The organism is Vallitalea longa (assembly GCF_027923465.1).
Lineage (GTDB): Bacteria > Bacillota > Clostridia > Lachnospirales > Vallitaleaceae > Vallitalea > Vallitalea longa.
On the sequence record NZ_BRLB01000001.1, the window covers coordinates 634,386 to 1,095,758 of the forward strand.

401 protein-coding genes, 7 tRNA genes, 2 pseudogenes and 1 riboswitch (1 of these 411 cut by a window edge) are annotated in these 461,373 nt (G+C 30.6%); of the genes and pseudogenes, 54 read left to right on the forward strand and 356 right to left on the reverse strand.

Annotated features, from left to right (window positions below):
* Nucleotides 1-53: 53 nt before the first annotated feature.
* The 16 genes from QMG30_RS02735 to QMG30_RS02810 all read right to left on the reverse strand — a co-directional run bounded on the left by QMG30_RS02735 (nt 54) and on the right by QMG30_RS02810 (nt 12,378).
* Nucleotides 54-518 carry a COG2426 family protein gene (locus QMG30_RS02735; protein WP_281811994.1) on the reverse strand — a complete coding sequence of 155 codons (465 nt, stop codon included), beginning with the start codon at nt 516-518 and terminating at the stop codon, nt 54-56.
* Between the two features lie 369 nt (nt 519-887).
* A complete protein-coding gene (gene glpK / locus QMG30_RS02740) occupies nt 888-2,408 on the reverse strand; it encodes a glycerol kinase GlpK (RefSeq protein WP_281811996.1) in 1,521 nt (506 codons plus the stop codon).
* Between the two features lie 30 nt (nt 2,409-2,438).
* Nucleotides 2,439-3,305, reverse strand: a complete 867-nt coding sequence (locus QMG30_RS02745; RefSeq protein ID WP_281811998.1) for a DUF7973 family transport facilitator — start codon at nt 3,303-3,305, stop codon at nt 2,439-2,441.
* 118 nt (nt 3,306-3,423) lie between these two features.
* Nucleotides 3,424-4,002: a glycerol-3-phosphate responsive antiterminator gene (locus tag QMG30_RS02750; RefSeq protein ID WP_281812000.1), complete on the reverse strand. Its 579-nt coding sequence runs from the start codon at nt 4,000-4,002 to the stop codon at nt 3,424-3,426.
* A 597-nt stretch (nt 4,003-4,599) separates the two neighbouring features.
* A complete protein-coding gene (locus tag QMG30_RS02755; protein WP_281812002.1) occupies nt 4,600-4,854 on the reverse strand; it encodes a TM1266 family iron-only hydrogenase system putative regulator in 255 nt (84 codons plus the stop codon).
* Nucleotides 4,855-4,862: 8 nt separating this feature from the next.
* Nucleotides 4,863-5,087 (reverse strand): hypothetical protein, encoded by a 225-nt coding sequence (locus QMG30_RS02760; protein ID WP_281812004.1) that lies wholly within the window; start codon nt 5,085-5,087, stop codon nt 4,863-4,865.
* Nucleotides 5,080-6,570, reverse strand: coding sequence for a [FeFe] hydrogenase H-cluster radical SAM maturase HydG (gene hydG, locus QMG30_RS02765; RefSeq protein ID WP_281812006.1), 1,491 nt, complete (start codon nt 6,568-6,570; stop codon nt 5,080-5,082). Before hydG ends, QMG30_RS02760 begins: the two co-directional genes overlap by 8 nt.
* A gap of 486 nt (nt 6,571-7,056) precedes the next feature.
* The gene (locus QMG30_RS02770; RefSeq protein ID WP_281812008.1) at nt 7,057-7,209 is read right to left on the reverse strand and encodes a hypothetical protein; all 153 of its coding nucleotides are present in this window, start codon (nt 7,207-7,209) and stop codon (nt 7,057-7,059) included.
* A 95-nt stretch (nt 7,210-7,304) separates the two neighbouring features.
* On the reverse strand, nt 7,305-8,216 hold the full coding sequence (locus QMG30_RS02775; protein WP_281812010.1) for a metallophosphoesterase family protein: 912 nt from the start codon (nt 8,214-8,216) through the stop codon (nt 7,305-7,307).
* 170 nt (nt 8,217-8,386) lie between these two features.
* Entirely contained in the window at nt 8,387-8,842 is a 456-nt protein-coding gene (locus tag QMG30_RS02780) for a hypothetical protein (RefSeq protein ID WP_281812013.1), read from the reverse strand.
* Between the two features lie 226 nt (nt 8,843-9,068).
* Nucleotides 9,069-9,923, reverse strand: a complete 855-nt coding sequence (locus tag QMG30_RS02785; RefSeq protein WP_281812015.1) for an EFR1 family ferrodoxin — start codon at nt 9,921-9,923, stop codon at nt 9,069-9,071.
* Nucleotides 9,924-10,172: 249 nt separating this feature from the next.
* Nucleotides 10,173-10,616, reverse strand: a complete 444-nt coding sequence (locus tag QMG30_RS02790; RefSeq protein ID WP_281812017.1) for a GNAT family N-acetyltransferase — start codon at nt 10,614-10,616, stop codon at nt 10,173-10,175.
* 276 nt (nt 10,617-10,892) lie between these two features.
* On the reverse strand, nt 10,893-11,207 hold the full coding sequence (locus tag QMG30_RS02795) for a type II toxin-antitoxin system RelE/ParE family toxin (protein WP_281812019.1): 315 nt from the start codon (nt 11,205-11,207) through the stop codon (nt 10,893-10,895).
* A 2-nt stretch (nt 11,208-11,209) separates the two neighbouring features.
* Nucleotides 11,210-11,467: a type II toxin-antitoxin system Phd/YefM family antitoxin gene (locus QMG30_RS02800; protein ID WP_281812021.1), complete on the reverse strand. Its 258-nt coding sequence runs from the start codon at nt 11,465-11,467 to the stop codon at nt 11,210-11,212.
* A 265-nt stretch (nt 11,468-11,732) separates the two neighbouring features.
* Entirely contained in the window at nt 11,733-12,200 is a 468-nt protein-coding gene (locus QMG30_RS02805; protein WP_281812023.1) for a GNAT family N-acetyltransferase, read from the reverse strand.
* Nucleotides 12,201-12,252: 52 nt separating this feature from the next.
* On the reverse strand, nt 12,253-12,378 hold the full coding sequence (locus tag QMG30_RS02810) for a hypothetical protein (protein WP_281812025.1): 126 nt from the start codon (nt 12,376-12,378) through the stop codon (nt 12,253-12,255).
* 105 nt (nt 12,379-12,483) lie between these two features.
* On the opposite strand from QMG30_RS02810, the gene QMG30_RS02815 reads away from it, so the two are divergent.
* Both QMG30_RS02815 and QMG30_RS02820 read left to right on the forward strand, forming a co-directional pair.
* The gene (locus QMG30_RS02815) at nt 12,484-12,750 is read left to right on the forward strand and encodes a type II toxin-antitoxin system Phd/YefM family antitoxin (RefSeq protein WP_281812028.1); all 267 of its coding nucleotides are present in this window, start codon (nt 12,484-12,486) and stop codon (nt 12,748-12,750) included.
* Entirely contained in the window at nt 12,743-13,060 is a 318-nt protein-coding gene (locus QMG30_RS02820; RefSeq protein WP_281812030.1) for a type II toxin-antitoxin system RelE/ParE family toxin, read from the forward strand. The genes QMG30_RS02815 and QMG30_RS02820 overlap by 8 nt, the downstream gene beginning before the upstream one ends.
* 288 nt (nt 13,061-13,348) lie before the next feature.
* On the opposite strand, the gene QMG30_RS02825 is transcribed toward QMG30_RS02820, so the two are convergent.
* From QMG30_RS02825 to QMG30_RS02850, 6 genes and pseudogenes are all read right to left on the reverse strand, one after another.
* On the reverse strand, nt 13,349-13,921 hold the full coding sequence (locus QMG30_RS02825; protein ID WP_281812032.1) for a class I SAM-dependent methyltransferase: 573 nt from the start codon (nt 13,919-13,921) through the stop codon (nt 13,349-13,351).
* 15 nt (nt 13,922-13,936) lie between these two features.
* On the reverse strand, nt 13,937-14,155 hold the full coding sequence (locus tag QMG30_RS02830; protein ID WP_281812034.1) for a hypothetical protein: 219 nt from the start codon (nt 14,153-14,155) through the stop codon (nt 13,937-13,939).
* 161 nt (nt 14,156-14,316) lie between these two features.
* Entirely contained in the window at nt 14,317-15,147 is an 831-nt protein-coding gene (locus QMG30_RS02835) for a hypothetical protein (RefSeq protein WP_281812036.1), read from the reverse strand.
* Nucleotides 15,148-15,456: 309 nt separating this feature from the next.
* Nucleotides 15,457-15,843 (reverse strand): VOC family protein, encoded by a 387-nt coding sequence (locus QMG30_RS02840; protein ID WP_281812038.1) that lies wholly within the window; start codon nt 15,841-15,843, stop codon nt 15,457-15,459.
* A gap of 246 nt (nt 15,844-16,089) precedes the next feature.
* Nucleotides 16,090-16,311: pseudogene (locus QMG30_RS25220) on the reverse strand (hypothetical protein); the annotation flags it as partial.
* Between the two features lie 92 nt (nt 16,312-16,403).
* Nucleotides 16,404-16,694: a hypothetical protein gene (locus tag QMG30_RS02850; protein ID WP_281812040.1), complete on the reverse strand. Its 291-nt coding sequence runs from the start codon at nt 16,692-16,694 to the stop codon at nt 16,404-16,406.
* Nucleotides 16,695-16,817: 123 nt separating this feature from the next.
* On the opposite strand from QMG30_RS02850, the gene QMG30_RS02855 reads away from it, so the two are divergent.
* Nucleotides 16,818-17,021, forward strand: a complete 204-nt coding sequence (locus tag QMG30_RS02855; RefSeq protein ID WP_273324294.1) for a helix-turn-helix domain-containing protein — start codon at nt 16,818-16,820, stop codon at nt 17,019-17,021.
* Between the two features lie 66 nt (nt 17,022-17,087).
* On the opposite strand, the gene QMG30_RS02860 is transcribed toward QMG30_RS02855, so the two are convergent.
* The 16 genes from QMG30_RS02860 to QMG30_RS02935 all read right to left on the reverse strand — a co-directional run bounded on the left by QMG30_RS02860 (nt 17,088) and on the right by QMG30_RS02935 (nt 37,163).
* Nucleotides 17,088-17,450, reverse strand: coding sequence for a VOC family protein (locus tag QMG30_RS02860; RefSeq protein WP_281812044.1), 363 nt, complete (start codon nt 17,448-17,450; stop codon nt 17,088-17,090).
* 265 nt (nt 17,451-17,715) lie between these two features.
* Nucleotides 17,716-18,789 carry a mannonate dehydratase gene (locus tag QMG30_RS02865; RefSeq protein WP_281812046.1) on the reverse strand — a complete coding sequence of 358 codons (1,074 nt, stop codon included), beginning with the start codon at nt 18,787-18,789 and terminating at the stop codon, nt 17,716-17,718.
* Nucleotides 18,790-18,795: 6 nt separating this feature from the next.
* Nucleotides 18,796-19,824: an aldose 1-epimerase gene (locus QMG30_RS02870; RefSeq protein WP_281812048.1), complete on the reverse strand. Its 1,029-nt coding sequence runs from the start codon at nt 19,822-19,824 to the stop codon at nt 18,796-18,798.
* 8 nt (nt 19,825-19,832) lie between these two features.
* Nucleotides 19,833-20,606 carry an SDR family NAD(P)-dependent oxidoreductase gene (locus tag QMG30_RS02875; protein ID WP_281812050.1) on the reverse strand — a complete coding sequence of 258 codons (774 nt, stop codon included), beginning with the start codon at nt 20,604-20,606 and terminating at the stop codon, nt 19,833-19,835.
* Nucleotides 20,607-20,609: 3 nt separating this feature from the next.
* Nucleotides 20,610-21,776, reverse strand: a complete 1,167-nt coding sequence (locus QMG30_RS02880) for a M24 family metallopeptidase (protein ID WP_281812052.1) — start codon at nt 21,774-21,776, stop codon at nt 20,610-20,612.
* Between the two features lie 69 nt (nt 21,777-21,845).
* The gene (locus QMG30_RS02885; RefSeq protein WP_281812054.1) at nt 21,846-22,559 is read right to left on the reverse strand and encodes an RraA family protein; all 714 of its coding nucleotides are present in this window, start codon (nt 22,557-22,559) and stop codon (nt 21,846-21,848) included.
* A gap of 30 nt (nt 22,560-22,589) precedes the next feature.
* On the reverse strand, nt 22,590-23,582 hold the full coding sequence (locus QMG30_RS02890) for an ABC transporter permease (protein WP_281812056.1): 993 nt from the start codon (nt 23,580-23,582) through the stop codon (nt 22,590-22,592).
* Nucleotides 23,583-25,064 (reverse strand): sugar ABC transporter ATP-binding protein, encoded by a 1,482-nt coding sequence (locus QMG30_RS02895; RefSeq protein ID WP_281812058.1) that lies wholly within the window; start codon nt 25,062-25,064, stop codon nt 23,583-23,585. It abuts the gene before it with no gap.
* A 70-nt stretch (nt 25,065-25,134) separates the two neighbouring features.
* Nucleotides 25,135-26,205: a substrate-binding domain-containing protein gene (locus QMG30_RS02900; RefSeq protein WP_281812060.1), complete on the reverse strand. Its 1,071-nt coding sequence runs from the start codon at nt 26,203-26,205 to the stop codon at nt 25,135-25,137.
* A gap of 212 nt (nt 26,206-26,417) precedes the next feature.
* Nucleotides 26,418-27,422 (reverse strand): LacI family DNA-binding transcriptional regulator, encoded by a 1,005-nt coding sequence (locus tag QMG30_RS02905; protein WP_281812062.1) that lies wholly within the window; start codon nt 27,420-27,422, stop codon nt 26,418-26,420.
* A 331-nt stretch (nt 27,423-27,753) separates the two neighbouring features.
* Nucleotides 27,754-28,770, reverse strand: coding sequence for a hypothetical protein (locus tag QMG30_RS02910; RefSeq protein WP_281812064.1), 1,017 nt, complete (start codon nt 28,768-28,770; stop codon nt 27,754-27,756).
* A gap of 308 nt (nt 28,771-29,078) precedes the next feature.
* Nucleotides 29,079-31,190 carry a methyl-accepting chemotaxis protein gene (locus tag QMG30_RS02915; protein WP_281812066.1) on the reverse strand — a complete coding sequence of 704 codons (2,112 nt, stop codon included), beginning with the start codon at nt 31,188-31,190 and terminating at the stop codon, nt 29,079-29,081.
* A 322-nt stretch (nt 31,191-31,512) separates the two neighbouring features.
* On the reverse strand, nt 31,513-32,688 hold the full coding sequence (locus QMG30_RS02920; protein ID WP_281812069.1) for a class I SAM-dependent methyltransferase: 1,176 nt from the start codon (nt 32,686-32,688) through the stop codon (nt 31,513-31,515).
* A 121-nt stretch (nt 32,689-32,809) separates the two neighbouring features.
* The gene (locus QMG30_RS02925) at nt 32,810-34,150 is read right to left on the reverse strand and encodes an MFS transporter (RefSeq protein WP_281812071.1); all 1,341 of its coding nucleotides are present in this window, start codon (nt 34,148-34,150) and stop codon (nt 32,810-32,812) included.
* Between the two features lie 54 nt (nt 34,151-34,204).
* Nucleotides 34,205-35,971 carry a sulfatase gene (locus QMG30_RS02930; protein ID WP_309298622.1) on the reverse strand — a complete coding sequence of 589 codons (1,767 nt, stop codon included), beginning with the start codon at nt 35,969-35,971 and terminating at the stop codon, nt 34,205-34,207.
* Nucleotides 35,972-36,116: 145 nt separating this feature from the next.
* Nucleotides 36,117-37,163, reverse strand: coding sequence for a LacI family DNA-binding transcriptional regulator (locus tag QMG30_RS02935; RefSeq protein WP_281812073.1), 1,047 nt, complete (start codon nt 37,161-37,163; stop codon nt 36,117-36,119).
* 151 nt (nt 37,164-37,314) lie between these two features.
* Here QMG30_RS02935 and QMG30_RS02940 point away from each other — a divergent pair, with 151 nt between their 5' ends.
* A complete protein-coding gene (locus QMG30_RS02940; RefSeq protein ID WP_281812075.1) occupies nt 37,315-38,316 on the forward strand; it encodes a LacI family DNA-binding transcriptional regulator in 1,002 nt (333 codons plus the stop codon).
* A gap of 153 nt (nt 38,317-38,469) precedes the next feature.
* Here QMG30_RS02940 and QMG30_RS02945 read toward each other — a convergent pair whose 3' ends face one another.
* Nucleotides 38,470-38,706, reverse strand: coding sequence for a hypothetical protein (locus tag QMG30_RS02945; RefSeq protein ID WP_281812077.1), 237 nt, complete (start codon nt 38,704-38,706; stop codon nt 38,470-38,472).
* 205 nt (nt 38,707-38,911) lie between these two features.
* On the opposite strand from QMG30_RS02945, the gene QMG30_RS02950 reads away from it, so the two are divergent.
* Nucleotides 38,912-39,985, forward strand: coding sequence for an HD-GYP domain-containing protein (locus QMG30_RS02950; protein ID WP_281812078.1), 1,074 nt, complete (start codon nt 38,912-38,914; stop codon nt 39,983-39,985).
* Nucleotides 39,986-40,412: 427 nt separating this feature from the next.
* On the opposite strand, the gene glpK (QMG30_RS02955) is transcribed toward QMG30_RS02950, so the two are convergent.
* Nucleotides 40,413-41,906: a glycerol kinase GlpK gene (glpK, locus tag QMG30_RS02955; protein ID WP_281812080.1), complete on the reverse strand. Its 1,494-nt coding sequence runs from the start codon at nt 41,904-41,906 to the stop codon at nt 40,413-40,415.
* 280 nt (nt 41,907-42,186) lie between these two features.
* Between glpK (QMG30_RS02955) and QMG30_RS02960 the strand changes: the two genes are divergently transcribed.
* From QMG30_RS02960 to QMG30_RS02980, 5 genes are all read left to right on the forward strand, one after another.
* A complete protein-coding gene (locus QMG30_RS02960) occupies nt 42,187-42,456 on the forward strand; it encodes an autorepressor SdpR family transcription factor (protein WP_281812082.1) in 270 nt (89 codons plus the stop codon).
* On the forward strand, nt 42,453-43,088 hold the full coding sequence (locus QMG30_RS02965) for an SdpI family protein (protein ID WP_281812084.1): 636 nt from the start codon (nt 42,453-42,455) through the stop codon (nt 43,086-43,088). Before QMG30_RS02960 ends, QMG30_RS02965 begins: the two co-directional genes overlap by 4 nt.
* Before the next feature lie 182 nt (nt 43,089-43,270).
* Nucleotides 43,271-43,723, forward strand: coding sequence for a hypothetical protein (locus QMG30_RS02970; RefSeq protein ID WP_281812086.1), 453 nt, complete (start codon nt 43,271-43,273; stop codon nt 43,721-43,723).
* Nucleotides 43,692-44,633, forward strand: a complete 942-nt coding sequence (mnmL, locus tag QMG30_RS02975) for a tRNA modification radical SAM protein MnmL/YtqA (RefSeq protein ID WP_281812088.1) — start codon at nt 43,692-43,694, stop codon at nt 44,631-44,633. Before QMG30_RS02970 ends, mnmL begins: the two co-directional genes overlap by 32 nt.
* Nucleotides 44,634-44,785: 152 nt before the next feature.
* Nucleotides 44,786-45,313, forward strand: a complete 528-nt coding sequence (locus QMG30_RS02980; RefSeq protein WP_281812090.1) for a DUF4364 family protein — start codon at nt 44,786-44,788, stop codon at nt 45,311-45,313.
* Between the two features lie 389 nt (nt 45,314-45,702).
* Here QMG30_RS02980 and yihA read toward each other — a convergent pair whose 3' ends face one another.
* The 6 genes from yihA to QMG30_RS03010 all read right to left on the reverse strand — a co-directional run bounded on the left by yihA (nt 45,703) and on the right by QMG30_RS03010 (nt 52,634).
* Nucleotides 45,703-46,296 carry a ribosome biogenesis GTP-binding protein YihA/YsxC gene (gene yihA, locus QMG30_RS02985; protein ID WP_281812092.1) on the reverse strand — a complete coding sequence of 198 codons (594 nt, stop codon included), beginning with the start codon at nt 46,294-46,296 and terminating at the stop codon, nt 45,703-45,705.
* Nucleotides 46,297-46,312: 16 nt separating this feature from the next.
* On the reverse strand, nt 46,313-48,637 hold the full coding sequence (lon, locus tag QMG30_RS02990; RefSeq protein WP_281812094.1) for an endopeptidase La: 2,325 nt from the start codon (nt 48,635-48,637) through the stop codon (nt 46,313-46,315).
* Nucleotides 48,638-48,748: 111 nt separating this feature from the next.
* The gene (clpX, locus tag QMG30_RS02995) at nt 48,749-50,053 is read right to left on the reverse strand and encodes an ATP-dependent Clp protease ATP-binding subunit ClpX (protein ID WP_281812096.1); all 1,305 of its coding nucleotides are present in this window, start codon (nt 50,051-50,053) and stop codon (nt 48,749-48,751) included.
* A gap of 18 nt (nt 50,054-50,071) precedes the next feature.
* Nucleotides 50,072-50,653, reverse strand: coding sequence for an ATP-dependent Clp endopeptidase proteolytic subunit ClpP (clpP, locus tag QMG30_RS03000; RefSeq protein ID WP_281812098.1), 582 nt, complete (start codon nt 50,651-50,653; stop codon nt 50,072-50,074).
* Nucleotides 50,654-50,702: 49 nt separating this feature from the next.
* Complete coding sequence (gene tig / locus QMG30_RS03005) at nt 50,703-51,989, reverse strand: trigger factor (RefSeq protein ID WP_281812100.1); 1,287 nt, start codon at nt 51,987-51,989, stop codon at nt 50,703-50,705.
* 450 nt (nt 51,990-52,439) lie between these two features.
* Nucleotides 52,440-52,634 carry an alpha/beta-type small acid-soluble spore protein gene (locus QMG30_RS03010; RefSeq protein WP_113672212.1) on the reverse strand — a complete coding sequence of 65 codons (195 nt, stop codon included), beginning with the start codon at nt 52,632-52,634 and terminating at the stop codon, nt 52,440-52,442.
* A gap of 325 nt (nt 52,635-52,959) precedes the next feature.
* On the opposite strand from QMG30_RS03010, the gene QMG30_RS03015 reads away from it, so the two are divergent.
* Nucleotides 52,960-53,361: a hypothetical protein gene (locus tag QMG30_RS03015; RefSeq protein WP_281812105.1), complete on the forward strand. Its 402-nt coding sequence runs from the start codon at nt 52,960-52,962 to the stop codon at nt 53,359-53,361.
* A 255-nt stretch (nt 53,362-53,616) separates the two neighbouring features.
* On the opposite strand, the gene QMG30_RS03020 is transcribed toward QMG30_RS03015, so the two are convergent.
* From QMG30_RS03020 to QMG30_RS03040, 5 genes are all read right to left on the reverse strand, one after another.
* Nucleotides 53,617-54,552, reverse strand: coding sequence for an ABC transporter ATP-binding protein (locus QMG30_RS03020; protein WP_281812106.1), 936 nt, complete (start codon nt 54,550-54,552; stop codon nt 53,617-53,619).
* Nucleotides 54,552-55,589: an ABC transporter ATP-binding protein gene (locus QMG30_RS03025; protein WP_281812108.1), complete on the reverse strand. Its 1,038-nt coding sequence runs from the start codon at nt 55,587-55,589 to the stop codon at nt 54,552-54,554. Before QMG30_RS03025 ends, QMG30_RS03020 begins: the two co-directional genes overlap by 1 nt.
* A 14-nt stretch (nt 55,590-55,603) precedes the next feature.
* Nucleotides 55,604-57,034, reverse strand: a complete 1,431-nt coding sequence (locus QMG30_RS03030; protein ID WP_281812110.1) for an ABC transporter permease — start codon at nt 57,032-57,034, stop codon at nt 55,604-55,606.
* A 1-nt stretch (nt 57,035) separates the two neighbouring features.
* Complete coding sequence (locus QMG30_RS03035) at nt 57,036-57,998, reverse strand: ABC transporter permease (RefSeq protein WP_281812112.1); 963 nt, start codon at nt 57,996-57,998, stop codon at nt 57,036-57,038.
* A 110-nt stretch (nt 57,999-58,108) separates the two neighbouring features.
* Nucleotides 58,109-60,082 carry a peptide ABC transporter substrate-binding protein gene (locus tag QMG30_RS03040; RefSeq protein WP_281812114.1) on the reverse strand — a complete coding sequence of 658 codons (1,974 nt, stop codon included), beginning with the start codon at nt 60,080-60,082 and terminating at the stop codon, nt 58,109-58,111.
* Nucleotides 60,083-60,509: 427 nt separating this feature from the next.
* Here QMG30_RS03040 and QMG30_RS03045 point away from each other — a divergent pair, with 427 nt between their 5' ends.
* Both QMG30_RS03045 and QMG30_RS03050 read left to right on the forward strand, forming a co-directional pair.
* The gene (locus QMG30_RS03045) at nt 60,510-60,926 is read left to right on the forward strand and encodes a DUF3899 domain-containing protein (RefSeq protein ID WP_281812116.1); all 417 of its coding nucleotides are present in this window, start codon (nt 60,510-60,512) and stop codon (nt 60,924-60,926) included.
* 81 nt (nt 60,927-61,007) lie between these two features.
* The gene (locus QMG30_RS03050) at nt 61,008-61,481 is read left to right on the forward strand and encodes a CYTH domain-containing protein (RefSeq protein ID WP_281812118.1); all 474 of its coding nucleotides are present in this window, start codon (nt 61,008-61,010) and stop codon (nt 61,479-61,481) included.
* A gap of 466 nt (nt 61,482-61,947) precedes the next feature.
* Here the strand turns inward: QMG30_RS03050 and QMG30_RS03055 are convergent.
* The 17 genes from QMG30_RS03055 to QMG30_RS03135 form a co-directional block, all read right to left on the reverse strand.
* Nucleotides 61,948-62,029, reverse strand: a tRNA-Leu gene (locus QMG30_RS03055).
* A gap of 91 nt (nt 62,030-62,120) precedes the next feature.
* Nucleotides 62,121-62,194: transfer RNA gene (locus tag QMG30_RS03060), tRNA-Lys, on the reverse strand.
* A gap of 5 nt (nt 62,195-62,199) precedes the next feature.
* Nucleotides 62,200-62,271, reverse strand: a tRNA-Gln gene (locus tag QMG30_RS03065).
* 10 nt (nt 62,272-62,281) lie between these two features.
* Nucleotides 62,282-62,355 (reverse strand) — tRNA-His (locus QMG30_RS03070).
* Between the two features lie 40 nt (nt 62,356-62,395).
* Nucleotides 62,396-62,469 (reverse strand) — tRNA-Arg (locus tag QMG30_RS03075).
* Between the two features lie 42 nt (nt 62,470-62,511).
* Nucleotides 62,512-62,582 (reverse strand) — tRNA-Gly (locus QMG30_RS03080).
* 8 nt (nt 62,583-62,590) lie between these two features.
* A tRNA-Pro gene (locus tag QMG30_RS03085) sits at nt 62,591-62,665 on the reverse strand.
* A gap of 66 nt (nt 62,666-62,731) precedes the next feature.
* The gene (locus QMG30_RS03090) at nt 62,732-63,229 is read right to left on the reverse strand and encodes a metallophosphoesterase family protein (RefSeq protein WP_281812120.1); all 498 of its coding nucleotides are present in this window, start codon (nt 63,227-63,229) and stop codon (nt 62,732-62,734) included.
* Nucleotides 63,230-63,342: 113 nt separating this feature from the next.
* On the reverse strand, nt 63,343-63,954 hold the full coding sequence (locus QMG30_RS03095) for an XTP/dITP diphosphatase (protein ID WP_281812122.1): 612 nt from the start codon (nt 63,952-63,954) through the stop codon (nt 63,343-63,345).
* A gap of 437 nt (nt 63,955-64,391) precedes the next feature.
* Nucleotides 64,392-65,108, reverse strand: a complete 717-nt coding sequence (gene rph, locus QMG30_RS03100) for a ribonuclease PH (protein ID WP_281812124.1) — start codon at nt 65,106-65,108, stop codon at nt 64,392-64,394.
* Entirely contained in the window at nt 65,095-65,589 is a 495-nt protein-coding gene (locus QMG30_RS03105; RefSeq protein ID WP_281812126.1) for a GerMN domain-containing protein, read from the reverse strand. The genes rph and QMG30_RS03105 overlap by 14 nt, the downstream gene beginning before the upstream one ends.
* A 170-nt stretch (nt 65,590-65,759) precedes the next feature.
* Nucleotides 65,760-68,204 (reverse strand): N-acetylmuramoyl-L-alanine amidase, encoded by a 2,445-nt coding sequence (locus QMG30_RS03110; RefSeq protein WP_281812128.1) that lies wholly within the window; start codon nt 68,202-68,204, stop codon nt 65,760-65,762.
* 229 nt (nt 68,205-68,433) lie between these two features.
* On the reverse strand, nt 68,434-68,964 hold the full coding sequence (locus QMG30_RS03115; protein WP_281812130.1) for a Gx transporter family protein: 531 nt from the start codon (nt 68,962-68,964) through the stop codon (nt 68,434-68,436).
* The gene (locus QMG30_RS03120; RefSeq protein ID WP_281812132.1) at nt 68,948-69,340 is read right to left on the reverse strand and encodes a NusG domain II-containing protein; all 393 of its coding nucleotides are present in this window, start codon (nt 69,338-69,340) and stop codon (nt 68,948-68,950) included. Before QMG30_RS03120 ends, QMG30_RS03115 begins: the two co-directional genes overlap by 17 nt.
* 169 nt (nt 69,341-69,509) lie before the next feature.
* Nucleotides 69,510-70,427 (reverse strand): alpha/beta fold hydrolase, encoded by a 918-nt coding sequence (locus QMG30_RS03125; protein ID WP_281812134.1) that lies wholly within the window; start codon nt 70,425-70,427, stop codon nt 69,510-69,512.
* A 167-nt stretch (nt 70,428-70,594) separates the two neighbouring features.
* The gene (locus QMG30_RS03130) at nt 70,595-72,238 is read right to left on the reverse strand and encodes a lectin like domain-containing protein (protein ID WP_281812136.1); all 1,644 of its coding nucleotides are present in this window, start codon (nt 72,236-72,238) and stop codon (nt 70,595-70,597) included.
* Nucleotides 72,239-72,272: 34 nt separating this feature from the next.
* Nucleotides 72,273-73,433 (reverse strand): THUMP domain-containing class I SAM-dependent RNA methyltransferase, encoded by a 1,161-nt coding sequence (locus tag QMG30_RS03135; protein ID WP_281812137.1) that lies wholly within the window; start codon nt 73,431-73,433, stop codon nt 72,273-72,275.
* A 256-nt stretch (nt 73,434-73,689) separates the two neighbouring features.
* On the opposite strand from QMG30_RS03135, the gene QMG30_RS03140 reads away from it, so the two are divergent.
* Nucleotides 73,690-74,523, forward strand: coding sequence for a DUF1189 domain-containing protein (locus QMG30_RS03140; RefSeq protein ID WP_281812138.1), 834 nt, complete (start codon nt 73,690-73,692; stop codon nt 74,521-74,523).
* Between the two features lie 93 nt (nt 74,524-74,616).
* Here the strand turns inward: QMG30_RS03140 and yfcE are convergent, their stop codons facing one another.
* Nucleotides 74,617-75,162 carry a phosphodiesterase gene (gene yfcE, locus QMG30_RS03145; protein ID WP_281812139.1) on the reverse strand — a complete coding sequence of 182 codons (546 nt, stop codon included), beginning with the start codon at nt 75,160-75,162 and terminating at the stop codon, nt 74,617-74,619.
* A gap of 678 nt (nt 75,163-75,840) precedes the next feature.
* Here yfcE and QMG30_RS03150 point away from each other — a divergent pair.
* Nucleotides 75,841-76,155 (forward strand): YidH family protein, encoded by a 315-nt coding sequence (locus QMG30_RS03150; RefSeq protein ID WP_281812140.1) that lies wholly within the window; start codon nt 75,841-75,843, stop codon nt 76,153-76,155.
* Between the two features lie 70 nt (nt 76,156-76,225).
* Here QMG30_RS03150 and QMG30_RS03155 read toward each other — a convergent pair whose 3' ends face one another.
* Both QMG30_RS03155 and QMG30_RS03160 read right to left on the reverse strand, forming a co-directional pair.
* Complete coding sequence (locus QMG30_RS03155) at nt 76,226-77,419, reverse strand: ROK family protein (protein ID WP_281812141.1); 1,194 nt, start codon at nt 77,417-77,419, stop codon at nt 76,226-76,228.
* 60 nt (nt 77,420-77,479) lie between these two features.
* The gene (locus QMG30_RS03160) at nt 77,480-78,238 is read right to left on the reverse strand and encodes a peptidylprolyl isomerase (protein ID WP_281812143.1); all 759 of its coding nucleotides are present in this window, start codon (nt 78,236-78,238) and stop codon (nt 77,480-77,482) included.
* Between the two features lie 223 nt (nt 78,239-78,461).
* Here QMG30_RS03160 and QMG30_RS03165 point away from each other — a divergent pair, with 223 nt between their 5' ends.
* A complete protein-coding gene (locus QMG30_RS03165) occupies nt 78,462-79,508 on the forward strand; it encodes an aldose epimerase family protein (protein WP_281812144.1) in 1,047 nt (348 codons plus the stop codon).
* Nucleotides 79,509-79,592: 84 nt separating this feature from the next.
* On the opposite strand, the gene QMG30_RS03170 is transcribed toward QMG30_RS03165, so the two are convergent.
* Nucleotides 79,593-80,303: a PrsW family glutamic-type intramembrane protease gene (locus QMG30_RS03170; RefSeq protein WP_281812145.1), complete on the reverse strand. Its 711-nt coding sequence runs from the start codon at nt 80,301-80,303 to the stop codon at nt 79,593-79,595.
* A gap of 310 nt (nt 80,304-80,613) precedes the next feature.
* Here QMG30_RS03170 and QMG30_RS25310 point away from each other — a divergent pair, with 310 nt between their 5' ends.
* Nucleotides 80,614-81,006 carry a PspC domain-containing protein gene (locus QMG30_RS25310; protein ID WP_281812146.1) on the forward strand — a complete coding sequence of 131 codons (393 nt, stop codon included), beginning with the start codon at nt 80,614-80,616 and terminating at the stop codon, nt 81,004-81,006.
* A gap of 59 nt (nt 81,007-81,065) precedes the next feature.
* Here the strand turns inward: QMG30_RS25310 and QMG30_RS03180 are convergent, their stop codons facing one another.
* The 35 genes from QMG30_RS03180 to tlp all read right to left on the reverse strand — a co-directional run bounded on the left by QMG30_RS03180 (nt 81,066) and on the right by tlp (nt 119,903).
* On the reverse strand, nt 81,066-81,425 hold the full coding sequence (locus tag QMG30_RS03180; protein WP_281812148.1) for a sensory rhodopsin transducer: 360 nt from the start codon (nt 81,423-81,425) through the stop codon (nt 81,066-81,068).
* 14 nt (nt 81,426-81,439) lie between these two features.
* Nucleotides 81,440-82,705 (reverse strand): L-rhamnose isomerase, encoded by a 1,266-nt coding sequence (rhaA, locus tag QMG30_RS03185; protein ID WP_281812150.1) that lies wholly within the window; start codon nt 82,703-82,705, stop codon nt 81,440-81,442.
* A gap of 33 nt (nt 82,706-82,738) precedes the next feature.
* Nucleotides 82,739-84,193, reverse strand: a complete 1,455-nt coding sequence (gene rhaB / locus QMG30_RS03190; RefSeq protein ID WP_281812152.1) for a rhamnulokinase — start codon at nt 84,191-84,193, stop codon at nt 82,739-82,741.
* A 112-nt stretch (nt 84,194-84,305) separates the two neighbouring features.
* Nucleotides 84,306-85,304: an AraC family transcriptional regulator gene (locus QMG30_RS03195; protein WP_281812154.1), complete on the reverse strand. Its 999-nt coding sequence runs from the start codon at nt 85,302-85,304 to the stop codon at nt 84,306-84,308.
* Nucleotides 85,305-85,450: 146 nt separating this feature from the next.
* Nucleotides 85,451-85,777: an L-rhamnose mutarotase gene (locus QMG30_RS03200; protein ID WP_281812156.1), complete on the reverse strand. Its 327-nt coding sequence runs from the start codon at nt 85,775-85,777 to the stop codon at nt 85,451-85,453.
* 77 nt (nt 85,778-85,854) lie between these two features.
* The gene (gene rhaS / locus QMG30_RS03205; RefSeq protein ID WP_281812158.1) at nt 85,855-86,883 is read right to left on the reverse strand and encodes a rhamnose ABC transporter substrate-binding protein; all 1,029 of its coding nucleotides are present in this window, start codon (nt 86,881-86,883) and stop codon (nt 85,855-85,857) included.
* Nucleotides 86,884-86,999: 116 nt separating this feature from the next.
* Nucleotides 87,000-88,001, reverse strand: coding sequence for an ABC transporter permease (locus QMG30_RS03210; RefSeq protein WP_281812160.1), 1,002 nt, complete (start codon nt 87,999-88,001; stop codon nt 87,000-87,002).
* 2 nt (nt 88,002-88,003) lie between these two features.
* Nucleotides 88,004-89,011, reverse strand: a complete 1,008-nt coding sequence (locus QMG30_RS03215) for an ABC transporter permease (protein WP_281812162.1) — start codon at nt 89,009-89,011, stop codon at nt 88,004-88,006.
* A 30-nt stretch (nt 89,012-89,041) separates the two neighbouring features.
* Nucleotides 89,042-90,532, reverse strand: a complete 1,491-nt coding sequence (locus tag QMG30_RS03220; RefSeq protein WP_281812163.1) for a sugar ABC transporter ATP-binding protein — start codon at nt 90,530-90,532, stop codon at nt 89,042-89,044.
* A 469-nt stretch (nt 90,533-91,001) separates the two neighbouring features.
* The gene (locus QMG30_RS03225; protein WP_281812165.1) at nt 91,002-92,450 is read right to left on the reverse strand and encodes a sugar ABC transporter ATP-binding protein; all 1,449 of its coding nucleotides are present in this window, start codon (nt 92,448-92,450) and stop codon (nt 91,002-91,004) included.
* 36 nt (nt 92,451-92,486) lie between these two features.
* A complete protein-coding gene (locus QMG30_RS03230; RefSeq protein ID WP_281812167.1) occupies nt 92,487-93,266 on the reverse strand; it encodes a DeoR/GlpR family DNA-binding transcription regulator in 780 nt (259 codons plus the stop codon).
* Nucleotides 93,267-93,271: 5 nt separating this feature from the next.
* On the reverse strand, nt 93,272-94,231 hold the full coding sequence (locus QMG30_RS03235) for an ABC transporter permease (RefSeq protein ID WP_281812169.1): 960 nt from the start codon (nt 94,229-94,231) through the stop codon (nt 93,272-93,274).
* Nucleotides 94,232-94,243: 12 nt separating this feature from the next.
* Nucleotides 94,244-95,209, reverse strand: coding sequence for an ABC transporter permease (locus QMG30_RS03240; protein WP_281812171.1), 966 nt, complete (start codon nt 95,207-95,209; stop codon nt 94,244-94,246).
* 315 nt (nt 95,210-95,524) lie between these two features.
* Nucleotides 95,525-96,955: a type I glutamate--ammonia ligase gene (gene glnA / locus QMG30_RS03245; protein ID WP_281812173.1), complete on the reverse strand. Its 1,431-nt coding sequence runs from the start codon at nt 96,953-96,955 to the stop codon at nt 95,525-95,527.
* 338 nt (nt 96,956-97,293) lie between these two features.
* Nucleotides 97,294-102,228: an S-layer homology domain-containing protein gene (locus tag QMG30_RS03250; protein ID WP_281812175.1), complete on the reverse strand. Its 4,935-nt coding sequence runs from the start codon at nt 102,226-102,228 to the stop codon at nt 97,294-97,296.
* 605 nt (nt 102,229-102,833) lie between these two features.
* Nucleotides 102,834-103,382 carry a BMC domain-containing protein gene (locus QMG30_RS03255; protein ID WP_281812177.1) on the reverse strand — a complete coding sequence of 183 codons (549 nt, stop codon included), beginning with the start codon at nt 103,380-103,382 and terminating at the stop codon, nt 102,834-102,836.
* 18 nt (nt 103,383-103,400) lie between these two features.
* Nucleotides 103,401-103,670 carry a EutN/CcmL family microcompartment protein gene (locus QMG30_RS03260; RefSeq protein ID WP_281812179.1) on the reverse strand — a complete coding sequence of 90 codons (270 nt, stop codon included), beginning with the start codon at nt 103,668-103,670 and terminating at the stop codon, nt 103,401-103,403.
* Nucleotides 103,671-103,971: 301 nt separating this feature from the next.
* The gene (locus QMG30_RS03265; protein WP_281812181.1) at nt 103,972-104,604 is read right to left on the reverse strand and encodes a phosphate propanoyltransferase; all 633 of its coding nucleotides are present in this window, start codon (nt 104,602-104,604) and stop codon (nt 103,972-103,974) included.
* A 158-nt stretch (nt 104,605-104,762) separates the two neighbouring features.
* The gene (locus QMG30_RS03270; protein ID WP_281813388.1) at nt 104,763-105,035 is read right to left on the reverse strand and encodes a BMC domain-containing protein; all 273 of its coding nucleotides are present in this window, start codon (nt 105,033-105,035) and stop codon (nt 104,763-104,765) included.
* Nucleotides 105,036-105,242: 207 nt separating this feature from the next.
* Nucleotides 105,243-105,527, reverse strand: coding sequence for a BMC domain-containing protein (locus QMG30_RS03275; protein WP_309298623.1), 285 nt, complete (start codon nt 105,525-105,527; stop codon nt 105,243-105,245).
* A gap of 238 nt (nt 105,528-105,765) precedes the next feature.
* The gene (locus QMG30_RS03280; RefSeq protein WP_281813394.1) at nt 105,766-106,044 is read right to left on the reverse strand and encodes a BMC domain-containing protein; all 279 of its coding nucleotides are present in this window, start codon (nt 106,042-106,044) and stop codon (nt 105,766-105,768) included.
* 71 nt (nt 106,045-106,115) lie between these two features.
* A complete protein-coding gene (locus QMG30_RS03285) occupies nt 106,116-106,427 on the reverse strand; it encodes a BMC domain-containing protein (protein ID WP_281812183.1) in 312 nt (103 codons plus the stop codon).
* A gap of 36 nt (nt 106,428-106,463) precedes the next feature.
* A complete protein-coding gene (locus tag QMG30_RS03290) occupies nt 106,464-107,678 on the reverse strand; it encodes a zinc-dependent alcohol dehydrogenase (protein WP_281813396.1) in 1,215 nt (404 codons plus the stop codon).
* 103 nt (nt 107,679-107,781) lie between these two features.
* The gene (locus tag QMG30_RS03295) at nt 107,782-109,188 is read right to left on the reverse strand and encodes an aldehyde dehydrogenase family protein (protein WP_281812185.1); all 1,407 of its coding nucleotides are present in this window, start codon (nt 109,186-109,188) and stop codon (nt 107,782-107,784) included.
* Nucleotides 109,189-109,309: 121 nt separating this feature from the next.
* On the reverse strand, nt 109,310-110,287 hold the full coding sequence (locus QMG30_RS03300) for a cob(I)yrinic acid a,c-diamide adenosyltransferase (protein WP_281812187.1): 978 nt from the start codon (nt 110,285-110,287) through the stop codon (nt 109,310-109,312).
* Nucleotides 110,288-110,363: 76 nt separating this feature from the next.
* Entirely contained in the window at nt 110,364-110,696 is a 333-nt protein-coding gene (locus tag QMG30_RS03305; protein ID WP_281812189.1) for a glycerol dehydratase reactivase beta/small subunit family protein, read from the reverse strand.
* A 216-nt stretch (nt 110,697-110,912) separates the two neighbouring features.
* Nucleotides 110,913-112,736, reverse strand: coding sequence for a diol dehydratase reactivase subunit alpha (locus tag QMG30_RS03310; protein ID WP_281812191.1), 1,824 nt, complete (start codon nt 112,734-112,736; stop codon nt 110,913-110,915).
* A gap of 44 nt (nt 112,737-112,780) precedes the next feature.
* Nucleotides 112,781-113,173 (reverse strand): diol dehydratase small subunit, encoded by a 393-nt coding sequence (locus tag QMG30_RS03315; RefSeq protein ID WP_281812193.1) that lies wholly within the window; start codon nt 113,171-113,173, stop codon nt 112,781-112,783.
* 21 nt (nt 113,174-113,194) lie between these two features.
* A complete protein-coding gene (locus QMG30_RS03320; protein ID WP_281812195.1) occupies nt 113,195-113,845 on the reverse strand; it encodes a propanediol/glycerol family dehydratase medium subunit in 651 nt (216 codons plus the stop codon).
* A 13-nt stretch (nt 113,846-113,858) separates the two neighbouring features.
* Nucleotides 113,859-115,523: a propanediol/glycerol family dehydratase large subunit gene (locus QMG30_RS03325; protein WP_281812197.1), complete on the reverse strand. Its 1,665-nt coding sequence runs from the start codon at nt 115,521-115,523 to the stop codon at nt 113,859-113,861.
* 22 nt (nt 115,524-115,545) lie between these two features.
* Nucleotides 115,546-116,340 carry a class II aldolase/adducin family protein gene (locus QMG30_RS03330; RefSeq protein WP_281812199.1) on the reverse strand — a complete coding sequence of 265 codons (795 nt, stop codon included), beginning with the start codon at nt 116,338-116,340 and terminating at the stop codon, nt 115,546-115,548.
* A 212-nt stretch (nt 116,341-116,552) separates the two neighbouring features.
* Nucleotides 116,553-117,053 (reverse strand): hypothetical protein, encoded by a 501-nt coding sequence (locus tag QMG30_RS03335; protein ID WP_281812200.1) that lies wholly within the window; start codon nt 117,051-117,053, stop codon nt 116,553-116,555.
* A 154-nt stretch (nt 117,054-117,207) separates the two neighbouring features.
* Complete coding sequence (locus tag QMG30_RS03340; RefSeq protein ID WP_281812202.1) at nt 117,208-117,972, reverse strand: DeoR/GlpR family DNA-binding transcription regulator; 765 nt, start codon at nt 117,970-117,972, stop codon at nt 117,208-117,210.
* A gap of 442 nt (nt 117,973-118,414) precedes the next feature.
* Nucleotides 118,415-118,897 (reverse strand): YhfM domain-containing protein, encoded by a 483-nt coding sequence (locus tag QMG30_RS03345; RefSeq protein WP_281812204.1) that lies wholly within the window; start codon nt 118,895-118,897, stop codon nt 118,415-118,417.
* Between the two features lie 778 nt (nt 118,898-119,675).
* Nucleotides 119,676-119,903 carry a small acid-soluble spore protein Tlp gene (tlp, locus tag QMG30_RS03350; protein ID WP_281812206.1) on the reverse strand — a complete coding sequence of 76 codons (228 nt, stop codon included), beginning with the start codon at nt 119,901-119,903 and terminating at the stop codon, nt 119,676-119,678.
* Nucleotides 119,904-120,185: 282 nt separating this feature from the next.
* Between tlp and QMG30_RS03355 the strand changes: the two genes are divergently transcribed.
* The 3 genes from QMG30_RS03355 (at nt 120,186) to QMG30_RS03365 (ending at nt 124,157) form a co-directional block, all read left to right on the forward strand.
* Complete coding sequence (locus QMG30_RS03355; protein WP_281812208.1) at nt 120,186-121,367, forward strand: CapA family protein; 1,182 nt, start codon at nt 120,186-120,188, stop codon at nt 121,365-121,367.
* Nucleotides 121,368-121,753: 386 nt separating this feature from the next.
* Entirely contained in the window at nt 121,754-123,274 is a 1,521-nt protein-coding gene (locus tag QMG30_RS03360; RefSeq protein WP_281812210.1) for a glycoside-pentoside-hexuronide (GPH):cation symporter, read from the forward strand.
* 424 nt (nt 123,275-123,698) lie between these two features.
* Nucleotides 123,699-124,157, forward strand: coding sequence for a hypothetical protein (locus QMG30_RS03365; RefSeq protein ID WP_281812212.1), 459 nt, complete (start codon nt 123,699-123,701; stop codon nt 124,155-124,157).
* A 136-nt stretch (nt 124,158-124,293) separates the two neighbouring features.
* On the opposite strand, the gene QMG30_RS03370 is transcribed toward QMG30_RS03365, so the two are convergent.
* The 15 genes from QMG30_RS03370 to QMG30_RS03440 form a co-directional block, all read right to left on the reverse strand.
* Complete coding sequence (locus tag QMG30_RS03370) at nt 124,294-125,025, reverse strand: hypothetical protein (protein ID WP_281812214.1); 732 nt, start codon at nt 125,023-125,025, stop codon at nt 124,294-124,296.
* Nucleotides 125,003-125,533, reverse strand: coding sequence for an RNA polymerase sigma factor (locus QMG30_RS03375; protein WP_281812216.1), 531 nt, complete (start codon nt 125,531-125,533; stop codon nt 125,003-125,005). Before QMG30_RS03375 ends, QMG30_RS03370 begins: the two co-directional genes overlap by 23 nt.
* Before the next feature lie 595 nt (nt 125,534-126,128).
* Nucleotides 126,129-128,480, reverse strand: coding sequence for an SHOCT domain-containing protein (locus QMG30_RS03380; protein WP_281812218.1), 2,352 nt, complete (start codon nt 128,478-128,480; stop codon nt 126,129-126,131).
* 166 nt (nt 128,481-128,646) lie between these two features.
* Nucleotides 128,647-130,866: a YcdB/YcdC domain-containing protein gene (locus tag QMG30_RS03385; protein ID WP_281812220.1), complete on the reverse strand. Its 2,220-nt coding sequence runs from the start codon at nt 130,864-130,866 to the stop codon at nt 128,647-128,649.
* A gap of 554 nt (nt 130,867-131,420) precedes the next feature.
* The gene (locus tag QMG30_RS03390; RefSeq protein ID WP_330680644.1) at nt 131,421-133,142 is read right to left on the reverse strand and encodes an ATP-dependent metallopeptidase FtsH/Yme1/Tma family protein; all 1,722 of its coding nucleotides are present in this window, start codon (nt 133,140-133,142) and stop codon (nt 131,421-131,423) included.
* A 232-nt stretch (nt 133,143-133,374) separates the two neighbouring features.
* Complete coding sequence (locus QMG30_RS03395) at nt 133,375-134,388, reverse strand: LacI family DNA-binding transcriptional regulator (protein WP_281812225.1); 1,014 nt, start codon at nt 134,386-134,388, stop codon at nt 133,375-133,377.
* A gap of 261 nt (nt 134,389-134,649) precedes the next feature.
* Nucleotides 134,650-134,775, reverse strand: a complete 126-nt coding sequence (locus QMG30_RS03400; RefSeq protein ID WP_281812227.1) for a hypothetical protein — start codon at nt 134,773-134,775, stop codon at nt 134,650-134,652.
* A 53-nt stretch (nt 134,776-134,828) separates the two neighbouring features.
* Complete coding sequence (locus QMG30_RS03405) at nt 134,829-137,864, reverse strand: glycosyl hydrolase 2 galactose-binding domain-containing protein (protein WP_281812229.1); 3,036 nt, start codon at nt 137,862-137,864, stop codon at nt 134,829-134,831.
* Nucleotides 137,865-137,909: 45 nt separating this feature from the next.
* On the reverse strand, nt 137,910-140,165 hold the full coding sequence (locus QMG30_RS03410; protein WP_281812231.1) for a hypothetical protein: 2,256 nt from the start codon (nt 140,163-140,165) through the stop codon (nt 137,910-137,912).
* A 118-nt stretch (nt 140,166-140,283) separates the two neighbouring features.
* Nucleotides 140,284-141,849, reverse strand: coding sequence for an ABC transporter substrate-binding protein (locus QMG30_RS03415; RefSeq protein ID WP_281812233.1), 1,566 nt, complete (start codon nt 141,847-141,849; stop codon nt 140,284-140,286).
* A gap of 78 nt (nt 141,850-141,927) precedes the next feature.
* Nucleotides 141,928-142,830, reverse strand: coding sequence for a carbohydrate ABC transporter permease (locus tag QMG30_RS03420; protein ID WP_281812235.1), 903 nt, complete (start codon nt 142,828-142,830; stop codon nt 141,928-141,930).
* Nucleotides 142,831-142,857: 27 nt separating this feature from the next.
* Nucleotides 142,858-143,784 carry an ABC transporter permease gene (locus QMG30_RS03425; protein WP_281812237.1) on the reverse strand — a complete coding sequence of 309 codons (927 nt, stop codon included), beginning with the start codon at nt 143,782-143,784 and terminating at the stop codon, nt 142,858-142,860.
* A gap of 281 nt (nt 143,785-144,065) precedes the next feature.
* The gene (locus QMG30_RS03430; protein ID WP_281812239.1) at nt 144,066-145,865 is read right to left on the reverse strand and encodes a sensor histidine kinase; all 1,800 of its coding nucleotides are present in this window, start codon (nt 145,863-145,865) and stop codon (nt 144,066-144,068) included.
* Between the two features lie 14 nt (nt 145,866-145,879).
* Nucleotides 145,880-147,421, reverse strand: a complete 1,542-nt coding sequence (locus QMG30_RS03435; protein WP_281812241.1) for a response regulator transcription factor — start codon at nt 147,419-147,421, stop codon at nt 145,880-145,882.
* 525 nt (nt 147,422-147,946) lie between these two features.
* Nucleotides 147,947-151,111, reverse strand: coding sequence for a carbohydrate-binding protein (locus QMG30_RS03440; RefSeq protein ID WP_281812243.1), 3,165 nt, complete (start codon nt 151,109-151,111; stop codon nt 147,947-147,949).
* 217 nt (nt 151,112-151,328) lie between these two features.
* Between QMG30_RS03440 and QMG30_RS03445 the strand changes: the two genes are divergently transcribed.
* Nucleotides 151,329-153,434, forward strand: a complete 2,106-nt coding sequence (locus tag QMG30_RS03445) for a DUF5703 domain-containing protein (RefSeq protein WP_281812245.1) — start codon at nt 151,329-151,331, stop codon at nt 153,432-153,434.
* 96 nt (nt 153,435-153,530) lie between these two features.
* On the opposite strand, the gene QMG30_RS03450 is transcribed toward QMG30_RS03445, so the two are convergent.
* The 11 genes from QMG30_RS03450 to QMG30_RS03500 all read right to left on the reverse strand — a co-directional run bounded on the left by QMG30_RS03450 (nt 153,531) and on the right by QMG30_RS03500 (nt 173,238).
* The gene (locus tag QMG30_RS03450; RefSeq protein WP_281812248.1) at nt 153,531-154,349 is read right to left on the reverse strand and encodes an AraC family transcriptional regulator; all 819 of its coding nucleotides are present in this window, start codon (nt 154,347-154,349) and stop codon (nt 153,531-153,533) included.
* A 95-nt stretch (nt 154,350-154,444) separates the two neighbouring features.
* Complete coding sequence (locus tag QMG30_RS03455) at nt 154,445-155,632, reverse strand: glycoside hydrolase family 88 protein (protein WP_281812250.1); 1,188 nt, start codon at nt 155,630-155,632, stop codon at nt 154,445-154,447.
* A 20-nt stretch (nt 155,633-155,652) separates the two neighbouring features.
* The gene (locus QMG30_RS03460; RefSeq protein WP_281812252.1) at nt 155,653-157,089 is read right to left on the reverse strand and encodes a hypothetical protein; all 1,437 of its coding nucleotides are present in this window, start codon (nt 157,087-157,089) and stop codon (nt 155,653-155,655) included.
* A gap of 123 nt (nt 157,090-157,212) precedes the next feature.
* Nucleotides 157,213-158,772 carry a sulfatase-like hydrolase/transferase gene (locus QMG30_RS03465; protein ID WP_281812254.1) on the reverse strand — a complete coding sequence of 520 codons (1,560 nt, stop codon included), beginning with the start codon at nt 158,770-158,772 and terminating at the stop codon, nt 157,213-157,215.
* Between the two features lie 106 nt (nt 158,773-158,878).
* On the reverse strand, nt 158,879-161,131 hold the full coding sequence (locus QMG30_RS03470; RefSeq protein WP_281812256.1) for a helix-turn-helix domain-containing protein: 2,253 nt from the start codon (nt 161,129-161,131) through the stop codon (nt 158,879-158,881).
* Nucleotides 161,132-161,223: 92 nt separating this feature from the next.
* The gene (locus QMG30_RS03475) at nt 161,224-162,867 is read right to left on the reverse strand and encodes an extracellular solute-binding protein (RefSeq protein ID WP_281812258.1); all 1,644 of its coding nucleotides are present in this window, start codon (nt 162,865-162,867) and stop codon (nt 161,224-161,226) included.
* A gap of 49 nt (nt 162,868-162,916) precedes the next feature.
* Nucleotides 162,917-163,804 carry a carbohydrate ABC transporter permease gene (locus tag QMG30_RS03480; protein WP_281812260.1) on the reverse strand — a complete coding sequence of 296 codons (888 nt, stop codon included), beginning with the start codon at nt 163,802-163,804 and terminating at the stop codon, nt 162,917-162,919.
* A gap of 18 nt (nt 163,805-163,822) precedes the next feature.
* Nucleotides 163,823-164,758, reverse strand: coding sequence for an ABC transporter permease (locus tag QMG30_RS03485; protein WP_281812262.1), 936 nt, complete (start codon nt 164,756-164,758; stop codon nt 163,823-163,825).
* A gap of 29 nt (nt 164,759-164,787) precedes the next feature.
* A complete protein-coding gene (locus tag QMG30_RS03490; protein WP_281812264.1) occupies nt 164,788-166,314 on the reverse strand; it encodes a sulfatase family protein in 1,527 nt (508 codons plus the stop codon).
* A gap of 184 nt (nt 166,315-166,498) precedes the next feature.
* Complete coding sequence (locus QMG30_RS03495) at nt 166,499-169,570, reverse strand: glycoside hydrolase family 2 TIM barrel-domain containing protein (protein WP_281812266.1); 3,072 nt, start codon at nt 169,568-169,570, stop codon at nt 166,499-166,501.
* Nucleotides 169,571-169,659: 89 nt separating this feature from the next.
* Nucleotides 169,660-173,238 carry a beta-galactosidase gene (locus QMG30_RS03500; protein ID WP_281812268.1) on the reverse strand — a complete coding sequence of 1,193 codons (3,579 nt, stop codon included), beginning with the start codon at nt 173,236-173,238 and terminating at the stop codon, nt 169,660-169,662.
* Nucleotides 173,239-173,497: 259 nt separating this feature from the next.
* Here QMG30_RS03500 and QMG30_RS03505 point away from each other — a divergent pair, with 259 nt between their 5' ends.
* Nucleotides 173,498-175,372, forward strand: coding sequence for a glycoside hydrolase family 127 protein (locus QMG30_RS03505; RefSeq protein WP_281812270.1), 1,875 nt, complete (start codon nt 173,498-173,500; stop codon nt 175,370-175,372).
* Between the two features lie 209 nt (nt 175,373-175,581).
* On the opposite strand, the gene msrA is transcribed toward QMG30_RS03505, so the two are convergent.
* The gene (msrA, locus tag QMG30_RS03510) at nt 175,582-176,067 is read right to left on the reverse strand and encodes a peptide-methionine (S)-S-oxide reductase MsrA (RefSeq protein ID WP_281812272.1); all 486 of its coding nucleotides are present in this window, start codon (nt 176,065-176,067) and stop codon (nt 175,582-175,584) included.
* Nucleotides 176,068-176,308: 241 nt separating this feature from the next.
* Nucleotides 176,309-177,430, reverse strand: a complete 1,122-nt coding sequence (locus QMG30_RS03515; protein ID WP_281812274.1) for a uroporphyrinogen decarboxylase family protein — start codon at nt 177,428-177,430, stop codon at nt 176,309-176,311.
* 179 nt (nt 177,431-177,609) lie between these two features.
* Here QMG30_RS03515 and QMG30_RS03520 point away from each other — a divergent pair, with 179 nt between their 5' ends.
* Nucleotides 177,610-178,455, forward strand: a complete 846-nt coding sequence (locus QMG30_RS03520; RefSeq protein ID WP_281812276.1) for a helix-turn-helix domain-containing protein — start codon at nt 177,610-177,612, stop codon at nt 178,453-178,455.
* Here the strand turns inward: QMG30_RS03520 and QMG30_RS03525 are convergent, their stop codons facing one another.
* Both QMG30_RS03525 and QMG30_RS03530 read right to left on the reverse strand, forming a co-directional pair.
* A complete protein-coding gene (locus QMG30_RS03525) occupies nt 178,456-180,246 on the reverse strand; it encodes an L-fucose isomerase (protein ID WP_281812278.1) in 1,791 nt (596 codons plus the stop codon).
* A 293-nt stretch (nt 180,247-180,539) separates the two neighbouring features.
* Complete coding sequence (locus QMG30_RS03530) at nt 180,540-181,193, reverse strand: SGNH/GDSL hydrolase family protein (RefSeq protein ID WP_281812279.1); 654 nt, start codon at nt 181,191-181,193, stop codon at nt 180,540-180,542.
* A 179-nt stretch (nt 181,194-181,372) separates the two neighbouring features.
* On the opposite strand from QMG30_RS03530, the gene hcp reads away from it, so the two are divergent.
* Complete coding sequence (gene hcp, locus QMG30_RS03535) at nt 181,373-183,019, forward strand: hydroxylamine reductase (RefSeq protein ID WP_281812281.1); 1,647 nt, start codon at nt 181,373-181,375, stop codon at nt 183,017-183,019.
* A gap of 60 nt (nt 183,020-183,079) precedes the next feature.
* Here hcp and QMG30_RS03540 read toward each other — a convergent pair whose 3' ends face one another.
* Complete coding sequence (locus tag QMG30_RS03540; protein ID WP_281812283.1) at nt 183,080-183,355, reverse strand: hypothetical protein; 276 nt, start codon at nt 183,353-183,355, stop codon at nt 183,080-183,082.
* 310 nt (nt 183,356-183,665) lie between these two features.
* Between QMG30_RS03540 and QMG30_RS03545 the strand changes: the two genes are divergently transcribed.
* Nucleotides 183,666-185,450 (forward strand): aminopeptidase P family protein, encoded by a 1,785-nt coding sequence (locus QMG30_RS03545; protein ID WP_281812285.1) that lies wholly within the window; start codon nt 183,666-183,668, stop codon nt 185,448-185,450.
* A 92-nt stretch (nt 185,451-185,542) separates the two neighbouring features.
* Nucleotides 185,543-185,965, forward strand: coding sequence for a hypothetical protein (locus QMG30_RS03550; RefSeq protein ID WP_281812287.1), 423 nt, complete (start codon nt 185,543-185,545; stop codon nt 185,963-185,965).
* 71 nt (nt 185,966-186,036) lie between these two features.
* Here the strand turns inward: QMG30_RS03550 and rbsK (QMG30_RS03555) are convergent, their stop codons facing one another.
* From rbsK (QMG30_RS03555) to QMG30_RS03615, 13 genes are all read right to left on the reverse strand, one after another.
* Complete coding sequence (gene rbsK, locus QMG30_RS03555; protein ID WP_281812289.1) at nt 186,037-186,951, reverse strand: ribokinase; 915 nt, start codon at nt 186,949-186,951, stop codon at nt 186,037-186,039.
* A 194-nt stretch (nt 186,952-187,145) separates the two neighbouring features.
* Nucleotides 187,146-187,541, reverse strand: a complete 396-nt coding sequence (gene rbsD, locus QMG30_RS03560) for a D-ribose pyranase (protein WP_281812291.1) — start codon at nt 187,539-187,541, stop codon at nt 187,146-187,148.
* Between the two features lie 37 nt (nt 187,542-187,578).
* Nucleotides 187,579-188,838 carry a hypothetical protein gene (locus QMG30_RS03565; protein WP_281812293.1) on the reverse strand — a complete coding sequence of 420 codons (1,260 nt, stop codon included), beginning with the start codon at nt 188,836-188,838 and terminating at the stop codon, nt 187,579-187,581.
* Between the two features lie 47 nt (nt 188,839-188,885).
* The gene (locus QMG30_RS03570) at nt 188,886-189,980 is read right to left on the reverse strand and encodes a uroporphyrinogen decarboxylase family protein (protein WP_281812295.1); all 1,095 of its coding nucleotides are present in this window, start codon (nt 189,978-189,980) and stop codon (nt 188,886-188,888) included.
* Nucleotides 189,981-189,995: 15 nt separating this feature from the next.
* Nucleotides 189,996-192,038, reverse strand: a complete 2,043-nt coding sequence (gene yicI, locus QMG30_RS03575) for an alpha-xylosidase (RefSeq protein ID WP_281812297.1) — start codon at nt 192,036-192,038, stop codon at nt 189,996-189,998.
* 6 nt (nt 192,039-192,044) lie between these two features.
* Nucleotides 192,045-193,124 carry a uroporphyrinogen decarboxylase/cobalamine-independent methonine synthase family protein gene (locus tag QMG30_RS03580; protein ID WP_281812299.1) on the reverse strand — a complete coding sequence of 360 codons (1,080 nt, stop codon included), beginning with the start codon at nt 193,122-193,124 and terminating at the stop codon, nt 192,045-192,047.
* A gap of 14 nt (nt 193,125-193,138) precedes the next feature.
* A complete protein-coding gene (locus QMG30_RS03585; RefSeq protein WP_281812300.1) occupies nt 193,139-195,826 on the reverse strand; it encodes an alpha-mannosidase in 2,688 nt (895 codons plus the stop codon).
* Between the two features lie 78 nt (nt 195,827-195,904).
* On the reverse strand, nt 195,905-196,450 hold the full coding sequence (locus tag QMG30_RS03590) for a D-lyxose/D-mannose family sugar isomerase (RefSeq protein WP_281812302.1): 546 nt from the start codon (nt 196,448-196,450) through the stop codon (nt 195,905-195,907).
* Nucleotides 196,451-196,520: 70 nt separating this feature from the next.
* Nucleotides 196,521-197,666, reverse strand: coding sequence for a glycoside hydrolase family 172 protein (locus tag QMG30_RS03595; RefSeq protein ID WP_281812304.1), 1,146 nt, complete (start codon nt 197,664-197,666; stop codon nt 196,521-196,523).
* A gap of 62 nt (nt 197,667-197,728) precedes the next feature.
* Entirely contained in the window at nt 197,729-200,395 is a 2,667-nt protein-coding gene (locus QMG30_RS03600; RefSeq protein WP_281812306.1) for a DUF8488 domain-containing protein, read from the reverse strand.
* Between the two features lie 57 nt (nt 200,396-200,452).
* Nucleotides 200,453-201,286: a carbohydrate ABC transporter permease gene (locus QMG30_RS03605; protein ID WP_281812308.1), complete on the reverse strand. Its 834-nt coding sequence runs from the start codon at nt 201,284-201,286 to the stop codon at nt 200,453-200,455.
* A gap of 18 nt (nt 201,287-201,304) precedes the next feature.
* Nucleotides 201,305-202,216, reverse strand: coding sequence for a carbohydrate ABC transporter permease (locus tag QMG30_RS03610; protein ID WP_281812310.1), 912 nt, complete (start codon nt 202,214-202,216; stop codon nt 201,305-201,307).
* 98 nt (nt 202,217-202,314) lie between these two features.
* Entirely contained in the window at nt 202,315-203,655 is a 1,341-nt protein-coding gene (locus tag QMG30_RS03615; protein ID WP_281812312.1) for an ABC transporter substrate-binding protein, read from the reverse strand.
* Between the two features lie 404 nt (nt 203,656-204,059).
* On the opposite strand from QMG30_RS03615, the gene QMG30_RS03620 reads away from it, so the two are divergent.
* A complete protein-coding gene (locus QMG30_RS03620; RefSeq protein ID WP_281812314.1) occupies nt 204,060-205,085 on the forward strand; it encodes a LacI family DNA-binding transcriptional regulator in 1,026 nt (341 codons plus the stop codon).
* Between the two features lie 159 nt (nt 205,086-205,244).
* Here QMG30_RS03620 and QMG30_RS03625 read toward each other — a convergent pair whose 3' ends face one another.
* From QMG30_RS03625 to QMG30_RS03805, 37 genes are all read right to left on the reverse strand, one after another.
* Entirely contained in the window at nt 205,245-206,366 is a 1,122-nt protein-coding gene (locus QMG30_RS03625) for a YibE/F family protein (RefSeq protein WP_281812316.1), read from the reverse strand.
* A 46-nt stretch (nt 206,367-206,412) separates the two neighbouring features.
* Entirely contained in the window at nt 206,413-207,888 is a 1,476-nt protein-coding gene (locus tag QMG30_RS03630; RefSeq protein ID WP_281812318.1) for an alkaline phosphatase, read from the reverse strand.
* A 281-nt stretch (nt 207,889-208,169) separates the two neighbouring features.
* A complete protein-coding gene (locus QMG30_RS03635) occupies nt 208,170-210,782 on the reverse strand; it encodes a GH36-type glycosyl hydrolase domain-containing protein (protein WP_281812320.1) in 2,613 nt (870 codons plus the stop codon).
* 178 nt (nt 210,783-210,960) lie between these two features.
* A complete protein-coding gene (locus QMG30_RS03640) occupies nt 210,961-212,571 on the reverse strand; it encodes a glycoside hydrolase family 3 protein (RefSeq protein ID WP_281812322.1) in 1,611 nt (536 codons plus the stop codon).
* A 26-nt stretch (nt 212,572-212,597) separates the two neighbouring features.
* Entirely contained in the window at nt 212,598-214,013 is a 1,416-nt protein-coding gene (locus tag QMG30_RS03645; RefSeq protein WP_281812324.1) for a phosphoglucomutase/phosphomannomutase family protein, read from the reverse strand.
* 46 nt (nt 214,014-214,059) lie between these two features.
* Entirely contained in the window at nt 214,060-214,914 is an 855-nt protein-coding gene (locus QMG30_RS03650) for a carbohydrate ABC transporter permease (RefSeq protein WP_281812326.1), read from the reverse strand.
* 33 nt (nt 214,915-214,947) lie between these two features.
* Nucleotides 214,948-215,823 carry a carbohydrate ABC transporter permease gene (locus tag QMG30_RS03655; protein WP_281812328.1) on the reverse strand — a complete coding sequence of 292 codons (876 nt, stop codon included), beginning with the start codon at nt 215,821-215,823 and terminating at the stop codon, nt 214,948-214,950.
* Nucleotides 215,824-216,000: 177 nt separating this feature from the next.
* A complete protein-coding gene (locus tag QMG30_RS03660) occupies nt 216,001-217,341 on the reverse strand; it encodes an ABC transporter substrate-binding protein (protein ID WP_281812330.1) in 1,341 nt (446 codons plus the stop codon).
* Between the two features lie 217 nt (nt 217,342-217,558).
* A complete protein-coding gene (locus tag QMG30_RS03665; protein WP_281812332.1) occupies nt 217,559-218,377 on the reverse strand; it encodes a response regulator transcription factor in 819 nt (272 codons plus the stop codon).
* Between the two features lie 15 nt (nt 218,378-218,392).
* Nucleotides 218,393-220,162, reverse strand: coding sequence for a sensor histidine kinase (locus QMG30_RS03670; protein ID WP_281812334.1), 1,770 nt, complete (start codon nt 220,160-220,162; stop codon nt 218,393-218,395).
* Nucleotides 220,163-220,336: 174 nt separating this feature from the next.
* Nucleotides 220,337-220,906, reverse strand: coding sequence for a PadR family transcriptional regulator (locus tag QMG30_RS03675; protein ID WP_281812336.1), 570 nt, complete (start codon nt 220,904-220,906; stop codon nt 220,337-220,339).
* Between the two features lie 116 nt (nt 220,907-221,022).
* Nucleotides 221,023-221,265 (reverse strand): hypothetical protein, encoded by a 243-nt coding sequence (locus QMG30_RS03680; protein ID WP_281812338.1) that lies wholly within the window; start codon nt 221,263-221,265, stop codon nt 221,023-221,025.
* A 31-nt stretch (nt 221,266-221,296) separates the two neighbouring features.
* Nucleotides 221,297-222,460, reverse strand: a complete 1,164-nt coding sequence (locus tag QMG30_RS03685; RefSeq protein WP_281812340.1) for an NAD(P)/FAD-dependent oxidoreductase — start codon at nt 222,458-222,460, stop codon at nt 221,297-221,299.
* Complete coding sequence (locus QMG30_RS03690) at nt 222,460-224,244, reverse strand: FAD-dependent oxidoreductase (protein WP_281812342.1); 1,785 nt, start codon at nt 224,242-224,244, stop codon at nt 222,460-222,462. Before QMG30_RS03690 ends, QMG30_RS03685 begins: the two co-directional genes overlap by 1 nt.
* A gap of 171 nt (nt 224,245-224,415) precedes the next feature.
* The gene (gene deoC / locus QMG30_RS03695) at nt 224,416-225,063 is read right to left on the reverse strand and encodes a deoxyribose-phosphate aldolase (RefSeq protein WP_281812344.1); all 648 of its coding nucleotides are present in this window, start codon (nt 225,061-225,063) and stop codon (nt 224,416-224,418) included.
* 61 nt (nt 225,064-225,124) lie between these two features.
* Complete coding sequence (locus QMG30_RS03700) at nt 225,125-226,096, reverse strand: substrate-binding domain-containing protein (protein ID WP_281812346.1); 972 nt, start codon at nt 226,094-226,096, stop codon at nt 225,125-225,127.
* Nucleotides 226,097-226,120: 24 nt separating this feature from the next.
* Nucleotides 226,121-227,080 (reverse strand): ABC transporter permease, encoded by a 960-nt coding sequence (locus QMG30_RS03705; RefSeq protein ID WP_281812348.1) that lies wholly within the window; start codon nt 227,078-227,080, stop codon nt 226,121-226,123.
* The gene (locus QMG30_RS03710; protein WP_281812350.1) at nt 227,081-228,589 is read right to left on the reverse strand and encodes a sugar ABC transporter ATP-binding protein; all 1,509 of its coding nucleotides are present in this window, start codon (nt 228,587-228,589) and stop codon (nt 227,081-227,083) included.
* Between the two features lie 59 nt (nt 228,590-228,648).
* Entirely contained in the window at nt 228,649-229,047 is a 399-nt protein-coding gene (gene rbsD / locus QMG30_RS03715) for a D-ribose pyranase (protein WP_281812352.1), read from the reverse strand.
* Between the two features lie 15 nt (nt 229,048-229,062).
* Entirely contained in the window at nt 229,063-229,995 is a 933-nt protein-coding gene (gene rbsK / locus QMG30_RS03720; RefSeq protein ID WP_281812354.1) for a ribokinase, read from the reverse strand.
* Between the two features lie 48 nt (nt 229,996-230,043).
* Nucleotides 230,044-231,081: a LacI family DNA-binding transcriptional regulator gene (locus tag QMG30_RS03725; protein ID WP_309298627.1), complete on the reverse strand. Its 1,038-nt coding sequence runs from the start codon at nt 231,079-231,081 to the stop codon at nt 230,044-230,046.
* A gap of 342 nt (nt 231,082-231,423) precedes the next feature.
* The gene (locus QMG30_RS03730; RefSeq protein WP_281812356.1) at nt 231,424-232,137 is read right to left on the reverse strand and encodes a lysophospholipid acyltransferase family protein; all 714 of its coding nucleotides are present in this window, start codon (nt 232,135-232,137) and stop codon (nt 231,424-231,426) included.
* 188 nt (nt 232,138-232,325) lie between these two features.
* Nucleotides 232,326-234,215, reverse strand: coding sequence for an ABC transporter permease (locus QMG30_RS03735; RefSeq protein ID WP_281812358.1), 1,890 nt, complete (start codon nt 234,213-234,215; stop codon nt 232,326-232,328).
* Complete coding sequence (locus QMG30_RS03740) at nt 234,202-234,966, reverse strand: ABC transporter ATP-binding protein (RefSeq protein WP_281812360.1); 765 nt, start codon at nt 234,964-234,966, stop codon at nt 234,202-234,204. Before QMG30_RS03740 ends, QMG30_RS03735 begins: the two co-directional genes overlap by 14 nt.
* 302 nt (nt 234,967-235,268) lie before the next feature.
* Nucleotides 235,269-236,219 (reverse strand): AmmeMemoRadiSam system protein B, encoded by a 951-nt coding sequence (gene amrB, locus QMG30_RS03745; protein WP_281812362.1) that lies wholly within the window; start codon nt 236,217-236,219, stop codon nt 235,269-235,271.
* Nucleotides 236,220-236,299: 80 nt separating this feature from the next.
* A complete protein-coding gene (locus QMG30_RS03750; RefSeq protein ID WP_281812364.1) occupies nt 236,300-241,234 on the reverse strand; it encodes an Ig-like domain-containing alpha-2-macroglobulin family protein in 4,935 nt (1,644 codons plus the stop codon).
* A gap of 134 nt (nt 241,235-241,368) precedes the next feature.
* Entirely contained in the window at nt 241,369-244,155 is a 2,787-nt protein-coding gene (locus QMG30_RS03755; RefSeq protein WP_281812366.1) for a hypothetical protein, read from the reverse strand.
* A 252-nt stretch (nt 244,156-244,407) separates the two neighbouring features.
* Complete coding sequence (locus QMG30_RS03760) at nt 244,408-246,222, reverse strand: heme NO-binding domain-containing protein (RefSeq protein ID WP_281812368.1); 1,815 nt, start codon at nt 246,220-246,222, stop codon at nt 244,408-244,410.
* 147 nt (nt 246,223-246,369) lie between these two features.
* Complete coding sequence (locus QMG30_RS03765) at nt 246,370-246,870, reverse strand: hypothetical protein (protein WP_281812370.1); 501 nt, start codon at nt 246,868-246,870, stop codon at nt 246,370-246,372.
* 53 nt (nt 246,871-246,923) lie between these two features.
* Nucleotides 246,924-247,109 carry a hypothetical protein gene (locus QMG30_RS03770; protein WP_281812372.1) on the reverse strand — a complete coding sequence of 62 codons (186 nt, stop codon included), beginning with the start codon at nt 247,107-247,109 and terminating at the stop codon, nt 246,924-246,926.
* A 72-nt stretch (nt 247,110-247,181) separates the two neighbouring features.
* Nucleotides 247,182-248,381, reverse strand: a complete 1,200-nt coding sequence (locus tag QMG30_RS03775; protein ID WP_281812374.1) for a DUF4179 domain-containing protein — start codon at nt 248,379-248,381, stop codon at nt 247,182-247,184.
* A gap of 570 nt (nt 248,382-248,951) precedes the next feature.
* A complete protein-coding gene (locus QMG30_RS03780; protein ID WP_281812376.1) occupies nt 248,952-250,181 on the reverse strand; it encodes an NAD(P)/FAD-dependent oxidoreductase in 1,230 nt (409 codons plus the stop codon).
* Nucleotides 250,182-250,284: 103 nt separating this feature from the next.
* Entirely contained in the window at nt 250,285-251,001 is a 717-nt protein-coding gene (locus tag QMG30_RS03785) for an ABC transporter permease (RefSeq protein ID WP_281812378.1), read from the reverse strand.
* A gap of 1 nt (nt 251,002) precedes the next feature.
* Nucleotides 251,003-251,845 carry an ABC transporter ATP-binding protein gene (locus QMG30_RS03790; RefSeq protein WP_281812380.1) on the reverse strand — a complete coding sequence of 281 codons (843 nt, stop codon included), beginning with the start codon at nt 251,843-251,845 and terminating at the stop codon, nt 251,003-251,005.
* A 168-nt stretch (nt 251,846-252,013) separates the two neighbouring features.
* Nucleotides 252,014-253,078 (reverse strand): LytTR family transcriptional regulator DNA-binding domain-containing protein, encoded by a 1,065-nt coding sequence (locus tag QMG30_RS03795; RefSeq protein ID WP_281812382.1) that lies wholly within the window; start codon nt 253,076-253,078, stop codon nt 252,014-252,016.
* 53 nt (nt 253,079-253,131) lie between these two features.
* A complete protein-coding gene (locus QMG30_RS03800; RefSeq protein WP_281812384.1) occupies nt 253,132-254,115 on the reverse strand; it encodes a WYL domain-containing protein in 984 nt (327 codons plus the stop codon).
* Nucleotides 254,102-255,382 (reverse strand): WYL domain-containing protein, encoded by a 1,281-nt coding sequence (locus tag QMG30_RS03805; protein ID WP_281812386.1) that lies wholly within the window; start codon nt 255,380-255,382, stop codon nt 254,102-254,104. The genes QMG30_RS03800 and QMG30_RS03805 overlap by 14 nt, the downstream gene beginning before the upstream one ends.
* 269 nt (nt 255,383-255,651) lie before the next feature.
* On the opposite strand from QMG30_RS03805, the gene QMG30_RS03810 reads away from it, so the two are divergent.
* The gene (locus QMG30_RS03810; RefSeq protein WP_281812388.1) at nt 255,652-256,887 is read left to right on the forward strand and encodes an RtcB family protein; all 1,236 of its coding nucleotides are present in this window, start codon (nt 255,652-255,654) and stop codon (nt 256,885-256,887) included.
* A gap of 488 nt (nt 256,888-257,375) precedes the next feature.
* Complete coding sequence (locus QMG30_RS03815; protein ID WP_281812390.1) at nt 257,376-258,494, forward strand: slipin family protein; 1,119 nt, start codon at nt 257,376-257,378, stop codon at nt 258,492-258,494.
* 56 nt (nt 258,495-258,550) lie between these two features.
* Here QMG30_RS03815 and QMG30_RS03820 read toward each other — a convergent pair whose 3' ends face one another.
* Complete coding sequence (locus QMG30_RS03820; RefSeq protein ID WP_281812392.1) at nt 258,551-259,879, reverse strand: hypothetical protein; 1,329 nt, start codon at nt 259,877-259,879, stop codon at nt 258,551-258,553.
* Between the two features lie 512 nt (nt 259,880-260,391).
* Between QMG30_RS03820 and QMG30_RS03825 the strand changes: the two genes are divergently transcribed.
* Nucleotides 260,392-261,936 carry a hypothetical protein gene (locus tag QMG30_RS03825; RefSeq protein WP_281812394.1) on the forward strand — a complete coding sequence of 515 codons (1,545 nt, stop codon included), beginning with the start codon at nt 260,392-260,394 and terminating at the stop codon, nt 261,934-261,936.
* A 50-nt stretch (nt 261,937-261,986) separates the two neighbouring features.
* Entirely contained in the window at nt 261,987-262,535 is a 549-nt protein-coding gene (locus tag QMG30_RS03830) for a DUF5104 domain-containing protein (RefSeq protein ID WP_281812396.1), read from the forward strand.
* A 454-nt stretch (nt 262,536-262,989) separates the two neighbouring features.
* On the opposite strand, the gene QMG30_RS03835 is transcribed toward QMG30_RS03830, so the two are convergent.
* From QMG30_RS03835 to QMG30_RS03845, 3 genes are all read right to left on the reverse strand, one after another.
* Nucleotides 262,990-265,587 (reverse strand): glycosyl hydrolase family 18 protein, encoded by a 2,598-nt coding sequence (locus QMG30_RS03835; protein ID WP_281812398.1) that lies wholly within the window; start codon nt 265,585-265,587, stop codon nt 262,990-262,992.
* A 457-nt stretch (nt 265,588-266,044) separates the two neighbouring features.
* Nucleotides 266,045-267,403 (reverse strand): alanine/glycine:cation symporter family protein, encoded by a 1,359-nt coding sequence (locus QMG30_RS03840; RefSeq protein WP_281812400.1) that lies wholly within the window; start codon nt 267,401-267,403, stop codon nt 266,045-266,047.
* Nucleotides 267,404-267,740: 337 nt separating this feature from the next.
* Nucleotides 267,741-267,836, reverse strand: a riboswitch (glycine riboswitch).
* A 119-nt stretch (nt 267,837-267,955) separates the two neighbouring features.
* Entirely contained in the window at nt 267,956-268,612 is a 657-nt protein-coding gene (locus tag QMG30_RS03845) for a hypothetical protein (RefSeq protein ID WP_281812402.1), read from the reverse strand.
* Between the two features lie 294 nt (nt 268,613-268,906).
* Here QMG30_RS03845 and QMG30_RS03850 point away from each other — a divergent pair, with 294 nt between their 5' ends.
* Nucleotides 268,907-269,542: a nitroreductase family protein gene (locus QMG30_RS03850; RefSeq protein ID WP_281812404.1), complete on the forward strand. Its 636-nt coding sequence runs from the start codon at nt 268,907-268,909 to the stop codon at nt 269,540-269,542.
* A 90-nt stretch (nt 269,543-269,632) separates the two neighbouring features.
* Here the strand turns inward: QMG30_RS03850 and QMG30_RS03855 are convergent, their stop codons facing one another.
* The 7 genes from QMG30_RS03855 to QMG30_RS03885 all read right to left on the reverse strand — a co-directional run bounded on the left by QMG30_RS03855 (nt 269,633) and on the right by QMG30_RS03885 (nt 279,159).
* The gene (locus tag QMG30_RS03855) at nt 269,633-270,148 is read right to left on the reverse strand and encodes a GNAT family N-acetyltransferase (protein WP_281812406.1); all 516 of its coding nucleotides are present in this window, start codon (nt 270,146-270,148) and stop codon (nt 269,633-269,635) included.
* Between the two features lie 248 nt (nt 270,149-270,396).
* Nucleotides 270,397-271,254, reverse strand: coding sequence for an AraC family transcriptional regulator (locus QMG30_RS03860; RefSeq protein WP_281812408.1), 858 nt, complete (start codon nt 271,252-271,254; stop codon nt 270,397-270,399).
* Between the two features lie 214 nt (nt 271,255-271,468).
* Entirely contained in the window at nt 271,469-274,252 is a 2,784-nt protein-coding gene (locus QMG30_RS03865) for a hypothetical protein (RefSeq protein WP_281812410.1), read from the reverse strand.
* 341 nt (nt 274,253-274,593) lie between these two features.
* Nucleotides 274,594-277,437 carry a hypothetical protein gene (locus QMG30_RS03870; protein WP_281812412.1) on the reverse strand — a complete coding sequence of 948 codons (2,844 nt, stop codon included), beginning with the start codon at nt 277,435-277,437 and terminating at the stop codon, nt 274,594-274,596.
* 211 nt (nt 277,438-277,648) lie between these two features.
* Nucleotides 277,649-278,179, reverse strand: coding sequence for a permease (locus QMG30_RS03875; RefSeq protein ID WP_281812415.1), 531 nt, complete (start codon nt 278,177-278,179; stop codon nt 277,649-277,651).
* On the reverse strand, nt 278,176-278,661 hold the full coding sequence (locus QMG30_RS03880; RefSeq protein ID WP_281812417.1) for a permease: 486 nt from the start codon (nt 278,659-278,661) through the stop codon (nt 278,176-278,178). The genes QMG30_RS03875 and QMG30_RS03880 overlap by 4 nt, the downstream gene beginning before the upstream one ends.
* A 12-nt stretch (nt 278,662-278,673) precedes the next feature.
* Nucleotides 278,674-279,159 (reverse strand): GNAT family N-acetyltransferase, encoded by a 486-nt coding sequence (locus QMG30_RS03885; protein WP_281812419.1) that lies wholly within the window; start codon nt 279,157-279,159, stop codon nt 278,674-278,676.
* Between the two features lie 251 nt (nt 279,160-279,410).
* Between QMG30_RS03885 and QMG30_RS03890 the strand changes: the two genes are divergently transcribed.
* The 4 genes from QMG30_RS03890 to QMG30_RS03905 all read left to right on the forward strand — a co-directional run bounded on the left by QMG30_RS03890 (nt 279,411) and on the right by QMG30_RS03905 (nt 284,026).
* Nucleotides 279,411-280,076 carry a response regulator transcription factor gene (locus QMG30_RS03890; RefSeq protein WP_281812421.1) on the forward strand — a complete coding sequence of 222 codons (666 nt, stop codon included), beginning with the start codon at nt 279,411-279,413 and terminating at the stop codon, nt 280,074-280,076.
* Nucleotides 280,073-281,086, forward strand: a complete 1,014-nt coding sequence (locus QMG30_RS03895; protein ID WP_281812423.1) for a sensor histidine kinase — start codon at nt 280,073-280,075, stop codon at nt 281,084-281,086. The genes QMG30_RS03890 and QMG30_RS03895 overlap by 4 nt, the downstream gene beginning before the upstream one ends.
* 209 nt (nt 281,087-281,295) lie before the next feature.
* Complete coding sequence (locus QMG30_RS03900) at nt 281,296-282,063, forward strand: ABC transporter ATP-binding protein (RefSeq protein ID WP_281812425.1); 768 nt, start codon at nt 281,296-281,298, stop codon at nt 282,061-282,063.
* A complete protein-coding gene (locus QMG30_RS03905; protein WP_281812427.1) occupies nt 282,053-284,026 on the forward strand; it encodes an FtsX-like permease family protein in 1,974 nt (657 codons plus the stop codon). Before QMG30_RS03900 ends, QMG30_RS03905 begins: the two co-directional genes overlap by 11 nt.
* Before the next feature lie 127 nt (nt 284,027-284,153).
* On the opposite strand, the gene QMG30_RS03910 is transcribed toward QMG30_RS03905, so the two are convergent.
* The 7 genes from QMG30_RS03910 to QMG30_RS03940 all read right to left on the reverse strand — a co-directional run bounded on the left by QMG30_RS03910 (nt 284,154) and on the right by QMG30_RS03940 (nt 287,445).
* Nucleotides 284,154-284,591 (reverse strand): GNAT family N-acetyltransferase, encoded by a 438-nt coding sequence (locus QMG30_RS03910; RefSeq protein WP_281812429.1) that lies wholly within the window; start codon nt 284,589-284,591, stop codon nt 284,154-284,156.
* Nucleotides 284,592-284,823: 232 nt separating this feature from the next.
* Complete coding sequence (locus QMG30_RS03915) at nt 284,824-285,054, reverse strand: hypothetical protein (protein WP_281812431.1); 231 nt, start codon at nt 285,052-285,054, stop codon at nt 284,824-284,826.
* Nucleotides 285,055-285,204: 150 nt separating this feature from the next.
* Nucleotides 285,205-285,693, reverse strand: coding sequence for a hypothetical protein (locus QMG30_RS03920; protein ID WP_281812433.1), 489 nt, complete (start codon nt 285,691-285,693; stop codon nt 285,205-285,207).
* Nucleotides 285,683-286,480 (reverse strand): ImmA/IrrE family metallo-endopeptidase, encoded by a 798-nt coding sequence (locus QMG30_RS03925; RefSeq protein WP_281812434.1) that lies wholly within the window; start codon nt 286,478-286,480, stop codon nt 285,683-285,685. Before QMG30_RS03925 ends, QMG30_RS03920 begins: the two co-directional genes overlap by 11 nt.
* A 20-nt stretch (nt 286,481-286,500) precedes the next feature.
* Nucleotides 286,501-286,866 carry a helix-turn-helix domain-containing protein gene (locus QMG30_RS03930; RefSeq protein ID WP_281812436.1) on the reverse strand — a complete coding sequence of 122 codons (366 nt, stop codon included), beginning with the start codon at nt 286,864-286,866 and terminating at the stop codon, nt 286,501-286,503.
* A 116-nt stretch (nt 286,867-286,982) separates the two neighbouring features.
* Nucleotides 286,983-287,276, reverse strand: coding sequence for a GNAT family N-acetyltransferase (locus tag QMG30_RS03935; protein WP_281812438.1), 294 nt, complete (start codon nt 287,274-287,276; stop codon nt 286,983-286,985).
* The gene (locus QMG30_RS03940) at nt 287,239-287,445 is read right to left on the reverse strand and encodes a hypothetical protein (protein ID WP_281812440.1); all 207 of its coding nucleotides are present in this window, start codon (nt 287,443-287,445) and stop codon (nt 287,239-287,241) included. The genes QMG30_RS03935 and QMG30_RS03940 overlap by 38 nt, the downstream gene beginning before the upstream one ends.
* A 238-nt stretch (nt 287,446-287,683) precedes the next feature.
* Between QMG30_RS03940 and QMG30_RS03945 the strand changes: the two genes are divergently transcribed.
* Nucleotides 287,684-288,601, forward strand: a complete 918-nt coding sequence (locus tag QMG30_RS03945) for a Fic family protein (protein ID WP_281812442.1) — start codon at nt 287,684-287,686, stop codon at nt 288,599-288,601.
* A gap of 189 nt (nt 288,602-288,790) precedes the next feature.
* On the opposite strand, the gene QMG30_RS03950 is transcribed toward QMG30_RS03945, so the two are convergent.
* Nucleotides 288,791-289,009, reverse strand: coding sequence for a helix-turn-helix domain-containing protein (locus tag QMG30_RS03950; RefSeq protein ID WP_281812443.1), 219 nt, complete (start codon nt 289,007-289,009; stop codon nt 288,791-288,793).
* A gap of 131 nt (nt 289,010-289,140) precedes the next feature.
* Between QMG30_RS03950 and QMG30_RS03955 the strand changes: the two genes are divergently transcribed.
* Both QMG30_RS03955 and QMG30_RS03960 read left to right on the forward strand, forming a co-directional pair.
* A complete protein-coding gene (locus QMG30_RS03955) occupies nt 289,141-289,431 on the forward strand; it encodes a hypothetical protein (RefSeq protein WP_281812444.1) in 291 nt (96 codons plus the stop codon).
* A 129-nt stretch (nt 289,432-289,560) separates the two neighbouring features.
* Complete coding sequence (locus tag QMG30_RS03960; protein WP_281812445.1) at nt 289,561-289,650, forward strand: putative holin-like toxin; 90 nt, start codon at nt 289,561-289,563, stop codon at nt 289,648-289,650.
* Between the two features lie 329 nt (nt 289,651-289,979).
* Here QMG30_RS03960 and QMG30_RS03965 read toward each other — a convergent pair whose 3' ends face one another.
* The 14 genes from QMG30_RS03965 to QMG30_RS04030 all read right to left on the reverse strand — a co-directional run bounded on the left by QMG30_RS03965 (nt 289,980) and on the right by QMG30_RS04030 (nt 307,660).
* Nucleotides 289,980-290,768 (reverse strand): hypothetical protein, encoded by a 789-nt coding sequence (locus QMG30_RS03965; protein WP_281812446.1) that lies wholly within the window; start codon nt 290,766-290,768, stop codon nt 289,980-289,982.
* Nucleotides 290,769-290,989: 221 nt separating this feature from the next.
* Complete coding sequence (locus QMG30_RS03970) at nt 290,990-292,324, reverse strand: erythromycin esterase family protein (protein ID WP_281812447.1); 1,335 nt, start codon at nt 292,322-292,324, stop codon at nt 290,990-290,992.
* A 356-nt stretch (nt 292,325-292,680) separates the two neighbouring features.
* Nucleotides 292,681-293,502, reverse strand: coding sequence for a carbohydrate ABC transporter permease (locus QMG30_RS03975; protein WP_281812448.1), 822 nt, complete (start codon nt 293,500-293,502; stop codon nt 292,681-292,683).
* Nucleotides 293,503-293,515: 13 nt separating this feature from the next.
* Nucleotides 293,516-294,412, reverse strand: a complete 897-nt coding sequence (locus QMG30_RS03980; RefSeq protein ID WP_281812449.1) for a carbohydrate ABC transporter permease — start codon at nt 294,410-294,412, stop codon at nt 293,516-293,518.
* A 69-nt stretch (nt 294,413-294,481) separates the two neighbouring features.
* On the reverse strand, nt 294,482-295,771 hold the full coding sequence (locus tag QMG30_RS03985; RefSeq protein ID WP_281812450.1) for an ABC transporter substrate-binding protein: 1,290 nt from the start codon (nt 295,769-295,771) through the stop codon (nt 294,482-294,484).
* A 283-nt stretch (nt 295,772-296,054) separates the two neighbouring features.
* Nucleotides 296,055-296,768 (reverse strand): fructose-6-phosphate aldolase, encoded by a 714-nt coding sequence (locus QMG30_RS03990; protein WP_330680649.1) that lies wholly within the window; start codon nt 296,766-296,768, stop codon nt 296,055-296,057.
* Nucleotides 296,769-296,834: 66 nt separating this feature from the next.
* On the reverse strand, nt 296,835-298,679 hold the full coding sequence (locus tag QMG30_RS03995) for a hypothetical protein (protein WP_281812451.1): 1,845 nt from the start codon (nt 298,677-298,679) through the stop codon (nt 296,835-296,837).
* 9 nt (nt 298,680-298,688) lie between these two features.
* Nucleotides 298,689-299,663: a glycyl-radical enzyme activating protein gene (locus tag QMG30_RS04000; protein ID WP_281812452.1), complete on the reverse strand. Its 975-nt coding sequence runs from the start codon at nt 299,661-299,663 to the stop codon at nt 298,689-298,691.
* Nucleotides 299,664-299,699: 36 nt separating this feature from the next.
* Nucleotides 299,700-302,072 carry a glycyl radical protein gene (locus QMG30_RS04005; RefSeq protein ID WP_281812453.1) on the reverse strand — a complete coding sequence of 791 codons (2,373 nt, stop codon included), beginning with the start codon at nt 302,070-302,072 and terminating at the stop codon, nt 299,700-299,702.
* 46 nt (nt 302,073-302,118) lie between these two features.
* Entirely contained in the window at nt 302,119-303,300 is a 1,182-nt protein-coding gene (locus tag QMG30_RS04010) for an iron-containing alcohol dehydrogenase (RefSeq protein ID WP_281812454.1), read from the reverse strand.
* Nucleotides 303,301-303,800: 500 nt separating this feature from the next.
* On the reverse strand, nt 303,801-306,413 hold the full coding sequence (locus QMG30_RS04015) for an outer membrane protein assembly factor BamB family protein (protein WP_281812455.1): 2,613 nt from the start codon (nt 306,411-306,413) through the stop codon (nt 303,801-303,803).
* 271 nt (nt 306,414-306,684) lie between these two features.
* Entirely contained in the window at nt 306,685-307,086 is a 402-nt protein-coding gene (locus tag QMG30_RS04020; protein WP_309298639.1) for an RNA-guided endonuclease InsQ/TnpB family protein, read from the reverse strand.
* Nucleotides 307,011-307,325 carry a hypothetical protein gene (locus QMG30_RS04025; protein WP_281812456.1) on the reverse strand — a complete coding sequence of 105 codons (315 nt, stop codon included), beginning with the start codon at nt 307,323-307,325 and terminating at the stop codon, nt 307,011-307,013. The genes QMG30_RS04020 and QMG30_RS04025 overlap by 76 nt, the downstream gene beginning before the upstream one ends.
* A gap of 11 nt (nt 307,326-307,336) precedes the next feature.
* Nucleotides 307,337-307,660: a helix-turn-helix domain-containing protein gene (locus tag QMG30_RS04030; protein WP_281812457.1), complete on the reverse strand. Its 324-nt coding sequence runs from the start codon at nt 307,658-307,660 to the stop codon at nt 307,337-307,339.
* A 194-nt stretch (nt 307,661-307,854) separates the two neighbouring features.
* Here QMG30_RS04030 and tnpA point away from each other — a divergent pair, with 194 nt between their 5' ends.
* On the forward strand, nt 307,855-308,052 hold the full coding sequence (gene tnpA / locus QMG30_RS04035; RefSeq protein ID WP_281812458.1) for an IS200/IS605 family transposase: 198 nt from the start codon (nt 307,855-307,857) through the stop codon (nt 308,050-308,052).
* A 238-nt stretch (nt 308,053-308,290) separates the two neighbouring features.
* On the opposite strand, the gene QMG30_RS04040 is transcribed toward tnpA, so the two are convergent.
* Nucleotides 308,291-309,622 carry an erythromycin esterase family protein gene (locus QMG30_RS04040; RefSeq protein WP_281812459.1) on the reverse strand — a complete coding sequence of 444 codons (1,332 nt, stop codon included), beginning with the start codon at nt 309,620-309,622 and terminating at the stop codon, nt 308,291-308,293.
* A gap of 429 nt (nt 309,623-310,051) precedes the next feature.
* Here QMG30_RS04040 and QMG30_RS04045 point away from each other — a divergent pair, with 429 nt between their 5' ends.
* Nucleotides 310,052-311,461, forward strand: coding sequence for an MATE family efflux transporter (locus QMG30_RS04045; protein ID WP_281812460.1), 1,410 nt, complete (start codon nt 310,052-310,054; stop codon nt 311,459-311,461).
* A 181-nt stretch (nt 311,462-311,642) separates the two neighbouring features.
* On the opposite strand, the gene QMG30_RS04050 is transcribed toward QMG30_RS04045, so the two are convergent.
* From QMG30_RS04050 to QMG30_RS25225, 20 genes and pseudogenes are all read right to left on the reverse strand, one after another.
* The gene (locus QMG30_RS04050; RefSeq protein ID WP_281812462.1) at nt 311,643-313,226 is read right to left on the reverse strand and encodes an energy-coupling factor transporter transmembrane component T family protein; all 1,584 of its coding nucleotides are present in this window, start codon (nt 313,224-313,226) and stop codon (nt 311,643-311,645) included.
* Between the two features lie 201 nt (nt 313,227-313,427).
* A complete protein-coding gene (locus QMG30_RS04055; protein WP_281812464.1) occupies nt 313,428-313,910 on the reverse strand; it encodes a helix-turn-helix domain-containing protein in 483 nt (160 codons plus the stop codon).
* 337 nt (nt 313,911-314,247) lie between these two features.
* Complete coding sequence (locus QMG30_RS04060) at nt 314,248-316,350, reverse strand: S-layer homology domain-containing protein (protein WP_281812466.1); 2,103 nt, start codon at nt 316,348-316,350, stop codon at nt 314,248-314,250.
* 245 nt (nt 316,351-316,595) lie between these two features.
* Nucleotides 316,596-316,955: an inorganic diphosphatase gene (locus tag QMG30_RS04065; RefSeq protein WP_281812468.1), complete on the reverse strand. Its 360-nt coding sequence runs from the start codon at nt 316,953-316,955 to the stop codon at nt 316,596-316,598.
* Between the two features lie 93 nt (nt 316,956-317,048).
* Nucleotides 317,049-317,549: a GNAT family N-acetyltransferase gene (locus tag QMG30_RS04070; protein ID WP_281812470.1), complete on the reverse strand. Its 501-nt coding sequence runs from the start codon at nt 317,547-317,549 to the stop codon at nt 317,049-317,051.
* A 66-nt stretch (nt 317,550-317,615) separates the two neighbouring features.
* Nucleotides 317,616-318,341: a DUF5131 family protein gene (locus tag QMG30_RS04075; RefSeq protein ID WP_281812472.1), complete on the reverse strand. Its 726-nt coding sequence runs from the start codon at nt 318,339-318,341 to the stop codon at nt 317,616-317,618.
* Nucleotides 318,342-318,364: 23 nt separating this feature from the next.
* Nucleotides 318,365-318,787, reverse strand: a complete 423-nt coding sequence (locus QMG30_RS04080) for a hypothetical protein (RefSeq protein ID WP_281812474.1) — start codon at nt 318,785-318,787, stop codon at nt 318,365-318,367.
* A gap of 255 nt (nt 318,788-319,042) precedes the next feature.
* A complete protein-coding gene (locus QMG30_RS04085) occupies nt 319,043-320,287 on the reverse strand; it encodes a 6-phosphofructokinase (protein WP_281812476.1) in 1,245 nt (414 codons plus the stop codon).
* A gap of 407 nt (nt 320,288-320,694) precedes the next feature.
* Nucleotides 320,695-321,408, reverse strand: a complete 714-nt coding sequence (locus QMG30_RS04090) for a ribulose-phosphate 3-epimerase (protein ID WP_281812478.1) — start codon at nt 321,406-321,408, stop codon at nt 320,695-320,697.
* Between the two features lie 42 nt (nt 321,409-321,450).
* A complete protein-coding gene (locus QMG30_RS04095) occupies nt 321,451-322,611 on the reverse strand; it encodes an amidohydrolase (protein ID WP_281812480.1) in 1,161 nt (386 codons plus the stop codon).
* A gap of 8 nt (nt 322,612-322,619) precedes the next feature.
* Complete coding sequence (locus tag QMG30_RS04100) at nt 322,620-324,296, reverse strand: M3 family oligoendopeptidase (protein WP_281812482.1); 1,677 nt, start codon at nt 324,294-324,296, stop codon at nt 322,620-322,622.
* Nucleotide 324,297: 1 nt separating this feature from the next.
* The gene (locus QMG30_RS04105) at nt 324,298-325,467 is read right to left on the reverse strand and encodes an iron-containing alcohol dehydrogenase (RefSeq protein WP_281812484.1); all 1,170 of its coding nucleotides are present in this window, start codon (nt 325,465-325,467) and stop codon (nt 324,298-324,300) included.
* Between the two features lie 24 nt (nt 325,468-325,491).
* The gene (locus QMG30_RS04110) at nt 325,492-326,661 is read right to left on the reverse strand and encodes a metal-dependent hydrolase family protein (protein WP_281812486.1); all 1,170 of its coding nucleotides are present in this window, start codon (nt 326,659-326,661) and stop codon (nt 325,492-325,494) included.
* Nucleotides 326,662-326,666: 5 nt separating this feature from the next.
* A complete protein-coding gene (locus tag QMG30_RS04115; RefSeq protein WP_281812488.1) occupies nt 326,667-328,571 on the reverse strand; it encodes an aminopeptidase in 1,905 nt (634 codons plus the stop codon).
* 55 nt (nt 328,572-328,626) lie between these two features.
* A complete protein-coding gene (locus QMG30_RS04120) occupies nt 328,627-330,384 on the reverse strand; it encodes a peptide ABC transporter substrate-binding protein (RefSeq protein WP_281812490.1) in 1,758 nt (585 codons plus the stop codon).
* A 57-nt stretch (nt 330,385-330,441) separates the two neighbouring features.
* On the reverse strand, nt 330,442-331,413 hold the full coding sequence (locus QMG30_RS04125) for an ABC transporter ATP-binding protein (RefSeq protein WP_281812492.1): 972 nt from the start codon (nt 331,411-331,413) through the stop codon (nt 330,442-330,444).
* Entirely contained in the window at nt 331,410-332,435 is a 1,026-nt protein-coding gene (locus QMG30_RS04130) for an ABC transporter ATP-binding protein (RefSeq protein ID WP_281812494.1), read from the reverse strand. The genes QMG30_RS04125 and QMG30_RS04130 overlap by 4 nt, the downstream gene beginning before the upstream one ends.
* A 17-nt stretch (nt 332,436-332,452) precedes the next feature.
* Nucleotides 332,453-333,424 carry an ABC transporter permease gene (locus QMG30_RS04135; RefSeq protein ID WP_281812496.1) on the reverse strand — a complete coding sequence of 324 codons (972 nt, stop codon included), beginning with the start codon at nt 333,422-333,424 and terminating at the stop codon, nt 332,453-332,455.
* Nucleotides 333,425-333,434: 10 nt separating this feature from the next.
* Nucleotides 333,435-334,124: an ABC transporter permease gene (locus QMG30_RS04140; RefSeq protein WP_281813405.1), complete on the reverse strand. Its 690-nt coding sequence runs from the start codon at nt 334,122-334,124 to the stop codon at nt 333,435-333,437.
* Between the two features lie 21 nt (nt 334,125-334,145).
* A pseudogene (locus QMG30_RS25225) lies at nt 334,146-334,382 on the reverse strand (hypothetical protein); the annotation flags it as partial.
* A gap of 368 nt (nt 334,383-334,750) precedes the next feature.
* Here QMG30_RS25225 and QMG30_RS04150 point away from each other — a divergent pair.
* The 4 genes from QMG30_RS04150 (at nt 334,751) to QMG30_RS04165 (ending at nt 338,436) form a co-directional block, all read left to right on the forward strand.
* Entirely contained in the window at nt 334,751-336,136 is a 1,386-nt protein-coding gene (locus tag QMG30_RS04150; protein ID WP_281812497.1) for a tryptophanase, read from the forward strand.
* A gap of 164 nt (nt 336,137-336,300) precedes the next feature.
* Nucleotides 336,301-336,960 carry a helix-turn-helix domain-containing protein gene (locus QMG30_RS04155; RefSeq protein WP_281812499.1) on the forward strand — a complete coding sequence of 220 codons (660 nt, stop codon included), beginning with the start codon at nt 336,301-336,303 and terminating at the stop codon, nt 336,958-336,960.
* Between the two features lie 2 nt (nt 336,961-336,962).
* Entirely contained in the window at nt 336,963-338,069 is a 1,107-nt protein-coding gene (locus tag QMG30_RS04160; RefSeq protein WP_281812501.1) for a BUD32 family EKC/KEOPS complex subunit, read from the forward strand.
* A 19-nt stretch (nt 338,070-338,088) separates the two neighbouring features.
* Nucleotides 338,089-338,436, forward strand: a complete 348-nt coding sequence (locus tag QMG30_RS04165) for a cupin domain-containing protein (RefSeq protein WP_281812503.1) — start codon at nt 338,089-338,091, stop codon at nt 338,434-338,436.
* A 260-nt stretch (nt 338,437-338,696) separates the two neighbouring features.
* Here the strand turns inward: QMG30_RS04165 and QMG30_RS04170 are convergent, their stop codons facing one another.
* The 27 genes from QMG30_RS04170 to QMG30_RS04300 form a co-directional block, all read right to left on the reverse strand.
* Complete coding sequence (locus QMG30_RS04170) at nt 338,697-340,040, reverse strand: MATE family efflux transporter (RefSeq protein ID WP_281812505.1); 1,344 nt, start codon at nt 340,038-340,040, stop codon at nt 338,697-338,699.
* Nucleotides 340,033-340,887, reverse strand: a complete 855-nt coding sequence (locus QMG30_RS04175) for a helix-turn-helix transcriptional regulator (RefSeq protein ID WP_281812507.1) — start codon at nt 340,885-340,887, stop codon at nt 340,033-340,035. Before QMG30_RS04175 ends, QMG30_RS04170 begins: the two co-directional genes overlap by 8 nt.
* Before the next feature lie 223 nt (nt 340,888-341,110).
* Nucleotides 341,111-342,943 carry a glutamine--fructose-6-phosphate transaminase (isomerizing) gene (glmS, locus tag QMG30_RS04180; RefSeq protein ID WP_281812509.1) on the reverse strand — a complete coding sequence of 611 codons (1,833 nt, stop codon included), beginning with the start codon at nt 342,941-342,943 and terminating at the stop codon, nt 341,111-341,113.
* A 12-nt stretch (nt 342,944-342,955) separates the two neighbouring features.
* Nucleotides 342,956-344,308 carry a phosphoglucosamine mutase gene (gene glmM / locus QMG30_RS04185; protein WP_281812511.1) on the reverse strand — a complete coding sequence of 451 codons (1,353 nt, stop codon included), beginning with the start codon at nt 344,306-344,308 and terminating at the stop codon, nt 342,956-342,958.
* 328 nt (nt 344,309-344,636) lie between these two features.
* Nucleotides 344,637-345,938 carry a CdaR family protein gene (locus QMG30_RS04190; RefSeq protein ID WP_281812513.1) on the reverse strand — a complete coding sequence of 434 codons (1,302 nt, stop codon included), beginning with the start codon at nt 345,936-345,938 and terminating at the stop codon, nt 344,637-344,639.
* Nucleotides 345,931-346,800, reverse strand: coding sequence for a diadenylate cyclase CdaA (gene cdaA / locus QMG30_RS04195; RefSeq protein ID WP_281812516.1), 870 nt, complete (start codon nt 346,798-346,800; stop codon nt 345,931-345,933). The genes QMG30_RS04190 and cdaA overlap by 8 nt, the downstream gene beginning before the upstream one ends.
* Nucleotides 346,801-347,116: 316 nt before the next feature.
* Nucleotides 347,117-348,058, reverse strand: a complete 942-nt coding sequence (locus QMG30_RS04200; RefSeq protein ID WP_281812519.1) for a hypothetical protein — start codon at nt 348,056-348,058, stop codon at nt 347,117-347,119.
* 32 nt (nt 348,059-348,090) lie between these two features.
* On the reverse strand, nt 348,091-348,474 hold the full coding sequence (locus tag QMG30_RS04205; RefSeq protein WP_281812521.1) for a hypothetical protein: 384 nt from the start codon (nt 348,472-348,474) through the stop codon (nt 348,091-348,093).
* Between the two features lie 47 nt (nt 348,475-348,521).
* A complete protein-coding gene (locus QMG30_RS04210; RefSeq protein ID WP_281812523.1) occupies nt 348,522-349,763 on the reverse strand; it encodes a putative glycoside hydrolase in 1,242 nt (413 codons plus the stop codon).
* Nucleotides 349,764-350,172: 409 nt separating this feature from the next.
* Nucleotides 350,173-351,669, reverse strand: coding sequence for a lysine--tRNA ligase (lysS, locus tag QMG30_RS04215; RefSeq protein WP_281812525.1), 1,497 nt, complete (start codon nt 351,667-351,669; stop codon nt 350,173-350,175).
* Between the two features lie 77 nt (nt 351,670-351,746).
* Nucleotides 351,747-352,223 carry a transcription elongation factor GreA gene (gene greA, locus QMG30_RS04220; protein ID WP_281812527.1) on the reverse strand — a complete coding sequence of 159 codons (477 nt, stop codon included), beginning with the start codon at nt 352,221-352,223 and terminating at the stop codon, nt 351,747-351,749.
* Between the two features lie 377 nt (nt 352,224-352,600).
* Nucleotides 352,601-353,551, reverse strand: a complete 951-nt coding sequence (locus QMG30_RS04225) for a hypothetical protein (protein WP_281812529.1) — start codon at nt 353,549-353,551, stop codon at nt 352,601-352,603.
* 72 nt (nt 353,552-353,623) lie between these two features.
* Nucleotides 353,624-354,595: a tRNA dihydrouridine synthase DusB gene (gene dusB / locus QMG30_RS04230; RefSeq protein WP_281812531.1), complete on the reverse strand. Its 972-nt coding sequence runs from the start codon at nt 354,593-354,595 to the stop codon at nt 353,624-353,626.
* A 9-nt stretch (nt 354,596-354,604) separates the two neighbouring features.
* Nucleotides 354,605-355,375 (reverse strand): type III pantothenate kinase, encoded by a 771-nt coding sequence (locus tag QMG30_RS04235; RefSeq protein WP_281812533.1) that lies wholly within the window; start codon nt 355,373-355,375, stop codon nt 354,605-354,607.
* A 76-nt stretch (nt 355,376-355,451) separates the two neighbouring features.
* A complete protein-coding gene (locus QMG30_RS04240) occupies nt 355,452-356,039 on the reverse strand; it encodes an ECF transporter S component (protein ID WP_281812535.1) in 588 nt (195 codons plus the stop codon).
* A gap of 227 nt (nt 356,040-356,266) precedes the next feature.
* A complete protein-coding gene (locus QMG30_RS04245; RefSeq protein WP_281812537.1) occupies nt 356,267-356,593 on the reverse strand; it encodes a DUF6145 family protein in 327 nt (108 codons plus the stop codon).
* A 29-nt stretch (nt 356,594-356,622) separates the two neighbouring features.
* Nucleotides 356,623-357,603 carry a biotin--[acetyl-CoA-carboxylase] ligase gene (locus QMG30_RS04250; RefSeq protein WP_281812539.1) on the reverse strand — a complete coding sequence of 327 codons (981 nt, stop codon included), beginning with the start codon at nt 357,601-357,603 and terminating at the stop codon, nt 356,623-356,625.
* 195 nt (nt 357,604-357,798) lie between these two features.
* Nucleotides 357,799-359,601: an ABC transporter ATP-binding protein/permease gene (locus QMG30_RS04255; protein WP_281812541.1), complete on the reverse strand. Its 1,803-nt coding sequence runs from the start codon at nt 359,599-359,601 to the stop codon at nt 357,799-357,801.
* Nucleotides 359,601-361,496: an ABC transporter ATP-binding protein/permease gene (locus QMG30_RS04260; RefSeq protein ID WP_281812543.1), complete on the reverse strand. Its 1,896-nt coding sequence runs from the start codon at nt 361,494-361,496 to the stop codon at nt 359,601-359,603. Before QMG30_RS04260 ends, QMG30_RS04255 begins: the two co-directional genes overlap by 1 nt.
* A gap of 4 nt (nt 361,497-361,500) precedes the next feature.
* Nucleotides 361,501-362,118 (reverse strand): TlpA family protein disulfide reductase, encoded by a 618-nt coding sequence (locus QMG30_RS04265; RefSeq protein WP_281812545.1) that lies wholly within the window; start codon nt 362,116-362,118, stop codon nt 361,501-361,503.
* Between the two features lies 1 nt (nt 362,119).
* Nucleotides 362,120-363,004 carry a 4Fe-4S binding protein gene (locus tag QMG30_RS04270; protein WP_281812547.1) on the reverse strand — a complete coding sequence of 295 codons (885 nt, stop codon included), beginning with the start codon at nt 363,002-363,004 and terminating at the stop codon, nt 362,120-362,122.
* The gene (locus tag QMG30_RS04275; protein WP_281812549.1) at nt 362,997-363,149 is read right to left on the reverse strand and encodes a CD1871A family CXXC motif-containing protein; all 153 of its coding nucleotides are present in this window, start codon (nt 363,147-363,149) and stop codon (nt 362,997-362,999) included. The genes QMG30_RS04270 and QMG30_RS04275 overlap by 8 nt, the downstream gene beginning before the upstream one ends.
* Nucleotides 363,150-363,308: 159 nt before the next feature.
* A complete protein-coding gene (locus QMG30_RS04280) occupies nt 363,309-364,286 on the reverse strand; it encodes a HAMP domain-containing sensor histidine kinase (RefSeq protein ID WP_281812551.1) in 978 nt (325 codons plus the stop codon).
* A gap of 101 nt (nt 364,287-364,387) precedes the next feature.
* On the reverse strand, nt 364,388-365,053 hold the full coding sequence (locus QMG30_RS04285; RefSeq protein WP_281812552.1) for a response regulator transcription factor: 666 nt from the start codon (nt 365,051-365,053) through the stop codon (nt 364,388-364,390).
* 301 nt (nt 365,054-365,354) lie between these two features.
* Nucleotides 365,355-366,296 (reverse strand): ornithine carbamoyltransferase, encoded by a 942-nt coding sequence (gene argF, locus QMG30_RS04290; RefSeq protein ID WP_281812554.1) that lies wholly within the window; start codon nt 366,294-366,296, stop codon nt 365,355-365,357.
* A 176-nt stretch (nt 366,297-366,472) separates the two neighbouring features.
* Nucleotides 366,473-367,051: a TetR/AcrR family transcriptional regulator gene (locus QMG30_RS04295; protein ID WP_281812556.1), complete on the reverse strand. Its 579-nt coding sequence runs from the start codon at nt 367,049-367,051 to the stop codon at nt 366,473-366,475.
* 12 nt (nt 367,052-367,063) lie between these two features.
* On the reverse strand, nt 367,064-368,440 hold the full coding sequence (locus QMG30_RS04300; RefSeq protein WP_281812558.1) for an MATE family efflux transporter: 1,377 nt from the start codon (nt 368,438-368,440) through the stop codon (nt 367,064-367,066).
* A 279-nt stretch (nt 368,441-368,719) separates the two neighbouring features.
* Here QMG30_RS04300 and QMG30_RS04305 point away from each other — a divergent pair, with 279 nt between their 5' ends.
* Both QMG30_RS04305 and QMG30_RS04310 read left to right on the forward strand, forming a co-directional pair.
* Nucleotides 368,720-369,415 carry an ABC transporter ATP-binding protein gene (locus QMG30_RS04305; protein WP_281812560.1) on the forward strand — a complete coding sequence of 232 codons (696 nt, stop codon included), beginning with the start codon at nt 368,720-368,722 and terminating at the stop codon, nt 369,413-369,415.
* Nucleotides 369,416-369,417: 2 nt separating this feature from the next.
* The gene (locus QMG30_RS04310) at nt 369,418-370,983 is read left to right on the forward strand and encodes a putative ABC exporter domain-containing protein (RefSeq protein ID WP_281812562.1); all 1,566 of its coding nucleotides are present in this window, start codon (nt 369,418-369,420) and stop codon (nt 370,981-370,983) included.
* 20 nt (nt 370,984-371,003) lie between these two features.
* Here the strand turns inward: QMG30_RS04310 and QMG30_RS04315 are convergent, their stop codons facing one another.
* Nucleotides 371,004-373,121 (reverse strand): RNA degradosome polyphosphate kinase, encoded by a 2,118-nt coding sequence (locus QMG30_RS04315; RefSeq protein ID WP_281812564.1) that lies wholly within the window; start codon nt 373,119-373,121, stop codon nt 371,004-371,006.
* Between the two features lie 292 nt (nt 373,122-373,413).
* Here QMG30_RS04315 and QMG30_RS04320 point away from each other — a divergent pair, with 292 nt between their 5' ends.
* Entirely contained in the window at nt 373,414-375,243 is a 1,830-nt protein-coding gene (locus QMG30_RS04320; protein WP_281812566.1) for a sensor domain-containing diguanylate cyclase/phosphohydrolase, read from the forward strand.
* Here the strand turns inward: QMG30_RS04320 and QMG30_RS04325 are convergent.
* From QMG30_RS04325 to QMG30_RS04365, 9 genes are all read right to left on the reverse strand, one after another.
* Nucleotides 375,238-376,407 carry a patatin-like phospholipase family protein gene (locus tag QMG30_RS04325; RefSeq protein WP_281812568.1) on the reverse strand — a complete coding sequence of 390 codons (1,170 nt, stop codon included), beginning with the start codon at nt 376,405-376,407 and terminating at the stop codon, nt 375,238-375,240. The genes QMG30_RS04320 and QMG30_RS04325 overlap by 6 nt on opposite strands.
* Before the next feature lie 16 nt (nt 376,408-376,423).
* Nucleotides 376,424-377,449, reverse strand: a complete 1,026-nt coding sequence (locus tag QMG30_RS04330) for a lysylphosphatidylglycerol synthase transmembrane domain-containing protein (protein ID WP_281812570.1) — start codon at nt 377,447-377,449, stop codon at nt 376,424-376,426.
* 2 nt (nt 377,450-377,451) lie between these two features.
* Entirely contained in the window at nt 377,452-377,976 is a 525-nt protein-coding gene (locus QMG30_RS04335; protein WP_281812572.1) for a YkoP family protein, read from the reverse strand.
* 32 nt (nt 377,977-378,008) lie between these two features.
* On the reverse strand, nt 378,009-378,710 hold the full coding sequence (locus QMG30_RS04340) for a polysaccharide deacetylase family protein (protein ID WP_281812574.1): 702 nt from the start codon (nt 378,708-378,710) through the stop codon (nt 378,009-378,011).
* 29 nt (nt 378,711-378,739) lie between these two features.
* A complete protein-coding gene (locus QMG30_RS04345; protein ID WP_281812576.1) occupies nt 378,740-379,861 on the reverse strand; it encodes an MGDG synthase family glycosyltransferase in 1,122 nt (373 codons plus the stop codon).
* Nucleotides 379,837-380,985, reverse strand: a complete 1,149-nt coding sequence (locus QMG30_RS04350; RefSeq protein WP_281812578.1) for an MGDG synthase family glycosyltransferase — start codon at nt 380,983-380,985, stop codon at nt 379,837-379,839. The genes QMG30_RS04345 and QMG30_RS04350 overlap by 25 nt, the downstream gene beginning before the upstream one ends.
* A gap of 104 nt (nt 380,986-381,089) precedes the next feature.
* Nucleotides 381,090-382,922, reverse strand: a complete 1,833-nt coding sequence (locus QMG30_RS04355; protein ID WP_281812580.1) for an LTA synthase family protein — start codon at nt 382,920-382,922, stop codon at nt 381,090-381,092.
* Nucleotides 382,923-383,065: 143 nt separating this feature from the next.
* A complete protein-coding gene (locus tag QMG30_RS04360) occupies nt 383,066-383,995 on the reverse strand; it encodes an SPFH domain-containing protein (protein WP_281812582.1) in 930 nt (309 codons plus the stop codon).
* A 30-nt stretch (nt 383,996-384,025) separates the two neighbouring features.
* Complete coding sequence (locus QMG30_RS04365; protein ID WP_281812584.1) at nt 384,026-384,457, reverse strand: NfeD family protein; 432 nt, start codon at nt 384,455-384,457, stop codon at nt 384,026-384,028.
* Between the two features lie 398 nt (nt 384,458-384,855).
* Between QMG30_RS04365 and QMG30_RS04370 the strand changes: the two genes are divergently transcribed.
* Nucleotides 384,856-385,803: a tetratricopeptide repeat protein gene (locus QMG30_RS04370; protein WP_281812586.1), complete on the forward strand. Its 948-nt coding sequence runs from the start codon at nt 384,856-384,858 to the stop codon at nt 385,801-385,803.
* Nucleotides 385,804-385,930: 127 nt separating this feature from the next.
* On the opposite strand, the gene QMG30_RS04375 is transcribed toward QMG30_RS04370, so the two are convergent.
* From QMG30_RS04375 to QMG30_RS04395, 5 genes are all read right to left on the reverse strand, one after another.
* The gene (locus QMG30_RS04375) at nt 385,931-386,362 is read right to left on the reverse strand and encodes a flavodoxin (RefSeq protein ID WP_281812588.1); all 432 of its coding nucleotides are present in this window, start codon (nt 386,360-386,362) and stop codon (nt 385,931-385,933) included.
* Between the two features lie 16 nt (nt 386,363-386,378).
* Nucleotides 386,379-386,984, reverse strand: coding sequence for a DUF3793 family protein (locus QMG30_RS04380; RefSeq protein WP_281812590.1), 606 nt, complete (start codon nt 386,982-386,984; stop codon nt 386,379-386,381).
* 132 nt (nt 386,985-387,116) lie between these two features.
* Entirely contained in the window at nt 387,117-387,902 is a 786-nt protein-coding gene (locus tag QMG30_RS04385; protein WP_281812592.1) for a TrmH family RNA methyltransferase, read from the reverse strand.
* 11 nt (nt 387,903-387,913) lie between these two features.
* Nucleotides 387,914-388,576 (reverse strand): potassium channel family protein, encoded by a 663-nt coding sequence (locus QMG30_RS04390; protein ID WP_281812594.1) that lies wholly within the window; start codon nt 388,574-388,576, stop codon nt 387,914-387,916.
* 31 nt (nt 388,577-388,607) lie between these two features.
* Nucleotides 388,608-389,990 (reverse strand): TrkH family potassium uptake protein, encoded by a 1,383-nt coding sequence (locus tag QMG30_RS04395; protein WP_281812596.1) that lies wholly within the window; start codon nt 389,988-389,990, stop codon nt 388,608-388,610.
* 491 nt (nt 389,991-390,481) lie between these two features.
* On the opposite strand from QMG30_RS04395, the gene QMG30_RS04400 reads away from it, so the two are divergent.
* Nucleotides 390,482-391,675: an FprA family A-type flavoprotein gene (locus tag QMG30_RS04400; protein ID WP_281812598.1), complete on the forward strand. Its 1,194-nt coding sequence runs from the start codon at nt 390,482-390,484 to the stop codon at nt 391,673-391,675.
* 87 nt (nt 391,676-391,762) lie between these two features.
* Here the strand turns inward: QMG30_RS04400 and QMG30_RS04405 are convergent, their stop codons facing one another.
* Nucleotides 391,763-392,398, reverse strand: a complete 636-nt coding sequence (locus QMG30_RS04405; RefSeq protein WP_281812600.1) for a CBS domain-containing protein — start codon at nt 392,396-392,398, stop codon at nt 391,763-391,765.
* A gap of 414 nt (nt 392,399-392,812) precedes the next feature.
* Between QMG30_RS04405 and QMG30_RS04410 the strand changes: the two genes are divergently transcribed.
* Genes QMG30_RS04410 through QMG30_RS04420 form a run of 3 tightly spaced genes read left to right on the forward strand, consistent with a single transcriptional unit; the run spans nt 392,813 to nt 394,622 of the window.
* Nucleotides 392,813-393,172 (forward strand): GntR family transcriptional regulator, encoded by a 360-nt coding sequence (locus QMG30_RS04410; protein WP_281812602.1) that lies wholly within the window; start codon nt 392,813-392,815, stop codon nt 393,170-393,172.
* Nucleotides 393,172-393,861, forward strand: coding sequence for an ABC transporter ATP-binding protein (locus QMG30_RS04415; protein ID WP_281812604.1), 690 nt, complete (start codon nt 393,172-393,174; stop codon nt 393,859-393,861). Before QMG30_RS04410 ends, QMG30_RS04415 begins: the two co-directional genes overlap by 1 nt.
* Complete coding sequence (locus tag QMG30_RS04420) at nt 393,861-394,622, forward strand: hypothetical protein (RefSeq protein ID WP_281812606.1); 762 nt, start codon at nt 393,861-393,863, stop codon at nt 394,620-394,622. The genes QMG30_RS04415 and QMG30_RS04420 overlap by 1 nt, the downstream gene beginning before the upstream one ends.
* Nucleotides 394,623-394,708: 86 nt before the next feature.
* Here QMG30_RS04420 and QMG30_RS04425 read toward each other — a convergent pair whose 3' ends face one another.
* The 12 genes from QMG30_RS04425 to QMG30_RS04480 form a co-directional block, all read right to left on the reverse strand.
* Nucleotides 394,709-395,728 (reverse strand): Gfo/Idh/MocA family protein, encoded by a 1,020-nt coding sequence (locus QMG30_RS04425; RefSeq protein WP_281812608.1) that lies wholly within the window; start codon nt 395,726-395,728, stop codon nt 394,709-394,711.
* 130 nt (nt 395,729-395,858) lie between these two features.
* Nucleotides 395,859-396,824, reverse strand: a complete 966-nt coding sequence (locus tag QMG30_RS04430) for a sugar phosphate isomerase/epimerase family protein (RefSeq protein WP_281812610.1) — start codon at nt 396,822-396,824, stop codon at nt 395,859-395,861.
* Nucleotides 396,825-396,863: 39 nt separating this feature from the next.
* On the reverse strand, nt 396,864-397,946 hold the full coding sequence (locus QMG30_RS04435) for a Gfo/Idh/MocA family protein (RefSeq protein WP_281812612.1): 1,083 nt from the start codon (nt 397,944-397,946) through the stop codon (nt 396,864-396,866).
* A gap of 57 nt (nt 397,947-398,003) precedes the next feature.
* Complete coding sequence (locus QMG30_RS04440) at nt 398,004-399,002, reverse strand: LacI family DNA-binding transcriptional regulator (protein WP_281812614.1); 999 nt, start codon at nt 399,000-399,002, stop codon at nt 398,004-398,006.
* A gap of 145 nt (nt 399,003-399,147) precedes the next feature.
* The gene (locus QMG30_RS04445) at nt 399,148-400,131 is read right to left on the reverse strand and encodes a carbohydrate ABC transporter permease (RefSeq protein WP_281812616.1); all 984 of its coding nucleotides are present in this window, start codon (nt 400,129-400,131) and stop codon (nt 399,148-399,150) included.
* A 2-nt stretch (nt 400,132-400,133) separates the two neighbouring features.
* The gene (locus tag QMG30_RS04450) at nt 400,134-401,030 is read right to left on the reverse strand and encodes a carbohydrate ABC transporter permease (protein ID WP_281812618.1); all 897 of its coding nucleotides are present in this window, start codon (nt 401,028-401,030) and stop codon (nt 400,134-400,136) included.
* Entirely contained in the window at nt 401,027-403,288 is a 2,262-nt protein-coding gene (locus QMG30_RS04455) for a DUF5696 domain-containing protein (RefSeq protein WP_281812620.1), read from the reverse strand. The genes QMG30_RS04450 and QMG30_RS04455 overlap by 4 nt, the downstream gene beginning before the upstream one ends.
* Nucleotides 403,285-405,300, reverse strand: a complete 2,016-nt coding sequence (locus tag QMG30_RS04460; RefSeq protein ID WP_281812622.1) for a YIP1 family protein — start codon at nt 405,298-405,300, stop codon at nt 403,285-403,287. The genes QMG30_RS04455 and QMG30_RS04460 overlap by 4 nt, the downstream gene beginning before the upstream one ends.
* Nucleotides 405,297-406,172, reverse strand: a complete 876-nt coding sequence (locus QMG30_RS04465; protein WP_281812624.1) for a carbohydrate ABC transporter permease — start codon at nt 406,170-406,172, stop codon at nt 405,297-405,299. The genes QMG30_RS04460 and QMG30_RS04465 overlap by 4 nt, the downstream gene beginning before the upstream one ends.
* A gap of 45 nt (nt 406,173-406,217) precedes the next feature.
* Nucleotides 406,218-407,141 (reverse strand): carbohydrate ABC transporter permease, encoded by a 924-nt coding sequence (locus QMG30_RS04470; protein WP_281812626.1) that lies wholly within the window; start codon nt 407,139-407,141, stop codon nt 406,218-406,220.
* Nucleotides 407,131-410,121: an extracellular solute-binding protein gene (locus QMG30_RS04475; protein ID WP_281812628.1), complete on the reverse strand. Its 2,991-nt coding sequence runs from the start codon at nt 410,119-410,121 to the stop codon at nt 407,131-407,133. Before QMG30_RS04475 ends, QMG30_RS04470 begins: the two co-directional genes overlap by 11 nt.
* Nucleotides 410,122-410,189: 68 nt before the next feature.
* Nucleotides 410,190-411,794, reverse strand: a complete 1,605-nt coding sequence (locus QMG30_RS04480) for an ABC transporter substrate-binding protein (RefSeq protein WP_281812630.1) — start codon at nt 411,792-411,794, stop codon at nt 410,190-410,192.
* A gap of 444 nt (nt 411,795-412,238) precedes the next feature.
* On the opposite strand from QMG30_RS04480, the gene QMG30_RS04485 reads away from it, so the two are divergent.
* Complete coding sequence (locus QMG30_RS04485; protein WP_281812632.1) at nt 412,239-413,126, forward strand: AraC family transcriptional regulator; 888 nt, start codon at nt 412,239-412,241, stop codon at nt 413,124-413,126.
* 17 nt (nt 413,127-413,143) lie between these two features.
* Here the strand turns inward: QMG30_RS04485 and QMG30_RS04490 are convergent, their stop codons facing one another.
* The 59 genes from QMG30_RS04490 to rpoC form a co-directional block, all read right to left on the reverse strand.
* A complete protein-coding gene (locus QMG30_RS04490) occupies nt 413,144-414,190 on the reverse strand; it encodes a glycoside hydrolase family 15 protein (protein ID WP_281812634.1) in 1,047 nt (348 codons plus the stop codon).
* Nucleotides 414,191-414,366: 176 nt separating this feature from the next.
* The gene (pfkA, locus tag QMG30_RS04495) at nt 414,367-415,344 is read right to left on the reverse strand and encodes a 6-phosphofructokinase (RefSeq protein WP_281812636.1); all 978 of its coding nucleotides are present in this window, start codon (nt 415,342-415,344) and stop codon (nt 414,367-414,369) included.
* Between the two features lie 49 nt (nt 415,345-415,393).
* Entirely contained in the window at nt 415,394-418,852 is a 3,459-nt protein-coding gene (locus QMG30_RS04500; RefSeq protein ID WP_281813407.1) for a DNA polymerase III subunit alpha, read from the reverse strand.
* Between the two features lie 166 nt (nt 418,853-419,018).
* On the reverse strand, nt 419,019-421,181 hold the full coding sequence (locus tag QMG30_RS04505; protein WP_281812638.1) for a methyl-accepting chemotaxis protein: 2,163 nt from the start codon (nt 421,179-421,181) through the stop codon (nt 419,019-419,021).
* A gap of 613 nt (nt 421,182-421,794) precedes the next feature.
* Nucleotides 421,795-422,532, reverse strand: a complete 738-nt coding sequence (locus QMG30_RS04510; protein ID WP_281812640.1) for an ABC transporter permease — start codon at nt 422,530-422,532, stop codon at nt 421,795-421,797.
* Nucleotides 422,532-423,263 carry an ABC transporter ATP-binding protein gene (locus QMG30_RS04515; protein ID WP_281812642.1) on the reverse strand — a complete coding sequence of 244 codons (732 nt, stop codon included), beginning with the start codon at nt 423,261-423,263 and terminating at the stop codon, nt 422,532-422,534. The genes QMG30_RS04510 and QMG30_RS04515 overlap by 1 nt, the downstream gene beginning before the upstream one ends.
* On the reverse strand, nt 423,260-423,568 hold the full coding sequence (locus tag QMG30_RS04520; RefSeq protein ID WP_281812644.1) for an AbrB/MazE/SpoVT family DNA-binding domain-containing protein: 309 nt from the start codon (nt 423,566-423,568) through the stop codon (nt 423,260-423,262). The genes QMG30_RS04515 and QMG30_RS04520 overlap by 4 nt, the downstream gene beginning before the upstream one ends.
* Nucleotides 423,569-423,778: 210 nt before the next feature.
* Nucleotides 423,779-425,914, reverse strand: coding sequence for an ADP-ribosylglycohydrolase family protein (locus QMG30_RS04525; protein ID WP_281812646.1), 2,136 nt, complete (start codon nt 425,912-425,914; stop codon nt 423,779-423,781).
* Nucleotides 425,915-425,929: 15 nt separating this feature from the next.
* Complete coding sequence (locus QMG30_RS04530) at nt 425,930-426,757, reverse strand: carbohydrate ABC transporter permease (protein WP_281812648.1); 828 nt, start codon at nt 426,755-426,757, stop codon at nt 425,930-425,932.
* Nucleotides 426,758-426,759: 2 nt separating this feature from the next.
* Nucleotides 426,760-427,653, reverse strand: a complete 894-nt coding sequence (locus tag QMG30_RS04535; protein ID WP_281812650.1) for a carbohydrate ABC transporter permease — start codon at nt 427,651-427,653, stop codon at nt 426,760-426,762.
* 165 nt (nt 427,654-427,818) lie between these two features.
* Nucleotides 427,819-429,138 (reverse strand): ABC transporter substrate-binding protein, encoded by a 1,320-nt coding sequence (locus QMG30_RS04540; protein WP_281812653.1) that lies wholly within the window; start codon nt 429,136-429,138, stop codon nt 427,819-427,821.
* A gap of 475 nt (nt 429,139-429,613) precedes the next feature.
* On the reverse strand, nt 429,614-430,120 hold the full coding sequence (locus tag QMG30_RS04545; RefSeq protein ID WP_281812655.1) for a hypothetical protein: 507 nt from the start codon (nt 430,118-430,120) through the stop codon (nt 429,614-429,616).
* A 127-nt stretch (nt 430,121-430,247) separates the two neighbouring features.
* Complete coding sequence (locus QMG30_RS04550) at nt 430,248-430,799, reverse strand: AAA family ATPase (RefSeq protein ID WP_281812657.1); 552 nt, start codon at nt 430,797-430,799, stop codon at nt 430,248-430,250.
* Between the two features lie 260 nt (nt 430,800-431,059).
* Nucleotides 431,060-431,452, reverse strand: coding sequence for a 30S ribosomal protein S9 (gene rpsI / locus QMG30_RS04555; protein ID WP_281812659.1), 393 nt, complete (start codon nt 431,450-431,452; stop codon nt 431,060-431,062).
* 29 nt (nt 431,453-431,481) lie between these two features.
* Nucleotides 431,482-431,916: a 50S ribosomal protein L13 gene (gene rplM, locus QMG30_RS04560; RefSeq protein ID WP_113672503.1), complete on the reverse strand. Its 435-nt coding sequence runs from the start codon at nt 431,914-431,916 to the stop codon at nt 431,482-431,484.
* Between the two features lie 216 nt (nt 431,917-432,132).
* The gene (locus QMG30_RS04565) at nt 432,133-433,281 is read right to left on the reverse strand and encodes a YibE/F family protein (protein ID WP_281812664.1); all 1,149 of its coding nucleotides are present in this window, start codon (nt 433,279-433,281) and stop codon (nt 432,133-432,135) included.
* Nucleotides 433,282-433,305: 24 nt separating this feature from the next.
* Complete coding sequence (gene truA / locus QMG30_RS04570; protein ID WP_281812666.1) at nt 433,306-434,043, reverse strand: tRNA pseudouridine(38-40) synthase TruA; 738 nt, start codon at nt 434,041-434,043, stop codon at nt 433,306-433,308.
* A 51-nt stretch (nt 434,044-434,094) separates the two neighbouring features.
* Nucleotides 434,095-434,886, reverse strand: coding sequence for an energy-coupling factor transporter transmembrane component T family protein (locus QMG30_RS04575; protein ID WP_281812668.1), 792 nt, complete (start codon nt 434,884-434,886; stop codon nt 434,095-434,097).
* Nucleotides 434,883-435,743 (reverse strand): energy-coupling factor transporter ATPase, encoded by an 861-nt coding sequence (locus tag QMG30_RS04580; RefSeq protein ID WP_281812670.1) that lies wholly within the window; start codon nt 435,741-435,743, stop codon nt 434,883-434,885. Before QMG30_RS04580 ends, QMG30_RS04575 begins: the two co-directional genes overlap by 4 nt.
* Entirely contained in the window at nt 435,728-436,579 is an 852-nt protein-coding gene (locus QMG30_RS04585; protein ID WP_281812672.1) for an energy-coupling factor transporter ATPase, read from the reverse strand. Before QMG30_RS04585 ends, QMG30_RS04580 begins: the two co-directional genes overlap by 16 nt.
* 329 nt (nt 436,580-436,908) lie before the next feature.
* Entirely contained in the window at nt 436,909-437,445 is a 537-nt protein-coding gene (locus tag QMG30_RS04590; protein WP_281812674.1) for a bL17 family ribosomal protein, read from the reverse strand.
* Nucleotides 437,446-437,500: 55 nt separating this feature from the next.
* Nucleotides 437,501-438,460: a DNA-directed RNA polymerase subunit alpha gene (locus tag QMG30_RS04595; RefSeq protein ID WP_281812676.1), complete on the reverse strand. Its 960-nt coding sequence runs from the start codon at nt 438,458-438,460 to the stop codon at nt 437,501-437,503.
* Between the two features lie 204 nt (nt 438,461-438,664).
* Entirely contained in the window at nt 438,665-439,291 is a 627-nt protein-coding gene (rpsD, locus tag QMG30_RS04600) for a 30S ribosomal protein S4 (RefSeq protein WP_281812679.1), read from the reverse strand.
* A gap of 28 nt (nt 439,292-439,319) precedes the next feature.
* On the reverse strand, nt 439,320-439,715 hold the full coding sequence (gene rpsK, locus QMG30_RS04605; RefSeq protein ID WP_281812681.1) for a 30S ribosomal protein S11: 396 nt from the start codon (nt 439,713-439,715) through the stop codon (nt 439,320-439,322).
* Between the two features lie 21 nt (nt 439,716-439,736).
* Entirely contained in the window at nt 439,737-440,108 is a 372-nt protein-coding gene (rpsM, locus tag QMG30_RS04610; protein ID WP_281812683.1) for a 30S ribosomal protein S13, read from the reverse strand.
* Between the two features lie 501 nt (nt 440,109-440,609).
* A complete protein-coding gene (rpmJ, locus tag QMG30_RS04615) occupies nt 440,610-440,723 on the reverse strand; it encodes a 50S ribosomal protein L36 (RefSeq protein WP_281812685.1) in 114 nt (37 codons plus the stop codon).
* Nucleotides 440,724-440,908: 185 nt separating this feature from the next.
* Nucleotides 440,909-441,127: a translation initiation factor IF-1 gene (gene infA / locus QMG30_RS04620; protein WP_113672515.1), complete on the reverse strand. Its 219-nt coding sequence runs from the start codon at nt 441,125-441,127 to the stop codon at nt 440,909-440,911.
* A 20-nt stretch (nt 441,128-441,147) separates the two neighbouring features.
* The gene (locus tag QMG30_RS04625) at nt 441,148-441,423 is read right to left on the reverse strand and encodes a KOW domain-containing RNA-binding protein (protein WP_281812688.1); all 276 of its coding nucleotides are present in this window, start codon (nt 441,421-441,423) and stop codon (nt 441,148-441,150) included.
* A gap of 17 nt (nt 441,424-441,440) precedes the next feature.
* Nucleotides 441,441-442,190 carry a type I methionyl aminopeptidase gene (gene map / locus QMG30_RS04630; RefSeq protein WP_281812690.1) on the reverse strand — a complete coding sequence of 250 codons (750 nt, stop codon included), beginning with the start codon at nt 442,188-442,190 and terminating at the stop codon, nt 441,441-441,443.
* Nucleotides 442,191-442,194: 4 nt separating this feature from the next.
* Nucleotides 442,195-442,839, reverse strand: coding sequence for an adenylate kinase (locus QMG30_RS04635; RefSeq protein WP_281812692.1), 645 nt, complete (start codon nt 442,837-442,839; stop codon nt 442,195-442,197).
* 100 nt (nt 442,840-442,939) lie between these two features.
* Nucleotides 442,940-444,211 (reverse strand): preprotein translocase subunit SecY, encoded by a 1,272-nt coding sequence (secY, locus tag QMG30_RS04640; RefSeq protein ID WP_281812694.1) that lies wholly within the window; start codon nt 444,209-444,211, stop codon nt 442,940-442,942.
* Entirely contained in the window at nt 444,212-444,652 is a 441-nt protein-coding gene (gene rplO, locus QMG30_RS04645) for a 50S ribosomal protein L15 (protein WP_281812696.1), read from the reverse strand.
* A 32-nt stretch (nt 444,653-444,684) separates the two neighbouring features.
* Nucleotides 444,685-444,867, reverse strand: a complete 183-nt coding sequence (gene rpmD, locus QMG30_RS04650) for a 50S ribosomal protein L30 (RefSeq protein ID WP_281812698.1) — start codon at nt 444,865-444,867, stop codon at nt 444,685-444,687.
* Between the two features lie 12 nt (nt 444,868-444,879).
* Entirely contained in the window at nt 444,880-445,389 is a 510-nt protein-coding gene (gene rpsE / locus QMG30_RS04655) for a 30S ribosomal protein S5 (RefSeq protein WP_281812700.1), read from the reverse strand.
* 16 nt (nt 445,390-445,405) lie between these two features.
* On the reverse strand, nt 445,406-445,774 hold the full coding sequence (gene rplR, locus QMG30_RS04660) for a 50S ribosomal protein L18 (RefSeq protein WP_281812702.1): 369 nt from the start codon (nt 445,772-445,774) through the stop codon (nt 445,406-445,408).
* Between the two features lie 24 nt (nt 445,775-445,798).
* The gene (gene rplF, locus QMG30_RS04665; protein ID WP_281812704.1) at nt 445,799-446,332 is read right to left on the reverse strand and encodes a 50S ribosomal protein L6; all 534 of its coding nucleotides are present in this window, start codon (nt 446,330-446,332) and stop codon (nt 445,799-445,801) included.
* A gap of 98 nt (nt 446,333-446,430) precedes the next feature.
* The gene (gene rpsH / locus QMG30_RS04670; protein ID WP_281812706.1) at nt 446,431-446,832 is read right to left on the reverse strand and encodes a 30S ribosomal protein S8; all 402 of its coding nucleotides are present in this window, start codon (nt 446,830-446,832) and stop codon (nt 446,431-446,433) included.
* 30 nt (nt 446,833-446,862) lie between these two features.
* Nucleotides 446,863-447,048 carry a type Z 30S ribosomal protein S14 gene (locus tag QMG30_RS04675; RefSeq protein WP_281812708.1) on the reverse strand — a complete coding sequence of 62 codons (186 nt, stop codon included), beginning with the start codon at nt 447,046-447,048 and terminating at the stop codon, nt 446,863-446,865.
* Nucleotides 447,049-447,067: 19 nt separating this feature from the next.
* A complete protein-coding gene (rplE, locus tag QMG30_RS04680; protein WP_281812710.1) occupies nt 447,068-447,607 on the reverse strand; it encodes a 50S ribosomal protein L5 in 540 nt (179 codons plus the stop codon).
* Nucleotides 447,608-447,630: 23 nt separating this feature from the next.
* Nucleotides 447,631-447,966 carry a 50S ribosomal protein L24 gene (rplX, locus tag QMG30_RS04685; RefSeq protein WP_281812712.1) on the reverse strand — a complete coding sequence of 112 codons (336 nt, stop codon included), beginning with the start codon at nt 447,964-447,966 and terminating at the stop codon, nt 447,631-447,633.
* Nucleotides 447,967-447,979: 13 nt separating this feature from the next.
* Nucleotides 447,980-448,348 (reverse strand): 50S ribosomal protein L14, encoded by a 369-nt coding sequence (gene rplN, locus QMG30_RS04690; RefSeq protein ID WP_281812714.1) that lies wholly within the window; start codon nt 448,346-448,348, stop codon nt 447,980-447,982.
* A 31-nt stretch (nt 448,349-448,379) separates the two neighbouring features.
* A complete protein-coding gene (rpsQ, locus tag QMG30_RS04695) occupies nt 448,380-448,640 on the reverse strand; it encodes a 30S ribosomal protein S17 (protein WP_330680653.1) in 261 nt (86 codons plus the stop codon).
* Nucleotides 448,641-448,660: 20 nt separating this feature from the next.
* Nucleotides 448,661-448,870, reverse strand: a complete 210-nt coding sequence (gene rpmC, locus QMG30_RS04700) for a 50S ribosomal protein L29 (RefSeq protein ID WP_281812718.1) — start codon at nt 448,868-448,870, stop codon at nt 448,661-448,663.
* Nucleotides 448,857-449,297 (reverse strand): 50S ribosomal protein L16, encoded by a 441-nt coding sequence (gene rplP / locus QMG30_RS04705; protein WP_281812720.1) that lies wholly within the window; start codon nt 449,295-449,297, stop codon nt 448,857-448,859. Before rplP ends, rpmC begins: the two co-directional genes overlap by 14 nt.
* Complete coding sequence (gene rpsC / locus QMG30_RS04710) at nt 449,297-449,956, reverse strand: 30S ribosomal protein S3 (protein ID WP_281812722.1); 660 nt, start codon at nt 449,954-449,956, stop codon at nt 449,297-449,299. Before rpsC ends, rplP begins: the two co-directional genes overlap by 1 nt.
* A gap of 15 nt (nt 449,957-449,971) precedes the next feature.
* Entirely contained in the window at nt 449,972-450,358 is a 387-nt protein-coding gene (gene rplV, locus QMG30_RS04715) for a 50S ribosomal protein L22 (RefSeq protein ID WP_281812724.1), read from the reverse strand.
* A gap of 27 nt (nt 450,359-450,385) precedes the next feature.
* Entirely contained in the window at nt 450,386-450,667 is a 282-nt protein-coding gene (rpsS, locus tag QMG30_RS04720) for a 30S ribosomal protein S19 (protein ID WP_281812726.1), read from the reverse strand.
* A 26-nt stretch (nt 450,668-450,693) separates the two neighbouring features.
* Nucleotides 450,694-451,530 carry a 50S ribosomal protein L2 gene (gene rplB / locus QMG30_RS04725; RefSeq protein WP_281812728.1) on the reverse strand — a complete coding sequence of 279 codons (837 nt, stop codon included), beginning with the start codon at nt 451,528-451,530 and terminating at the stop codon, nt 450,694-450,696.
* Between the two features lie 98 nt (nt 451,531-451,628).
* The gene (gene rplW, locus QMG30_RS04730; RefSeq protein WP_281812730.1) at nt 451,629-451,928 is read right to left on the reverse strand and encodes a 50S ribosomal protein L23; all 300 of its coding nucleotides are present in this window, start codon (nt 451,926-451,928) and stop codon (nt 451,629-451,631) included.
* The gene (gene rplD / locus QMG30_RS04735; RefSeq protein ID WP_281812732.1) at nt 451,928-452,548 is read right to left on the reverse strand and encodes a 50S ribosomal protein L4; all 621 of its coding nucleotides are present in this window, start codon (nt 452,546-452,548) and stop codon (nt 451,928-451,930) included. Before rplD ends, rplW begins: the two co-directional genes overlap by 1 nt.
* Nucleotides 452,549-452,574: 26 nt before the next feature.
* Complete coding sequence (gene rplC, locus QMG30_RS04740) at nt 452,575-453,204, reverse strand: 50S ribosomal protein L3 (RefSeq protein ID WP_281812734.1); 630 nt, start codon at nt 453,202-453,204, stop codon at nt 452,575-452,577.
* A gap of 111 nt (nt 453,205-453,315) precedes the next feature.
* Nucleotides 453,316-453,627, reverse strand: a complete 312-nt coding sequence (gene rpsJ, locus QMG30_RS04745; RefSeq protein ID WP_113672540.1) for a 30S ribosomal protein S10 — start codon at nt 453,625-453,627, stop codon at nt 453,316-453,318.
* 400 nt (nt 453,628-454,027) lie between these two features.
* Entirely contained in the window at nt 454,028-454,972 is a 945-nt protein-coding gene (locus QMG30_RS04750; protein ID WP_281812736.1) for an AraC family transcriptional regulator, read from the reverse strand.
* A 619-nt stretch (nt 454,973-455,591) separates the two neighbouring features.
* A complete protein-coding gene (gene tuf / locus QMG30_RS04755) occupies nt 455,592-456,782 on the reverse strand; it encodes an elongation factor Tu (protein WP_281812738.1) in 1,191 nt (396 codons plus the stop codon).
* A 159-nt stretch (nt 456,783-456,941) separates the two neighbouring features.
* On the reverse strand, nt 456,942-459,029 hold the full coding sequence (fusA, locus tag QMG30_RS04760) for an elongation factor G (RefSeq protein WP_281812740.1): 2,088 nt from the start codon (nt 459,027-459,029) through the stop codon (nt 456,942-456,944).
* Between the two features lie 176 nt (nt 459,030-459,205).
* On the reverse strand, nt 459,206-459,676 hold the full coding sequence (rpsG, locus tag QMG30_RS04765; protein ID WP_281812742.1) for a 30S ribosomal protein S7: 471 nt from the start codon (nt 459,674-459,676) through the stop codon (nt 459,206-459,208).
* A 203-nt stretch (nt 459,677-459,879) separates the two neighbouring features.
* Complete coding sequence (gene rpsL, locus QMG30_RS04770) at nt 459,880-460,293, reverse strand: 30S ribosomal protein S12 (RefSeq protein WP_281812744.1); 414 nt, start codon at nt 460,291-460,293, stop codon at nt 459,880-459,882.
* A gap of 41 nt (nt 460,294-460,334) precedes the next feature.
* On the reverse strand, nt 460,335-460,574 hold the full coding sequence (locus QMG30_RS04775; RefSeq protein WP_330680654.1) for a ribosomal L7Ae/L30e/S12e/Gadd45 family protein: 240 nt from the start codon (nt 460,572-460,574) through the stop codon (nt 460,335-460,337).
* A 144-nt stretch (nt 460,575-460,718) separates the two neighbouring features.
* Nucleotides 460,719-461,373, reverse strand: partial view of a DNA-directed RNA polymerase subunit beta' gene (gene rpoC / locus QMG30_RS04780; RefSeq protein WP_281812748.1) — the 3' portion only. 2,906 nt of this gene lie beyond the right edge of the window; 655 of the gene's 3,561 nt are visible here — the last part of the coding sequence; its start codon lies off the right edge, out of view; the stop codon is at nt 460,719-460,721.

The following is a 461,373-nucleotide window of genomic DNA, read 5'->3' on the forward strand; positions in this document are numbered from 1 at the left end:
TTATATTATACTGCATGTATTTCTAAGTATCAATTCATCCAATATTTATAAAACTATAAAGACATATTCCAAAGTGATGGAAATGTTAGAGATATTATTGTTATCAATACAGCTGATATAATAGCTCCTAAAATTATGCATAACATTGATTTCTTGAAATCCAAATTCAAAAATGCAGCAACTGCACTACCAGTCCATACACCTGTAGTAGGCAATGGTATTCCCACAAAAATAATTAGGGCCAATTCTTTCCGTTTTTCTATTTTCTTAGAGTTCTTTGCTATTTTCTTATCTATAATATTATTGATATGAACAAAAAATTTATATTTTTTCATCCAACTAAATATTTTATTAAAGAATAATAGAATGAAAGGTGCTGGTAATAAACTCCCGATTAAACTCACAAAAAACACAGTAAACACATCAATATCATATGATAGAATACCCAGCAAAATAGCTCCTTTTTGCTCTACTATCGGAAGCATTGAAGAAATAAAAACTTGTAATAATTTATCCATCATTAACTCCATTCATCATTATTTACCTCCATATATTACCACATCAATTATAGTTCTGCAATGTAATGTGGGTAGTAAAGATTTTATATGCATAAGTCACATTTTTTTACTGGCTTAAGAGTTGTAAATGTAGAAAAAACCATATATAGTAATAATAACGACTTTTACACTTGTTGCCATACCTTAAAAATAGATAGAAGCAACAAACGTAACGAGAGTGTATTATCACTATATATGGTTTCAATATACAACCGTTGTCTGTTCTGAACTTAATACTTTGTCGACAGCCTGAAGCTAATTCATTAATATTAGCTTATTTTTTGATATCTTTGGTAAAATCAGCATTGATATAATCTTTCTAACGATTATTTAACTTGTATACTTTTCATCTTCTGGATTTTCCCACATATATGATCTTTTAACTGCCTTCTTCCATCCAGAATATTTCTTTTCCTTATATTCATTTTCCATTACAGGTTCAAAATGTCTATCCATAGCCCACATCTTAGCGATTTCTTCTTTACTATCCCAGAATCCAACTGCCAAACCAGCTAAAAATGCCGCTCCTAGGGCTGTAGTCTCTGTAATTACAGGTCTATCAACAGCTACTCCAAGAACATCTGATTGAAACTGCATCAAGAAATTATTGGCAACCGCTCCTCCGTCAACTTTCAATGATTGAAGTTCTATTTTAGAATCTTCCTGCATCACTTCAAGAACATCTCTTGCCTGATATGCAATGGATTCCAGTGTAGCTCTAATAATATGATTTTTATTTGCTCCACGAGTCAGACCTACGATTATTCCTCTGGCATACATATCCCAATAAGGAGCTCCCAGTCCAACAAATGCAGGAACTACATATACACCATTGGTATCTTCAACTTGTGTTGCAAAATATTCAGTATCCTTAGCGCTTTCAACTAATTTCAATTCATCCCTAAGCCACTGTACAGAAGCTCCAGCCACGAAAATACTTCCTTCAAGGGCATATTCTACTTTACCATCTACTCCCCATGCGATAGTTGTCAACAATCCACTATCAGATATAACCATATCTTCACCAGTATTCATAAGCATAAAGCATCCTGTACCATATGTATTCTTAGCCATTCCAGGTTCAAAACATGCCTGACCGAATAATGCTGCTTGCTGATCTCCTGCTATGCCTGCAATTGGTATCTTTGCACCTCCGAATGTCTTAGAATCAGTATATCCATATATCTCACTTGATTGTCTTACTTCTGGAAGCATAGAAGAAGGTATGTTCAGTTCTTCTAGTATTGTTTCATCCCATTTCAACTCTTTTATGTTGTACAACATTGTTCTAGATGCATTAGAATAATCTGTCACATGTACTTTTCCTCTTGTAAGATTCCATATCAACCATGTATCTATATTACCAAATAATAATTCTCCTCTATCCGCTTTCTCTCTTGCACCTTCAACATTATCAAGTATCCACTTGATCTTGGTACCTGAAAAATAAGCATCAATAATTAATCCTGTATTTTCTTTTATATAGTCTTCCAGACCATGTTCTTTCAATTTATCGCATATATCTGCTGTTCTCCTGCATTGCCACACAATAGCATTGTATATTGGTTTTCCTGTATTTTTATCCCATACCACAGTAGTTTCCCTTTGATTGGTAATACCTATTGCTGCTACCTCTTCAGGTGATATTCCCGATGTTTCTAGAACTTCTCTAGCAACACCACTTTGAGTTCCCCATATCTCCATAGCATCATGTTCAACCCAACCTGGATTAGGATAAATCTGAGTAAATTCTTTTTGACTTGTATTGATTATCTTACCTTCATGATTAAAAATTATTGCTCTAGAACTTGTAGTTCCTTGATCCAACGCCATTACATATTTTTTTACCATAACCTTAACCTCCTGATTTTTATTCTATCTTCAAAATATCCCCATAATGATAAATGCACATATGAATATTGATGCTGCTGGTGGGTCTATATGTGAATCACAATTACTATTAAAATTAAGCGCTACAATCTCAAATATTATTGCCGCCAATACTGCAAAAAGAGCACCTATATATATACTACCAGACATGAAAGCCGCCAAACCCGCTATTGAAGTAACATGGTGTGTAGCTGGAACAGGATATCCCATTTGAGTAAATATCAAAGAAGCCGCACTAACGCAAAAACCTAAAACAGCTATTCCTGTGATAATTGATATATATGAAACCACTATACCCAATCCTAGAGCCATTATGATGTCATAAGTTATGGTTTTTGAAGTTGGTAATATATGTCTTTCTACCTCTGAAGTTGCTGCGATTTCAGCTGTAACTCTACTTGGGTTTCTTATGCCTAATAAGCCTGTTCTTCCGAAAACCAATCTTGCGATTATTCCCGATGTAACTACAGTCATTGCAACTGTATCAGTTGGAAGAGTAATTATCGTTGCATACAGATAGTTGACTAGATGCCCTAATACCCCGAAGATACCTCCAACAATCAATATACTTTTATCTTGAAATTTATTCAATGGAATTGTAGTATCCATTCCACTTTCCAACAGTTTCTTTTTGTTAGCTGCAAATGCTGCTGCAGCAACACCTCCTGCAAAAGCAACATGTGGTCCTAAAAAAGCTCCAAAAGTAATATCGTTAAGAATTGTTGGTGGACCTCCAGCACATACCACTCCTACTCCAATAAGTCCCACAAAACCTGTAAATATAAAAGCTGGTAATGCACCAATGAGCGCACCAAAAACTCCACCACCAAAAGATATTAAAATTAATTCTAAGCTCAAAAAACTTCCTCCTTCCAATAATCGTTTTACTAGATTTTTATTACTGAAACCTATACCATATCTTGCCCTCCCATATAGTTTTTTGTTTTTTTATGTAAATTATTGTCTTATGAGTAGGTTACATGTGCCAAATCTTTTCTCCACTTGCAGAAATCCCCTGAGCACCCGCTTTAAGACATTCAATTACATCTTCTTTATTCCTGATAAGTCCTCCAGCTATTAAAGGTATGTTTGTTCTATTATGTATCTCAGTAATAATTTTGGGTATTGCTCCAGGTAGAATTTCTATTGTATCGGGTTTTGTTATATTCACACTGTTGATCCCTGTTTCTAGTGACATAGAATCAAAAATAAAAAGTCTTTGTATCGCCCATAGATTCAGATTTTTAGCTTTTTTAATGAGACAGCTTTTTGTTGTAATAATTCCATCAGGTTTTATTTCTTTACTAATGTAATCTAGTGCTATTGAATCTTTAGCAAAACCTTGCAATAAATCAAAATGTATATATATGTCCATGTTGTTGTTCTTGACTTTCTGTACTATTTCTTTTAGATTAAAAATATTACCCGTCAATAAGAAAATGACTTTGCAAGGTGATTGGATAGCCGCATCAAGTTTATCCAAATTGTTAACTGCTGCAATAATAGGGTTAACTTCCATTTGATTATTAAAACTATTAACTTGATTGTAATTCATTACAACATCTCCTATGAATATAAAAATATACTTTTTCATAATTTTTTGGGCACAAAAAAACCACACTAAGCTAACCTATTCCTAGGTCTCCTTGTGTGGTTCTCCATTATCTCCAACCCGATATTATGTTTTATATGTTACATTCTACATTAGTATTTAGTTAATGTCAATATTTTTGCTGAATATTATATTATTTTTCTAAATTAGTAATAATCAAATTCTATTATGCATTATTCATTAAATAAATTATTATAGATAGTTTTTTTATTTATTTTTATTTTTAGCAAATAATACTTAATTAATATAATATATACCATGATATCAAAAGGCTATATATTTTTCATGAACTTGTGACATTATATAAAAAAAAGAAACTGCTTTCCTGTAACAGCTCCTTTTAATGAATATATCATATTATTTATTTAAAACGCCATATGATTATTTATGCTAATTTTTTTGTTATCAACTAGCAGCCATAAATAGCTTATAATCTCTATTTAGAACAGTTGACTGTTCTCTATATTGATTTGTATCACATAATAAAAATAGGGCTGTCAAATTATAATATTTATCTGACAGCCCTATCTAAGGATAACATTATTCTATTTCTTTTTTAGATATAGATGTTTTTACTTGAGTATTTGGTAATTTTCCAAGTTTACCGTTAAGGCTATTTATATCATTGATTTCGCCTACTACTGTAATACTGATAATAGAAACTCCTTCTTCTATCAATGGAAGTCCCATACGTCCTTTTACCATATCTTTATAAGAGGCAACAATATTATTAAAAATATTTTGTGTGTCTTCTGGCTTTTCTAATATAGCACTTATTACTGCAACTCTTTTCAATTAAAATCTTATCCTTTCTTCACATAGTCTTTGATTTTGTCCACATCTTGTTCATTACAATTAACTATTATACCATACTTGTCATTTATTTTAATTCTGAATCTACCGCTAATATAATTATCTGTTCCAGTAATATATGACCATCTTCTGGTGAAAACTTCACATATAGCTAATTCTACCTGAAATTCATCATGAATATCTTTTACAATATTCTCTAATTCCTCTCTACACATATAAATCTCTTTCCCCTTCAGAAATTCTTTTATAATAATCATTAACTACGTCTAGTAGCTTATTGTTCTTATAAAATTCTATATTATTTATTTCTTCCAACTCTTTTTTGATAAGTTCTTCTCCAATTTTTTTAGTTTCTTCTGATGCATAATCGTCCAAATATTCTCTAAATGTAAGTACTGCATTCAACTTACAGAATTTACCTTCTGTTCCACTTTCCAATAGATTCATTATCTTATCTCCAGTTCTTCCACATCTATATCCAGCAGTACAGAAAGAAGTGATTTTACCCATTCTAGCAAGTTTGTTGACCACTTCATCAAGAGATCTCTTATCACCGATAGTAAATTGTTCTTTATCTTCTTTTTCATTACGAGCAGCTTTATCATATGCTCCAATACCTATCTTAGTGGAAGCATCTAATTGTGTACATCCGACTTTTACAACTTCATCCCTTACTTCTGGGTTTTCACGTGCAGTTATAATCAAACCAGTATAAGGTACTGCAAGTCTTAAAACAGTAACTATTTTTTTGAAGTTCTTATTATCAACTATATATTTGGAATCTGTGCTTAATTTGGATCCAGAAGCTGGTGTTAGTCTAGGGAATGATATTGTATGAGGTCCTATGCCAAATTGTCTTTCAAGATCATCTGTATGATACATAAGTCCCATGACATCAAAACGCCAATCATATAAACCAAATAATGCTCCTACAGCAACATCATCAATACCAGCATCCATAGCTCTATGTAGAGCATATAATCTCCATCTATAATTTGCTTTTAATCCTGCTGGATGAACTAACTCATATGTTGGTTTATGATATGTCTCTTGAAAAACTTGGTATGTTCCTATGCCAACCTCTTTTAACATTTTTAAGTCTTCTATACTCATTGGAGCAGCATTGACATTAATTCTTCTTATATATGATGTCTTTCCGTTATTAGATTTTCTTTTAACGTCATATACTGTTTTCATACTGTTAGCTATGTAGTTAGCATCTGTTTTGGGATGTTCACCATATACAACAATTACCCTTTTATGACCTTGACTCAATATATAATCTGTTTCTTTTCTTATCTCTTCCTCAGTAAGTACTTTTCTTTCTTCCGCAGCATTTTCTTTTCTGAATCCACAGTATTTACAACTGTTAACACATAAATTTCCACAATATAATGGTGCAAAAAATACAATTCTATTATCATATACTCTTCTCTTGACTTCAGCTGCAGCTTCATACATTTCTTCCCACATATCTTCATCTGTTACATTAAGTAATGTAGCTGTTTCATCAAAATTCAATCTTTGTATAGATAAAGATTTCTCCATTATAGCTCTAATTTTTTCTTTACTACAATCTTTGTTAGAATTCAATTTGCTATAAATTTCATCTTCGTCAATAAAATCCTTACCATTAATTAAATATTTGTCAATTTGATCTTGTTTTATTACTTGGTCTACCCATTTTTTAGTATCCATTTGTAAAACCTCCATAATTATATATTTGTTTTTATAGAATATTAATATCTACAAGAAAAGGATTATCAATTAAGAAATGCCATACTGATTTGATTACATAAAAGATTATTGAAATAGATACTACAACTTTTACATAATAAAAAAACTTCCCCTAAGGAAGTCATGCAAAGAACAAAAGAGGCTTATACCTCGTTCCGCAAAGCGGATTTGTCCATTAGGAAAGTTTCCTTAACACATATGAAAACATTTCTATTTCATATGCTTAAAAAGTAAGACTTTCCTATAAAGTAAAAAAACAGCTCAAAAGAACTGTTAAATTAACAATTCTGCACAAATTCCTCCCAAATCAGATAACTCTTTTCTGTAAGGTCTTTGATTGTACATTCAGTTCAACTAAGACTGTCTCTCGGAAAAGCTGAAATTTATTCTAAAGTAATGATAACATTTTGTTTATTTTTTGTCAATATGCATAGCTTCTATTAAATATTAATTATTAAGCACAATTAATTCCCACTTTAAACTATATCTCAACTCAAAATCTTTTTGCACTTCACACTCTCTCATCAAAGTATAAACTTTATCCATGTCTTTATATTTTCCAATTTTATAGATTGGAATAATAACACTAATTCTGTCCAAAACGATCATACTCCCATTGATATAATTTATTAAAAAATAATGCTTAATTTTTGGAACTTTTCATTGCTTTATATCATCTTTAAACAAAATATAATTTACTCTACTTTTAATGAAGATACAATAGGTAATATAGATCGTCCATTCCATACACCCTCAAGTCCCAAAGATTTTGGTGAGATATTTTGGTAATGTCCATTCATTCCTTGTATATTAATACCACCACTATCTGTAATTGTGATGATACTATATAACCCTTTTTCATATAGAACCATATCCTTCAAAAATGGGTATTGTTTATGTATTTCATCTGAGTAACAAAAATGCTCGTATTGTGGTCCAAACCATATATATGACATTGAATTCAAACCAAAATAATAAGTTTGTCCAATTTTTTCAATAGAATCTCCATGGTCATGTCCATTTATACATAAAAGTACTCTTTTGCCTGTATGATTTACCCCATTAATCAACTCTCTAACTATCTCCCTGTTATATACTCCTCTTTTAGCAAATTCATTTTCAAAACTATGATGTGAAAAAATAACGAAATACTTACTATCATCAGTTAATTGAGATTCCAACCACTTCAATTCATAATCCGGAAGAATGGGATATATATCATTAGCTTTATTATAATTTTTTTTGCAATATGGTTCATAACCATTTTCCTTTTTGATAAAGCAAGTATCTAATACAATAAACTTAACTTTACCATATTTAAATGAATAGTAACTATTATTCATATGTAAAAACTCCATAACTTTTCCCTTGGGAAATAAATCAGAATCATGATTACCTATCAAATGATAATGAGGTTTCCCTAGACTATCAAGCATATCAAGCAAAATTTGATTTTCTTCTATTGGTCTACAAAAATCTCCAAGTTGAATAACAAAATCTACATCTACATCTCTAATATTTGATATGAAATTTTCAATTCTTTTATGTCCGTCAGGAATATGTTCGAAATGTAAATCTGTAAATATTGCAAATTTCACTCTATCCATCAATTCACCCCCAGAGGTAAAGTGCTATGCAATTCAATATATAGTATCCCTAAATATTCATTAAAAATATTACTTATTGCTTTTATTATTATTCATTAATATTTACCTTGCACCATGAAAATACATGGATATGTTAATTAATCTTTAGATATTAGCATTATTTTATTTAACTAATATTTACTAATCATTTCATCAATTATTGCTTTACTTCCTTCATTTTTATCCAAATTTTCAATCATTTCTATTATAGAATTTATATCACTATAGCATTTATTTAGTCTTCCATATCTAACTTCGGTATTAAGTGTTATAACCCTTTCCATATCATCTAGTAACTTTTCAAGCTTATTCAAAGAATCTATATATTCCTTACTTAAATATATATCATACTTTTCTTTAACAGGTTTTTGAAATATTAAATCAACTATAACTTCCTCTTCATATGAATCCATTGCATCCATATTTATAATAATGTCTTTAAACTCTTTTTCAAGTTTATCAAAAGTATCATTATTTCTTTTCTTTTGAACTTGAATTTTAATATCAGTTTTGACATGAGAGAAAATATCTGGTAAAAATAACACAAATATCATTAATATAATATATTTATAATTAATTTTTTTCATAATTGTATTCACCTGCTATCTAATATATCTATGTCATATAATGTCTTATCTTTACATTTATATTTCATTATTCTTTAAGTCTTGCTAAACAAAATAACCTTCCCTTGCAACTCTCCTAATTTTCGCTTCTGGTTAATTCTCATTACACATCATTACAATTGAAAGATCATCCGCTAATCTGAGCGCTATACTATCATAATCAAAAAGAAATTTTTACCATATCTTGTTATTTAGATGCCTTTTGCTTAGCTATATCTTTTATACTTGCATAAGGATGAGTGTATCTTCCATTTTGTCTAGTAAATGATTTTACCCCTGGTATGCTATTTATTTGGATTGAATTTACAGGACAATAATTAATACATGCATAGCACATATAACAAAGGACTTTCTTCTGCCACATCGGTTTGTTGTTACACATTTTTATCTTCCCCGATAAACAAACCTTTTCGCAAACACCACACCCGATGCATTTAGAATCAGTGCAAAAATACTTGACACCTCCGATATACTCGGATATAGTCATACAAGAAACTATAAATTTTTCCAAGAAAAAATTAACTATAGGATTATAAGGTAAATCAATTAAATAATCAACGTCTTTCTCTTTACTGGTTTCTTGATCTAAAATAATGCTTATAATATTATCTAGTTTATTCTGTACGGTTTTCTCTAATTTAGAAATTTCTGATTTCTTTGGAGTTTGATAATCTTCAACTTTTACATCATTGCTATACATATTTATAACAAAATGTGAATTCAAACCACTATTTTTCTTTTTCAATATCTTATCAATTCTTTTAAAATCCTTAAAAATAATACCTAATCGAGTTGCAACCCCAAAAACATATTCAGCAGAACTAATATCAAGTTTTTTTAAAAACCATTTAACGGGTATTGGAATTGTTAAAGCATATACCGGGAAAATGATGCCTACCCTTTTTCCTTTCGTTTGGATAACCTCTTGATGTAAAAGACTAACGATTGGTATCAATTTGGTATTAGGAATTTTCTTTTGAATTTCTTGTGCAATATATAATGAATTCCCAGTTCCTGAAAAATAATAAATTTCTGTACTCAAGATTAATCAACCTCCTAATTATAAATTAGTTATAATAAATCTAATTTTAATTATATGTATCAACTAATATTTTGTCAATTTATTTGCCAATTCACAAGAAAACTGTAATTAATTACTACACTCTTCACAAATAAATTCCTTAAATTCTATACCGTAAGAAATATTTTAATCAACTCCATATTATTAAAAAAGTTACAAGTTAAAGTGTTTATATATATATGTATTATGCTCATAATATGAAGTACAAAATCACGTATCAATTACTAAACCCATTTCAAATTGAAATTCATCAGATTCACCAGTTTCTTTGAAGCCAAAAGAACGGTATAAATTTCTTGCTGTTGTATTTTCAAAAGCAACACCCAAAACGATTGTTTTAACAGTAAAATTATTAACTAAATAATTAATTGCAAGATTTAAGGCCTTTTTGGCAAATCCTCTATTTTGATATTGTTTGTCTATCATAAGTTTCCATATGGTATATTGGTTTTTAGACTCATAATATCCCAACATAATAAATCCAACCATTACATTATCTGCATAAATCGCAAATGGAAAGGCTGTTTTTCTATATACCCATGCTTGAGCCAAGGAGTGAACATTAGAAGATACAAAATCTTCTTGATTTTTAGCTACTTTTAGTTTTAGAACATTATCAAGATTGTTTTTAGTAATTTCTTTAAGCTCAACCATAATACCTTCATCTCCTTCTAGCAAAATATTAAAATAAAAACTAATTGATTCTTTCGCCTAACTACAATATTTTTGAATCTCGCTAATGCCTCCAAATCGCTCCCGTATTTTCGACGTCCCAGTACCTTAAGAAGGAATACCCTGAATAAGAGCTAATGCGATGACTGTCGCGAGTGGTGGGATGTGTGAGGAGAAAAGCCCTTCCCGAACGAATGGAAATACATTGTTATATGATGGTGACAGCTGAAACTGCCAATAGCCAAAAATATAAAGCAATTATATTATGTTTTCCCATTCTCTTTTATTATATAAAACTCTAATAACACTAACTAATAAGTCTTTATCCGAACATATATAAAAAATTATATAATTACCAACTATAATCCTTCTGATACCTTTTAAAGATAATTCCTTATCCTTTAGTAATGCATTTCGTTTCGGCATATCAGCTAAGCTTTGAATCGCTATCTCCATGTTTTCAACAAGTTTTTTTGCTGCTTCGTCATCTAAAAGAGTTATGGAAACATACTCTAATATTTCCATTATGTCTTTGATTGCTTTCTCAGTAATTACAACTCTATAATTATCCATCTCTAAATTCCTTTTCTAATTCTTCTAAAAGCATCTTCTACTGATAAAACTTTATTGTTTTTAATATCCTCAATTCCTTCGTTTAACAACTTTTTCAATTCAAATTTACCGACTAAACGCTCATAAGTTTCTATACTTAAAACAGCTAAATCCCCTTTGCCATTTTTAGTTATATATACTGGTTCTGAATTTTCATGACAAAAACTTGATATCTCATTATACTTATTTCTTAGATCAGAACTTGGTCTTATTGTTGGCATTATATGCACCTCCTATAATATCATATGCATATTCTATCATAATTACGATATCTATTCAACAATAGTGTAGCCAATAAAATAGTTCTTTTTTTAATTAGCTATCACTTTCATATATTCAAATCCTTATATGCGATTACGTCCTCCATGATTAATCATAATATACTAGAATCTTAAAATCATGTTGCCTTCCACATAATCAAAAATTCATCTCAGATGATCAATCCATATATGAATCACTTCAAAGCACTTAACTAAACTGCTTTTTTTATAATTTTTTCTCCATCTTATATACCTTCAATCCCATATGATTAACAATATCCGTGGTCTTTACGAAACCCATCTTTTGGTAAAACTCAGCTGCATATAATGAAGATTCAATACTGATAAAATCTGAATCATATTCCTTCGCTTCAAAAACATAATTCTCGAGCAATGCCTTTCCAATTCCTTTTCTATGTTGTGACCCATCCACAAAAAGACTACTAATTCTGTTTGCAACACCGTTTATCATTCCAACAATCTGCCCCTCTTCTTCAGCGACATAAGATATTGGTTTTTTGCTAAACTTCTCTAAGAGAACTTGTTTAGTATTCTTAGTAGTATCAAAGTAATTCAATGTGTTAGTTATTGCTTCTTCATTATAGAAATCTAAACCATTATATTGTTGAAACGTTCTCATAGCTAAATCTGCAACGTCTAATACATCTCTTTCCTCAAATTTTCTAATATTCATGTCCTCATTCCTCCTTAAGTCTAAATAACAGTAGCTATTTGTGGTATGTTTATTAATTACCCAGAAGATATCTGTCTCCTAACGGTTCTTGTTTCAGATGTTCACTCTGACCACAAAGACATTCTCCTAAGAGAGTGAATGTGCGTAGCGAACGGAAATATTTTGTTATAAGATGCAACTCAAAACTCCCCCTCTGCTCTCATAATAATAAAATTCAAAATATATTTACCATTTATCATAATTATGATATTATTTACTCATAATATAACAGAGAGGTGATTACATGCCCAAAATACTTCCTATATCTGATCTAAGAAATAATTTTAATACAATTTCTGAAACGTGTCATAAAGATGCTGAACCTGTTTATATTACTAAAAACGGTAAAGGTGACTTAGTTGTTATGAGCTTAGCTTATTTTGAACAACTTCAAGCCAAACTAGAGCTTTATGAAAAACTTGCAGTTGCTGAAGCTGAACGTTCTAATGGAGCACCAAAAGTAAGTCACAGTATTTTTATGGAAGAGTTGAGGAACGAATATCATGTCTAAACCATATAAAATAATTTATTACCCTACTGCTATGGATGATGTTAGGAATATCTTAAATTATATTTCCATTGATAATCCACCCGCAGCCTATCATTTAATTGATAAAATCGATCATGCTATTCAATCCTTAGCTGATTTTCCTTCTAAAGGTGCTATACCAAAAGACCCTCAACTCAAAACAAAACAATATAGAATGCTGATTATTGAATCATATATTGTTTTTTACATATCAAATCATACATTATCGGAGATTGAAATTATGAGAGTCTTATCAAGCAAAATTATAAAAATCTTCTTTGACGCTCATTAGGAATACCCTAGTAAGGAGTTTCCTATAACGGTCTCGTATTTCCGACGTCCCAGCACCTTAGAAGGAGTTGCTTATGCCCTGTCAAGGGCTAATGCAACGACTGTCGCGACGCGCTTAGGTGGTGAAATGTGTGAGGGCATTTCCCCAAACTTGTACCCTCGCCCGAACGAACTTCAATGCTTTGTTATGTAAAGTAGTTTCCCTTAGCTACAAATCCTCACCCCAAATAAATTATCATTTTACACCTTCTACCAACTCTATATTGCAAATACCATTATAGTTACACTCTTAGTTCTTTTTCACGTCAATTATTAATGATACAAAACCTAATTCTTTACCTTTATTTCGATGATCGAATCGTTTTGACCTATATATAAAACCTTTTTTTTCATCCCATTCTTTAAAATGAAACACACCATTTTCATCACAATATTCTAATAAATCCACTTTAAAACCAGCCTGTGTAAATGGCATTGCAATAGTTTTATATGTATATACTATCTTATGCCCAGCAGCTGGATGGTCTTTAGGTCCAGGTCCTCCTACTTGTATTGTATTCTGATACCACTCATTTCTAAAATTACCATCTGGTACAGCGATTCTAATCAAACCATTATTATCTAAAAAATCATATAATATCTTTGCAGATTCAATAGCTTCATCATAGCTAAGATGTTCCCATACGTGTTCCGCTAAAATATTATGAATTTTTCTCTCACCAAAGCTTCCTTCCCAATCTAATCTTTTTAATAAATCCAAATCTTCTCGTTGTGTTTGAATCCATCCGTCATAATTCTGTGAAGATGCTCCAACTATCAATTTAATCCTATCATATTTGTTTATTTTAGCAATATCAATCATATATAGTCCTTTCTACTAATCAAAATTTATTTCTAATAAGTCTGATGCCAATTCTTCAACATACCCTTCTATCTCTACAAGGTCCTTAATCTTAAAAGATTGCTTCATGGAAATATGCTGTGGTAATCTTGCAGATATTGTATTAATTCCATACTGAACAGATAAATCATAAACCATCTTCCTTCCAATATTCTGAATCTCATCATTAGTTAGAAGAGCTATACATGCATACATAAACTACCACCTCTCTAAATCATTACCGAAAACTAATAAACTCCGATCAATACCCAGCCATATTCTTTCATCTAACGTCCCGTGAATTACGACGTGGACATCCTTCCTTGTTCCTGTCCATGACGTCAATTCGCTGTTAGGCGAAGTTGGCAACGTCAAGCTTAAGTAAACGTCATAAGTACTGCAACTTGATTTTTTATTGAATATAAATCCATCTGATAACCGTAGTCTGTTTTAGATGCGATTCCATAGCATATTATTAAAGAGTTCTTTATTGAATTCATCTTAGATTCGTTCTTACTAACAAAATCATAAGGCATATATAACTTGAAGCCTTTAGAATTACCATAAATCCCATTTTTTGACTTTGTCATATCAACTATATAACTTCCTTTTGCTTCTTTTACTTTACTTACAGTACCTTTCAATATGCAGATAAAACCCTGACCTCCATTAGAATCTAAAGCATTAATTATTTTATCTTGAGTCATTATAATATCTTCAATCTTAACTTCATCATTAGCTTCTGTCAGAAAAGTTAAATCTTTATACTCTTCATCTACAGCAAATCTATTCTTTGAATCAAGTACATTCTTTAAATCATATATAAACTTTCTGGTTTGCTTTCCTACATATCTCTTTGCTTTATCCTTATGTGTTTTTGCCCCTGGAGAAATTGACACACTTGGTCTCATTGCTCTAGGAAGTATTGTTGAAACTAAGGTCTGTAATTCTACTTCATTCTTTTTTCCCTCTAATTGCTTTATTGAGTTAGGAACTTTGCAATTTTCTCCGTGCTCTTTAAGCGGCCAATTCTTAAAATGGGGATCATCATGAGCCTTTCCTCTAGAAAATTGAATTTGTGAATCACAGAATATACATCGAAATTCTCTTCTATCTTCTTCAGAATACAAATCATAATTATCATCAACATCAAATGCGCTTATTGGCTCAGTTTCGTTCCTATATCTTGCATGTGTCATTCTTGACATATTAACACCTCTTCCTTTTCAAACCTTAATCTGTGGCACCCAGTTGACAATTTCACCTAACGTTACGCACTCAAGACGTTCCTGAACCGGACTTGCAGAGCCTTTCTTCGTAGGCGGTGCTTGCCACCCGGTAAAGGAATGTGCTTTGGCTACTCCAAAGACTTATCCCTAGTTATAGTCAAAGCGAACTTGAGTGCATTGTTATAAGAAGTTGTCTCATTCAGCTTTAAAGAAATCTCTCTAGTCTTCTTCTTTTTACTGTATAATATAATAAATATTATAAACTAAAGATTATGCTCATTAGGTTTATTAAATTGCAATCCACCAACACACTCCAAATTTATCTATAACAGTCGCACAACATTTGCTCCATGGCACTTCCTGAATTGGATTAATAATAACACCGCCATTACTCAAAATATTAAAGGCGTTACAAACCGATTCTTCGCTTCCCATCTCAAAAACATTAAACGTCATAGTTTCCCATTTCACTTTGTGAACTATGTTTACGTCACAAGGATTCGCTGCTTCACTTAATGCTAAAAACCCTTCACCATCTACAGACAATTCACAGTGCGCATAAGCAGTTTTGTCATCATTTTTCACTTCAAATGTAATTTCTGCACCAAAAGCTTTGCAATACATTTCTGCCGCTTCAAAACTATTTTTCACATAAACTTGAGCATAATTTTTCATAATTTCTCTCCTACATCAAATATAAATAATCTTTATATCTGTATATCTTACAAATGTGAATTGCTATATGTACTAAATGATCTTCATCCCAAAGAAATACCCTGAAATGAATGAGGCAATTTCTTATAACTACAATATTTCCGAATGTCGCTAATACCTCCAAATCAGATGTATTCCCGAACGTCGTAAATACTTACTATCTCTTACTCTTCCCTTCACATAATATCATCCAAGGACTCTTAATACTCATAATATTCTTATTTGTAACATGTATATATATTTCTGTAGTTTTTGAACCTGAATGTAATAATTCTTGTATATAGTATCATTTTCTAATAAATGAGTTGCGAAACTGTGTCTAAGACTATATACAGATACTTTTTTCTTTACATACCTTTTTTCACATGCATTTTTAAATATTCTTTGTTCAGTTCTTTCTGTTATATGCTTATCTTTATCAGCACCTTCAAATAACCATTTATACTTTAGTTATAATAAATCTAATTTAAATTATATGTATTAACTAATATTTTGTCAATATTTGCAATTCAATAGAAAATCTATAGCACTTTAAAATGCTTCAATAATAGAATACCATCATAAATTCCTTCTCTATACATATCACAAAACATTACGCTGTTCAAAAAATTATTAAGACTTAGATAATTGTCTATTACCGATTTATCCTTTTCATCTAATCTATCAAATAAATCTCTGAATTCATGATCATATTCCTCCATCAAGTTCTTTTGTTCTACTATCTCTTTATTATTTTCATTACTTAACTTTAATTTTTCATCAACTACATCATGAATTAAATTATTAATTGCTTTAGAATAAAAATCAATCATTGGCTTCTACCTCATTTCACCTTTCTAGTTATTATAATACTTTCAATATTATTTTATGGGATTTTCCCATAAATGTCAATATGGGAATTCCCCATATTGTACAATAGCACTGAGGTGATTAAAATGATTTTTCCAAGAGTAAGACACTTAAGAGAAGATTTGGATTTAAAACAAAAGGATATTGCAAGTATAATTGGTATTGACCAAAGTACATATTCAGATTATGAAAATGGCAAACTAAATATCCCAATTGAGACTTTCATAAAATTAGCTGATTACTACAATACTAGTATTGATTTTCTAGTTGGTAGAACTGATAAAAAGTGAAATACCATAAAAAAGACCTTATCAGGTCTTTTTTATCATCTAGTAGATTTCTTAGTTTCATATCCCTCATTTCAAAGGACAAGTAATTTCTATATCATTACCCTCACTATCAGTAAACTCCAAAACCTTATTTTCCCCTATAACTGTTAGTGGAAAAACTATATCACAATCTAATTCCTCAAGCTTTTCTAAAAGCAAATCAATATCATTTACTTCAAAGCTTGGCAAACAATTATTCCCCCATCTTTTAGGTTCATTCATTTTTTCATTGGCAAATAATCCATATCTAAAACCATTAATATCAAAAACACTATATATATCACTTCTTTCAGTAACTTTCTGACCTAAAAAACTCTCATAAAAATTAATCGCTCTTTCCATATCCTTAACACAGACATATAGCGATTTTAGTTGGAATGTTATATTCATTTTTGTTTTCCTCCATTACTATTAATAATGTATATTATACCATCTTGATACTATCCTTTCTCTATAATTGTATATTTTTTTCTATTTCTATACCTATGCAAAATCTATTCATCATCTACCTAATATGATTACACTAAAATAGACTCCATCTAGCAATATCAAACCTTCAAGCCTGACATCAAAGGGGTAGCTAAACAGAGTCTATCTTTTTAATTAAAATGTATAATCTATTTAATTATCTTCAATACTTACACCTCAACAATACTTACTCTTTCACAACCGCATCATATATCCCTTTAATATAACCAATAGCATGAGCCATACCCATATGCCAAGGGATCTCAGTATCAAATAATGGTGTGTGATCTGGAATCAATACTCCATCAAAATTATGCTTTTTCAATAATTTTAACGCTTTCACCATATCAATATCTCCTTCATCAACGAAGACTTCATGATATTCAGGAACTTTTCCTATTACATTTCTAAAATGAACATATGCTAATTTCTCTTGAGAACCATATTGTTCTATAGCATCATAGATATTGCCTTCTGTCATTTCTTGAATAGTTCCCATACAGAATTCTAGAGCGTTACTTTTTGATGGATATATATCCAATAACTTTTGATAAAGGTGAGGTTGATAAACTAATCTTGGTGTACCTCTTAACGTCTTAAGTGGTGGATCATCAGGATGTGCAGCTAACACTACACCAACCTCCTCAGCAACTGGGACAAGCTCATTAAGGAAATATGTTAATCTATCCCATAACTGCTCGGTTGTTATTTCATCAATGTATCCTTCTTCATTTTCATCATATGTCATATTCCATATCTGTCCATTTTTAATTGGAGTCTGTTTAGCACCTTCCTTGTCAGAGAATCCAACAGAAACTGCTCCACCTCTAGCTAATGGTCTTCTTAGATGTCCCCATACACCAGCAATACTAAAATTATATCCAAAAACAGGTATACCTGCTTTTCCAACATTTCTTATTATATGTTTCAATCTTTCAATCTGCTCTTCTTTTTTAGGTCCATCCAATAGAACATCATACCAATCAGCTGGTGCAAAGTTCTCTATTGCATATAATGTTAGACCCTCATCTTCAATCTCATTTTTTAATCTATGAATGCTTTCGTAACTCCATACATCTTCATTAGCAACAGATTTCCCCATGTTTTTAACTTCATCAGTTCCATGAACTCCATCTTGATCTCTATAATAATCAACTAGATGAGCTATAATATGAGTACAACCAGCTTGTTTAGCAAATCTATAATTTTCTTTATTTAGCATGTATCTATATAATCCAATTCCGATTTTCATTTCTGCCATAACCATTTATCCTTTCTCATAAATATCGACCCGCATCTTAAAATTAATCTTTTCTCCTGCTTTCATCTTAAGTGCTGTACCATTATCTATTGCTTTTGTAAGTCCTGCTCCCGGATAACTAGTCCAAGGTTCTATAGCCAGATTATAAGTGTTGCCATACCAAGGATAACCATATGAACCTTTACACACAAGCCATATCCAAGCATATGGGAAAATATTGTTATCCCACTCTAATCTGAATCCAACATTTTTATTATTACTATATATTGAATAGTATGCCTTATCACCAAAATCTTTTAGGAAAAGCATGTCTGCCGTACCAGCATTTTTATCAGGTACTTTGGATAAATCTATTGATTTGCCATCTCTCCCCTTAGCCACAGGCCAATCATGTTCACTATTAACGTCTAGTCTCTGAGTATCAAAATCCAATTCTTCACCATAGGTAAAAACTTTTTTGGCTGATGTATCTATATAGCAAGATTCATCTAGAAAACCTTCTCCTATAGTTGGATGATGACCCCACATCAATTCCATATCTTCATTGGCAAGATTAAACAGTGTTTCATCAAAATATATGGTTGATTCATTGGATTTGATGGTAATAGTTTTCTCTAAGTAAAATGGTGAGCGGACAGTTCTAACCAAAAATATAACACTTATTTCTTCTTTTGTATCATTTATGATCCTATATTGCCATGGCAAATTACTTACTTCACCATGCATACCGATAACAGCACCTTTATAATTGCACTCTGGACCTCCGCTAGGAAGTATTTCCTGCCAACCGCCAAAATTATGGTCTAAATAGTTATGTAAACTAGACCCTGTAGTAGAGTTACATTTCGCTGGATTATGAAATTCTACTGGTGACCTCCACATGAAGTCAATATCTTTTGGCTTATATAAAAGTTCTACTATATCGGCACCTTTATCTAGTAAAAAAGTTATCCTTAACTTTTCATTTTCCATCACTAATGATTTCATATCGTGTATTTTAATATCTTCTGTTATTCTACAACCATAATTTCTCATTTTATCACCTAATATCTCAATAGATTCTCTTTATAACCACCATCAGCATATAAAGTAGTTCCTGTTATGTAAGAAGATGCTTTACTTCCTAGAAAAATAGCTGGTCCAACCATCTCTTCTACTTCTCCGACTCTGTTTAGTGGTATCCATTCACCAAAACTTGTCCCATTGTCTTTTTCTAATTTCTTGAGTAGATCTCTATTCATATCTGTTGCTATAGCACCTGGTGCTAAGTTGTTGACTCTTATACCGCTTTTCCCTAATTCAAGAGCTGCTACTTTTGACATCATTCCCATTGCAGCTTTTGACATACAATAAGGAGAATTGTTTCTAACTGCTACCAGATCATGTATAGATGTAACATTGATTACTGATCCACTATCTGATTTTTTTAATAGAGGAATCAATTTACTGAATAATAGATAATGGGCTTTTGTATTAATATCATATATCTTATCCATAAGGTTAAAATCCATATTTTCAATGGATGCATGTTCTTCATATCCAGCATTATTAATTAGTACATCCACTCTTGACTCAACACTTATTATATGGTTTGCCATCTTTTCAACAGCTTGCATATTAGATAAATCTGCTGCAAAATATTTCTTGAAACCCATCTTTTCTGCTGCTAGCTTAGTGGATTCCTCTTTTCTTCCATGTATCCAAACTGAAGCACCAGCCTCTTTATATCCTTTTGCTATAGCTGCACCTATGCCTCTTGTAGAACCAGTTATTACAACGACCTTATCTTTAACGCTAAATAATTCATGTATATTCATATGTTAATCTCCCTTTAATTCTCTAGTAAACTTAGAAAGTATCTCATAGCCGTTTTTCGTAACTAATACATTCTCTTCTATTCTAATTCCACCAAAAGAACTATCATAAATTCCAGGTTCAATAGTAATAACCATGCCTTCTTTTAACACCTCTTTATTACCTTTGGCAATTCTTATACCTGGATCGTGGTACCTGAATCCAACTCCATGACCTAGCCCATGAGTAAAATATTTACCGACACATTCAGTATCCAGTACTTCGCTGGCAGCCTTTTGCAAATCTTCAGAAATTGCTCCCTCCCTTACTAAAGATAAAGCTTTATCTTGTGCTTTCTTAACTGCTTCATGTAATCTTATATCTTCTTTGCTTGGAATCCCAACTTTTCCTGTTCTAGTTATATCTGCCCAATAGCCATTAACAACAACAGCAAATTCAGTCATTACTAGATCACCATTCTCCAGCTTTTTGTCAGTAACCCAGTTATATCTGCCTCCATCTGCCCCATTTATTCCAGATTGAACTTGTGCAAAACCACTTGCATACTTAACACCATTTTTACCAATCTGCGTTCTAACTGCATATTCCATTTTAGCTGATACTTCTGCTTCGGTTAATCCTTCTTGAAGAGAGTCATAAAAAGCTTTTATTCCAATACCTGCAACTTTATTACAAAGCCTAATACCTTCTATATCTTCACATGTCTTAAAATTATATAGATCCAATATCTCTTCATCCACATTCTTATATCCGCCTTTGCTGACTTTCATAAGATTCTCTACGAAATCACTTGGCAATGGTGGTTGTTCTGCTGATAGTATGCAAGGAGTTGTATTTCCTACATTCTTTATTAATGATACAGGTTTAGAATAATTTCCGTATTCCTTAATATCTTCTTTAATCATTTCATATAGAATTTCAAAAGGATCTTCACTTGTTTCGCCCCATGGATATCTTTTAACTACTATGTCTTTCGGTAATCTTAGCTTTGGTTCTAAAGCAGGTACATACAAAATTGGATTGGAATGCTCATAGCATACTGCAACAGACAATCCCCAGTATGGTCTATAACCAAGAGTCATCATAAGTTCATCCGGTCTAAAGAATATTATCGCACCTAATTCTTTTTCTATAATTATTTTACTTACCATTGATATTTTTTGCTTATTCATTAGCCATACTCCTTCCTATAGTTTTTATTTACTAACAAATATGATTAATCATTAACTACTTATATGATCTTACATAATTCCGTATTTTTCAAATGCTTCAACTACTGACATTCCGTTTTCTATAGCAATCCTTACTTCATTTTCGCCATACACTTTTTCAAATGCTTTTCTAACTATTTCTCTTTCATGTTTTTTGGGAATAGCTAGTACTCCATCTATATCACCAAATATTATATCCTCTGGATTAACGAGTACACCATTATCAAATTCAATAGGACAATTATAATCTATCACTCTGCCTCTCATACCTTGATCTTGTGCATAGCATCCCCTTGTGAAAGTTGGTAATCCTAGTGATAGAACTTCTTTCGTATCTCTTGTGTACCCACTTACAACAGCTCCTGCTACACCTAATTTAATCATTCTAGTTGACATAAGTCCGCCAAAACAAGCATATCTAGGTGAACTTCCTGTACATATATAAACATCATTTTTTTTCATAGAGTCAAGAGCTTCAAACATAATTCCAAATGGTTTTTCTCTATCTTCTGCACATATTCTTGTTCCTGTAACGTCAGCTTCTTGAACTGTGAATGCTCTTCCAGCAACCATCATATCTCTATTAAGTGGTTTTATATAAGCTGGTAGGAATTGATGTCTTAAATCCATTGTATCCATTACATCAGTTAAAACACCTGTATATAATTCTTTTTTCATGATATCAAATAATTCATCATCATTCATTGTTTCTATCTTATCTAATATATCTTTCTTATCTAACATATCTATTCTCCTATTAGTCATTAATGTAGATTAAACGATTTTTCTAGATTGTACAGTATTAATAAGAACAGCCATAAGAATTAATCCGCCTCTAACAACATATTGTACATATTCATTAATATTTAGCAATGTCATACCATTCAACAATACTCCTAAGAAAATAATACCTATAAAAGTTCCTTTAACCTTACCAATACCACCTGTTAAAGATGCTCCACCAATAATAACTGAAGAAATAACATCCATTTCCCATCCTTTACCAAAAGGATGTGCACCTGACATAACCTGTGATGAAACCATAATTCCTGCTATAGCAGCAGTCACTTGAACCATAACTAATACAATAATTTTTACAAATTTTACATTAATTCCTGACAATCTTGCTGATTCTCTATTACCACCTACAGCATATACACTTCTACCAAATTTAGTATAATCCATTACCATCCAAACAATAAAAAATACAACCAATAAAATTATTGCAGGTATAGGTATAGAACCTATTTGTCCAGCACCAATTTTGCTATACCAAGCTGGGAAAGTTGTTACAGGAAAACCTTTTGATATTATAGCAGCTAAGCCATATACAATATTTAACATGGCTAAAGTGATAATAAATGTAGGTATATTGAATTTAGTATGTATAATTGCATTTACTAATCCTACCAAAGCAGCTGCTAGTATGGCAACTATCATTCCAATTATTACTGAATATTCTAATGACATAATACCAGTACTTGCAATTTTACCTGCAACTGTACCTGTTATTACACCTGATAAAGCAACTGTTGATGAGATTGAAAGATCAATTTCACCAGTTATTATAACCATAGTCATACCAAAGGCAATAACACCTTTTAGTGATGCATTTCTTAATATGTTAAGTAGATTGCCTGATGTAAAAAACCCTGGTGCTGAAAAGGCTATAATTATAGACACTATAAAAAGTATTATTTCAAGTATATGATTCGAGCTAAATTTACTTATTTTATTTATATATTTATTATTAGAATTCGCATTCATTTATTTTCCTCCAATGCATCTTTTATATAAGTCTTCAACTGTAATTTCTTCAGGTTTAACTTCTCCAATTATTCGCCCATTGCTAATAATTATTATCCTGTGACATACTTCCAGCAGTTCTTCTAACTCGGAAGAAACCATTATGCTAGATACACCTTTTCTTGACTGTTCCCATATAATATCAAAAATCTGTTGTTTAGCATTAACATCAATTCCTCTAGATGGTTCATCAAAAAACATAATCTTTGGATTAGTATTAAGCCAGTTACCAACAACAACTTTTTGTTGATTACCTCCTGATAATGATGATATTGGTAAATCAACATTAGGAACTTTTATTTCCAGATCTTTTATTTGTTTATCAACAAAAGGTTTTTCCATTTTTTTAGTTATTTTATGTTTTGGAGAAATATAATCTAAACTAGCAACACATAAGTTCGTATGCACACTTAAATCTTGAATCAAGCCTTCATGTTTTCTATCCTCAGGTGTTAAAGCAAAACCAGCTTTTTTCATCTTATAAGGTGTTGGAGCGTCTATTTCTTTACCTTCAAAAATAATTTTACCAGAATCAACTTTATCTGCTCCAAAAATACCTCTTAAAAGCTCTGTTCTACCAGAACCAAGCATTCCTGCGATACCTAGTATTTCATGTTTTTTAACTTCAAAAGAGATATCTTCAAAATACCCTTTTCTTGTTAATCCTTTTACTTGAAGTAATGTTTTTTCTCCAACATTAAGATCATCAGGCCTAGTTTTTATCTTGACATCTCCAAACATCATTTTAATTAGTTGTTCATGAGATGTTTCTGCCATTATTGTTTTATTAATATAAATACCGTCTCTTAAAACCGTACAAGTATCTGCTATTTTCCATAATTCTTGTAATCTATGAGATATATAAATAATTATTACATCTTTTTTCTTTAGCTTTTTAATCATATTGAATAATAGATCTGTCTCATTTTGAGCAAGAGATGAAGTAGGCTCATCTAACATAAGTACTTTTGGATTAGTACTCATTGCTTTGACTATTTCAATCATCTGACATTGCCACATACTAAGATTCATAACCATTTCTTTTGGGTCAATGTCAACACCTAGATCATTAAGGATTTCACCAGTTAATTTATATGCCTTTTTCCAGTCTATAAATTTACCTTTCATTGGCATTCTTCCTAATAAAATGTTTTCTGCTACATTCATGCCTGGTACTAAACTAAGTTCTTGATATACCGTAGCAATACCTTTATCTATTGCTTCCTGAGGGTTCTTAAAATCTAGTTTTTCATCATCTAAATATACACTTCCAGATGTTGCTTTAATAGCACCAGCAAAAATTTTGACCATAGTAGATTTTCCAGAACCGTTTTTACCTAATAATGCATGAACCTTACCACTATCAAACATTGAAGTTACATTATCAAGAGCAAGCGTTCCGGGATATTGTTTGCTTATGTTTTCAGTTCTTAATATGCTCATAATTATCCTTTCATTTTAATTAGTCATATATTAAGAGGACATCAAACAATCCTCTTAATATTAATTATTATTATTTGTGATTTTCAAGCTCTGAAGCAAATTCATCTAAACCTTCTTTATCATTTCTATCTAATACTATACCTGGAACTACCATTGAGTTACCTCTATCAACTCCTGTATCTTCACCTAAAATATCTTTTAATAGAACTTCCATGGTCTTATATCCTATCATATAAGGATCTTGTCCAGTTACAGCTTGTAATACATTATCTTCATTCCTTAACATTGATAATTGTTGTTCTGCTGCATCAGTTCCAAATACGAATACTTCGCCTTCCTTACCTGCGTTTTTTACAGCCATAACAGAACCTATTGTACCTCCATCATTAGCTCCCCATATAATATCTACACCACCTTGAGATTCTTGTGCAGTTATAATATCTCCAGCAGCTTGAACTGCTTTATCTTGAAGCCATGCATCTTGGTCTGCCACCACAACAACACCTGGTATATCTTTTATTTGATCTATAAATCCATTAGAACGTTGTGTTGATAAATCTGGAAGTTGAGATTTGAATTGAAGTATAGCTACTCTAACTTCTTCCCCTTCTTCATAATGATTTTTAATAAATTCTGCTGCTACTAGACCTGTTTGCTTACCTAATAAATAATTATCTGATGTAAAACCTCCAACTATAAAATCAGAATCATTTAATGCTGTATTACATACAGCTATCGCTAACCCTTTATCATTAGCTGTTTTTAAAGCTTGAATAGAAGAAGTTTCATTAAGTGGTGAAATTGCAATACCATCAATTTTTTGGGAAGTATATGTATTTATTAGTTCTACTTCTTTTGCTTGGTCATTGTTGGTATTGGAAACAAGAACTTTTGCATCATATTCTTTTCCTGCTGCTTGATATCCCATTTGTAATAACTTCATGAATTGATCTTCTTGAAAAACTATACCAGCAACTGTAATTTCCTTGTCTTTTGAATCATTAGATACATTATCACTATCACTTGTACTGTCTCCATCGCTTTTACTACCATCATTACTTTTAGTGTCACCTTTGCTACCACATGCAACCATAAATAAACTTAAAACTACTACCAACATACATAATAATTTTTTCTTCATAAATATCCTCCTTATAATATATATTTAAACTTCAATTAAGAAGTTTTAATACCAACTTATAAAAAATATTGTAAATATATCAAACATAAATTTACTTATATTACTTTTTGTTACAAATATGGGTTTATGAAAAGCTTTTCATGATATGGATTAAAAATGTTGACTATAAAATTTTCAATTTTACTCAACATTATTATTTAATATCTATATATTTATAGAACCTTTACAGATTCTCTTTCAATCAATTTATATGGAATATATTTTTCTATATATACATCGCTGTATGAAATGCCTTTATCAATAATTTCAATAATTTTTTCTCCTGCCTCCATACCCATCTTTTGAATAGGTACAGAAATAGTTGTAAGAGGCTTTAATAATATATTACTAATGGAAATATTATCATATCCGATTATTGATAATTCTTCTGGGATACTAATTCCCATATTCTTAGCTGCCATCATAATAGCTATAGCTGTATCGTCATTAAAAGCAACAACTCCAGTAGGTCTATCTTTCATCTGCAACAGCTTAATAGTATTATTAGTAATTTCTTCTTTACTATAACCACAATCAATAACATATTCATCTCTAAACTTAACATCAGACTCTTCAAGTGCTTTAATAAAACCCATATATCTAACATTAACACCTTTAAATCTCCAACCTACACATGCTATTTTTTTATGACCCATATCAATAAGATATTTGGTAGCATCATATGTAGCTTTTATACCATCTTCCATAATATTGTATCCAAAATCAGCATATGAATAAACAAATACAACACTGGTTTTACCTTTTAATAAATGTGTTAATTTTTTATTACTTATACTTGTACTAACTATAATAAACCCATCTACTCTTCTTTCAAGCATTCGGTTAATATATCTTTCTTCTTTTTCTGAATTATAATCAGTATTGCATATTATTAAAAAATAACCTTCTTTTTCTACTGCTTTACTAATACCTCTTAAAAGTTCTGGGAAAAACAAGTTGGATAAATTAGGTATTATTACAGCTATAGTCATTGTTTTCTTACTTATAAGACTTCGTGCCATAGCATTTGGTTTATAATCAAGTGCTTCTACTGCTCTATATACTTTTTCTGAACTTTCTCTACTTACTGGCGTGCTTCCATTTAATACTCTTGAAACTGTACTTATAGAAACATTAGCCATTTTTGCAACATCTTTAATAGTTGAAATTTTATCCATCATGTACCCTCACTAAAATTATAAATTTAAATATATATCATACAACTATATGTGCAATTATACCTTGTATTTAATCAAGTCTTTTATGAAAAGGTTTTCAATACAATTAAATTATACAACCTCATATACTTTTTGTCAATTATTTTGTGCATTTTTTATGGATTGACAATATTATCTATGTATAGACACTTATTGAATATTAAATATACTTACTAGCATAATATGTTTTCATATAATATTATGCCTATCTAGTAAATAGATAAAGTTAGTTATCAATAATATACTAATATATATTTTTAGCTCTTATAATTTTTATTAGTTCATAAATTTACTACTGATCAATAATATCTTTAATATAATTATATAATTCTTCATCGTACCAAACTCTATAAAAAACACCATCGCTTTTATCATATATTTTATGAATTCTATAACATAATTCATGTAATATGGATCTATCACTAACTGTGGAATATTTAATATATATATACATCCTATCTTCTTGCATATATATAACATTACCTCCATGACCATATTCTATTATATACTCTATATTATTTTTTTCGTTAATTTCATCAACTGTCAACTTATCATCTTTAAGTGCATATAAATCTTGTAATTCATTATGTATTTTTTTTATTATATCTTTATCATTACAATTATAATCTTCGTTTACAAAATAAAGTTCATTGGGCATTTTCTCTTTTTCTAAATCATATTTTTCGTTTTTCATTACCGATTCACTAACTAATCCAATACAACCAATGACTAAGGCTACAAATAAAATTGTACATAATGTATCTCTAATTCGTTTTGGTTTCACATAATCAAAATTGGTAAGTTCATTTTCAATATACTTGATTATTGGCTTTTTTAAATCTCTAGATTTCCATTTTTTGAACTTAATGGTATATGAGTGTTTACCACTAATTGTTTCTGTATCTTTTAATACTATTTTCCCACTACTATTACTAATACTAAAAATAGTTTTATCATCATCGTCTTCTCTCTCTGCTTTACTAGATAATGTTGAAGATATTGCTGCATCAATACTCTTAATCAATAACTCTTTTTGTTTTGTTTTTACTGAATAAGTTGTACCCACAAAATATATAATGATATAATTTATAACTAAAACTAGAATCACTATAAGTATAGTAAGACTTGGTAAATAATTAGGATCATAAATTTCAAAAATCACATATATCGTAATAATAAATTGAATAAAACTTAAAAATGAGTTGTTTTGTAACATAACTCTTTTATTTTGAAATTGCATACAGCAACTTATTAGTCCCAAAATTGCAGCAATCAAAAACGAGATTGTTTGTGAAACATCAAATATCATTTAATTTTCTCCTTTAATCACTAAGATATTATACTTAGTCATTATATTATATAAACCAAAACATAGCAATTATAAGTGTCTATTTTTATTATGTTTTGGTGAAAAATAATACTAAAAATCAGTATTCTGGATTAGGTTAAAGATTAAAACTGTTCCGATTCATCTCCCTCCTTGGTAAAGGAGAGAGTTTTCTCGAAACATATAGATGAAAAATCACTTACAATACCTTGTTCTTATTAAACTATACAATACTTTATAGTTTATGATAGCCTATATCATTTTATATTTAGTAATTAAGTGAATAATCTCTAATATTTAAATTTAGTGATACCTAAATTCATTTCTTCAGCTAATTTAGCAAGAGCTTCACTAGCATTAGCTATTTCTTGCATAGAAGCTGTTTGCTCTTCAACTGAAGCTGATGCTTCTTCTGTACCTGCTGCATTTTCCTGAGAAATTGCTGATAGATTTTCAGTAATCTCAGTTATAGTTATCTTTTTATCTTCCATGATTTTAGAAGATTTATTAATTACATCTATAGCTTCTTTTGTTCTTTCAATTGCATCTGCAATTCCATTGAACTTAATTTTTGTATTATTAACACTAGTATTCTGATTATCCGCCAATCTCATCAATTCACCCATCGTAGAAACAGCATTATCTATTTTTAATTTCAAATCATTGATAATGTTAGTTATATCACCAGTGAATTCATCTGCTTGTTCAGCTAATTCTCTAATCTCTTCAGCTACTACTGCAAATCCTCTTCCTGACTCTCCAGCTCTAGCCGCTTCTATAGCAGCATTAAGTGCCAATAAATTAGTTTGATCCGCAATACTACTAATCATCTGACTTGCTTGATATATTTTTGTAGCACTTTCGTTAGTATCTTTAACTAACTCATTTATTTGTTTAGTTGCATTATTATTAAGATCAGTTATTTCTACTAAATCCTTAATATTCTCTATTCCTTGTTTTTTTAGGCTTATTACATCATCTGTAAATTTATTCAAATCTTTTATTTCATTTTGATTTCTTTCTATTAATTTACCTAAATCGTTTATATTATCCGCTGCCAATTCAGTATCTTTCGCTTGATCACTTGCACCACTAGCAATTTCTTCTATTGTATTAGCTACTTCATCTGCAGCAGTTGCTGATTGTTGGCTAGTTGCTGTCAACTCTTGAGAAGAGGACGCTAATTGTTCAGAAGAAAATGAAATATTTTTAACTAGTTGAATTATATTTTTCTGCATTTTATCTATTGCTCTGGCTATTGTCCCAATTTCATCTTTTCGTTCTAGATATTTTACCGCTTTTGAATTTTCATCATAAGATAAATTGTAATTAGATATCCTTTCAATTATCTCTGATAAAAGTTTTATAGGTGTACTAGTCCTTTGAGCAATTATATATGAAATTACTAATAGAATTAATAATCCTGCTACTCCGATTATTATAAGTATTTTTATCAATCTATCTGATTCATATGTAATTTCACTAATTGGTATAACTGTTTCAACAAACCAAGGAGTTTTAGTTTCTCCTATGTTTATAGGAACAAATTGTTTATTACTATCTTTATTATTTATGACTGATTTTCCAGTAGTATCAAAATATTTACCAATCTTAATATTTTCTTTTATTTCTTCTTTATGTTCTATATCATTATCAAAAATATTAGTCCCAATTAATCCTTCATCTTCATGAGCAACATAAATTCCTGTATTAGATAATATTACTTCATAACCTGAATCATATAATTCAATATCCTTATTCACATTTTGTAATTTATCTAAAGTTAAATCAACACCAGTAGCCCCTACTACTTTTCCATTCACTTTAATTGGAACCACAAGAGACGTCATTAACAACTTTTTACCATCTACTTCATATACAAATGGTTCAAGTATAATTTCATTTTCAGAATTTTTTGCTTGTGAATAATAATCATTTTTATCTGATAAATCATAATCAGTGCAAGCTCTTTTAACTATTTTTCCTTGACTCCAATAGAAATAAGGAACAAACCTTCCTGTTGCATCACATCCATCAGTATTTTTATATATTTCATCCTGATTATCAAATGAATTTGGTTCCCATATAGTCCATATTCCTGTAAAATCAGGATTTTCTTTAATGACACTTTCTAACATAATATTTATATCTTCTCTATCAACAGATCCATCTACTCTAATCCCTTCAAAACTATTAGATAAAGTTCTTACTATATTCATTCCTTCTTCTAATTCTTCTTCTACTCCTTTTGCAACAGACTCACCAACTAATTTAGTAGTCTCATACGCATTTTCTATAGACTGATCACGTGTACTCACTGCCACCATACCGATAATTACAGATATTATTAATAATATACTTAATGATATACTAATAGCCATTTTGCTTTTAATTGATTTCATTATTTAACTCCTTAATAAATTAATTTTAATATGTTTCTCATAGTTAATAAAATACTATCTATAAAATTAATATAAATGGATTAGTTAGATACAATAATTCCCCCTTTTACTTATATTTTCCATTTATAATTATTTATTCTACATTTTCTCCCTTAATCCTTTTTTTCTTTACAAATATTTACTTTTTTTATTCGATTCATATTAACTCTTTTTACATATTTATGTAATTATTTATATTAAAAAACTAAAGTTTTACCATATTATGGTATTACTTTAGTTAAAATTTATCTTGATTTTTACTAATTAAAATAAGTTATATAACTTAACTTTTATCTAATAATGACAATAATTTATCTCCCATTGCTTTCTCGATATAAGGCTGTATGTTCCAAAATTTTTTAAACTCATTATACTCATCTATACTTGTTTTATTATAACACCCTTTTTTGAATGCCCTGATCAGAATATTTTTAGGAGTATGTTCCATATCAATAAATTCTAACATTTGTACTGAATACCCCATAATCTCAAGTATATTGCCTCTTACACTATCAGTTATGAGGCTGGATAATTTTTCTTTAATAATTCCGTGTTTTTCCATTGGCTTCATAGTTTCATTATGAATTTGTTTCAAAAGTTCATGTTGGCAACAAGGAACTGATAAAATAACATCCGCTCCCCAATTTATAGCTTTCACTAAAGCATCATCAGTTGCTGTATCACAAGCATGAAGAGTTACTACCATATCAACTTTATCCATTTCTTCATAACCTTTTATATCACCATAAACAAATTTCAATTTATCATAATTGAGCTCAGCGGCAATACTGTTACAAAATTCTATAACATCTTTTTTTAAATCAAGTCCAATTATATTGACATCTAACTTAAGCTGTTCTACAAGATAATTGTAAAGAGCAAAAGTCAGATATGATTTTCCACAGCCAAAATCTATGATATTAATGGTCTTAGTCTTATCTAGATGTTCTATGCAATCAGATACCATTTCAAGAAATCTATTTAACTGCTTGAATTTATCATATCTATTAGATAAAACCTTTCCATTCTTATTCATTACACCAAGCTTGATTAAAAAATCATAAGGTTTAGTTTCAGATAGAATATAATTTTTAGTTCTATTATGATCTAATTCTAAGCTTTTCTTTGTCGGTGGTTTTTTTATTATCTTAGATTTACCTTTTTTGCTTATCAGAACTTGATAATCTGCATCTATGGTATAAAAATTACCTTGCCTAAAATAATTTTCCATAAGATTAGTAAGTTCATTTATTGTATCGACATAATCAAAATTATTATGAGTAACTTTTTTACTATAATGATAAGTAAACTGATATAACAACTTCTCCTTTATCTTTACAGGTTTGACGTTAACTTTAGTGAAGCTCGTAATGTCTTTGGATCTAACTTTACTTAATGTAATATTAGTAATACTACCATCTTTAACCTTTTTTTCTATCAAATCAATTACATTATACATATTTATCTCTCCTAACAATATTTACATAAATATTATATAAATATATTAATTTTATTTCAAGAAAAAAATAAACCATCTAATATGAAAAATCTTTATAATTAGATGGTAATGAACTAACTACTTAGGCTCGACCTAGTTTTTTTTGAATATCTTTCATCTTTGCCTTTGTTAATGGGTATTTAAGTATAATAAGAATTGCTACTATTAGAGCTAATATTGCTGGAACTATAGAAATAAGCAATTTTACGCCATTACCTGCTGATGCTGTTTGTGATTGTGCATTAGGAACAAAACCAATTATAGCTAACATAAAATTAATTAGTGCACCACCTATTCCACCAGCTGCCTTTTGCATAAATGTAGATGTAGAAAATACAATTCCTCCCTGTTGTTTTCCTGTTTTTAGTGTTGCATAATCTACACTATCTGCAATCATAGACCAAATAATAATCATGCTAAAACCCGAACCTATACCTCTAATAATATTAAAAATAATAAATCCTGCAATATTATTATCAGGAATAATATAAAATACTATAGATGCTACAGCATATATTATCATTCCTACACCCATAATTGTTTTTTTCTCTAATTTCATTACTATGGGCATAAACACCATTGAAATAATCATTGCAAAAGAACCGGTAAGAGTATATATCATAACAACATCACCTCTTTTAAGTACATCAACAAAGAAATAATTAGAAGCACCTATTAAGGCCTGCTGAATAGACAATATCAAAAGAGAGAGGGCAAGCAGAATCAAAGCCTTATTATCTACTACTGCTGATACTCTTTCTTTAATTGTAATTTTATCTTGTTTTTTGCTCTCAATAAATTTATACTTTTCTGTTGATTTATATGTAATTCCCATACAAACTATAACTAATAAAGCTCCAATTATTCCTGAAACAAAAAAGCCCTCACTATGTACACCATTTTTTGTTATAGCTATTCCTGGAACAATCATTGAACATAAAATGATTCCAAATACTGTAAATATATTTTTAAGTGTAATTATTTTAGTTCTTTCATCTGGGTCAAAAGATAATGTAGACTGCATAGACATGTATGGTATATTTGCAAAAGTATATGACATTCCCCATAATATATAAATTATTGCACCATAAATTATATTCCCTGTTTCACCAAGACTAGGTGAATAAAACAATAATATTGTTGTAATTGCTAATGGTAACATCCCCCATAATAAATAAGGTCTATATTTACCACGAGGAGTATTAGTTTTATCAACCAATGACCCCATTATTGGATCATTTACGCCATCCCAGATTCTTGCTACTAACATTATAATTCCAACCGCGGCAAGAGAAATTCCCAAAACATTAGTAAAAAATATATTAACATAAGTAGAAGTAAGCATAAATACAAAATTATAACCTAAAGCAGCTGTCCCATACCCCAAAATATGCTTTATTGGCATCTTGTTTACTTTGTCCATAATTTTCACCTTTCCTTTATATGATTATTTTAAAATACAATTATTTAGTAATTACTATATTTCTAAAATTTGTTTCATAAAATTTAATAACATCATATTCATTGGACTTGGTAGAGTTTTTTCAACAAATTCTTTTATATGTTTTTTAGTTACTAATGTAATATTCATCTCAATTAACATCATCTTAAATAAATCTATCATCTGAGTTCGTTTTTGTTTTGGAATATAACTTAATATGAATAAAAATGCTTTCTCAGTACCTTTTTCAAAAGTTATATTATTTCCCAACTCAACTTTTTCATTATCAGATTTTTCTATTTCAATCTTTTCTATTTCTTCTGTATCCATTATACCATCTTGACTTATACCTATTCTTTTGTACTGCTCAATTGGAGCATCATTAGATTTCATCAAATAAGCCATTACCTTAATCAAAGATTTCTCTATTTCATAATCTCTATACGGATTATTTTGATTAGGATCTTTTTGTAAATCAAATAACATAGTTCCATACCAATATGGATTAATATAATTAAAGCTATGTATTTTCATTAACCTACAACTTTTTGAAAATGAAAATGGTTCTGATAATTCCATGCCTGCAAACTCATTTACCCCAAATAACTGATTCATATGAGTTGGCATCAAAGTATATTCATAATGTGGGGTATTGTCTGTTGATACAGGTCCTCTCATATACACATATCTGCCATCTGTAACATTAACATGACCTCCTGCCATACCAAACAAGGCACCTTCTCTTATTTTTTTATTATTTAAGATTGTGTCTCTTAGTGACTTGCCTTCCATATCTCTAGGTATCTTGACATTAAAAAATTCTAATAAAGTTGGAGCAATATCTATAGTCTGAACTAATGCATCTCTTTTCTCATTTTTTAATTTCAACCTTGGATCCCATATAAAAAATGGTAGATTAACTATTTCATTATAAAATGGTTGAATATTCTTTCCCCACCATTCATGCTCTCCCAATAAATATCCATGATCCGTATTTACAATAAGCATTGTATCTTCCCACATATCATATCTATCCATTATATCCAAGACTTTTCCTAAATAATTATCGCACATACTTACTAAAGCGGCATATTCACATTTAACGTGCTGTACAGTTTCCTCATCTTCATTGACTTTTGAATAATCAGGCCAATCATGATGTTTGCCATTGTACTCATGAGGATACAAATCTTTATACTTTTTCTGAGTAAAAAAAGGTTCATGTGGATCAAACGTTTCAATCTGCAAAAACCAGTTATCCTGCTTCCTATTTTTTTCAATAAATTCCAATCCATGTTTAAACGTAACAGCTTGGGGCTGTTTTTCTTCTTTATCAAGATATTGTCTATTAACCCAATCTTGTCTCCACAAATCATTTAATTTACTTTTGCAGATAGAATCTGGTATATTAGGGTCTTCAACATTACCTTTCCAGTGATCTCCTTCTTGTCCTCTAGATATTTCCCATGTACTGTATCTGTTATGATATGTAGCTCCTCCGTCTTCCCAATAGTGCATATGATCGCTAACTAAGTGCGTATATACATTATTTTTTTTAAGTATCTCAGGCATTGAATCATCATATGGTTCAATAGGCCCCCAGCTTCTATGTAAAAAATTGTACCTTCCAGTATGTAACTCTCTTCTGGCAGGTATACATGGTAGACTTCCTGCGTAGAAATTCTCAAACATCACAGTTTTTTTTGCTAGCCTATCAAAATTAGGTGTTTTTACCCAACTGTTACCATAAACAGATAAATACTTTTTATTTAATGAATCAAACATTACCATTATTGCTTTCATTAGAAACACCTCTCTTATTATTTTAGGGAACGTTCCCAAAATATCTAAAAAACGAATGATATTCATATCAAGTTTATGGGAACGTTCCCGTTGATATTATAGGACATATTCGCCAATAAGTCAACACTATCATGGAATTATTTGTTTATTTTTCTATTATCTTGACAGATTTGCGTTCAATCATATGTGGTTTTAACAATATTTCTTTGTCATTCACAGGTCTGTTTTGTAATATATCCATTAATAACTTTGCACTTTCTTTTCCCATTTCATAATTAGGTATATTTACAGTTGTTATAAAAGGATAAATCGCACTTATATCATTTCCGCCATGTTCTATACTTATTACAGACACATCATCGGGAACTTTTTTATTCATTTCATATAGAATATTCATGATTTTAATCGTAATATAGCTATCTTCTAAATAAAATGCTGTACAACCACTTTCTAATTTATCTTCTATAACATCATAGATATTATTAGCTAATTTATTAACATCAATTATATTCTCTTCTTCATAGATAATATTTTTTTCTTTACAAAATTCTTTATATGCATCGTATTTACGCACTCCCACTTCCCAAATAGTGCTTCTGTCTGTTATAGATACTATATTAGTATGCCCTTCATCATATAAGTAATTATATACCTGTTTGTTGAACTTCTTATAATGAACATATATATTATATCCACCGTAATCTTTGAATCTTTCACCTATATATACAATAGGTTTATATTCATTTATTGCATTTTGAAGATTATTATCTTCATTTCTCTTAGCTAAGATTATAAGACCATCAATCTTATTTTCTCTAAAATATTTGAGATAATCGTGATCATTATTTTTAAATTCGTTACCTTTGGTTAATAATAAATCAAATATCAATAGAAGACTGTAATCTTGTTTACTTATTATTTCTTCAATACCATTAAGAGTTGAAAGTGCTTGCTTGGATTCAAATACAGAAGATGTCTTTCCAGCGACCTTCGGAATAATAACTCCAATAATATGGTTAGATTTACCTTTCAATCCTCTTGCCATTGCATTTGGGTAATAATCTAATTCTTTTATTGCTCTAAAAACCTTATCTCTTGTTTCTGGTTTTACTGAACCATTGTTAAGTACTCTTGATACCGTGCTTTTTGAAACACCTGCTGCTTTTGCTACATCAATAATAGATTTACTCATTTTTTCTCCTTTTTCTGCTTAAGGATTTCTTCAAATTATATATTTGTCATTATATATTTTATCATAATTATTTTCTAAAATCATATATATATTTTTTTGTTTTCTATATAATAAAAAGTTTTTATATGCTATACTTGTTTTGGTGATAATAATGGCAAATACAATTTATGATGTAGCTAATTTAGCAGGAGTTTCAACTGCAACAGTATCACGTGTAATAAATAAAATAGGTAACGTGAGTCCTAAGACAGAAACTAAAGTTAAAAGCGCAATGGAAAAATTAAATTTCACTCCTAATTCTTTAGCACAAAGTTTTGCTACAATGAAGAGTAAAACTATAGGATTTAACATATCCCTTACTGTTAGCGATGAAATGAGAGATTATTATATTGACTCTGATTACTTCACTGAATTATTTAAAGGTATTAATCGTATAACCCAAAACACTGGGTATAGTATTCTTATTATTAATATCAAAGAGAATTTGGAAAATATCAGATCAGATTTTATTGATAAAAAAAAGATTGACGGTCTTATAATTGGCAATCAACCAGAAGATACGAAAATCTTTAGAAATATAATTAATGCTAAATTACCTGTTGTTTATATAGGGCAATTAAAAAAATACAATAAAGGTCTTCATGTATATGCTCAATATAGTCAATATGTCAAAAATGTTATAGAATATCTATATAACAAGAATCATAGACATATAGCATATTTTGGTGCAAAAAAAGAAGATGAAATAAAAAAACTTATTAAACATAATGATGATATTACTTTAGAATATTATAATTTATTATTCAATAATAAACATCTACGTGAAACTATATTAGAATTATTTAATAAAAAAGAACGACCTACAGCTCTATTTTATGAAGAACTATCTGGTATACAACCCGTTATAAGTATACTCAATGAATTAAATATACGTGTACCTGAAGATATTTCTATTGTATCTGTTGAACATAAAAAAGGATTAGGAAACAATTTCTATCCACCCATTACAAATGTTTATGTACCTGTATATGAAATGGGAAAAAGAGCTACAAAAATATTAATTGATTATATTGAAGGTAATATAACTGAATATAATCATCAATTTGATCTTGAATCAATCATCATTGAAAGAAATAGTGTAATTCAGATCTAAAAAAGAGCAATTCTCTTATAAAGCTCTTTTTTTAGTACTAACTAAAAAAATTAATCCCAAAAGTTTATACCCTTTAGGATTAATTATTAATAAGATGTTTTACAGTAGAAAGCTACTGATTTATACCAGTAGCTATACCAAGGAGTAGAAATATTATTTACTGTACTTATTTTTCTTGTCTTGCATATTATTTTCATACATGTTGTTTTCCATATTGTTGTTATTCATGTTGTTGTTATCCATGTTGTTGTTATCCATGTTGTCCATATTGTTGTTGTACATATTATTTTCCATGTTGTCATTTCTCATACAGTTATTATTGTTATCCATGTTGTCCATATTATTCTCCATGTTGTTATTCATGTTTCTTGATTTATTTCTCTTTGCCATTTATAGACCTCCTTTTAAATTTACATCTTACAGTTATATTATTTGTTATTAGTTTTATTTTATACATATAAAAATAAGTTTTATTTTCATCTTTTATTAAAAAAAGGAAAAACTTGTCAAAAATATATTTGTTTAAAATTTAAAATTTGATATAATAATCTAGAATAAACTTTTAAAATATTTACTGGAAAGAGGTTTATTGATTATGGAATATAAAATAAACAGAATAAGTATCCATGATGTTGAAATAGGTATGGAACTTGCTAATGATGTCCTAACATCTAATGGCTTAATACTTATACCAACTAATACTGTTATTACTCAAAACAATATCTTTAAAATGAATTTATATCAAATATTAAGTGTAGATATTAAAAAATATATTACACCAAAAGAAAATAATATTGATACTGATGTCGAAGATAGAGATTTCACTCAAAAATTTTTAGAATTCAAAACCAACTACGATAACAATAAACAAAAATTAACTAAACAATTAAACCAAATCAGTGAAGGTGGAAATGTTAATATAAAAGATTTGTTTAGAATAAGTAATGATTTAATGAAAGCTCTAAAAAACAAAAGTGAACTATTCAATTATCTTAATCATTTAAGAAGTATAGATGAATATACATATTCCCATTCATTGAATGTGTCTATGCTTTGCAATATATTTGGGCAATGGCTTCATCTTGATAGGCAGCATATAGAAAATTTGACTGTTGCTGGACTTCTTCATGATATAGGAAAATTATCAATTGATGTCAAAATCATTAATAAACCTGGAAAATTGACTGAAGATGAATTTGCTATCATAGAAAAACATCCTGAAATAGGTTATGATATCGTTAAAAACCTAGATTACCCTGAAGAAATAAAAATGGGCATATTAATGCATCATGAAAAAATTGATGGTTCAGGGTATCCATTACATCTAAAAGATACACAGATACATGAATATGGTAAAATAATTGCTATTGCTGATATTTATGACGCTATGACATCTGTTCGTTCCTATCATAAAAAAACTTCACCATTTAAGGTTATTAGACTATTTGAAAGAGAATCTTATGGTTTGCTGGATACTAAATTTTTATTCGTGTTCTTAGAACACATTGCTTATAATTATCTACATAGAACTGTCAGATTATCTAATGGAGAAGTTGGTAAGATCATTTTCATTCATAAAACTACTCCATCAAAACCTATTGTTGATGTAGGAACTGCTATAATAGATATGCAAGATGAAACAGATTTAGATATCGAGGAAATAATGTAAGGTAATTCCTTTAAAATACACCATTTATTATATGAATACTTCTTATAAAACATTTTTTTATTATTTTTTTAATAGAAATTTAATTTTTTTGTTGAAATTATATAAAATATATACTATAATGTGAATATATGATTGTGTTGTTTACCCTTCTTTTTAAGGAGCGATACATATCATATACACTATATAACCCCTTATTAATTATTTATACTCCCCTCATCAAAATAACCACATGGTAACATGTGGTTATTTTATTGCACTAAATTCCTTAAAATACCTGTATTTCCTTTATATATATAATCTTCAACTTAAAATATTATATTAATTATACATTGAGGTAATTAATAAATATACATTACCATTGCACTTAATAATTTTTTTATATTTAGTTAATCCTTTTTTTATTTAAGTAATATTTTTGTAATATTACCTATTCTTCCCATGCCATTGCTCTAGTAACTGCTTTTTTCCAACCTTTGTATTTCTCATCTCTTGTTTCACTGTCAATAGTTGGTTTAAATATTCTATTAATGTCTTTTTCCTTATTTAACTCATCTTTATCCCAAAAACCGACAGCTATCCCAGCTAAATATGCAGCACCTAAAGCAGTGGTCTCTATTACTCTTGGTCTCTCAACAACTACACCTAACATATCTGCTTGGAACTGTAATAGGAAATTATTAGCTGATGCTCCCCCATCTACTTTTAATCTTTCTAGACTTATTCCCGAATCCTCTACCATTGCATTAATTACATCTTTAGATTGATAACCTATAGATTCAAGTGTAGCTCTTATTATATGATTTCTATTAGTTCCTCTAGTTAAGCCTAGTATGGCACCTCTTGCATACATATCCCAATAAGGAGCTCCCAATCCTGCAAATGCTGGTACAACATAAACACCTCCAGAATCTTTTTCTTTCATAGCAAAATACTCACTTTCATCAGATGAGAATATTAATCTCATTTCATCTCTTAACCATTGAATTGAAGCACCAGCAATAAAAATACTACCTTCTAAAGCATATTCCACTCTACCATCTATTCCCCAAGCAATAGTTGTCAACAACCCATTCTTAGAGTTGATTATCTTATCACCAGTATTCATTAAAATAAAACTACCGGTTCCATATGTATTTTTCACCATTCCTGGCTTAAAACAGCCTTGACCGAATAACGCTGCCTGTTGGTCTCCTGCTGCTCCTGCAATAGGTATTCGAGCCCCTCCTAAAGTTTTTTCATGTGTATATCCATATATACTGCTAGATGGTTTTACTTTTGGCATCATTGAAAGAGGAATTTCCAACTCATCAAGTATCTTTTTATCCCAATCAAGTTCTTTAATATTAAACAGCATAGTCCTAGATGCATTGGAATACTCTGTAACATGAACTTCTCCTCTTGTCATATTCCAGATCAACCATGTATCCATAGTTCCAAAAAGCAATTCTCCTTTTTCAGCTTTATCTCTTGCACCTTCTACATTATCTAGAATCCATTTGATTTTAGTTCCTGAGAAATATGCATCTATTATTAGTCCTGTATTTTCTTTAATGTAATCTTCTAATCCTCTATTCTTAAGATCCTCACATATATCTGCAGTTTGTCTTGATTGCCATACTATAGCATTATATATGGGTTTACCAGTATTTTTATCCCAAACAACTGTAGTTTCTCTTTGATTAGTTATACCTATGGCTACAACTTCATTAACATTTACCCCTGCTGTCTCCAAAACTTCTCTCATTACTCCACTTTGAGTACCCCATATCTCCATTGCATCATGTTCCACCCAACCTGGCTTTGGATAGATTTGACTAAATTCCTTCTGAGCTATCTCTACTATATCTCCATTTCTATTAAATAGTATTGCTCTACAACTAGTCGTTCCTTGGTCAAGTGCCATTATATATTTCTTCTCCATAAAAAAACCTCCTAATAATTTTGCTATATATTTTTTCTAAGATGCTCATTATATAGTTATTTTTATTTTAAGTAATATTTACTTAAATATCATATGAAATAATTCAACAAACCAACTGCATCTTTCTTGTAAATATTATACTATATTAACAAATTATTTCATAGGTTTTTTAAGGTATATAGTTGACAACTTCTAATGAATATAATATATTATTACTATACTTTATTAGATATTTATCTAAACATTTAATGAAAGGCTTAAATATAACAGGAGTGATTTAATGAACGAAGTATTTAAAGCATTATCTGATCCTACAAGAAGGAAAATATTAGAATTTTTATATGAAAAGGATATGACTGCTGGTGATATCGCTGATTGTTTCAATATAAGTAAACCATCCATAAGCCATCATTTAAATATTTTAAAAAATTCAAAATTAGTTTTTACTGAACGACGAGGTCAAAAAATAATTTATTCATTGAATACGACATCATTTCAATCGATAATAAAATGGATATATGATTTTACTGGAAAGGACGATACTAAATGAAAAAAAATAGACTAGCACTCATCTTGTGTATCATATCATTCGTAGGTACTATTATTGCATATTTCTATTTGCCTGATGTGATTCCAATACATTGGGGCATTGATGGAAAAGTGGATAATACCGGTCCAAAATATATGTCAATCATATTAAGTTTAATACCTCTAGCTATTTATTTATTAATGAATACATTGCCTAGAATTGATCCGAAACGTGAAAACTATAGAAAACATTCTCGAGCTTATAATATTTTTTCATTTTATATTGTATTATTCTTGATTATAATCAACTGGCTAACAATTCTATTTGCATTAGGTGTGAAAATTGATATTGGATTATTAATTCCAATTCTAGTAGGTATTTTATTTATTATTATTGGCAATTATATGCCACAGTTTCGACATAACTATTTTATTGGCATAAGAACACCTTGGACTCTTGCAGATGACAACATTTGGAAGAAAACACATTTTTATGGTGGATATGTATTTATCATAATAGGTATATTAGTTATGTTAATGGGAATTATATCAAAACCATTTATGCTCTATCTCGGTATGATTATTTCAGTTATATTAATCCTTTCTTTATTTGTTTATTCTTATGTGATTTACAAAAAAACGATTACAAAATAAATTATCATATAAATATTTTAAAATAAATTTCTATTTTTTAACAATTAATAAAAGGAAAAAGGTTCTAGTAGCCTTTTTCCTTTTATCTATCAAAAATATTTTTTGTGGTTTTTTTTGTTTGTTTATTTAAAGTTTATTAGCATATATTATTTATATAGAAAAAAATTAAAAGGATGAATTAGATGACTGACATAATAAGCGAATCAGAACTAGAAACCAAACTTAATGAATTTAGGGATATACTTCTTAACTACGATTACTCTGAAATTGAAAATGTAATATTTTATGATATCAACTCATTAAATTATTATATTGAAAATAACAAAGGAAATCCTTTTGAAAAACAATACGATGCAATCGAAAAAATATTGAACAGTATTTATCAATACTTGCCATGTAGTCTGTCAGATGATACTATTAATGTAATATCTGAAATACTTAATGTTAAATACCAAGATGAAAGTCTCATGAAACAAAACGTGTTATTTAACGTTAAGCTGGAATTTATTGAAATGGTAAAAAATATAACTACAGAAGATGAATGGAATAGACTTGTTATTTCATGTAAAAAAATTAGAAATACGAAAGAAGAACTTGAAAGGAATGAAAAGAATTATGAGTATTTGGGGAGATAAACCCTATTATTCATTAAATTACTATTTAAGAGAATTATATGGTGAAAAAATATATAAAATTGCTATTGACGGAGGTTTTACATGTCCCAATAGAGATGGTAAGATCGGTACTAAGGGTTGTATTTTCTGCAGTGAAGGTGGCTCAGGAGACTTTGCTTCCTCCAAGACACTGTCAATATACGACCAAATAGAACAAGGGAAAAAAAGATTATCTTCCAAAAAAACAGGAAATAAATATATTGCTTACTTTCAAGCATATACTAATACTTATGCACCTGTAGATCGTTTAAAGGCACTTTTTAGCCAAGCAATTTCACATCCTGATATAATAGGTCTATCTATAGCTACAAGGCCAGATTGTTTAGATGATGATGTTGTAAAACTATTATCACACATTAACAAAAATAAAAAGGTATGGATTGAACTAGGTCTACAGACAATCCATACCTCTTCTGCAGCTTTCATACGAAGAGGTTATGACTTAAGTTGTTTTAATACTGCTGTAGAAAAGCTTAGTGATGCCGGACTAGAAACAATAGTACATCTTATATTAGGACTCCCAAATGAAACAAAAGAAGACATGCTACAATCAGTTAAATACATCTGTACTAAAAAAATACAGGGTGTTAAATTGCAACTGTTACATATTCTTAAAAATACAGGTCTAGCGGATTATTATGCTAAGAATAATTATGAAACATTAACTATGGATGAATATATGGATATATTAATATCATGTATAGAAATCATTCCCCCTAATATAGTTATACATCGTATAACTGGAGATGGACCTAAAAATTTATTGATAGCACCACGTTGGAGCAGTAACAAAAAAGTAGTACTAAATACAATTCTAAAAGAATTTAAAGCCCGTAACACATGGCAAGGAAAGAAATCAGATTATGTTTAACTTTATTAATATAAATTACCTACTTGTTTATTTTTGAATTTTAATATACAATAGTTGTTAATATATAAAGTGTATAAGTAGATAATAACCACTATATGTTGTGGTTACTACTTATATATTTATTATAAATTAGAACTGTTAAGGAGGTTTTTATGAAAGGTTCAAATCATGAATTAAGTGTAAACAAATTAATTATTCTCTATATGATTGATAAATTAGACATGCCTATGTCATATACTCAGATTTCAGAATTTTTATTAGCTCATGAATATATGAACTATTTTTCACTACAACAATATTTTTCTGAACTAGTTGAAACCAACTTATTAGTCACTAAAGTTATAGATCATTCAACTAGGTACTCAATTACAGAAAACGGTAAAAAAACATTAGAATATTTTGAAAATAGAATACCAGAAAGTATTTGTACTGAAATACTTAACTACCTAAAAGATAAAAAATTAGAATTGAAAGATGAATATGAAATAACAGCTGAATATTATCCCAAAAAAAACGGTGAATATATAGTTAATTGTGTAGCCAAAGAAAAAAAAGATTTATTATTGGATATTAAGATCAATGTAGTATCTAAAGATCATGCTCTTAAAATATGTGAAAATTGGAAAGAAAACACTCATACGATTTATGGGAAAATATTAGAAGAGTTGATTAAAGCGTAGCGGCATATACTTGTTTTTTCTTGCCTTACTCCTTAAGGATCGGTCTGCGAAAAAACAAGTATATGCCGCTTTCCCGGAAATAAAATTAAGTTACTTAGATGATAATGCTTACGGTACGTTATATCATTATGACTTGTCCCTATACCACTACAATTATATTTTAAGTTACTTCTATAATATAATTACAGCACATTATTTTTTACGTTAATTGTACTACGGAAGGAAGTAAAGGGGTATGTGTAGTCGCGAGCCATGGACGGCGAGCCCAGCTATTTAAACATGGACGTTTAATTTGCTAGCGTAACATACCCCTTTACTTCCTGACCGTCTTGCACGTTATATCGTTATAACTCCCTATACCATTACAATAAAATTTTAATATTAATTAGTTAATTATCGCTATCTATAATACTATCTAACATCTCCCACAATTCATCTTTCCCCTGTTTAGTAGTAGCTGAAAAAGGAACAATTCTATTACGGTCTTTTATATTAAAAGCTTTTTTTATTACACTTACGTGCTTATCTACTTGGCTTCTCTTTAGTTTATCCAATTTTGTTGCAATAACAATAGGAGCAAAACCATTGTAGACTATCCAATCATAGAGCATTTTATCATTGTTGTTGGGTTCATGCCTTATATCTACTAATAGTAGAATCTGTTTTAATTGTTGTCTTTCATAGAGATAACTCTCAATAAATTTACCCCAGCGTTCTCGTTCTTGTTTTGAAACTTTTGCGTAGCCGTATCCTGGTAAATCAACAAAATATAGCTTATCTTCAACATTGTAGAAATTTATTGTTTGTGTTTTTCCTGGTTGTGAAGAAGTTCTTGCATAGGACTTTCTGTTAATCAGGGCATTAATCAATGATGATTTACCTACATTGGATTTACCTGCAAAAGCTATTTCTAATAGATTAGTATCAGGAAATTGTGAAGCACTACCTGATACAACTTCTAGGTTTACGTTGTTTACGATCATATTATCTCCTGCCTCTTTAATTCGTATTTATTATGGCTTCTTCTATAACTTCATCCATGTTAGTAACATATATGATTTCAAGTCCATTAGTAATCTCTCTATCAACTTCAGATATGTTCTTGGTATTATCTTTTGGTATTAGTACTTTTTTAATACCTGCTCTTTTTGCAGCTAATAATTTTTCTTTTAATCCACCGATTGGAAGTACTCTTCCTCGTAATGTTATTTCTCCTGTCATAGCGACGTCATTTTTTACAGGTTTATTAGTTAGAGCTGAAATCATAGCAGTTGCCATAGTAATACCTGCTGATGGACCATCTTTTGGAACCGCACCCTCTGGAATATGAATATGGATATCAATATTTTTATGAAAATCTTCATCTATATCCAGCTCTTTTGTCTTAGAACGAATATAACTTATACCAGCCTTAGCAGATTCTTTCATTACATCTCCTAATTGACCTGTTAATTCAAATTTTCCTGTACCCTTCATAGTATTTACTTCTATAGAAAGAGTATCTCCTCCAACAGCTGTCCAAGCTAATCCTCTAACTACACCTACTTGAGATTTATCAGCTATTCTCTCAAAAGTATATAGTGGTATACCAAGATATTTTTGAATATTTTGTTCAGTTATCTTAATATACTCTTTATCATTAACTAATACTTCTTTTGCAACCTTCCTGCATATTTCTCCAATTCTTCTTTCTAAATTTCTAACTCCAGCTTCTCTAGTATAATCATCGATAAGTGTTTTTAATGCATTTTTGCTTATCTTGAGTTGACCTTCTTTCAATCCATGCTTATTCATTTGTTTTGCAATAAGATGGTTCGTTGCAATATGAAACTTCTCATTAGCAGTATAGCTGGAAACTTCTATTAGTTCTAATCTATCTAGAAGAGGCCTAGGTATAGTTTGAATTGAATTAGCTGTTGCAATAAATAATACATCAGATAGATCAACTGGTAGTTCAATATAATGATCTCTAAATTTATTATTTTGTTCAGAATCAAGTACTTCTAATAATGCAGAGGATGGATCTCCTCGGAAATCAGAACTCATTTTGTCGATTTCATCAAAAAGCATTAACGTGTTACTAGAACCTGCTTGCTTAAGTCCATTAACTATGCGTCCTGGCATAGCTCCAATATATGTTCTTCTATGTCCTCTTATTTCAGCTTCATCTCTTACTCCTCCTAAAGAAATTCTTACGTATTTTCTATTTAAGGCTTGTGCAATAGATTTAGCTATTGAAGTCTTACCTGTACCAGGTGGTCCTACTAAACATAATATGGGACTATCAGTTTTACTTGATAACTTCCTGACTGCTAGATGTTCTAATATTCTCTCTTTAACTTTTTTCAAACCATAATGGTCTTTTTCCAGAATTTCTTCTGCTCCCTTTATATCTTTGGACTCTTTAGTTTTTTTATTCCATGGAAGTTCCAAAAGACATTCGATGTAATTTCTGACTACTACACCTTCAGAAGAACCATTAGGTATTTTTTTCATTCTTCCTATTTCTTTTTCTATCTTTTCTTTTACAATTTTTGGTGCTTTTAGGCTTTTAAGTTGCTTAGTATATTTTTCTACTTCTTCACCTAATCCGTACTTATCTCCTAATTCGCTTTGTATTACTTTTAGCTGTTCTCTAAGGAAATATTCTTTTTGATTCTTATCGATCTTTTGTTTAACTTGAATTTGAATATCCTTTTTAATTCTACTAAGTTCAATTTCACTTTTTAAAATGGATATAGTTGTTTTTAATCTTTCTACAGGATTAATTTCCCCTAATATCTTTTGCTTATTCTCAAGAGAGATACTGATATTAGCAGCGATACTATCTGCCAATTTACCCACATCTTTAATTCCTAACATATTCTTAATAGTCTCAATAGAATACTGTGGATTAACATTAGAATACTCTTCTAAACTTTCAAAAGTTATTCTTAGTAATGCCTCTTTTTCTTCTTCATTTATTTCATAATTTGTTTTTTCAATGTTCTCAACTTCTGTCATTATGAACGGCTCTTCAAAAACAAATTTATTTATTTCTCCTCTTTCTAGACCTTCTACTAAAACTCTAATTATATTACCTGGAAGTTTTATTAACTGTTTTATCTTAGAGATTGTACCTATTTTGTATAAATTATCCGTTAACGGTTCATCTTCCTTTGCATCTTTTTGAGCTACAAGAAAAATCAACTGTTGATTCGTCATCGCTTCCTCTAATGCATTTACAGATTTCTTACGATTTACATCAAAATGTATAATCATATCAGGTAAAACGTTAATGCCTCTAAGGGCTAGTAAAGGAATTTTTATCATAGTTTTTTCCATGTTTATGTAACCTCGCTCCTTAAAAGAATTTTTATCATATGAAATTCAATGCGCTTTAATAAAAAGCCCCCTACTAGGCAGGGGGTATTTTATTTATAGGAAATTTTATTCCTAAGCTGTTTCATTTTCATTTTTACGTTTAGTTCTTTTTTTAGCCACAGGCTTTTTAAGTGATTGAATATTTTCATTAACCACTAATGTTGGATTTTCATTATTATCAATTACTTCTTTTGTAATTACGCATTTTTCTATTTTATCGTTCGAAGGTATTTCAAACATAACTTCTGTCATTATTTCTTCTATTATTGCTCTAAGCCCTCTCGCCCCTGTCTTACGATCAAGAGATTTCTTAGCTATTGATGTAAGAGCATCATCATTGAATTCTAATTCCACATTATCCATACTGAAGAGTGTTTGATATTGTTTTACTAAGGAATTCTTAGGTTTTACAAGTATATCAACTAGAGCATCTTCTGTTAAATTATCAAGAGTGACATTAACAGGTATACGTCCAACAAATTCTGGAATAAGTCCAAATTTTATAAGGTCCTGTGGTAAAAGTTCTTTTAATACATGACCTATTTGTTGGTTTTTAATACTATCAACTGTAGCACCAAATCCCATTGACTTTTCACCAACACGTTGTTGTATTATCTTTTCTAAACCGTCAAAAGCACCTGCACATATAAATAGAATATTAGTAGTATCTATTTGTATAAATTCTTGATGTGGATGTTTTCTTCCACCTTGTGGAGGAACAGAAGCAATAGTTCCTTCTAAAATCTTCAATAATGCTTGTTGAACACCTTCACCACTTACATCTCTTGTAATTGATGGATTATCCGATTTTCTAGCTATCTTATCTATTTCATCAATGTATATGATTCCTTGTTCAGCCTTTTCTATATCAAAATCTGCTGCTTGAATAAGTCGTAGTAATATATTTTCAACATCTTCACCGACATAACCTGCTTCAGTTAATGAAGTAGCATCCGCTATTGCAAAAGGTACACCTAACATTTTTGCCAATGTCTGTGCCATATATGTCTTACCTGAACCTGTTGGTCCAACCATGATAATATTACTCTTCTGAAGTTCTACATCATCGTTTTTAATATCACTTCTGATTCTTTTGTAATGATTATAAACAGCTACTGCCAATGTTTTCTTAGCATCTTCTTGACCAATAACATATTCATCTAGAAATGTTTTTATTTCTAGTGGTTTTGGTATATTTTCAAGATCTTGCGCTTCTTTGTAATCTTGGAATTCTTCTTCTATAATTTCTGCACATAGTTCAATACACTCGTCACAAATATAAACGTTAGGACCTGCTATAAGTTTCCTTACTTGGTCTTGAGCTTTGTGACAAAATGAACACCTAAGTTGTTTTTTGTCTTCATATTTATTAGCCACTGCTTCACCTACTTTCGGCTATCTTTTTTCAAATACTTTGTCAATAAGACCATATTCTTTAGCAGCTTCAGCTGTTAGGAAGTTATCTCTATCAGTGTCTTTTTCTATAACTTCTAATGGCTGACCAGTTCTTTCGCTTAGTATTTGATTAAGTTTTTCTCTTATTGCAATTATTCTATCTGCGTGTATTTTAATATCAACAGCTTGACCTTGAGTTCCTCCAAGTGGTTGATGTATCATTATTTCTGCATTAGGCAAAGCAAATCTTTTTCCTTTAGCTCCACCTGCAAGTAAGAATGCACCCATACTAGCAGCCATACCAATACATATTGTTGAAACATCAGGTTTAATGTATTGCATAGTGTCATATATAGCCATTCCTGCTGTAATTGACCCTCCTGGACTATTTATATATACATGAATGTCTTTTTCTGGGTCTTCAGCTTCTAGGAATAATAATTGAGCTACAACTAAGCTTGCAGTTGTGTCATTTACTTCCTCGCCTAAAAAAATAATTCTTTCTTTTAAAAGTCTGGAAAAAATATCGTAAGATCTTTCTCCTCTACTTGTTTGCTCTACGACATAAGGTACTAAACTCATAATTTTTACCTCCTCTACCTTTTATCTTACGCAAATAAAGTGCTTATTATTACACTTCTTTAGCTTGTTCTGTAATGAAATCAAGTGCTTTACGATTCTTGATATCATCTTTTATTGATTCTTTTTCTTCTTCGCCAACAGTCTCTTTTATCTTTTCAATTTCCATTTTATAAGCTTCTGCCATTTTCTTTAATTCTTCGTCTAATTCTTCATCTGTAGCTTGAATATTTTCTGCTTTAGCGATTGCTTCTAATACTAATCTAGATTTTATTCTCTTTTCTGCATCAGTTTTCATAGTATCTTTTAATGTCGCCATATTCTGTCCAGTAAAACCAAAGTATTGTTCTAGAGATAATCCTTGATATTGTAATCTTGTAGCAAAATCTTGAGTCATATTTTCTGCTTGTAAATCAATCATAGGATCTGCTATTTCCATACTAGCGTTCTCGATAACTTTTTGAAGAACATCTTCTTGTTTTTTAGATTTTGCTGCATTTTCTTTTTGCTCTAAAAGTTTTGCCTTAACATCTTGTTTATATTCATCAAGTGTGTCAAATTCAGATACGTCTTTAGCAAATTCATCATCTACTTCTGGTAATTCCTTGAATTTGATTTCTTTAATATTAACTTTAAACAATGCAGGTTTTCCTTGTAAATCTTCTTGTTGATAATCTTCTGGAAAATTCACATTAATTTCTATGTCTTCTCCAATATTCTTTCCTATCAATTGATCTTCAAATGTATCAATAAATGAATGTGATCCAATAGTTAATGAATAGTTTTCGGATTTACCACCTTCAAAAGGTTCATTATCAATAAATCCTTCAAAATCAATTACAACTTGGTCATTATTTTCAACTGCTCTATCTGTAACATCAATCAATCTTGAATTTTTATCTCTTATTTTTTCGATTTCTGCATCTACATCTTCTTCAGTAACATCTATATCATTTTTCTCGATTTCAATACCTTTGTATTCACCTAAAGTCACTTCTGGTTTAACTGCGACTTCAGCTGTAAAAATCATAGCTTTTCCTTTTTCTACTTGTTGCACATCAACTTCTGGTCTTGATACAACTTCTAAGTTGTTTTCTTCTATAGCTTTATCATATGCATCTGGAATTATGTAGTTGACTGCATCCTCATAAAAAATTTCTGCTCCATAAGTTTTCTCGATTAATTGTCTTGGTACTCTACCTTTTCTGAATCCTGGAACTGTAATCTTATTTTTATTTTTGCTATATGCATGCTTCATGCCTTCTTCAAAGCGTTCTGCATCAACTTCAATGGTAAGTTTCACCATGCTTTTTTCTAGTGTTTCTACATTAACGTTCATTTAAAATTGTTCCTCCTTAATTTATATAGTAGGAAAGTCATTTTCTTCCCTTTTTATTTCTTTGAAGATGAAGTGTGCTGTTATAAATTAATTCACTCTATATAAAAGGGCATAGCTGTTCCTATTTAACCATTTGTATATTATACCATAGTGATTATGATAAATCTACACATTTTTACTATTATCTAAAATTACTAATTAAGACTTCTTACATAATTGTTACTCTAAAGAATCTTAAATTTTTGATTAATCAGTCACATTAATAAAGTATTGTTTTTTTATTAAGATTTTATACACCTATTTCTAAAAATAGGTTTTTTTAACATAAATGATACTGAATCTACGACTGGTTAATTATACTATAGCATATTAATAATACGCAATAAAAAAATCCCAGAAATGTTATCTCTAGGATTTTAATATATTTTCATAAACATTTTTTTCAAATGATTAATAAGAACCACCTGAAGACATAGATTGCTCTTGTTTTTCAATCATTCTCTTAACCATTTCTCCACCTACTGAACCAGCTTGAGCAGAAGTTAAATCACCATTATAACCTTGTTTCAAGTTAACATTAAGTTCATTAGCTATTTCATACTTAAACTTGTTTAGTGCATCTGTTGCTTGCTTGTTATATGCCATTTAAAATCACCTCCGTAATGATAGTATTAACTATAATTCATTTTTTACTATGGTATTTGTAACCATTTTCAAAACCAATTATTACATATGATTTTAAAAGGATTATAAGTTATAATCTTATTATGCAAAAGTTGATGCAAATGCTTTATCATATTGTCTTCGTATAGATTATTACTAGTTATTTAATCTTATTACTTAATTTTATTATATGCATTCAAATAAAAAAACAAATAAATTTTGACATACATTTTTTTGAAAAACTGTTGATTTTTAACTAATTTTAGATATTATTAAATAATACTATATTTTTTTAGGAGGTCTTTTAATGACTACATATCTAGAATATTACAATAATTATCTTTCACCAAAATTAAAAGAAATAGACTTGTTTTTAAAAACACAAGAAAAAGATGTTATTGAAATGGGTATTGTCTCACAACTACTGGAAATCTCAAATGAAGAGATTAAAAAAATAATGGATACTAATGGTATTGATAATATAAGTAAACATTCCTTCATAATGATAATGTTCTATGGAAGTAGCGACATATGTAAATTATTCTCTAGAGAAGTGAAACGTAAGGTTCTTGATTCTTACAGTCCTTCTGATATTTCATATATTTATCAGATACCTTACGAAAATGTTATACAAGCAGCCGAAGAAGCAAGTATCGAAAATATAACAACAAAAAATATCAATAAATTATTTTCATACATATATGTTTAGAAGATTTTTATCTAATCTCTCTTATACGTGATATGATATTTCCAACAAAACAATAATTATATAAAATCTACTTAATATATAACATTATTTCATAAAAAATGAAGTTCTACTACCGCATATGGAAATCTAATTTCATATACAAAAAAGTAGAACTTTTTTATTGGTATTCATCATATTCTATTAAAAATTAAAATTACTAAAATTAAAGACTACATAGCTTAAAGAGCTGTATAGTCTTTTATCTTTTATTTTATATTAATATAAAGCATTCCATTTTTCTATTTCCTCATCATTACCATATATGAAATGACCTGGATCAACTTCTACCCATTTTGGTAGGTTTTTAGTATAATCATGTTCAACTTCTGGTTTGTAAGCATGACGTCTTCTTGTTCGTTCAGTAATAGGATCTGGCAATGGAATAGCTGATAATAACGATCTAGTGTATGGGTGCAAAGGTTTTTCAAATAGTTGCTTACTAGTTGTAAGTTCCATAAGTTTACCTTTATACATAACAGCAATTCTATCACTTATATACTTAACCATAGATAAATCATGGGCAATAAATAAGTATGTCAATCCTCTTTTTTGCTTTAATTCATTCATTAAGTTAACAACTTGAGCCTGAATAGAAACATCAAGTGCTGATATAGGTTCATCAGCTATAATAAACTTAGGCTCAACAGCCATAGCCCTAGCTATACCTATTCTTTGTCTTTGACCACCTGAGAATTCATGAGGATAACGATCTGCATGCTGCTCATTAAGCCCAACAATGTTTAACATTTCTATTATTTTTTCTCTTCTCTCGGTTTTGTTTTTAACCAACTTATGAATATCTAATCCTTCAGCTATAATATCTTCAACTTTCATACGTGGATTGAGACATGCCATAGGGTCTTGAAATATCATTTGCATATTTCTATTAACATTGGCAACAACTTTTTTAGGGACTTTACCATCAATCCTGTCCCCTTCCATAAATACTTTTCCACCTGTAGGATCATATAGTCTAATCATTGTCCTACCAGTAGTAGATTTACCTGAACCCGATTCTCCAACTAAACCAAAGGTTTCACCTTTATATATTTTAAATGAAACATCATCTACAGCTTTTACTACACTTTTTCTACCTAATTTAAAGTATTGCTTTAGATTTTGAATTTCAACTAATACTTCTTTTTCAGCCATTAGTTATTCACCTCTTTCAAACGTTCTCTACGTTTAATAATAACTTCAGGTGGCTTTACTTCAGGTGCATATTCATGCAATAACCAAGTAGCTGCCTTATGAGTATCAGTTATATCAAACAATGGAGGTTGTTCTTCAAAATCTACTTCCATAGCATATTTACTTCTTAAAGCAAATGCATCACCAGTAGGTGGCTTAATTAGGTTAGGAGGAGTACCTGGTATAGCATATAATGCTCCTTCAGTTTCTAGGTCCGGCATTGAACCAATAAGACCCCATGTGTATGGATGTCTTGGATCATAGAAAATCTCATCACTTGTGCCTATTTCAACCAACTTACCAGCGTACATAACAGCAACTCTATCCGCTACATTTGCTACTACACCAAGGTCATGAGTTATAAATATAACTGAAGCTCCAATCTTCTTCTGTAGATCTTTAACTAAATCAAGTATCTGTGCTTGAATCGTTACATCAAGAGCAGTAGTTGGTTCATCAGCTATTAATATAGTTGGTTCACAAGCTAATGCTATAGCAATAACAATTCTTTGTCTCATACCACCAGAAAATTGGTGAGGATATTGTTTCATCCTTTTTCTAGGCTCAGGAATTCCAACCATATCAATAAGTTTAACTGCCTTTTCAAAAGCTTCTAATTTAGATGCTTTTTGATGAAGTCTAATAACTTCCATTATCTGTTTACCTATAGTCATTGTAGGATCTAATGATGTCATTGGATCTTGAAATATCATAGCCATCTTATTCCCTCTGACTGAGTGAAGATGAGTTTCTTTCATCTTAGTAATATCATTATCTTCAAATAAAATATGTCCATTCTTATAATAACCATTATCAGCTAGTAAACCCATAACTCCTTTAACCGTTACAGACTTACCGGAACCCGATTCTCCAACTATAGCTAATGTTTCTCCTTTAAATAAATCAAAAGATATACCTCTAACAGCCTGCACATCACCTGCATAAGTCCTGAAAGAGATCTCTAAATCTTTAACTTGTAATACTTTTTCTTTATTCATAATCTCTCTCCTTTCTATCTCATACGTGGGTCTAATGCGTCTCTAAGTCCGTTAGCTAACAAGTTGATAGATAACATAATTATTGACATTATCGTTGCGGGTATCAGTAACATAGAAGGTATTGTTTGGAAAGAATCATAACCATTATTTACCAATACACCTAATGATGACATTGGTATTGGTAAACCAATTCCTATAAATGTTAAGAAAGCTTCATAAAAAATTGCACCAGGAATGGAAAAAGTCGCCATTACTAATATCTGCCCTATTATATTAGGGAATAAATGCTTTCTCATCAGCCTTCTTTTAGTTGCTCCTAGAGTTCTAGAGGCTAATATATATTCTTGTTCTCTAAGTTTTAGTATTTGAGATCTAACTACTCTTGCTACACCTATCCAGTTAGTCAAACTCATTGCAACTATTAATATTATCAATCTAATGGTAGATTGCGTCTGATCTCCCGGTATAATCGAATCTATCAGAACTTCTATCCGATCAGAGATACTTATAAATATAACCATCAGTACTAAAGCAGGAATACTACCCAACACTTCAGTAATACGCATCATTACTGTATCCACTTTTGTACCACCATAAAATCCCGATATAGTACCATATAAAATACCAATAGTGAAATCTAGTATAAGTGAACATAGCGCTATAATTAATGATACTCTAACACCAACCCATACTCTAGTCCATAAGTCTAAAGCCATTTTATCAGTACCAAACCAGAAGTATCTGTTTTTAATGTTTTGTACTGCGTAATAGTCAACATCCATTTTTATCATTTCTACTCCATATTGATCAGTATATGATTTTAGAAATTTGAATGTACCTGGCTTATATATGCAATACTCACTTACCAAATCTTCAAAAGGCATTTCTTTAACTTCATCAGTTGCTAATATTTTAATTTTAGCTGTTAAATCACCTTTATCATCTTCATAGACGTCTATAATATTAATATCAAATGGATGATAAGGTATATCTAAACGTTCTATTAACTCTTTACGTTTTAGAGGTGATTTTAAATCATTGAATTCATCAGTATTAGGTAAAAGACCTACAACTAAATCAAATGTACCTCTTTCAATAGTAGCATGACCATCAAAAATACCCAGCTTTTCTAATCCAGGTATACGTGGTGGAAGATAAGCAATATCTTTTTTGGGTATCTCTTTCCCATTGTCATCTAAAATTACAGGTGATGAATCATATGTAAATACAGAACCATCTTCATTTTTTTGATTAATTGGATTTATAGGACCAAATATCGCTAATAAGGTTAATATTATAATTGCATAAAAACCAACCATAGAAGCCTTATTTTTCCTTAATCTTCTTCTTGCGTCTTTCCAGAAAGAAATACTTTCAGTACTAATTCTATCTACATGAGAAAAGTCATGTTTCTTTAATTTGAATTTTTCCTTAGATAGTTGCATATTATACTCCACCTCCTTTTAATCTAATCCTTGGGTCAATAACACCATACAATAAGTCAACCACTAGGATAATAGAAATATATAGGAAGCTGAGAATTAAGTTAACACCTAAAATTACAAAGTAGTCATTACTAAATATACCATTTACTAATAATTTACCTAACCCAGGTACACCAAAAAACTGTTCAACAATAACACCACCAGTTAATATGTTTACAGCCATTGGTCCTACAATAGTTATTACAGGAATCAAAGCGTTCCTTAACGCATGTCTAAATATTACTTTCGGTTTGCTGAATCCTTTAGCTCTAGCTAATAAAATATAGTCACTACTTAATACTTCAACCAATTCAGAACGCATATATCTCATTGTAGATGATGTAACATATAATGATAGGGAAAGAGCTGGTAATAAACTGGAATATAAGGAATCCCAAGTTGAAATTTTCCTAAGAGCATCAACCGGATTATATATGTATGGAAACCATCCTAATTTTGTACAGAAAAAATATTGCAGAAATGCTGCCAGCACAAAGTTAGGTATAGATACTCCAATAACAGCCAATATGGTCACCAGATTATCCCAGAAGGAATTTCTATATATTGCAGCTATCGCCCCGAGAAAAATTCCAACAATAACACCAAATATTAGAGCTATTGTTCCAATTTTTACAGTATGAGGTAATTTCATTTTAACTAATTTTGAAACAGGTTGATCTTGCATTTTTAAGGAAACTCCTAAATCTTGTTTAACAATTAAATTCTTTATATACCTAAAATATTGCACATAGGATGGATCATCAAGACCATATTTAGCTTCCATCATTTCTATTTGTGCTTGAGTTATCTTAGGATTGGCAAAAGGCGAACCAGGCATTAACCTTAATAAAAAGAAGTTAATCGTTACAACAATTAGTACAGTCACAAAGATTAAGATAATCCTCTCAATTGTATAACGAATCATTAATTAACCTCCAATCAATTAATACTTTAACAAGTTAAAATACTAGTGAACATAAGTTTTGGCAGTATAAACTGCCAAAACTTTAACTAATATTAATTTTAAATTAAAAATTACTCTTCAATCTTAATCCATTTATAAACATAATCACAACCTGATTGTTGTTTAACATAATTTTTAAACTTAGGATTACTAAGTGATAATCCACTAACTTGATACAATGGAACAATTACTTGGTCATCTCCGAGTAGTATTTTTTCTAATTCTACTAATTTTTCAAAACGTTCTTTTGAGTTTGCTGGATCAGCTAATTCACCAGTCTTAGCAGATCTTATTGTTTCATCATATGTTGGATTATTATATTTACCATTATTATATTCTGAATCTGCCATAAATATCTCTAAGAAAGTTGGTGAGTCAGGATAGTCTGGACCCCATCCAGTCCAGTTCATAATGAAATCACCTTGAGCTGTTCTTGCCAATCTATCCCCCCAAGGAATAGTTGATATTTGAACTTTACATCCTGGTAGATTCTTTTCCATCTCATCTTTGATATGAGTTGCATTTTTCTTATCTTCTTCAGTATTACCAAGCATTAAATCAATTGTTACTTCTGTCATACCTAGATCACTCATAACTTCATTCCATAATTTAGTAGCTTCTTCAGGATTGTAAATATTATATCCATCTTTACCATCATATAAATCTTGCGCTACTTCACGGAAATCTTTACCATCATGATCTTTACTAGATACAAAACTTCTTGGAACAAAATAATTGGCTGCTACAGAACCGTTTTTAAGAACAACATCTGTAATATATGATTTATCAATAGCGTAATTGACAGCCTTTCTAGCTCTAGCATCTTGTAATACTTTTCTGGCTGGAGTTAAAGCTCCATTCCAAGGGTTCATTTGTAAGTATTGGATTCCACTATCTGGTACTACTATTGCATCAGGTCTGCTACCATATTTATCAACGTTCTCACCTTTTAAACCAGTTCTATCGATTTCGCCCTCTAAATACATATTAACAGTTGTATCATTTTTAGCATCTAGAATTACACGAGAATCTATTGCGTCTAACTCAACATTATCAGCATCCCAATAATGTTCGTTTTTAACTAGATAATGTCTTTCTCCGAGTTTCCAATCTTTAAAGACATAAGCTCCATTATAAAGGAAATCTTCAGCTGTTTTACCATATTTGTCTGCTCCAACTTCATTATAGAATTTTTCATTTGCTGGATATAATGAAGGGAAACATAATAAATCAAGTAAATATGGTACAACAGATTCTAGTTCAACTTTGAAAGTATAATCATCTTCAGCTGAAATTGCAACTGTTTCAACTAGATTAGCCAATTCTACTTTAGCTTCATCAACAGAACCATAGTTCTTTTCTATATCAGCTAATAAGTTACTAACCTTATCTTCAAGTTCTTTTTTAGCAGCATCATATTGTTGTTGGGCAGTTTCTTCTTCAGTATCTTCATAATTACTAACTTTCAAGTTAGCTAATGATTTTGCATTTTTATCATGAGTAACAATCTCATTTTGTAATTTAAATGCTGTAGCACCGTTTTTAATTGCACATGTTTCAAACAAACTTGCATATTGAGCTGCTTGATCTGGATCTAATAATTTCTTCCATGCGAATACGAAGTCATTAGCTGTTACTTCACCATAAGGTTCGCCAGCATTAGTTACCCATTGTACACCTTTCTTTAAGTGGAATGTATATGTAAGTCCATCTTCTGATACATCATATGTATCTACCATTTCAGGTTTTGGTGTTCCATCAGTACCTTTGACAAATAATCCACCAAGAACATTTCCTAGGATTTGGAAAGATATATTATCTGTTGATTGCCATGAAATCAATTTAGGGATGTCTGTTACGTCAATAAGACGTAAAACCTTCTTATCATCTTGGTCTTCTGCAGGTTCTTTTGCGTCTGTCTTATCCCCTTCAGTTACACTTTCATTACTGTCAATATCAGTCGTTTTTTCCTTATCTTTGCCACCACATGCTGCTAGTGAAAGTGTCATCGTCAACACTAGTAGTAATGCTAATAATTTCTTCATAAAAATCCTCCTTTTAAAATTGTTGTTATCCCACCCTAGATATTATTTTTTTATGTATCATTTTAGTCGGGTTTTCTACAATTTTGCAGTACTCTGTGACTAATAATGCAAAATTATACTTAAATAATTATATATCATATTTTTGTCATTGTAAAGGTTTTGTTAATAGGTTAACATATCACAACTGTAGCGTATCATAGTATTTTTGTAATAAATTCATCATTTATTTTTGTCGATAAATAGGTGATTATGTTACTTAAAGTCTATCTGAATCTGGTTGTCTCATCTTTTGCGTATTATTACCCCCAAATGCAAAAGTATTATATGTTGAATTATAAAATATTATGTTATAATATTTATGTTAATCCTAAATATCATAAAGTTATATTTTAAAAAAATTAATATATTAAAATAATTGGAGGTTATTATGAAAAAAAATGCAAAAAAAATTATTCTATATATAATTATACTTACTATATTTAGTTTAATTCTCTCACTTTTTGACAAAAGAATTAATGTTGGATCCATATCACTTTATCATTTAATGTTAGAAAAGTTATTCTTAATCAATATGATTGTATTTATCGTAGCAGGAATAGTTTTTATTGACGACCAAGGTACGTTTAATGTTTTCAAATATTCAATAAAACACTATAGAGCTACAGTTTCTAAAAAATATAAATATACTTTACAGAAAGAATTTTCTTTAAAATCTCCACAAGACATTAAAAAATATCTAAAAGAAAAATACCTTTATGCACCAAAAAAGCATAGTTCAACTACTTTATATTTTTATTGCAGTATTATTATATTAATATTTTATATTTTGTTTATCACTCTATAATTAATATTAGAGGATTTGCAAATATATTTATTAATTCGAAATAACACTTTTAATTCTTATTTGAAAGGATAATGACAACACATGGAAATTGAAAAGAAATACCTGATAACACTACCTATGAATGAAATAACGAAATATCCACACATTAATATAGAACAAGGCTACATTAGTACCAATCCTGTAATAAGAATAAGAAAAACAGATGAAACCTGCTATCTAACTTATAAATCTTCAGGCCTTATGATAAGAGAAGAATTTGAAGAAAAAATATCAAATCAACAATATGACCATTTAAAGACTAAAATAGATTTTAATCCAATCACTAAGCAACGCTATTTAATTCCTTTGGATAACTCATTAACAGTTGAATTAGATGTTTTTAGTGGTAAATTAAAAGGATTGATTGTTGCCGAAGTAGAATTTCCTAGCAAAGAAGTAGCTAATAACTTCAAACCACCTAGCTGGTTTATACAAGAAGTAACTTGTAACCCTCAATTTCAGAACAGTAATTTATGTAAAGAAACTAATATTGATTTTCTGAATATCATTAAATAGAATCTCTTATCTAGATAATAAAGCGTTGAAACTTTTTTATTCATGTCAATATATAATGATATATATTTAACAAACCTATGTAATAATAATACATTCCATAGAAAATAAATACGTTAAATATATATCATTATACACTAACAAATTCAATCAATCATTTTAGCCAATTGCTTATTGAAAAACCTCTAACAACCTTATTCTTATTATTCACCAAAACATACTGCTACAAAAACTCTTCCTATATTAAATAACACTAAAAAAATATAAGACTAAGATTGAATAACAGATTTTTAAGAAAAGCAAATAGCAACTATCCTTATCATTATGTAATTGAAACTATTCCATCATAGAAAATTTAATAAAGAACGAAGAGGCTACGCCTCATTAAAGATTTCAAGGAAAATAGAAAGTAGAACTTTTCTATTTAATTAAAAAGCACTTGAATAATTTCAAGTGCTTTTTTACTTAGTGCGGATGAAGGGAGTCGAACCCCCACGCCGTTAGGCGCTAGATCCTAAGTCTAGTGCGTCTGCCAATTCCGCCACATCCGCTTATGTGAATTTTACCTTTACAATAATATAACAATTATCTTATTATGTCAAGTAAAATTTTTAATTTTTTCGACTTGTTTTTACAAGTCCATGAGCCACCTGGGATTCGAACCCAGGACACCTGGATTAAGAGTCCAGTGCTCTAGCCAACTGAGCTAGTAGCCCATAAACTGGGTAGGCAGGATTCGAACCTACGCATACTAGAGTCAAAGTCTAGTGCCTTACCGCTTGGCGACTACCCAACAATATAAGGGTGAGTAATGGGATTCGAACCCACGGCCTCAAGAGCCACAATCTTGCGCTCTAACCAGCTGAGCTATACCCACCGTATATTTTTTAAGCAAATAAATAATTAATTGCCTATAGCGTGCCTGCAGGGATTCGAACCCCGGACACGTGGCTTAGAAGGCCACTGCTCTATCCAACTGAGCTACAGGCACATCACAAGTTCAATGCCTTGCTTGTAATTATTGTTAATTACAAGCGGGTGATGGGAATCGAACCCACGTATCCAGCTTGGAAGGCTGGTGTTCTACCATTGAACTACACCCGCAAAAGGTATCGGGGTGACAGGATTCGAACCTGCGGCCTCTTGAACCCAAATCAAGCGCTCTAGCCAAGCTGAGCCACACCCCGGTGCTTATGATATTTACTGTTCTTTTTCGAACGCAAGAGTTATTATACACACGGAATCAACAAATGTCAATACCTTTTTTGTTTTTTTTCCAAATTTTTTATAGTAATATGATATTTTCCATCTTTTTCAATCTCTAAAATCCCGAAACTATAGCCTTTTCCGTCTCTTGGTAAAGATATGCTGCCTGGATTAATTAAAGTAATATTATCTACATTTTTAACCAGCGACACATGTGTGTGTCCAAATAAAACTATGTCAACATTATTTTCTTTACCAACATTCAAAATAGTATCATACTCCCACTTAACATCATGTAAATGTCCATGAGTAATTAATATCCTAACTCCATAAAATTCTAATATCTTAACTTCAGGTGCATAAGATATGAAATCACAATTGCCCTGTACATAATCAATAGGGTATCTATATAATTTCTGTAGCTCTTCTACATCTCTTTCATAGTCACCTAAATGAATTATTCTATCAATATCTTTTGTAGTATTTATCACTTTTATTATATTTCTTAAATTACCATGTGTATCACTAGTTAGAAGTATCTTCATATATTCTCTCCATTATTGATTACACAACTTTCCAACTTCAATATTCTATGCGAGTAAGCTAATTAAAAGGTAGGAAAGTTGAGTTAATTATTTATATCTTTAACTAAATATAATTACCTATTGTCATTCATGTAACTTTCCATTTTCAACTTCATACTTCTCAAAGCTTTCCCTCTGTGACTAATCTCATTCTTAAGTTCATTATCCATTTCAGCAGTAGTACAATCATACTCTGGTACATAAAAGATAGGATCATACCCAAAGCCATTAGTCCCTTTTTCTTCATTTATAATATACCCTTCTATTACTTCCTTATTCGTTAAAATGTCTCCATTAGGGAAAGCAACCGCAATAGCACAAACAAACCTAGCAGTTCTATCTTTTTCCTCTACTCCTTTTAATTTATCTATAATCATCTTATTTTTAATACTGTAAGGAGTATCCTCTCCACCAAATCTAGCAGAATATATCCCAGGTGCCTTATTAAGATAATCTATCTCAAGTCCTGAATCATCCGCCATAACAATGCAATCTGCTATTTCCATAACTTTTGAAGCTTTTATAACCGCATTTTCCTCAAAAGTGACACCATCCTCAACTATATCCATATCAATACCAGCATCCTCCATAGAAATAACTTCATATTTAGTATCCTTCATTATCATATTTATCTCTTTTATTTTTCCTCTATTTTTAGTGGCAAAAATTATCTTTTCATTTTTCATAAGTGATATCTCCTATTATTAAAAATTCTTTATATTATACATTAATAAGTTTATTTGTTCAATACATAAATCTTCCTTGACTATAATTTAACATTCAAACGTTGTTAAATTCGTATTAGCTAAAAATTATGCTTCTACTAGTTATAGAATTCAAATAAATTTTAACAATCCAATAATCATAAATGAAGCTAATTTATTCTAACATCTCAATACTTACCTAATCTAATATTCTAGAATAAATAAATCTGCCTAGCTAAATGCAGCAATAAAAAGTGTGTAATATTTAACTTTTACACACTTCTCTACTATAAGTTAGCACAATACAAACAACAATCTATCATACTAGAGCCATACTATCCTTTAAATAGCTCATAATGCTCCATATTTATAATTAGTCATCAGATACTATTAATGCAGTTCTAAAATTCAAATCTAAGCTATTCTAACGCTTCTTTCTGCAATTTGATAAGCTCCCCAATACCTTTTTCTCCTAACTCCAATAACTTATTCAATTGTTCCCTATTAAACGGAGATTCTTCTCCTGTACCTTGAACTTCAATAAACTCTCCTTTATCGGTCATAACGACATTCATATCAACTTTTGCATGACTATCTTCTTGATAACACAAATCCAATATTTCCTCATCATTAACTATTCCAACACTTATAGCACCAACAAATGCTGAAATAGGCATTTTATCGATGGCTCCTTCATCAAGAAGCTTTTTACAAGCTAACATTAAAGCTACGAAAGCACCTGTAATAGAAGCAGTACGAGTTCCTCCATCTGCTTGAATAACATCACAATCTAAAGTTATTGTTCTCTCACCTAATGCTTTATAATCCACTACAGACCTTAGTGCTCTACCTATAAGCCTCTGTATTTCAACTGAACGATTATTTTTCTTCAATCTGTTGATATCCCTATTATTTCTATCTGATGTCGCTCTTGGTAACATTGAATATTCAGCAGTTACCCATCCCTCACCTGTGTCCTTTTTAAAAGGTGGGACTCTATCTTCTACTGATGCATTACATATAACCTTAGTCTCGCCCATTTCTATTAATACAGATCCTTCTGGATACTTAATAAAGTCTTTGGTTATCTTAACTCTCCTATGTTCATTATTTTTTCTTCCATCAATTCTCTTCAATTGTTTTCATCCTTTCTTCCCAATCATTTCTTGTGTATTTATTTATGCTTGTTCCTTCAACAAGTAAATCATCATTATCCTCTATGAAAAGTGTAAATTCATTGATTTCTTCAAAATCAAATACCGTAGCTAGGATTTGATTAACTAAAGCGTCTTCTGTAGCTGTTCCACCATAATTTAGTATATTTCTAGATATCTGTATTTCCAGAGAACCATTAATATACAATATATTAGTTATTTTAACTCCAAAAGGTATAAATGAATTTAATTCATCATCATTATCAAATAAACTTTGTAATGTATATTGTATGTTTTCTTCTAAATTTTTATTATTCTTGAATTCAATTTCTTTATTAACTATTTTTCCTTCTTCACATTGATCAAAATCATAAAAAAATATACTTTGTTTTACCATAATTGAATTTGTAATTAATCCAATAGCTATACATGTAACTAGTAATGACTTATTAACACTATACATAACCCTTCCCCTTTCATTTGTAAATATTTGGTAATTATATTTTATACCTAATTAGCAAAAGCTACAATAGTGTTTTTTTGTAATAAAATAAGTATCCTTGTAAGTAACCGTACTTTAATTATTATATATAACCATAGGGAACAATAAATTATTGTTCCCTACCATTAATTCTATCTACCAGTTGGAAATTTATTGAATGATTCTAAAATCGATTCATAAATCGAATGAGCTACATTTTTCTTGAATTTATCACTTTTTAACTTAGCTGCATCTTCAGCATTGGATATGAAAGCTATTTCTAATAGTATTGCTGGCATATCAGTATTTCTAAGCACATAATAATTAGCTGTCTTGCAACCTCTATTTTTAGTTCCTGCTGCATCAATGATCTTCTTTAGAAATATATCCGCAAGCTTCTGAGAAGTCATTCCTGGTTTACTTGAAGGTGCTAGATAATATACTTCTGTACCATTGGCACCTGATTTGAATGAATTATTATGTATACTAACAAAAAAGTCACAATCCACTTCATTAGCTATATCACATCTATCACCTAAAGATGAATATATATCAGTAGTTCTTGAATAATATGTTTTAATATTATTATCTTTATCTAAATATTCTTTTAGAAATAATGTTATATCTAGATTAACGTCTTTTTCAGCTATTCCATTGCCAGTTGCTCCTGGGTCAGTATCCCCATGTCCAGGATCAATAACAATGACCTGAGAATATAATTCTTTTGGTTTATAGGCTTTTATATAGATATTGTCCTCATCTTCAGTTATCCTATAATCATATATAGTATTTTCATTAATTGTTAGAACAGTATTTCCTTCATTATTATTATCGATGTCAACAGAGTTGAATATTCCATCATTTATTCTTATTGTACCACTACCAAAGAGTTCTTTATAATTCTCAGGTAGATTTATTATGTATTTTCTATTAATATAATCATCTACACATTTAATCTTAGATATTTCTATTTTTTTATCTTGTTTGTTAAGTATTAATGTTGGCCTATCATAATTCTCATAATTAATATTATCATATGATGGCTCAATGAATTGAATCATAGTAGCAGATTCACTATCCTTGAATATATTGTAATCTGCTTGTCCATCAGTTTCTACAACTATTCTAGTTGTTGTTGTATCAAACTGCGCAGTCCTTATTTCTTTAATATATTGTCCTTTTGCGGAAGATGATAGAGTACTTAGTAATGACATTGTGTTTGGTAGGTCAAATATTATTCTATCAGGATTACTTAGTCTAAATGTTTTTACATCCGGAGCTTTTATACCCAATATCTTTATGAAATCTCCTTTATCGTTTTGCCCAAGATGTATACTGTAGATTGAATTCTCCTGAATGACTATATTTACCTCTTTTCTATCTTCTGATAAACCTATATTAAATCTATTACCAGGATCATGCAGATCAAATACTATTCTTGTTATATTGTCTTCAAATTGACTGGTTCTAACTCCTGAAATAATTGTATTATCCTCAAAAGCTATTTCATCTTTCATATTACATTTTGAATTATCAATATCAATTATTAATTTATTCTCCCAAAGAGATTTTTTAATATCTGTTATAGGGCTAGTTGCTTTTATAACAAATTTTTTATTAATTTTATCATCAATATATTCAACTTTTTCTATATTTGTTGTAGGACATAACTTTCTAACTACACTACTCTCTGTATATCGGTCATTGACTTGTGAAAGAATATCATCATCTACAGTCCATACAACTGGATTATCTTTTAATTCTGTAGGTAGTTCATTTTTTGCACCACCAGATTCAAGGCTATCTAAAGATTCACTATCATCTTTATCAGAACTATTATCTTTGTCTGTATCATCCTCTTTATCTGAAGAAGTATCATCTTTATCAGTATTATCATTATTTATTTTGTCATCCGTATCAGTATCTTTTTCAGTATCATTATCATTATCGTGTTTTTCTTCATTATCAATATCAGAATTATCATCATTCTTATCTTCTATATCAGTTTGCTCATCACCATTTTCATCATCCTTGATGGCATCGTTTTCTTCGCTATTACTTTGCTTAGTCATCTCAGCACAATAATCTTTACCGTTCCAATTTACTTCATAACCAAATGTTTCAACTATAAATCTTATGGGAACCATAGTTTTCCACTTTTTTGTTCCTACATTTTGAATCAGTTTAGCTGGTATATCTAAGATTACTTCTTTATTATTAACAATGGCTTTCCTATCATTTACTTTAAGTACAATAAATTTGTCTTCATATGATATGTATATTTCCTGTTTTTCCCCATTCCAATCTACTGATGCCCCAATTTGTTCAGATTCACAAACCTCTCTTACTGGTACTAATGTTCTGGCAACTTTCTCACCATCAATATTTTCTGTAATTATAACAGCAGGCATATCTCCAGTTTTTATAACATTACCATCCATTACAAGTTTTACAAATCTATTTTTATATCTGTAAATTTGTCCATCATATTGAATATAGAAATTTCCATTATTAGTTGTTTCGGCCATTGAATTAATGGAAAAAATGTTCAAAACAATAGTTATTGTTAATACAATTGTGACTATTCTACGTATCATGACTATCCCCCTTGTGTTTAATTCATTTCCCTTAATATAGTAATTATCTACGCTATACAGAATTATAACAAAAAAAAACATATTTAAAAAGATACTAATGCATTATGTAATACAATCGTAATATTTGGGTATTTTTGTAATATTTTCGTAATATCCCATATTTAGTTAATTATTTTAGATTATCGCTTAATATTAATATCTGTTAGTTGAGATAATTGCACATATCAATTTAATTAAATATTCGATTTATGTAAGGCATTATATAATTAACAGTCATACCAATAAGTATACCTGTAATAATCCCTGAAACAGCTAATATTGGAAAATAAGCTGCTGCTACATTAATATTCTCAGTAGTTATCATTACAACAATTAGTTGTCCAATATTATGTGAAACAGCTCCCAGGATACTTATTCCTGTAGTACTCATCTTATCTCTACTTATATGAATTAACAAATACATAACCAAAAAGCTAAGTATACCTCCTGATAAACTGTACCAAATTGTAATAAACGAACCTGTAAAAAAACTATTTAAAGTAACTCTTAAGATTACTAATACCAAAGCTTCTCTAAAACCTAAGAAATACAAACTTGTCAATGTAATTATATTTGCCAGTCCTAATTTAACTCCAGGATAAGGTAATACAGGTAAATATGTTTCAAAATAACTTAAAACCAATGCAAATGCTATCAACATAGAAATAAATACCATCTTTTGTACTTTAGTTAATTTTGTGATTTTATTGTGATATAGCATCCAATTCGTCCTCTCTACCGACTATCTCTATATATATTTTGTGTGGAAGGCATACGATAGTCTTACCTACTTGAGTTATGAATCCTGTTTTAACACATATCTTATCTGGACAATCAGATTCAACAATCTCGACCCCATCATCATGTATTTTTATTATATTATAACCATTAGTTCCATCAATTCTAATTTCTTTTTCTTCACTAAGCTTAATTCTTTGATATAATTCTCCATCAACATTTATCTCAACATATAATTGATCTCTACTCATATTATTTATTCTTATCTGATTAAAAATATAAAATATTCCTGCAATAATCAATACTGCCAAAATAATTTTTATGTCATTTTTTTTCATTAATTCACTGTATCCTTTCATTATAAAATACAACCTAATTGATTTGGATTATTTTATTACTTAAATTGATTCCTAATACATTGTATCATATTGATATATATAGCAAAAGCCTTACAATAAGAATATATTAAAAGGCTGTCACGCATTCAATAATAGGTTTATTATAATTGTGCGAAACAGCCTTTGATATCTAATTTTTGATAAAATCCAATATGTCTTTATAAACTTTATCATTATTTATTTCATTAATGATTTCATGCCTTGCTCCTTCGTATAATATAACTTCCACATTATATCCAAGTGACTTATATGTGTCAGTTACCTTTCTTATTCCTTTACCCATTTCACCAACAGGATCATTATCACCAGAAATAAATAAAATCGGTAAATCTTTAGGAGTCATCTCTATATTGTGTTTCTTAGATATAAAGGATAATCCTTTTAAAAGATCGACATAAAATCGTGATGTACACATAAAACCGCATTTATCATCATCTACATATTTGTTAACTTGATTTTCATCTCTACTTAACCAATCATATTCCGTTTTATTTGGTGCAAATCGTTTATTAAAATTTCCGAAACTCAGATTAGTCAACAATTTACTTTTATACCTATTTCCTTTAGCTAAACATATCAGTCTAGCTACAGCTATTCCAGCTACTCCCAAAAATCCTTTAGTAGCACTTGTTCCACTTATGATTACACCTTTAATGTTCTCTCCATATTTCTCTATATATCCTCTTGTTATAAGAGAACCCATGCTATGACCTAATAAAAATATATCAATATTTCTATTTTCTTTTTCTATGTATTGTGTAACCTTATATACTTCATCAATAACATTGTTCCATCCTTCTTTATCATTAAAAAAACCTAAATCGTCATCAGTATCAAGACTTTGGCCATGCCCTCTATGATCATGAGCATATACTCCATAACCATTATCGGTTAAGAAATTAGCGAAATCCTTATATCTTAAACAATGCTCCGCCATGCCATGATTAATCTGAACGATACCTTTTAAATGATTTTCATCAGGCATCCAACTAGCTACAAAAATCTTATGTCCCTCTAATCCGTCAATCTTAAATGTATTTTCTCTCATAAGATCACCCCATAAAGATTATAATATAAAATATAACATATTAATATAATATCACACTATAGCTAGTAAAAGTATTCTTTATTGAAAAATCATTATATATATTAAGATCAATAAGTATTTATTATTATTAGCCCCTAATTAGAGCTTTTATTACATACGTCAATGAATTATTCAACAACATCGGTAAATGCTTTTAAACATACATTACCATTCATTGTGCTCTGTATATTTTGCCATATTTCTCCATCATAACTTATATAACTTTCATTATTGGCAGAATCTGTCCTATTCACAGTACTACTATCATTATATAGCTCTACAGCTATTGGGTACTTTCTTCCTGGAGTCGTTATCTTAACAATGACAGCAAATTTGGAATTATCTAGAATAATAGGTTCTTTGAGATTAATTGTATAGTAACCTTCATACTCTCTAAAACCACTTTCTATAAACTTCATATTACTGAAATCAGATTTATCATTGAAATCTTCCACCACATATATTTCATATTTTGAATTCATTCCTGTTGTATAGAAACTAACGGCTCTAAGCTCTTCTTTATCACTAGTTTGAAATACATTAGAAAAATATCCAGTATCTATGTTAAATCCAATATCTCTAACTGATCCCAGCCAATCTGATTGATATATTCTATCATAATTATCATCATTTTCAATTCTACTATATACCATGTTGTATTTACCTATATACTTATCATAATAAGATACATATAGATATCCTTCTTCTCCAAAATCAGTTCCATAACTATTTTTGCAAATGAATGCACCATCGTCTTCAGGTTCAATTACAAAATTTTCTTTTGGATAGTTATCATCCCAACCGACGATTACAACATCATGATTAAATCTATCATCACCATTATAGTTTAAAGAATACGTATTTCTATTATAATATTTACCGTAATCATCTTTTTCAGACTCCCAATAAATCGATGAATGAACTCCACCATAGTTTTTAACCGTATGTTTAATAGCTTGTAAATCATCTGGTGGTAGATAATAAGCTTCTTGCACATGCTTAATGGTTTTGGCATTTTCATTTATTATACCATCACCATATACATCTTCTTCTTCCAATACAGGACCTGACCATCTAGCAAAATATGCTAAAGCTAGCATTGCATATCCTCCATCATTTTGAGTTAGATTGTATCCATGACCTAAACTAATATTATCTTCGGAAAAATCATACATCTCACCTGTTTGTTTCAACAAAGTAGATTCTATCGCTCCAAGTGCTGCAAATGCCCAACACGCACCTATCCCTTTTTGGTCTTTGACAGAAGTAACATTTCCTTCTTCTCTTAAATCAAATCTAGCATCCTCTTTATCTATATATGGACTATAATCGGAATTAATAATAACTATTCTGTTAGCACCATCCCATAAGACTTCACAATCAAAAGCCTCCATTACTACTCTTATAGGTAAAAATATTCTACTGTTTTTATTAACAGCATATGTATCATTCTCGATTTTCTCCCCATTCTTGTATATAAATTTTTCTCCTATAGGAACTTTCACAACTGTATCCTCATAAGTTAAAACTGCTAAGTTCAACTCACCATCCCATTCTACCTTTGCACCAAAAGTTTCTAAAGTAAGCCTTAAAGGCACCATAGTTCTATTATCATCATTAATATAAGGTATACCGTAATACTCATCATATACGATAAATTCGTTATCTAATATAACAGAAACCTGTGGTTCATCTATAGCACAAATGGAAGTAGGTACAATAAAGATGATGGTAAATATATATACAAATAATAATTTTATATTTTTTTTCATTATTAATATATAACCTCTTTTCTATAATGTGTTTTTAGCTAGTCAAATGTACTCTTTTAGGAGGTTTATTGCCAAAGTATTGATAAAGATTAGCCTTCATCATTCCTGTATATAATTTCCTCTTTTTGTCCGCACTCTTACCAAAATATCTTTCAAATTCTTCGAATGCGGTAATAACGAAATAAGACCAATCATCTAAGTTTTTATCAAAAGTAATTTTCATATCCTTATACAATTCTATAACTGTGTCTTTATCACCAAGTCTCTCTCCATAAGGAGGATTGGTGATAATGAATCCATATTTTTTGTTACTGCTAGTTTTTCTCATATCTCTTTCTTGAAAATGAATCATATCTTCAACGCCTGCATTTTTTACATTTTCTCTTGCCAACTTGAGAACATTATAATCTATATCATAACCTGATATATTCAACTTACATGTTGTATCAATGACATCATTTGCTTCGTCAACTGCTTTAAACCATGATTTAACAGGTATAATATTTTTCCATTTTTCTGCTGTAAATTCCCTGTTAAGCCCCGGAGCCATATTCATGGCTATCATAGCTGCCTCAATAGGTATTGTTCCACTTCCGCAGAAGGGATCAACTAATATTCTATCCTTATTCCAAGGTGATAATTGAATAATAGCAGCAGCTAAAGTTTCACCGATTGGTGCTTTACTGGTAAACGTTCTATAACCTCTCTTATGAAGCGCTTCACCACTAGTATCCAAACATATGGATACTCTATCTTTTTTTATAAATACCCTTATAGGATAGTCATCTCCATCTTCATTAAACCAATTTATATGATAAGTATTCTTTAACTTTTCAACTATAGCTTTTTTTATAATCGATTGAATATCTGAAGGGCTAAACAATTTTGATTTTATTGAAGAAGCTTTCTTAACCCAAAATTTTCCATCTTGTGGTATCCAATTTTCCCATGGCAATTCTTTTGTTTTATCAAATAATTCTTCAAAACTGGTAGCCTTGAATTCTCCTACATTAATTAAAACTCTTTCTGCTGTCCTAAGCCAAATATTAGATCTACAAACACCAAGTTCATCTGCGATATAGGTTATTCTTCCATCTTCGACTCTTTTTATTTCATAACCTAAATTAATAATTTCTTTTTTTAGTATAGATTCTACCCCGAAAATACAAGGTGTCGTTAATTCAATATATGACATTTTATTGCTCCTTTATAATTAGTATATAGTAATATTTATATTATCCTTATTATACTTTAAATAAGTCTTTTCTACAATAAACTAAGATATTAAATCTTTATTACATAACTATAATTTACTCAATTTATCAAAAAAATATAACTTCTATTATACATATAATCTTGAACTAGAAAATTATTTATGTTAACATACAATTAACTTAGGGAATTACTTCCATTAATAAAATAAATTACTTAATTAAAAAGGGGAATAAGATATGGAAAAAACTGGTAATCCAAATATTTTTACTAAATTCATAAAAAGTTTTACCGATTTTCGTGTTTATAACAGAATTAGATCCGAATCACTAGGGAAATCATTCCTTTACTTAATTCTACTTTCATTAATTATCGGAGTAGTATTTAGCATTGTTATCGTATCTAAGACCAATGATTCTATAGATAGTACAATTGAATTTTTAGAATCAGATGATATGCCAAATATAACAGTTTCAAATGGAATTCTTGATATTGATATGGATAAACCATTAATCGTTTCTCAAGATAATGAATTCATATTTATTGTAGATATGACATCTGAATATGATCTAAATGATCTAGTAGGATATTCTATAGGATATTTAGTTACTCCAGAAAGAATTATAATCAGTCAAGCTGGTAGTCCTCCAATGCCATTGGAATTTAAAGCTTTAAGTGATTTCAACATTAATAAAGAATCCGTTTTAGATATGATTCAAAAATTCAGAGGCATAGTTGTTGGTATAATCATCTTCATAACAATTGCAGGTACTATTTTATTTAATCTATTCGCAAGTTTATTATTAAGTGTTATGGGTACAATTTCTAATTCTATATTGAATGCCAATTTAAGTTATAGTGAATTATACAAGATAGGAATATACGCTTTAACACTTCCAGCAATAATTATCCTTATACTTAATTGTTTTGGAATTGGTATAGCATTTGCTTGGAAAATTCTTATTTATTTAGTCATTTCAACAATCATTATAACTATGGCACTTAAGAATATAATACAAAACAATAATAATAATCCAACAATCGATAATAATAATGACTCCTATTATAATTAAATAGAAAGCTATAATCAATTAAACTAAAAACTACTATAGTTGAAATTACTTGAATAATATCAAGAAATACTAACTATAGTAGTTTTAATTTTATTATTTAATTTCAATTGACTTGATAATATTTCCTTGGAAATCTTTTATTATGAATTGATCATTTTCCATAATACCATAGCTATTGGGATTATTTTCTTTTGGTAAAGAAATGGATCCTGGATTGAATATATATTTATTATCTATCATTTTAGCAACAGGTAAATGAGTATGTCCATGTATTAGTATATCCCCATCAACCAACGGAGGCATATTTTGTTCATTGAACAAATGTCCATGTGTAACAAAAATTCGTTTATTGTTATAAAACACAGTATTATAATCACTCATAATCGGAAATTCCAATACCATTTGGTCAACTTCTGCATCACAATTTCCTCTTACACAAATAATTTTTCCCTTTAGCCCATTAACTAATTTTATTACTTCTTTTGGATCATATTCTTTTGGCAGAGAATTTCTCGGACCATGGTACAATATATCACCAAGTAATATAATATAATCCGCTTCTTCCTCTTCAAACTTGTCTATTGCTTTTTTAGCATAATAAGAAGAACCATGTATATCTGATATAAACATTAATTTCATGTAAACACCTTCCTTTAGTAATTACTCAATTAAATAAATTATGGTTATTATTATTCCATATATCTACATGAAGGTCAATGACTGTTTTTATTACATTTATAGATTTAACTATATTGGAAATAAGATTGAGTGAAATAAAATAATAAACAACAATAAAGAGAATCAAAATGATTCTCTTTACTCTGGGTTATAATGAGAGGGGATTCTCTATTATATTTTTTTGCGCTTTTACGCTTCTGTATAATATTATGTCAATTATTAATGTCACATTATGTCCTTTATTATGTCGTCAAGTAGAATTATATATAATACAAGTGTCATTATTTTGTACTTAATTTGTCTTTTATGTGTCTTTTTTTGCTATTTATTTACAAATAGTTCATTATTTCTATTTTACTTTGATTTATTCTATATATTTATTACTATTAAGTTATATTGTTATAAAAAAGGAAATAGAATACTTCTTGCTATTTTGGTCAAAAGTGATATAATATATTTATATTATAATTTATAAATTAGTTCGTTGGTAAGAATTAATACTAATTGATATGCAAATTAATCTTTAGATATAAAACAATTCATAAGGTTATTATACGTCTAAAAAACTATATTTACATATTAATTTTTAACCATTTTGGTTTAAAGATATATCATAAGAAAACATAGAGGTGATTTACAATGCTTAATAACAGTCAAGAGACGGAAGTCTATTCATTTAAAAAAGATTCATTGATACTGAGAGATTTACTTGCTACTGATAGAACCTTTCTAGCTAACGAAAGAACCTTACTGGCTTATATAAGAACTGCTTTAAGTTTGATTGTAGCTGGCTCTTCTTTTATTAAATTTACTGATAATCTAGCTATAGAGATTATTGGAATGATTTTAATACCTTTCGGTACCATCATCGGGATATTAGGATTAATAAAATTCATTAAAACTAACAAGGACCTAAAAAAAATTAAGAATGCGTCAAATTACAATATAGATTAGGTTATTACATAGGGCTGTTTTATATTATCTAATTTCTTGTCATTAACTAAGATTAATAAACCAGCCCCTATTATTCAAAATTCTTATTTATAAATAATAAAGCTGCCCCTAGAGCAATTGCATTATTTCTATAATCTCCCCCTTTATTTAGTAATATATTGTTTTGTTTGTTTGATATATACTTATTAATATATTTTAGTAAATAATTATAAAATACATCCGATAGATTTATGGTAGGTCCACTAAGGATAACTTTGCTGGGATTTACAATTGTAATATAATTGGATAATCCGATAGCAAGTATTTTAGCTGCAAATTCAAAAACTTCATTAGCCAAATATTCTCCAGCTTCTGCGGCTTTAATAATATCATTAAATGTGATACTGTTAGTACTTTTATTTATAGTAGTATCTCTACCCAATTTTACTAGACTAACATATTTCTTAACAATCGAAAGAATAGATGCATAACATTCAACACATCCTGTTTTTCCACAATAACATGAATCACCATCATAATTTACAACCATATGTCCAAATGCATCATTAGAATTATTAATAGTATGTATTATTTTACCATTAGTAATTACACCCATTCTTATTCCTATTCCACAGTTAACATATACGATATTAGAATATTCGAACAATGTTCCAGACAGATATTCAGCATAGACAGCTGTATTAGCACCATTATCAATGATAACTTGAATATCTAATATATTTTCAAGCATTTCCTTGATAGGGACATTCGCCCAACCTTTTGCATAGAAATTATTTGGCTTAAAAATTATTCCTTTGTCAACATCTAATGGACCTATAGTACCTAAACCGCCACCTACTATTTTTTCTTTAACGATACCTAGATGATTCAAACCTTTATTGAAAACGTCTTTTATACTTCTCACAGTTCTTTCAGGTGTCATATCTTTTTTCATCTGAAATTGTTCATTAAATAAAATTTCTCTTTTTAGATTAGTGATAATTACTTTAGAATAAGTCCTTGAAATATCTATACCTACGAAATAATATTCAAAAGGATTAACATCAAACAATGTTGGTTTTCTTCCTCCTGTTGATTCCTGCTCACCTATTTCAACAACGAATCTATATCCAATCAAGGTCTGCATTGATCTATTGAGCGTAGTAAGTTTCATATTGGTATACTCTATAATCTTTTTTTTAGTTAAAGGTCCAAAACGCAATATAATATTGAAAACCTTTTTATTGTCCTCTGTAAGACTTTCAACATATTTATTAAAATACATATGTCCACATCCTTAGTAAACTAACCCACTATTAATTTCTAATAGTGGGTTCATATATAATTATTTTAAAGCATCTTCATTAATTTCAACAGAATATTGATCTTTCAATTCATTGAATTTATTAGTATATACTTTAGTTTGTTCGTTTCTTAATAAATTTTGTCTTATTTGTTCTTTTACTTGTTCATAAGTTTTTATTGCAGCTTCTTTTTTCTCTTCTACTACAATCAAATGATATCCGAATTGTGTTTTTACTATATCACTCAATTCACCTATCTTAAGTTCAAAAGCAGCTTTATCGAATTCAGGAACCATTCTACCTTTACCGAAGAATCCTAAATCTCCACCTTTTTCTTTTGAAGGACAAGTTGAATATTCTTTTGCAGCTTCATCAAAAGGTTTACCTTCTTCTATTTCTTTTCTGATTCTTTTTGCTTCTTCTTCTTCTTTTACAAGAATATGTTTAGCTTTCACTTCTTCTGAAGAAACAAAAGATTTTCTATTGTCATCATAATATTTCTTCATATCTTCTTCACTAACTGTAACTTTCTCTAGTAGTTTTTGAATTGCAAATCTTTGTAAAAGACTATGTGTAGCTTCTTCTAATATTTTCTTGAATTCCTCTTCATCTTCTAGTTTGTTGGATGAAGCTTCTAAATAGAATAATTCAGCAGCTACAAGTTCATCTAATAATCTTTTTCTTCCTTCTACTGTACTTACTTCCATCATTTGTTGTTGAGGTAAAGAGCGCATGATATTCATTAAATGTTCTTTTGTTATTTCTATGCCTTCCACTTTAGCTAATACATTATTATCCATAATAATCTCCTCTGTTAATTTATTTAGAATCCTGTATTTCTATAAAAATCGTTTCTATATAATAATATTATATATATACTAAATTTGCAATAATAATTATACTTGACTTTATCTTAAAATTTATTATATATGTATATTGCGTAAATATTACAATATATGGATGTTTTAATTTTACACATTATTAAAATTATAGTATAATCTACACCAAAGGAGTGAGCTAAAAATGGAAATAAAATCTACTAGCTTTGGTATTACAAAATCAGGTAAAGAGGTAACAAAATACACATTATACAATGATAACAAATGTAGTGTAAGCATTCTTAATTATGGTGGTATAGTCAACAATATCATGGTTCCTGACAAGAACGGCAATATAGAAAATATTGTACTTGGATTCGATGATATTACTAGTTATGAAGAAAAGTCCCCTTTTTTCGGATGTCTTGTAGGAAGAGTAGCAGGTAGAATCTCTAATGCATCCTTTAAAATTGATGATAATGTTTATACTCTTCATGCTAATGATAATGGTAACACTCTTCATGGAGGATTGAATGGTTTTAACTCTGTTATTTGGGATACAAAAAGTATCGTAAAAAAGGATTCCATCTCTCTTATCCTCAATTATTTGAGTAAAGACGGTGAAGAAGGTTTCCCTGGTAATCTTGATATTACCGTTACATATACTTTCAATAATAATAATGAACTAGAAATACAGTATAACGGTAATACTGACAAAAAAACTTTAGTAAATATGACTAACCATTCTTATTTCAATTTATCGGGTAATGGAAAAAGAGATATTCTTGAACAATATCTACAAATAAATGCGGATAAATATGGTCTAGTCGATACCGAACTCATACCTAACGGTATTGCAGATGTAAAAAATACTGCATTCGACTTCAGAAACATGAAATTAGTTGGTCAAGATATCAAAAACGATGAAGAACAATTAAAAAATGCTGGTGGATATGACCATTTTTATATTCTTGATGATGCTAAAGATATTGCAGCTACTATGTATGATGAAACAAGTGGACGTTATATGGAAGTCGTAACAGATCAAAAATCAGTAATCTTCTATGCAAGTAATACCATAGAAGAAGGTGTGAAATTAGCTTCTGACATTGTTACCAAAAAACATATAGCCCTTTGTTTAGAAACACAGTACTATCCAGATGCCATTAATCAAGATTGCTTTGAATCAAAAATCTTGAATCCAGGTGACACCTATAAAGCTTATACAAAATATTGTTTCAAAGTAAAATAATTCACATAATTTTATGAGGCTTTGCAGAATAAAAATTTATGTGTTTTATTCTGCAAACCTAACCAATGCCCCCTAATTCCACTGTTACTCGCTTAGATCTTTTTCCTGAGCTGTATGCATCTTTTTGGACTCTCTATAATATCTATTCAGCTTCCTTAGATTATAACTCCACAAAAATATAACAAAAGGTATAAAGATAGCAAATAGATTACTGCTTTTCGACATAAGAATATAATCATAAATTCCATGTAATAATACTGGAATGAATAGAGATAATCTTAAATAATACCTTCTTCTATTATAATCTTCCGCATACTTTGCTAGTGATAAGTAATACCCCATTGTAATAGCAAAGAGCATGTGTGCTGGAACGGAAAAAATAGCTCTTTGCAAACCAATCGTATTGACATTAGAATAGCGAAAAACCACATACAATACGTTTTCTACAGTAGCAAACCCTAAGGATGTGAATACAGCATAAACAATACCATCTAACTTTTCATTAAATGCTCTATGATTATACGCAAATCTCATTACTATAACTCTTTTGAAAAATTCTTCTGTAAAACCAGCAACTATAAAAGCTACATACGCAACTTGTAGAAATCCAGTAAATATATTAAAATAAGAAAGTAATCTTTCAACAAAAATAACCGGTAAAATACTTACACCACCAAGGACAAATATCTTTATTAATAAATGTAATGGCTCCTTATCATATCTATCAGTTAAATATATCCCTAAAGCTAACGCAATTCCTGGTGTAATAGCTACAACATATAAATCAATATCCATTTGATTCCTCCATATACTTGAAATAAGTGAAAAATCTTAAGTATCTTTACTTATAAAAACCTAGTTGATACTAAGACTTGACTATATTTACAAGATACCTTTATGTTTTATTTTATTGTATTATAGAATAAAATATAATATAATAAAAAGCAACTTAATATAAATATATATATTAATATGCACAAATTGTTATATTCATATTATAATTTATTTCGAATCAAAAACCATCACATATTAATACATCAGTAAGTAAAAGAAAATATTTATGTCTTATAAAAAAATAAAATTCAATGAAGGGAATGTATGATTAATGGAGAAAAAAATTTATCGTTCAAGAGATGACCAGATGATTAGTGGTGTTTGTTCTGGAATAGCAAAATATTTTAACATAGACCCGACTATCATTAGGATTCTTTTTGTTATAGCATTATTTTCATGGGGAACAGGCGTATTGATTTACATAATATGTTCTATCGTAATACCACTAGAACCTAAAAAAATTGACACCTATGATTATAATTATACAGCCGAAGAAGAAAAACATACTAATAACAATGGAAGAATGATATTAGGACTAATTTTAGTCGTTATCGGTATTGTTTCTATTTTAGAAAAAATATTCAATTGGTTTAGCTTCGATTTAGTTTGGCCTATTGCCATTATTGGAGTTGGATTCCTTATTCTTACTAAAAACAAAGATTAATGAAAGGGTTGTCTCAATACATCAACTGATTATATTGTATTAGAGACAACCCTTTTTTATTAATATGCTATTGTAGTCATTAGAGCCATTTCAGATTGTGTAGTGTCCATTCTGCTATGCTGTACAACAATATTTTGTGAACTCTCCACTTTTATGGCATATGGTACTCCAACAGGAATTTTATTCCCTTCAACATCTATTATTTTGTCTAACCTTATATGATTGGTTCTTTCTCCCAAACATCGTGCATTAATCTTTCTCATAGGAGCTCTGTCTTCAAAATAAATTGTAAGCTCTATTTCAGCAGTCTCAGAAGAAGTATTCAACACACATATAGCTTCATGACTATTAAAAGCCCCTGTGCTTTCCATAGGAAGAAAACCATCTGGTATTATCCAAACTTTTTTACCAATGTCCATCTATAATATGCCTCCTACTTGCGATTGATCAATACATTATTTTCATAGTCTCTTACTTCATCCAGCCATTCAAGACCAACAGGATAACCGTTATTTTCACAGAAATAATCCCAAACAGCCTGCCATGGATAAGATTTCAATTCTTCTAACATAGCTAATCTTGTGGTGAAATCAAATCCTCTTTCTGCTTCTGCCAAGGTGGTTGTAGGTTCCAGCAATGCAATTAATAGAGCTTTTAACATATTTCTCGTACCTATTGACCAAGAAGCTATCCTATTGATACTAGCGTCAAAGAAATCAAGTCCTATATGCACTCTGTCAAGAAGTTTGTTTCTAATAATCTCTTTAGCTATTTCTTGCAACTCTTCATCTAGAACTATTACATGATCACTATCCCAACGTACAGGTCTACTGACATGTAATAATATATCACTGACAAATAAAGATATTGCAGATATTTTATTGGAGATGACTTCTGTTGGATGGAAGTGTCCTGCATCCAAACATAATACTGTCTTGTTTTTCATTGCGTATCCCATATAGAATTCATGCGAACCTACTACATAACTTTCAGAACCTATTCCAAAAAGCTTGCTTTCAACAGCATCCAAATGATACTTAGGGTCCATTTTCTCTTCTAGGATTTCATCCAGAGATTCTTCTAATCTTTTTCTAGGTCCTAATTTATCAACTGTAATATCTTTAAAACCATCTGGAATCCATATATTATTAACACAAGGTGTACCAAGTTCCTTTCCAAAATACTCACTGATCTTTCTACATCTTTTAACATGCTCTATCCAAAAATCTCTAATCTTTTTATCTGGATGAGATAATGTCATTCCATCATCTGCATATTCATGTGAAAATAATGTAGGATTGAAATCAAGACCGATATCGTTTTTCTTAGCCCACTCTACCCACTTTTTGAAATGTTTTGGTTCTATTTCGTTACGTTCTATTTTTTCACCATCAGTTTCTAAATAAATTGCATGTAGATTAAGACGTTTTTTACCTGGAATCAACGAAAAAGCTTTTTCCAGATCACCACGTAATTCTTCTGGTGTCCTTGCTTTCCCCATATAATTACCTGTGGATTGAATACCACCAGTTAAATCACCCTCAGAGTTTTCAAAACCACTTACATCATCACCTTGCCAACAGTGAATTGATATAGGTATATCATTAAGTTTTTTTATAACTTCTTCTGTATCAACCCCTATACCTTTATACATTTCCTTAGCCATATCATATGATTTGATTATATTTTCTTTTTTCATTATAAAACCTCCTACATATATTTTTTTGAATTTCTATATAAGCTCTTTGAATTTATTCCATTTATCATCTATATTTACATCAAAATCTGGTTTGAATCTTCTTATTTCAAAAGAATCCATTATAATTTTTCTTGCTTCACTAATATTATCTATTTCTCCTAATGTAATATATTGAACCATAATATTCCCTATAGCCGTAGCTTCGATGGGACCTGCGAAGACTTCGCATTCCGTATAATCTGCACATAACTGATTAAGATAATCGTTCTGGCATCCTCCACCTACTATATGTATCTTATTTATGGTTTTATTGCTTATTTTTCTAAGTTGCAAGAGAACTTGTTTATATTGTAATGCCAGACTTTCAAATATGCACTTAGCAATTTCACCCACAGTATTAGGAACTATTTGATTAGTTTCTTTACAATAATTCTTTATTTCATTAACCATATTTTCTGGATTAAGAAATCTGTTGTCATTAGGATTAATAATCGAAATAGATTCTGCTTCCTTAGCCAATTCAACCAATTTCGCAAAACTATACTTATCATTCAATATTCTCTTGACTTCTTGAATAAGCCACAATCCCATAATGTTTTTAAGAAATCTTATAGTATCATAAGCTCCTCCTTCATTGGTAAAATTATAATTTAGAGCTTCTTGACTACATATTGGGATATCACTTTCAATACCCATTAATGACCATGTACCAGAACTGATATAAGCAAACTCATAGTCTATTGCAGGAACAGCAACAACAGCCGAACCAGTGTCATGAGTTGCAGGTGCTATTACTTTAAGTCCTTTTATATTGGTTTCACTTTCCAACTTATCATTTAAACTACCTATAACTGTACCTGCTTTGGCTATGCTTGGAAATACGGATGAAGTCAACCCTATCTCCTTTACCAACTCATCATCCCATGTTTTATCATGTATATTATAGAATTGAGTTGTTGTGGCATTAGTATATTCTACAGCTTTTTCATTACATAATAAGTAGTTTAGATAATCTGGGATCATTAGTATAGAGGATATGTTTTCAATAATACTAGGATTAGATTTAACATGTTCATATAGTTGATATAAAGTATTGAATTGTATAAATTGAATTCCAGTCTTGCTATAAATATCTTCTTTAGATATTTTCTCAGTAAAATCATCTATGGAATTATTTGTTCTATTATCTCTATATGCATATACAGGAGATATTCTTTTACCATCTTTTCCTAATAGAACATAATCTACTGCCCATGTATCAATCCCTATACTATCAGCTTCTAAATCATTATTACTAAATATCTTCAGACCCTTGACTATCTCACCAAACAATTTATCAATATCCCAATAAAAACTACCTTTTTCTTTATACATCTGGTTCTTGAATCGATGTATCTCTTTTAGATTGATTTTATTATCGGTTAAAGTACTCATGATAACTCGTCCACTTGATGCACCAATATCAACAGCTAAACAATTTCTTCCCATAAAAAAACTCCTTATAAATTAGTATATATTAATCATACCTAATGATTAATAATTATTCATTAACTTATAAGGATATTTATATTAACAAAATCAGATATCAATTTTCTTTCACTCATTTATTCCTATATTCATCAGGAGTAACCCCTGTTCTAATTTTGAACTGTTTATAAAAATAGCTAACATTAGAATAGCCTACTTCATTTACTATATCCATTATCGCCAGATTGCTATTATTAAGAAGATACATGGCCTGGTCCATTTTCTTTTCTTTGATAAGTGTTTTGTATGTCTTTCCTGTAATTTGTTTAACCAATTTTCCCATATAGTCAGGATTAAAATTAAAATACTCGGCCATATCTTTTATATTACATTCTTTATAATTATTATTTATATAATCCATAATCTTTATTGCAACATTGGTCTCTACTTTCTTAGCGAAATTATTGCTAAGATGCCTTTTATAATCTCTCAGTAATTCATTGAATAACAAAACTACATATGATCTAATTGCAACTTCCATCCCTATCTTGGGTTCATAGTATTCACATAATATGTTACACATTATATCCCATATTTTATTATTATCCGATGTTTTGAAATGAAGATACTGTTTGAATTCTTTCTTTTCATACAATGCCTTGACGATAAAGTCGGATATTATATTATTGTATGCAATCCTACTTAAGAAAATCCAGTCAAAGAACTCTTTTTTCATTAAGATATTTATTCCTATATCATTTTCATCCGCAAAATCTATACTATGGGAGACATTCATATCTAGTATCAATATTTCTCCTTTTTTGACGTTTATTTCATCTTTCTCTACCTTCTGATTTATTTCACCAGAATAGACAAAAATCATTTCAAGATAGTCATGTTTATGCTTAGGGAATTCAATAAACCTATCATGTTTATGGATAGATAATAGTCTATCATCTTCAACTATCTTATCACTATTGATTATCCATTCATCCATATCTTTCTTACTAGAAAAGAACTCCTTAAGTAAGGTATTGTATTCCTTTTGAGATTTGTTCTGCAATAGATTCTGCAATTGGATTTCTATTTTATTAAGATTCCTCAATTTATCGTCCAGCTCTTTTATCTTCATCACCATTCACCTTTAAAATAATAAATTTTATATTATTGATTGTACCATATACACAATTATATCTCCACATGCTAGAAGTAATCGTAAGGTACTATTTTAACATGTACCACTATATATACACATAATATACCTCTAACCCCACAACTTTATTTTAAGTAAAAAACTTCTCTCATAGGTGTAATTGGCTCTGCATCCCCAAAATCAAAGGATCCCTCAACCATCTTGGAAGTAATATCATTCCACTTATTACAAACTTCACTATCATCCAAATACTTAAAAGCAGTATCAATATCATCACACTCAAAACAATAGAAAAACTGATTCCCATTCTGGAAGATGGAATAATTCTTAATCCCTGCTTTACTGTGTTCCTCTAGAACTTCTTTCCAAGGATTCAAATGCATATCAATATATTCATTAATATACTCTTCTTTTATATTCCATGTCCAAGCAAACTTATTACTCTTATTCATCTTCTTCACCTCTATTTATTTATGTAAAGGAGCTTATTAATCTAATAAGCCCCTTTGTTATATCTTAAGTATTCTAATTAATATATTTCTTTCCATTCAGCTATATTGTCAGCATCAAATTTATATGGATCACCTAACATGACTTCAGTTCCTTCACCAACAGTAATAACGGATTTATCTCCAAGGGTTCCTGCTTCGAATGAATCACCTTCTGCCCCAGTAATCTTTCCAGTTACCAATGCTTCTGCTGTATAACCTGCTAAATATCCTACATCTATAGGATTCCATAAGTACATCCACTTACATACACCACTCTCAATGTATTCAGCCATTTCACTAGGTAGTCCAAGACCTGTTAACTGAATTCTGTCTGTCAGCCCTTTGTCAGTAATAACCTTACCTGCTGCTGCAATACCTACAGTAGTTGGTGAAATTATACCATTAAGTTGAGGATATGATTTCAACAATGCTTCCATTTCAGAAACACTCTTATCTCTTAAATCATCTCCATAAGCAACTTTCACTAATTCTATGTCTTTGTATTCACTTTTCTCTAGCTCTTTTTTCATCCATTCAATCCATGTATTTTGGTTTGTAGCTTGAGAAGTTGCACTAAGTACAGCAATCTGACCTTTTCCACCTGTCATTTCTGAGATTGCTTCTATCTGAACACGTCCGATTCTTTCTGGATCTGCTTGATTAACATGAATCATACGGCTATCACTGTTAACAGCTGAGTCCAATGAAAGAACTTTAATACCTGCATTCATAGCTTTTTGTAATGCTGGTTGAAGTGCATCAGGGTCATTACCTGCAATTGCAATACAATCAACTTTTTGAGCAATTAGTTCTTCTATCATTTGAATCTGTGCTTCTGCCGTTGGCTGATCAGGTGCTTTCAAGATTGCGTCCCCACCAATTTCTTTTATGGCCTTTTCAAAACCTTCCATCTCTTTCTCATTATATGGATTTCCTGCATTTTTTACAATAATAGCATACTTGCCTTTTCCATCTTTGTTACCCTCAGATGAATTATCTTTTCCCCCGCAACCAGTTAAAGCAAAAATAAGTGTTAAAACTAAAAACAGATTTAATATTCTCTTCATGTTTGCATTCTCCTTTATGATTTATTTATATAAAATAGTAGAACCACTTTATATCAAAATTATTAAGCTAGTTACCATGATTGTTAATAACACAATTTCAATAAAATTCTTCTTATCTATTTACTCACATTAGTTCTTAAACCTCTGCCAAAAGTCTTCTTAAGATTAGGTATCATAACTGCAAATATCAGTAATAAACCAATTATTATAAGCAATATCTGTGCAGGTATGTTTATTAATCCTAAACCGTATCTTAAAAAACCTATTAGGAAGATGGAAATTACTGCACCTATCATTCTTCCTTTCCCACCAGCAGAACTGATTCCTCCGAGAACAGCCATTGCAATAACATCTAATTCATAACCTGTTGCAACATTAGGTCTTGTACTTCCCATTCTAGATGCTAGGAAAATAGCTGTAACAGCTGACATAAGACCAGTAAGTGTAAAAATAATTATTTTCATCTTATCGATTTTTACACCTGAAAACTTACTAGCAGTAATATTATTGCCCATAGCGAAAACTTTTCTACCAAAAGTAGTCTTATGTAATAGTAATCCGAATATTATTGCGAATATTATAAAGACAATTAGTATAAAAGGTATCTTACCGACATAACCCCATCCAAGATATGTATACCACTTAGGGAAATTTCCTGAAGCTTGATTTTCTAGAATTATATAAGCGATACCTCTGTATATTATCATTGTTGATAATGTAACAATAACTGCAGATAACTCTTTAAATTTCACTAATATAAAACCGTTCAAGAATCCACATAGAGCTCCTACAGCTAAGCATACCAGCATTGCTATTGGCATAGGAAGTCCCATATTATATAGAACTGCCATAATAACTGACGACAGAGCCACTGTAGAACCAACAGATATATCTATATCTCCTAAGACTAAGATAAACGCCATGGGTAAAACAATAAACGCTTTATCCAAGAAAGTCATAGTAGCATCAATAATAGTATTGAAATTCAAATAGTATGGTGATAAATTAGCATTGATTATATTGATAACAATGAATATCAATACAAGCAACCATTCCCACTGGAAGAAAAAACTTTTTAAATTAGTATCTTTTTTGTTATCTATAATTCTCTTATTCATAATTATATTTTCCTCCTAGCAAGATTTTTTTTCTTAATGTTATTCTTAACTATAGCATTAACTATTACAGCAAATAAAATAATAAAACCTTGAATTGCTTGCTGCCAGAAAGGTGAAACCATCAGTAAAGGTAATGCATTATTTAAAATACCTAGTAATAATGAACCTAATATAATACCTGAAATCTTTCCTGAACCCCCAGCAATACTGACTCCACCTAATACACATGCAGCTATTACATTCAATTCATATCCTGCTGCTGTATTTCCTTGTGCAGAAGCGAATTTGGATACCCATAATACTCCTGAAAGTCCAGCTAATCCTCCCATTATAGAATAGACCAACCATAGAATCTTATCCGTATTGATTCCACTTATTCTTGCAGAATCAGGATTGCTTCCTACTGCATATATTTGTCTTCCTGTTCTTGTATGGTTAGTGAAATAATAAAAAACGATATATATAAGAATTGCTACAAAGATTAATGTATTTATACCTAATACAGAACTGGTTGCGATATTTTTAAAACCTTTACTCATTTGATGTGCACTTACCCATTTCCCACCGCTCACCATGAATGTCAGACCTCTAAAAACATTCATCATACCTAGTGTTGCTATAATAGGAAATATTTTTGCGTAAGCTACTAGAATTCCAATGATGCTACCACATATTAAACCGATCAATGTTCCCAATAAAATTACAATTACCGGATTCAACCCTGGATATTTGCTGACAGTCAATGCAGATATCATTCCTGAAAGAGCTAATGTAGCCCCTACCGAAAGGTCTATTCCTCTAGTTATAATTACAAGCATCATTCCAACTGCTAATATACTCAATATAGCTGTATTAGTTATCATATCATTAAGATTCTCAATAGTTAAAAAACTGGAGTTTCTAAGTTGAACAACTACAGACAGAAGTATAATGAACACTATTAATCCAAGTTCTTTAACTTTTGAAACATCCATACTTTTGATATTTCTTTTTATACTCTTAGCTGTCATAATCTTTTCCTTTCTATGTTGTTATTAGTTTTACTTAGCCATTGCATATTCTAGAATAACTTCTTGTGAAGCTTCTTTTCTATCTAGTGAAGCTGTTACTCTTCCTTCACGCATTACAATAATATTATCACTCATACCTAATATTTCTGGCATTTCAGAAGAAACCATAATAATTCCGTATCCTTTACATGCTAAATCACTCATGATTTCATATATAGCAGATTTTGCACCTACATCTACACCCTTCGTAGGTTCATCAAGAATTATTACTTTCAGATCTGCTGCTAGAAGTTTAGCCACAACAATTTTCTGCTGATTACCTCCGGATAATGAACTTGCCAAATCAAAAATACTCGTTGCTTTTACATCTACTTTTTCACATAACATCTTGGACACTTCTGATTCCTTATTGTTGTCCAACCAACCATTTTTAGAATATTTAGTGATAGTTGGTAAAGTAATATTTTTATCCAAACCCCATTGAAGCACTAAACCTTGCTTTTGCCTATCTTCTGGCAAATATCCTATTCCTAGATTCATAGCATCCATTGGCTCTTTCACTGTAATTTCTTTACCTTCCAGAAAAATTTTCCCTTCATCTTTCTGCATGATACCAAATATAGTCTGACAAACTTCTGTTCTTGATGCCCCTACTAGTCCTGTTAATCCTAGAATCTCACCTTTATGTAAGTTGAAAGATACATCTTTGAAGAAACCATCTTTTGAAAGTCCTTCAACTCTTAAAAGCTCTTTTCCCATTTTCACTTCTTTCTTAGGGAATAGTTGTGTAATCTCTCTTCCTACCATTGCAACTATTAAATCCTCATTGGATATTCCATCAACTTTCCATGTACCTATGTATTTTGAATCTCTGAAAACCGTTACTTCTGTAGCAAGCCTGTACATATCTTCGAACCTATGAGAAATAAATATAATTGATACACCATTATCCCTTAGCTTTTCCGCTATCTTATATAACTCTTCACTTTCCTTTTTAGTTAGAGCTGCAGTAGGTTCATCCATAATAATAATCTTTGCATTAGAAGATAATGCTTTTGCTATTTCAACTATCTGCTGTTTAGCGACACTTAGTGAACCCATTAAAGTTTTTGAGTTAAATTCAGCACCTAGCTCTTTTAACAATTTATTAGCTTCCTCATACATCTGTTTCCACATGATTCTTTTAGTAACTTTATGAATCTTTTCATGACCCATAAAAATATTTTCTGCTACACTTAGATCTGGATAGCAAGTTACATGTTGGTATATTGCAGCTATACCTAATTTCTGAGCATCTTTTGGATTTTTCATATTTATTTTGCTTCCATCCAAATAGATTTCTCCTTCTTCCGGAATCAAAACACCTGTGATTATCTTTATAAATGTAGATTTACCAGCACCATTTTCTCCCATTATGGCATGGATTTGACCTCTTCTTAATCTAAATTCAACATTATCTAATGCCTTAACTCCCGGAAAGATCTTCGTAATTCCCTTTAATTCAAGTACAAAGTCCGACATCCGCTGATCTCCTTATACAATATATTTAAGTTAATAAAGGCAACCTATAATCCTTTTTACATCAAACAATTAATGATAGAACTCAAAATTCATTAATCAATGCATATCTCATCATATTAACAAAACCAAACATGCGTATATGTTAGTATTTGTTCTAATTTGTTAACGCAAGCCACTGTCATATACTCTCTTTCAGTATAATCAATATTTTTTTCATCAATATCCTCGGCTATTTGTTTATATTATACTAAAAAACCCTTTTTGCGTCAATAGGTAAATGTTGTTTTATGTTTATTTGTGTTTTTTTCAATCAAATAATGTTGTTATTCCTAATAGATAATGCAAATACAAACTATAAATACATAAAAAAAACAGGTATGCTATCTCTGAGATAACTACCTATTCTATACATTCATATACATCAATATTTTTCTATTGAATATCTTCTGGAGGATATTATTAGATTGTTTCATCTATCATTATTTGAGGCTATATACCTCATGATTTTTTCTTCACTAGCATCATATCCTTCTATATCTGCTACCATTTTCCCTTGATCCATTACAAGTATTCTATCACTCATACCAATTAATTCATCAAAATCATTAGTAATCATGATTATAGCCGCGCCCGAACTTACTAAATCCATAAAAATGTTATAAATATCTATTTTGGATGCTGTGTCTATATTTGCTGTAGGTTTGTTGAATATAAATATCTTTGAATTACTGAACAACCATTTTGACAGCATCACTTTCTTCTTATTACCAGCACTTAGATATTTTAATCTTACACTTATATCTTTTGGCGTTATATTAAGCATTTCCACATAATGTCCTGTTATAAGTTTCTTAGATGAACGATTCAAAGCTCGTACTTTTTTTATGTTAGCGGATGTTATATTCTCATATATACTATTATCAAAGAATACTCCTTCATTCTTGTCTCCTATATAACATATACCATTAGTTACAGCTTGATGTGTTGAGTTCACCTTAACTTTTTTACCATCTATATATATATTTCCGTTATAATCCATGACACCGAATAGGGCTAATCCAATACTTGATTTATGAGATCCTCTCAATCCTGTAATACCAAGTATTTCTCCCTCTTTGACATCAAAATTAATATCTGAAATAACATTAGTCGATATATTCTCAACTCTCAACATTTCTCTGCCTATCCTTATGTTCCGCTTAGGATATCTTTCTCTTTTCTTGATACCTACCATATATTTAATCAACTGTCCCTTATCATATTTCTCTTTCACATCGTCTTGAATAATCTTCCCTTTGTTAAGCACTGTAATATGATCAGCTATTTCCAAGATTTCATCCATTCTATGAGAAATATAAATAACAGTAATATTTCTTTTTTTTATTTTTTTAATAAGTCTATTGATTATTTCGATTTCGTTTTTATCTAATAACGCTAGAGGTTCATCAATAATAATTATCTTACTTTCCATAGCTAGCGCTACAACTATTTCTATTATTTTTTGAGAAGCTACTGATAAATATTTGACTTTGGTATCTATATCAATATCAATTTCATATTCATGTAGAATATGTTGTGTTCTTTCTCTTATCTTCTTCCAGTCCACTACTCCCAATTTTTTAATACCGATCTTTGGCTCATCATTCATGAACATGTTTTCATATACCCTTAATTCCTGAAACAGACTGGTTTCATGATGTATCATATATGTTTTGTTATCATAAGTTAACTCAACAACTCCTGAATCGCAACTTTCCAGTCCCGAAAGAATTTTCATCATAGTTGTTTTCCCCGAACCATTAGAACCTATCAAAGCATATATTTTACCTTCATATACTTCAAAAGATTCAATGTCAGCAGCAACAATGCTTCCATATTTTTTAGTAACTCTTTTCATGCTTGCAAGTAACTCACCCATAAGTTTCACCCTACCCGCTGTTAAGTTTTTATAAGATTATAAACCGTTATTATCAACCATAGAAGCATATAATTTGATATCATTATTGAAATAATATTCCTTAAACATATCTGGTATGTTCTTGTCAGCAACTATTTCCTTTATCTCATCTAACTGTGCAATACGTTTCAAACCTCTTTTACCATATTGTTTATGCTCTGCAACTAGTACTACTCTGTTTGATATTTTCTTAATTACTTCGTATAGTTCCAAATACTCCTTAGTATTAGTTGTGTATCCTAATTCACTATCTATTCCATCCACACTAACGAATGCTTTTTCAATCAAAATATTATCTAACGAATGAATAGTTTCATAACCGAAAATATCACCTGTGGCTGGATCTATTTCTCCTGCTGTTATAATCACTTTTACAGTCTTATAACTCATTATTTTCATAGCAATATTTATATTGTTGGTTACAACAACTAGTCCTTTCTTTTCCTTTAGATAATCTAATAGCTCATAGAGAATCGAGCCTCCTCCGATAAAGACAACTTCATTATCTTCAATCAATTGACTAGCCATCTTAGCTATTTTCAAATGAAGCTTATTTTTTTCATTTTTATCATCAAGAGAATTTTCTTCGGTTTTATCTTTTTTCAGAATAGCTCCTCCATATGTCTTAACAATCAGTCCTTCTTTTTCTAATTTATCTAAGTCTCTTCTTATAGTCATTTCAGACACAGATAACATTTTACTCAAGTTGACTACTTCAACAGAACCATTCTTATATAAACTTTCTCTTATCGCTTGAAGTCTTTCCATTCCAAACATACTCTTCACTCACCTGTAATCTTTTTATCTTTTTGTAAATAATAATTAATGAATAAGACTATCAATAATATAAGCCCCATCAAGAAATCTATTAAATATGTATTCATTTCCAATATACCCAAAACTCTAGATAATACACTCAATGTACAAACAGAAATCATTACGCCAATGACACTTCCTTTTCCTCCATTGACATTTACTCCGCCTAATATTACGGCCACAATACTTTTTAACAAATATGATGTTCCATAATCAGCTCTTATGGAGTTATATCTGGATGTCATAATAATTGCTGCAATACCTGTTAAAATTCCTGCATAACAATATGCGAAGAATATTATTTTCTTAACATCTATACCTGAATAATTAGCAGCTGACTTGTCCTCTCCCACTTTATAAATTAGATTGCCAGTCTGAGTTTTTTTCAGTATATACCAAGTTACCCAACCAAATATTAGAAATATAATCATTGGTACCGGTACAAAAGCTATGCTCTCATTCCCAATCCACAAAAAAGTTGAAGGAAATTTGGATACAGCACCTCCATGAGTAATATCAAGTGCTACACCTTCAAAAAGAAGCATCATGGCAAGGGTAGCAATTATTGATTTTACACCTACAAAAGATACTAACGCTCCGTTTAATACACCACAGGCCAATCCTATAATAATCATAATTATTATACCTGATATCACCAATATACTTTCAGGTAATTTAACGCTTATCATAAATAATCCACCAACAATACCCGCCAATTTTGTCATTGCTATAACTGAGAGATTAATATCTCCTAATAACATTATAACCATTACAGCTAATGCGATAAGACCAAATTCAGGTATTTGGTGCAGCATAATCATTAAATTGTTGCTAGACAGAAATTGTTCTTTACTTATTATTGCTGCAAGAATTATTGTCACTAATAAAATCATTACTTGAATAACTATTTCTTTCTTTTTACCCACAATTTCACACCCTTAGTCATATTCTACAAATTGTTTTTTATCTGTTTTTTTATTATGCCTAACATTATAACTAACCAGAACAATAAAAATTACTGCTATTAGAATTTTATGTAGAAAAACAGAAATATGAATATAGGTAAATCCATTTTTTAATATAATAATAAATATTACTCCAAATATAGTACCTTTTATAGAGCCATACCCTCCAACAATACTAACTCCTCCAAGAACCAGCATAATAATAAAAGTTATTTCATATCCACTATATCCTTCTATATATGCTTCACCAATTAAAGTAAGATGGATAAAAGCACTAATTCCAGCCATCAAACCGCAATATGCATAAGTAAATACTGTTATCCTATGCTTGTCATATCCTCTTCTTATCGCCTGCTTTTCATTTCCTCCTATTGCATATATGCCTCTTCCAATAGTAGTATATTTCAAAATGAAATAAGTAATCAAACCGATAATGATAATAAATATAATCTGAATCGGTATTCCAGCAATAGTCAGTCTACCAAACGATGTAATCTTTTGTGGTAATCCAAGTATATATCTTTTTTTTATAAAATATTTAATCATACCCCTATATATAGTCATTGTAGCTATAGTGATAATGACCGAAGATACATTTAGTTTTGACACTAACATACCATTAATCCATCCCAAAACCATACCTAAAACACAAGCGATAATAAAAGCCTGCCATACGTTGATACTATACATTTTTAGAAGCTGTGCCACTATCACAGCAACAGAAGCTATCATAGAACCAATAGATAAATCTATACCACCTAGTATCATGACTAACAATACTCCAAATGCACCAATAAAATAAACAGCATTACTCTTAAACAGATAAGACAACTCCGAAATTTTAATAAAATTAGGATTAATGGAGGAAATCAATAAAACGAATAAAACAGATATTATTGCCAAGTAATACTCTTGAGCTATTTTATGTTTCTTCTTCATAGTATAGATATACACCTCCAAAGACAATGCTTATTAATTTAGTATCATATACTTTGCAAAAAATGTCAATACTTTATCTCTTCCATTTGGTAGTTTTAGTTAGAAAATCACAAAAAACATCATTTTATATATAATTCAACTATCAAACCTTCAATTTTATGGGGAAATAAAGAATTATTGTTTTGGTTTACAGAATAAAACAAATGTAAGTTTAGATAGAAAATATCAATGAAATAATAATCATACATATATTAATACGCACTAATATCAAAAAAGATCAGCAATATCTAACTTATTGCTGATCTTTTATAATTTTTATAAATCATAATACATCTCAAATTCTATTGGATTAGGCATAATATTAACTTTTGTTGCATCTCTCCTAATACGCTTCAATTGATCCTTGACTATACCTTCAGTAAACACTCCACCGTTAAGTAGGAATTCATAATCCTTTTCTAGTTCATCTGCAGCCTCTTCAAGAGATTTTGGCAATCCTTTTATCTTAGCTTTTTCTTCATCTGGAAGATCAAAAATATTAACATCATAAGGTCCATAACCTTCTTTTGTAGGATCTATCTTGTTAATAATTCCATCCAACATAGCCATCATCAAAGCCGAGAAAGCTATATATGGATTACATGTTGCGTCAGATGGTCTAAATTCAAAACGTTTCGCTCCTGGTTTCTTAGCATATCCTGGTATCCTGATTACAGAACTTCTATTAGCAGTTGCAAAACAAACACTAACTGGAGCTTCATAGCCAGGTACAAGACGTTTATAAGAATTAGTACTAGGATTAGTAAAAGCCATAAGTGCTGGTGAATGTTTTAGAATACCTCCTATAGCATATAAAGCTGTATCACTCAAACCAGAGTATCCATTCTCATCATAAAAAACTGGCTTCTCATCTTTAAATAATTGGAAATGAACATGCATTCCATTCCCTGCTTCACCAAATATTGGTTTAGGCATGAAAGTAACTGTCTTACCATTTCTAACAGCTTCATTTTTCAAGACATACTTAGTAAGCATTGTTCTATCAGCCATTTCCAATAAACCACTGAAACTCAATTCAAATTCAAGTTGTCCAGGTCCACCTACTTCTGGATGATGATATTTAACGGGTACGCCAAGTTCCTCAAGCATTATCATCATTTTATTTCTAAGATTATAATTGACATCATTAGGAATATCTACATGATATCCATCATGATGGCTAACTTTGAATCCCAGATTCTTAGTATCCCTGTTTCCCATATTCCAATCTGCTTGATCTGAATCCAAATAAACTTCCATATGGTTAGGAGTAGTTTTATATGAGATGTGGTCAAGGATGTAAAATTCAAATTCTGGTCCATATAAAGTTTTATCTGCTATACCAGTTTCCACCATATATTTCTCTGCCTTTTCGGCAACATATCTTGGGTCACCTTCAAACCTCTCAATTTTATCTCCTATTGCATAAATATTGCCAATCATAGTAATCGTAGGTACTTCATTAAAAGGATCTACAAATGCACTGCTTAAATCAGGAATAAAAACCATATCTGATTTTTCAACTGTTAAAAATCCATAACTTGAACCATCGAACCCAATACCATCTTCTAAAGTTTTTTCTGTGAATCTTGCTGTAGGAATTGTTAAATGATGCCATTTTCCCGCTAGATCAATTACTTTGAAATCAATTACTTTTATTTCGTGTATTTTGCAATAATTTTTCAGCTCACCTAAATTTTTAAACATATAGCATCCCCCTAAATCATAAGTTTTGGTAACTGCATTTTAAAACATATTATGTCTTATTACAACACGAAATAGCTTATATAATTATTAAATGAAATATTCCTTATTAAATTAATTTTATAGTGGAAATACTTGCTATAAAAAGCCAATTGGCTTCCAATACTAGTGATATATTTTAAAAACATTCACATCTCTCTCATCCGTTAAAACCAACCTATGGCGGGTAAACAAAAAGAGCATTTACTCCAAAGTAAATACTCTTTTCTTCAAATCATGTTTGTGGAAAATTTCACACCCCAAGGGGGGTCAGTGAAGATACGTCGTGGTAACCCAACTTCCTATTTTACAGTTACACTTACTGTATCCGTTACAACTTCATCAACACCACTAGCATCAATAACATCTGTTACAACTTCTACACCTAAAACATAATCATCTTCATCAACTAAAGTATTTTCAGCTATTTTAATCCTGTTTGCATTTGTAGTTAAAGCATTATCAAATGTAACTACTACTTGCCCACCTGTTATCTCTACAATGTCATTACTATCTAAAGGTTCGAAATTATTACCATCTGTTGCTATTTCTATATTTGATTTAAAATCATATATAAAATTAGTATACTCATTAATTTTTTTACTAAATGTTAACGTAACTATTTTATTAGTTTCATCGATTTCTGCACTTTGCAATTCTGGTATTAATTTCCATTCTCCAACTCCTGCGTCAATATCATTTTTAATAATATCTGAATCAATATTTTTTATTAGAATTTCCCCACTAGATGGATTGTTGCCAGATGTTTCATTTCCCTTATAAAATACCATTTTTCTTGTACCAGCATTTATCATCATATATTCCTCTCTTATGCATTCTTTAGAAAATGATTCTAACTGCTCATTATTTTCGTTATAACAATATAAGCCTGAAACGTCACTAATATTTTTAAGATTCATTTCATTTTCAACATAAATTGTATTAGAGCCACCACTTATATTTGCATACCAACCATCTTCTGCTACTATACTATCATTATCGTTATATTGTATAGTATTATTACCATAGTCATCAAGCTTCTTTATTGCTTCAGCATCTTCGGTCGTTAATTCTATGCAAATAGTAGTATTAGCGCTACTTTGTGAATAGCAATATTTCCCCGGTTCTAAGTCATTCGTATGTCCAACTTTTTGGTAATTGCTTTGTAATTTATAAGCTACATCTGATGATGTTGTATATGTTAATTTGTTTATATTAACTTCTTGTGTTAAGTTTCCTATTATGTCAATATCTAATCGGTTATTATTTTCTATGAATTGTGAATATCTATTAGGATACGTAAAACTAATTTTTTCATCAATACTGCAATCAAAAACATTTATTATTACATCATGTATTGCTACTTCATCTTTATCCTTTAACGTACTTCTATATATTTTAATTTTATCATTATTTGTTAATGGATTTTTAAATGTTATTATTAATTTTTCACCTACAATTATTACTTCGTCATCATCACTTAAATTAACAAATTCACCATTATCTTTAGAAATATTTATATCTTGTTTAATATATTCTACATCATTAAATCCAATATTTTTATTAAATTTTAATGTTAGTATCTTATGAGTTGCATCAATTGTTTTATGTGTAAGCTTTGGTGCATCTATCCAATCCTTATCATCTATTACAATACCATTATTTATTATATCTTCTGTAACTTTAATTATCTTAATTTCTCCACTTAATTTAAAATTATACTCATCTTTAGTAAATATAAGCTTATCTGTTCCTTCATCTATCCAAAGAACATCATCATACTGGTCTATAGAACTAGATGAAAAATTATAATTATTTTTGTTATAAGAAAATACTCCCTTTGGTATTGTATTCTCAAATGTAATTTTTATTTTATTGCCAATATTAACGAACTTAGTTCCACCTTTTACATCCGAATACCAACCATCATCAGCTACTAATATATCTCCTTGTCCTACATAACAATTAGGATTACCAAGTCCTTCTAGTTTTTGTATTTTATTTGCATCTTCTTCGTTTAACTTAAGATATATTTGTGTTAATCCAATTTCTTTTCCATCAATATGTGTTACCATTTCTATATAACTATAACTACCTGCTACTAATTTAGATGTATCATCAACTTTTACATATTTTTGTAATGTATGAAAATTTGCATTAATATCTTCTGAGTCTAAATACTTAAATTTAGTTGTATCAATATCTTCAGTTAAATTACCTTTTACAGTAAATCTTATTTCATTTGTGTTATATGCAAAGTCAACCAATATATCTTGTTCAGTATTAAAGCCAATCTCATCAATAATTGTAGTTTTAATAGTAAAGCTAATCTTTGTTATATTCCCAGCATTATCAGTCACAGTTAAAATATATTCTCCTGCTTCTGTAATATCTGTTCCTAATTTATAACTTAATGCTATATTACCTTTAGTTAGTGTTACAGTTTTAATATCTGTATCAGTTGATACTGGTGTTACCTTTGTTTGATATTCTTTATTATTTTCTACTCCTGTGATTATAGGTGCTGTTGTATCTTCTTTCCCAAAATTATCTTCGGTAACTGGTATCCAGTTACTATCATCTACTGTAATACCGTTTTCAATAAAATCATCTTTATATTTTATTATCTTCATCTCTCCACTAGTTGGATCTACAGTAGGATCATACTCTCCTTTATAAAAAACAATCTTTTTTGTATGTGTATTTACTAATATTGTCTCATTACTATTTTCATTGCCTGATAAGCGTCTAGTATCAGTTAAAATTCCATCACTACCATATACAAATACTCCACCTTGTATAGAAGTTTTTAAATTAACCTTGATATCATTACTTATTTGCATTGATTTAATACCAGCTTTTGCGTTACTATACCATCCTTCACTTGCTTCTAATCTATCATTATCGTTGTTTGGAAAATCACTAACATTACCATATCCATCAAGACTTTTAATTGCTTTAGCATCTTTGCTAAATAATTTCATATTAATATAAGTATCATCACCAATATCTAAATAACAATATTCTCCTTGTTTTAGATCTGATTTTAAATCAACGAGAACATATTTATCAGATAGCCCGTATCCATATATTGCATCTTTTGAAGTCTTGTAAATTAATTTACTTGTATCTATTGATGCTGTTATGATTCCATGTGTATTAAATCTAATTTCGTCATTATTTTCTATAAATGAAGCCACTACAATAGGATTAAAATCAATTTCATCACTAATTATCGTTTTAATAGCAAAGTTAATCTTTGTTATATTCCCAGCATTATCAGTCACAGTTAAAATATATTCTCCTGCTTCTGTAATATCTGTTCCTAATTTATAACTTACTGCTGTATCACCTTTAGTTAGTGTTACAGTTTTGATATCTGTATCAGTTGATACAGGTGTTACCTTTGTTTGATATTCTTTATTATTTTCTACTCCTGTGATTACAGGTGCTGTTGTATCTTCTTCCCCAGTATTATAATCTACTGCTGTAAATGTTGCTACAACTGCTGTTGCTGAATTACCTGCTGTATCTGATACAGTGTAAGTTACTATTACTGTATTTCCTACTGTTTTTAAGTGTTCTCTTGCTGATGTTAAATTTGTTACATTAGCTTCACTATCATCACTTGTATATGCTATTTTAATTTTAGATGTTATATCACCATCTTTATTATCACTTGCTTTTGTAGCTGGTGCTTCCCATGTTGAAGTAGCTGATACTTCTACATTTGAACTAGCTACATTTTCTATTACAGGTTTTGTTGTATCAGATGTTGATGTAGATGAACTTCCACCTGATGAATGATGGCTACTGCTTGAACTGCTTGATTTCGTAGATGTACTTACGTTACTGCCTTTTTTTATTGTTTTTCCGTTTGCTTTTACATCTGTTGCATCATTAGCTACTTTTTTGACTTTACCATCTATGTCTATGTCTGTTCCCTTAGCATCCTTATCTATTGATAGTTTTCCTACCTCTGCACCTCTATCTACTGATAAATCTGTTTTTTCTTCTAATGCAATGCTTTCAACCTTAGTTCCTTTTTTCATTTCTATTTTTGCACCTTCAGCTTTTGATACTAAGCTCTTAACTGTAGCTTTTAGCATTTTTACTGTTGGTATTTTTCTATCATCATTACCTTTGATTTCTACTTGCTCTATATCACAATCATCAAAAGTCAATTCATTTGATGAACTGATTGTTACACCTTCAAAATCTCCACTAAACTCTGCATCTTGCTCACATGGAACTTTTTCTGATACTTCTACATCTTTAAAACCATTGTATTTCTTAGCAATACTTTCCTCTTCTAATTTAGCTCCCGATTCTAGTATTACATTTTTGATGTTTGATTCTCCTTTTGATACTAAACGTACTTTACCATTTGCTTTGTTGACTATTACATCTTCAATTGTAGAATCAATAAAATAAACGCTGTTTTCTCCACCACCGTTTATATATGTCTTACCTGATACTTCTACATTTTGCAATGTAACTTCTCCTTCTTCGATACCCTCTGTTAAATATAAGTCTCCTTGTATTTCAACATCTTTTAAAGTTACACCTGATGTATTAATTATTGCAGACCCTTTTAATTTTTGATTTGAATATGTACCTTTTTTGTTAAAATATCCTTTGATTACGTTATCTACCATTTTTAATGCTTCTGAACGCTTTATAACATTACTTGGCTTGAAGCTTCCATCTGGATAACCATTTATAAAACCTTTGGAATACAATACCTTAACTGGCTCTGACGCATACTCTGATATTTCATATGTATCGGTAAAAGTCTTACTTTCACTGCTTTTAGTTGTTTGCATCTGTAATACATTGTATAGTATTGTTGCCGCTTGCTCTCTATTTAATTCCTTTGTTGGAAGTGCCTTAGCATCTACAAAATCCTTTAAATAGCCTGCTTGCTTAGCTTTTGCAAAGTTATCTGTGTACCATTGACCACTCTTCACATCGCTGTAGTTCTTACTTGCTTTCTCTGTAAAATTAAAAATCTTGTTTATTATTTTTACAAACTCTGCTCTTGTTATGTCATCATTTGGATGAACAGTTCCATCATTGAAGCCATTAATAACTCCATTACCTGCCCATTTATTTATGCAATCTTTAGCCCAATGTCCCTGTAGGTCGCTAAAATCTGCATAAGCAAACGATCCCGTAAATAGAAACGTTAGGATGAATATAAATATTAATTTTGAATTTCTAAAATTATTGTTCATTTTTTTCCTCCTAAAATATATTATAGTCTTTATAGTAATATATAGACATATAAATATTAGTGTAGCCCCATATATAGAACTTGTCAATTAAAATTTGTATTATTATGTAATTAATTGACGTATTTAGAAATATATTGACAAATAAAATATTTATTTTATTACAATGTGTAATCTATAATTACTTTTTTCTAAATACAATAATTATTTTTCTGAATAATTTTCTTTAACTAAAAAAATCAGAAAAGCATATTATATATAGCTCCTCTGATTAGTTAACTATCTTTAATTATGATATGTTTTTAATTATATAACACAATATATTAAATCATTCATCCGACATATGCATTTTTTAATAGATTGACATTTAATTCAAGGCTACTGCCTATAAATTAACAATGTCAAAAAGATATGTAACATAACTAATTTCACAGTCAATACTAGATCGTCCAGTTTCCTTACTTTATGTAGATTCTACAATAGGTTAATATTCGCACATTTACGCAAAAATAACTCCCCTTAATGTATCACAAATCCAAAAATCAATTACTCAATCTTCAGCATCATGAACTTTCTACAAATAAAAAGAGTTATATCTATGTCTATATTTATTTAATTAATGTATCCCAAATCATTGGGTCTGGACTAGCTATTATAGAATGGCTTACAAGCTTATCCTTCTCAGTAACATATTTTATCGCAGCCTTAGAGGAAGCTTCTACCGCCGCTACTTCACCAGCAAAAAATACTAAAGCCTTTCCACCTAATTCTCTAGCCATCTTTATCTTAAGTATATAACATCTAGCTGTCTTAGCTATCATATCAGCTGCCTCAATAAGACATGGCACATTAGAAGTTTCTATTATTCCCATCGCTTCATCTTTATTTATCTCATACTTACCATTGAAGGCATCAAATACGCTATCGTGAGGATTACCTAATATAAAATAATCACTTACAATCTCTTCATACTCTATACTCTTCTCAATAGCCGCATTGATTGAACTTAACTTACCACGAATAATAACCATATATTTTCCAGGACATGTTATAATAGATTTAACAATAATTACATTAGCTGCTTTCACCATCAAATCAGTTACGCTTATACCCATTGCAATATTCTTAAACTCCACCATACCTAAAGCATACTCCATCATTACCACCTCTATTACCTAAAAAGTATCTAAAATATCATTCTCATCATCTATAATACCAACAACTGCCGCATCAATAGAAGCCTCTTTCAACGCTCCTATCCTAGCTGCACTCCCTAGTGCCACCAACACAAAATCACCTATACCAGCACCAACCTGATCAACCGCAACAATCCTCTTATCAGTTCCCATATTAGAAGCACTTTCAATAACTAAGAATTTACTTCCAACCAGATTATTAAGCTTCCTAGTCGATACCAAAGTCCCTATCACTTTACCAATAATCATATTATTTTTTCACCTACCTACACCTACTCATATTTAATCCCATTATTAAATTAATCTATAATAAAATTTCTCATATTATTCAATTATCCAAATTACCAATACTATCTAACTATCTAAACTACATATCCGTCTTAGAACAAAGAGGCTACGCCTCATAAAAGATTTCAAGGATAATAGAAAGTAGAACTTTCCTATTTAACAAGAAAAAGGGGTGTAAAGTGTTAGAATCACGCAAACCGACTACTCCTCAGGGTAAGGCAAGTGATTCTAACACTTTACACCCCGCTAACAAAACTACATCTTACACCAATATCTCTACACTATCATTACACTTAATACCAAGAGCATTCGCCTCATCAGTATCAATATGCATCTCTAACCTATAACTTTCATGAACACGAACTAGTACATTAGTCAATATGCCACCTCTGTCACTAGAAACTCTAACTTTCACAATCTGTTTATCTTTTACACCATATTCTCTAGCATCCTCTGACGACATATGTATATGTCTCATTGCTATAATACACCCATTATCAAGTGATATAGCACCTTTTGGTCCAACCAATGTAATAGGTGCCGTATTATCAAGATCACCCGATGGTTTTACAGGAGGATTAAGCCCAAGTCTGACAGCATCAGTTTTAGAAACTTCAACTTGAGTTCTCTCACGTATAGGTCCAAGAACTCTGACATTTTCAATAGGTCTAAGTTTCGTTCCAACAATAGTTACTGTTTCCTTTGCAGCATACTGGCCACCCATTAACTCCTTGATAGGTGTCAATTCATACCCTTTTCCGAATATTTTATCAACATCTTCTCTGCATAGATGAACATGCCTAGCAGAAACACCTATAGGTATAACGCTTTTTTTTGAATTAATCTGTTCTAATACTTTTTTTGATATCAAATCAACTAATGCTGATTGGTCCACGCTGCATCAATCCTTTCGCTTTCATTAGATACTATAATGAAAGTTAAAATATATACCATTCTAGTTCATTATTATCAACATCATCTATCTAAGAATAAGCCACAAACTTATATGGCTTACTTAGTCCTATTAAAGAGAAATATTAATTAGTATATATCTTATTTAATACATGGTAATATCTTTTCAATATCTGAATGAGGTCTTGGTATTACATGAACTGCAACTAATTCTCCAAGTCTTGATGCTGCTTCAGAACCTGTTTCAGTTGCAGCCTTTACTGCTCCTACATCTCCTCTTACCATAACACTTACAAGTCCTGAACCTATTTTCTCAGTTCCTATCAAAGTTACATTAGCTGCCTTAACCATTGCATCTGCTGCCTCTATCGCCGCTACTAATCCTCTTGTTTCTATCATACCTAAAGCTTCCATTCTCTTTTCCTCCTTATTTTTCTTAATAATATTTTCATTTATTTTCTTATTATCTTTAGTTTCTTCTGATACTGTATTCTTCTTGCTTTTCTTAGATTTCGTAGTATTCTTTATATTTTTATCTTCTGTGTTTTCCAATTTCTTTTCTTCATTTTCGTCTACAGCTTTAATTTCTTTTTTCATAATTCTGGCATATTCACCACCATCTTAGAATTTATATTTCTCAGAACTCATCTTTATCAATTTATCTAATTCTTGATGAGGTCTTGGAATCACTGCGTGAGCTACTAGCTTAATATTTCTCATATCTCTCACATAATTAACAGCTTCTGTTACAGATGAAACTGTTCCTGTCACAATAATAGTTACAAGCCTTCCACCTAATTTCTTTTCCCATGTCACAAATTCTACATCAGCAGTTTTTAACATACCATCTAATGCATTTATTGCTGGCACTAATCCTGATATTTCAACTAAGCCTAAAGCCTTCACTATTTTTCTTCCTTTCTATATATAACTTAACAAATTACTTTTTTGCTAAAATTATATATCTATCTGTATTTCTAATACAATCAGTCAATACATCAATTAACTACCAATTACATAGAAGTTCCTTCAATTTTGCAGACAACAGATTATATTATCTCGGATAAGATCATCAGTTCAATCTTAGAGCATAGAACTAAAATCCATTGTCTGCAATAAATATAGAGGAGTAAAAATCTAATGATTATTTTATGCTTGGTAATATCTTCTCAATATCTGTGTGAGGTCTTGGAATTACATGAACTGCAACCAATTCACCAAGTCTTGATGCTGCTGAAGAACCAACTTCAGTAGCTGCCTTTACTGCTCCAACATCTCCTCTTACCATAACACTTACAAGTCCTGAACCAATCTTTTCAGTTCCTATCAAAACAACATCCGCTGCCTTTACCATTGCATCTGCCGCCTCTATAGCTGCTACTAATCCTCTTGTTTCTATCATACCTAAAGCTTCTTGCATAATTATTTCCTCCTTGAATTTTATTTTAATCTGATTATTTTATATTTCATATAACTATTTATATAAATTAATAGCTATCCTTTCAAACAATTAAGATTTAACATCTTCTCTGTCTCTTCTGTAGGTCTTGCTATCAGATGCTTTGAATATACACCAGATATGTTATTTGCAGCGTTTTCTGCTGCTTCTATTGCAACTTTCACATCGTCTATTCCACCACGAATTTTCAAGCACACTAACAATGGAACAGGTAATTTATCTGCATTTAGAGGTTTATTCTTGTCAAATGATTCAATAGTAACATCTCCTGCTTTACATGCTGCATCAGCCGCAACAAAACCTGCAACTAATCCAAAAACCTCCAAAAGTCCAACTGCCTGATTCATAAATAACATCCTTTCTCAGCATCAACTAAAAGTAACTCATTTGTTAACATATGCTATCTTAATTCCTGTTTGTTTCATATTAGTATCCATTGCTTCATTAAGCTCATCTAATGGATATTCATGTGTGATAAGGTCATTAACAGGTAAATTAATACCTTTTGCCCTTCTCAAGAAATCTAAAGTAATAGGATAATCTGATACTTTATATACCCATGAACCTACTGCTGTAATTTCTTTATTACACATATCAAAGTGAGGATTTATTGAACAATTTCCATTATCAACGAAGAAACCAACCTCACATAATCCTCCACCACGTTTAACAAAGCCCCATATATTAGCTGCTGCTTGTGGAACACCTGTACATTGGAAAGCGAAATCTGCACCAACTTTAGTAATTTCTTTTATTCTTAATTTCAATTGTTCATTATCTTTATAATGTCTGAAATTAACAGTATGCTTAGCTCCTAATTTCTTAGCCATTTCCAGACGATTGATATCACCATCTACGGCAATGATATTTTCAACACCCATAGTACGTACAACAGCCATAACCATTAATCCTATAGGTCCACAACCTTGAATGATTACATTACTGTTAAATGAAAGTAATCCTGTTGATTTAGCTCTCTCTACAGCATGAACTGCAACTGCAGCAGGCTCAATTAACATTCTAGTCTTCAGATCCATATCATTAACTTTGAAATATGTAGATCCTTTTCTAATAATCAAATATTCACTAAACCATCCATTAAATTTCTTATCATCATCAGCAATCAACCCATATATGCCGGAATTCTCGCAAAGATTATCCCTATCAGACATAGTAAGGCAGTTATGACATTCTCCACATGGAATGGTACAAGTAACAATCTTATCCCCAATTCCAATAGAATTACCAACAGTATCTTGATTAATATTTTTACCAATCTTAACTATCTCTCCAGTTCCCTCGTGTCCCAAAACAACAGGAATCAATGAAAAAGGATCATTCTTATACTCATGTACGTCAGTCCCACATATACCGCAGCCTTCAACCTTAATCAACATCTCATCATCACTAATATCAGGGATTTCAAACTCTTTAACTTCAATCTTCCTTTTTTCAGTCAACATAGCTACCTTAGCTCTCTTAGGAACTACTGGACTTGAAACTCTATCAATCCCTTTAACTTCCTGTCCCTTATCACCTGATACTTCACTAATAACTTGCTTAACAATCGACTCAATATCAATACTATTCAATTCCATATCTATTCTCGTTCTCCTCTCCATTTTTATATGATTCTTGTAATCAGTTGTCTGTTGTTCCACATCATTATACTCTCCGGTCTTTCAAACCGAAGGGTGACCCTTACCTTATACATAAACTCTCTGCCATGACACATCTTCTCTTCTTAGTAAATGAACTTGCTGAAGTAAGTCCTTCACCTGTCCTGCTGGCAATTGTAAAAGTACAATATCCTTCACCACCAAAACCTAATGCCGCATATGAAGGAGCGTTCTTAACAAATATAGCTGTATCAATCAACTTCCCATACTTAGTCAAATTATCAATGTTCTTAGAATGCATATGAGCCGAATGCCTATTACCATGTTCAAGATCAACTGCTAAATCAATCGCCGTATCTACATCACTAACTCTTACGATTCCTAATATAGGCATCATTAATTCCTCAGTAACTAACGGATGATTACCTTCTGCTTCAAAAATGATACACTTGATGTTTTCATCCACTGTGATTCCTATAGCATTTAAAATATAACTAGCATCTTTTCCTACATATTCTCTGTTCAAAACAACTTTACCATTTTTATTAAGTAAAACAGTATTAGTTAACTTATCAATATACTTTCCTTCAATCTTATAGCTTCCTGCTTCTTCCATATAATAAATCAACTCATCAGCAACTTCTTCTACCACAACAACTTCTTTCTCCGCGATACATGGTAGATTATTATCAAATGTAGCTCCATTAAATATGTCATAAGCAGCTTTCTTAATATCTGCTGTCTCATCAACGACTACTGGTGGATTACCTGCTCCAGCTCCTATGGCTCTTTTTCCAGAAGACAATACCGCTGTTACAACTCCCGGTCCTCCTGTAGCAACCAAAAGTCCAATACTCTTATGTTTAAACATTACATCTGCACTTTGAAGAGTTGGTTTCTTAACAGAACCAGCAATGAAATTAGGTCCTCCCACTTCTACAGATGCTTTATTAACTAACTCAACAGCATAATTAGAAACATTCAATGCTCCAGGATGAGGATTAAATACCACAGTATTACCTCCTGCAAGCATTCCTATAGTATTACAAATAACAGTCTCACTAGAATTAGTAGATGGTGTGATAGCTCCTATAACACCAAAAGGTCCTTGTTCAACTAAAGTCAAACCTCTATCACCAGACCAAGCAACAGTGTTAATATCTTCAGTACCAGGTGTTTTCTCAGCAACTAACTTATGCTTCAATATCTTATCACCTACACGACCCATTCCAGTTTCTTCGACACCCATTTTTGCGAGGGTTTCTGCATTCTCAATAGTCTTTTTCCTTATATTAGCTATAATTTTCTCTCTGAATTCAAAAGGCAAATCCCTAACTTTTCTCTGAGTCTTAATACTAGCGTTAATAGCCTCTTCCATGGTATCAAAAATACCATAATTAGAAGTGACACTATCCTGGTCTACATCCGTATTATTCATACTAGCAATAACACTCTTAACAATTGATTCAATATCAACATTACTAACCATTAATCCACACTCCTTCAAAAGTATCATCACATGTCATCATAATTGCTCTTGTCCATCTAACATACCGACCGCATCTCAGGATAAGGCAAGTTATCGCAACACTTTACCCTTCCTCTAACCATCAATGTACCAATGTTCCTCCATAATCAGCAAGCATAGTATCCTCTTTGGCACTACCTCCGCTAACACCGAGTCCACCAATAATTTCCCCATTATTATTCATTAGTGGTATTCCTCCACCAAATATAACAATCCTTCCATTATTGGTAAATTGTATTCCATATAAAGCTTCATTTGGCTGTGCCAATTTACTCAGCTCATATGTACTCATCTTCAAACTAACCGAAGTAAAAGCTTTATTAAGAGCAATATCATAACTTGCTATATACGCATCATCCATCACATTAATTCCAACAGGATTTCCTTCCTTATTGACTACAGCTATTACAACTTTCAAATCCAAATCTTCAGCCTTGTCCCTGACTTTATCTATTACTCTCTTAGCCTGCTCAAGATTAATACTATTCCCTGCAACCTTAACTTTACTATTCATATCGCCTAAAACATCCTTAACTCTATCTATAATCAACTGATTAAACTCTTGATATCTAGCTACTACATATAAATAATCTGACAACCTGTTAATATATTTTGGATAACTGTTATTAATATTTCTTTCCCTGCAACATCTAACTAAACTTCTCTCAGCTCTCCTGCAAACAGTCCTAGCCACATCAATCAATGCCGAAACTTTAGTTACACCAGCTAAAATGAATTTTTTTTGTATTGGATACTTACTCTCATACTCTATAATCCATTTCTCTAATTCATTTACTTCATCTTCAACTAATTTGTTATCATTATCTAATCCAGCAATAACACCCATAAGCTTAATCAGACTAGTCTGCACTTTCTCCAATTGTTCAATCATTATCTTATCATTCAAATAAGCTTTAACAAGACCAATACTAGATGTTAATTCATCAAAATTACCATTAGTTTCTATGAATATACTATCTTTATCCACAGAAGTACCATTAAATAACTTCGTATATCCACTATCTCCTGTTTTTGTAAACACATGATTTTTACTTCCCATGCTGATCTTTTCCTTTCACCAAAGAATAAAATATCAAACCAGAGAATCTAAAACAACAATAATCTCTTTTAACAACCTACAATCTAAAAGGTATCCCCTTAACATATCTAGCCGCATTGCTCCCCAATCCCCTATAATCAGAAAGATCAGTTATATTCATCTTCAAAAGAGGCTCATCACTCTTGAGATTGCTAACATGCAAAACCACATGATTACCAACAGCACTCACACCAACTCCTAATAATGAACTCTCCGCAGCCCTATAAGCAGTCACAATAGGATCAAACTCTCTAGTCTCATAACAATAACTAAACAATCCCTCTTCTTCTATTCCTGCCAATATATCCTTGACATATCTTTTATTCTGCTTCGAATAACACACATGTATCTCAGGTCTTCTATTCTCCATACAATCACCTTAAAATCTTATAATAATTAATTAACCAAACTATCATCAACTAACTCTATTCACTACCCACTTGCACACTCCCTTTATCCCGCAGGGATAAAGTGCAAAATCCATTACTCTCACTACTTCCATACCTACACAACTAATATCTTTCACACCGAAGGGTAAAGTGTTATAATCACGCAGACCGACCGCTTCTCTGGGTAAGGCAAGTGATTATAACACTTTACCCTGACCTTTGTAGGACATCAAAAGCCCCGTCGCCACTGCATTCCTAGGTCCTTCACAATTTCTGATATTCCCTCTCCCCGAAACTATCTTATGCTTAGATAATTCCTCTAAAATAAGATCCGGAATCTCAAAATCCAATGCACTACCACCAACCAGAACGATATTAGGTATATTCCTCAGTCTGTTATCAGGTGCTATCATATTAAGTGCACGTACAGCATTTTGTACAAAAACTTTCTTTTTGATACTTTTCCTTATTTCCACAATCTTTTCCATAGTAATATTACTATTTATAGGAATCATTTTTTCTTTATCCATAACAATAACTTTACCGAATAGTTTTGGCGATAAAGGTTTTTCGTAGAATTTTATATCCTTATTTTCCATTCTTATATGAAACAAACTTTCCACCTTAGCTAAAGGGTTCCTTTTGATATGCTCACATAAATTCAAATCATTAAGCCCTAACTCAGTATTAATCAAAAGAGTAATCAACTGTCCTGCTCCAGCCAAATGAACAGATTTCACTAATCCATTTTCATCTAATATAGCAGCATCTGTTGAACCTCCACCAAGATCTAGTATAGCCAAAGGAAGTGTTGTACCTGGTGTAGTCCAAGCACCCAAAGATGCCATTACTGCTTCTACACCTGCAATCTTCACATACACACCCGTTTCATTCTGTAATTTATCAGCTATCTTCTCCATGGGTAAATGTTCCGTCTTAACCATAGCCGCTATTCCAACAGCATTTTCCATAGAAACCTCTCCAGCTAAAGCACCTTTTACATCCATAGGAATCAAAGTATCCACTGCGAGAATATCTTGTATCTTAACTGAATTATCATTACCTGTTAAATCTTGCATACTCTTTTTAATATTATCTATCATGATTCCAATATTAGTACCTGATTCGCCTTCAATATCAACTATAGGAGCTGCTTTATTACTCGCTCTCATGATTTCATCTGCACCTAGATCAACTTGAACTCTCTCCAAGGACTTCTCACCATATATAGACAATTCACCAGCTTGAATGGCTTGTTCTTTTACAGAACCCTTAGGAGTTCTAATAAAAATTGCGGACCTGCTACCAACGAAACTCTTAGCAATAGGTACTACATGTTTTGTCTCTTCCGCATTAAGACTAAATATAGAAGCAATACCGTAAGGATTAGACAACTTAATAATGCTATGACCTTCAGGTGCAACCTCTACAGCCGCTTTCATTCCTATCTCAATCTTATCAATATACTTGACTTCATCTACTATTGGAATTTTCTTATTTAACCTATTATATATAAGTACCGCTTCATCTTTCTGGACTACCACAGCACTTATCTCATATGTCCTCATTAATTCATTAATCATTGAAGCAGCTTTTTCATAATCGATATGTTCATTAACTAAACAAATATACGCTCTATCAACTTGTAACCTATCTATCTCATCAACAGGATATATATACCCAGTCCCTAACCCTGCACCAGCAGGTGTGTCAGGATTATGTCCAATCATAGTTGACTCTGTAATGATTGTCTCAGTAATCGTTTCCATAGCAGTATCACCAATAACAGGAGCCGCTTCATTGATTCTTATAACAGACAGGTCTTCAATCTTTCTATGAATCTTACCTAAAGCATCTGTTAAAGCTCTGGTGATCCCTTTAACATTACTAGGAGTCCCTTTAGTACCAGTCGTCTCCACACTTGCACTAGACAAGAACTTAAGCATTCCTTTATCATCAATCTGCCCAACACATACTTCAGTTGTTGAATTTCCGATATCAACCCCTGTAATATACTTCATCATCCATCACCCTTATTTCAATCAACCTATATCCAATTAGCCTATCATATCTTTCTTAGAATTCCTCTACGCTCATAGACCTTAACTGCATCCCTAATGAAATCGGCACACATTACAGCCCTATACTTCTTCTCTAGAGTATCAGCATAATCTAACAATTCATTTTTGGTAGCCCTATTAGGTCTCAACTTATCATAAATCTCAAGTATCAATTCATCCTCAACATCAGTAAGCTCACTGGCTCTATCAAAATTCTGCTGTAACTGTTTCTTACCAGCTTCATTAGCTATTTCACCTTGCAATTTTAGAGTCTCTCTGGATATCTTTATATCTTCAGATGTGACACTACCATCTAAAACACTTTTCATGTTAATACTATCTAATTTTTTACCGGTATGGCTTTTAACCATATCCTTAGGCAAAGGGTATTTAATCATATAATCTCATTCCTTTCCCCACTAACAGACACCAGACAATCTAATGTCTATTGATTTTTTCATATTATCCACATATTCAGTCTCTCTGGTATGCATTAAAGCTGCTTTCACCTGATATTTAGCCCTGACAGTAAAATCGTTTTTACTCTCAATAGGTTTGACCTGTACTCCTTTAGCATATCTTGCAGCATTTTTTCCTATCTGCCTGTATATGTCAAGAGTCAAAAGTGGTGCTTGTGGGAATAATTCTAAATTAGTTAGGGGATATAGATCTTTTTGGTGAATTAAAGCTGTTCCTTTGGATTGAATACCTACTGATACTCCTGATCCAGACATATTAGCGGCTTCTTTTCCTATAAAGGCTACATCAGAAGTCTTATATACTTTTATTACCCTAGGCACCATTCCTTCTTCTTCAACTCCAGCCATAATTTCTTTTATAACTTTCTCATGCTCCAGATTATTAATCGTATTCTTGATTACACTACCAAAAGCTGGACCTACACCTATTACAACTTCTTTTCTATTCATTCCACGATTAGATTTCTGAATATGTTCAAAAATCGAACTATGAATATCTTTGCTGTCTTCTTTATCTACAATTCTTTTGTTGCTAAGCTCTTTTACAACCAACTTGGTAATCTGTTCAATCAATTCATTAGTTACTTCCACATTTTCACCACCTCTATAAATCATCAAGATTAATAATGTGTGGAATCTCTTTTATTTCTTGCCATCTTTCACCTGATACTCTATAACCTGTACCTGGTCCCATATAATCATTTTTCATATTAACAGCACTCATTACATTGAAATCTTTATCCAATATGGCAGCAGTATGTAAATAATCACCGCTTATTCTTTGTTTCAACATATTCAACAAATTTTCAGCCAATTGGGTATATGATGCTTTATGGAGCGCTTTCACAATATCAAGTCCATTGATTCCTTTGTTCATCATATCATCAATTGCAGCAAGGTCAGCAACTATATCCCTATCGGGCATATCTTTACTTCCATGTGCATAAGCTGCTGCTTCCACTTCATCATCTGTAATAGCAGGTAACTCCAATTCTCTAAATACACCTTGCAAGGCTTTTGCAGCTTTTCTTCTTACACTGATTACTTCTTCTTCTTTAACAGGTCTGAGCCCACCGTCAACCTTCAAATCTCTTTGAAGTACATTGTAATCATCGAAATCTTCTGCATCAAAGTTAGAACCGGCAAACATGTTATCATAATTAGGAGTTCCACTGTAACCTGAAAATATAAAATCTGTTCCTGGTAAGAACTGCATCATGGTTCTTGCTGTTCTTCTCTGGTCTGAGTGAGTGAAACTTTGATCATTAGAAGATGCTACTTCAAGGTCTAACATTGCAGCAATCAAGTTTTCAGCAAGTACAGCTCTTATTCCTGATGGAACAGAGGCTGGAATACCGATACAGCTTACAGAACCATTCTGTAACCCTTGAACTCCTGCACCTTTTGTAACTAGAATACATCTTGTTTCCAGATACAACATGGATTTGCTCTCTGCATTTCCCATAAGTACTTCTGAACCAGTACCTGATGTAAATCTCATCTTCAATCCTCTTGACGCATAAGCAGATGCTAAAAATGCCTTAGAATATGGTGTATCATCACCATCAATGAATACAGATTCTGTTCCATACACTGAAATGGTCTCTGCATAAGTAGTGAATCCTCTAATCCCAAGGTCAAGTTCGATAGCTTCTTCAACTGCACATTGGGTAAGTACGCCTTTTCTTCCAACTTGAGCTCCTATCAAAAGGGCTATAGCATTAAATGGCGCATATCTTGCTACTGCAACTGTTGTTTCTTCTTCTGCAAAACCTCTTAGAGCTCCTTCGGCTGCATCAGCTGCTATTTGTACAGGATTATCCTTAAGATTGGTTATATGTGCTTGATTAGAAGGCATCTTCCTAGATCTCATTTTCTGCATTGCCATCATCATTTCTACTACATTGAGATGACCTACTACTTCACATATCTTCGCAGGTGTTAATCCTGAAACGATTTCAATGATTTCTTCTCTTTTTATATGTATATCAACTAATTTCCTGGCTATATCCAGAGAATCCATTGCCATCATTTTTTCTGTCACAGCTCTATCAATAGTGTAATCTGCAATGAATTGGTCTATGAAATCAAATTCTTCTCTTGGTTTTCCATCCATTGAAGTTATTATATTTTCTTTAACTTCAACTGATGGTTTTGGGTCAAGAGGACTGTTCATTGCAATAAATCCTTTTTCAGGCCATTCGTTGATATATCCATCTTGGTTAACTGGTCTTTTATCAAGTATTTCAAATCTTTTTGAACGCTTCATACTAATCTCTCCTTAAGAGATATTATCTTAACTGTTCTATAACTCTTTTGGTTACTTCTGCAACGATTGCACTTACATCATTATCTTCTACTTGTTGTGTTTTTTCTTCTTTTTTACTTACACCGCATGTATTTGAAGCTGATTGACATAAATTAGCAGGGTGTTTACCTGTTAAATTGAACTTACTTCTTAGATCATATAATGTTTGAACTTGACTATCAGATAATTCTTTTGGTCCTCCTAGTTGCTTAGATATAAATAGTAATTGTGCATAGAATTCTAAGGATTCCATCTTATAATAAGCAGTTATCAAACTGTCACCATAGCTTAATGCACCATGATTCTCTAATAATACTGCGTCATAATTTTGAAGATATTTTTCAACTGCATCTGGTATTTCATCTGTTGAAGGTGTACCGTATTCAGCGATTGGTACACAACCTAAAGAGATTACTGCTTCTGGCATGATTGGTTGAGTAAGTGGAATACCCGCAATAGCAAAGGCAGTACCATACATTGGATGAGCGTGAACTACAGATTTAACATCTGGTCTTTGCTTATATACTCTAAGGTGCATCTTAATCTCTGATGAAGGTCTATAACCTTTGTTGGCTTGAAGTATATTTCCGTCAATATCAACTTTACATATCATATCCGGTGTCATGAACCCTTTACTTGTACCTGTTGGAGTACATAAATATTCGTTATCAGATATCTTTACACTGATATTACCGTCATTAGCAGCAACCATACCTCTATCATAAATTCTCTTACCGATTTCACAGATTTGTTTCTTTACATCATATTCACCTATCATTATTGTTTCCTCCTAACAATATGTTAAAATTCTTTGTTGTTGTTTGTTTTTCTTTTATTATCTTTGTTTAATATAATAATAGCAGAACAACAAACATTAGTCAAGTAGGATTGCAACAAAAAAACAGTCCAATTTTTACATGTTTGGACTGTTTTTTTGTTTGTTTTTATGTTTTTGTTTATTATGGTCTTCTTTTATTAATAAAATATCATCTATTGTATAAGTCTGGTACCGCTTTGCAAAAAATCTTTTACTTCATTTAACCATTTTGATGTGGATATGACTTGTCTTTGTTCAATAAGATTCTTTAGATTTTTATGTAATTGAACATAGTATTCTTTTAGTGGCATCTGAGCAATATTAATATCTTCGTTATATAGTTTTTCTACTCTGCCATCTAAATTGGCTTTAAGCTCCTGGGACCTTAGTGTTATATCTTTACCATCCAATTTATATGGAAAATCATTTTCAATATCTACACATATTTCATATATCCTAATATGTTTAGTCTTTATATCATACTGACTTTCTTCTGATAGAAATGAGTCATCAATATTACTCATATTTACAAATGTATCTTCTTCCATCTGTTCTAATTGACTAGTAATGCTTCTGGCATAAGCTTCTATAAATACCTTATATTTGTATGTAGAATAAATACATAAGGATAATAAAACAACCAAAAAAATAATATAAATATATTTCTTCTTCATATTATTGCAATAATACCTCCCTAAATAATATTATGCTGTTTGCATAGGATTAGTCACTAGTTTGTATTTGTTCTTGGTCTAAATCGAGTCATTTGAAGGCACACCAAAAATTATTGTTAGCTGATAGCTAATTTATTATATACTTCTAAGTTTTCTAATCATTAACTTTTATATATTCCACATTATTATCTCTAAGTATTTCCATCCATTTATCAGATACATCATTATCGGTAACCATAGTATCTATCTCATCAAAGTTATACGCTTTGATAAATGATTTTCTGTCAAATTTACTGCTGTCGACTGCGAGGATAACCTGTTCTGAAGTTTTTATCATCCTCTTTTTGACTTCCGTTTCAAGTTGATGAGGCTCCATGATTCCATGCTCAAGATTTATTGCTTTACAACTTATTATCGTCTTATTAACATAATATTTTTCAACAGCTGATTCTGCCCAATGTCCTACAAATGATAGTGATGTGCTTTTTAATGTTCCACCTGTTGATATAACCTGAATGTTGGAGTGTCCCGCTAGAACCATAGGTATTTTTAACGCATTAGTTATTATAGTTATATTCTTGTTGGTAAGATATTTTGCTACACATAGAGCAGTTGTGCTTGAATCCATCATGATGGTATCTCCATCTTGTATCAGATCTGCCACTTTCTTACCTATAAGATTCTTCCCTTCCTTATTGGTAGCCTCTCTTATATTTATAGAAAGATCTTCATTGGTACTTTGATTAAGCACAGCTCCCCCATAACTTCTCTTTATGTAACCTTCGTTTTCCAGTTTTTCTAGGTCTCTTCTAATCGTCTCTAATGTCACATTGAATTGTTGGCTGAGATCTACTACTTTAACGCTTTCCTGCTTGTTGATTATTTCTAATATTGTCTTTCTTCTATCAATTGCTAACATAAAACCACCTATTCCCACTGTTTGTTGTAGTTGTTTTTTCTTGTTTTTATTATAAACATTATTAATAATAATAGCAAGGGAAATATTAGATGATATATTTTGTTTTAAAATTCCTTATAATACTGTTTAACTGTCTCTTAAAACACTCATGGTGTCATAATATAGTTATTATCAATTATCCCCTTTATTGATTCTATTCTATGTTATTAAATCATTTTGAATTAATAAATCTCCAACCTAATTTATTAAATCTTAATCAGGTTGGAGATTTTTACACTTTTTAAATAGCATACTCAGTGAATTTTTAGAAATTTATACACCTATTTTAGATTCACTTAATATAATAAATCATTTTTCTGATATCCATGTATGACACTTTAAAAATAAATTGATTTCAGTATTCTCATATTATATAAGGTCATTTTATAACATTATTGAATAATTAGTTGTCCATAATATCACTATTTTCATTTAAACCATTAATGATTTCTTCTAACTTATTAGTAGTATCTTGGTCAACAGTATATCCTACATTTTTATCTTCATCCAATACATAAATAGAATTCTTCTCTTCGTCACTTTTATATAGATATACAACTTCCTCCCTATTATCTGAATAACTTATTGATATTTGGTACGGTGCAGGTATAATATAATCACTTATCCCTTCTTGTTTTTTACCAGCTTCTATATACTCCTTGATAACATTAAGTGAATCAGAATCATCAATTATATATTCATCTTCATCCTCCCCAATACATATAGTGGCACTTTCATATTCCTTTTCACCAGTATTACTACATCCTAACCCTAATATAATAGTAGTAATAAGGACTACAAGTAAAATTAATAATTTAAATTTATTATTTAATAATATCATCTTTAATATCAATTTCCTTTCCATCAACGGAAATTCGTAATCCATCAACATAATAATCTATTTCAACATCAATACCGTATTATTTCTTACATCATTAACAATTTAAATCTACCATATCTCACCTCCTACACAAAAGATTTATTCTTCTGTATTTGCAAATAATTTACTGTTATACATAAAATGTAAAAAGTTACTAAGTTGATATTTTATAAAACTGTTATACAAAATAATTTTAATAAATAAAACATATACAATTGGGAAGTAATCCCAATCTACTTAAGGTAAAATACTAATTTTACATTACTTAGAAATATTTCAGCTTCTAATATATTTAATATGATGTTCATTTTGTTTGATCATGTCCACTTGATAGTTACTATATTTTTTTACATTAATAAATCTTATATTAAATTATTTATATTTATTTATTATGCAATTAATTATTTATAATCATTTTTAGATTAGTTCTAATAATAAATTTTATATATAAATTTAAATAAAATTAATATATATATTATAATACAAAAATCATCAAATTTTAAATTATTTTATTTAATTTTCTTTTTATTTATTATAATCATATAAATATTTATATAATTAAGTCAATTATGCAAAGTGATATTTTTAATAAAAAAATCAATTTATAAACTATTGTTACTATTTATATGTGTAATTTATTAATGCTAAAGTAAAGTTCTAAAGAATATATGTATTTATATTATTTTTTATATATAATATTGAAAAATCTCCTTCCTAATCATTTAAGTTGGAGATTTTTATTTTACCTAGCAAATAATTATACTAAATATATTAAAATTTTTATTTATCTATCTTCATTTTTTTTATCACATGCTTCATCTCTAATTTCATTTCTCATACTGTTTAGAGATTCTTCTCTTCTTTTATTCTTCTCCTCAAGTGTCTTCTTCATCTTTTCATCATCTGTTTTTTCTATCATCTCATCTGCTAAATGAATATTTTGTATTGTTTTATCAATATTGTATTGAATTCTATCTACATTATCACTTCTATCATCTGGTTTATGTTCCATATAATTATCTTATCTCCTTCTCTTTTTTTAATGTATAAATAACGCCATATTTTTATTATGGCAATAACTTTATATGATATTCATAAAATGATTGTAAACTTCTTATAGAGAATAAAAGTGGAAAATTAAGTAAATGAACAATTGTATTTATACAATTTTAATATTATAATATGATTTAGCAATAATTAATTATACGATACTGTAAATAGAAGACTATACATATAGATAGTCTTTAGTTTTCTACATGAATCAATTAAAGAAATCTATTTAGGCGGTGAGCAAATGATAAAAAAGAAAAGAGTCATGAAAATTTTAGTTTTACTTGTTAGCATATTAACAATTAATATTGCATTTGCTGGATGTGATAAATATACTTCCGTAAAAGATGAGCTTCAAAATAAGCAACTTAATACAAATAAAAATAATAGTAACAACATAAATTCAGAAAAAAATATAGCCGATAAAGAAGAACCTGCAAAAATTCTAGAAGACACCAAAGAAGATAATAGCAATATTATAACAATTACAGCAATAGGAGATTGTACATTAGGTAGTTTTCCAGAGGTCACAGAAGGTAAATCTTTTGAGGATGTTCTACAAGCTAATAATAACGATTATGGATATCCATTCAAAAACGCTTATAATTGGACTAAATCAGATGATCTTACATTAATAAATTTTGAAGGAACTTTAACTGATGCAACAGAACTCGCTAATAAGAAGTGGAGATTCAAAGGTCCAAAAGAATATACTAACTTTCTTACTGCATCTAGCATTGAAGTTGTAAATATAGCCAACAATCATAGTTTTGACTATCTGGAAGAAGGATATAATGACACTGTTAAGAATATGAACAATGCTGATATTGGTGTATCAGGTAATGAATATATTTGTACAAAAAATATTAATGGTACAAAAATAGCTTTCATAGGACATGAAGTCATATATGAACCACAGGATATTTATGACAAATTAAAGCATGAAATATCTACAGCTCGTGAAGAAGGAGCTGATATAATTGTCTGTTCTTTCCACTGGGGTATAGAATACAATAATATGCCTACTCCATACCAACAAAAGCTAGGACATTATGCAATAGATACCGGTGCTGACTTGGTCATCGGTCATCATCCACATATTTTACAAGGTATAGAGTTATATAATGGCAAATACATAGCTTACAGCCTTGGTAATTTTGTTTTTGGTGGAAATGAGATATTGTATGATAAAAAACATAAAGACGTTGATACCATATTACTAAGACATGAAATAAATTTACAAGACAAAAAAATCTCGGATATCCAACTTTCCATTGTTCCTTTTAGATTATCTGGAGATAAAGAATATAATAATTATCAACCCATTGTTCTCAATGGAGAAGAAGGTATTCGTATTAAAGACAAACTAATTAACCTAAGTAAGGATTTGAAATATGGAATTAAATCTTTGGAAATAGAAAATTAATACTCAATATACATAGTAAAATTCATTTTACTTATTATTCTATCTACCCCATCTACTTTTGATGCATTTCTTTCATATATATGAACCTGATTATTTAAAAATAATTTAAAGTTGGGTTCATATATTTGAATAAAGAATATCTCCAATTACTATCTTAATCATTAATGCTATATCAATTAATAAAACTAATTAAATAATTAATGATTCTTTTTTTAATTAATGTTTCTATATATATTACTAAATTTATGAAATAGCAAAAATATGTCAATCAATAATAGTACTATCAACAAATTGTTTTGTTAAATAAAGTTAATATCATAATTTGACAAAATATTGTAATCTGCTATAATTTTTTTATAGGTAAAATTCATTTTTGGGGGAATGCTATGAAAAATCTAGGTAAAAGAAAAGTATATGTTAGTGATGTTGATACTGTTTCAAAATGGGTATTTTCTTCAACAGGGATAGGAAGAGATGCTGCATTCAACTTAGTTTCATTATTTTTGCTGACTTACATACAATTCACTATGGGACTTACTGTTGCTCAATTTAGTGCATTAACTGCAATAATTGTATTATGTAGAATATGGGATGGAATTAATGACCCATTAATGGGTATGATAATCGAGAATACTCATACTAGATGGGGTAAGTTCAAACCATGGATTTTAATTGGTGCTATACTTAATGGTTTTATTATTATATCTTTATTTTTTATTAGACCTGAAGGTTGGAATTTTGTTATCTTTTTTGGTATTGCTTATTTACTTTGGGGAATGACATTTACAATGAATGATATCGCTTATTGGTCAATGTTACCATCTCTTTCAAGTGAGCCAAGAACAAGAGATCAACTTACAACATTAGTCGCTTTATTTGCAAACGTAGGTGCTTTTTTAGTTGGTGGACTAGTTCCAATATTGACAACTGGAAATATGGTAGCAGCTTATAGGAACATTGCAATTTTGGTTGGGATATTATTTATCATATGTCAAGTTTTATGTGTACTATTAGTAAAAGAGAAACCAGACAAAATTATTAATGATAAACCAAAAGTTTCATTTACTAAAATGTTTAAACTCATTAAGAGAAATGATCAATTATTATGGATTACAATCGCTCTATTCTTACATTATCTATTGCAATCAATCATTAATGCACTTGGTATAAATATGTTCTATTTTGAATTCGGTTATGATGGAACTAATATGACAATTTTCATTGCAGTCTACGCAATTATTTCCCTTATTTCGACAGCTGTATATCCTCTATTAACTAAAAAGTTAACTAGAATGCAAATTGTAACATACGCTTTTTGGTTAAGTATAGTAGGTTTTATAATATTCTTCCTAACAGGATATGTACCTTTCATTCCACATAATATAATTTCCTTCTGTATAGCTGGCGTATTTATTTTTGCAGGTTATGGATTAATTTATTTAGTGATCCTAGTTCAATTCTCTAATACTATTGAATACGACGAATATCTTACTGGTGAAAGAAATGAATCTGTTACCTTTTCCTTAAGACCTTTAACTGCAAAAATCTCAGGTGCTTTTCAGCAAGCTATTGTAACTATTGTTTTGATATCAAGTGGTATATATGGTTTATCCCGCAAAATTTCTCAATTGGAGTTTGTTAAAGATCTTACTATTAATGCAAGGCAGGAACAAGCTGATGCAATTATTGGTACTGCAACAAACGATATGTTATTGGTGTTACGAATAGGAATAGCAATTGTACCACTTATTTTGGAAATATTTGTTTACTATATCATTAGAAAAAAATACTTGATCAATGAAAACGTATATGAATCAATGATGAATGAATTGGAACTAAGAAAGCAAGATCCTAATCATTTTGATAATAAGTCAATATTGGAATCAGTAGACAAAAAAACTTCATAATGTATATACACTATTAATATTGTACATACTTATATTTAATTTTAATTATTTTAAATAAATAATTGTATTAATATGTACTAAATCAAGTTATTTTTAGTAAATAGAAAATTTTATAAATAATTTTTAAAAAATATTGATTTTATGTATAATAAGTTATATAATATATAAAAGTAATAATTAAACAGTATTTATACTAATATTTATAATTATTAAACTCATTTTATTTCCCATCATATACCACTTAGTAATCCGCATAAATTCGACATTTTACTACTTATTTATACAACACAATAAATATTTTAATAAAAAAATATTGCATTTTTATTATTTTTTTGTAACCTTTTGAGGAATTTACACCTTATATATATGAAGGGGTTTTAAAATAAATAAAATAAAAAAACTAAAGAAAAGGAATGATTAAAAGATGAGAAAAATTAGATTATTAGTATTGACTGTTTTATTGACATCTATATTATCAATTGGAGTTAACGCACAAGAAGGCCCAGTAGAAACAAATGAATTTAAGTTAGGTAATACAATTTATAAAGCTGTTGATTCAGATGAAGATGATCCTCTAGCATATTTATCAGATAGTATAACAGATTCAGACGGATATGTTAGTATTTCAAGTAAAACTTATTCAACAATGACATGTGATAGTTTGAAACTTGTTGTAAATATTCAAGAAAAAGTAAACGGTTCTTGGAAAACTGTAAAAACTTTCGAATTTATAAAATATGATACTAGCAGAATAAGCAAACTTGAAACTTACGATGATATTAATTCAGGATCACAATATAGAATTAAAACTTTCCATCACGCGACTGTTGATGATATAAATTATGTTGACATTAATACCTCTTCATCAATAACAGTTAAGTAATATATATTCATGTATAATATTACTAAAATAAAAAATAAAGAACTACCCTTAATTGTTAAAATTAATTGTAGTTCTTTTTGTTTACTAAATTTTCAACACCAAATATATTATAAAATGTTTTGGTTTGGTAGTTTTATCATTTACTATCATCTATATATTTATTTTGCAATGACACAACAGTCTCTACTACATCCATATATTTTTCACCAACTATTTCAAGTTCAATATCATCAATAACAAATATACCTATTATTAAATCATTATTTTCAACTAAGCGATACTCTATACCTTCATTATTATAAACATTAATACCAAATAATTTGTCATTATATTTTACCATTGCAGATGAATTACCATCCCCGATATATTTTTGAGATATTTCAATATAATTATCATTATCACCTGATAAATATATCATTAAATTAGAACCATTTTGAACTACATCTTCTACATTATAAGTATCTACTAAAGCAGGCGAAATAAAATTATATCCACCTTCATCATTAATTTTTTTAACTTTTTCATCTAAATCTTTATCTCTTCTAGTTTTATTGTCTATTTTTGAATCTCTAGTAATAGATTGAATCGTATTCCCACTGACACTAGTCAACAACCGTCTAAACAAACTAGCATTACTGGATAAATCCACTGAAACCAAAGCAATTATGACTACACAAACGGTAACAGCGACTTTGAATGTCCTTCTTGTTCTATATTTCCTCTTCATTTCTTTTTCATGGACTTCCATACTTATGTTTTTCCATATCTTATCTTTAGCTTGTTCGTCAATCTGTACATCATTTACACTGTTTTCCAGATAAGAGTTTAATTTCTTATTCAGTTCTTCATACGCTTTGTCTTTTTTCATAAATCAACTCCCCCTCCATATTCTGCATTAGTAACTTTCTTGTCCTATGCAATTTGATTTTTGCATTTGGTACAGATATGCCTAATAGTTGAGCTATTTCTCTAACTTTATACCCCTGTATACTTAGTAACATAACTTCTCTGTCAATGTCAGGTAATTTATCCATTATCTGTTTGAAATAAATATCTTCAAATACTTCTCCTATAATATCTTTATCGCTACTTATATCTTCATTAACAGTTGTGGGAAATAAATTGTATCTAGCATTATTTTTCTTGGCTCTATTTATAGATAAGTTATAAGCGACTTTTAATATATAATTTTTAAAATGATCAAAATTTTTGATCTTACTCATATTTTTAAAACCAATGCTAAAAGCATCTTGTGTTATTTCCTCACAGTCTTCTTTATTCTTCACGATTCTATATGCAGTTGTATAAACAAGTCTATAATATTTATCAAACAAGTATTGATACAAATCATCATTCTCATTCTCTATTTTGTACATAGTGCCACTCCCTTGCAGTAAATATTACGTTATCCTATCAATTAAAGACTATGTATAATTATTTTCTCATTAATTACCATGATTTGTCAAGTACTGTCTTAATCTACGCATCCTTTTTAACTAAAACTATTATTCCGACTTTTTCTATGAAATAATTAATTATTATATATTTTAAATACTTAAACTATATAAAATTTTATTTTCATACTATAACCGTATGTATGTTTTAGTAATTAATACCTATTTTACTGCAACTAATTTAGCACTTATTACTTTATTAATACTATATCATTTTATTATATTATATCAATAATTATAATTCACAACAATAGCTATTAAATTATATTAATATATGATTCATAAACCTTAATTTATATTATCTATAAGTCGATTAACTAATTAATTCAAAGTAATCCCTAGTAAAATCTAATGGTAAATGCTAAAAAAGGATGTTTCAAAAAACGAAACATCCTTTTATATAATATCATTGTTCTCTTCATAATTTGAATCCGTAAATACTTCTTATTTACACTCTTTTTATCAAACATATTATCTTCTTACTTATAATTAATAATATATAACCCCTCTGTAAAGCTTATTTAGTAGAATTATCTTCTAGATTAGTTATAAAATCATAGAGTAATTTTATTGCTTCTCCTCTTGATAGGTCTTCGGTAATATCAGTATCACTATCTATTATTTTATAATATCTAGCTAAGCCAACATACCCTTTATCATTTTCTAATGCATTTTCTTCATCTGCAAATATTTGTATGAAATTAGCTAATTCTTTATCTCCCATACCATTAATTATCCATTCTATCATATCCATTAATGATACTTTATGATTCTTGTTGAAATATTTTGCATTATCAATGATATTCATTTCAACAGCATCAACCACATATCTATAATATTCATCGTCTTTGTCTATATCAACAAAACTAATTTCATCGTTTTTCATATAATTACGATTACCATCTGGAATATATCTATATTGTCTGTTGAGAGTTAATACAATCCATTTTATAGCATCCTTCTTAGTTAAAGTTGTATTAGGAGTAAATTCTTCATTTGTTTCTTTAATGAATCCCATTTTATTCATTAACTCAATTATTTGTTTATGCTCATAATCTTTTAGATCAGTAAATTCTTCTATCTCAACTGTATTTTTATATTCTTCACCACTATAATCAAGTAGTTTACCATCTTCCATATCAATATATGAGAAATTGAATGATTTTAATTTATAGATAAGTGCTAAATCTTTTAATGGTACAATTATATCTTCATTCTCTTCTTTTTCTTTATCTTTTATTAAAACTAATTCTTTTAAAAAACCTACTTCATCATACAATATTTTACTAGCTTCTTCTTTAGTAATCATATTCTTAGGTTTCTTAATTTCTATATTATTAAACCATTCAAATGAGAATCTTGTAAAATCCTGTTTCTCTGTATTATATGCTAATGTAAAACCATTTCTATTATACTCTATACCATCTATGATTCTTGTACCCTTAACATAGATTACTTTACTATCTTCTTCATTTTCTTCAGTTTCAATAATATAATCTTTTTCAGTTATATCAGGGAACATTTTGTTAATAATATCTTCTGCTTGCTTTTCAATCTGATTACTATCTTTATCTGCATTTTCTTTCAGTCTATTTTCATATTGTGTATTGCTTATTTCACCTGCTGCAAGCATTGTTTTAGCTTTTGCTTCAAATTCCTCTTCTGTTATTTCTCCAGCTGCTAAAGCTAGTTTTAATCTATCTAACCCATTATCAGAATTATTAGCATACTGATTGTAGCAATTGTAGTTAATATCTAATACATCACCTGAAACAGCATCTATAGTACCGTATAGATAAGTCTCTTCATTTTCATCTTCTAGGTTTATTGTCCAATATTTACCTTTGATTCCATTATACCAAGTTTGATAATTGCTATTTCTGACTTTGAGATTCTTAATATCTGTAAGTTTTGATATTTTTTCTTTAATTATCTTTTCAACTTTTTCCCTTGATATAGAACCTTTTTCTGGTACCATTTCTTCTCCATAACCAAATCCAGCTTCTTTATCGCAACAATTCTCATTATAATATAACCTATCATCATCATATGAATATAGATCCTCTATATCATAGAATTTCTTTGATACTGCATCTAGTAAACCAGAATTATCCATATCATAATAATAGATAGGTTTTAGAGTAAGTATATTTTTTTCTTCCTCATTATTATCTATTTCAATGTATTTTGACTTAAGATTATCTTCTTTCTCAAATATTTTTCTTGCTTCGTCCATGGATATTTTTTTATTATTTTTATTGTATTTACAATCATTCCATACCATCTTAAAACTAATTACTTTTCCAGTTATTCCTGATACATTGATGCTTATGTAATTACTTGTCAATATTTCATTATTCATTTTTCTTGCATAAACAAATAAGTAACTATCTCTGTCATAATGACGATATACATCATTGACAATACTCATGTCTTCTAATTCCACTAACTCATCTTTTAATTCTGGATAATTATCATCAATATATTTTTGAGCAGTTTTTCTTACTTGTTTCTTAGTCAATTTTAATACTCTTTTATTATTTCCTTCTGATTTTTCAAATGATAATATTTTCCCATTCTCAGCATCTGCACTTACCTGAACAAATTTATCATTGGCTTCAAAAAACAAATTCCATACTCTTTTTTGATAAGTTTCGTCAGTTGATAAATCAGAATCATTCAACTCAAATTCTTTACTTAATTTTAATTCTTTCTTGACCTTATCAGATATATCTTCTATTTTATAGATACTACTATCTGATTTGTCTTCACTTGCTGATATTAACCCAATATCTTTCGCATAAATGCCTTGTGACATAATGATGACACATAATGCAGTTATCATCATTCTTCTTAATATTTTACTCATATTCATCCTCCTTAGATTTGTTCATGATAGAAAAATTAAACACGTAGAATTACTATCTTTACTTAGACGAAATCTAATGGTAAAAAGTTCCATGTTTATATAATATTTTTTCTAACAATATAATAATACCATAACATTGCTAGTTTTAGATATTTTTCAATGATATTTATAGCTTTAGATATGTGCAATAACTATTATTATCTATAATTTTTATAAAATCATAAATTAATTTAATTGCTTGTCCTCTTGTTAAATTCTCACTAAGGTTTGTTTCATTATTTATTATCTTATAATATTTAGCCAAAGCAACATACCCTTTGTTAATTTCTTTTATACCTTCCTCATCAGCAAATAATGCTGTAGAAGTAGCTAATTTCTTTCCTCCCATACCATTGATAATTAATTTTATCATATCCATTAATGTTACTTCTTGATCTTTATTTAATCTTTTAGTATTTTCTATTATATTCATTTTGACTGCATCAACCATGTATGTATAATAATCATCGTTTTCGTCCATATTGATAAAATCGATTTCATTATTATTGATATTATTATGATTAGCATTCGGTAGTCTTTCACATTGACTTCCAATTGTTAATACAGTCCATTTTATGGCATCTTTTTTAGTTAAAATTGCATCTGGTGAGAATTTTTCATTAGTCTCCTTAATGAATCCCATTTTATTCATCAATTTTATAGTTAGTTCATTTTCATTTCCTTTTATATCAGTAAAATTTTCTATTTCATGTGTATTCTTGTATTCTTTCCCATCTTCATCTAGAAGTTTTCCATTTTCCATATCAATATATGAAAATTCGTATGGATTCAATCTATACACAAGCTTTAGATCTTTTGAAGGCACTCCTGTATTTTCTTTTTCTGTATCTAACAATTGTACTAGTTCTTTAGAAAAACCCACTTCTTTATAAAATATATCGCTAGCTTCTTCTTTAGTAATTTTATTTTGAAGATCTATAATATCTATCTGAAACCAGTCAAAATCAAAAATAGTAAAGGCATTTTTTCCTATATCATATACCAAAATGAAACCATTTTTACCATACATCCTATCTTTTATTACTCTTGTACAATTAAAATGTATTTTATTACTCTCAAAACTTTCTTTAGTTTCTATAATATAATCTTTATCTGTTATTTTAGGAAACATTTTGCTTATAATATTTTGTGCTTGTTTTTTTATGTTAGTGATATCTATATCATTGTCTGTATTTGAACTATCTAATTCATCAGAAGCAATATAATGAATATTTGATACTTCTCCAGTAACTGCGTCTACTGTTGCATTTACATATAATTTATCATCTTTCGCACTTATAACCCAGTATTTCCCTTTAATTCCATTATATTTGTCATTATAATTTATACTATCAATATTAAGACTTTTGATATTAGTTAGATATTTTATTTTATCTAAAATTATTTGCTCTACTTTTTCTTTTGATATTGTACCTTTCTCAGGTAATATCTCTTCTTCATCAATTACACCTCCAAAAGCTATATACTCTTCATCATCTTCATAGATTAATTCGTAAAATTCTGAATATAAATCTCCTAAGTAATAAAATTCTTTTGATACTGCATCTATAAAATTTGTACTATTCATATTATAATAATAAACTGGTTTTAAAGTAACTTTATTATCTTCTTCTTTTTCTGTATCATTTACTTCTATATATTCTGTTTCTATACTATTTGTTTTTTTAAATGTTTCCAAAACTTCTTCTTGTGAAATTTCTTTATTGTCTTTAGTATAATTATAATCATCCCAGTACTTTTCAAACATAATAATTTCTCCAGTTATTCCAGATATAATGACACTTATGTAATTACTTATTAATATTTCATTATTTATCTTTCTTGCATACATGACGGAATAATTTTCTCTATCGCAATCAATATCAACTTTCCGTAAAATATTACTTATATTTATTTCAGTTAACTGATTTTTCAAATCTGGATAATTGTCATCAATATATTGTTGAGATATTTTTCTAACTTGTTCTCTCGTTATTTTTACTACTTTAGATTCTGATTCTCCAAATTTTTCAAACCTAATTACTCTTCCAGTTTCAGCATCTGCTATTACTTCAATTGACTTGTCTTCACAATAAAATGTTAGTTTCCATACATTTTTGTGAAAATAAGTATCATTAGTTATTAGATCAAAATAATTTAATTTATAGTCATCACTTATATTGATTTCTTCTTTGACCATATTACAAATATCTTCTTCACGAATGCTGTTCTCTGTTTCCGGACTTAATGTTATTAGGTCCACATCATTAGCATAGATACCTTGTGACATCATGATAATACATATTGTAACGGTTATTATTTTCTTTAGTGTTTTTTTCATATTCATTCTCATACTCCTTCTTCTCCTCGTAAATTATAATATTAATTAAAAAAACGTAAATATACATATTTATTAGACGAAACATATTTTTTAAAAGTTCCCTATTATATTTTATTTTTCTAATAATATTTATATATAAATACATTTTTGTGCTTTTTATTACAGATTATGTCATTAGTTAATATAAATTATTGTATATTTAAAATGGTTTAAGTTCTATTTACAATAAATCTTACAAAATTATTATAGTATGCTTCTTATATTATAATATAATTAGGAATCAAGGTGAAATATGGATGAATAAAGTTATGAACCTCGTGTGAATTTGGATGAAATATTAGAACAGGAGGTGTTCATTACCGGTTTGAATATTAATACTATCAATGAACTAAAAAAAATAAATGATCTATATATGTAATCAACTATGAATAAATATTAAGATATGAGTATGGTATTTTCATAGCTCTTTCTATATTCATACTAATAAGAAAAAGCCATATGAAAATTATTCATATGACTGATGTTACTTTTACTTATTATATTTTAATAACATTATTGGTCTAAGCACAAATCTCATCTATATCATTGTTGTTGATTGTTTCTTTTTCAATAAGCATATGGGCGATTTTATTAAGATAATCAATATTGTTTTTTAAGATATCCAAAGCGCTGTCATAAGCCTTTTTTATTTCATTTCTACATTGATTAACAATCGATGTATCATTCATATCTGCTGACTCAAAATTAAATAAACCAAAATCTTCATCCATACCATATTTGACAATATAATCTTTTATAAGGTTTGAAGCTTTTTTGATATCATTACTTGCTCCTGTCGTTACACCATCAGACCCGAAAATAATTTCTTCAGATGCTCGTCCTGCAAGAAGTACTTTTATATTACTAATAATCTCTTTTTTGGTATTGTACATCTTATCCTTAGGAATATTCATACTAAAGCCACCTGCACCTTTAGTACTTGGTATAATTGTAACTTTTGATATGATATTATCAGGTAGTAGTAATTTTGTCATAAGAGCATGCCCTGCTTCATGATAAGCTGTTATTTGTTTATCTTTAAATGTTATGCCACTTCTATCTTTCTTCTGAGCACCAGCAATAACAGTATAAAAAGCTTTGTCTATATGCTCTTTTTTTATAACCCTTTGATTTTCATTTGCTGTTATGATAGCTGCCTCGTTCATAAGATTTTCTAGCATAGCTCCACTGAAATAGACTGTATCTTTTGCTATATAATCAACATCTACTGTATCATGCAATGGCTTATTCTTAACATGCAGGGATATTATAGCTCGTCTAGCATTGTAATCCGGTAATCCTATTTCAATCTGTCTATCGAATCTACCTGGTCTAAGCAATGCAGGGTCAAGGGTGTCTATACGATTAGTCGCCGCGATAACAACTATTCCCTCATTATCATTAAAACCTGACATCTCTGTTAGTAATGCGTTCAATGTTTGATCTCTTTCATCATTACTAGCTGTAGCTTTACCTGCTCTTGTTTTACCAATTGCATCTATCTCATCTATAAAAATAACTGCTTTTTCTGTCTTTTTTGCTTTTTTGAATAGTTGTCTTATCCTACTGGCACCAACCCCTACATACATTTGTATAAAATCAGAACCACTTACTGCATAATAAGGTACATCTGCTTCTCCAGCAACTGCTTTTGCCATAAGTGTTTTACCTGTTCCAGGTGGACCATATAATAATACACCTCTTGGCATTCTAGCTCCCATTTCAGCATATTTTTCAGGGGTTTTAATAAAATCTATAATATCTTTCACTAAATCTTTAGCTTCGTCGTTACCAGCCACATTACTGAAATTCACTATATTGTTATTGCTTATTTTATTTTTATTTGCATCTACAATAACCTGCTTGTTATTATTGGAACCTTTTCTTATATACCAGAAAACACCGAATAAAAGCAATCCAATACCTACAGTCTGAAAAGTTTTTTGTAGCATATTACTGCTTCCTGTTCCTATTTTTACATCTTGTAGTAGCAAATATTCTTTAAAATCGTCTTTAAGAGGATTGGGAACTTTATATTGTGTTTTTCCATCGTTTTTTAATGTAACATATAATGTATTATCGTCAATTATCTTTACTTCACTAACTGAACTACCTTCTATGTTATTGATGAATTCATTATATGTCATATCTTCATAATCTTTTTTTGTTAAAAACCAGGTAGTTACAGCTACTATAATAGTAATAATACTAACAGCGATAATCATTAACTTTTTGTTTTTCAATTCTTTCACCCCTAGTTTACATAATATAATAATTATACACTTTTTCAGTATAATAATCCATTATAAGTATTTAGAAATACTGTATATTGTTGGATATAGATATATTATATAATTCACATATTATAACAATATATTTCTTGGTCAATAAAAAGAAATTAATTAATATTTACCAAGATACATTTCATTTATGTAAACTAGACGAGCAAGTTATATTTATAACCTAAAAATTATATTAAATAGATTTGACTGAATCTCTAATAATTATTTCTGATGGTATACTAATCTTGGATATACCATTTTCTCTACATTCTGCTTCCACTACTTTTCTCACCATCAATTCTCCAGCTTTTTTGCCAATCAATACCGAATTTTGAGATATTATAGTTAATCTTGGTTCCACTAATTCAGGTATATTAATATCTCCAAAAGATACTAAGGATATATCATCAGGTATCTTGAGATTCATTTCTTTTAATGCAATCATTGCACCTTCAGCCATATCATTATTGGCTGCAAATAAAGCTGTTGGTAGATTGCTCATATTTTTTTGCAACATCAACTTAACCTCTTCATATGCTTTTTTTCTATCATAATAACCATTTACTACATATGATTCTTCTAAAGGAATATCATGATCTTCTAATGCATGAAGGAATCCATTATAACGCTCTTTTGCAGTACTTACACCCATAAACCCATTAATAGCACCAATACGTCTATGTCCTTGGTCTATAACATAAGAAATAAGCTTATATGTGGCATTAAAATTATCCTCAACGACAATATCTGTCTCCAGATCTTTTATGCTTGTATCAATCAAAATGATATTCATACCTTGATTAATAAATTTTTTTAGTTTATCGCTCTGTTGGGTACTTGAAGCTAATAAAACAAAATCAACTCTTTTATCATTAAGTGCATTGAGAAGTTTTAATTCCTTTTCCGTATTTTCATCTGTGCTACAAAAAATGAGGCTATAACCTAAAGGACTGATAACACTTTCTACACCTCTAGCTATATCCATAAAATAATTATTAGATATATCCGGAACTACCATCCCTACCATATACGTTTTATTGCATTTAAGGCTTCTTGCAATTGAGTTAGGTCTATATCCTAATTCTTTTATCGTTTCCACAACCTTTTTTCTGGCTTTTTCACTAACTGGATAGTTTCCGTTAATAACTCTTGAAACTGTTGCAGTGGACACATCTGCTTTTTCCGCTACTTGTTTTATAGTAACCATATTATCATCCTATCATTTTATTACTGTAGATTCTTAATGGTAATCGTTTACTACATTATATAAAAAATTTTTATATTCATCAAGTACAAATCCTATTATGTACAATAGCTTTTTCATATATAGTATTTATATGTAAAGATAAAGTCGATATTGAAGAAATATACTACTACTTCAATATCGACTTCATGGATGTATAGTGGAAATTTTTATCTCCAGGTATATAATTCAAGCATCTTACCTTATAAAAGTAAGATGCTTGAATTATAATCTCTCTACAGTATTGTTGATACCATCATGAACTTCAATCACATTCTTATCCATGTTACCTCTAACGAAACTATGTGACTGATGAATATATCCAACATACTCATTATGCATAATAGTCATTAATTTTCCTATTCTTCCACTATCAATGATCTTTTTAATATCCCCTTGCTAACTTATTTTAGTATTTTTTTGATTAATCCATCTAGGTAAGGATTGTTTCCCAATAGTCTATCAAGCTTAATGGTAGAAAGGTAGAGAGTACCCTTTCCATATTTCTTTTCACTCAATATACCTACCTTATCTTTAGGTCCTTTGAGATTTACACCGAAATCTGGAGTCTTATATGTAAATAGTATATGTTCGTCAGTCTCTCCTACTACTCCATCTTCACAGATGAATCCGAAGCTATCACTTACACTATCGTACATGAAGGAATAATCTTTCGGTTCATTATCTTTGGTATAATCATTATCTTTGTTTCTGGCTACGAAAAATAATCCTTTACCTGTCTGAGAATCTGCTCCTTTTTCTCCTAGAGTTTTTATACTGTATTCTTGACCGTCAATATTGCAATCTTTTATGTCATATAATGATATCAATGCTTTACCACCATTTTTTACTTTCAGAAGAACTTCATTCTTATTATCTAGGAATGATTTGTCATCAATTATCACATATCTATCATTGACAGTTTGTTTATAGTCTATATTCAATTTATCGAAACTTTTCTCTAATGATTCGTCACTACCTATTAAGACCACTTGTGTCTTTGCATCATCTCTATTCATAGCTGTAAGGTCGAGTCGTTCACTATTAATAATCTCACCTTTATTATCTGATAGTATAGCATCTATATGTATAATCTCTTTATCAGCATCTATACTAGGTATTACGAATTTAATGCTTCCGCAGTACTTGGCTATGGTTTCAGATACATCAAGATATTTTTCAAAAGAACATATATCTTCATTATCTGTCCTTACTGTTATCATAATTTTAGCATCCACTAATTTTTCAGGCAAGTCATTCATGGTATAGCATTCGACTTCAACCTCTTCTTCTGTATAGATAGTGAACTTATCACTTCTAAGATTTACTCTAACTGGCTCTAATGTCTCTTTGAATGTAAAATACCCTGGTTTTGGTTTTCTTCTATAGTCTACAAGAGTTTTCATCCATCCTGAAGGCCACGCATCAATTAATAGATGGACTGCTGTTGATATTAGAATATCACTTCTTCTTCTGAAGGCATCATTCATCATTTTAGTAGCGAAAGCTTGATGTATCTGACTCTCTAATATCCAGTCCTTGATATTGTCCTGCTCTTCATACCAATCCCCATGCATTGTATATGTCTGTGAATTGACTACATCTTGTGGAGTCCAATCATCTTCAATAGATTTCGGTACCCAACTTTCCGGATAATCCTCCATCATGATTTCTAATGGGTCGAGTCCTTCTGTACCATATTCTCCACAGCCCGTTTTCCATCCTTTTTTTATGGCTGGCAAGTACCCTTTATGTAACTTACCGATAGGCAATGCATGATTGGTATACCACATGTTGTAACAATGGAAATCGGACAAACCATATCTTGTTGGTGGATCATAATCTCCTTCAACATTCTTAATCACTCTATCTGGATTGTTAAGAAGTATAGCTTTACTTGCTGCTTCAAAGAAATCCTCCATTTCATTTCTAAGAAGACTCCTATGACCTCTAAATCCCCATGTTGCTGGGAATGGCTCATTGATATATGTTACCATTATACTTGATGGATGACTTCTTATTAATCTTTCCATTTCTTCTGATTGCTTGATAGCTTCACAGAATTTGTTTCTTCTGATCCATCCGAAGAATGGAAGGTCTGTCTGAAGCATCATACCTAAGCAGTCACAATACTCATATATCTCTTCTTGTACTGGACGTTGAGTAAGTCTATAGTAATTCATGTTGCAGTATTTAGCTATCAATATGTCTTCTATCAATAACTTAAAATCTCCTTTGTAAACACACTGCTGCATATGCCCCATGGTATTGGCACCTCTAAGAATTACTTTATCATTATTCAGATACAATGTACCTTTTAATTCCTCTTTATCATCCATATGGAATTTTCTCATACCGAAATGTCTATCTTTTTGGTCGACCAACACTTCCTCTTTATATAGATTGATTCTAACATTATACAAATAAGGACTTTCTGGCTCCCATAACTTGATATCATCCATATCAACAATAGTTCTATAATAATTGATGTAAGGTCCGCTTTTCTCTATACTGAACTCAATATCTTCTTGACTATAGCCTGTAAAGTTCTTGGAATAAATAGACATGTCTACATTAAGTTGTACATTAGCAAAATCCGAGTTATATATTTCAACCCAAATTTCTGCTTTCTTATTATCTATATCTGGTCTTACGAATATATCATTAATATAATATTTGTTTCTTTTTTCAACCAATATTCTGTTACAGATACCTGCTCCTGGTGGACAGTGATGCCACCCTTTCTCGCTATCGTCCCATCCGTATCCAGTGGCTGCATATATTTTATCTCCGTCCAGTCTACCGTCTCCTAGATCAATACCCAAAGTTGGCGCATCATTAAGGACTTCGACTACTAGAACATTTTTCTTGTCAGTGTATATATAATCCGTAATATCAAATTCGAATGGTGCGAAAAATCCTTCGTGGTTTCCTATGAATTTATTGTTCAGATATACATTAGCGATATAATCTACACCTAAGAATTTTATGTATATCCTTTCGTCTGAATCAATCTCATAATCACAGTCGAATTCTTTTCTGTAATATCCTGTCCATTTTCCTATAGGTCCTTTATAGTCAGGAATCGTTACTGTATCAAAATCCCCTTCACCTCTAAGAACTCTGCTGAAATCATTTTTATCTTCTTCAATTTCATATCTGAATTGAAAATCATTCAACTCGAATTGTTCTCTCTCAATTTTTAGGTTTGGAGTATAATCTTCTAGATAAGGAAGAAACTTCTTTTTCAATTCATCTATATCTTTATGGAAATCTTCTAGTTTTTCTTCGTAACTTTTTTCAACTACTGGACTAGCACTTTTATCACTAGCTTGGAAGTAGTTTTTTATTAGACTCTCTGGTACAATTTCTTCTAATTCATCTTTGTTATTATCTATCCCATTTATTGCAATTCTAGCAAATCCGTCAACTTTAGCCATGATAATTCCTCCATACTAACTTATTCTATATTTTAGTTATAATAATCAATAGGTGCTAAATGTAATATCTATTTTCAATTCTCCCTTTTTCCCTGGTTTTCTTATAGATATCCTTTTTTGAATAGATTCATCATCAAAAAGTCTTAATCTATTTATTTCAACACTCACATCATCAGGTAATGCAATAATAGCTTTCCCTTTCTCTCCTTTTATGACTATCTGTTTTTCTTCTATCACTATATCAAGTTCTGTACTTAATCCGAAATCAATTCCTTCTCCCTGTTTGAGATCATATTTTTCTACGATAGTCAACTTATTTGGCTCAGATGATATTAATTCCCTATTATATTCATTATAATATTCTTTGAAAGTATAGCTCAAATCAACTTTTGCATTAAATTTTGTATCATCACCACTAGCGATTACTTTGACATCTTTTGTATTAGGTCTTTCAGGTTGAGGTCTATCATCAAAGTCACCATAAGGTACTGAAAGGTTATGTCTGTAAACTTGTTTAACCAGATTAGAAACTTCACTGGAATAATCCCCGCTTCCAGGATCCATTGCAAAAGTTTCATTGCAGAATTCTATTACAAAACTTCCTTTGTCTTCATGTGCATGGTCGACATTGGCCTTATTACCAAATACAAATATTTTTAATAGTTCATTATCAATTTTCCTAAGAGAACTTACACAGCCCATTTCTTTCAAAGAAATGAAACTCCTATTTTTTATATTTTTATTTTTTAATAAAGATAACATGAATTTGAACGCAAGTATATCACTTGGTATTTTTTCATCCCTATTGAGAGATTTATGCAAAATAGTTCTCCAATGACTTTCTGGCAGTAGATAAGCCATGTAAGCCAAGGTCGGTTGTTTGAAAATAGGGTTACCATCACATATTGGAATAACATCCATAGTTGGTACAGTTGATTGTAGACACTCGATAAAATCAGAAGTTTTCTTAATCTTATCTGGTACCAGTTCCTCAAATGGTAATTTCCTGAGTTTTGAATAAATATATATTGCAAAATTAGCATTGTTTCCTATGCAGTTATAATAACTAGGTCCTTCCCCATATCCTCCATCTTCAAAAATTATATTGTTGATGTTTTCTACAAGTTCTTTATATGCAATATCAGTATATGGTTTTACATGATTGAAATGCTGCTCTAGTACTCCATATGCCAACATTCTTCCATAAGTAAACCATACTAACTGGTTATTCTCAAATATATAGTCATGCTTCCAAGTGACAAAATTAATACCGCCTATTGCTTCTTCACTTAATCTTCTAAGTATCAGATCTCTTCCTAATTCAGTAAACATTTCTCCTGCTAAATCAAGAACCATACATATCTCATAGCATACGATTGCTTTTACAAATCCTCTATGTTCCCAATGTCCTGCACTGAATTCTGTGATAAAAGAATCATTCCAGTTGGTACTCATAGCTAATGACATCGCATATCTGGCTGCAAGTCTCAATAACTTCTTATCTTTTAATATAAGTCCTGCTGAGGCTAACAAAGGTCCTTTTAGCGATAGTCTTTTCATCCAATCTCTTTTTCTCGCGAATCTTCTATCAGTCCAGAATATTACATAATCATGTATCATATCTTCTGGAATTTCATTTCTAAGTTCTTTTACATATTCCCTATAAACATTCACCCCTGTTGATTTCTCGTATTCATTATGGTAATTTCTCAATTCGACTAATTCTTTTTCATCAACTAATAAGTTATATGATGGTCTAAAAACAGGATCATAATCTTCACTTTTAAGATATGAAGTCCATTTACTGTCATATTGTTTATATTGCTCTAGATATTTATCCAGTAAAAGTGAATTCTTGAGCATTATCCACTTCAAGTGTCCTCCCTGATACCCATCTTCATTACTATGGATTTCAATAACTATTTTCTTGATTACCTTACTCTCATGTAGGTCTAATTCAATTTCATCTGGTAAGTCATTGAACTCCTTAGATGTCATTTGTAAATCACCTTTATCAGTTGTAGCTATTATTTTAACTCTTGTATTAGAAGGTGAACTGATTGCTAAAATCAATTTATCGTAATCCTTACATATTATTTCATCATATTCTTTTGAAATCCTTACAGCTACACCATCCTTGGGTCTCTGTGTCCAGCTAAAAGCTTCTGCACACCATGTATCCTCGAAGTTCAAACCTTTCGTTTTAGTATCATCTATTTTCCAGTCCTGAAAATTTCTGAGATCTGGATCCCAGAATGCTTCAACAACAGTTTCCGCTACATTAACACTAACAGGTTTCATGATTAATACCTCCAAACAATATGTTATATTATTATCTAAGTAGGAAAATGGCTTTAGAAAATCATTATTGATGATATTTCTAAAGCCTGTCATTTATCTTTTTATGTTCAAATATTTATTATTTATTCTTCTCAGCTAAGAATTCATCAATCTGCTTTTGGAATCCTTCTATTACTTCATCAATTCCAGCTTTTTTTAGTTTAGTAATAAACTCTTCATATTTAGCTTCTACATCAGAACCTAATGCACCCATTTCTAACGCATTTTGATACTCTTTGATAATCGCATCAATTTGCTGTAACTTAGTAGAATATGGCTCGGTATCTATCTTGAATCCCATTAAATATGATTGTCTAGCTTCTCTATGCATTTTATCTAAGTATTCTGACCAACCTTTTATTCCACCTTCGATTTCATAACCAAGTAAAGTATTTCCTGTTGCCCAGTTAGCTAAACCATAAGAGTCTTTATCGATGATTTTGATTGTATTATCATCAATTTTCTCGTAGTTAGTTCCTTCAAATCCATAAACCATTAGATTATAGAATTCTTTATCAGTATTAAAGAGATTAATTAATTTTATAGCTTCATCTGGATATTTAGCTGTAAAAGGTATAGCATAATTAGTAGAAGTTCCGTAAGGTGATAAATACTGATAGTCAACAGTTGGTACAACAGTTAACTCAACATCATTACCCATATCATTTGCTCTCTTAGTTTCTTTTTTATCTTGATCTTTCAATGTCTCATGTACCCATGAAATATTACCATCTTTTACATATTCATCTGCACGTGGTTTGTCAGATGATTCAACAGCGAGGACATCTTCTCTTATGTATCCTTTTTCATACCAATCTGCCATAGTTTTTATCATAGTCTTGTACTGAGGAGTTTCATATCTATTTATTACAGTACAACTTTCATCACCAATCCTAATGACTGCTGCCATGTTTTGGTTAGCTATTGGTTCAAACCCATTTTTATATAACCAGCTAATTGAAGGTGATGGTCCTTTTTGTAGAGTACCATTTTCTTTAGCTTTTTTGAAATAAACTTCTAATGCATCCCAGTCTTCTTGATCGAATGTTAGATCCTTAGTGAATTGTGCTTCTAAAGCTTCAGCATCTATATATTCATCAGCTAGATCTTTGTAAAATCTAACTCCTGTTCTCATTTCAACCATTTGTTGATAATTAGGAACAGCATAAATATTTCCATCTACAGTAGCTTTGTCAAAAACAAATTGTGGTATAGTATCTTTAATTTCAGGACAATTTTTATCAATTAGATCTCCTAATGGTGTTAACATTCCTTCTCTGGATATTGTATCAAAGTTCAACATCCAACCAATCCATGCCACATCCATCTGATCTCCAGCAGCAGTCAGAAGTTTCCATCTTTCTGTCCAATTACCGTAAGGAATTACTTCAATATCCATTTGAACTCCTGGTAATTTCGTTTTTAACATTTCATTTGCAGCTGCAAAAACTTCCTCTTGTTTTTCTTTTTCGTCTCCACCCAAATACACTTTTAATACCTTGACATCTTGTTCTTTTGCGGCACCATCTTTAGAACTATCTGTTTCTTTAGTTGTATCTTTACTCTTGCAACCCATTAGTGTAATACTTAATACAAATACTACGACTAATAAAAAACTAATACCTTTTTTTAAATTTTTAAACATATTAATTCCCCTTTCCTTTTACAATACTTTTTTTGTATGTTACTCTCTATAATCATAGGAAAACCTACAACTAACCATTTAACCTTTTACAGAACCTACAGTTAGACCTTTTGCAAAATATTTCTGGAAGAATGGAAACACTAATAACATAGGTCCTGCTGCAATAATACACATAGCAAATTTCAATGTTTCTACAGGCGTGTCTTCCACAAAGTTAATATCTATACCCGCCGGAGTATTATTAGCCATGAGCCTCAGGAATTCAACTTCCTGCAATATTCTTTTCAATAGATACTGTAACGTATATAATTTAGAATCTGTTATATAAATCAGACTTGTATACCAGTCATTCCATTTTGTTAAAAGAGTAAGTAATGCTACTGTTGCTAGAACTGGCTTTGACAATGGTAGAATTATCTGAAAGAAAATTCTTATTTCACTTGCTCCATCAAGTTTAGCTGATTCAACCAATGAAATAGGAAGCCCTTGGAAGAACGTTCTAAAAATGATAATATAAAATGCTGAACATAATGTTGGTAATATATATATCCAGATAGTATTACCTAGATGTAGATACTTGTAATTAAGTAAATATGTTGGAATCAATCCTCCATTGAACAACATTGTAAAGAATACAAAAAAACTAATTGGTTTACGGAATTTAAAATCTTTTCTTGATAATGGATACGCACATAAAGTCATAACCAAAACAGATAAAAATGTTCCAAAGAAAGCTTGAAAAGTTGTAACAACATATGCTCTCACTATTTCTGATGAATTACGAAAAACAAATTTATATCCTGTTAAATCTATAAAAGGAGGTATTATCTTAAAACCTTCCTTGACCAATACATCTTCACTTGTTAATGATGCTGTAACAATTAACAAGAAAGGCAATATAAACGTGACAGACATAATTATAAAATATAGATTAATCCATGTTTTATAAGTGATTATTTTCTTTTTTTTCATTGCAGACATATTATTCACTCCATTTCCCTATTATACTTAGAACAATGATGATTCAGGCTCTACCTTCCTCACGATACCATTCATAGTTACAATCATCACAAAACCAACTAATGATTGGAATAGTCCAACAGCGGCAGTAGTACCTAAATTACCAGTTCTTAAACCACGATAAACATATGTATCAATTATATCCGTTGCTGGATATAGAACACCTACATCTCTTGGAATTACATAGAACAGACCAAAATCTCCTCTGAATATATTTCCAAAAGCCAACAATGTAAGTACAATCATAAGTGGTTTAATACTAGGTATTGATATATGAATAATCTGTTGCAATCTATTAGCTCCGTCTATCTGTGCAGCTTCAAAATACGCTTTGTCCACACCCATCAAAGCAGCATAATACATGATACAGTTCAATCCTATTACCTTCCATGTATTAGTTATTACTAATATCCATGGCCAAGCTGAGACTTTGGAATACCAATCAATAGATTGTCCACCAAAGAACTGTATTACCTGATTTATAATACCCATAGTAGGACTTAAGAACGTATATGTTATGTATCCTACAATTACCCATGATAAAAATCTAGGTAACATCATCGAAGTTTGATAAAACTTCAAAGCTTTTTTGCTTCTTACCTCATATAGTAAAAGAGCTACAAAAACACCTGCAATAAGATTAATTGCTATAAATATCAATGCGTATCCTACAGTATTTCTTGTAATTCTCCAAGCATCCTGTGAAGTAAAGAAAAACTTGAAATTTTCAATACCATTCCATGCACTCCCTAAAATACCTTTTGGTGCTTTATAATCTTTAAATGCAATGATTACTCCGAACATGGGAATGTATGAAAAGATGAAATAAACTATTATAGCGGGTAATGTCAACAATAATAACTCCATATTTTTTTTTAATGAATTCTTTGATATTTTCTTCTTTCTTTTCTTCATTTAATCTCACCTTCTTTTTGTCTTTTTTAACCATTTTCTTTCGATGTAATAATGATAACATCTTAATAATAACTTTGAAATTCTAAATAATTAATTAAAAGACATACATTTTTACTAGTTAAAAAGAAGGCTGGTTCATTATTTTTACAGGGGTATACTATTTATATGAAATTATACCGCTTAATCAAAATTCATACTTGATTAATAGCAGAAAAATCAATCATTATTTTAATACAAAAGCCTCTACATTATGAAAGCTCTTATAACGAGAGGTTTTTGCACTATTTTTCATATGGGAGAATTATAGTAATGTTTGTACCAACATCTTTTTGGCTATTTACATAAATACCATATTCATCACCAAATAAAATTTTAATACGTTGATTCACATTATATAGTCCTATTCCTTTATTTCTTAATAAATACTTGTCATTGATTTTAAAATTCAAATTAGTCTCTTCTATTTCACTCATTCCTACACCATCATCTGATACTCTCATAACAATTTTGTCATCAACACTCTTACAACTTATTGTTATCATTCCTTTGTCTCTCTTTGGCTTTATTCCATGATAAATGGCATTTTCAATAATAGGCTGCAAAGTCAATTTCATGATTTTTTTGTCATCGATATTATCTTCAATTTCCCAAATAACATTTAATTTATTTTTATATCTCTTTTTCATGATATTTATATAAACTTTGCAATATTTCACTTCATCTCTAATAAAGCTGAATTGCTCACCGTCCAGAGAATATCTCAACATCTCTGATAAATTAGAAATCATATCTGAAGCTTCATTGTATCCATCAAATAATTCTATTGCTGTCCAATTTATCGCTTCTAGTGTATTAAATAAAAAATGAGGGTTCATCTGAGATTGAAGAGCTTTATTCTGTGCTCTATCTAGTTGAATAATTTTGTTTCTCAACTTATCTTCTAATGTTTCATTAGATAATATGATCTTGAATATATTATCTGATATATATTTTATTTCATTTTTATTACTATTCTTATTTTTATCACATATATTTGGATTGTCAATAATCCTCATGATCGTACTTACAGGTTTATATGTTTTTATAGTTAGAAAATAACTTAATACTAGACTTATAAGCATATATATCAATAAAATATTTTTAACGAGTTGATATATTTTACTTACATCTTTACTATAGCTTGTTAATGGAAGAACAGATAAATATGTCCAATCTTGATACTTGGATTTTACATTAGTAGTGATATACTTTTCATTATTGACTGTTATTATATCTGATTTCTTAATATTAGAATAATCCATTGAATTAAATATCTCTATTTCGCTGAGATCTTTTAAAAAATCGTCAGTATCCTTACTTATAATGACTTTATTGCTCTTGTTATCCAATACGATTGTTTTTACATCTAAATCTGAAAAAAGCATATCTGACATTTTGGCAAGGTAATTTACCTTAAGATTAATTGTGACCGATCCTAATATATTAGCTCGTCTTTTTCTTACATAATGTATAACTGAAAGAAAATTACTGGTTACTTCACTATCTCTAGTTTCTCGCCAAGCAAAGTACCTGTTTATTACGTTATTATCTTGTTTATCATTTAGATACCATTTCGAATCTGATAGAGTAGTATTATATATACCTGTGTCTTCTATTGCTTCATCTATTGAGTCATATAGAATTCCTAAACCTTCGGATTCTAAGTATATACTATGAATATAATCATATATACTTATATATTCACCCGTCCTATCAGATATCGTATCTATAATATTATAATAATCTCCATAGGATTTATCCGTTATAAAAAACATATCATATACTGAAGATATTGATAGATGAGTTGCCAACCTTGTAGAATCTTCCATAACTCTATCTATTGTTTCCCTAGTTTTTAAAGCAGCATTATAATTAGCTGTTTTTATTTCTTCTACTACCACAGCATTATATTTAGAACGAACCGCTAGTGTAATAATAGTTACTGGTATACATACAATTAAAAATATAAGTAAAAAGTTCTTAATAAGAATCGATTGAAATTTATAAGATTTAATGTACTTCCACATATTTGTATTTTTCATAATCTCATAACCTTTTACATCTTTCCATATTCACTAGGTGATAATCCAGTAAATTGTTTAAATACTCTTGAAAAATATTTACTGCTTTTATAACCTACCCTACTACTTATTTCATATGTCTTATATTTCCCTTTTTGGATAAGTTTAATTGCTTCTTCCATTCTTACCTTAGTTAAGTAATCTGTGAAAGTTTCTCCTGTTTTTTGCTTGAAATATCTGCAAAAGTAAACAGAGTTAAGGAATACGTGATTAGCTACATCTTCAAGTGAGATATCTATATAGAATTTTTCATCTATATAAGCTATAGCCTTTTCTATTACTTTTTCAGCAGATTGATTCTTATTGATCGTAATATATTCAACTAGATCCTTAAAAATTGATAAACAGTATTCACTAAGTTTATCTATATCATTTATTTGTAAAATATAATTATAATTCACTTTTCCATTTGTAATATTTATTATATCTAAATCTAATAGGCTAAATTTATTCGACAGATTGGCAAATAAATCAATTATGACTTTTTGTGAGAATTGTATAGATTGATTAGAAAGTTGTTCAAACAATGTTTGATTCAATCCTTCTAATTCACTAATATTACCTTCATTTATTTTACTAAAAAACAGTTTATATTTTCTAACTATTTTTTTATATTCTCCTACGTTTATGTTGAGATTATTACTTCCGTCCCCTCTTTCTTCAATGATATGTTTTTTTTCATTCAACTTAGATAATTCAAAGAAATTATTGAAATTCTTAATTTCTATAAGCTCAAGTCTTAAATCCATAAACCCTTTTATAGATTTACAAATATCATCTACCTCGTTTTTTAAAAAGTGTAAGAAATTAGTTCCATCTTCATTTTTAGAATAAGCAAAAATAACAAAATTATCATCTTCTGAGAGAATGGGACAATATATTATCTTATCATTATTAGAAACAAAAAAATTATTAATTGCTGTATTTAATCTCTCTTTTCCATAATTCCAATTATTGTCAAGAAAAGATTGATTATTAATAATATTAAACTCAAGATAAGCACATTCATAATATAATTTATCAGTAAGATCAAGTAATTTAGCTCTACTTAATATATCTTTTTCTTTCTTAACTGCTCCATATATCAAATCATTTATGAATTGTGTTCTTAATAGTGGTAATTGTTTTTGAAACCTTCGTTCCTTGTTAAGTTTTTGAACAACTTCTCTAAATACTTCATTAACCTGTTGAAAATTAGTGGGTTTTAATATGTAGTTTTCTACGTTTAACTCTATAGCTTTTTTTGCATATTCGAATTCTTTGTAACCACTTATCAATACGGTTTTTATATAAGGTTTTCTATTATATAAGAACTTAGCAATATCCAACCCTGTTTTATCAGCCATCTTGATGTCGGTTAAAACAATATCAACATCATTATTGGTTAAATAATCTATGGCTTCTTTTCCATCTTCGAACAGCTCAACTACCCTAATATCCAAACTATCCCAATCAATGAATTTTTTTAATCCATTCCTTATTATTTCTTCGTCATCGACAATAATAAGATCATACACTTTACCAACTCCTTTAGTTTAAGCCATATGTAATTTATATCTACTGATTTTTTATTATATCATCTTATTATTTTAATGTAAAATCAGTTTTAGACTTAATAATTCGATATCAAAACCCCGCAATACTAATTATATGATTGTATTAAGTAAAGTGATACTTATAATATGTTATTGATTTTTCCAAAATAATATTGGCCAATATACTAATAGTTAACAATACAATACTTATCTTATACATTGACATTCTCTCCTTTTACAATAATTCATATATATACTCGGTTATATATTTTACTTATACTAATAATTTTATAAGGATTAAAATATTCCTACAAGGATAATATCTTTTATAAAGTTCAATAAATTAACTCTCTTCTATTATTGAGGTATCTAATATTAACAACAACTCATTATATTAACTTCATATTAGATTTCAAGGGAAATAGAAAGCATAATTTTCCTATTTGATAAAAAAGATGATTCCAAAAATGAAAATCATCTTTTTTAAATTTATTTCTTGGTATCTTTTTATTTTACTATTATCATATACATCCATAGATTACTTCCATGGGCACCTAAAGAAACTGTTGACCCTGATACATATTCTTTTTTATATAAACTAAATACTTTTGAATAATTATTGGTTATGTCTTCATCCGTATCTATCCATGTGGATAACCATGTAGGGGTTGGTGCTTCATCTGGATATCCTACATATACTTCGGCATCTGAATTTACTGTAAAGTTCACAAGTGAATCACCTATATATGCATAAGATTCTATAGCTGTTTTAATCCATTCACTTCCAGCAATACTGGTTGGGAGTGATGAAATAGTATATATTCTATCACCAAATTGTTCATCCCCTGATTGTATATTCGACATAATGGACCAATGGGATTCATTTTCAGTATCTTCAATATTAAGGTTTGATATCAGGTTAGAATTATGTACATTCTCAGGTAATTCTTCAATAACTCCAAAATCATCCACATATGCATAATATTCTCCATCTGGCTTATAAGCATATATTGTAGCTGTTGTATCATCTATACCTGTTGTAAATTGGAATTTATTTTCAGCACTACCCCAATTAATAGAATCTACTGTTGTACTTAGTTCATCACCGCCATAATTTTTAACACCTAATTGTACATCATCCGTCATATTAGAATTATAGAGTTTAAAGCTATCCATTAACCCTATATCACCATTTGCACTGTTCTTAAATACAAGATATAGATCATGAACACCTGTTACAGAATTTATTGATGTGCTTTTAAATGCCCAAGATGCACTGAATGTATCTAAATCAAGGGTTCCTATTAATGTACCTGTTACACTATCAAGTCTTACTTCTATAGAACCTGTATCTATAGTTTTATTTCTACCAATCGCAAAAGTATCATATTTGCTAGAGCCAAAATCTATATTATCAAATGCAACCCAATCCTCATCCCTTACAGGCCCTACATATTGTACATCTCTATAATATGCATGTTTTCCATCTGCATAATTCCAATGACTTGAACTAGAAGAATTATCATAATCTGTTACTTTTCTATGATATCCATTTATCTTAGCCCATGCTGAGAACACATATGTTGTTGATGGCTTGAGTCCTGTTACATCTTGTTCAATTCCATCTCCTCCTCCAAGTACAGCAGAAGTGATTTGACCTCTTGACATTGAATTAGCAGAATGGTAATCCCAATTACAGCTTGTTGTTAATCTTGCACCAAGATTACCTGTCTTAGTCCATGAAGACAAATCATAATATTCAAATCCTCCATTTAGTACTTTGTTCATATATGGAACTTCAATTTTTTGGAATAAAGGATATGGCGGATTATCAAAATCATGACCCACTATCCAATTATCTCCATATTCATATGCACCTGCATCTGGTGCATCTCCTATATAATTGTCAGTAATATTCGGAAGAATCATTCCAGCATCAATTGCAACTGAATTAGATTCAATATGAAGATCACCGTTTGATGGATTCACGAAATTAGGGTCTTGATTAATTATATTGTTTTTGACTTCACAACCATTTCTTGGAGATATTCCATTACGAAAAATATTGTTAAATAACTTATCTCCATACATATCATTTCCATATAATGTACTCTGACCCCATGAAAATTCACTTCCACTGTTATAAAATGAATTGTTATATGCCAGAACAAAATTGTTAGGTGTATTCAATAATAAACCTACAGCTGAATTGTTCCATACCACATTACGATACATAATTAAATTCCTTGTATCACAATCTGCATATAATCCACCATCTGAATAATTAGCTGCATTATCATGAACATAATTATGATGAATCTGTGTATTCTGATAGTCCATACTACCAAGTGCTAAAACACCTGAATCTTCAGTAAGCATATTCGCATAAGAAAAATCATTGTATTCTATGATACTATCTTGAATACTTCCTCTCATACTACCTCTACCAAGTCTATAGACTGTATTATGGCTTATTAAATGTCTTCTACCATAAACATCAATACCACCAGCATTACTAGCTTCTGAAGAAACATCATGTATATAACAATTAATTACTTGATTATCTGTTCCCGAAACCTTTATGCCTCTACCAAAAGTATAAGCTATCTCAGAATCTCTAAGGACATTATCAGTTCCACCTAATTCTAAACCTTTAGTCAATGTATCTGCATCTTTTCCTGTATCTAGATTCTGGTCGATATATTTAAAAACTCCATTAGATATGGTACAATGATCAGCTTCAACAGTTGTAATTGAACCCAGAATCGTGTCTATTCCCTTAATATTGATATATGAACGATTTCTTAGGTCAAATGTATATGTTCTTTTCTTAGCTTCCACTACATGATTAGCTGGATTATCTCCACCAGGCATCCATATGTATAAATTTTGATTTTGTCCATCTACATACCACTCATTTTCTGTATCAAGAGCATTTAGATGCCTAGTTATATAATACTTATTACCTCTTTTACTGTTATAGCCAGAATTGGTTCTTGCCCATGGCTTAAAATGTAATGTTGAAGAACTAAAATCAGTAATTATACTAGCTGAAGCATAATATTCTGGACCATTCAGACACCAGATTAATCCCCCATTCCAATAATCTGCTGGAAATGATGAAAGATCATGATCTGTAATAGTGTACTCATTTAATGGGTCATTTGTTGCAGAATCAACTGTAGCCAATACAGATTTTGTATGTAAATCTGTCCCTACATTAGGCCATCTAGCTTCATTAGATAGATTACCATCTACAGCCACAATGTTTTGTCCCCCAAGGTCCCAATCCATATCTCCTTTATAAATAGAACCTGAGTGTTGTGTCCAATTTGTTATAATATCACCACCACTGATAACAACCTTTTCGTTATTATATGCCTCAAAAGTAATTGGATTATCTGATGAACCAGAATTCGATGGGATCACAGTTTCTCTATACACACCACCTTTAATATAGCATGTATCTCCTTCAATCATGATACTAGCTGCCTTCTGTATCGTTCTAAAAGGTTCCATCAAAGTTCCATGATTAGTATCATCTCCTGTTTCAGAAACATAGTAGATATTACTAGATGCATTTACCACATCTGAATTAAATCCTATTCCAATTAATGAACATGCTAAAAGTATCCCCATACAAATAGATATAATTTTTACTTTTTTTCCCATATTATTATCTCCTTTAAGTATAATACTTTAATATTAACACTTGGATATTACTATCTAAATGTATTAAATTAACTTTTATTAGTAGAAAATTAAGATTCTAAAAGAAAATAATGTAGGAAGTTAATTATATACATAATAAAGGCTGTTATATACATTTAGTTTTATTTTAAATTTGCTAGAATAAACCTAAGTAAATAATAATCAATGAGGTGATATTTTGAAAAATAAAACTTATTTTGGGATCAATGATTTTAGAGGTTATTGGCATGAAGATAAAAAGATTATCTATACTAAACGTCCCAAAGAAAGCTGGCAATGTATGCCTATTGGTACTGGCAAAACCGGAGCAGTTGTTTTTGTACCAGATGAAGGTATATGTTTGCAGATAAACCATGGTGAAAGCTTTGACAGTAATGGTAATCTTCCATCTCTATTAAGGTTAAATATAGAAATAGATGGTAAACCATTCGTTCATTCAAACAATTATGAGCAGGTACTATCATTAGAAAAAGGCATGGTAACTATATATGCAGATACACCAGATGGTAAAATCAAAGCGGAATTCATAGCACATCAAGAGTTGGATGTTATCTCTATTTATATAGAAGATATGAGAAATAGTATTGGTCAAGTAACTGTATGTCCCCTATATTGGAGGCAAGGCGTCTCACAAACTCTAATAAATAATATGATGTTTTTTACAGAAACCAATACCTGCTCTGCTTTTAACGAGATCAACTTTCAATCTGGTGTGATGAATGATAATTTGTCGGACCCTTTAAAAGGTTTGTCTTATGGTACAGCAGTATGGGTGGATAAGGCAACTCCAAATAATCTACCTATGAAAAAGGTTATGTCACGAAAAATCAGAATTTTGATAGCAGCAGATTCAGGCAAATATACAAAAAATATGTTAATAAATAATTTAAGACAAAAGATAGATATAGCTTCTAAGGTTTCGTTAAATAATTTTAGAAATTCACATTTCTCTTGGTGGGAAAAATTTTGGTCTAAGAGTAAATTTGAATTAAAATCAGATTCGAAATTGCAACCAGTCAGAGCTATATGGCACCTAAATCGCTACTTTACGGCATCATCTATGTCGGGTAAACTGCCATCAAAACATAATGGTTCTATTTTTCTCTTTGATTATGACCGAAGACACTGGGGAGGAGCCTATTGGTTTCAAAATACAAGACTTCAATACTGGCCTTTATTCAAATGCGGTGACTTAGAATATATTATGCCTTTCTTTGATATGTATATAAATGCATTGGAATATGCCAAGGAAAGAACACTATCATTATATGGACATGAAGGAGCTATATATCTGGAAACAATGCATTCTTGGGGTGGAAGCAGGATTGGCGATAGCAGTAATAGTGAAGGAGTTGTAAATAATTATATTAAAAATTACTTTACTGGTTCATTGGAATTAATAATGATGATGCTTGAATATTACCGTTACACAAAAGACAATAATTTTGCACTTAATAAAATGTTACCTGTAGCAGATGAGATATTACTATTTTTCTTTACCCATTATCCAATTAAATCTGGCAAATTGTTTTTAAAAAAAGCTGCTTCTCTAGAAACTTGGTGGGAAGCTGATAATCCAAGCGATCAAATAGCTGGTTTGAAATCAGTTCTTCCTAAGCTTATTAATACAGCAGTTAAACTTGGATACAATAATTCTTCTATCAATAGATGGAAAAACAATGTTGAATCAATACCAAAACTTCCTAGAGGAACCAATTGGTTTAAAAAGAGCAATACTAAGTTTACTTATCAAGGATATGAAGGAACATGGCAAGAAGCTAAAAAAGGTAATGCACTGATACCTGCCCAAAATGTTCATTGCCTCAAAAAGAAAAACTTTGAAGATCCTGAATTATATGCTGTTTGGCCTTTCGGTCTCTTTGGCATCCATTTACCTGATTATTCCTCTGCTCTTCTTACATTTAATAATCGTATACATAAAGAACCATCCAACGGATGGTCACAGACTGCTGTCTGGGCTGCACGCCTGGGATTAGCTGATGAAGCAACTGAATTATTATTAAAGCAGTATAGGTGTTCTTCTGTATTTCCTAGTGGAATGATGTTTTCACCAGGTAATATAGTTCCTAATAGACCCGAAATACCTGAATGTGGTTATTTTGATACTAGTGGTGTAATGACAACCGCTGTTAATGAAATGCTTATACAAGACTACACAGATAATTTGGAAATACTACCCGCTTGGCCAAAAGATGAATGTGTATATTTTAAATTACATACTGCATTTGGTAAGATTGTTGAAAAAACCTATGAACCTAAATAAGTAATAAATCTAAAATAGACTCTATAATACAAGGTAAGATGCAATAGAGTCTATTTATTGTTCATTTAGTGGACATAAATACTTATATTATTAACGTTATTTATTTCGAAATTCAGAAGGTGTAAATCCCGTATTTTTTTTAAAATACTTAGAAAAATAAGAAGAATCAGCATAACCAACTTCTTTTGATATCTCAGTAACACTTAATTTTGATACAATAAGTAATTTCTTAGCTTTCTCTATTCTTAATTTATTAATATAATTTTTTGGAGAATTTCCTATATACTTTTTAAAATATCTTATAAAATAATTAGGGTGTAAATAAACTAATTCAGCTAAAACATTGATATTAATGTTTTTGGATAAGTTATTATTTATATAATTAATTACAGTAGATAATATTTCTGTTGATTTAGTATCTGATATTTCAATTTGCTCAATTTCAACATGCTCAAGATAATATATTATTATTTGTAACATAACTGTATTTTCTTTCAATACTGCCATATAATCACAACTCATAAAATTACTTATTAACTTCTCAAATAATTTTATTAGATTAGTTACGTTTTTTATATTTACTGAATATGGTACTTTGAAAAAATCAAATAATTCCAAATCCCCAGTTTTAGATTTGAAATGGCAAAAGTACTTTTGTATATTATCGTTTTCATAACTATGAAACGAATGAATACTGTTTGAAGGTATCAAAATTAATTGACCAGGATAAACATGGAATTCCATATTATTGATTTTACCGTATCCATGTCCCTTAATAATAAAATATAATTTATTAAAATTGTTTATTTGATTAGTAAATCCCCAACTTTTTGTACAATAATAATATTCTGCATGAATTACCTCTACAACTACTTTAGAAAGGATTTCTCTAGCTAATGTAATATTATTTATCATCAAATTTTCACCAACCAATCTAAAATGATAGATAGACTCATATCTGATTATTAAGCCTATCTTCATCACATCATCATAATTTATTATATAATATTCTACCAAAATATCTCTATATCATTTAATCTTTTATAAATTGCTTCCATATAGAAATAGTCACCACATATCCAATATACGTCACGGCCATTAGACTGCTTTAGCATGCCGGGGCAATTGATATCTTCATTTAAATATTCTTGTTCTGATAGTTTTTCTATTATCCTATCTGCCCAGATAAGCATTTTACCGTTATCTGTTAGTTTAGCTATTTCTATAAACCCACAAGCCGCAACTGCTGCTGCTGAAGTATCTTTATTTGGTTTCTCATTCTCTGGCAATCTAAAATCCCATATAGGTACTATCGTTTCTTTGATATTTTCAATAAATTCATTGGCTAATTTATTAGCCGCTTCTATGTATTCTGCTTTATGGGTATATCTATAAGCTATTGCAAATCCGTATATTGCCCATGCTGCACCTCTTGCCCAATATGATTCATCTGAATAACCGCAATAATTAGTTCCACCTATTGGTTCTCCAGTCTTCTCATCAAATCTATATGCATGATATACTGAATAATCATCTCTAATGAAATATTTCAATGTCATATGTGCATGAGCATTAGCAATATCAGCAAAATAACTATTGCCTGTCACCTCTGTAGCCCAATACAATAATGGTATATTCATCATACTATCGATAATTGCCAAACCTTTACTTTCTGTAAAAAAGTGGTTTTTGGATAGTTCTTCTGATACATATTCAGGTATTTTGTCATCTAGTCTTCCCCACGCTCTAATATAGTTGCCTTTTACCATGAATCTTTTAGCTAATTCCTCAGCTGCTTTAATAGCTACTTTTTTTTGATTAACATCACCAGTCAATTTATATAATGCTACTGAATAAGGTGAATATAAGAATCCAAGATCATGCATTGTATTCATAGGTGTATCAAATATTTTATGATAATATTTATCATAGAAGCAATTAAGCCATTTCAGATACATTGGCTTATTAGTCTCATTATAAGCTAAACAAGCCATACCAGTAAAAAATGAGGGTGTCCATACAAATATATGAGATAAATCTAAAGATATATTTTTATGTTTTTCATTGGTTAATTCTTCAAAATAATTTCCTTCTTTACAACTTGAATATTCTCTAAGGTTTGTTTTGATTCCATTCATATTGTTTAATGTTTTATCAATACATAGCTTTTTTAATTGTTCCATACTTTTCTTACTCATATAGGAAACTCCTTCCTTTTTCACTTTTTTATAGGTGTTCTTATAATAGAATCAACATCTAATTCTCTATTATCATTGTTAATAATCAATATTCCTTTACTAGTCTTAACAAATACAGGTACACCTTCGAATTTATACTTTTCATCTAAACTTCTATTTCCAGGAACCCAACCCATATCAACTCCAAATTTATTACAATCTTTTCTTCCCAAAACCATATAGATTTCGCTGGAATAGTAATCCTTAATAGCCCAATGGGTATTATCCTCAACCCATATACAATTGTCACCTAATAGTGCTGATGTCTTATTATATTCTTTATTGAATTCATTCCAGAATTCATCATCAATAGTCTCTAATCTTTCCACTAAATATAAGAAATCATGAGAATGCCACGCTGTACAAGGAGCAATGTCTTGTTCTGCTTTCCAACCTGTAGCTGATACAAAGTATCCTCTTTTTGATTGATAGAAAGCATATGTTTCATTACACTCATCAATGAATTTTTTTAATTCTTCGCTTTCATGATGTTCTAAACATTTTGCAATCCCCAATATGCTCATTCCCATTCCCGCTATCAACATGGGTTCATCTAATTTTTCCCATTTTCCATTAACCTTGAAGTACATCTTATGTAGTCTTCTCATTCCGTTTTCATCTACCCAAGACGACCTGATAACTTGCTTACATATTCCTATGGCTTGTTCTAGAAATCTTTTTTCATTGTATTGCTCATAAGCTTCAATAAGTGGACATATCATTAATCCATAATATTCAGTTGGTTCAACAACATCATTTTGTTCAAAACATATATTTCTATATGTGGCTACACTTTCTTCATCTGGAAATCCGGTTCTATGAAAATTAGCTATCATAAAATCTATATCTTCAGGTATTTCTTTTTCAAAACGTTTGTCATCGAATGCTTTCTGGAATATCAACTTACTCCATATTCTTGCATAATCTTGATTACAACAACTATCTTTTGATGGTCTACCTTTTCCCCATCCATATGTACCTATTAAGTTTTTCAGAATTGCTCCTTTTATAAGATCTAATTTTTCACTACTTAAAAAATCTTTACCATAATAAGCTGTCAATCCTAATGCGATATTAGGAACAGCATTGTGAATCAAACCACTTTGGAGTGTTTCTCCAACTTGAAATCCTACATGCTTGTATTGATTGTTCTCTTGAAAAGATGTAGCTTGATATTGTATAAGAGTATCTAGTAAATCTTTTGCCTCATCGTTCATTTTCTTTGATAGAGCACAAGCTATTCCTGCTAGAAATGGAGATGCAAAAGTACTATGACCACAAGTGAAGTCTTGTAATCTGTACGGATTACTTCCCCATACTGAATGATTATGAAAACCGTATATGGCTCCATCATCCCTAACCCATGATTTAATCCAATTACCAAGAAAACCTACATTAATTTTATTATTTTTTTCCATAATATTCTCCTCTGCAATCTAATGCATATTTTTATGATATCTAAATTATAAATCATGGTAAAAAAAATAAAACCCTAAAAAATTGACATTATGGGTCTTATTTTTAGAGTTTAATGCTTATGCTTATATATTTGATTTTCTTTTCAATTTAGACCAGCGTAATTCTCCTTTGATACTTTTTTGTGCATTAATCATGTTCTCCCCCTGTTTAATTACATGGAGGTTAACGTTATTATTGAACTGCATTGTATTAGAATCTACTATATCTCCAAGTGATTTAATCCATGATTCTATCTTATTCATATATTTTTCTTTTACATGAGAATATTTTTCATCATCAAATAAATTGTCAAGTTCCTCTGGATCTTTTTCCATATCATATAGTTCTCCTAGAACTGAATCTTCATTAAACATATTTGACATTCTTAGATGATGATCGTTAAGCATCATATTCTCAAGTTTATTTCCTTCAGGATATGATGTCAACTTCCATTTTTCATCTCTGACAACTAAGGCTGATTCATTTTGTAATGACCCACAATAGTATTGTCCATATACCTCTTGTTTATGACAGTCACAAATACCTTTCATATATGGTACTAAACTCTTTCCTTGTACAGACTTAGGAATATCTATTCCAAGAATTTCAAATATAGTAGGCGTTAAATCCACTGACTCAACAAAGCTGTCAAGTCTCTTTCCACTATATATATTATTAGGTAATTTTATCATTAACGGTATTCTCATAACGGGTTCATACATATATCCCCATTTTTCTATGAATCCATGTTCACCCATCATACTACCATGGTCAGCAATAAATATAATTAAACTTTCATCATATAGATTCTTCTCTTTCAGTTCATCAATTACTTTTCCAACTCTTTCATCTACATGAGACACAAGTCCGTAATAAGATGCCTTACTTTTTCTGAAATCATTTTCATCAAGATATTCAAACCCTCTTACTTTACGAAAATACCTCTGTAAAACGGGTTTGTCATCAAGATTTTCATTATAACTATCAGGTACTTTTACATCAACATCATTATACATAGAAGCAAAAGGCTCTGATGGAATATATGGTGTATGGGGGTCCATAATTGATAATCTTGCAAAAACAGGTTGTTTATGTAATTCTAATTCATCTAATTCTTTTATGTAATTCTTGGTTACAATGCTATCCATCGTCTCATCTTTATGAGTAGGTCTAGTACCAGAAATAATAAGAGGTATTTCCCCATAGTTTCTTTTATGATCTGTTTTCTTCCTTGTTTCTCTATCTGTTATACCAAAACAGGTTATATATTTTTCAGGAGCTTGAGTATCTTGTCCTCCTCCTCTTGATTTATCCATACCGAATTTATCAGGACTAATGTTACAATGCCATTTTCCATAGTTAAAAGTTCTATATCCTGACTTCTGTAAAATACTATAAAATGATATTTCATCATCTAAAGGACTTAACATATTATCCAGCGCACCATGGCTATGAGCATATCTTCCTGTTGCGATACTCACTCTTGAAGGAACACACATTGGTGTATTACAATAAGCATTTTCAAATACAACTGCATCCTTACTGAAATCATCCAGATTAGGAGTTTTTATTATTTTATTTCCCATAAAGCCAAGTGAATCTGCTCTTAATTCATCACACATAATCATAAATACATTTGTCATCTTCTTCACCTCATTTATAAATTTAGTATAATAAGATTAATACTCTAGTTCAATTTTTTATCTAACTTGCCAATTAAATTAAAGCTAATTTTATATGTTTAATATTTTAAGAAAATTTTTTTCTATATTCTCCAGGAGTAATTTCTTCCCATTGTTTAAATCTTCGGATGAAACTTGTTGTATTACTATATCCAACTGCTTTTGATAATTTATTTAAAGTTATATTCGTAGTTATTAATAATTCCTTAGCTTTATCAATTTTCATTCTTGTTATATAATTTAATATTGTCTGACCTGTTTTATCTTTGAAATACATACTAAGACTAGATTGAGACATATTAAAATAGTCCGCCATACCCAATAGCGAAAAATTAAGATCCACATAATTGTTTTTTATGTATATAACCATTTCATGAATTAACGATAATTCTTCTTTATCCTTTTGCTCAATGATTTTCGTACACAAATCATGAGTTAAATCTTTAATAATGTTTATTAATTCATCCATGGTATCACATTGTGATAATGTAAATACATCTGGAATATCTATATTACTATTATCAAAATCAGTGATTATATTATTACCTGTTTGAAATATCATATTTATTATGTCAAAACATAATCCTCTTGCAATAAATATTGGAGAATTGTTCTCTTTTATATAACTTACTATCATATCTATTTCATCTTCAATAGCTTTTATATTACCAACTTTTAATAGAGAAGTGATATTTTTCAAGTTCTCAGTCGGATATGATTTCAAAGCGATCTCTTGCTCAATAATATCACTAAAAAAAATAACACATCCATGACCTTTTACTAATCTATAATCAACAGCTGTTGATGCTTCTATATATAACTTTGGAATAAATTCCTTATCATTATAGCAATCGCTAATCCCAATTGTTGTAGATATATTCCATACATCTTTTATAGATTTTTGAACTTTTATGAATTTCTCTTTAATCATTAGATAATCATGCTTTTCCAGCGATAATATCATTATTATTTTCCTGCAGTCAATATGTTCACATGTATATATAATACCGTAGTCACTAAAATCTTCTTTTACTTTCTCTATAATATCTCCTCTAGCAGTAGCATATTGTTCTTTACTACTTACGTATATGATTGCCACAGTAAAATAATTATTTAATGTTACCCCATATCTATCAGCTTTTTCATGTAGCTTTTTATCATATGGTTTTGCACCTCTCAATAACTGTAATGTTATATATTGTTTGTTCGCCTCGTTAGAATACTCTACTTCATTTGTCAGTTGTTCATTCATATCTGATAAATAATCAATTGCTTCTCTTACAAGTTCTAATTCTCCTGTTGTTTTTTTTACATTATGGATAAAATTTTCAGAATAATTTTTAAGTTTTCTTATAGGATTATAATTAATATGCATAGATAAATTAATGAATAAGAGCCCAAGAATAGCAATCAAAAGTATACCGATTAAAAAACCTAATCTGACATCTCGAATTTTTTCATAAATACATGACTTCGGTGTTAATGTTAAATATTTCCACCCAGTTTTTTTTGTTTGTATGTATGTTTTAATATATACTTTACCATCTAATTTAATTTCATTTTGACTTGATTTTAATTTAATGACTTTGCTTAAGCTTTCATCATTTAGAACGTGTTCCATTTTTGACGTTATTATTATATTGTCTTCATTATCTATAATAACCGTAATTTTTTCCTTATTGTTAACTATATCATTAATTCTTATGTCAAAGACTTCTCTTGGTACAACAAAAGCTACTATTGCATATGGTTTTTTTGAATTAACACTTAAAGGATATATCATTGTCACATATTCTTTCACAAAATCATTTGGTAAACTAACCTTTTCAGCTGGACGATAGATTGGCTTTTCTATCTTATTAATAGAAGTATAAATATCTTGGCTATCCCAATTTTCATAATGAAATATCTCGTCAGCAAATATTTTAATTGGACATGTACCAGAAGCATTGTATATATATTTATCCCCACAGAAATATAAAAGCACATCTTCAACAAACGGATTGGTTACTTGATAACTTTTAAGCTGTTTTATTAATTCTAATCCTCTTAATGGATCATCTTTAAAGAAGAATGGTTTCTTACAAGTTTCTAGATAAATCTCCTGCTTGATTTTTTGCATGTTATCATGATAAGATTCTATATTATTTTTGACTTGATACAGAGAATTAACATCATTAGCTATGACTTCTTTTTCCAATGTTTTAAAAATACTACCATTTACGTATAAAGCTATAAACAGAATAGGAATAATTAAAATGATAATATAAGAAATTAAGTATTTATGATAATAGCTTATATTGTTATGCCTGATTTTCAAAGTTTTCACCTCATAAAAAATAAAAGCATACAATAGAGATATCGTTTCAAATATCTCCATCGTATAATCAAGTTAATAAGTTATCATAACTATTATTTCTTTATCTCGTCATACCTATTTTGATAGATTGCTATATATTCATCAGCTCCCATTTTTTTCAACTGTTTAACAAAATGATCCCACTCTTCTTCAATTCCACCGTTCATAAGCCATTTTGAAGTATTCTCTTCAACAAATGATCCAATATCCGCTTGAATTTCAGCTGCTCTGGATGCATCCTCAGGACTTAAAAAGAAAGGTGGTAATGGCATATTAGTAGCATATTTCTTATATTCCTTTTCAAAGTTTTGTTTTTCAGCTATATTCATTGAAGGAACTACGTTTTCGAGAAATGATGCTGGAATCATATGAAAGCTTAATGCACCTGGAGTATTCATATGTCTGAATTCGTCATGACTCATACCTTCTGGGTCAGGAACTGCTTCTAACATACCATCTTCATTCTCAACATAAGATTCTCCAATAGGACCTTGTGATAATTGGAAGCTAATCTCAGGATCACACATATAATCAGCCCATCTTATAGCTACTTCTGGATGTTCACAAGTTGTAGTAACAGCAAATGAACCTTTACCGCAAAGTTCACTAGCAGGTAAATATAAGTATCCTCTATCTCCATTAGGACCTTCTAATGGTTCCATGAATGTGTAATCTGATTCATTGTATATAGATCCAAATAGCCATGATAATGACCACATATCACATACGCCAACATTACCATTACTGATTTTGGATTTGTAAACAGGTACATCTTGTGAAAAAGATTCCACATCAATTAATTCCTCTTCAAATAATTTATGGAAATATATAATCGCATCTTTATATTGTGACTCCATTGGAGTATATAATACTTTGTCATTGACTATGGTTAATTTATCAGTATTATCAACTAGACCAAAAGCACCAAACATTCCGTTTATACCCATTATGTTGTTCTCAAATCTGAAAGTAAAAGGTATCTGATCATCTCCTATATGATTTTTGAATGCTTTTAATGTTTCATAGAAATCATCTGTTGTCTTAGGTATATCTCTTCCTACTTCATCTAACCATTTTTTATTAATAAATTGAGCACTAGGTGCTGGACTTTGATATGCATTAATTGTTGGTAATGAATAAATATGTCCATCTGGTGCAGTCATATAATCTCTAAACTCTGGATATTCCTCAAATACCTTTTTAATATTAGGTGCATAATTATCAATTAGATTTTCTAATGGCATAAGTACTCCATCCGCCGCTAATTTCATTACCTCTTTATTTTCAATAACATAGTTTCCAAGGAAAACATCTGGCCAGTCTCCACTGGCTATAATCAAATTCTTTCTTTCAGGCCATGAAGCTTGAGGAGTTACATCCCAATCAATAGTAACATTAGTAGCATCTGCTATTTCTTCTAAGACTCTTAGCTCTTCGAATGGTTTCTTAATTGAATCTCTTTTTTTGGCTGCCACTTTTAATGTTATAGATTCATTAACTATTGGAAGACCTTCTTTATTAAAATTATCTGCTCCCTTTGAATCTTTTGAACTATCATCTGCTTTATCAGTTGAAGTTTCTTTAACTTTGTTGTCTCCTTTATCAGCTGTTATTTTGCTGTCTTTTCCACATCCACTTAAAGTCATTGTGAATACTAAAGTAAACATTAATACTATTGCTACTATTTTTTTCTTCATTTTATTCATTCTCCTTATGTATGATTTTATTTGTAATTAGCTTCTGTATTTATCCTTTAACAGAACCTATCATTACCCCTTGAACAAAATATTTTTGTAAGAAAGGATACAATATTAATACTGGTAAACTAGAGACTATGATAACCCCATATTTTATTAATTCTGCAACATCTTGATGTTGTATCATATCAACATCGCTTACCATTGAATCCTGCATTTGATTTTCAATTAATATTGAACGTAGTACTAATTGAAGCGGATATAATTTTTCATCTCTAAGATAAATCAAAGCCGTAAAATATTCGTTCCAATGGAAAACACCATAAAACAAAACTAAAACTGCAATAATCGCTTTTGATAATGGCAATACAATTTTCAATAAAAATTTTATGTGCGTACATCCATCTATAACTGCCGCTTCGTATAACCCTTCTGGAATGGTATTCTTCAGAAAAGTCCTTGCAATTATAACATTAAAAACGTTAACTGCATTAACTAAAACCATTACCTGCCATGTATCTAGAAGATTTAACTTTTTAACTATTAGATATCTTGGAATAAGCCCCCCGTTAAAATACATTGTTATTAATAAGAAAATCATAATATATTTTCCAAGCCTGAAGTTTTTTCTTGATAATGGATATGCTAAACTCATAGTTAGTAATATATTAATCATTGTACCCACAATGGTATATAAGAAAGTATTAGCATAACCTTTCCAAATTAATTCATCCTGAAAAATCCTTTTGAATCCTTCAAAATTAATACCTATCGGCTTCCACCATACTCTTCCGGAATTTATTGCTGCCGGATCAGAAATTGATGCTATAACAATAAAATACAGTGGATACAATACCGCAATTAATGAAAGTATAAGTACTGAATATTTAACAATCTCAAAAACGAGATCTCCTTTTGATGTTTTCATCTTAACCATATTTACTATCCTCCTTTTCTACCATAAACTACTATCAGAGAATTTCTTCGATAGTTTATTAGCAGTTACCAGTAAAATAACATTAATCACTGTATTAAATAAGCTTATGGCGGTTGAATACTCAAATTCCATTTGTAATATACCGATTTTGTACATATATGTCTGTATGATTTCGGAGCTTGGTGCATTCAAAGAGTTCTGTAGCAAATATGCTTTCTGGAAACCGATATTCATTATTCTTCCTAGATTCATAATCAATAAAATCATTATGGTCGGCAATATACCTGGCAGATCAATATTTTTTATTATCTGAAATTTAGAAGCACCATCAACTTTTGCCGCTTCATATAATTCAGGATTTATCCCAGACAAAGCAGCAAGATATATTATAGAACCCCAGCCTGCATTCTGCCATACTCCAGATAAAACAAATATACTTTTGAAATATTCTGGTTTGCCTAAAAAATAGATTGGTTTAATATCAAACAATCCTAAAAAAGTATTAATAATTCCAGAAGAAGGAGATAAAAATATATTTAACATACCTACTAAAACTACTACTGAAATAAAATGAGGGATATATGTAACTGTCTGTACTAATTTTTTAAATCTTTTTTGTTTTACCTGATTTAACAACAATGCAAGTATTATTGGTATTGGAAAACCTGCAACTAATTGAAATAAGCTTATCCCTAATGTATTTTTCAATAATCTCCAGAACTGATAGTTATTAAAAAATCTCTCAAAATGTTTGAATCCTATCCATGGACTATTAGTGAACCCATCTAGCACATGATAATCTTTAAATGCAATCTGCAATCCGTACATAGGTGCATAATGAAATATTAAAAAATAAATGATTGCTGGTAAAACCAATAAATAAAGTTGATAATCTCTTTTAATAGCTCTTACTGCATTAACTTTTCTCTTCTTTAGTGGTTTAGCTGTATTCATCTTTTTGCTTCCTTTCCTGCTTATAGTTTTTACCATAATGAATAATGATGATATATTCCAAGATCACATTCCACATGCTTTTGAAACAGTTTAGCCCTAAAATCACTACATATTTTATTTATACAAGTATCAGAGTTATTAGCTAGATTATTCAATTCTTTATAATCTTTTTTATGGTTATATAATTCTTCTTCTTTTGTTTCTAAATAGTATGTATATCTATAGGTATCATCATAGATAGAAATGTTTCTATACTCTGTTGTCACACCAAAACATGTAACCATCGGTGTGTTGTTCCTATTGTTTTCATCAAATATGTCAATACCTTGTATATAATCATCTTTATCAATATTGAGCATACTCAATAAAGTAGGCATAACATCAACATTACTCATTGGAATATCCATAACAGAAGGAAGTTTGTTATTTTTTACATCTTTTATAATAAAAGGAACATGGAGCAGATTATGAAATGCTATATCATTTTTCATTAACATATCAAAATCACCTAAATAATCGCCATGATCCGAAGTAAAAATAATTATAGTATCATCATATAATCCCTTTTCTTTCAAATGATTAATGATTTTACCTACAGCAATATCTATAAGATGTACTGAAGCCATGGTATTTCTATATGCCGCAGCACAATCTTCTTTCTCAACAAATCTAGACTTCATTGTTTTTACTACTTTTGATGGCTTATCATTTACTATATCCTCAACCCTTGCAAAATCTGGTAAAGGAATGTCCATAAATTCTTTTGCTATATCTTCTGGTGGAGTAAATGGATGATGTGGATCAGGAAATCCTACAAACATAAACATTGGTTTATTAATATTCCTATCCTTGTCTATATAATTACATACTTCATCAGCTAACCACATGGTATTATGTAACTCTGATGGTAATTTGGATAAATAGATATCTTTTCTAGTACTAGGAACAACAGTTTTTGCTGTTCCTGATATTATACTTCTTGCCAACTCTTTGTGATTTTTATTAAGCCATCTGCCGTAATGTCCAAAATTATAGTTACAAGGCTGTTCCCCGTGCCCCATAATCAGTTTTTTAGTTTGGAATCCGTAATATGGCTTATTATCTTTTTCAATTTCTTCATCTTCCCAAGCCTTATATGATTCATAGAAATTATATGCTTTTGGTGATAAATGAGGTTCTAGATGAAGTTTTCCGAATAAGGCTGTTTGATAACCATATTCACTTAACTTATCTGCAATAGTTGGAATCTTATCCTCAACTGTCTGTCCAAAAAGATTTTTACTGATTTTATCACTAATTGGATCATCTTCCTTCATTCTTCTCCATAAAGGAATACCATTAGAACAGACTCCATGACCCGGTACATATAATCCAGTTAAAAGACTTGACCTTGAAGGCATACAAGTCGTATTTGCTGCTATATGTCTTGTGAATCTACATCCATCTTTTGCTAACTTATCTATATTTTCAGTTCTCGCAAATTTATTTCCGTTACAGCCGAGACTATCATATCGCTGTTGATCTGTATGAAGAATCATTACATTTTTATTCTTCATTTCATAACCTCCTAACTATAGTTGCTTCTTGGTAATGTCTATGATTTGTTTTTTTCTTTTGTGAATTTCACTTATACTTATTCAAAAAATGTATTTATTGGTGAAACTACCTATATCATAAACAAGAGGTCATGTGAAAGTAAATATACACTTTTTTTATTATCATTACATTTTTTCAAGTATGCTATGTTAAAGGGTTTTGACCTTCATTTACAGGTATAATGCTGAATATAAAATTGGTCATATTAGGTTTCAATTTGTATCTATCCAAGACCCAAGTTTCAGGTCCGCAACTTCCATTACCGATGCCAGTCTGTCCATAATCAATATTAATAATCGTTTCTTCCTTATGTTTTAATTCATATGGATGAGTAGCTTTGTAAATATTATTTGTAGTATAATGGCTGACACTATAATCAAACAACTTCTTACTGGTAATCATGAATCCTATACCTTCATCATTGATTACTTTAACCCATAATGTATCTGTTTTATTACCATTTTCCTGTGGGATTATATAATTCACAAACAAATCGTCAACTTTAGATTTATAGTGACCAATAAGAGCACTTTCTTTTCTATCTACGTAGTTTTCATGTTCTCCCCTACCTAACCATTCCACATATTCGAATCCCTTATTCATAGTAAAAGTCATACCCAATCTAGGTATGCAATCATTAATATCTACAGGCAGATAATCAACCTCAACTGTAATAACACCATTGCTTGTAACTCTATATGTAGATACAGTCTCATAAGCAACAAACATTGATGGTTTTCCGTGTCTGGCTTTTACAGTGAATATAAATTCATTTTTATTGCTATACCAAGATATATCAATAACATTTTTCCATAACATATCAAGTCCATATTTACGCCAATTACCTGCTGTACAATCCTCTCTTAATATCCAACCTCTTTCATCGTTATCAGTTGGCGCTCGAAAGAAATTTTCTCTAGGTCCTTCGCTAATTATAGATACTCCTCCATATATGTATTTAGAAAAATTTCCATGAATCTTATCAAAAGTAATATTAAAACTTTTCCCTGATACAATAATTTCATTTTCTGTTTCCTTAACTAATAATTCATCATTGCATCTTTTTACCTCAACTGGTACTAACTCATTTAAGGGATATTGGCACTTATGAATATAGTCAACAGCTCTTTCCCAATTTTTGGGGCTTTTATATTTGAAATACAGGTTAAGATGATAATTATAACCTTCCTTAACAGCACATAATATTTTTTCAGGTAATTTGAAACATGCTTTACTATGAGGCATAATTTGTGGCATTTCGATTAAACCCTCCATTATTGTATTCCCGTTTTCAAGTATTTTGTATTGGAGATTAAGATGAGATAAATCAATAAAATCGTATCTATTATGAATAGTAATCTCTCCACTTTCTTTATTAAATCCTGTAACTTGTACCGGTGCTATAACTTCTCTCAATTCAATAAGTCCAGTATGTGGCATTCTATCAGGGAAAACCATTCCATCAATACAGAATTTATAATCATTGGGTTCATCACCAAAATCTCCACCATATGCATAGAACTCTTTACCATCTTCATTTTGTGTTAATATACCATGGTCAGCCCATTCCCATATACAACCTCCTATTAGTCTATTATCTTCATGCATAATATCCCAATATTCTCTAGGATTACCCATACTATTTCCCATGGCATGCATAAATTCACATACAAAAAAAGGTCTATTTTCATCAGTTCTTGTTGCCTCTTTTTTAACAAGTTCTACTGAAGGATACATATAGCTGACTACATCAACATAATCTAATTCTCCAGCACTTTCATAATGGATGAACCTAGATTTATCTCTGTTTCTAACCCACTCAGCCATTTTTACATGATTACTTCCAGACCCTGATTCGTTACCTAATGACCATGAAATTATACATGGATGGTTTTTATCTCTTTCTACCATTCTCTTAGCACGGTCAATAAACATATGCTCCCATCGGTCATCATTATTCATGGCAATACTTTGTTCTTTTCCATTAAATTTCAGCTTATTTATTAATATGTAACCATGCATTTCAAGATCAGCTTCATCCATAACATATATACCCAGCCTGTCACATAACTCATAGATATAAGGATCGTTAGGATAATGGGAAGTCCTTAGCATGTTAAAATTATACTTCTTCATCATTAATATATCTTTCATCATATCCGCACGGTTAACAGCATAACCTTTTGTAGGATGCATATCATGCCTGTTTACCCCTTTTAACACAACACTCTGTCCATTAATCAATAATCTTGATTCTTTTATTTCTATTTTCCTGAAACCAACTCTATAGCAAGATGTTTCAATTACTCTATTATCTTCCATCAATTCTATTACCAATGAATATAGTGAGGGCATCTCTGCATTCCATTTCTCTACATCTTCAATTATTGTCTGGAAATAAGATTTTCCATTTTCTATTGTCCCAGAATTGTCATATACAGATATGTTATTTTTATCATATAAATATATATTGTAATTAAGTGAATCTACCTTCGTTTCTGTCTCTATCTCAACTGCCAGAATACCATTTCTATAGTCATCTGATAAACTTGACTTGATGAATACATCTTTTGAATATCTTTCAGCTGTACTATATAAATATACCTCTCGAAAAATTCCATTTAACCTCCAAAAATCCTGGTCTTCTATATAAGAGGAAGTTGACCATTTATATACTTTTACAATTAAGCGATTATCCTTCTTCTTAACTAATTTAGTTATATCAAATTCTGATGGCATATGGCTTCCTTCACTATAGCCTACTTGTACGCCGTTCAGGTAAACCAAAAAAGCTGCACATACTCCTCCAAAATGAATTACTGTTCTCCTTTTATTCCAATCATTAGGAATATCAAATATTGTCCTATAACAGCCAACAGGATTTTCACTTGGTATGTATGGTTCATCTACCGGAAAAGGATATTTAACATTAGAATAAACAGGCTTATCATAACCTTGCATCTGCCAGCATGATGGAACTTCAGTCATATCCCAATCTTCATCATTATAGGCTTCTGATACTATATTTTCAGGAATTAATCCTTCATGTTTGTAATAGCGAAAACCCCAATCACCATTTAAAGACTTATAAAAACATGATTTTTGCCTATCTGAAGTAAGAGCAGTATTGATATCCTGATAAGGTATCCATGTGTTTCTTGGGGGTAATGTGTTAACTGTAATTGTATTAAGGTCATTACAAAATTTTGTTTCCATAGTGTTCCTCCTATTAATATTAATATTTATGAATTATATATAATTGAAACTCCTAATTGACTGAACATCATTAGGAGCTTATATATTCTTTAAATATTTTGTTTATCTTCTTTCATTATTCTTATATTATCTATATAAAATTCTGTTGGTAATCCTGTTTTGGGATATATAAACTTTAACTGAAGATCTTTAGTAATTTCATTTATCTCTGTTCCATCTACTGCTTTCAGAACTGTTGATTTCACTTTTACCCATTTACCTTTTTCAGCTACAGTTGAACATGAAAGTTTTGCATTCATGACTCCTTTACCTTTTCTTACATAAGAAATATCAATATTGGACATATAATCTTCCTCAAGAAAAATCATAGCTTCTATATAGTATTTATCAGCAGGTAATTCTGGTTTGTCTTTGTCTCCCATTGCATTTGGAGTAGTAGCAAAAAATACACCTGTTGAAGATAAAGCAGGATCTCCATTAAACAATATAGATTGTTCTTTTCCTGTTTTAGTATAACTCTTATCAGTTGTCACACTCATGATACTGGAATCATTTATCCACCACTTACCTTGTGTACCTTTGGGTTTTGTCAAATTATTAGATTTATATGTATCAAAAGAAAAATAATTCTCTTGAACATGTGTAAGTACAGATTTTAATGGTATCTCAGGTATTGGAATCATCTCTGCTTTTGGTATTGCTTTTACCATATATGCTGTGTTTTTATCACTTTCCAATCCATCTTGAACAGAAGTTACAATAAATGTATATTCTTTTCCATTAACAAGGGGAGAGATAACTGTTGAGTCAGTAACTATTCCTTCTTTTACAAGTTTGTAATTATTAGAGTCTTTTAAATAAACTTTGTATTTTTCTGCATCATCAACTGGATTCCAGCTTAATCTGATACCTGAATCAAGTGCTTCTGCTTTAATATAAGTAGGATTATCAGGTACTTTCTTAGCTACAGGTATCACTTTTAATTTTACTGCTTCTTCTATATCACTTTCCCCTTCCTCATTTTCGGCTGTTACTATATATGTATATTCCACATTATTTAATAAATCTGTTATTTGGTAACAAGTATCATTAATATCTTTTTCCAACAACTCATAATTATTATTATTAACTGAATATACCTTATAACTATCTGCATTATCTGTTGGTAGCCAGTTGAGTGTTATAAATTCATCAAAAGCTGATGCTACAGCTACTGGATTCCTTAATTCATGGTTAGTGTCTGGTCTAGCCCAAGGTACCTTACTTCCCACATTCAAGAATAATACTCCTTCAGAAGGCAATGTTATTGAATCTGACATCTCTTTACCAGTTAACATATCAATGATTACAGCATTAGGATTATCTTTATTTGTTATATCAAGTTGCGCAGTACTCTTTCCTACATTTATTATCGTAACAAGCTTGTTATCAGCACCATCACCATCTACAACTCTCCATATACATCCCTTTTTCTGTGAACCATTTATCTCTTCAACATTTACTAAAGGCTTCTTATCATCAATGAGGTCAAATGCTTTAGTACTTATATTGGAAATACCATTATTAACTTTTATAAGTTTCCCCTTACTTTTATTAAGTTTAAGTGTACGAAACTGATTATACTCATTTTTAATTAGGCTTTTATTATCTACGATTATTGTTCCACCATTATCAAGATATTCCTGTAATGCCAAAAACTCATCATCGGTTACACATGGAGTATCATAAATAACTATTTCGTCAAAGTCTTCTTTCTTATTACGTATTATATCTTTAGTTGCAAAACCTATTGGTAACCCGTTAAAATACATAGATTCATATAAATTGAATAATCTATTAATCTGTTCTTCATCATTTATATTTGCTGTCTCTGAATAATAGATTCTTATAGGTTTTTCCTGTCTCTGAAATTTAACAATATCAGTAGAGAATGCATTAAGATCCATCATAGTCTGAGTATATTCATTAGCAACTCTAGGCATCTGCGCACAAGACCCAGGATAACCTTTAGCCAAATTCCCTGAATCTGCAAGAATCCTAGGTTCTATAGAACCATCTCCATATCTACCCCAATACCAAGTTAAATTAGCATTCATACCTAAAATAGTTGCAAGCCAGTACGTTGAGCGAACATATTCTGGTTCCATCTTATTATCTCGAAATCTTGTTGTTGATATAAAATGTGATTCTGAATTAACATTAATCTTGTCAGGTCCCATAGAGCTTAAAATATCATATGTCATAGCAATTTCTCTCCAATAGTATGCATAATCTTTTTCCCAGTCTTCTTTTTCTCTACTATTAAAATACTGCTTGCGTATCGTTGCATCATTCCCTATATATTCTGTAAGATTAGTTAGTGCTTCTACATCTATTCCATGGTCACGGCTTCCACTATTATCAGTAAATATCTTAGGCATAATTTTAAGATGTGTATAGGCGTCTTCATCATATTTCTTAATATTATCATGTAGGAAAGTAAACCAATCTGTAACACGTTCCATATTAAAACGGCTATAGTCATACATTTTTGGAGTACCTCTTAGTGCTGAAACATCTATTGGAATACTAATTGTTATTTCATCAAAATTGTTATAATCTGTTTCCCATAATTGATTCAACTCATTAATATCATTGTTATGTTTTTTTTGCAACCAACTTCTAAACCTACTCAAAGTTTCATCACTTATTCCATTTTTCACAACAAAATATGAATCTTTATCTGCATACCAATGAGGTTCATTACTAAGAATATATCCTAATTGAAGATAATTTTTGTCTTTTATTTTAGGGACTAGGTCTTCAATAACTTTTGACCAAACATTTCTTATGTTAGGATTATCAATATCGTATTGTGTGTATTTTGGTATTCCATGTGTAACATTCTCTTTTCCGTATTTATTGATAAACCATTCAGGAATAACTTTTCCAGAATGCCACAGCATCATATATCCTATATTATCTTTCATGGGCAAATACTTATTTTCATACTCTATGATATCTGAATACGCTTTATCTGTAAGTCCTCCATTTTCTTTTTTAGATAAGTATGCACTCATACATAGTGGATGAGCAATATTACCAAGATAATCATTATATAGATTTGGATCGTCTTGATCTGCACCATGTGCCTTAGAAAAATAATCATATAAAAATACTGGTTTCCCATTACTGTTATAGAATTGGTCATCTTTTACCATAATGTTATCCCAATCTACTTTATTTACAGTTTTTCTTACATTTTTCCCAGAAATAACATCCTGTAGATCATTAATAGATTTTTCTAGCATTTTTAATACTTCACTACGTTCGTAATTTGGAAGTTCATTTGCTAATTTTTTAGTATCTTCTGTTTTGTACATAGGTGCACAATCAAACAAATATTTATTTTCTTTAATATGCAGATCATCATAATCCGCAAATTCAAGAAATTGTTCTGACATCCATATTGTACAATTTTCTCTTTCAGTATCATAACCCTCATCTTCTGCCTGCTTAGCTAGTTCTTTTAAAAGTAATAATTTCACTCTTGCTTCTGATTCAATACTTTTTCCATTACTTTCATACTTATCCTTCACTTCCCCAGCAAAAATATCTGATGGTCTTATCACACTGAATAATGTAAAGACACAAAGTAATACCCCAATAAAACTTTTTGCTCTTCTCATAATCATCCTCCATAAATTTAATTTTATATGAACTAATGATAATATGTAGCATGACCAAAATATATATACATTTTTTTAGAACACCTTACATTTTTTCATATGATTAGCCATGCAAAACTCTGTTATGCTATATAAAACAAGGCTTCACGAATATATTATATGTTGATTTCTCAGTCTATTACATTGTTGTAAACGAATTTTATATATGATAACATGTTTTTTACCATACTAAATATTAAGAACAAAAGGAGTGTATACTATGAGTAATCTAAGTAATTTTAATCCACCTAGAACAGGAGAAGCAAAACTTACTTCTGGTTTCTTTGCAAAGAGAGTCGATAATTATGTAGAAATCATCAAAAACATGGAGAATGCTCTCTTAGAAGAAAATAATGCTGCTAGACTACTTAACTTCGGTATAGCCGCAGGTAAAATTAAAGGTAAATTCTATATGAATGAATGGTCAGACGGTGACTGCTACAAATTTATCGAAGGATGTTCTAATCAATACGCAGTTACAAAAGATAAAAAAATACTTGATATTATTAATAAATATATTCCATGGATTGAAGCCACTCAAGAAGAAGATGGTTATATCTGTACTCAAGTCCAATTAACAGACCTTAAAAGATGGGCTAAACCTGCGAATCATGAACTTTATAATTTCGGGCATCTATTTACTGCTTCATGTGTCCATTATGAAGCCACTAATGATGATAGATTATTAAATGTGGCAAAAAAAGCTGCAGATTATCTATGCACAATATTTATACCTATGAATACTGAACTTGGAAATTTTGGTTTTAACCCAAGTCAGATAATGGGATTAGTAGAGTTATATAACATAACAAAAAATGATAATTATCTAAAACTTGCTGATATATTCGTTACCATGAGAGGTACTAAGATTGGTAATGGTGACCAAAATCAAAATCGTGTACCACTACGTGATGAATATAAACCTGTTGGTCATGCAGTTACTGCATCGTATTTATACGCAGGGGCAGCTGATGTTTACGCTCATACGAAAGATAAGCGACTTCTTACAGCCCTCGAACGTATATGGAATGACATGATAGATAGAAGAATCTATATTACTGGAGGTGCATCTCCTGTCTATGTTGGTATATCAGAACGTGGAGATAGAATTCAAGAAGCCTTTAGCGATGAGTTCAATCTTCCTAATAGAATTTCATATAATGAAACATGTGCTAATATTGCAGTTGCCATGTGGGCACTACGAATGTATAATCTCACAAGTAAAGCTACATATGGAGATTGGATGGAAAACATTTTATTGAACTCAGGTATATCTGGAGCAAGTCTTGATATGACTAGATATTTCTATGCTAACCCTTTATCTCACCGCGTCAATGAACGTATCAAACCAACATTTGAGCAGTACACTCATGTACCCAATAAGCGTTTTTATACTTTTGACTGTTGGTGCTGTCCACCTCAACTATGGCGTACATTCACAGGAATGCCTAAATGGATTTATTCAATAACCGACAATGGAATTTCAATAAATCTATTTGCAGGAAGTTCCCTTAACACTCATTTATCCAATAATGAACCTGTTAAAATTAATATTAATACTAATTACCCTTGGGAAGAAGAAGTAAAAATAGATATCATAGAAGCACCTTGTAATGGTATGAATCTTACATTCCGTATTCCTTCATGGTGCAACAACGCAACATTTAACCATAAGCCTATTGAAAGTGGTATACATAATGTTATTGTCAAAACTGGTGAGATATTAAATATCGTCCTTCCTATGAAACCTACTCTATACACTGCAAATCCATTCATTGAACAGGCAAACGGTATGTTAGCAGTTAAAAGAGGACCCGTAGTATACTGTCTCGAAGGTTGTGATATAGATAATGAAATTTCCATAGATGAACTTGCGATACCTGTTCAAGCTGAATTTACTGAAGAAATCATTACTGAATTGCCATATAATATGGTTGGTTTAAAATCTGAACTTATACACAGACCAAAAGGAAATAAAATATATTATCCAGTTATAGAGGATGACGTCCAAAAAGTTTCTGTAAGATTTATCCCCTATTTTGCATGGGCTAACAGACAAGAAAGTGATATGAGCGTCTGGTTGCCAAGAGCTTAAAACATTAATTCTATTATTACTAACTCAGCTTTCCCACTCTATGTAGACAAGCTAATCAGAAGGCTATACAGAATAAACATTTATCTACCTGAATTAATTTAAATTATAGATATGATTATATAGATTAAGGACTATAATCTATTCTTAGATATGATTATAGTCCTTATATTACTTATCATCTAATTTTTACAGTTCTGTTAAGAAGTTCATTAATTCTTATATTTATCTAGAGGTATATGACAATACCCCTTAGGATTCTTCTTCAAATATTTTTGATGGTACTCTTCTCCATTAAAAAAACATTTCAATGGTTCAATAGCTGTAACAATAGGGGCTCTATACTTAACTTGTTGCCTTTCCTTGGACTCTTCTATTACTTTCCTATCATCCTCATTAGTATAAAAAATCCCCGTACTATATTGTGACCCTATATCCGGTCCCTGACGATTTAAGGCAGTGGGATCAACAATCTCCCAATAAGCATCTAATAACTTCTCCAAACTAATAACACAATCATCATATTCAACATATACCGCTTCATAATGACCAGTAGCAGAAGTACATACTTGTTCATAAGTTGGACTTATCACATTACCATTAGCATACCCTACCTTAGTAAAAGTAACCCCTTTTAATAAATTAAAATACTCCTCAACACCCCAGAAACAACCACCTGCAAATACAATAGTTTTCATAATAATAATCCCTTCATTAATTTATTATAATATAACTCACCAATACAACATTGTTAACTAAATTCACTCTCATATTTATTATTATAATTGTATCCACTAATTATTATTCCGTCAATGTAATATTTCTTACCTATACTACCTCCAATCATCAACGAGTAGATAAATGGGTATAGAATAACAGTGACCAGGCCTGTTATCTATACCCATCTATCTACGATTGTCTTACACTATAATTCTATTTTTATTTCAATCCAAACATTTTCTCCTTCAGATCCAAATAATACAAATAATCCTCTTCCTTAACATTAGGAGGACATCTATGATCACAGAATGGTACATACCCTCCCTTTTCTACATAAGGAACCAAACTTTCCATATACACCTTAATAGCTTCTTTACCTGCACCCAACTGCATCTTATCGAATCCACCCATTATACGTAATTGTCCCTCATACTGATCTAACAACTCTCCGGGATGAGAACACCCATTAACTTCAAATGGGAATAGACAGTTGATTCCTCCTTCCAATAAATAAGGAAGAATAGGTCTTACATCTCCATCACAATCCGTATACCATATATCAATATCATATTCCATCAACTTCTTCTTGATTCTCTTATATCTTGGCATCACAACATCCCTAAAAAATGGAGCTGACACTATAGGACCATTTTTGAAGCAGATATCTTCCCAACCACACGCAAAATCAAAATCAAAATGAGGTAATACCTGATCCAAGAAATCTTCAACCATCAAGCAGCAAGTTTCAACCATATCCTCAACCATATCCGGATAATCATAACATGCATAAGCTAACCCTTCAAAAGTCAACATATCTCTGATCTTACCGATCATAGAACCACAATCAACTCCAAGAGGATAATCTCTATCATTAGGATGTAACTTTTTCAATGCTTCTATATCAACAATTCTATCTGGATCATCTCTTCTGAATCTCTCTTCTTTACATTTCTTCCAATCATCAGGAGTTACTATAGAAGCTTTTATGAAATGCGGTATAGTATCATGAGCATCTTTTGGTGTTTCTGCCAATAATCCATCCTCATTAATTAATATATTAGTATCCTCTCTCTCTTCAACAACCTTACATTCAAAAGAAGGACTCATCCATATATTTCCTCTAATATAAGCTAATTTATCAAAATTAAAAAATATATCTGCTTGTTCATTATTAGTAATATTATTATCTCTAAACAACTTCCACTGTTCAAAGTTTTCATCCCAATATCCAAATTCCATGTTGAAACATCTGTCTACTGGCTTATAATGCATCTGATTAATAAACCTTTCTCTATCAGTCATAGTACCTTTCCATTTATCCCTTATGGGCTTAAGTTGCATAATATTCCCTCCAATATATAAATAGTTTACAATTCTCTATAACATTGATTATAATATAATTATCACTATAAATCATGATATAATATAATATAAAAATATAATAATATTGAACAATATAATCAAATCATAGAATCTGTTAGTTTTTCTAACAAATTCATATTATAAAAGGAGATCTCTAAATGGAAAGCGTATATGGATTGAAAAATACTTCTTGGTCAAAACATCATTATATAAGTCGTAAAGCTTCTTCGATATTTTATGAACTCCAATCAGGAGGACAATTTGACTGTACAAGTAAATACAGAACCAATAGAACTAACTATAATACTATGCTTCTCTTATTAACAATTGATGGTGTTGGATATCTAAATTATAGAAATAAAGAATATAAAATTTCTAAAGACACTGGTTTCTTGATTGACTGCTCTGAACATCAATTATACTACTCAGATAAAAACGACTTATGGAATATGCTATGGATTCATTTTAATGGTTGTCAAAGTAAAGCTTACGTACAAGAAATACTACATAGAATGGGACCTATCTTTGAAGATAAGAACCATAATATTAAAAATATGGTTTTATCTGTCCATAGACTTCTTAAAAGTGAAAATAGAAATATTGACATACTTTTTTCAAAATACATTGTTGATATAATGAGTGATATTTTGATGACTGGAATAACAGAAGGTTACGATACATTAAAAGAAGATATTATTGATGAAGCAATATTATATATTAATATGAATCTTACCAAAAATATTCAGCTGGAAGACCTATGCAAACATGTTGGTGTAAGTAAATCTTATTTAATAAGGAAATTCAGAAGTGTCACAGACTACAGCCCCTATGAATACATACTACTCCAAAAATTATCGGAAGCCAAAATTTTATTGATTCATTCTAATAAAAGGATTCATGAAATAAGTTTATCCGTAGGTTTTGAAAGTGTAAGCCATTTCATAAAATACTTCAAAAAAATAGAGGGGATAACCCCTCTGAAATATAGACAAATCTGGTCTTAATTATTTACCATAGATTGGTCCTAAGTTTTTACATGCTCTATAATCCGCACCTTGTAGATCATCAAGTCCGAATGCTCCCCAAGTCTTAGGTCTGAAGATTCTTTCTTCAGGTACATTGTGCATAGCTACAGGTATTCTTAGCATAGATGCAAGTGTGATGAGATCTCCACCGATATGTCCATAACTTATTGCACCATGATTAGCTCCCCAATTATTCATTACAGAATATACATCCTTGAAAGCACCTTTACCTGTTAAGTTTGGTGTAAACCAAGTTGTTGGCCAAGTTGGATCAGTTCTCATATTAAGTACATCGTGTATATCTTTGTCAAGGTCAACAGTATAACCTTCAGCTATCTGAAGAACAGGTCCAAGCCCCCTAACAATATTTACTCTTGCCATTGTTACAGGCATTTCACCTTCTGTCTTGAATGTAGAAGAATATCCTCCACCTCTAAAATATCCTAAACTTGCAGGTCCCCATGTAGTAGCTTCAAGACACTTCTTGGATTCTTCTTCAGTAATTTCCCAGAATGGCTTCATAGCAGGTTTTCCATCTCTTGATTGTTGTCCTGTAGCATCAAGAGTTGTAGAACCTGAATTGATTAAGTGGATTATTCCATTAGCTGCTTTTCCTGTCAATTCTTTCCCTGTAACACGTTTTACTGATTCTTTACTCCAATAAGTTCTTACATCTGAGAATATCTGAGCTGTTCCAGTAAGTAAATGTCCAAATAACATTGGTACAGCATTAAGAGAATCATTCTCTGTAGCGAATACAAACGCTTCTCTAATACCATTCCAATCAAAAGATGAATTAAGAATAGTTTCCATAAAGTCACCATTAGGCATAAAATCTGTCCATTGTCTTTGACCTTGGAATCCACCAACAATAGCATTGTGTCCACATGATTCTTCTACGTATCCAAGCTCTGCAAGACGAGGATTACCTACCATTAAGTCTTTTGCGATAAGAGTCATCTTAACAACTGTTTCCCACTCTTTATCCTTCTGCTCTCTGGTATGTATCAATTCTTTATCATTTCGGTCTTCGCCTTCCACGCAATTTTCTTTTACCCAATTAAGAGCTTTCTTATATTCTTCTGGGTCATATATTTCATTATCGATACGTCTAATGAATTCTGACATATCAACATATTCGTTTCTCATTCCTAGATATTCTTGGAAAAATTGTGGATTAACAATAGAACCAGCAATACCCATTGCTGTATTACCAAGTGATAAATATGATTTACCTTTCATGGTAGCAACTGCTAAACCTGCTTTTGTAAATTGTAATAATTTTTCTTGTACATCTTCTGGAATAGATGTATCATCTGCATCTTGAACATCTTTACCATAGATTCCAAATGCTGGGATACCTATTTGGTCATGACCTGCTAATGCTGCTGCAAGATATACTGCTCCTGGACGTTCAGTTCCGTTAAAACCCCAGATAGCTTTTGGAGTTGATGGGTCCATATCAAGTGTTTCAGTTCCATAACACCAACAACGAGTTACTGTTATAGAAACACCAACACCTTCTTTTGCAAATTTATCAGCACACTTAGCTGATTCTGCAACACCACCTATAGTTGTATCTGCAATAACACATTCAACAGGCATACCATTAGGATGTGTAAGATTTCCTTCTAAAAACTCTTTAACTTTAATAGCCATTCCCATAGTTTGCTCTTCAAGTGATTCACGAACACCATTTCTTCTACCATCAATTGTTGGTCTTATACCTACTTTTGGCATTCTACCTTGTAATCTGTTTTTACCTGACATAATTTTTCCTCCTTAAAATTTATTAACCTTAACCCCTTATATTAGGGATAGTCTACTAATTTAAACAATATAGTAATCGTTTACTATAAATACAAAAAATATAAAAATATACATCTTCAATTTATACTTTATTTCGTTATATGACATAAAAATATATGTTATACGCTAGTTAATATAAAAATAAAAGAAATCAATTACGCAATATATAGTAATCGTTTTCTTTTATTATATAATCTTTTTATTTTTTAATCAAGTCATTTATCAACTTATTTTGAATATCCTATAGAAATTTTTTACATTACTCCAAAAGCTTTCATCCATTGTCTTGCTATTAATGCATGTCCTGCTTGTGTTGGATGAACTCCATCCAAAGTCCATTTTTCCATAGGTTGAACTGTTGCTGCTTTTGCAAATATACCATCAAGTGGAATAAACGTAGCATGAAACTCTCTTGCTAGCGATCTTACTACATGAATCTTAGGATCTAAGTCTTCTCTCCATTTACTCTGTCCTGCAGACCAACCTTCTGCTTCTTCGATTACAGGTAATAGAAAAGGCTCCATAATAATTATCTTGGCATCTGATTTCTGTTTTATATTAGTAAGAATTTCTCTATATGTAGCTTCAAAGCTACCAGCAGAAGTAGGATCGTTGCCATCATATCTTCGCCAGCAATCATTGATTCCTATTAATATGGAAACTACCTCTGGTCTTAGGTCTATACAATCTTCTTGCCACCTTTTTTTCAGGTCTGATACTCTATTGCCGCTTATTCCTCTATTAAGAAATCGTAATTGTTTTTCTGGTTGTAATGCTGTTATCCATGAAGCAACCATATTAGCATAACCAAAACCAAGTTCTAAGTTTTCATTACTTGTTCTTCCACAATCAGTAACACTATCTCCTTGAAATAGAATTAACGAATTATCTTTGACATCATTTATCATATATACTGCTCCTTTCATTAATCTGTCTATGAATGTAATAATAAAGATGATAGTATCATTATAACATGCTTATACTATTTTTAATCAAATAAACTTCTAATTGTAGAATATTATACTTATGATTAGCCCAAGATAAATATGAAGAAACCATAAAAAACAATATTAAGGAGGATGTATATATGGATAACGCTATGTTTTGTTATCAATGCGAACAAACAGCTGGCGGTAAAGGATGTACCAAAATGGGAATTTGCACCAAAGACCCAGATGTAGCTAAAATGCAAGACGTTCTCATCTTTCTATTAAAGGGATTAGGATACTACGCTACACAATTAATTGAAAATGGTCAAGATATATCTAGAGAATTAGGAGAGTTCTGTTCAGAGTGTGTTTTCGCAACACTTACTAATGTTAATTTTTCACCTGAAAGATTCGTTGAATATATCAAGAAAACCAATCACTATAAAAAAGACTTAATGAGTAAATCTTCAACTTCTGATGCACCTGAAGGAGCAGACTATATTGCTCCAGAAACGAAAGAAGAAATTCTCAGTATTCCTAATATGAAGAACTTAGGTGTTATGGATGATGAAAACTTAGATATGGATATCCGTTCATTAAGAGAGTTATTAATATACGGTATAAAAGGTATGGGAGCATATTTTCATCATGCATATGTATTTGGAAAATATGATGCTGAAATAACAAATTTCATATTCAAAGCTCTTGGTTCTACTCTTAATAAAAATCTAACTATAGAAGACTATTTTAATCTGAACATGGAACTTGGTAAAATAAATTTCAGATGTATGGAACTACTTGATGAAGCAAATACTGGTGCTTTTGGTAACCCAGAGCCCACTGAAATGTTGATAACCAAGAAGAAAGGACCTTTCATTGTCGTATCAGGTCATGACCTGAATGACTTAGGAGATCTACTTGAACAATCTGAAGGAAAAGGCATCAATATATATACCCATGGAGAAATGCTTCCTTGTAATGCTTATCCTGGTTTAAAGAAATACAAGCATCTAATAGGAAACTTTGGTGGGGCTTGGCAAGATCAACAGAAAGAGTTTGATAACTTACCTGGAGCTATATTAATGACCAGTAATTGTTTAATGAAACCAAGAGAAAGCTATAAAGACAGATTGTTCACTTCAAGCATTGTCGGCTGGCCTGATGTAACCCATATCTCTACTGTTGATGGTCATAAGGATTTCACCCCAGTAATTGAGAAAGCTCTAGAACTAGAGGGATTTACTGAAGATGAACCTGAAAAAAGAATACCTATGGGGTTTGCGAGAAATGCTGTACTTAGCAATGCTGATGCCATTATTGATGCAGTCAAAGCAGGAAAAATAAGACACTTCTTCTTAATAGGAGGCTGTGACGGAGCAAGACCTGGAAGAAATTATTATACAGAATTTGCTGAGAAAACTCCGAAAGATACTATTATACTAACTTTAGCATGTGGTAAATATCGTTTTAATAAATTGGATCTTGGTTCTATTGGACCGTTTCCTAGGATATTAGATGTAGGACAATGTAACGATGCATACTCAGCTATAAAAATAGCTTTGGCTTTAGCTGATACTTTCAAATGTGATGTAAACGACCTACCTCTATCTTATATAATTTCATGGTATGAACAAAAAGCTGTAGCAGTATTATTGACAATGTTGTACCTAGGATTAAAAGACATTTATCTAGGACCTACATTACCTGCATTTATCACTCCTAATGTTCTTCAAGTATTGGTTGACAAATTCAACCTTCAATCCATTTCAACCCCTGATAATGATTTACAAACCATTCTAGGATAGACACATTCTGTATGATAAAAATAAAAGCACAAAATCTGTGCTTTTATTTTTATCACCTATTTATACATATATCATATCAGGAATATAGTTTTCTACTTCCATACCATAGAGTCTACCTCTACCTCTGCCTCTGCCTCTTCCCCTATAATATGGTCTGTAATAAGGATATCTTCCGTAATAGTAAGGTCTTCTATTATAGTAATAGGGATATCTCCTATAGTATGGATTTCTCCTATAATAATAAGGATATCTCATGTAAGATGGATAATAGGGATATTGGTATTGATAAGGACGTCTTCTTCTTCCGAATCTTGTGGCTTCAATTTCGTTATACATATATTATCCTTTTCAGCTTTTTTAATATTATATGCATCAGCCATTATTAAAGTGATAGAGCTAACATATATACAATACCATATGAGATATATATGATTTAATACGAATTTATATTAAGTACTCAAAATATAAGGTTAGTTTATAGAAATTTCAATTTTAATAGTATACAACTATCTTAAATATTCATATAATTAATTCTAAGAGAATATTTCTAAAAATTAGTGGTTATCTATAGCAAAAAAATTTTTTATTTGTTACAATAAAATTAGTAAAAATTGAAGATCAATAAGCTTAGAAAGGATGTATGAAAATGGCAGAAATTACAGTAAATGAACGAATAGAACTTTTACGAAAAGAAATGAAGAAGAATGGGTTGACTGCATATATTATTCCTAGTGCCGACCCTCATCAAAGCGAATATGTAGCTGAACATTACAAAAGTAGAGCTTATATATCTGGCTTCACCGGATCATTAGGTACAGTTATCGTAACTTTGACAGAAAGCTGTTTATGGACTGACGGACGTTACTTCATACAAGCTGCTAAACAAATAAGTGACAGCGAAGTTGTTCTATACAAGATGTTAGAACCTGGAGTACCTACTTACCAAGAGTGGCTAAAAGAAAATATAGAACATGGTGAGAAAATAGGATTTGACCAAAGATTATTTTCTGTGAATGACATAAAAATGCTAAAAAACATTATTGGAGATAAAATAGAGTTAGTTGGAAATATAGACCTTATATCCAATATATGGACTAACAGACCCCCACTACCAATGGATCAAGTATTCTATCATGATATAGAATATACAGGACAGACAGCTCTTGAAAAAATCAATACTGTTCGTGCAGAAATGAAGAAGAAAGAAGCACAAGTTTATTTGATGAGTTCTCTTAATGATATTGCATGGCTATTCAATATAAGAGGTAATGACATAATCTATACTCCTATTACGTATGCATATTCAATAATTACACTGACACAAGCTATTTTATATATACAATTAAGCAAAGTTCCAGATAAAGTAAGAAAAACCCTGGAAGAACAGAACATCATAATAAAACCATATACAGATATTTTTGCTGACATAGAAACCATAACTAAGGATTCTTCAGTCATTTATGATCCTGCTATACTTAATTATGGATTAAAGTCCATGATTGCTCCTTCAAGCCGTATAATAGAATCAATAGAACCAACTGCCTTGATAAAAGCTAAGTTATCTAAAAAAGAAATTGAAAATCTAAAACAATGTGAAATAAATGATGGAGCAGCTTTAGTAAAATTCTTATACTGGCTAGAAAAGAATGTACCTAATGGTAATGTAACGGAGTTCTCAGCTTCTGAGAAGCTTACAAACTTCAGACAAGAATTACCTCTATATATTGAAGACAGTTTTGCAACTATAGCAGCTTATAAAGGAAATGCAGCTATGATGCATTATAAACCAGAGGAATCAACTGCTAAAACTTTGAAACCAGAAGGATTATTATTAGTTGATTCTGGTGGACAATATTATAATGGTACAACAGACATAACCCGTACTATAGTTTTAGGTGATATAACTGAAGAAGAACGACATGATTTCACATTAGTATTAAAATCACATATCGCTCTTGCAAAACTTATATTCCTACATGGCTCTACCGGTAGTAATCTTGATGCTATTGCAAGACAGCCAATATGGCAAGAATATATGGATTATAAATGTGGAACTGGTCATTCAGTTGGCTATTTACTAGGAGTTCATGAAGGACCATCTCGCTTACGAAAAGAACACAATAACGTAGTTATTGAAGCAGGTATGTACCTAACCAATGAACCTGGTATCTATAAAGAAAACAAACATGGTATTCGTACAGAAAATTCCATACTATCAAAAGATATCCTGAATAATAGTGATGGCTACTTTATGGGATTCGATGTAATCTCTTATTGTCCTATCGATTTAAAAGGTATTGACGAGTCAATGCTTACCAATGATGAAAAGAAATGGCTAAACAACTATCACCAAGAAGTATATGATAAGCTATCTCCTTACCTAAAAGAAGAGGAATGCTTATGGCTGAAAACACAAACAAAAAGCATATAATCTTTTGGTAGTATTACCAACATATACTTGTAGAATTTAAAATATTATTCATTTATAATAAGCCTATCTTAATAATTGGGGAGGAATTATAAATGAAAAAAATCAAAAAAATAATTCTTATAACAGTTTTTTCTTTCATTCTTATTAATACTGTAGCATATGCAGCAAACTTTGATTTATACGGAAGTATTTTGAACTCAATTGAAGCTATCAAAGATGCAGTATTGAAGAAAGATTCAGGTTTAGGAAGAAACACAAATGATGCTATAAAAAGATTAGACAATTATATTAAAGAGTATAATACAGATCTTAAAAGCGACTTGGAATCTTACAAACAAGCAAAATCTGAAGATGCTAAAAAAGTTGTAAATTCAAAAGTTGATGAAGCCATCAAAAAATTAGACAAAGAAAAATCTAAACTAATATCTGATTATCAAAAGGAAATTGATAAACAAATAGATTCTGAACTTGAAAGAGAACTTGATAGATTACAAAAACATTATTCCATAGACTAAAGCCCTAGGCTTTAGTCTTGTTTTTTATTTCATCAATCTACCTACATTAAATTAAAGGTGAAAAAGTTGGATTACTTATTTATAAGAGTTAATACATTTTCATAAATTGGCATCGCAGATTGTGCTCCCATACCTGTTGTCGCAAGTCCTCCAACAGCGTTCGCAATCTCAACACATTTATCTAAATCGTATCCTTTACTTAATGCGAATGCAAATCCTGCATTAAAAGAATCCCCAGCCGCAGTTGTATCGATAGCATCTACTTTATAACCTTCTACATGGATAATATCATTCTCGTCAATTATATAAGCTCCATTTTTACCTGCCTTGTGAATTACTTTTCCAACACCACTATCTAATAATATAGAAACTGCCTGTCTCAAATCATCCTGTGAATTAATCTTTGTCCCTGTAACTATTTCAAGTTCCGTTTCATTAGGTGTTAGATAATCTGTACACTCCAACAACTCTTTTGGTAATTTAACTGCTGGTGCAGGATCTACAATAACAACTTTATCATGCTCTTTTAATTTTTTTGCAGCATATACTACGGTTGACATAGGTATCTCTAACTGAAATAAGAATATGTCATATTCAAGAAGAGTTTTCATATTGTTATCTATATATTCCTTATCAACTTCGTTATTTGCACCTGGTATAATGATAATTTTATTTTCGCTGGATTCCTCTACTTCAATTATCGCTGTTCCAGTAGAAACATTTTCTTCATTTTGTATATACTTGTATTCCACATTACTGTTTTTCAGATTTTCAATATATTCTTTACCGTACATGTCATTACCTATCTTACCAAACATAGCTACTGTAGCTCCTAACTTTCCAGCTGCAACTGCCTGATTACCACCTTTACCTCCGCAATATAGATTAAAATCATTTCCTAAAACAGTTTCTCCTGATTTAGGGAAATTTTTAACAGTGGTTACTAAATCCATATTAATACTACCGATTACACATATTTTTTTCATATTACTCCTCCATATTAATAAATTTAATAGTAATCAATTTCTATACATAATATATTAATTTACTATATAAATAAAGAATTGTATAGTAAATAATTGTCATTTTTAAGTAAAATCAATAAATACATATATTTAACACCCAACTAATAATATGATTACCTAGTTGATATACTATATGTATATATTTATAATATTAATTAAAAAGTAACTCCAGCTACTAAAATAATATTGGCAAAAGATATAATTTCACCAGTCCTTATGATTGCTTCACAATCCCCTGATAGTTTCTTAAAATCATTATGTGAAATATATTCTACAGGAATATTGTCAAATCTTTCCAAAATTTTCTCTAATAACTCCGGACTCCTAGATTTGATTTCTTCTGCTAAAATCACTTTCTCTACACATAACTCTTCTAATACAGAGTCAAGTCCTTGTAAAAATGTTGGTATCTTATTAGTTAAGGCTATATCAATTTTTCTTGTTGTCCTAGGTACCGGAAATCCAGAGTCAGATATGCATAACATTTGAGTATGTCCGATTTTTGAAATTTCGTAACTGATTTCACTGTTGATCAATTTTGTTTTTTTCATTATTACTCAATCCTTTATATAAGTTCATATGATTAGTCTATTTAAAAGTTCTTTTTACTAATTCTATAAATTGTTGTAGATGTTTTGGTGTATTATCACAAGTTCTAATGTCCTTTAATATTATTTCAACATTACAATCTTTTGTAATTTGTGCAGTTTCTTTTAACATTCTAGTCATCTCTGGTTCGTTAATGCCAGTACATACTTTTGCTGGGTTCGGTTTCCATGAATATATTGCTCTATTTTTAATGTTTTCAGCAGCTATCCTTACATCTGACCAAGGACTGACACTTAATCTTCTGATATTAGGCAACTCTCTAAAAATCAAATCAAATTTTGTATCAAGTGGCTCACAGCATCCATAACATGCTAAACCAAATTTTGATAATCCTCTTATTTGATATTTAAGAGCAAATTTTTCGTACATATCATTAGAAACATTACTGAATTCTTGAGAATCAGCAAATCCCCACATATCACTGAGCATTACTTTATTATTGTCTTTAACTGGTACATTACTATATCCTAATCCACCAGAACCTGTATAAATGTTGGATTTATTATCAAACAACATATTATTCTTTTCTAGCTTCTCTAGCAATCTTACCTTACTATCTGACATATGTCCTATAATACTTTCTATTAAATCAGCATGGTCATAAAGGTCAAACATTAATTCTTCCAAACCCTTCAGATGTACTAATTCTATTAAAAGACTCTGAACTAATACCGTGTATGGAATATTGAATTCTATATCAATGGTATTATCTATTGCTTCTTCATATTTATCTTTCAGCCTTGTATACTCAATTATATCTGGAATAAAATCAACTTCATGATTCAGAAGAGCCTCAACATTAGCTTCATCTTTAAGGTAGTTGTTAAGATGATATGCATCTTTGGAGATACCATAGGAATCAATATTGATTCCCCAAGCTGTCTTTTGATTAGAATCACCATACATAAAACCTGTGTATTCTCCCGGCATATCAAATCTTACAACTGGTTCAAAAGCAAAATCATCCTCAAAATGATGAAAATGATAAATATATCTTCTTAATCTTACTTCTAATTCTCTTAAATCCTTATCTTCAGTTTGCAATGTTTCATTAGGCACTAATTCTACCCAACCGCCGTCATCATCAGGACAAATCCATAATAATGGTTCAGTATTACCTTTTAAATCATTATGATCCGCCCATTTCTGAGCTTTTAGTCTGTTTTTAGGTAAGCTTGATATTTCTTTCAGTTGTTTTGCTAATTCTCTTATGACTTTAACTTGTTCTTTATAATCCATTTCATCACCCTATTTAATTATTTTAGTGTATTGCATATTATAGTAACTTAATAGGTATATTTCTTAGCTTCATTTGCAAATTTTTTCAATCTATCCACAGGTGTTTCAAAGAAATGATCACTTGTCGACAATATATATCCACCATCTTGTCCATATATGTTAAATAATCTCTGTACTTCATTTTCAATAGCAGTATCATTTCCGTTCTCTAATATATTCAATTGATCCATTCCACCAATTAATGCCAGATCATTATGAAGAGTATTATATAGTTGTATGCCATCTTGGTCAGTACCTATATCACCACCCATACCTGTTGGAGATAAAGTTTCTGATACATCACAATGATTAATTTTTATAAGATCTAATATTTTCATCATTCCACCACAAGTATGATATACTACAGGATAATTAAGTGTATGAAGTGCATCATGTATTTTTATGTCATAAGGTGTACAGAATTCTTCATGTAAACTAGGAGAAATAACAGTATTAGAAGATGCTCCACCACCTGTTTCTATTAAATCAAAAGACAGACCTTTTAGATTCTGTTCTATATATTTTAGTTTCTGTTCTAACAGAATATCCAAGAATTCATGAACCCATGTAGGATTATCAAATGTTGCCATAATAAGTTTTTCTACTCCAAATAACTCACAAGCATCTTGCCAACATCCTCCTTGTTTACCCATAAGAAAGGTCCTTAGTATTCCATCATCACCTAATTGGTCATAGACTTTTTTCACTTTGTCTCTTCTTAATTTTGGTATGGGCTGATATTTTTTCAGAAGGTAAATATCCTCTTCTTTTTTAACGATGGGATCTACAACCCATGTGGTCATAGCATTAGTTCCTTCAGAAGTAGTAAGTATACCCTCTGGAGTATTGATCTTATAGTGTTTCACATAATAATTTTCTTTGTACTCCATAGTTGTAGTAACTTGCCATTTTTTTGATATAGGTTCTTCAACTTCAAAAAAAGTAATTGATGCATCTAAACCACATAATTTATTAGCCTCAATATCACTAATATCATTCATATATTTCTTTAAATGATAAGGCTGCCATTGATGTATAGTAACTGGTAATCTATCAGGTTTTTCTCTTTTAATAGCCAACATTAATCTTTCTTTTGAAGTCATATGTTTTACCTCCACTTACAAATATAGTTTATAATCATCTGGTATCTGGGCTTGATTATTTCTAATAAATACAGGCATATATTCAAGCTCAGCACATATTGTAATCCATTTGTTTCCTTCATATTGTGTACCTCTTAGAACATCCTGCCATTTGCCCTCTGGTAAATAGATTTTTCTTACCGCATTATCTCCACCAAAAACAGGGGCAACCATTATATCATTACCAAAGTAGTATTGGTCGTAAATGTTATATACTGTAGGGTCATCCTCATGTTCTAATACTAATGGTCTGATAAATGGAACTCCTTCTTTAACACATTCTTCGGCTGTTTCGTGAATATAAGGCATTAATCTATAACGAAGTTTTATAAATTCAGAGACAATATTATTAGCTCTATCACTATATGCCCAAGGCTGCCTTGTTGATGTTCCATGTAATCTACTGTGGGAACAGAATAGTCCAAACTGAGCCCATCTAACAAAAACTTCATCTTCTACTTTACCATAGAAACCACCAATATCATTACTCCAAAATGGTACACCTGATACACCTATTGAAAGTCCTGACCTTAATGTAGAACTCATTCCTTCATAAGATGATCTTGGGTCACCTGACCAACATACTGGATACTTTTGCATTCCTGTAAAACCGCTTCTTCCCCAAACTAAAGCACTAGATTTTCCTTTTACTTTTTTTGTAGTTTCATATACTGCTTTGTTATATAATAAAGCATATAAATTTCGTATTTCTTCGCCTGTTCTACCGTTATAAAATACTGAATCATAAGGTATATTTTCACCGAAATCAGTTTTTAGTACATCTACTCCTTCTTCCAATAAAGAAGCGACCTTACCTTGAAACCAAGTTATCGCATTAGGATTAGTAAAATCAACCATTGCACATAATGATAATAAACCGTGCCATAAATCAGCTGTATAAGGATTACCATCTTTATCTTTAATGAAGTACCCTAACTCTTTACCTGCTTTATACATATCAGTCTTTATAGTTACATATGGATTAATCCATAAACATATCTTGTAACCTTCTTTTTTTAGATTCTGTAACATTTCTTTGCGATTCGGATACATTTCGTTATCCCATACAAAATCACACCATTTATCTTCTCTTAGCCAATAACAATCAAAATGGAATACGTCACAAGGAACCTTTGTATCTCTAAAATGTTTTGCATCTTTTTCCACTAATTCTTGAGATGAATCTTTGAAACCTGTTGAATACCATAAACCGAATGACCATTTTGGAGGTAACGTAGCAGGACCAGTCAAATTCATAAATTTGCTGGTAATCTCTTTTAGTGATTCTCCTAGAATAATAAAATATTCAACATCTTTATTAGGCACATGAGCACTAATTGTTGAAGTAGATTCAGAACCTACATTGAATTCACTCATAAGATGAGAATTTACATACATACCATATTTATATGTACTAACGTAGAATGGAATATTCTTATACGCAGTTTCGTCTCTACATCCTAGAGTATCAAAATTTCTAATTAATACTTTTTGACCTCTCTTGTCAAAATCAGTAAATTTTTCTCCGAAACCATATATATGCTCATCTTGTCTTAGTTTCAAACCAATATTACTGCCTAAGACATCTTTATCTTTAGAGAGAGTGTAACCAACTGGGGAAATTCTATCAAAACCATCACCTACTGGGTTTACATCATCTACACTATCTTCTAAAACAACCACTTTATCTTCTAATATAGTCATGCGATATGGATCTTTATTAAAACTGATTGTATATTTACCCTGAGATACAACTATACTTTTATCTTTATCAGATACAGTTACCTTTTTATCTAATTGTCTATATTTTTCATTAACGAAATCATATTCTATATGAAATTCATTATCGCTGGAAACTCTTACAGCGATAATATTATTTATATAAAAGTTGATATCTATGATTAATTCATTATCTTCACTATCTATAGTATTAAGCTTAAGATTACCTTTTTCAAAAGTATAGCTTTCTAAGCTTACTGGATAAACATGTTGTTCATAACGATAATTATTATCTATCATACGCAATTACTCCTTACTGTTATTTTCTACATATTTAACTATATCCTTAGCTTCCTGTTCATTTTCCGCTTCCGTATGGATATATAAACCTTTAGCAGATAAATTCTCTAGTAATGGTTTCACATCACTTTTTGGTGACATAATGATTAGACTTTTACCCGCATTTTGAATTTGCTTTAGAGTATCTATATAATGGGATGCACTAAGTTGTCCTGCTACATGTGTCCATTGGATAGCCTTTAGTTTGTCCAAACTTAATATATATTTAAGATGTTTTGTTTGTTCGATACCGTCAAAATGGTAAACGGGATAGTCAATCCATTTTATTTGCTGCTGTAACTCTGGTAAAACAAATTCTTCATACATATCAGCTGATATCATTACTGATAAGTCACATTGCATTTGAGCTACCCTACCAGGTGCTAACACATGCATCCATGCATGTGCTCCACCACAGTTGACTTCTTTTGATATCTGATAAAATTTTTCGTTAGATATTGCCCATCCCTTGTTTATCACTTTAATAACATCTTTTAAAGCCTGTGGATTCATAGCCATGTCCATCAATACTTTAGATGACCCATATAGATGAGCGATAGCATCTATAGTACCGCAACTATCAGGCATACCAACAAAATATTTATCTCCTGCATAATCTGTCAAATACTTAGCTATTGCCAAATGTTTATTTAATACTTCTTCATTATAAGTATTTTGTTTGTTTTCTAAGTTATCCCATACAGGATCAAACCAAATAGTATCATTCCCATATGTTGGTTTTGTACCAAAGTAATTGCAATGACCTGATGTTCCATAATTCTGATAAACTATTGGAAGAGTCTCTCCTCCTAAGTATGTTTTTTCAAGTCTTTTTATATTATTGTCATATATGACTTCTGGATTTTCCCAGTAATCTATTAATGCTTCTTTATCATTAGTCATATCCCTGTCATTGTGAAACATTGATATGTTGGCTCCTTCATATTTTGGAGCAACCACAGATATACAAGCTCTTCCTGTGTATTCTTGTTCCCAGAATCCGTATAATCTTTCCCTAACTTTATCAATATCAGGTTTAAATATCATAATTTAACTCCTCTCTAAAGTTCAAGCAAGACTGTGACTATCTGAGCAGGTTTTATACTAAGTTTAATATTATTACCCTCTAGTTTAATCTGCTCTAGTTTTGTTTCTTTTAAGTCTGTCAAATGTACTTCATGTATATTTTTAGGTAATTCCAAATCAAAATCTTCTTTCTTATCTAATATACTGTATACCCTAAAAACAATCCCTTTTTGGTCTTCACTTATCTTTACTGTAGACAATCTTATATTTTTAGGTAGGTTAGATAAAAATTCAAACAAATCATTATTAAGAACTAAATTACCATCACTTGCTCTTAACTGTGATAAAATAATACTATGTATTTTTCTATCCGATTGCATATAAGCATTACTGTTTCGCCAATCTTTAATATGGTAAGTAATACCATAGTTGAATTCATGCCTACCTATGCATTGTGAATCTTTCGTTTCTATTGTCCAGCCTCCATTACCTTTCCTTGTTAGAAGGTCTGTTCTGGAAAGCCATCCTACACATCTTAATAATGTAAGTCTAACATATGTTTGATTATTACTGTTGACAGCTTCATATTCTGTTAATCCAAGGTTAGACATACTTAAGCCATATTCATCAGTTGATACATCTACGAATCCATGATTAGGATTGGTTGTTTGAGGATATTCAGCCCAATCTTCTGGAACTACTATATCCGTATTTCTTTTGGTTACTGCAAATGCTGTACTAGAACTGTTTTCCTTGGATAACACACCTGTTGGAAATTCAACTTGTATACGGTGATCTTTTGAATTATTATCTATAACAGTATTAAAATCTATTCTATCAATACCTTTGTATAATGTAACTTCAACTGCTATTTTCGATTGAGTCAATATAGAATCCCTTGTTTTTCTATCTTCTGTTAATTGCTCCGGCAAATTAAGCGTTCCATTAATTATAAAAGATTGTTTTATATCTCCTTTTCTATCTATAGCAACCTGAATGTCATTACTATCAAGTGAATATATTTTATCTTCTACAGGCCATGAGTATGTATATTCATCACCCGCGTCACCTTTATCAATTAATTTGTGAACACCTTTATGAACTTTATTGTTTTTCTTATCTAGTACTATTAAACTACAATCATTATAGTCAAACTCAATTCTGTAAAATTCATTCTCTATATGATTGTTATGTATTATTTCTATATTATTTTCTTTATTATTACTTTTATATACGTTCAGTAAATGTATTCCATAATTAAATTTTGGTAAATATATTCCAACTCTTACTCTGTTGACTTTATAGATTTCCGGTAGTTTATCATCATTAAGATATTGGTAATACTCTTTCTTCTTATCTAAAATTACATTATCCATCTTACGTCCATAATCATCTTTAATCATAAGAGATTCTGGTAGGTCAGGATGTACTATGGAATCTTCATAATCATCAATTATGGATTTTGCATAGTTCACTTCTTGAACTAGCATAGAATCCAAGTCTATATCTATTTCAACATAATCATTCAATCTATCTTGGCTAGGTTCAAATAGCATTAATTGTGCATCAGCTTTTTTATTATCTATACTTTTATCAAGCATTAATTTGATTTCAATAAATGATTGATTAATAAGCTGATCTTCTAGTTGTTCTACACAATTAAATCTTGTTTCCATCTCAGTATGTACTTCATCTATACTACAACCACATATACTATCATGAGGATGATTTTCCAAGATTTTTTTCCATAAATAATTACTATATCCCTCAAAATTTTCTTTATTACCCATTAACTTCTGTATAGCTTTAATAGGTTCTAGATATCTTTCCATTTTCTTTTGTACTACATGATTTCTCTGCTTTAATCTGATTCTTGTGGATAAAGTTCCTCCTAGTATGTATGATCTATCACCGTATCTTAATTCTCCTGAATATGTTTTCATTTCATTAAGATTAGACTTTATTTCATTTACACATTCTTCCATAGTAGATAATTTTATTTCAATATCTTTATCTGTTTTTCTATTGAAATTATTCACTATTTCTACTATGTCACTCTGAGCAGATATATGATCTGAACCGTTCATTAAAAGAACTACATCTGTCAAAGATTTTTCATGAAGATTTTCTACCATTTCTTCTATTCTGGATATAGTCTCATCTGTATTCAATAATCTGGCACTATTACCATATCCACATGGTAGATGAACACATAGAACCTTACAATCTTTATAAGGAGACTGAAAGTAGAACTCTGAGTCCTTCATAGCATTAGATGTACCTCTCCAGAATACCATTGTATCCATTCCCAAACCTTTTATAATCTGAGGCATTTGTTCTGGATGTCCAAAAGAATCTGGAAGATATCCCACATTCATTCTTCGGCCATATCTATCTGCGACTTTTGAACCTATGATATAATTTCTTATATGAGATTCACCACTAATCAATAATTCATCAGGAAGTATATACCATGGACCTGATAATATTTTTCCTGATTTTATTGCTTTCATTAATCGTTCTTGATTCTCTGGTCTGATTTCTACATAATCTTCTATTGCTATAGTTTGACCATCAAGCATAAAAGATACGTACTCTGGGGAATTGTCGATTATATCTAATATCTTATCTATCAATCTCACAAGTTTAATTCGAAAAGCTTCTCTAGTCAAGTACCATTCCCTATCCCAATGGGTATGGCATATTACATGTCCTTTAACCATATATATTCACCGCTTTCAATTCAATTATAATGTTATCTAGCCAATTAATTCTTATGTATATAATTTATTTTCGATCAATTAATCTTCTACTTTAGGTATTCTATCAATCATTGGATCAGTAAATATATCAAGCTCATCTCTGCTTGTCGTTGAGAATTCGGATACTATACAGCCTTGTTCTCCTGCTTGAAACCAATGTAAAGTATTAGGTCTTAAAGTATATTGTTCACCTGGACGTAATACTATTTCGCTAAAAACTGTAAAAACGTCTTCTTTATCTTGTGGAATTCTTGCTTTAATTACAACTGTTTTATCTCCTTCAACATATAAATAGACTTCACCGTATCTGCAACGGAATGTTTCTTCTTTTCCACTACAACCGTTTACTGATGGATGGCGATGTTCAGGACATATCTGCCATGGAGTCAAAACAAGTTCTTTGGCACAACAACGATCAGTATTAACATATGTAATTACTTGCAGACCCATTTCATCTATTCGGTCTAATCCAAAATCTGCAACTTCTACATGTTTTTTTTCTTCTTGACTTAGTGCTATTTTACAATCACTAAGCATTTCTAATGTAACATTCCTTAATTTATTATATTTTTCCTTTGATATCATAATAAATACACCTCATACATCTCTTAATCTATATAAAATTAGTATTAACTCAATTTTACAGCTTCAATAATCACTCTTCTTTTTTCTTCTCCCAAGGATTTCTCCTTGGTAATCTTTGTTCTAATGGCAATAGCTCAGAAAAAGCTTTATGCGGCTCTGTCTGATACCAATAAGCTGTACTGGAATAATCATTTGATAATTTATTTCCATGTCCATGCTCTATAGTGACTTTAATTGATTCATTGAAATAAATAGGGTCATTAACATGTAATCTGTACATACTGTTCTTACCACCCCATTTAAATCCTGCTTCATCACCGCTATAGACTGTTAACCCATGCCAAGGTGTGCAAAATTCTTGAGTTGGGCAAAACGCTGTATTGAAATAATCTTCTGTTCCTGTACCATGTAATGAAGGTGGCCAAGGTTCTCCATCTATAAATATCATGTCATCGCCTTCACCGTACCAATCGTTAGCTTGATGTTCAAAAACATCTATATTAAGATTACAACCTACGAATTTTCCTTTACCTTCAGCTTCAAGTATCACATAATTATCTTTTCCGTCTGTATTTTTCTTTAACCAAGCTGCTGGAACCCATTTAGGTTCTTCTGGAACATTAGCTTTTTCTCTATCCAGTAAACCTGGTTCTATCGGTGCCCAGCCATAAGTATTGTATTCTCTATTCCATTTTGCATGGAAATATGCTATTTCAGCCTCATCAGGCAACTTATCATACTCTTCATAATCTATATAAAAATAAAAATTACAGTGATTAATACAATTACTTTCAATGGTAATTTTTGCTCCTTTAGCAAATGGCATTGGAAAGAAACAATTCAATGCTCTTCCATCTTGTGGACTCATTGATAATGCCATTGAAGAATAATTCTTGGATACAGAATGTCCTATACCAAAAAGATCTCCCAAAGGTACTTCAACACTCGGGTGTTCTTCAGAATCCCAGTACATTCTTAATACAAGTTTTCTTAATACATATTCTTCTTCTACCCAATTTTCATTACCAACCCATGCAGTACACCAAACATGTCTAATGATTCCAGCACCTTTGATCTGTGCAACTATCTTGGTTTCTCCAGATTCAAGATCCATCCAATCATGATTTCCACCAGTTTTATCATAACTAGATACTCTTTTGCTCCTACAATTATTCAAGTAGAATAATGATTCAATCGAATTACCTCTGTTCATCATATATAACCTCTCTTATTCACCAATACTCTAAACACAATCGTTGTATATAACATAAGCAACTATTAATCTTCTAAATACTTAATGACAGAATCTATTAGATACCTAGAGAATCTATTATTATTAACAAACATAGGCTGTTTACCCATACCACCTTCTAATCTTAATGTAGTTGCAATAACTTTACCTTTACCCATTTTTATCTCAGTCATATAATCCGTTGCAATCCATTCACGAGTATCATATCTTCTAATGATAGGAGTAAATTCAGTTATACCCATTTTATCGAATTCAAATACATCAAGAGCAGTATCAGTAGATACGCTAAAGAATCTTAGATCATCTAAATAAGATTCATATTTAATACCACCTAAAGCCTCATGATTATAACAGCGAATTAAACTCTCTCTCCAAAAAGCTGTTTTACTGCTTGGAAGATATCCTTTCCCTCTCTGTATAAAAAGTGCTTTACCGCCTTTTTCAATGTATTCCTTAATCTTAGGGGTTAGCCTTGTTGTTATAACAAAATCAACATCAAGAACTTCTTGTTCATCTTGTATCTCTACAATTTCATATAAATCTTCTATACCTGTTAATATACTGCCTGTATCATAAACCCCTATACCTTTTTGTGTTCTTTCTATGTTAGGATATAAGAAAACCGGCCATTCATTAGTTACTTTCATATCATTACATATCATATTTGCAGTTAGTATATATGTTTTAGGTTTATCCGTTTCAGGCAATGTAATACTTATATATCCTAATTCTTTTACATCTGATGTTTCAAATATTTTATCAGTTGTAATCTCTCCACTTAACTCTGTATTACCTTCATAGGATAACTCCCATTTCAATATTGGATTAACTAATTCTTCATTATGATAATTGGACATAACTATATGTAGTCCATAATAATCTCCTGAAAAGAAATTGTATCTTTCTTTACTCATCACTCTATCTGCATTCAACCATATTCTAGTTAAATCCCATGCTGGTATTAAAACGATATCGGAGTTGAATTTTTTGAACTCCTCATTATCAAATTTAGGTTTCATCAAATCATTGAAGAGTCCACTTGTAGCAATAGATACATCTCTTATTGATGTTATATTGTATCCGCTTATTGCAGGAAAAGATCTTGTAGATTCAAGATTTATTTTTCTATGTACCATTGCATGATTGTATGATAATTCTTTTATTAAATCATATTCCTGCCTGATACCATATTTTTTCATATTAGAATCATGTTTACCTGCGAAAAAATCAGGTTTCAATTTTGAAACCGGATTAAGGGAAGGTTCATCAATTTCCCACATTAATCTATCTACGCCTTTTTCTTTTCTGATCTCTTCTAAATCTCTCATGGTATCAATATCACAGAATTCTCCAAACAGCCAAGGTCGATAATTACGCCACTCTGGAGTAAAAGTCTCTAATAGATTTTCCATATTCTGAAGATCAGCATAAAAATGGTAGTCAAAAAAGTCTGCAAAATCTATTGGTAATCCGTCATAGCACTCTCCTGAACCTGAATTGTCACGTACCAATGCTTGACTAGATTCTTTTGCTAGATGATACATATTTTCCAAAATTGAACTATCAATACTAGCATCCAGTTCACATCCTAGACTTATCAATATAATTGATGAATATCCTGCTATCTGTTCTAGTATTCTAGGATATTCTCTTTTTATCCTATTTGCTAATTCATCTGTAACATCTTGTAACCAAAGAGGTAATTCTACCCATAAGAGAACTCCATATTTATCTGCCAACTCAAAATATTCTTTTCTAGGTATATAAAGGCAATGTTTTATCATATTGAACCCGTGTTCTTTCACTACTTTTATTTCTTCTTTAATTACTTCTTTTGAAGGGTTAGGAATTATTTCATCATCATAATATCCCCACTGTAATATACCTCTAGTATATATTGGTTTACCGTTCAATAGTATTTTTGATCCATCTGATTTTATTTCTCTGATACCAAAGTTTTTAGTAATCGTTTGTTCGCTCGAATCAGTACTTATAGTTAAATCATATGTATATAGATTAGGATTTTTGGTATCCCATAATAATGGATCATCTATTTTACATTCTAATTCGATTTTCTGTTGTCCAACCTCATTCATTACTAAATCATTGTTAAGCTCTTTAACTATTTTACCTTCTGGAGAAATAATAGTACCAGCTATTTTCATTTCGTCTTTATCAAATACATCTAAGTTGATATTAAATAGTAATGTTCCATCAATCTTAGCATTAACATAATGGGTTTGTACATAAAATGAATTATACATTTCTAGTGAAATATCATCCCATATACCTCCAAATGTACATAATACATCAGGAATAAAACCTGATAATACCTCTCTTACTTTAAATTTATCATTATCATTATAGCCTGGTTTTATAATCTCAAGCTCAATAATGTTTTTTCCTACATTTAGATAATCTGTTGCTTCTATTCGAAATTCGTCCCACATTCCCTCGTGCGAACCGATTTTTTGACCATTTACATAAATATCACAATAGTAACTTACACCACCAAAATACAAAAAGCTTTTTTCATGATCTAATTTTTCTATTTCTACACACTTCTTAAAACGTACAGGAGTACCTATGTCTTTTTTCTCTGTATATTTATCAAAACAACTTGGTACCATCACATCTATAGTTTTATCTAGTAAGGTACATTCCCAATAACCGTTTAGTTCTATTATGTTCATTAAGTAATTACTCCTTTCTAGTATTGTATATTTTGTCAGATTTCAAGAAATTTCAGCCTATCCTTTAATACCAGATGATGCGAGACTTTCCTGAACTTGTTCTTGGGCTATGGAATATATAATTATACCTGGTAAAGCTACAATAACTAATGCTGCAAAAGTTAAAGTATAATCATAAGAGAACGCCTCATTAAATAGCAACATTACTACAGGTAAAGTCCTATTCTGAGTTGAAGTCGTCAATAAACTAGCATAATAATATTCGTTCCAGTTAGCTAAAAACATTAACACACCTGCGGTTAATAATCCGTTTTTGGCAAGTGGTAAATTAATCTTATAAAATACTTTAAAAAATCCTGCCCCTTCTATTGAAGCTGCTTCATCAAAAGATTTTGGTATGGCCATAAATGTTGATTTTAGTATGAACATGGACATTGCCATTCCACCTGAAAGATATACCAACATTAATGCTTCCCTTGTGTTATAAAGGTTCAACTTCATTATTAAAGAGAATATAGGTTGAGTTCTTGAATGAGCTGGTACTAACAATGTTAAGGTAAATAATACATAAAACAAGTTTTTACCTGGAAAATCATATTTAGCTATAACATAAGCACCGAGGGCATATATTATCAATGATCCTAATGTCGCAACACTTGTAATCAATATTGAATTTATAGCATATGTAAGGAAATCATATTTTTCAAACAAATACATGTACGCATCAAAATTAATAGATGAAGGTAGTGAAAATGGACTTGAAAGTATTTCTCCATTCGTTTTGAAAGATGATATTATTACCCAGATAATTGGAAAAGTCGATACAATAATAGTGAAAACAATTACTACATATGTAAATATTTTAGATAGTATTTTTTTAGTTTTATTCATAATTTTCACTCCCCTTCATTAATATATACTGTCATTCATTCTGAATACTTTATTAACAATTAGCAATGTTATCATTCCAATAACAAACATTATTACACCACTTGTATTAGCATAACCATATCTATAGTCTAGTAATGAATTAACTAATATTACAGGTATGTTCATAGTATCATCACCAGGGCCTCCTGCTGTAGTTAGTATGATAGATTCATACATAGCAATACGTGCTGTTACTGAACAGATTACACCAGTACCTATAGCATTTCTGCAAAGTGGTAAATTAATTTTTAACGTTGTCTGCCAACTGCTTGCACCATCTATCTTAGCTGCTTCATGGATATCAGATGGAATAGCCATAAGGTCTCCTAACACAATTAATGTTACAACTACTGCATAAAATACCCAAGTAAGTGTGATTGCCCAGAATGCATATGGTGATTGGTAAAACCATTTAACATTAAATGATGGATTAACAAATCTAATTAAGTTATTTAATATACCAATGTCATTGTGAAAGAAAAATTTGTAAATCATTGCCCATGCAGCTACTGATATGACATTAGGTATCATAAATACGGTTCTAGTAAATTTCCAACCAAAAGGTTTCTTATAAAGTATAAATGCTACTAGAGTACCAAAACCAACATGAACCGTCATAGCTAATACAGACCAAGCAATTAAATTCTTAAGTGATATTAAAAATGCATCGTTTTTAAATAATTTTATGTAATTTTTAATTCCAACAAATTGAGGAGAATTAAATCCATCCCACTTAGTAAAAGATGTAAAGAATACTGTAATTATAGGAACTAAATAAAATGTAATAAATATTATTAAGCTAGGTAATATAAAAAGATATATCCAAAACAATTTCTTTTTGCTATTTATCTTTTTAATTTTATGTGTTTTTTCTTTTTTAGAAATTACCATATGTTTAGTTTCCTCCAATGCAGGTTAGTAAATAGTAATTATATATTTAAATAGCCTGCCATTTTTAATGACAAGCTATTAGGATTATTCAATTAGAATTAATCTAAGTTCTCTTGAGCTTTCTTAGTGAATTCAGCACAGAATTGTTCTGGTGTATAAGAACCATCAAATAATTTTGGTAATAATTTTGAAAACTCATTCATAGTAGCTTCAGAAATTACATCAATAAAATGAGGAACTAATATAGTTTCACTATTGATAGATTCTGATAATTGATTTAACAATTTATTTTCTGCTAACTTAGATTTATATTCTTCTGAATACTCTAGCATTGGTGATGAACCACCTTCTGCTAACATGTATGCTTCAATTTCTTCTGGTGTTGAAATGAATTCTAAGAATGCAAGTGCACATTCTCTTTCATCTTCTGGTGTATCAATAGGAATAAACCAGTCATATACACTCGAATTAGCTAAAGCTATATTATTAGGATAAATGTCGCAATCAATATTAGCACCATCAAATCCATTACTCCAGTTGTCTTTGTTGTTAATGCTAAAGTCAGATACCATCCAAGTACCATTAGGAATTAATGCAGTTTTGCCACTCATAAAAGAGTTAGCTGCATCTGGATAAGAAGCACCGATAGTTCCCTCAAATCCATAATCATCATACCATTTCTTCAAGTCAGTAAAAGCTTTTACCCATAAATCAGTATTGAAATCATTTAATTTATTTTCAACACCTGCTTTAAGTACTTCGGCTCCTCCTTCTTCTGAAGCAATCATTGCATCTAGCCAAAGACTAATTGTCCAAGCTCCTTCAGTTGTTTGGAAGGCAAGTTTGTTACCTTTGAATTCTTCTGCGAACTCATCAAAATTCATTTCAGAAATTTTCTTGCTTGGTTTGAACATATCCGTATTATAGTATAAACCAATAGGTCTAACAACTGTTAAAGGAAGAGAAACTATTGAACCGTCTTCTTGTGTATTATACTCTAGTGATTCTGGTACTAATAATTTCTTGACTTCTGGTTTTGATTCTAACCATGAAGATAAATCATAGTATTTCTTATTCTTAACAATAAATTCTTCGATCCAAACATTATCAGACATTTGAACTAATGCTGGTAATTTATTTGATAAAGCCAATTGCTTAATTTTATCATTATGAGTATCGGATGGTGACTCTTCAATATTGATTTTATATTGACCTTTATACTCCTCATTAAATCTTTGAACTTGTGGTTCAAAGAATAAAGCACCGACATTTTCACCAGAACGATATGTAGGAACAGTAATTTCAACTAAATTATCTTCTGTTGAAGTCTCATTAGTTGTAACTTTTTCATTATCAGTATCTTTTTTGTTGCCATTAGAACATGCAGCTAAACTAAAAATCATGGTTACTGTCAATAATAATGTTATAATCTTCTTCATATAAGACCCTCCATTTTGTGATGTAACAGTTAATTATAACAAATAAACTGTCAAATTATTATGTACTCTTATATAATATACTGGATTATAAGATTGATAATACGTTTTACCATATTTACATGCTACCTACCAATATATTATATTAAACATATTACATAGATTTTTATCTTTTGTCAATAGTTTTTTAGTAAATAATAGTTACTTTTCTATATTAAAAGACTGATTTTTCTATTTATTATTTTTGTTTTCTATCCAAAACATATAATTTTTTATGTAGTTTGTTGAATTATTGTTCAATGTACTTGACTTACTATTCTATTTTACTTTATAATATGGTTAGATAAAACAATTTACCATACTACACTTAGTGTAAATATAATGTAAAAAGGTGTTGAAACAGAATAATGAAATGTACAATTAAAGATATAGCAAAAGAAGCTGGCGTTTCCATAACTACAGTTTCGCTAGTACTTAATAATAAACCTTGTAGAGTCGCAGTACAAACAAGAGAAAACATTATAAAAATATCTAAGAGATTGCATTACAAGCCCAATTCTACAGCAAAAGCATTAGTTACAAAAAAAACTCAAACCCTTGGATTAATAATACCTGATATAAGTAACCCTTTCTTCTCAGAATTAGCAAAAGGCGTTGAAATGGAAGCTCAGAAAAATAATTATCATATAATCTTTTGTAACTCCAATCAAAATGGAAAAAAAGACTTAACTAATCTGGAATTACTTATCAGCAAACAAATTGACGGACTTATTATATCAACATCTTTGAATAACTCAGATACAAAATACATAAACCAATTTAATAGATTGATATTTGAAAACGAACTTCCTGTTGTAGCTGTGGATAGAAAAATACCTAATAAAAACTACGATACTGTATCTCTTGATCATAGAGAAGGGGGATTTCTTGCAACAATGCATCTCTTAGAATTAGGTCATAGAAAAATAGGTTGCATCACAGGTCCAACTGATTCAGATAGTGCCAATGAGAGATACAAAGGCTATATTGATGCTCTATCACTATATGATGTTCCCCACGATAAGTCTCTAGTATATCATGGTGATTATCAAATAAATTCTGGTATCGAAGGTTGTGAAGAATTAATTAAAAAAGGTGTCAGCGCTATTTTTGCATGTAATGATATGATGGCATGTGGTGCTATAAGACAGGCCAGATTGATGGATAAAATTATAGGTAAAGATATTTCCATCATAGGATTTGATAATATCTCTATTTGTGAAATTTTAGACCAACCATTGACAACAATTCATCAGCCTGTATACGAAATGGGTAAAAATGCATGCGAACTCATTATTACTCTCATAAATGAGCCTCGTTCCAAAAACCAATTGATTAAATTTCTACCTACCCTTATAAAACGTGCTACGACAAATACTTATATAGAAGATTAAATAAATACTCAACTTCCTACCTTTAATTTGATACAGGTTAATAAAGGGTTGTATTCTTATTCTGCAAAGTCTTTTAATTAGCCTACCAATATAGAATATTAAAGTGAGCAAGTTGAGTATGTAATCTGTTATAAATACATAATGTACTACATCATAGTCTTATTGATATATCTTTTTACCCATTAGAACACCTGCAATAATAGCAGTAATCGGTGCCACTATTATAAGTCCTATACTACCAATAAGAGTCCTCATAATCTCAGCTGCAATTATTTTCATATTAATGATTCTAGTGAAACTTGAATCTCTTATCTGAAACAGCATAAGTAATGTGAGATAACCTCCTGAATAAGCAAGGAGTAATGTTGTAGTCATTGTACCAATAACATCTCTTCCAACGTTAAACCCTGATTTGATTAATTCTTTCTGTGTAATTTCTTCTTTTTTGGTTTTAATTTCTTGACATGCAGATGATACATCCATTGCTATATCCATTGCAGCGCCAGAAGAACCTATAATTATTGATACATAAAATATATACAGCATATTAAGATCAAAATAACCACTGAATACAATTGTTTCCGCATAAGGCGATGTCATTCCCATAAGTCCTAATTTATCCCCAACTATTATAGTCAATACTAGAGTTATCAACAAACCTGATATAGTACCTAAAAATGCAGATATGCCTTTTTTGTTAAGTCCTGCTACAGTAAATAATATAATCCCTGATAATACAAAAAGTGTTACGAATGCAATCAATAACGGATTTCTTCCTTGCAACAAATTAGGAATTAAAAATTTCCATAAAACAAATAAAGTACATAAAAAAGAGAGTAATGCTTTAATACCTATACTCCTAGCATATATAATAAGTAGAATAACAAAAACCAAAAAAATAATTAGTAAATAATTTTGTCTATATAGTTCTACTGCCTTGGCATCAATGATTTTATTATCTTCTACCTTAACAGCAGCTATTATTTTATCACCAACTTTATAATAATTATCATAATCTAATTTTCCAAGTAATTGATTTTGAACAGTTATACTTTTCCCTTTATATTCACTGTTAATTGCCACAACCTCTAATTCTTGAAATCCAATAGCTGAAACACCTGCTTTTACTACATTGCTATCATCAACTTTTGTAACTTTTGCTTTTATTTCTTTTACATCTTTATTATATTTAGATGAAGTATCATTAGAATATACGAAAAGCATAAAAATTATGACACAAAAAATTCCATATATAAAAGATACTCTTAGTTTTTTATTCATTTTAATGGCTCCTCAAAAATCTATAATATAACTTAATTCAGGCTAATTAATTTAATTCTATATGCGCTATTTTAGCAGTTATTTCAGCTATATCTGTATTATCTAAGAAACCATTATATTTTTGGGCGCCTACTCCTATTGCTGACATAGGTATCTGAGTCGCTGTGTGAGCATATGATGTCCAATAGACACCAGCTCTTTCAGATAAAACATGTGTTACTGCCATCGCTGCCTCATCATATTTATATGCATTACCTGGATCTATAATCTCTTTATCAACCATATCCATTCCTTTATCAATAATAGTTTTCTCTTCTTTTGTTAAATCAGTAAGCCCGAATTTTTCTTCGATTAATCTATAATACGTTTCTCTATTACCAGTATAACTTCCTTGAAATTCTTCTATTGACATTTTCGCATTTTCCAGTACTTGTAGATTCAAGAAGTAATCAGTATTAACTCCCATACCAAGACCACCAGTCTCATGATCACCTACCACAACAATTAATGTATCATGCGGATTTTTTTCATAGAACTTGTAAGCTTCTTCTATTGCTTTATCAAATGCTAGAGTATCCATAATTGTTCCTGAAGGGTCGTTAGGATGACATGCATGGTCGATACGACCTCCTTCTATCATGAAAAAGAATCCATCCTCATCTTTTGATAATAATTCAATTCCTTTATCAGTAATGTCTGCTAAAGAAGGTACATAAAATTGTGTATCATTATCATCATCTATGGTATAAGGTAAATGTGATGTTGTGAAAAGATTAAGGTATTTATCCCCTTTTTTTAAAGTTTCCCCTCTGAATTCTTCTGCTCCCTTAAGTCCATACCTTACTTTATAACCTGCTTTTATAAATTCTGCTAATATATTTCTGTCATCTTTCCTTTTAGAACTGATTTTTCCTCCAAAAGCATCTGTCTGAATATCTGTAAAGTTAGTAGGTAAAAAATGTCTTACTCCACCACCTACAATATAATCTATTCCACTGTCTAAATAATCGGCTGCTATATCGTTTTCATTTCCTCTGCTTTCATTATGTGAAGCAAAAACAGCAGGTGTTGCATGAGTAATACGTGTAGTTGTAACCAAACCTGTTGCCATTCCTTTTTCTTCTGCACCTTCAATAAGTGTTTTCAAATTATTTCCTTCAGCATCCTTAGCAATTACTCCATTGTTAGTTTTATGCCCTGTAGCAAGTGCTGTACCTGCTGCTGCAGAGTCTGTTATTAAAGTATCTAAAGAATGTGTAGTGTTTATGGCAGAATGAGGAAATATATTCATAGTTAATTTTCTAGTTTTATCACCTGTCGTTTCTTGTAGATAATATTCAGCAATTTGTCTTTGCGAAGTACCTAAACCATCTCCGATAAAATAAAATATGTACTTTGGCGTTGTAGAATTTGTACTAGCTAATACAGTACCATTATCTTCCTTTAATATAGTATTTGTTTGTAAAGTCAATACTAATACCATTGCAATCATTAAAACAGCACCTATTATTTTCTTTTTCATTAATCTTCCTCCTTAATTTAATTGCATATATAATTTAACTTATTTATATAAAATGTTAATTATAAATTTGTTAAATATAAGTTAAATTATTCCATAGAAAAGTTAAGTTATGTAATTAGAATAGGGACATCAACAATATAAGAAATTGATTAATACCATTAAAACATGCAAATAAAAAGAAGCTATCTTCAAAAGATAACCTCTTGATATGGGTAGGATTATAATGAAAAAATTTAGGTATATAGCATTTCTAATGCTATACTAAATTGTATCTAGCAAGTTTAATCTATTACTTTAATCGACATTACATCTTTATATATAACTGCTTTGTCTATCCAAAGTTTATTAAGTTTCATAACATAATCATAAACTCCTTGTTTCTCTATATTATCTATAAAAAACTTTCTCTTGGCATTACCCTTATTCTCATAATGCAATACTACTTTAGTATCATTCAAAAATATTGTTAACTCAAAATTTTGGAATGGGATATTCTTAGCTGGCTGTATCCATATTCCTTCATATTCAGGCTGAAAACCAAATATATATTTTATAAATATTTTCAACAATACATTAGAACTTCCTGTTTGCCAATCATGCATAGATTCTCCATCAATGAATTTCTGTTTATTATAACCATAGGAATTAGGCATGATATATGGTGAACACGATATTTTTTCATGAGTTATAGGTAGAGATTTAATCAATTGCTCGAAGGCCAACTCACTGCAACCCATCCTAAATAGTGCCATTATTCCAAACATGGAAGCATGAATATATGGTGCTCCATTTTCTGCTGTACCAGCTGGTAGATTAGGTATTCTCCCCACTCCCTTTATACCTTTTTCGAAATAAGGTTCAAATGTTTTTAATCCATATTTTGAATCAAGCCTAGCAAAGGCTCTGATAATTGAACTTTCAATACTTGTATCTTGATCATAAAGACCAGAAAGTACCCAAAAAGCATTAGACGTAAGTCCATCTCTTTCTACTCCATCAGGATCATCAAAACTACCTACATAATAACTTTTATCATCGCCCCATCCATGAACAATTTTCTTGACATCATCTTTTGTAATGATTGCATGATCTTTTAATCCCTGTTCTATTTCTTCCTTTGCCTTTTTATATTCTTGAATTTTATCTGTATATTTATTCTTGTCTATGAACTGTAATAACTCAATCATCTCATTTAGATTCTGATAAACTTGTAGACTCGCCATTACAGAAACACCTGTTCCATATTCTTTAGTATCATCCATACTTACACCAAGTCCATCTAAGGCATCATTCCAGTCACCATATAGAGCACATACACATTTCGTATTATTATAATCCCTATTTATCAATAGATAGTTCATTATATCAAATAAATGCTGTAATACATTACTTTCTTTATGGCTTTTCTGTACAATGTGAGTTTTATCATTTATAAAATTATAATAACCACAACGTTCATTCAAGAAATCAAAGTCCCCAGTGAATTTTAAATAACTTACAATAGTAGATATAACCCAGACTCCTTGGTCAATAAAAGGCCTTAAATCCATTGCTGGCTGTTCATCATCTGTCTTTGGAAGAGAATATTGTCTAGGACATCTTCCGTTAGGTGCAATAAAATTAAGCGCCTCCAGCATTTTGTTTCTCGCTACCTTTGGTTGCCAATATAATAGACCTTCAACAGCTTGAAATACATCCCTAATACCTATTAAAGAAAAACTAGATAGTTGGATATATCCCTTTATTACAGAACAAAATTCTACTTGTTTTTTCAAATGAACCAAAAAGGAATTAACTACATTAGGCTTCAACATTGAATCTTTGGTTTCATGACTAAATGATAATTTCAGTCTTGCCTGTTTATCTTTTTCTTCTTTTTCTATACTATACAATATATTGTCAACAGCAGAACTCCATATATCCTCAGATAGCAGTTCATCTTTTTCTTCATTAGTAAAACAATACCCCAGTGTCAAATCAATTCTTGCCTTTTGATTAACATTAATTTTTACAATGTCACCTGCTATTGCAGTCTCCGTAAAAGTACAAACCGGCTGCTGTATCCCAAAAGTACCATTGTATAATGCCGAAGGTGTATGCAAACTTCTTCTTACCCCTCCTACATATCTGTATCTGGAAGTTGTAATTTCCGACTTTATTAGATTAGAATTCTCATCCAGCTTAATGTATCTGTTAATTATTCCATAATTAGCTTTCATAGATGACCTGTCCAGTTCTTCATATGTTTCTATAACAAAACTGCCTAATTTATTAACTTTATCTGCACCAATATAACTCACTTGTCTAAACCATCTGTCTGTTGAATTTTCCATGATGGCATTTTTCAAAAATGGGTTAAGGTATGATGAGATAAATATCTCTCTAAGATTATTGTTATCATTAATCACTACAATAGTAAAATAAATCTTGTTGTTCTTATCCACAAAGGCTCTGACTGCAAATAGAATATCATCATATTCGGTTATGTAATAGGTAGCTCCCATAGTGAATATTGTATACCTAATAATGGCTAAATGTTCATTTTCTTCAATAACAGGTACAGATAACAATGGAATAACTATATTCTTATTTTTGTCGTTAATGCCTGCAAAAAAAGCAATCTTAGGTTCAGCTCCTTCAGCGGCTCTTATGAATGGTGAAAATAGCCCTTCATTGCAATGCATATATCCAGAAGAATAAGTCCAGAAATTAAAGCCATCTTCCCCATATGGATATCTACACTCTCCATCATCCCTTGGCATAACCAATATATTGTTATTATTGATGAAATAACTATTTCCAGGCATTTTATTATTATCATAATCCGACTTATTGTCTATAATATCATGATATTGCTTTGAAAACTCTCTAACAATTACAGTAATATCTTTCATTGCTTTCCTTTCTTATAAGTTATTTACTCAACTTTCCCACTTCAATATTCTATGTAGATAAGCTAATTAAAAGGCTTTGCAGAATAAAAATATAGGTGTTTCTTCTATCTTGTTATTCTGCAAACCGAACCTATAGTCCTTTATTATCTCGCATTAAATTAAAGGTGTGAAAGTTGAGTTATTTACAAAAGAATTCTTTGGCTTTGTTGAATTCAATTTTCTCTTTGCCAAATATCACATTAGCTACACCTTCTAGAATACTTGGTGTCAAACCACCTGTTATAATCACATAATCTGAATACTCAGCCAAAATCTTTGCATCCATTGGACTTCTGGTTGCAATAGATATAACCTTTTTAGTAGGGCAACTCTTCCTGAATTCTTTTAATACTTCAATTTGTCTTTGAAAATTATAAGCATTGACAGTAGTGAATATTAATACTTCAGATATAATTCCTACATCCGCTAATGATATGATCTCTTCATCAGTAGGATGCCAAGGCATTATTGCCTCTTTTATATTTTTATGATACCCCTTGCTCATTATAATATCTTTAAAAGATATGTCATATAAATTAGTCGCATCTGACATAACAAGTCTAGCTGGATTAGCGAATATAATCCCCAATTTATCTTTTTCTTCCATTTTGATAGCTAACTCGTCTTCATCACCTTTATATAATATTAGTCCTTTTGATGCAATCTTAGCTGATAATTCTTGTCCATATGTACTGTCAAATGTTTTTTGGTCAGGTATATTACCTGCATCAGATTTATTTTTATAATTCAATATCCTTCTTACAGATTCGTCAATTCTTAATTGTTCTATTTCTCCTCTTATAACACATCCATAAACATAATCGATGAACCAGTTACCTGCACACGTTGATATAATTAGATCAACACCAGCATTGATTGCTAACTTAATGGATTCTTTTTCACCATATTCATTAAGTATTGCTTTCATTATCAAGTCATCACTTACTATCAGACCTTCAAACCCTAAATCTTTTCTTAGATATGTTAATATTTTTTTGGATAATGATGCTGGATAATCTTTATCAAGGGCCTCAAAAATACCATGATGAGTCATAATACAGCTTACACCTTTTTCGATGGCTTTTTTGAAAGGGAGTATCTCAACATTTTCTAGTCTTTTCTTATCGTATGGATTTCTATCTACTTGAAAATGGGTATCCACTTTAGTTATTCTCATTCCAGGAAAATGTTTACCACAAGCCAATATACCCTCATCTTCAAGTCCTCTTATAAAAGCTGAACCCATATTTGCCACTACTTCCGGATCAGTTGAAAATCTCCTGTTATCTACAACATAGGAACCATTTTTCACATCATAATCTACATCTAGTACGGGTGCATAACATATATTAATACCTGCATATTTTAATTCTCTACCAACATGCTTACCTTGTAGATAAGCCAAATTTTCATCATTTGCAAATCCCATACTCATATTTCCTGGGAAAATTGTCGTTCCATTAAAAATTGCAGTCAACTGACCGCCTTCTTGGTCAATAGTTAATAAAAATGGTAAGTTATATTTATTTTCTTTTGCATATGATTGTATTTTTTTAGTCATATCATGTAGTTGATCTATGTCTCTAACATTATTGCCTGAAAAAAATATTAGTCCCCCAAGTAGATTTTTTCTATTAAGTTCTCTTAGGTTCTGTGGCAAATCATCATATCCTTGATAATACTGCAAATACATCTGAGCTATTTTTTCTTTCAATGTCATTTCTACAAGTATCTTTTCTACATCTATCATTTTTCTCACCTTCTATTATTCTATTATTAACCCATTATCCCCAGAAATTGTTTCATTTGATTTACTATATCTTCTGCTTTTGATTTATCGTCCATTTCAGCAAATATACGTATCAAAGGCTCTGTTCCTGAAAATCTAGCTATTATCCAGCCTCCATTTTTGAAATAAACTTTTACTCCATCTAAATAACTTACTTTCTCTATTTCTAAATCAAAAGCCGGAAGTTTCTTCTTAATATATAATATATCCACTAACCGCTCTTTTTCTTTGTTAGTGAATTTGCAGTCAAATTCAACCATCTCAAATTTACCGAATTCTTTATCAAGATCATCTAACATTTTAGCTAACCTTTTTCCTGTTACGCTTATCATTTCTACTAGTAAACCTGCTGCAAATACACCGTCTTTTCCTTTTATATGACCTTTTATCGTTAGTCCTCCACTACTTTCCCCTCCGATTACAGCATCTATTTCTTCCATTTTTGAACTAACATATTTAAATCCTACTGGAACTTCATAACATTTTTGTCCATATTTATTTGCTATACAATCTAATAAATGTGTTGTAGCTACATTTCTTACAACTGGTCCTTCCCATCCCTTATATCTTAATAAATAGTAATATAAGAGAGACATGACTTTATTGGGATGTATGAAGCTTCCATTTTCATCAATAATACCTAATCTATCTGCATCTCCATCTGTTCCTATACCAAGATCATAATGTCTATCCACTACCATTTCACGCAATCTCTTTAATGTTACTGCACTTGGAGAAGGTAATCGTCCACCGAACATAGTATCATGTCTATCGTGTATTACATCCACTTCACATCGTGCTGTAACCAATATCAGCTGTAAAGCTGTCTTTGAAACCCCAAACATTGGATCTAATAATATTTTTAGATTTTTACTTCTTATAGCTTTGGTGTTCAGTTTTTTCAATATGGTATCTACATAGTCATTTATAGGATTAATCTCTTGTATTAAACCTGTTTCACGTGCTCTTCCAAAATCAACAGACAAAATATCTTCCTGTTTTATTTTATTAGCTAATAATTCAAGTTCATTAGTTGTTTCTACAGATGCATCTTTTCCACCTTTTGTAAATATTTTTATACCATTATATTCGGCTGGATTATGACTAGCTGTTACAGCTAATCCATAATCTAAGTTAAGAGTTTTTACACTATACATAATCATAGGTGTTGGAGCAATTTTATTTATAAAATATACCTTGATGTTATTTCCTGCAAAAATCTCAGCCAGCCACTTAGCAGATATGTCAGATATGAATCTTCTGTCATATCCTATAACTATACTTTTGTTTATACAGCTTTCTTTGATTATATTAGATATCGCTTGACCTACTTTTACTATATTGCTTTTGATAAATTCGTCTCCTATTATAGCTCTCCATCCACCAGTACCAAAGTGAATCATATCCTAACACTCCTTTTTATGTATATTTTCAACTCATTCATTATGCCTATCCTTTTATGGCCCCTGCTGTCATACCCTCAACTATTTGATTTTGTGCTAACATGTATACTGTCAATACTGGAATTATTATTAGTACTATTACTGCACAGAGTAAACCGTAATCTGTTCCATACTGACTGCTTATTTCATTTAATAATCTATTTATTGGAAATTTTCCCTTTGATCTTATTATTATTAATGAAGTAAACAGATCATTATAGGACCATAAGAATGCGAATGTGGCTGTAGTAGCTACTGCAGGTTTTGAGATAGGCATAATTATTCTTGAGAATACTTGCCAAGTATTCCCTCCCTCTACTATAGCCGCTTCTTCAAGTTCTAGTGGTATTGTTTCCATGAAACTGGTCAACAGCATAATTGTAAATGGTAAATTGTTTGCAATCTGCGGTAAAATAACACCTCTATGAGTATCTATCATCTTCCAAGATAGAAGCATTCTGAATACTGGTAATATTGTTGCGAATATAGGTATCAATAAACTTCCTATAACTAGAGTCTTAATAAATTTTTGACCCCTGAAATGAAATCTTGCTAGTATATAAGATGCCAAAGAACCAAAAAATACTGCAAATAAAACAACCGAACCAGAAATTATTAAGCTATTGGCATAACCCTTAAATATATTCATCTTCACTATGGCAGTCTTAAAATTATCCCATAGTAGAGTTGTTGGAAGTGCAAATGAATTACTCATTATATCGTTAGATGTCTTAAATGAATTTTGCACCACCCAAAGCATAGGATATATGGTTGTTATTGCAAACAAAATCAAAAATATATAAATGAGAAGCGTCCAGATGGTAAATTTCTTCTTCATGCCTACAGATTTATTCTTGCTCATTTTACTACTCCTTTCTTTATAATTAATAAAATACTAATATGTTATAGTTTCTTTCTTAAATATTTTATTAACTATAAAAATAGTTAATAAACCTAAAACTACGATTAGTACTGAAATACTTGCTGCATATCCAAAAGCGTTATCCGCAAATGCTTTTTTGTACATATATAATCCCAATATCTGAGACTGATTCAGTGGACCACCTTCAGTTATTACAAGAACCATATCAAATACTTTTAGAACACCATTTATAGCAAGAATTAGACAAGTTATAATTACATTTCTGATTAAAGGTAATGTAATATATATTGTTTTCGTAAAACCATTTATACCATCTAAATATGCTGATTCATATAAGTCTTTTGGAATCTGTTTTATTGCTGTAAGGATGATTATGAAATAAAATCCTATGTATTGCCAGACTATAGGTATGGAAACCATCTTAACTGCCGATTTTACTGTTATCCAATTTCTTCTTTCCTGCCCTAAGGATTCCATTAGGGTATTGAGTAGTCCTACATCATATGAATAGACTAATTTGAACATCATACCTATTGCTGTTGCAGATATTACAATTGGAAAGAAATAAACTGTCCTGAAGAATTTCTGTCCTTTGGTGATACTATCAACCATCGTTGCAAGTATGATAGCAATTCCTACTTCAAACAGACATACGTATAGCATAATTTCATATGTATTCTTTACTGCTATTTTTATTGTATCGTCATTGATTAATCTCCTATAGTTATCCAGTCCTATAAAAGTTGATTCTATGAATCCATCTGATTTATAAAAACTGTTGATGAAATTCATTATAAATGGATAAAACATGAATACTACTAAAAAAATTAATGCAGGAGATAAGAATAAAATAATTATTAGTAATTTACTTCTTTTACTGCCTCTCATTAATGCATCCTCCTTACAAATTAATGCCTCATATGTTGTGATAATTTACCTTTTAGTTATATTTTCTTTAACTTTCTGGAGTTTTTTTGCAAATAATAACAGTTGAATATGTTCAACTGTTATTATTAACTTTATTACTTCTTTAGTAACGCTGACATACATTTAAAGGGAAATCATTTATCTTTCATTAGTTTCCTTTACGGTTTCTAGAACTTCTTCTGGAGTTTTTTGACCTTCAACTATAAAAGGAACACCATCTTTAACAAGTACATTAAATGCTTCAGGAGTTAATCTTGAGTCAATAGGCATATTCAATGTTTTCGCATTAGCTACCATTTTGTGTCCCTCTATGTACAATGGGTGTAATCCTTCGATTTCAACATTAGCTGATGGTGAACCTCCATTAGCTGTTGCTATCGCTTTTATCTGGTCAGCTGAAGTTAAATATGATATTAAATCAATTACCGCTTGTTGTTTGTCTTCATCTTCATAAGAACTTCTACTTACATAATACCCACTAGAGAATCCTGCAACAATAGAAGTTGGATCCATTTTATCACTAGCTGCTGGCATAGGAATTATAGCCATTTTATCTTTTAATTCATCTTCACATCCGCCAATGAACCATGAACCTTCAAGAATCATAGCAGCTTTTTCTTGTTTGAATAGGTTTTGAGCCATTTCGATATCCATAACCAATGAGTCTTTTGCAAAAGCATCTTTCTCATATAAGTCTTTTATATTGTTGAATGCTGTTACCCATTCTTCTGGAATACCGTCTTCAAAAACATCAAGATGTCCTTCTGCACCAGCTTGTGATAATACAAAGTGTTCTATCATATAATGTGATTGAGCTATTGGTCCTGCAAAAGGTACAATATCATTTTCTTTTAATACTTCTACAGCTGTTTGGAACTTTTCCCAAGTTGTAGGAAGCTCAAGATCATATTCTTCAAACATTGATTTGTTCACGAATAATCCTTCATAAAAACCAGTAAGTGGCAATGCATATAATTTTCCATCAAATTCTTTTACTGAATTTTTGATACCATCAGTTATATCTTTTCCTACTTCAGGATATTTTTCCCATATTTCTTCATATGGCATCACTTTATTACTGTTTATGATCGCTTTTACATCTGCACCAGTATAGAAGAAAGTAATATCAGCTTCATTACCTGATGAGAAATCTGTTTTTACTTTTGTTCTGAATTCATCTCCTACTGATGTCATTGATTCATTTTTGATTTTTACATTTGGATGGTCATTCATGAAATCTTCTAGAGACTGTTCAAAAGTTTCTGTTGAAGGGTCGGTTCCACCAAACATAGTTGCAATCCTTAATTCTACTTTTTTATCTGCTTTTGTATTATTATCCTGTTGTTTTTCTGTGTCATTATTATTTTCTACATTTGCGGTATTTTCATTAGCAGGTTCTTTGCCACCACATCCCACAGCCAATACACATATTAATGAAACTGCTAATATCAACGCCATAATTTTAGAACTTGTTTTCATAATGTAACTCCTCCCTGATAGTTAATTTTATATTTATTATTTATTACAATATTATGATATCATGCATATTAAACAATTCCTAGAAGTCAATCTTGCTCTTTATTGTATAATTTTGTTTAGAATTATTTAAATGTACAATTTTCCTTAACTAAATCAATAAAAGCACACCCTCACAGGCATGCTTTTATATAAAAAATGTAATTTGTGTAATAAAAAATCAATTAGCCTCTTTATTATTCCAATTTTTATTTCTGTATTGATTTGGAGTTATACCAACGTGTTTTTTGAAAGTTTTAGAAAAATAAGGTGTATCTGAATAACCTACCATCTCAGTTATTTCATATACTTTATAATTAGTAGAGGTCAATAGATTTTTGGCTTCTTGTATTCTAACCTCATTTAATAATTCTACGAAACTATTGCCCACTTCTTTTTTTAATATTTTACATAAATACCAAGAGCTTATGTACAAATGATCTGCTACTGTTTGTAAGTCCAGTTTGTTTTCGTAGTTATCCTTTATGTATTTTATTGCTTGTCCCGTTAGAAAAGTTACCTTGTCAGCTTCATTATCTGTATTGTTATTATCATTGTCATTGAGGGCATTGAACTTGTTTAATTTTTTTCTTAGATTTTCTATATCTTTTACTTTTGTTCTCTCATCATCTATTACGTTAATAGCTTCTAGAATTGCATTTTTTATATCTTCAAGATTGGTGGGTTTCAACAAGAATCTTGTAACCCCTAGAGTTATCGCTTCTCTAGCATATTCAAATTCCCTATATCCTGTAAGTATAATGAATTTTGTATATCTGCTTTTTTCTTTCAATTTCTTTATCATCTGAAGTCCTGATAATCTGGGCATCTGAATATCAGATATAATTATATCCGGCTTCAGTTTCTGTGCAAGTTCTAAACCTTCTAGACCATCTTCTGCAACACCTGCTACTTCACATTCAATTTCTTCCCAAGGGACAAGTTTTTTTAATCCTTCAATTATTATTGTTTCGTCATCAATCAGTAATATTTTATACATAAGAACTCCTCCTTTTTAGCTTTTTGGAATTGAAAGTGTAACTTTTGTACCTTCAGAGTATTTACTTTCTATGGAAATTTTTGCTTCTTTTCCATATATAAGTAATAATCTTTTGTAAACATTTTTAAGTCCAATACTCTTAGATGTACTTTTATCTTCTGGTATATATTTGTTATTAGCAATTTCATCATTAATTGATTTTAATTTCGGTGTTTCTATACCAGCCCCACTATCTTCTACCTGAATTATTAATTTTCCATTTTCCTTATAAATATGTATTGTTATCCTTCCTCTTCCTACAGGTTCAATACCATGTTTTATAGCATTTTCTATTATTGGTTGAATAATCAGTTTTGGTAGATTTTCTTTTAATGTTTCTTCTTCTATAATCTTAGTGTATGCTATTTTATTGCCAAATCTTTTTTGTATAAGTAGAAGATAGCTATCCATATACTGTATTTCTTCCTCTACAGTAGAGTATTTTTTCCCGTTTCTATTCATGTTGGCATCCATAAGTTTTGATAATGCTTGTACCATTTCTGCTATATCCTGTTCTCCAGACAATTGTGCTGTCCAATTAATGGTTTCTAATGTATTGTATAGAAAATGAGGATTAATCTGAGATTGAAGTGCTGATATTTCCGCATTTTTTCGAGCTATTTCTTCTTCATAAACATATTCAACAAGATATTTAATTCTTTTAGCCATACTGTTGAATGAGTTATACAAATATCCTATTTCATTTTTTCTAATGATATCAATGCTTGCACTAAGTTCTCCTTTTTCAATATCCTTCATTTTAGTTACCAATAAATTAAATGGGGATATAATCTCACTGTATATCATATTGGCTATAATAATATATATAGGCATGCTAACAATACATAGGATTATAATTAAGTCAAATACTTTTCTAGTATCTGAAATTAACATATCCGTTGTTATTACACTGATAATTTTCAAATTAATATCTTCAATCGTTTCTACTATCACATAATAATCATTGCCATCTATTGTATGAGTATAAGTACCTTTTTCTTCTAAATATATTTTATTATCCTCTATAAGGTCATTATTGTAATTGGCTCCTGCATATACGATTCTATCACCTTCATAAGTATATAGATAAGTAGATTCAGCTGGTTCTCTATATGTATATCTCAATATTTCTTGTAAATAATTATTGTCTATCCTAAATGACATGATACCTATTTTTTCAAATGTATTGATATCATAGATTGAGCGTACCAAGTATATATTCTGATAATCATCTTTTTTATCAAAGTAATAAACCACTTGATTTTTATCTTTAGTTACTTCTTTAAATTTTTCTTTTGGGATATTTCCTACTATACCTCTTTCTTTAGCAGCATAATAGACGCTATCATCATTAAGGAACTGCATAGTAACCAAATCAAATTCTTGTTTGGCGAAAATAGTGGATTTCAGATATTTATCCATATCTTTTTGGAAATTATAACTTAGGATAGTATTGTTCGCTTCTTCTCCTTTTGGTTTTGAATTGAAGAGATCATAAGCATCAATGTTATATAAAACTTCTTGAAAAATCTGTTCCATGAAATCAAGATCATTTGTCATCCTATTCTTGGCATTCATGACATCATTTTCAACATAACTTACAAATCTATCCTTTATTATTTTTTCATTATTATACATACCAAATATAATAACTAATATTATTGGATATATAAGCATAATTAGACCAAGTACTATTATTTTTTTCTTAATAGCTATATTATGAAAACTTTCAATAATGTTCTTCACAAATATTCTCCTACCCCTATATTCAAACATAATATTATAATTTTTTATCTTTTAACTTACTTTATTATAATAACAACCATTATAAAAAATCAAGTAAATAACATATAAACTTATTAAACACACAAACATTAAGCTCTATTCTTAAGTTTATCCTAAGTATAGAGCTCAATATTTTTAACCATTTTTATTGTTTTGTAATTCTTCTATTAGTTGAATTGAGTGTTCAGCCCATTCTAAATACATCTTGTAAAGTCTTAAACCATAATCAATCGTTAACTTCCAATAAAATGTTTCGCTTTCATCTATATCCGCAAAATGTTCATAATCCTTTATGTTATCCGCATCATGCTCTAATCTTTTCATTTTCTCGGTAGTAAGTTCTATTACTCTTTCAAACGTTTTTTGAAGATTTTCAGTGGGTACTTTTGAAGAAAAGAATATTTTCATCATTAGTGGTAGTTTCTGAGCGAAATGCTTTTCTTCATTAAAATTCAATAACCACTTTTCTAATTCTTTACTTCCATCTTCTGTAATTGAGTATAGTTTTTTATTTGGTTTATCATCTTGGTATAATAATCTAACACTAAGTAATCCTTTTTTTTCTAAAGTATTTAATTCTCTATATACTTGACTCTGCTGGGCTGAAAAAAAATATTTTAGACTGCTATCAAAAAATTTTGATATATCATATCCAGATAGCTCCTTATAACTTGCCAATCCTAATATAGCTGTTTTTAATGACATTATACAATCTCCTAAAGAATTATTTTTCTTTTTATTATATCATTGGAGCTATGTAAAATCCACCGCACTACTACTATTTAATTATAATTCATCCTAATATTAGAATATTCGTTTAATTATTTAGTTCTTAAGCTATCTAGTGTATCTTTAAATTTCTTTTTATAAGCAGTTGGAGCTAAATCTTCTTCAGCCTCAAATAAAATATCTTCTGTGACAACTAGAATCTCTCTCTTATCTAACCATTTTCCAATCATATTCTTTAAACCTATCTGAGCTATAAATGGTACTTCGGATACCATATATTCATACATCTTTCTTGAGTTTCCTTCCCATTTATACTTATCTGCATTAAAGGCCATAACTTATTATTCCCCTTTCATTTTTTAATTTTTAATCTTCTCTTACTAATCCATCAAAAAAAGCTTTTTTAAATTCAACACTTGTGTTCATGTTATCAATAAATTCATTCATGACTTCTGGACTTTCCAACATACCCTCTGCAAGCTTAGTTGTTTTATACATATCTCCATATTTTTTATCCCAGTCAACACTATAACGTTTAAGGACATCACAAGAGAAATCATTTTTGTTCAGTGCTTCTTGTGCTACCTCGGCAGCTAGTTTAGCACTATCACTTGCAGCTCCTACACCTTCATCAAGAAATGGTACAACTACACTACCTGCATCTCCAATTAACATAACTCCGTTATCATAGTTTTTCATTCTTTGAATTCCTGTTGGAACTCTCCATCCCTTCCAAGGGGCAACCTGCTTACATGGATTATCTTTTGATGGTATGAATCGTTTTCCATATGGACTTGTTCTTGCCCATTCCCAGAATTTTTCTTCAAATGTGAAACCTTGGTAATCTGCCATATTACATCCCAAACCAACATTACATATATTACCCTTTTTATCAGCGGGACAAATCCATAAATAACCTACAATCCCTACAGGTCCATAATGAAATTCTAGGTATCCATCTTTCAAGAGAGGAACGTTCTCAAAATATGTCCTTAATGCTATGGATAGATTATCAGGCTCGTCTGGAAATTGACCAATTTTCTGAGCGACAATTGAATGAGAGCCATCAGCACCTATAACAATTTTTGATCTAAGTTCTATTTTTTCCCCGTTATATTTAGCTTTTACACCTCTTACATATCCATCTTCTTTTATAACATTATAGACCCAACAGTTCTCTATTACTTCTGCTCCAAGCCTCTCTGCATTTTTTCTCATAATATTATCAAAATACCATCTAGGAGTGATGTAACCATCTGGTACATCAATATAACATTTATTACTGTCAGGAGAAATAAATATAAGTCCATCTTTCAATAATCCATATTTAGCAAGCTCTTCTTCTGCCCCTAACTCTTTGATATGTTTCAATGAAGTACGACTCTGGCAATCAGCACAAGGTTTATCTCTAGGAAAAGTCTCTTTATCAATAAGAAGGACATCCACACCTGCTTTTGCAAGATATGAAGCACAAACTGAACCTCCTGGTCCTGCTCCTACAACTATTACATCATGTTCAATAACTTTCATTATTTTATGTCTCCTTCCATGTTAACACTTCTAAAAGATATAGCATTTTCAGGACAAACAGTTTCACAAGCTCCGCATCCTATGCACTTATCTTTATCAACTTTTTCAAATCCACACTTCATACATCTTCGTGCTTCCATAACTGCTTGAGCTTTTGTATATCCTAATTCTACAGGTAAAAAGCTCTTTCTTTTATCCATATCTGTTTTAGGCATATTAATTGGAGATAGCTTTTCTAATCTAATAGGGAATATCTTTTCTTCATTACATGCCAAATCAATTTTATGTTCTTTCGTTCTATCGACCTGTTTTTTATTATTTATGTAATCGTCAATTTTCATTGCAGCCACTCTTCCCGATTCCATTGCAGTTATAACTGAACCTCGTGAGTTTATTATATCTCCAGCTGCAAATACTTTTTCTTTTGCAGTCATTAAATTATCTTTATCAACTATTAATCCACCTCTATGATCTAATTCCAAGCCTGCTTTTCTGGCTAATAATTTGATATCTGGCCTCTGACCGACTGCAAATATAACTGTATCTGCTTCTATAGAAAATTCTGAGTCATCTACTATGATTGGTTTAAGTCTTCCATTCTCATCTTTTTCTATTGAGGAAACCTTTTTGAATCTTACACCTTTCACTGTTATGAAATTTGATTCAATTTCTACTGGTGATACTGATGTTATAAATTCAACTCCCTCTTCTACAGCTTCCAATACTTCGTCTTTTGGAGCAAGTAATTCTCCTTCTGCCTCCAAGCATGCACAAATTGCTTTTTCAGCTCCTAACCTTACAGCTGTTCTAGCTGTATCAAGCGCGACTGAACCTGAACCAATAATTACTACTTTATTCATTTCTGCTGCTTTTACAGGATTTTTCCAATTGTTTACCGGTTCTTTACTATTAACTCTTTGCATAAATGTAACGGCATTATATACTTTATCTGATAAAGACCCTTTAATAGGTAAATCTATTCCTTTTGAAGCACCAGTCGCTAATAAAACAGCTGCATAACCATTAGTTATTAAATCATTTATTGTAGGTTTAGAACCCACTGGTGAATTGTATTGGATTTCTATACCAGCTTCTTCAAGAATTTTAACATCATTAAGGAACATATTTTTATCTAATCTGAAATCAGGTATTCCCATCCTAACCATTCCGCCTGGCTGAGGATTCTTTTCAAATATTTTAACTTTATAACCTTTTTTAGCTAAATAAAATGCAGCTGTTATTCCTGCTGGTCCCGCACCAACAATTGCAATACGCTTATCAATATTCTGTTTGAATACTGGTCTCGCTTTTACCGAGACATTTTCAACTGCTGCCCTTTTTAACCCCCTGATGTTTATCGATGTATCGATTAATGTACCCCTTTTACACTCATCCATACAAGGATGTGAACAAATCATAGCACATAGTGATGGAAGAGGATTTAATTCTGATATTAAGTCATAGGCATCCTGCCATCTTTCTTCCGCAACAAGGTTAACAAATCCTTCAGGTGTTGTGCCTAATGGACATCCAAGACTACATGCATGACTGACAGCATATTCATTTTGTTCCTCTTTCAGCATAACATCTCCTTGTGCACAATCAGGGCAAAATCTACATATAGCTCTTTGCATCTCAGTTATGGCTTCTACAGGACATAATCTTCTACACTTACCGCAATTGATACATAAATCAGTATCAATATGTGCTACACAAGTTCTCTGTATTGTGTATTCCCCTGTGTTTCCCAGTCTGATATTAACTGCATTTGTTACATCATCCATTTTATAAATACCTCCTTAATTTGTTTTATACTATACAATTATAGTATTATACTTGTATAGTACACCTTATTTCGTATTTATTCAACATATTTTCCCCAAAGAATTTTTCAAAAAAAACTGATAAGATAATAACTATCCTATCAGCCTCATGAATTACTCTATTACATTATTTTACTTATTGTTTACAAATGCTACTCCTGAACTTGTCCCTATTCTGTCAGCTCCTGCTTCAATCATAGCTACAGCCTTATCATAATCTCTTATCCCGCCTGAAGCCTTAACTTTTGCTTTGTTGCCAACAGTTCTTTTCATTAATCTTACATCTTCTATTGTCGCTCCACCTGTACTGAATCCAGTTGAAGTTTTTACAAAATCCGCTCCTGCTGCTACAGATAATTCACAAGCTTTTACTTTTTCATCATCTGTCAAAAGACATGTTTCAATAATAACCTTTACATGAGCTTTACCTTTAGCAGTATCAACTACAGCTTTTATATCTTCTTCTACCTCATTATATTTTTTGCTTTTCAAGTAACCTACGTTGATTACCATATCCACTTCTTCTGCACCATTTTGTATAGCATTTGATGCCTCATATGCTTTTACTTCTTTTGGTGTCGCCCCTAAAGGGAAACCTATAACAGCACAAGTCATTATATCTGTTCCTTTTAATAAACTAGAAACATATTTTACATAGGATGGATTAACGCATACGGAAGCAAAATTGTATTTTTTAGCTTCATCGCATATTTTTTTCACATCATCTTCACTAGCATTTGGTTTTAATATTGTATGATCGATATATTTTGATAAATTCATTATAATCTCCTTTTAGCACTTGATATAATCTAAGACATAAGTACTTTTAATCTATTTATTGTTATTCTTCTTTAGTTACTATAGTATCAACATTTTCTTTAGTTACCAATGTTGAATCTAATATAATATTTTCATCAATTTCTTCTCCATTAAGATAATCTAATCCCATTAAAACAGCATTTTTTCCTAAGAAGAAAGGTGGTTCAGCAATTGTTGCTTCTATCTTATCTGCTCTGATAGCTTCTAATGAAGGATCAATAGCATCACAACCAATTAATACTATTTCATCTAATCTTCCAGATGCTTCAATAGCTTCTAGAGCACCTAAAGCCATTTCATCATTAGCTGCGTAGACTCCATCAATCTCAGCATTAGCTTGTAATATATTTTCCATGACTTTCATAGCCTCAGCTCTATCAAAATTAGCACTTTGAGTAGCAACAACTTCAAATCCTTCTGTCTTATCAACTATTTCATTAAATCCTTTACTTCTGTCTTGAGCAACGTTAGTACCCATTATACCCATAATTTCTACTATTTTACCTTTTCCTTTAAGTACATCAACTAAGAATTCTCCTGCAATATTTCCTGAATGTACCGCATCAAATCCCATATGTGCAATAACTTCTCCGCCTTTTGCAGCTCTATCAATTGTAATAACAGGTACTTCTTTTTCATTAGCTGTTTCAATTGCAGCTACTATTGCATCACTATCACATGGATCAATAATAAGTAAGTCCAAATCTTTTTGTAATAGATTCTCTACATCAGTTTGTTGTTTACTTGGCTGATTCTGAGCATCTGTAACAAATAATTCAACATCGTTATCTTTCGCACCTTTTTTAGCACCATTTGAAACATCAACAAAGAATGGATTGTTCAATGTATTCATGGATAAACCAATCTTAATTTGTTTAGTTTCAGTATCTTTTGAACTATCCTTCTCCTTACTAGTATCATTTGGTTTTTGTCCACATCCTACCATTGATAAAATAAGAGTTAAAGCTAAAATACCTACTAAAAATTTTTTCATTTTAATGTCCTCCTTAAAGTTTTATTATTCATCTAATTTTGATGAAACTGATTTAAATTTACTGTCTGCTAAAACAGCCAGCAAAATAACAAATCCTTTAACAATATCTGATGCAAATGGATTCACATCAATTAGTACCAATATGTTATCTAATACTCCTAATATTAAGGCTCCAAATACGGTAGGAATAATTGCTCCTTGTCCGCCTGAAAGACTAGTACCACCCAAGATTACTGCTGCTATTGCATCTAACTCATAACCTTTACCGGCTGTAGGTTGTGCAGAACCTAATCTAGCAGTTAATATTAATCCAGTTAAGCCTGCCAATAATCCACTTATTGTATATACTAAAGTTTCTACCTTCTTAACATTAATTCCAGATAATCTAGTAGCTTCTCTGTTACCGCCTATACTGAATACACTTCTTCCAAAAGCAGTATACTTAAGTATAAAAAAACCAATTGCAAATATAACTATTAAAATAATAATTGGAAAAGGTATACCAAATAGATAACCCTTACCTATAAAATTGTAAGCTTTTAATCTTGCTGCTATAGGAGAACCATTAGTGAATACTAATACAAATCCCCTTACAAAAGTCATAACCGCTAAAGTTGCTATAAATGGGGGTAAATTCCCTTTAGTTATTATAATACCATTAAAAGTTCCACATATACTTCCCACTACTAATGCAACAATTATAGCTAGTATTACACTATTTGTGTTTATTAATGTATAAGCTGATAATGCTCCAGATATAGCCACTATTGAACCTACTGACAAATCAATTCCACCTGTCAGAATTACAAATGTCATACCTGATGCAATAATTGCAATAATGGAAACTTGTCTTATTATATTTAATAAATTATTAAATGTTAGAAATGAATTAGATAAACATGTTGCAATTATTAAAATCAAAACTAATACTGATACAGTTCTATATTTTGTTAATAACTTTAATCCTATTTTTTTCAAATTCATTTAGTAAACCCCTCCTGCTCCAGCTGCATATGATAATACATTCTCTTGTGTTAATTTCTCTTTACTAATCGATGCTACAACTTCACCTTCTCGCATAACTAATCCTCTGTCACTCATTCCTATAAGTTCAGGTAGATCAGATGTGATTAAGACAATGCTAATCCCTTGTTTAGTAAGTTCATGCATTATATTATATATTTCTGCTTTTGCTCCAATATCAATACCTCTTGTAGGTTCATTTAAAAATATTATTTCAGGATTAGTTTCAAGCATCTTCCCAAATACTACTTTTTGCTGATTTCCACCGCTTAAATTCCCTACTATTTGATGTGGTGATGAAACTTTTATGTTTAATTTACTAATCTCTTTTTTTGACATTTCTAAATCTTTTTTATCTGATAAAAGTCCATTTGACATTATAGATTTTAAGGAAGCCAGTGAAATATTTTCTTTTACATTTCTAACTAAAACCAGCCCTTCATTTTTTCTATCATCTGATACAACAAAAATTCCTTTTGAGAGGGCTTGTGCAGGATTTTTTATCTTAACTCTTTTTCCTTTTATAAAGACTTCACCATCATAGTCTCCATAATATCCTGCTAAAAGTTTTGATAATAATATATTACCTGACCCTAATAATCCGGCTATTCCTAAGATTTCACCTTCATATAATTTAAATGAAACATCTTTTATACTATTTTTATATCTAATATTTTTTGCTTCAAATACTACTTCTTTTGACCTGACATAATCTCTCTTAGGGTATAAGTTGGTTAAATCACTTCCAACCATCAAACGGACTATTTCATCATGATTAGTATCTTTGGTCAACATACTATTGATGAATTTACCATCTCTAAAAACAGTAACTCTATTTGTAATCCGAAATATCTCATTCATTCTATGTGAGATGTAAATAATTGCAATGTTCTCTTTTTTGAGATTCTCAATTATATCAAATAAACATTCTATTTCTTCGTCTGTTAATGCAGCTGTAGGCTCATCCATAATAATTACTTTTGAATTTATTGATAGACATTTGGAAATCTCAATCATCTGGGCTTCAGCAACAGATAAATTTTTTACAAGTTTCTTAGGACTTATATTTAATCCAACTTTTGCAATTAACTCTTTAGCATCTTGATTCATTTTTTTCCAATCAATGATACCTTTTCTACTCACAGGATACCTTCCAAGAAAAATATTTTCTGCTACAGTTAAATGAGGTATTAGATTGAATTCTTGATAAATCATTGATATACCTAATTCCTGTGCTTCTTTTGTTGAAGAAAATTTCACATTTTCACCTTGATAACGCATATTACCAGAAGTATATTCCTGAGCACCAGATATTATTTTCATTAATGTAGATTTACCAGCTCCATTTTCTCCACATAAAGCATGTACTTCTCCTTCATATATCTCTAATTTAACATTATCTAATGCTTTTACACCTGGAAATATTTTAGTGATATTCTCTAACTCTAAAATTAGTTTCTTATCAGCCATCTTCTGCCCCTTTCAATATATATTTATGTAACCCCTTACATTCACCTCATTAATGCAATCTAATAAGCACATCCACTCACCAATATAATACTTGGATATGGTGTAAATTCACCAGTTCTTATTATTCCTCTTGCCCCTTTTGTCTTTTCTTTAAACATAACATGTGGAACATATTCTACTTCCATATCTTCTGGAAATAAATCAATAATCTCTTTATGCATATCTGGGCTGACAGTTTTTAACTCTTCTGCCAATATTATTTTCTCCACAACTAGAGATTTTAACACTTCTTTTAATACATCTAGATATCTTGGTTCATTAGGTTTCCATGCTAAATCTATTCTTTCTACATCTTTTGGCATAGGTAATCCTGCATCACTTACTACAATTGTATCTTTGTGCCCCATTTGAGCAAATAAATTTACCATCTGAGGATTAAGAATTCCACCTTTTAACATTTTATGTCCTCCTTTTTAGTTAGTTGAATTGTCTATTATAAAATTGTTAATAGTCTCTCTTGTTGGCATTGCAGGCGCTGTACCTATTTTTGTAACGGATAAAGCTCCTACCGCATTTCCAAATTTTGCAGCTTCAAAAATACCTTTACCTTCTCCTAATGCTGTTACGAAACCACCATTGAACGCATCACCTGCTCCTGTGGTATCAATTGCATCTACGTTATATCTGGGAATTATTCTTTCTTCATCTTTACATCTCACATATGCTCCTTGATTCCCCATAGTAATAATGACATTAGTAACACCTTTTTCAATAAAAATATCTGCTGATTTTCTTGCATCATCCATGTCTTTAATCTCAACTCCTGTGAGAATTGAAGCTTCTACCTCATTAGGTGTAATAATATCTATTTTTGATAAAAGTTCATCAGATATAGGCTGAATAGGTGCTGGATTAAGGACAGTTGTTATATTGTTTTTCTTAGCGATATCTATTGCAAACTCAACAGCATCTAAGTTAGTTTCCAACTGTGTTAAAAATACTTTTGCTTCTTTAATTTTGTCTTCGCATTTTAATATTTCTTCATTCTTGATATTACCACATGCTCCTGATGTAACTAAAATACTGTTTTGGCTAGTATTTTCATCTACTAATATTAAAGCTGTTCCTGTTTCTATTTCTTTATCCTGAAACACATAGCTTGTGTCCATACCTTCTTTTTCAAAAAAATCAGTTGCGACTTTTCCAAATAAATCATTTCCTATCTTTGTAACCATAGTTACATTTGCTCCTGCCCTATTGGCTGCTACTCCTTGATTAGAACCTTTTCCTCCTGGACCCAACTTGAACATTGAACCTTTTACAGTTTCACCCGGCTTTGGTAAATGGTGTGCTCTTCCCATCAAATCAACAACAAAGCTGCCTAGAATAACAATGTTTGGTTGCATAAAACTCCTCCTTTTAGTGGTACCGCTTACATTTCATTCTAAAAAAAATTATTTTATTTTTCTTTCTGAACCTCTAAGTATTAATTTTGGTAATAAGATAATTCTTTTAGTGTCATGATTATCAACATTCTTCTCATTTAATCTATCTAATAATATTTGCATTGCAACTTCACCCATTTGTGCCGTAGGCCTTGATACAACGCTTATATACATATTCATAATACTTAATAATTCTATTTCGTCAAACCCTATTAATGCCATATCCTCCGGAATCTTAACATTAGCTTCTGTCAATGCTTTTATGCATCCTAGATTCATCATGTTATTGGATACAAATATTGCTGTAGGAGGATCATCCATTTTTAAGATTTGTTTAGTTAATTCATAACCGCTTTTTAATTTAAAATCTCCATAAAATATATATCTTTCATCTATTTCAATTCCATTCATTGATAAAGACTTTTTGTACCCTCTTAATCTATCTCTACCTGGTTTAGAACTCAATGGTCCTGAAATAATAGCTATTTTTCTATGTCCTTCTTTAATAAAACACTCAATAGCATCATAAGTTCCTGAAATACTATCTAAAAATACACCATCGAATTTCGAATACTTAACATCTCTATCTAATAAAACTACAGGAACATTAAGATTCTCTAAAATACTCAAATATTTAGCATTAAATTTATCATTATCTGCTGTTGGAGTAATTATCAATCCTCTAATTCTTTGACGCTTAAGCATTTCAATAAATTTCATTTCCTTTTGTTCATTTTCATCTGTATCGCATAAAAGCATATATAAGTCATTCTTGTCAGTTACAGAACTAATTCCTTTTATAACTTGTCCAAAGAATGGGTTATTAATATCAGGAACAACAACTCCAATTGTATTAGTAATGTTCCTAGATAAACTTCTTGCAATATCACTGGGCGCATAATTTAATTCTTTTATAGCTTTTAGAACTTTTTCTTTAGTTTGTTCTTTAACTTTATCAGAATCATTAAGCACCCTAGATACTGTTGCAACTGATACTTTCGATTTTTTAGCTATATCGCTAATTGTTATCGGTGCTATAATTATCACCCCTCTTATTAATGTAATCGCTTACACTTTCTTTTTTTAATTATATTATCATATTCTTATTCTGTCAAGCCTTTTTTATTGCATAATTTCAGATTTTAAGAAATCTTTAGTAATTGCTTCATGAATAATAGCTAAAAAAAGTCATTTATAACATTCATTCATCATACAATATAATGAACAAAAAAGGCTATGCCTCGTTCCACAAAGCGGATTTGTCCGTTATGAAAGTTTCCTTAGCGCATATGAAAACGCTCATATTTCATATGCTTAAAAAGTAGAACTTCCTATAAGATAAAAAACAAGTATCCACAAATGACACTTGTTTTTTATTGCATATATTATTTAATTATCTAGTCCTGATTTAATTATCTCATACACTCTATCAATTAATTTATTCTCATCCTCTTTTGTCATATCATCCATATATATAGGAGGATGAACTGTTATATTCACATTTGATTTTCTTATTCTTTTTTTCTCTTCTAATATCTTATATGAGCCATTAATTGTAACAGGTACAATAGGTACACCTGATTTAGTAGCCAATTTCAAACTGCCTTTTTTGAATTCTCCGATTGTACTACTTTTGCTTCTTGTTCCTTCTGGAAAAATTACTAATGTATTACCCTCCTTAAGATAGCTTATTCCCTTCAATATCACCTTCAAGGATTGTCTTGGATTTTGTCTATCTAGAAACAGACATCCCAACTTTTTCATCCACCCACTTACAATTGGAAGATTCTCAAGTTCTACTTTTGCAACGAATCCTTTTAATTTTGGTACATACCCCATTAATATAGGAATATCAAAGTTACCTTGGTGATTAGAAACAAACAACACATTTCTATCAGGAATATTTTCAACCCCTGCTACAGATATTTTACTTCCTGTAAGTCTAATCATTAATTTTGCCCATTTTGTTGTTGTTTTGCATAGAACTTTTTGCTGCTTTTCCTCATTACCCCTTTTCCCATAAAACCAATATCTTAATTTTGCTATTAAACTAAATAATTGGTATAACCAAAATGCAATGAACCAATAAATTGTGCGTATCATATAGTTCCTCCTCGTAGGTCAGTACCGAATATTATATCATAATTCGAGCAGTAAAACTACTTACTATATTAATAATACTATATTCCTAGTACCAACCTTATATTCGGAACCCACTATAAAATACAGGTTCAATTAAATTTTTACAACATCATTTATACGTATGCAATTAATTAAAGATGGAAACCTAATTACTCTCTAATAAGCTTCAAATATTTTTTTACAGTTATTATATAATATAAGAAGAATATTAATGATACTAGAGCTATACTAATAATAATTGGGGTATTAAGTAATATACCTATTAGGTTTTCTAATACTTTTATAGCCACTACCGTATGAACTATAGAAACCAGTAACGGTAATATGAATGCCATAGCTACTTGGGTACGGATAACCTTTCTTATTGTGGAATCTTCCATTCCTATTTTACTCAAAATCGCATACTTATCTTTATCTTCCATAGCCTCTGTGATTATCTTGAAATATATGATACTTCCAGTTGCCATAATAAATACTAATGCTAAAAATGCTCCTAATATATACACAACTTTAATGACATTGTTCTTAGTCTGGGAATCCTTTTTACCATTTTTAAAAAATGTATATCCCTCGTCAGTGAGAGCTGACATTTTTGTTTCTAATTCTTTGTTGAAAACTGTATCATCTTTAAATTTATAACCATGAAAATAGTATTTTTCTCCAAGTTCTTCAAATGCTTTATAGGTATCTTCATTAACTATAATAGCATCTAAAGGTATTCCTACTCCATATAAAGGTGCTCTGAACATTTTTCTTATACTCAACTTCTGTCCATCAATGTCCATTTCCTTTATTGTAAATAAACTGAACATAGTGTGAGAATTTTGATTGAATAAAGCTTCAAAATCATTCAATGGTTTATCTGCTAATATTCTATCATCAAATTTATACTGAACATTATCTATAACTTTCTTATAATCTTCATATCTAATCATAGTAGGACATACATAACCGAACTCTTTTGTTTTTGCTTCCTCAATCATTAAAAATTCTATTTGATTTTCATAATCCATTTCTATCTGTTTGTCATTTAATATTTCATCTATTTCTTTATCTTTTGGCTGACCTTGTGACATTAGAGTAAATGAAAATGGGTAATCTATATCTGTAATACTGTTATTGGTATAGTTAAGTGACATAACTGTACCTAGAGCTGTAATAGTACAAGTAAGAAGTATTGCTATAGTCGCATATACTTTATAATTTCTTCTAATACGATAACATAGATTGGAAATAGTCATTATATTAGTTTTTCTATAAAGTATTCTTTTATTGTTAATCAATCTTTTCAATATGATTGTTGTTGTACTTCTGAATAACATATAAGTACCTATTATAACAAGTATAGTAGTTACTAGGATATAAAGAGGAAAATTGACTCCCATAGCTAATTTAGTACAATAATAACCAGCTCCTATAACTACTATAGATAAGATTCCTGTAATAATACTTGCTTTTGGAACAGATTCTTCTTTTTTCATGGCATTTATCAATGATAGAAGACTGCTTCTTATTATGTTGATATATCCTTTTATTGAAAAGAATAAACTTATGATACCAAAAATTGCTGCTGTTTCCAAAATAGCTTTGCCAGATATGAAGAATTCTATATCTGCTCCTAAGTTGCAGTAGCTTGAAAGGATCATCATAAAAAATTTACCGAACAATGCACCTACTACACATCCACCAGCAATAGCTAAGATGCTCATAAATAAGTTTTCCATAGCATAAATCAAAGCTACCTTATAATTGCTGACTCCCATTAAAGTGTATAACCCAATTTCTTTCTTTCTCTGTTGTAGAAAAAAAGAACTTGAAAACCATGAGAAATATATCAAGAATACTATTAAAAATATAGCTGTAACTTGACCTAGTGAACCTACCATCTCTTGCTCAGAAACTGTCAACACTTCAGGATTATATTTCATAGCACAAAATTGATAATATGCCATTACAGAAAAAACTAATGCCAAAAAATGTAGTTTATATAATGAAAGATTACTTTTCATGTTTTTATAAGCAATACTAATGGAGTTCATGGTTAATACCTCCCATGCAGGCTAATTGTTCTAATATTTTTTTGTATAGATCTTTTTTATCACTTTCTTTTTCTAATTGAGTCAAGACTGTACCATCCTTAATGAAAATTATCCTATCACAATAACTTGCTGTGAAGGCATCATGGGTAACCATAACAATAGTTGAACCAAATTTTTCATTAGTTTTTCTTAGGTTTTCCAATAATTCCGACGCTGCTTTGGAATCGAGTGCACCTGTTGGTTCATCTGCAAGAATAACAGAAGGTTTTGTTATCAATGCTCTTGTGGCTGCAACTCTCTGTTTTTGCCCTCCAGATAATTGATATGGATACTTATATAGATGTTTCTCCAAACCAAAAAAAGAAACCAATTCATTAATTTTCTTTTTAACGATTGATGCTTTAACCCCAGATAGTACCAATGGTAAAGCTATATTATCCATTATGCTGAGATTATTGAGCAAGTTGAAATCTTGGAATAAAAATCCTATGTTTTTCCTACGGAATTCTGCTAATTTCTTCCCTTTCATTGTTGCGATATTAACTCCATTGAAAAATACTTCTCCTTCTGTAGGCATATCTATAGTTGACAGAAGATTTAATAATGTAGTTTTCCCTGATCCTGATGGACCCATTATTCCTAGAAATTCACCTTCTTCTATTGAAATGTTCACTCCGTTAACAGCATATGTTTCTATCCCTTTAGCTTTATATATTTTCTTTATTCCTTTTGTTTCTATTACTTTTGCCATGGTAATTCCTCCTAAAATACAAATTTATCGATATTGCGTACCTTTTAAGTGTATTTTACATTTATTAGAAATTAATATCCATTTTAAAAGCTTACAATATAACATGTAACCTTACATTTTTGTCATAAAGCTACTATCACAGATTATTTTTCAGATTATCTTCTGGATAATCGTTACATATGATATTTCCTTATTCAATTAAAAAACTGCTTATTCATTAAGCAGTTTTTAGAGTAATACAACTATATATGATTTATGTAACTAACCATAATTATTATTATTAAAGAAAAATATTATTATAGCTATTGATTGCTTATATAACTTACTGAAAAATAACTTGTAGTTTCCTTTACCTTCTTTTCATCTAATATATTTGCTGAATTATCATGTCCATTTATCTTGCACTCATATTCAATGTTCATTTGATCTAGTAATTCTATCAATAACGCATATGATGATGGAGAATCTATATGGTCATTGCTTAAAGGTAACATCTTAGTCACATCTGAATCTTCAATTATTTTTTTAGTTATCTCATCTTTTTCATTAGCTTCTTCAAGGGTAAGATAATGAGAAAAATCTATAGAAGCCATTATAATATAATTCTTATTTTCTATTTCTTTCGCAATTGCCTCAGCTACTTCAGTTATACCATCATTATTTCTTGTTTCACCTATAGTTATTGGCACAACTTTTGCATTATCAAAATAGTGCTTAATATAATTCATATGAATTCCAACTGAATGCTCTTTTTCAAATACCTCTTGTATCGCAAATGAAATATTGTCTTTGCTAGCTAGTTTCTTGATTATATTAGATTCGCTTTCAATGATTCCTTCTCTGGTTTGAAAATCAAAATTACCCACCTGAAATCTAGGACCTGTTCCCGGATGATTAGGTCCAATTAATATAACTATATCTGGCTGTTTATTTTCTGCAATGGTTTTGTATAATGAAGCAATATAGTTGCAAGCTACACCATGATGAGGTAGTATGCCAGCAATAATATCATCATCTCCATCATTAATCAACTTACTTTCATTAATTGATTGGATAAAAGATATTTCATCAATAAAATCACTACTATCTAGTGAAGGAGGTCTTTTAACATCAACCGTTTTTTGAGGTATCACTATATCAATTGCTTCTGCATTACTATTAATTACATCATCTGAACTCTCTATTCCACTATTACAAGCAGACAAATTCATTATTGTTATTAATATTATAATACTAATTATTGTTCGTTTCATCTTTTCATTCCTTTAGAAAAGCTGTCTCAAATATATATTATTATTTGCTACAAAAACTTATTTAAGACAGCTATTACAATTTATTTTATTTTGATAGAACCTTTTTCACCACAAGTTATATTATTATTCATATTATCCCTGATTATCACTGGTTCTGCAATATATTCTCCTGCTAGAATAGCTTTCGCTTTATAAGTAATCTCAAATTCATAAGTATCAGATACTCTATAAGAAGAATGAGTATACACGTTTATTTTAGTACGCCTAACTTCATTATCTTCCCATAAATAGATGTCATCATTATTATATGACTTGACTTCACCTAAATAAGTTAGTCCTGTAGGTAGAATATCTTCTATTACGAAAGAAGATAAGCGATTGTCCAGTACATTTACTTTCAGATGGACTGTAACAATCTGACCCTGTTTTATGTCTTCTGAACCACTATCTTCAGTATAGAATCTTTCTATACTATACTTATCAGTCTTATCTACATCCTTAACAGTTCCAATAAAATCTTTTATAACTCTGATGTTTCCATCAATATTAGAGAACTTAATATCTTCTGCTTGTTCTGGAGTTAGGTTCAATGAATAATGATCTTCTTGTCCGAGGGATATAGCCTTGGTTTTTCCATTCAAACTATATTGGAATGATACATTATCCATCTTAGGTTTTACATTTTGTAGATAATAGAGTCTCTCAGTAATGGTAGTATATTTTATATCATTGATGGATTCCACATAGTCATACATTCCTTTTGCATCTTCCAAATAACCTAATTTTACAGCAGCTACCATCATCATGGCAGTATATTTATTGCCTGCATCATCAGTATCTATATATAATGATTCATGTTTACTTTTTAGATATTTTCCCTTAATATTTTGATATATTTGTTTTCCTTTCTGCAATTCTCCGTTTTCTATTAATGTAAGCATCATATACATTGTTTCAAAACTAACTGATTCAAAAGTTTTTGATGTTTGATTGTAAATATCATTAGTTTCAAGCAAAACAGGTTCTCCTAGCAATGATAATGCCCATAATGCGGCAATATTTTCTGACAAACTAATATTTTCGTCTCTTGCTGCCTGTAATAAACCGTTTGTTTGCTTTTCTTTATCGTCTATATATCCTACTGATATTAGATTTGCTGTTATTCGTGCATCATTATTGCCGTAGACAAAATCATTATATAATCCATCATAGTTTACATAATCTTTACATCTTTGCTCATCAACTTGAAATTCTTTATTGAAGTTATCATTTAGTTCAAGTCCTGCAAGATATGGTACAATTACATATTCACATCTATCACTATAGCTAGAATAATATAAATTCAATAAACTATAGAAATAATCACATAAATCTTGGTTAAGGAATGTAAGATTTACATACTGATTATTGCTGATTATATCCATATCTTCTTTTAGATTTTCTTGCTTGATAACATCAAAATAATGTAGAGAATCTTTTATTTCAATATCATATTGTTCACCATCTTTATATTTACCTGTATCAGCCATAATAGTAATCTTATATTTACCTTTTTCAAGCTTCCCTATTGGAATATTAGCATATTCATGCCCTTTACAAGCTGTACTAGTCTCTTTAATTTTGCCTTTCTCATTCTCAATTGTACAAGTGAATTTTATTTGATCATCTTTACTCAATTTTGTTCCACCTGTGTTGACAGTGGCTTTTATATCATCACCTTCCATATAGGTATCATATACTATAGATGATATGAAAAATGGTAACTTAGCATTTATATTGAACTTTTCTTTGCCTGCTTTCAAATCATTATATATAGCTGTACAGGTTATTCTCCAGCTAGTTAAATTATCAGGTAATTGTAATTCTTTGTATCCTATTCCCTTTTCATCTGTTTTTATTACATCAAAATCAGCAGTATTCTTGAATTTACTTCTGATTATATCAGTATAACCTTCTCCACCACATTCTGCATGACACATATCAAGATAAGTATTGTAAGTCGCAGTGAATTGACCTAATATTCCTGAACCAAAAGCATCTCTATAAAGTCTACTTAATGCATCTGTACTATCTTCACATATAGCGAAAAATGCTTCATCTACAACACTTATATTGACATCAGTTGATATTGGTTCCCCATTTTTATCAGCCACACTGACTTTCACCTTAACCTTATCCCCTGGCTTATAATCTTTTTTGTCAGTTTCTATGTTAATGTTTAATTCTTCATCTTCGTAATCATATCGGATCCAATTTATCATATTATGATCATTGTGTAATGATTTACCATCAAAATATATGACATAAATACTAGCATTAGGTATATATTTTTCTAAATATGTTATATCCATAACAGTATCATCACTAATATAATAATCAATAATACCTTCTTTACATATTAAGATTAAAGCTTTATCATTATCCCTCTCTGGTATTGGTGAATACCCTTGTTTAATGGTTAGTTCCATTTTATCATCTTTCTTGTACGTTCTATCATAATATTCTTTTTCTAGGAACAATGAATATCTTGAGATACTATTACTATAGTTGCTATCTTCATAATATGCTTTAGAATAATCATGTTCATGAACGATTTTTCTACCGTCACTATCTTTAGTTCTTATAATAAATTCATATCTTCTTTTATCTTTTACTCGGTCAAAATTAAATTTTGCAATACCTTGGTCATCAGTAGTAACTTTTATTGTATCTATAGTATCTTCATGGTATTTATAATCAAAAATATCATAACTTCTTTTATTTATATAATCATATTCCTTGCCCATATATTTCTTTTCATAGTAATGTTCTACTATTTCAACTGTAATCTCTTTTGAAGGAACTCCTTTCCCCCTAAAAGAATCATAATCATTTAATTTTCCATCGAAACTAGTTAAATCAACATTAGAGATATTAGCTGTTATCTCAATTTCCTCATCAGATATTTTCTTGTTTTTTGTTTCTATCATAATATCTCTTGGAAATAAAATGAAACTTGCCATATCGCTAACATAATCACTCTGTAATCCATTATACGACGTATTGATGTATGTAATTCCAGGCTGCCAATCATCAGTTTCTTTATATGGATTTAATTTTAATTCTTTTTCACCCTTATCATTACATTTGAGTTCTTCACCTTCAGATGTTCCTTTACCATGTAATGAACATCCATAAGCATTAATAACGATTTCTGCCTCAGGAGCTGGTGTCCCTTCATAGAAACTAACCCCTGCATTATAGGTAATTGAATCTCCCATCATTATAAAATCCTTATCGACAGAAGTATCTATTTTGTATGTAGGCTTTTTAAATTTTGCGATGTTAACATATTCCTTTTCAATAATATACTCATCATCCACTACAACATGAATCCTAACATAATCATAAAGATAATCATTAATATTGAACTTAGTCTCATAAGTACCTATCTTACTAAGTCTGACATTTTTTTCATCCATAAGGGTATTTTTGTCATTGTACATCTGCACTTTTACGTTATTAATATTTTTTCCTTCTCTATGTTGTACAAATCCAAATATATTTATTTCGTCTGTAGGTAGATACAAACCTCTATCAAAATATAGATACGACCAATAAATACAGTTAGGATCCTTTTCGCTATCATCAACTGATAAAGGAATGATTAATGGGTTGCCAGATTCTGTTTTTAATTCAATCAATACATCTTCATCATATTCTTTCTTATTTTTATCTATGAAAGCTAATCCATTTTCATCTGTTGTACCAACTTTTTCATTATCTATCAAGACATCAGCACCATTGACTAGATTACTGTTCTTACCATCTACCATCCATACCATAAATTTATCATGATCCATTGATGTATATGCATTGTATGGTGATACTTCTATAAACATACAATCTGATGAACCCTCAATATCAGCCCTAAGGAAATAATAACCTTCTTCTAAAGTCTGTAATTCAATGACTTTTTGACTATTAACATGCAATAGTTCAACATCATACTTATATTTTTGACTTTTAGATAAAACCTTAGTGTATTCATCAATATCTATATTATCTCTATCTTGATAACCATTAATGAACTCATCTTTGTCATTATATTTATATATTGTCAAATTAATTTTTCCATTTTCTTCACAATATTCATTTCTGAAATAGCAACCAACAAATTGTAATTCGTCTGGTTTTAGATATATAAGATCTTCTGTTGTTCCGTGTAAATTAACATAGCTACTATCACTATATCGTTCTGTCATAAATGAATACATATAATCTTCCTGTATAGTTTCAATACTATTGCTGTAACCTTTTTTTATTGTGACTTCATATGTTGTTCCTTTTCGTAATTTTTTCTCTGGAACAAATATAATTTTATCTTTCTCATATCGGAACTTACCTTTTACAAAAGGTTTGATTTCAAAATAATCATCTAGTTTTTCTTCTCCTATTTCTTTGGTAAATTGTATCTCTATACCTGAATCAATAGGCACCTCATTACTCTCACTAGATGGATGAGTCGAAGCGATATTGAATTTTTTTATAGTCTGGAATGCCCAACCTAATTTTTCTTCTTCTTTATTGTATGTGACCCTTACTATTTCATTATTCTCAAAAGGCGTATTAGTTGATAAGATATATTCTTTGTCACTGACCTTTTTGATATCATAGCTTTTATTAGGGCTGAAATTTAAGTTTTTCTTGATATTTTCTTCTTTTATAGGTTTAGTAGAACTTAATTTCAATTTTGAATCAGGTTTAATACCATATGGAGTATTGGAAAGTGGTTCTATACTTATATCCCCATTTTCAATATTTTTTTTATCAATGTCATCTGCTATGTAATTATTATTTTCTGGAGCTACGTTCATAACACTTTTTGTCTTATCATTACTTTTTTTGGTATCAGCAGATATTAATATCACGCTTGCTGCGACTAAAGAAATTATAGTTAATGTTAAGATACATGTAATTATTTTCTGTTTTTTAGTTATTTTTTTCAGTTTACCATTAATATTATTTTTTCTCATTATAGACTCCTTATAATTATTTTATACTCATTTCAACTAAACCTTAGAGTAATTATATATTTATACACCCGTATATCTGTACTTATAATGTTATCAGTCTAGTAAATATATGCCGCTATATTATAGTTAAGAATCTAGTAATATTTAGGACTATCTTGGATTATATTAGCTCCCCTTTCAACTTTGACCTCTTTCCATTGTGACTCAGTATCATATGACTCCCCTTTAAACCTTATTATATTATCTTTCACTTCATAAGTTATTTTTTCTGCATCCACTAAGGAGTTCAGTCTTTTTGTATGATTATTATATAGTAGTAAATGTGAATAATAATGTGTTTCATTATATATTAAATAGTAATCTATAGACTTGCTCTCATCTTCAAATTCATAGGATTCATCTATAGGGATTACTCCTAAAGCCGCTGGTCCATCATAACAAGCTAAATAATATAGATTATTATTGTGTATTCCTTCAACAGAAGGATATGTGATATTTGCCATAATGATAGTTTGTTTATTTAGTGGATCATATTTACATAGGTAACCCTTACAATCATAATACAATATATCATTATCCCATTTGAAATCAGCACCAACGATATTGTCTATTATCTGAAATTCATCTAAATCTATAATATATATTGTAGTATCATCTTTTGAAGCGATCGCAATATAATTTCTAGATGAATCAAAATACAAACTAGATTCCTTTACATCTAAAGTTTCAAGTGTTTTGTTTTGAAGTTCAATCCTTTTTAATTGTGAGCTATCAACAGTTTTAAAATAGGCATATCCATCTATCAATGCTAAATCATTTACATAAGAATCACTATACAATTTTTCAATAGTTTTTGTGTTTAAATCATAATAGTATAAATATGCTTTTTCTTCATATCCTGTATATAGAATTCCCTCATCTGACAAACTATATAATCTTACAGGATCATCTATTACTTGATTACATTCTTTTTCAGTCATATGGTATAATCGATTACTTTTATATTCTTTAAAAACTTTATGTTGTTTTGATAGCTTTAATTCAGTTAACATATATTTTCCATGAGTAGTTTCAAATGGTACATATTCAGAATTGAAGGATATATGATTAGTATCATCTTCGCACATATCATATTCATTAAACATATTAACATATAATATGTCGTCAATAACCATTGTATTATATATATCCTTTCGGTTTATGAAATAAGGCTCAAAAGCATATGTATCAGTATTTAATTTATTAGTGATACCTTGATAATTATATATGTAACCATAATTCACTATAAAGTTAATTTCTTCTTCTGTTTTTATGGTATGCCAATTCTTGTCTGAAAAGCTATAATAATATAAAATGTGATATCCAATAATACCTATTCCTTCTTCATCATATCCCATTTTCAAATTGTTATTATACTGTTCTTCATAAGCAGTTTCCCAAATATCATCTGGAATTTTTGCTAGCACTTTTTTTTCTCCATCTTTTGTTATTGTATTAATGGTTTTCTCTTCTTTATTTATATAAGTTGTACTTCCATCAGATTTATTGAAAAAAACATTTCTAAAAGACATCTTTTCACCAATAAATTTTTCATTGATACATTTATGTTCATAATCTTTATCTATATAACAAATCTCATCATTACTGTTAAGACCTACATAGTAATCATCTATATTCATAAATCTTACTACATCATTATATGGTTTTTCTAATATATGACATGCCGTATATTCTGAATTACTTTTTACAATATCACCATTAACTAATTTGAAATAATTAATTCCTTTATAATTGCCATCCAGTAGTTCATCTTCTTCTACATTGATTCCATTATCGAATATCCAATATCCATCATTAATTATATAGTGATGTTCATATTTTTTATTATAAGTGGAATCTTCGTCAACTAGAACTGTATATGGATGAATTTTAGAATAATTATTATTAATGGGCATTGTACTCTGAAATAATTTACCATCTATTTTTGCTATAAACAATAGATTACATTTTTCTCTATCCATTTTATAATCAAATGACTCTACATTTATGTTATTATCAATTTGAATAACATCCATAACTGCAAATGATTTATCACAGATTGCTATGAAGTGATTGTTATTGTCTATATACTCAACAAATATTGTGTTCTCATCTTCATATATATTAACAACATCATCTTTTAATTGTTGCCTTTTAGTTAATGATATACCTTTTTCACCAAAAGAATATGTATCAACCATTTTCTTATCATCTTTATCATACATCAAGTAAAAAGAAGACATATCCGCAGAAACTATTTTGAAATTATCCGCATTACTATAGTTTTTGAACTGATAATTACATATTGGTTCACCATAATAATCATAACAATCATAACTAATTTCACCGAATTGTTTATTATATGATAACAATACAATATGGTTATCCCAGTCTAAGTAACCTGTCTGTAGATTGTATTTACTGTCAAGGAAGATACTTTCATCTTCTTTTGCATTTTCTAATGCCCCATTACCAAATGAAAATACACCTTGGCTTTCTCCGATTATCAATTGAAATGAACATATATAACTAGAGTAATTCCAATCTATACCAGCATATTTCTTAATTACAACATCTTCTATTTCAAAATTATCAGGTAAATCCATACCACTGAATATAAGTTTGTCTGGTAATTCTGTTATTGGAGTAAAATCATCTATATCATATTTTTTAATAGCAATTTTTAATTTCTGATCACATATTTTAATGATCTCTTTTTGGTCTGCTTCTGAATTTATATCTGTACCTATTGACTCTATCCCATTTGAATCTTCCATGCTTTTATTAGATTCTGTTGAAAGATTAGTATTTTCCCCCTTGCATCCTGTTAAGCATATAGTTACAACAGCTAATAATATTGCTATTTTTATTGTATGTTTCATGATGTTCCTCCATTATCTTATTTTATTACTTTTAATCTCAATATGTTATAACAAACATTTTATCAATAAGTTATTAAAATTGTATTGTACAATTCTTTAAATTATTATTACTAAATATTTACAATTAATTTAATATATTAAATTTTTAATATCTAATTCAATTAAAAAGGATAACTTTATATTAAAAAAACACATCCATATACAACTACTATATGAGTGTGTTTTACTTTTACTTACCTTCATTATGCTAATTTATATTTTGTATTGTGAAATCTCATCTTTGAAATCTACTGTTATTTCTTTAAAAGTATTCAAACTGTCTGTAATACCTTTTATATGTACAGTATAGTCCGTTACATTAGCGCTGACTTGTTCAGCTGATGCTGAATTTTCTTCTGCTATAGCCGCTAAGGATTCTATGTTTTGGAACACTTTTGACATTGAATTAGCTTCACTTTCAAGTCTTTGGGATGTATCAATCATCTTTTCAGCTACTTCTTTTATATTGATGTTAGCTGTACTTGAAGATTCAACAGCTTCTCCTAGGCTTGAATTCTCTTTAACTAATACGTTGTATTGTGATGCTACATCTTCTACTAGTTTTTCAATATCTTGAACAAATTCATTCAGATTGTTTTTAATCTTTTCAACTGCATCATCAGTTTCCTCTGATAGATTTCTTACTTCATCAGCTACTACAGCAAATCCTTTACCAGCCTCTCCTGCTCTAGCAGCTTCTATTGATGCGTTAAGGGCAAGAAGATTAGTCTGTCCAGAAATCGCAGATACGATAGAAACAATTTCCGTAATCTGTTCTGCTCTGGTTTTTAACTTCAATCCGTTTTCTTGAACTTGCTTAAATCTATTAAGCAACATATTTATTTCTGTTGCAGTCGATTCGACTTCTTTGAAACTATTGTCAATTTGGTCAACTGAAACTTCTAAATCTTTTTTATTGGTTTGTTCTTCTTTTGCTATATTGTTTATCTGACCTACATTATCATTTAATGTATATATTGAATGTTCAGTTTCTTCTGCCTGACTAACCGCAGCTGTTGCTAACTGTTCAACTACGTCTGATATTTCATCAGATGTATTGTTCATATTATTAGCAATACCTGAAATACTCTTGCTGAAAGTATTCATTTCATCAACTAATCCTTTGAAACCAACAAAATCCCTTGTAATATTTTTTTTGTATGTATTTATTACTTTGAATATTTCTTCAAATTGGTCTTTTGTTCTTATATCTGTTAAAACAGTATAGTTTTTATTACTGAAATTTTTAACTTCCTTTATAATTTCTTTATAGGGTCTATATAATATTTTGGAAGACAAATATACTGATAAAAGACTAATCAATACTATACTAACAGTAGTCAATACTTGTGATTCTCGTACATTTAGAAATAGAAATACTAATTGTAAAAATAATCCACTTAATAAAGCTGTTAATATTGATATTTTCAAATGCACATCTTTAATGAATCCAAATGATAATAGTTTATTAATGAAATATGTTTTTTTATATTGCAGATCTTGCTGAAATGTTAATTTTAGTTTAAGTTCATCATCTTTTTTTTCGAGTTGTTCAATTTCAATTTGTTCATTAAAATAATCTGCAGCCCCTTCAATCAGCCCCATAAAATAATCGAACATACCTCTATGGGAGTTATATGTGAAGACAACTTCTCTAGGGGATACTACTTCAAACTCTAATTTAGGTGGTTTTGCACCTTTTATTCTTTTCATAACTACACTATGGACATCATCCATAGATTTAAGAAAATGATATAAATTATCATGATGGAAAAATCCAGGATAATCATGGGAAAAAGTAATGATATTATCCTTACCTATATGTCTCCATAATTTATCTTCGCCCACATTTACCTTTGAAGCTATAATAGAAAAAAGTTTGAACACTTTTGTATCCTCTATATCTGCTAATGGTGAAAATGTTTGGTTGGCTTTCCATCCTACATTTTCTAGTGCTGCGTTAACTACTTGTTCTGAATATTGCTTTCTACATGTTTTTATCCATGTTGATACCACTGTTCCTTTCATCATTTTCACCTCATATCTATTTTATTTAATACTTTATTATGTAAATATTTCCAGATAGTCAATTTAATTTTATAACATATATTGACAAATTACAATATAATCTTAATAATATTTTTCTAATTGTAACAAATATATAGTATTTATCAATTATTTATGATATTCATTATACAATATAACCCAATTAACTCCTTTATCCTTCTCAGCTTCAAAATTATTGAATTTGATGTACAATTGTCCTTTCTTAACCCATGCTTTATACTCTAATGTTTTATTTCCATCAAGTGGTGTCAAGATGATTTTATTTATAAGATTAGGTGTAAAACTAATCTTGTGACTTAGAACTGGGAATATATATACTCCATCTATATATTTATGTTCACTTAGATATTCCCTACCCATTATTTGCTTTGTCATAGCTAAATCTTCTAGCATATTTGACGTAAGTTTATCACGCTCTTTATTAATGAAACTCCTTAAATATCTTTTGATTGTAGTATACGATATAACTGAAAACAGAGCTATCAATAAACTGATTACTATAAAAAAAGAATTATAGATAAATTTTATTGCATCATATATTATGTTTATCTCTCCATACATTTCTTTTACTTGTTCAGATAGATTAATCATATTGAAAAATACACACATAAAAAAATCCCCCTTGTCCTTATAAATATATACAGTAACAAAAGGGATTAGAACTATAGATTATCAAAGGCTTTGCTCCTTATTTCATCTATACAAGATTTATTTAATTTTATATAATCTTCATTATTTTTCAGATGCAGGTCTTTTTTTAATTCTTGTGGTGTATTATTTATGAACTCATCATTACAACCATGACATCTTATTGCTTGTTTTGTCCTCATATCATATATAAGAAACATATTTTCACCTTCTTGTAGCTTGTTTCTTATATTCTAGCCAAAAAGACTATTATCTAAACACCTATCACTTGTTCATCTATTAACATCAAATAATTCAACCTTATAAGAAGCATTAATTATATTAGGATAATTACTTATTTTTATGGTTATAGGATCAACAAATTCAGATTCTTTAGGTATTTCATAAATAAGCGTTGTTTCTGGTTCCCTATGTATCACACTCATACCTTGTGTCTCAAAAATCGTACCCTCTGAATCTGTAAAAGTCTGGTCTAATGAAAAATTATTACCATTATATTTAAATATTATCTCCAATTGATCTTCGTTTTTAACATCATCTATCTTCAAGTTGTCATCTGGTGCTTTAAGGATGGTTTTATTATCTACATCGACGATAATATTTTCTTTATTTTTATCAATACCTTTAAAACCACTACCTTCAATATTCAATTTTTCATTATCATTAAAATAATTACTCTCAAAATATAATCTACTATTATATTCATCTTTAATAGAACTTGTTAATCCATCAATACCATTAGTATATTCCCTTCCATTTGAAACTATCTTAATATCTTGTAACCCTAGGATACTCATGGTATTATTTTTATCATAATTTATATCTAAAACAGAAGTTATAGGATATACTGTCAATTTATCTATAACAATTTTTTGTCCTTTGATATCAATAATTTCATTTGCATCATATGTTTTTTTTCTATTATTGAATATCTCTTTGTCAACAGGTATCTCCACACTCCAGATATATGGTAATTCCATCTGTTTATTGTTATTATTTGCTTCTGAAGTATACAAGGTGACATCTAATCGTAGATTTGAAGGAATATCAATCTCTGATGACATTACCATATCATAACTGCTATACATTTTTTTCTTGCTATTTAAATCAAAGTCATAATCAGGTAAGGATGCAATAGCTGGAATTTCTGTATCATTTTCATCGTTAACATTAAATGTTCCTCTACTTAAATATTGAAATGAGTCTCTATGCTTAGTGTTCTCTATATTATAGAGAATGAATATTCTTCTATTATCAACTATGATATTATCAACAGTAAGTATTATCCCATCATGTTCATCAGATATATTTACATTTTGTATATAATTATTTTCAATAGCTTCTTGAACACCTTTATCCGTTATATCATATTTTTCTGTCAGACTTTTCTCTTTATTGGTAACAAAAACTACAATGGCTATCAATATAATTATAACTATCATTATCACTGGAATCAGTTTCTTATATTTCATATTATTTATATCCTCCCTTACAAAAATTTCAAATATTATTTATTATAACATATAACGTTGTTATTAAAAAGAAATTCAAATATTACATATTGTATAGAATGTGAAACTAAAAAGCAGAACTTTCATGTTCAATTTAAAATCGAATATATAATGATTTACCTTACACCAACCAAGATAACTGCCTATCAGACTATGATAATTATATCATACTCCAATAGTTCATTACCCTAGCTGATGGTCCGTTCAACCATATATAATACACTATGAACTACATATAACCTCTCGGCCATATATAATCCAGTAAGCACTACATATGATTATCGCTTGACCCTATATGATCATTTCAAACCTCATTACAATCTATAATAGACTATAATAAAACTTTTAGTAACCACATAAAATCTTACTGAAGATAGTGTATCAATATACACTATCTTCAGCTAGAGCTGTACTAAGACAGCTCCTAGCTCAATCATCATATATTCGATATTATTATATTTGCCATTTAATATAGAAAATATATTAGTAATTATTTCTTATTACACTTTCCTATAAGGTAAAAAATAGATTTTATCTATCAAATTTAAATAAATCCAATTCATCTCTTTTATTGTTTAAGTATAGGTCTTTTATTAACTGTCCACATAATATGCCATTTACAATCCCATTGGAACCATATGCCAAAGCAAAGTAACAATTAGGCATCTTAGAATATTCTCCTATATATGGCAACCCATCCTTAGTAACCCCGAACAAACCACTGAACTTATATTCTACTTCTATATCTTTTATATCAGGGAAAAAATCTTTCAATTTTTTTAATAAGATGTCATATTTCTTAATAGATACTAGATCTTCATTTGTTAGATTGGACATTTTACTAGTTTCCTTACCTACTTTTTCATCCTCTCCTCCCACAATAATCCTATTATCAGCAGTAGTCCTAAAATATATATATGGGTCGTTATCATCACGTATAATACATTTATTATGCCAGCCATTAAATTCTTTTATTGGTTTTGTTACTAGGTTGAATGTTCTTGTGATATTCAATATACCCCTATCTATATATTTCTTACTTTCATACCCAGCAGCCATAATGACTTTCTTTGCTTTTATACTGAAATCATTAGGTGTTTTCAGGTATACATGATTACTTTCCGACTGTATAATATTGATTTCAGTATTTTCATAGACCTTTAGACCATTTTTTATAGACTTCTTAATAAGTGCTCTTGTGAATTTATATGGATCAATTAACGCCCCTCCTGATTTTGAATAAATTCCTGCTTCTATAGGAAAAGAGAACTTATCTTTTGCATTGTTCTTATCTATGAATTCTACATTGAAACCATGTTTCTTTCTTAAGTCGAATTCTTTTTTCAATAATGATATATGTGAACTATTAGATGTATAGTAAAAGCATTCTTTCAACATAAAATCACAATCATCATCAAGTTCATTAACGATATCTCTTATATCAAATACTGCTTTTTCACTTAGTTCAAAGCATTTGGCAGCTTTTTCTTCACCAATCATATGGGATAATCCGTATAGATCAGTATCAACTTCGTATTGTAGTATTGCTGTTGATGCTCTTGTGCTTCCATATCCAATGATGTTTTTATCCACTAAAACAGTATCAATGCCCTCCTTAGTAAGATAATAAGCAATTATAGCTCCAGTTACTCCACCACCAATTATTAAAGCGTCACATTCTATATCATTGCTTAGATAAGTATATTTGTCTGGTATTTTATTGATATTAGTCCAAAGCATATCTCCTGCTACTAATTTCATTTTTTCATCTCCATAAATTACTTTTATTAACATTATCTTCATTATGTTTTTTAATTATACATGCTAATATAAGTATCCGAACTTAGCAGGAATATATATACTTTTATCTATCAAATCTTCTACGTCTGTATATCATAACGAATATTATAAAAGAAATCAAAATCCAAGCTATCAAAGCAATAAAATTTCGTCCATAGTCTATATCAATGTTATGATTATTAACCATTTTATTGAGCAGCATCTGTGAATGATATGTAGGTAGAAAAACAGCTATATGTGATAGAGTAATGTTAAACTGAGCTAGATATGGAAATATATAAAATATTAATAATATAGGAAGACTATTAGTTCCTGTTGACATTACCGTTTTAGATATAATACCTATTATAGCACCTATAAATATCATTATTGTGGATGTAAATAATGATGTAATTATATATATCAATAAGTATTCTTTTGGAGAACTGATGATCAAATATATAGCTATATTAGTGATATTAGCGTAAAGCCAAGTAACAATTCCTTTTCCAGTCAGAAATTCAGTGGGAGTTACAGTTGATAACATAAGTGTCCTAAGAGTATTTTTTTCTTTTTCTTCTGATATAATCATTGCCATAATCATTGGTGTCAGAAGTGCTGAGTTCATAAGAAAGAGCACCGGTAATAACTGCATCTTAATCACTTCATCTGTAACCATGATACTAATAAAAATAGCCCCTATGAGAGGTATTAGTCCAACTACTGTGATATTTGGATTCCTTACTATATCTTTCATTTCTTTTCTAACTAATGCATTAACTCTTCTCATGGAAAAATCCATCTTATAAGTCCCTCCCTGTTAATCTTAAAAATATTTCTTCTAAATTAGGTTCTTTGGAATGAATTGACAATACTTTGCCTTCTTGCATCCATTTCAGAATATCATTTAAGCCTTCAACATCTTTACTAACGTTCATTTTTTGATCATTTTCCAATAATACTTCAATAATATTTTCTGCATATTGAAGTTTCAGTTTTTCTGGATTTCCTGTCAAAACGATTTCCCCATTATTCAGAAATGCTACTCTGTCACACAACTTATCTGCTTCTTCCATTCTGTGAGTCGTCAGAAAGATAGTCGTTCCTTCTTGCTTCAATTCATTAAGTAATTTATGTATTTCATTAGATGTTCCAGGATCCAATGATGATGTTGGCTCGTCTAGAAAAAGTAATTTTGGTTTATGAATTAGAGTTCTTGCAAGAATCAATCTCTGTTTCATTCCCCTTGAAAGTTTTTTTACTATCTTTTTTTTATGATCAATTAAATCAACTTTTTTTAGTAGAATATCAATCTCTTTTTTATTGATATTATGAATATCTGCAAACACTTTTAGATTTTCATATACGGATATTCTTTCATATACACCGCTATTATCAGATAATATACCTATACCCTTGAATATCTTATTTTTCAATAATCTGATATTCTTGCCAAATAACTTGATTTCTCCATCTGAAGGTAATAGTTGGTTAGTCAATATTTTAATGGTAGTAGTTTTCCCCGCCCCATTTGGACCAAGGAATCCAAAAATTTCTCCTTCATCAACAGAAAAATCAATTCCCTTAAGAACATGATTTTCTTTAAAATGTTTATCAACATTTTTTACTTCTATAATTTTTTTCATTATTAAAACTCCTTTCTGGATTACAAATATATTATGCCAAAATATAATAGATTGAACTATCAATTTGCTTTGAAAGGAGTATATTCAATGTTAAAAGATGCTTTTTCGGAGGTAAAAATAAAGTTATTTTGCCTGAGTGAAGTATATATAACCCCCAATAGTACATAATTATATGTTAAGAATCTGCTTAAGTTCTTCCATTCTTCCTTTTGAAAGAGGTATTGAACTCTTGTTTTTATCATCAAGTATCAAACTATAACTATTCCTTGTCCATGTAATAACTTCTCTCACTCTTTGTAGATTTACCAGATATGATCTGTGGCATCTAAAAAAACCAATGTGTTTTAATCTTTTCTCAAGACTACTTAGGGTAAGAGAACATTGAAATTTTTCTGTACCCACATTAAGGTAACACGAACCGTCTATGGTTTCTATATAATCGATTTCCATAGGATTGAATAAAATGATTTTGTCATCTATTTTAGTTGGTATTTTCTCTATTTTTATATTAGGTAATTCAGTTTCATCATTTTCATTTGAGATATCTATTTGGGTAATAGAATCATTATCCGTATCATTTTCTTTTTGGTTTTCAAGTTCATTCTCTATAATATTCAGTCCTTTTTCATTCAATATGTATGAATCTCCATCAATAAGTATAGTATCTTCAAGAGTAACAGAAAAAGCTAATATGCTTATTCCTATAGATTTCATATGAACTATGTTTTCTCTAATGATACGACTACTTTGTCTGTCAAGATTCAAAGTGGGTTCTTGTATCAATAATAGATCTGGCTTATTTATAAGAGCTCTTGCCAAACTGATTCTCTTCTTTTCTGAGTAACTTAAGGAATTTATCCTTGAATCAGCGATATCTAGTAATGCAAATCTAGTCAAGACATCTTTCATCTTTTGTTTATAATTAAACAGCCTATTGAAAAATGTGAGATAATCATTAACTGTAAGTCTATCATAGAAACCTTCTTCTTTATATATTACTCCTATGTTCTTGTTATTTTTCTTAAAATAATCTTCTGGAGATTTCTCATCTATTATAATTTCCCCTTTTGTAGGCATAATCTTTGAGGTAATCATATTCATCATTGTTAAAGACATTTCCTCTGTACATTTAATAGACATGCACTGTCCTCTATCTATGGTAAAAGATATATCATCAATCAGTACTGTATTTCCATCTTCTCTAGATACATTTTCAAATCTTAATATACTCATTTATGTACTCCTTCTTGAATAGGATGCATTTTCATAGTCTTAGTTTGTAGAATTCATTGCAACTTGAACAACTCCATCTGTCTATTAATCCTATCAATAATCTTCTTTTTAAAACTTTCTGGTCCTACTACCTTCAAGATTGGACCGAAAGCAATTAATTGTATTATTAACTCTGTTTCATCAAAATCATAGTAATGTATTTTAATTCTACATGTATTAGTTTCTTCATCATATTCAGAGTCTCTCTCATAATTTGAAAGATGCACAAATACACGTTCAAACCCATTTCTTTTGTTTTTTATTATTATTTCTATAGGCTCAGACATTCTATGAGCATATATAAACTCAGCTATTTCGGAAGGATACTTTGATTTTTCTAGAATTGCTACTTTTATTATTCTAGCTACGTTTATCTTACTATGAAAAACTATTTTACTTCTATTAATCAAAACAGCATTCAAACGGAATTTATCATCTTTTACGGAATATTCTAGCCTATAGCCTGCATAACTTGCTTTTTTTATTACACCTTGGGAATTCTTATATATTATGGTCATACATTTTTTGTTATTTACGCAATATAATAGTCTTCTGAAATTATCTATATAATTTGGATCATCATATGGATCTCCATCATTTGCTTGGTTTATTGAAATTATATCATCTGGGTTAAATAATTCATCAACATCTGATAGTCGATTTTCCATGATTTTCATTTCTTCTTCATTAAAAAATAATTTTATTCTTTTATCAATCAATATTGTTTTCAACCATCTCAATTCTAATGTTGTCAATACTACCTTTTGCTTCTTTTTAAGAATTGACTTGTATCCTTCTTGAGTCTCATATAACAGATTATAACTGTCTTTATCATCATTTATTATTTTAGGGGCAAGTGCAAGAGCAGTATCCCCGAATCCTTTTTCTTGTAATAGATTATATATGTGAACTGTTGAAATAGGTTTCTTATGAGCTTCATGTAATAATTCATTAAGTAATTGATAATATCTACCGTATATCTCGCTAAATACACTCATTCTCTTCCTCCTTATACATTTCATACATTGCATAAATATCACTTAGAAATCTTTTTTCTATAATTTTATTACTGCAATTGAAAGAAATAATCCTTCCTATTAAGGTTCTAAGCCAAGGAACCATTTCATTAGCATCAATTACTTCAATAGTATATAAGAAAGTATTTTCAGTTACTCTATTAAGTATCCCATGTTTTCCTTCTCTTTTAATTCTCTTTATCATATAGTCTTCATATTTTTCATCTATATATAGTTTTACTTCGATTTTATCCAAGTTCTTTTTATTGAATACAGTAATGCCCCAGCTTTTTTTCAAGAGAATTTCTAAACAATGAACATAATTGTCATACTCATATTCATTATTTGCTTCATCTAATTTTACATCTTTAATATTATCTATCCTAAATGTTGAAATACGAGCATACTTAATGTTATATGCCGCAAGATATCTTCTTCCAGTACTAACATTATCTAATATTTTAAGTGGTATAGCTTTTATACAATTATTTATGCTTTTTCTATAGCCACTTGTAAATTCTATGGTTCTGTATTCATTTATAGCTTTTAGAATATTAAGCAGTACCTCATCATCTAATGTATTAGCTAGATAAACATGACGAAATGAAAAAAGAGGATTATCAATTATAGAACTATCTACTCTATTACGTATGTAATTGCCAACAACACCCATAGGTAATATATTTTGATAATATCCACACACATGTAACAATTTATCAGTAATCTCATGAGTTAATTGTGGATATCCCTGTGTATTAATATAATACTGTAATTTCTTTCCATTTCTTATACTATACAATATTCCTACATCCGTATATTCTTTCAACTTATTTCTTACAGTCATATTATCGGGTATCTTAACATTTTGAAATCTACTTAGGTAGTCGTTAAGAATTTTATCAATGATTTCATTAAGTGTTAGTCCATCATGCATGTTCAATATATCTAATATAATAAAGTGAAGCATAATATCGTTTTTAGTAAATGTTTTTGTATGCCATGTTGCAAAAAGAGGATTCTCTTCCATATCAATAGTATCAGCTGTAATATATAACCTCTTCCCTCTGGAAGAATTACTGTATCTTATATATTCCGATAAATAATTCTCTATCCTTCTCTTCTCATTATCATAACTTCTACTACTCTTTATATCAAAGTCATTCCGACATTTATAACCATATACATGAAATTCTCTTAAATAATCCCTAATCTTTTCATAGTTCTTAATCAGCTCATTAAATTCAGCCATCATATCACCTTCATTTCTACTATTAACCCATATAAAAAAAACTATGTTTTTTTTACTCTACTTCAAACTCAATTATCCTTTATACATATTATAAAATACTATCATTATGTAAATACACTGTCAATTTGGTATTAACAAATTTAATATTATAGTAACATGTTTTCGAGTTCGCAACTTTTTTTTAATGATATGAAAAAAGAAAAATGATAACATATGTTCATGATGAGGAACACGATAACGAGTATACATAATTAATAAGGAGTTAAAAAATGTTTGTAATATACGATAAAAATAAAAATAAGTTTCCTATAAAAGTATGGCTAGAAGATGTTAATAAAATTGAAGATGACTGTATGCAACAAGCTACCAATTTATCTAATTTACCTTTTTTACATAAATGGGTCTGTCTTATGCCTGATACACATACAGGTAAGGGAATGCCTATCGGTGGTGTCATTGCAACTGATAATGTGATAATACCTAATGCTGTAGGTTCTGATATCGGATGTGGCATGGCTTATATACAAACTAATATACCTGCTGCATTACTAACAAATATCGAAACACCTAACGGTATATTGATTAAGGGAATAATAGGTGATATCCTTCGAAATATCCCTGTTGGCTTCTCACATCATAAAGAAAAACAAAAAAGTGAAATATTGGATAAAGCTCTTGATAATATAGAATTATACCAAGATGCAGAAGAACTCATTCCTGAAATAGAGGATGGATATTACCAACTAGGAACTCTAGGTGGAGGTAATCATTTTATTGAACTTCAAAAAGACGAAGAGGGTTTTGTTTGTATTATGCTTCACTCAGGTAGTCGCCATTTTGGATACAAAATATGTAATCATTTTCACAAAATAGCAAGAGACCTTAATTCAAAATGGTTTTCAACAGTTCCTGATAAATATAAATTAGCTTTTTTGCCTGTTGATACTAAAGAAGGTCGATCTTATATCAATTGGATGAATCTAGCTCTTGATTTTGCAAGAGAAAACAGAAATAGATTACTTGATTCAGTAGTTACGATTGTTGATAAATGGTTGAATAAGCATTGTAATTATAACCCGGAATATACTAATCTGATTAATTGCCATCATAATTATGCTGCTATTGAACATCATTATGGCAAAAATGTTTGGGTACATAGAAAAGGTGCAATACGCGCAAGAGAAAATGATCTTGGAATTATTCCTGGTGCAATGGGTTCTTACAGCTATATTGTAAGAGGCAAAGGTAATCTGGACAGTTTTCATTCTTGTTCACATGGTGCTGGAAGATTGATGTCCAGAAAAAAAGCTATAGAAACCTTTAGTGTCAACGAGGTAATCAATGATTTAAAAGAATGTGATGTTGTCATTGGCAAGCAATCCAAACAGGATATTGCCGAAGAATCACGATTCGCTTATAAAAATATAGATACAGTTATTAACAATGAACTTGATTTAATAGAACCAATAAAAAAATTAAAGACTATTGGTGTTGTAAAAGGTTAATTACGGAAGTTAGTTCTTCCTTAATTATATATTGTATTTCTTCTATGCTAAGACTTTCAATGTCTTGCGGTGCCTATATGTTATTGACGGTATGCCGAAGTCATACAAAGAAATAGAGACAACCATCTCTACTGCTCAAGAAAGAGCATTTGGTAAAAACATCTTAAAAATGTTTGGGGTTCGAATCCCTATAGTTACTATTAATAAAAATAAAATGATGTTTGTTGATTTTACTACTTCCCTAGCGATATACGATAATAATCATTTGATACTCTCATATAATTATTAATTGTATAATCACAGCAAAAACAGTACCTTGCAGTTGATGGGATACCGTTATAACTTGATTATATCCATAATATGTATAGATAGCTTAGGCTTTTTAGAATATTACCGATATATGATACTTATAACTTAACATTAACTCCGTACATGTTTTTGTGGGAATTATTATATTAACGCAATCAAAAAAATGGAAGGTGATATTTATGAAATATTATATTAAAAAAAATGAAAGAGGCTTACTATTTAAAAATGGAGATTATGTGGAATCAATCCAACCTGGAGAACACTCATACTCATCCTTTTTGAAATATGAGGTTATTGTTTTAGATATTAACCAACCATTTGCTTGTAAAGATTATAGTTTAGATACATTTATGGATGATAAAGTTTTATTGGAAGAGTTAGATATCTTGGACGTAAAAGATAATGAACTTGCATTTCATTATATAGATGGTAAATTCTCAGATATATATGAATCAGGTAAATTTGTATTCTGGAATATAAATAAAAAAAATGATTTTAAGATAGTTGATATTACAAAACCAGAAATCAGTCAAGATATAGTTAATGATATATTCAACATAACTAACATCTTCAATTCAAAACTTAATGATAAATATCTTGAAATAAATGTACGTTCTTATGAAAAAGCACTCCTTTTTTATAACAACAATTTTCAAAGGATACTAGAACCAGGGAAATACTTCTACTGGACTAAATACATAGATATAACCGTAAAAACAGTTGACATGAGACAGCAACAATTAGATATGATCGGTCAAGAGATAATGACTGCTGATAAAGTTAATCTAAGAATTAATTTTTCTTGTCAATACAAGATTATAGATATACTAAAGACAACACTAGAAATCAAAGATTATGCTAATCAATTATATATATTAGTCCAACTTATATTACGTGAATACATAGGTGGCGTCAAACTAGACGATTTACTAATATCAAAACAAGATATCGCTGATTATGTGTTATCTAAGTTAAAAGCCAAAGAAGATGAAATGGGAATAAAATTCATCTTTGCAGGTATAAAAGATGTGGTTCTTCCTGGTGAAATAAAGAGAATATTCAATACAGTTCTATTGGCTGAGAAAAAAGCCCAAGCCAATGTTATAACTAGGCGAGAAGAAATCGCTTCTACAAGAAGTCTACTTAATACTGCAAAACTCATGGATGAAAATAAGACTCTATATAAATTGAAAGAATTAGAACACATAGAAAAAATCTGTGAGAAAGTCGGTAATATTTCACTTGATAGTGGAAGTAATGTTTTGAATAATCTAGGAAATCTGTTTAGAGGTATATAGAACATAGAATACCCTGTAGCTTAATAATCCAACAGCTACAGGGTTATTTAATTATTCTAGTTTTCTTGCTTATATTCTATATCACTACAGTTATGAATTTCTGGTTCAAAAATTTTCTCTTCTCCTTCAAAAGGATAGATATCAATATTAAGTTTATCATCTCGATAATTAATAATATATATCTTGTCTTTTATCGGAAAGATATATTGGCCATTATAGATCTCTTTATCTATGGGAACTTCTAAATATTTATTGAGATTATTGGTATCAAATATTCTTAGATGATTATATGGTTTGTCTTTGAATATACTTAAAGTGTGTGTATCAGGATTATAAGTATATTCGAAACTCATATCTTGCTCTTTAACTAAATACCAATAATTATATTTATCAATGTCTATTATTGCTAAATAAGGTCCTCCAAAAAAATTCTCTATCATTAATTGATTATCGCTTAGCCAACACAAATTACATATTTCTAAGTTACAATTCAATAATGTATTCCCCTTAGAGTCGATTATAGTTGGTCCGGAACTTGACTCATACTCACCAATTAGATATGCCATATAATTATCATCTGTGGACCATCTGGGAGATTGTGGAATATAGACATAATATCCACAACCAGCTCCTATAGTTTCATCAATATAATCCCCTTCCTCAATTAATTTTTCACCTAACTTTTTGCTATTAATATATATATTATAATTATCTTTTGTATAACTTTCTGTTTTTCCATCATGTGATAATCTATAATCAATTATGTCTGATTCAATATCTTCACTTCTAATGACTTCATGAGAAACAGGATCTATATAAATAAGCTGTTGTTGTAAGTTACATACTACTTCATTATCTTTAGATTTATAGAAGCAACCTGTGTAACCAGTAGAATAGTTCTTTTCTCCATTACCCTCATATATTTTTTTTAATGGATTATTCTCTAAGTCAGTAACATCAATTCCATATATCTGAACCATTTTATCATCATAATTATCTCTTGCTATGTAGACATAGTCATCAATCACATTCATACTCAGATAGCCATAGGGGTCATCCTTCAAATCTATAGAATATGATGTATAAGTTTTGTCTCCAGCAAATGTGTGTGTACTTTTTTCTATATTAGTAGTTGTATTTTGTATATCTTTCTGGTCTTCCAATTCTTCTGATTCTTGATTATTGTTAGTAGTTGATATACTATCTTCATCAAGATTCTCTTTCTTGTCATCAACTGGAATTGATTGCTCATCAATATCCTCTAAATAGTCGTTCTGCAATACAACATCGTCAACAATATTATCTGGTGCATCTGCCTTATTTTCACACCCACATACAGATATAATCAATATAAATAACACAATTAATACTTTAATTAGTTTCATGTTTTCCCCTTAATAATCATTTAGATTTAACAACGTACAATATTAAAGTCAAAGTTTCAACTTCTTATAAATTTATATATACAAAGTTATTACAAATATGATATCAATAAAATATTAAAGCTATGTTATAAATTTTTGAATTTATTATTAATTAAGATTAACATAAAAAAATATTTATTACTAAATTGTTACGCTTGATAGATATTAATCAGTCTTGTTAAGATTCAACCAGTAACTAAAATATGTAGGTATGGGGTTAACGGAAATTCACTACAGATCTTGTTAATGTTTAACGAAAACAATAAAGATGTTAATAAACCTAAAAGTAAAAAGACCAAAACCGCATCCAAGGTTTGATACACCTCTTAGTTTCCAGTTACAGTTAGCAAGATACATATTATATATATGTAATCAAAAAATGTATTTTATCCCATAAATCATGTCGTTCGTCAGGATTTGTAGAAATTATATTGTAAAAGATATAGTATTTAATAAGAGAAAGGAGTATTGTTATGGGGTATACAAAATATGATTTAGATAGGTTGAATGATACAGAAAAAGATTTAAAAAGAATAACAGAAAATATAGACAGTAAATTTGATGAATTCAAAGAGATTAATAATACCATTGACATTGATATTAAATTAAGAGACAATATATATGATCAATTTAAAGATTTGATGAAAGACTTTGAATATCTTGTTGAACGAACATACAACGCAGATAAACTTATTAATTCCGCTATATTTGAATATAGTAACGGTGAACAGAAAATCAGTACTCTATTTAATGGATTTGTAGATATAGCCAATATGTTTCATGATGAAAATAAAGCTCAAACCCAATCTGCTAAAACAAGTATAACTGGTATCAATATTATACAAAAATGGTTTAAAGGACTTAAAGATTATTTCAAAAGTAAAATAAATCATATAAAGAACTTTTTGGATGTAAAAGAAGTTTATGTAAACAATAAAGATTATTTTAAAACAAAAAATAATAAAAAAAATAGTGATATCAAAATAGGTTATTTATCAATATCCGGGAACAACTTTGAATATACTAGCCAAGAGAGAATTAAACAAATACAGCAGTTTATTAAAAATAAAGGGATAAACATTGACGTAACAGGAGAATTGGATAGAGCTACATTACAAGCTTCACTGATGGTTGGAATTGATGAATTAAAAGATAATGGGTTTATTCAAGAAGATAATTTTTTTAGATATGATATGCTTAATTTTCACTCATACATACAGAATAATCGTATTATGTATGTTAACCCTAGTGGACATGATAATGATAGAGTTAGCAATGAGGGTTCTAGTGAAGATGGATTTGATTTATTTAACATTGACCCTAAAGATGTAACAAGAAATGTTTCAAAATGGTTAATAGGAAATCCAGTCAATGTATTTATAACTCAGCACCCATACTTAATGGAATCCCTTACAAAAGTACCAGTCACAGATATATTTTATGCAGCAGGATTTGTCATGGATGATAATGGTGTTTACCATGCACGACAAGATGCTTTACAGCAAATTGGTGGATACAATGATTTTTATGACATAGTTTTCGATTATGCAACTAGCATGAAAAAAGAAAGATTTGAGTTTAGTTCAGGAAAAAGAGACTATGTTATTTGGACCTGGAAAGGTGATTACTTAAACTTAGGTTCAGGAGCAGAATTAGGTATATATTCACATGATTCAGGTATTGCTAGCATAGTTGATGTTACAAGCCCTATTGATGATCATTGGTTAGTAGATACAAGTCTTGCAATGCCTATGACATTAACTTTAAAAGATAAGAATGACAATATTATTGCTGATTACAATCCTGGAAAAGATAATCCGCAATGGTGGATAACAGCCTTTAATCCGTATGAGCAAAATGTTAACGCTAGTAATTTGACTGTCACGTATACTATTGATTTTACAGGTAATAAGACTATGTTCGATGATTTTATTACATCTGATGATTATTTACAGCATAGTGATTCTTGGTCAAGTGCAGAGAATAACAAATATTTAATGACGTATGAATTCAAATAAAATGGTATAGTAGTATAATTTTGTCATGAATAATAAGTGAGGTAAAAATTATGAAGAGATATATTCGTTTACTCTTTTTAGTAGTAATTGTCTTTATTTTAAGTTCGTGTTTTGGCGGTTCAAGAACTAAAATGCTTAATAAATCATCTGATGAAGAAATTGCAAATGAAAAACTGATCAACATAATTAATTATATTGAAAACAAGGATGAAGAAGCACTAAAAGCTATGTTTTCTAAAAGAGCAATAGATGAATCAGGAGATTTTAGTGAGAATGCAGATTTACTTTTTGACTTCTATGAAGGTGTAATGATTTCATGGGAAAAAAGTAGTGGTCCTCACGTTAGTGAATCTACTAATTATGGTGAAGTTATTAAAGAAGTGGATTCATACTACCATGTCGAAACGGATAAGGAGACATACTTTTTCTTAATAAATGATTTCCCAATAGATGATTCTAATGTTGACAATGAAGGTGTGAATATGCTATTAGTCGTATTAGCTGAGGATCGTTTAGATATCTATGATAAAGAGAATGAAATATTATTTAAAGATGGTAAAGCAATAACACCACCAGGTATATATTTACCAATAAGGTAAATTATAAGATTTTTTTCTAAAATTTTAGGGTTGAACAATCCTACCCAGTGCCTAACAAATCAAACCCATTATTATAAGTAAACATAAGGACAGGTAATTTGTCCCAATAAGCCTATATTCAAACATAAGTAACGGTTCATTTTATATATAATCATACAAAAATATATTAACCCTAAAGATGTAGTGGTCAAGCTTTTTTGTAACATTAATGGATTTTTAATAACTTCTTTTAAAAAAAGTTAATTCATTGTTATAAGAGTGTGGGCATTTATAACTATAAAATAAATATGGCTAATTACCACTTGTTTAAGATAGGGATAAATTCTCTCTTTTTTCCTATATATGGTAATTATTGTTAGTGTGTTTTATAAAATAAAAGGAATCTCTTCTTATCCAATCGCTAAGAAGAGATTCCCTTCTAAATATATATGTTCAATTATTGAAGGAAATTACCTTATTGTCCAATCAACCCATCATATAATAAGTTAACCAACTCTCCAGTACCACCTTTATTAGTCCCCGTAGACGGTACATAATCTCCCGAAGCTTCCCAGAACATGATACCTCCATAATTATTATTAATTACATAATCAATTTTTTCCTGTAGAGATATGAGATCTTCATAAGTATACATTTCACCTTTAGTCTCACTATACAGATATGGAACTTTTGAAACTGGGTCACGATATTTCTGGAATGAACTATCCTGCTCTTTTGATTTCACATTATAATATGGATTATTTCCAGCCCATCTGCCTCCATCCCATATACCATGAGCTCCATAGGTATCTGTATGATTCTTGCCCGAACATGTTGCATACAATCCTGGCAAACTACTTATTGGACCATTATTCTGCACTTTAGCCCATCCTCTAGAATAAAAAGGTGAACTCAAAACCAATTTATCTGATTCTACACCATATGATTTCAGACACTCTAGTGCTTGATGAATAGAATATTTTTTCATCAACTCCACATTGGCTTCTACTTCTACAGGATCAGTATATAATGACTGGAAATACGCTCTGTATGCATTCTCTGAATCTTGATTGAAATATAAGGGTGATTGATGACCTGTAATTCCTTCAAATGCACCATGCATATCAAAAGTCATTACATTAATGAAATCAACATATTGCGAATATAGATTAGGCTCTGTCTGCTGTATTTTATCCACTCCCGCTCCAACAGCGGTTGTAAGATAATAATATCTATCATCTGCTGCACCAGCTTGGTCAAGTGTCTCCCTCATTTGCTGTAAAAGCAGAGTAAATGTCTGTTTTTCATCTGGTGTAGCATAAGGTGTACCTAGATCATTAGGATTATCAACTGTATCACCTAAGCGATAAAAAGCAGGATACTCCCAATCGATATCAACACCATCAAAATTCCACTCTCTCAAAAAATCCACTACACTATTAGCAAACTTAACCCTCGATGCAGATGTAGCTGCTATATTATGAAATTCAGCAGACCTAGACCATCCTCCTACAGAGATTAGAATGTTGGTATTGGGATGCTGTTGTTTCAATTTCTTAAATTGACCTAAACACCCCTTAAAAGGTGAATCCCATGGTTCGCCAAAAGAAATGCCTGTTGCTGCCCATTCGTCAAATAAGGCTATTTCACCATTTTTGATATCTGCAAAAGCATAATTGATATGAGTCACTTTATCCCAAGGCAAATCAGATGGTGCATATTGGTTATGACCCGAATAAGCTGCCCATTCTGGATAATAGGCAATTATCCTCTTCCCTGCTGGAGGTGGTGTTGGTGTAGGATTAATAATTCCTAGAGCACCAAAATAATTAGAATAGAATGTAGAGAAATCATAATTATTATAAGCATCCCAGTTGATAGACCAAGTCATTATACCTCTCAAATCAGGATAACCATCTACCTTTTGAAGCTGATATTGTCCATTAAACGACTGACCTTTAATGATATAATCAAGAGCTTTTTCCATTTCAGTAGTATTAATGTATCCTCCACCTGCCGCATTACTACATGCAGGAAGGCCAATAGCTATCTGGTCTTGTCTTAATGGTGGAAATACACTATCAGGATTGTTGCCTACTGGGAAACCTCTTAATAACATTTCAGCCATAGCTACTTGAAAATCAGCAGTTCCTTGAGTATATGACATACCATCAAGTGCAACCATAGAACCCGAATTATAATGTTGTACATGAATATAATCAAGTTCATTCCTAAGAGCATATATAACTGGTAGATATGCTCCCCAAGATCCGCCATAAGTACTGTAACCACCTTGAACATAAGCTGTCTCAGGAGCCATAGTCAAAACAAAATCATTACCAAAATGATTTCTTATTTCTGTAATAGCATCAATTAGATTAACTACTTTAGCAGTTGTTGGATTAGTAAAATCCGTATCACCTGAATCTAGAGATAGAGAACTACCCTCTAGGTCAATATCAATGCCATCAAATCCATAAGTTTCAATAATATTAATCATAGTTGTTACAAAAGTTTGCTTAGCATTATTATCAGATAGAATAACTGTACCGTTACTTCCTCCTATGGAAATCAGTACTTTAGTTCCCCTCGCCTTCAATTTTTCTATATCTGATATAAACTCTGCATCAGTAGCATTAAACGGTGAAAAAGCCATTGTATATGTATCCCCTACTGGTTCTGCAAATGCTACATTGACTACATTAAAATCCGCAGATACATCTTTTAACCTTATCACTGTTGAACCATTATCAAAATTATGCCAATATCCTACAACAACTCTCTCTAAATCATTAGGTCCCTGACCTGGATCGGGATCTGGACCAGGACCTGGACCTGGATCTGTAGTTGGTAACCAAAGTGCCAAAACATTAGGTGGTTCCCATCCTGCTAGAGAGGTATGAGGTTGCCTGCACTCATAAACAGTACCGTCATAAGTAACTAAATCTCCCGTGTTATAACTAACCCCAACCTGCCATTCATTAATTTCTTGCGCTTGTAAACTAGTAAATGAAATTGTAGTAACAAGTAATACTGCTGTCAAAATCAACGTTAGAAAATGGTGTTTCTTCATGATAAATCATCCTCCTCTTTTTTTTGATTATGTTTATTAAAATGTCTGTATATAAGCCCGTTATGTTATATTGACATGTTTTAATATAAGCATTTTTTAATAGATGATTACCAAAAAACAAAAGGAATATATGTTGGATAAACTAACATAAATAATAAAATATTATTATGATTAATAAGATAATATCTAGATGAGTAAATTTTTTCCAATTTCGTTATATAAATATTATCATAGCATGTATATAAATACTATAAGATAATCTTGTTCTTTCTTGAACAATATTGTCCATCTTATCAACTTCACTTATTTAGATATTATTCCATTTATACATAAGAATAAAAGAGGCTACGCCTTATTAGATTTTGAAGGAAAATGGTAATTTAATTTAATAAAAAAAGGTAGAATAATGTTTTATTTATTAAAACAATCCTACCTAATATAATGATTCTACTGTGATTTATCTATTTTTGTTTATTTCCAGCTTCTTAAAATATTCTTTAGTTTCATAAGTTATGACACCGCTTAATCCAATAATACCAATAAGGTTAGGAATAGCCATTAATCCATTAACAATATCAGCTATTACCCATATCAAATCTAATTTAAGGAATGCACCAACAGCAACCAAACATATGAAAATCAATTTATAAGGCACAATACCTTTTACTCCGAAAAGATATTCTGTACATCTTTCTCCATAATAATTCCATCCTAATATTGTTGTAAAAGCAAAGAAAATAAGTCCAATAGTTAAAATGAATTCTCCTCCTGCTATAGGCAGACCTTGTTCAAATGCCAGATTAGTCATCTCTGCTCCTTCAAACTCAGACTTAAACGCACCTGTCATAACCAAAGATATACCTGTCATTGTACATATTATTATAGTATCAAAGAAAGTACCTGTCATAGAGATTAATCCTTGCTTGACACAAGAGTCAGTTTTGGCAGCAGCCGCTGCTATAGGAGCGGAACCAAGTCCTGATTCATTGGAAAATACTCCTCTTGATATACCGTTTTGTATTGCTTTCTTCACTGTTGCACCCAAAAAGCCACCCATTGCAGCCACAGGCGTAAAAGCACTCTTAATGATTAGTGAAACCGCATCAGGTACCGCCTGTATATTAAATACGATTATTGAAAGAGATGCAACGATGTATAGAACAGCCATAAAAGGAACAACAAATTCACATACACCAGATATGCTTTTGATTCCACCTAGAGTAACAAGAGTTACAAGTATAGTTAATATTACAGCCGTTACTGCTATAGGTACATTAAATGTTAACTTTACAGCAGTAGTTATAGAATTGATCTGTGTAAAAGTACCTATACCGAAAAAAGCAACTCCAATACCGAATATAGCAAACATCTTAGCTAGAAATTTACTCCCGAGTCCTTTTTCTATGTAATACATAGGTCCACCAGACATTTGACCATTTTTATCTACCACTCTGTATTTAACAGCTAATAAAGATTCCGAGTATTTAGTAGCCATACCAAAAAAAGCAGCAATCCACATCCAGAAAAGTGCTCCTGGTCCACCTGCTTTCATTGCAGTGGCGACACCAACAATATTACCAGTACCTATTGTTGCAGCTAAAGCAGTACACAGAGCCGCAAAACTTGAAATATCTCCTTTGGCTTTATTGTCCTTATCCTTTTTAAATAAATATTTTAAAGCAAGAGGCAACTTGAAAATCTGTATAAGTCGTAGTCTAATAGTTAGGTAAATTCCTGTTCCAACTAGTAATATAAGTAATGGTGGTCCCCATACCACATCATCAATTTTTTTAAATATCTCAATCATCGTATCCATCCATATTATCCTCCGTCCATATAATTTATGTCTTGATATAGTAAAATATAGTTGTTTCTTCTATCTTTTTATTTTGCAAACCTATAACCCTTCAATTAATTGTACTAAATAAAAGGTTAGAAAGTTGAGCTAATAAAAAAATAAGCTGTACCATTATGGATCTACCTATTGACTAGTCATAACTTTCAATAACCTATTGAAATTTCTTTAGAATAGATTTCTAAAAATAAATGACTAATAAATAAGTAAATGCATCATAGGACAGCAAAAATAAATAAATATCAAAAAAGTCAAATCATATGATTTGACCTCTGGTTTGTAAATATATTCTATAATGAATATATCCTCTGTCCTTTTACCTGAGAGTTTCACTAATTGTATCAATTAGTTTTCCCCTTCGGTGCTCTTTTAGAGTCTCTCCAGAGGTTCGTCCAAATGCGGTTGATTAACTTCCGCAATCTTCATCCGAACATATTAAATTTTTCGTACTAGTATATTATAACAGTATTTATGAATTTGTAAATAATTAATTTTTAACAATTATTTCATTAACTAACTATTAGTTTTTATATATGTCATTAATATCTGTACACAAACAGCCAATACGAAAGAACATACTGCTGTTACTGGTTTGATGAAAGATCCTTTTATATTAATTGTTTTGCCATTCTTTTCAGCTCTTACTACTAACATTATAATTACCGCATTAATTAGGTTATTTATTATTAAGAAATTAAGTATGTATTCTTTTGGTCCTTTTTCAATCATTCTTGCTGGAATATTAATATTATATAGTATTACTGCATCTATAAAATATATAATTCTCCAAGAAAAACCTGTTATAAGTGCACTAGTAAATCCTATCTCCCTATTTTTCTTAACACTCCATGATACTAAAGCCATAACACTAAGTCCTTCAAGAACTATTGCAAATGCTGGATTAATAACTTTCACAGGATGAGAAATAGGCATAAATAAATTGACTAATTTTATAGTACCCGCTATCAAGCTTGAATAAAAAATTACAGAAACATTGTTGCTCTGCTTATACGCCTTACGCAAAATAACATATCCTATGGGAAACATAATGCATCCACTTATACCAATGGTACTTAAATTCAACAAGTATCCTAGCGTCGCTTCAGCAATACCCCATATTCCTCCAAAAAATAAAGCATAGATTAATGTGCTTTTTGCTCGGCTTTTCATAATTAACACCCTCCAATAATTCATAATATAATACTAATTATAACACTTATATGTATATTATTCAATTTTTCAAATATACTAAATATATTAATTGTTTTGTTTTGAAATTACATTATTTTATTAATTTTAATATTATATATGCTTTTTTTAATAAATAAATCTATCAATACTACAAAAAAATATATACTATACCCATTAATTTTTATACTTATATCGTATACATATTACGTAATATACTATATAATGTAGATTATTATTTAACTCTATTCGGTATGTGAAAGGAATGTATTATTTATGAACAAACTCGATTTTATATATAATAGACATAGTGTGAGAAAATTTACTGATGAAAAAGTTGATATGGAAGATTTAAAGAATATATTGGATGCTTCTACACATTGTCCTTCTGCAAAGAATGTTCAGAATTGGCATTTTGTCATTGTTAAGAATATAGCTAAAATAAAAGAAATGGCAAAAGCTATAGAAAATAAGAACAAACTAATAGCTGATAAATTACAAGATGAACAACAAAAAGTTAGTTTTACTAAATTTGTTAGATTCGCTACTCTTTTTCAGAATGCTCCTGTTGTAATACTTGTATATGCAAGTTCGTATAAACCTAATGGTCTTGATGAATTAAGAGAAGCAAATGTATCGGAACAAGAAATTTACAATTTAATAGATATGTCACCTCAAATGCAAAGTATAGGTGCATTAATTGAAAATCTATCACTAGCTGCTACAGCAATGGGATATGGAACTTGCTGGATGACAAGCGGTAATTATGCGGCAAAAGAAATTTCTGATGCAATTGATTTCCAAAAAGAAGGATTCTCCCTTGCAGCTATTGTTCCTATTGGAGTACCTAGTCTTCCAATTAAAAGTCCAAGAAGAAAACCTGTTGAAGAGGTTCTATCAATAATTGAATAAAACAAATAAATAATTATCATCATATTTTCCCCTCGTATTAGACAGATGAATAGTTGTCTGTCTATTAAACGAAGGGACATAGATTTTAGTCTAACGTTCAATATTATTATCTACACCATATACTTCACTATACAATTTATCCCTGACATTAAAAAATTCCTCTTCGCTAATTGCCAAAGGATAGGACATAATCAATAAAGGTACACTTTTTTTGTTATCATCAAATGCAGGTTGATAATATTCATAGTCGTTAAGATTAAATCCTTTTTTTGAATAGAATTCTATTCTTTTCTCAGCTTCATGTGTGTTTGGTTGTTCAACTTCTAGTATTATATTATTTTGTTCATACTTATCTTGTATCTGTTGCACTAATTTACTTCCAAGGCCCATGCCCCTGTATCTCTTATGGACTGCTAAGTGATCTATGTATATAAAATCATATAAATTCCACGAAGTATAGAACCCAATAATCTTATTATCATCATAATAGGGATTAACACTATATTTGCTATCTTTCATAATTTCCATCTGTTGCTTAAGTGTTCTTTGTTCATCTATAGGAAATGATTCACAATATATATCCCATATCATCTCAAATTCCTTCATCTAATATCTCTCCTAACAACATTTACAAACAACTATATTTCAAACACTAAAATTAATGGTACCATCTAAGATGATACCATATAATACATTCTTTCTCCAGCTATTTATTAAATCAACTCTCCCCTTCATCATCCTGTGCAATTCAAATAATTAACCTGTATGATGAAAATTCCTACTAACTTCTTATTATAAAGTCTTCTACCATTGATTACACCTTCAATAAAGGTAAGTGAATCATATTATAATGATTATTCTTTTATTATAGGAATCCATATTTCAGTTACGAAATCCTCCCTACTTGTATCTCTACCACAATATACTTCAAACTCTGGTAAGTCAGCATGTTGAAAACTAGTTGATGGAAACCATTCAGAGAAAATACGTTTCCAAGTATCCTGTAACTTATTTCCAAGTGGACCTCTTACTTCAAAGACAGCCCAATCTGCTTCTGGTACAGTGTGAAAATCATAACCTTCTACCTTTTCATCACTAAAAATACCTATTACATAATCAAAACTTTCTCCCGTATGAGGATTCATAGGCATACATACTCCTAGAGACCTCTCGTCTTTTGCATGCAAAAACATTTCTTGTAATTTTCCATTAGCACAAACTTCTGTCCAGAATTTAGGTATGTTAATAAAATTAGCACCATTTTGTGTTGAGAAATTTCTAGTAATACCACTGAAGCTAAAAGATTTCTTTCTTTCAATCCTGTAATCCATAGGTACATCTCCTTTTAAATTTATTTGGATAACTAATTTAGGAAATGCTTTAATGTTAGGCTTATTCTTCTTGACATAAGAAGGATTGGCACCATGTAATTTCTTAAAAGCTCTGGAAAATGCTTCTGAAGATTCATAACCATATTTCATCGCCAGATCAATGACTTTGATATTAGTTGTAGTAATTTCCATAGCAGCCATAGAAAGTCTTCTGTTTCTGATATATTCTTGTACAGTGAATCCTGTAAGCATGTAAAACATTCTCTGATAATGATACGGTGAGGCCATTGCAGTTTTTGCAATATCCTCTATATTCAGTGACCCTGTCAGATTATCTTCCATATAATCAATAGAATCTGCTAGTGCTTTGACCCAATTCATAAAATCATCTCCTACATATTATTATAGTTATTTCCATATGAATTACATGATTTATTGTGCTGTCTAATGTCAGTTATCTTATTAGATTGTTACCTCTTCTATCTTTCATTCTACAAACCAAAGCTATAACCCTTTATCTAACTGGATTAGATAGGAATCACTTACCTTGAAAAATTGTTCAATCCACTTATAATATTCTTTACTAATTGATTTCTCACATTATTGTAGTATTATACTCTTCTCTTCTTACTTCTCCATCATCATTTATTATGCTGATAACTAACTTATTATCTTCAATATAGAAGCTGATATAACTAACGTTTGAATCTACATCTAATTTTATATCTGAGAGCTTGTCTTTTTCAATATCATACAAATATATAGTATCCAATATTTCCAATCTACTTTCTTTTTTTTCTTTTGTAAAAGCTATTATATTGTTCTTACATACATGGTTAGATACGTTTTCAGCTATAATTTTCTTATCGTTATCAACCTTGACTATATTATTATCAATATCTACATATATTACTGATATATCAGTAACATCATCTGCTGAAACAGCAATTATATCTTCATAATTCATGTGTGTTATATCATTGCATATAGATTTTGTAGTGTTATCTCTATTATCTAGCATAAATAGATCATTATTATCTTTAAAAATTATGTAATTGTCGTATGTAGCTCTATAACTTGTAGCAAAGGTACCTGTACTAATTTTATCAGTATTTATTCCATTAGAGAAATCCATAGCCACTAAACTTTCATCTTGTTCCTGATAGTATACATAATTACCCATTGCATATAGTAATTTACCTGATTCTATAAGAGTTTCATTCTCTGGCTTTTCTAAGTCTATAATTGTTATTCCTGTGTGCTTTCCATCTTCCTGTTCTATATCATTATTATTGCCTATGACACAATATCTATTGTTGATAACATAGAAATCCAGTGGATCACTGAGTGGTTCATATTCATGATAATATCTATAAAATTCTTCAACACTTAGGGATTCCAGGTCTATCTTATATATTATTGAATTACTATTGCTGATATAAAAAGCATCATCAATAACTGCAGTACAATTACTTTCATAGAACTTATATATTACACTTTTTATATCTTTTTCTTTCTTATCATAAATATATACTGCATCTGAAACTTCTTCATAAGCAGATAAAGTAACAGAATAGACAATACTATTTTCATCTTCATACATTATCTTATCAGGTTTCTTGTATTCTGTATCCAACTTATATATTTCCGTACAAGCAGCCCCAGCAGATCCTATATATAGATTATTGTCATGATAGAATAATATTGTAAGCCACGCCAACGGCGCATTATTAATAAAATCTTTTTGTCCATCCTTCACTTTGTATATTAATTTATCTTTTATATAATATAATATATCCGAATCATCTGTCATGATATCTATCTGTTCATCTATAGTCTTAATATCCTTAGTTGATTTATTCATACATTTTAATACTGAATTATATGCAGTATTATAATAAATGTTATTATCAGTAACATTATAATCAGAAACTATAGTCTTATCAATTAAGTTGTTTTTACCATCTGCATAACAATAAAATCCCAATTCGTCATCATACCTTGTATAGTATACTTCTCCATCATGTGCTTTGATATATGATACAGGGTAATCACTGGTATATATTTCTTTATTGTTTTTCATATCCATAATAACTAAATGATTATCAGCTTTTCTTATGTAAGCTATTACCTTATTAGAAAATGTGAATTCAGTATATTCCTCTTCTATTTTGTCTTTGATTCTATTGATGTCTGATTCTAAATAAGTTCTGTTATCCTTAACTATATAAGGATTCTTATAGTCCGCATCATTTTTCTGTACTCCATCTAAGAAGTAAGAATCCTCAGATGACTTAATCATTGAATAATTACCCTCATACATTTTATCGTCTTCTAATCTTAATGAATTCTCTGTACGATCAGACAATTTATTTATTGCACTTTCATTCCAATTGAGTATTTCAATGACGTCTAATGAATTCTTATCTAGTTTGATAACATTGTTTTCAACAGTCAATATATATATATAATCATTAATCATTATATCTTCAACTGATTTAAAATCTGTAACTTTCATATAGTTATCATTACTTATTGAATATAAAGATACTGTAGGATCTTCTGAAAACTTAACTAGAATTCTATTATCGCTTTCGTTTTGTTTATTATAGGGTTGTTCCTTCAATTTAATGATTTTATTCTCATCGAAATCATATTTACTTAAACCAGTTTCCTCTAATATGTAAAGATCTTTATTTTCGCTTATTTCTATGTTACTCTTATATTCATTATCTATATCATACACCTTATTCAACTCTTCAGTTCCAATATCATATTTATATACATAACCATTATCGTTTCCACGGTCATATACCTTAATATACACGATATTATCTCTGTAAACTACTTTATTAAGATCGAAATCCTCTATTAGTAGTTTTTTATCTTTACTGTCAAGATTTTGTATGTATATACCCTCATTACCAATAAAAAGATTATTACCTGCATATCTAATTGTATATCGCGTGTTTTCATCGCTATCAAAATGTTCTATCAATGATATATCAAATGTATCTCCGTCTAATAGGTATAAATTATTATCTGAAATGAAGTAGTTTTCTTTCTCCATTTCTTTAATATTCGTATTTAATAGTTTTACGTCTTGGTCATCAATTACTTTACATTCTTTAGTTTTCTTATTCAATAGATACAAATTCAATAGATATTTTTCGTCTTTATGAGTGAACAACATATAGTCTGAATACTTGTTGTCAGTTTCTGTTTGTTCTTGGTTATCAACTTCTACTTTACCTTTGATTTCACCATCAGTACTTTGTTCAGTTGATTTTGTCTCACTTGTTTTGCTCTTACAGCTTATTAAGACCATACTGATGATTATTGTTAAAATTATACTTACTTTCATATACTTTTTATACATTTTGTTTCTCCTTATAATATATAACCGCTAACAGTAGCTCAATATATTTTTACCTTATCAATATTTACTAGTATCTATACTATTGATTTGATATTTACATTGTCATTAATTACCTCCCTAAAAATTTCAATAGTAAATATATTAACACTTAAGTATTAAGAATATACATCTTTTATATTACAACTTTGTAACATAAACAGTATTTTTTAATACAAAAATATCCTTAAATCAATGATACAAATATAGTTTTATGCTGTTTTTCAATATTCTACTTTATATATTCTAATAAAATATTTATTGTAGCACTTCTTTTTCACATTTAATCTATTGCTGGTAAATAGCTAATCTTGTATTAATTTCCCCTCAGGCGAAAAATAATATTTTACTTTTTCTCTATTAGGATTGGATAATTTTACAACTACTTTATTATCCAATATATAATAATCAAAATTATAGTCATCAGGTATATCTACATCTATGATTGATAACGTCTCCTTATTTATATCATAAGTATATATCTCATTTTTCCCATCTTCATTTTTCTTGTGGAATATCAATATATCATTTTTCAATCTATAATTATGTATGTTCTCACCTAGTATAGATTTGCCTTTATCAAATTTAATTAAATTGTGGTTGTAATCTAGATATATCAAAACCAAATCAGTATTGTCTCTTGATGATACGCTTACTATATCATGATAGTTACCATCACAAACAACTTCTGATATGTTGTTTGTGTTATCTACCATAATTAAATCATTATATCCTTGAAAGAAAATATACTGATTATAAGTTGCTCTGTAATCTGTGATATGATTGCATACTACATTCCCTTTTGTATTGATTCCATTACTCAAATCAAGAGTCATCAACGTATCTTCTTCATCTCTGTAATAAGCATAATCCCCTTGTGCATATAATAACTCTACATCTTCCATGCACTTTACGTTTACAGTATCTTGTAAGTCAAGGATTGTTATACCTTTTAATTCATCTATACCTGCGTTATTGCAATCCCCTATTACACAATATCTTTCATTTATAATGAAAAATTTTATTGATTCACCATAATCGTAGTAATTATCGGTTCTATAGATTTCTTGCAAATCCAAAGTTTCTAAGTCTATTTTATATATAGTTTTATCACTACCACTGATAAAAACTGCATCCTTAATGATTGATGTATTAGTCTTATCATAGGAATATATTATATCTTTAATCTGTTTATCTTCTTTATCATATACATATACCCCATAAGAAGCTTCTCTATAATATACAGGAACAGGATAGATTATGGTTCTATCATCTTCATATATAGTGCAGTATGGTTTTTTATAATCAATATCATATGAATTGATATTGATATCATCTATTGTAATACCAAAATACCCAGTAAATATATTATTCTCATGCAGAAATAGATATGATATAAAATCAGATGGTAAAATATTGATTAATTCCTTATTATCTTCATGGTCCTTTCTTTTATAGAGCATATCATCTATTACAAAATAAAACGTATCAGAATTACTGACCATATATGATATTTTTTCGTTAATATCTTTCAAACCTTCATCATTACTTCTGTATGTTGTAAGGAACTTTATATCCTCATTCATCTCAGTTTGTTTGTTCTTACATCTTAATTCATTATTGTATATGGTATTATAATATATATTTTCATTGGTAATTACATAATCTGAGACGATAGTTTTATCAATCAATGTGTTTTCCCCATCATAATAGTAGTAAAAACCAGATTCATTGATATACCTTATATAATAAACCTCATTATCAAATACCTGTATGTTAGAAACTGGGTAATCACTAGTATATATTTTTTCATTAGTCTTCCTATCAAGTATAACCAAATGCTTATCATTCTTTGTTGTATATGCTATCAGTTCATCAGAAAAAGAATATTCATTAAATTCTTCTTTTATACTCTCTTCTATCTCATTAATATCTGATTGTAAGTAAGTCTTTTTATCTTTAACAACGTATGGATTACCTATATTGGTCTCATGTTCCCCATTTTCAATATAATAGTAATGAGTTGATCCATTTTGTTCTTCTTGGTCTTCAGCCATACTATCAGTCAAAAACTGGTCATTGAAATATACATTGTCATCTTCTATTTTAATCAATTCATTCTGATTATTATAATTATTGCTTGTTATATGGTTCAGATATAGAACATCTGTAAGTTCTAATGTATTGGTATCCAACTCAACGATATCCGTATCGTTAGTCATTAAATATATACCATTATCAATTGATGCAGCAGATATTAATTCTCTATCTACTATCTTTCTGAAACTATCTTCATAAGTAACATATAATGAATTATCAAGGTAAATGATAGTACCATCACAATCATCCGAAGTATCATTTTTATCTTCCTTCAATTGTAATATTCTATTACTTGATATATCATATTTTGTTATTATTGAATCTTTTTCATCTACTTGAAGTTCCATAACATATATGTTTCTATTATCATCTATCGCCATTTTACAATAAGAATCTTTCAAGTCATATATTTTATCCATCTTTTCAGCTTCCATATCGTATTTATAGATATAATAGCTGTTCACATCTCTAATTTTCATGTACACTAATCCATCTTTATACACTATATCTACGAATTCCATATTGCTTAACAACATTTTCTGCTTATGATTTTCAATGTTTTTAAGATAGATATTACCTTCAACATTAATAAAAATATTATTGGTTGCATATTCTCCATGTTCATATTCCATTACATTGGTGATTTTGAATGTATCTCCATCCAAAGCTAATAGATTACCATTTGCCAAGAAATAATTGGTTTTTTCTAATTTTTTTAAGGTATAACTAACACTTCCCATAATACTTACTACATTATCATATATCTTACTGCACTCTTTGCTTTTCTTGTTCAGTAAGTATAGACTACGATTATCTTTATTGTTAATGAATAACAAAAAGTCATCATACTCACTTTCCCGATTATCTGTTACAACTTCTGTTGTTACATCAGTTCCTAAATCTGATGGTTTTTTATTCACTTCTACCTGTGTTGTATTAGTCTTGCTATTACAACTTATTAAAGTCAAACTAACAGTTATTATCATAATAATAATTAACTTCATATACCTTTTCTTAGTAGTAATTACATTTGAATATGTTTCAACCACAATACTCTCTCCTTAGTTTTTATTGAACTCCCCATTATAAAAATCCATAACAATGTTAACATATAATTATTTAATTTTGTAATCATATATTTTAAATTTCTATTATTTAATTATTAAGTTTTATATTATTTATTACATATTTATTCTAATTATACTAAAATAACATATCTGGTCTATAAAGTTCCATATTAAAATTATATCAACTAATTATTCACATTGATTCAGCTCTATCATATATTTTTTTAATCTCATCTTTATTGATTACCAAGTTAAGTATATATGCAATAATTATTATTCCAGGTATATCAATAAGTAATCTTGTAACAGCAAATTTAGCACCAAGTGCTGATAGTTCAAATAAAAACATAGGTATCTTAGTGGTAGACCATGCCCCTATGAATATAAGTATATTGCTAAACTTAACACCTTTTTTCATGAATACAGCTGCAACAGGAAATGCACCATATAGAGGTCCTGCTGCTGCCGAACCAAGTATAATAGCTAGAACTATCCCTTTTATGCCTGATTTATCTCCCATATATTTCATCATAGTTTCTTTTGGAACCCATACATCAAGTAATCCCAATAGAACAAATACAGGAGGTATGACAAGTAGCATTTCTTTTAGATTACTACCAGTAATATTAACAGCCTTAAGTCCTATTTCTCTGGAAAATATTAATAATAATATGATTATAACAACAACAATGAATGCAAAAGCATATCTCTTTAAATTCTTCATAGGGAAATAACCACCTTTCCTATTATATATGCGACTACGAAACAGAATAAAAATGATAATATATTTCTTATTATAGTAAGTCTCTTACCAAAATATTTCATTTCAACAGGCGCAGTAATTACTCCAACCATCATAAGAGCAGATATAAAAGCTCCTATTTGCATATATCCTGCTCCACTATCCAATAACATAGCAGCAGTAGGGAAAGCTACGAATCCAGGAATTAAGGTGACAGCTCCTATAACAGCTGATACAACTACTCCCAGCCATCCAGAACTAGAACCTATTATCTTAGATATGAAATCAGCGTCAAAAACCGCCAACAGTATCCCAACAAATAATATTATCCCTAGAAACTCAGGCAATATATTATTGAACGACTTCCATGCTTTTTTCAGTGCTTTTTTAGTTTTCTTTTTGTCATTTCTATAAGATATAATCAACAAGACAATAGTTACAATATACATTATATAACTGGACATACCTTAATCCCCCTACCTATCATTCTTCTTATATTTTTCAAACTTAAGCATATTTCCATCTATCATATCCATATAATCTTTTCTTACTATAATCCATCCATGCTTTTCATAAAATTCTACAGTAGGTATATTACCTTCAAATGTCTGGAGTGTTATAGTATCATATTTTGTAAACATCCTTTTCTCCGCAAGTTCAAGTAATGAACTCCCTATTCCAAGCCCTTGATGACTATGTTTTACCATGAGAAGATGTAATAAATCATCAATCACAACCACTATTCCTAATATATTTCCATCATGTTCAGCAACTACCATATTATCAATATCATCTTCTATTTCTTTGTCAGATTGTCCACTGTCAACATAGTTTTTAGTGATATCTATCCCCATGAAACGAGTATAATTGTTGATAACTACTTCCCCTGCAAGTTTTTTTATCTCTTGTAAATCTGTAGTAACTGCCACTCTATACTTAATTAATGAAATATCTAATGCCATAGTTTATATCTCCTCTACTTATTATGAATCAATATTGGTTAATACATATCTCTTATTGTTTTCTTTCATTATACTAAAAATCAACAATTTTTCATATACCTATTCTATCTATTCATATCTACCTACTTGACATGAAAATCAATTATTATTATATTGATAGTGTAAGAATAAATATTTTCTAATAATAGTTGACTATAAAACGCAAAATACTATTTTAAGTAAATTAAACATCCATATAAGGGGTAAATTAAATGTATAGAATATTAATAATTGAAGACGATATTAAAATTAGACAGGAACTGTGCAAGTTATTAGGAAATTATGGTTATGAACCTAAGTACATTAAAGATTTTAGAAATATACTTGAAGAATGTCTTGACTTAAAAGCTGACTTGATCCTTCTTGATATCAATCTCCCTTATTATGACGGATTTTACATTTGTAGAGAAATAAGGAAACAATCTGATGTACCAATTATAGTTGTCACCAGTCGAAATACAGATATGGATGAGCTTATGTCACTTAATCTAGGCGCAGATGATTTTATCAATAAACCATATAATTCAAATATACTTATAGCTCATATAACTGCTATTCTTAAAAGGACAACTGTAAAGAATAATACTCAAACCCTACATCACAAGGATTTGATACTTAATATTTCTAATAGTACTGCTATCTATAAGAATAGCAAAACAGAATTAACCAAAAATGAATTAAATATATTATCCTTATTAATTAGAAATAAAGAAACCATAGTAAGCAGAGATGAAATAATAAATGAATTATGGCAATCAGATGAATTTATAGATGATAACACTTTAACTGTCAATGTTAATAGATTAAGGAAAAAGCTCGAAATCATAGGATTAACAAATTTCATTGAAACCAAGAGAGGTCAAGGTTATATAATATGAAAATACCTACATTCATCAAAAATAAAATATGGTCTATAATCACACATCTTTTTTTGATAACATTCATAAGTGTTATGCTTTCCATATTTGATGTCAATAAATCAATAATTATTTTCATATGCATACTAATAATTATTACAGAGATAGTAATTCTCTTAATAGAATATATACCCAAACGTATTTATTATAATAAACTTAATAAAATTCTAAATAATCTAGATAAAAAATTTTTCATTCACGAATTAATAGATGAACCCTCTTTCCAAGAGGGTATCATATTACATGACGTCATCTATCAAGCTGCTAAATCTATGAATGATGAAATAGCTAAATATAAGATATCACAAAATGAGTATAAAGAATATATCGAAACTTGGATACATGAAATAAAGACTCCTATCTTCTGTATTGATCTTATATGTGAAAATAACAAGAATAAAATGACTGAAAGTATATCAGAGGAAATCAATAAAATAAACTATTTCGTTGAACAGGCTCTATACTATGCTAGAAGTACGACACTAGAAAAAGATTACGTCATCTCTAATACCAACCTAAAAGAAACTATTAAAAAATTAGTAAAAGCTCACGCTAAAGAACTTATAAAATATAAAGCAGAAATTAAATTTGACAATTTAGATAAAAATGTTTACTGTGATTCTAAATGGACCTCTTTTATCTTAGGACAGATAATAACCAATAGTATAAAATATAGGAAAGAAACACTAACAATAACTTTTTCATCAATCGAAAACCCTAATAACATTATACTTATCATTCGTGATAATGGCATAGGGATTCCTAAGAAAGATATTGGAAGAGTTTTTAATAAAGGATTTACTGGTGAAAATGGAAGAATATATGCTAAATCAACTGGTATAGGATTGTATCTATGTAAAAATCTTTGCAATAAAATGGGACTTTCATTAGAAATAGAATCTCAAGTAGATAAAGGCACTATAGTGAGAATAATATTCCCAAAGGATAAGACAATTCTATTTGAGTCATAATATAATTACTCATTTTTGTTTGTTACATAATTGTAAGCTATATGTAAGCCTATTCTAAGGTAGATAAGTGATATATTCTATATAGTAACTATATATCTTTATATAATATTAATAATGCAGAAAATAGAATCAATATATTACATGCCATACTACATTTATAATGTAATGCTGAATCCATGATAATGATACATCATAAAAAGGAGAATACTGTGAGAACAATCCTAAGAGTTGAAAATATAGAAAAATACTACGGAAATAAAGGTAATGTGACTCATGCTATCAACAATATAAGTTTTGAAGTACAAGAAGGAGAATACATCGGTATAATGGGAGCATCAGGAAGTGGTAAAACTACTCTTCTTAATTGTATATCAACAATAGATACTGTCACTTCCGGTAAAATATTTATAGAGGATAAAGATATCACAACACTCAATTCAAAACAAGTATCTACGTTCAGACGTAAGAATCTAGGATTCATATTTCAGGATTTCAACCTTCTTGATACACTTACTGGATATGAAAATATTGCAATAGCTTTAACAATAATGAAAGAAAATCCTAAAAAGATTAATGGCATGATTAAAGATATTTCCAACAAATTAAGTATTACAGAAATACTTAATAAATATCCTTATCAGATGTCAGGAGGACAGAAACAACGAGTAGCTAGTGCAAGAGCTATAGTTACCAACCCTTCCTTAGTTCTAGCTGATGAACCTACAGGTTCACTTGACAGTAAATCTTCAAAAATGTTGCTAGACAGTCTTGATAAGTTGAATAATGAGTTAAATACTACTATCCTTATGGTGACACATGATGTCTTTACTGCCAGTTATTGTAATAGAATTCTATTTATAAAAGATGGTAAGATATTCAATGAAATAATTAAAGGTGATGATTCCAGAAAAGACTTTTTTGATAGGATTATCGAGATCATATCCTTACTTGGAGGCGATACTGACAATGTTTATTAAGCTCTCATATAAAAATGCATCCCGGAGTATAAAAGATTATGGTATCTATTTCCTGACTCTAGTATTCGGGGTATGTATATTCTATATGTTTAATTCTATAGATGCCCAAAAAGGAATAATGGCTCTTACTCAAACTGAGAATCAAGCAATAAAATCCTTGACATCAATATTAGATATCATATCTTTTTTTATTTCTATAGTATTAGGTTTTCTGATTGTTTATGCTAATGGATATCTTATAAAAAGGCGTAAAAAAGAATTAGGAATCTACCTGACTCTCGGAATGGAGAAACGTCAAATATCAATGATACTTGTATTTGAAACTATTGTACTGGCAATAGTTGCATTATTGGTAGGTCTGACTATTGGAATATTAGGCTCTCATATAATGTCAATATTTACAGCAAAAATGTTTGAAGTCAATATGGCTTCTTTCAAGTTCATATTTTCACCTAATGCTGCTCTTAAGAGTGTTATCTATTTTTCTGTAATATTTGTTGTAGTAACATTGTTTAATACTATTACCGTATCCAAATGTAGATTAATTGATTTATTATATGCCAATAAAAAGAATCAAGAATTAAGATTGAGGAATACTTCAAAATCAATATTTTTATTTATCATATCACTCATATGTCTTGCATCTGCTTACTACTTAATTCTTACAAACGGTATTATCAATATATCAACTGGATTCTTTTTAACATTACTATTAGGTATACTCGGAACATATTTGTTTTTCTTATCAATAGCATCTATATTAACTAAAACAATGATGAGAACTAAAAAACTGTATCTCAAAAACCTTAATATGTTTGTTGTCCGTCAGATAAGCAGTATGGTAAACACTAACGTAATTTCAATGACAATCGTTTGTATCACTTTATTGCTAGCAATCGGTACTCTTTCATCAGGAGTTAGTATGGCTAATTTTTTTTCATCAGACCTTACAAGTAAAACTCCTTTTGATATATCATTTTTCTATCATGATGATTTTGACATTAAAGAAGATAAATTAAGTCACGATCTAGAACAGTATACTGATATAAGCAAATATACTTCATCAATTAATATTTTTTCTACTTACAGTGATAAGAATCTATCATACGAAGATATAATAATAGATAAAACCATTCAGTTAACAGGATATTTCTATAGATACCCTGTAGATATAATTTCATTAAGCGATTATAATAAAAACGCTGAATCACAAGGTCATAAAACATTAAGTTTATCAAATGATGAATTTGCAGTTATTAATACATGGGATAAATTAGATAACAATTTTAAATTGATCGAAAATAACAATATCACTATAGATATAAATAAAAAAGATTTATACTTAAGCAAGATTATTAAAACTCAAATGTACAGCAATGATAGAGTTGTACTATCACCCACTTTAATTGTTAATGATAGTTTAGTAAAAAATATGATAAAAACCCAAATAACACTTAATGCTAATTTTAATAATAAAGAGGATGAAAACAACTTTTTGTCACAATACAGAAATTCACCTCACAGATATCCTTATTTTTCTAAGGATAATATATATACACAAGCTGTAGAAGGTAAAACAATTTCTGCATTTCTTGCAATTTATCTGGGATTTGTATTTCTAATAACTTGTGCAGCCATATTATCTATACAGCAATTATCACAATCAAGCGATAATAAATATAGATATGAGTTGTTAAAGAACTTAGGTACAGATGAAAACATGCTTAATAGAACATTGTTCTATCAGATATTAATATATTTCTTAATGCCTCTATCATTAGCTATCGTTCATTCCATTGTTGGACTTACAGCAGTCAATGCATTTATTATTGAATTCAGCAATGTAAATATTATTAGAAATATCGTAATCTCAGCATTATTCCTTATAATAATATACGGATCTTATTTTGTAGCAACATATATAGGAAGTAAAAATGTTATAAGAAGCAAGAAAATGATATGAGAAATAATTTATAATTGTCTTTACTAATATCATTAATTATTAATATATAAACAACACACCAATTAAAAGAAAACTCCTCTATGTATAGTAAATATTACATTTGCTATATACAGTGGGTATGTTTCAACTATAAATCAATCTTTGCAGCAAGCTCCCCTTCAAAGACTTCACCAGTCTTTACGAATCCTACACTTTCATATAGTTTATCTGCTATTATATTTTCTGGTTCAAAACTAGTGTAAAAAGGTGTTTTTCCATATTTCTCTTTTACAAAATCCAGTAGTTTTAACACTGTGGCTCTTCCATATCCTTTTTTCTGATATTTCCTGTCAACCATTAATCTACACATTCCCATACTATTGTCTTCTTCATCTATTTCATACATAGTAAATCCAACCATTGTATCACCATCGTATACAGCTAGAGGAAATAGATTCTTTTCATATATAGACTGCAATATAGAATATGAATTATCTGCTACAAATTCTTCTTGATCCTTGAAAACCTTTAATTTAATACATTCTTCCCAATTATCACCATTGATCTCTTTAAATATTAGATTCATAATACCCTCCCGATTCTCTTATTCTTATAAATACCTTAATTTACTTGAAATAGCTATCTTATTATAATCCTGGCTAATTTCTAGTCATATTTTTAGAAATAACTAGTTAAATATAATATTATATTATTACATTTTCTTTGTCAAAATTAATTTAGTTCATTTTTATATATGATATAAGAAGTAGTCTCTATATTATTCTCTTACATATACCTTCATTAATAAACCAAATATACTAAAATATAATATGTACATTATCATCATATGCAAGTCCCATAAACTCTTCATTAGTAATGTTTTTATCAATTTCTTCTATGGAATTATCATCTTTAGAAATTGTTAATTTAATTCTTTTTTGTTTTCTGTATTTATTAATATTATCTATGTTATTGTCCATTTTATCATTATTTATAAGTTCCCATAGAACCAAATTGTTAGTTTTAAATGTTATTGTACCTTGCTTCATTTGAGATAATATTTCATCTTTATATAATTTCTTGCACTCTGCTTTACTTTTAATAGCATATACGTCTTTATCATAAGTTAGAATTGTAATATTAGAGACACAACCATTATAATGATACGCTAGAAGATATGATAATACTAGAATTGAAATCTATCCAGCATTTTTTCTTTTAATTCTTCCATTTGCTAAATAATCTCCTTTAAACCCATTTTCATAAATGTTTTTCAACCATACATTATATTCTATTTCTATATCTTCTAGCTCTTTCCCTTTAATTATATTCTTCTGTATAAAACTATTAACCTCAGCTATAGGAAAACAACAAGAAAAAAATATCTTCATCAATAATAAATCTCTTGAATCAACTAATTCTAGATAATCATTCTCATCTATATAATAGATATCTATATCTAATAATTCATTTATAGAATCTATGAACTTTTGCCTTTTATCACTATCGTTAATTTCAAGTCTAACCCATTCAGGTATAAATATAATATGATAATTTTTAAAAATTACCAGTAATTGTTCGTCATTTAAATATGTTAAAAACTCCACCATCTTATTATCCAGTATACCTATATTAAGAGAACTATTAGAACCCAAGTATTTTTTCAAAGATAATATATCAGTTATCATTTGTAATTTCCTCTTTAATCTTTTGTGCTTTTTCTCTTAATTTTTTTAGGAATACTAAATTATCTTTATGGTATGTTTCATCTGGATTTTCTTCTATTTGTCTTTCTATTATTTTATCTAATCCTCCGAAATTAATAACATATGATGGTTTAACTAATTCAACATCTAATTCAAGTCTTTCAAACTCTTCAATTAAATTTAAATCCAAATCGAAATGTTCTAAAATACTTTTTTGCAATTTAATATTATTATATTTTATTTTACTATCTTGATACAGTTGTATCAGAACTGCTTTATAAGGTGCTTTATATGCATTCATACATTTAATTATCTTATCTATAAAATTTTCATCCTCTATTGAAAAAAAATATTCATAAATATTACCTAACATCATACAAGCAGCAAAATAATCTGCTTTTCTTTCGTTATAGTTCAGATCAATATTTATATTGTGATTATAATCCATTTGTTCTTCATCGTAGAATAAGTGATATATTTCATGCCACGCTACAAAATATTGATATACTCTAGGTTGAGCAGTATTAATAATTGGGATTTTCAACTTATCTTTTGTAATTATTACTCCACCAAAATGTTTATCATCAAAAACTGTCTGTATTAAATTATTCCTATTTAATATATCAAAGGATAACTTTTCATGACTTGATAATCCCGATTTATTATGTCTTCTAGTAATATCTAAAGCAAAGATATCTATTTCATTAGAAATAATTATATTCATATTAATTACTTCATCTAGATTATTAGAACCTATTTTCTTAAACATTCACTCACCAATCCTTTTATCTAAGAATATATTTCATACAAACTAATAATATCTTCAATTATTCCTACCATTTCTTTTGAATTATTGTTCATCTCATAATCTTCTGGTGCATGGTTAGAAAATGAATATTGTAGATTATTTGTTTTAGTATATTCACTTTCTATTAAATCATCTATTGTGATTTTTTGGTTTGCAATAATTTTTCTTATGTGTGTCTCAAAAGTTGTAATACTATTAATTTCACCATTTATCAGCCTATTTAGTGTAGGTCGTGATATGTCAACTAATGTTGAAAAAGTTGATTTAGTAAAACCTTTCTTCTTGATATACTGTAAAATATTTTTTCCCATTTGCTTTCTTTCAATAAATAATGTGTTAATATCCATAATACCACCTCCTATTTTATATTATTATACCCTTATATAATAATATTATATCATATTAGTTATTAAAATGCACATAATTGTAAAAAATATTTTTACAATTTTATATAGATACTTATTTATTGTTTCATTAAATGCTTTATAAATCTCTGTGTAGGATATCCATATTCCATTGTTAATTCATCTTCTATGAATCCTAGACTTTTATATAATCTGCGAGGAGCTATACCTTTGGAGTCATCTTCTCTGTATGTGGTTACTGTAATGGTAGATTGTGGATTAAATAGTTGGAAAGAGAATTTTAATAATTCTGAAGCTATACCTTTTTTCCTATAGTTTGGGTGTACAGCCAAGAAACATATTTCAGATTTCTTCTTACTGATAATAAGCAGTCCTACTATCCTTATCATCATATCTAGCTAATATTCCTGTTTTTCGTTTGATGGTTTTCTTCATCCCTTCTCTATAATCATCTATATCTAATCCTGGAAAATCATCTTTGACCAGTTCCACCAAGTCCATCCATTCGTCTAAATCATTATATTCGGCGTAAGAAATCTTGTATTGGTAATTAGTCTTCATGTAATCTCACCTCTTTAAATAAAATATATATTTTTATTTAGTAATCTATTTCACATAAGTGTTTATATTATACACATAAACTGTTATGTTTTACTAGATATTTCTATTTTATATTGTATTATGTCATATAGAGTAAAATAAAAAGGAATAATAAAATCAAAGTTTATCAAAATTATATTGATATTATTCCTACTATAAAATATAATATATTTATAAAATATATATAGGGTGATGTATAATGAATTATATAAAAGTTGTACAAGCTGCTAAAAAATGGGGACTTACACCTCGTAGAGTAAGAGTTTTGTGCTCAGAAAACAAGATAAAAGGAGTAAAGAAAGATGGGAACATATATCTAATTCCTGAAAACTCTCCAAGACCTGTAGATGGAAGAATTCTTAGATGTAAAATTATTGACAGTGCTTTTGTTCCGGAATTCCACCATTTAGAATCATTAAAAAAAGAATTAGACAGCAAGAGACCTTTGACAGCTGGAGAAATTGAGAGACTTAGGAATGATTTCCTAATAAATTTCACATACAATTCTAATGCCATTGAAGGAAACACATTAACAATAAAAGAAACCGCTATGGTACTAGAAGGATTAACTATTGACAAGAAACCATTAAAAGATCACTTGGAAGCTGTGGGTCACCGTGATGCTTTCTTATTTATTGAAGACTTGGCTAAGAAAGGTGTTCCTATTAACGAAAAAACTATTAAAGATATACATTCATTAGTTTTAATGAATAAACCCGAAGATAAAGGAGTTTTTAGACGAATACCTGTTACAATCATGGGAGCATATACTAATCCTGTCCAACCATACATGATTGAACCTAAGATAACTGAGCTTATATTAAATAATGAACAACGAATAAAATCTATGTATATAGTTGAACGTATTGCAAGATTTCACTTGGAATTTGAGGGTATTCATCCTTTTATTGACGGCAATGGAAGAACTGGTAGATTGATTCTTAATTTGGATTTGATACAGAACGGATTTCCACCAATCAATATTAAATTTTCAGATAGAAAAAGATATTACGAAGCTTTTGATAGTTTTTATCGTGATGAAGACGCAAGTGTTATGATTAACCTTATATCTGAATATCTGGAAGAACGGTTAAATGAATATCTTAATATTTTATGATTAGTAACTAGAGTTAATATATATTAATAATTATTATTCATACCTAGTCGAATAATAATAATAAGATGAGTGCATCCTTTGGGATGGGTTACCTAGGTAACTCCCCCAAAGAGTATAGCACTCTTTTATTACATAAAAAGACTAAATTGATCATAAAATTTACTATTAATAGAGTTTAATCCCATCATTTCAAGAACGTGAATACGGTTTCTTAACATCCGTTAACCCTAAAATATAGTCTATACTAGTTTTATAATGTAGAGCAAGTTTAATTAATATATGAGTAGGTATATCTCTTTGCCCTAGCTCGTATTTTCCATATCCTGTTTGGCTACAATTTAATATTTTTGCAATTTCCTTTTGAGTAAAATCATTATCCTCTCTTAAACTTTTTATTCTATCATACATTTTATTAATCACCTCATGAAACCATTTTATACTAATACATATTGGCTTATTGACTTTTAAGACAAATTGGCTTAAAATATTTATATATAGCATACACATCTATAAAATTTATTATGTATGGAGGAATAAATATGATAGAAACTTACTCTTCACTATTTAACGTTCTAATTCAAGAAATAGTAGACGATAGATTAAAGAATTCACTAACCAATAATATTGACATACAAAAAGAAAAGTCCTTTCAACCTAATTTTGAAGAAGATTTCAGAACAGTTTTTGAAAGATTAGAGGAAAAAGATAAGAAAGCTATAGACGATTATCTGTGCATGAATAATGCTATCAACAGCATCATCTTCTGTGATATGTATAGATATGGTTTTTATGATTGCATTAAACTGTTAAAGGAGTTAAAAGTATTATAATCGCTAACTATGATAACCCCTTTCTTACACATAAATAGAGATACAATTTAGCACTTTTACTATGCTAAGTTGTATCTCTATTCATAATTAATAAACATATTTATTATTGAAGATAAGGGGGTGGCGCCCATGTCAATTTATGAGTGTTTATCTCTAATGATATTATTTGCAATGCTTGTCATTGCAATTTTAGATACGACTAAAACGACAAAAAAATAATCACCCCTGCCCGCAAAGTAGGATTGTGATTATTTTTTATTAGTTTAAAAATGATCGCCAATTGCTCGGCTAATTACTTACTTTTTATAGTTTTATAATACTCATTGTAAATGTCCTGTCAACACTTCAGTAATTCATTATTTATTATTTCCTTCATAACTTTTTATATACAAACAAAATGATAAGACTAAGAGAATTTTTATCTTATTTAATTACGTTCATGATTTTTTGTATAATAATATTATTTATTTAACCTAATGAGTATAAATCGAATGAGTCAATATTCTTCTACCAATTCATAAACTCTAGTAGCTGGTACCATTACATCTCTACAATTGTTCTGCTAATTCTTTAAAAATATTAACTGTAAAACTGTTAAAGTGGTCAGGACTCTTGATGAAATTATCCCACTTGCTATCATAATCACTCGAATCATTTTGAAAGACATAGTCTAACATTTTTTCAGTATCTATACCCGTTAAATTCTCCCAAAACTGTCTATTAGTTTTAATCTCACCTGGTAATGGGTAATAACCATTTGATGCTAAGTTAAATTTTCCTTTTGATGGCTCTGTAAGCAATCCACCTGCCCCTAGGACATTTAGAATAGCTGTACAAAAGCCACAATTAGGTATATCTGTCTCAAAACTAATCTCAGAGTTGGCTGTTAGTGTCCCATCAGTATTTAACTCTAATTTACCATTTTTAAGCAGATCTTCTAAAGCTCTCATTTCAGCGTGTTTTTGATCTTTTGTTGAGTATTCTCCCATTTTCACTCCATCAACTTCAACTGTTGTCTTAGCAATTTGCTGTCCTTCAGCGTTATAAGGATAAATTCTTAACCCATTGTATAGACCTTCAAAGTTTAATTGTAATTGACCCATAGCTTTATCAAATTCTTCAGGTGGTTTAACTATTTTTCTTTGTCTTCTGCGACTTGTTGTTGTAACCTTAAATATTTCATTTGCATTAATACATGTTCCTTGTATCTTTTGGAGACTTCTTGCTTCTCCCAAAATGCCTTTTTCTATAGTAGCTTTAGTAGCTTTTTTTCTAGGGTTTTCTCCTTCCAATTTATACCCATTGTCATTTGCTTTCCTTTTCCTTTTTTTCCCCATATCAAACACCTCTTATACTTTTTATTCATTATATATCTTAGCCATTACCTAATCAATGCTTTAGGACAGATACAGTAATAACTCCGTACTGATATTGGAATCCTAACATAATTTCTGCTACTTAGCATAAGATATATTATAGTCTATGTCCATAAAAGAAGTGTTTGCATAAATCAGACAATCCATTGATAATAAAGATACAATAGATTTACCACAATTTATTACTCAAAAACTTTATACGTACTTGGTGGATAAACCCTATCCAATAAGATTATTCCATCATACTGATCTCTTGGAACGAATTTCTGTACATTTGATCTAACGACTTCATCTGTCAAACCATCTTCACTTGCATATAACTCAGTAAACATCCATTCATTAGACTCATCCTGTTTCTCATGGCTAGAAAAGTCAACGAAAGAAGTTTCATATCCGCTTCTACCTATTATCTCTTCTAGACTTCCATCTGGAACATTTGGTATATCAAAAACCTGTTGTGTTGTAATTGCTGATGCCTTACCCCCTTGCATGTATAAACCTATTACATACATATCTTTTCCATACTCTTTATTCAATAGTTCTCCCATACTCTCAAAACTATTAATCCATTCATCGTTATCAAGCGCAAGCATCTGTGATGTATTCTTTGCTATATGATCGTTATGACCCCATATGATGATTTTCTTATCTGGGTTGGCTGTCATATACCATTTCACGTTATCTGCCATGATGACATCTCTAAAAGCATATCCTTCAACATTATCTGCCATCATCATTTTCACTATGTTTATTCTATTTTCTATAGTACGGAGTGCACTATCTACCAATGAAGTATTGTCAGGGTATACAGCTTCTAATTTACTACGATTATCTTTTATGTATTTAACCATTTCATCATACTTACTTTTATAATTATCAATAAGCTGTTGATATTCTTCTGCATGTCCAGTTTCAAATGCATATTTATTGACTAATGCGTAATAATCCTGAAGGAATCCAATATCCAGATTATAATAATCTTCTCCAACTTTTTCATCCACTTTCTCCAACCATTGAGCCATGTATTCTATAAAATACATACTAGTGAACTGCATATCAAAACCGAAAAGTTCCATTGGATTGTCAGTATCTTTCTGTTCTTTTATGTAATCAAACAATTCTAGGGTTTCTTTAGAATGCCAAACTGGTAGGATACTGTATTTCATCATATCTTTTGATGATAGGTCTTCGCTATTCATGACCATTGCAGACTCACCTAACCCTGATTCGAATCCAACTGCATCAAATCCAAGTTCCTCATGTAGATACTTGATTAATCTTGTTTTTATTGTTCTATAATCTCCTACACTATGGAAATTTTCTCCTAGAGACACGATCTTTTTATCCTTCAATAAGTCTTTCAAGAATTCCAAGTCACTATAATCCTTAGAATCCAGAGACTTGATTTCATTAACGTTCTCTTTATACCATTTTTCGGTAATATCAACTTTACTACATGCTACCGAACTAGCAGCCATTATTATTATCAACAACACACACACATTTTTTTTAATCATAACTTATTCCTCCTAATAAAATCCATCTACAGCTATAAAATATTGTGTTTTAGATTAAATATATCAAATTTCTTAATATATTATAGCTAAGTGTAGTTACATGTTCCATTGGTATAACTTACATATAATGTATTAATCTTACATTTTTGTAAGCTATTAATTGTATTGAAGAAGAACTCATATGAAACGCTTCTATTTCATATGCTTAGAAAGGACTTTCTTATGAGGTAAAAAACAATTTAAGCATCGTTTATAGTAACTACTATAGACGATGCTTAAATCTTATGTTTATATGAATTATATTTAATGAGCTTTATTAAAAAATATATAACATAATATTTTCGAACTTACAATCTTTATCCTTTTACAGCTCCCGCTGTCATACCTTGGATAAATTGTTTTTGTAAAATTATATATATCACTAATATAGGTATTGTGGCAATTACTATACCTGCGAAAACAGCTGGATAATCTGACATATACTCGCCCTTCATAGAATATATTGCTAAAGGTAATGGCTTGATTGAATCACCTCTAGTAAATAATAAAGGATAAGTGAAATCATTCCAGATAAGTACACTATTATAAATGACAGTGGTACTTACAGCTGCCTTGCTTAAAGGCATAACGATCTTACTGTATATCTGCATTTCCTTACATCCATCAATATACGCAGCTTCAAGTATTGAGTTTGGTAATGAACTAAAGAAACCGACAAAAATGAAAATCGATATTGGTGTAGACATTGCTATATAACTTAAAATCAATCCAAAATAGTTATTATATAGATTTAATGATTTTACAGTCAAAAATAATGGTACCATACCAACTTGAGTCGGAATCATTAATCCTAGAACAAATAGGAAGTAAGTTGCTTTTGTGATTTTCCATTTGGATCTAGAAATTGCAAATGCAGCTAAAGAACTTAATAGTACTGTAATAACAATTGATACGAAAGTTATAATTACACTGTTTTTCATATAATGCAATACATCGATTTCTTCCCACACCCTAGTTAAATTTGCAAAAGAGAATGATTTGGGTAAACCTAATATATTACTGAACAATTCTCCTGATGTTTTGAAAGGTGTCAAAAATATTACATACAAAGGTATCAGCCAAATGATGGCAATAATGATTATAGTTATATAAAGCGATATGTTCTTTTTAGTTTTCAATTGTCATTACCCCCTAGTTGTTCATTTCTTTTTTACGCAAATAAATCAACTGACCAAATCCTATAAAAGCAATTACAATTAATAGAATTACAGAAATCGCTGATGCAAAACCCATTCGTTGATACTTAAATGCATAATCATATGTTAATTTAGCCAATACTTCTGTAGATTGAGATGGACCACCATCCGTCATAATATATATCATGTCAAATACTTTAAAGCATCCGATAGTAGTCAAAACAACTGCTATAGTAGTAGCTGGGGCAATTGACGGAAGAATAACATGTCTTAACTCTTGCCAACGTGAAGCTCCTTCGATTTTACTTACTTCAAACATCTCTTTTGGAATATTGTTCATTGCTGCAAGGAATATAATCATCTCAAATCCTACCCATTGCCATATCTGAACAATAGCTACTGAATATAGAGCTATATCACCATTTCCTAACCAGTTCTGTGCTAAAGCTCCTAATCCTAGAGTCTCTAATAATTTATTTAAAATACCTATATTAGGGTCATACATAAAATCCCAAGTAAAACTTATCGCTACTGAAGACATTACTACTGGCATAAAGAAGTATGTCTTGAAAAATCCTTTTCCTCTAATATTTTTGCTGATTACATAAGCTAGTGTAAATGAAATCAATGTCTGGAATACCAATACAAAGAAAGAATAGATTACATTGTTTTTCAGAGCTATCCAGAATACTGGTGTGTTCGTAAATAATTCTTTGAAATTAGCAAAACCAACAAAATCCATTGGAGCACCAGGATATGGTAATTTGAAAAAACTATAGAATGAAGAACTTATTATCGGAAATAGGAAAAATACACAGTAGACTAATAATGAAGGTACTATAATCAGTATATAGAACCATTCTTGCTTATATTTTTTCTTTTTTGAAATCACAACAATAACAACCTCCTATTTGACATTTATATGGGAGGTCTATAAATCAACCTCCCAAAAAACAATATCTTATTTATTAGCAGCTAGATTTTTATCAATTTCCTTTTGCCATTTTTCCATAAGTTGATCCAAATCAGCTCCTGGATTACTTAATACTTCAACAATAAGATTTGACATAACATCTTGATTCTGGCTACTAACTTGATGGAACATAAGTGCATAGTATCCATCATCACCATTAAGTAATTCTTCTGCAGTTTTTAAATCTTCATTATCATAATTAACATCTTTAACAACTGTCAATTGACCTGTTTCATTACTAATAATATTCATAGCTTCTGGAGAACACATGTATTCAGCAAATTTCAAACTTGCTTCTTTATGCTTAGTTTCAGCATTCACACCTAGTAATAATCCTGGAACATTAACACCTCTGACTGCTGTTCCACCTTGTGCTGGAATATTGAAAACACCAAAGTCTATATCCGGATTAAGATCTCTAACCGTACTCATTGACCATGTACCTGTTGGTATCATTGCAGCTTGTTCTTGTCCGAATGCACCAACCATTGCATCATATTTCGTACCAGTTATATTATCTTGGAAATATCCAGAATCTCTTAATTTCACTAACATCTCTAAAGTAGCTTTTATACTTGGTATGTCAGATATTTTCTTATCTCCTGCTTCAACACTTTCCATAATGAATGGATCTTCTTCTACATTTGCCATTAGACTTATAAAGAAAAGTTGTGGCACCCATAATTCCCCTACTGAATAATTGATAGGAGTAATACCAGCATTCTTTAAAGTTTCACATACATTAAGGAAATCTTCCCATGTAGTTGGCACTTCTAGGTTATTTTCTGCAAACATTGTCTTATTATAATACATAGCTGTTGGATTTGTTGTTTGTACTAGAGCATATTGTTTTCCATCTACTTGTCCTGCTGCTAATCCGTCATCATCAAAATGTGATAATATATCTGACTGATCAGATAGATCCATATATGCACCTGCATTTGCGATGTTTATAAGTTCTCCACCTGGATGTACTGCAAATACATCTCCAGATTCTCCACCGAAAACACGCATTGTCAATGTTGTATAATAATCATTAGTTGGTATGATTTCCATTTCAACATTAATATTCGGATTCTTCTCTTCAAACATATCAATTACTTTTTCATAAGAAGTCTTGTCTTCATTTCTCCAATGAAAGAAAGAAATAGTTACTTTCTCATCACCCTTTGTTCCAGAACCATCATTTGTATCTTCTTTTTCAGATTTTGCACAGCCTGTAAAAACTGAGCCTAACATAACTAAAGTTAATAACATTACAACCATTTTTTTTAACATTTAATCTTCCTCCTTTAATATATAATGCTTTCTAGGTATTTCTAAATCTTATTGATTAATGAGATTATATTATTATAAAAAATTACCTACTTATTTGTAAAACCCTTGACTAATAGTCAAAATCTTGCTTATAAATATAATAAGTTTGAAGGTAATTTTTATTACTACCTATTTATTCTAGTGGACACTGGACATATGAACATAATTGATTATTAAACATTAATTTTTCTTATTAACAATAGTTATACTAATTTTTCGAACCCCTACCCAACACATTTTAACTCTATTTGATAATGATTTTATCGGTTTTATACGTTTTCTTCCAATCACTAGTAAACTGTTGAACACTCCAATCTGTTAATGGGTGTTCTATAGATTTATCTAATAATTCAAGTGGTACAGTTATTGAATCAACACCTAGATTGCTTACATCAGCTATCTGTTGTACATTTTTAAAAGAAGCTGCCAAAACTTTTGTATCTAAATTATATAATTCAAATTGATTCAATATATCATTAACTACATTAACACCACTTCCACTTATATTATCTATACGATTAACATAAGGCGCTACGAAATCCGCTCCCGCTACAGCTGCCATAAGTGCTTGATTAGCTGTTATTACTGCAGTTGCAGTTATTTTGAATCCTTCTTTTTTCAATTGTTTTATTGCTTTTATTCCCTCTGCGATAACAGGAACCTTGATATATAATTCACCTTCAACGTTATCTCTTATATAGTGAGCTTCCTCAACTATTCCTTCACAAGTCGTACTAAGAGTTTGAACATGAAGCATTGTTTCTTTACCAATTACTCCTTTGATATCTTTTAGGATATCAAGAAAATCTCTGTTCTCTTTTGAAATGATTGATGGATTAGTTGTTACACCGCTCAATGGATAAATATCCATTGCTTTTTTAATATCATTGATATTTGCTGTATCTAGTATATAAATCATGTTATCACCTTTCTCTTTTATATTTTTTATTATATCCATAATAAGTATATTCTACCATCTATTGTAAATATAGAATATTAGTCTTATCTACCTTGGAAAAATAACTTATTTATTATCTATTAGTCCTAAATTACCATAATATATTGCTCCTACAGCTTGTGCAAATTGTGCAACTGTGAAATGAGCATCATCTTCAAGTTGTTTCATCAATCTAGTATATGCCATTCCTCCATCTGCTACTTCAAATACAATATCTTCTTTTCTTTGTTTTGCACCTTCACACATTAGTCTGAAGCAATAGTCATTTTTAACTAATCTACCAAATAAAATTCTTGATTTAGCTCTAGGTAACATGATTTTCTCAGTTTCAAACCATGTTATTGCCAGAGACTCTCCTATTTCTCTAAATATTCTTTTACATGTTTCATCGTTTTCTCTTTCTGGTAGGGACATTAAGTGTTCTAAAAATGGTTTTCTCATATCTACTGGTTCTGTAGGTACATAAAATCCTTTTTCACCATCTACTTCCCTTTCAACAACAAAACCTTTATCAAACATTTCTTGGTATAGATCAGGTCTCTTTTCAGGGAAATATTTCATAGCAAGTCTGAATACACCACTTTGGCTTGTAAATTTTTGTAGCGTACCAGAAAGTTCGGTATTGAAGTTATTTATACTTCTTAGATCGTCAGGCTCGAATTCTTTTTCATGATAACTTCCCAAATCAATTATGAAATTGTAATTTTCTAATGGAATTTCAGGAATTTTACCTTCACTATCTATCCAGCCTGTTCCAAGTTCTGTTCCTAACGTATGGGCATAAACACCATTTTCAACGACATCCTCTTTTCCACCTGCTACCATTTCTACCGCAGCTGTGAAAGAAGCCATCGGTCCATCATTTGTAATTTTTACTGCTCCGCCATCTTTACAAATTTCTTCAAGTCTCTTATTGAGATGAGTAAGTTTCAAGAAATCTTCTTCATAATTAATGTTAGAATTATTTCTTATACCTCTCGTTTTGTATACTTCTCCACCAACAATCTTATCTTTTACTACTACATCGGGAAAGCATACTCCTATTGCATCTAGTTCTACTAAATCTTTGTTTACGGATTTTTCAACTTTCTCAACTACTTCTTTCATGAATTCATATGAAGCATCTTTTTCCATTGCTTTTTCAATTAGTTGTGATAACTCTTCTTTGACATTAGAATCTAAAGAAGTATCTATATCAAAAGCTGATTTGATTTTTACTAATCTTACTAATAAACAAATAGGTTCTATCAATTGGCTTGACTCAATAAAACTTGCAGGGAACCAATCATATTCTTTGAAACATGTTATATCACCATCTGATACCATTGCAACTTTTATATCAGTACCACCAATATCCATACCACATATTATCTTACCATCTAAGTCTTCTTCTACTTTTTTGAAGATATCAACATTTAAAGTTTGTTTATCTTCTTTATCATCTTGTTTTGGAAGGTCTTTTATATCTTCAACCATAAATCTGAAATCGTCTTTATATAAGGAAGCCCCTAACATTCTGTCAATTACATTAATACATCTTCCATAACCTTTTCTATCTTTTCTAGTTTCATTAATCTGAAATACTTCGTTAAGACTTGAAGCCAGATCCATAAGTTTTTTATTAGTCTTGTCTACATATACTTTAATGTATTTTCCGCCTAATGATGATAAAATATTGTAGATTTCTGCATATACATACGAGTTAACAAAATTCTTATCTTCTTTTTTCATATCTTCATCGCTTGGAATATATAACTTGAATTGTTGGTCAATATCTTTATCCAGACGTCTAAGCAATAACACAAACTCAAGTCTATTATTTTTGTCTAACTCTTGAAAACCATTTCTAACATCTGTTATATATACTGGTTCACCTTTTTTTGCTTTTTCAATAAAATTATCTAATAACATAAATTTCCCCTATTCTTTAATAACTTTGATTCCTTTATCGCTTATTATCTTTCTGAATTCATTCATCTGTTTATCAGAAAATGGTTGTATATCTTTATTGAATTCGTATTCTTTATTCATTATTCTATACTTGCCAACAGGAAGTGGATTGTAATTTATTAGTTCAATACAAATATCCTCTCTTACACTCTTTACGTATTCAGCTATATTAGCAAGATTATCATTTTCTACTGTATAACCAGGTATCAATGGTATTCTGACCAATAATTTTACTCCTTTTTTAGCAAGAAATTCAAAATTCCCTTTTATCAGTTTGTTGCTTACTCCGATTGTTTTTTGATGAGTCTCCTCATCGAAAATTTTGATGTCTGTAATAAATAAATCAACTACATCAATAAACTTTTCAATTATCTCATTATCAGCATAAAGAGATGTCTCAATAGTTGTATGAATTCCCTTTTCTTTTAATGTTCTCAATACTTCGTAATTGAATTCATGTTGCATCAATGGTTCTCCGCCTGAAATGGTGACACCTCCATCAGATGTATCATAGAACTCTTTATCTTTCATTAGTGCTTCTACTACTTGGCTAACTGTCATTATCCTACCATCAAAAGTAAGAGCCTTAGACGGACATCCTTTAACACAAACCTCACATTGAAGTGAATCACCTACAAAAGTATCACGTGTATTCATATCAGATATGTTATTACACTTAGCATGATCTATCAATATAAAAGGACCTTCTGCATTATCATTCACTGTTATAGCTCCATTAGGGCAGCTCTTTACACATGATTCACATCTAATGCATTTATTTTCGAAGTACCATAATCTTAATCGTTTTTCCAGACCTTCTGGATTTTGGCACCAAGGACATCTCAAAGGACATCCTTTGGTGAATAAAGTGCTTCTTATACCTGGACCATCGTGCATGGAAAACCTTTTGATATCAAATACCATACCTTTAATATTAGAATCCATAATTAATTCCTTTCAATAAAACTTAAACCTATTGGTTTAAATGTCTCCATAACTTGTTCTAGCGATAATCTCATCTTGGAGATCACTAGCTAACTCTGTAAAATATGCTGTATAACCTGCTACACGTATGGTTAGACCCCTATATTTTTCAGGATTTCCCTTGGCAGCGATGAGATCCTCTTTTCTTACTACATTAAATTGTACGTGGTTGATTTTCAGGTTCACAAATGTTTTTAGCATCGCTGAGAATTTCTTTATTCCTTCTTTTGTTGAGAAGAATTCCGGTAGAAACTTCATATTTAATAAAGTTCCATTACTTCCTAGTATCGAATCAATTCTTGATACTGATTTCAGAAGGGCTGTAGGACCAGCTTGATCTCTTCCATATACAGCTGACATTCCTCCATCTGCTAAAGGTTCTAAAGAAAATCTTCCGTCGGCTGAAGCTCCAACATTCTGTCCCATAGGTACATGTGCCGATACTGTGTATAAACCAGTATGGTATGGGCCTCCTCTAACATTTGTGAATCTAGTTAATCTATCAGCAAAGAATTTAACCCATTTGTGTCCTATTTCATCTACCCATTCTATGTCGTTACCGTATTTTGGTGCAGCATTGAGTAATCTTTGTCTTAGTATCTCTCTACCTTCATAGTTATCTCTTAGTGCTTGTAATAATTCTTCTTTACTTATTTTTCTTTCGTCATATACAAGCTTCTTAATAGCTGCTAAACTATCTGCTACGTTAGCAACTTGAATCGCTTGTATTCCTGATAGGTTATAGTGTGCTCCACCTTCAGTTACGTCTATTCCTTTTTCTATACAATCGTCAATAACTGTTGAAAGGAATGGAGAAGGTAATATTTTCGCATGGAGTTTTTCTACTACTTCACATGCTTCTATCATTTTATCTATGAAATATTTCATTTGTTCACTATAAGCTTCTTCTAGAGCATCATAGCTGTCATAATCTTTTAATTCTCCAGTTTCCAGACCTATTTTTTTGCCTGTCAATAGACATGTTCCATTATTTAGAGTAAGCTCAAGAGCTTTAACCATATTGAACATAGCCGCATCACTCCAACCTAGGCTATTGCCGTGGGTTGTAAGTTCTACACATCCGACTATTGCATAATTCTTGGCATCTCTTTCGCTTATACCTTGTTTAATTAGTGCTGGGATTATTGATTCGTCATTGAATATCTGTGGCATTCCACTACCGTGTCCGATAACTGTACTACATTCATCTAGTAATGAATCTGGAGTATCTTTGAAAAGCCTTGCAGATAAATTAGGCTGTGGCAATCCAATATGTTCTTGAGCTTTTAAGAATAAGTATGATAATTCATTGGAGGCATCTTTTCCATCTTCTGTTTGTCCTCCTAATGCAACATTGAATCCTATAGGAAAACCTGTAAAATACTTCGCACTATTAGAATTTCTCAAATATACGATTTGGTTGAATTTCAGCCAAAGTGCTTCTATCAACTCTAGAGCTCCATCAAGATTCAATACCCCTTTGTCTAAGTCATTTCTTAAATAAGGATATAGATATTGGTCCATTCTACCAGGTGAGAATGAAGAAGCATTAGATTCCATTTGTAATATTACATATAAAAACCATACTGATTGCACTGCTTCATGGAAACTCTCAGGAACATCTTCAATAAGTTTATTACATATTCTGCTTACTTCTAATAGATCTTCCTTATATGAAGAATTGGAATCATCTTCAGCCATTCTTACTGCTAACTCAGCATATCTCTTCATAAAGTCTTGTGACGCTTCTAAAACGATGACAAGTCCTTCGTAGAAATCTTTTTTGTTGTCATCTGCAGCTTCTAACTTTTCAATTGCTTGTTTTTTCAAACCAGCAGGTCCAAGTTTCAACCATTTTTCAGTATTAGGACAGATATGTCCTTGGGCATGGTCTTTTTGGTTTATTTTTACTACTTTGGCTATTTCATTAACCAAAGGTCCTATTTCTTTTTTTATTTCATCTTCTAATGAGTTCCCTTTCCAGTAAGGTAGGATTTCTTCAAAGAATATATTGATGTCTTCTTCTTTTACATTGAATTTGTCATGAGTTCTTGTTGGGAGGTGTCTGATTTCTTTATCAATCCATGATATGCCAGATTCAGGAAATACTACGCCACCTCTTACCCCAGGAGTTCTATTTCCCACTATAAGTTCTTTTTCATCTATTTTTATAGTGATATTATTTAAAGCACTTGCTAATGCTTTTGCTCTTTTGATGTTTGTTGGGTCGTTTTCGTTTTCTTTATATACATCTGTAATTATTTTGGCTTGTTCAACAGACATATATCTAGGTTCAGATAGCATATCTTCTTTAAGATCTTTTATTCTTCTAGTCATGTCTAAAGTTTTTATTTCTTTTACATATGACATTTTCATAACCTCCAATAACATATGTAGCTACTATGCACTACAAAAACTAATATTTTATTCTGCCTGCACTTAGAAGTTCTATTATCTCTTCTAAGTTCCATTTTTTGATTCTTCCAATGTTTCCGTCGTAAATCTTCCATGCAGTTTTTGCTACATGATTTAGTTGTTCGTCATTAAATTCCTTGTTTCCTATATCAAAATATGTGTTTGGTGCACCTACTTGTTTCAACCAAGCTTTGTACTTCGCTACTCCGAGCTTAGCTGCTTCAAGGTCATCATCTTCTTCGATACCCATTACATTTCTTGCGAATCTTGCAAATATTTCAGGTGCTTCTTTGTATGTCATTTCCATCCATCTTGGAGTCATTACACCAAGACAAGCTCCATGATGTGTATCTAAATAGCCACTGAAGCAAACTTCTATACTATGACAAGCCATATCAGGATCTTCACGACCTATTTTAGTTAATCCTCCCCATGCCATAACAGCACACCACATGAGTTCTCCTCTTGCTTCAATATCTTTTTCATCTTTTACTAATCTTTCGATACATTCCATAGTAGCTAGTAATATTGATTCTGAGAATCTGCTTTGGAATATTGAACCTGTATATCCATTGAAATAGAATTCAAAAGTGTGACTTAATATATCCATAGCTCCCCATAGAGTAAGTCTTAATGGTGCTGAAGCAAATATTTCTGGATCCATTAGAGCTATAGTAGGGAAAGCTATCTGACAATCTCCCTTTTCTTTTGTATCATCATCAACTATAACTGCCCAGTTATTGACTTCCGTACCAGTAGCGGCAATAGTTGGGATTGTAATAACATCTAATGAGTCTTTCATCTCTACTTTGTCACCCCATAAAAAGTTGTATGGATTAACATCTGTCTTAGCAGCTGCAGCTATAACCTTGGAACAGTCCATAGCAGAACCGCCACCTAGAGCGATAACACATTCAATATCATTTTCCTTACAGATCTCAGCTCCTTCTACAACAGAACTCAAACGAGGATTTGAATCGATATCTCCCATTTCAAATACTTGGATGCCTTGTTTTTCAAGACTGTCCTTTATATCTTTAAAAGTTCCATTTTCTCTAAAAGGACCTTTACTTACAGCAAGTAGCACTCTTTTATATTTATCTTTAATTTCTTCACCTAAGCTATGTCTTTTGCCTTGTCCAAATAGTATCTTAACAGGGCTATAGTATTCAAAATTCTTCATATTTACCTCCATATTAATTACATTATTTATTATTATTTTAGCACTCTCAAAAACTCATGCAAACTTATAATACTGCAAATAAAGTGGATAAATCTGAACTCTTGATTTTTCCAGTAATTTATTGCCAATATAATATCTTATTCCATAAAAAAACTTCCTATTTATATTTGTATTATCTTTCACAAAAGGAAGTTCTTTTATTCTATTCATTTATAGAAGCTTAGCAATAACAGCTATTGTATCACTTAGCTTCTTTTCCCATATATTGTACATATACGTAATAAACACCCCAGTCTCTATAAACAGGATTACAATCATTACGATACTATAATAATGAATCCTTCATATCTATAACAATATCTTTGACACGTATATTCAATATCCTGATTATATAAATATATGTGCCAAGAGATTCATAGTATATGAAGGATTTATCTTTAACCTATTATTCAAATTTATATATTAGATTAGCTGTTATACACAATTATTAAATATATTTTTTATTTGATAGAATATATATATCCATCAGAGCTTAATACATACAATTTATTCTTATATATACATGGTGTTGGTTCTTCTAATTTATTTTCCATTCTGAATCTCCAATAACATGTTGTTGTTCCATCTGAGTTACCATCTTCATCAACACAGTATACATAAGGAGTAGAAACTGAACCAAAGTATACTTTTTTACCTGCTCCTATAACAGGACCAGCGAGGCCACCACCTTCATGTTTCCAGATAAGTTCACCTGTATTGGCATCCAAACAATATATCATAGCTATTAAACATATACCACCAATTCCTAGACCATGCCATGATGATAAGAATACTTTGCCCTCATGATATGCTGCAGTAATGTTGAATATCATACCAGGCTCACCGAATTCCCATAATACTTTACCAGTCTTTCCATCTAAGCATCTGAATTTATCTCCACCTATAGGAAGATAGATTTTGCCTTCATATGCAACAGGTGCTCCTGAGTCGGAACCTCCACTTAATTGGAATTTCCATCTGAGTTTTCCGTTTGTTTTATCGAATGCATATAAATAATGATCCCAACCTCCGAAATATACGAAATCCCCATCAATAACTGGTTCTGTACATGTTGATCTCTGTGTTCTGTATCTCCATATGATATTTCCAGTTTCAGCATCTAAACAATTAACGAAACCGTCTATTCCTGGAATATATATTCTTCCTTCATCCGCATTGCATGATCCCCATACCCAACCTATTGATTGAGTCCAAACCAAATCACCTGTTTTGGCATCAAAGCAGTAATATTCATCTTCGCCGCCTTGTTGTCCTATATATATTTTCCCGTTGTAGCAAACAGGGCTTGCGGATATAGCACCACCTATTTCATTCTTCCAGATAGTTTCTCCTGTCTCAGCATCTACTGCATATAAGAATCTTGATGGCGTACCAAAGAATAATTTACCATCTGCTGCAGTCGGTTTGGACTGATAATATGCTCCTCCTGCAATTTGCTCAGTATAGATTCTATAACCGTCTTTATCAATAAATGAACCTATCAAGCTTTGCTTGAATACTTCATTTCCATCTTTATCATATACATTCAGATATAAACTAGAATCGTTAACAAGTATTTTGTCTTCATATTTAGTTAAATCAGCATATATTGGATGTGTACTTATTTTTTTAGTAAATAGTAAGTTTCCGTTATTATCTGCACAATATAAGTTTCCTGAAAAATCAGTGAAGTATATATTTGAATCAATAATAACCGGTTTTGATCTTAGCGAATCTTTACCTTTTACAGTATCTACTAAATCACCGTTTGATAAATCAAGGCAGTATAACTTACTATTAGCACAAGGTATATACACCTTTTCATTTTCAATAAGTGGACTACCGAAATATCTGAAAACATTTTCCCTTTTTTCATCAGTCTCATATTTCCAAATCAAAGAACCATCTTTTGCATCTAAACAATAAACAAGTCCAGCATTATCTCCGAATATAATTTTATTATCATATGCAGTCACTTTTCTATTTACTTCTCCGCTTGCTTTGAATTCCCATTTGATTCTTTCTGCTGATGCTGGTGGATAATTTCCATTTAATTTTAATGCATATACGTATCCTGATCTTGTTGTAGCGATAACTACGTTTTCATATATTAATGGTTCTGAGAAAGTCTCACCAATATTGAATGACCATCTTTTTTTACCTGTTTTGAATTCCTTACATACAATTGTATTCAATTGTTGATTGACAGGTGGTGTATCTTCTATATCATGTATACCATGAGGGTATACTATAAATTTTTCATTTGCGTCGAATTGAGCATATCCATATCTGTAATCTATATGGCTGGCTTCTATTTTTCTATCAATGTCACCAGTCTTTTTATTAATTACACTTATATATTTTGTATCGCCTGAATTACCTCGACTACCCATATCTCTAATCAATATATGGTCATTAATGATTTTAGGAGTAGATGAATTACAAGGTGTTCCATATAGTTGGTCACCTTTTAGACTAGTTATCTGATTAGCCCGAAATACTTCTTTTCCTGAATTGATATCATACCCATATAAAATATTTCTCATACCAGGTGATGATACATAAACAACTCCATCTTCTACTACTGGTTGTGATTCCCACCCTAAACCAACAGGAAGTCTAAAATTCAACTCTCCTTCGGATGGTCCATATGCACCTGTAGAACCTGTATGATGTATATTACCATGATATAGAGCCCATTCGATATCTTCTTTTGGTCCACCTTTAAAAGGTATTTTTGTCATATCTGGTTGATAGTCTGATAAATTATTTTGTATATTTTCTAGAATTGTGTATCCTTCATCTATTACAGAAAATAGTTCATTTTCTTCCTCTTTACTTAATGACGTATCTATTGAATCATCAAATAGGAAACTATAGTTTGATAATCTAGCCAAATCTTCATCAACATGTAAATATTCTTCCATATTCGCACCTTGCTGTTGAAGCATGCATACCCATAATTTTAATAATATTGCTCTTTTTTCATAATTTTCTTTGTTTGTCTTCACAGTTTTGATATTTTGTCTTATTTGATCAATCTCTATATCGTTACATTTAACAAAATTATCCATTATTTACCTCCACAAAAATATATAATCTTTTTATCATTTTATCATCAATAAATATGTATGCAAACTTATAATCCTATCAATTAAGTGGATAAAACTGAACCCTATTTTTTAGTTTCCAGAATATTTTTTCAGTCATTAGTCTTACCAGTATCCTGTGACATGCTCCCCCACTAAACCTATAAAACGGTTTTGAGGGGGCTTCTTGGGATGTAGTAACCTAATGGTTACTATTATTACCAAGCTCTACGGGTAAGCCCTACCCTGTAATATTTTAATATTGCAACAACAATTCACCTTGATTTTTAATGTTTATACTTGCATTTAGGTCTCTATCTATTGAATTGCCACACTCACAAGTATATACTCTTTCTGATAGTTTCAAATCTTTTTTTACTGCACCACAAATTGAACAGGTTTTACTTGATGGATAGAATCTGTCTATCTTCACAAGTTGTTTTCCTCTTAATTCAGCTTTATATTTAAGCATTGCAATGAACATTCCCCAACCATTATCAGATACGCTTTTACCAAATTTCAATGTTTGGCTCATACCTTTCATATTTAGGTCTTCTATCGCTATAGCATTGTATTTATTTACTAATTGAGTAGATAGTTTATGTAAAAAATCCGATCTTGAATTTTTGATTTTATAGCTTCTAACATACGAAAAAATCTAGGATACTTGGCTCTTTGGTTTTCAGAGCTAACAAACAGTTCTTTCATTGAAAAATCTAAACCTACTATGTTTCCGTTACTTGGAACTTGAATTATTTCTTTTTCAAATTCAGTTGTAATACTTACAAAATAAGCACCTGTAGGTACTTGACTTATAGTAGCAGATAATATTTTATGATTCCTAGGTATTTCTCTATGAAATTTAGTTTTTAGCAATCCTAATTTTGGAAACTTCAACATACTTCCTTCTATTCTTTTCTTTTAGATTTGAATCTAGGATATTTAGCTCTCTTTTGAAAGAAATTCTTAAAAGCAGTATCTAAATTCCTAAGTGCAGATTGAAGAGAAACACTATCCACTTCTTTAAGCCAAGTTAAATCTTTTTTTAAAGCTGTTAACTCTTTAGCTTGATTAACATAAGTAGTTGATTTTTCTTCATTCTTGTATAATTCAATTCTTTGATTAAGAAAACGATTGAATACAAATCTAGTACAGCCGAAGGTTTTATGAATCAAAGTCAGTTGTTCCTTATTAGGATATATTCTATATTTGAAAGCTTTATTGATTTTCATAGATTTTCCCACTTCCTTATGTTATAATTATATCGTAATTTAATTTAGTTGTAAAGGAGTTTTTTAGATGAATGATAGTGAATTTAAAAGCAATAGACATTCAATATACAATCTAAAATGTCATTTGGTTGTAATAACTAAATATAGACACAAATGTATTAACAAAGAACTTACTATTTGAAACACCTCCCCAAGTGGAATTAGCAAAATTAGTTAATACTTTGAAGACTGTTTCTTCAAGACTGATTAGGAAAAAACATAGTGAATATTTAAAAGAATATTACTGTAAACCCGTATTTTGGAGTAGAAGTTATTGCATTTTAACAACTGGAGAAGCAACAATAGAAATGATTGAGAAATATATTCGCTCTCAAGCAGGAGTTAAAGATTAAAAACCGTTCCGATTCATCTCCCTCCTAGTTAGAGGAGGGAGTTTTCTCGAAATATCTAGATAAATTTATTATTATATTTCAATACTAATGTTTATAGAATTTTTCCTTAATATCTTTTATGATATAATTCCATAGTGTCTATTCCACATCTGGTACAGTAAAAAAAGCGGATAGCATTTTCTACTATCCTTTTTTCATTCCTTATATATTAATACAAAATATTTTTCATATCAGGTTACTATTTCATATGTGTCAGTGGTGAAACATTATCAAATAATATTATACCATCATACTGGTCTTTTGGAACTAATTGCTGCACATTTGATCTTATTTCTATTTCATATGTAAGCCCATCGTCACTGGCATATTGGTTAGTGAACATCCATTTATTGAATTTATTCTTTGATCTGTTCTTGGACAAATCAACAAATGTTGTTTCATATCCCCTTCTACTTATAATCTCCTCTAGACTTCCTGTTGGTACTGGTGGTATATCAATTATCTCATTTGTTATTGGGTGTAAGGCTTTACCCCCTTGCATATATAATCCCATAACATATACCTGACGTGGAAACTTTTGACTTAATATCTCTCCCATACTTACAAAACTATTACTCCACTCATCATTTTCTAGTGTCAACATCTTTGACGTATTCTTAGTTATGTTATCATTATGTCCCCATATAATGATCTTCTTATCCGGATTAGCATCCATATACCACTTAACATTATCAGCCATTATTTCATTTCTCAACTCATATCTCTTGACTGTACCAACCATACTCATCCTAACAATGTTCATTCTGTTTCCAAGCGTACGGAGTGCACTGTCTACAAGCAAATCATTTTGACGATATATAGCTTCTAGTTCTTCACGATTATCTTTAATGAATTTTATTACATCATCATAATCAGCTGAATATCTATCTATTACTTTCTGATACTTTTCAAGATAACCAGTAGATTCATAACCATATTTATTTAGTAATTCAGAATAATCCCTTAAAAAATTTATTTCAAGTTCGTAATAATCTTCAGCTACTTCTTTATCAACTTTTTCTATCCATTGTTTCAAATATTCAGCAAAATATATACTGGTGAATTCCATATCGAATCCAAATAAATCTAAAGGATCCTCCGTATCTTTCTGTTCTTTTATATATGTAAATAGATCCAATGCTTCTTCTGAATACGATGTAGGCATTATGCTATATTCCATCATTTGCTTGGCAGAGAGATTATTGTTGTTCAATGACATAATACATTCTCCCAATCCTGATTCTAGTCCTATTGCATTGAATCCAAGTTCTTCATGTAGATATTTGACCAATCTTGTTTTTAATTCTATGTAATCTCCTACTCCTTGAAAATTCTCTCCTATAGCAACTACTCTTTTATCTTTTAATAACGGTTTGAGAAATTCCAGATCACTATAATCATCTGAATCCAATGATTTGATTTCACTGACATTGATCTCATACCATTCTTCTAATGTCTTAATTTTTCCACAACCAGCTGTTCCTAATACCATTAATACTACTAATAAATAACTTATTTCCTTTCTTAACATTTTTTTATTCCTCCAATTGCTCATTTCCAATTCACTACTTTGAATACCGTCAAACATTTATTTAACTATTACGATTACATTCTATAATAAAAGAAATTTGTATACCATTGTTGTACCTTACATTATACAAAATAATTCTTACATTTTTGTCATACTACATTATTATCATATCATAGCCTATTATATGATAGAATCTAGGGTTTTACAACCAAAAAACCAATAATTTGCACATATTTTATTAATTTTGGTTATTGACAAATTGTATTGATATCAATTATAATTATACAGGATATAAAAGAGGAGAATCATAAGCAAATAATGGAAATTTTTTACAAGTGTTGAACCCCCACTTCAAAAAAACTCAAAGTGGCAGTTCTTTTTTTTTGTGAAATTATCTGCCGCAATAAACATAAAGAAAGGAGTCTTTACATGTCACTTAATTTGATAAAAGACTATAAAAAAGACAAAATGTTTTATAAAAATTTGTTCATCCTAACATTACCTATCGTTCTACAGAGTCTAATTACTTCTTCATTGAATATGCTGGATACAATGATGATAGGGAAAGTAGGAGAAGTAGAACTTGCTTCTGTTGGAATTGCTAATCAATATTACTTTTTATTTACCCTCTTCGTTCTTGGCGTTGCAGGAGGCGGTGGTGTCTTAATTGCTCAGTTATGGGGAAAAAACGATAAGGATAATATTAAGAAAGTACTTAGTAAAACACTAGCAGTCGGTTTTATCATAATATCAATATTTGTTATTCTCGGTCTTGTGATACCAGGTAAAATAATATCTATATTTAATTCAGATGCATCTGTTGTTACTATAGGAAGTCAATATCTTACTATAACAGTTATAAGTTATATTTTTACAGGTATATCATTTGTTTTTGCTTCTTCACTTAGAAGTATAGGAAACACTAAACTTCCTATGTTAGCAAGTTTACTTGGACTTACAGTTAACGGTTTTCTGAATTATTGTCTTATTTTCGGACATTTCGGAATGCCTGAATTAAAAACACAGGGAGCTGCTATTGCAACACTTATCGCTAGAATCTGTGAATGTGGTCTTATCCTATTTGTTGTATATTTCAAGGATAAGATATTAAATATAAGATTTCGTGATTTAAGGGGATTGTCTCATAAATTAACAAGAACCTTAACTAATGTTACTGTTCCAATTGTTCTTAATGAAGCTACATGGGGTATAGGTAATGTAACTTATATGGCTATTTATTCCCAGTTGGGTACAGGTGCAACAGCTTCTGTTCAGATATGTTCCACCATAATGAATTTATTCATGATATTTGCTTTTGGTCTTTCATATGCAGCAGTAGTTGTCGTAGGTAATGAAATCGGAGCTAATAAAGAAGATGTTGCAAAAGAATCTTCTAAAAAGATTGCCAAGATATCTGTAATATTAGCTTTATTTCTAAGCATAATACTTTTTGCTCTTGCAAGACCTATAGTATCATTTTTCAATATTTCTGTTGAAGTCAAGTTATCAGCAACTTACATTTTATATGTATATGCTACTATATTAACTATGAGAGTGTTCAATATGGTCATGATAGTAGGAATTCTTAGAGGTGGTGGAGATGCAACTTACGGTACAATGCTTCAAGGTTGTACACTATGGTTGATTGGTATACCTTTAGCTGCCTTAGGTGTTTTTGTTTTTCATCTTCCAGTACATGTTGTTGTTAGTTTTACAGCTATAGAAGAGATCATTAAATTCATTTTTATGATGAGAAGGTTCAAGTCATATAAATGGATCAGGAACATGGTAAAAGACCATGATATTCACTCCAAAGATACTGTCAGTGTAGCAGTTTAGAAAAACAGATACCCGCTTAACCGTATGGCTAAGCGGGTATCTGTCATTTAACCCCTTGTTGCTAAGAGAAAACCAGCGATGTAAATAGCAACATGAAATGTATCACTAAGCAAATCTATGTTATTCATTGCTATACCTCTTTTTTTGTTATTTATACTTTGTACCTATTAGTAAATATATGTTATTTTATTGAGTTATTCTTAAAATCTACAGCATCTATCTTTTTAGTTTCTTCCGTTTTAATATAAGTAATTTCAACTTGGTCACCATTTTCAGTAAGAGCTATAGTTGGATACTGATCGGCTGATACCACAAATAGAGTTTCAACATTTTCTAGTTTTATTAGAAAATACCCTTCTTTGAATACTCCAACTCTTGAAACTGTCCCAGAACTTTTATCAAATGAATCGAATTGGTCACTTATTGAATTAATATTACTTCCCTCAGTAATTAGAATTCTATTATATTCTGTTTGAGCTTCTCTTAGTGTCTTTCCCCATGCAACTGCTCTATAGTTTTTAACTGAGCATAATGCATATCCAACTACATTACCACTGTTACCTTTTAGAGTTGAAAGATACGTCGGTTCACCATTAATATTAATTAGATATGGATATTTTGCTGTATATCCAGCATTTTGAACCAGTTCTTCCATTAAACCTATCGCTTTTTGCTCTGTCGATCCAGATATCCTATTATAATATGCTTTACTAGTACGAGGATTAAATATTAAGAAACCTGTAGTAGCTTCGTCTCCTCCATATGATGTTATTCCTGTATAGAAGTATACATTGCCCTCTTTGAAAACATATCCAATGTTCTCTGTACACTTAAGTTTTCCTGTATCTGAAGGATTCCACCATCCATTAATATATTTTCCCCAAGCATTGAGATGTTCATTGAATATCTCAGCTGAAGTTACTCTATCTACCCATTCGGGCTGTTCATTTTTATCAAAGAATTCAACATCTTTTGTTGTTGGGTCTACGATTATTACACCTTCCACTTCTTTAGTTGTAAATCCTGTTTTGTGTGAGTATGCTGTAATCACCCATTTGGGATTTCCTTCTTCATCTTCTTCGAATGAATAATCAGTTAACCCGAAATTTTTATATTTTGAATATACTACCCTCTTAAGATCATTTCCAAAAAATGCTGATGGTGCAACACTGAACTTGGTGTCTACAAATTCTGCTTTACCTGTTGTAGCATTGACTTTAATGTATCCAGGTATTGATTTGTTTTTAATGTATTTAAAAAAGCTTGAGTGTTCAAGTGGGAATAACCAATATGGTTTACCCTCTACTACAGAAAGTGTTCCGTATTCTTCCGAAATAGAATACATAGATCCTAGAGAAGGATCTTTTTCCGTAATTAATTTTTCACCAAACCTTATTGCATCTGTTTCGTCCCATATGATAAGATTATCCATATCTACATTGGGAACTGTTTCATCAAATACAACTTCTTCAACATCTAACATTTTCTGCTTAGTACCAGAATTAAATATTGCCGAAGATGCAATCCCACCGATTACTAAATAACCTACTGCAAGTATAAGTATTATTCCACCAATCTTAACTGGAAGTTTACTTGTTTTCTTCTGATATAGTCCAACGGAACCTACTATAATGATAATTCCTGCAAAAACTATAACTAAGAATATTGAGCCAGCAAATTTCAAACTAAGCACCGGCAGGGCTAAAATGCTAATTAAAAATACTACTATAGCACCCAGTACTGCGCCTATTATTGTGTGTTTCATGTAATTGTGCCTCCTAAAGAATTTATAGTATAAATACACATAAAATATTTTATTGTGATACTAATATCGTTTATACTATTATTATAGGTTAGTTGCAAATAAGTCTCAATAACAAAAATGCTACATTATCTAATATGTGCACTCATAATTGATATCTCTATTAGATTAATCTAGCATTGGTATAATTTTGTGGTGTTTATTTTATTTTCCATCAATGTCATACTTCAATGAATGTTTTTCTATTTCTATCTCTATGTCGCTTAACAATTTCTGTATATTTTTAATACGTGGAATCATTTGTCTTAGTCTTATTATTTCATTCTTATCGACAATTCCATCAGCAAGGACTTCAAAGAGTTCATTCTTGAATGTATCTAGCACTCTGTTTGCATTTATTAGACCGTATCCTGATTCAAATAGTGTTTTTGGTGCTGTATATGGGTGATCCTCTTTACCTATAAGGCAGCATTCTGAACAATGTTTACGCCTTAGCACTGGATTCTCATATACTTTACTCATAGCATATACTATTTCTGGACTTGGTTGGTTTTCTCCTGTCTCATACCTTCCTAGTGTAGCCGCACTGACATGTAATCTATCAGCTGCTTCTTCTCTATTAAGGGGACATGGACTGTTCTCATTGAATTTCTCTCTTGCTTCTCGATATATATTTACTTTTTTCATTTTTTTGTTCCTTTCCCACATTTGCCTTATTCTTCATACATTTATTAACCTAATCCAAATATCAATACATAGTTATAGTAATATTGGATAGTGATTATCTTTTATACTAAGTTAATTATACAAATAGAGTATGGGTTTGTCTATGGTTTTGAAGAGAAAAGATTTTCCTTTGTTCTTATTACAAGTTTTGGAATCTTTCCTATCACCAATTAAAAACTTAGAGTTGTGAAAAACAAAGATATATATTAGGTAGAAAAAAAATAGAGCAAGATTAATAATCTTACTCCATAAGGGAAATGACATGATAAATTAGTTAAAAACTAACTGAATTATAGGTTTAATTATTTGGATATGCATATAGATTATAATAGTTACAATTAGCATTCCATGAACGGAATCCCATCCCCCCACCATTAGTATACGAACTATCGTATATCTCTCCGATATATTCGTCGTTTACATATACTGTGATTCTCGAATTACTTCTTATTACTTTTAGATATATGTAATCGCCTCTTTTGATGTCATCACCAATATTGAACTCTTTTAGATTAGTCCATTTGTAATTAGATTTTCCTATCATCAATTTATTCTTATAGAGGTCTATCCCTACATAATAGCCTCTATAATTATCATTACCAGGGCTTATGCTTTCTACATTAAATATAATTCCTGAGTTTCCATTATCTTTTTCATCAGACATTATTTGCATTAGACATTCATAAACTGCATCATTTTGATAATCTCTTAATTCATGGTTTTCTACTGAAGCATACATTGTAGGACCACCTTTATCTTTTGCAGCTGTAGCCATACTACTGCTGTAGCCCCATTCTTTACCTTTAGTGTAAGTCCAAGATAAACCATAATCTGCATTTGCAACAATTGTTCCATCCATTACCATTTTCAGTCCTGTAGTGAAATATGCATCAAGGTTATCCCATATTACAGATTCGTCAAATGCAAAGATTTGATTGGTTTCAAAAGCACCATATATATTATAAACATCATATATTTTTTTGCCTGTATCAACTACTATAAATTCATTATTATATTCTACTATCTTATAATCTTTGACATCTACACTCATTTCACCGATTTGACCATATTCCTTTTGATCAAAATCATAATAGCACAAGCTATTAGGTTTGATAAAATCTAGATTTTGTCTTGCAATAAAAAATATTCTAGAATAATCCTTTGAAGTCTTAGCATTAAATCCATTAGAGATAGGGTTTGGTGCTCTGTATTCTCCCTCTTCAGAAGTAACTATTTCTTGTGTATTACCATTATTATTAAAAGTGACTGATATATTACCGTAGCCATCATCATTAACAGTATAACCTTGTTTATAATCATTTGGCGCATTCAACTTACTGTCAATCAAACTATTTGCATTCTCTGCTGTAACCATACCTTCAAGTACACAGATTGCTTCTAATTCTTGATTATAAACATAAACAGTATCTTCATAAGGATATACCAAAAGATAGCCTTTATATTTACCTTTGTCAACAAGTGCAACATTTGATACTTTATAGCCAAAATAATCATCTAAACATGTAATTTCATTAGTTGCAACATCATATCTATATGTATTAAGCCCTTGTTCATCAATTGCATCATCATATGTTTCTGAATAATATATCTTAGTATTTTCTGAATCGTTTATAGTAACATCTAGACTTGTATATTCATTTGCCTTTACTATATTTGATTTTCCATTTGCTTTAAATGTAACTGTAAAATTATTACCATATTTTTCTTGTTTGTATACATATCCTTTTGATAAGTCAATAAATCGTGTACCTTTTATAAGGTCTAATTCATCTTCGTATACCCTTTTTACTACGACAATTGCTTGTTCTATAGGTGCATTATCTAATGGGTTAAAATTACCATTACTACCCTTCATGATATTATTTTCATTTATGTAATCAACTTCTTTTGTACACCAGCTGGCAACTAAGTCTTTATCTTTAGCTGTTAGTATACCATCAGTAGCTTCAATTTCTTCTCCAAAGTAATTATAGACTTTGTCAAGAGTTCTGTAATACATGGTAGCCATTTCTTGTCTTGTCACTAAATTATTAGGATTGGCTTTCCCGTTAGAGCCTTTCATGATACCAAGAGTATTTGCTTTTAGAACATCTTCATCTTCTGAATCTTCAAAAGTATCAAAAGGCGCTTGTTCAACATATTCACCTGTCATGCTTTCATACATTTTTACAACAAGTGCTGCAAATTCTGCTCGTGTTATTTTATCTTTTAAATTACTCATAACTAATTTGTAAGGCATAAGATCATACATATATGCATCTTCAATTTCCGACTGTGCCCAAGTATCTGCTGTAGATACATCCCATCCTCCTGCTAGACTTGTTATACCTAACATCATAAATAATGTTACGATAGTAATTGTTTTTATACATTTTTTCAACATCTGCTTCTCCTCTCGAATATATGATGTGATTACGCTTTTAAGCTGTTTGATAATATGCTATACTAAATTTAAAATAACTTTATTCAAAATGCCTTACATTTGTAATCACTTTTAATATATTTTATCATATGTTATTCATTTGGTAAATACATTTTTATAAATTTTTGGTAAAATTTATTTTGCTATTTTCTCTTATACTAATACTCATTTACTTTCCTTTATTCTTTGGTAATACAATCATTTCATTTTTCATATAAAATTATTTCTGATTGGAAAAATCTTTCTTGAAATTCTACCAATGCTTCAATTTGATATTTATTATACTTATCTAATTGTTTACAAACCACTAATTTATCTTCTTTATCGTTCAGTCGTTTTATAACCGCAATAACATATCCCTCATAAGCGTTAACTGGTTCAAATTCGCCTATTACATAAGCATCTATCTCCATCCCATCTCCTGAAACTGTATTAGGGACATATCCATAGTTTATGGGATATATCATTTCACACTTTGGATGTCTAGAACCTAATGGCCTATCCATATTTACTTTAACTTTTTCACCTAGATATTGTTTTATTATTTTATCTCGTAAATTCAATAAAAGTCCTCCCAAATCGACTGATTCTGTTAATGATTACTTGGTTGTTGCTATAATATAATTTTTATTTATAGCTGGATCATCAACGTTTTACTAATCTAAAATATCTTTTTTATATAAAATAAATAATCTTCCTTCATCTAATACATCCTGAGATACTCCATTAAATCCTACCTTATGTAATAAAGAAATTGAATTAACATTTTGGTAATGAGTTTCTGCATATATTTTATCTTCATCACTTTTATTGAAAAAGGTTTTTATCAATACTTCTGCTGCTTCACTACAATAACCATTTCCCCAATAATCTGGTAGAAATCTATAACCTAATTCAATCTTCTGTTGTTCTTCTCTTCTAACAAGGAAAATCAATCCTATAGATTCATTTGTTTTTTTTAGAACTACGTTATACACATTCAGTAATTTATTACCAAAATTGTTGATCCAAGCATTAATGTAATCAATGCATTTTTCCATACTCATAGAATCATATGATAAATATTTATTTACTCTCTTATCATTATTTAACTCATAAAGGAAATTACTGTCCTCGATATTAAAAGTTCTTAACATAATTCTTTCTGTTTCTAACATATTGTCATCCTCCTGAGAATTTTATTTTTTTACTTCTAATTAGAAGCATCTACCAAAATGATTTTTCTACATATTTTCAACCCTGTAATTAATATTTGCCTTTCTAGCCTGTGAACATAAATATTTTTTCTGAATCCTATATGTCTTTTGGTCTTTAATGAATATGGAACCAACTTGTCGAAATTCAAAATTAACATCCTTCTTGATACATTGTTCTCTTATATCTAGAACCCAATCATAATGTAATGGTCTTACATTCCTTCCCGATTCTCCACCTACTACTACATACTCAATTGAATTATCTAGATAATCTAATAAATTTATTTTTTCCAGCATAGGTTGAATGGTTATCAATTTATGTTTAATAGGTAATTCCTTAAGAATAGAAATCCTTTCATCTGCTCTTAGTTGATTCTCTATAGTTGTACCTATTGTTATATTATCATATCCCTCTTCAAAATCATCTGGAAGACCTATCATAAATCGTTCTATTCGTTTTGTTAAGAACAAGAAATTCAAGTCATTACGTTCTTTTATCATTTCCCATGCTTCCTTACGCCATTGATCTGCTTCCTCAATCAAGAAATCACTGTTGAAACAAATATATACAGTTTGTCCACTCTTTATTTTGTAATTACCCTTTTTATCTTTTTTGATAGGTTTATAGAATTCTTCTGTCTTATATATTATGTCTGTGTTAATACCTTTTCTTGCATTAGCTCTATGAATATAGCAATTCTTACACCCTTCACTTTTCTTGTGGCATCCTCTCCATGGGTTCCATACAGCCATGTTATACCCTCCTTATTATTTTTTTACTTATCATTTTTATTTTTTAAGACATCAAAGATATTTTTTTTACGTTTTTTGGGTATAGGTGCAGACCTTTTGAGGCTATTTTCATAATCATTAATGTAATCTGGCAACCTTTTTTCTATACTGCATCCATCTAATGAATACCAAGTTATTCTTTCAATAACATCACATAAACTTTTTTCTCTAAATACTTTAGCATTTAGCATATCCTCTAGTTCAGTATAATCATATGCTTGTAAACCATCTGGGACTAATCCATACCAGTATAATTCTTTGCCGTTTTTATCTGGCATTTTCCCAAGCCAACAATCTTTATATTCTGTATCATCATCAATACAGAAGTTCATTTCAATACATGAATTATATTTTACTACATCACTATTCAATACTGTTATCAAGTCCTGCAATTTGATTTTTGACATTATTATCACCTCACAATAATTGTCTTCACATTATAATATTTCGTCATATTTTAATATTTGTATTATACCTTATTAATATGCCTTCTTTTATTTATCTCTCAAAGCTTACCAGTTGATCCATATATAATTTAATATGTTTAAAAAATATCACTTTCATATAAGGTAAAAAAGCCATGTCACAAATTTCATTTGTATACATGACTTTTTATTTCTTAATTGATAATATATCTTTCTATTATCACTTTTATGAGAGCTTTAATTTCCAAAACCATTAATCAAATGTCGTATATCTATATATATCGGTACACCGTTCTTGTAACCTATACTAGGTTCTCCAATGATTAAAGGACGAATATAATCTACTAACTCTTGGGTAATATCATTACCTTTATCATTAATCCATTCTCTAGGTATTTGTTTCTCTCTATTTGCGATTTCTTTAATATCACTATGAAATATTTTGTGTTCATATGGATCATTTTGGTATCTTATGATCGTCATCATCTCCCCAGATATACCATCAAGTGCATATTTTACAGCCTGTTCCCCAATAGAAAAAGCTTCATTTATATCTGTTAATGATGCAATATGCATTGCGCTTCGTTGGAGTACATTCAGTTCAATGGACCTTACCTTACATTTTAGTGTTCTTTCTATAATATGCCCTAAGGTTTTTGCTGTACCTTTCAATCTAGCATGACCAAAAGTATCTGTTGCTAGAGCTTCAGATGCAGCAATATAATTTTCATTTGCACTTCTAATACCTTCTGATACCGCAATAATAACATTTTTTTTATTTTTTAGTACAGTTCTTACATCATCCAAAAAAGTTGAAATAGAGAAAGTTACTTCTGGTAAGTAGATTAAGTCAGGAGAAGGGTTATACTCATTTCTTGATAGTGCCGATGCAGCAGTTAACCAACCAGCATTTCTACCCATGATTTCAACTATTGTTACACTTTCAACGTCATATATATACGCATCATGTGCAATTTCTAACATGGTGGTAGCTACATACTTCGCTGCAGAACCAAACCCAGGGGTATGATCGGTACCATATAAATCATTATCAATAGTCTTAGGGATTCCAATAATATTTATGTCTATATTTTTCAGTTGTGCATATTCATATAGCTTTAATACAGTATCCATTGAATCATTACCACCAATATAGAAAAAATATCTTATATCTAGTTTTTGTAATAAATCAAATATCCGTATGTATTCATCTTCATTTTCTTGATAGTGTGATAGTCTATATCGACAAGAACCTAAAAACATGGAAGGAGTCGTTTTTAATGTTTCTAAATAATCTTTATTATTTAAGAATATTGATGTCAAATTTATTAGATTCTCATTGAGTACACCTTGAATACCATTGATAGCACCATATATTATTTCAATATCAGTAGATTCCAGAGCCGTTGCAATAGCACCACTTAATGAAGCATTAATAACTGTTGTCGGTCCACCAGATTGAGCTATAAGACAATTAGACATTGTTGGCCTCCTTCAAAATATTATGATGGATGATTTGATATTATGTAATTAATTTTATAACCTATGGGTCGATGAATCAGAATTATAGAAAGAATATCTACAGTCTAGATTTGTGTGAAATATAATTAAATGAATTATGATATTATTATGTAGATAAGAAAACACCTTCCGTCATGTTTTAATAGTTTCCTTAGAATATATAAAGAACATATAATCATGACTTAGGTCTTTTCTTTTTGCTTTTTTTATCTCACATATTCATTTTACAAAATTGTTGACTTCAAGTCAAATATTCATTCTTAACAACCATTCCTGCATATAAAAATCACGTACCTAATATATGGATTATCATTCTTATATGCAGAAAAAGCTTAGCTGCCAAATGATTTATGTACCCACATAGGACTTTACAGATTATACTTAGCTGCAGATTCATCAAGTGCTTTACGACACTTTGCAACACCCGCATTAATTCCATCAGCATCACGGAATATAGCTGATGATAAAATAACAACATCAGGGTTACAGGCAATCAGTGGATCCATATTATCAAACCTCAATCCTCCATCAATTGCCAATTCACATCGTGGGTTCTTCTTGTCGATAAGTGTTCTAGCACGTTGTACAAGATCTATTGAGCTTTTTCTCCAGCCCCAATTGTCTTTACCATCTGTATCATCCACACCATGGGTAACAATATGAAGACGGTCAATATCATTTATTGATTCATCAACAAAACATAGCGGTGTATAACATCCTAATGTCAAACCTATCTTCATTCCAAATTCTCTACAGTAATTGATGATATAGGCAAGAGGTGCACCTATAAAATGTTCTGCTGGAAGAATCAGCATTGAACAACCTGCATTTGCTATTTTTTCAATAAAAAGGCGATCACATTCCCGAGTGTAGATATGACATTCTATAGGTTTAGTTATTTCTTCCCTTAAACCTTCAATGATTTGGTGACCACCCATAAGCTGTTGATTCTTAAGGTCATGCATATCTGCTGCATCAGAGTGAATATAATCAACTCCTGCTCTGTCTGCCTCAAGTGCTCTATCAAGAATACGTGCATAACTGACATGCGCTAAGCCTGCTGCTATTTTTATATGTTTCATATTATCAGTCTCCTTTATATTTTATAATTTGATTAGTTCCTATTACTCCACCCTATTATGGATAATCTCACCCTCAATCAACGTCAATACACATGTTGCATTAACTGACTCTACAGGATTTTCTGTAAAAACTGTAATATCTGCATCTTTACCAGCAGCAATACTACCTACACGATCATCAACCTTTAATATTTGTGCTGCATTAATTGTTATTGCCTTAATTGCCTCTAACATAGGCAATCCTTCACGTATACATGCCCCTGCTGCAATTAGTATATCTCTGGTATGCGTCGCAGGAAGATCAGACATTATGGCGAATTTCACTCCATTCTCATAGAGTATTCTCCCTGCCTTTGGTGATTGATTAGCTACCTCAAGTTTATGTGGAAATCCTATGAGCGGTCCTATTATCACACCATTCGCATATGCAAGTTGATCTGGAATAAGATGTCCTTCACTACAATGTTCTATGGACATATCCAAATCGAATTCTTTTGCAATACGCAGTGCCGTTAATATGTCATCAGCACGATGTGCATGCGCCTTTACAGGCAGTAGTCCCTCTACTACAGGCACAAGTGCTTCTAGTTTCATATCAAAAGCAGGTAATGGTTTCTTTTCTTTCTCTGCTTTCTGTTTTTCGAGTGCATAACGCTTTGCTTTAAATAATGCTTCTCTAATGATTGCAGCTGTACCCATACGTGTAACAGGTGCTGCACCATTGTGGGCACTCTTTGGATTTTCACCAAAGGCCATTTTCATTGCAGAAGGTTCCCTGACAATCATTTCATCAAATGTTTTACCATAGGTTTTCATAGTAACGAACTGACCGCAGATTGGATTTGCACTTCCTGGACCTGTGGAAACACAGGTTACCCCATTGATATATGAATGTTTGAATTCTACATCAAAAGGATTAATTCCATCAATACCCCTCAGCTCAGGGGTATTTGCGGATGTAGTTTCATTACCATCTACACCTCTTTCACCCATAGCAGAACCAAATACACCTATATGACAATGAGCGTCAATGAGACCTGGTAATACTACTTTTCCTGTACAGTCAATGACTCTTGCCCCTTCTTCCGTAAGATTCTTACCGATCTTAGAAATCTTCTTACCATTAATCAATACATCACATACATTAGGCACTTCATCATTTACCATTGTGTAAACTAATCCATTTGTCAAAAGAATATTCATATGCTCACCTATACCCTTAATCCTGAACTAAAATCAAGGACCTTATCACTTATTCTCTTTAATATTCCTTCCTCAAAAGGCGTAGAGAGTCCCGCGCGTTTTATTATTTCTGTAAAGGAATACTTACCACTATCTTTAATAAGTCGAATATATGCCTCCCATGATTTTTCATGGTCTTCTTCATCAAGTACCCAGAATTGAAGTGCACAAACTTGTGCTAATACATAATCAATATAGTAGAATGGCCACTTCATTACATGAATCTGATGTTGCCATGCACGTCCTTCAGAATAAAATAAACCTTCCTCATATTTACGCCAAGGAATGAACTCTTTCTCTAATTCCTTCCATAGAGAACGGCGTTCTTCTGGTGTCATTTCAGGATTATCATATACTTTTGTCTGAAAAACATCTATAGCTGTCCCATAAGGAATAAATGCAAGACTATCCTTGAGTTGACGATATTTATACTTATCAACATCTTCTGTAATGATCTCATCAATGTTTTGCCATACGAAAAACTCCATGCTCATTGAATGTGTTTCGCATATATCAGCAGATTGAACACACACTCCTGATGCAGGCTCACCACGATGCATAAATGAATTCAAACCATGTCCACACTCATGAGCGAATGTTTCAACTGCCCCTTCTGTAGCATTGTAGGTTTCAAATACGTAAGGCATGTTACATAGTGGCATATAATTAGAATACGCACCATTTGTCTTGCCCTTACGTAAATCCAGATCAAAGAATTCTCTTTCATATAATTCATCAAAGAATACCTTTGTTTCTGGAGACAACTTGGTAAAAATCTTCTTGAATGAAGGCAATAGATCTTTTGTTACAGTCGCCTGTCTGTTTGGAAACAAAGTTGATTCATCATAATTCTTAACCTCGTGACCAAGACGTTTTGCTTGCTCTTCAACCATCTTTGAAACTACTGGAACAATATATTTCTTCACATTATCTGCAAAAACAAGAAGTTCATCACGTCCATAACTTGTCCTTCCGAATTTATGCAAACAATAATCTGTATAACTTTCAAAACCTGTTTTATGTGCAATCTCAGTACGAATTTTCATCATTTCATCATAAATTCTATCAAACTCAGGAGCTTGTTTCATCATAGCACGTTCGCCTAGAACAGCATATTTTTTTCGAGTTTCACGATCTGCACTTTGACCGAGTTTGTTGATCTCAGGCATGGTAAGTGTTTTACCATCGACTTCAATCGATAAACGTGACCTTATGGTGGAATATTCTTGCGAGAGTTCATTTTCAGCTTCCATTAACGTTAAGACTTCTTCTGATACAGTACGTTTTTTCATGACTGCACTATTGAAGAATTCATTTCCAATTAATTTTCTTAACTCCTCACGAAATGGACTTTGAAGTATTGCATCATCCCTCTTTTGCATTAGGAGAGAAAACTCTGGTTTTATCTTGTTAAAGAAAGCTTCCTCCTCAAGATAAAACTTATCATAGGAATTATTTGTATTACCTGCTTCTGAAAGTGTTGCATAACTTACAAATACTTTTTCTAGATAATCAGTTTCGATTATCTGTAAATATGCTTCACCTACTGTTGTTGCCAACTCAAGTTTTTTTGTATGGTTTATGAACCTTTCAGATAATTCTTGAAAGTCCACTCTTTCATATGGAAATTCCTTAAACTTTATCATATCAAAATGCCTCCTTTAAGATATTCGTCAATTCTTCCTTACTACCAAAAGGCAGTACCCCTAATAAGAAGTGATTACTCATCTTTTCTTTTTCTTCTTCAGTGGTTCCAAGTTCTGTCAGTGATTTATTAAGTTCTAGAATCTCTAAAAAATCTTCTACTAACACTGGTAACTTGGATGCGGCTATATTATCATCTACATTCTCCAAATCGGTATTGAACAAACGTGCAACTTCAGCACATTTTTCAGGTGTCTTCGTTATTTGGAAACGAACAAAACCCGGATATAGAGAGGCAAGGGCCTGACCATGTGGAATATATGAAGCAATACCACCTATAATTTCACTTAAAGGGTGAGGAATAGTTGCAGCAGCATTTGAAAGTGAAATCCCAGCGAACATTTCGGCCTCACTCATCATCTCACGAAGCTTGATATTTCTAGAATCTTCCATGAGACGTGGTAACGCATATATTATATTCTGCAATGCTTGTCTACCGATAGTCTTAGTATAGACACTTGCTTCTTCACGCATATAACTTTCAAAGGCATGAGAGAATGCATCAAAACCTGTCATAGCTGTAAGATTCCTAGGCATTGTAACAGTTAGTTCTACATCTATAATTGCTTCCTTAGGGAATACCTGATTATGGAAAATACAAACCTTTTCGTCTGTAGTCTCATCACTGATAATCATCGCTTGGGTCAACTCACTACCAGTCCCAGCTGTTGTTGGAATGGTAATTAAAGGAAGTACTGGTGTAGAAACTGCCTCATAATCTGCAAAAGGACTAGTAAAACTGTCATATGCCTTGTTCCAATCAATCTTGTCAGGTTGATAGAATAATGAAATGGCTTTTGCTGTATCAATAGAACTTCCACCGCCTACTGCCACCACTACTTGTACATTTTTTGAATTTACAATGCCAATCGCCTTTTCTATACTCTGAACAGTAGGATTTGGTACGACTTCATCATAATGTATTGTCTCTATTTCTTTTCTAGATAGAAGTTCCTTAACTCTGTCATAAAGAGGATTTAGTACTTTCTCTTTCTTTGTAGTCGTAACTAGTAAACATTTTGTACCGTATTTTTTTACAATATCTCCAATATTATTCAATTGCCCTGCTCCGAAATGAATCTTTGTTGGATTATAAAATGTAAACTGTTCCATTAGTACCTCCCTATCTATAATTGATTATTGAATTTTAGTACCTTTTATCCAAACGTCTTTTGGTCCCTCAATAGCATTAAAATCCTCAAATGGTGATTTAGATAAAGCTATGAATGAGGCTTCTTTCCCTACAGCAATCATGCCCAACTGATCTTGATCAAGTAATATAGCGCCGTTCTTTGTTCCGATCTTCAGTACATCTGCTGTATCAATTCCTATGTTGTGAAGAAGTACCAATTCGTAAAAAGCTCTCTCATGAGGGTTAAATGGACATCCTGCATCAGTTCCCATTGCAAGAGGAATCCCCATTGAAAATGCCTTCAATGTCGCTTTGTTATGTATTTCTAGAATTGCTTTTGATTTTTTGTGGTCTGGATTATCTGGCTCCCTACGAATACCTTCCACTGTAGCATAATATGGTGCACATAATGTGGGTACGAGAAATGTACCTCGTTCAATCATCAACTTCATGATATCCTCACTATTGAAGACACCATGTTCAATAGAATCCACTCCAGCAAGAACACTACGTTTAATCGCTGTGTTGCCATGTGCATGCACTGCAACTTTTCGTCCACGTGCGTGTGCTTCTCTTACAGCTGCATCAATTTCTTCTTGATTGACCTCAGGAGGCCCTTGTTCCTCTCCTAAAGAGTTGACTCCACCTGACATCATGACCTTTACGATATCAGCACCTTCTTTTATAACTAGACGTGCACCTTTAGTGAATTCATCTACACCATCACATTCCACACCTATTTCATAGCCATGACCTCCTGTCGCTGTCAGTGCCTTTCCAGAACTTATTAATTTCGGTAAACCTTCTAGTTCACCACATTTTTGTGCATTACTGATACCAATAGTCACACCTTCACAAGATCCTAGATCTCTACATGCAACTACACCAGCAGTCATAAGTTTTTTTAGTTTATCAAGAGCATTAATAGTTGTCTGCGCCCACCCAATTGCATTAGTTGGTGCTCTATCAATTGATGCAAGATGTACATGACAATCAATTAATCCAGGCATAACAAAATTATCAGACATATCAATTGTCTCACTTATTGTGAATGTTGATATTTCGTCACTATCACTATCACCAGTCCAGATTATCTTCTCTCCATCTGTTATAATTGATTGATTGAACAAACGCTCTTCACCATTAAACAGTTCCTTAAATATATATAATTTCATATGTATCACTCCAAATTCTTATTAAGCTTATTGGCAACACTAGGAACAAATCTTCCATCCCTTATTATTACATGTTCCTCATTTAGTTTTGTATCAGTACCTACAAACAACCCCATCTCATTAAATGGAATAGTGATGTCCGTATGAAAATTCATATAACAATCTGGGTTCTCCTTACGTTTCATCGTAATTTCATTTTCACGTGCTATCATTTCTTTACCACTGTATATATTATATACAGGGCTGTCCTCTCCACGGGCAAAACATGGGTCACCAACGGCAATGTGAGGACCCATTTTTTCTGCCAGTAGGATTGGTAATCGAGAGAACAGATTAAAATCTAAAGCCATACGGTAGGCTAATGTATTAGTACCTATTGAAAGTTCACCTATGGGAACATTCTCTGTACTATTCAACAGATTCTCGAATATATATTGTCTATTCTCTTCTTCATCTGAAAAATTATCGCAATCATAATCTGTCACAAGTCCATCTCTAAAAGTTAGTCTAAGATTTTTATAATATTTATTCTTTAGAAATATTTCTTTTACATTAAGTACACCATTCGTCTCAGCTAGTATTGGTGTAGTAAACATTTCACCATGAGGTACATTAATATCTCCACCACAGTTTAAAAACTTTGTCTGAGTCCCTTTATTTTTCAACTGCGACATAGATACATTTAAATCCGTTACATTACCATTCATACCAACAAGATGCACTCTATCACACTTATCTAAGATACCAATAAGTTTTTCTTGTATCAGTTCATATGGTTCTGATTCCTCAGTATTAAGTTTGGAAAATCCATCAAAGATTTCTTGAAAATCATAACCTACACGTTTATCTGGAAATACTACACTGCAAAAGGACAAAGTATCAGGTTTTAGTAAATTTGATTCAATACCTCTATTCTCTGCAATCATAGAATTATATATCTTCAATGTATCAGTAGATGGATGATATGCATATTTGCTTAGCGTATCTGGCTCAACCTCATTACCGAAAGTACCTACACGAATGAAACCACAAGTGTTTTTGATATATTCGTGGTAACGTTCTATTGCAATACTATAAGCATGTTTCTGAGCCTCATAACATTCCAAACTCGAATATATAGCATAATCATAACTATGGTCCATAATACACTGTCCTTGATAAGCAATTGATGACGGCATAAGAATAATTGGTTCCATACCACGTCTTCTTAGTATCTCAACAATGCCCTGTGCCAATGCTTCCTGCCCGATAGCATACATTATTCGTATGTTTGTACGATTACCTATTGTACGAGATTGGCTTAGAAAGCCATGGAAAAATGCATCAACAATATGATTAGCCATCTTATCAATCGTAACCTGTGGTAATGCATACCAATATTGGCACATTTCTTGCTCTAGTTTAGTAATATATACTCCGTATCCTGACATCCAATCAAGATTAGAAGGATTCGCACTCTCAAGTACACGATTAAAACAATTGATTGTTGTTGACCTTTCCAACATTAGAGTATCTTCTATATGTATTCGTGTCTTACAGAACTGCTTATCAAACTCCCCTTGAAGTTTTTCTCTATCTAAATCCATAAAGTATTTACGAAGAGCTATGAGAAGATCACTTTTATTCCATACGAATATAGGACGATTAAGCATAACATTTCGTAACGATCGGTCAAAAGCATAGTAGATAACACTAAGAATATCTGCATCTGCAAATCCAAGTTCATGAAGATACCTAGGGTTAGCAAAATTATGAGCATAATCTAACCCCATTCCTCCAAAAAGTAGTTTATTCTGCTCCAAAGTTCTGTGTTTGCCAATATTTTGTCTTATCCTTTGAGCTGTATTCAATTTCTCATTGCATGATTCAAGAAACAAATCATAATAATATCTCAATTCATTATCTACCACTTTACATATCTCCTTCATATTTCTCTTCTTATAAGTTGGATGCCATTAATTGGAGCTATTGAATGATGTCTACATATTTATAATCATACTCTAGACCGACACTGAACATACGTAGACCCGTCACATTTTCTCTTTGAACATAATTGACATATTTGAACGTCATAGGAATGTACAAATAAGCATCACAAGCCATTTTTTCACATTCTTTGATTAGTTTGATTCTTTCATCCCCTGTAGCTACCAATGTTTTTTCCCAAAGTGCATTGTATTCTTCACTTTCCCATTGTTTCTCATTATAGATGAATCCAAGGAATTCTCCTGCATCGTAAGTTGAACCTGTTGGTCCACCACCAATCAAACATTGATACGTACCACCAATAATATATGGCATTAGATTAGCCATCTCTAGAGGTTTCATAAGAACATTGACCCCAAGGTATTGTTTCCACATGGCTTGCATTGCTTGAACATTGGTTATAACACCTGGTGCATTCGGTAAAACAAATTCAGCTTCTTGTTCAAATTGTTCCTTTGTCTTACCACATTCAGCTAACCCTTCTGCAAATAGATCTTTTGCACGATCAATAGCACCTTCTTTACCTGAAGCATAAGTTTTTCCGTCAATTGATCCACCAGGGAAGTTATGCATGTCATATACTAAATCTCCTTGTTGCTCTCTGAAATCTCCACCATTCTCACCACGCATTCCATAAGGTACTAAGCCATATGCTGCTCCTTTAGGTTGCTTGACAACATCATTAACAAATGCTTGACGGTCAAATGTGAGTCCTAGTGCTTCACGAATCTTTTCATTCTGGAAATAGTTAAAAGCGACACCTTCTATTTCTTTATGACTGTTGAATTGAATGATCTGAGTTGATAGTTTACGTACCTCGGATACATTGTCATATTTACCAGCATCTGCAACTTCTTGACTGATTGTCATGAAGTCAATAGCCTCTGTATCATACAAACTTTGAATAGTGTTTGCATCTTTAGCCAAAGTGATTTCTACTCTAGAAAGTTTCACATTATCTGCATCCCAATAATTAGGATTTTTCTCTAGGGTCATAGAGACTTCTTGATCCCAACTAGTAAGAGTAAATGGACCTGAACAAACGATTTTATCTAAGTCAGTACCATAAAGCGCTCCATATTCTTCAGCTGCTTTCTTTTGGACAGGTGCGAATGAAGCTGTTCTAACATAATCAATAAAGTAATCTGTTGGTTTTTCAAGAGTAAATATAATTTTATTGCCCTCTGCTCTAACACCCATATCCTCATATGGTAAATCTTCAATAGGATCTGCATCTTCAGATTCAGTTCTACTTGAATAAATGGCTTCAGCATTTTTAAATATAAAAAAATCATTTACATTTGGTGAATTCATTTCAGGATTAAGTGGACGTTGAAATGAATAAACTATATCTTCTGTTGTAACAGGTGTACCATCTGACCACATAGCACCTTCACGTAATGTGAATGTCCATACAGTTGCATCCTCATTATGTTCAACTTTTTCAGCCAAACCAGGCTCATAACCCATACCACTTTCATCAAAACGAACAAGAGGTTCATGTGTCGCATTGATAATTGAATTGGCATTAGCATCACGGAAAATAATTGGGTCAAGACTTGTTGGGTTACCACCTAGGATTGTATTGAACACTTTCTCTACTGCTTTTCCCTTATTATCATTTGTTGAATCATTTGTAGTCGGTTCTCCATCTTTCTTTGTACATGAACTGAACACCATTATTAATAACAAGATCATTACCAGCAGTACACTAACCTTTACATTAATTTTTTTCATTGATTCTCCTCCTTAATAATTTTGGTTTAGAGCATTTTACAACATACATCATATACTTTATTCAAGATTTTCAAGTATAGGAAAGTGACACGCACAAAAATGACCTGGTGCAACTTCCTTTGTTTCAGGGCGAATCGTTTTGCACTTCTCCTTGGCATATGCACAACGAGTACAGAACTTACAGCCCTTTGGCACATTAATGGGAGATGGAATCTCTCCTTTTAGCATGATACGTTGATGTTCTTCATTCATATCAGGATCAGGAACAGGAATAGCAGAAAATAACGCTTGAGTATAAGGATGTACAGAATGATGATAGATATCTGCACTAGGTCCTAGTTCCATTTGTGAACCAAGATACATAACCATAATATTGGTGGAAATATATCTCACCATGGATAAATCATGAGCAATGAATATATAGGTTAAATTATTTTCTTTTTGTAACTCAATCAATAAGTTCATAACTTGTGCCTGAATAGATACGTCCAAAGCACTGATAGGCTCATCACAAATAATGATATCAGGATTCATGGATAAAGCACGAGCAATACCTATACGTTGACGCTGTCCACCTGAAAATTCATGTGGAAATCGATTTGAATGTTCTTCATTTAATCCTACGATTCTTAAAAGTTCTACTGCTTTTTCGTGACGTTCTTTTTTGTTATACAATTTACGGTATGCCCAACCTTCTGACACTATCTCACCCACTGTCATTCGTGGATTAAGAGATGCAAAAGGGTCTTGAAAAATCATCTGCATACAGTTAGAAAAATTCTTTCTATGTTTACGATTCTTGGTGTCGAGAATTTCTCCAGCAAGCTTGATTTCACCTGCTGTCGACTCATAGATGTTCATTAAAGTTCTTCCCAATGTGGTTTTGCCACATCCAGATTCTCCAACTACACCTAGAGTTTCACCACGATTCAATTCAAAACTTATATCATCTACTGCTTTTAGATATTTATTTCTGCCGATATTGAACTCTTTGCTCAGGTGGCTGACTTTCATCAAAACTTCTCTCATAGAAAAACCTCCTGTTTCGTAATCGGATTAATTGTCTTAGGTGCCATTTCATGGTATAGCCAACAAGATACCATGTGTTTATCATTCACGTTATATGTAGGTGGCTCAGCTTTCCTGCAAACCTCTAAAGCATGGGAACATCTAGCAGCAAATGCACAGCCTTTCGGCGGGTTGAATAAATCTGGTGGCGTACCTGGAATCGGAACAAGAGGTATAGACATATCTGCATCAGGTTTAGGAACCGATTGCAATATCCCCCATGTATATGGGTGCTTACAATTGTAGAATATATCCCTTGATGAACCGTATTCCACAATCTTCCCCGCATACATAACAGCAATATTCTTAGCGATATTAGCAACAACACCAAGATCATGAGTAATAAATATTATAGCTGTATCATATGCTTTCTGTAGATTCTTTATAAGATCCAATATCTGAGCCTGCAGTGTCACATCCAAAGCAGTCGTTGGTTCATCACATATTAACAATTTCGGATTAACCGCAAGTGCGAGAGCAATCATAGCACGTTGTCTCATGCCTCCAGAAAACTGATGTGGATATTGTTCGTATCTCTTATCAGGATTTGGGATACCTGTATTTTTTAATGCTTCAATTGCTATTTTTTTCGCTTCATTAGTTTTCATTTTAGGGTGTGCGTTCAGAATTCCTTCTGTTATTTGTTTTCCCACTTTCATTGTGGGATTGAGACTTGTCATAGGATCCTGAAATATCATACGAATATCATTGGCCCTTATCCGTAATAACTCATTCTTTTTTAGAGTGAGTATATCCTTTCCATCAAATTGTATAGAACCACTCTTACAATAACCATTTGAATTAGGATTCAACCGTAAAATAGATTTTGCTGTCACACTTTTACCACAACCAGACTCACCAACAATACCAAGTGATTCTCCTTTATTTAAACTTAGATCTACACCACGTACCGCTTGTACTTCACCCGCATATGTGTGAAAATAGAAACATAAATCTTCAATTTTTAAAATCATTTCATCCATAACATTGCTCCTCCTAATTAAGACCTCATACGTGGATCAAGTGCATCTCTTAATGCATCTCCTATTACAGTAAAACAAAGCATGGTGATACAAATCAAAAGCGCAGGGAACAATAGTTGATATGGATAAGTTAGGAATACATCCGCACCATTACTTGCTAAATTACCCCAACTTGCAAGTGGAAGTGGTAATCCTAAACCGATATAACTCAAGAACGCTTCTGCAAAAATAGCACCAGGGATTGCGAAAGCCATACTAGTTATTATTGGACTCATGGCATTTGGCACAAGGTGCTTGAATATAATCCAAACGCTACCAGTTCCTAAAGCTTTACTAGCCATTACGTATTCTGATTCTTTGATTTGAAATACCTGTCCACGGAACAGACGAGCCATTCCAATCCATCCTGTGGCTGATAAGGCTATAACAATCGGCATGAATCCAGGTTTCAATATAATGACCAAAATAGTGACCCACAACATCTGTGGAACTGCCCCAATAACTTCACATATTCTCATCATTATGTTATCTGCTGCTTTACCTATCAAACCTGCTAGTCCACCATAAAGAATACCAATAGTAGCATTAACAATTGCAACTAACACACCAATCGTCAAACTGACACGTGCTCCCTCCCAGCAACGAACCCAAAGATCTCGTCCAAGATTGTCTGTACCAAAAATATGCTTAAGAGATGGTCCATTATTTGAAATTGCCCAATTATTTTCATCATATGTATAGGGACTAATAATTGGTGCAAAAATTGCGAACAGGATAATTATAATAAGTAAAATTGTCGCAACCATCGCAATAGGATTCTTACGAAATCTTCGTGCAGCATCCTTCCAATAACTGAGTGATGGTCTTGATAATTCATCTGCTTTTAGTACACCCTCTCTAATAGGAACAAAAAGTTCCTGTGTTATAGCCACGTCTTCGTCAGTGACTACATCACTATCATGTGTAAGCGAATTATTAGTCTTAATCATAATGCCCTCCTTAACTTATTCGAATACGCGGATCTACGATACCATATAAAATATCTACAACGAAATACATTACAACTGTAATGAAACTGAACATAATTGTTAGACCCATAATCATCATGTAGTCAGATCCCTGTATCGCCATAATCATTGCATTACCTATACCCGGTATACCAAATATCTTTTCTAAAACGAAATTACCTGTTAAAACCCCTGCAAGCATAGGTCCAAAAGATGTTACCAATGGTAACAAGCTATTTCTAAGGGTATGGTGAATTATGATGCTCTTACGAGAGAGACCTTTACTTTCGGCTGTCATAATATAGTCCTGATTCATGACATCAAGCATGCTAGAACGCAACATACGTGCGTAAAAAGCAATATTCTGCATTGCAGCAGCAAATATTGGTAGTATTAAAAAAGAAAACCCTTTGTATCCAAAAATAGGCAATATTTTCAAGTTCACACCGAACAGCCGCTGAAATAGAGTTGCAAAAACAAAATTTGGTACACTTACACCTATAATGGCTATTATGATTACTAGATAATCAAATGTTTTGCCATTGTTCATGGCAGCTATAATTCCGAATATCACACCTATGATTACACCTAACAGAACACCACCTAATCCCACTTTTGCTGATACGGGCATGGCTTTCGCTACCTTATCAACAACGGATTGCCCTTTTAACTTCATACTCATACCAAAATCTCCTCTTATGAGATTCCCCATATATATTATGTAGCGTTCCAAAACAGGCTTGTCCAAACCATATTGATGATTCAGTGATTCACGTATTACCTGAGGTGTGTCACGGTCCAGTGAAAACGGATCGCCAGGCACAGCGTTCATAAGAAAAAAAGTTAAGGTTGTAATCAGAAATAATGTAATAATCATAGACACAAATCTTTTTAATGTATACTTAACCATACAATACCCTCCATATCTAAATTTTGTCATCTCCTTACAATAAAATTCTTATTTTTTTAACTATACCTTTTTTCCTTTACTATGTTGTTATAAATTAAATATATCAAATACATATATGAAAGTCAATAAAAAATAATAATATTTTATTATAATTACATTTTTTTTGCATTTTGATATTTTTTTATTTTTTAGCAATATTTTCCTTAATACCTCATAGTTATAACTTTTATTACACTATCACCACCTTCTAATACAGATACACATATAATCAGTAGATAAGTATAAAAGTATAATATTTTATACTTATTATATTTTTTTTGCATGTTGACAATTTTTTCTCATATGTTATTATGATATATATAAATGATACATAACAATATGTTAGGAGGATATATCAAATGAAATACATGACTGCTGAACCATTTAGAATTAAGATGGTGGAACCTATTAAAAAAAGTACAAAAGCCGAACGACAACAATGGTTAAAAGAAGCTCAATATAATGCTTTCAGACTCAAAGCCGATGATGTATATGTTGATTGTATAACTGATAGTGGTACATCCGCTATGAGCACACATCAATGGTCTGCTATGATGTTAGGAGACGAATCATATGCTGGTTGTAGAAGTTTCTACGAATTAGAAAAATCTGTACGAGATATTTTTGGTATGCCAATGGTACAACCTACACATCAAGGCCGAGCTGCTGATTATATTATGGCTCAAATCTATTGCAAACCTAAAAAATATGCTATTGGTAATATGCACTTCGATACATTTAGAGGTAATGCTGAAGTAATGGGTACTTATCCAGTTGACCTTGTTATTGATGAAGGTCTTGATTCAGCCAGTCCATCTCATCCTTTTAAAGGTAATCTTGACATTAATAAAATGCAATCATTGGTAGATGAAAAAGGTGCTGATCAAATATGTGTCATCATCATAACAGTTACTTGCAATAACAATGGTGGACAACCTGTTTCTATGCAAAACATTAGAGAAGTCAGTGAATTCGCTAAGAAATACAATATACCACTAGTCATGGACTCAGCAAGATTAGCTGAGAATGCTTACTTCATCAAAACAAGAGAAGAAGGATATGCAGATAAGAGTATCAAAGAAATTACCAGAGAGATGTTCTCTTATTGCGAAACCGCTACTATGAGTTCCAAAAAAGATGGGCTCGTTAATATTGGTGGTTTATTTGTTACTAGAAATAAGGATGTATTCGTTCAAGCTAATCAACTAGCTATCGTACATGAAGGCTTTATTACATACGGCGGTATGTCTGGAAGAGATATGGAAGCTCTTGCTGTCGGTCTTCAAGAAGCCTGTGATGAACAGTACCTAGAATATAGAATCAAACAAGTCAAATACCTTGGAGATAAATTAAAAGCTGCCGGTATACCTATCATTGAACCAACTGGTGGACATGGTGTATATGTTGATGGACGTAGGTTCTTCCCTCAGATTCCTCAACACGAATTCCCTTCACAACGATTGGTTGTCGCTCTATATGAAGAATCAGGTGTCAGAGCAGTTGAACTTGGTGCATGCGCTTTTGGCTCGAAAGATGAAGAAGGTAATCCTATATGGCCTGAACTAGAAACCATGCGAATCTGTGTTTCAAGAAGGGTGTATACCAATAACCATTTGGACGTAATCGTCAACGCATTGTCTGATATATATAAAAATAGAGATTCATATAAAGGTATGAAAATCGTTCATGAAGGTCCAATTTTAGCCCTAAGACATTTCACTGCTGGTTTCGAACTATTGAAATAAAGTGTATATCTTTTTTACTATAATCAGTATTCAAAAAACGTAGTTACATTATTCACTTAATGTAACTCGTTATTTTTAACTAACAATTTTTCTACGTAGAATTCTATGCATCTGGTTATATATATGTTATAATTCAATGTAATAAAATGAATTGGAGTTTTTATATGTATAATAATATTGAAACAATACTTACTCTTGCCAATATGTTGTCCAAAACCCTTGGTAAGTTTATGCAAATTACAGTAAACGATACAAAAAAATATATATTTGCAGAAAATGTCATCGAAAATGAAGCTGTTGTTGGAGAAGCGATATGCGACAATGAGCAATATTTTTTAGAGAATAATGAGATAAGGCAACTACCTTTTGTAGCTAATTACAAATCCCTATCCCATAATATGATTAAGCTACGTTCATCAACCATTTTCTTCAAAGATGAAGAAGGCAACATTGAATATATGCTCAGCATAACAACAAATGTGGATAAATTCTTGTATGTAAGGGAAATCCTTGACATATTTACGAACGGTAATCCATCTCCAGCAATCACTGAAGAGGATTCATCCAAATCACAATCTATTGATCGAGTACCGAAACTGAATTTATCTATTTCCGACATTATCGATTTGGTTATTTCTGAAGGGCAAGAACGTTATGGCACAGTTGTAAGCCGTATGACAAAATTGGAAAAGCAAAGCTTGATTCGTGAACTGCATTCTAGAGGTGCTTTTCTAATCAAAGGTGCCGTAACTGAAACCGCAACCAAACTTAATTATTCAGAAGCGACCATTTATCGTTATCTGCAAAAATTAGAGGAGGAATAGTAATGCAATCTATTTCTGAAGAGACTATACGTAACGCACTTACTGCAAATGGTTTTTTAATCCGCCATCTAAAAAAATTATCTGGTGGTTCCAACCATTTTGTATTTGCTGCCAAAATGTTAGACGACTCAGAACTAATTATAAAATTCCCACGCATACGTGAGACAGAACTGACCTTTTCTGAAGGTAATAAAGATACGTTATTCGGAGGTAAACTATCGTTAGAACGTGAAGCTTATCTCTTTGATCTTATAAGAAACGCTTCATTACCATCACCAAAGGTTTTTGGCATTTATCCAACAGCACAGGGAAATTGTATCGTTGTAGAACGTTCACCCGGCTGTAATCTTAATGATTATATGAATAATCACTCTCATTCACTTGATATTTTTCTTGATATAATGAAAAATTTAGGTTCCGACTTCAGAAAGCTACATAAAACAAGATTCACATCTTTTGGTAATATAATGAATAACTCAGAAATAGAACCTTCTGGTATAATGAACTTCGCCGACAGATATCTTCCTATTAATGATATGCTTCTAAAAAAGTGTCGTACCAAAGGTGGAATTAATGATGAAGAATATACTCAATTGAAGTTATTTTTCGACTCAAGATTTGAATCATTCCGAACACGACTTGATATTAAACAATCCCCTGCTACACTTGTTATTACAGATATGCATGGTGATAATTTCTTTGTTGAGAATAATAAAAGTAGTGGTTACTTTGATGTAGAAAGCAGTCAAGCTGCTCCATTGGAATTTGAATTATATGCACTTAGATTTTTTGTATTCAATTATTATGGTATAGAGGAATTCAAGCTTGCAGAGAGAGCTTTCTGGAAATCATATACTAAAGGAAAATCAGAATATCCTGATACTGAAACTAATGACCTCATAGACTTTTTTTCAGCCTGTCGCCTACTTGAGATTTTTCAATCTTATTGGGGATACGTGGATGGTATACGGGATTCATGGGGTCTTAGAATAAAGAATATACTATTTGACTACATCAATACAGGTTGTATTGATTATAACAGTCTTGGTGCGATTTGGAGAGAACGTGATAAACAACCACTGCACGCAAACAAGACTACACCAATTTAAAATAAGAAGGGAACTTATTATGATTACAAAAAGAGAAAATCTTTCTACTGTTGTAAAAAAACAACTTAAAGATGGTATAGGTAACACAACCATATTAAATATAACTGACCAAGAAGGGTTAAATGATAAAGGTCGATTATTTGCTTCCTTTTCTTTAGAACCAGGTTCATCAATTGGTAAACACACTCATGTTGATGAAAGCGAAATTTATTTTATTCTTGAGGGTAAGGGTCTAGTTTATGATAACGGCAAAGAAGAAACTGTAACATCTGGGGATGTGGTTATAACTAAATCTGGTGAAACCCATTCTATAAAGAATGTGGGAGAAACTACGCTTAATTTTATTGCTCTTATTGTTCTTGATTAAATAAAAACAAGGAAATAATAAAATAGAACAATCTATTTATAAAATATTCACCATTTGAATTAGACAATTCATGATGGTGAATATTTTTTATATTATCAATATTAATTCAGTTAATTATATATATAATTCCTGTGACTCCCTCCATCATCTGGCGATCAAAAAAATCATTATCATATAAATTACTATTTCTAGAGCTTAATAAATAAAGCCCTGCAATCTAGACATTTTCATCAATAAATCATAATTGCAATTTGAAAACCTTACACGAGAAATTTTTGATACTTACTTCTATATTTCAAGATAAATGTACCTGAAATGATTAGTGTAAGAAATTCAGCAATTGGTACGGCAATCCAGACACCCAGAACATTTAACATTTTTGGTAATACCAAAAGTCCCACTGCAATAAACACAAAGGTTCTTAAAAAAGAAATAATAGCAGATATCTTTCCGTTTGACAATGCAGTAAACATAGCGGAAGAAAAAATATTAAAACCACATAACAAAAAAGAATATTTAAAGATAGGAAATCCTTTATTTGTTATTTCAAACACCTTAGTACCTTGTGGACTGAAAATACTAATTAATGAAGAACCACCAAATAATGATACTAACCAAACTAAAATAGACATTATAGATATGCATATCATACAATTCTTAAATATCTTTTTTAACCTTTGATAATTTTTAGCTCCATAGTTATAACTAATTATTGGCGCAACGCCCATAGAAAACCCAATATAAAGGGCTGTTAACATAAACTGCGTATAGATAATAATAGTAATCGCAGCAACACCATTCTCTCCTAATAAATTCATCATAATCAGGTTGAACAAAAATGTTGTAATCGCTGTTGAAATTTGACTAACCATTTCTGAAAAACCATTGTAGCTACTTTCAATTAGTACACCTATGTCTAAAATTGGTTTTACAAATTTCAACATACCTTTACCTTTAAGAAAAATTATGATACCAACTACAGTTGGAACTATGTATCCGATACCAGTACCCAGAGCAGAACCGGCGATTCCCATTTTAAATGTAACCATGAAAATGTAATCAAATATAATATTGATGACACCTGCTCCAACAGATAATATCAATCCTAATGTTGGCTTTCCTGCCGTTATAATCAAATTTTGAAAAAGGACTTGCAAAATACTGGCAGGGGTAAAAATCAATATGACTAATAAATAGCTTCTACAATATGGATATAGTATTTCACTTGAACCCAATCCCCATATAATTTCATCTATAAATATGACTCCCAGTATTGTTATAACCAAACCCAGTAAAGCTCCGAAAATAATCAATAATGTGAAGTCTTGATTTGCCCTTTTTCTATTATTGGCTCCCATTTTTCTTGCAACAATAGCATTTCCACCAGTAGCAATCATAGATGCTAACCCAATAATGATATTTATTACAGGACACACGATATTTACTGCTGATAGTGCATTCGTATTAATCAGTCTTGATACAAATATCGTATCAATTATAGTATATAATCCCATAAATATCATCATTACTATAGACGGAAAGGCAAATCTTAATAAAGAAAACAAAGTGAAATCTTGTGATAAAGGGTTTTCTGACTTATTCATTGTCTTTTCCCTTCTCAGAAGATAACACAAACTTCTGTGTAGGATATCCAAATTCCATCAATAATTCTGCTTCTGCAAAACCTAACTCTTTTAGCATTTTTCTTTGTCCTGTATCTGCTTTATCTCCCTCACGAAAAGTAGTTATTGAAACAGCTGTATTTATCAAATAATCATTAATAACTTTTTCAAGAAATGCATGTGCTATTTCTGAATTACGATATTGTGGATGTATTCCAAAGAAATCAATACTTCCTGTTTCTTGATTGAATATCATATTTCCAATAGCAATATTATCAGATTTCAATATCAAAGCTCTTCTTTCAATAATGCACTGTTTCAGTTGAACTACATATTCTTCCTCCTGCAAATTAGGGAAACCGTCTATGACTAGTCTCACTAAGTCCATCCATAATGAAATATCCAATAAAGTTGCAAGGGTTATTTCTTTTTGCAATTTGGGAATGGTTTCTAAATTTATGCTTATTTTCTTCAAAACAAATCTTAGCTGCAAAGGATAAAATTCCTGTTCTCTTCGATATTGATTAGGAGATTTCTTATACATCGCTTTAAAAATAGAAGTAAACGCTTGTTGACTTTCATATCCTGCTACCAATGCAATTTCAATAATAGGCTTATTAGAAAATACCAACAATTTTGCGGCTTCCGTCAACTTTCTTCGTTGTATGTAATCATGGATTGTCAAACCAACGGAAGTAGTAAATGTTCTGTGCAAATAATATTTTGAATAGTGTACAGCACTTGCTACCATATCTAAATCCAACCTTTCAGATAAATGCTCCTCTATATAGTCAATTGCATTTATAACATTCATTACTCTACAAAACATTGCAGCTTTCCTCCTTTCTTATAGGATTATAACAAATTGCTAATAAGCATATTTAATGATTCTTGCTTTTTCTAGCCCCAATGCAAAAGAGTCACGTAATTTTGGGCATTTTTAGCCAAAAATCACATGACTTTTATCACAACTTCATTATCTTAGCGCCTTTATTTTTTCAGACGAGTTTATTCTATTCAGACATCTTTCTTACTTTAAAATCATATTCCAACTACTCCACCGTAACACTCTTCGCCAAATTCCTAGGCTTATCAACATCATGTCCAAGCCCCACTGAAATATAATAAGCAAATATCTGTTGTGGAATATTTTCAAGAATTGATGTAAACATCCAATGTGTTCTAGGAATATAGATAACATCATCAGCTGTCTTGCTTATCTCTTCATTGCCTTCTAGAGCTATAGCTAATACATTAGCCCCTCTAGCCTTAACTTCTTTTATATTGCTTACTGTTTTTTCATATAATTCTTCATGAGCTGTTAGTCCAACTAACAATGATTTATCTTCAATAAGTGCAATAGGTCCATGCTTCAATTCTCCAGCAGCGTATGGTTCTGCATGAAGATATGCGATTTCTTTTAATTTCAATGCACCTTCCATGGATACTGCATAATCGAGTCCTCTACCGATATAAAATACATTTTTGGAATTAATGTACTTATTGGCTAGATTTTTTATTGTATCTGCTTGCTCTAATACCTTTGATACCTTTTCAGGTAGAGCGTATAACTCTTTTCTAAGTTCCACGAATTCATCTTTGGATATTTTACCTAATTCCATAGCTATCTTAATTGATAAAAGATACATTGCACATAACTGAGCTGAATATGCTTTTGTTGATGCAACGGCTATTTCTGGTCCTGCCCATGTATATAGGACATCATCTGCATCTCTCGATATTGTTGAACCTACTACATTGACGATACCGATAACATAAGCTCCAGCTTTCTTAGCTAGTCTAAGCGCTGCTAATGTATCTGCTGTTTCTCCTGATTGTGAAACAACAATCATTAGAGTGTTTTCATCAAGAATAGGTTCTCTATATCTGAATTCAGATGCGACTTCTGCTACTACTGGTATTCTTGCTACTCTTTCAATGAGATATTTTCCTACTAGACCAGTATAAGAAGCTGTACCACATGCGACAATATATATTTTATTAATCTTCTCAAGAACTTCTTTTGACATATTGATATCGTCAAGGACTATATCATCTACGTCAAGAGGTAATCTTGGAGTCAATGTCTCTTTTACGACTTTTGGCTGTTCGAATATCTCTTTTAACATATAATGGTCAAAGCCTTCTTTTCTAGCTGCTTTGATATCCCAAGTAACATTGAATACATCTCTATCGATAATGTTCTTGTCAGTATCCATTATAGTAACACCATCTTTAGTTACTACTGCTACTTCTTTATCTTCTAGAAGATAAACGTCTCTTGTATGTTCTAAAATGGCTGGAATATCAGATGCTATATAGTTTTCACCCTTACCGATACCTATAATAAGTGGACTGTCTTTTCTAACTGCAATTATTTTATCAGGTTCATCATTACAGATGACACCAAATGCATAAGAACCTTCAATTTTGTCCATTGATTTTAGAACAGAATCAAGAAGATCATTTGATTCCTTGTAATAATAGTCGATCAGTTGAACTGCTACTTCTGTATCTGTTTCAGATAAGAATTCTTGACCATCTTCTTGTAGTTTCTCTTTCAAATTCATATAATTCTCTATAATACCATTATGGACTAATGATATTGTTTTAGTATTATTCATATGAGGATGGGAGTTAACGTCTGATGGTTCACCATGAGTAGCCCAGCGTGTATGACCTATTCCTAAGTTACCATGTAACATGTGGTGATTCAACTTTTCCTCTAAGTTCGCTAGTCTACCTTTTGTTTTCACACAATTAATTTCATGATCATATATTGAGACTCCCGCTGAGTCGTATCCTCTATATTCTAAACTTTTCAACCCATCAATTAATATTGGGGCTGCTTCTTTATTACCAATGTAACCGACAATACCGCACAAAACGAATTCCTCCTAAATATTAAGTCTGTTTTCAATCAATGTAGCTAAAGAATTAGCTTCTTTTGTTAATACTTCCTTGTCTTTTCCTTCTATCATTACTCTTATCAATGGTTCTGTACCAGAAGGTCTTATCAATACTCTACCTTCACCATGGAATTTATCTTCAAGTTTTTTGATCTCTTCTTCAATTACTTTATCTTCTAGGTAATTGTATTTATTTTCATTACTTACTTTTGCATTCACTAATACCTGAGGTAGAACTTCCATTACATTAGCTAGTTCTGATAATTTCTTGTCAGAATGCTTAAGAGCATCTAATAAATGGATTGCTGTAAGAAGTCCATCACCTGTTGTATTTTCATCTAAGAAAATTATATGTCCTGATTGTTCTCCACCTAGATTGTATCCTTTTTCTATCATCTTTTCCAAGACATATCTATCTCCGACTTTTGTCTGTTCGATATTTACGTCTTTTTCTTTTCCCATTATGAATAATCCTAGATTACTCATGACAGTCGCAACGATAGTATCTTGCTTCAATAATCCTTTGTTTTTCATATATAAACCACAGACAGCCATAATCTGATCGCCATCTACCATATTACCTTGTTCATCGACTGCAAGGCATCTATCAGCATCACCATCAAAAGCTAACCCGATATCTGCACCGACTTGTTTAACGAATTGCTGTAGGTCTTCCATATGTGTTGAACCGCATTTCTTATTGATATTAGTACCATCTGGTTCATTATGGATTATAAAGATTTCTGCACCCAATTGTCTTAATGTCTCTGGGGCAGATACATAAGATGCACCATTAGCACAGTCTATGACTATTTTCATTCCTTCCAGATTGATATCAATTACACTCTTGGCATATTCAATATAATCTGTAATACTTTCTTTCTTATGTTTTACTCTTCCAATTTTAGTTCCTATAGGAAATTCTAGTTTCTCACTATCATTTAGTATTATATCTTCGATTTCTTCTTCAAGTTGGTCTGATAATTTGTACCCTTTATTATTAAAGAATTTTATTCCATTGTATTCTACTGGATTATGGGAAGCAGATATGACAACTCCTGCATCTGCATTATATAATCTAGTTAAGTATGCTACAGCAGGTGTAGGTACTATTCCAATACTAACTGCATTAGCTCCAACTGAACATATTCCTGAGATAAGTGCTGCTTCTAGCATTTCTCCGGATATCCTTGTATCCCTACCTATGAGAATAGTAGGTTTGTGTTTCTTTTCCTTTGTAAGTACATATGCTCCTGCCTGACCTAACTTATAGGACATTTCTATAGTAAGTTCTTGATTGGCTATACCTCTAACACCATCTGTTCCAAATAATTTACCCATTATTAAGTTTCCTTTCATATATTATAAGTTTTAACTTTTTTCAGGTTTATCTATTGTAAAAATTTTTATTATTAGTTACTATGAAGTCTTTACAATTATATCACTAGATATTTGTACCTTCAATGAATTCCAGCAATAAATAGCTCTTTGTTTTGATCTGGTATATACCACTTTTATAAGTGGTATATATTATACTAATATGTATAATACTTATTTTTTGTTCCTAACAAAAGAGGTTAGGAAAATTTCCTTAGCGTATATGAAAACGCTCCTATTTCATATGCTTAAAGCAAAAAAAGTGTGCTTTCGCACACTTTCCATTCCAATATCATTCTTCATCCAGTAATGTTTCACCAACATTATCTTGTGGATTTTGATTACCAGCACTATTTTGAAGAGTCTCTGTGACATCTCCTGGTTCTTGTTTAGTCAACTCAATAATTACCTTAGGTATCTCAGTAATCAGCTCAACATTTCTAGGATATGTAAGAGTCAAAGCAACTTCATGTCGCCCTTCCTCTAAGTTATTAAGATTTATCTTAGGATTTAAACTAGCTATACTTATTTTAGCTAGATCTTCTTGTATACCACTGAATTTGATTTTAATGTCTTCAGTATTAACTATAGATACGTTATAATTTTCAGGTAATCTTTCTATACTGATATCATGAGTTAATATGGCAACCTCTTTTTCTTGAACTTTATTTATTTTTAATTTCACATTAACAATATTCGAATCTTGATATCTTGATACTCCTTCTGGTAATACATTACTTAAGTCAATCTCTTTATTAACATCAGCATTAACATTATTGAGTGGTATATCTATTGTAACATTATTGATTTTATCTATTTCTTTTTCTGTTCCTATAAGGGTTATCTTATTAGGAATAACTTCTGTACCTACAAGTTTGTATCCTGGAGGTAGAGTTCCTGTAGTTTTGACAATAAGATTAACTTCCTTCAATTTCCTTATTGGAACTTGATATTTAACTTCATCATTTCTTTTTTCTACATTATCAACAACATTACCATCATCATCCAGAAGTCTGACTTTCCCTACTGAAATGACATCACTGGTTGCACCATCAATACCAAGTGTTACCAGAACTTTTGTTACTTGTTTGACTTTTGACTCAGGTCCTTCTATTTCAATTTTGTTAGGCGTAATGATAGGGTCTAGATGAATATAAGACTCCTTAGGACTACCTACAAATTCATAAACGATACTTCTTATCTCAGCTTTTACATTTTCCCTAGAGATACGCATGTTATATGGTTTCTTTCTAACCACTTTTACACTATCATAATCAGTATCTATTTCGATTACTAATGTATCTGTAAAAGATAAGTACTGCATGTCAACAGTAGCTCTTATATCATCATTTTTTAGAGATTCTATTGTACGTCGATTTCCACCAAGTGTTACATCTACAGATTCCCCTTCAATAAAATTGATATATTGGTTCTTAGATGTAATTATAGTCTCATTAAGAACCTTAACAGGAATGTTTTTAAACTCTTTTGTCATATAAGGATCTTCAACTCGTACAATAGCAAACCATATAAAAAATGCTATTACGATTGATGCAATTTTCCATCCTATATTTTTTGTAAATACATTACCCATTTTTCTGTCTACCTTTCCAAATTTTAAATTTCTTTATATCAGTTGTCTTTTTCTGATAGACCAATTTGTTTTTCAAATAATCACTATCTACATTTCTTATTATATTACCACCTAGAGCCATTGATACTTTTCCGGTTTCTTCTGATACTATGATGACAATACAATCAGATACTTCACTAATACCTACAGCAGCCCTATGTCTTGTTCCTAATTCTTTACTTAAACTCATATTATCTGATAGTGGCAAATAACAAGTTGCCGCAACTATTTCATTGTTTCTTATGATTATCGCACCATCATGTAAAGGTGTATTATGTTCAAATATATTTATTAATAACTGGCTAGTTATTGATGCATTAAGAGGTATACCAGTTCTTTCATACTCACCAAGTTTTACTTCTCTTTCTATTACAATCAAAGCTCCTGTCTTGAATTTAGCCATTTCTTCTGTAGCTGTAACTATTTCATCAATAGCCTCTATTGTAATTTTTTCTTTCTTTTCTTTCTGTTCATCAAATATCAAGAATGTTGAAAAAAACTTTCTACGACCAAGCTGTTCTAACGCACTTCGAAGTTCGGGTTGAAATACAATTAATAATGCTATAATCCCAGTATTTATAGCTTTTACAAAAATAAAAGTTATAGTGTTTAATTCAAGAATCATCGAGATGAATGCAACAATACATATTATTAATAAACCTTTAAATAAAGTCCAAGCTCTTGTACCTCTAACCCATTTTAAAAGTTGATATATTGCAAATGCAATTAAAGCTATCTCTATAATATCTTTAATTCCAATTATTGGTAAACTTAATTGTATTAATTTTAAATTTTCCCAGAAATTATTTAAACTCTCCAACATTACACCCTCTTCAACCATACTTTATATCAATTACCTTCAAAATTTATCTATCATAAATTTTATTTTTACCTTATTATTCTACAAATATTATAAAAAGAGATTTATAATTTTCTATTATTTATAAGGTCAACGAGTGCATATAATTGATATTTTTACAACTCAAATAGTTTTCTAGTTTATTATATCATTAATTACGTGTTATAAAAATATATTTTTCATAAAATTTTAATTAAATTTATTTAATTATTCAATATATAAAAATAATATATCTTTAGAAAAAAACGAAGAGTCACTAGACCGCTTCGTTGTATTTTCATTATTTTTTTACAGTGTTTATTCGTTTTATTTTCTTAACTTGCTTACCAATCTTGATTTTAGGTATCGCTTTTACATAATATATATAATCGTCATCCTCGAATTGAACTTTTTCAGCTCTAGTATAATGCAAACATACTTTTAAAAACTGACAGGCAGATACCACTATAATTGCCAATATGGAGCCAAGCACCACTCCTAATATACTGATGTCTGTTTTTAATATTATGTTACCTATAGTAAATCCAAGCATATTAGTTATACTACCAGCTACTATTGCTATATACCATACATAATCTATTTCTAATCTGCTTATAAAATATGTAATCAGAATAACTCCTATAAATATAATTATTGTCAACATCATAGCTTTATCATTGAATAATGAATCCATGATTGATTTATACATGTTCATTATTATATCTGGCAAATCAGTATAACTTCCAGTTTTTATTGAAAGAATTGTTGCCATGTGTCCTGAAAAATAGTAAACCGCTACTCCTATACACACAGGAACTATTGCTATAGGACCTACAAATAATCCAGCAAATATCGGTATAATATAAGGTATTCCTAATGAAAATAATAATGGAACAGCTATTATAAAATGACCCATCTTAGGAAAAATTCTAATAAACAATAGATAAATAATTATCATTAACATAAAAATTATTCCTAATGCTTCAAGTGAAGCATAAAACAAATGAGTACTTATTACAAAAATCAATATCAATACTAACCAATTTCCAGGAATAACACTTGCTATAGCAGCGAATAGTATATTTACTAAAGGGTTATTTAGTACTTTTGCAAAATTCAAAAATCCGTTTAATTTAAAGAACACCAATAATGCAACTATAAATTTGGTAATAGGTACTATGTACCTTTCATATCTTTTGAACAGTGTTATGAGCACTTCCCTTATCTCATAAAGTTTAGTCATAACTAAATTATCCTCCTTGATTAAGTTCTACACTACTTAAAAGTATCAAGTTTATTAAGTAGCTTTTTATATTTATTAATTCTTATTTCAGCACTTTTATATCTCTTCTTATAAATAATTGTTGAAATAATTGTATAAATCACAAGTACGATGGCTAATATTATAAGATACTTAATGCCTATACTAACATAATCTATCTCCACAACACTATTGAAATCTGTACTAACTCTTGATAATATATCTCCACCAAAGATTATCATCATCGCAATGATAACTCCTAATCTTGTTTTGAAATTATTGTATGATATATAATTGGATTTAAAGTGTTCATTAATAGCAAAATCTTCTTGACCTAAATTCTTTTCGTATATAGCCATATTAGTCATAATCTTAACTTTCTCTTTATTCACATTCACCAATACTCACCCCATTTCAATAAGCAATATTCTATTATATCTATCATCTATTGTTCTTTTAACAATCCATCCGTAGTATAACTACAACCGGCATGCCATAATATCCATTCCTCAAGTCCCGCATCATATACTCCTTGTATCTGCTCTCTAATTTCTTTTCCACCATATGGCTTGTAATTTCCACGTCCTAAGTATTTAGCAGTAAAAGCTTGAAGCCATGGTCTGACTACAGCAGCTTTGGTTTCACCTAATTCTTTATATTTATCATTAGAGGCATTCATGGAACCTAATATTGTTTCGTATGGATATAGATCTGAATGCTTATCTCTTGGTATACCAAAGTAACCTTTTCCGTAATGAGAAGGATACACCATGGGACAAATAACATCTAGTTTTCGGGCCATCTCCAGATAATCTTGGCCTATTGCCTTTGCATCTATTTTACTCGTTATAATGGTTCCAAAAACATCAGCGGATACTTTTACATTATAAGGTTCTAATTCTTTCATTGCATAATCAACAAATTCAGCAATGACTTCCATTCTTGTCTTGTCTCCATCTACTCCAAAGTCCGCATCCTGTAATTTTCTTGTTGCTTCAAATCTTATATAATCAAATTGAATCTCTTTGAATCCCACCTCAGCAGCTTTCTTGGCTATGTCTAGGACATAATTCCATGCATCTTTATTATATGGATTGAGCCATGATACATCTTTGTACATCCACAGACTTCCGTCCTTGTTCTTAATTGCATAATCCTGAATCTTCTTTGAAGCCCAAGGATCTTTGAATGCCACTATACGAGCTATAGGATATATATCGTTTTCATATAATTTATCTAATACATCATTAATGTCTTTTATATAATTGACTTCTGCATTTATTTCATCTGATTCTGAATTGTCTATGTTAAAAGTAATCCTTCCTGAATCATCTTTTACATCTATAACAAATGTATTTATTTCAGTAGTATTGGCAATATCAATTAATCTGTTCATACTTTCTGCATTATTAGCAGTTGGCGCACTTACGTATAATCCTTTAACTTTTGGAGCTTTACTATATAACTTATAATTAACATCGGGTGCTTTTAAATAATCATCCAATCCGACTTCTAATGTTTTAGCAGTTGATTCATTTGGTGTTATTATACTACTCATGAAGTTGTTACCAATGCTTTCCTTATCAGTAACAGACTTATATATAACTGGTATACCAATTATTACGGCAATTATTAAAATAAAAAACAAGATTTTATTTTTATTACGTCGTCTCCTATGGTAGGACATCAATTCATTCCTCTTTTCAATTATAATATTTATATTCCTGTTGAACCATAGTCTATAATTATTATATCATATAAATTATAGCACATAAAAAATTTAATTTCGACACTTTTTTGATAGTTGTAAAAAACAAATAATAATTATTATACAACCATTAACTTATTTTTTTGCTACATCTGTTATTTATATTATAACACTCATTGGATATCTTAATCATATTTATTTCTTTAACTTCCAATTAATATTGATAATATCAATATAACGGTTTTTATATGAAAAATAATAGCTAATACAGTATACCATATACTATTTATCAATGTAAATAAATGAGGTTCAATTGGTAAAAAATTAATAGAGTATTAATATACATAATTAAAAAAACCTCATAATAGAGGTTTTTTCTAATATATATCTACTCTTTATTTTTCATTGTTGGGAATAGAAGTACGTCTCTTATGGAATATGAATCAGTCAATAACATCACTAATCTATCGATACCTATTCCAAGCCCACCTGTTGGAGGCATTCCATATTCTAATGCAGTAAGGAAATCTTCATCAATCATACCTGCTTCTTCATCACCAGCAGCACGAAGTTCCTCTTGTCTTTCAAATCTTTGTCTTTGGTCAATTGGATCATTCAACTCGGAGAAAGCATTAGCGAATTCTCTCTTAGTGATGAATAGCTCAAATCTCTCAGTATAGTCTGGTTTTTCAGGCTTCCTCTTAGCAAGAGGTGAGATCTCAACTGGATGATCTGTAATGAATGTTGGTTGAACCAAGTGTTCTTCAACATACTCTTCAAAGAAAAGATTAAGTATATCACCTTTTTTGTGATGTTTTTCAAATTCTATTTCATGTTTTTCAGCTAATTCTTTAGCTTCTTCATCTGTCTTTATTTCATCAAAATCAACATTAGCATATTTCTTGACTGCATCTAACATTGAAAGTCTTTCAAATGGTTTACCTAAATCAATTTCTATCTCATCGTATGTAACAGTTGTAGTTCCTAATACATTCTGAGCTACAGTACGAATAAGTTCTTCAGTTATATCCATCATACCATGATAGTCTGTATAAGCTTCATATAATTCAAGTAAAGTAAATTCTGGATTATGTCTTACGGATAATCCTTCATTTCTGAATACTCTTCCTATTTCATATACTCTTTCGAACCCACCAACGATTAATCTCTTAAGTGGTAATTCAAGAGCTATTCTCATATATAATTCCATATCAAGTGCATTGTGATGCGTAATGAATGGTTTTGCAGAAGCACCTCCTGATATGGTATTAAGTACTGGTGTTTCTACTTCTAGATAACCTTTATTATCAAGAACGTTTCTAATTTCTTTTATGATATTTGATCTAGTTATAAAAGTATTTTTTACTTCTGGATTAACAATTAAATCTAAATATCTTTGACGATATCTGGTATCTGTATCTTTTAATCCATGAAATTTCTCTGGTAATATCTGTAAACTCTTAGAAAGTAAAGTTACTTCATGAGCTTTTACTGATATCTCACCTTTTTGGGTTCTGAAAACTTCACCTTTAATACCAACTATATCCCCTAAATCATAATGTTTGAATTCGGCATAATCTTCTTCACCAATTGCATCTTTTCTGACATAAGATTGAATTTGTCCATTTCTATCAGCTACATGACAGAAGGAAGCTTTTCCCATAATACGTTTAGTCATAATTCTTCCTGCAATTGTAACTTCTTTTCCTTCTAACTCCTCGAAATTATCAATAATATCATTACTATGATAATTCACATTAAATTTAGTTAATTCAAAAGGGTCTCTACCCTTTTCTTGTAATTCTACTAATTTTTCTCTTCTAATTTTTAGGAGTTCATTAAGGTCTTGTTCTTTTCCTTGATGAGCACTATTATTTTTTGACACTTACAAGTCCTCCTTGTATATATTTGTTTTATTCATTTGTTATTTATGTTATATATCATGTTTAACTTAGCTTGTATTTATCTATGGATATCTAATACTTTTACTCTAATAACTCCATTAGGAGTCTCAACTTCTACTAAATCTCCAACTTTTGAACCAATTAATGCACTTCCAACTGGTGACTCATTAGAAATTTTATAATTCAAAGGATCTGCTTCTGTTGAGCCTACGATTGCATAATCGATCTCTTCTTCAAATTCTAGGTCATATATCTTTACTTTACATCCTACACTTATTATATCTAATGATATTTCTTCCTCGTCTACTACTTCTGCATTTTTAAGTATTTTTTCAATTTCTACAATCCTTGTTTCAATTTCGCCTTGTTCTTCTTTAGCTGCATCGTATTCTGCATTTTCTGACAAATCACCTTGTGCACGAGCATCTTTAATCTTTTCTGCCACATCTTTTCTTCTGAACACTTTTAGATTCTGTAATTCATCTTCTAATTCCCTTAATCCACCATATGTTAGTATTACTTTTTTGTCAGGCATCTTGCTACACCCTTCCTCTTAATATATTTTATATAATAATAAAAATAAAACTAGTATAACTCAACAATACCACTTCTTATGATAAATACGATTATCAATGCTTCTGAAAGCTTATAGGTGGATAAGTCGAGTAATTATATGAACTTATTTTTATTCTCTGTCTATGTTTAATAATATCTTGTCTATCAAGATAAAAACACTTAATTAATATATACGAATAAATCAATTAATTAATTATTATATCAAAACCATTAATACAACATACAATCATAATGACTCCCCAATACTGTATTTATAATTTTTGTATTGTTATATTATTCATATTCAAGGTATTATAACTTAATAATAACCAGTTGTCAATATTAAAATAATTCTTGTCAATTATAGGATTGCAATTCTTCCCCCCTCTGATATATATTTCCAATTCTCACATGGTATTTGCTTTTAATTTTAGACAATCTATCGTACATAGTTGTTTTGTACCCATACAAGAACATGCTTCTGAGTAATCTGTTTTCATTAAGTAAAATACCATGAAAAAGTTCTTTGCTCATCAAATGACCATTAACATGCATATCTACATCTGTTATTATATTAATATCATTTCTTTTTATTAAAATATTTTTAATCTTGTCATCATCTGAAACAAAATCAATAATATATGAGCTTTCATCAAAGGAGTAAAATATTTTATCTCTATCCCTATTGCAGTTTATTATAATATCACTTGAAATTTCCTGATTAACATTATAATTAGTTATCCCAATAGCCAAACCTGTTTCTTTATAGATATCTTCAATCTTCTCTTCAAATATCTCAGGTTTCTTAGTGACTATTGTTAAAGAATTAATTCCTTCGTATATATGATCTATAATAAATCTAGTTTTACTATTATCTCCATCTATTATAACAAAATTCATATCTTTTAATTCTTTATTTTTCAAATTGATTATTTTTTTTATTATTCTATCCATGTACAAAAATTGAACAACTTTCTCGTCTGCCACTATCGACTCGAAATCTTCTCTGTAATTATCTAGTTCTCTTGGAATCACTAGGGTATTGATATTATGGATTAATAATCTTCTATTGAATTCCTCAATAATACACTTTACATAATCAGTATCATTGATCTCTTGTTCTAGAATAGGTAATCTAATATCTAATCCTACATTATCTAGATATTCTATTTCGGATATATTAAGAGGTAATTTATTGATTATATAATTCCTAACAATTTTCTGTGGAAACAATCTTATAAAAGGATTTCGGAAATTGATATCCCTTAATTCAGTGTTGCAACTAAGAACCGCATATTTCTTATACATATAAACTCACTTCAATTTATGTTTTAGTATAACTTATTAACATAATCAAGTTTTTATACATGTTTTTTGTAATTAGAGAAACTTTATCTCTGATATTTTTTCTTTTAATTCTTCCATAGATTCAATATTATTGATTTCATTTCTTATATAAGACGAACCATACAATCCTTTTGTATACCATCCAATATGTTTTCTTATCTCTCTAGTAGCTGTATATTCACCTTTACATTTTGATAGCATTTCTAAATGTCTATAGATTGTGTTAACTATTTCACTAGCACTTGGCTGAGGTAATATTTCACCAGATTCTAGATAATGAATTATCCTTCGAAATATCCAAGGATTACCTTGTGCTCCTCTTCCAATAAGTATGCCGTCACAGCCAGTTTGATTTATAAGCCTTTTTGCATCTTCTGGTGAGAACACATCACCATTACCTAGAACTGGTATTGCAACTGCATCTTTTACATCTTTTATTATGCTCCAATCAGCTTGTCCACTGTAATACTGTTGTCTAGTTCTACCATGAATTCCAATGGCTGAAGCACCGTTTTCTTCTGCTATCTTAGCAATTTCTACAGCATTGATATTACTTTCGTCGAATCCTTTACGTATCTTAATTGTTAATGGCTTATCAATTGCAGTAGAAACTCTTTTTACTATTTCTCCAATTAATCTAGGATTCTTCATAAGAGCTGAACCTTCCCCATTATTTATAATTTTTGGCACGGGACATCCCATATTAATATCTATTATATCGATAAGCGGATTTTCTTCTGTTATTTTTTTTGCCATATCAGCCAATAAATCTGGGTCAGAACCAAAAAGCTGAACAGCTACTGGACGCTCTTTTTCGTCTATCTGCAATAATATTTTTGTGTTTTTATTGTTGTAATATATTGCTTTTGCACTTACCATTTCTGTATAAACTAGAGCACAACCCTGTTCTTTGCACAAAAGTCTATATGGTAAGTCTGTAATTCCAGCCATAGGAGCAAGCATTACATTATTATCAAGAACTATATTACCTATTTTCATCTTCATAACATCAACTCAGCTTATATTTTTTTCGTGTATAATTTTTAGTCCCTTTAAAGTTAACATAGGGTCAAAGACGTCAATAGCGTCTGTTTCAGGATATATTATTTTTGCAAGACCACCTGTCGCAACTACTTTCATATCAGGTAGTTTCATTTCTTCTTTAACTTTCTTGACAATATATTCAACTTGTCCAATATATCCATAGACCAATCCTGCTTGCATACTGGTTATTGTATTCTTTGCAAGAATGGTTTTTGGTTTTTTAATTTCAATTTGTGGTAATTTTGCAGCTTTCTGCCATAGAGCATTGGCACTTATCTTTAATCCAGGAGAAGTTATCGCTGCATTAAATATCCCATCTCCAGTAACAATATCAAAAGTAGTAGCTGTTCCGAAATCTATAACAATTGCAGGACCTCCATATATATAATAGGCACTTACAATATTAACTATCCTATCAGCACCTACTTCTTTTGGATTATCTGTTCTTATGTTAATACCTGTTTTTACTCCTGGTCCCACTATAATTGGATTGGTATCAAAATATTTGATGATTCCATTTACAAGTGAATACATAATATTAGGAACTACAGAAGCAATAATCACATCTTCAACTTCTTTTATGTCTATTCCTTTATGTAAGAATAAATTACACATGAATATTCCATATTCATCTGATGTTCTAGGTGTTTTAGTTGTCATTCTCCAATTTGCTACTAATTTATCTCCTTCATAAACTCCTAATACAATGTTAGTATTACCGATATCAATAACTAATAACATTTAATCACTTCCTTATAAATTATCTATTGATTAAATAATAGTGGGTAACATTTGTTATCCTCACTATAAGTCTATATTATTTTCTATAATAAGCTTTTTTGAGTGCAATAACTACTCCTATAGATATTGCTGTAGCTATAACCGCTTCTGCCAAACCATTTGTTCCAGCCACATATAAAACAAAGGTTATTGCCGCTTGTCCCGCTTTATCCTCTAAAAAATCAGCATATAGTAAATATATCATACCTAATACACCTATAGTATTGGTAAAACTTCCAATAAAAGCTCCAAAACCTATTGCTATGGTATCTGATTTTTTCATTTTACTTAGTAGATTTTTTATTAACTGATATGCATAATATGATGTTATTCCTATCAATGCTCTAGGCAATACAGAAATAAGCGGATTCATGAATAATGGCTCTATGGGTGTAGCAGGCATAGTAAATGCTTTGATTAGAGTTGCAACACCAAACCCTATACCAACTATTAATCCCATGATAGGTCCTTCAACTATTGCAATTATTATTGTTGGAATATGTAATAGAGTTGGACTTATTGGTGGTATTGGAATCAAGCCTAAAGGTGTGTATGCTAGAATAACGGTAATGGCTACCATTACAGATGCTAATACAAGTTTTCTAGTGGTAACTTTCTTTTTCATTTTTTAACCTCCTGTTCTCATTCCCTAAGGATACAAGACATTTTATAAATTATTTTTACTAGATAAACTAAAAAATATCAGTCATATTATACCATAATTTCAATCAATAACAACTATTTTTTTCCCCGATTTCTGGCATTCTATATTCTATGATTAACGCAAGCTCCTGTTCTTTACATTTAGACATTACTACATGACGTACCATAATCTTATCTCTCGTTTATATTTTAGTCTTCACCTAAGTAAAATACTTTAAAATACGTTTCTAATGATTCCCATAATTCTTTTTTATCTACTTGCAACTGTTTTATTTTTAGAGCACTTCCTATATCATCAAATAATAGATCATTATCATCAGCTTCTACTTCCAAATACAAATCTCCGTTTTCTTCAAATCCTATGGTCAGTATTCCTCCAACATCCTCAGTATATAGAACTGAGAGTATTTTCAGCTCATCTTTGATTTGCTGTGGAAGTTGGTCAAAGTCTTTATTAAGAAAATATTTTTTATTGTAAACATTGGAAACTGAAAGTATTACTCTTTCATCAAACATATTACTCAAATCCTTTCGTTATTTTTAGCTTATACATATCCGTAAATTCCTCTTATGGATACTTCACCTGATGTAATTTCAATGTCTTCCCCTTGAGGATCGGTTATTATCAGTTCTCCTTTACGAGTAACTTCTTTTACTATTCCTTTCAAGTTTTGACTTCTACTTGTAACTTTAACATTTCTGCCTATATTGATACAGCATTCATTGTATTCTGCTATTATGTTCGTTAAATCTTCTGTCTCAAGATATTTTTTGTAATACACTTCAAATATTTCAAGAGTCTTATTTATTATTCTTTTTCGCTTATATATTTGATTTCCTTCTATCATTAACGATGTTGCCATTTTATCTAGTTCTGGAGGAAATTCTTCAATATTTACATTGATTCCGATTCCCACCACAACAAAATTAACATAATCTATCTCTGAATTCATTTCAGTTAATAACCCACATATCTTTTTCCCACTAACAACTATGTCGTTAGGCCATTTTATAGATGCTTCCAGACTAGTTATTTCTCTAATGGCTTTACATACAGCTAGTCCAGCAACTAATGTCAGCATTGATGCGTTTTCAGGCATAATATCAGGTCTTAATATTATAGACATCCAGATACCTGTCTTAGGTGGAGATACCCAATTTTTTCCCCTTCTACCTTTTCCAGCAGTCTGCTCTTCTGCAATTACAACAGTTCCTTCACCAGCACCTTCTAATGCTAATTTTTTGGCTTGTTGATTAGTCGAGTCCACACTATCATAGCTAATTATTTTATTGCCTATGACATTGGTATTTAGATTATAATGTAATTCTTCTTCATTAAGTATGTCAGGAGATGATACAAGTCTATAACCTTTTCTTGTTACAGATTCTATTTCGTAACCTTCTTCTCTCAAATGATTTATAACTTTCCACACTGCGGTTCTTGAAACTCCTAGATGTTTACTTATCTCTTCACCAGATATATAATCATCAGCTCTATTTAATAATTCTATTATTTTCTCTTTCAATTGACTTCCCTACTTTTTATTATCTTTTTTATGTATTATAACAAAACAGGATAATTAGTGCAATTAATTCTATATCAGCTTGCATGTGTAATATAAAGAAACAAGGTCAGAATGGAAGTAATTTGGGTTTTGAGGTAGACCTATAAAAATAGATCTTCAGTTAGTTACTTAAAATATGCTATTGAAACATATTTTTTATTTTTTTAATACTATGACAGGATCAGTTTTAAGTAATTTACTATTTAAAATAGTATTTGTTTGCCAAACAATAATAAAAGTACAACAGATTGCAAAGATAACTTGTAATAGTGAAATAATAGTCTTTGTAAAGATTATTTCAGAAAATACAGTTAGCAATGAAACCACAAAAATTGTCGTTATAGCTGAAAGTATTGATAATTTAATGCTTTCATATAAGAGCATTTTCCTAATTTGCACAATAGAATATCCAAGAGCCATCAATATTCCAATTTCTTTTGCTCGTATACCCGATATTTTCATTAAAAGTATAACACATATAAATATTGAAATCGAAACAATTAAAACTGTAACCATATTAAAAAGCATTTTTAATTTTTCAAATGTGATGCTTAAACTTTCTACTTGGTTTGATGCAGTTTTAGGTTCAAACTCATTCTCTAAAAGAAATTTTTCAACCTCCAACACTTTATGAAAGGTTTTGACTTTATAGATGACTGATACAGGATTTTCAATATTTTTTAATGTAGAATAGAATTTTTCCTCAACATTAGAACCAAGATAGTAATCATCTAAGCTATTGTTAAACAATCCACTTATAATCAATTTTTCAGTGAATTCACCCGAAGAAAAAATGATTTCCTGTCCAATAAGTGTGGTCATATCGAAAGCGAGTTTTTTTGCAAGACTTGGAGATATAGCAATTTCTCCATCTTTCGGCATTGTCCCCCTGTTAATTGTTTCTGTTGCAATGTTCCCAAAAGATTTTGATGGTAACTCAACTTTTGTGTCACCTAAAACAATCGTACTCTCTGGAACTGTATATTGTAAGTAATGATTTTCAATTTGAGGATTATTTTCAAGTAAAGATAGAAGCTTATCTGGTTTTCTCTCATTATTCAGATGTATTTGTCCCCATGCAAACGCTGTGTTTTTTTGTTCAAATTGATCTATTTTAGCATTAATAATATTTTGGGAAGAAAATGACATCAACACAGCAGAAATTACTATGGTGACTGCAAAGGCAACTCCAACAAACTTTTTAAAATGTGCTTTAAAGTTTAATGCAGCTCTTTTTTTCATGGAAGGAGTAATACTTCTTTTGTTAAATACTTTTTTATTTCCATCATTTTCTCTATCTTCTATTGATTTGATACATTTACATTTACCGTCTTCAATTGTGATTATTTCATCTGCAAAATCACAAATTTTATTATCATGAGTAATCATTATGACAGGTCTTTCTTTTGCGATTCCAGAAAAAATTCTCATTATTTCATTAGCTGTTTTCCTATCCAATGCCCCAGTTGGTTCATCCGCCAAAATGACAGATGGATTACCAACCAATGCTCTTGCTATTGCGACTCTCTGTTTTTGTCCACCAGAAAGATTTTCAATTTTTTCGTATGCCTTTTCTTTAATCCCCAAGATTTCTAAGAGATTTAAAGCTGATTTTCGATTTTCATTTTCATCGTTAAGATACAACTCAGCCGCAAGCATAATATTTTCTATAACGGTATATCCTAAAATTAGATTATATTCTTGAAATACAAATCCAATAGAATCTTTTCGATAATTAGACAATTGTATTTCTGAAAATTCTGAAATGTCTTTACTTTCAACTATAATTTCACCAGTATAATCTCTGTCAAATCCTGCAAGTAGATTGAATAATGTGCTCTTACCCGAACCAGATGCACCTAAGAGACAAGTAATACCATGATTTTTAAATTCATAAGAAAAACCTTCTAAAATATAGGTTTCTCCATATTTTTTTGAAATGTTTTTTAAATTTATCATTAACGATCCCCCGTTTTTAGAGCTTTTATAATATTTACATTGATAGCCAATAGACTATTTTCAATAAAGCAGAGCAATATAACGCTTAATACCATAAGAACTTCAAGTATAAGTGATATATTTAGCAGTAATGTTGCAATAATACAAACAGCACTACAAAGCAATAGCATAGCCATATATTCAATAAATGTAAGTCTTGTAATACTTGATTTTGTAAATCCGTTTAATTTATAAATAGCATATTGTTTTTTTCTTGTTAAGCTCAATACGAAACAAATAGATAACGAAGCAAACAATGAAATTGCAGCAATCAACGCATAAGAAATCTTCATCTGAACATCCGTTTCGTTTTGCAAACCAACCATATCACGAATGAACTCTATTTGTCCTAAAGGAACAATTCCTTGTGACATCAGTTCGTCATAAATCTCAATACATTCTTCTGGAGAATTTGGAGTAATCGTAAATGACATATTCATATCTGTGATTTCTGCTTGCTTATACATGTCTTCCATAACAACAAGAGAAAAAAATAAATCATCCTCATCTGCAAATGTTTCAAATCCATTATCTGTTTTTAATGTATAAGATGTGTCCGCAACTCCGCATACATTAACTGTAAAAGAAACAGGCATTAATACAGGGTTATTCTTTTCATGATTATACACTCCAGCATTAAAATGAAGTTCTTTACCAATAATACTTTCATTCGTATGTCCCATTTTTTCAACTAAAACTTCCGGTAGTACTACTTCATATTTACTGTTATCTACATTCTTGCCAGAAACAATTTTATTAAAAAGAGGAGTAGAACCCGAAGTATCAATAATAAAATCTTTCCCTTCCATAGTTACAACAGCATCACTAATGTTCGATAACGTAGTAATTCCTTTAACACGACTATCAAATTGATATTTTTCTAAAAAGCCAGATATATTTTGATCAACACCTTGTCCAGAAGAACCATTCACAAAAGAAGATAAAATCATCAAATTGTAAATAGAATTACCTTGTTTTGAAAGTATTTCAGATAAAGGATTATTACTATTATCAAGTTCTTTTTTATTTGTATCACCAAAAAATCCATCTACACTAACCGCAAGGCAAGACGATGTAATTACTATAGCAATTATCAGGGATAACATTTTTAATAACTGCCTTTTCAAACTAACTTTTGCCAAGTTATAACTTGACTTAATTGACAAATTAAGCCTTTGAGAGGTGTTTGAATGCGATTTTGATGTATAATTAATATTTTCGTTTCGACATAGTACACCTTTATCAAGTTCAAATACAGAACAATTATTTTTTATTAGCGATATATCATGAGTTACAATGATTACTGTTCTTTCCTTTGCAATTGCATGCAAAATGTCTGATATTTCTTTTGCCGTTTTTGCATCTAAAGCTGAGGTTGGTTCATCAGCAATTAGGACTTTTGGATTTTTCATTAATTCTCGAGCGATAGCCACCCTTTGTTTTTGTCCACCCGATAAGGTAGATACTTTTTGATGTGATATTTTTTTTAGATTGAACTTTTTTAGAATTAATTTTAGTTGTTTATCACAGTTTTTATTTTTAATATATGTTGGTATAAGAATATTTTCTTCAACTGAAAATTCATCAATCAAATTAAAATTTTGGGCAATAAATCCAAAATCATTACCATATAGCTTGGCTTTTTCATCTGTAGTAAAAGTTTTCAAGTTCTTCCCATTATAAAAAGCTTCTCCCGAATACTCAGAATTCATTGCAGATAAGATTCTGAGTAATGTGGTTTTTCCACTTCCTGAAGCACCAATAATATAATTCATACCACCTTCAATGTTTAAAGAAACATTAGATAGTGCTACTTCATTATCAAATTTTTTTGTAATATTTTTAATTTCAAACATAAAATTACTCCTTATCTAAACTTTTTTCTATTTTATCAAATTCTTCATTTATTAATACTTTCCATTGATTTTTACCAAGAGCACCTACATGGGCATCTGTAATGACATTTCCCTCATTATCTACAAAAAAGCTCTCTGGAAAGGCTTGAATACCTTTTAATCTTCCCAATAACAGTACATCGTCAGGAATAATATTAAGATATAAGACACCTGTCTTTTTAATAATTTCCTGTGCAATTTTAAAGTTATCATCATTGATATCATCGGTATTACCAATATCCATACAAATACCAATAATATTGATCTTTTTGCCTTCACTTTGAAACTCATCTCTAATGGTATTAAGTGGTAGCATCTCTTCTATACAATAAGAACAAGTGGTAGTCCAAAGATTAACCATAGTCAAATCATAATCCTTAAATATATCTTTTGTAAGAATGTTACCATCAAAATCTTGTACAGAAAAATCTCCTAATGGTATTGGTTCAAATGTATTTTCTTCTGTTGCTGATTGGCTTATATTTTCAGATGAATTCGTATTATCCGAGTTGTTTCCACTGGTACAAGCAGTGAATGCACAAAAAACAACTAATGTAGTTATTAAAATTAGTATTTTTTTCATATTATTTATTCTCCTTTGATTTGTTAAAATAAGTATATTCAATTGCTCCAGTTGGACAGGCTATTTTACATTTAGCACAGCGAATACATTCTAAGCTGTTAGCATTTATTACAGGATTGCATCCCATATCGCAAACTTCTTTGCAAATTCCACAATTAACACATTTTTTTGTATTCACCTTATATTTATAAGCTGCTATTGGATTAAACAGAGAGTATACTGCTCCAAGAGGGCAAACATATTTACAAAAAGGACGGTATACAATCATAGAAACAAGACATGTTATAATGAGTATAGCAACTTTCCAAGTGTATAGAAAGCCTAATGTAGAGTGAAATGTTTTATTTAGTAATACTAATGGAATTCCACCCTCTAATATTCCCACAGGACAAATAAGTTTACAAAAATAAGGTGTACCTTGACCTATAATATCCACTACAAACATTGGAATAATAATAACAAATATGGCAAAAATTAAATATTTTAACTTTCTTAAAACTTTATCACCTGAAAAAGTTTTTATTTTCCATTTTGAGGGCAAAGGAACCTTATGAAACAAATCTTGTATTAACCCAAATGGACACAAAAATCCACATACAAACCTTCCCATAAATGTACCAACTAAAATCAAAAATCCAGCAATGTAAAAACTTGCTTTATATTGATAACTTCCTACTACCGCTTGTAACGCACCGATTGGACATGAAGCAACTGCTCCAGGGCATGAATAACAATTTAATCCAGGTACACAAACATTTTTAATATTGCCTTGATAAATTTTTCCACGTACAAATCCAATCAGATAGCTATTTGTAATCAATAGCCAAAGCCCTTGGAAAATGTGCCTTTTTCTTTGAGATTTTTTAATCAATTTCTTTTTATCCAATACCAACACACTCCAGACATATATTGATTGCTTTTTGAAGAACAATAGAAATTTCATTCCTATAAATTCCTATAACAACACAAATTATACCAACTAATATTAATCCAAAAGTAATTAAATTGTTTATTGTTTTATTTCTAATCAATATTTCACCTCCATGTATGATTGTGTTTTTAGTAAAAAGACTTAATATAAATTTCGTGTTAAGAAAAAATATACTTTTATATAACAAAAAACTTCTTCTACTATCCATTTAGGATTGCAAAAGAAGTTTATCATGTTCAATATAAATTTCGTGTTAAGCTCAAAAACAAATTTCGAAAATAGTGCCGTTAGGCGAATTATTTGTTACAGATATTTTAGCGCCATGTTTTTGCAATATTTTTTTACAAATAGCAAGACCTAATCCGTTTCCCTCATTTTTTTTATTTCTGGATTTATTAATCCGATAAAAAGGTTCAAATATGACTGCCTTTTCAGTATCTTCAATACCAAATCCAGTATCCCATACAAGAACTGTTTTTCTTTTAGCGTTAAATGAAACTCCTACTTTTGAATTGTTTTCACTATATTTAATCCCATTTTGTAAAAGATTATAAAAGACTCGTTCTAAAAGAGCATCATTACCTGTTACAAGAAATGAAGCTTTCTCTATTTCTATTTCAATATTTTTTTCCTTAGCCAATGAATATAATTCCTCGGACACATCTTGAACTAATACAGACAAATCAATTTGCGAAATATTTTCTAAGGGGATGTCTTTACTAAACCAAAGCAAATCATTAATTAGATCAGCAAGACGATTTAGTTGTATTGATAAATCTCTTGTGAATTTACTGGTATCAATATTGTCTTCCATTTTAAAAACATCAACTTTTGCTTGCAAAACAGCAAGAGGGGTTCTTAATTCATGAGCTACATCACCACTGAATTGTTTTTGCAAAAGAAAAGATTTTTCTAAATTTTGGCTCATTTCGTTAAAGGCGATTGTTAATTCATATATTTCATCTTTTATCTTAGGCAAAGGCAATGTATCAGTCAAGTTAGTAACATTTTTCCCTTTTACACTCTTGGTTAACTTTTTCACTGATTTAAGAGCATGACCTGCCATAAAATATGTGCATGTCGAACCAATTACAATAACAATCAGCATATACCCTAAACTCTCGAGTTGAAAAGTTCTCTGTTTGTGCATAGCTTCATTTTCTGTGGCAGGAAAGCTTTCTATAAGTTCTATTTTATCAGAAAGATTTTCTGGATAAACTACGATGGATTTAACCATTCTATTTGCTGATAAATTTATTACAAATGTTAAGATAATACAGGCAACTGTTAACAATATACTGGAAAGTAGTGTTAGTCTAATTTGTAAATTTATTTTATTCATGGAAGTATATACCCTTCTCCAATTTTTGTAACAATAGGATCTTCTCTCATTACATTTTTTAATTTCTTACGCAGAGCTGACATGTGAACTCTAATACTATTACTGAAAATATCTACACTTTCATCCCATACATGTTCAATTAATTCTTGTTGCGAGATAAGTTTACCTTGATTCAAAAGGAAATATTCAAGTAGTGCAAGTTCTTTAGCTGTAAATTGAATGTCAGTTTTATTAAAAGTTACCTTTCTTGCAAATGTATCAAACCTCAATTCATTATAGCGCAGTATATTAGATTTTTGAACAAATTCACGATGCAAAAGCATACGAATTCGTACTTCCAATTCTTCAAAATGAAATGGTTTTGTCATATAGTCATTAGCACCTAAATTAAATCCTTTAAGTTTTGAAGAAAGCTCATTATTAGCAGAAAGAATTAATACTTTCGAATTTGGCTTTTCCTTCATTAATTCAGTTAAAAATTCAAATCCATCTAACCTTGGCAAATTTAAGTCTAAAACTATAAGATCGTATTGTTCATCTATAGCTTTTGAAAGTCCACTTTCGCCATCCTCAGCACAGTCTATACTAAACCCTTTTATCCTTAACCCTTTTGCTAAAGTTTCAAGTAAGTCTGTTTCGTCCTCTATAAGTAAAATTCTCATCTTGTTCCCCCTAAGAAATAATAAATAGATATACCTATTAATTATATCTCGTTTAATAAATTTATTCAATATAGGTAATGTAAAACTTATGCATGAATTCTTTTACTATTTGCACTTTTCTTAGGATATTTTCCCTTAGCATTACTATCCCTTTTATACCTTACCATTCTTTCTTTACTTCTTTCATCCATTCTATATCTGTTGACCAAGTATAACGTCTTTCTTCAATTCTCTCATGTCCTTTTTCTTTTCTACTTTTACCGTTATTTTCTTTTCAGATCCTATATCTAAGTTTCTTAGTTCATATTTTGATAGTCCCCACCATTACAGCTTTTATAGTATGCATTCTATTCTCAGCTTCATCAAATATTACCTGTGAAAACTCTTCAAATACCTCTTCTGTTATCTCATTTCCTTTTACCGCTGGTAAACAATGCATACATAGAGTTTCTTTTTTACCTGTTTTACTTAACAGTCCTTTATTCACCTGATAAGGCTTCAACATTTTAATTCTCTCTGCTGCTTTTTCCTCTTCTCCCATGGAACACCAAACATCAGTATATATAATATCAGCTTGTGCAACTTGATTTACGTCATCAGTTATAGTTATACTACTATCTGATTCTTGAGCATATATCTTGCACTCATCTATTAAATCATCTACAGGCCATAATATTTCTGGTGCGATTAAAGTAAAATTAATTCCCATTTTACTACATCCTATCATCAAGCTGTTAGCCATATTATTACGTCCGTCTCCTATGTATACGAAGTTAAGTCCTTCTAATTTTCCAAATCTTTCTTTTATTGTTAACAGATCAGCAAGGATTTGCGTTGGATGATATTCATCTGTCAATCCGTTCCATACTGGAACACCGCTATACTTAGCTAATTTTTCTACATGTTCTTGAGAAAATCCACGAAATTCAATACCATCAAATAGTCTTCCAAGAACTCTAGCTGTATCTTCTACTGATTCCTTATAACCTAATTGAATGTCATTTTTTCCTAAGTATTCAGGATGTCCCCCTTCATCTATACACGCTACTGTAAAGGCACATCTTGTTCTAGTTGAAGGTTTTTCAAAAATCAAAGCAATATTCTTTCCTTTTAGACCTTTTCCTTCAATTCCCATCATTTTCTTTCTTTTTAGATTTTCTGCTAAATCTAATAAATATTCAATTTCGACTTTCGTATAATCTTTCAGCGTCAATAAGCTTTTACCTTTTATATTAACTGGCATTGCGCTCACTCCTTTATGTATATTTATACACTATTTTTTATTATTATTCTATAAATATTCATTTTTGTCAAGTCTTTTATTGTATAAACGTAAATTATTGCTAACTACATATATAATTTCATAAGCAAAAACACCTTATTCACAACAGAATAAGGTGTTTCATAATAAAATTATGCTTATAATATATGCTTATATATATAACTACTTGCCAAATCTCTTAAAAATAAAATATACTCTTTATCAGCACCCTTGTTACTAATAATCAAAGTAGTTACAGTATTAATAAGATTATCCAACTTACTTTCACTGATACTATCCAAATCGTAACTTTTCCTAATCATTTTATCTATCTGTTCAGTATGTCTTTTATGAAAATTAGAATACGAAAACAAATTTTCTTTTACTGATTTATCTTTGGCTTCAATTACTTCAAGTCTCAATAAATCAAATCCAATACCCTTTTTCTTTTCCATTTCTTCATATAAACAGAGTATATAATCAATAAATAACTCTTCATTTCCTATAGATGAGTCTATTAAGTTATCCAGTACATTCATAGATTCATACCATAATCTATTAAAAACTTCATACATAAGTTCTTTTTTATTAGGAAAATAATTATACAGTGTCCCTACAGCTATATGACAATCCTTAGCTATTTTTCTCATATCTATAGCATCAAATCCTTGTTCGTTAAATATATTTATAGCCGTTTTTATTATATTTTCCCTTAGGTCCTTAATTATTTTAGGCATTGATTTACCCCCTTAAGCTGCTTTTGAGATTTTTTTATCTCCATCATTCAATTTGTTTAACTCCTTATTAACAATTATACCAAGAATCATTGTTAAAATAAAGGTCATAACATCAGCTATAGGTTGTGCTGATAATACACCATTCAAATCAAATAACTTAGGTAAAATCAATAATAGTGGTATCAACATAATACCTTGCCTTGAAATAGATAGTAACGCTGCCTCCTTAGCTTTTCCAATCGCTTGAAACAACATATTAATTACCATCGAATATCCTAATACTGGCATCGATATAGCCCATATTCTTAATCCTTTTATTGCAATATCTGCCACAACTGGTTCCGGTCTAAAAATCATGACAATAGGTCTTGCAAAAATTGTGAATACCGCAAAAACAATTACACAATAAATAGTGCTCACTTTGTTGCTTACTTTAATGGCATCTAGTACTCTTTGATATTTTTTAGCTCCATAATTATATCCTGCAACAGGTAAAAACCCCTGTGTATATCCTAATAGAGCATAAAATCCCATCATAAATATTTTAGAAACGATACCTATCGCCGCAACTGCTTCCGTACTATAACCTGTAGCTGCTTTGTTCATCAGTCCTATTGAAATACTTGCAAGTAATTGTCTTATCAATGTAGGTAACCCAATCTTAAAAACCTCGCTATATATTTTTTTGGATGGTTTGAATCTACTTAATTTCATTCTTACAACACTTTTTTTTCTTATATAATAACTAAGTAAAAATAAAGTTGTTATCCCTTGGGCAATAATAGTTGCTAAGGCAGCTCCTCCTACTCCCATGTCAAAAACAAAAATGAAAATAGGATCTAGTATGATATTAAGTACCGCTCCAAGCATTAATCCACACATTGAAGCTATTGCACTTCCCTCAGCCCTTAACATGTTATTAAGAGCCATGTTGCCTAGTATGAATGGTGCTCCAACAAATAGAATTGAAGTATAAGCTAATGTGTAACTTAAATTATCACTGTTAGCACCGAACATATTGACAAGTGGATTCAGGAACACAAGACCACAAATTCCTAAAACAATACCCGATATCACTGTTGTTATATATACGACAGTAATTGTTTTACTAGCTTCTTCCTTTTTACTTTCTCCTAACAATCTAGAAGTATATGAAGAACCACCAATACCAAATAGTTGACCAAATGCTACTAATATCATAAACACTGGAAATCCTACTTGTGCAGCTGACATTGCATTAGTTCCTATCCAACTAACAAACATCGTATCTACAAAATTATATACTGCATTGACCAGCATACCAATTATTGCAGGAACCGCCAACTTAGTAATTACTTTTGATACTTTTCCGACTCCTAACATTTTACTTCTTGCATCTATTTGATCCATTTTTATCTGTCCTTTCTGTATCAATTAGTTATATGAACATGTTCATTTAATTTCCATTAATATTATTATATGAACTTGTTCATATAAAGTCAAGAGAATTTTTATAATTTCCTTGACTTTTTTTACATAAGTGTGTATTCTGTTTATATCAACTATATACAGCATAAAGTTTCTAGTATAAGAAAAAAACTTATGTATCTAATTGAAGAATTAATCTTAATTTGTGGCATACTATTACTGATGTCACAAAAGAAAAAATACAACAAGAGGTGAGTATAAATGTTAGAAGTTAAAAATTTAACCAAACAATTTGATAAAGTCAAAGCAGTCGATGATATTAGTTTTACAGTAAACGATGGTGAGATAGCTGTATTATTAGGTCCCAATGGTGCTGGAAAAAGTACCACCATTAAATCTATTGCTGGACTTCTTAGATATGAAGGAGATATAACAATCAATAATATGAATAACAAAACAGTGGAAGCCAAGAGAATATTTGGATATGTACCTGAAGCTCCTGCTGTATATGATACGCTTACAATATACGAACATATCAAATTCATAGCTTCAGCTTACAAAATAGAAAATTATGAAGAAAAAGCAAAAGAATTATTAACGACTTTTGATTTATGGGATAAAAAAGATAAGCTAGGTACGAGTTTATCAAAAGGAATGAAACAAAAAGTTAGTATCTGTTGTTCTTTATTATTAGATCCACAAGTTATCTTATTTGATGAACCTATGATCGGTCTAGATCCAAAAGCCATAAAAGAGTTAAAAGAATCTTTTGTCAAATTGAAAAAAATGAATAGGAGCATATTGATAAGCACACATATTATTGACAGTATCGAAGAAGTGTGGGATAAAGCGTTAATTATGAAAGCAGGCAGAATCGTTTTATCTAGAACCAGAAAAGAGATAGCAACAAATAATGAAACTCTAGAAGAAATTTTCTTTGACGTAACGGAGGCATAATCATGAAACCATTATTTTATATTATGAGAAGATCTTTCATAAACAGTATAAAACAAATAATCAGAAAACCTTCATATTTAATATTTTATTTATTTCTTATTATTTTTATAGGTGGATTTTTGGTTGTCAGTTTTATCATGCCTACACAGAATGTAACAACTACTCCAAAGATTTCATTTGAATTGATATCAGCTATGTTTGTATTGATAATAACTTATTTTCAATTGAATCAAGGTATAGAAAAAGGAAGTAGTTTTTTCAGACAGTCAGACGTTAATATGGTATTTACCGCTCCAATATCCAGTAAAAAAGTTTTAATATATGGATTCATCAAACAGATGCTTGCAACATTTTTAATGATATTATTTATAATATTCCAGATACCTAACTTAAAGAATTATTACCCTATATCGACAGTTGGAATTGTCATAATCATTTTCTCCGTATTTGCTTTGTTTTTCAGCATGTCCCTTATTTCTTTGATTATATATTCGTATACATCAAAAAGAAAAAGCTATAGAACATGGGCAAAAAGAATCATAAACGGTATCTATATCGCTTTTATCACTTGGTTCATAGTAGTCCTACTTAATGTTAAAGATGTATTAACCGCAGCGGGAAATGTTATGGAAAGCAAGTTATTTAATGCGATTCCTGTAGTAGGTTGGTTTAAGGTAGTCTTATCTTATTCAGCTAAAGAATTAGATAGAACTTTTTATCTTAATGTTATATTTATAGTATTAACAATAGTATTACTTATAGTATTATTATATAATCTTAACACTGATTATTATGAAGATGTACTTGGTGCTACTATAAGAAAAGAAAAATTATATGCTGCCAAGAAATCCGGTAAAGCAGTTAGAGAAATAAAAGCTGATAAAATCAAACAAGTTAATCAAGGATTCGGTTCAGGAGGAGCTAAAGCTATATTTTATAAGCACCTTATAGAATACCGTAAAAATGGTTTTTTCTTTATCGGTAAAGATACCATCGCTGTAGTAGTTTTCGGTATAGCTTCAAGATATTTTATGCCTGATTCAACTATGACAACTGTACTTTATTTCAGTATTTATATGCTTTTAATCTATTCTATGCAAGGTAAATGGATTGAAGAAATGAAGTTGCATTATATATATTTGATTCCTGCTAATTCCATTCAGAAGATATTCTATGGAACACTAGCCAATCATCTTAAAAACTTGGTTGATGGGATTATATTATTTGCTATTGCAGGATTCATGTTCAAAGCTGATATCATAACAATCATATTAAGTGCTCTGACATATACCACATTCGGTTCATTGTTCGTATATAATGAGGTATTGGCTAGAAGGCTTTTCGGAGCTAAACATAGCAAAGTATTTAAGCTCATAATGAAATTAATACTTATTGTAGTTATTATAACTCCAGGTATAGTTGCAGGTTCCGTAATAGGATTTATGTTCTTTAAAGGAACTGTATATTCTATATACGTTAATTATTTTATTATGATAGCCTATAACATTCTGATTTCATTTTTATTATTATTATCAGGTAAAAGAGTATTTGAAATTTCCGAAATCTAAAATAAGGGACATTATGTCCCTTATTTATTATCTTTTGTAATAGGAATGAATATATCATGTTCTTTCTCTACTGTATATTCTTTCATAGTATTTTGAGCTGTTTTAGCAAAGTATTCTTGTGAATTAAGGATTTTTTTACCTTTTTTATTTATTTTTACATATTCCCCTTGCCTGTCTTTTGTTTTAGCTTTCACATTATCTTTTAACATTATTTTCAGTATATCTATAATTCTTTCTTTAATTCGCTGATCTTCAATAGGAAACATCAACTCAACTCTTCTATTGAGGTTTCTAGGCATCCAATCTGCGCTGGATAGATATACTTCTTCATTTTTATCATTATAAAAATAGAATATCCTACTATGTTCTAGATATCTTCCTACGATACTTCTAACTGTAATATTATCACTTACTCCATCAATACAAGGTATTATATCACATATACCCCTAACAATAAGTTCTATTTCAACTCCCGCAGAAGATGCTTTATATAGAGCTTTCATGATACCGGGATCACATATCGAATTCATTTTAACAATTATTTTTGATTTTTTACCCAATATTGCGTTATTGGCTTCTCTTTCAATCAGCATCATGAATTTTTTTCTAAGTCCCGTTGGTGCCATTGTAAGCTTATTAAGTTTTGGTGGCTCAGAATATCCTGATAAAGTATTAAATACCGCAGAAGTATCGGCTCCTATTTTTTCATTACAAGTGAGTATTCCCATATCTGTATATAATTTAGCTGTTATATCATTATAATTACCTGTCCCAAGGTGTACGTATCTTCTTATGCCATCCTCTTCCATTCTAACTATCAACGTAATTTTACAATGGGTTTTTAATCCAACTAAGCCATATATGACATGACAACCTGACTTTTCAAGTCTCCTTGCCCATTGAATATTATTTTCCTCATCAAATCGAGCTTTCAGCTCAACTAAAACAGTTACTTGTTTACCAGATTCTGCTGCTTCAGCTAAAGCTTTGATAATTGGTGATTGTCCACTTACACGATATAGGGTTTGCTTTATAGCCAAAACCTTCTCATCTGCAGCTGCTTTTTTAATCAATGATACAACCGGTGTGAAAGATTCATATGGATGGTGTAGAAAAACGTCTCTTTTTCTTATTACTTCAAAAATGTCTTCTTCTCCTAGCAAATCCTTTGGAGTACTAGGTGTATAATTATCATATTTCAAATGATTAAATCCTTTCAGATCGTACAGCTTCATTAGAAATGTTAAATCTAAAGGACCATTTATATAATATATGTCTTTATTATGAATTGTCAAAGACTTTTTCAATATATTTATAAGTCGTTCATCCATGTCATCGGAAACTTCTAATCTTATAGCTTCTCCCCATTTTCTCTTCTTAACAGATTTTTCTATCTCTATCAATAGATCTTGTGTATCTTCTTCATCTATAGATAGGTCCGCATTTCTTGTTATTCTATAGGGATAAGTACATATTACTTTGAACCCGACGAATAATCTTTGCATAAACAGCTTCATGACATCTTCTAATAATATGAAATCAGTATATTTGTTTCCATTATTAGGTATTTCTATAAATCTTGACAGAACAGCTGGTACTTGCACAGTCGCAAATACTTCTTCTCCACTTCTTTTGATTAATATAGCAAGATTCAAACTTTTATTGAGTATTAATGGAAAAGGTCTACTTGAATCAACTGCCAAAGGAGTAAGTACAGGATATATAACTTCTGTAAAATATTCTTCTAGATAATTCTTTTGTTTGTCGTTTAAATCTTTTATATGTATAAGATTTATACCTTTTGTCTTAAGATGAGGGACAATTGAACGTTTGTAATGGCTATATTGTTCATCTACTAATTTATGTGTTCTAGCAGATATTCTTTTCAGTTGTTGCTTTTGTGTTAGTCCTGATATATCAGGTTTATTATAGCCTACATTCAACTGTTCCTTTAATGAGGCTACTCTTACCATAATGAATTCATCTAAATTAGAACTGACTATAGACATAAATTTAATTCTTTCAAATAATGGATTATCAGAATTTTTTGCCTCATCAAGTACTCTTTGATTGAACTCCAACCAACTTAATTCTCTATTTTCAAAATATAAAGGATTATCAAATGTATTTTCCACCATAACTAACTACATCCCTTTCATAACCTATATTCACGACCCTAATCTATGCTGAAAAGTAGTACTTTCTATTATATTAAATATTATCTCCAATAATCTATTAAATATCTATTATATTGTATTACTATTAACATTCACTTGTTCTTTATTATACCATATTATTTTAATTTATAAGTTCAGTAATTTATATTTATTTTTCTTTATTATATGATATAATAAATTTATCACAAATAACTATAACATTATTTCAGTTTATAGATCATCCAAATATATATATCTTAAGGAGCTTTTTATTATGAATAATGAAAATATAAATGAGTTTTTGTCTTTTATATTATCCCGGATCAAAAAATTAAATAATGAAAACTCCACTAAATCATCAAGACAGGAAAAAGATTTTTCTTATACTAATCCCGTTCTTGTTAATATGCTGAAGCATATGGACAACGGAATAATAGTGACGAATCATAATAATCATATATTGCTTATGAATTCTGAAGCCAAAAGAGCTTTCAACCTACATAATGGTGATTATGATATCAAAGATATCACTTCACTGATTCAACAGAAAAACATTACATCTATAAAGCAAACCAACGATAGTGAATATACTTTTACATATCCCAATAATAAAATCAAAACATATATTATAAAAATCAATAGTCTACCTGATTCCACTTTAATGATAACTCTAAAAAACAAGACTGATATTATAGATCTCATGCAACAATTAGAAGTATCCCAGTTAAAATACAATCTTCTTGTTAATAACACGCCCGATGTCTTGGTTCAGCTGAATAAAAAAGGTGATATTACATATCTAAATTGTGGGTTAACGAAAGATATCAAAATTGATTCTAATAAATATATCAATCAGAATATATTTGAGGTATTACCTATAGATTTTGCTAGACAAGCGAAAAAGACATTGACTAAAGTCTTATCCAGTTATAATCCGAGTTCATTCAAATCTAATATATCAATAGATGGAAAAGATTATTATTTTATAATCAGGATGTATCCTGATATAGATGAACATGTTATGTGCCTTGCAAGAGATATTTCTGAGAAAAAAACAATAGAGAGCAAATTGGAATATCTAAATATATATGATCCTCTTACAGAATTATTCAATAGGGCATATTTTGAAAACAAACTACAATATTATAATGACCCCGCTTTTTTACCTATGGGACTTGTCATATGCGATCTTAACAGCCTAAAGCTGGTTAATGATACCCTGGGACATTCTTTTGGAGACACCATAATAAAAGAATCAGCCAAAATAATTAAAGAACCTCTTAGTACGTATGAAGAAGCTTGTAGAATAGGTGGAGATGAATTCGCTATATTCTTCCCAAACTGTAGTAGATCTTTACTGGAAAAATACAAAACGACTCTTCTAGACAAACTAAACGCCTATAACTTATCTAATCCCCGATTACCTCTTAGTTTTTCAATAGGGTACAGCTTGAAGGAAACAGTAGATACTGATATGGAAACTATATTTATTGCCGCAGACAATAATATGTATCATGAGAAACTATTACAAGGCATAAAAAACAGAAACAACATGGTTCAAGGGTTAATTAAATCTCTATCCACTAAAGAATATAAAAATGAAGATGCCAAGAAATTCTTACTTGAAAATGTTTTAAAACTAGCAAGAGCTGTTAATTATCCTGAACATAATATTGATAATCTGAAATTATTTGTCAGTTTCCATGACCTAGGTCAAGTAAGCATACCAAATAATATATTATATAAAACCGAACCTTTAACTAATGAGGAATTAGAAATCATTAAAAGGCATAGTGAAGTTGGTTATAAGATATCTCTATCAATACCTAATCTCTTTCATATTGCTGATCTTATATTAAAACATCACGAATGGTATAATGGCGAAGGTTACCCCCTTAATATAAAAGGAGAAAACATACCTTTAGAATGCCGTATATTTTCAGTTGTAGAAAGTTATACTGCAATGATTACTGATAAACCTTATAGAAAAGCTATATCCATCGAAAAAGCTATCAGTGAATTAGAACATTGTGCAGGTAAACAATTTGATCCTTACATAGTTGATAAATTTATAGAGATAATTAAAGAGGAGCTGGATTCATAATATAACCACTAGCTCCTCTAATAAACTTTTAATCAACATTTCGTCTTCCTTGATTTCCAATCTTGTTCTTTTTAATTTATTCTTTATCAATGTAAAGAATTGTTCAAAAGTATATATTCTGAATCTCTCTAATTTCAACTTTTTACCAAAATGCTCCAGAAGATATATTACGAAATCACAATAATCCCATTTATCTTTTATACCAAGTCTTTTAGCTAATCTAGGGATTACGTCTTCCAGTATAGCCCTATTGACTGATTTGTTTCTTAGATTGCCTAATCTACAATATTTTTCTTTATCTTTTACTTGGATAATTTTTTCGATGAAATACGTCTCATCTTTATCAATATCAATATAGAAATGATTTCCCTTTAAACCTTTTACTCTTCTAATGGTATCAAAGTAGCCTAAATTAATATTATAATTGGCTTTATTATTATCAAATTCTAATATTCCTCCTAAATTCTCTGAAGGAGCTATTTCAAATACATTGATATCTTTTAGATCAGATTTTTTATCCAATCCGAATCCCTTGATTTTTATTACAATTATATTCTTGTATCCTCTATCTATCAACATACTCATAGGTGAATTATTATAAAACCCACCATCCAAGTATCTTATACCATGTAATCTTTCATTCTTGAATACAGGTAAATAAGAACTGGCTAATAGAAAATCATGTAACCTACCTTTTTCTATATCTGAAATAAATAATTCTAGAGGTTTCCTATCCGATAAAGAAATAGTAACTAAACCGAATTCAATTTCAGATGATCTAACTTTTTCTTCATCTACAGCTTCTGCTATCATTTTTTTTAATGGAGTCACATCAACTCCTCTATCAATAATTACTTGAATTATTCTATTAAATATCTTTTTGAAATCTAAATCTTTGAAATCTAATTTGGTTATTCTTTCTAATAAATCATCTTCAACATCAATAACATGTGAATATTTTATATTTTCCCAGAGTTCAACGGCTTTATCAAGGTCATCTTGTACTACAAAAACACCATTAAGTGCACCTACTGATGTACCAACTACTGCTTTTATATTGACATCTAATTCTTTTAAAGCTCTCAAAGCTCCTATCTGATAGGCACCTTTGGCTCCTCCACCTTCTAGTACGACTCCGTATTTTCTATTTACGTCTATTCTCAAGTTATCAACTCCAACACTATACGTATTTGTTTTTACGTTTAAAATATCCAAAAATCCTAACTATAAGCAATATCAATCCACTAAAAATCATATTTCCATAGTACGTAATGATTCTCCAAAGTGCCATAGCATATAGAAGTACGTCTCTTGTAAAGAATACTCTAAATAACAGGTAAAAGCTTCCTTCCGAAGCGCCAGCACCTCCAGGTGTAGGTATAAAACTTACTACTACATACACTATTGTTTGTATAGCTAATATATCTATATAATTAGCACCTGTTGAACCTAATGATAAATATATAAAATATGTTATAGAAAAATATATAGTCAATTGAACAAAAGTCATAATGATTAATGTAATCATAGTTTTTTTGTTATTTTTTATCTCTTCAATATTCTTTACATAGTCATCAATATGCTCAACAATAACATCTCTCTTGATTCTTTTTGCCAAATGTAGTTTTTTAGCAATTAGGATTATGAAATCAAGTATCTTGACAACTAGAACTTTTGAGTATGATAATAGAATAATCAATATTCCTCCAAAAAGATTAACACAAAGTCCTATAACTATAAAAACTATAAGTCCACTATATCTATTTACTATGAAATGGATCTTAGTAAAAAACATACTGATCGCATATAGTGAAACTACAACTTGAAATATTAAGAATTTCTTAACAGTAATAGTAGTTCCTACAGAAATGGGAATATTATATTTACTCTTCATCGCGAATATCTGAGCAGGTTGTCCACCTGCTGCAAAAGGAGTGATAAGACTATAATATTGTCCAACAAATGACAAATATACTGATTTCATAAATGTTATTTCTTTACTTATTTCTTTACCTATCACAAATATTATTGTTGAATTGATTAATAAATATAATAGCATCAATAATATTGCTATATACAAAAATTTCAGGTCTAATCTTTTAACTAGTTCAGGGAATTCAGCTATCTCTTCACTAGAAGATAGTAAATATAGCGTTATTATAGTAAAAACAACTACTATAATTATTCCTATAATTTTTTTCTTCATAATTATTTTTCTCCCAATTTATTAATGATTGCATCTCTAGACATCCATACTTCTTGCGGTTCTCTAAACTTTACTTTGTCTTTCTTAGTTGAAGAAAATACGATTTTTATAAGATTATCCCATATTTTCAGAAAACGTTTCATATAACCGCTCTTCATTTCAAATACATCAAAACCAAGTCTCTTGGTCAAGGGAGCCAAAACTGTTCTTCCAAAAATAGCTTTTATATCTTTAAATTCATCATTACTCTTAAGTTGTTTTGCCAAAGCTAGTGTTTCAGAATAAAATACTTTTATGACTTTTCTTACAGGGACTTCGTCAACAGTATCATTATTCACATGAATCTCTATTACCATATCGCCTTTTTTTATGCTCGTACCGTCAGACAATGTAACTGGTTTTCCTTTATATTTATCTATGTCTAAATAAATATAATTATATTCTGAACCAGGTATAAAAATCAAGTTATGAGTTTTTATATACCTTTTATTCATGTGAGTAAAGAATTTCTTCAATAATTTTTTCATTTTTTTCTCCTATATACAATATTATAACCAACTTAACCTTTTATCATTTCATCAATTGTAATAAAGTTGAAACCTAAGTCTTTTAATTTAGGGATTGTGGATTCTAATGCTCCTAGTGTATTATTTGGGGCACCTTCAGCTCCTCCACTATCATGTAGAACTATTATATCTTTATCTTTTATTCTCTTCAATAAAATATTTTCTATATTAGCTGAAGAATTACTTTTTCTCCAGTCATATGCTTCAACTGACCATAGAATTATCTTAAGATTGTTTTTTAATGCCTGTTTTAAAGTAAGTGCATTGAAAGTTCCCCATGGTGGTCTATAGTATGTAATATGGAGTCCAAGGCTTTTTAGAATATCAAGTCCATTTTTGAATTCATTAATTGTTTCCCACGGAAAACTTAGCCAAGCTGATTTATGGTACATTGTATGCATTCCTATTCCATGACCTTCTCTTTTCATTCTATCTACAATGTCTTTATTTTCTTCAGCTTTACGTGCTACTAAAAAAAATGTAGCTTTTATATTATTTTTCTCAAGTAAATCAAGTAATCTATTTGTATATAATGGGTCTGGCCCATCATCAAATGTCAATGCTATACTCTTTTTTGAATTTTTATTAATAGTTTTAATCACATCGTTTGATTTATTTCTTGCTATATAATTCGGTATAACCATATAAAGCATAAAAATAAGTAGCAATATCAAAAAAATATATAATACTATCATAATAAAATCACCTTACCTTACTGAAAATATTAATTCCTTGAGTATATTGTTATTATGTTTTCTGCTAGAGATTTCATATCAATGTTTTTTTTCTGAACATCTATATTTTCAATCATTTTATTTTTTAAATTTTCATCGTCCATTATTATACTTATTTTATCAACTAGTTCTTCTTCAGTATTTACTACGTATCCCAATCCTTTTTCTTTAACATATTTACAGTTTTCTAATTCTTGTCCCAAAACAGGCTTATATATTATAAATGGAAGACTGCTGGATATGGTTTCAAATAATGTGATTCCTCCAGGCTTAGTTATGAGCAGATCGGATACTGACATAATATCGGCAACTTTATCAGTATACTTAAGGATATTGATATTATCGTAACTGTCATATTTACTTATTTTATCATAAAGCTTCTTGTTTTTTCCAGTGATAATATATAGTTTTATACGCTTATTAGAAGCTATCCATTTATAAAAAGAAACTTCCTTTGGGATAAGACCTAGCCCACCGCCCATCATCAAAATAACGAAATCGTTATTATCTATGCCATACTGTTTCTTTAATCGTACATTGTTTTTTGATTCAAAAAATTGACGCCTAATAGGAATACCTGTCGTAATAACAGAATCTTTATTGATTCCCCTTTTTATAATACTGTCTCTAACGCTATCTGTAGCAACAAAGTACATATCGCACTCATAGTTTATCCATTCTGACCCTTTAACTATATCTGTTATACAAGTTATTAAAGGGATATCTTCATTATTATCCTTCTTATATTTTGCTACGTAAGCAGAACATGTGGGAAAAGTTGATATGATAATGGAAGGTTGCACATCTTCCAAATATCTAGCTAATCTTTTTGAGCTAGATCTAAAACAAGAGTGCAACTTACCAAAATTATCATTATTGTTTTTTTTGTAATAATCAAAATTATAGATAGGTAAGGCATACTTAATTAGCATCTTGAAAAATTTATATATATATTTATAAAGTTTTGGCCTTATTATTTTATACATGTCAACTATTTGTATTGTTATGCTACTATCTACATCTGTTATATAATTCTTAATAGCTTTTGATACTGATTTATGTCCACTTCCAAAATCAGCTGTAAGTATTAATATTTCACATTTGTTTTGCATTTCATATCCTCCGTGAAGGATTCATTTTTTTCCATTAGGTTTATACATAATTTTATCGTCTTATCTATAGAATGATCTTTACACATGTCTTTCATATTTTGTTTCAACCAATTGATTTTACTTGGATCATTCATTAGAACCGTTACGACTTCATCCAACTCTTTGACACTATCTATCTTTATGGCTGCCCCAGCATTAACAAGAACTTCTGCATTTTCTTCTTCTTGCCCTGGAATGAAATAAGGTATAATCATTGGTATATTCTTAGTTAAAGCTTCTGTTACTGTAAGTCCACCTGGTTTAGTGACGATTACATCAGATAATTCCATAAGTTCTGGTATCTTATCTGTAAATCCTAGAATCTGAATGAACTTATCTGGTATATATTCTCCATACTTATCGTCTAGTGAATTTTTTAACGTATCATTGTTACCACATACTACGATAATTTTTAACTTATCTTCAATATTCAATAGATTCTTAAGTGCTTTCTTGATTGAACTTACTCCCATACTTCCACCCATTAATAAGATGGTAAATATGTCTTCTTTTTTCTCAGTAACCACATCTTCTCTAAAAATCCTCTTAATAGGAATTCCATAGCTATAAACCTTATCAGGGCTTATTCCTCTAGCTACAATACCATTTTTCGTATAAGCGCTTCCAACTAAATAAGCGTCAACATGATCGCTTATATAGCTTTGATGTGGAAGAAAATCAGTTACTACTGATAGAAATGGTATATTAATTATTCCATCACCTTTTAGTGAAGATATTACATCTACTAGCAAAGGATGTGTACTTATAATTAAACTCGCATTTTCGAAGTTGACTATTTCCTCTATTTTATCAGTCAATGCTTTTATGAAAATCTTAGCTACAGGCTTATTCATAGTTTCATTATTACTGATCTTATAAATAGTTCCGTACATCTTAGGCATCAAAGTCGCAAGTATTTTGTAACCATCTGACACTAGAATATCTAGTGATTTACTAACTTCTTTTAATGGTTCAACTATTACAGCCTCATATCCTTTTTCTTCAAATTCTAATTTCAATGCACCAGCTACTTGATTATGTCCATAACCAGTAGATGCTGACACTATTACTATTGTCTTTTTCATATTTATCCCCCTAAATTAATTAAAGCTAAAAGCATTCAAATAAATCCTAGATCTACTTTTTTCTTATAATTTAGATGCATATAATTTTATACTATGAATTTTTATTACCTTGTTATCAGATCATTCTCAAGTATATACTTAGATGTATCTAATAACTCTAATGCTTTATCATAATATTTTTTATATTTCATATTATCCTCAATTTTTTCATCTGTTTTTAAATCTTTCGCTTCACTAGTACTGAATAATGATTCTCTCGACATCTCGAAAATCACATCATCATTTATGAATGAACCTCTTAACATATATGTTACTGACGCAACATATCCTTTTTCTGCATTAATGATATCATGACCTAATATATATTTGCTAGTGATTTCTACATCCATCAAGTTAGCAATTGTTGGTAAAAAGTCAACTTGACCTCCTACAGTAGATATAGTTTCGTTTACATTAGCACCAGGTACATTAATAATTAAAGGTATGTTAAGCATTTCATTATAGTCATAATCTTTGCCCAAATATCTTGTCATACATTCATAATTACTAGCATCTTTACAATTAAGTCCATGGTGGTCACCATATATAGCAATTATAGAGTCATCATATAACCCTTTTTCTTTTAATTCTTCTATAAACGTTCCTATTGCCATATCAGAATAATGAACTCCCTGTAAATAGTTACCAAATACTGTTCCTTTATCCTTTTGATTCAATTGGATAGTATTGTATTTGTCAGGAAATAGATAAGGATGATGGCATGATAATGTTATTAGGAAAGAATAAAAAGGTTTTTCCATTTTTTCTATGTGTTCAGCTGCTTGCTTAAACATACTTACATCTGATATACCAAAGCCTATTTTCTCATCCATATTCATATCTTCAAGACTTATGTAATCTTCAAACCCTTGATTAGGGTAAGCTGCTTCTCTATTCCAGAAATCTGCTTTATAGCCATGAAATACTGTTGTCTTGTATCCATTTTCTCTCATTATCCATGGTAAACCATAAAATGTGTTATTTTCATATAATCTATAACATTCACCATCAATTACTGGATATATAGAGTTCTGAGTTGAAAATTCTGCATCAGAGGTATTTCCTCTTCCAATATTCTGGTAATAATTTTCAAAGTATAATGAATCGCCTTTAATTAATTTATTAAGGTTTGGTGTCAATTCTTGTCCTTCATAATAAGCGTTAATTGGAAAATTCTGCATTGATTCAACTTGAATCACTATCAGATTTCTACCTTTAGCAATTCCATTAAATTTTTTCTCTGTCGATCTTTCTGATTCTAATTTACTAAGAACTGTATCAACATCTTCATTATTTTTTATGTCATTATCTTTGTAACCGAATACTTTTGTATATATATCATTTATATGATAAGTCAAAAATTCAGTATTACTCACTGCTTTTATTGCATCCACATTCATTGGATTCCATGACATCAATAACATTAAAGCCACTAGCAATGATGTAATAATTCTCTTATATGGTTTGAAATTAGTAATATTTCCTGTTACTAATTCTCTTTTTTTCTTGAAATAGATATAATAAAATGGTATATCTATAAATAATAAGATACTTATTGGTGGTGTTGTAAATTTAATACTTTCATCAACCACAATCAAGTTATTCATCTGAGCTACTTGATTTACTGATGGTAATTGATTGAAATAGCTATAATACAAACAATCTGCAAACATTAATAACGTAAGCAGGGAATAAACAATCAAAAATGATCTATTACAATGCTTACTATCACTAAATAAATATGCTATAAAAATTACTACAAAAAATACAAATGTGATTGCACCTATAATAATACTTGATTTCTGAAATCCGATTAGTAAATAAAAACATACTATCTTAGCTAAAAGTATAGCTACCATAATAAAATCTTTATACGATATTTTTTTTAATTCTTTCATTAATATTTCTCCTTTTGATACACTAAATTAGTTCATTTAATATGGGCTAACCATTATTATACCATAAGCTAGCCCATCATATCATTTAACTTAAATTAAATTTAACATATTTAATGCATCTACTAAGTTAAATAGTACATAATTTAGTCAACTGTATCATCTTTAGCAATTTCTACAACTGATTTAGCTAAACCTGCTAATCCTTGTATTTCTGATGGAATGATTATCTTAGTTGCTTTACCGTCAGCAGCTCTTTCAAATGCTTCTAAGCTCTTGATAGATATGACTTCTCTTGAAGGTTTTGATGCATTAATTTGTTTAATACCTTCTGCAGTTGCTGTTTGAACTTTCAATATAGCTTCCGCTTCACCTTCTGCTTCTCTGATTTGAGCTTCTTTCTTAGCTTCTGCTTTTAAGATAACTGCTGCTTTTTGTGCTTCTGCATCTAGTATCGCTGACTCTTTTCTACCTTCTGCTACTAATACTGCTGATTTTTTCTCTCCCTCAGCTCTAAGGATAGCTTCTCTTCTTCCTCTTTCTGCTTTCATCTGACGCTCCATAGCATCTTGAATCTCAGCAGGTGGTATAATATTTTTTAATTCAACACGATTAACTTTAATACCCCATGGGTCTGTTGCTTCATCTAGAATGCTTCTCATTTTTGTATTGATGATTTCTCTAGATGTCAATGTTTCATCAAGTTCCAAATCACCAATTATATTTCTTAGTGTTGTTGCTGTCAAGTTCTCAATTGCTGATAATGGATTAACTATTCCATAAGCATAAGCTTTTGGATCTGTTATTTGATAATATACAACTGTATCTATTCGCATTGTAACATTGTCTTTTGTTATAACTGGTTGTGGTGGAAAGTCTAGAACTTGTTCTTTTAGTGATACTCTTCTAGCAACTTTGTCAATTAGTGGTATCTTAATATGTAATCCCACTGACCAAGAAGTTTGAAAAGCGCCAAGTCTTTCAATTACATAAGCATGTGCTTGTGGTACCACTTTGATACTAGTCAAAATTAAGATAACTATTAATGCTATTAATCCAATTCCTACATATTCCATATTAGTTCCTCCTCATAATTTATAGAAACATTACACTTCTTCAACAATTAATTTTACACCTTTTACCTCTAGAACTTTAACTTTCTTACTCTTTTCTATTGTATCCCCATTGATAGAACGACAACTCCATGTCTGTCCATCAACCTTTACTTGTCCTTTGGCAGCAAGATTATTGATTTCATCTATAACTATTCCCACTTTGCCTATGATTGATTCATAATTAGTTTTTACATGCCCTATTTTCAATACTTTTACTGCTATAGGTCTTGTAAAATACAACAAACATAGCGAAACAACTATAAAGACTACTATCTGAATAAAAATTCCTACTCCAAATAAAGATATCAGTAAAGATGCTAAAGCTCCAAATGCAAACCAAATTGTTGTTAATCCTAAAGTCGCAGCTTCAAGTATTACACATATGATTAATACTCCAAGCCAAATTAAGTATGGTTCCGGCATATTCCGTGACCTCCTTTAATAAAAAAGTTGATATGTTATATCATAATCTTATGTTAAAACAATTATGCTTAATATTATGATAGCTACTTTATTATATTTTACAAAAAAATCTTACATAATGCAACTTTATTATTTTTTATGCTACTATTGGATTAATTTAATATCAAAAATATTGTTTTCAGAAGTCAAATATTAACTTTTTGATAAATTATGAGGTTTAATTTTATATGATATAGTAATTCTAATATATACAGATTAATATTTAATTAGAAAATGTTTAATTTACAATTATGTTTATAAAATCCATAATTAATTAATAAACAAATATTTATATATGTTGAAATGCTTATGCTTATGTAGTATCATTTATTAATAGCAATCAAAAGGAGATGAAGCAATTGGATTATTTAGGTAAGAAATGGAAATTTATTGCAATAATATATTTTATAGCCTGCTATATATTTGTTATCGTTATAAAGCATCTGCCACTTAGCACATTGTTACTATTTTATGGTGGTTTTATTTTATTGACAATACTTCTATTTTTAGGAAGTACAATAGGTATGATAGGTATTTTAGTTCAATCTGTTACTAAAAATGATAAAAAAGCTTTTAAATATTACAGAGCAGCATATAAACTACATACTAATAATATTAGTATAATAACTTCATACGGGTTAATTCTTTTAAAAGAAGATAAAATCGAACAAGCTATAGATATTTTCAAAAAGTCTCTAAGTCTAAATCCTCAGTTTCTTGCAAACAAAATAATTAAATGTAATATTGCAATTTGTCACTGGAAACTTGGTAAAATTGATGAAGCAATAGATATTTACGAAAAAATATTTAAGGATTTTGAACTTGCAACATATGATGATGAAGAAGATAATGATGAAGAAGACATCAAACAGATAGAAGAATCAATAGATAGTAATGAAGAAAAAGAATATGTCATAAAAACTAATTCTTATGTATATGCTCAAGATTATACCACTATAGGTTATCTGTATTTGTTAAAAAAAGATTACGACAAAGCAATAGAAAATAGTAAAAAAGCTTTGATGCTAAATGCAAAGCATGCACCTGCACTTGATAATCTTGGTCAAATATATTACGAGATGAAAGACTATGATAAAGCTTTCAAATATCTAAAATCAGCATTGGAAATTAATCCCAACATGCCTGATAGTAACTATTATATGGGATTGATATTCGAAAAGAAAAATGACATTGAAGAAGCAAGAAAATATTATAAGAAAACGGCTTCGTGTAATATTAATGCTCTTAACACTGTTACACGTGAGGATGTTAACAAGAAACTACAAAAATTCAATCCAAATCTATAGATGCCATTTAGATATTTAATTGATTCATGTTAACTTTTATTTATCACCAATGGCAAATAGCTTTGTAACCAAAAAAATTATAAAAGGCTTTATTATAAATAAAACTAATAAAGCCTTTTTAGATTATCTATGCATTTACAAGAGTTTTACCTAATTCTGTACAATTATCCAATTCTTCACCTTGTGGTTCAAGATTTACTATTAAACCATCAGCTACCAACTTAGCACCATATGATTCCATTCTATCTTTCCAATTTCTCATCCATTCACCATCGCCCCAATCATAAGAACCGAAAAGAGCTAATTTTTTATCTGACCAATCAATATTTTTGAGACTTTCTACAAAGGGTTCCATTTCATCTTCTTCTAGTGATTCTACTCCCATGGATGGGCATCCAAGAGCTACATAAGTAACTTCCTTTATCATGTCTTCATTTGCCGAATCAACAGGAACAATATCAACTTCTTTTCCCTCTGATTCTATACCTTTCGCAATAGCATTTGCCATTGCTTCTGTGTTACCAGTTCCACTCCAATAAACAATTAAAACTTTATCCATTTTATTTACCTCCATATTAACATATTAATAATTCAAAAACTTGTTGAGGTGTTTTATGTATAAGAAGTCTTTCTGTATGCTGTTTTACCTTTTGAATATTATCAAATAATTTGTCTGATATATTAGCATCACCATAAATTCTCCAATAATTAACTTTTGTCAAAGGTAGATTGACTACTCCCATGAATCCCATAACATCTTTAAGGGGATACCCTAAAAAAATACCTATCTCATCAGGAATCTGCCCTTTACTTATTTTCGTATAAAGTCCATTTAAGTAATCATTCAGAAGGTAATTAGTACTATATCCACACATCGCTAAAAAATTAACAATATTTTTTCTAAGCAGTATCTTTTCCAAAGAAATTTCATTATAAATAAATACCTTATAACTCTTGGTAGAATAATTTATTACTTTTCCTTTTATCTTATCGCATCTGTTGATAAGGCTAATCAATAATTTCAACTTACCTTTCATATTATCTTCATTCTTTGGTATACTGATTATCTCTGCTGGCTTTATCCCTTTTATTACTGGACTTATGGTTTTCAGTAATCTCTTTTCATAATCACTACATACATTATTAAATATACATTCTTTATTATTTATACAAGTTCTCATAAGACACCTCCATTATGATAATGACATTCATTATCATTTATATGATAACATAAAATTAAGAAGTTGTGAAGGTTTATTTTTAATTCTTCACAACTTCTTTTATATTCTAATCAATTCATAATATCTTTGCTGTTACATATATTTTCTTTGCCTTAATGCTTCATATGCTATTATACTTGTCGCAACTCCTGCATTTAGTGATTCTGACTTTCCAATCATAGGAATCTTAATATTTCTATTGGCTAGACCAACTACCTCATCAGTAAGTCCATTACCTTCATTACCTATTAAAACACCTATTCCCCGTGTTAAATTACATTTATATAGATTATCACTGCCTTGTAAATGTGAAGCTATGATTTCTATATTATTGCTTTTAAGTATTTTGATATCTTCTATTAAATCACTATCCGTAATTACCGGCACCCGGAATATAGATCCCATTGTCGCTCTTACGACCTTAGGATTATATAAGTCCACTGAGCCTTTTGATATTATAACACCACTTGCTTTTACTGCATCACAAGTTCTTATAATAGTTCCAAGATTACCAGGGTCTTGTATGTTCTCTAAAATGATGATTAATGGGTTACTATTAATCATTATATTCAATTTCATAGGTACGATTCTAATAATCCCAAGAATTCCTTGAGGTGTAACAGAATTAGATATATGTTTCATAACAGAATCATTAACTATCTCTATTTTAACTTTTTTCTCTATAAATCCCTTAACGAGATTTTGTTCTTTTTCAAAAAAAGTTTCTGTCATAAATATTTCATGAATGCGACTTACATCTATCTCATTTATTGTTTTTTTCCCTTCAACAATAAATGAGGCTTCTTTTTTTCTTGTCTTAGCCTTATTAAGTAACTGTACTACTGCTTTTATTTTAGGATTTTGTATACTTGTAATCATATAATTCATTCCTAATCTTTTATTATGTTAATCTTTTTGAGATCTTTGTTACTTCCAACTACAACCAGTACATCTCCTTCTTCTAATGTTACATCAGGTCCAGGAGTAATATTGATATTGGCTTCTTGTTTAATTGCCATTACATTCATTCCATATCTAGGTCTCATATCCAATTCTTTCAGGCTTTTACCTATCCACTCGTCCAATATGGAAACTTCTACTATACTATAGTCTTCTGACAATTCAATATAATCAACAAAATTATCCGATATCAGATTGTTGGCTATTCTGACACCAATCTCTCTCTCAGGGAAAACAACTTTATCTGCCCCAACTTTCTCAAGGACTTTTTTATGAACTTCATTCTGTGCTTTTGCAAGAACATATGGCACTCCCATATCCTTAACTAATATTGTTGCCATAATACTAGACTGCATATCATTGGAAATAGCAATTATAGCAGCATCAAAGTTTCTAACACCAAGAGCATTGAGGGCATCTTGATCAGTAACATCGGCTTGAACCGCATGTGTTACTGTAGATGCTATATCTTGAATAATTTCTTCATTTTTATCAATCGCAAGTACATCACAATCATACATACTTAATGTTTCTGCAACACTTTTTCCAAATTTCCCTAATCCAAATACTACGAAATCTCTTTTTTTTGCCATAAGTATTTTACCTTCCTTTCAATTATATAACCTATCCTACCATTACCTTTTCTTCAGGTTTCTTCATAGTAGCTTTTGATCTTGCTTTCATAGAAAGAGCAACTGCTATTGTAAGTGGTCCAAGTCTTCCTATAAACATGGTAATGCAGATAACTATCTTTCCGATAGTAGTTAAACTTCCAGTTATTCCAAGTGTAAGTCCTACTGTTGCAAAAGCTGATACTGTTTCAAATAATATCTCCATAAAAGTTCCTGATTCCGTAACAGATAGAATCATAGTTACTGTAACAATAACAGTAAATCCAATAGTTATCACAGCTAATGCTCTTTTTATAATATCTTCTGGTATTGTTCTCTCAAAAGCTTCAGTTCTTTCTTTCCCTCTAATACCAGATATGACAGTTAAAATAATAACTCCCATGGTAACGGTTTTAACACCACCTGCTGTACCTGCTGGCGAACCTCCAATAAACATCAAAATGATTGTCATGAACTTCGAACCATGTGTCATATTGGCAAGGGGCATTGTATTGAATCCTGCCGTCCTTGGTGTAACAGCTTGAAATAGTGAACCAAGGATTTTATCTTTCATAGATAGATTTCCTAGGGTATCTGGATTCGTTGTTTCCAATATAAAGAAAAATATAAATCCTATTAAAATCAATGCAAATGTTAGAACCAATACTATCTTAGTATGCAAAGTGAATTTTCTGAAGGTCCTTTTTAAATTCAACTTATCATTAAATTTTTGTTTCAACACTCTAAGTATATCAATCCAAACAGTAAATCCAAGTCCTCCTAATATAATGAGAAGCATTACCGTTATATTAATGATGATATCACCTATATAAGGGCTCAAACTACTATCACCTACTATATCAAACCCTGCATTACAAAAGGCTGATATTGAATGAAATATTGCTTTGAATATACCATACGCTCCATCTACAGGAACAAATCTTATAGATAAGAATGCTGCTCCGATTCCTTCTATTAATAATGTACCCAATAGTACATTTTTAGTTAATCTCACCATACCGGATAATGTATATTGATTAAGTGCCTCTTGGATGATAAGTCTTTCTTTCAACCTTATCTTTCTTCCTAAAATTATGAAGAAGGTTGTTGCAAAAGTCATAAAACCAAGTCCACCAATTTGAATCAAGACCAAAATAACTACTTTTCCAAACATACTCCAATAGTCAAGAGTATTAACTACAACAAGTCCTGTTACACATACTGCTGAAGTCGATGTAAATAAAGCATCTATAAATCCTATACTTTTTTTTGCATTAGTGGCTATAGGTAAATTCAATAATATTGCTCCAATAATTATAAGAAATAAAAACCCCAACACAAGTATCTGTGTAGGTTTCAAATCAATCTTTAGTTTCGCTAACCCTTTCTTATTCATTAGTTTATCCTCCGCTATGTTATTAAGATAAGATACCTCATGTGTTTCTTAATTAATTTATTATAACATAATATTTTATATGCACAAAGGGAATTTTACTTGATTGAGTTATTTATTCTAATCTTCACTTTAATAATCACATACTGTCAAAGTAATCAAGAATCTTCATAAACATAAGAATATAAGTGCTATTTCAATTTATTTCGGGACTATATTTACTTTCAAAACAACATTACTTTATGTTATATTCCATTCGGAAATTGACTATATTATATCAATATCATTGCTAACATAGATGGTCTATTCAATTAAATATTTTTTAATAATTATGGAATATTGACTTTATGAAAAAGCTGTGTTAATCTACTACTAGGTAATACTAATTATCATTTAGAATTATCCTATTTATTAAAAATTAAAGTATAACTTCTAAAAAGAGAAAAATACTATAATGTAAAATACATTACAGAACAATACGAAAGGAGATTATTATGAATAAAGCATTAGAAATTAACAAGGGAATCTATTGGGTTGGTGCACTTGATTATGATATACGTTTATTCGACGTTGTCATGTATACAGAATACGGCACTACATACAACTCCTATTTAGTGAAAGGCACTGAAAAAACGGCTTTGTTTGAAACGGTTAAAGTTAAATTCTTTGATGAATTTTTAGAAAGATTGAATGAAGTATCATCTGTAGACGAAATCGATTATATCGTAGTTAACCATACCGAACCTGACCACGCTGGTTCTATAGCTAAACTGTTAGATATGAATCCTAATATTACGATAGTGGGTACAAGCATGGCTATAAAATTCTTAAAAGAAATTACAAACAAGAACTTTGACTCCATCATTACTAAAGAAGGTTCAACTCTTGAACTTGGTAACAAAACTATAGAATTTATTATGGCTCCATTCCTTCATTGGCCTGATACTATGTATTCATATGTAAAAGAAGATAAAACACTAATCACTTGTGATTCTTTTGGCTGTCATTACTGTGATGAAAAAATATTTAATGATAAAATAGAAGGAGACTTCATAGATAGTTATAAATACTATTTCGATGTGATAATCGGACCTTTTAAATCTTATGTATTACAAGCTCTTAAAAAGATAAGCGATATTGATTTTGATATCATATGTCCAGGTCACGGTCCAATTCTACGAAAAGATATTGATAAATATATAGAATTATATCGTACTTGGGCTACTGAAGAAAAAAGAGAAAAACCAAGTGTTGTCATAGCTTACGTTTCAGCTTATGGATATACTCAAAAAATTGCTGAAAAAATATCCGAAGGTGTTAAATCAATAGGGGATATAGATGTATTACTCTATGATTTAGTTGAAACAAAAAAAGATGAAGTGATGAAAGAAGTCAATCTTGCAAAAGGATTGATACTTGGTTCTCCTACAATTGTATCCGACGCACTTCCACCTATATGGGATATTCTTACTTCCCTTAATCCTATTATTCATAAAGGTAAATTAGCTGGTGCTTTCGGATCATATGGTTGGAGCGGTGAAGCTGTTCCTAATATTGAAGGCCGTTTTAAACAACTTCGTTTCAAAATGCCTGTAGAAGGACTAAAAATCAAATTCAATCCGTCAGATGAACAATTAGATGAAGCCTATGGATTCGGGAAAAAATTTGCAGAAGCTGTTATAGGTTAATAATATATATCAAAATCATATATAAAAGATGGACTTTGTTTAGTATCCTAAACGAAGTCCATTTTTATTAATAAATTTCACTTTCAATTAATTATCACTAAACTCTCTTACCTCAAAACCATGATTGTTCAAACTTTTAATAACTTTTTGTATATCATTTGCTTTTACTCTTAATGTTATCTCTTGTAATCCCAATACTTCTGTATCAGCCTGAACTATATTCCTGATATTTCCTCCTGCTTTTGCAATAATATCAGTTATTTTAGCCAGTTTTCCTTTGAAATCATATATATAAATCACTAATCTTGGCTCATCCATACCATAAATGAATTTAAATCTTTCAAGTATAGCTTTTTTAGTAATAATACCAATCAATTCTTCTTCTCCATTAACCACTGGAATAAATCTTAACTTATTATTAGCAAAAAACATCGCCGCCGCTTCGTCTATTAACATATTTGAATTGTTTACAGAAGGAACCTTGGTCCTCATAAATTCTTCTACTTTTCTTTGTAGAAATTTCTCTTTATCCCCTCCATCTTCTTTGAAATACAATTCATATACATATTGCCTTGACAATACTCCTATGAATTTTTTCCCTTCTAGTACAGGTAAAGAAAGTAAATCATTATCTTCAATAACTCTAAGTCCTTTACCTAAATTATCATCGATAGAGATTGTCCTTAGTTCTTCTACTTTTTTCATTATTGAATTTATATTCATCCAATCACCTCTTTTTAATAATAGTTAATATTATTTTTCGTTTATACTTATTAAATTTTCATATATATTATTAGTTGAGATAATTACATAATCCTTAATTTAATTCGATACACACAATATGCAGATTATAATAGTAGTTCAAATCCAACATATTGTACTATATAAATCAGCAGAAGGTAATTATACAATTATCTTAGTTAAAATATTAACTTTCTATATACTATTATATTCTTTACTTCTTCATGTAAACCTTTTTTTATTAGAAATATTTAATTATTTCTTTATTAAATCCAAAATTTAATGCATTATAGTAAAATTTTATAATTATTATTGTAGCTGTTGACAAATCCAAAACAATGGTGTACTATCTAACTAGTGCACTAGTAATCAGATAATGTTCATGGAGGTGTGTGTGTGGATTTTGACAATAGTACTCCAATATATTTACAAATAATCACATTACTGAAAAAAGATATAGCAACTGGCAAGCTATCCCCTGGAGAAAAACTTCCTTCAACTAGGGAATTGGCTATTGAATATGGTATAAATCCTAATACTTCTGGCAGAATATATAAAGAGATGGAAAGAGATGAAATTACTTTTACCAAAAGAGGTTTAGGTACTTTTGTTACAGAATCCCAAACTAAAATAGATCACATACGAGACGATATGGCAAAAGATTTAATTAATAATTTCATAAATGGTATGATAGAACTTGGATATACCAAAGATATGTTAATAGCAATCATAAAAAAAGAAAGTGAGGCAAAATAATGTTACTAGAAATTAATAATCTTTCTAAAGGATATTTAACAAAAAAGGCAATAAAAAATATAAGCTTTTCAGTAAAAAAAGGTAAAATATATGGTTTCTTAGGACCTAACGGTAGTGGTAAAACAACTACAATGAAGATGGTTGCAGGTCTACTCAACCCTTCATCTGGGCAAATATCAATAGAAGGAAATAAAGTAGGTGTAAAAACCAAAAACGTAACTGCATATATGTCAACAGAAAACTTCATATATCCATATATGAAAATAAGAACTGTAGGAAAATACTATCAAGATTTTTATGAAGATTTTAATATGGAAAGATTTGAAGAACTTATAGATTTCATGGATCTAAAAATGGATCTCAGAGTTTCTTCCCTTTCATCAGGTATGGCATCAAAAATGAAAATTGCTGTTACTCTATCAAGAGATGCAAAATTAATAATGTTAGATGAACCACTCAATGGTATCGACCTTGTTGCAAGAGAAAAAATATTAAAATCCATTGTAAAATGTGCTAATGAAAATAATACAATAATCGTATCAAGCCATTTAGTTGATGAAATGGAGAAAATACTAGATGAAGTAATCTTCTTGAAAAACGGTGAATTAGTACTTATAGGCAGTGCAGAAACCGTAAGAGGAGAAAGAGGTAAATCTATCGTAGAACTTTACAAGGAGGTATACGCATAATGTTGAAATTAATTAAATACGAGTTTCTAAGAAAAATCAAAAATCTAGGAATCTGTATTGTTATATTTGCAATACTTGAAGGAATTAGTTTATATACTATATACAAAGGAAGTTCCTCACTTCCCTATACTTTAATTATAATGTTATTGTCAATCTTTGGCATGTTCATATTTTTACTGATTGACAGTATTACTATGTATTCCTCGGATTTATATAAAAAATCTGGATATATGTTATTTTTAACACCAAACAGTTCTTCAAAAATTATAGGTTCTAAATTATTAGTCAGCTTAATAGAAGCAACTGTTGGTCTATCATTACTTTTCGGATGTTTATATATAAACTATCAAATAGTATATGATAAATATTTAAACAATCCTCAAGCTCAAGAATTATTAGATATTTTGAAAAGTATATTCTCACAACCATCAACATCAGAAATAGTATTTATTGTTCTATCATTTGTAATAAGTTGGTTTAGTTTTATTACTACAATTTACTTGGCTATAACCATCAGAAAAACTTTATTAGCCAATGTAAAAGCTGGTGGATTATTTAGTTTTATTATTTTCTTAGTTCTTCAAGGAATAATAACTTATGTACAGACTTTAGTTACCACTTATGATTCTACTTCAATTATGATAAGCAATAATAATATGGCAATGCAATATTCAACATCCTCAATCATATATAGTTGTGTGGTTATGCTTATACTATATGTAACCTCATCTGTGCTTCTCTCTAAAGGAGTGGATCTATAATGACCGAATACTTCTTTAATTAAGTATGTATAAGAACAAAGAAAGCTATTTCTATATATCTATGGAAATAGCTTTCTTGAAATATCTTAAAACATTATTCTTTTTTTCTGTTTACCGCCATCATAGATAGCGCATATCATTTTCTGAGTTTTATAGGCTTCTTCACCAGTAATATCAGGCTTCGTACCATTCAATAAACTATTATAATAATTTTTGATTTGTTTTATATGGCTTACTCCCCAATAACTTTTTACATTTCCATAATCAAATGTCTCATTTGGATCTGCATCAGCTATAAATGTTCTGCCATCATTAAATTTAATAGTAGCCTTATCCGCTTTCATACTAGCGATTCCATTTTCACAATAAATCTCTATCTCTACAGGAGCATCATATCCATAATAATTAATAGCGTAAAATCCTGTAAATATACCGTTCTTGTATTTTATTACACCTTCTGCTGAATCTTCAACTTCGATGATTTCATGTGCTCTATTACTTATATTTGCGTCTATGTATTCAATTTCACTATCTATAAGCCAACGCATCAAATCCATAGTGTGGATAGCTTGGTCAATAATGACTCCGCCGCCTTCTTTGTCCCAAGTTCCCTTCCAATCGCTTTTTGTATAATATTCGTCTGACCTATCCCATGTTACTGATAGCTTACCAGATATTATTTTACCTAATTCGCCAGATTCCAAAGTACGTTTAATGAGCTGTGAACCTTTATTATATCTATTTTGGAATATGACACCAAGGGTAACATCATTATCTTTAGCTGTATCAATCATTTTCTTAGCGTCTTCCAATTTTATTGACATAGGTTTTTCAGTTAGAACATTAACTTTCTTCTGTGCTGCATAAATGGCTATTGGTGGATGCATATAATGAGGTGTACATATATGAATGACATCCAAATTCTCTTTATCAATCATTTCTTTATAATCCGTATAATACTTACATCCTAGTTCTTGTGATTTTGCCTTTGCTCTATCTTCCTTAATATCACATATTGCTACAACTTCAGTGCATTCAAGCTCATTTACAGGATAAGCATGCATTGGATAAATGTTTCCACATCCTACAATCCCAACTCTAAACATTGTTACTCATCTCCATCATTAATATAGTTTTTACTTTATATGTTAGCTCTATTATAACTATTTATTATACTACAAACTATTACATCATATCAACTAAATGATACTAGAAAGATTAATGTTTCTTATATGTTTATGCCCACCACATTCCACTAGTACTTTCAAAAGTCATGACTTCTTTTAAAAATGTTACTGCTTTTGTTAATCCTTCGTTAACAGACATTAATGAATCTTCATGCTCGATACTGATAGCGTAATCATAACCTACCATCCTAAGTGCACTGACTATATCTTTCCATGTAGAATAATCATTACCGTAACCAACTGTTCTGAATATCCAAGAACGATTTATTTCATCACCATAGTGTCTAGTATCAAGAACTCCATTTACCGCACAGTTGATTTTATCTATTTTTGTATCTTTTGCATGGAAATGGAAAATACAATCTCCTAATTCTCTTATGGCAGCTACAGGATCGATTCCTTGCCAGAATAGATGGCTTGGATCAAAGTTAGCTCCTATTTCTTCACCGACTGCATTACGAAGTTTCAATAGAGTATATGGATTATATACACAGAAACCAGGATGCATCTCAAATGCGATCTTATTGACACCATGCTCTTTTGCGAAAGCTACTGCCTTTTTCCAATAAGGTATCAATACTTCATTCCATTGATATTCTAAGATTCTAGAAAAATCATCTGGCCATGGACAAGTTACCCAGTTAGGTGTTTTGTCATCTTTGGAACCACCTGGACAACCTGAGAATGTATTTATTTGATTAATACCAAGTTTTTCAGCTAGTAATATAGTTTTCTCAAAATCATCATGGAATTTCTTAGCTACTTCTTTATCAGGGTGTACTGGGTTTCCATGACAGCTTAATGCACTTATTTCCATATCATATTTCTTGACAGTGTTCTTGAATTCTTCTAACTTGGCATCATCGTGAAGTAATATATCTGGGTTGGCATGAGCTGTACCTGGATATCCTCCTGCTCCTATTTCAACCATAGTAACGCCTAATTTATTTAGATATTTTAGTGCCTCATCTAGTGGTTGGCTATTTAATAATGGTGTAAATACTCCTAATTTCATAATATGTACTCCTTCCTTAATAATAATTTATTGTATTTGTTAATCTAATACTATTTCTTTTCCAATTTTTGCTGATTTATAGATAGCTTCTAATATCTTAGTGACTACTAAAGCTTCTTCAGGCTTAACTACTGGTTCTGTATCATTGATGATACAATCTATGAAACTTTTTGCTTCGACTTCAGCAGGATTACAGCTATCGCCTTCAAAGAAATCTACTCCATCAGCACTTAGCCCAGGTTTTTTCACATATAATTTACCAAGATCGGCCCCATTTATTCTAAGTCCATCTTTCATGTCAGCTCCTGCTTTTGTTCCACAAAGTGTTGTCTTAGCTTCTCCTGTTTCAAGAGTATTAAGTGCCCAACTTGATTCTAGAATTATTGTAGCACCATCTTCCATAGTTACAAATCCGAATGCTGAATCTTCTACAGTGAATTCATCTTGTTTCCAGTCTCCCCAAGCATTACCTGTATCTCTTTGGTCTCCTAATTTTTTATAAGTAGTACCTACTACTCTTACTGGTTTATAGTTATCCATACACCATAGAGTCAAATCAAGAGCGTGTGTTCCGATATCTATCAAAGGACCTCCACCTTGTTCTTCTTCGTTAAGGAATACACCCCATGTTGGTACTGCTCTTCTTCTTATGGCATGTGCCTTAGCGAAGTATACATCTCCTAGGTCCCCTCTTTGGCAAGCTTTCTTTAGATATTGTGAATCAGCTCTAAATCTATTTTGATAACCTATGGTAAGCTTTTTGCCTGTCCTCTTGGCTGCTTCTACCATTGCTTCTGCTTCTTTTACTGTCTTAGCCATTGGTTTTTCACACATTACATGACAACCTGCTTCAAGAGCATCTATAGTAATGAAACTATGTTCTCTATTAGGAGTACATACATATACTACATCCAAATTATTATCCGCTAACATTTTCTTATAGTCAGTATAGCATTTGGCATCAGATTTTCCAAAATCTTTACTAGCTTTCACTGCTCTTTCTTCCACAATGTCACAAAAAGCAATTAATTCAACTTGTTCAACTTTCTTGATACTTGGCATATGCTTTCCATTAGCTATACCTCCACAACCTATAATACCAGCTTTTAACTTATCACTCATTATTATGATTCCTCCTTGTGTTTTTCATATTTTATATAAATTTGTTTCATATATTATTTAATGTACAGATGGAAGTGTTGATTCTCTGACAATAAGTTCATGTTCAAGCTTTACTATATAACTACTATTCAGATTTCCTTTAATTCTTTCAAACATTATTTCCATTGTTTTCTTACCAATATCATATCTAGGTTGTGCTATAGTCGTGATGGATGGCTCATACATAGGTGCTATACTATTATTATCAAATCCCATAATAGCTACATCCTTGGGGACTTTCAGCCCTTGTCTTTTTAATTCTTTTATAGCACCCACTGCAACTAAATCTGATATACAAAAAACTGCTGTCGGTGGTTCTTCTAGTTCAAATAATTGTTTTATTCCTCTTATTCCACCTTTATAAGAAAAGTTTTGATAAACGATGTATTCATCATTAAGTTGCAATGAAGCATCTTTTAATGCTCTTCTGTAGCCATTCATCCTATCATAAGATGATCCTACATTATTGACTGTTATCATAGCTATTTTCCTATGACCTAGCTTGATTAAATGTGAAGTAGCATCATAACCTGCAACTTCATTATCTATAGTTATAATAGGAGCTTTTATGTCCTTATTATATTCATTACATAATACAACAGGATATTGTTCGGCTAACTTGTTAAATTCTTTAGTACCCATAGCAGTACAAGCGAAAATTACTCCGTCTACTAGTTTATTTCTAAGAAAATCAAGATAGACATTTTCCAGATTAATATCTGTATTGGTATTACAGATTAAAACATTATATCCATTTTCATGTGCTGTATCTTCCATTCCCTTTACGATCTTAGAATAAAATGGATTAGCTATATTTTCTAGTAACACTAATATCATTCTTGTTTCTGATCGTCTTAAGTTCCTTCCTAATAGATTTGGCTGATAGTTCAATTCATCAATAACAGATTGAACTTTATTTCTAGTATTCACTGAGACTGCTCCACTATTATTCAGTACTCTAGAAACAGTAGCAACAGATACGCCTGCTTGTTTAGCCACCTCTTGTATAGTTGGCATACTTAACCTCCTAATATTTTTGTAATTGTTTACATTAATTTACTATTATGCCTGATTTTTTACTAATATAGCTTATGTAATCCGTTACACTTAATTTACAACAAATATCTACTAATGTCAACAGTATTTTTATAATTATATTATATTATTCTCCAGTAATACCTGTCTTATCTATACTCTCTACAAACCATCTTTGTATGAACAGATACAATGCCGCCAACGGAATGATTGAAAGTATTGTTCCCGCAAATATTTTGGCTTCAGTAAAATTAAGATTAGGATTGACACTTGCATCTCCTTTAACACTTTGGGATATGACCTGCCCAAAATTATTTTGTAGATTACCCAACAACATAGGTACTGTCTTTAATTTTCCATCCAAGTATAGTGATGTGGAGAATGTTTCGTTCCAATATAATGAGAAACTATATACACATACTATAATCAATGCAGGTCCTGCCATAGGTACAGCTATTTTGATAAATGTCTTGAATGGTCCTGCTCCATCTATAAATGCGGCTTCCTCTAGAGACTTAGGTATCATTTTAAAGAACTGATAGAAAATCAGAATGAAAAGTGCTGCCTGTTCTCCCTGCCCTGTCAGTGCTGGAATCAATATGGCACCTAGATTACCCTTCAATCCTAATGCAGAATATATCTGGAATCTAGGTATGAAAAATAACGTCTTGGGTACTATGAACGTAAATAGCATTAACACAAGCACTAACTTCTTGCCTCTAAAATCGAATCTTGCCAATCCATAACCTATAACTCCTGATGAAATAGCTACACATAACATTGAAAGTCCTGCCAATAGAGCTGTCGTAAAATAAGAGTTAGGTAGATTAAGAGCTTTCCATGTCATTTTATAATTGAATGTATATAGTTTGGAAGGTATCCATTGTACTGTATTATCGACTAAGTCAATATTAGACATGAGACTTATGGATATCATATATATAAGTGGATATAGAAACACGAAACTGAATACAATCAGTATAAAATATACGCATAACTTATAAATGAAACCATCATTATTCTTCATACCGAACAGGAATTTTTTCATACCTGGTTTCTTCTTTCCAAGAAAATCTTTAGTCTCACTGTAATGCTGTTTTAATCTATCCATCGTCAAACCTCCTTACTATTCTTTCTGCTTCTAGTAATGAAATACAGAATACTGATTAAGATAATCTGAAGGAAGGAATACAGAATTGATAATGCGGATGCATACCCTTCTCTTCTTGAACCATCATATTTTGATTCCATTATTATATTATTGATAGTATTAGTTTCAAAATTAGCAAGAAAGACTACTATAAAAATAACCACAACACTTACAAGAGGATAAATATTAGGTAAGGTAATCTTCCAGAACGTACTCCATGAAGATGCTCCATCGATTGCTGAAGCTTCATAGACACTTCTATCTATCTTCTGCAATGCCGCAAGAAAAATAAGTATAGGTACAGCACTATACCATAATAATTCAACTACTGTATTGAAAATCAATACTATCCCTAAAGTTATCGTTTTATTGGGAACGACCATAGAGATGACATCGACAATAGCTTCATTGATATTTATGGACATACCTCCGTACTCGCTCATATTTTTCATTAGCTCACCATTCAAAATGATAATGGGCAAGAAGAACAATAATCGAAAAAAAGCTGTTCCTTTAACTTTTTGATTCAAAAGCATTGCAATAATAATGGATAAAGCTATAATTACTGGAACATATAATAGAGTAGTCATAAAGAAATTCTGAGCTTCAACTACAAAATCCACATCTTCAAATAATATACGTCTGAAATTATCCAAACCGATCCACTCATACTTCCACCCTGTTTCATTTCCATAAAAAACATTATTGAAACTCATATAGATTGTCTTATATAAGGGATAGGCTACAAAAGCAATGAAACCGACTATCCATGGACTGATGAAACACAGTCCTGTCAAACCTCTCTTGCGTTTTAAATTGAATCTATTTCTTTTACCAATCTTTTTTTGTTTTTTTATCATAAGACCACGAATCCTTTTCCCTTAATGGTTACATTATTATAGGTATAATCAAAATCATTATAATTGATGATTATCTTCTTATTGTTAGCATATTTCGTCATGACAACATTATCATCAATGTAAGTATGATCGATTAACTCACTTCCCATAACTTGACTTAATACTCCATTGATCTTCTCATAATAATCATCTATTCTTTCTCTTAGATATTTATACTGAGAGACATAAACATTGGATGAATCTGTGTGTTTGATACTGTATGTAGGTTCCCCAGTCAAGATAAATGAAGGATATACACCAAATTCTATTAATCTCAAAATTGATTCTTTATCATTAGATGAAAAATTCATATATGGTGAATACATATCCATCTTACCGCTTATTACAAGGGATACTAGAGGTATGGTTTTATCTATGAACATTAGGTTGGATGAATAAATCGGTGTTTCATAACTATCTGTCATATATGGATATAGATATGAATCAGCCTTGTATATATTGGTTTCTATACCATTATCGTCTAGATAACCCATAACATTCTTGATATATTCCATACTCTCATTACTATATCCGATAGTCCCTTTATCATAATGAGTAAACAGACTTCCTGTAAATCCGTCAAAAGCAATTGAGTCAATACCATATCTTTTTATTCTCTTCACATCACTCTTGGCGAAATCCATAAAATATTTCGGATCATTCAAATAATTATAGAATCCCAGTTCATCATTTTTTACATTAAGGTCTTGTCTGCTCATCTTGCTAGCAGTACATTTAGTTTTCTCATGGTTGGTTCTTGCATAGTTCATATAATAATTGAACTTGATATCATTATCATCATAATAATCAAGTACTTCCTTTAATTTCTTATCTCCACCTAATTTTTTGAGAACTCCAAATCTATAAGCTTCTTTGTCAGCAACATAAGTCTTGAATGATATGTTTAAGTTATTTTTTCCACTCTCTATCAATTCTTCTGCGATTTCTTTTGATTGTTCATAAGATGTTGCTTCTACATTTTCCACACTGAATGTACCCATTTCTGTTTCATTATTGATAAAATCTGTTTTTAATGGTATATTTAATTTTTTAGTATCATTTTTATTGCTGAATCCATATTTGTTGTCAAGGAAACAACTATATCCTTTTGCTACACCTACATAATCGGCTTTGTCACCGTTAAGAAAAACATAACGCTGTACCATATCGAATTTATTAGGTTCTCTCTGAAAACCTAAAACATGCTGTTCTTCATCAACTCTGCTCTGGAATTGAGAATAAGCAGTTCTATAATTATAAGAGAAATATGACTGATAATACTCTGTAGAAACATTTTTGGAAACATAATTATAAGTTGCATAACTAGCTCCGTTTTCTGCAATTACTAGAACACCTGCTTCATCTTCCTCATGTATTATTCCATATATGGGAAGTACAATATTCTCTAATGGTTTTACAGAAATATCTTCAAACTCTAATGTATTTTCATAGCCTAGGTCTTTACCATAAACAGGAGCCACATAGCCTGTTGCATACTTGGGAGTTTCGTCAAGTCTGATAGTTGCACCTGAACCGTCTGGTATTACTATATAACCGTTTTCCTGAACTTTGGTGGAACCGAAAAAAGGATAGAGCAGGATTTCATTGATAGATACGTCATTATTGCCAGGAGTCCATAACTTTTCGCTATATTCTTCTATACTCTCTCTAGGTATGGTTGCAATCAGGTCTCCACCTTGTATCTCAACAATGAGATTGAACTTAATCTGTGGTTTCGTGAAATCAATGGCAACTGAGAATCCATTATCAAGTTTCTCATAAGTCTTATCTACACCGTCATTCAGAACCGTCCTTTTTCCTGGAGTGAATTTATCATAAGTTATAACAGAAATACCTGATTTTATATAATTTAACATTTCTTTACTTATATTTTTTTCTTCAGCATTCATATCCACATCATAGGAATACCATGTGTAACCATTGATTTTATTTCTTACTGCTATGGCTATACAATCTTTATCCAGATATAATTCCAGCTGATCATTTTCAGCCATTTTTTCAAATGAATCAGGTATCAAGAAATTATAATCATCCTTTTCATCAATAGGTATATCATTATTAACAACAACACTGGTATAATCATACTTTTTCATAGAAATTCTTTCAGGAGCTTTGTCAAAATATTTCTTTACACCTATTACCAACAATACTGCCATGATTAAAAAAACAAATACATAAGTAGTTTTTTTGTTTTTCATCGGTTTATCACCTCTCTTATTATTTCATATAGGAAGCTGTATATCTGGTTTCCCAATGAATAGAGAATAAATAGGAACACTGCAATTATTAACATAGTGAATATGCTTTTGAATATAACCAGACAGGTTTCCCCGACTTCGAAATTATGTATATCTTTTATCATGAAGAACATTAGGAATGCTATCCATATAATCAATATGTCAATAGGTATGTTATAAAAAACAGCCTGTTCAAGTGTCAATCCATTACTGATTATGGTTACCAAAGGCATTATTATGATAATGGGAGTCAAAGCATACGCTGTAGCATTATATACATTACTTATACTCCCCTCACCGTCATTTATACTGCAAATCAGATAATTGGATATAACCCATAACACCGTAACAAAAACTATACTGAATAATTTGTATAAAATGAAATCTGTCCCGTCAGTTACAAATAATATATTGCTATATCTCTTATGTATAACGTATACTCCTATAGCTAATATATAGATTATGGTCGATGATATCTTAGATACTCTATTCTCCATCTTTATTTTATAAAATCCATCTAAAGGATGTTTCAAGAATTCAAAAATGAAGCAAAAGTCATCTATGAACTTTATCTTTTTCACGATAACCAATTTCTTATTGATTTTCTTGTATAATCCCGTTCTCTTATTCAATGACCTAAGAATCAGTCTAACCAATATCAATGAAAGTAATATTATCAATATGATATTAAGATTGTTTTCTAGCCATTTCTGACGTATTTCCCAAAATGCTTTTGATACTCCATCTTTATATTCTGCATCATAATATTCATCATATGCCTCTTCATATCTATCATTCCTCAGATAAGCATCACCAAGACCCACATGGGCATTATCGAATATTGAATTGTACTTGAGAGTATAAGTCCACAGGTCTTGACTTTCATTATAATTACCTTCCTGATATTCAAGCATGGCCTTATGAACCGCATTAGTGAATTCCGTTGCTTTGTATGTCTGGATTAATTTAGTACCCTGGTCGATTATTATTACATCGTCTGCTGAATTGGTTGCGATACTTACTGGTCTACTGAATAATCCTAAACGACTCGAACTGAAATCTTTTCCTCCATATAGAAATAATAGATTTCCTGTTGAGTCATATTCGAATACCCATCCTTCCGAGCTTACTGAAAAAACATTATTGTATTGTCCAACCCATACACTTTCCATGGAATATATACCTACCATATCATCTGGAAAATAATTGTTGCCAGAAATATTGAATTTCTTCACAGGATTGGATTTGATGGACGAAGTAACCGTATAAATGAATCCTTTATCATCTATAGCTAAATTACTAGGTACGTCAGGAAAAATTTTCTCCAATTTGTCTTCTTGATTTTCAGTCAAGAAATATGACCTTATCTGATCTACTATAGGTACTTTCAAAGGATTGGCACCAAAAAATGTCAGAAATTCTCCTTCCCTATTCAACATCATCAATCCATTGATGGAACCTGCACTTCTTACATAAATATTTCCTCTAATATCTACTGCAATATTAGTAGGTCGAAATTTATAACCTTCCTTGAATATAGGCGAATCCGGTTCTCCTATTTCTTGTATCAGATTAAGACTTTTTTTATCAAATACATATATTTTACTGTTATAGCTGTCGACTACATAGATCTTATCATCAGTAACAAATGTACTTTTTACCGCTTCGAATTCATCACTTTTCAATTCTTTATAGAAATTATAGTTATTGTCTAGAATATATATCTTATTATATCCACTGTCAGTTATGTAAACATAATCTTCCTTATCAACAAATACATGTTCAGGTACTTTCAATCTTTCACCATTGATTATGGAAATTTTATTAAGTGGTGAGTACGCTGTCTGTGTCCTGTTGATGTAACCGTCCTTATCACTGGTATAGGTATAATAAGGAGCTTCTGCATTTACCGTTAGAACATTAAAGAACATTACCATTATTATCATCATAAAAATATATTTTAGTTTTCTCAATTTTTTATCCCCGTATGAGCCATGGAATCCATGACCTTATTCTGTAATATAATAAATAATACTAGGTTAGGAACAAACATTATGAGTGCAGCCACAGCTGACATTCCTGCTCCTGCAACAATATTCCCTGAACCTGATACTAAAGTGTTCATATAAAATGGTAATGTTCTTAATGCTTCACGGTCAACAAATATATTAGAACCCTCAACGTTCCCCCAACTAGTTTGGAAAGTCAATATAGCAACAGTTACAAGAGGCGGTTTTATCAATGGAAGAATGATTGTAAGATATATTCTCCATTTGGAAGCCCCATCAATTTTCGCTGCTTCAATTAATTCATCTGGAAGTTGGTCTATAAACTGCTTCAACAGAAATATTCCTATAGGCATAGCTAACAAAGGTATTATGTGTGCCAAATATGTGTTAAATATTCCTAGATTGACTATAATCAAAAATCTTGGTATAGCTACAGCAACTGGTACGAACATCAAAGCTAGAGTATTTATCCTATTAAACGTCTTTTTCCCCTTGAACTCTAATTTCGATAGAGCGAAAGCTGCACTGGAACTAATTAATAGTGTAAGTACTATAACAATGATAGTTACCATGATACTGTTGAACAGATACCTTGATGCAGGTATTCCTGATTCAGCCGAAAAATTGAACAGCAGCTTGAAATTCTCCAGAGTAGGTTTTCTAACGAAAAATCTAGGTGGATATGCAAATAATTCCGTAAAAGGTTTGAATGCATTGTTAAAAATAAATATTATAGGCAGTGCCATGAAAATTGATAATATAGTTAAGAATATATGAAACTTCAATTGACTACGGTGGAACTTCTTAGGATTGAATTTGATTCCGATGTTCGTCATTTTACTCACCTCGCAGTTTTATATTGATTGATGCAATTGTCTCGATTAGTTATCTCCAAAGAGCTTATAACTTATCTTATTGAAAATCACAACAATTATTAGCAGTACAACAGTTATTGCAGATGCATATCCCATCTCATAACGAATGAATCCATAGTCATTAGCATGGTCTACAATCATCCACCCAGCATATTGTGGTGGTGGTGTTCCCCCACTTAATGTGGCAGCCATCCCAGATGCATTGAAAGTACCAATGATAGCCATGACAGCACCAAATAGCATTTGAGGTTTCATTGATGGTATGGTGATATAGAATACTTCTTGCCATCTATTGCGGATACCATCAATGTAAGCCGCTTCATATAAGGTCTTATCTATATTCAGAAGTCCAGCTAACATGGCAAGGAATCCAACACCCATACTTCCCCATAATCCGATGAAAATCATAATGGGCATTAGATGTTCTGGAGATTGTAACCATTGTATTGGTTCATTTATTAACTGCAATTTCATTAACCAGTAGTTCAGATATCCTGTTTGGTCACCACTGAATATGACTTTCCACACTACGGACATCATAATAGGTCCAGTTATTGATGGAGAATATATGATAACCGTATATATGGTTCTTATCCTATGGGGCACTTGTGAAAGCATCCAAGCCAATAGAAAAGCCAATAGATATCCTATAGGACCAACTATCAAGGAATACATGAGTGTATTAGATATTCCATGCTGTAGAAATACAGAATCTCCTGTTAACAGATCTATATAATTCTTGAATCCTACAAACTTAGGCATTTCTATGGTATTGAAATAAGTAAAGGATAATCCTATTGCTACTAATACGGGCAATACTATCAATATGACAAACAATACTCCATAAGGTAGAATAAAAATATATGGTGATTCTTTTATATTACTCAATTTCCTTTTGGACTTTCTTCTATTAATGGATCTATTCTTCATTCTGTCTCACCCACTTTTCTACATTATGTATGTCCGGAACAATATATTTCTTAACAAGTTTGTCATCCTCTATATAACCGAATTCTTTCAATTTTCTCTTGAATTCACGGTTGATGGTAGCAACAGCATCATCTAATGCTATTCTTGGATTCTCTCCATCAAAAACCACTTTGTTCCATGCATTGCTTATTTCTCTTTCAAGCATATAATCACCGGGTACCTTACCTGTTGTTTGAATCCATTTCCATTGTTCCAGAATTACTTTCTTGGAGTCCGTTGGCCATGCACTTCTTCTGAATCCTTCAATATTAGCAGTCATATATAGGAATTTATCTCCTAATGTAGATTGAATGGCATAAGAAAAATCACTCTGTATCTCAGCACTTGACCACCATTTAATAAATTCCCAGCTTGCCTCTTTCTTGGAACTGTTATTGAATATGATACTTGATGTTCCATAGGTAGGGTCCCATCTCTCAATTACTCCTTCTGAATTCTCAATACCAGGAATGGGCAGGATACCCCATTGACCAGAAAGTTCTGGAGCTGCATATTTCAACTGGATATATGTGTTAGCATCACCGATTCCCACAGGAGTTTTTCCATTTCTAAACTTCTGATAGAAATTTGATGTGGTTATTGGTACGTTATACACTGTAAATAAATCAGTCATGAATTCAAAAGCTTCATAAGAGTTTTTCTCGTTAATTATTGTTTTACTACCTGTACTATCGTAAAGTCTTCCTCCAAACTGGTAAATAAATGGTGTTGTAGTATCCAATCCTTTTAATGAAGAATCAGAACCTAGTGGTGTATAGAAATTCATATCATATTTCTTGAGTATAGGGATCAAGCTTGTGACATCTTCCCATGTTTGTGGAGGTTTCACCCCTAAGAAATCCAATATGTCTTTTCTATAAAACAAGAGTTTGACATCTTGTGTCTCAGGAATGGCATAAACTCCCTTATCATAGATAAAAGGTATGAAAGCACTCTTATCAAATTGTTCTGCAAGGTCAAAGAATTCTTCATAACCTCGCAAATCTTCCACAATACCACGAATGGCGAATTCGAATGGTTTGGTATGACTAATTCCAATAGCTGCATCAGGTGTATTCTGTGCTGAATTCGATAATATTATCTTATTTTCATCTGGCAATAATGATAGATTGACTTTTATTCCTGTTTCTGGTGTAAATTGCTCATCTATCATCCTTTGCATTATTTCAACATACAACCTTGATTTATTTACCCATATTTCAATAGTATCATCATCAACTTTATCTGATTTATTGTATTTGGGGTCCAAGAAAGAATAAAAAAATGATTTGACATTCTCTTTAGCCTTAGTAACAAATGGTGATTTTGCACCCGCTATTTTTTTGTCATTATGAATATAAATTTTATCCAAATGCATTGGATTATATATCAATGTGGGTAATATGGCATTAATACGTCCATAAGCAGATGATTCCCCATCATTGAATTTACTCATATAATGTGGTAGATCCTCAGGATCTTCAATAAAATCTTCTATATAGTTCATAGCAATGTTCAGTTCAGATATTATAGGAAGATCTTTATCACCTGTATACTCTATCAGTGCTGTTTTTTGGATATCTATCTTTTTATAAATCCCATCCAGATATGTACGTATTTCAGGTATATATTTACTTATCTTCCACTTTCTTTCTTTATCTACTAAGCCACCTGTCAATTTTTTAATTTCTTTTGATATAGCTTCAATGCTGTCAAGAGTATTTAACAATTCGTGATATATGTCACGCACTTTCGTATTATCGATTGATAAAGCTAGCATGTGCTCACCTTTTTCAAGATAGATATCATAAGGATTGCCTTCCTTATCAGAAAGTGTTTCATTTTTCCAATTACTTGTGTAACGAAAATCATAATAAGTCAACTCACCAAAAGGTACTTCTCCATCGATGCTAATTCTTCTATGAGTTGATAATCCGTTATTGGTATCTTGACTATATTTCATAGACAAATTATAGAAACCACTCTCTTCAATATTGAATCTATAGATAACCTTATCTCCACTATCACCAAATGAAGCACCATCAAGTACATTAAGAACTCTGTTTTTATAAGCATATGGAGTTATACTTGGATCTCTTATGTATTTAGCTCTAATACTCTGTCTACTCTTGATTGACATGTCTTCTGCCTCAATGATAACCATTTTATTCAACGGTTTTCTTTCTTTTTTTATATTGGAGATATATTGTTCATAAGTTGATATTTCCTTGATGGTATTTTTCATATTGATATCGCCCAATAATAGATAACCTTCATTAACTGTAATATCAATCTTGTTAATCCCTTTATCAAGCTTGAACTTTAAAGGTTCTATATAGAAAAAGTTAGGATCTTGGCAAGGTACATTATCCCACATCATCTTCTTAACGGATTTTGGAGTCAATTCATCTCCATAACGGTCATATTTTTCTTCATCGATTGGTTTGATTACCTGCCACTTCATTGGTAGTTCGATCTTATTGGCTTCATTGTATTGTTTTTTGTCGTTAACCGTTATTTGTATCTCTGGTCTAAGATAAGTATTATCCATGATATAATAATCCAACCAGATCTCATATAGACTTTCTTCAGGTATGTCAACTTCAAAACTGATATTATCACCTGGCTCTAGATATTTGACATCTGATCCATAATCGTAGTTATCGTTTTTGCTATATATATTACCCCCTCTTGTTTTTTTACTTTCTATCATATATTCTTTACTTGATACAGGTATCACATCAGCCGTCCACTTCTTATTGATATTATAATAATTGGTTTCACCTGTATAAGTATCAGTATATTCTTCAACAGCTTTTATACTGTTGCTGCTATCAATAGACGCTAACACGTCAACATCAGATTCATTTTCTTTAGTGTTGACAATAATAGTACAAACTACTATTAGAACACTACAAACTAACAATATCCATTTTTTCATAGTTACCTCACCTTACAGCTAATATAATGGGGCTATAAAGATAATATAGTCCCATTTTATTTTTGATATTATTTTTTCTTGTATTCTCTAAGGTACTCTTCCAAATAATTGTTCATCAGATCATCCCATTCTGTTGCAATATCACTGTACCTAACGCCTTGGTCTTTTATCTGATTCTTGATATCCCAGATCTGAAGTTCTGCATAAGCCCTTGCCACAGCAGGAATATTTCTTGGATAAGGCACTGGATTGGATAACATTTGTTGAAAATCTTTATTCTTGAATGCTTCAAAATTATATATTGCCAATTCACTGTCTTCAGGGAAACCTTTTACAAGAGGATGATATTTAAGTACTTCCTCATTAGTTGTTATTGGCCATCCTTGTACGAAATCCATTAAGTTGTCCTCTGCCCTAAGAGGTGCATCCTCTGGAAGATTACTGTATTCATCTATTAATGCCCAACGTGATTTCAGCCCTTCTTCTCCATATGTCAACCATTTCAATAATTGAAAAGCGGCTTCCGCTTTTACAGGATCATCTTCTAAGTCTTTGGATAGACTTAATGTATCGTAATAAGCTTGAATTGATGTAGTTCCTCCTTCAGGCGCTTTTGGCATTGGATAGATATCAATATCAAGCTCTCTATCTTTGTTGAGAGTCTGGATGTCAGTAGAAAAAGAATATAACCAAACATTACCTACTGCTTCTAATCCATCCCCCCATGGCCATCCGAAGTTACCACATTTGGCAGTTCTCTCTTCTTCTGATAAATCATAGAAATGCAATCCTTCTTTTCCTTCTTTGGCTACCAATTCAAACCACTCACCGAATTTTTCGCTATTAGTGAAATCGAATCTTCCTGTTTCAAAGTTATAACCTTTCCATCCATTAGGTATGCTGTCAAAGTAATTAGGTCCTATTTCTGAGAAATCAATAATACCTGGAAATATAGGGTTATTAGGTGTCAATTTTGCAACTTCTTTACGTAGATTTTCATAATCTTCATATGTCCAATCATAACTTGGTATTTCTATGTTATTCTCTCTTAACAATTTCAGATTAAGTGCTGGCAGTCGACCGACTGATTGATATGGTATACCATATACGATTTTTTTATCGTATGATTGCATAAATTCTTTTGCATTTTCAGAAATCATTGAAGCTTCTTCATCTGATTCAAGATATGGTGTTAAATCTAGGACCAACTCTCTGTCATACACTTCTGCTGACATAGGTGAATAGAAAATATCTGGTAATGTACTCTCTACTGATCTGGCTGTGAGCATTTCCAATTCTTCAAAATCGTCAATTTGCTCTTTGAATTGAGTATCTCTAGTTACCTTAATGTTAGGATATTTTTCCATGAATTTCTTTATATTCAAAAACATTGCATTTTGATTATCTTCTGTACCATAAAATCTCATTGCAAAAACTAATGCGATTTCTTTCTCTTGCCAATCTGGTATTTCATTATTATCTTCATCAATACCTACTATTCCATCGTATGATGATAGGTTATCCGTATCTTGCTCTTTTTCAGAAGTGATATCACCTTGTTCTGATTCAATATCACTACCTTCACTCTTTTGTGTAACTTCTTTACTGTTGCCACAACCAGTGATGGATACTATCAACACTAACATCAATAGAAAACTACTAAATTTCTTCATATAATGCTCCCTCCTATATTTTTGTAATAACCAAACTACTGTTACCTCAACTTTCCCTACTATAATTTATGTAGGTAGCTTACCTGCATAGGATATTGAAGTGGAAAGTGGAATTATTGAATTAATGACTATAACAACTTTCTATTAATTCAATATCCAATAATAGTGTAAATTCTCATAATATTATATACGAATCATCCAATACACAACTATCATTGTCCAAATAATTGTTTATATTTTTGAAATCGTTTACACTACAGTTAGAATTATATCTCTAATTTTAATAATTATGAATGTATAATCCCGACTTATTTTGTGTAAAACCGATAAATATATATTTTCTTTTAGTGATAAGTTATTGAACGTTATATGAATGTGGTATAATTAATTACTAATATCTTATACACGTTTAGTAAATAAATACCATTAATGGATGTGATGATTGTGCATTTCCAAATTAATTTAGATATAATGCCAAAAGTTAGATATATAGGATACATCAATTATGTTGAACCTTGGATTCATTTTTCTAGAGAATCAGATGAATTCATTTTATACATAATTGAGAATGGAACAATGTACCTAGAAGAAGATTACAAAGAGTACATACTCAAAAAAGGTGATTTCTTTCTATTGGAACCTAACAAATTTCATAAAGGTTATAAAAAAGCTTCTTGCAGCTATTATTATGTTCATTTCAAACATCCTGAATTGACATTAACTGATAAGAAATATATTGAAAGAATGATGCTCAAACGCAAATTAGCTCTAGAAAGCGATCCTTTTACTGAAGATATTTCTACGGAATCTATATCTTTTTTTGGAAAACACTTCAATATATCCAACAAATTGCTCCTAATAAATTTGTTCTATACCTTTAAAGATGCTATCAATGATTATTGTAAGAAATTAGAGGACTATAAGATATATACTTCATGTAAGCTACATGAAATCTTCATTAAAATCTGCAGAGAGTATTTGACTATTATAATGAACAATCAAAAAAAACCCTTACCTAGGGTTTATCATACTGTACAAAATATTATTGATTATATAAATGATGAATACCAGAAAAAATTGACTAGTACGGATATAGAAGAGATATTTGAATTGAATTATGATTATTTAAATAGAGCTTTCCAAAAAATCACAGGATATTCTATACTCAATTATCTGAACATCATAAGAATAAATAAGGCAAAGGAACTTATTTCTTCTACATCACTAAAAGTATCTGAAATAGGATATCTAGTAGGCGTAGAAGATCCCTACTATTTCAGTAGATTATTCAAAAAGTACGTTGGTGTTCCTCCTTCTAAATACAGAATATAGTTCATTATTTTTGTAGTCTATGCTTTTTTTGCAATAATGTACATTGCATGTGCCCATATTGATGGACAAACAATATCGCCATAGATTTCTTTCCATCTCTCTATATAGTCATAGTTCAGTACTTTATCTATTATTTGTTCGGGTAATTCTCCATTACCATTACTGCGATTTTCAACCCAGTTAATCAAAATATCTAGTTTACTGGTATTTCCTACTTTTTTGTAATACCAAGCTAACCAACACGTTAAATTTATCCATCTTCCACCACCAAAATATGAGTCGGAACCATATCTATGTAATCCGTTATCATTTAGTAGTGCTTTTTCGATTTCTGATACTGTTTTTATCATTCTATCATCTGTTAATTCTATAACATGAAATGGTAATGCCAAAAATAATAAACTTGAATCGATATCATCGTAAAATGCATATTTGGAAAATCTTCCTTCTATAACACAATTTCTTAATATATAAGTTTTTATCTCCATAGCTATTTTATTGTATTCATTTTTGGGGATTATATCATGTGCTTCTTGTAATCCTCCACAAATACATGCCAATGTGGAAGTATGAATTCTGTCGTCTTTTTCTTCCCAACATCCGAAACATGGTGATTTCCAGAAGCATTCCAAATATTTTGCGACAAGTTCAATGCTCTTAATATAAACATCCTTCTTTTGATTTGTCATTTTCATATGTTGACAAATTCCCCATAACCATACCCCATAACCATCAAGTTGGAAATTAGATCTTTGTTCATCTTCTATTCCATTATCATTGTAGATTGAGTAAAGATAATCACTGTTCAGAAGTTTTTCGTTGTTCTTATATCTTTTGATTGCATTTGCGATTTTGTATTCCAATTCTATAATTTTCTTACTTGACCAATCATAATACTTATCACCTACATTATAATCTCCCATTATATCCAAAGCATATACACTGAAACTGTTATCTTTTAAAAAGCAGTATTTATATGCCCAATGAGTATGACTCCCTATGATAATACCTGATTTTAGTTGACTACCTTTAATTAAATTAATACTTTTTTCAATTAAATCCATATTGCCTCACCTCACTACTACTAGAAGAAAATTTATGCAATAACCCCTTAACGCACATGAAAATGCTCATATTTCATCTGCTATAAAAGCAGGACTTTCCCAGAAGGTAAAAATAGCTGAATTCTGTCCACTACAGAAATCAGCCTTTTCTTACAAGCTATTATGAATTAAATAAATTATATTGATAATATTTTACTGAGTTCATATCTTTTATCACTAATGGATTTTTTCATTTTCAATGCTTCATTTATATCATAATCAAGATATCTGCCTTCCTTATATGCTACTACTCTATTGGTTTTCCCTTCACTTAGTAAATCAACTGCAATCGATCCCATCATGGATGCATGCATTCTATCTACAGCAGTAGGACTTCCTCCTCTTTGTAGATGTCCTAATATAGTAGCCCTTGTGGATATTCCTGTTACTTCTTCTATTTTCTTAGCTAATTTTACTGAATCTTCAGAAGATCCTTCTGCATTAATGATTAAGTTGTGTCTCTTTCCTTTATGTCTGTTCTCTATAATCATTTTTATCAATTTCTCTTGTTTTATATTTTGTTTTTCAGGTAAAAGCACTGCTTCTGCACCATTTGCGATACCTGTCCATAATGCTATATATCCTGCATCTCTACCCATAACTTCAACGACTGAACATCTTTCATGTGAAGTGGATGTATCTCTTATTTTATCTATTGCTTCCATTGCTGTATTGACTGCTGTGTCGAATCCGATAGTATAATCTGTACATGCTATATCCAAATCAATAGTACCAGGTACACCTATAGTATTGATTCCAAGTCCAGCTAGTTTTTCAGCTCCTTTGAAAGAACCGTCTCCACCAATAACTACCAATCCATCAATACCGAAGACTTTACACATTTCAGCTCCTCGTTTTTGTCCTTCAGGTTCAATAAATTCCAAACAACGTGCTGTATGAAGTATAGTTCCTCCTCTTTGGATAATATCTGATACATCTTTTGAACCCATTTCATGGATATCTCCAGAAATTAATCCATTATATCCTCTTTTAATACCAACAACTTTTTTCCCTTTTGCTAACGCAGTCCTAACAACAGCTCTGATTGCTGCATTCATTCCTGGAGCATCTCCACCGCTAGTAAGAACTCCAATAGTATTTATTTCTTTTGCCATATTTTCTTACCTCCGTGTCACATTTATTTGAAAGTTAATTAATTAACAATTATAATATTCTCTTTACTTTAACACATTCTTGTCCTAAAATCAATTTTAATTTTGACAATAATTCTCTATTTATGTTAACATTCAGGTTATTAGGTAAATGCTTGATATTTTTTTCTTTCTCCAAATATATGATTACTTTATTTTCACCTTTATATTCCCCAATCAGCTTAATAATTTCATCATATAATTTTTGGTATGTCATGTAATCTTTTATCTTAATATATAGATTACTACGTACATTATCGAATGGAATCATTTTCTGAAGTATGATTTTTGAATCTTGCTCTTCAACAATACTCACTCGTCCTTTTACAAATATCTTAGCATCTTCATTCAATATATTTTTATTCTTCTCATAATCTCTAGGAAATATTATGACTTCAACCATACCATATAAATCTTCCAAAGTTATAAATGCCATCATTTTATTATTCCTTGTGGATTTTACAGTTTTAGATGTTATCATTCCTCCAATAACTACTTCTTGTCCGTCATATAATCTACTGATTACTTCTTCATCTTCAGAATAAATGAAATCACTGCTTCGTACATTGGATATAGTGTTTATCATATCTTGATGTTTTTCTAGTGGATGACCGCTTAAATATATTCCCAGTACTTCTTTTTCATTAGCAAGAAGCGCTTCTTCTGGATATTCTCCCACATCAGGCATATGTTCTTCAAATTGAGTTTTTGTAGTATCTTCATCAGAAGCAAAATCAAACAAATTCAATTGTCCTTCTATACTCCTCTTCTTGGTCTGAACTATTCCATCCAATATTATTTTGTAAGAATGCATATATTGTTTTCTGGTTCCCTTTAATGAATCAAAAGCTCCTGCTTTAATCAAACTTTCAATCATTCTCTTATTGAGTTCATTTCCAGCTAATCTTTCACAGAAATTAGTTATACTGCTATATTTTCCATCCTTATTCCTCTCTGCAACGAGAGAATTTATAGCTGATTTTCCAACGCTTTTAATGGCAGCAAGACCATATCTTATTTTACCTTCTGATACTGAGAAATCACCATATCCTTCATTAATATCTGGAGGAAGTAAATTTATTCCCATATTTCTACACGTACCAATATACTCAGATACTTTTGAAGAATTATGCATAACTGATGTCAACAATGCAGCCATGAACTCCACTGGATAATATTTCTTCAACCATGCTGTTTGGTATGCCACAACAGCATAACATGCAGCATGAGATTTATTGAACGCATATTTCGCAAAATCAATCATTTCATCATATATGGTATTTGCTACTTTTTCAGGGATTCCATTATTGATGCACCCTTTTACGTTTTCTTCTTCATTACCATATATAAAATTATGTCTTTCTTTCTCCATGACTTTTACTTTTTTCTTAGACATAGCCCTTCGAACTAAATCACTTCTACCTAAAGTATATCCTGCTAGATCCCTAACAATCTGCATTACCTGTTCTTGATATACTATACACCCATATGTAGGTTGTAGAATCGGTTCAAGTTCTGGACATGTATATTCAATCTTTTCAGGACTGTTTTTACCTCTTACATATTTTGGTATAAAATCCATTGGTCCCGGTCTATATAGAGAAATTCCAGCAATTATATCTTCTAGGTTCTCAGGTCTCAATTCCTTCATGAAACTTTTCATACCAGCACTTTCAAGCTGAAAAATACCTTCTGTCTTTCCGGAACCTACAAGATGATAAACTTCTTCGTCATTATAATCAATATCATCTATAGTAACATTGATTCCATTGAATTTTATTTGTTTGAATGCATTTTGAATTACCGTAAGAGTCCTAAGCCCCAAGAAATCCATTTTCAATAGTCCAAGTTCTTCTAATGTCGTCATAGTGAATTGTGTTGTAATGGCACCATCGTTAGCATTAAGTGGTACATATTCCATTACAGGCTTTTGACATATTACTACACCTGCAGCATGAGTAGAACTATGTCTAGGTAATCCTTCCAACCTCTTAGACATATCTATCAGATATTTTGTTTCTTCATCTTCTTCATACAGAGTTCTAAGTTCACTATTGATCTTTAATGCTTTCTCAATATTGATTCCTAGCTCTGCCGGTATCATTTTAGCTACTTTATCTGCTTGTGCATAAGGTAAGTCTAGTGCTCTACCTACATCTCTAATAACCGCTCTAGCTGCCATAGTTCCAAAAGTAATAATCTGAGAAACCTTATCTTCTCCGTATTTTTCTACTACGTAATCAATTACTTCCTGTCTTCTTTCGTAGCAAAAATCTATATCTATATCAGGCATACTAACTCTCTCAGGGTTCAAAAATCTTTCAAATATCAAGTTATATTTGATAGGATCGATATCTGTTATCTTAAGTGTATATGATACTATACTACCTGCTGCTGAACCTCTACCTGGTCCTACCATTATATCATTATCTTTTGCATATTTTATGAAATCCCATACTATAAGGAAATAATCCACATACCCCATTTGTTCAATAACTGAAAGCTCGTAATCCAGTCTTTCTTGTAATTCATCTGACGCTTCAGGATATCTCTCTTCCAATCCTTCTTGACATAGTTTTCTAAGATATGTTTTAGCATCATAACCTTCTGGTACATCAAATCTTGGTAATTTAGTATTACCGAATTCAAATTCTACATTACATCTTTTTGCTATCTCACATGTATTGTTAATAGCTTCCTTAGCATAAGGAAAAAGCTCCGACATTTCTTCTGGAGATTTCAGGTAGAATTGTCCTCCTTTGTAACGCATTCTATCTTCGTCATTAACTTTTTTATTGGTCTGGATACATAATAATATATCATGGGCTTTGCTATCTTCTTTATATGTATAATGAACATCATTGCTGGCTATAAGAGGTATACCCGTTTCTTTACTTAATCTTATAAGTTCTTGATTTACTTGTTTTTGCTCCTTATATCCATGATCCTGCAATTCAAGATAAAAGTTACCTTGTCCAAATATATCATTGTATTTAAGTGCTATCTCTTTACCCTTGTCATATGATACATTCAATATAGTAGACTGGACTTGTCCACCAAGACAAGCACTTGTCCCTATTATACCCTCGCTATATTGTTCAAGTAATTCCAAATCTATTCTTGGTTTATAATAAAAACCTTCTACGAAAGCCTTTGATACTAATTTCATTAAGTTCTTATAACCTATTTGATTTTCTGCCAATAAAACCAGATGATAGATAGAAGAATCCAGATGTGAGTCTTTATCAGTTCTTTTTCTTGCAGCAACATAAACTTCACACCCTATTATAGGTTTGATTCCTTCTTTTTTACAGGCTCTATAAAAATCTATAACTCCATACATAACTCCATGGTCAGTAATAGCTATGCTATCCATTCCTAACTCTTTTGCTCTAGCAACAAGTTCTGTTATTTTACTAGAGCCATCTAATAGACTATACTCTGTATGGACATGTAAATGTGTAAAATTAATTTTATCTTGTACAGCCATTTCAAATCACGCCCTTACTAATCAAAATACATAATTAAAAGTAAATAATATTTTATCATTTAATATCTCTTGTTTACTAATTTTATCATATAATCTAGAAATCAACAATAATTTGATAAAATAAAAAGGAGCCCGTAGGCTCCAATAATTAATCTATTTTGAATTCATCCATACTTTTGTTCATTTTTTCAACGACATCCGCTAGATCACTAGACATTTTCACAAGCTGTTCTGCTGATGATGTCTGTTCTTCGCCAGTGGCCAGAACTTCTTCAATAGCTGCTGCTGATTCTTGAGCTATTGAAGCTATACTAGTTATTGATGTTATTGCCTCATCTTGTATAACATCAAAACCAGAAAGCATATCAAATACTTGGTCTACTTTAACTTTTATCTGATCCATATTTTTTACGATAATGTTGAAAGCTTTGTCTGTTTTGTCAACAGCGTCCTGCTGTCTTACAAAGATATTGCCTCCTTCTTCTATCATCTTAGCTGTTTCATTAGTCGCTTTATGTACTTTATTAACTATTAAGGAAATATCTTTCGCCGCATCTTTTGATTGAACAGCAAGTTTTCTAACTTCATCAGCTACAACCGCAAATCCTTTTCCTGCTTCACCAGCTCTTGCAGCTTCAATCGCTGCATTAAGAGCAAGAAGATTAGATTGCTCACTAATACCATCAATAAGTCCAATTATCTTTAATATTTCTTTGAATTTATCAACTAGATTAATTATATCTTTTTTGAAGTTATTGGATAATTCTGTAGCATCTACAGTACTTTCATTTAATTCTTTTATGACACCTGTAGCTTCTACACTTATTTCTTTAGTCTCTTCTGTAGCATCTACAACATTATTAAAGTAACTTTCTGTTTCATTAAATTTGTCAATGAACTTTTTAACTATGTTTGCTGCATTCTCAGCATCTTTTGCTTGTTCCATAGCACCCTGTGATACTGATTCTACTGCTACAGTAACTTCTCTTGAACCAGCTGCAGAATGTCTTGCTATCTCTGATACCTGATTAGAGTTATTTGATACTACTTTAGTTAAATCTCTATTATTGTTGATTAGTTTTTTAGTACTTTCTAACATCATATTATAACTGTGGGATAACTGTCCCATTTCATATTTACCTTTTATATGAGATACTGCTGTCAAATCTCCATCTTCTACTAGCTTCATTTTATTTCTTATATATTTTATTGGATAACTGATATTGAATGATATTATACTTGATAATATTATCGCTACCAAACTGATTACCACACATAAGATGAATATTATTCTTTTTGTGCTATTAACTGTACCCAAAAATACTTTATTAGGTATCTGTTCTATGAAGAACCAATTGTTGTCGCACTGAATATAAGATGTCATTTTATTATTAAGATCTAGGTTGCCCATAACAACTTCACTATTCTCAGATATATCATCACTAATATCTTGGAACTCTTCGAAAGGCTCCCCAATCTTTTGTTCATCTGCATTATATATTATTACGCCATTTTCATCTATTACAAATTCATCTGATTGGTCTTCAACATCTTCAAAAACTTCTGTTAAATATGATTTCTTTACTTCAATTATCAATACTCCTATTTCATGGGCTGTAGATATTCTAGTTAATTTTCTCATCAGATATACACTATTTGGATTATCATAGACATTACTAAACCAAACAGCTCTACCTTTAGCTTTAGAAACTTTATCATATATCTCGCTCTCGAAAAATCCATCTGATATTGTACCATTAGTCGATCTACATTCTATAGTCTCATCTTTTTTTACTATAATTATATTCTTGATGTTAGTATTAGAATATTGTATGGAGAACAACTTTTCATTTATTAATGAATCTCTTTCTTTTAACATATCGAATAGATTTTCATAATCATCTTTACTTCTTGATAAAGTCTTCACCAGAGAATCATCACTCATAATCACCATGGAGTTGTTTTCCATTTCGTTTATCTTCATGTTTATGTTCTCATTGATGCTAGTTACTAGTTTTTCATTACTATCTTTTACTTGATCAGTCATTGTTGCTTTTACTATGTTTACTAGAACTAATGAAACTATTAATAATGGTAATACTGCTGCAAGCGTATGTGAAATTGTCAATTTTAGTTTCAATGGAAATCTTTCAGTTATAGACTTGTTTCCATTTTTTATGCTTTTCACATTTTCTTTCCGCTTAATCTTTTTATCTTTAATTTTTGCATTAATAGATTTACTTTTATCTAACTTTGATCGTTTAGCTTTTTTAGAGAATTTAATTTTATTTTTGGTTCTCTTACGTTTCACTAAAATCACCCATCCCATCTAGTTTGTCATTTGTAAAATTTCCATATATTACATATTTTCGTATAATAATATTATACTATCTAAAAGTATATAATGCAATTATATTGTTATTTTAAAGTATATTTCATCTTTTTTTGTAACATATTGTATAATTTCTATTGAAATATTAATTAACTAATACCTAATGAATATATTAATTTTTATGTAGTTATAGTAATATTTACTATAAATTATTTATTTTTTTGACAAATTAGTTAAATTAATAAAGAGTTGTCTTAGTAATATAGATAAATCTTAAGCCCTAAGTACTATTAATATGAATTAAAATCACTATATGTATATATTACCATTTCATTATAATATTTATTAATTATTATTCTTTTTTTTGCATAAATTGTCATAATTATATTATCTGCAACAAAATTTGACAAATAATAGAATATATTATATAATAATATAATCCTTTAGTAGTTTATAAACAGTATTTTGCGATAGTTCCCCTTAGTTCTATCGTATTTTTTTGTAGCAAAAAAACCCAAACTTTTATGTTTGGATTTTCTCTTATAAGTGGTTTATTATAATCACCTATCTTATTAACCTATATTTCAATTTTTCAATTGACATCACTGCTCATCTTCCTATTAAAAAATATAACAGCAAGAATAAGTACTACAATAGCATATCCTATTACCCACCATAGATGAGGATAAATTTCTGAATAATTACCTGCCAGTGCTGCTTTACCTGCATCTACTGCATGAACAAAAGGTAATGCGTACGCAATACTTTTAAATGTTCCACCAACCAGATTGAGATTGAACCATGTTCCTGAAAGCCATGCGGCAACGTTGGTTAACAATGCACCACACACTCCCCCTACTTGTTTATCTGTAAGCAAACTTCCTGCTAAAAGTCCAATTCCTATAAATAGAATAGCTGTAGGTATAAGTACAAGAAATACTACCAATACATTAACAGTTATTGTTAATCCAAGAAAATAAGCTGTAATGAAACATACGATACTCTGCATTATTGCCATTGGTATGAATGGTAACATATATCCAAGTATGAAATTAGTTGCTGTAAGGGGAGATGAAAATAACCTTGTCAAAAAAGATGTCATCCTGTCTTTTGATATCAACATTCCCGAGAACAATGAAATAAATGATAATCCAAAAACAGTCATCCCTGGTGTAAGATTCTGTATCTCAAATACACTTTCAGGGATATTCGCTTGAATAGCTGAAAGCAATAATAGTATTATGACCGGAAATCCTATTCCGAATAATAGATTAGATGGTTCTCTAAAAATTTCTTTACAATTCCTTGATGTAAATGCTAATGTCTTCATTATATAACACCCTCCATCATACTTAATGCAATAAAAGCATCTTCAAATTTATCTTTATCAGTTTGTTTCATTAATTCCTGTGATGTTCCCACTGCTTTCAATTCCCCTTCTGACATGATTGCTATTCTATCTGAAAGAGCTTCTGCTTCTTCTAAGTAGTGAGTAGTCAGTATTATAGTTATATTCCCTTTCAATTTCTTTACCATGTTCCATAGCTCTCGTCTGGCTAAAACATCAAGTCCAAGAGTGGGCTCGTCAAGAAATAGTATTTCAGGCTCAGTTATAAGAGCCATAGCGATACTTAATCTTCTCTGCCATCCACCTGATAAAGTTTTTGCTCTGCTTTTTTCTATTTCCCCTAAACCAAATCTAATAATCATCTCTTCGGTTTTTTTGATAGCATCTTGTTTCTTATTACCATATAACTCTGCTATTGTCTGTAAATTTTCCCTGACAGTTAAATTAGGTGCAACAGCTGTTTCTTGTGGAGATACATTAATTTTTTCTTTTACCTTGAAAGGATCTTTTACAATACTATCTCCTAATAATATTGCATCTCCACTAGTAGGGCTACTTAAACAAGATAACATTTTTATTGTTGTTGTCTTTCCTGCTCCATTCACACCAAGAAGAGCAAATAACTCTCCTTGATCAATAGATAAATTAAGCTTATTGACAGCTATTTTATTTTTATACTTTTTGACTAAATCTATTGTTTTTACAGCAATCAATTCTCTTCCCCCTTTTGTTTTTGGACATCTTTTACTTCTTTAGCGAATCTATCAAGTTGACTTTTATCTTCTCCCTCAGCTGGTTTTACTTTTCCGCTGAAAATTCCATCAGCCATTTTATCAAAGAAATCTAATCTGTTTATGGCAATTCCTCTGTCTACATCAGCTAAAAGAAGTAATGTATCTCCAGGTTTTATATTAAACATATCCCTCGCTTCTTTAGGTATAACTATCTGACCTTTTGTTCCTACTTTTACAGAACTCATGTATTTTCCATCATTTGGTGACTTATTCTCTGTTCCCATTTCTAATCTCCTTATTAATATTTAGGTATTATAAGTATTACAAGTATAACTTGTTATACTTATAATACCATTACATGTTTAAAAAGTCAATATTGCTATATAATAATTTTTTTGTGACAAATAATGAGAAAATATAAAGCTATCTTACAATACAATATAACCCGTTGCGTATCATAAAATAGCTAGATTTCTCATTAATTATATTAATAATCAATTCTTATTTATTTTGATATCTTTATAATGACAATGGCTTCCATTTAATACAGTTAATCCAAATTGTCCATAATCATAACTACATTCTTTATCATCATAAAATATTACTTCTTCATTATCTATATATATTTTAAAAGTCGATCCTTTTATTTGTACTTTTATAGTATAATCCCTTTTGTTTACATAATTAAAATTTTGTTTTTCTAGGATTTCATAATTCTTATGTTTCTTCAATAGAGCAATTTGATTATCTCCATAAAAACCAAATGCATAACTTCTGGCTGCTCCCTGAACTCTAAAATTAATCAGATGATAATATCCTATTTGTGGATTTAACGTACATTCATATTCATAGTCTCTTAGATAATAATAGCCCGTATAGATTTGACCTTCATCACAACAACTACCACTTAGGTAATTTTTATCTAGTTCCCATAATCCATTAGAATATGTGAATTGACTTATCTCTTTGTGAAGGGTCGAGTGCCCAAATCCATAATTTTCAATACATTCTTTAGAAAAATCAATGTTATATTGTGGTGCTTGGGAAAACTCCAAATAATCCATATATACACACATGATTTTATCGTTTATCTTTGTATCAGCATCTTTATAAAGAATAATACCTGCTTCTTTTATAAGCCCTCCATCTATGATAGGAACCTGATACTCTATCTCGTGCCACTCAGAACCGATTTTAACACTATCTGATTTATAAATTTCATCATTATTACTATCATAAACATAAATCAAAGCATGTATATTGAATCCACTATCATTATATAGACAAGTCTTTACTGTTTGATTTGGATATAATATAGGTGTAAATGCTGGGTCATATCTTGAATCGTGTAAATCAGATGGTTTATAATAAGTTTTGTAATATATCCGTACTTCTGAGTCATTAGCTAGCCTATTAGCGAGAATTTTTAATGATCGTTTTCCTATATCGCTTTTATCGTTTGAATTCTGAACATTTACTTCTACCTTTGATTCATTAGCTTTGGCTCGCATAGCTTGTGTAGATTTTGGTAAATCAAAACGCAATAGATAATGATCTTTCCTAAAACGTTCTTTCCATAATTCCTCGGGTTCAATTCCAGCAATCATATATCCTAATTCACAAAATGTCTCTACACTTTTAGAAACAGTAGATATATTCAAGCTACCAATAATACTAGATGAGATCAATAAGTCATTAATGGGTTTAATCCATTTATCGTCTATATTATCAATACCTACTAAAACACCTAATATAGAACCTACATTACCTGCATTGCAATCCGTATCCCAACCACACATATTACATATGCATAAAGTTTTGCTGAAATCTCCCTCACCATATAACATTGACAATATCATGACTGCAATATTAGGAATTATATGACATACACCTTGGTACTTATCATAACCAAAATTATCATGTATATATTTATAACAGTCCCTCCAATTGTTACTATCAACATTATTGTAAAAATTCATAACTGCTTTAACTACTATTGAATATATAGAAGTCGTTGGAATAACATGAAGCCCTTGATTGATGATATCAATGACAGTATCTTCAGTATATGCAGCACTTACACATGCTGCTACGAACATAGCTCCATAAACACCTTCTCCAGCATGAGAGACTCTCGCCATCTTTCTAGCATAATCAGCAGCCAGTTGAGGATTACCAGGAGCAACGAATCCCCAAGAATCCACGAAGATCTGCCCACCAATTTGTTCTGCACAGATTAATCCATTCTGCTCTATGGAACCAGAACGAGGTGCATCTATACCATGTTTCAGATTTAAATATGCAGTATGTTCAGTTGATATACCATAACCACCCCACCAGAAGAAGCCGTGATTTTCAGGTGCATAGTTAAGCCAAGTATATCCCATTTCCTTCTCAGTAATTTCATCAATTCCATAAGGATAATCTATAATAGCTCTGATAAAAAAAAGTGGTCCATTACTATCATCATCGGCTGCATAATCTTTATAATCCACAAGATAATCTGAAATCTCACCATATGTTTTTTTAATCAATTCATAAGTCCATCCTTCTATTGGTGAGCCTAATCTGATTCCAATAATCTTACCCAACCATCCTGCATAAGTCTTTTCTATATAATTTTCAACCATATAATATTATCTCCTTTATTTAATACTACCTGAAGTCAATCCCTCTATGAAATAATTCTGCAAAGCTATAAATATAACAACTATAGGTAACATGGTAATAATTCCTGCTGTATAAACCATAGATAAATCAGATCCTCTATCACCTACAAATATTATATATTTTGTAGCAGCAGTTTTTATTAAAGCATCTTGTAAAAATGTATTGGCCATTGTGAACTCATTCCAAGTCGCAACAAAAACTATCAATATTATTGTTGTCACTACTGGTCTTGCCAATGGAAAGATTATTTTCCAAATAATATCAAAGACATTACAACCATCTATAACAGCCGCTTCACTCAATGCATTAGGTAACCCTAGAACGAAAGTTCTAGCTAACAGTATATTAAATGGTAAATTGATTGCTATAAATATCAATATTATTCCTAAGTGCGTATTCACTAAATCCAATTTAGAAAAAGAATAATATAAAGGAACTAAATATGCAAATACAGGTATTGATAGTGAAACACCAAAATATACTAGAAATGTATTTTTCAATCTCATTGTTGATTTAGCTAGAAAATATCCTACTAAAATAGATATGACTACCACTATTAATGTTGTTATTCCACTAATGATTATACTATTTAAAAAAGCTCTTGCATATCCTCCAATTTTCCAAGCTTTTAAAAAATTGTCTAGATTAAGTTGAGTTGGTATCCCAACTGGAAATTTCTTTATTTGAGTATTAGTCCTAAATGAATTAAGCAGCACAATAATAAGTGGTGCAATTTGAATGATTGCAAATAAAGTCAATACAACATATATAATATTTTTTTTATATTTTTTCCCTATATTCATTCCTAATCTTCACTCTTTCTTCTTATTAATGCGAATAAACCGAATATGATAAATGATACAGATACCTGAACTACAGCAATGGCACTAGCATACCCTGCCCTGTATTTAAACAAAGAATTTTTATATAACATTGTGGATAATAGTTCAGAACCTGGTCCACCTTTAGTCATGACCCATACATATTCAAATGTACCCATTGACCACACCATTGTTGTGACAATAATAAAGATAATTGTATTTTTTATTGATGGTATAGTAACATATCTCATTTTTTCTAGAGTAGTCGCTCCCTCTACTTCAGCCACTTCATATAGTGCTGGATCTATTTGCTGTAGAGCGCTCATGAATATAACTAAAACGAATCCCCACCAATGCCAATTATCTACTAGCGCAACTGAAACTAAAGCATTATTAGGTGCCAACCAGTCTCTAACTAAAAAATCCAAATTTAGATTTTTAAATATTACGTTTATACCGAAATACGGATTATAGAATGCAGCAAATATTTTACCAGCTATAGCAGCAGATATAACATAAGGTAAAAAATACATGGCTCTGTAGACAATTCTTCCTCTTTTGACTCTAGTAAGTAAATAACCAACTAGAAAGCCCAAAATTATTGGAAGTGTCAAAAATATGGCCATCCATTTGAGATTGTTAGTTAATGCATTCATAAAATTAGGATCATTGAATAGTTCTTTGAAATTGCTTAATCCAATAAATTCTTTTTTACCAATACCATTCCATTTAGTAAGTGCTGAATATAATGTATTAAGTGAAGGTAAAATTATTAGAGTGAAATGATATATCAAAACAGGTATGACGACGCAATAGGCTATTAAATTAGATCTTTTCTTATAATTTAATTTTCCATGATTTATATTACTTTTTGCCATAGCTTTCCTTTCTTTCTTATTAAAAATTAATTATGAGATTAAATGATTAGTTTTTATATCTCTACCCAATTTTTAATCAAAATGCTTTATGCAGGTATTAATAAGGCTTTTCAGAAATCAAATACTGTTGTAACTGATGTATTATCATTCTGAAAAGCTACTATATTATGGTAATATTGGTACAAATCCTTCTTGTCTTTCTTTTTCTGTCAACTTCTGCATTTCAGCTAAATAATCATCAATTGTAATATTACCTTCTAATACGTTAACAATACCTTCATATAAATATACCCTTGTTTCTGGTGGATAAAATGCCCATGTAGCATAACCATAATTACCTTGCTCTAATGCTCCGTTGACCATTTGCCACATTTCTTTAACTACACCTTCTAGATCTTCAAATTCACTGTCATCAATTGACATAGGGGCTACGTCTAACCCTGCTCCAATGAAATCACTCTGTATATCTTCTCTTAGCAATTGATTTATGATATATTCAACTACTTCTGGATGCTCTGTATCTTTAGAAACACACCACATTCCTCCTACAGCTAGAGGCATATGAGGTTTTTCAGTATCATTTATAGCTGGATGTAGCATAACTCCAACTTTTTCTCTGTCTTCTCCTTCAAGTGGTCCTACCCAATATGTTGCCCATGTACCTTCAACCTTAAATAAAGCTTTATCTGTTGTAAATGCATTAATGGCATCATCAGAAGTTAGGACGTATGATCTTTTATCTGCTAAATAGCCACGGTCATGCCATGATTTATATAATTCTACAGTTTTTTTGAATTCTTCGTTTTCCCAACTGGCATTGTCTTTTCCTTCAATAGTATTTTTAACTAATTCTTTACCTGTATAACTGAATAATATTGATAAATACCATTCTTGGGCCCAGGGCCAATCTTGAGAACCTAACATTATAGGTGTATAACCTTTTTCTGATGCTAATTTTAGTGCATTCTCAAATTCACTGAGTGTATCAATATCCTCAGCATTCAATTCAAGTTCTTTCATTATATTTTTGTTGTACCAGATTACCATACCTTCATAACCATAAGGTAATGTATATACTTTACCATCTGTTACAGATAAATCATAAGCCCAATCAAATAATTTTTCTGACCATTTATTTTTTTCTGCAGCACTCGTTAAATCGTATAGCAGATCATCTCTAACATATTGAGCTACGTCTGCTGGTGAATCAAGCATAAATATATCTGGTTTATCATTTGAGCTCATTCTAGTATTGGTTATGTCTTTTCCTTGACCTGAAACTATTTTTAATTTTATGTCTGTTTCATTTTCTGAATTATATTCATCTATAAATCCGTTAAATATTTTTTCATATACTGCTGCCTGGTCAGCTTCAGATGCTGTAAATGTTATTTCTACTTCGTTATTCTTGGAATCGTCTTTTTTGCATCCTACGATACTAAAAATTAAAACTAGTACCATACATAAAAATAATACTTTTTTCATTTTCTATTCATTCCTTTCAAAGTAATATATATACTTATTAATACCTACTGAATATTTACATTTACACATACCATAATTATAGTATTATATATATTTTGTCCCAACTATTCTAGTAGCGTCATATTAATTAATTATTATAATTAATTTAATATATATAATTATCGATATGTGAAATAATAGCATTTATAGTATATCCTAGTATGCTTTTTAGTATTCTTAAAACGTAGGAAGTTAAATGAAAACACTCTTTGAAAGAATTTATTTTAATAGATATGTTAATAGAACAAAAGAGGCTACGCCTCATATAAGATTTCAAGGAAAATAGAAAGTAGAACTTTCTTATTTAATAAAAAATACCAAGTATAAATAATTGATACTTGGTTAGAAAACTAATATTATATTAATAATAAATTTGCGAACTAATATTCATGTATTATTTTGGATTAAATGTATATATCTTTATATTAATTATAAGTTAATCTTTATGTTCTGGAATCATAAGCCAATCTAGCTCCATATCAGGAAAACCATCTTTATCAACTTTTACAATATTAATCCAATTTGCCACTTTCTCTTGCTCATCATCAATAGTAATTGAATCTTCTTGTGAAATGATTACAGTAAAAGTATCTTCGTTATAAGTTAGTTCCTTGATATCAAAACTTCTAACAAATCCATTTGAACCTCTATTCACAACTATGTACAAAGATTCAGTTTCAAAATCTACTGAAGAAAAATCATCCAATTCATACAAGTAATCTTCTTTAAATGCTTTCCACTTAGTATCATTATCTATAAAGCGATATGATTTCATCCAAAAAGATGAATCATTCTCTTCAAGAAATATTGAGCCTTGATAAAAATTGTCAAAAGAAATAAACACATTCTCTGAAGTTATACCACTGAATTCAATCGGACAACTGCATCCTGTAATTCCTAAACATAAAATAAGACTCATTAACATACACTTCATTTTTATCACTTTTTAACCTCCAATGACTATATATATATAATTACTATATTTTTATATGAAAGAGTTAACTCAATCAAAATCCAAGGTACCACCCTAGTATCGTATTTAATAATATACACATTAACAAAATAAAATTTTAACCATCCTTAATATCTCTATATACATTAATAATCAATTCCATACTATTTGATAGACTATCTTCTCCGTTAATGCGAATCACTTTACAAGGCAATGAATTAGCCCATTGTTCATGTGTTCTCATAGAAGGTGAACCATCGGTATCATATCTAGCTGCACTAGCAAGGAATTTCTGATGATTCTCATACAAATCTCCACCTTCTAAAATACGTTTCCCAAATCTATCATATTCCCTTTTATTTATACGAGTTAATCTTACCTCAACTGGTACAGTAATATGTACAGCTAAATCAAATAACGGAACAAAAGGTGCGTTAAAACTATCCATCGAACCTGCCATAACAAAAAATTCACTTTGGGATATATCTGACATTAATCGATTAATCTTTTCTTCTCTCGTATACATAACCGTAAATGGTTTAACTGTATCTTTTCTCCATATATAGTCATCCAAATCATAATATGAAAAACTAAGTCTTTCAGCTACCATTTTTCCTAATGTTGTTTTTCCAGAACCCGCTGAGCCAAAAATAATAATTCCTCTCGACATTTTTACCTCCATTAATTCATACTTAACTTTATTATCCTTTAATCGTATTTTATCAGACAATTTAAATATAATCAATAAAAAAGAACCTCTCTTCATATAAAGAAAACAGGTCCTATACATGTCCTAAAGCTTTAATTTCTTATTATTTTTTTGTCACTTGTGTGTCACTTTTAAATATAATTTTGTACGATTTCATACAGATTTAAAAACAAATAAATCCCCCAAACATCGCTGTCTGAGGGATAATAATTTCTGAAATATTATCTTTTTGAGAATTGAGGTGCACGTCTTGCAGCCTTTAATCCATATTTCTTTCTTTCTTTCATTCTTGGGTCTCTTGTTAAGAAACCTGCTTTTTTAAGTGCTGGACGGAACTCATCATCAGCTTTTAATAAAGCTCTTGAAATTCCATGACGAATAGCACCTGCTTGTCCTGTGAATCCACCACCATGTACATTAACGATAACATCGAATTTATCTACTGTATGAGTTAATTCTAATGGTTGACGTACTGTAACTTTTAATGTTTCAAGTCCACAGTATTCATCTATATCTCTTTTATTGATTGTAATTTTTCCTGTTCCAGGTACTAAATATACTCTTGCAACACTATGCTTTCTACGACCTGTGCCATAATATTTTAATTCTGCCACTTCTATATCCTCCTTTCAGTACGAATCATTTAGTTTTTGATTTCTAATACTTCTGGTTTTTGAGCTTCATGCTTATGTTCTGAACCTCTATATACACGTAATTTCTTAAGCATTTTTCTTCCAAGTTTATTCTTTGGAAGCATACCTTTAACTGCATGCATAACTACTTCTTCAGGTTTATTTTTCATCATGTCTTTATATTTAATCTCTTTTAAACCACCTGGATGTCCAGTGTGATATCTGTATAATTTTTGGTCTAATTTTTTTCCTGTTAATACAACTTTATCTGCATTGATAACTACAACATTATCACCAGTATCAACATGTGGTGTATAGATAGGTTTATTTTTTCCAATAAGTACTCTTGCTATCTCAGATGATAAACGTCCTAAAGTTTGACCTTCAGCATCTACTATATACCATTTTCTCTCAACTGCTTCTGCTTTTGGCATAAAAGTTTTCATTGAGTTCCCTCCTTATTCAGTTCGATTTCTCATGTATTATCAAAACCCGGGGCTAATGGATTTTAATTTACAAACTCACGCTTCAATATTATAGTACATCCAGCCAAGTGTGTCAAGTGGTTTGTACTAATTATCCACATTTTTATTGGATTTTTTTATTTTATCCACATAATTTATTTATAACTCAATTTAATTGTGAATAACATTATATTTTTTCTATACTTTACTATAATCTCCTTTGGCTAACAACGATGCAACTATTGCTGTTATAGGGATTGATACAATAAGGCCAATAGTACCAGCTAATGCTCTTACTATCTCTGTAGATATCAATTCCATATTGACTATATCTACCAATGTCATTTTATTAACCATAAATAGTAACATTAAACACATTGAAGTACCTGCATAAGCTAATATTAAAGTATTTGACATGGTACCCATTACATCTTTACCGATATTCATACCTGATTTAAATAATTGGCCAACTGTCATTATGGGATTATTATCTTTTAATTCTTTAATAGATGAAGAAATAGACATACAAACATCCATAACAGCACCTAGAGTACCTAGCAAAATACTAGCAAATAATATTCCTTTGAAATCAAGTTTTACTGTACCTGTAGTATACAGTAACATCTGAGATTCTGACGTCTCCAAACCTGATAAATTCGCATAATAGCCAATTATTAGAGATATTGTTCCAGCAATGATTACGCCTGATAAAGTTCCTGCAATTGCAGCTATTGCCTTTTTGTTGAAACCTCCAATAACAAACATAGTTATAATAGTTACTACAAAAGAAACTATTATGGATATTACAACTGGATTCTGTCCACTAATAATTCCTTTCAACATAAAATATACTCCGACGATTGTTATTCCTAGAGTAAATAAAGTCTTAATTCCTTTAATTCCTCCTACAATAACTGTTAATAGCACAAATGCTATAACTAAATATATTAAATATCTATCTCTTTTGACTTCACTTATATATCCTTGTACGATATTTCCTTGATCATCTCGTTCGATACCACAGTATAATTCGTCTCCGACTTTTGCATCAAAACTATTGGCCATAATACCATCTACAGTATTATATACTTCTATTAGCTTTCCTTTTTCCTCACCTTTGGTAAGTTTTACTTTTAACACTTGAATTTTTTGTACATAATCTCCTCCCGACGTTTCGAGAGTTTCATAATCATCTTTAATTATGGCAATAACTTTACCAGGAATAATTTCTTCACTATAATCTTCTTCATTTATTTGATCTGTTGTATCCCCAGAAGCTTGAACACCACCCACAAATACTCCAAAACATAATATGACTGCCAAAAATAATAATATTTTCTGTTTCAAATTGCAACCTCCTTCATAAAAATTTTAATTATAATTAATCTTAACCAAAGTCAAACCCTTTGCCGGAGCAGTAACCCCTGCTCTTTTTCTGTCTAATGATTCAATAATATCTGAGATATCTTCTGGTTGCATTTTACCTCTTCCTACTTCAATTAATGTTCCAACAATTATTCTGACCATATTATATAAAAATCCGTTTCCGTTAATAGCGATAGTAATCATCTCATCTTCTATATCAACATCACAACTGTAAATTTCTCTTATAGTTGTTTTTGCACTACTTCCTGTTGAACAAAATGCTTTAAAATCATGTTTACCAATAAACCCTTTTGCTGCCTCATTCATTTTATCAACATCTAGAGTTTTATGATAAAAATATGCATATCTATTATATTGAGGTAGTGGAAAGTTACAATTATAAATTTTGTATTCATATGTTTTGTTTTTAGCATTATATCTGGGATGAAAATTGTTAGTAACTATTTTTGCATCTCTAACAACTATATCATCAGGCAAATAAGCATTTATTGCGTATGGTATTTTGTGTATAGGTATTGTTGTATCTACTTTTAACAACACAATTTGACCTAATGCATGTACACCTGTATCAGTTCTACTGGCACCGACTAATTTTATTTCCCGGGAAAACAATTTTTGACATGCTTCAATTATTTTTTGTTCTATGGTCGTCGCATTCTTTTGTATTTGCCATCCACAATATTCTGTACCATCGTAAGCTACTACCAGCATAATATTACACATAATTTCACCTTCATATTTTCTACCATTCATTATTATAAATCTATCTACAGTCTAAAGAATAATAAGTATAGTAATGTATACCACTAGTACAATTATTGCAATTAAATCATATTTAGAATATCTAAGCTGTTTCATTCTTGTTCTTCCTTCTCCACCTCTATAACATCTAGCTTCCATTGCTAATGCTAGATCATCTGCTCTTCTAAATGCGGATATAAATAAAGGTACAAGAAGAGGTATAAGACTTTTTGCTCTTTTTACTATTCCACCAGACTCAAAATCAGCTCCTCTTGCCATCTGAGCTTTCATTATTTTATCGGTTTCTTCTAATAATATTGGTATGAATCTAAGAGCTATAGTCATCATCATAGCTATTTCATGAGCTGGTACTTTTATTCTTTTTAATGGATTCAATGAATATTCTATCCCATCAGTTAACTGTATGGGAGATGTAGTCAAAGTAAGTATCGATGAACCAATGATAAGGAATATCAGTCTTATTGCCATCATTGTAGCGAAATATAAACCTTCCTCATATATCTCTATACTTCCTAATTTATATAACAGATTTTCGCCCTTCGTAAAAAATAGATTCAATACAACAGTTAAAATAATTATGATAAATATTGCTTTCAACCCTTTTAACATGAATCTAAGTGGAACTTTTGATATAATTATTATTGAACTTAAGTATACTAATGCTACAGCATATCCCCATATATTATTGGCAATAAATAGAGAGATAATAAATAATAGTGTCCCTAATAATTTCATTCTTGGATCTAATTTGTGTATATAAGAATTAGCAGGATAGTATTGACCGATTGTTATATCTCTTATCATAATCTCACATCCTTACTAACGATATTCAATATTTCATCATATGCTTCTTGTATTGTAGTAACTTCATTAGATACCATAAATCCTTTATCTTTTAATTCATGCATTAAATATGTCACCTGTGGAACACCAAGTCCCATAGACTCTAATTCTTTTATGTGATTGAATACTTTTTTAGGAGTATCATCATATTTTACTTTGCCTTTGTCCATAACTATTATACGTTCAACATATTTACCTACATCTTCCATACTATGAGAAACTAATATAACCGTTATACCTAACTCTTGATGAAGTTTCACTAACTCATCTAGTATTTCATCTCTACCCCTTGGATCAAGTCCAGCTGTAGGCTCGTCCAAAATAAGAACATCAGGTTCCATAGCTAAAACTCCAGCAATAGCTACTCTTCTTTTTTGCCCTCCTGATAATTCAAAAGGTGATTTTTCATATATTTCTTCATTTAATCCAACAGTACTTATTGCGTCTTTTACTCTTTTATCAATTTCTTTAGCATCTAATCCCATGTTGGTTGGTCCATAGGCTACATCTTTATAAACAGTCATTTCAAATAGTTGATGTTCCGGATATTGAAAAACAAGACCTACTTTTTGTCTAATTTCTTTTAAAGGCTTTTGTTTATTATGTATATTTATGTCATTAACATATACATCTCCACTTGTAGGCTTCAATAATCCATTGAATTGCTGAATTAATGTAGACTTTCCAGAACCAGTATGTCCTATAAGTCCTACAAATTCTCCATCATTTATTTCCAAAGTCACATCATCTAGAGCCTTTTTCTCAAAAGGTGTATTCGCACTATAAATGTATGTTAAATTATCTATTTTAATTGACATAAGGCATCAACCATTTCCTTTACATTAAGTATATTAGCAGGTATATTAATGTTATTTTTTCTAAGCTTATACGCTAGTTCTGTTACTTGAGGAACATCAAGTCCTAATTCCTTCATCTGTTCAACTTGTGTAAATACTTCATTGGGTGTACCGTGTAAGGATATCTTACCTTCATCCATCACAAAAACCTTATCAGCTTCTATTGCTTCTTCCATATAATGTGTGATTAATATAATTGTTATATTATCATTTTTATTCAATTCTCTTACTGTATTTATTACTTCTCTTCTACCTGAAGGGTCAAGCATTGCCGTTGGCTCATCCAAAATAATACACTCTGGTTTCATTGCAAGTACACCTGCAATAGCTATTCTTTGCTTCTGTCCTCCTGATAATTTATTAGGAGAGTGAGTACTATAAGCATTCATTCCCACAGTATCAAGAGCCTTATCTACTCTTTTTCTTATTTCATTTGCTTCTATTCCTAAATTCTCAGGACCAAAAGCTACATCTTCTTCTACTACTGTAGCTATTATTTGATTATCTGGATTCTGAAATACCATTCCAGCTGTCTGTCTTATATCCCATATATTATCTTCTTCTTTTGTATCCATACCTTTTACCCATAGAGTACCTTCTGATGGGGTTAAAAGGGCATTCAAATGCTTTGCCATAGTAGATTTTCCTGAGCCATTATGTCCAAGTATAGCTATGAATTCTCCTCTATCAATATCTATATCCACATGGTCAATTGCTCTATTCAGTTCTTCAATTTCCCCCATATCATTATGGGTATGATATTCATATACTAGACCTCTAGATTTTATCATTTCCATATATTACACCACCTGATAGTAATGATTTAAGTCAAGTAATATATACTATTATAAGTACTATATAACTATTTACTAAAACGAAATACTTATAATAGTATATATTATCAAACTCTAAAAAACAATATTTTTTTATATATTAAATATTTTTTTCTAACAACAAAAGAGGCTATCCTCGTTCCGCAAAGCGGATTAGTCGTTAGGAAAGTTTCCTTAGCTCATATGAAAACGCTCCTATTTCATATGCTTAAAAATAGGACTTTCCTATAAGATAAAAGAAGGGATTAAGTGCACATGTGCCTTAATCCCTATAATTCTTTACTCATGCAAAATTACACTAATTCTATGATTACTTCTTCTGCACCGTCACCTCTACGAGGTCCTATTTTAATAATTCTTGTATATCCGCCATTTCTATCTGAATACTTTGGAGCAATCTCATCAAATAACTTATCAACTAAGTTAACTTGTTTAGTATTTGCTTTTTTACCAGCATTCTTTACAGGCACTTCTTTTACTGGGTATAAAACCTTAAGCATTTGTCTACGTGCATGTAATCTAGAAGCGTTATCCTTTTTAATAGTTTTTTCAATTTTATCAAATTCAGTAACTTTTTTACCATCTACTTCATTTTTAACTCTTTTTCCATCAGCAGTTTTCTTAGGAACTTTTTGAGTTACAGTTACTGTTTCATAATTATCTTTTTCCTTTACGGATAATGCGATTAATTTTTCAGTAAGTTTGCGAACTTCTTTTGCTTTACTAACTGTAGTTCTAATTTGTCCGTGGTAAATTAGATTAGTCACTTGATTTCTTAGTAATGCTTTTCTTTGGGAAGAAGTTCTTCCAAGCTTTCTATATCCTGCCATTTCTGCTTAACCTCCTTTTTTCCAGATGTTATAATATATAAAGACTTAATTAGTATTACTCATCACTGGGTTTTAGAGATAATCCTAATTCTTTTAATTTCGCCAATACTTCCTCTAAAGACTTACGACCAAGATTACGTACTTTCATCATATCTTCAGATGTTCTATTGGTAAGTTCTTCAACAGTATTGATACCTGCTCTCTTCAAGCAGTTGTATGAACGAACAGATAGTTCTAATTCATCAATACTCATCTCTAGAACTTTTTCTTTTTCATCATCTTCCTTTTCAACCATTACTTCAGCATTTTTAGCGTTTTCTGATAGATCTATAAATAGATTAAGATGTTCGCTAAGTACTTTTGCTGCTAAACTAACTGATTCATCAGGAGATAATGTTCCATTTGTCCAAACTTCTAAAGTTAATTTATCATAATCAGTTATTTGACCTACACGAGTATTCTCAACTACAAGGTTAACCCTTTCTACTGGTGTGTAGATAGAATCAACTGGAATAACTCCTATTGGTTGTTCTTCTGATTTATTTTTATCAGCACTAATATAGCCTCTACCTTTTGTTATAGTAAGTTCCATGAACAATTTACTATCAGCTCCACCACTAAGTGTAGCAATAGGTAAATCAGGATTAACGATTTCGATATCAGGATCAGCTTGAATATCTGCCGCAGTTACGACACCTTCACCTTCGAATTCAATATAAGCCACTTTTGGCTCTGGACTATCACTATTATTTTTGATAGCTAAGTGCTTAAGATTCATAATAACTTCAGTAACATCTTCTTTAACACCTGGTATTGAGGAAAATTCATGCAATACCCCTTCAATCTTAACGCTACTTATAGAAGCACCAGGTAACGATGATAACATAATTCTACGTAATGAATTACCTAGAGTAGTTCCGAATCCTCTTTCAAGAGGTTCTATAACAAAACGTCCATATCTGTTATCCTCAGTTATTTCAACGATATCTATTTTTGGTTTTTCAAAATCAAACATATAATGACCCTCCTTTATTCTTTATTTGACCATAGGAATTTATATATTATATAAATACCTTTTTCCTATGTAGACTTGAAGCGCTAGTTAGCGCTGTGTCCATGCTCTGAGGGTAGTAACATCAAGTCAATTTTTGTGCACACATTTTACTTGACTTATAAATTAAATAAATTACTAATATAGATTCTATATGCCTATATATTATTATTTTGAATATAACTCGACAATTAGTGTTTCTTCAACATGAGTATCGATTTGTTCTCTAGTTGGAACAGATACAATCTTAATTGTCTTATTTTCTATATCAGCATCTATCCATTCTGGGACAATTCTTGAACTTGTAGTTTCTACAATATCCTTAAATCTTTGGATGCTTAATGATTTTTCTTTAACTTCAATAACATCTCCAACTTTTACTTGATATGAAGGAATGTTAACTTTTTTACCATTTACTGTAATATGATTATGTCTAACCACTTGTCTTGCTTCTGTTCTAGAACGACCAAGACCAGCTCTATATACAACATTATCTAATCTAGTTTCAAGGATTATAAGTAAGTTCTCACCTGTAATACCTTTTCTTTTATCAGCTGCTGCAAAATAGTTTCTAAATTGTGTTTCTAAAACACCATAGATTCTTTTTGCTTTTTGCTTTTGTCTTAATTGTAAACCATACTCAGAAACTTTAGTACGTCTCTTTCCATTTTCTCCTGGAGCATAAGGTCTACGATCCATAGCACATTTTCCTGTATAACATCTTTCACCCTTTAAGAAAAGTTTTTCACCTTCTCTACGGCAAAGTCTGCATACTGCACCTCTATATCTTGCCATTTTATATTACACCTCCTAGCCGATTCGATTATACTCTTCTACGTTTTGGTGGACGACAACCATTATGTGGTACTGGTGTCACGTCTTTTATACTTGTAACTTCTAGTCCAGCAGCTTGAAGTGCTCTGATAGCAGCTTCTCTTCCTGAACCTGGTCCTTTAACCATTACTTCAACTATTTTTAAACCATGTATCATTGCTGCTTTTGCAGCAGTGTCAGCTGCCATTTGAGCAGCATATGGTGTAGATTTTCTTGAACCTCTAAATCCAAGTCCTCCAGCGCTTGCCCATGAAATTGCATTTCCTTGAGAATCTGTCAACGTAACAATTGTATTATTAAATGTTGATTTGATATGCGCTTGTCCACGTTCAATATGCTTCTTCACACGCTTTTTGGTCCCTCTTTTGGACACTTTCTTTGCCATTAATCAAACCTCCCTTATGGGTTATTTTTTCTTATTAGCTACTGTTCTTTTTGGTCCTTTTCTTGTTCTTGCATTCGTTTTAGTCTTTTGTCCTCTAACAGGAAGACCTCTTCTATGACGAATACCACGATAACATCCTATTTCCATTAAACGTTTGATGTTTAATGCTCTTTCTCTTCTAAGATCTCCTTCAACTAATTGAGTATTGTTGTCGATGACTTCACGAATCTTTGCTGCTTCGTCGTCAGTTAAATCTCTTACTCTTGTATCCGGATTAATTCCTGCTTCTTTTAATATACGATTAGAGCTTGCTCTACCAATACCATAAATATATGTTAGACCAATTTCTACACGTTTTTCTCTTGGTAAATCAACACCAGCAATACGAGCCATGTGTATTTCACACCTCCGTTTTTTAAGATAAGGAATGAATAATAATCTAATGCGGTGAGATATTAGATAAATATTATTCCAACATATTTGTTTCGCAATATCAAATGATTTAGTGAGAATCATTTAATTAGTATTTTTAAATTTTCCGTAACAACTCTAGAACAACACATCCTGGTGAGTCATTACTCAGCCGCTTATATCTTACTTCCCAAGATTCATAATTACCTATAATTATTAGCCTTGAAAATGTAATTCATAATTGATCTCTAGAAAAATATGAATAAATTTTTCTAGATTTTTGCATAATATCACAATTAGTAATTATATACTATCTTATGGCTATATGCAATACTTTTTTAGATTTTTAACAAAACTTATATATTTTATACAGTACTGTTAATCTTTGGTTTTCTTCTTCATCTATAATTCTATTTTATTCTATATACGTATCACCGTTTATAGAATCTCAGTAAGGGAATCTAGAACATGTTAATATACTGCTCAACCTTGTTTTTGCTTATGTTTTGGGTTTTCACAGATAACACGAACTCTACCTTTTCTTTTAATTACCTTACATTTTTCACACATAGGTTTTACGGATGCTCTTACTTTCATCTGATTTTGCTCCTTCCTAAACAATTGAGTTTTGTTTGTGTCTATCAATGCTTAAGATTTTTGTGTTCAATATTGTATCATTATAATTAAACACTCTGTTAAATTGTTGACCTTATTAAGGCCATTCATTCAACTTGTATCAAACAATATCAATCGTTATTTTGCTAATTACTAAAGTTACCTCATTATTTGTCTCTCCAAATAATTCTTCCCTTAGTTAAATCATATGGAGAAAGTTCAACTGTTACTTTGTCACCAGGTAAAATCCTTATATAATTCATTCTTAACTTACCGCTTATGTGAGCTAAGATTTTATGTCCATTCTCAAGCTCAACTTGAAACATTGCATTAGGTAACTTCTCTAATACAGTTCCTTCTACTTCTATTACATCTTTTTTTGACATTTTATCAACCTCCTCCACCATTAACTTTGGTCGTTAACTTTGTAAACAGCTAAATTTCTTCTTATCTCAACATTTGTAACTTTTTTATCTCTTATCAATTTATCTTTGATCTCATGTATCACATGATTAGTAGGTTGTATATGCTTTACTTTCTTTTGCTTAGGTTTTTCAATACGTCTTAAATTACCATCCGCTAAATAAGCATATTCGCCTTGTATATTTATTATGACAAATATTTTGTCTTTATCTCTTCCGGCCTTCGATTTTACTACTTGACCATATTGTAATTCGTTCATAGTATAACACCTCAGCCTTATATGGTAAGAAGTTCATAACCATCTTTAGTTATATAGATAGTATTTTCATAGTGAGCTGATAGAGAACCATCCATAGTTACTACAGTCCAATCATCATCTAACCATCTAACTTCATACCTTCCAATATTAATCATTGGTTCTACTGCAATTACCATTCCTTTTAGAAGTTTAGGACCTCTTCCAATTATTTTATAATTTGGAACTTGAGGTTCTTCGTGTAGTTTACGTCCAACACCATGTCCAACTAAGTCTCTAACAACAGAATAGCCTCTTTCTTCAACATAGTTTTGAATAGCTGATGAAATCTGATGTAAATGATTACCTTCTTTTATAACTTTCAAACCTTCAAAAAAGCTTTGTTTAGTTACATCAATAAGGTTTCTAGCTTCTTCGCTTATTTCACCAACACCATGTGTTCTAGCAGCATCGCCGTGATACCCATTATAATAAGCTCCAATATCCAAACTTATTATATCGCCTTCTTTTAAAATTCTTTTCTTACATGGAATACCATGCACAACCTCTTCATTAATAGAGGCACAAATGCTAGCTGGATAACCGTTATAATTTTTAAAAGACGGAATGGCATTTTTGCTTAGAATATACTTTTCAGCAGCCCTATCCAGGTCAAGTGTAGATATTCCTGGTTTTATCATTGATTCTAGTAATTCATGAGTTTCAGCTACTATTTTACCTGCTTTTCTCATGATTGCTATTTCTTCGTCGGTTTTAATTGTTATTGACATATACTTACGCTCCTAAAATTTCTACAATACTCTTAGTAACATCATCAATGTCAACTGTTCCATCAACAGTTATTAAGATATTTTTTGCTTCATAATAGTCTATTAATGGACTAGTTTGTTTGTGATAAACATCTAGTCTTTTGAGTACTGTCTCTTCTTTATCATCATCTCTAAGTATCAGTTCTCTCGTACAGTTATCACAAATATTTTCCTTTTTTGGTGGATTATACTTTATATGATAAGTTGCACCGCAATTTAGACATGCCCTTCTACCAGACATTCTTCTTACTATATTTTCATCAGGCACATCAATATTGATTGCATAATTAATTTTAGTCTTCATAGATTTTAGTGCTTCATCTAAACTTTCAGCTTGAGGAATTGTTCTTGGAAAGCCATCTAATATGAAACCTTCTTTACAATCTTCTTGTAAAAGTCTATCAGCAACTATATCTACAACCAACTCATCTGGAACCAATAAGCCTTTGTCTATATATCCTTTAGCTTTTATTCCAAGATCAGTTTTGTTTTTTATATTATCTCTAAAGATATCACCTGTTGAAATGTGCGGAATATTATATTTCGCTGCTACCCTTTTTGCTTGTGTTCCTTTTCCAGCACCAGGAGCACCTAACATAATTAATCTCATTTTATAACCTCCAAAGTTTATGCAAGTCATAGATTATAGTTGTTTAGATTTAGAATGAAGATAGAATATTATTTTCTTACTTCATTCTTAATCTATTCATCTATGCATTTAAAAAACCTTTATAATGTCTCATAACCATTTGGGATTCAATTTGTTTAATTGTCTCAAGTGCAACACCTACAACGATAATAAGTGATGTACCACCAAATGTAACATTCATAGCGAATGCTTTTGATAATATTACTGGAAGTAAAGCTATAAGTGCTAAAGCTAAAGCTCCAATCAATACTATTTTATTAAGTACATTTGTCATATAATCAATAGTTGGCTTTCCTGGTCTGATACCTGGAACAAAGCCACCATTCTTTTTCATGTTATTAGCAACTTCAATTGGATTAAATATAATTGAAGTATAAAAATAAGCAAAGAATAGTATCAATACAAAATATAAAATAGCTCCGGACCAATTAGTGATATTGAGGAAATTAATTACAGAAGCCCAAAATCCTTCAGGTTCTCCAAAGAATCTTGTTATTGTTCCAGGAAACTGTAATAAAGATGAAGCAAAGATAACTGGAATAACTCCTGCCATATTTACTTTTAATGGTATATGTGTAGATTGTCCACCATATACTTTTCTTCCTTGCATTCTCTTAGCATATTGAACCGGAATTCTTCTTTCACCAAGTTGTATTAATACAACAAACGCAACCATTAGTACATATATGATTAATAATATAATTACAGGAATTAATTTGTTAGCATCTGTAGCATATTCATATAATGATTGAGTTCCATATGGTAATCTTGATATTATATTAATAAAGATAATTAATGAAATACCATTTCCTACACCTTTTACTGTTATTTGTTCTCCAACCCACATTAAGAAGGCAGTACCAGCAGTCATTGCAGTAACAGCTATAATGACTGATATTATATTATAATCGTAGAATAATGTTCTTCCAAGTCCAATTGAAATAGCAATTGATTGTAATAAAGCTAATATAATAGTACCGTATCTTGTAAGTTTTGCAATTTTCTTACGTCCTTCTTCTCCTTCTTTTTGCATTTCTTCAAGTTTTGGAACTGCAATAGTAAGAAGGTTCATGATGATTGATGATGTAATGTATGGAGTAATACCCATAGCAAACAATGTCATATCTTTGAACGCACCACCGGAAAATGCATTAAACATTTGGAATAGGCCACTATCATCTGCTTGATTAAACATTTGTTGAACAACTTCAGGATTAATTAATGGTATCCTAATATGTGCTCCTATACGGATAGCAAAAAACATTAACATAGTGTATATTATCTTTTTTCTTAAATCAGGTACTTTAAATGCATCACGAAGTGTTTTAAACATCTAAACCACCTCTGCTTTCCCGCCAGCGGCTTCGATTTTTTCAATTGCTGTTTTGCTAAATGCATTAGCTTTTACAGTAAGTTTCTTAGTTAAATCGCCATTGCCTAATATTTTAACACCGTCTCTAGGATTTTTAACAACGCCTTGTTCAATTAAAGTTTCAACAGATACTGTTGCATCTGCTTCGAATCTATTCAAGACATCAACATTAATTCCAACGATTTCTTTTGAGTTTCTACAAGTAAAACCTCTTTTTGGAAGTCTTCTATATAATGGCATTTGACCCCCTTCAAATCCAAGTCTTACGCCACCACCTGAACGAGATTTTTGTCCATTTTGTCCTCTTCCTGCAGTCTTACCGTTTCCAGAAGCATGACCTCTTCCTTTTCTGAAACTTGCTCTCTTTGAACCTTTTGCTGGTTTTAATTCTGTCAAATTCATGCTGTTACACCTCCTTGCTTATTTTAACCCGATTAAACTTCTTCTACTTTTACTAAATGTTGTATAGCATTGACCATACCTCTAATTGCTTCATTATCTTTTTGTTCAACAGTTTTATGAAGTTTAGTTAAGCCTAAAGCTTCTGCTGTTTTTCTATGTTTAGGAATGGCTCCAATTGTGGATTTAACTAAAGTAATTCTTAATTTATTTGCCATCTTGGTTCCCTCCTATCCTAAAAGCTCTTCAATTGATTTTCCACGAAGTTTTGCTACTTCTTCAGGAGTTTTAAGTCCGTCAAGTCCTGCAACAGTAGCTGTTACTACATTATTTTTATTATTTGATCCTAATGATTTTGTTCTGATATTCTTAATTCCTGCAAGTTCAAGTACGGCACGAGCAGGTCCACCAGCTATAACACCTGTTCCTTCTGGTGCTCTTTTCATTAAGACGGAAGCACTTCCGAATTTACCGATAAAATCGTGAGGAATACTACCATTTTCATCTATAGGAACTTCAATAAGTCTTTTCTTAGCGTCGTCGATACCTTTACGAATAGCATCAGGAATTTCTGTAGCTTTTCCTACACCTGCGCCTACATGCCCATTCTCATCTCCGACCACTACTAAAGCTGCAAAACGGAAGTTACGACCTCCCTTTACTACCTTAGTAACACGTCTTATTGATACTACTTTTTCTCTTAGATCTAGCTTACTAGCATCAATCATTGTACGCTTCATGCTTTTACCTCCTTACTTAGAATTTTAATCCAGCTTCTCTTGCTGAATCTGCTAATGCTTTTACTTTACCTTGATAAATGTATCCGCCTCTATCAAAAATTACTTCTTTGACACCTTTTTCTACAGCTCTTTTAGCAACAGTTTCTCCAACAAGAGTTGCTGCAGCTACATTATTAGTTTTTTCTAAATTACTTTTAATGTCTTTTTCTACTGTAGAAGCAGCTGCTAAAGTATGACCTGTTAAGTCATCAATAACTTGCGCATACATATGTTTGTCACTTCTAAAAACCACTAAACGAGGTCTTTCTGAAGTACCAGTAATATTATTACGTAATCTTCTATGCTTCTTAACACGGACTTTAGTTCGTGATGTTTTCTTTATCATGGATTTCACCCCTTTACTATTTTACTATTTACCAGTTTCTTTACGTCTAATAACTTCATTAGCGTATTTGATTCCTTTGCCTTTGTATGGCTCAGGTGGTCTCTTAAATCTTATTTCCGCTGCGTATTGACCTACTCTTGCTTTGTCAATTCCTTTTACGATAATAACATTTTGTCCTTCTACAACTGCTTCAAGACCTTCTGGATCTTCCATTTCAACTGGATGTGAATATCCTAAAGATAATACTAATTTCTTTCCTTTTTTCTGTGCTCTATAACCAACACCATTGATCTCTAATTTCTTTTCGTAACCTTTAGTTACTCCTTCAATCATGTTTGCAACTAGAGTTCTAGTTAAACCATGTAATGATTTCATTTTCTTTAAATCATTTGGTCTATTTACAACTACTTGGTTTTCTTCTTTAGAAATTAACATTTCTTTTGGTAATTGTTGTTCTAAAGTACCTTTTGCCCCTTTAACAGTGACATAGTTGCTCTCTGTAACACTTACTTCCACTCCTGCTGGGATCTCTACAGGTAATTTACCAATACGTGACATGCTTGCACCTCCTCGGATTAAATACCTTTGCTTATTATTATAAGCAAAGCTTCATCCATTTTATTATATTTTATAAGTCTATTTTTCCAGATTAATAATTACCAAATAAAAGCAATTACTTCTCCACCTACATTTTGTTTTCTAGCTTCTTTATCAGTAATGATTCCTTTATTAGTTGAGATGATAGCAGTTCCAAGTCCACCTAAAACTTTTGGTAACTCATCTTTGCCTGCATATACTCTAAGTCCAGGTTTAGAAATTTTCTTAATTCCTGCGATTACTTTTTCATTTTTATCTCTACCATATTTCATTTCAACACGGATTGTTTTAATTAAACCGTCTTCTATTAATTTATATCCTTTAACGTACCCTTCATTTACTAAAATATCAGCAACTGCTTGCTTCATTTTTGAAGCAGGTACATCTACAAAATCATGTTTAGCAGTATTTCCATTACGGATTCTTGTTAACATATCTGCGATTGGATCACTCATTGTCATAATTTGTGGCCTCCTTCCTATTACTAAATCTTACCAACTAGCTTTTTTAACACCTGGGATTTGTCCTTTGTACGCTAATTCACGGAAACAGATTCTACATATTCCATATTTTCTTAAATATCCGTGAGGTCTTCCACATATTCTACAACGATTATAAGCTCTTGATGAAAATTTTGGCTTACTTTGTTGTTTAATTTTCATTGATGTTTTTGCCATTTAATCGATTCCCTCCTTATTATTTTTTAAAAGGCATTCCGAATAATGTTAATAATTCACGAGCTTCTTCATCAGTCTTAGCTGTAGTAACGAAGATAATATCCATACCTCTAACTTTATCAACTTTATCATATTCGATCTCAGGAAAGATTAATTGCTCTTTTATACCTAAAGCATAGTTACCTCTACCATCAAACGCGTTAGGGTTAACACCTCTGAAGTCTCTAACTCTTGGTAGAGCTAAGTTAATTAGACGATCAGCAAAATCATACATTCTGCTTCCTCTAAGTGTAACTTTACATCCGATTGGCATACCTTCTCTTACTTTGAAAGCTGCAACAGATTTTTTAGCTTTTGTAATCACAGGCTTTTGACCAGCAATTATTGTTAAATCACTAACAGCAGAATCAAGGATCTTACGATTCTCTTTAGCTTCTCCAACGCCCATGTTTATAACTATTTTTTCTATCTTAGGTACAGCCATTTTATTTTTATAGTTAAATTTTTTCATCATAGCATCTACAATTTCATTATTGTAAATTTCTTTTATTCTACTCACGCTAGTTAGCCTCCTCTCTACTATTAATCTATAACTTCACCTGTTGATTTAGCTACTCTATATCTAACATTTTTAGTACGTCCATCTCTATCTTCTTTAACGATTTTAGTACCTAATCTTGTAGGTTTTCCTTTATGAACATACATTACTTTTGAAGCATTTAATGCAGATTCTTGGTGAATGATACCACCTTGTTGATTAGCAGCACTTGGTTTTGTATGTTTTGTAACCATGTTAACGCCTTCAACAATTACTTTACCATTTTTTCTATCTACAGTTAAAATCTTTCCTTCTTTTCCTTTGTCTTTTCCGGAAATAACTTTAACAGTATCACCTGATTTAAGTTTAGTCTTATACAATTACTACACCTCCCTATAGTACTTCTGGTGCTAATGATAGGATTTTCATGTATTTTTTCTCTCTTAACTCTCTAGCAACAGGTCCAAAAATACGAGTTCCTTTTGGTGTTTTATCATCTTTGATTATAACTGCTGCATTTTGATCAAATTTGATATATGAACCATCTTTACGACGTGCACCTTTTTTAGTTCTAACTACTACAGCTCTTACTACTTCACCTTTTTTAACAACGCCACCTGGTGTTGCATCTTTAACAGTAGCAACTATTACATCTCCAATGTTAGCATATCTTCTAGTTGATCCGCCTAATACTCTTATGCAAAGTATCTCTTTTGCACCTGTATTATCCGCAACCTTAAGTCTAGATTCTTGTTGGATCATTAGATGAACCTCCTTTCAGCAAATACAAAACTTATTTTGCTTTTTCTAATATTTCTATTAATCTCCATCTTTTATCTTTTGATAATGGTCTTGTTTCCATAACACGTACTCTATCGCCAATGCCGCATTCATTTTTTTCATCATGGGCTTTTAATTTGTAAGTTCTTTTTACAACTTTACCATATAATGGATGTTTTACATTATTCTCAACAGCTACAACTACTGTTTTATCCATTTTATCACTAACTACTCTACCAACACGAACTTTTCGTAGATTCCTTTCTTCAGCCAATTGAACTCCTCCTTTCAAGGTTATCTAGCAACCTTTAATTGCTCAGTTATAATTGTTTGAATTCTAGCTATATTTCTTCTAACCTCTTTTATTCTACCTGTATTATCTAATTGGTTAGTCGCATTTTGAAATCTTAGGTTAAATAATTCTTTTTTTGCAGTAACTAAATCTTCATTAAGTTCTGCTGCAGATTTATTTCTTAATTCTTCAATATATTTAGTTGACTTCACAATTATCACCGCCTTCTAGCTCTGCACGAGAATAAATTTTACATTTACATGGTAACTTGTGCATAGCAAGTCTTAATGCTTCTTTAGCCAATTCATCTTCAACTCCAGCAATTTCGAACATTACACGGCCTGGTTTTACTACTGCCACCCAATATTCAGGTGATCCTTTTCCTTTACCCATTCTTGTTTCAGCAGGTTTTGCTGTAACTGGTTTATCAGGGAAAATTTTAATCCATACTTTACCACCACGTTTGATATAACGAGTCATAGCAACACGGGCAGCTTCTATTTGATTAGATTTTATCCAACAAGGCTCTAATGCAACAATACCATATTCACCGTAGTTAATTTTATTTCCTCTTAACGCTTTACCTTTCATGTTACCACGAAATTGTTTACGGCGTTTAACTCTCTTTGGAATTAACATTACTTCCCTCTCCCTTCTTTCTTAGTAACTTGACCAGGAAGAACTTCGCCATTATAGATATATATCTTTACACCGATTTTTCCATATACTGTATTTGCTTCAGCAAATCCATAATCGATATCTGCACGAAGTGTTTGTAGAGGAATTGTTCCCTCATTATAAGATTCTGTACGAGCCATTTCTGCTCCACCTAAACGTCCTGAACAGATAGCTTTGATACCTTTTGCTCCTGCTTTCATTGTTCTACCCATTGATTGTTTCATAGCTCTACGGAAAGAAACACGATTTTCAAGTTGAAGAGCAATGTTTTCAGCTACTAATTGAGCGTCTTTTTCTGGTCTTTTTACTTCTACTATATTAACAATTACTTTGCTGGCTGTCATTTTTTGTAATTCAGTTCTTAATTTTTCAATTGATGAACCGCCTTTACCAATAACGATACCAGGTTTAGCTGTATGAATGTTGATTTTTACTCTTTCTGATGCTCTCTCGATTTCGATTCTAGATACACCAGCTGAATATAATTTCTTCTTGATATATGTTCTTAATTTATTGTCTTCTATTAAAAGGTCTGCAAAATCTTTTTCTGCGTACCACTTTGCATCCCAGTCTTTAATAATTCCGACTCTTAATCCATGTGGGTTAACTTTTTGTCCCATTCTTTCCCTCCTTATCTATCTTTCGTTAAGAATGATTGTGATGTGACTAGATTTCTTCTCTATTCTATACGCTCTACCTTGTGCTCTTGGTCTGATTCTCTTCATTGTAGGTCCCTTGTTAGCAAAAGCTTCTTCAACGTATAATTTAGCTGGATCTAATCCACTGTTGTTTTCCGCATTAGCTATAGCTGATTTCAATAATTTCTCTATAATTCTAGCACCATTTCTAGGTGTATAATTTAAAATACCTACGGCTGATCCTACATCTTTTCCTTTGATTGTATCAAGAACAATTTTAGCTTTTGTTGGTGATACTCTAGCATAAGATACTTTTGCTTTAGGTCTAGTATCTTTGTTAGCATTTCTTTCTCTTTTTATCTGACTTCTATGCCCTTTAGCCATTATAAATTAGCCTCCTTCCATACTGCATTAACGTACTTTTGATTTCTTTTCTTCTCTTCCGTGACCTCTATAAGTTCTTGTTAGCACGAATTCTCCTAATTTATGTCCTATCATATCTTCGCTTATATAAACAGGCACATGTCTTCTTCCATCATGAACTGCAATAGTATGACCTAGCATTTCAGGGAAAATAGTGGAACGTCTTGACCATGTTTTAATTACTTGTTTATCGCCTTTTTCATTTAATGCTCTTACTTTATTTAATAAGTGTGCATCTGCGAAAGGTCCCTTTTTAAGTGAACGAGCCATTAACTCAAACCTCCTTTTAGTGGTTATTATTTATTACTTCCACGTCTTCTTATAATATATTTATTAGAATGCTTATTTTTCTTTCTAGTTTTATAACCAATTGTTGGTTTACCCCAAGGTGTCATTGGACTTGGACGACCGATAGGAGCTCTACCTTCTCCACCACCATGTGGATGGTCATTAGGGTTCATAACAGAACCACGAACTGTAGGACGAATACCCATATGACGTTTACGTCCAGCTTTACCAACTGTTATAAGTTCATGATCAATATTTCCAACTTGACCTATTGTAGCTTTACAAAGTATAGGAACTACTCTCATTTCTCCTGATGGCAATCTAAGTGTAGCATATTTTCCTTCTTTTGCCATAAGTTGAGCAACATTACCAGCAGAACGAACTAATTGTCCACCTTTACCTGGTTTCATTTCAATGTTATGAATACTAGAACCAACTGGAATGTCTTTTAATTGTAATGCATTACCGATTCTAATCTCAGCTTCTGAACCACTCATTACTTTATGACCAACTTTTAATCCGTTTGGTGATAGGATGTAACGTTTTTCACCATCTGCATATTGGATTAAAGCAATATTAGCTGAACGGTTTGGATCATATTCAATAGCTATTACTTTACCTTGAATACCATCTTTGTTTCTTTTGAAATCTATCATTCTATATTTAATCTTAGACCCGCCACCACGGTGTCTTACTGTAATCTTACCTTGATTATTACGTCCAGAATGCTTTTTAAGACTTACTACCAATGATTTTTCTGGAGTTTTTTTAGTGATCTCCTCAAAAGTAGAACCTGTCATATGTCTTCTGGAAGGTGTATAAGGGTTATATTTTTTGATACCCATGAATTGCACTCCTTTCAAAAGTATATTCACACACGCTACCGTGTGTATCTTTTAACTATCTATGAACTAGATATTTATACTTTATTTGCTATTATTTATTACATTCCTTCAAAGAAATCTATTTCTTTACTACTTTCTGTTAATTTAACAATAGCTTTCTTTGTTTTAGCAGTTTTTCCAAAAGTCATACCTCTTCTTTTTACTTTACCGATGTTGTTCATAGTATTGACTCTTTCGACTTTTGTTCCTTCGAACATTTTTTCGACTGCTTCTTTTATTTGAGTTTTCGTTGCTTCTGGATTAACTAAGAAAGTGTATTTTTTCTCAGCCATAACTTCCATACTTTTCTCAGTAACAACAGGTTTTAATATTACATCATAATATCTTAACTCAGCCATTATGCATACACCTCCTGAATTGTAGCAACAGCATCTTTAGTTACCACAAAAGTATCATATTTAAGAATGTCGTATACATTAATTGTATTAGTTAATGCTGTTTTTACACCTCTAATATTACGAGTTGATAATATAACATTTTTGTCATTATCATTTAAAACTATTAAAGCTTTTTGTACATTTAGATTATCTAAAACTGTACTCATTTTTTTAGTTTTAATTTCATCAAATTTCAATTCATCAACAACAATTATTTTATTGTCATTTACTCTTGAAGTTAATGCTGATTTTAATGCCGCTCTTTTTTCTTTTTTGTTTAATTTAATTGAATAATCTCTTGGCTTTGGAGCAAATACAACTCCACCACCTGTCCATTGTGGTGCACGAATTGATCCTTGTCTCGCTCTACCTGTTCCTTTTTGTCTCCAAGGCTTAGCACCGCCACCTCTTACTTCTGAACGAGTTTTAGCACTTTGTGTGCCTTGGCGTTTATTTGCAAGCTGTCCTACAACTGACATATGCATTAAGTGTTCATTTATTTCTACACCAAATATATTGTCATTAAGTTCTATATCTCCAACTTGTTTACCTTCCATGTTGTAAACAGAAACTTTAGCCATGTTCGTTCCTCCTTCCTACGTATTAACTAAGCTTTTACGCTATTTACTATTGTTACTATTGATTTTTTAGGTCCTGGTACAGCACCTTTAATTAGAAGCAAGTTATTTTCTACATCAACTTTTACTACTTCTAAGTTTTGAACTGTTACATTTTCACTACCCATATGACCTGGTAATTTTTTACCCTTGAATACTTTTGATGGTGAAGAAGCTCCACCCATAGATCCGGATACTCTATGTGACTTAGAACCATGACCCATTGGTCCTCTTGATTGGTTATGTCTCTTAATTGATCCTTGGAATCCTTTACCTTTTGATACACCAGAAACATCTACTTTGTCGCCAATTTCAAATGCATCAGCCTTGATTTCATTTCCTACTTCAAATTCATCAGCATTATCAAGTCTAAACTCTTTTATATGCTTCTTAAAGCTAACACCTGCTTTGTCAAAATGACCTTTCATTGGCTTATTAGTAAGTTTTTCTTTCTTATCACCAAATCCAACTTGTACAGCTTTGTATCCATCATTTTCTACAGTTTTCACTTGAATAACTGTACATGGTCCTGCTTCTAGTACTGTTACAGGTACTAACTCTCCACTTTCTTCAAATATTTGAGTCATACCGATTTTTTTAGCTAATATAGCTTTTTTCATTTCCTTTGCACCTCCTAATAATCTACAGCGGATTACACTTATGTGTAATCATCCTAGATGGCTTATAGTCTTTATATAAACCTCTAAGGGATATTATACTATTTCGTATAATTATTTAACATCTACTTTGATATCTACCCCTGCAGGTAGTTCAAGTCTCATTAAAGCATCTACTGTCTTAGCTGTTGGCATAAGTATGTCAATTAATCTTTTATGAGTTCTTTGTTCGAATTGTTCTCTGGAATCTTTGTACTTGTGCACAGCTCTAAGAATAGTTACAACCTCTTTCTTAGTAGGTAATGGAATTGGTCCACTCACCTTAGCACCAGTTTTCTTAGCTGTTTCAATAATTTTCTTTGAAGATTGATCGATTAATTGATGATCGTATGCTTTTAAGCTAATTCTCATTTTTTGACTTGCCATAAAAAAAGTCGCCTCCTTTTCGTACTCTAGTACGACAAGTGGTGACTGTACATCGCTCCGTGTGTATCATATACTCAACACACTCAAATCAAGCCTACATCGCTTTGACTTTATATTGTACAGTGACCTTGCCGCCAGTTTCTTGAACATGACATTCGCTCCATGTGAATTACCCGCTTTTGCGGCAACCTCACATTTCAACGCTATCTTTGTCACAGCATTTAATAGTATACACTAAGAATGTCTATAATGCAAGGGTTTTTCGAGATTTTTTTATAGTTTTTTCATGTTTTAAAAAATCTCAAATAAGTAATGTAAAATTCAACTATTTTATTTGGTATATATTATAATTTTAACCAAAAAACAGTACCCATAGGCACTGCTTTTATAAATTCTCCATTTATTTTCTTTTAACCAATACCATTATATCCATTTCAGGTGGATTCTTGATAATATCTATAGGCGGTACCTGTACTTGCTGTGGATTGGGATGGTCTTTTAGACACCTATAATCATAATACTCTGCCGCAAAATCACCTATCATGACATAATCACTGTTAGGAAGCCAAGATTGCAAAAGATAAGCCATAGCCTTATCCAGTGCTGCATTAGTCAACTCAAAGAAATTCTCTGCCGAAAAAGTACATACTACATATAAACCTTTTGGTATGACATATTGATATAATCTGCTATCATTATCATCAAAATCATCAACTTGTACTGCCGCCAGATAATTGAACCAATCTTTCTTATTGGATGGAAACGATACACCGAACTCTACATTCTCATCACTCTGATTAAGTATATCCTTCTTGACTTCAACATACTCATTCCATGCAACTCCAGGATTATCTTGACCCGCAACCCCCATCTCACATTCTTTAACAATTCCCATTATCTTAATGTCTTCCTCTATCTTCTTAACGTTAAATTCTATAACAACTCCAGAAGCTACCAGAGGAACTCCAATATCCACTGATCTGTATTTCAAAGACAAATCAGGCTTGTAAAAATGTGCAAGAGGTATATCCTTCTTCTTATATTCAGTAGGTGTCATATCATATACCGCCTTAAAGGTCCTTGTAAAATTCTCTAAACTATTAAACCCATTCCTAAAAGCAATATCCGTAATCTTTCCACCATCTTTAATATCCTCAGAAGCCTTAGCCAATCTTCTTAACCTAACATACTCCATAACCGTAACACCAACAAGCTTATAAAACAGCCTCTGAAAATAAAACTTGGACAACATCCCCATCTCTGCCAACATATCAATACACAAATCTTCATCTAAATGCTCTTCAATATAATCAATAACTCCTTGCATCTCATTATACTCATACATTCTTTATCTCTCTCCTCCTTAGAATTATTAACTATATTATATCATCACATCATATTGATTTCTTGACCATAAATGCCCTATTCATCAAAAACCTAATAATCCTAACGTAATTATAATACTTCATCAACTTAACTTTTCTAAGTACATAACCCTTTAACTCAAATCCTATATACTTCTTCCTATCAAAACCATATAAAAATTATCATAACCTTTAGGTGAACTGTCTAATACCACTATGTTTTTCTTCTCTCATAGATATCAAAATATTATTAACCCCCTATCAACAAATAAAATATCTTATCCCCATACCAATCTATAAAATCAACCTCATACACCTCTACCAACCTCATAACAACAACATCTTATCCCCACACACTACCTTTAATAACTCCTCATAATTATTATAAAAAAACAAGGGAATCCAATTACATATCTCCCGTACAAGCTTACTAGCCCAAACTACAGGGGTATTAGTGGTAGGTTTAACGCAGACCGACCGCTTTTTGGGTAAGGCAAGTTAAACCTACCACTAATACCCCCTCCACCTAGCCCCCAACAATTCTAACCATAAAAAAAGCAGTGCATCAAGCACTGCTTTTTCAATATTAAATAAAATATATTATTCAATAATTTCTGCTACTGATCCAGCACCTACAGTTCTTCCACCCTCACGGATAGCGAAACGTAAACCTTTTTCCATAGCGATTGGAGCAATAAGTTCAATTTCCATTTCAATGTTATCACCAGGCATACACATTTCTACACCTTCTGCAAGGTTGATTACACCAGTAATATCAGTAGTTCTGAAATAGAATTGTGGTCTATAGTTTGAGAAGAATGGAGTATGACGTCCACCTTCTTCTTTTTTAAGAACGTAAACTTGTGCTTTAAATTTAGTATGAGGAGTAATTGTACCAGGTTTAGCTAATACTTGACCTCTTTCGATTTCATCTCTTTGAACACCACGAAGTAATGCACCGATGTTATCACCAGCTTGAGCTTCGTCTAATAATTTACGGAACATTTCTACTCCTGTACAAACAACTTTTCTTGATTCTCCAATTCCAACGATTTCAATTTCGTCAGATACGTGAAGTACTCCACGTTCAACTCTACCAGTTGCAACAGTACCACGACCAGTAATTGAGAATACGTCTTCTACAGGCATTAAGAAAGGTTTGTCAATATCTCTTTCTGGAGATGGAATATAAGCATCTACTTCTTTCATTAAGTCTAAGATCTTATCTCCCCATTCTGATGTTGGGTCTTCTAATGCTTTTAAAGCAGAACCCATAACGATAGGAATATCATCACCTGGGAAATCATATTCAGTTAATAACTCTCTGATTTCCATTTCTACTAATTCTAATAATTCTTCATCATCAACCATGTCACATTTGTTCATGAAAACAACAATATATTCAACACCAACTTGGCCTGATAATAAAATATGCTCACGGGTTTGAGGCATTGGACCATCTGCAGCTGAAACAACTAAGATAGCTCCATCCATTTGTGCTGCACCAGTAATCATATTTTTAACATAGTCAGCATGGCCTGGACAGTCTACGTGTGCGTAGTGTCTAGTTTCAGTTTCGTACTCAACGTGTGCTGTTGAGATAGTGATTCCACGTTCTCTCTCTTCTGGAGCTTTATCAATATTATCAAAAGCAACTGCTTCTCCAGTTCCTAATCTTTCATGTATAGTTTTTGTAATTGCAGCTGTTAATGTTGTTTTACCATGGTCAACGTGTCCAATAGTACCAATATTAACGTGTGGTTTGGTTCTTTCATATTTAGCTTTAGCCATTTAAAATCTTCCTCCTTTTATATCTAGGGCAAATCCCCTAATTTGTCCATTCATTTCTGAATTGGTCTTCTTTTTCAATTATATTTTATTAAATTAAATTTTGCAAGTTTTTTATTACTATTTCATATTACAATACGATTATTCGTCAAAGTGTACAAATTAATTTGTTTCTTTACCAGCAATAATCTTTTCTTGTATTGATTTTGGTAGTGGCTCAAAATGATCGAATTGCATTACATATGTTCCTCTACCTTGAGTTTTGGAACGTAAGTCAGTAGCATAACCGAACATCTGTGATAATGGTACAAATCCGTGGATTTGTTGAACACCATTACGAGGTTCCATACCTTCAATACGTCCTCTACGTGAGTTGATGTCACCAATAACATCACCCATGTAATCTTCTGGTACTGAAACGTCAACTCTCATGATTGGTTCACATAAAGTTGCTCCACCTTTTTTCATAGCTTCTTTAAATGCCATAGAACCAGCAATCTTAAATGCCATTTCAGATGAGTCAACATCATGATATGATCCATCATAACACTCTGCTTTAATACCAAGTACAGGATATCCTGCAAGTATACCAGTACTCATTGCATCTTGAATTCCATTATCTACTGCTGGTATATATTCTTTTGGAATAGATCCACCAACTATAGCATTAACAAATTCATAAGTTTCCTCACTGTTTACGTCCATTGGAGAGAATCTAACTTTACAATGTCCGTATTGTCCACGACCACCTGATTGACGTACGAATTTACCTTCAACTTCAACTTCTTTAGTGATTGTTTCTTTGTAAGCAACTTGAGGTTGACCTACATTAGCTTCTACTTTAAATTCTCTAAGTAGACGGTCTACAATGATTTCTAGATGAAGTTCACCCATACCAGATATAATTGTTTGACCAGTATCATGGTCTGTGTGAGTCTTGAATGTTGGGTCTTCTTCTGCTAATTTTGCAAGAGCGATACCCATCTTTTCTTGACCAGCTTTTGTCTTAGGCTCTATAGCTACGTGAATAACTGGTTCTGGGAAAATCATTGATTCAAGTATTACTGGATGCTTTTCATCACATAGAGTATCACCAGTTGAAGTAACTTTTAAACCTACTGCTGCTGCAATATCTCCTGAGTATACTTTACTGATTTCTTCTCTTTTATTAGCATGCATTTGAAGAATACGTCCCATACGTTCTTTTTTATTCTTAGTAGAGTTAAATATATAAGAACCTGAATTAGTTGTTCCTGAATAAACTCTAAAGAATGCAAGTTTTCCAACAAATGGGTCTGCCATAATCTTGAATGCTAATGCTGAGAAAGGTTCTTCGTCTGAAGATGGTCTTTCTACTTCTTCTTCTGTATCTGGGTCAATACCTTGAATAGCAGGTACATCTATTGGAGCTGGCATAAATTCAACAACTGCATCTAATAATTTTTGGACACCTTTGTTTCTATATGCTGTTCCACATAGAACAGGTATAATATCAACATTAATAACTGCTGCTCTAAGAGCTTTCTTTAATTCTTTAACAGTAACCTCTTCACCTTCAAGATATTTTTCCATTAAATCTTCATCAGTTTCAGCAATAGCTTCAACCATAGCTTCTCTGTATTCTTCTGCTTGTTCTAACATATCAGCTGGTATTTCTTCTTCTGATATTTCTTGACCTAAATCGTCTTTGTAAATATATGATTTCATATTCATCAAGTCAATAAGACCGACAAAATCATCTTCTGCTCCAATTGGTAATTGGATTGGTACTGCATTGGCACCAAGTCTATCTCTCATCATGTCAACAGCGTTATAGAAATCTGCACCCATAATATCCATTTTATTAACAAATGCCATTCTAGGTACTCTATATTTATCTGCTTGACGCCATACTGTCTCGGATTGTGGCTCAACTCCACCTTTTGCACAAAATACACCTACAGAACCATCTAAAACACGGAGTGAACGTTCTACTTCTACTGTAAAGTCAACGTGCCCCGGTGTATCAATAATATTAATCCTATGATTTAACCATTGACATGTTGTAGCTGCGGAAGTAATAGTTATTCCTCTTTCTTGTTCTTGTTCCATCCAGTCCATCTGAGCTGCACCTTCATGAGTTTCCCCAATCTTGTGAGTTCTTCCAGTATAGAATAAGATACGTTCTGTTAGTGTTGTTTTACCTGCATCAATATGAGCCATGATCCCAATATTTCTAGTTCTCTCTAGTGGGAATTGTCTTCCATCCAAAGTTTATTCCTCCTTTGGTAATCAACGGTTTCTTAGCTACAATTTATTGATTATTATGCGGAAAATAAAATTTCCGCATACCTTTTTTTTACAACACATTATTATATGCATTATTAGTAATTTGGTGTAACTATATACACTATATTAAAATAATATATAATTGTTTGCAATTACAATTAGAATCTGTAATGTGCAAATGCCTTGTTTGCTTCTGCCATTTTGTGAGTATCTTCTCTCTTCTTAACTGAAGCACCAGTATTGTTTGCTGCGTCCATAATTTCAGCAGCTAAACGATCAACCATAGTTCTTTCTCCACGCTTACGTGTGTAGATAGTTAACCAACGAAGTCCTAATGCTTGTCTTCTCTCTGGTCTAACTTCCATAGGAACTTGGTAAGTAGATCCACCAACACGTCTAGCTTTAACTTCAAGAACAGGCATAATATTGTTCATAGCTTCTTTAAAAACTTCTACTGCATCTTTTCCTGTTTTATCAGCTACTTTTTCAAATGCTCCGTATACAATTTTTTGTGCAACTCCCTTTTTACCATCTAACATGATGTTATTGATAAGTTTAGTTACAACTTTATCACTGTATATTGGATCAGCTAATACTTCTCTTTTTTGAATATGTCCTTTACGTGGCACGGCTCTTCCCTCCTTAATAATAATTAATTCTTCGGTACTCATGAATAAGTTATCCATGTTCGTGCTCGGTATATCGTAATATATATATAATCCTGCAACCTACAGGTAATATTCCGGTTTTACCTAGCACTAATTAGCATATTACTGGGGTTTTCCTCATATAAAATACTAATTATTGATTTTAGTAATCAATGACTTAAGAATTATTTTTTTGGTCTCTTTGCTCCATACTTGGAACGTGATTGTTTACGGTCAGCTACACCAGCTGTATCTAGTGTACCCCTAACAACATGATAACGTGTACCAGGTAAGTCTTTTACCCTTCCACCTCTTAGTAGAACAACACTATGTTCTTGTAGGTTATGTCCTTCACCAGGAATATAACCTGTTACTTCGATACCATTTGTTAAACGAACCCTTGCAATTTTACGAAGAGCTGAGTTTGGTTTTTTAGGAGTAGCTGTTTTTACTGCTGTACAAACACCTCTTTTTTGTGGTGAAGATATATTAGTAGTTCTTTTGTGTAATGAATTATAACCTTTTTGAAGAGCTGGCGCTGTTGATTTCTTAGTTGAAACCTCTCTACCTTTTCTTATTAATTGGTTAATAGTAGGCATCAATTTCACCTCCTGTAATTTTTTTAAGATGCCCTAACATCTTATTTAATTAGTGCTGCGGTTGCTGTTTTTACTTCTACATCGCAAACTGAACCTAATTCCACCATAGTATTAATATATACTACAGGAATTTGCTGACTCTTAGCTAACTCAATAGCTTTTATAGTAACCTTACTTTGCGCATCTTTCGCTACATAAAGCACTTTTACGTCTTGATTCTCAAGAGCTTTTAGAGTCTGTTTCATCCCAATTACTTTGGAATTAGTCTTTAATCGGTGCACATAGATCATCCCTTTCGGTCACTAATAAAAAATATTTCAATGCACACTGCTGAATTTTAACACTATTCTTTATAAATGTCAAGGATTTTAATAAAACACCCTAGATTTTATAAAAATCTAGGGCAAATTATACATTATAATTTTTTATTCTTCAAATAAAACGTCATCAATTAATGGTTCTTCTTCAACGAACTTCTCAATTCCTACACTTCTATATCGATGCATACCTGTTCCAGCAGGTATAAGCTTACCTATTATAACATTTTCTTTTAATCCTATAAGTGGATCTGATTTTCCTTTTATTGCGGCTTCTGTCAATACTTTTGTAGTTTCTTGGAAAGAAGCTGCTGATAGGAATGAATTAGTAGCTAGAGAAGCTTTTGTTATACCAAGCATAACTTGAGTTCCTTCCGCTGCTTCTAAACCATTACTTTGAAGTTCATCATTGATCTTCTCAAATTCTAGTCTGTCAACTAAACTTCCTGGTAAGAAGTCACTATCACCACTATTTTCTATTCTTAATTTCTTCAACATCTGTCTAACTATTACTTCTATATGCTTATCGTTAATTTCCACACCTTGAAGTCTATAGACACGTTGAACTTCTTGTAACATGTAGTCCTGAACACTTCTGATTCCTTTTATTTTCAAGATATCATGTGGATTAACACTACCTTCCGTTAATTCGTCACCAGCATTAATTACATCCCCATCCATTACCTTGATTCTTGAACCATAAGGTATTAGATAAGCTTTACTTTCACCAGTTTCATCATTTGATACTACAACTTCACGTTTT

Bases quoted from the DNA above. Each gene is read 5' to 3' on its own strand.
- QMG30_RS02735 (WP_281811994.1), bottom strand. From the start codon at position 518: ATGGATAAATTATTACAAGTTTTTATTTCTTCAATGCTTCCGATAGTA.
- glpK (WP_281811996.1), bottom strand. From the start codon at position 2,408: ATGGTAAAAAAATATGTAATGGCGTTGGATCAAGGAACTACAAGTTCT.
- QMG30_RS02750 (WP_281812000.1), bottom strand. From the start codon at position 4,002: ATGAATTACAATCAAGTTAATAGTTTTAATAATCAAATGGAAGTTAAC.
- QMG30_RS02760 (WP_281812004.1), bottom strand. From the start codon at position 5,087: ATGTGTAGAGAGGAATTAGAGAATATTGTAAAAGATATTCATGATGAA.
- hydG (WP_281812006.1), bottom strand. From the start codon at position 6,570: ATGGATACTAAAAAATGGGTAGACCAAGTAATAAAACAAGATCAAATT.
- QMG30_RS02775 (WP_281812010.1), bottom strand. From the start codon at position 8,216: ATGGATAGAGTGAAATTTGCAATATTTACAGATTTACATTTCGAACAT.
- QMG30_RS02780 (WP_281812013.1), bottom strand. From the start codon at position 8,842: ATGAAAAAAATTAATTATAAATATATTATATTAATGATATTTGTGTTA.
- QMG30_RS02790 (WP_281812017.1), bottom strand. From the start codon at position 10,616: ATGGTTGAGCTTAAAGAAATTACTAAAAACAATCTTGATAATGTTCTA.
- QMG30_RS02795 (WP_281812019.1), bottom strand. From the start codon at position 11,207: ATGGATAATTATAGAGTTGTAATTACTGAGAAAGCAATCAAAGACATA.
- QMG30_RS02800 (WP_281812021.1), bottom strand. From the start codon at position 11,467: ATGCCAACAATAAGACCAAGTTCTGATCTAAGAAATAAGTATAATGAG.
- QMG30_RS02805 (WP_281812023.1), bottom strand. From the start codon at position 12,200: ATGAATATTAGAAAATTTGAGGAAAGAGATGTATTAGACGTTGCAGAT.
- QMG30_RS02815 (WP_281812028.1), top strand. From the start codon at position 12,484: ATGCCCAAAATACTTCCTATATCTGATCTAAGAAATAATTTTAATACA.
- QMG30_RS02820 (WP_281812030.1), top strand. From the start codon at position 12,743: ATGTCTAAACCATATAAAATAATTTATTACCCTACTGCTATGGATGAT.
- QMG30_RS02825 (WP_281812032.1), bottom strand. From the start codon at position 13,921: ATGATTGATATTGCTAAAATAAACAAATATGATAGGATTAAATTGATA.
- QMG30_RS02830 (WP_281812034.1), bottom strand. From the start codon at position 14,155: ATGTATGCATGTATAGCTCTTCTAACTAATGATGAGATTCAGAATATT.
- QMG30_RS02835 (WP_281812036.1), bottom strand. From the start codon at position 15,147: ATGTCAAGAATGACACATGCAAGATATAGGAACGAAACTGAGCCAATA.
- QMG30_RS02840 (WP_281812038.1), bottom strand. From the start codon at position 15,843: ATGAAAAATTATGCTCAAGTTTATGTGAAAAATAGTTTTGAAGCGGCA.
- QMG30_RS02850 (WP_281812040.1), bottom strand. From the start codon at position 16,694: ATGATTGATTTTTATTCTAAAGCAATTAATAATTTAATTCATGATGTA.
- QMG30_RS02855 (WP_273324294.1), top strand. From the start codon at position 16,818: ATGATTTTTCCAAGAGTAAGACACTTAAGAGAAGATTTGGATTTAAAA.
- QMG30_RS02860 (WP_281812044.1), bottom strand. From the start codon at position 17,450: ATGAATATAACATTCCAACTAAAATCGCTATATGTCTGTGTTAAGGAT.
- QMG30_RS02865 (WP_281812046.1), bottom strand. From the start codon at position 18,789: ATGGCAGAAATGAAAATCGGAATTGGATTATATAGATACATGCTAAAT.
- QMG30_RS02870 (WP_281812048.1), bottom strand. From the start codon at position 19,824: ATGAGAAATTATGGTTGTAGAATAACAGAAGATATTAAAATACACGAT.
- QMG30_RS02875 (WP_281812050.1), bottom strand. From the start codon at position 20,606: ATGAATATACATGAATTATTTAGCGTTAAAGATAAGGTCGTTGTAATA.
- QMG30_RS02880 (WP_281812052.1), bottom strand. From the start codon at position 21,776: ATGAATAAGCAAAAAATATCAATGGTAAGTAAAATAATTATAGAAAAA.
- QMG30_RS02885 (WP_281812054.1), bottom strand. From the start codon at position 22,559: ATGTTAGATAAGAAAGATATATTAGATAAGATAGAAACAATGAATGAT.
- QMG30_RS02890 (WP_281812056.1), bottom strand. From the start codon at position 23,582: ATGAATGCGAATTCTAATAATAAATATATAAATAAAATAAGTAAATTT.
- QMG30_RS02895 (WP_281812058.1), bottom strand. From the start codon at position 25,064: ATGAGCATATTAAGAACTGAAAACATAAGCAAACAATATCCCGGAACG.
- QMG30_RS02900 (WP_281812060.1), bottom strand. From the start codon at position 26,205: ATGAAGAAAAAATTATTATGTATGTTGGTAGTAGTTTTAAGTTTATTT.
- QMG30_RS02905 (WP_281812062.1), bottom strand. From the start codon at position 27,422: ATGGATAAAATTTCAACTATTAAAGATGTTGCAAAAATGGCTAATGTT.
- QMG30_RS02910 (WP_281812064.1), bottom strand. From the start codon at position 28,770: ATGATATTTGATGTTTCACAAACAATCTCGTTTTTGATTGCTGCAATT.
- QMG30_RS02915 (WP_281812066.1), bottom strand. From the start codon at position 31,190: ATGAAATCAATTAAAAGCAAAATGGCTATTAGTATATCATTAAGTATA.
- QMG30_RS02920 (WP_281812069.1), bottom strand. From the start codon at position 32,688: ATGTATAATGTAATTGATTTGATAGAAAAAAAGGTTAAAGATGGTAGT.
- QMG30_RS02925 (WP_281812071.1), bottom strand. From the start codon at position 34,150: ATGGACAAAGTAAACAAGATGCCAATAAAGCATATTTTGGGGTATGGG.
- QMG30_RS02930 (WP_309298622.1), bottom strand. From the start codon at position 35,971: ATGAAAGCAATAATGGTAATGTTTGATTCATTAAATAAAAAGTATTTA.
- QMG30_RS02935 (WP_281812073.1), bottom strand. From the start codon at position 37,163: ATGAGTAAATCTATTATTGATGTAGCAAAAGCAGCAGGTGTTTCAAAA.
- QMG30_RS02940 (WP_281812075.1), top strand. From the start codon at position 37,315: ATGGCAAATACAATTTATGATGTAGCTAATTTAGCAGGAGTTTCAACT.
- QMG30_RS02945 (WP_281812077.1), bottom strand. From the start codon at position 38,706: ATGGCAAAGAGAAATAAATCAAGAAACATGAATAACAACATGGAGAAT.
- QMG30_RS02950 (WP_281812078.1), top strand. From the start codon at position 38,912: ATGGAATATAAAATAAACAGAATAAGTATCCATGATGTTGAAATAGGT.
- glpK (WP_281812080.1), bottom strand. From the start codon at position 41,906: ATGGAGAAGAAATATATAATGGCACTTGACCAAGGAACGACTAGTTGT.
- QMG30_RS02960 (WP_281812082.1), top strand. From the start codon at position 42,187: ATGAACGAAGTATTTAAAGCATTATCTGATCCTACAAGAAGGAAAATA.
- QMG30_RS02965 (WP_281812084.1), top strand. From the start codon at position 42,453: ATGAAAAAAAATAGACTAGCACTCATCTTGTGTATCATATCATTCGTA.
- QMG30_RS02970 (WP_281812086.1), top strand. From the start codon at position 43,271: ATGACTGACATAATAAGCGAATCAGAACTAGAAACCAAACTTAATGAA.
- mnmL (WP_281812088.1), top strand. From the start codon at position 43,692: ATGAAAAGAATTATGAGTATTTGGGGAGATAAACCCTATTATTCATTA.
- QMG30_RS02980 (WP_281812090.1), top strand. From the start codon at position 44,786: ATGAAAGGTTCAAATCATGAATTAAGTGTAAACAAATTAATTATTCTC.
- yihA (WP_281812092.1), bottom strand. From the start codon at position 46,296: ATGATCGTAAACAACGTAAACCTAGAAGTTGTATCAGGTAGTGCTTCA.
- lon (WP_281812094.1), bottom strand. From the start codon at position 48,637: ATGGAAAAAACTATGATAAAAATTCCTTTACTAGCCCTTAGAGGCATT.
- clpP (WP_281812098.1), bottom strand. From the start codon at position 50,653: ATGAGTTTAGTACCTTATGTCGTAGAGCAAACAAGTAGAGGAGAAAGA.
- tig (WP_281812100.1), bottom strand. From the start codon at position 51,989: ATGAACGTTAATGTAGAAACACTAGAAAAAAGCATGGTGAAACTTACC.
- QMG30_RS03010 (WP_113672212.1), bottom strand. From the start codon at position 52,634: ATGGCATATAACAAGCAAGCAACAGATGCACTAAACAAGTTTAAGTAT.
- QMG30_RS03015 (WP_281812105.1), top strand. From the start codon at position 52,960: ATGACTACATATCTAGAATATTACAATAATTATCTTTCACCAAAATTA.
- QMG30_RS03020 (WP_281812106.1), bottom strand. From the start codon at position 54,552: ATGGCTGAAAAAGAAGTATTAGTTGAAATTCAAAATCTAAAGCAATAC.
- QMG30_RS03025 (WP_281812108.1), bottom strand. From the start codon at position 55,589: ATGAATAAAGAAAAAGTATTACAAGTTAAAGATTTAGAGATCTCTTTC.
- QMG30_RS03030 (WP_281812110.1), bottom strand. From the start codon at position 57,034: ATGCAACTATCTAAGGAAAAATTCAAATTAAAGAAACATGACTTTTCT.
- QMG30_RS03035 (WP_281812112.1), bottom strand. From the start codon at position 57,998: ATGATTCGTTATACAATTGAGAGGATTATCTTAATCTTTGTGACTGTA.
- QMG30_RS03040 (WP_281812114.1), bottom strand. From the start codon at position 60,082: ATGAAGAAATTATTAGCATTACTACTAGTGTTGACGATGACACTTTCA.
- QMG30_RS03045 (WP_281812116.1), top strand. From the start codon at position 60,510: ATGAAAAAAAATGCAAAAAAAATTATTCTATATATAATTATACTTACT.
- QMG30_RS03050 (WP_281812118.1), top strand. From the start codon at position 61,008: ATGGAAATTGAAAAGAAATACCTGATAACACTACCTATGAATGAAATA.
- QMG30_RS03090 (WP_281812120.1), bottom strand. From the start codon at position 63,229: ATGAAGATACTTCTAACTAGTGATACACATGGTAATTTAAGAAATATA.
- QMG30_RS03095 (WP_281812122.1), bottom strand. From the start codon at position 63,954: ATGAAAAATGAAAAGATAATTTTTGCCACTAAAAATAGAGGAAAAATA.
- QMG30_RS03105 (WP_281812126.1), bottom strand. From the start codon at position 65,589: ATGTATAGTGTTAATAAGTCATTACTAGTTACATGTATAGCTATTGGA.
- QMG30_RS03110 (WP_281812128.1), bottom strand. From the start codon at position 68,204: ATGATACGTAGAATAGTCACAATTGTATTAACAATAACTATTGTTTTG.
- QMG30_RS03115 (WP_281812130.1), bottom strand. From the start codon at position 68,964: ATGCTATATCACAATAAAATCACAAAATTAACTAAAGTACAAAAGATG.
- QMG30_RS03120 (WP_281812132.1), bottom strand. From the start codon at position 69,340: ATGAAAGGATACAGTGAATTAATGAAAAAAAATGACATAAAAATTATT.
- QMG30_RS03125 (WP_281812134.1), bottom strand. From the start codon at position 70,427: ATGAGAGAAAATACATTTAAGATTGACGGATTAGAGGGACATAAGATT.
- QMG30_RS03130 (WP_281812136.1), bottom strand. From the start codon at position 72,238: ATGAAAAAAAATATAAAATTATTATTTGTATATATATTTACCATCATC.
- QMG30_RS03135 (WP_281812137.1), bottom strand. From the start codon at position 73,433: ATGTCATATATTGAATTAACGACACCTTGTATTTTCGGGGTAGAATCT.
- QMG30_RS03140 (WP_281812138.1), top strand. From the start codon at position 73,690: ATGGAAAAAACTGGTAATCCAAATATTTTTACTAAATTCATAAAAAGT.
- yfcE (WP_281812139.1), bottom strand. From the start codon at position 75,162: ATGAAATTAATGTTTATATCAGATATACATGGTTCTTCTTATTATGCT.
- QMG30_RS03150 (WP_281812140.1), top strand. From the start codon at position 75,841: ATGCTTAATAACAGTCAAGAGACGGAAGTCTATTCATTTAAAAAAGAT.
- QMG30_RS03155 (WP_281812141.1), bottom strand. From the start codon at position 77,419: ATGTATTTTAATAAATATGTTGAAAGTCTTACAGAGGACAATAAAAAG.
- QMG30_RS03160 (WP_281812143.1), bottom strand. From the start codon at position 78,238: ATGGATAATAATGTATTAGCTAAAGTGGAAGGCATAGAAATAACAAAA.
- QMG30_RS03165 (WP_281812144.1), top strand. From the start codon at position 78,462: ATGGAAATAAAATCTACTAGCTTTGGTATTACAAAATCAGGTAAAGAG.
- QMG30_RS03170 (WP_281812145.1), bottom strand. From the start codon at position 80,303: ATGGATATTGATTTATATGTTGTAGCTATTACACCAGGAATTGCGTTA.
- QMG30_RS25310 (WP_281812146.1), top strand. From the start codon at position 80,614: ATGGAGAAAAAAATTTATCGTTCAAGAGATGACCAGATGATTAGTGGT.
- QMG30_RS03180 (WP_281812148.1), bottom strand. From the start codon at position 81,425: ATGGACATTGGTAAAAAAGTTTGGATAATACCAGATGGTTTTCTTCCT.
- rhaA (WP_281812150.1), bottom strand. From the start codon at position 82,705: ATGAAAAAAGAAAATATAATCAAATCATATGATATGGCTAAGGAAATG.
- rhaB (WP_281812152.1), bottom strand. From the start codon at position 84,193: ATGGGAAGAAATTGTTTAGCTGTTGATATTGGTGCATCAAGTGGACGA.
- QMG30_RS03195 (WP_281812154.1), bottom strand. From the start codon at position 85,304: ATGAAGATAAAAGAGCTGGACGATAAATTGAGGAATCTTAATAAAATA.
- QMG30_RS03200 (WP_281812156.1), bottom strand. From the start codon at position 85,777: ATGAATAAGAGTAATAAGTTTGCTTGGACATGGAATATAAAAGAAGAG.
- rhaS (WP_281812158.1), bottom strand. From the start codon at position 86,883: ATGAAGAGAATATTAAATCTGTTTTTAGTTTTAACACTTATTTTTGCT.
- QMG30_RS03210 (WP_281812160.1), bottom strand. From the start codon at position 88,001: ATGAATAAGAGAATTATAGATAACAAAAAAGATACTAATTTAAAAAGT.
- QMG30_RS03215 (WP_281812162.1), bottom strand. From the start codon at position 89,011: ATGACAGCTAAGAGTATAAAAAGAAATATCAAAAGTATGGATGTTTCA.
- QMG30_RS03220 (WP_281812163.1), bottom strand. From the start codon at position 90,532: ATGTCGGACTTTGTACTTGAATTAAAGGGAATTACGAAGATCTTTCCG.
- QMG30_RS03225 (WP_281812165.1), bottom strand. From the start codon at position 92,450: ATGGGTGAGTTACTTGCAAGCATGAAAAGAGTTACTAAAAAATATGGA.
- QMG30_RS03230 (WP_281812167.1), bottom strand. From the start codon at position 93,266: ATGTTTGGAATGGAAAGACTTCAAGCGATAAGAGAAAGTTTATATAAG.
- QMG30_RS03240 (WP_281812171.1), bottom strand. From the start codon at position 95,209: ATGAAGAAGAAACATAAAATAGCTCAAGAGTATTACTTGGCAATAATA.
- glnA (WP_281812173.1), bottom strand. From the start codon at position 96,955: ATGTTTAAAAATTTAGGTGAGCTGAAAAATTATTGCAAAATACACGAA.
- QMG30_RS03250 (WP_281812175.1), bottom strand. From the start codon at position 102,228: ATGAACAATAATTTTAGAAATTCAAAATTAATATTTATATTCATCCTA.
- QMG30_RS03255 (WP_281812177.1), bottom strand. From the start codon at position 103,382: ATGGAGTATGCTTTAGGTATGGTGGAGTTTAAGAATATTGCAATGGGT.
- QMG30_RS03260 (WP_281812179.1), bottom strand. From the start codon at position 103,670: ATGATTATTGGTAAAGTGATAGGGACTTTGGTATCGACTAGGAAGCTT.
- QMG30_RS03270 (WP_281813388.1), bottom strand. From the start codon at position 105,035: ATGGAAGCTTTAGGTATGATAGAAACAAGAGGATTAGTAGCGGCGATA.
- QMG30_RS03285 (WP_281812183.1), bottom strand. From the start codon at position 106,427: ATGAATCAGGCAGTTGGACTTTTGGAGGTTTTTGGATTAGTTGCAGGT.
- QMG30_RS03290 (WP_281813396.1), bottom strand. From the start codon at position 107,678: ATGGAATTGAATAGTATTGATATTGAGTCGATTGTTAAGCAAGTTATT.
- QMG30_RS03295 (WP_281812185.1), bottom strand. From the start codon at position 109,188: ATGGTTAGTAATGTTGATATTGAATCAATTGTTAAGAGTGTTATTGCT.
- QMG30_RS03300 (WP_281812187.1), bottom strand. From the start codon at position 110,287: ATGGGAAGTAAAAATCATGTGTTTACAAAAACAGGAGATAGTGGATAT.
- QMG30_RS03305 (WP_281812189.1), bottom strand. From the start codon at position 110,696: ATGGAGAATAGAAGACCTGAGATACATGTGTGTTATTCGAAGCAGAAT.
- QMG30_RS03310 (WP_281812191.1), bottom strand. From the start codon at position 112,736: ATGAAGTATATTACAGGGGTTGATATCGGAAATTCAACAACTGAAGTA.
- QMG30_RS03315 (WP_281812193.1), bottom strand. From the start codon at position 113,173: ATGATTAAATACCCTTTGCCTAAGGATATGGTTAAAAGCCATACCGGT.
- QMG30_RS03325 (WP_281812197.1), bottom strand. From the start codon at position 115,523: ATGAAGCGTTCAAAAAGATTTGAAATACTTGATAAAAGACCAGTTAAC.
- QMG30_RS03330 (WP_281812199.1), bottom strand. From the start codon at position 116,340: ATGATAGGTGAATATGATGTAAAGAAACAAATCTGTGAAATCGGTAAG.
- QMG30_RS03335 (WP_281812200.1), bottom strand. From the start codon at position 117,053: ATGAAGAAGAAATATATTTATATTATTTTTTTGGTTGTTTTATTATCC.
- QMG30_RS03340 (WP_281812202.1), bottom strand. From the start codon at position 117,972: ATGTTAGCAATTGATAGAAGAAAGACAATATTAGAAATAATCAACAAG.
- QMG30_RS03345 (WP_281812204.1), bottom strand. From the start codon at position 118,897: ATGGATTACGAATTTCCGTTGATGGAAAGGAAATTGATATTAAAGATG.
- tlp (WP_281812206.1), bottom strand. From the start codon at position 119,903: ATGGAACATAAACCAGATGATAGAAGTGATAATGTAGATAGAATTCAA.
- QMG30_RS03355 (WP_281812208.1), top strand. From the start codon at position 120,186: ATGATAAAAAAGAAAAGAGTCATGAAAATTTTAGTTTTACTTGTTAGC.
- QMG30_RS03360 (WP_281812210.1), top strand. From the start codon at position 121,754: ATGAAAAATCTAGGTAAAAGAAAAGTATATGTTAGTGATGTTGATACT.
- QMG30_RS03365 (WP_281812212.1), top strand. From the start codon at position 123,699: ATGAGAAAAATTAGATTATTAGTATTGACTGTTTTATTGACATCTATA.
- QMG30_RS03370 (WP_281812214.1), bottom strand. From the start codon at position 125,025: ATGAAAAAAGACAAAGCGTATGAAGAACTGAATAAGAAATTAAACTCT.
- QMG30_RS03375 (WP_281812216.1), bottom strand. From the start codon at position 125,533: ATGTACAAAATAGAGAATGAGAATGATGATTTGTATCAATACTTGTTT.
- QMG30_RS03380 (WP_281812218.1), bottom strand. From the start codon at position 128,480: ATGAGTAAAATATTAAGAAGAATGATGATAACTGCATTATGTGTCATC.
- QMG30_RS03385 (WP_281812220.1), bottom strand. From the start codon at position 130,866: ATGAATATGAAAAAAACACTAAAGAAAATAATAACCGTTACAATATGT.
- QMG30_RS03395 (WP_281812225.1), bottom strand. From the start codon at position 134,388: ATGGTTACTATAAAACAAGTAGCGGAAAAAGCAGATGTGTCCACTGCA.
- QMG30_RS03400 (WP_281812227.1), bottom strand. From the start codon at position 134,775: ATGACTATTATGCATAATGAGTATGTTGGATATATTCATCAGTCACAT.
- QMG30_RS03405 (WP_281812229.1), bottom strand. From the start codon at position 137,864: ATGGCTAAAGTTGACGGATTTGCTAGAATTGCAATAAATGGGATAGAT.
- QMG30_RS03410 (WP_281812231.1), bottom strand. From the start codon at position 140,165: ATGAAACCTGTTAGTGTTAATGTAGCGGAAACTGTTGTTGAAGCATTC.
- QMG30_RS03415 (WP_281812233.1), bottom strand. From the start codon at position 141,849: ATGTTTAAAAATTTAAAAAAAGGTATTAGTTTTTTATTAGTCGTAGTA.
- QMG30_RS03420 (WP_281812235.1), bottom strand. From the start codon at position 142,830: ATGTCTGCAATGAAAAAAAAGAAAATAATCACTTATAAAACATGGATT.
- QMG30_RS03425 (WP_281812237.1), bottom strand. From the start codon at position 143,784: ATGAAGAAAAGAAAGAAGAAAATATCAAAGAATTCATTAAAAAAAAAT.
- QMG30_RS03430 (WP_281812239.1), bottom strand. From the start codon at position 145,865: ATGAAAAATACAAATATGTGGAAGTACATTAAATCTTATAAATTTCAA.
- QMG30_RS03440 (WP_281812243.1), bottom strand. From the start codon at position 151,111: ATGGGAAAAAAAGTAAAAATTATATCTATTTGTATGGGGATACTTTTA.
- QMG30_RS03450 (WP_281812248.1), bottom strand. From the start codon at position 154,349: ATGATAAATAATATTACATTAGCTAGAGAAATCCTTTCTAAAGTAGTT.
- QMG30_RS03455 (WP_281812250.1), bottom strand. From the start codon at position 155,632: ATGAGTAAGAAAAGTATGGAACAATTAAAAAAGCTATGTATTGATAAA.
- QMG30_RS03460 (WP_281812252.1), bottom strand. From the start codon at position 157,089: ATGGAAAAAAATAATAAAATTAATGTAGGTTTTCTTGGTAATTGGATT.
- QMG30_RS03465 (WP_281812254.1), bottom strand. From the start codon at position 158,772: ATGACAAATGTATTTATGATTATGTGTGATGAATTAAGAGCAGATTCA.
- QMG30_RS03475 (WP_281812258.1), bottom strand. From the start codon at position 162,867: ATGAAGAAAAAAATAGTAGCAATAGTATTAATGTTTACTTTAGTATTC.
- QMG30_RS03480 (WP_281812260.1), bottom strand. From the start codon at position 163,804: ATGGTTAAGATGAAAACATCAAAAGGAGATCTCGTTTTTGAGATTGTT.
- QMG30_RS03485 (WP_281812262.1), bottom strand. From the start codon at position 164,758: ATGAATACAGCTAAACCACTAAAGAAGAGAAAAGTTAATGCAGTAAGA.
- QMG30_RS03490 (WP_281812264.1), bottom strand. From the start codon at position 166,314: ATGAAGAATAAAAATGTAATGATTCTTCATACAGATCAACAGCGATAT.
- QMG30_RS03495 (WP_281812266.1), bottom strand. From the start codon at position 169,570: ATGGAAACAAAATTTTGTAATGACCTTAATACAATTACAGTTAACACA.
- QMG30_RS03500 (WP_281812268.1), bottom strand. From the start codon at position 173,238: ATGAGAAGAGCAAAAAGTTTTATTGGGGTATTACTTTGTGTCTTTACA.
- QMG30_RS03505 (WP_281812270.1), top strand. From the start codon at position 173,498: ATGAGTAATCTAAGTAATTTTAATCCACCTAGAACAGGAGAAGCAAAA.
- msrA (WP_281812272.1), bottom strand. From the start codon at position 176,067: ATGAAAACTATTGTATTTGCAGGTGGTTGTTTCTGGGGTGTTGAGGAG.
- QMG30_RS03515 (WP_281812274.1), bottom strand. From the start codon at position 177,430: ATGCAACTTAAGCCCATAAGGGATAAATGGAAAGGTACTATGACTGAT.
- QMG30_RS03520 (WP_281812276.1), top strand. From the start codon at position 177,610: ATGGAAAGCGTATATGGATTGAAAAATACTTCTTGGTCAAAACATCAT.
- QMG30_RS03525 (WP_281812278.1), bottom strand. From the start codon at position 180,246: ATGTCAGGTAAAAACAGATTACAAGGTAGAATGCCAAAAGTAGGTATA.
- QMG30_RS03530 (WP_281812279.1), bottom strand. From the start codon at position 181,193: ATGATAAATGATGTCAAAGATAATTCGTTAATTCTATTTCAAGGAGAT.
- hcp (WP_281812281.1), top strand. From the start codon at position 181,373: ATGGATAACGCTATGTTTTGTTATCAATGCGAACAAACAGCTGGCGGT.
- QMG30_RS03540 (WP_281812283.1), bottom strand. From the start codon at position 183,355: ATGTATAACGAAATTGAAGCCACAAGATTCGGAAGAAGAAGACGTCCT.
- QMG30_RS03545 (WP_281812285.1), top strand. From the start codon at position 183,666: ATGGCAGAAATTACAGTAAATGAACGAATAGAACTTTTACGAAAAGAA.
- QMG30_RS03550 (WP_281812287.1), top strand. From the start codon at position 185,543: ATGAAAAAAATCAAAAAAATAATTCTTATAACAGTTTTTTCTTTCATT.
- rbsK (WP_281812289.1), bottom strand. From the start codon at position 186,951: ATGAAAAAAATATGTGTAATCGGTAGTATTAATATGGATTTAGTAACC.
- rbsD (WP_281812291.1), bottom strand. From the start codon at position 187,541: ATGAAAAAAACAAAATTGATCAACAGTGAAATCAGTTACGAAATTTCA.
- QMG30_RS03565 (WP_281812293.1), bottom strand. From the start codon at position 188,838: ATGGATTATAAAGAACAAGTTAAAGTCATAAGAGAATTAGCAAAACAA.
- QMG30_RS03570 (WP_281812295.1), bottom strand. From the start codon at position 189,980: ATGACTTCAAAAGAAAGATTAATGTTGGCTATTAAAAGAGAAAAACCT.
- yicI (WP_281812297.1), bottom strand. From the start codon at position 192,038: ATGATAGATAATAATTATCGTTATGAACAACATGTTTATCCAGTAAGC.
- QMG30_RS03580 (WP_281812299.1), bottom strand. From the start codon at position 193,124: ATGATATTTAAACCTGATATTGATAAAGTTAGGGAAAGATTATACGGA.
- QMG30_RS03585 (WP_281812300.1), bottom strand. From the start codon at position 195,826: ATGGTTAAAGGACATGTAATATGCCATACCCATTGGGATAGGGAATGG.
- QMG30_RS03590 (WP_281812302.1), bottom strand. From the start codon at position 196,450: ATGATATCAAAGGAAAAATATAATAAATTAAGGAATGTTACATTAGAA.
- QMG30_RS03595 (WP_281812304.1), bottom strand. From the start codon at position 197,666: ATGATGAACAGAGGTAATTCGATTGAATCATTATTCTACTTGAATAAT.
- QMG30_RS03600 (WP_281812306.1), bottom strand. From the start codon at position 200,395: ATGAACATAATAGAACTAAACGGTTATTGGGAATGTACCTTACTAGAT.
- QMG30_RS03605 (WP_281812308.1), bottom strand. From the start codon at position 201,286: ATGAATAAAACTAAAAAAATACTATCTAAAATATTTACATATGTAGTA.
- QMG30_RS03610 (WP_281812310.1), bottom strand. From the start codon at position 202,216: ATGGTAATTTCTAAAAAAGAAAAAACACATAAAATTAAAAAGATAAAT.
- QMG30_RS03615 (WP_281812312.1), bottom strand. From the start codon at position 203,655: ATGAAGAAGATTATAACATTATTATTGACAGTAACCATGATTTTTAGT.
- QMG30_RS03620 (WP_281812314.1), top strand. From the start codon at position 204,060: ATGAAATGTACAATTAAAGATATAGCAAAAGAAGCTGGCGTTTCCATA.
- QMG30_RS03625 (WP_281812316.1), bottom strand. From the start codon at position 206,366: ATGAATAAAAAACTAAGAGTATCTTTTATATATGGAATTTTTTGTGTC.
- QMG30_RS03630 (WP_281812318.1), bottom strand. From the start codon at position 207,888: ATGAAAAAGAAAATAATAGGTGCTGTTTTAATGATTGCAATGGTATTA.
- QMG30_RS03635 (WP_281812320.1), bottom strand. From the start codon at position 210,782: ATGAAAGATATTACTGTAATTGTTAGAGAGTTTTCAAAGCAATATCAT.
- QMG30_RS03640 (WP_281812322.1), bottom strand. From the start codon at position 212,571: ATGATAGATGTAGAAAAGATACTTGTAGAAATGACATTGAAAGAAAAA.
- QMG30_RS03645 (WP_281812324.1), bottom strand. From the start codon at position 214,013: ATGATTCACTTTGGTACTGGTGGATGGAGAGCTATAATAGGAGACGAA.
- QMG30_RS03650 (WP_281812326.1), bottom strand. From the start codon at position 214,914: ATGAGCAAGAATAAATCTGTAGGCATGAAGAAGAAATTTACCATCTGG.
- QMG30_RS03655 (WP_281812328.1), bottom strand. From the start codon at position 215,823: ATGAGAGGCAGTAAAAGAAGTAAATTACTAATAATTATTTTATTCTTA.
- QMG30_RS03660 (WP_281812330.1), bottom strand. From the start codon at position 217,341: ATGAAAACAAGTTCTAAAATTATGGCGTTGATATTAGCAGTTTCATTA.
- QMG30_RS03665 (WP_281812332.1), bottom strand. From the start codon at position 218,377: ATGTATAAAATATTACTGATTGATGACGAAACAATAATAATTGAAGGA.
- QMG30_RS03675 (WP_281812336.1), bottom strand. From the start codon at position 220,906: ATGTCATTAAAAACAGCTATATTAGGATTGGCAAGTTATAAGGAGCTA.
- QMG30_RS03680 (WP_281812338.1), bottom strand. From the start codon at position 221,265: ATGGCCTTTAATGCAGATAAGTATAAATGGGAAGGAAACTCAAGAAAG.
- QMG30_RS03685 (WP_281812340.1), bottom strand. From the start codon at position 222,460: ATGAAAGTTATTGAACATGATGTAATAGTTGTAGGAGCAGGACCAGGA.
- QMG30_RS03690 (WP_281812342.1), bottom strand. From the start codon at position 224,244: ATGGATGATGTAACAAATGCAGTTAATATCAGACTGGGAAACACAGGG.
- deoC (WP_281812344.1), bottom strand. From the start codon at position 225,063: ATGAATTTATCAAAATATATCGATCATACAATATTAAAACCAAATGCT.
- QMG30_RS03700 (WP_281812346.1), bottom strand. From the start codon at position 226,096: ATGAAAAAATTTTTAGTAGGTATTTTAGCTTTAACTCTTATTTTATCA.
- QMG30_RS03705 (WP_281812348.1), bottom strand. From the start codon at position 227,080: ATGAATTTGAAAAAAATAGGATTAAAGTTATTAACAAAATATAGAACT.
- QMG30_RS03710 (WP_281812350.1), bottom strand. From the start codon at position 228,589: ATGGCTGATAAGAAACTAATTTTAGAGTTAGAGAATATCACTAAAATA.
- rbsD (WP_281812352.1), bottom strand. From the start codon at position 229,047: ATGTTAAAAGGTGGAATTCTTAATCCTCAGATGGTAAATTTATTTGCT.
- rbsK (WP_281812354.1), bottom strand. From the start codon at position 229,995: ATGCAACCAAACATTGTTATTCTAGGCAGCTTTGTTGTTGATTTGATG.
- QMG30_RS03730 (WP_281812356.1), bottom strand. From the start codon at position 232,137: ATGATACGCACAATTTATTGGTTCATTGCATTTTGGTTATACCAATTA.
- QMG30_RS03735 (WP_281812358.1), bottom strand. From the start codon at position 234,215: ATGAACTCCATTAGTATTGCTTATAAAAACATGAAAAGTAATCTTTCA.
- QMG30_RS03740 (WP_281812360.1), bottom strand. From the start codon at position 234,966: ATGGCAAAAGTAATAGAAACAAAAGGAATAAAGAAAATATATAAAGCT.
- amrB (WP_281812362.1), bottom strand. From the start codon at position 236,219: ATGAAACGAACAATAATTAGTATTATAATATTAATAACAATAATGAAT.
- QMG30_RS03750 (WP_281812364.1), bottom strand. From the start codon at position 241,234: ATGAGAAAAAATAATATTAATGGTAAACTGAAAAAAATAACTAAAAAA.
- QMG30_RS03755 (WP_281812366.1), bottom strand. From the start codon at position 244,155: ATGAAACATACAATAAAAATAGCAATATTATTAGCTGTTGTAACTATA.
- QMG30_RS03760 (WP_281812368.1), bottom strand. From the start codon at position 246,222: ATGAAAGGAACAGTGGTATCAACATGGATAAAAACATGTAGAAAGCAA.
- QMG30_RS03765 (WP_281812370.1), bottom strand. From the start codon at position 246,870: ATGTGTGTATTTTTCAATATGATTAATCTATCTGAACAAGTAAAAGAA.
- QMG30_RS03770 (WP_281812372.1), bottom strand. From the start codon at position 247,109: ATGTTTCTTATATATGATATGAGGACAAAACAAGCAATAAGATGTCAT.
- QMG30_RS03775 (WP_281812374.1), bottom strand. From the start codon at position 248,381: ATGAAATATAAGAAACTGATTCCAGTGATAATGATAGTTATAATTATA.
- QMG30_RS03780 (WP_281812376.1), bottom strand. From the start codon at position 250,181: ATGAAATTAGTAGCAGGAGATATGCTTTGGACTAATATCAATAAAATA.
- QMG30_RS03785 (WP_281812378.1), bottom strand. From the start codon at position 251,001: ATGGATTTTTCCATGAGAAGAGTTAATGCATTAGTTAGAAAAGAAATG.
- QMG30_RS03790 (WP_281812380.1), bottom strand. From the start codon at position 251,845: ATGAAAAAAATTATAGAAGTAAAAAATGTTGATAAACATTTTAAAGAA.
- QMG30_RS03795 (WP_281812382.1), bottom strand. From the start codon at position 253,078: ATGAGTATATTAAGATTTGAAAATGTATCTAGAGAAGATGGAAATACA.
- QMG30_RS03800 (WP_281812384.1), bottom strand. From the start codon at position 254,115: ATGAGTGTATTTAGCGAGATATACGGTAGATATTATCAATTACTTAAT.
- QMG30_RS03805 (WP_281812386.1), bottom strand. From the start codon at position 255,382: ATGGCTGAATTTAATGAGCTGATTAAGAACTATGAAAAGATTAGGGAT.
- QMG30_RS03810 (WP_281812388.1), top strand. From the start codon at position 255,652: ATGTTTGTAATATACGATAAAAATAAAAATAAGTTTCCTATAAAAGTA.
- QMG30_RS03815 (WP_281812390.1), top strand. From the start codon at position 257,376: ATGAAATATTATATTAAAAAAAATGAAAGAGGCTTACTATTTAAAAAT.
- QMG30_RS03820 (WP_281812392.1), bottom strand. From the start codon at position 259,879: ATGAAACTAATTAAAGTATTAATTGTGTTATTTATATTGATTATATCT.
- QMG30_RS03825 (WP_281812394.1), top strand. From the start codon at position 260,392: ATGGGGTATACAAAATATGATTTAGATAGGTTGAATGATACAGAAAAA.
- QMG30_RS03830 (WP_281812396.1), top strand. From the start codon at position 261,987: ATGAAGAGATATATTCGTTTACTCTTTTTAGTAGTAATTGTCTTTATT.
- QMG30_RS03835 (WP_281812398.1), bottom strand. From the start codon at position 265,587: ATGAAGAAACACCATTTTCTAACGTTGATTTTGACAGCAGTATTACTT.
- QMG30_RS03840 (WP_281812400.1), bottom strand. From the start codon at position 267,403: ATGGATACGATGATTGAGATATTTAAAAAAATTGATGATGTGGTATGG.
- QMG30_RS03845 (WP_281812402.1), bottom strand. From the start codon at position 268,612: ATGAAAAGCCGAGCAAAAAGCACATTAATCTATGCTTTATTTTTTGGA.
- QMG30_RS03850 (WP_281812404.1), top strand. From the start codon at position 268,907: ATGAACAAACTCGATTTTATATATAATAGACATAGTGTGAGAAAATTT.
- QMG30_RS03855 (WP_281812406.1), bottom strand. From the start codon at position 270,148: ATGAAGGAATTTGAGATGATATGGGATATATATTGTGAATCATTTCCT.
- QMG30_RS03860 (WP_281812408.1), bottom strand. From the start codon at position 271,254: ATGAATTGGGTCAAAGCACTAGCAGATTCTATTGATTATATGGAAGAT.
- QMG30_RS03865 (WP_281812410.1), bottom strand. From the start codon at position 274,252: ATGTATAAAAAGTATATGAAAGTAAGTATAATTTTAACAATAATCATC.
- QMG30_RS03875 (WP_281812415.1), bottom strand. From the start codon at position 278,179: ATGAAGAATTTAAAGAGATATGCTTTTGCATTCATTGTTGTTGTTATA.
- QMG30_RS03880 (WP_281812417.1), bottom strand. From the start codon at position 278,661: ATGTCCAGTTATATAATGTATATTGTAACTATTGTCTTGTTGATTATA.
- QMG30_RS03885 (WP_281812419.1), bottom strand. From the start codon at position 279,159: ATGGCATTAGATATTTCATTAATTAAGTATAGAGTGGCAGTTACTACA.
- QMG30_RS03890 (WP_281812421.1), top strand. From the start codon at position 279,411: ATGTATAGAATATTAATAATTGAAGACGATATTAAAATTAGACAGGAA.
- QMG30_RS03895 (WP_281812423.1), top strand. From the start codon at position 280,073: ATGAAAATACCTACATTCATCAAAAATAAAATATGGTCTATAATCACA.
- QMG30_RS03905 (WP_281812427.1), top strand. From the start codon at position 282,053: ATGTTTATTAAGCTCTCATATAAAAATGCATCCCGGAGTATAAAAGAT.
- QMG30_RS03910 (WP_281812429.1), bottom strand. From the start codon at position 284,591: ATGAATCTAATATTTAAAGAGATCAATGGTGATAATTGGGAAGAATGT.
- QMG30_RS03915 (WP_281812431.1), bottom strand. From the start codon at position 285,054: ATGAAGCAAGGTACAATAACATTTAAAACTAACAATTTGGTTCTATGG.
- QMG30_RS03920 (WP_281812433.1), bottom strand. From the start codon at position 285,693: ATGATAACTGATATATTATCTTTGAAAAAATACTTGGGTTCTAATAGT.
- QMG30_RS03925 (WP_281812434.1), bottom strand. From the start codon at position 286,480: ATGTTTAAGAAAATAGGTTCTAATAATCTAGATGAAGTAATTAATATG.
- QMG30_RS03930 (WP_281812436.1), bottom strand. From the start codon at position 286,866: ATGGATATTAACACATTATTTATTGAAAGAAAGCAAATGGGAAAAAAT.
- QMG30_RS03935 (WP_281812438.1), bottom strand. From the start codon at position 287,276: ATGATGATAAGGATAGTAGGACTGCTTATTATCAGTAAGAAGAAATCT.
- QMG30_RS03940 (WP_281812440.1), bottom strand. From the start codon at position 287,445: ATGAAGACTAATTACCAATACAAGATTTCTTACGCCGAATATAATGAT.
- QMG30_RS03945 (WP_281812442.1), top strand. From the start codon at position 287,684: ATGAATTATATAAAAGTTGTACAAGCTGCTAAAAAATGGGGACTTACA.
- QMG30_RS03950 (WP_281812443.1), bottom strand. From the start codon at position 289,009: ATGTATGATAGAATAAAAAGTTTAAGAGAGGATAATGATTTTACTCAA.
- QMG30_RS03955 (WP_281812444.1), top strand. From the start codon at position 289,141: ATGATAGAAACTTACTCTTCACTATTTAACGTTCTAATTCAAGAAATA.
- QMG30_RS03960 (WP_281812445.1), top strand. From the start codon at position 289,561: ATGTCAATTTATGAGTGTTTATCTCTAATGATATTATTTGCAATGCTT.
- QMG30_RS03965 (WP_281812446.1), bottom strand. From the start codon at position 290,768: ATGGGGAAAAAAAGGAAAAGGAAAGCAAATGACAATGGGTATAAATTG.
- QMG30_RS03970 (WP_281812447.1), bottom strand. From the start codon at position 292,324: ATGATTAAAAAAAATGTGTGTGTGTTGTTGATAATAATAATGGCTGCT.
- QMG30_RS03985 (WP_281812450.1), bottom strand. From the start codon at position 295,771: ATGTTAAAAAAAATGGTTGTAATGTTATTAACTTTAGTTATGTTAGGC.
- QMG30_RS03990 (WP_330680649.1), bottom strand. From the start codon at position 296,768: ATGGATATAATAAAAAATATAAAAGAGAAAGGTGATAACATGATTTAT.
- QMG30_RS03995 (WP_281812451.1), bottom strand. From the start codon at position 298,679: ATGTTATTAGATAATTTTATTGAAAAAGCAAAAAAAGGTGAACCAGTA.
- QMG30_RS04000 (WP_281812452.1), bottom strand. From the start codon at position 299,663: ATGGATTCTAATATTAAAGGTATGGTATTTGATATCAAAAGGTTTTCC.
- QMG30_RS04005 (WP_281812453.1), bottom strand. From the start codon at position 302,072: ATGTCATATGTAAAAGAAATAAAAACTTTAGACATGACTAGAAGAATA.
- QMG30_RS04010 (WP_281812454.1), bottom strand. From the start codon at position 303,300: ATGAAGAATTTTGAATACTATAGCCCTGTTAAGATACTATTTGGACAA.
- QMG30_RS04015 (WP_281812455.1), bottom strand. From the start codon at position 306,413: ATGGATAATTTTGTTAAATGTAACGATATAGAGATTGATCAAATAAGA.
- QMG30_RS04030 (WP_281812457.1), bottom strand. From the start codon at position 307,660: ATGAAAATCAATAAAGCTTTCAAATATAGAATATATCCTAATAAGGAA.
- QMG30_RS04040 (WP_281812459.1), bottom strand. From the start codon at position 309,622: ATGTTAAGAAAGGAAATAAGTTATTTATTAGTAGTATTAATGGTATTA.
- QMG30_RS04045 (WP_281812460.1), top strand. From the start codon at position 310,052: ATGTCACTTAATTTGATAAAAGACTATAAAAAAGACAAAATGTTTTAT.
- QMG30_RS04050 (WP_281812462.1), bottom strand. From the start codon at position 313,226: ATGAAACACACAATAATAGGCGCAGTACTGGGTGCTATAGTAGTATTT.
- QMG30_RS04055 (WP_281812464.1), bottom strand. From the start codon at position 313,910: ATGAAAAAAGTAAATATATATCGAGAAGCAAGAGAGAAATTCAATGAG.
- QMG30_RS04070 (WP_281812470.1), bottom strand. From the start codon at position 317,549: ATGTTAGAAACAGAAAGAATTATGTTAAGAACTTTTAATATCGAGGAC.
- QMG30_RS04075 (WP_281812472.1), bottom strand. From the start codon at position 318,341: ATGGCTGTATGGAACCCATGGAGAGGATGCCACAAGAAAAGTGAAGGG.
- QMG30_RS04080 (WP_281812474.1), bottom strand. From the start codon at position 318,787: ATGTCAAAAATCAAATTGCAGGACTTGATAACAGTATTGAATAGTGAT.
- QMG30_RS04085 (WP_281812476.1), bottom strand. From the start codon at position 320,287: ATGTCTAATTGTCTTATAGCTCAATCTGGTGGACCGACAACAGTTATT.
- QMG30_RS04090 (WP_281812478.1), bottom strand. From the start codon at position 321,408: ATGAAACATATAAAAATAGCAGCAGGCTTAGCGCATGTCAGTTATGCA.
- QMG30_RS04095 (WP_281812480.1), bottom strand. From the start codon at position 322,611: ATGAATATTCTTTTGACAAATGGATTAGTTTACACAATGGTAAATGAT.
- QMG30_RS04100 (WP_281812482.1), bottom strand. From the start codon at position 324,296: ATGATAAAGTTTAAGGAATTTCCATATGAAAGAGTGGACTTTCAAGAA.
- QMG30_RS04105 (WP_281812484.1), bottom strand. From the start codon at position 325,467: ATGGAACAGTTTACATTTTATAATCCAACAAAGATTCATTTCGGAGCA.
- QMG30_RS04110 (WP_281812486.1), bottom strand. From the start codon at position 326,661: ATGAAATTATATATATTTAAGGAACTGTTTAATGGTGAAGAGCGTTTG.
- QMG30_RS04120 (WP_281812490.1), bottom strand. From the start codon at position 330,384: ATGAAAAAAATTAATGTAAAGGTTAGTGTACTGCTGGTAATGATCTTG.
- QMG30_RS04125 (WP_281812492.1), bottom strand. From the start codon at position 331,413: ATGAGAGAAGTTTTGATGAAAGTCAGCCACCTGAGCAAAGAGTTCAAT.
- QMG30_RS04130 (WP_281812494.1), bottom strand. From the start codon at position 332,435: ATGGATGAAATGATTTTAAAAATTGAAGATTTATGTTTCTATTTTCAC.
- QMG30_RS04135 (WP_281812496.1), bottom strand. From the start codon at position 333,424: ATGATTAAGACTAATAATTCGCTTACACATGATAGTGATGTAGTCACT.
- QMG30_RS04140 (WP_281813405.1), bottom strand. From the start codon at position 334,124: ATGAGTATGAAGTTAAAAGGGCAATCCGTTGTTGATAAGGTAGCGAAA.
- QMG30_RS04150 (WP_281812497.1), top strand. From the start codon at position 334,751: ATGAAATACATGACTGCTGAACCATTTAGAATTAAGATGGTGGAACCT.
- QMG30_RS04155 (WP_281812499.1), top strand. From the start codon at position 336,301: ATGTATAATAATATTGAAACAATACTTACTCTTGCCAATATGTTGTCC.
- QMG30_RS04160 (WP_281812501.1), top strand. From the start codon at position 336,963: ATGCAATCTATTTCTGAAGAGACTATACGTAACGCACTTACTGCAAAT.
- QMG30_RS04165 (WP_281812503.1), top strand. From the start codon at position 338,089: ATGATTACAAAAAGAGAAAATCTTTCTACTGTTGTAAAAAAACAACTT.
- QMG30_RS04170 (WP_281812505.1), bottom strand. From the start codon at position 340,040: ATGAATAAGTCAGAAAACCCTTTATCACAAGATTTCACTTTGTTTTCT.
- QMG30_RS04175 (WP_281812507.1), bottom strand. From the start codon at position 340,887: ATGTTTTGTAGAGTAATGAATGTTATAAATGCAATTGACTATATAGAG.
- glmM (WP_281812511.1), bottom strand. From the start codon at position 344,308: ATGGGTAAATTATTTGGAACAGATGGTGTTAGAGGTATAGCCAATCAA.
- QMG30_RS04190 (WP_281812513.1), bottom strand. From the start codon at position 345,938: ATGGGTAATGTATTTACAAAAAATATAGGATGGAAAATTGCATCAATC.
- cdaA (WP_281812516.1), bottom strand. From the start codon at position 346,800: ATGTTGGAGAGTTTAAATAATTTCTGGGAAAATTTAAAATTAATACAA.
- QMG30_RS04200 (WP_281812519.1), bottom strand. From the start codon at position 348,058: ATGACTAAACTTTATGAGATAAGGGAAGTGCTCATAACACTGTTCAAA.
- QMG30_RS04210 (WP_281812523.1), bottom strand. From the start codon at position 349,763: ATGTCCTACCATAGGAGACGACGTAATAAAAATAAAATCTTGTTTTTT.
- greA (WP_281812527.1), bottom strand. From the start codon at position 352,223: ATGCCTGACAAAAAAGTAATACTAACATATGGTGGATTAAGGGAATTA.
- QMG30_RS04225 (WP_281812529.1), bottom strand. From the start codon at position 353,551: ATGTATAAGAAATATGCGGTTCTTAGTTGCAACACTGAATTAAGGGAT.
- dusB (WP_281812531.1), bottom strand. From the start codon at position 354,595: ATGAAGATGAAAATAGGTAATATAGTTCTTGATAATAATGTAATGCTT.
- QMG30_RS04235 (WP_281812533.1), bottom strand. From the start codon at position 355,375: ATGTTATTAGTTATTGATATCGGTAATACTAACATTGTATTAGGAGTT.
- QMG30_RS04240 (WP_281812535.1), bottom strand. From the start codon at position 356,039: ATGAAAAAGAAAGTTACCACTAGAAAACTTGTATTAGCATCTGTAATG.
- QMG30_RS04245 (WP_281812537.1), bottom strand. From the start codon at position 356,593: ATGTTTGATGAAAGAGTAATACTTTCAGTTTCCAATGTTTACAATAAA.
- QMG30_RS04255 (WP_281812541.1), bottom strand. From the start codon at position 359,601: ATGATAAATTTAAAAAACATTTCAAAAAAATATGGAGAAACCTATATT.
- QMG30_RS04260 (WP_281812543.1), bottom strand. From the start codon at position 361,496: ATGTTTGAAATTAAAAATATTACAAAAAAATTTGATAATGAAGTAGCA.
- QMG30_RS04265 (WP_281812545.1), bottom strand. From the start codon at position 362,118: ATGAAAAAAATACTAATTTTAATAACTACATTAGTTGTTTTTTGTGCA.
- QMG30_RS04280 (WP_281812551.1), bottom strand. From the start codon at position 364,286: ATGGTTAAATCCATCGTAGTTTATCCAGAAAATCTTTCTGATAAAATA.
- QMG30_RS04285 (WP_281812552.1), bottom strand. From the start codon at position 365,053: ATGAGAATTTTACTTATAGAGGACGAAACAGACTTACTTGAAACTTTA.
- argF (WP_281812554.1), bottom strand. From the start codon at position 366,296: ATGCCAGTTAATATAAAAGGTAAAAGCTTATTGACGCTGAAAGATTAT.
- QMG30_RS04295 (WP_281812556.1), bottom strand. From the start codon at position 367,051: ATGCCTAAAATAATTAAGGACCTAAGGGAAAATATAATAAAAACGGCT.
- QMG30_RS04300 (WP_281812558.1), bottom strand. From the start codon at position 368,440: ATGGATCAAATAGATGCAAGAAGTAAAATGTTAGGAGTCGGAAAAGTA.
- QMG30_RS04305 (WP_281812560.1), top strand. From the start codon at position 368,720: ATGTTAGAAGTTAAAAATTTAACCAAACAATTTGATAAAGTCAAAGCA.
- QMG30_RS04310 (WP_281812562.1), top strand. From the start codon at position 369,418: ATGAAACCATTATTTTATATTATGAGAAGATCTTTCATAAACAGTATA.
- QMG30_RS04315 (WP_281812564.1), bottom strand. From the start codon at position 373,121: ATGGTGGAAAATACATTTGATAATCCTTTATATTTTGAAAATAGAGAA.
- QMG30_RS04320 (WP_281812566.1), top strand. From the start codon at position 373,414: ATGAATAATGAAAATATAAATGAGTTTTTGTCTTTTATATTATCCCGG.
- QMG30_RS04330 (WP_281812570.1), bottom strand. From the start codon at position 377,449: ATGAAGAAAAAAATTATAGGAATAATTATAGTAGTTGTTTTTACTATA.
- QMG30_RS04335 (WP_281812572.1), bottom strand. From the start codon at position 377,976: ATGAAAAAATTATTGAAGAAATTCTTTACTCACATGAATAAAAGGTAT.
- QMG30_RS04340 (WP_281812574.1), bottom strand. From the start codon at position 378,710: ATGATAGTATTATATATTTTTTTGATATTGCTACTTATTTTTATGCTT.
- QMG30_RS04345 (WP_281812576.1), bottom strand. From the start codon at position 379,861: ATGCAAAACAAATGTGAAATATTAATACTTACAGCTGATTTTGGAAGT.
- QMG30_RS04350 (WP_281812578.1), bottom strand. From the start codon at position 380,985: ATGAAAAAGACAATAGTAATAGTGTCAGCATCTACTGGTTATGGACAT.
- QMG30_RS04355 (WP_281812580.1), bottom strand. From the start codon at position 382,922: ATGAAAGAATTAAAAAAAATATCGTATAAAGATTTTATTATGGTAGCT.
- QMG30_RS04360 (WP_281812582.1), bottom strand. From the start codon at position 383,995: ATGGAATATGTAGGAATTGGATTAATAGCATTAATAGTTATCTTAATT.
- QMG30_RS04365 (WP_281812584.1), bottom strand. From the start codon at position 384,457: ATGCCGGAACCATACTTAATTTGGCTTGGAGTATTAATCATATGTGTA.
- QMG30_RS04375 (WP_281812588.1), bottom strand. From the start codon at position 386,362: ATGGATAAAGTTTTAATTGTTTATTGGAGTGGAACTGGTAACACAGAA.
- QMG30_RS04380 (WP_281812590.1), bottom strand. From the start codon at position 386,984: ATGAGAACTTGTATAAATAATAAAGAATGTATATTTAATAATGTATGT.
- QMG30_RS04385 (WP_281812592.1), bottom strand. From the start codon at position 387,902: ATGATTACAAGTATACAAAATCCTAAAATAAAAGCAGTAGTACAGTTA.
- QMG30_RS04390 (WP_281812594.1), bottom strand. From the start codon at position 388,576: ATGGCAAAAAAAAGAGATTTCGTAGTATTTGGATTAGGGAAATTTGGA.
- QMG30_RS04395 (WP_281812596.1), bottom strand. From the start codon at position 389,990: ATGAATAAGAAAGGGTTAGCGAAACTAAAGATTGATTTGAAACCTACA.
- QMG30_RS04400 (WP_281812598.1), top strand. From the start codon at position 390,482: ATGAATAAAGCATTAGAAATTAACAAGGGAATCTATTGGGTTGGTGCA.
- QMG30_RS04405 (WP_281812600.1), bottom strand. From the start codon at position 392,398: ATGAATATAAATTCAATAATGAAAAAAGTAGAAGAACTAAGGACAATC.
- QMG30_RS04415 (WP_281812604.1), top strand. From the start codon at position 393,172: ATGTTACTAGAAATTAATAATCTTTCTAAAGGATATTTAACAAAAAAG.
- QMG30_RS04420 (WP_281812606.1), top strand. From the start codon at position 393,861: ATGTTGAAATTAATTAAATACGAGTTTCTAAGAAAAATCAAAAATCTA.
- QMG30_RS04425 (WP_281812608.1), bottom strand. From the start codon at position 395,728: ATGTTTAGAGTTGGGATTGTAGGATGTGGAAACATTTATCCAATGCAT.
- QMG30_RS04430 (WP_281812610.1), bottom strand. From the start codon at position 396,824: ATGAAATTAGGAGTATTTACACCATTATTAAATAGCCAACCACTAGAT.
- QMG30_RS04435 (WP_281812612.1), bottom strand. From the start codon at position 397,946: ATGAGTGATAAGTTAAAAGCTGGTATTATAGGTTGTGGAGGTATAGCT.
- QMG30_RS04440 (WP_281812614.1), bottom strand. From the start codon at position 399,002: ATGCCAACTATACAAGAGGTGGCTAAACAAGCAGGCGTATCTGTTGCT.
- QMG30_RS04445 (WP_281812616.1), bottom strand. From the start codon at position 400,131: ATGGATAGATTAAAACAGCATTACAGTGAGACTAAAGATTTTCTTGGA.
- QMG30_RS04450 (WP_281812618.1), bottom strand. From the start codon at position 401,030: ATGATAAAAAAACAAAAAAAGATTGGTAAAAGAAATAGATTCAATTTA.
- QMG30_RS04455 (WP_281812620.1), bottom strand. From the start codon at position 403,288: ATGAAAAACAAAAAAACTACTTATGTATTTGTTTTTTTAATCATGGCA.
- QMG30_RS04465 (WP_281812624.1), bottom strand. From the start codon at position 406,172: ATGACGAACATCGGAATCAAATTCAATCCTAAGAAGTTCCACCGTAGT.
- QMG30_RS04470 (WP_281812626.1), bottom strand. From the start codon at position 407,141: ATGAAGAATAGATCCATTAATAGAAGAAAGTCCAAAAGGAAATTGAGT.
- QMG30_RS04475 (WP_281812628.1), bottom strand. From the start codon at position 410,121: ATGAAAAAATGGATATTGTTAGTTTGTAGTGTTCTAATAGTAGTTTGT.
- QMG30_RS04480 (WP_281812630.1), bottom strand. From the start codon at position 411,794: ATGAAGAAATTTAGTAGTTTTCTATTGATGTTAGTGTTGATAGTATCC.
- QMG30_RS04490 (WP_281812634.1), bottom strand. From the start codon at position 414,190: ATGGATTTAATTGAAAAAAGTATTAATTTAATTAAAGGTAGTCAACTA.
- pfkA (WP_281812636.1), bottom strand. From the start codon at position 415,344: ATGGCAAAAGAAATAAATACTATTGGAGTTCTTACTAGCGGTGGAGAT.
- QMG30_RS04510 (WP_281812640.1), bottom strand. From the start codon at position 422,532: ATGAAGACATTAGCATTTACATCAAGGAATTGTAAAGAAATTTTTAGA.
- QMG30_RS04520 (WP_281812644.1), bottom strand. From the start codon at position 423,568: ATGGGAACAGAGAATAAGTCACCAAATGATGGAAAATACATGAGTTCT.
- QMG30_RS04525 (WP_281812646.1), bottom strand. From the start codon at position 425,914: ATGGTTGAAAATTATATAGAAAAGACTTATGCAGGATGGTTGGGTAAG.
- QMG30_RS04530 (WP_281812648.1), bottom strand. From the start codon at position 426,757: ATGAATATAGGGAAAAAATATAAAAAAAATATTATATATGTTGTATTG.
- QMG30_RS04535 (WP_281812650.1), bottom strand. From the start codon at position 427,653: ATGGCAAAAAGTAATATAAATCATGGAAAATTAAATTATAAGAAAAGA.
- QMG30_RS04540 (WP_281812653.1), bottom strand. From the start codon at position 429,138: ATGAAAAAAGTATTATTTTTATGTATGGTACTAGTTTTAATTTTTAGT.
- QMG30_RS04550 (WP_281812657.1), bottom strand. From the start codon at position 430,799: ATGTCGAGAGGAATTATTATTTTTGGCTCAGCGGGTTCTGGAAAAACA.
- rplM (WP_113672503.1), bottom strand. From the start codon at position 431,916: ATGAAAACTTTTATGCCAAAAGCAGAAGCAGTTGAGAGAAAATGGTAT.
- truA (WP_281812666.1), bottom strand. From the start codon at position 434,043: ATGTGTAATATTATGCTGGTAGTAGCTTACGATGGTACAGAATATTGT.
- QMG30_RS04575 (WP_281812668.1), bottom strand. From the start codon at position 434,886: ATGATAAGAGATATAACAATCGGTCAATACTATCCTGCTAATTCTTAT.
- QMG30_RS04580 (WP_281812670.1), bottom strand. From the start codon at position 435,743: ATGTCAATTAAAATAGATAATTTAACATACATTTATAGTGCGAATACA.
- QMG30_RS04585 (WP_281812672.1), bottom strand. From the start codon at position 436,579: ATGGAAATGATAAAATCTAGAGGTCTAGTATATGAATATCATACCCAT.
- QMG30_RS04590 (WP_281812674.1), bottom strand. From the start codon at position 437,445: ATGGCAGGATATAGAAAGCTTGGAAGAACTTCTTCCCAAAGAAAAGCA.
- QMG30_RS04595 (WP_281812676.1), bottom strand. From the start codon at position 438,460: ATGTTTGATTTTGAAAAACCAAAAATAGATATCGTTGAAATAACTGAG.
- rpsD (WP_281812679.1), bottom strand. From the start codon at position 439,291: ATGGCAAGATATAGAGGTGCAGTATGCAGACTTTGCCGTAGAGAAGGT.
- rpsK (WP_281812681.1), bottom strand. From the start codon at position 439,715: ATGGCAAAGAAAGTGTCCAAAAGAGGGACCAAAAAGCGTGTGAAGAAG.
- rpsM (WP_281812683.1), bottom strand. From the start codon at position 440,108: ATGGCTCGTATTGCTGGTGTTGATTTACCAAGAGAAAAACGTGTAGAA.
- rpmJ (WP_281812685.1), bottom strand. From the start codon at position 440,723: ATGAAAGTAAGAGCATCCGTAAAACCTATGTGTGAAAAATGTAAGGTA.
- infA (WP_113672515.1), bottom strand. From the start codon at position 441,127: ATGTCAAAAAAAGATGTAATAGAAGTAGAAGGAACTGTATTAGAGAAG.
- QMG30_RS04625 (WP_281812688.1), bottom strand. From the start codon at position 441,423: ATGAACGAATTACAATATGGTCAAGTAGTAAAATCGAAGGCCGGAAGA.
- map (WP_281812690.1), bottom strand. From the start codon at position 442,190: ATGTCAATAACAATTAAAACCGACGAAGAAATAGCAATCATGAGAAAA.
- QMG30_RS04635 (WP_281812692.1), bottom strand. From the start codon at position 442,839: ATGAGATTAATTATGTTAGGTGCTCCTGGTGCTGGAAAAGGAACACAA.
- secY (WP_281812694.1), bottom strand. From the start codon at position 444,211: ATGTTTAAAACACTTCGTGATGCATTTAAAGTACCTGATTTAAGAAAA.
- rplO (WP_281812696.1), bottom strand. From the start codon at position 444,652: ATGAATTTGACAGAATTAAAACCAGCAAAAGGTTCAAAGAGAGCAAGT.
- rpmD (WP_281812698.1), bottom strand. From the start codon at position 444,867: ATGGCAAATAAATTAAGAATTACTTTAGTTAAATCCACAATTGGAGCC.
- rpsE (WP_281812700.1), bottom strand. From the start codon at position 445,389: ATGAAGCGTACAATGATTGATGCTAGTAAGCTAGATCTAAGAGAAAAA.
- rplR (WP_281812702.1), bottom strand. From the start codon at position 445,774: ATGATAAAGAAAACATCACGAACTAAAGTCCGTGTTAAGAAGCATAGA.
- rplF (WP_281812704.1), bottom strand. From the start codon at position 446,332: ATGTCACGTATTGGTAAATTACCTGTAGAGATCCCAGCAGGAGTGGAA.
- rpsH (WP_281812706.1), bottom strand. From the start codon at position 446,832: ATGACAATGAGTGATCCAATCGCAGATATGTTAACAAGAATCCGTAAT.
- QMG30_RS04675 (WP_281812708.1), bottom strand. From the start codon at position 447,048: ATGGCAAAAACATCAATGAAAATTAAACAACAAAGTAAGCCAAAATTT.
- rplN (WP_281812714.1), bottom strand. From the start codon at position 448,348: ATGATCCAACAAGAATCTAGACTTAAGGTTGCGGATAATACAGGTGCA.
- rplP (WP_281812720.1), bottom strand. From the start codon at position 449,297: ATGTTAATTCCAAAGAGAGTTAAACGCCGTAAACAATTTCGTGGTAAC.
- rpsC (WP_281812722.1), bottom strand. From the start codon at position 449,956: ATGGGACAAAAAGTTAACCCACATGGATTAAGAGTCGGAATTATTAAA.
- rplV (WP_281812724.1), bottom strand. From the start codon at position 450,358: ATGGCTAAAGGGCATAGAAGTCAGATAAAAAGAGAAAGAAATGCTAAC.
- rpsS (WP_281812726.1), bottom strand. From the start codon at position 450,667: ATGGCTCGTTCACTTAAAAAGGGACCTTTCGCAGATGCACACTTATTA.
- rplB (WP_281812728.1), bottom strand. From the start codon at position 451,530: ATGGGTATCAAAAAATATAACCCTTATACACCTTCCAGAAGACATATG.
- rplW (WP_281812730.1), bottom strand. From the start codon at position 451,928: ATGGCTGAGTTAAGATATTATGATGTAATATTAAAACCTGTTGTTACT.
- rplD (WP_281812732.1), bottom strand. From the start codon at position 452,548: ATGGCTAAAGTTTCTGTTTACAACATGGAAGGTAAACAAGTTGGAGAT.
- rplC (WP_281812734.1), bottom strand. From the start codon at position 453,204: ATGAAAAAAGCTATATTAGCTAAAAAAATCGGTATGACTCAAATATTT.
- rpsJ (WP_113672540.1), bottom strand. From the start codon at position 453,627: ATGGCAAGTCAAAAAATGAGAATTAGCTTAAAAGCATACGATCATCAA.
- QMG30_RS04750 (WP_281812736.1), bottom strand. From the start codon at position 454,972: ATGTATGAGTATAATGAGATGCAAGGAGTTATTGATTATATTGAAGAG.
- tuf (WP_281812738.1), bottom strand. From the start codon at position 456,782: ATGGCTAAAGCTAAATATGAAAGAACCAAACCACACGTTAATATTGGT.
- rpsL (WP_281812744.1), bottom strand. From the start codon at position 460,293: ATGCCTACTATTAACCAATTAATAAGAAAAGGTAGAGAGGTTTCAACT.